The organism is Streptomyces sp. NPDC001843, from assembly GCF_042891955.1.
Taxonomy (GTDB): domain Bacteria; phylum Actinomycetota; class Actinomycetes; order Streptomycetales; family Streptomycetaceae; genus Streptomyces.
The window spans coordinates 167,539-628,911 of sequence record NZ_JBIATQ010000002.1 but is presented as its reverse complement, the minus strand read 5'-3'; the positions used below and the strand labels follow the sequence as shown (position 1 = coordinate 628,911).

The window sequence follows — 461,373 nt, the reverse complement described above, 5'->3', positions numbered from 1 at the left end:
CATGGCGCGAACCCGAGTCGGCCGAGCATCAGGACGGCCATCAGCGGCTGGGCGGCCATCACCAGGGCGTTGAACAAAGCGGTGTTGAAGAAGAGAGGACGCAGCGTGGCGTCGGCGAGGATGTACCGCCAGCCTGCGAGCAGGTCCCCGGCCCGCAGGCGCGGGGTGTCGCGGTGCTCGGGCCGCGGCTCGTGCCCGCCCGTCGCGCGGATGCCGAGAGCCGAGAGCAGATAGCTGACCGCGTCGGCCACCACTGTCGCCACCGGGCCGAGGAGCCCGATCGCCACGCCGCCGAGCGGCGGTCCGACGATCGTGGTGATCCAGGTCGTGGACTCGAACCGGGCATTGGCGACGAGCAGGTCCTCGGCGGGCAGCAGTGTCTTCAGGTACGCGCCGGAGGCGGCACGGAAGGTGATGTCGGCCGCGGCGACGACGACCGAGACCAGCAGGAGCTGCAGGAAGGTGAGCACGCCGAGCGCGAACGCGGTGGGGATCGTCAGCAGCGCCGCGAAGCGCACCAGGTCCGTCGCGATCAGTACGGGCCGCTTGCGGCGGAACTCCACCCATGGGCCGAGCGGCACCGCCACGGCCGCGCCCACCGCGGTCCCCACGGCGGAGAGCGCGGCGACCTCGGCCGGTCCGGCGTGCAGCACCCGGACGGCGATCAGCGGGAAGGCGCCGAAGGCGAGCCACGTACCGAGCGCGCTGGTCCCGTACGCTGCCCAGAGCCACCCGAACGGCCGCCCCAGCCGATGCCCGCTCCTCATGCCCGACGCCCCCGCCTCTCGTCCCTCGCCGCACAACCGATGCGCGATCCGAGCCAATCAAAGCGAGCCCACTGCCGGGGTATCAAACAACCACAGGGCCGCCAGCCACAACCAGCGGTTGTGACCATAGGCTGTGGACATGGACCTCGACGCCGTCCGGACCTTCGTCGCCGCCGCCGACGCGGGGCAGTTCCAGGAGGCCGCCGCCGAACTGGCGGTCACCCAGCAGGCCGTTTCCAAGCGCATCGCCGCGCTGGAGCGCAACCTCGGTGTGCGGTTGTTCGTCCGCACCGCGCGCGGTGCCGAACTCACTATCGACGGGCAGGCGTTCCTGCCCCACGCGCGCGAGTTGCTGCGCGTCGCCGAGCGCGCGGTCGCCTCCGTGCACACCGGCCGCCGTCCGCTGCGCGTCGACATCATCGCCTCGCGCGGCGCGGCGTCGGGCCTGATGCGCGGCTTCCACCGCGCACACCCCGAGGTCGACCTCGACGTGGTGATGCTCTTCGACATCGAGACGGCCGTCGCCGCCGTCCGGTCGGGGGAGATCGACGCCTCCTTCCGCGCCGTCGCCGCGCCCGGACGGCCCCTCCCCGAGGACATCTCCTCCGTCCGCGTGCTCGACGAGCCGCTCCAGCTCCTCACCGGCCCCGCCCACGCGCTGGCGGGCGCCCGGTCCGTGCCTCTCGCTCAGCTCGTCGGTCACCGGATCTGGATGCCGGGCATCGTCCCCGGTACCGAGTGGGCCGCCTACTACGACGACCTCGTCGCCGAGTTCGGCCTCACCATCGAGGCGACCGGCCCCAACTTCGGCTCCGACGCGCTCCTCGACACGGTCGCCGACACCCCGGCCCTGGCCACCTTCATGGGCGAACACACCCGGCTCGTCTGGCCCGCCGACCACGGCCTGCGCCGTATCCCGGTGACCGACCCGACGCCCGTCTACCCGCACTCGCTCCTCTGGCACCGCGACAACCCTCACCCGGCGCTGGCCACCCTCCGCGCCCACCTCGCCGCCGCAGCGGCCGGCCACGACGCCGTCGGCACCTGGGCACCGGGCTGGGTGATTCCGCGCTGAACGCTGCCGCGTCTTCGATCATCGCGGACAGCTTGGAGTAACCGTTCAGTACTGACGAGCGCCCGGCCCGCGGCCACTGTGAGTGCGGGATCGTCCGGAGTTGCCGGGCGGCCGGATCCGGTTCGTGGTCGAGGGGGGCGGGGGTGTGGTCACTCGGCCTATGGCCGCGTAACGTCTGGGCCGCTGGGCTGACTCCATGGTGTCCACGCCGATCGCGGGAGCAGCCATGAGTTCGATCGCCATCGCCGACTACGCACTGATATCGGACCGCCATTCCGCCGCACTGATCAGCCGTGACGGATCGGTCGACTGGTTGTGTTTTCCTCGCTTCGACAGCGCCTCGGTGTTCGCACGGCTGCTGGACGAGGAAGCAGGCCACTGGTCGATCCGTCCCTCCGTCCCCTACGAGGTCTCGCGCCGCTACCTGGAGCGGACGATGGTGCTGGAGACGACTTTCCGGACCGCCTCGGGGACGGTCGTGCTGACCGACGCCCTGCTGACGGGGCCCGACAACCGTGGTCATCGGCTCGGGGCCCAAGTGCCCCGGCTGCTGGTGCGTCGGCTCTACGGCGCTGAGGGGGAGGTACCGGTGGAGACGGACTACCGTCCTCGTCCGGAATACGGACTGATCGCTCCGATACTGTCCCCGACACAGGGCGGAGTGACCTCCCGGGGAGGCGCGGAGTGGCTGGTGCTGACCACGCCGACGGCCATGAGCTTCACGGACGCCTGCGCCCACGCCGCGTTCACCGTCCGCGCCGGCGAGTCGTCGTACTTCGGGATGCACCGGTCCACGCTGGAGGAGACCCCGGCGCACGTGTGGCCCCAGGAGGAGCTGGCGGTCCGGCTGGATTCGACGATCGCCGCGTGGCGGTCCTGGTCCGACCTGCATCAGGCGTACGACGGGCCCTGGCGCGAGTTGGTGCACCACAGCGGCCGGGTGCTGCAGGCACTGTCCTTCCAGCCCAGCGGCGCCATCGTCGCTGCCGCCACCACCTCGTTGCCCGAGGGGGTGGGCGGCGAGCGGAACTGGGACTACCGCTACACCTGGGTACGCGACGCGAGCCTGACCATGGAAGCCCTGTGGGTCGCCGCCTGCCCCGACGAGGCGCACGACTTCTTCGCCTTCCTCGCGACCGCCGCGCCGTCACTGAGCCAGGACAGGTCCCTGCAGATCATGTTCGGAGTGGGTGGCGAGCACGACCTGTCCGAGCGCACCCTGCCGCATCTGAGAGGCTGGCGGGACAGCCGCCCGGTCCGGGTCGGCAACGGCGCCTGGAGCCAGCAGCAGATCGACGTCTACGGCGAACTGCTGGACGCCGCCCACCGGCTGGCGGACCAGTTGGAGCGGATCGACGACGACACCCGGCGCTTCCTCATCGCCTGCGCCGACACGGCTGCCGAACGCTGGATGGAGAAGGACCAGGGCATCTGGGAGGTGCGGGGCGAACCCCGCCACTTCCTGTACTCGAAGGTGATGTGCTGGACCGCACTCGATCGTGCCCTTGGGCTTGCGGATCGTCTCGCCGCGCCGCGGGAGAAGGTCTTGGCCTGGCGGCGGACCCGCGAGAAGATCCGCGACACCGTACTGGACGAGGGCTGGAGCGACGAAGCGGGCGCGTTCACGCAGTACTTCGGCTCCACGTCTCTCGACGCCTCGAACCTGATGATGCCGATCGTCGGTTTCCTCCCGTCGGACGATCCCCGGGTGCTCGCCACCATCGACGCCATCGCGGAGAAACTGACCGACGACGCGGGCCTGGTCTACCGGTACCGCACCGAGGGTGGTGTCGACGGGCTCGCCGGTGAGGAGGGCACCTTCCTGCTGTGCACCTTCTGGCTGGCCCAGGCCATGGCCCTGGCCGGGCAGGCGGATCGGGCGAGCGGTGTCTTCGAGCGAGCGGCCGCCTACATCAACGACGTCGGTCTGCTCGCCGAGGAGGTCGACCCGGTCACCGGTGAGCTCCTGGGCAACTTCCCCCAGGCGTTCAGCCACATCGGCCTGGTCAACGCCGCCTGGGCGATCAGCCAGGCACGCCAACCCCTGGCGGCATGAGAAGGTCGCGCCGCGGGGGCCCGATCGTGGATCAGGCGCCCCTGGCGAGGTGGTCCGCCCCGTCACCCGTCACGTCCCCCCGCCACCGCGGAGCGGACGTAGTCCTCGACAGCGGCACGCATCCGCGCCCGCGCACGGTGCAGCAGAACCCGCTGGTTGGCGGCGGAGATGTCCAGCGCCGAACACGTCTCGCCCGCCGAGCAGCCGTGCACGTCCCGTAGCTCGATCACCTTCCGCTGTCTGCGCGGCAGGCCCGCCAGCGCACCGCCCATCCGGTGGCGCAGTTCGGCGGACAACACCTCGTCCTCGGGAGTGAGGGGCCACCGCTCGGGGAAGACCCGCCAAGGTCCGGACCGCCCGTGGGGCGAGGCCCTTGGACCGGCCTCGTATTCGTCGAGCAGAGTCGCCGGTACCGCTCTGCGCTCCCGGAGGGCGCAGGACCTCGCCTTGTTCACCAGGATGCCGAGCACCCACGTACGCAGCGTGGAGCGCTCCCTGAACCCGTCCAGCCCGACGAGTACGGCCAGCCATGTGTCCTGTACGACGTCCTCCGCCGACTGCGTAGTCCGCACGTACACACGGGCCAGCCTCAGCATCCCCGGTGACCATGAAGTGATGATCGATACGAAGGCGATCTCGTCGCCTTCCCGGAGTCTGCGGAGGGCCGGCGCATCGGCCCGGTCGGCAACCACGACAGCTCGCCTCCCGCTGATGGAGTCGTTCCGCTGGCCCACATCGACACTTCGACGCTAGACCTGTCGGTCCCGACTGTCATACGGGCACACGAGGACGCCGTGCGCTCGGCGCCGACATCGCCGATCACCGATGGTCACGACGTCGTGCCACGAAGACGAACTCCTTTCCCGGTCGGTCAGGCGCATCGCGAATGCTCTCCACCTCGTAGCCGTGCGTGACCAAGTCCCGCTCGACCTCTTCCCGCTCCCGGAAACGCAGCGTCGAATCCGACGTCAGCACCTGTCCGTCCGCGCCGAACACGAAGGTCCAGCGGAAGGTCACCAGGGGCAGGCTCCTCCGGACCAGCCGGACCCAGCTCTCGACGGAGCCGACGCCCGGGACCTCCGTCACTCGGTGGGAGATCTCGGGTGTCCACTCTTCCCAGGCCCGTCGGGCCGGATCCCGGGTCACGAAGACGAGATGTCCACCGGGCCGCAGTGCCTCGTAGGCTCCCCGCAGCGTCTTCTGCCACGTCAGAGGATCAGCGATGGCCTGGGCGACATTCGCTGTCATCGTCGCGAGGTCGACCCGCAGCGGCGGTAGGTCCGCGGTGTCACCGCGGATCCAACGCACTCGCTCGCTGCCTGGTTTGGCCCTTGCGACGTCGATGGACGCCGGGGCGGGATCGACCCCTACGGCATCGATCCCGCGGTCGGCCAGGAGAAGTGCGAACACCCCTGTGCCGCAGCCGATGTCCAGCACTTGGCGCGCCCCGAACTCCTCCGCCATCCGAAGGTAGGCATCGAGATCGCTGCGGTCAGGGTCGAGCGGATCGTAGATCGCGGCGAGCCGGGAGTGCCCGAAGCATTCGTCAGCCATGCCGGAGAACGTACGAGGGGCCGGCCCCTGGTGGCTACTCGGTTTCGCCGGCGGCAGCGGCCTCCTTGCCGTGCGCCTCAGCCGGCCCGCGCCGGAGTGACTCCGGCCTCCTCCTTGTTCCGGGCCCGTCGCAGCAGCACCACGAGGGCCGTGCACTGCACAGCCATGGCGAGCGCCAGCGCCAGGCAGACGCCGGGCAGGCCCAGCCCGGACAGGGCGTGTGCCAGGGGTAGTTGGACGACTGCGCCGAGCAGGGTGATCCGGAACAGGGCGGCCGCTCCCCCGCTGCCCTCGAAGACGCCGCCGAGCGCGATGAAGCAGGCCATCAGCAACAGGTAGGGGCCGATGCAGCGCAGGAACAGCACGCCCTGGTGGGCGACGTGCGGTCCGGCGCCGAAGGCGGCCATGATCCATGGAGCGGTGGCGGCGAACAGGGCTGTGGCCGCGACTCCCAGCGTCACGGATACCCGTACCACCTGCCGGCCGATGTCCCGCCGCGCGTCATCACCGGCGCCGAGGGTGTACGCGGTGTGGATCGCGGCGGCCTGCCGCACCGCGTAGAAAGCCATGGTGGCGACGTACATCACCTTGTAGGCGATGGCGTAGGCGGCCACCGCCGTCACTCCGAGCCGGGCGACGATCGCCACCAGCACCAGCGCCCCACCCTGCCGCACGGTGAAGTCGGCGGACATGGGCAGCCCGGTGGTCAGGGTGCGGTGCAGGGCGGCCGGCAGCGGGCCTGCGGGGAGGGTCCGGGCGGCCGTCCGCAGCAGCGCGTTGCGGTGCAGGGTTCGCAGGCCCACCGCGAGAGCCGCGCAGCGGCACAGCACGGTGGAGGCGGCGGCACCCCGCACGCCGTGGAGGTGGATGAGGACGGGGTCACACACCAGGATCAGCCCGTTGGCCAGCAGCGCGAGTCGCAGGGGGGTGCGAGTGTCGCCGGCGCCCTTGAGGATGCCGTCGACGAGCTGCTGGGCGAAGAAGACGGCCGTACCGGGCAGGGAGATCGCGAAGTAGGCGATGGCCAGCCGCAGGGGCGCCGGGTCGGCGCTGCCGAGGACCAGCCGGGCCAGGGGACCACACAAGAGGATGCCGCCCACCGCGACGACCGGAGCGAACAGCCCGCACAGAGCCCAGCCACCGTGTACGGCGGCCCGTACGGCGGCCGGGTCGCGGGCGCCCCGGGCGTGCGCCACCAGCACGGTCGTACCGGAGGCGAAGACCAGGGCGACACCGAGCAGCACGTTCTCGGTGTTGGTGGCGACGGCCACCGCTGCGACGGCGGCTCCGCCGAGCCGGGAGACCCAAACGGTGTTGACGATCCCGGAGGCGACCGAGGCGAGGAGCGACAGGTAGACGGGGTGGGCGAGCGATATGAGCTGTCTGCGGTGCGGGTTCAAGCTCGGCCTCCTTGCCAAAGGGTGCCTCTAATCGAGGTAGCTCGAAAAGAGGTAGCATGGGTTCGGGTCGTCCGCAAGGAGGAGAGCGGGTGCTGGAGTTGTCGATCCTCGGCTTCCTCGCCGAGGCACCGCTGCACAAATACGAACTGAAGGAGCGCATCACAGCGCTGAGTGGACATGTCCGCCCTGTCAGCGACGGCGCGCTCTACCCGGCCATCAACCGGCTTTTGGCGGCCGGGTTGCTCGACGAGCACATTGAGGAGGGCGCGAGCGCCGCCCCACGCCGGGTACTGTCCCTGACCGGCAAGGGCCGCGCGGAGCTGCTGGCACGGCTGCGCACACCCAAGGCTGCCGAGATCACCGACCATGTCCGCTTCAACACGGTGCTGGCGTTCCTGCGGCACCTGGACGACCCCTTCGAGCAGGCCGCCGTACTGCGCCGCCGACTGGACTTCCTTCAGACCCCGTCGAGCTTCTTCCACCGGGCGGGCCGGCCGGTGCGTGCGGAGGAGGCCGGGGACCTGTTCCGGGAAGGCATGCTGCGCGTCGCCCGGGCCGCCGGGACGGCAGAGCGGGAGTGGCTGCGCGAGGCCATCGACACGCTCAGCCGAACCGCGCCCTGACATACGCCGCCGGCGCGCGGACCATCAGGCGGCCCTGATTCGTGCCGCCGTCGGTGCGTCGGACGCAAGCTCGGTGAACCGCCTGGCAGCGATGTCCTCACGGGTGCCGACGGCCGGATCCGGCGATGCCGTCGTCGGGTGCGTCCGGCAGGGCGATGCGGGCGGTGATGCGTTTGCCCACCGATTCCCGCACCACGTCGAAAACCTGGGTGACGGCCATCACGATCTCCAGGCCGTGCTGCCCCACCCGACCAGGGTCCGCCGCCCGCGCCACGGGCAGTGCCGGATCGCCGTCCCACACCGTCACCTCGACCAGGTCCCCGACGACAGCCAGCTCCATCAGCACCGGGCCCGGTGCGTACTTGCGGGCGTTGGTGACCAGCTCGCTCACCACCAGCCGGGTCAGATCCGTGGCACGGGCCGACACCGGCAGCCCGTGCTCCGCCTGCACCCGGGCCAGGAACTGGGCCGCCACCTCACGCGCCTCGGCGATGCAGCTGCCGTCGCCCTGCAGAGCTACCGCGGTCCGGACCGGCTCAGCCTCCGGCGTGGCGCGTCCTCACCCACAGGCACTGATTCCACAAAGGCCGCCCTCACCCTTCGCCCCCGGCAGCTACCCGCCGGCTCGTACCCCACACCTGCCCGGCCCGCCCGACCCGCCCCGCACAGACCCTCAGACCCCGTAGTATGCGGGTCAGCCTGCCGGGAGAACCGGTCCGTAAATATCTCCGACAGTGCCGAGGGGAAGCGTGGCGGACTCCGACAAAGCGTATGAGCCCTACCGTCTGTCGGTCGTGTCCACCATCACCGACGGCATTCGCGTGCTGACCGTGGCCGGCGAGATCGACCACGACACCGCCCAGCCTCTGCGCCAGGCCCTGGACCTCTCAAGCCTGGGTTCCCCGCCGCGTGTGGTGATCGACATGCGGCAGGTCACCTTCATGGACTCCGCCGGCATCAACCTGCTCGTCACCGCCCGCCGGGCCATGACCGGGCAGCACGGCTGGCTGCGCCTGGCAGGCGCACCCGAATCCGTCATGCGCACCCTGCGCATCGTGGAACTCGACACGATCATCGACTGCCACCCCACCCTCCGCGACGCACTACAGCCGTGACCGCCCCGCCAGGTCATGGAGCGGGGCGGTCACGGAGCGCCGGGAAGCCGCAGCCCGGTCAGCCTGCGTGCAGGGGGAGGCCGATCGCCGTGCCGTCGGAACCCGTGGCCAGCAGGTCGTAGGTTTCGGTCAGGTGCAGCAGACGTGCCGGCTGGTGCTGGAGGCCGGTGACGAGGAGCCGGCCCCCCTCGGCAAGGAGGCGTCGGCGCAGCTGCAGCAGCAGGTTCAGGCCGCTGGAGTCCATGAAAGGCACTCCGGAGACGTCCACCTGCAACGTCCTCCCGCCGAGCGGGGTCGCGAGAGTGGCCCGTACGAGTTCGGGACAGGAGCCGAGATCTATCTCCCCGGCTACGGTGATCACGGTGCGGTCGGCGTACTGCTGGGTGAGCACGGTGAAGTCGGTCATGGTTCGCCCCTCGATTCCGGGGTCGAGCCCATAACGCCCCGTGGCCTGAGGCATCAAGCGCGCGGCGAGGGCCACGCATGGTCGAGCAAGCCACCCGTACCGCGTCCCGGTCACAGAAGTGACCTCAGGGGCGGCGCGGGGCCTCTCACCAAACCAGGCTGGTCAGCCCTCAGCGTCCCACAGGACAGCCGGTTTGCACCAACACTGGATCGTGCTCCTGCGGCCGGGGCGCCCCGAGCGGCCTGCACGTGGTTGTCACCGGCCGGTGAGCGTGTCAGGCGACGGGCGGAGGCGGCTCACCGCCGTCGCGGAGAGTGAAGATCTGGTCGAGACCGACCATGGCGAGGACGCGCAGGAGCGTGGGAGGAACAGCGGTCAGCACGATGTCGCCATCGGCGGCCTGCGCGTGCTGGCGTGCTGCGAGCAGGGCGGTGATGCCGGTCGAGTCGCAGAACTGCAGGCCGGACAGATCCAGGGTCAGGACCTGGCTGGGCCCCAGGGCCAGGGACTCGACCTGACGCCGTAGCGCGGCGGCCTGCTCGTAGTCGAGTTCGCCGGCCACCCGCAGGACGGGGCCGTCGGCGGCGTCGTGGTGGGTGATGTGCAGCGGGGTCATCGTGGGTGATTCGTTGCCGGGCGGTTGTCGGACTGGGGTGCGGGGACGCCGAGGGCGAGCAGCGCGGTGTCGTCGTTGAGTCCGTCGCCGAAGCCTTCCAGCAGTTCGGTCAGTGCGGTGATCACCGCTTGGGGGGCGGCGGGCGCCTGGGCGGCGGCGAAGGCGAGAAGAGCCTCTTCTCCGTAAAGGCTGTCCCGGGTCGGGCCGGTGCGGGCTTCGGTGAGGCCGTCGCTGTAGAGCAGCAGGGTGTCGCCGGGGGCCAGGGTGGTTGTGGCCGTGGCGAACGGGGCCTTGGGCAGGGCGCCGACGAGCAGGCCCCCTGGGGTGGGCAGGAAATGGGCCTGGCCGTCGGCCCGGAGGACGAGCGCCGGGGGGTGGCCGCCGGAGCCGAGGCGGACCGTCATGCCGCCGTCCGTGCCGGGGTCGAGGATGCCGAAGATGCAGGTGCAGTAACGCGGGTTGCCACCGGCCGTGTACCGCTCGTGCAGGACGGCGTTCAGCGTGGTCAGCGCGACGTCGGGCTCGGGGTCGTGGTGGGCGGCGGCACGCAGGGTGTAGCGGGTCAGGGAGGTCAGGGCGGCGGCCTGGGGGCCCTTGCCGCACACATCGCCGAGGAAGAAGGCCCAGCGGCCACCGTTGATGGGGAACAGGTCGTAGAAGTCGCCGCCGAGTTGGTCGGGAGAGGCCGTGTGGTAGTAGACGGCCGTTTCCAGCCCGGGCAGCGTCGGCAGGGTGTCGGGCAGAAGGGACTTCTGCAGTACGGCGAGCGCGTCGGCCAGTCGTTCCCGGTCGGCCTCGGCCTGCCGACGGGCCTGCTCCGCCTCCGCGCGTGCCCGTTCGGCCTCGGCGCGGGCCCGTTCGGCGTCCTGACGGCGGCGCAGCAGCTCCTCCTCGTACGCGCGCCGGTCGGCGGCGTCGAAGACGGTGGTGCGGATGAGCAGGGGGTCGCCTTCGCTGCCGTGCTTGACCACGGAGGAGACCAGCACCGGCAGTCGGCCGCCCTGGGCCTTCTTCATCTCCAGGGCGATGCCGCGGAGTTCGCCCTGCATACGCAGCAGTGGCGCGAAGTGCGTCTCGTGGTACAGCTTTCCGCCGACGGTCAGCAGATCAACGAAGCGCTTGCGCCCCACCACGGCCGAGCGTTCCAGGCCCAGCCAGTTCAACAGCGTGGTGTTGATCTTGGCGATGGTGCCGTCCATGAGTGTGGACAGGTAGCCACAGGGCGCCGACTCGTACAGTTCTTCGACACTGTCCTCCAAAAGAGTGGCGAACGCCGCGTCCATGGCGTCGTCGTCGCCTGTCTCGGACGGCTCGGGCACGCCGTCCGTGCGACACATCACGACCGGCTCTGCAGGAAGTCCAAGATCGCCTCGGCGGTGGCTTCTGGAGCGCTCAACTGGGGGCAGTGCCCAGTGGCGGCGAGGGTGACCAGGCGGGAGGAGGGGATCGCGGCGTGCACGTAGGCGCCGACCTCACGCGGCGCGATGGCGTCCTGAGAGCACTCCAGTACCAGGGTCGGCACGCTCACGCCCTTCAGATCGTTCCGGCTGTCGGACAGGAAGGTGGTGCGGGCGAAGACGCGGGCGATGTCGGGGTCGGTGGCGCAGAAGCTGTTGGTCAGCTCCTGCCCCAGCTCCGGCCGTTCCGGGTTGCCCATGATCACCGGTGCCATCGCGGAGGACCAGCCGAGGTAGTTCGACTCCAGGGAGGCCAGCAGCTCGTCGATGTCCTCCGCGGTGAAGCCGCCGCGGTAGCCGTCGTCGTCCATGTAGCACGGCGAGGGGGCCACCATCACCAGGGACCCGATCCGCTCCGGCGCGGCCTGCGCGGCCAGCACCCCGATCATGGCGCTGACCGAGTGCCCCACGAACACCACCCGCTCGAGGTCCAGCGCCGCACAGACCTCGGTCACGTCCTGGGCATAGCCGTCGAGCGAGGAGTACCGCTCCTGACTCCAGGCCGAGAGGTCGGACCCGCCGGAGCCGACGTAGTCGAACAGCACCACCCGGTACCGCTCGGCCAGCGTCGGCACGATCAGGCGCCACATGTTCTGATCACACCCGAACCCGTGCGCCAGAACCAACACAGGCGCGTCGGCGGGACCGGTGACCGTCACATTGTTCCTCCGGCGAACATCCATGCGGGACATCCTCTCACCTGCCCCGAGGAGCTCGAGAGGGTGGTCAGTCGACGGCCGGGGCGGCGGCGTACTCCTCGTCGGTGACGGGGGTCAGCCAGTGCACGACGTCGTGGTCGGCGTCGCTCTCGTTGATGGCCAGGTGAACCATGAGCCGGTTCGGTGCGGCGCCGTGCCAGTGCTCCTCGTCGGCCTCGAACAGGACGCGGTCACCTGGACGGATGACCTCGACCGGTCCGCCCCGACGCTGGCACAGGCCGATCCCCTCGGTGACGAAGACGGTCTGGCTCAGCGGGTGGCGGTGCCAGTGGGTGCGCGCGCCGGGCATGAAGTGCACCAGGTTGGCGGTGACTCGGGACGGCTCGGGCGCGGCCGCGACGGCGTCGATGTAGACGTCGCCGGTGAACCAGTCGGCAGGGCCCTTGACGGTGTCGATCGAGCTCCGGGTGATCTGCAAGGTCGTTCGCTCCTCTGTGGTCAGGGCTTCAGGAGTGCCTTGATGGCGCGGCGCTCGTCCATCGCCTTGTAGCCCTCGGCGACCTGCTCCAGGGGCAGGGTGAGGTCGAAGACCTTGCCGGGGTCGATGCGACCGGTCAGGACGCGGTCGATCAGGTCGGGCAGGTAGCGGCGCACGGGAGCGGGGCCGCCGCGCAGGCCGACGTGGGAGAAGAACAGCTCCTGGCCGTCGACCTGCACCTCGTGGGGGACGCCGACGAAGCCGACGCTGCCGCCCGGCCGCGCCGCGTGCAGGGCCTGCTGCATGGCCTGGGCGGTACCGACGCATTCCAGCACCGCGTCCGCACCGATCCCGTCGGTGAGGTCCTTGATCCGCGCGACGCCCTCCTCGCCACGTTCGGTGACGATGTGGGTGGCACCGAACTCCTGGGCGAGCTTCTGCCGGCTCTCGTGGCGGCTCATGACGATGATCCGCTCCGCGCCCATCTCCTTCGCCGCGATCACCGCGCACAGCCCGACCGCTCCGTCGCCGACCACGACGGCGGTGGAACCGGGCTTGACCTCGGCGGCATCGGCGGCCCACCAGCCGGTGCCCATCACGTCGGAGACGGCCAGCAGGCCGGGCCAGAACTCCTCGCCCGGCACCTCGTCGGTGGCGACCAGCGTGCCCTGGGCGTTGGGTATGCGGACGTACTCGGCCTGGCAGGTGCTCATGAACTCGCGGTCGAGGCAGTTGGACTGGAAGCCGCCCAGGCAGTTGGCGCAGGTGTTGTCCGAGGTGGCGAACGAGCCGACGACGAACTGACCGGGCTTGACCGCGGTGACCTCGGCTCCGACCTCCTCCACGAAGCCGACGTACTCGTGCCCCATCGGGTGAGCCTCGTCGGTCGAGTCCAGGCCACGCCAGGGCCACAGGTCGGAGCCGCACACACAGGTGACTGCCGTGCGAATGATCGCATCGGTCGGCCTGAGGATCCTCGGGTCGTCGAGAGTCTCGAAACGCACATCGCCGGGGGCGTGGATCACTGCTCCGCGCATGAGGGAAGTCCTTACGTGCTGGGGGCGGGCCGCTCGTGCCCGTGTGCGATTGCATGCCGGGCGTGCAAGGGCGACGCCGCTGTCCTTGCCTCCCGGGCGGGCACGGCCGGCGTGTGGCGACCTCGCGCCGCGGCCGGAAAGTGCCACTCCTCTTCAGGTAACCGGATTTCCGCCCGGGCAACGAGTTACCGGTGAAAGGTGTACTGCCAGTACATCCCTCCCGCGGCGAACAGGCCGTACGGTCGGGGTGTGGACAACCGTGACGAGGTCCGCGAGTTCCTCACCTCGCGGCGGGCGAAGATCACTCCGGAGCGGGCCGGGCTGCCCGCCGGTTCCCGGCGCCGCGTGCCCGGGCTGCGCAGGAGCGAGGTCGCCGCCTTGGCCGACATGAGCGTCGAGTACTACGCGAAGCTGGAGCGGGGCAATCTCGCCGGCGTCTCCCCGTCCGTCCTCGAAGCCGTCGCCCGTGCCCTGCAGCTGGACGATGCCGAACGTGCCCATCTGCTTCATCTGGCCCAGGCCGCCAACGGATCCGATGTCCTCACCCGCCCCCGGCGCCGTACCACCCGGCAGTGGACACCGCATCGCAGTCTGCAGTGGACCCTTGACGCGATCACCGCAGGGCCCGCCTTCGTCCGCAACGGGCGGCTGGACCTGCTCGCCGCCAACCAGCTCGCCCGCGCCTTCTACGCCGACGTCTACGCCGGCCCCCACAACCACGCGAATCTCGCCCGTTTCAACTTCCTCGACCCCGTCTCCCGCCGGTTCTACCCCGACTGGGAGCTCTTCGCCGACATGGCGGTGGCCATCCTGCGCACCGAGGCCGGCCGCAACCCCCACGACAAGGACCTGCACGACCTCGTCGGCGAACTGTCCACCCGGAGCGAGGAGTTCCGCACCCGCTGGGGTGCCCACAACGTCCGCCACCACGGAACCGGCGTCAAGCGGTTCCGCCACCCGGCCGTCGGCGACCTCACCCTCGCCTTCGAGGGCCTGGGGATGGCCGCCGAACCCGGTCTCACCCTGACCGTGTACACCGCCGAACCCGGTTCGCCCTCCGAAGAGGGACTCCGCCTGCTGGCCTCCTGGGCGGCCACCGAAGAGGCCGGTACGCCGACGCGGCATTCCACCGGCTGAAGGACTTCAGGAGACGACATGCCAGGAGCAGTCAGGTGCCCTGCTGGGGGCGGCCCGTCGGGGACGCCGTCTTGAGCCGGATCCTGGTGACCGGTTCCGCCGACGGTCTCGGACGTGCCGCGGCGGAGTCACTGCTGTCCGCGGGACACGAGGTCGTGGTGCACGCCCGGAACCAGCAGCGCGCCGCGGGCCTCGACCCGCTCGTCGACCGCGGAGCGGACATCGTCGTGGGCGACCTGGCTCAGCGTGACGCCGTACGACGCCTAGCCGCCGAGCTGAGTGACGCGGGGCCGCTCGACGCGGTCGTCCACAACGCCGGCGTGTGGAGCGGGCCTGCGGTGATGCCGGTCAACGTCATCGCGCCGTACCTGCTCACAGCACTGCTGAGGGGGCCGCGCCGGCTGGTGTACCTGAGCAGCAGTTCGCACTTCGGCGGGCGTCCCTCGCTCGACGGGGTCGACTGGCGGGGCCGGAGCGCGGGGTCGTACTCCGACAGCAAGCTGTTCGTGACGACGCTCGCGGCCGCGGTGGCGCGGCTGCGTCCCGGGGTGCTGAGCAACGCGGTGGATCCGGGCTGGGTGCCGACCAGGATGGGCGGCCCCGACGCACCGGACGATCTCGAGCTTGGCCATGAGACCCAGGAGTGGCTGGCCACCGGCCACGACCGTCAGGCCCTGACGACCGGCGGGTACTGGTACCACCGCCGGCTGCTGCAGCCGCACCGTGCCGTCCACGACGAGGCGTTCCAGGACCGCCTTCTGCGGGCGCTGGCCGAGGAGATGGGGGCCGCGCTCGACTGATCACGGGTGGGCGGGCAGTGCATCAGTCCGGCGTCGGCCACCGGCGAGCGGTGATTCCGGTGAGGATGAGGTCGATGCCGGCGACGAACTCCACTCGGTCGTCGTGCTCGCGCAGTTGGGCGGCGACGTTCCGGGTGAACGGGTAACTGTCGGGGTCGAGCTCCGCCCATGCGGTCGCCACGGCGTCGAGGAACTCGGCCCGGTCGGTGCCCGGCTGGTACGCGCGGGCGTTGGCGGCGTTCTGGCCCGCCACGCCGAGGATGTAGTTCATCAGCGCGGACGCCGCGGTGAACTGGGCGGACGGGGGCACCTGGAGCGCCTGTACCTGGCGTCCGATGTGTTCGAAGACCCGCAGGATCGGCGACTGCGACGGTGAGGCGGCGAGCTGCGTGCCGATCCATGGGTGGGCGTCGATCGCGTCGAACAAGCCGAGCGCGAGTACGCGGATCGCTTCCTGCGGCGTCGTGTCGGTGTGGTCGGCGACGACGGCGCTGACGACAGCCTCGGTGGCGGCGGCGAGGAGTTCGGTCTTGCCCGTGACATGCCAGTAGATCGCCCCTGGACCGGTCGCGAGGCGCTCGGCCAGGGCGCGGAACGTGAGACCGGCCTCCCCCACCGTGTCCAGAAGGTCGACGGCGGCGCTGACGATGCGCTCGCGGGAGAGCGGTTCCTGTCGTCGTTCCGGACGACGTGTCCTGGATGCCATGCCGCCATCCTAGCCGCCCTGGAACGCCGTTCCAGCTTGACAAGATGTGGAACGCCGTTCCAGTCTGGCTCTCTGGAACGGCGTTCCAGTCAGTTCGCCGGGTGTCGGCCCGGCGGCCCGCGATCAGGAAGGAAGCACCATGACCACTCCGGTCACGATGATCGGCGCGGGCCTCGGAGGGCTGACCCTCGCCCGCGTCCTCCACGTCCACGGCATCTCGGCGACGATCTACGAGGCGGAGACGTCGCCGACGGCTCGCGCCCAGGGCGGCCTGCTCGACATCCACGACTACAACGGGCAGCTCGCACTCAAGGCGGCCGGACTGTTCGAGGAGTTCCTCGGCCTCGTTCACAAGGGCGCCGAGGCCTCACGGGTACTCGACAAGGACGGAAGGGTCCTGCTGGACGAGCCCGACGACGGCACCGGCGGGCGTCCGGAGGTGCTGCGCGGGGCCCTCAGGCAGCTCCTGCTCGACTCGCTGCCCGCCGACACGGTCCAGTGGGGGCGCAAGGTCACCGCGGTCAGGTCCCTCGGGGGCGGTCGGCACGAGGTGACGTTCGCGGGCGGGGCGACCGTGACGGCCGGCCTGCTGGTCGGCGCGGACGGAGCATGGTCGCGGATCCGTCCGCTGCTGTCGGACGCCAGGCCCGAGTATGCCGGCGCGTCCATGATCGAGACCTATCTTTTCGACGGCGACACCCGCCACCCGGCCAGCGCCCGGACCGTCGGCGACGGCGCGCTCTTCGCACTCGCCCCCGGCAAGGGGATCTCCGCCCACCGCGAGCCCGGCGGCGTCCTGCACAGTTACGTGACGCTCGACAAGCCGAAGGAGTGGCTGGACGCCATCGACTTCACCGACGCCGACGCCGCCAGGGCCCGCGTCGCCGCGGAGTTCCACGACTGGGCCCCGGAACTGACCGCCCTCATCACGGACGGGGAGACCGCCCCGGTCCCGCGCGCCGTCCACACCCTGCCGGTGGGACACCGCTGGGACCGCGTGCCCGGCGTGACGCTGCTCGGCGACGCCGCCCACCTGATGCCCCCGGCCGGCGAGGGGGCCAATCTCGCCATGTACGACGGCGCCGAACTCGGCAACGCCCTCGCCGCGCACCCGGACGACACCGAGGCCGCACTCGCGCAGTACGAGGAAGCTCTTTTCCCGCGCAGTGCCGCGGCCGCCGCCGAGGCCACCCACATCCACAAGCTGTGCCTCGACGGCAACGCCCCGCACAGCCTCGTCGACTTCTTCACAGGTCACGGGCAGGCCGGGTGAGCCACACGGGCCGCTCAGCGGCGACTCAGCCTTCCGCGGCCGTACGCCCGTCCTGATCGGTGGTGCCGGGGGCGAGCAGCACGCAGCATTCCCCGGGCTCGGGAGCCAGGACGGCCTCGACTCCCTTGACCTGGAGGCCGTCGAGGTAGCCGCAGAGGAAGGCCCGGTTCATGCCGCACACCAGGTCGGGGGCCTTCGCCGCCAGCGGGTGGAACGGGCAGTTGCGCAGCCGGAGCCGGGTGGGGGCCTCCCGGACGGGCTCGTAGCCGTACTGGTCCAGAAGCCGCTCGCAGGCGGTCAGCCCGCGCTCGGGCCCCAGGCGGCCGGGGCGGATCTCCTGCCGGGCCGCCTCACCCATCCGCCGACCGCGCTGTTCGGCGGTCCGCACCGCTGCCTGCGCGGCGTTCTCGTCGGCTCCCTCGGTCAGGACGGCGTCCAGAAGAAGGTCTGCCAGCAGTTCGTGGCGCCGGTCGGGGATGCTCACGGTGATCTGGGCGTCGGTGGGTTCGTAAACCTTCGGCTGCCTGCCCACCTTGCGGATGCCGCCCGGCGTTCCGTAGCGGGCACGCAGCAGGCCGGCGTCGACGAGTTTCTCGAGGTGGAAGGCGGCGAGTTTGCGGGATATGCCGACGCTGGCGGCGGCCTCGTCGCGGGTGACGGCACGCCGGGCACGCCGGATGAAGAGGAACATGCGCCGCCGCGATTCCTCGCTCAGCGCGCTGACGGAGTCGATGGCGGTGCTGGCCGCGTCGGCATGCGGGGTCGGGTCGGAAGCCACCAGAACACAGTAACTCCCACCTGCGTGGGCACAAGCGTTCCAGCGGACGCGCTGCCCAGGCCGTCTTGACGTCGCACCCGAATAAGACCAAGCTTTGTTGGTGAAACAAGCGGGAGGTTGCGATGGCCAATGAGTCACGACTGCAGGCGAAGCGCCCGGTCAGCGCCTCGCTCGCCGGCCCCTACGGGCACCCGTTCCACCCGATCCTCGTGACCGTGCCGATCGGCGCCTGGGTGACCAGCCTGGTGTTCGACATCGCTTCCCATGTCGTGCACCGTCCGGGATTCCTGACCCAGAGCTCGGAGTGGTTGATCGCGGTAGGCGTGATCGGAGCCCTGCTGGCGGCCACGGTCGGGTTCCTCGACCTGTTCGCGATTCCCAGCGGCACACTGGCCTTCCGCACCGCTCTGGTGCACATGACGCTGAACCTGTTGGTGACCGCCGCCTACGCGGTCAACTTCCTGTGGCGCTACAGCAACTACACCGCCGGCGGGAGCGTCGGCCTCGGCCGGCTCGTCCTGTCCGCGGTCAGTGTGGCGGCCCTGGGCGTCTCCGGATTTCTCGGTGGCAAGCTCGCCTACCGCTACGGGGTACGGGTCGCCGACGAGAGCACCCAGGCCGAGGGCTACACGGCCGGCCGCAGCGAGCGGGACGCCCGCCCGGCCGTGTGACCCGTACCGGGCACCCTCCACGGCGGCCGGTGCCGTCCGGCTGCCTTCGACACCTTCGCACTCGGGAGTTCCGCATGGACATCGCCGCACTGATCGCCTGGGTGGTCACCGCCCTCGGCGGCTTCTACATGCTCGGTACCTGGATCCAACGCGGTGGAATCCGGCAGCAGCAGTCCGGTACCAGTCGCCTGCCGGCACCGGTTGTCTTCGGGCACTTCGCACTGGCCGCGATCGGGCTGGTGGTGTGGATCATCTATGTCGTGGCCGACGTGAGCGCACTGGCCTGGACCGCGTTCGGTCTGCTGCTGCCCGTCGCCCTGCTGGGATTCGTGATGCTGGCCCGCTGGATTCCGGTCCACCGCGGCCACGCCACCACCGGGACGGCACCTGCCGCCCCGACGACCGGGGGGACCGAAGGGGCCGTCCCCGCCGAGCGGCACTTCCCGGTGCCGGTGGTGGCGGCACACGGCCTGTTCGCCGTGGTCACCCTCGTCCTGGTGCTGCTCACCGCCCTGGGGATCGGTGGCAGCTGACATGATCGAGCGCCCGGACCGCACCATCGCCCGAACAGACGTCGCCGGCCAGGCGACGGCGCCCGCGCGGCCCGCCCTGCGGGTGGTCCACGAGCCCGGCGGTATCGACCTGGCCGCCGCGGAAGCGGCGGCCGGCCAGTTCCTCACCGCACTCGGCATCCCCACCTCCTCCGAGAGCCTGCGCGGGACACCGGGACGGATGGCGCGCGCGTACGCCGAGCTGTTCAGCCCGCGTGCCTTCGACCTCACCACCTTTCCCAACGACGAGGGGTACGACGAACTCGTCCTGGCCCGCCGGATACCGGTGCGAAGCGTCTGTGAGCACCATCTGCTGCCGTTCGTCGGCACCGCCCATGTCGGCTACCTGCCCGGGGCACGCATCCTGGGCCTGTCCAAGCTGGCCCGTGTGGTCCAACATTTCGCGTGCCGCCCTCAGGTCCAGGAACGTCTGACGAAGCAGGTCGCCGACTGGCTGCAGACCCACCTGGAACCCAAGGGCGTCGGTGTGGTGATCGAGGCGGAGCACTCCTGCATGACGCTGCGCGGGGTCCAGGCCACAGGTTCCAGCACCATGACCTCCACGCTGCTGGGCCTGCTGCGTTCCGACGCCCGCTCCCGCAGCGAATTCCTCGCCCTGACCGGCGTGACCTCCTGACCATGGCCACGCCGCGCACGGCCCGGCGTGGTGGCAGTTGCCCAGCGGCTATGCAACATCACGTTCCGGTGCCGACGACGCCCGTCGCCGCAACCGGTGAAACCGGCCGGACGTTTCCCGTACGTGGATGACGAACCGAGCACCACCTGCACCGTCCGCCTCCTGGGCGCCTACTGGCTGGACTCCCCCGACGGATACCGCCCGAGGCCCTGCTGCTGCTTCTCCCCACCACCGGGGCGGCGTGTCCGCGGGGCGCGCCTCGCCCGGACCGCCCTCACGGTGGCCGCCTACGCCCTCATCCTCACCGCACTCGCCCTCACCGCCACCGGCTGAGCACCCGGAGTCTCCAGCAACACCCGTAGCGGCCGGGTTACTTGATGGTCCGGGTGTCGCCGATAGGCCAGTCCTGGCGGGGTATCCGGGAAGCGACAGCGGTATGCCGGAACTCGCAGGAGGTACGTGCCGTGCACGCCTTAAGGCGCTGGTTCGATCGCAGTCTCACCGCCCACGCGGTCCTGGCCTTCCTTATGGTGCTGGGTATCACCGCGCTGATCCGCCTGGACGAGGATCCGGTGTCGTGGGTGCTGCACAGTGTGCTCTACACCGCCATCGCCGTCTCGTTCACGGCCGTGCAGCGCCGAAGGATCAGCCGCGCAGTCGGCACCGACCCGCGAGGAGTCGCCGAGCTCAACCGTAGGATCCGGCGCCGTGAGGTGCCGAGCGATCCCAAGGAGCAGGCGGCCATGCGCCGACTGGTCGCCGAGCAGCTGGGGCGGATGGAGCGTGGCGGCCGGTGGCTGCCGTACTGGCTGGGCTCCATGGGCCTGGTCGCGGCCGGCATGCTCGCTCTGGGGGTGGTCTCCGGCTCATTGACCTTTCCGCTGGTCTTCACGTTCTGTGTGGTCGGGCTCTGCTGCTGGGTCCTGTGGATGCGTCCCCGGTCCATGGAGCGCTGCCGCTTCATGCGCTCGGCTCTGCAGGGCCAGAGCGAGCGGGTGTAGAAGACGGCGGCACCGCCGGCAGCGGCGCTTCCGGTGACCGAATTCCTCTCATCCGCCGGTAGTACGGCCGATCCTTCGTGTGCATGATGCCCCTCGGCGCGGCCCCGGCGAAGATCACTCTGCAGATCTTCCCGCTCCCGTACGCAGAGAGGTTGTGCAGACAACCATGCCCTCAGCACGTCGGCCCCAAGGACGCCAGGCCCCGGCGAGGCGGGCATGGACCGTCGCCCTGGCCTGTGCCGCCGCCCTTGTCGTTCCTTCGGCTGCCCTGCTCCCCCAGGCGCAGGCAGCGACCCGCTCCACCGTCACCCCGGCCGCTTCGCACCGGCCGGCCCCGGACCGGACACGCCTGACCGACGCACTGAACGCCATCCACACCGCGGGCATGTACGGCGCCTACGCGGCCGTGCGGGACGGAGGCAGCCTGTGGCGCGGTGCCGCAGGTGTCGCCGACCGGGACACCGGCCGTCGCGTGACCCCGGACATGGAGCAGCGGATCGGCAGCATCTCCAAATCGATGACCGCTGTCGCCCTGCTCCAGCAGGTCGCCGCGGGACGCCTCGAGCTGGACGCACCCCTGTCCCGATACCTTCCCGGCCTGGTCCCCGGACCGCGCGGCGACCGGATCACCGTGCGCATGGTGCTCAACCACACCAGTGGTATCGGGGATTACGTCCTCTACGCCTTCCCCTCCTTGCAGACGCTGTCCACGAGCAGCCTCGACGAGAACCGCTTCAGGCACTTCACCCCCGAGCAACTCGTCCGGATGGGAGTTCAGGCACCCCCGACCGGTTCGCCCGGTGAGAAATGGTCGTACTCTAACACGAACTACATCATCGCGGGTCTGCTGCTCGGCAAACTCACCGGTGAGGATCCCGAGCGGTACATCACGCGCCACGTCATCCGCCGGGCCGGACTGCGGCACACATACTTCCCCACCGGCCCGCACATCACCGGTCCGCACCCCAAGCTGTACGAGTCCTTCTACGGACTGATCGACCCACCGCGCGACTACAGCGTCTACGACATGTCCTGGGCGGGAACCGCCGGCGCGGTCGTCTCCACCATGGCGGATCTCGACCGCTTCTACCGGGAGCTGTTCACGGGCCGGCTGATCCCCGCCGCCCAGCTCGCCCAAATGGAGAAGACGGTGCCGATGACCGACGCCGAGGGCAAGGTGGTGGGCCACTACGGCCTCGCTCTCATACGGTTCGACTGGGGTTGCGGTACGTTCTGGGGCCATGACGGGGCCGTGTTCGGAGCCGAGACATGGGCGATCTCGAGTCCGGACGGCCGACGGCAGATGGCCCTCGCCTACAACCTGTCGAAGTACGACAAGCTCGGACCGGACGGCAAGGTGCCCGCGGGCCCCATCGACGACGCCATCAACGCGTTCATAGGCGCATCGCTGTGCAGTCCGGCCACCGGTTCTCCGGCTCTTCGATCGGCCGGCGTGGACCACGCCCTGCCGCATACCTTCGAACAGGGGGTCCTGTCGGGCGCCGGGCGCTGACGCAGGCGGGACGCAGAGGAAGGGAGAAAGGGGTCACTGGCCCGCCTGAAATGGCCGACGGCCCTGCCGGACGCACCTTCATGACCGGCCGGGCCGCTCCGGCTCACCGCCGCAGGCATCGAATCACTGACCGCGCACGGCCCACCTTCTGGTGACCGCTGCCGTCAACAGCTCCGCGTCGTAGTAACCACCGACAGAGAGCTGAGCCGCGTTGGCGCGTGCGGCCAACATGGCCTTGGTGATGCGCATGGTGGTGGGGTCACGGCGGACGAGCGGTTTGACCAGCCGTGCGACGGCGTCCTCCAGATCGTCAAGGGGCACGACCTCGTGCAGGATGGACAGCCGTTCCGCCCTCATCGCGTCGAACTCTTCTGCCGTCAGCAGCAGACGGCGCACCCAGGCCTGTCCGACCTCTGCGGGAAGGCGGTCCAAAACTCCACCCCAGGCCGGCGGGACCCCGAGCCCGACCTCCGGCATGCGGAAGCGACAGTTTTCCGCCCCCACACGCAGATCGCAGAAGACCGCGAGACCCAGGCCTGCCCCGATGACATCGCCGTGCAACTGTGCGACGGTCACCACCCCCAACCTCGAGAGGGCCTCACACACGCGTTGAGCCTTGGTGGCGAGTGCGCGGAGCGCGGTCCCCGAGAGATCCTCGGCGAGCAGTTCGGGGAACTCGGAGCGATCTCCTCCCCGACAGAAGTGATCTCCTGCGCCGGACAGCACCATCACGCGAATCGTCCGGTCGTCCTCGAGCGCCGTCAGCACCCCAAGAAGGTCGGTGAGGACCTCTCCGGATATCGCGTTCCCGGCCTCCGGCCGGTTCAGCTCCACTCGGAGGAGTTTCCCTTCGTCGGTTACGCGAAGACTCTTGTACTCGTTCCACATGGCGATTCCGTTACCGTTCCTGATGTCCGTCGGTAGGTCAGGCGAGGGCCAGTTGCAGTGACGTCAGGCGCCGAAAGGCCACCCGCGCCGCCCACTGCGGGGGAGCACTGAGGCGAAAGCGGTCGGGGCGCCTGAGCAGTGAGGTGAGCAGCACCTCGGCTTCGAGGCGGGCCAGAGCGCTGCCGAGGCAGTAGTGGATGCCCGTGCCGAAGCTCAGATGACGGTGCTCCTGGGCCCTGGCCCGTCGGCGCACGTCGAAGACCTGGGGATCGGCGTACCGGGCCGGATCGTGGTGCGCGGCACCGACCATGAGCATCAGCATCCCGCCCGCTGGTACCGGCATCCCACCGACTTCCGTGTCCTCGGACGCGACGCGGCTGATCATGTGAATCGGTGCGTCGTAGCGCAGTGTCTCTTCGATCGCGTCCGGTATCAATTCAGGATTCCCGCGCAACAATTCCATTTGCTGCGGATGCTCGAGGAGGAGGCGGACCGCACCGGACAAGACGTAGGAGGTGGTCTCCAGCGCAGCGAGAATCATGAAGATCGCCAGCGACAGGACAGCTTCGTCAGCGACGCTTCGGGTGGGTTCGAGCCTGTCCCAGGTTTTGAGCCAGGATGAGACCGGATCATCGCCAGGAGCATTGCGACGCTCTTCGATCAGATCCGTGAAGTAATGGCGCAGTCGCCTCGTCGCGGTGTTGGAGAGAGCCAGCTGAGTCGGTGTCGGAAAGAGCTCCTGTGTGTGCGCTTGGTCGTGGGTGAGGGAACGCAGGAGCCCGTAATCGGCTGAGGGAATTCCCATCCATTCACCTATGGTGATGACGGGCAGTTCTTCACTGACAAGATCGACGAAATCGGCTGGGTCGTGACGCAGTCGATCGGTGAACCGATCGAGCAATCGCTCCACCGTAGTCTCTATCGACGGACGCAGCGCAACCAGTGAGTCCTGGTGGAATACATTGCCCAGCGATCTCCGTCTGCGCGTGTGGTCGGGAGGATTGAGCATAGGCAGCGAATCACTCATCTGCAACGACGCGGGAGAACTCCACCGAGCCGCATCGGCTTGACCGGTACGCCAACCGCGGTCCGGGACCTTCCAGAACTTGTCCCGCAACACCTGGTGACACAGGTGGTAGGAAGTGACCAGGTATCCGCCCCACGGCACTGGAATCACTTCCCCCATGCTCATGAGCCGCTCGTAAGTGGGCAACGGATCAGCTTGGCCCTTGCCTGTACGTAACCGAGCGAAGAGCGAGACCACCTCCCTCCGATCGACGGCCGCAGTTGCCACGGTGGACACCAAGGCGACTCCCTCTCGCAATAGCACACATTATCGGCCAGTCGTACATACCCTCGCATTCGAACGGCCATGCCGAGACGAAAGCCCGACGCCTGTTAGGCCGATCACGCCTTCTGTCGGTTTACGACGCCCGACTTTTCGGTTTGAGGTGTTTTACACCCGCCGGTTTGCCGCGGAAGCATCTCCTCCGGTTGATTTCTCCCCGTCCACTCCCTATTCCTCTGAGTAGTTTGTAAGGAGACGTACAGGCAGTTCGCCCCGGGCTGGTGGCGTCTCAGCACTCCTGGGTGATAGATGCCTACGCACCCCGAGCGGCCGTCGAAGAGCGGCAGTGCGCGCGGCCCCGCACGCGGACCACAAGGGGTGACCGCGGCGGGGCCGGGTGCGGAGGTGATGCGGGACGGCCGGGTGACGTCATGGAAATCCGTCACCGGCGGCCTGGAATGGGCGACGCTCAGGTCAGGTGCGCTGCTTCACACGCGGAACAGATCCAGGAACTGCTTCCAGATCCCCTTCTTCGCCGGAGTCCGGTCAGTCGCGGCAGGTGCCTCGGATGCTCGGACGCTGTGGGGCGCAGGCTGCCGGGTGGCGGGCGGAAGTGCCGCCGCCATTCGGGTCGCCGGGGTCGGGCTGAACCGGACAGGCAGGTCGGCCAGGGCCCGGTGGAACGGTCCCGGGCGCCACTGCAGTTCGTGAACGGGCACGGCGAGGGAGACGTCGGGCAGCGCGTTGAGGAGCTGCTCGATGGCAGTGCTCGCGACGACCTGGGCCGCGCCCCTTGCCGGGCAGGCGTGCGGACCGGCCCCCCAGGAAAGGTGAGCTCCCCGGCTGTCTCCCTGGCCGGCCGTGGTGAGGGCGAGGTCGCGGTTGGCGCCGGCGAAGCTGATGACGACGGGGGTGTTCGCCTCGGCCACCACGCCTCCGAGGTCGACATCGCGCAACGGGTAGTGGGTCGCGTAGTTGGCGATCGGCGGGTCGTTGAGCAGCACGTGGTCGAGTGCCTCGTCGATCTGCATGCTGCGCCCGTCGCCGCCCTTTTCCGATAGGAGCCGGAGCAGCGCGTTGGCGATGAGGTTGCGTTCGGGTTCCACGCCTGCCCCCATCAGCATCGCCAACTGGTCCTTGAGTTCCTCGTCGTTGAGCCCGGCGGGATGCTGGATGAGCCACGAGGTCATGTCGTCCCCGGGCTCACGGCGCTTGAGACTGATCAGCTCCATCAGCGCTGCGGTGAGGTCCTCGTTGGCGCGCATGGCGTCCTTGCCGTCAAAGATGGCGGACAGCGCACTGGTGACGGTGTCACCGATGCCGGCCGGGCAGCCGAAGAGCTTGTTGAACAGCAGGAGCGGGAGCAGTTTCGCGTAGTCATGGATCAGGTCCGCGTGGCCCCGCTCACTGAACTTGTCGATGAGGTAGGCGGCGATCGGTTCGACGTCGCGGCGGATCCGCGTGACGTTGAGGCGGTCGAGGCTCTCGGTGACCGCCTTGCGCAGCCGCAGGTGTACGGCGCCGTCGGTGAACAGGCAGTTGGGCCGGTAGCCCATCATGGCCAGGACGGGGCTGTCGAGTGGGACGCGTCCTTCGTTGAGCGCGGCCCAGCGGCGTGCGTCGCGCGCGAAGAGAGAGGTGTTCTGCAGCACCCGCAGGGCCATCTCGTGCCCGACGATCAGCGTGGCGTCGACACCTGGAGCGAGTTCGACCGGACCGGCCGGGCCGTGCTCCCTGATCTGGTCGTAGACCTTCTGCGGGTCGGCGGCGAAGGTGCCGTCGTACATCGGGCATCTGGCTGGGTGGGAGGCGCCCGTGCTGTAAACGTCCATGTCAGAGTCCTTTGCAGGCCCGAACGGCTCGGTCCGGGCCGAAGATGACGGGTCAGGCTGCGCGGTCGAGCAGATGGCGGACCAGGGTGATCAGAGCCTGCGCGGAGGATTGCTGGTCGCGGGCGTCGCAGTGGATGACAGGTGTGTCGGGGAGCAGGTCGAGGGCCTCGCGGATCTCCTCGGCGTCGAAGCGCTTGCCCTGCTCGAAGGTGTTGACGGCGATCGCGTAGTCGAGGCCGTACTTCTCGATCAGGTCGATCACGGGGAACGACTCCTCCAGACGTGCGGGATCGACCAGGAGAAGGGTGCCGAGTGCCCCGCGGGCCATGTCCTCCCACAGCTGCACGAAGCGTTGCTGACCGGGTGTGCCGAACAGGTACAGCACCAGTTCGTTGCTCAGGGTCAGGCGGCCGAAGTCGAGGGCCACCGTGGTGGTCACCTTGTCCGGTGCCCCCTGCAGGTCGTCGACGTGCAGGGACGCCTTCGTCATCTTCTCCTCGGTGCGCAGTGGCGTGATCTCCGACAAGGACCCGATGAAAGTCGTCTTGCCCACGGCGAAATGCCCTACGACCAGGATCTTCGCAGCGGTACGCACTTCGTCCGAGACGTAGATGGAGCCGTTCGCCCTGGGCTCAGCCGATGTTGAGGTTTTCCAGTCCATGCAGGACCTCCAGGAGGATCGCTCTGTCGACGTGCTGGGCGCGAGCCGGTGCGGCCCGCTGCAGGAGATGGCCCTGTTCGAATAAATCGGTCAGCAGCAGGCGGGTCACACCGACCGGCAGCCCCAGGTGGCCGGCGACCTCGGCGACGGAGAGGTAACCGCCCGCGCACAGGTCCCAGATGGCCCGCACCTCGGGGCCGGCTCCCAGCGGCAGGCTTCGGCCGGGCGCCAGTTGGACCAGTGTGTGGAGCGCCAGCCGGTCCTCAGCGGGAAGACTGCGGCCGCCGGTGATGACATAGGAGCGGACGAAGTCGCTGGTGACCGGAGCGTCCTCGCCGGGCCTGGTCATGCGTCAGCACCGGAGTTGAGGCGGGGCGTGGCACTCAGCCCGCTCTTCATGGCGCTCGCGGTCTTCTGCATGCGCATCGACATCGCTTCCATGTCGACGTCCAGCGCTGCCGAGACGGCCAGGTAGGAGCCGCTGCCCCCGGCGATGAGGAAGATCCATCCACCGTCGAACTCGATCAGTGTCTGCTTCCAGACACCCTTGCCGGCGCCGACGAAAGGCGCGACGCTCCGGCACAGGGACTGGATGGAGCTCATGGCGGCGGCGTTCCGTTCGGCATCGTCACGCAGGATGTCCCTGGAGCGCTGCATCAGCAGTCCGTCGGCCGAGACCAGGATGGCGTGGCGGGCCCCGCGCACCTCGAGCACGTCATCCATCACCCACGACAGGTCGGGATTCACTGGTTTCCTTCCTCGATGTCCGATGCCCGCCCGAGCTGTGTTCCGCGTGCGAAAGCCCCGATGCGCGTCGCCGTTTCCTCGCTGTGCTCCACCGGATCGGGTGCCTGCCTGGTGGCCGGCTGCTCGGCCACGGCCCGGCGCCTGCGCCGGGGCAGACCGCCGGTCGTGCGCCCGACGACGAGCGACGGTCCCCGCATGGGGGCCGGTGCGGGAGTCACGGGTGCTTCGTCGAAGCTGTCGTGCGCGGCCGACTGAGGCTCCGGGGCATCTGCTGTCAGGAGGTTCTCGGGCACGCGCAGGACGGCCCGCACGCCGCCGTAGGGAGAGACCTTGTCGACCGAGACGAAGAACCCGTAGCGGGCGGCGAGCATGCCGCACACGGCGAAGCCGAACTTGGGCGGCTCGCCCAGGCTCGTGATGTCCACGGGTCCCTCTGCGGACAGCAGGGTCATGGCCCGCGCCTCGGTCTCGGGGTCCAGTCCCAGACCGGCGTCGTCCACGATCAGGCACACGCCCGTGGGAACGGACTGGATGTTGATCTCGACGGGGGTGCCCGGGGCGCTGTACTTGGTCGCGTTGTCCAGCAACTCGGCCAGCACCATGGCCACGGGCTCCACCGCTTTGCTGGTGATGGAGACGTTGGCCTGCGAGTGGACGGTGACGCGTCCGAAGTCACGGATGCGTCCCTGGGCGCTGCGGGCGACGTCGTACACGGTGGCGTTGTGCTCGCGCCGACCCAGCCAGCCGCCGCACAGAACCGAGATGCCCTTGGTCCGGCGGGCGAACTGGTTGCCCATGTGGTCGACCTTCATCAGGTCGGCGAGCACCTCGTTGTCGTCGCCGTACTTCTGCTGCAGGCCGTCGAGTGTGGCCAGCAGTTCCTCGGCGAGGGTGGAGAGCGTTCCCGCCGCCGACTTCACGGTGGCCTTGGTCGCCGACTCGGCGTCCCGTCGTACCTCCTCGAGCTCGTTCGCGTGCCGGGCGCTCTGACTGGCGTGAGCCGCCTGCATCTGACCGTTCTGAGCCTGCGCCAACGTGAGGTTGGACTGCAGACTGCTGTTGTGCGCACGGAGTTTGATGTTCGTTCTTCGCGCCCGCACCACTGCGAAGACTGCAGCGATGAGCACGACAAGCAAGATCCACAGGAGTGGATCGTCGATCAATGACGTCATGAGACTCTCTTCAAGTCGCCTCGCGTCGGGAGCCTGACCGTTGACGGGACCCCGGGGTGTCTCCGACCCCATGGGGTCGCGGACCGCCGGCGGACCAACAGTTACTCCTTCGCGATGGGGCCCTAGAGACTGTTCCGCGTACGCGTGTATGACGCGCCGTCAGCCCACTAAAAGTGGAATGATCGTATCAGCAGCCACACAGTCAACGGGCGTAGAGCAGAGGCTATTTGACGACCTTCACAAAGGTCTCTCACCCCGGCATGATCGACGACGTGCGCCGTTATGCGCGTGGCCGGTCGGCGGACACCAAGTCGGCCAGGTAGGCGCTCACGATGCGCTTGGCCTGAACCAGCAGACGCGGGTCGCCGTGCGGGTCGGTACGGAAGGCGAGCTGAAGAACGGCGTCGGCCGCGTGGACGCCCGCACGGGTGGCGACCGCCAGGTCCGGGGTGTCGGGCAGCGCCTCCTGGGCCAGCAGAACACGGTGGATCCCGTCGGCGACGACGTCGTTGTTGGCGTCGTCGGCGCGCAGCAGCTCGGGGGTGAGCCGGTGGCCGGCCACGGCCTGCGCCGGGCCGCTTGGACGGAGTGCGCCGAAATGGGTCCACACCTGCGTTCTGTCCAGCGCGTGGAACAGGTCTATGGGCAACGCGGCTTGCTCTCGCCCCTGCCTGTACGTTTGTCCCGTCGGATGGGAGTGGAATGCGACCCGGACAGTCTGAAGAGGAGACCGGCGCCGCGGAGCTTGCGGCACGGCTACGGCACGTCTACTGGATCGGCGGCGGGAGCGGTGCGGGCAAAACGACGATCGCCCGTCGGCTCGCCGACCGCCACGGGTGGCGACTCTACTCGACCGACGACGTGATGCAGGACCATGCCGGGCGGACCACGCCCGAGCAGGCGCCCTTCCTGCACAAGTTCATGGCCATGGACATGGACGAGCGATGGGTGAACCGGCCTGCGCACGTCATGCTGGAGACCTTCCACTGGTTTCGGGGCGAGGGCTTCGGCCTGATCATCGAGGACCTTCTTCGCCTGCCGCGGCAACCATGCGTCATCGTCGAGGGCTTCCGGCTGCTGCCACACCTCGTGGAGCCTCTGCTCGCTGCTCCTGAGCAGGCCGTCTGGCTCCTTCCCACACCTGACTTCCGCCAGACGGCCATCCGCAGTCGAAGCGTGCCCGGGGAAGGATTCGTGTGGAGGACCAGCGATCCGGCAAGGGCCGGCCGCAACATCGCCGAACGGGATCACATGTTCACAAGGCGCCTTCGCGAGGAAACCTCGCGTCTTCGACTGCACGCCGTACAGGTCGAGACCACGATGACGGAAGACGATCTCGCGGTGCAGGTGACCAGGGCCTTTCGACTCTGACGCCGGCAGGGGCTTCGTATCCGTCTCAGTGATGTCTCAGTGGTAGAGGACGACGAGAGAGGCGAGCAGAAGCGTGGCCGAAGCTGTGATCCCCGTGATCCGGTAACGACTCCAGGCGGTCAGCGCGAGGGAGCATGACCATGCTCCGCCTGCGAGGGTGACGGTCCACCAGTCGGCAGCCGCCTGCGCGGCGACGAGAGGGAACGGTGCCAGCAGGAGCGTCGGCGGGACGACTGCGAGCCGTGGCCTGATGTCCAGTCGCTTGTAGACGATGATCAGGACGATCAAGGCGGTCGCGAAGGTCAGGGGGATGGGTGCGAAGTGCCACCAGGCCCAGCAGCGGCCGCCCGTCTCGTCGCATGCCTGGTCCCTGTGACGCTTGGCCCAGGAGAAGAAGTACACGGCACCGCAGGCCAGAACCGCACCGGTGGCAGCCGCTGCGGACACTCGCGGTATGACGGGACGTGGCTCTGTGCGGGAGGTGTCCATGCGCACAGCCTTCCCTGATCGACGGCCGCGGGCCTGAGTACGCATACTCAAGCCCCCCCGCCGACCTCCGTCGCTCCGGGCGTCCTCCGAGACGGCGATGCGGTCATCCGCTTCTCGAACCAGTGGTGGGCGTACGGTTCGTCGTTGAAGGCGGGGACCTCCCGGAAGCCGAAGGAACGGTAGAGGCCGATCGCGGCGCCGAGCGCCTTGTTGGTGTCCAGGCGCAGCTTTTCGCAGCCGTGCTCGACGGCCCGCGCCTGGAGTTCGGTCAGGAACCGGCGGCCGAGGCCGAGTCCTCTGGCCCGGGGCGCGACCCACATGCGCTTGATCTCTGCCGGAGCCCCCGGCGGCAGCTTCAGCCCCCCACAGCCGACGGGTTCGCCGTGCAGTCGCGCGAGCAGGAACAGACCGTGCGGCGGCCGGAGTTCGCCCGCGTCGGGTAGCAGGCTGCGCGCCGGATCGAAGCCGGTGTCGAAGCGCTCCTGCAGCTCGGCGAAGTAGGAGAACAGGCAGCTCCGGGCGTCGGGGTGGTCGGGGTCGACGACCTCCAGAGTGACCGTCGCCGCGGTCAGCAAGCGGTCGACCTCGGCCATGGCCGAGACCAGTCGGGCGCGCTGTTCGCTGTTGAGCGGCCTGAGCAGTGAACCGGCCAGCTCGTCGCTGCGGCCGTCGAGCAGGGTACGCTCCGCTCGGCCTTCGGCGGTGAGCCGCACGGTACGCACCCGCTTGTCCTCGCGCCGAGGCTCGACCGTCACCAGGCCGCCCCTTTCCAGGGAGCGCAGCAGTCGACTGACGTACCCGGAATCGAGCCCGAGACGCTCACGCAGGCGCCGCACGTCCTGGCCCTGCTCGCCGATCTCCCAGAGCAGCCGGGCCTCGCCCACCGGACGGTCGCGGCCCAGGTAGTGGTCGTTGAGCACACCCACGCGTTCGGTGACGGTGCGGTTGAAGCGCCGCACCTGTTCGATCTGTCCAGCATCCATTCTCTGACTATAGTCAGAGAATGGGAGTCGGGTTCAACCCGGCTACTTGAGCCGCGGCTTACGACCCGCCGTCGAAGAAGCCGGACTTCAGATCCCCGATGATGGCGTCGAGTGGATGCCCACTGACGATGAACGGTCCGTTCCAGGGTGCGCTGAGCGCGAGGAGCAGGGCCAGGCTCAGCCCGACCACGCTCGCGATGCCCGCGATGAGCAGTGATGCCCGCAGGCTGCTGCGGAACACCAGCGCTCCGGCGTTGACGATCAGGGCCAGTCCGCTGACCACGAGCGTGACGATGTAGAGCAGCGGGACGTCGCGTGAGGCGGCCGCGATGCGGGCGCGACGGCTGCTGGTGACAGCGTCCAGGGAAGCCAGCAGCTCCGTACCGGTCGGACCGCCCAGCTCGGGCCGCGCCGCCTCATTGCGCACGCTCCGTTCCAGCCGCGCGATCGCGCTGCCGGTGGCAGGGTCGTCACCGGACGCCGCAGCCGCGCCCTTCCACTCCTTGGCACGCGCGGCCTGCAAGTAGTCCAGCAGTGCCGCATGAATCGGCTCCGCATTGACCCGCGGACTCGTCGCCGCCCACGCAAGGCGCGAGGAAGCGGCCGCCTCATCGCTCACCAACCCCTCCGCCGCGCGCAGATAGCCGGCCTCGCTGGCCAGGGTGAGCGCGGCGAAGATCGCGAATGCGGCGCCGAGTGTCGGCATCAAGGGCGTGACGATCTGCGGCACCCGGTCGTGTTCCCCGACCGGTACGAGCGCCCGGACTGCGATCCGCGCCAGAACCGCGACGAGCAGGGCGAGCGAGAGCCCGCCCACAACCAGCGCCACCGCCGGCAGCGACGTCAACCAGTTCACCAGATCACCCACAGCGCGTTGCCACGAGCACCACAAGGCGGCGGCACATCGGCCCCGCTACCTGGATGTCCTCGTCGATCCATTCCACGGAGCGCTCATGGTCCAGGTCGGGGACCGCTGAAGCGCGCGACGCCCGGAGCGGAGCCTCACTCGTTGCCCCGGACGAACGGGCGTCGTGCGGCCGGTTGGCCGAGGGGCTCCCTCGGTCCACCGGTCGAGCGGTGGCGTCCGAGCGCCCCGCTCAGCTGGGAAGGAGGGAGTCGTCCTGCGGGCGCGCGCCGGGCAGCCGGTGGCGCGCGGCGATAAGAGCGGCGTCGATGTCGCGGGTGCCCGTGGCCACACAGAGGCTGTACGCGATGTCGTCCATCCGCCGCCGTACCTCCGGGCTGCCCTCTTCGGCGTGCAGCATGCGCAGCACGTCGTACTGCTCGATCAGGTTCCGGAGGACGGCAGGGTGTGCCATGAGCATCAGGAGTCTTCCCCTTCTCCCGGGATCACGTGGGTTACGCCGACCCGTCTACCCGGGGTCCGGGCCGCCATACTCGTGCGTCGCGCGGCAGACGCGGAGCCAGCGCGAGCATGCCCGGGACCGTCAGAAGGGCAAGCGCGGCGATGACGTACCAGGGAGCCGCACTCGACACCTCGAACAAGGCGGAGAACAGCAGTGGGGCGACGACTGTCGCGATCGCGAAGGAGTACTGGAAGACGGCGATGTAACGCCCCCGTACGTCCGTCGGCGCGGCATCCGCGGACAGCGCGTTCGACACGGGGGAATGGACGAGCTGAGCCGCCGAGTAGCAGAGCACGGCCACGGTGAGGCAAGGGACCCACAGAGCCCTCGGCACCCAGAGCGGGCCCGCCGTCAGGCACGCCCACAAGGCCCACAGAACACCGGCCAGGCACAACGAGATGTGCCGTGGCAGCGGCCGGATCAGGCGGACTACCGAGGTCTGGAGCACGGCCTGGACGACCGTGTTCATCGCCAGCAGTGGACCGACCGCCCAGGTCATGGACGGGAGCCGGCGGTCGACGAACGGCGGGAGGGCGATGCTCAGCATGACGTTGCACAGTGCGAAGGCCGTGTTCAGCGCCACGAGCGCCAGGTAGGGGCGGTCGGCCCACAGCACCCGGTAACCGCGACTGCCCCGCTCCGTGCCCGTCTGCTCCTCGGGGCGTGGGCCGACGGGCAGAGCGGCGCTGCGCGGCACCGCCCGTCCGAGCAGCAGGGCGGCCGCTGCCAGCAGGCAGGCACAGGCACCGATCGCCCCCCGGTACACCAGGCCCGACTTCGCCGACATGGCCACGCCCGCGACGACGGCCCCGAGGCCGTAGCCCGCCGCGCGCAAAGAGCCGATGACGCCGAACCACCGCTCGCGGGAGCGGCCGCCCGGATCACGGTCGGACATGTTGCTGACGAGGGTGAAGGCGGAGGACCAGAAGGCCCGCTGCCCAAGTGATGTGACGGTCGCGGCCAGGAGTACCGCAGCGCCGTCACGGACCACCAGGTACCCCAGGAAGCCGACGGCCTGGAGCAGTTGCGCCACCAGTACGATCGGCTGGGGCCCGAGCCGGTCGACCAGGCTGCCGATCCACAGCGGCAGGGGCAGGGACAGCACTCCGGCCAGGGTCAGGAGCGTGCCCACCCGCACCAGCGACGCACCGGAGCTCGCCGACAGGTAGACCATGGACAACGGGATGAAGAGCCCGTTCACCACGGAGTCGACCATCAGCACCAGGAACACCGCGCGTCCGGCCGTGTTCCGTCGTGCTGCCGCCTGGCGTGTGCCCGGTAAACCGGCTCGCCTCGCCGGCCGCCGCGCTGTCCGCCTGCCGGGCCGAGCCAATACGCCCACCTTCCACCGGATTGACCGCTCGCTCAGCGGGTGTCCGTCTCACCACCGGTCACGGCGATGACTTCCCCGGTGATGTAACTCGAATCCGCGTCCGAGGCGAGGAAGACATAGGTCGGGGCGATCTCCTCCGGCTGTGCGGGGCGGCCGATGGGCGTCTCGCTGCCCACCTGTGCGAGGTCCTCGGGGGGCATGTGCGGGTCGGCCGCGTTGAGAGGCGTCCAGGTCGGGCCGGGGGCGACGATGTTGGCACGCACTCCCCGGCTCGCCAGGTGCGGGGCGATGGACTTGGTGAAGGTGATCAGAGCCGCCTTGGCAGCCGCGTAGTCGATCATGGTGGTGCTGCCCTTGAGCGCTTCCTCCGTCGCCGTGGCGATGATCGCGTCGCCCTCGCCGAGGTGCGGCAGCGCAGCCATGACCAGGTGGAAGTAGGCGTAGACGTTGGTCTTGAACGTCCGGTCCCAGTCCTCTGCCGTCAACTGCTCGAGCTGCAGCTTGCTGTTGAGATAGGCGGCGTTGCTGACCAGGATGTTCAGCCGGCCCAGCTCCTGCCGGGTCCGCTCCACGACGTCGCGGCAGAACTCCGCGTCGCGCAGGTCCCCTGGCAGCAACAGGCATGTGCGGCCCTGCTCCTCGACCAGCTTCCGGGTCTTCTCCGCGTCGGGTTGTTCGGAAGGCAGATGGACGATGGCCACGTCGGCGCCCTCACGCGCGTACAGCAGCGCCACGGCGCGGCCGATGCCGGAGTCCCCTCCGGTGATCAGAGCCGCCTTGCCCGTGAGCTTGCCCGCGGCCTTGTAGCGCTCGGCCCGGTAGCGGGGCCTGCTTTCCATGTCCGCTTCGAGTCCCGGCGGATCCTGCTTCTGCCGGGAGAAGTCCGGTCCGGGTTCAGAGGAGATCGGCGGGGACGAACCGTTCTCCTCGTCGGCCTGGTGGTGCATCGCGCCTCCTTGCGCGGAGTCTTCGGAAACGACCATGTCCGGCGCCGGGTGCCCGTGTCCAAGATCCGGAAACGAACCCGGTCGGCGGCACGGCATCCCGGGGGGCGCGGTGCGGGCCTCGCCGCTCCGGGGGAAATGGCTTTGCCGGGCTTCCCGGCTCTGCCCGACACTGAGGCATGCTCGGATTCGCCAGTACCGACAGCGAAGCCCTTGTATCCTGCTTGGGTGACCCGCAGCGCGCGGTCGCGGCCTACCACGCGCTGCTGCGGCGTGGTCAGGGCGCGACGGATGCCGTCCGCGCTGGCCTGCGGCATAGCGATCCGGCGGTCCGCGAGGGCTGCTGCCGCCTCCTCGACCACATGGTCGACACCGATTCCATGGACGAGCTCATCGCCATGGCCGACGACCCCGATGCCCGGGTCAGGATCTCCGCCTTCCACGCCCTGGCCTGCGACCGGTGCAAGGGAGACACCTGCGCACCCGGAGCGGACCGGGTCCTCGAACCCGCATTCCGGCATCTGGCCTCCGACCCCGATCCGCACGTCCGGGCCATGGCCGCCGAGCTCGTCGGCAAGTTCGCCCACACCGATGCTCGCGCCGTCACCGCCCTGAAGGCATCACACGCTCAGGACCCGAGCCCCGCCGTGCGGAAGAAGTCGGGCTGGTACACACCGGGCGGAGCCATCTACGAGCGCACGGCCCCACGCGGTCGCCCGTGACGGGAAGTGGCCGGCCGGGGCTCGGCGGTGCCCAGTCGGCGTGCCGCAGGATGGCGCGGGTGGTGAGGTGGGAGGGGCCCGGCCGCAGGGCCGTGTTGCGCAGGGCCACGGCCAGGGGGTGGGTCAGTTGCCGGCCCATCCGGCCGGCCTGGCGCGCGGCCCGGGCCACGGACTGGCTGCGCGGGCGGGGCTCGGCGTCGTAACGGACCAGTGCCTTTTCGACCGTGGATTCGACCGTGGGCTCTGTGGCGAGCGCTGCGGTCAGTGCGGCCGCGTCCTCCAGGGTCTGGCAGGCGCCCTGGCCGAGGTTCGGAGTCATGGCGTGGTGCCGGACGGCAGGCCCGCCGCCCACTTCGAGAGCGTCCATCACCCCGGACTGCGGGAGGTCCTCGTGCCGCGGGGAACGCGGGCCGGCAGGTCGCGTGCACGACTTCCTGGCCGCGCAAGGCCTCGTGGACGCCGACGCCCGTACCGGCACGCTGCTGACGTGCGTGGACGGACTGTTCTTCGATCGCCTGGTCGGCGGCGGAAGCGTGTCCAAGGGGACCCGCGGCGGCACTCCGATGACCTTGGCATCCCCTCCGGCTTTCGCCCCGGTCGTGGCCGGCGACGGCTACGCCTCCGGAGTCGGCTCGGGTCGCAGGTACCGGGCCCAGATGCGGGCCTTCCGGAACGGGCCGCCACCGCCGCTGTCGTACTGCGGCTCGTCGAAGCTGACCCAGTACGCCAGCTCACCGGCCCTCCCCTGCGGGCTGCTGACGGGCTCCGGCGCGCCCATGGCATCGATACCGCCCAGGGGCTCCGCCTGCCACGCCCCGTCCCACGCCGGGTCACGGAGCACCCGGACCCTGCTGCCCGGCGCCAACGCTCCTGCCGGCCACACGTCGTCCAGGGGGGCGACCGAGGAGGGCAGGAGCCGGGCTGGTCCGGATGGCGTCCACGAGCGCGGCCACGAGGTTCGCCCGCTCGGCCATGGTGTCGACCAGCACGAACTCGTGGTCGGCGTGGGCGCCGCCCCCGACTGCTCCGAGTCCGTCGAGCGTCGGCACCCCGAGCGCGGCCGTGAAGTTGCCGTCGCTGCCGCCGCCGACCGCGGTGCCCTCGATGCCGGGGAACAGCCGCTGGGCCAGCGCCATGAGCTCGGCCGAGGCCGACTCGGGCATCGGTGGCCGGCGGACGGACCCCTGGACGGAGATCAGGGCCCCGTCGAGCTGTGGCGTGAGGGAGGCGAAGGCGGATTCGACGCGCTCCTTCTCCTCGGCCGACTCGACCCGGACGTCGACGGACACGGTTGCCTGCGCGGGTACGACGTTGGCCTGGGTACCGGCGGAGGCGACGGCCGGGGTGACGGTCGTACCGATCTCGGGCCGGCCGAGCGCCGCGATGCCGAGCACCTGGTGCGCCGCCTCGATCAGTGCGTTCACCCCGGCCGCGGGCTCCAGACCCGCGTGTGCGGCCCGGCCGGTGATGGAGACCTCGAATGTGCCGCAGCCCTTGCGGCCGGTCTTCAGCCTCCCCCCGTCCGCCGCGCCCTCGAACACGAGTACGGCACCGCAGGCGAGGGCCCGTTCCTCGAGGAGGGCCCGGGAGTGCCCTGAGCCGACCTCCTCGTCGGCGGTCACCAGGATCTCCACGCCGGAGAGGTCGTCGAGCAGCGCCAGGCCGTGCACGGCCTGCACCAGCCCGCCCAGCATGTCGAAGACGCCGGGGCCGGTCACCCGGCCGTCCGCCACCGTGAACGGCCGGCGCTCGAGTGTGCCGAGCGGGAAGACCGTGTCGTGGTGGCCGAGGACGAGCACCTTGGGCTCACCTCCGCCCGACCAGTGCACATGCGGCCCTGCCTCGCTCTCGACGAGGGTGGCGCGCCCGCCGAGACGGTGCTCGATGACAGCGGCGACCGCGGCGGCGGACGCCCGCAACGCGTCGAGAACACCCGAGGGAGACTCGATCTCGACAAGGGTCCTCAGGTCCTCGAGCATCGCGTCGACACTCACGGAGGCGGTCTTCTGCATGGTCATGCCCGCAAGCTAGCCCATTGGGATGGGCCACCGGCGCCACCGGGTGAAAGGCCGGGCCGCGTGCCGCGCCGACCGCGGTCGCCCGGCCACGGCCGATAGTGTCGGCTCTCGTGTTGCTGAGCTACGCCTTCGTGAACTTGAAGCCCGGAGTGGGAAAGACCACCAGCGCGGTCTGGTTGGCTCATGCCCTTCACGAGACGGGCATCCCACCGCTGCTGGTGGACAGTGACCCCGCATCCTCCGCGCTGCGCTGGAGTGAACTGGCGGGCGGCTTTCCGTTTCCCGTGGTCGCCCTTCCCGTGGGTGACGTGCACCGACGGGTGAACGACTTCCTCGGCAACCGGCAGGCGGTGGTGTTCGACGCCCCGCAACTGGAGGACCACGCGCACATCGCCCGCAGCATCATGAGGTACGCGGGCGAGTGGATCGTGCCGGTGACTCCGGCCCCCATCGAACTGGATCGCATGGCGCCCATCGGCGGAGAGATGGGCGACATGCAGTCCCTGCGCGCCGAGCCGGCCCGAGCCGCCGTCCTGCTGAACCGCACGAACCGCCCGGACGCCACGCGCACCGGCCCCGATGCCGACGCCCGGGAAGCTCTCACCGAGCGCGGCTTCGACGTGCTGTCCACCCACATTCCGCGGCTCGACCTGTACGCCCAGTCGTTCGGCAGCCCGGTCGAGGTCAAGGGCTCGGCGTACATGGACCTCGCGGACGAGCTCATCAAGCGTCAGGACACCCCGTGAACCACCGCAAGAACACCTACCGGGCGGCGCTGCAGCGCGAGCCGCACGCCGCGGCGCCCCACCAGCCCAAGGTGACCCGGCTGCACACCCGATACGTCCGGGTGACCATCGAACTCGATCCCGTCCTGCAGAGCGACCTGACCCGCTGGATGCCCCTTCCGGTATCCGGACTCCTGCAGGCGGGTACCGCCGTACTGCGCCCCCTCACGACCGCCGTCAGCCGTCTAGTGTGACGGGCCGCTGTCCGGGGACGTCGCGCCTGGTGTGCGCGCGGTGCGGGCCACGGTGGATGGCCGTCCGCCTGGGGTGGTCGGTGTGGTGGGGAGAGGGATGCCGTACGCCTTCAGCCAGAAAGACGTCGTCGGCCGGCCGGATGCTCCAGCCGTCGTCGCGCCAGGTGAGGGAGACGATGTACAGGGGCGGTACCTCCGTCCTCCAGAAGGCGCGTGCCGGTGCGGACAGGGCGTGCACCAGCAGGGCTCGGACGACGGCCGGCTCGGCGACGGCCACGGCACTGCCCGTCTGGTGGGTCAGGCTGTTGAGCCAGTGCGCGGCCCGGTGGCACAGTTGACGTACGGATTCGCCGCCGTGAGGCGCGGCATCCGGGTCCGTGAGCCAGGCGCTGAGCCCGTGCGGGTCCGCGGCGGCGACGTCGGCCACCGTGCGACCACGCCAAGTCCCGTAGTCGATGTCACGCAGTGCCGGATCCACCGTGGTCCCGAGTCCGAGAGCCGACGCGGTCAGCGCGCAGCAGGGGGAGGGCGACCGCACGGCCGACGGGCGGGAAGGAGTCACCGCGCGGCCGGCGCCTGTCTCACGCAGGTCGTCGTCACGGGGAGCGCCGTGACCGAAGACCGCGTCCGCGGTCCCGTTCACGGTGTGCCCGCATACAAGTGTCAGGCGGATCGTCATGCGACTGCCCTCCTCTGGGGCCGGTGACGCCGGCGGGTGTGGCGCCGGGACATCGGTGCCGATCAGCCGTCCTGGTCACGTCCTGCCGGTAAGGGCGCGTGGTCTGCACCGACCGCGTGCTCCGCTGTGCTCCTGCCCACAAGGGTTCGCCGACGACGGGGCCGGCACCATCCCGCAGGGGGCCGGAAATGTTCCCGCCGGGTGGCGGGGCGACCCCCGCCACCTGGTCGGTCCCGGGATCGGGGACTGCGGGGTGTCTGCCGGCGTGGTACGAATCGGAGAGTGATCCGATGGTCAGTGGGGCACGCGTGATCCGGGTACTGGTGGTCGACGACGAGGCCCTGATCCGGACGGGCTTCCAGCGCATCCTCGACGCCGCGAACGACATCGAGGTCGCGGCCGCGGTTTCTGGTGGCGAGGCGGTCCGGACGGCGCAGGAGACGCTTCCCGACGTCGTGCTGCTGGACATCCGTATGCCGGACGTCGACGGACTCACCGTCCTGGCCGGTCTGCTCCGGTTGCCGCAGCCCCCCGTGGTGGCCATGCTCACCACGTTCGACATGGACGAGTACGTCGTCACGGCCCTGCGCTCGGGTGCGTCGGGCTTCCTGCTGAAGGACACGGATCCGGAGGAGCTGCCGTTTCTCGTGCGCGCCCTGGCCGACGGCGGCTCCGTTCTGTCGTCCAAGGTCACGCGGACGGTCGTGGACGGTTATCTGCAGGCCGGCTGCCAGGAGCGCGCCGCCCGCAGCCTGGACCGGCTGACCGACCGCGAGCGCGCCGTACTCGTCCTCATCGCCGAGGGACTGTCCAACGCCGACATCGCCGCCCGGATGCACCTGGGCACCGGCACGGTCAAGGACCACGTCAGCGCCGTCCTCGGCAAGCTGGAGGTGAGCAGCCGGGTGCAGGCCGCGCTGCTCGCCGAACGCGCCGGGCTTCTCAAGTGGCCCCGGGACCTGGAGCCGGGATGATGTCCCGCCGCCTCGCCGACATGCTGCGTGATGCCGCCCTGATCGGGGCAGCACTGGTCGACGTATGGGTCAACGTCGACACCGGCTCGCCGGTGCGCCTGGCCTTCGCCCTGCTCGGCGCCTGCGTACTCGCACTGCGCCGGCGCCTGCCGCTGCTCACCTTCGTGCTCACCCTGCCGGCCGTCCTGCTCTCGGACGCGATCTTCGCCGCTCTGGCCGCCCTGTACACGCTCGCCACCCTCACTCGGCGCCGGAGTCTGCTGGCGTGCTGTGCCATGGCGCTCACCCTCAGCGACATGACGTCCACCTCGCCCTCACTGCGCCTGGACCTCTGGAACGCCTCGGCTCTGATCACCCTGGGCTACACCGCGGCCACGGCCGCGGCCCCCGTCTTCCTCGGCCAGCTCGTCCAGGCCCGGCGCGACCTGTCGCTGCGGCTCGTCGAGATCTCCCGGGCGCGTGATCACGAGCGGCGGCTGACCGAGCAGGCCGTCCTGGCCAAGGAACGCGCACAGCTTGCGCGCGAGATGCACGACGTGGTCTCCCATCAGGTCAGCCTGATCGCGGTACGGGCCGGAGCGCTGCAGGTGGGCGCGCGGGACGCCGACACCAAGGAGGCCGCCGCCACCATCCGGCGACTGAGCGTGCAGACGCTGGACGAACTGCGGCACATGGTCAACGTCCTGCGTGACTCGCACGGCCGCCCCACGGACCTGACCCCGCAACCGTCACTGACCGACCTGCGGCGGCTGGTCGATGCCAGCGGGATCGACACCCGTCTGAAGGCGGATCTGCCCGACGGCCTCGCGCCGGCCCTGCAGCGCGCCGTCTACCGCACCGTCCAGGAGGCGCTGACCAACGTCCGCAAACACGCTCCCGGCGCCACCGCGACCGTGCAGGCCTGCTGCGAAGGCGACACCGTCCGCGTCACGGTCAGCAACACCCCGCCGGCCCGGCCCCCCTTCCCTCTGCCGAGTGCGCACTACGGCCTGGTCGGCCTGCGGCAGCGTGCCGCGCTGCTCGGTGGCACCGTGACCTCCGGTCCCACCGCCGACGGCGGCTACGAGCTCCGCCTGGAACTACCCACCGAACAGGCCCCGTGACACGGCGGCTCCCGGCTGGCCGCGGTCAGGTCACGGTGGGAAAATCGTCAACAGGTGCGGAAAATCTGGATTTCTCAATACTTCTCTGTACGTGCTCCGTATATAAGTCATGACGTCAGATTCGAAGCTCACGCCACGCGCGGCCCGCAGCGATACCAGCAACGGCCGGCCGGAAGGTGAACCCGCCATCGGGGAAGCACCGGCCGACGCGGGACCTGCGACTTCCCGACAGGTGCCGGTGCCGTGCGAAGGGAACGGCGCGCACCCACCGGAGCAGGCTCTCGCGGAAGTGATGGCCGACCTGCTGAGCGTCGAGCAGGTGCCGGTGGACAGTCACTTCTTCGACGACCTGGGGGCCGACTCCCTGGTGATGGCGCATTTCTGTGCCCGGCTGCGCAAGAGGACGGATCTGCCTTCGGTGTCGATGAAGGACATCTATCAGCACCCCACGATCAGAGGTCTGGCGGCAGCGGTCCCGGGCGCCACGACGACGCGGCCCGAGCAACGTCAGGCTCCGGCCCGGGGGTCCCGGGCCGCGGATCCCTCGCCCGGTGGCAAGGCGGGCATGGCGGGCATGGTGTCGTACGTCCTGTGTGGGTTCCTGCAGACCGTTGCCTTCCTCTGCTACACCTACGGGGTGGCGACGGCCATGGCTCTCGGGTACGAGTGGATCTCCGCCGGGTCGGGCGTGCTCGACGCCTATGTGCGATCGGTGCTGTTCGGCGGCCTCGCCTTCCTGGGGCTGTGTGCCCTTCCCATCGTCGTGAAGTGGACGTTCATCGGGCGGTGGAAAGCCGAGGAGATCCCGATATGGTCCCTGAGGTACGTGCGCTTCTGGATCGTCAGGACGCTGATCCGCTCGGACCCGCTGGTGCTGTTCGTCGGCTCACCGCTGTATGTGCTGTACCTCCGGGCGCTGGGCGCCGGCATCGGGCGGGGCACCGTGATCCTCTCCCGCAACGTACCTGTCTGCACGGACCTGCTCACCATCGGTGAGGGCACCGTCATCCGGAAGGACTCGTTCTTCTCCTGCTATCGCGCCGAGGCGGGTGTGATCCAGCCGGGCCCGGTCAGCATGGGGAAGTCCGTGCTCGTCAGCGAGGCCACCGTGATCGACATCCGGACGGTGCTCGGCGACGGGGCTCAGCTCGGGCACGCCTCCTCGTTGCACAGCGGGCAGTCGGTCCCCGACGGAGAGCACTGGCACGGGTCCCCGGCGGACCGGGCCGCGGTGGACTTCCAGGTCGTGGGTGAAATGCCGGGCGCCGCCCTGCGCCGGGCGGTGCACAGCGTCATGCAGGTGGTGGGTGCGCTGTTCGTTTACGTGCCGCTGGCGGTCGGGGGCACGGTCATGCTGTTGATCGGGGTTCCGCAGGCCAGGATGGTCATGGAGCCGGGTCCCGCGGTCCTGGCCAGCGGGACGTTCTACCGTGATGTCGCGGTGGCGGCCGCCGTGCTGGTCTTCGGCGGTGTGGCGCTCGGTCTGTTGCTCGTCACCGTTGTGCCCCGACTGGTCGGCAGTGCCCTCGTACCGGGCCGTGACTACCCCTTGTACGGGTGGCGCTACTCCGCACAGCGCGCCATCGCTCGGCTCACCAACAGGAGGCTGCTCACCCGTCTGTTCGGGGACAGCTCCTGCATCGTCCACTATCTGCGTGCCATCGGCTACCAGTTCTTCCACCTCGAGCAGACGGGGTCCAACTTCGGTACCGAGGTGAGGCACGAGTCCCCGTTCCTGAGCTCCGTGGGCAGCGGGACGATGGTCGCCGACGGGCTGTCGATCATGAACGCCGACTTCTCCAGCACCGCGTTCCGGGTGTCCCGGGCATCGATCGGCGCGCACAGCTTCCTGGGGAATCGGATCGCCTATCCGGCGCGGGCGCGCACGGGCGACAACTGCCTTCTGGGCACGAAGGTCATGGTCCCCGTCGACGGCGAGGTCCGGGAAGGCGTGGGGCTGCTGGGCTCACCCAGCTTCGAGATTCCGCGGACGGTTCTGCGCGACAGCCGATTCGACCGGTTCAGGAGCGGCGAGGAGCTTCGCCGCGGCCTCGCGGCGAAGAACAGGCACAACGCGGCCACCATGGCCTGGTACCTGCTGGCGCGCTGGGTCTACCTGCTGGGTGCCGGCCTGATCGTCGCGGGAGCGGCGGACATGTACGCCTCGCTCGGAGTGCCGGCCCTGGCGCTGGCGGACGTTCTCGTCCTCCCCTTCACCGCGGTCTATTTCGTGCTGGTCGAGCGTGTCGTCACCGCCGTGCGTCGTCCGGGTCCCTTGTACTGCTCGATCTACGATCCCCGGTTCTGGCAGCGTGAGCGTTACTGGAAGGTGCCCTCGGAGTCGTATCTGCGGATTTTCAATGGCACTCCGTTCAAGAGCCTGATCTGGCGGCTCCTGGGCGTCCGCATCGGGAGCAGGGTCTTCGACGACGGCTGCTACGTGACCGAGCGGACGATGGCGACGATCGGTGACGCCTGCACGCTGAACGCCGGGAGCGTCATCCAGTGCCACTCGCAGGAGGACGGCACTTTCAAGTCCGACGGCGCCACGATCGGCAGCGACTGCACCCTCGGCGTCGGCGCGTTCGTCCATTACGGCGTGACGGTGGGCGACGGCGCGGTGCTCGCCCCGGACTGCTTCCTCATGAAGGGCGAGGTGGTCCCCCAGCACTCGCAGTGGGGCGGGAATCCGGCACGGGAGCTGAGCCGGGTCCACGACGCGGGGAGGTGTGGTCGATGACCGTCGAAGCCGGCGGCCGTACCTGCCGGCCCGGAAGGCCCGACGACGCGGGCTTCTGGCGCGCTGTCCTCACCGGCGGCGGCGTCACCACGGTTCCACGCTGGTCCGTCGCGCCGGTGGCGGGTGGCGCGGAGCACGAGGAGGCGGTTCCCGAGGGCGTGATGACCGCCGTGCGCCGGCTGGCACATGACATGGCCGTGCCGGTCAGCTCGGTCCTGCTCGCGGCACACGCCAAAGTACTGGCCGTGCTGTCCGGCGAGCACGAGGTCACGACGGGCTACGTCGCCGAGCCGGGCGGCCGGCCGCTGCCGTGCAGGCTGACGACGGACGTCCCGTCGTGGCAGGCACTGGTCCGGGAAGCCCGGCGCGGCGAGGCGGATCTGCTGGCGCACCAGCGCTTTCCGGTCGTGGAACTCGAACGGGAGCTGGGCCTGCCCGGACCGCTGAGCGAGGCCTCCTTCGATCCGTTCCCCGCCGACGGGGCGTTCGATCTCCCGCCCGGCACGGTGTTGCGGGTCGGCATCGGCCGGTACGCCGGCGGGGCCGTCCTGCGGTTGCGATACCGCCGCGACGCGCTGGACGCCGCGTACGCCGCGCGGGTCGCGGGATACCACCTGGCGGCGCTGCGCTTGATGACCGCCGATCCGGGCGCCACGCACCAGGCGCGGAGCCTGCTGTCCGGCTCGGAGATCCGCTTCCAGCTCGACGCGCTCGCCGGTCCACGGCGAGAGCTGCCGCGTCGCTGCGTGCATGAACTGTTCGAGGAGCGCGTCCGGGACGACGGGAACGCCGTCGCCCTGGTGCACGGGGCACGGCAGTGGACGTACGCGGAACTGAACGAGCGTGCCGACAAGGTGGCACGGGCGCTGCTCCTGCGCGGGGTGGGGCGCGAAGACGTCGTCGCGGTGGTGACGGAGCGCGACCCGGACTGGGCGGCCGCCGTTCTGGGGGTCTTCAAGGCCGGGGGCGTCTACCTGCCCGTCGAGCCGCACTTCCCCGCCGATCGCATGGCGCGCATGCTCCTCCGTGCCGGATGCCGGCTCGTGCTGACCGAGCGGGGAAGCACCACCAACCTCGCCCAGGCCGTGGACATGCTGCCCGAGGTGCGGACCGTGCTGGTCGAGGTGGCTTACGAGGAGACGCGCGCAACCGGGGATGTAGACGTCGACGTGTCCTTGGACCAACTCGCCTACGTCTTCTTCACCTCCGGCTCCACCGGTGAACCCAAAGGCGCGATGTGCGAACACGCGGGGATGCTCAACCACATCCATGCCAAGATCGACGACTTGGGCATCGGCGAGGGGCATGTCGTCGCCCAGACGGCGCCGCAGTGCTTCGACATCTCCCTGTGGCAACTGCTCGCGGCCCTGGTGGTCGGGGGGCGGACCCTGCTGGTTCCCCAAGAGGTGATCTGGGACGTCCCGCGCTACCTCGACACCGTCGTGGACGGCCGGGTCAACGTCCTGCAGGCCGTACCCTCGTACCTCGACGCCGTGCTGTCGTTCCTGGAGCGGTGCCCACGCGGTTTGCCGGATCTGCGGTGCGTATCGGTCACGGGTGAGGCGTTGAAGAAGGAGCTCGTGGAGCGCTGGTTCGCCGCGCAGCCGGGAATCAGGCTCGTCAACGCCTACGGACTCACCGAAACCTCGGACGACACCAACCACGAGGTCATGGACCGGGTGCCCGACACCGAGCGGATCCCGCTGGGCCGTCCCGTCAACAATGTGCGGGTGCGCGTCGTCGACGAGAGCCTGTCGCTGGTACCGCTCGGAGCGCCAGGGGAGATCGTCTTCGGCGGAGTCTGTGTAGGCCGCGGCTATGTGAACGACCCGGAACGCACCCGTCGGTCGTTCCCGGCCGATCCGTACCGCACCGGCGAAAGGCTCTACCGCAGCGGCGACCACGGCCGCTGGCTGCCCGGGGGCAAGCTGGACTTCCTCGGCCGCCGGGACAGCCAGGTCAAGATCCGCGGCTTCCGTATCGAGATCGAGGACGTGGAGAACGCCCTGCTGAAGGTGCCCGGCGTCCATGCCGGCGCGGTGGCTGTCGCCCAGGACGTCGGGGGCCGGCGCCTGGTGGCCTTCTGCTGCGGTGAGCCGCCGCTCGCGGATGACGCCATGCGCGAGCAGTTGGGCAGGTGGCTGCCCGCCTACATGGTCCCTTCGGGGTTCCACTGGCGCAGTGACCTGCCGCTGACCGTGAACGGCAAGGTCGACCGCAAGGCCCTGGCCTCGCTCGCCACGGGACTCGACGGCACCGGGCCCCGCGACGGCGGCGACACCACCGGCTCGGAGTCCGGCGAGCCACCCCGCACACCGGCAGAGCGACGCCTGGCCGCCGCCTGGGCCTCTGTGCTCGGCATCCCGCAGCACCGGGTCGGCCGTCACGACCACTTCTTCGACAGCGGCGGAACCTCTCTCACCGCGGTGCGGCTCGCCATCCGGCTCGACCGCCTGCTGACCCTGAAAGACCTCACCCGGAACCCGGTCCTCGCCGACCTGGCCCGGCTGCTCGACGCGCGAGCGGCGTCGTCCCCAACCGTTGAACCATCAACGGAGGCAATGCGAGATGTCCTTCTCACCCACCACCCGACCCCTCGAACCGGACCTGCGGCTCGGCCGGGTACCGGTCCTGACGACCGGCCCGACTGACGATCCGTCCCGCTGGACGGGCGAACACCGGGACGAGCTGCGGCGCCTCGTCACCGAGCACGGCGCCGTGCTGGTCCGCGGACTAGGTCTGCGCGACCTGGCCCGGACGACCTGGGTCTTCGGACGACTGGCCTCCGGCCTGATGGACGAAAAAGAGGCATTCGCCGCACGGCAGTCCTTCGGCAACGGCGTGTACTCGTCGTCGAAGTGGCCGCCCACCCAGCAGATGTGCATGCACCACGAGCTGAGCTACGCCCTGCGGTTCCCGGGCATGATGGAGTTCGCCTGCCTGACTTCGCCGGCCGGCGGCGGCGCGACAGCCCTCGCGGACTCGCCGACCGTGCTCGACGCCCTGCCGGACGCACTGGTCGAGCGGTTCGAGCGGGAAGGATGGCTGCTCACCCGGAACTACAACGACGACATCGGCGCCTCGTGGACCGACGCGTTCGGCACCGAGGACCCTGCGGCCGTCGAGGACTACTGCCGCGCCGCCGCGATCGAGTTCGCCTGGCAGCCCGACGGCGGGCTGCGCACCAGGCAGCGCCGCAGCGCCGTGATCCATCACCCGCTCACGGGCCGGCGCTGCTGGTTCAACCAGATAGCGTTTCTCAGCGAGTGGACCCTGGACCCCGAGATACGCGAGTACCTGGTGGATGTCTACGGCGCCGACGGTCTGCCGTTCAACACCCGTTACGGCAACGGCGACGCGATCTCCGAGGAGACCGTCGATCTCATCAACCGGGTGTACCAGGCCAACACCGTACGTGAACCGTGGCAGGACGGCGACCTGCTGCTGGTCGACAACCTGCGTACCGCGCACAGCAGGGAAGCCTACGAAGGACGGCGCGATGTGCTTGTCGCCCTGGCCGACCCGGTGCGACTGGCCGACTGCTCGCCGACCGTGGAGGTGACCCCTTCATGACCACCGTCTACTCCCCCACCACCCGGTCCACACCGGCCGGGACGCTGCGGGTGCCGCCCTTCGCCGTCGTCTCCGGCGCTCAGGTGCAGAGTGTGCTGCAGGGCCGGGAACAGCGCATCGTGGAGCTGATCGAGGAAGCCTACCGGCTGCACGCAGAAGGGGACACGGTGAACCCACCTTCCTACTTCCTGCGTTTCGACGATCGTCCGACCTCCCGGATCATCGCGCTGCCGGCGTCGCTCGGTGGTGAGACACGGGTGGACGGCCTCAAGTGGATCTCCAGCTTCCCCCAGAACACCACGGCGGGCATCCCCCGGGCGTCGGCGGTTCTCATCCTCAACGACCATGACACCGGCTACCCGTTCGCGTGCATGGAGAGTTCGATCATCAGCGCCTCCCGAACGGCCGCGTCGGCGTCGCTGGCGGCCGGATGGCTCTGCCGGAACCGGCCGCGCCCGGTGAGCCTCGGCTTCGTCGGAACGGGCCTGATCGCCCGTTACGTCCACACGTTCCTGGCCGGCACGGGCTGGTCCTTCGACAACATCGGCGTGTACGACCTGTCCCACGACAACGCCACGGCTTTCCGCTGCTGTCTGGAGCAGTCCGGAGCCGCGGGACGCATCACCGTGCACGACAGCGTGGAACAGGTGGTCCGCCTGAGCGACCTGGTCGTCTTCGCCACGGTCGCCGCCCGTCCCCACGTCCACGACCCGGCATGGTTCGCGCACCGCCCTGTCGTTCTCCATGTGTCGCTGCGCGACCTGGCACCCGCGGTCCTGCTCGCGTCCGCCAACATCGTCGACGACGTCGAACACTGCCTGCGGGCCGACACGTCACCGCACCTCACCGAACGGCTCACCGGCAACCGCCGGTTCCTCGACGGCACACTGGCAGACGTCATGAGTGGGCGTGTCACACCCCCGGCGGACCGCCCCGTGGTCTTCTCCCCCTTCGGGCTCGGGGTCCTGGACCTGGCCCTGGGCAAGTACGTCTACGACCGGCTCGCCGGCTCCGGTGAACTGCACGTCGTCGACGACTTCTTCCATGAGCTGAACCGCTACGGATGAGCGTCAGGCGGCGCCATCGGGCACCGAGCCGCTCTCACCAACGGAGGCCATCGTGCCAGTCATATCCGAGCCCGCCGGCTTCAACGAGAACGATCTCTACGTCGACCTGCAGTCGATCTTCGGGCTCCCGTTGTTCCTGAAGTGCGAAGGCTTCAATTTCGCCGGCTCGATCAAGCTGAAACCGGCGACGGAGATGGTCGAGGCCGCGGAACGGGAGGGGATCATCACGCCCGACTCGATCCTGGTGGAGTCCTCGTCGGGCAACATGGGCGTGGCTCTGAGCGTGATCGCGGCAAGCAAGGGCTACCGGTTCCTGTGTGTGACCGACTCGCGCTGCAACCTGTCGACGCGGCTGTTGATGGAGGCGCTCGGCGCCCACGTCCACGTCGTCACCGAGCCCAGCCCCGAGAGCGGTTTTCTCGGTGCCCGTCTCGAGCACATCCGCAGGCTGTGCCTGAGGGACAAGCGGTACGTGTGGCTGAGCCAGTACACCAACGCGCACAACTGGAAGGCCCACTACCACCGGACAGCACCGGCCATCGCGCGATGGTTCCCTCACCTCGACGTGCTGTTCGTCGGTGCGGGTACCACCGGAACGCTCATGGGATGTGCCCGTTGGTTCCGGCGCTGGCACCGCCCCGTGCGGATCGTCGCGGTCGACACGGTCGGCTCCGTGACGTTCGGCGGAGCGCCGGGGCGCCGTATGCTCCCCGGTCTGGGCATGAGCATCCGACCACCCTTGCTGGACACCTCGTACGTGGACGAGGCGATACAGGTCGAGGAGGCCGACACCATCCGGGCCTGCCACCAACTGGCCAGCCACGGCTTCCTGTTCGGGGGCTCCACGGGCACTGTGGTCAGCGGGGCGATCGACTGGCTGTCCCGGTACGACGCCCGGCCGCCCACCGCGGTGGCCATCGCACCGGACCTCGGCGAGCGCTACCTCGACACCATCTACCAGGCCAACTGGATACACGCTCTCTACGGCGACGACATCCTGCCCGCCGATGCGCGGCCTCACGCCGGTCCCCGTCAAGTCCCGTCGGCACCCTCGGCACCGTCGATGCGGTCGCCCGGCACACCGTAGGGTGCGTTGTCCGACGGTCACTCGCCGGGGCGGCCAACACGGCGAAAACCGAGGCGAGTTGACGCGCATACGACAGTACAGTTGACCAAGTGATCACTCATCCCAAGATTCAGCTGACCATCGACTGCGCTGATCCCGAGCGACTCGCGGCCTTCTGGGCCGCCGCGCTGAGGTACCAAGTCGAGCCACCGCCTGCACCGTTCGCCACCTGGCGGGCGTACTGGCTGGACCAGGGGGTGTCGGAGGAGGAGCTGGGCTCGGGCGACTGCAGCGACTCCGTCGTCGATCCGAACGGCGTCGGCCCGCGGATCTGGTTCCAGCAGGTACCCGAGCCGAAGGCCGTCAAGAACCGGCTCCACCTGGATCTGGGCGTGGGCGGAGGGCGCGGTGTCCCGTTCGCCACTCGCAAGGAGCGAGTGCTTGCCGAGGTGGAGCGACTCGAGACCGCGGGCGCGTCCCAGTTGCGCGTTCAGGACTCTGAGGACTCGAATTCGTTCAGTGTTCTGATGCAGGACCCAGAGGGCAACGAGTTCTGCGTTCACTGATCAGGTTGGCCCCCGCGTGGCCCGCCGTCCCGGGACCGGCGGGCCGACGCCCGGAAGGCGCCGTCGCGAGGTACCCGGAATCTACGCTTCTGCAAACCAAAACGGAAGCCCAAATTCCTCTTGACCCTTCGACCTGCGCAGAAGCACCCTGAACCCCACGCGCCACAAGGGAGCACAGCATGGGTCGGGCAACCACGACACACCGCATCGTCGAGTACTGGACGGACAAGGGCACCCACGTGATCTTTCCCGTCGAACGGAACGAAGAAGTGGACCGCATGAGCGACGAGCAGCTGATCTCCAGATTCGGGGATCCCGAGGACGGGGTGGTCACGCGCGTCGTCCGGTGAATCACTCGAGGTCGCGCTGATACCAGGTGCCTTGCTTGCCGCCGAGGTCTGCCGGGCCGGCCGGACCCACCGGCTTGAACCCGGCCTTGGTCAGCACCCTCCGGGACGCGGCGTTCTCGAGTGCGGTGGCCGCACGCAGTGTACGCAGCCCGTGCAGCTCCGCCGCCATCCTGCACAGCTCCCGCACGGTCGCGGTCGCCACGCCGCGGCCGGTGACGTGCTGCGCGACCCGGTAGCCGAGGTGGGCGGTGCCGTCCTCGGGGTCGTACAGGTTGAACCGGCCCAGTACCGGGCCGTCATCGGCGACGAGCACGTAGAAGGCGCAGATACCCGCCTCCTGCTCGGCCAGCAAGGCGCTGAACCGGTCGGTGAACCGGTCGAAGTAGTCGTCGCCGCGGTCGGGGACCGAGGCAGCGAAGTAGGCGCGGTTCGCCAGCTCGAAGGCCAGCACCTCCGGGGCATGACCGGCATCGAGTCGCTTCAGCTCAGGCACCGCGCGACTGTACCCAGGCGGGGCCTCCGGGTCACCCGGGTTTTCCGCTGACCGACCGAGCCCGACAGGGCCCGGGTGCGGCTCGGTCGGTCTGCGGCGGGTAGGTTCCCGTAGGAGACGACGCAGCGCGAGCGATCGGGGGGCTCATGACGAACCAGCCGCCGTACGGCCACCACCAGCAGCCACAGGGTTTCGGCCCCCCGCCACCGCAGTATGCCCAGCCACCGATGCCGCCCCAAGCCGCCCCCTCGGGCCCGGAGTTCATGGCCGTCGACCGCCACAACTCGATCGTGGTCGACGTGGAGGGCGTGGCCTTCGAGGACCACGACGTCACCGCCGAGTTCCCCTGGCAGGAGATCCGCAGCGTCCACTACAGGGCGAGCCCCTCGGGCAAGGCCCTGATGATGGCCGTCGTCCACCTCGACGGCAGGGTCTACGAGTGCGTCGTGCAGGCGAAGCCGCGCGAACTGCTGGGGCAGTGGTTCGCGCAACTGGCGGCGGTGCTGGGGTACTACCGTCCGGCGGGGTACTGAGAGCGGCGTCGCGCAGGGCCGGGGCGCGAGTGGGTCACAACCCGCCGTCCCAGTTCACTGCCGTGACGGTGCCTGTTCGCCAGTCACGGCGTAGGATCGCGTACCCGACCGAGTCGTGGCGGCCTCCGGCTCCGGGCCATGCGTCGCGATAGTGGGCCTCCTTGGCAATTCGGTGAACAGGTACTGCGTGAGCCAGGCAACGGTGTGCGAGCCCACGCCTCGGCCTCGGTGACGCGATGCGATCCTGAGGTCGAACAACGGCGTGTCGTCACCCAGGTCCATCAGCCTGAGCAAGCCGGCGGCATCACCGTCGACGGTGATCCAGAAGGTGCGCGTCTCCTCACTCTCGAACACACCGTCCGACACCCACTCGCGGACCTTGTGCCCGTTGACGTGACTCGATGTGTGAAACGGCCATACGTCCCGCACCAGGAAGTGCTCCAGCGCGTCGATCTCAGAGGCGACGAACGATCGGTAACTGATCTCCACGACCGCACTCCAGGAGCAGGCGGCACAGCTCAGAAGTGAATAACCGAGCACTTCGCCCCCGCTCCGGACAGGGACCGCCTCCCGTGCTTCGTCACCCACCCGAATGGACCAACCACACAGCGTGAGCCCCTTGTCCCCGCGGGCCCGTCCCCCATTCGGAGTTGCGTCCGCTCGGAGGACATGAGTCGGTGGATGTCGTGTCCCACCGGATCCCACCATCAGGAGGAGACATGGGCACCGAGCAGAAGGGCCGTTCGGCCGAGAAACTGGGCGTCGTCTTCACGGTCCGTGTGACCGAGGGCGGCGAGCAGGGGTTCCTGGACATGTACGAGGAACTCCGGAAATCCGTCTCCAGCACCCCCGGCCACATCGTCGAGAGGCTGGGCGAACCCGTGGACGACTCTCGTCTGTGGGTGATCACCAGCGAGTGGAAGACGGCCGAGCACTTCTTCGCCTGGCAGCAGAGCGAGGAGCACCGCGCGCTGGTGGCTCCGCTGCGCCAGTGGGTCGACTCGACGCAGTCGCTGCGGTACCGGGTCGTCAAGGAGACTCGCGGGGTGTCGTCATGACCCGGGCAACGGACGGGCCCGTCGCCGTGCTCGGTCTCGGCACGATGGGCAGCGGTCTGGCCGCCCGACTCCTCGACCAGGGCATCGCGGTCCGGGTCTGGAACCGCACCGCGGAGCGGACCGAGCCGCTCGCCGAGGCGGGCGCCTTCGTGGCGGCCCACCCCGCCGACGCCGTCGCGGGGACGACCGCCGCCATCTGCGCCGTCGCCGACGGCGAAGCCCTGGGCGCGGTGCTGCGGGGGCCGGACGGCGTGCTCGCCGACGGCCCCTACCCCGGGGTCCTGATCTGCGCCAGCACCGTCGCCCCCGAAGAGGTCGTCCAAGTGGCCGGGGACTGCCCGTCGGTCCTGGACGTCGGCATGCTCGGCAACCGGGACCACGCCCGCGACGGCGAACTCCGGCTGTTCGTCGGAGGCGAGGAGCAGGCGTTCGACGCCGGCCGTGCGCTGCTGCGCATCCTCGGCAAGGAAGTGGTCCATCTGGGCGCACTCGGCTCCGGCATGCGGGTGAAACTGCTCCTCAACCTGCTGATGGGCATAGAGGTGCAGGCCCTGGCGGAGGCCAGTGAGCTGGCGGCCGCCTGCGGACTCGACCGCCAGCTGGTCCTGAAGACGATCGCGGGCAGCGGCTTCGCCTCGCCGGTCATGGCGTTCAAGTCGCGGCGCCTGGCCTCCGGCCGGTTCGACGAGCCGGACTTCCGGCTGCGCCTGATGGCCAAAGACCTCATGCTCGCTTCCAAGCAGGCAGCGGCGGTCGGCCTGCACCTGCCGCTGGCGACCGCGGCGGCGGAGACCCACGTCCGCGCCACCGAGCTGGGACTGGGCGACGAGGACTGTGCCGCGGTCACCCGCGCACTCACACCGAAACCGGGAAGCCACACGTGATCATCGACATCCACGGGCACCTGTCCCCACCCGAAGCGGCCGAACGCTTCCCCATGCCCCCGAGCCTGACCGACGTCGACGGCATGCTCGCCGCTCGCGCCGAGGCCGGAATCGACCTGACCATCATCGGCAGCCCCGTAGGGGCCGGCGCGATGGCGCGGGTCCCGGGCGTCGACAACTACGCGCAACCACGCGACCGGCTGCGCGGCTTCCACGCCTGGATGTCGGGCCTCATCGCCAGGTTCCCGGACCAGTTGCGCGGATACGTGTACGCCAACCCGTTCGGCGACGACGACCACCTCGAAGGGGTGCGCGAGACCTTGACGGACCCCGCTTTCGTCGGGTTGATCACCACGTCCAGCGTCCGTGGCGAACTGCTCGGCTCCCCACGCGCCGACTCGTTCTTCGCGCTGGCCGCGGAGGCGGGCGTGCCGGTCCTGGTGCACGCCCCCGCCGAACCGGCCGGCACGGAGCGGGTCGACGAGTTCGGCTTCGTGGAGCAGATCGGCCGGTTCGGCGACGTCACCATGGGCCTGGCCATGATCGCCTTCGCGGGATGGCTGGACAAGTACCCCGGTCTGCGGCTGATCGGTGCGACCGGCGGTGGCGCGATGGCGCTGCTGCCGGAGCGCCTGCAGACGGCGGCGCGTCCCCGGCACTGGGCCGGGGGCGCGCCGCCCGCCGGCCGGGACGGGGCGGCATCCGCCCCGCCCGCGGACATGGTGCCGGCGTCCGACCCGGCCGCGGCGCTCCGGCGCATGTACGTCGACACAAGCCCGTTCAGCGCAGCGCACCTGAGCCTCAACGCGGAGGTGCTGGGGCCCGAACGGATGCTGTTCGGCACCGACTCCCCGCCGATGGCGGCGCCGCTCGGGGAGTTCATCCGCATGATCGAGAAACTGCCGGTCGACAAGGCCGCCCAGCAGCTCGTCCTCGGCGGCAACGCCGAGGCCCTCTTCGACCTCAGGAGACGTCCGTGACCACCACGCACGAGGCCGTCACCGCGGCCGAGCGGTGCACCCCGGAGTTCCGGCGGGACCCGCACTCGGTCTACGCCCGGCTGCGGGAGGCGGCGCCGGTCTGCCCCATGCGACCACCGCACGGCAACGAGACGTACCTGATCACACGGTACGAGGACGCGCGGGCCGCCCTGTCGGACCCACGGCTGAGCAAGGACATGTACGGGGCCATGGACGCGTACCGGAAGATCTTCGGTGACTCGTCCGTCGCGCTCGACGACAACATGCTGAACTCCGACCCGCCCAAGCACACCCGGCTGCGGAGGCTGGTCAACTCGGCGTTCACCCCACGGCGCGTCCAGGCCCTGCGCCCGCGGATCGAGGAGATCGTCGAGAACCTGCTCGACGAGTGCCCGACCCGGGAGCCCTTCGACCTGCTGCCCGCGTTCGCGTTCCCGCTGCCGATCACCGTGATCTGCGATCTGCTCGGCGTGCCGCCCGAGGAGCGGTCGCTGCTGCAGCGGCTGTCCACCACGGTGGCGCAGACCGGTTTCGGTGCGGAGGCCAAGCGGGCTCAGCAGAAGGCGGAGGAGGACCTGCACGCGTACTTCTCGCAGCTCGTCGCGGCCAAGCGCGACCGTCCGGGCGACGACCTGCTGAGCGCGCTCACCGCGGTCCGGGACAACGACGGGGGGCTCACCGAGAACGAACTGGTCTCCACCGCGTTCCTGCTGATGTTCGCAGGGCACAAGACGACCGCGTACCTCATCGGCAACGCCGTCCATCACCTGCTGTCCCATCCGGCGCAACTGCGCGCCGTGCGGGAGGACCCGGAGCTGCTCCGTCCGGCGGTCGAGGAGCTCGTGCGCTACGACGGCTCCGTGGAGAGCGCGACGTTCCGCTACGCCACCGAGGACGTGGAGTACGGCGGGACGCGGATCCCGAAGGGTGCCCTGGTACAGATCGCGCTCAGCTCGGCCAACCGCGATCCGCGGAAGTTCGACGCGCCGGACCAGCTCGATGTGATGCGGCCCGACAACGCGCAGGACGCCCATCTGGGGTTCGGGCACGGCAGCCACTACTGTCTGGGGGCGCCGCTGGCCCGGCTGGAGACACAGCTGGCCCTCACCGGCCTGTTCGGCCGGTTCCCGAGGATGGCTCCGGCCGATCCCGCCGGTGAGCCGCGGTGGCTGGAGGTGCCCTTCCCGGCCTTCCGCGGCCTCGCGGAGTTGCCGGTCGTGCTCGACCCCGCCGGGTGACCGACGCGTCGCCGGAGCAGGCCCGGGCCACAGACCCGGGCCTGCTCTCATTCGTCGCTTCGGGGCTTGTCGCCCGGCAGTAGCGTCTGGCGTGCCCACAGGCTCAGCAGTACCGTCCCGCCCACCAGCAGCGGCACCGGGTCCCGGGACGTCGGGGCCAACGTGTATCCCAGCGCGGTGACCGTGCACACCACCAGGGGGATGAAAGCCGCGGCGCCCTCCATTCCCAGTCGCAAGGTCGGCCGGCCGGCCACCAGGACGCTCGCCCCGCCAGGTACCCACGGGCCGGCCGCGACCACCAGCAGTCCGGCGGCGACGCAGAAGTCGACCAGCCGGTCGGACATCGGAGCGGGGCCGTGCGGGCCGGCCGCCCACAGCCGCAGGGTGTCGCCGAGCAGGGTGAGCGAGAGCCCGACGCCCCCTATCCAGAGGGTGGCCCGCTGGTCACCCCGTACGAGACGGCGCAGGGCGAACAGAAAGCTCAGGAACACGACTTCCGCGCCCCACAGAACCCCCACCAATCCCGTCCCCACCCGCCAGCCGTCACCGGCCTTCCACAGCAGTACCCATCCCGTCATGAACACGGACCCGGCTGTGACGACCCCGTCGAAGAGACGCCGCAGAAGGACGTGCCGGCCCGCACCCGCATCGGCCGCGACGACCAGACCGGCCATCCCCAGCCCGATCGCCAGCGTCACTCCCATGACCACCATCGAACCGAGCGCGTCGCGTCCCCACACCCGAGGGTGAGCCGAGAGGACGTTGACCGCTCCCCGGTACACACCCCCGGATGCCGCGGAACCCGCCAGCAGCAGCAGGCGTCTGCGGACCAGTCCGCCCACGCCTCGCGCGCGGAGCATCAGGGAGACCGTCAGCACCCAGCAGGCGACGGACGGTCCGGAGGCCACCATCCGTGCCGCCGCGCTCCCGGTCGCCCACCGTCCACCGACGGTCAGCGCCGTTCCCATGAGACATGCCGCCCCGATCACTCCCCAGGCTTTCGCCGTGGTCCAACGGCAGCGGTCCGCGCGGACTGCGAGTTCGTCCGGCGACTTCCCCAATCCCAACATCCGGTGCGCCTTTCAACCGGCCCCCCGTCCGGATCTTCTCGCCAGACCGTAGAAGATCCGCCACCGGCGCCGAGCCAAAAGGCCCGCTGATTCACTCGTACTGCGTAAGGCCCGGTTCGGCCTCCCCCACCCGGTCGCTCGGGAGGCTCGATAATCGGGACGTGGCACCGCTGCCGGCCGTCTGCACCGGGTACTTCATGGTCATCCTGGACGTCACGATCATCAACGTGGCCGTGCCGGCGGTGGGCCGGGACCTGTCGGCCTCGCTGACCGGCATCCAGTGGATCACCGACGGGTACACCCTGGTCTTCGCCGGGTTCCTGATGACCGGGGGCGCGCTGGGCGACCGGCTGGGAAACCGGCGCGTCTTCTGTTCGGGCGTGGTCGTGTTCACGGTGTCCTCGGCGGCGTGCGCGTTCGCGCCGAGTGCACCTTTCCTCGTCGCGGCCCGGCTGGTGGAGGGGCTCGGCGCGGCACTGATCGTCCCCGGCTCCCTCGCCCTGCTCCAGGAGGCCTATCCGGTGCCGGCGGCACGCTCGCGGGCCTTCGGGCTGTGGGGGTCGATGGCGGGCATCGCGGCCTCCGCCGGACCGCTGCTGGGCGGGCTGCTGGTGTCCACGGTGGGCTGGCGGTGGGTCTTCCTCATCAATCTGCCCGTCGGTGTGGGGTGCCTCCTGCTGACCTCGCGGTACGTCGCACCGTCGCCGCGGCATGCCGATCGGGCCCTGGACCGGCCCGCGCAGTGCGCCGTGGTGGCGGCGGTGGCATCGCTGACCGCGGCGCTGAACGAGGCGGGACGGCGCGGCTGGTCCGACCCCGCCGTCCTCTCCGGGCTGGGCCTGACGGTGCTGGCCGTCGCGGCGTTCGTGGTGCGCGAGCGGCTCGCCCGGTTCCCCGCCCTTCCGCTGCGTCTGCTGCGTACACGCGCGATGGGCGGCGGGGCCCTCATCGGCCTGCTGTTCAACTTCGGTTTCTACGGCATGGTGTTCACCGCCAGCCTGTACTTCCAGCGCGGGCGGGGCTTCAGCGCCCTGAAGACCGGACTGGCGTTGTTCCCGGCGGTGGCGGTGACCATGTTCGCCTCTGTCCTGTCCGGCCGGCTGACCCGCCGCACCGGTGATCGTCCGCTGGTGATCTCGGGCATGCTGTTGGGCGCCGTCGGGCTGGCCGGCTGGGCCGCGGCGGGGTCCGATCCCGCCTACGCGCTGCTGGTGGCCCCGATGATGGCCACCGGCTTCGGTACGTCCTTCGCGCTCACCGGCTCGACGGCCACCGTGATGGGGGCCGCTCCCCCGGAGTACGCGGGAGCGGCCTCCGCACTGTTCAACACCACCCGCCAGATCGGCAGTGCCACCGGTGTGGCACTCGGGGGCAGCCTGCTGGCCGTGAGCACCGACTACGGGTCCGGACAGCGCACCAGCATGGCCATCGGGTCCCTCGCCTATCTGACCGCCGCGGCCCTGGCGTGGCTGTGCGTGCCGGCCAGGGCGGACGCGGGCGGTCGCTGACCCGGCGGGCCGCTCGGCCGACCGCCGGGACTCATGGTCAAGAGTTGTACATGAACGCTTGTGGGGTTCTGCGGGCCGGCGGATTATTGGCCGAATCCCGCCCGCGCACCAAGAGCACGCAGGAGTTTCCGGTGGCCGCTGGTCAAATAATCTCCGAGCCGGCCGACACGCCGGCAGCTGCCCAGGTGGAGCGGAAGAAGCTGCGCAAGCACTTCGGCCGCTTCGACATCCTCTTCTTCCTCCTCTGCACCATCGTCGGGGTGGACACCATCGGCACCGTCGCCTCGTCCGGGGCCGAGGCCTTCACCTGGCTCATCGTGCTGGCCGTCGTCTTCTTCGTGCCCTCCGCGTTGCTGACCGCCGAGCTCGGGGCCGCGTTCCCCGACGAGGGCGGTCCCTACATCTGGACCAGCCGGGCCTTCGGACGGCTCGCCGGTGCCGTCAACAACTTCCTGTACTGGATCACGAACCCGGTGTGGCTCGGCGGCACGCTGTCCGTTTCCGCCGTCACCGCCTTCACCGTTTTCTTCAACGACGGGAAGGACCTGAGCACTCCGGCCTTCTACGCCTTCACCCTGGTGTTCGTCTGGCTGGGCGTGCTCGCCGCGATCCTCTCCTTCGACGTCGGCAAGTGGATTCCCACCGTGGGCGCCTGGAGCCGCTTCGTCCTGCTCGGCCTGTTCACCGTGACCGTCGTGGTGTACGGCATCCAGCACGGCCTGCACGGCTTCGGGCCCGGCGACTTTTCCCCGACGTACGCGGGATTCGTCGGTCTGGTTCCCGTCCTGATGTTCAACTACGTCGGATTCGAGCTGCCGAACACCGCGGGCGACGAGATGACCGACGCCCAGCGGGACGTGCCCTTCGCCATCTTCCGCAGCGCCGGTCTCGCCGTCGCGCTGTACGCGCTGCCGATCCTCGGCATCCTGCTCGTCCTGCCGGTCAAGGCCATTTCCGGCCTGGGCGGATTCGTCGACGCGATCCGTCAGGTGTTCACCGTGTACGGCGGCCACGTCGCCGCCGACGGCACCGCCACGCTCAGCGGCGCGGGCAGCGTGCTCGGGGATGTCGCCGCGATCATGTTCATCCTCACGGTGCTGTCGTCCGGGGTCACTTGGGTCATGGGTTCCGACCGCGCCCTCGCCGTCTCCGGCTACGACGGGGCCGCGCCCCGCTTCCTCGGCGTCATCTCCAGCAGGTTCGGCACTCCGGTGCGGGTCAACATCCTCAGCGGGGTGGTCTCCACCATCGTCCTGGTCCTGGCCCACGAACTGACCGGCGGCAGCGCGGCCAAGCTCTTCGGGGCGGTCCTCGGCCTGGCCGTCTCCACCACCCTCGTCAGCTACCTGGGCATCTTCCCGGCGCTCGCGGTACTGCGCCGCAAGGCCCCGGACGTCTCCCGCCCCTACAAGGCGCCCTTCCCCCGCACCATCAGCGTGGTGCTCACCCTGTTGATCCTGTTCGCCAGTGTGCAGCTGGTCGCCCCCGGACTCGGTGACCACTGGTTCGGTTCCGACTACGCGCCGGACGGCTGGAGTTACGGCGAGCGCTGGAAGTACCTGCTGACGGAGGCCGTTCCGCTGGTGGGGTTCATGCTTCTCGGCGTGCTCTTCTGGGCGCTCGGCAAGCCGACCCGTACTTCGTCCGGCGTCAAGTCCCGGCCGGTTGGGCGCGGCGTGAGCGTGCGCGGATCGAATATGCCTTAATATCCAGAACGCCCGGACGGTGCCGCCGAACCGTGAACTGACAGGCGCCTGGCAACCAAGAATCGCGGCTCGCCGGGGCGGAACTTCTGAAGACCGGCCAGTTGTGTGTGGCCGTATCGAAATCGGGTGGTGCCGACTGCGCCACTGCTCAGTGGCGGTGGCAACCGCCCGTGGCGCTTCTGGTTGGAGCCGCTGTCCGGCGGCCTCGGTCGCCGGGCCTCTACCTTCAGGGAGGCCTCCATGTCGAAGTCTTCATCAGCTGCCTGCGTCGAGCCCGACGTCCCCGGCCCTCGGCGGCTGGGCGGGTCCGAGGCGGTGGTGATCGTGATCATCATCTGTCTGAGCTCCGTTCTGGCAACGGTCGCCGGGATGAGCGTTCCCGACGTGCTGCGGCTGCTGGCCGGAGCCGGCGGGGTCGCCGCCCTCGTGGTCGGCCTGGTCACCGGAGCACCGCTGCGGAGCGTGCGCCGGATGCTTGGTGTACTGCTCACTCCGCCTGTCTGAGGCGCTCGTTCGGGACGCGCAGGAGCGCGCCCCGGGCAGTCAGCGGCGGGCCGTGGCGCGCTTGGGCGGTGCTATGCGCACGCGCTTCTCCTCGGGGGCGTTCTCGATGTCGTCGAGTTGCGCGAGGATGGTGCTGCGCAGGTCGTCGTAGTCCTCGAAGCGGTAGTCGGTGAACAGCGTGTAGCCCGTCCACATCAGGTTGGCGCACACCCGCGCCGGGACCCGGCCGGTCCGGGCGCCCATACCGACCAGCGCCACCGATCCGATGCTGCCCGGCTCCGCCTCGTTCTGCCAGTGGATCGCCTGGAACGCGGCGGCGCAGGCCAGGGCCACGTTCACGGTCTCACTCACGTTCTGTGAGGACGTTTCCATCGTCGGCGTCGAGATCAGGAACCTGGGGTTCACCGCCCCGGACGGAACGCACACGGCGCTGCCCACCGGCAGGTTTCCCGCGAACCGGTCGCGGATCGCGCGCTGTACGCGCAGTTGGATGCCCGCTCCGAGGTACCGCTTGACGGCCGCGTCGACCCCGCCGTCCATCCGGCCCCGGGAGTTGGTCGGGCTGACCCACGCGTCGACGGTCTCGTCGAGTATCGAGCCCTTGCGGATCTCGATCCCGGGAGTGTCGGCGAACGCCGCCCGCCACGCCTCGACCACCTTCGTGTTGACGTCGGTCAACACCACCTTGAGCGGCGGCTGCACGCGGTTCACGGTCATCGTCCACACTCCCATCGGAAACGGTCCTTCCAGCGATCACGACGCTACAGGGCCCCACTGACAACGCAGTTGGGGAAGCTGCGTTGTCGTACCCCGCTGCTAGCCTCCCGGCCATGATCGACGACGACGCCCCCGCACAGCCCGACCCGAACGATCCGCTGGCCCTCGCCGAACTGTTCAAGGGCGGCGGTGAACCATGGCTTCCGCTGCTGAAGCCGGTCATCGAGGCCCAGCCGAACGCGGCCTCGTTCATCGGCCCGGGCCGCGGCCCGGACGTCGTTCCCGTCCGCGAACTGACCTTCCAGGCGCTCAAGCCCAATCCGCCGCACAAGTGGAAGGTCGTCGTCTTCGGCCAGAACCCCTACCCGCGGCCGGAGAGCGCCACCGGCATCGCCATGTTCGACAACACCTTCCACGACTGGAAGGACAGTCAGTTCGGCAGGGTGGTCAGCATCCGCTGCATCATCAAGGCGGCGGCGATGTGGAAGTACGGCATCCCCAGGAAAACGCCGATAGCCGACGTCCGCGCGTTGTTGAAGAAGCAGGACACCGTCCAGCCGCCGGAGTGGTTCCAGGCGATGCTGACGCAGGGCGTGCTGCTGCTGAACGCGGCTCTCACGGCCAGCAGTGACGGTCCGAGGGGAGCCGACCCGCACACCGCTTTCTGGCGTCCGGTCGCGGAGCGGATCGTCGAGGAGATCCTCAAGGCCAAGCAGGACGCCGACGACGAGGACCGTGGCGTCGTCTTCGCATGGTGGGGCGCTCACGCCCGCAGCCTGAAGAAGGTCGTCCTCCAGCTGCAGAAGAAGTACCCCGAGGTCGAGGTCAGGCACATCGACCACTGCAATCCCGCGGCGCAGGGCGACATCTTCTGCGACGGCGACCACTTCGCCATGGTGAACGACGCTTTGGCGTCGGTGGGCGCGGAGGCGGTGGACTGGCTGCCGAGCAGTGGGTGGGACAAGCGCGCGGCGGGGGCCGACGGGAGGGACGGCAGCGTCGCCGAACGCATGGGCGCGTTCATCACGTCCACCATGGAACTGCACCAGCTCTACCTGGAACGGCTTTCCAGCGTCAAGGACGAGGGACTTGTCCTCGATGCGATCACCGGCGTGTTCGACACTCCGCTCATGGACTTCCGCGACGCCGTCGGCCCCGTCGCCAAGCTGCTGTCCGGTCTCGACCGGCAGGTTCAGCGGTCTCACGAGTTCGGCAAGCGACGGGTGGACGAGGGTGCCGCGAGGCTGTCCGCGGACGCGGTCGCCGCGCTCTACCTCTACACCTGCGAATCCGCGTTCTACCGGGAGATCAACGCCGTCCTGCGCGACCCGGACCGGTCGAGGATCGTCCCGTACCTCCCGTATCTGCGGCTGCTGTTCTCCGCGGTGTCGGGGCTCGCGGTCCGTACGGAGCCGTTGTGGCGTGGAGTGCCGCTGGACCTGCGGGCGCAGTACCCGGTCGGGCGGACCGTGACCTGGTGGGGTGTGTCCTCGTGCACGTCCGAGCTCGGCGTGGCACGGGCGTTCCTCGGCGGTCGGGGCAAGCGGACGCTCTTCGAGGTGGAACCCGTACGGGCCGTCGGCATCCGCGAGTTCTCCGCGTTCACGGGCGAGGAGGAGTTCATTCTCCTGCCGGGCACACAGCTGAAGGTGACGGACGTGAAGGCCGAGCGCGGTGGCCTGTGCACGGTGAAACTGACCGAACTGACCGAGCAGAGCCTCGTGTCCTGACCGGCCGAGCCTCTGATACTCCTCAAGTCGCTTGGCAACCGCGGAACATGACGATCACGATGATCCGCATGACAGGAATCGTGGGACTGAACAAGGAACACAACTTCGTACTGCTCGTCCGGGACTCGGACGTGGTCGCGGCGGCCCTGCGCCAGGCGCTGGCCGAGGCCTCGCCGGAGGACCGCCCGGGCCTAAAGCGTGCCGCCGCACTCGTCGAGTCCACCGCCGCCGCCACCGAAGGCCGGCTGCGTGCCCGCTGGGTCCGCTCCCGGCTGGCCGCCGCCGGCTTCACGGGCGACATCGCCTCGGTCGCGGCGATCCGTGCGCTGCGCAAGGCGGAGCGCACGCTGAGCCTGCGTGCGGCGCTGCAGCTGCAGAAAGATGCGGTGGCCCATCCGGAGTGAAGCGCGCCGCCGTCAGCCCAGCAGGTGTCGTTCCATCCAGTCCGCGGCGGTCCGGCGGAACAGGCGGCGGTTGTCCGCCCGGCGGAAGTCGTGGCCCTCCTCGCGCAGCATCAGCAGTTCCGCGTCCAGTCCGTGTTCCCTGGCCGCCCGTACGAACTGCTCCGACTCCCCCGGTGGCACGTTGGTGTCGTGCTCGCCGTGCACGGCCAGGACCGGGACACGCAGGGCGTCGATGCGGCTCATCGGCGACAGGGCCCGCAGCAGGTCCCGATCGCGTTCCGGGTGCCCGTACTTGTGGGCGGCCGACTCGGCGATCCACGGTTCGGTGCCCGCGAAGAAGGTGTTCAGGTCGGACATCCCGCAGACCGCGACACCGGTGCGGAACAGCTCCGGATGCCACACCAGGGAGGCCATCACCAGGTAACCGCCGTACGAGCGGCCCATCACCGCGAGGCGCCGGGGATCGGCCAGGCCCTCCACGACCACGTGGGCCGCGCACGCGGCGACGTCCTCGATCGCGGCGAAGCGGCCTTCGCCCAGGTCGGCGTCGACGAAGGAGCGACCGTAGCCGGAGGAGCCGCGGATGTCGGGGGCGAAGACGTCCAGTCCCCGGCCGAGCAGCTCGTGGTACAGCGGGTCGAGGACCGGGCGCTCCTGTTCCTCCGGTCCGCCGTGCAGATGCAGCACGCAGGGCGCGGGCTCGCCCGGGTGCCTGCCCGGTGCCCTGTAGTACCAGCCACCGAGGGTGAGGCCGTCCCCGGCGACGGGGCGGACAGGGACCGGCCGAACGGGCGGGCGGGTGCCGGGGACCGCGTCCTCGTCGCGCGAGGACCAGGCGGTCCGCAGCGCGACTCCCTGGGGCAGCCACCACACGCCGGGACGCCGCCGGGATCCCGACAGTGCCACGACGGGGCCGTCGGGGTCGGCGGTGGGTGCCAGGCGGGTGACCACCTCGTGGGGCAGTGTCACGGCGCGGGACGGCCCGGCCGCCGGGGCCGGGGTCAGGGCCGTGACCTCTAGTTCGCTGACGCCGCGCACGTTCCAGGAGAGCAGGGCGCTGCGTCCGTCGCGGTCGAGGGCCAGCAGTTCCAGGTCACAGTCGTCGCGGGCGGCGGCCACGGTGTGCCCCAGCAGCTCTCCCCGCGCATCGAGCCGGAGGGCGAGCAGGGCGGCGTACTCACGGTCGGTGTCACTGCGCAGCCACACGGTGCGGCCGTCCGGGGCGAAGCCGCCGATCCAGGGGTCGCCGTCGGCGACCCGGACCGTGCAGGTGACCGCACGATCACGGGTGCGCACCACCAGCGCCTCCCGGCGGCCTCGCGGCCCCCTGCGCAGCAGGGCGAACCCGCCGTCCCGGCTCAGGTCGCACACACGCAGCGTGGGGGCTCCGCGTTCGCTCGCCAGCAGCGTCGGCGCGTTCCCGCCCTCGGGGTCGACCAGGTACGCCGCGAGCGTCCTCGGTTCCCGCAGCGCCGCCGTCGTGGTGAGCGGGGTTTCGCCCAGCAGGACCGCACGGCCGTCGCGGCCCCTCCGGTCGCCCGGGCGGGACTGTTCGGACGGCGCGGACGCCACGGGTTCGGTGACGGTCACCGCGAGGGCCGAGCCGTCGTGCCGCCAGCAGCCGAGGTACGCGGATGTGCCCGGTTCCCCGCCGGCGAGCAGTCGCCGCCCGGTGCCGTCGGGGCGTACGCACAGTACCCGGTCGAGCTCCCCGCCTCCTGGGGCGGTGGTGTAGGCGATCCAGCGGCCGTCCGGGGACCAGGACACCTCGATCACCGGGTCGAGGTCGGCGTCCAGCAGGTGCACCTCCCCGCCGTCGACGGGGCCCGTCCACAACTGCGGGACGCCGGTCCGGTCGCAGATGAAGGCGATGTACCGGCCGAGGGGGTCCACCGAGGGGTACCAGCAGCCGTGGGCCGTCAGGGGCTGCGGTACGTCGTGCGGTGCGGAGGCCTCCGAGAGGAGCACCGGCTCCGGCGCGGGGTGCACCGCCGTCGCCCGGGCGGCACCGCGCGGTTCCTGGCCCGGCCCCGCCCGGCCGGGCAGCGGCGCGGGGGCTTGCCCGTCCCCGGTCGTGTCCCCCGCCTCGAGGACCGTGGCGCCGGGCAGGGCCGCCGGACTGCTGTCGCCTGAGCCCGTCCCGGTCAGCGGATCCCGTGCGTCTGCAGCCATATCTCCAGCAGCGCTACCTGCCACAGTGTGTTCGCTCCTCGCCTGGTGCGATGCTCGTTGGGTGCCGCCAGCAGGTCGGCGACGTACTCCTGGCGGAAGACACCACGGGTTCTGGCCTCGGGTGCGGTGAGGGCGTCGCGGACCCGCTGCAGCACCGGGCCGGCCATGTGCTTGATCGCGGGGACCGGGAAGTAGCCCTTGGGCCGGTCGACGACCTCGCGCGGCAGGACCTTGCGCCCGGCGGCCTTCAGGACGCCCTTGCCGCCGTCCGCGAGCTTCAGCTCGGGCGGGCAGCAGGCGGCCAGCTCGACCAGTTCGTGGTCGAGGAACGGCACTCTCGCCTCCAGACCCCAGTCCATCGTCATGTTGTCGACCCGTTTGACGGGGTCGTCGACCATCATCACGTGGGTGTCCAGCCGCAGTTCGGCGTCCAGCGCCGTCTCGGCGCCCTCGGCCGCCATGTGCTCGCGTACGAACTCGGCGGAGGCGTCGTGGTCGCACAGGAGACCGGGCCGGAGGATGTGTGACAGGTCGGCGTGCGACCGGTCGAAGTAGGTGTCGATGTACGCCTCGGCGGCGCGCTGCCGCGGTACACGCGCCATGGCCGGGTACCAGTGGTAGCCCGCGAACACCTCGTCGGCACCCTGGCCGCTCTGAACGACCTTGACCTCCTTGGCGACCTGCTCGGACAGCAGGTGGAAGGCCACCGTGTCGTGGCTCATCATGGGCTCGCTCATGGCCGCCACCGCCTCGTCCAGGGCGCCGGAGACCCGGTCCGACGGGACCATGAGCTGGTGGTGCCGGGTGTCGAAGTGGCGTGCCACGAGGTCGGAGTAGTGGAACTCGTCCCCCTCCTCACCGCCCTCGGACTCGAACCCGACGCTGAAGGTCGCCAGGTCGTCCTGCCCCTCGTCGGCCAGCAGGGCAACGATGAGGCTGGAGTCCAGGCCGCCCGAGAGCAGCACGCCCACCGGCACGTCGGCGACCATCCGGCGGCGGACCGCGGTGCGCAGCGCGTCGAGCACCGCGTCCGTCCAGTCCTCGGCGCTCATCCGGGCGTGTTCGGGGCGACGGATGTACGCGGGCTGCCAGTAACGGTGGTCCCGGTGGGTGCCGTCCGCCTCGACGACCCGCACGGTGGCCGGCGGGAGCTTGCGCACCCCGCTCAGAACGGTGCGGGGTGCCGCCACGGTCGCGTGCCAGCTGAGGTATTGGTGCAGGGCGACCGGGTCGAGCGAGGTGTCGACGTCGCCACCGGCCAGGAGTGCGGGGAGCGAGGAGGCGAACCGGAGCCGGTCCCGGGTCGGAGCCAGGTAAAGGGGTTTGATGCCGAGCCGGTCGCGGGCCAGTACCGTCCGCCCGGTGTCCTGCTCGACGATCACGAACGCGAACATGCCGTAGAAACGCTCGACGCAGGCGGTTCCCCACTGCTGGTACGCCTTGAGCACCACCTCGGTGTCGGAGTCCGAGAAGAAGTGGTGACCGAGCGTGCGCAGTTCCTCGCGCAGCTCGCGGTAGTTGTAGACACAGCCGTTGAATACACCCGCGATCCTGGCCCGGGGGTCGGCCATGGGCTGGGCGCCGCTCTCGGACAGGTCGATGATCTTCAGTCGGCGGTGGCCGAGGGCCACCGGTCCCTGGGACCACAGTCCGCGGCCGTCGGGGCCGCGGGGCGCCAGCCGGTCGGTCATGCGTTCCACCGCCGCCATGTCCGGCCGTCGGCCCGAGAACCGGATCTCGCCGCTGAGCCCGCACATCAGGGGGCCTCCCTTCGCTGCCCCCCGGGCCGTCCTGGTCGCGCGACGCAGCTGCGGGGCCGGTGCGGGGGCCGGGGCGTGTCGGCCCCGGCGGGGCATGGATGGTGGGGGGCCGAGGGATGGTGTGTGCTGAGCATGGCGGTTCGATTCTCCTTGGTGACGGTCACGTCGAAAGGCGCCGAAGCGCGGGGCCGGTGGGGCGCGGACCCTGGGCGCGGCGGAGGCCTGCGCGTCGGACGATCAGGCGCTCACGCTCGGGGCCGGGGGCCCGCCGACGTACGGGTCCGTGCGGCCGGTGTTCCCGGCCGTGGTGGCGCACGGAGGGTGGATGACGGCACGCCGTGCCGCTTGTTCCCCGCGGGTCTCGGCCACCAGCAGGTCGATGGCGGCGAGGAGGTCGGCGCGCTGCGCGGCCTGCCGCAGCCGGTGGGCCGCGCTGCCACCGCGGAGTGCTTCGTCGAGCAGTCCCCGTACGGTGTCCCAGTCGCCGGACGCCTCCAGAGCCGGCCGCAGTCTGCCCAGCATGCCGCGCAGCACCACGGGGGCCGGTGCCGCGCACCGGGCCACCGGGTCGACCAGGTGCCCTTCCAGACCGGATCGTGCGGCACGCCAGGTGGCGGCCCGCAGCCAGTCGTGCCAGTCGTGGCGGCCGCCGTAGCCGGGGTGGTCCCGGCGCTCCAGGCTCTCGCACGCATCGCGCACCAGGGCGCGGAAGAGACCGGCGACCAGCACCACGGTCTCCACCCGCGGGCAGGCGTCGCAGATGCGCAGTTCAAGCGTCCGCTGGTGCGCCGAAGGCCGTATGTCGTGGTAGACCATGCCGGCGTCGCTGATGACTCCCGAGCGGATCAGCTCGGCGAGGGCCGCGTCGTACTCCGCGGCGTCCGTGTAGCAGCCGGCCGGTCCCGCGGTCGGCCAGCGCTGCCACAGCATGGTTCGCCAGCTGGCGTACCCGGTGTCCGCTCCCAGCCAGAACGGGGAGCTGGCCGAGAGGGCCAGCAGCGGCGGCAGCCATGGGGAGACCAGGCACATGGCGCGTACGGCGGTGTCCCGGTCGGGCACGTCGACATGGATCTGCGCACTGCAGATGAGCTGTTCGTCGGCGACCAGACGGTAGTCGTCGGCCATGCGCCGGTAGCGGGGATCGGCGGTGACGTCCAGGGAACGGACGTGGGCCAGCGGCACTGTCCCGGCGGCCACCACCGCCAGGCCGAGCGTGGTGGCCGCCGCGTCGAGCCGGCGCCGCGCCGCGGCCAGATCCTCGTACAGGCCGTCGAGTGTGCCGTGCACCTCGCTGTTGCTCTCCACGACGGTCTGCTTGAGCTCACTGGTGAAGCCGGGTCTGTCCATGCGGGCGAGCAGTTCGCCGGCCCGTGGGACGAGCTGCCCGCTCTCCACGTCCAGCACGTGGAACTCTTCTTCTGCCCCGATACGTGGTGTCACGGCTTCTCCCCTGTATGTGGTCATCGGCCTGGTCAGTGGCCGCCACCGGGTTGACCCGACGGCCGGTGTCCGCCGGTCGGCGTGGTCCGAGTGCCCCGGATCGGCCGTGGACAAGCCCGTTGATCGACACTATGTGCCGGGGTCCTCACAGATGAGCGCGCAGGGGCGGCTACGACGCGTCGCAGTCAGGGGGATGGTCGTCCGAGGCCGGCCGCGGTGGGCGGCCGAAATCGACCTGCACCTTTTCGAAGCCCTTGAACACCTCGGTGGCGGCGTAGGTCTGGTAGGCGCGGCGGTCGCCGGGGCTGAGCCGTACCCGGTCGGTGAAGGGGGTCAGCAGGCTGCGCGGCCACAGCCGCATGGCCCGTACCGCGCTCACCTCGGCTGTCAGCAGGAAGACGAGCGCTCCCAGGTAGAGCCAGGCGAGCAGGCCGAGGACGATGCCGAACATGCCGTAGGTGGCCGTGGCCCCGCGGAGGAGGTGGTTCACGTAGTAGGAGCCGCCCCATTGCAGCACCTGCCAGGCGCAGGCGCCCCCGAGCGCGGCGCCGTACACCTGGCGCAGTGGGAGTCGGCGGTGGGTCAGCACCTGGTGACTCACCAGGAGCAGGAACGCGTTCAGGGCGATCGCGGCGACGACCGCGGCGGCTCTGGCCCCCGTCGCCAGGCTGGTGCCGAAGACGGTCGCCGTCGACACCACGGTGGAGAGCAGAGTCGCCACGCACAGGCCCACCGCGAGTACGGTCAGGAACAGCAGCCCCTTCAGCCGGGAACGGAGGGGGTCCGACCGGGCGTGCCGGGGCACGGCCCATATCTTGTTGAGGGCGTGCTGCGCGGCCTGGGCCACTCCGAGGGTTCCGTAGAGGGTGCCCGCCACCCCCAGTCCCAGTGCCACGCCGCTGCCCTGCAGGGAGTGCACGCTCTGGCCGATCTGGTCGCCGATGACCGGGAACTCCCGGAGGGCGGAGTCGAGGAAGCGTTCCTGCATGGCCTGGCTGCCGCTGAGCAGAGCGCCGAGGACGGCGACGAGGATGAGCAGCAGCGGGAAGAGGGACACGAAGGCGTAGTAGGCGAGCAGGGCGGCGAGATAGGTCCCCTGGTCGTCGTAGAACTTGTAGACCACCGCAAGCGGAAGCCCCGCCCAGCGGTGGCACCGCTGGTACGCGTCGGCTCGTGCCAGGACTCCCATCTCGGTTCTTCTTCCGCCGACCGGTTCGGACCGGCCCGATGGACATCCGCACCAGAACCAGTACCCCGTCCTGGGCAGGAACCCACGGCCACGCTACGTGGCAATGGTGGCCAGTCCGGTGATGCCGATCAGGTAGACGACGATGGCGGTGATGCTGTCGACCCCCATGCGCGCGTACTGGCGGCGGGGGCGGAAGACGAGCCCCGTCATGTAGACGACGGTGAGGATGATGCCGAGGGCGGTGAGGTAGATGTCGGTGTCGTGCGCGGCCGGCAGGACCGGCTTGCCGGAGATGACGGCCGCGGGGAGGAACAGCACGGGCAGGAAGGCGTTGCCGCCGAAGATGTCGCTGACGGCGAGCTGGTAGTCACCGAGTTTGGTGGAGGTCAGGCCGGTGCTGATCTCGGGAAGAGAGGTCGCCGTGGCCAGGACGGTCGCGCCGAACAGGACGCCGCTGAGACCCTGCCGGCCGAAGAACTCCTCGCCGGTGCGTTCGATGACGACGCCCGCGACGAGTGTCGCCAGGGCGGCGACGGCGAAGACGAGCGCGGCACGCCGGGTGCCGACGCCCTGGTCGGTGGCGGCCTTCTCCTTCTTCCCGCGGGAATGTCCGCGCGGCTCGGGCTGGTTGTCCGGGGCGTCACCGCCCTCGCGCCAGGGCAGACCGCGGCCGGCCCGGTTGAGCAGCAGCAGTCCGATCAGCCACAGCACGGCGATCGCCAGGGATGCGGGGGCCACCCGGGCGGCGTGCAGATCCGGGGAGAGCTGGGTCCCCATGACCACCACGGCCAGGACGACCACCACGAGCGCGCCCTCCAGGACGAGTTGGAGGCTGGCCGCCAGACGGGTCAGCGGAGCCCGGGGCCGGACTCCGGCGGCGTCGAGAATGGCCAGGACGACGGTCTGGACGGCGATCCCGCCGAGGATGTTGCCGACGGCGACGTCGAGTTGGCCGGCCAGGGCGGCCGAGACCGTGATGGCGATCTCGGGCAGGTTGGTGGCGACCGCGAGGAGGACGAGCCCGCCCAGCGCGCTGCCCAGGTGGAGACGTTCGGCCAGCACGTCGGTGGTGTCGGACAACTTGATGCCTGCGTACCAGATGACGGCCGCACTGGCCACGAACAACAGCAGCAGCACCGGAGAGCTCAAAGATCCCATGGCGCGGCGAGTACCCGGTGGCGGCGTTGCATGGCATGCGCATCCCCCCTGGACGTCTCAGGGGTGACGCTCGGCCGGTCTCCCGGTCGGGCGTCACCCCTCGGCGAGGCGCGAGTCGGCTGTGCGACCCGGCTTACGACTACGCTCCGGATGCGGTGGCGGCGGGTTCGACCTCCTGGGTGCCCGTCGCGGTGGCACCGGCGAAGTCCGTGTCCCCGCCGTAGGTGGCGGTGATGGTGTACGGGCTGCCCGCCGCGTCCGTGTAGACGTGCGTGGCGGTGGCCACACCGCCCGCCACCGTCGCCGGAACCGTCCCCGACCCGTCACCGAAGTCGACGGTCACCGTCCCCGTCGGCGTCCCCGCACCCGGAGCGGTCGCGGACACCGTCGCCGTCACCGTCACCGAGTCGCCCTCCACCGACGGATCGGGAGAGGACGTCACCGTCGCCGTGGTCGTGGCCTGGCCCACCGTCTGCGTGTCCGTACCCGTGGCAACGGCGAAGTCCGTGTCCCCGCCGTAGGTCGCGGTGATCGTGTAGGGGCTGCCCGCCACGGCCGTGTAGGCGTGGGTGGCGGTGGCCACACCGCCCGCCACCGTCGCCGGAACCGTCCCCGACCCGTCACCGAAGTCGACGGTCACCGTCCCCGTCGGCGTCCCCGCACCCGGAGCGGTCGCGGACACCGTCGCGGACACCGTCACCGGCTCGCCCACCACCGACGGATCCGGCGAGGACGCCACCGTCGCCGTGGTCGTGGCCTGGCCCACCGTCTGCGTGTCCGTACCCGTGGCAACCGCGAAGTCCGTGTCCCCGCCGTAGGTCGCGGTGATGGTGTACGGGCTGCCCGCGGTGGCGGTGTACGTGTGCGTGACGGTGGCCACGCCGCCCACCAGGGTTCCCGTCGCGTCCGGTGACCCGTCACCGAAGTCGAAGGTCACCGTCCCCGTCGGCGTCCCCGCGCCCGGAGCGGTCGCGGACACGGTCGCCGTAACCGTCACCTGCTGGCCCACCACCGACGGATCCGGCGTGGAGGCCACCGCGGTGGTGGTGTCCGCCGCGTCGACCGTGTGGGGGTCGGTGTCCGAGGAGCCGGCGAAGCTGGTGTCTCCGCCGTAGACGGCCGTGATGGTGAACGGGCTGCCCGTCGTCGTGGTGTAGGTGTGGGTGGCCGTGGCCGTGCCGCCCACGACGACTCCCGGGACCGGCGCGCTGCCGTCGCCGAAGTCGAAGGTGACGGTCCCGGTCGGCGTCCCCGCGCCCGGAGCGGTCGCGGACACCGTCGCCGTGGCCGTCACCTGCTGGCCCACCACCGACGGGTCGGAGGAAGACGTCACCTGGGTCGTCGTGGCCGACTGGTTCACCGTGTGGGTGTCGGTGCCGACCGACGGGCCGAAGTTTCCGTTGCCGGTGTAGATGGCGGTGATGGTGTGTGCGCCGACCGTCAGGGCGGTGGTGGTGACGGTGGCGGTGCCGCCGGTGACGGGCGCGGTGAGGACCGGGCCGCCGCTGATGACGAAGAACACCGTCCCGCCGGGCGTACCGGCCGCGGGTGCGTTGGGCGTCACCGTGGCGGTGATCGTCACCTGCTGGCCGAAGACCGACGGGTCGGGGGTCGAGGTGACCGTGGTGGTCGTCTGGGCCGCGATCACGATCTGGGTGTCGGTACCCGTGGAGGCGCTGAAGTCGGCGTTCCCGCTGTAGGTGGCGGTGACCGTGTACGGGCTGCCCGCGGTGCCGGTGTAGGTGTGGGTGACCGTCGCCGTGCCGCCGACCAGCGTCACCGTGTCGGCCGGTGATCCGTCCCCGTAGGTGACGATCACGTTGCCGGTCGGTGTTCCGTTGCCGGGTGCCGTGGCGGCCACCGTCACGGTGATGTTGACCGGTTGGCCGACCACCGAGGGGTCGGGACTGGTGGCGACGGTGGTGGTGGTTCCCGTCGCTGCCACGGTCTGGGTGTCGGTGCCGGTCGAGGCGGTGAAGTCGCTGTCGCCGCTGTAGGTGGCGGTGACGGTGTACGGACTGCCGGACGTGGAGGTGTAGGTGTGGGTGGCGGTGGCCGTACCACCCGTGACCGCCGCGGTCTGGGTGGAGCTGCCGTCACCGAAGTCGAAGGTGACCGTGCCCGTCGGGGTCCCGGCTCCCGGAGCAGTCGGGGCGACCGTGGCGGTGAACGTCACCGGCTGCCCCACCACCGACGGATCCGGGCTCGACGTGACGGTGGTCGTGGTGCCGGCCGCGGTCACCGTCTGGGTGTCCGTGCCCGTCGAAGCGGCGAAGTCGCTGTTGCCGCTGTACGTCGCCGACACCGGGTACGGGCTGCCTGCGGTGCTGGTGTAGGCGTGGGTGGCCGTGGCCGTGCCGCCGACGACCGGAACCGTCACCGTCGGGCTGCCGTCACCGAAGTCGAAGGTGACCGTGCCCGTCGGGGACCCGGCTCCCGGAGCAGTCGGGGCGACCGTGGCGGTGAACGTCACGAGCCGGCCCACCACCGACGGATCCGGGCTCGACGTGACGGTGGTCGTGGTGCCGGCCGCGGTCACCGTCTGGGTGTCCGTGCCGGCGGCGGGCAGGAAGGAGGCGTCACCGCTGTAGACGGCGACGACGGTGTACGGGCCGGCCACTGTGGTGGTGTAGGCGTGGGTGGCCGTGGCGGTGCCGCCGGCGACCGGCACCGTCACCGGTGCGCTGCCGTCGCCGAAGTCGAAGGTGACGGTCCCCGTCGGGGTCCCGGCTCCCGGAGGGGTGGGGGCGACCGTGGCGGTGAACGTCACCGGCTGCCCCACCACCGACGGATCCGGGCTCGACGTGACGGTGACCTGCGTGCCGGCGACGGTGACCGTCTGGATGTCGGTGCCCGTCGAGGCGGCGAAGTCACTGTCCCCGCCGTAGGAGGCGGTGATCGTGTACGGGCTGCCTGATGTGGAGGCGTAGGTGTGCGTGACCGTCGCCGTGCCGCCCGTCAGGGTCACCGTCTGGGCCGGGCTGCCGTCGCCGAAGTCGATCGTGACGTTCCCCGTCGGCGTGCCGGTCGCCGGTCCGACCGGTGCCACGGTCGCGGTGATGGTCACCGGCTGGCCGGCCGTCGACGGGTCCGGCGCGGATGTGACCGTGGTGGTCGTGGCCGCGGGATTGACGGTCTGGGTGTCGGTGCCCGTGGAACCGGCGAAGTTGCCGCTCCCGGCGTAGGCGGCGGTGATGGTGAACGGACTGCCGGCCGTGGAGGTGTAGGTGTGGGTGACCGTCGCCGTGCCGCCCACGAGCGTGCCGCTCTGGGTCGGTGATCCGTCGCCGAAGTCGAAGGTGACCGTGCCCGTCGGTGTGCCCGCGCCGGGCGTCACGGGCGCCACCGTCGCGGTGATGGTCACCGGCTGCCCCACTGTGGACGGATCCGGTGCGGAGGTCACCGTCGTCGTGGTGGCCGCGGGGTTGACGGTCTGGGTGTCCGTGCCCGTGGACGGGGCGAAGTTCCCGCTGCCGCTGTAGGTGGCCGTCACCGTGAACGGGCTGCCCGCGGTGGTGGTGTAGGCGTGTGTGGTCGTGGCGGTGCCACCGACCAGCGGCACCGTCACCGGCGCCGAACCGTCCCCGAAGGTGAACGTGACCGTTCCCGTCGGCGTCCCCGCACCCGGGGCCGTCGGCGCCACCGTCGCGGTGAGGGTCACCGGCTGCCCGACCACCGAGGGATCCGGGCTGGAGGTCACCGTCGTGGTCGTCGCCGCCGGCAGTACGGTCTGGGTGTCGGTGCCGGTGGACGGGTTGAACCCGGCGCTCCCGCTGTAGGTGGCGGTGACCGGGTACGGGCTCCCTGCGGTGCTGGTGTAGATGTGGTTGGCCGTGGCCACACCTGCGACGAGGGGGACCGTCGCCGACGACGCGTCGCCGAAGGTGAAGGTGACCGTGCCCGTGGGTGTGCCCGTCCCCGGGGGCACCGGCGCCACGGTGGCCGTGAAGGTCACCTGCTGCCCCACCGCGGACGGGTCCGGCGAGGAGGTCACTGTCGTCGTGGTGGCCGCCTTGCCCTGCACCGTCTGCGTGTCCGTCCCGGACGACGGGAGGTAGTTGGCGTTCCCGCCGTAGAGCGCGGTGATCGTGTGGAAGCCGGGGCTCAGCGTGCTCGTGGTGACCGTCGCTGTTCCCCCCACCAGCGGCGCGGTCAGCGTCGGCCCTCCGCTGATGTAGAAGGTGACGGTCCCGGTCGGTGTGCCCGTGCCCGGCGCGACCGGCTGCACCGTCGCCGTGATCGTCACCGGCTGGCCGGAGGCCGACGGGTCCGGTGTGGACATCACCGTCGTCGTGGTGGCCGCCTGGATGACGGCCTGGATCGTGGAACCCGTCGAGGAGGTGAAGTTGGTGTCACCGTTGTAGGTGGCGGTGACCGTGTGGTTTCCGACGGTCAGGTTGGTGACCGTCGCCGTCGCGGTACCGCCCACGACGGGCGCCGTCACGGTCGGCCCGCCGCTGACGGCGAAGGTGACCGTCCCCGTCGGAGTCCCCGCGCCGAGCGGGATGACGGTCGCGGTCAGCGTCACCGGCTGACCGACGACCGATGGATCCGGCGATGTGCTGACCAAGGTTACGGTTGCAGGCATGAACGCGGCCCTCCGAAGAGATCGAGGCTGTCGGGGCCGTCTCTCGTCCTCTCACCGCCTGGGGCCGCTACCGACGGTGACGGATGCAGGGCACCACAGACCGCCGTCCCCCGACAGGGAGATGGGCGGCTCCGATCGGTCCCACCAGTACGCGCCCGGGTGGTCTCGGCGCGCCAGGACCATGACACCGAATCCCCCGAACTGCCGAGCGTGCGAGCCGCGCGGACCGCGTGGGGACGGCCTACGACACCGGCGCGCAACTACCGCCACGCGCCGGGTGGTTGCGCCGCGGTCCGCGCGCGGAAGGTGCGGTGGGCGGTCGGCCGCCGTACGCTCTTACGTTCACGGACGCCGATCCGGGTACCTGAGTGGTGCCCAAGGGACACTTGGGAACAGGGCCCGACGAGTACACCGGGAGGCGAAGGCCGTGATCGCCGTCAACCCGACGGACAGTGCGTCGCTGCTCGCTGCCTTCGGTGCGCTGGGTGTCCTGGTGGTGCTGTTCGCCGAGTCGGGCCTGCTGGTCGTCGGCTTCTTCCTGCCGGGCGACACGCTGCTCCTGCCAGCCGGGGTGCTGTGCGCTGCGAACGGTGACCAGTCGCCACGGCTGCAGCTGTGGCAGGTGCTGGCGTGCGCGGCCGTCGGCGCCGTGGCGGGCGGCCAGGTGGGCTATCTGCTCGGCCGGCACGGTGGGCGGCCTCTGCTGGCCCGTACCTCGAGGCGGCGGGTGAAGGAGGGGGCGGCACGGGCGGAGCGGCTCCTGGCCCGCTACGGATACGGCAAGGCGCTCGTGATCGGCCGCTTCGTCCCGATGGTGCGCACCGTGCTGCACCCGGCGGCGGGCGCGCTCGGTGTGCCCGCGCGGACGTTCACCCTCTGGCAGACCGTCGGCGGCCTGCTCTGGTCCCAGACCTTCGTACTGGCCGGATACCTCCTGGGTTCGTCGGTGTCGCACGTCGACGACTACCTGTTGCTGTTCGTCGCCGTGATCGCAGCCCTCTCGCTGCTGCCGCTGCTGGCGGAGGCCCGCCGGTCCCGGCGGGACCGCTCCCGTTCGACGGGGTGACCGGACGGTCGGTGCACATGCGGGTTCCGGGGTACTCCGTCGAAGAGGAACCAGCGCCGGGCGACGACGGGCCTGCTGCCGTCGGGTTAGGACAGTCGTGGCTGCCTTCGAGGACGCGGTCGATCTTCACTTCGTCGGCAATGCGACGGTCCTGCTGCGCTACGGCGAGCTGACCCTGCTGACCGACCCCAACTTCCTTCACCGCGGCGAGCGCGCACACCTGGGATACGGGCTGGTCAGTCGCCGGCTGACCGAGCCGGCTGTCGACGTGCGGGAGCTGCCCCGGATCGACGGCGTCGTCCTGTCGCACCTGCACGGTGACCACTGGGACCGCCGGGCCCGACGGCACCTGGACCGCTCGGTGCCGATCATCACGACTCCTCATGCCGCACGGCATCTGCGCACCTGGCAAGGGTTTCGCCGGGCAGGCGGGCTGCGCACCTGGGAGAGCTGCACCCTTCGGCAGGGCGGCTCACAGGTCCGCGTGACCTCCCTGCCCGGACGGCATGCCCTGCAGCCCGTGCTACGCCGCCTGCTTCCGCCCGTGATGGGCAGCATGCTGGAGTTCGGCCCCCTGGACGGGCCGGCCCGCCTGCGGTTGTACGTCTCCGGTGACACGCTCGTGTTTGACGGTCTGGAGGAGATCGGACGGCGTTTCCCGACCGCCGATCTGGCCGTGCTCCACCTCGGGGGCACCACACTTCCCGGTGGTTTCGTCGTCACCATGGACGGTGCGCAGGGAGCCGAACTCGCGCGGCGCCTCGACTACCGGCGCATCCTGCCCGTGCACTACGACGACTACGGCCGCTTCCGCTCCCCCCTCGGCGACTTCCTGGCAGAAGCACGGGAACTCGGGCTCGGCGAGCGGCTCGTACACTGCCCTCGGGGACAGCACACCCGGGTGCTGCGCGGTGAGCGACCCGCTGTGCGCTGAGGCCCGGACCGGGGGCCGCCGCGAGAGTGGCCGACGGGCACCCGGCTCCGCCTCAGAGGACCAGCCACAGGGTGGCCATCGCGGTGAAGCCGGCGCAGACAGCCAGCGTCAGGCCCACACAACGCCGTCGCAGCGTTCGATAGCGGTTCTCGTACTCGGCGCGCAGGGACAGGCAGCGGGCCGCGATGCGTTCAAGGTCCTTCCGAGCGCGTTGAAGGCTGTCGGCGACATAACGCTGCTCGATCTCCGCGCGTTGTGACGTCGTCAACCATTCCATGGGCCCGACGAACTCCTGCGCCCGCTGCTCCGCCTCCGCGATCCTGGCCTGCCACAGCAGGTATCCCTCCACCTCGTTGCCGAGGTCGCTGTCGGCTCCGAGCCTCGGCGGTTCGTTCACGTGCGCCCTCGGCCGGTCACTGCCGCACTCCGTGGGCCTCGGCCTCGGCCAGCGCGATGTCGGGGTGGTGCAGGTCGAACGCCGGGGACTCGCTGCGGATCCGCGGCAGGGTGAGGAAGTTGTGCCGCGGCGGCGGGCAGGACGTCGCCCACTCGAGCGAGCGGCCGTAGCCCCACGGGTCGTCCACGCCGACCCGTTCGCCGTACTTGGCCGTCTTCCACACGTTGTAGAGGAACGGCAGGATCGACAGGCCGAGGATGAACGAGCCGATCGTCGACACCGTGTTCAGCGCGGTGAAGCCGTCCGCGGCCAGGTAGTCCGCGTAACGGCGCGGCATGCCCTCCGCACCCAGCCAGTGCTGGACCAGGAACGTGGTGTGGAAGCCGACGAACAGCGTCCAGAAGGTGATCTTGCCGAGGCGCTCGTCCAGCATCTTGCCGGTGAACTTCGGCCACCAGAAGTGGAAGCCGGAGAACATCGCGAACACGACGGTGCCGAAGACGACGTAGTGGAAGTGCGCCACCACGAAGTACGAGTCCGAGACATGGAAGTCCAGCGGCGGCGAGGCCAGGATGATTCCGGTCAGCCCGCCGAAGAGAAACGTCACGAGAAAGCCGGCCGCCCAGAGCATCGGCGTCTCGAAGGACAGCGAGCCCTTCCACATGGTGCCGATCCAGTTGAAGAACTTCACACCGGTCGGGACCGCGATCAGGAAGGTCATGAAGGAGAAGAACGGCAGGAGAACGGCGCCGGTGACGAACATGTGGTGCGCCCACACCGTCGCGGACAGCCCGGCGATCGAGATCGTGGCGGCGACCAGGCCCGCGTAGCCGAAGATCGGCTTGCGGGAGAACACCGGGATGACCTCGGTGATGATGCCGAAGAACGGCAGCGCGATGATGTACACCTCGGGGTGGCCGAAGAACCAGAAGAGGTGTTGCCAGAGCAGGGGGCCGCCGTTCGCGGCGTCGTACACATGGGCGCCGAACTTGCGGTCGGCCTCCAGGGCGAACAGCGCGGCGGCCAGGACCGGGAAGGCCAGCAGGACCAGGACACCGGTCAGCAGCACGTTCCAGGTGAAGATCGGCATGCGGAACATGGTCATGCCCGGGGCACGCATGCAGATGATCGTGGTGATGAAGTTGACCGCGCCGAGGATGGTGCCGAATCCGGAGAAGGCCAGACCCATGATCCACATGTCGGCGCCGATGCCCGGAGTGCGGATGACGTCGGAGAGCGGGGTGTAGGCGAACCAACCGAAGTCGGCGGCACCTTGCGGGGTGAGGAAGCCACCGACGGCGATGAGGGAGCCGAACAGGTAGAACCAGTAGGCGAGCATGTTCAGCCGGGGGAAGGCCACGTCCGGAGCGCCGATCTGCAGCGGCATGATCCAGTTCGTGAAGCCGGCGAACAACGGCGTCGCGAACATCAGCAGCATGACCGTGCCGTGCATCGTGAACGCCTGGTTGTACTGCTCCTTCGAGATGATCTGCAGGCCCGGGCGCGCCAGTTCGGCGCGCATCACCAGTGCCATCACGCCGGCGATCAGGAAGAACCCGAACGACGTCGACAGGTACAGCGTGCCGATCGTCTTGTGGTCGGTGGTCGTCAGCCACTTGACCACGACGCTGCCGGGCCGCCTGCGCCTGACCGGCAACTCACTGTCATAGGTGGCGGTCGGGTCTTTTGCGTCGTCGAGAATGCTCACAGGTCTTCCGTCTCCCGATGCTCGCGGTTCGCCCACGGCGGTCACCGGTCATCCTGGCGGTACGGAGCCGCGGTTCACGCCCTGAGCGGTCGGGACTGGGCCGATCGCGTGACGGCGGCACACGACTGGAGTAACCGGATCCCCACGCCAAGATCTCCCCGGGGCGCACAACCCCGCAGACGTGCGCGCGGCCTGTGCTCCCTACGCGCCTACCCGATCAGGCTAATGAGGTCTTGCTGATGCGGCCAGTCGGGTGAGTTAGTGAAGGAGTCCTACCGGTGGGCTGCCCATCCTCTCCGGGAGAGCGGCTCCGTGGCGCGTACTTCCGCGCCTGGCAACGACACGGTGGGCTTTCCCGGGAGCATGCGGTCGCCGGCACAGCGTGCGGAGGTTCTCCGCAAGGCGAGGTGATTGTCATGCCGACCGCCCCCGATATCGATGCCCCCGGCGTGCGGCCCCTTGCCGCGCCGTCCGGTATTTCACCCGATCAGGGGCCCACCAGTGGTGGAACACGGGTGACCATCACCGGGACCCGTCTCAGTGGGGCCACGAACGTGAGATTCGGTTCCCGCAGCGCCCCGGTCTTCACCGTGGTGAACGACTCGACCATCATCGCGGTGAGCCCCGCGGGGAGCGGGGCGGTCCCCGTCACGGTCAGCACGGCGGGAGGCACCGCCGTGCTCGGGGAGTTCGTCTACGAGCCGCCGCCGGGCCTGCAGGCGGTGCGCCCCGGCGGCGGCCCGCTGTCGGGGGCCAACACGGTCGTTCTGAAGGGGGAGAACCTGCTCACGGCGAGCTCGGTGCGGTTCGGTGCCGGCGTCGCCGTCCCGACGGTGGTGTCCGATCAGCAGCTGAGCGTGGTCGTCCCGCCCGCGGCGGCTCCGGGGACCGTGCCGGTGACGGTGATCACCGCAGGCGGGGTGAGCAACCCGGTGCCGTACGTCTACAGCGCGCTGCCGACGATTTCCGGGATCTTCCCGGCCTCCGGAACCACGGCCGGTGGAAGCATGGTGGTGATCACCGGTTCCGGCCTGTCCCAGGTCACCGGTATCACCGTCGGCGGTGTCCCGGCCACGTCGTTCCGCGCCAACTCCGACACCCTGATCATCGCGGTGGTCCCGGCGGGGGTGCCGGGGCCGGCGGACGTCACCGTGACCACGCCGGGGGGCAGCACCACCGCGGTCGGGGCGTACGCCTACGACATCCCCACGACCACGACGGTGAGCGCCGCTGCGGATCCGTCGGTGACCGGTCAACAGGTGACGGTCACCGCCACGGTCGGGTGGGACACCGCGGAGGCCGGCAACCCGACGGGGACGGTGACGTTCGACTTCGGCGACGGAACCGCCCCCGTCTCCGCCCCGGTCAGCAACGGCACCGCCACCACCACCCACGCCTACACGGCCACGTCCGGCAGCCCCTACACGATCAAGGCCACGTACAACGGGGACACCTCGTTCCTCCCGTCCTCCGGGAGCACGACGCACACGGTTCACCGTGCCGTCACGGCTACCAGCCTGACCTCGACGCCGGATCCCTCGGCCGTCGGCCAGGAGGTCACCCTCATCGCCCGCGTCGTGGTCGCACTCCCCGGAGCCGGCAATCCCACCGGCACCGTCACCTTCACCTTCGGTGACGGAAGTCCCCCGGCCACCGCGCCCCTGGTCAACCACGTCGCCACCCTCACCCACACCTTCAACGACACGGCCGGCAGCCCGTACCGGCTCACCGCCACCTACGACGGCGACGGCGACTTCGCCCCCTCCACCTCCCCCGCGGACACCCAGACGGTCTCCGTCACCGCGGCACCGACGACGACCACCCTCACCTCCTCCCCCAACCCCTCGGTGACCGGACAGCGCGTCACCTTCACCGCCGCCGTCGCACCGGTACCACCTGCGACCGGCACTCCCACCGGTACCGTCACCTTCTCGTTCCGCGAGAACGACTCGACGACCGTCCCCCTCGGCCCCGACGGCACCGCGACCACCACCCGCGTCTACCCCACGACAACCGGCAGCCCCTACGCCCCCATCGCCGTCTACAACGGCGACTCCCACTTCAGCTCCTCCAGCGACGTCACCCTGCAGACGGTCGGACCCGCCGCGACGACCACAACCGTGCGCACCGGCACCAACCCCTCGGTCACCGGCCAACCCGTCACCGTCACCGCAGCCATCGCCCCGCTGCCTCCGGGAATTGGCACTCCCACCGGCACCGTCACCTTCGACTTCGGCGACGGCACTCCCACCGTCACCGCCCCCGTCACCGCGGGAACCGCCAGCACCAGCCACGCCTGGACCGCGACGACGGGCAGTCCCTACGCCATCACCGCCACGTACAACGGTGACGTCAACTTCGCCGCCTCCAGCGGAACCGCCGGCCAGACAGTCACCCGGGCCGCCACCACCATGAGCGTCAGCACCAGCCCCAATCCTTCGGTGGCCGGTCAGCCGATCACCGTTTCCGCCGCCGTCCTGCCCGTCACAGGACCTGACAGCCCCGTCGGCAACGTCACCTTCTCCTTCGGCGACGGCAGTCCCGAGGTCACGGTCCCCGTCATCGCCGGGGTGGCCACCACGGCCCACACCTATCGGAACACCTCCGGCAGCCCGTACACCATCACCGGCACTTACAGCGGGGACGCGAATTTCACCGGGTCCAGCGGCACCACCGGTCAGACCGTCGGCAGCAGCACCACCGTCACCACGGTCACCACCGCGCCGCGGCCTTCCACGGTCGGCCAGCCGGTGACCGTCACCGTCACCGTAGGAGCGCTTCCCCCGGGCTCGGGGGCGCCGTCCGGGACCGTGACCGTCGACTTCGGAGACGGCACCGCGCCGGCGGACGCTGCGTTGACCGGGGCGACGGCGGTACTCATCCACACCTATACCGGGACGACCGGCAGCCCGTACGTCATCACCGCGGCCTACGCCGGCGACAGCGACTTCGCCTCGTCCAGCGGCACCGGCACCCAGACGGTGAACAGAGCCTCCACCGCCGTGACGGTCGCCGGGGCGCCCGACCCGTCGCTGGTCGGCGCACCGGTGACCTTCACCGCGACCGTCGGGCCCACCGCGGGGACCGGCACCCCGTCGGGAAGCGTTCAGTTCGATTTCGGCGACGGCACACCGCCCGCCACGGTGGCTCTCGTCGGGGGCGTGGCCACGGCCCAGCACACCTACACCTCGGCCTCCGGCGGACCGTACACCGTCACCGCCTCGTACGCGGGCGACACGGACTTCACGGGGTCGAGCGGCAGCACCACGCAGACCGTCAACCCGGCGCTCACCACGACAGCGGTGAGCACCTCGCCGGACCCGTCGATGGCCGGCAGGCAGATGACCGCCACCGCGACCGTGGCCCCCGTCCCGCCCGGAGCGGGCAGCCCGACGGGGACGGTGACGTTCGACTTCGGCGACGGCACCTCCCCCGTCTCCGCCCCGGTCACCAACGGCACCGCCACCACCACCCACACCTACATGTCCACCTCCGGCAGCCCCTACGCCGTCATCGCCACCTATAACGGCGACGGCGACTTCACCGGCTCGAGCGGCAGCACGACCCAAACCGTCGACAAAGTGGGCTCCACCACGACGGTGAGCGCTGCACCGGACCCGTCGGTGACCGGTCAACAGGTGACGGTCACCGCGACCGTGGCGGCGAACGCCCAGCAAGCCGGCACCCCGACGGGGACGGTGACGTTCGACTTCGGCGACGGCACCTCCCCCGTCTCCGCCCCGGTGACCAACGGCACCGCCACCGCCACCCACCCCTACACCGACACGACCGGCAGTCCTTACGCCATCACCGCCACCTACAACGGGGACACGGTATTCCGCACTTCCTCGAGCAGCACGACGCACACGGTGCAACGGACCGCCACGGTCACGACCCTTACCTCGACGCCGGACCCCTCGCCGGTCGGCCAGCCGGTCACCCTCATCGCCCGCGTCGTGGTCGCTCCGCCGGGAACCGGCAACCCCTCCGGCACCGTCACGTTCACCTTCGGCGACGGGAGCCCCCCGGCCACCGCAACGCTGGTCAACCACGTCGCCACCGTCAATCACACCTACAACAACACGGCAGGCAGCCCTTACACCGTCACCGCCGGCTACAACGGCGACTCCCAGTACGCCCCTTCCAGTTCCCCGGCGGACACCCAGACGGTCTCGGTGAACGCGGCAGCGACCTCGACCAGACTCACCTCCTCCCCCAACCCCTCGGTCACCGGGCAGCGCGTCACCTTTACCGCCACCGTCACCCCGACTCCCCCGGCCACCGGCACCCCCACGGGCACCGTCACCTTCTCCTTCCGCGACAACGACGCGACAACCGTCGCCCTCAACCCCGACGGCACCGCCAGCACCACCCGTGTCTACCCGTCGACAACCGGCAGCCCATACGCCCCCCTGGCCATCTACAGCGGAGACTCCCACTTCAGTTCCTCCAGCGACGTCACGGTCCAGACCGTCAACCGCGCCGCCACCACCACGACCGTCACCACCAACGCCAGCCCCTCCGTCACCGGCCAGCCCGTCAGCATCACAGCCACCGTCACCCCCCTTCCGCCCGGTGCCGGCGCTCCCACCGGCACCGTGACGTTCACCTTCGGCGACGGCACTCCCTCCGTCACCGCCCCCGTCAGCGGCGGAACCGCAACCACCATCCACACCTGGACAGGGGTGGCAGGCAGCCCCTACACCGTCACGGCCACCTACAGCAGCGACGCCGACTTCGCCACCTCCAGCGGGTCCACCAGCCAGACGGTGAACCGAGCCGCCACGAGCACCACGGTCACCACCTCGCCGCGCCCGTCGGTGACCGGCCAGTCCGTGACCCTGACCGCGACCGTCACCACGAACCCGCCCGGCACGGGTACTCCGACCGGTACCGTCACCTTCGCCTTCGGTGACGGCAGCCAATCCGTGACCGTCCCCGTCAGTGCCGGAACCGCCACCACCACCCACACCTGGACCGCGGCGGCGGGCAGCCCCTACACCGTGACCGCCGCCTACAACGGCGACAGCGCCAGGAGCCCGTCGTCCGGGACCACCGCGCACACCGTGAGCCCGGCTGTCACCAGTACGTCGGTGGCCCTCTCCCCCAACCCCTCACGGACCGGCCAGACCGTGACCGCGACCGCGACGGTCGCCGCTGTCGCACCCGGAGCCGGGACGCCGTCGGGCACCGTCACCTTCACCTTCGGCGACGGCTCCAGCGTCACCTCGGCGGTGAGCGCGGGCACCGCCACCGCCACCCATGCCTACACCTCCCGGGCCGGCAGCCCGTTCACCGTGAAGGCGGCCTACAACGGGAGCGCCGACTTCTCCGCCTCGAGCGGGACGGCCACCCAGACAGTCAACCAGGCCGCGACGAGCACCGGCGTCACCGCCTCTCCCAATCCGGCGGTGACCGGGCAGCCGGTGACCTTCACCGCCACCGTCGCCGCCGTCTCCCCCGGTACCGGCAGCCCCACCGGTACGGTCACGTTCAGCTTCGGCGACGGTACCCCGGCGGTCACCGCACCCGTCGTCTCGGGCACCGCCACCACCACCCATGCCTACACCGGCACCACCGGCAGCCCCTTCACGGTCACCGCCGCCTACAACGGCGACACCGGTTACGCCCCGTCGAGCGCCGGCCGAACCGAGACCGTCAACGCGGCAACGACCACCACTTCGATCTCCGTCTCACCCAGCCCGGCCACCCACACCCAGCCCGTCACCGTCACCGTCACGGTGGCGCCCGTCTCCCCCGGGGCGGGCACGCCCACCGGAAGCGTCACCGTGGCGCTCAGCGGCGAGAAGACCCAGACCGTACCGCTGGTCTCCGGCACAGCGTCCGTCGGGTACCCGCGCCTGAACAAGGGAGTGCACACGGTCGACGTCAGCTACAGCGGCGACACCAACTACAAGGCCTCCGCGGCCAGTACCACCGAAACCGTCACCTGAAATGCGCTCGCGCCGGTCACCTCCTCGAAGAGACCCTGTGCGTCATGGAGTTCTTCTGTTATCACCGCGATCGGCCCGGCTCCTCCGCGTTGCGCGACGAGTTGCTGGAAGAGCACTGGTCCTACATGGACCGGTACGCGAAGGAGTTGATCGCCCGGGGGCCGACCCTCACCGACGACGGGGAAACAGCCACCGGCAGCGTGCACATCGTCGACCTGCCCGATCCCGCCGCCGCGCGCGCGTTCGCCTTCGACGAGCCGAACCACCAGGCCGGCGTCTACCGGGACGTGCTGCTGCGACGCTGGCGCAACGTGCTCGGGCGCACCATGTGGGACTTCCCCGGCGGTCGGACCGGCGGCAACCGGTACTTGGTGATCGGCCTCGGCGACGGCCAGGCCGCCGACCTCGCGGTGCCGGCCGGCCGGGACGAACTGATCGCCTACGGGCCTCTGCTGTCGGACGACGGCACCGCCTGGCTCGGCACGGCGGCACTGCTGCGGGCACCGGACCGGCAGACGGCTCGCGCCGTCCTGAACCCGGACCGGTACGCCGACATCGAGGTGCACAACTGGCAGTTCGGCGGGCGGTCATGAGCCGCGGACAGCGTGGAACCCGACTCCCGGTCAGTGCGGTGCGCGCAGCCCCGCGACGAGGAACCCGACCATACGACGAGCGTCGTAGCGGGGATCATGGTCGGCGCCGACGCAGAGGTTTCCGACGCCGCGCATGAGCGCGTACGCATCCACGTCGGAGCGGATCTCACCGGCGGCGGCCGCGGCGTCCAGCAACTGGGCGCACACGGGCACGAGGCGGTCGAGGAAGTAGGCGTGCAGCGCGTCGAAGCCGGCGTTGTCGGGCTGCAGCACGGCGGCGAGCCCGTGCTTGGTGACCAGGAAGTCGACGAAGAGGTCGATCCATCGTCCTAGTGCGGCGTGCGGGCTCGCGCTCGTCGCCAGCAGGGACGGCCCGGCCTCGGCGCAGGCCTCGACCTGATGCCGGTAGACGGCGATGATGAGGTCCGCGCGGGTCGGGAAGTGACGGTAGATCGTACCCATCCCGACACCGGCCTTGGCCGCGATGTCGCGCACCGGCGCCTCCACGCCCGACGTGACGAAGACCGCGGCGGCGGCGTCGAGCAGAGTCTCCTCGTTCCGCCGGGCGTCCGCCCGCTTGGTCCGGGCAGCGCGCCCGGCGCCCTCATGGCTGTCGTTCACCGCCACGCTCCTTCCTCGACCGAGGCCGCACCGCTCGGGACATTCTTCCACGACTTGCTAAGCGGAGCGCCGTTCCGTATCGTTCCGGAACGACGCTCCGCTTACCGAGGAAGGCTTTTCCATGAGCGAATCAGCCATCGCGAGCACAGCAGTTGCCGTTGAGACGCCCGTTCCCGTCGTCTCGGTGAAGCCGGTGGTGCTGCCGGCCCCGGACCGTGGCGAGGATCTGCGGGTGCGGGTGACAGCGCCCGCCACCGGGCGGGAGTTGCCCGTCATCCTCTTCTCGCACGGCTTCGGCTGGTCGATGGACGGTTACGACCCGCTTGTCGACTACTGGGCGGCACACGGCTTCGCGGTGATACAGCCCACCCACCTGGACTCGAGGACCCTGAGTCTTCCTCCGGAGGATCCCCGTACACCGCTGATCTGGCGTTCACGAGTCGAGGACCTGAAGCGGGTCCTCGACGGGCTCGATGCCGTCGAAGCCTCCGTTCCCGGCCTCAGCGGGCGCCTCGACCGAAACCGCATCGCCGCGGCCGGGCACTCCTGGGGCGGCCAGACGGTGAGCATGCTGCTGGGTGCGCGTGTCCTCGGTGCCGGCGGCGCGGCGGGAGAGGACATGTCCGACTCACGGATCAAAGCGGGTGTGCTGCTGTCCACGCCCGGCCGGGGCGGGGCCGATCTGACTCCGTTCGCGGCCGAGCACTTCCCCTTCATGAACCCGGACTTCGCGGGCATGGCCACGCCGACCCTGGTGGTCGCGGGGGACCACGACCAGTCCCATCTGTCCGTTCGGGGGCCGGACTGGTTCACCGACCCCTACTTCCTGAGCCCGGGCCCCAAGAGCCTGCTCACCCTGTTCGGGGCGGAACACTCGCTCGGCGGAATCCCCGGGTACACCGTCACGGAAACGACGGACGAGAATCCCGAACGGGTCGCCCTGATCCAGCGGCTCACCTCCGCTTACCTTCGCAGTGCGCTCCACCCCGAGGACCCCGGCTGGCCGGCGGCGCGCACGGCTCTGGCGCAGAGCACCGATCCGCTGGGGCGAGTCGCATCCAAGTGAGCATGCCGCGCGCACCCCGGCTCGGTTTTGGGATCATGCAAGCCTGACGCTCGCCGCGTTCCGCCGATTCCTCGAGGTTTTCCGGCTCGGGGAACTCGGCGGCGCCCGCGTCGATCGAGGGAAATTCGAAACCGATATTCAACCTCTTTCCGGCCATGCACCGGGCCATGTTGCCGCTTTTCCTGCGCAGGCAGGGACTCGAATCGACTGGCTTGCCTTTCTCCCGGCGGAGTCGTCCGCGTTGTGGCTCAGTCGAGCTTCCAGCAATCCCTCACAGGGGGCAGTCCGCTGGGCGCTTCCGAACTTCCTGTCACCGCTTCACACCATGCGCGAACTGCCGGGGGAAAAACTTCCCGATCCCGCCGCTCTCTGAATATGTCAGCGCGCCTCACCCGCGTGCGCGATCGTGTACAGGGACATGATCCGCATTCGGTGGGAAAGGCGCAGAACAGGACAGGAGTGGTCTTTGGCAGGGAGGACCGGGATGGATTGGCGTACGTTCGCGCAGCAGATGGCCTCGATGGCGCGGCTTCTGCTGGCAGAGGAGTCGGTCGGTGCCACGCTGGCGCGGATCACCTCCTCGGCCGTCGAGCTGGTCGAGGGCTGTGACGCGGCCGGAATCCTTCTCCTGCACGGCAGGCAAGTGGAGACGCTCGCCCCGACGGAGAAGCTGGTCATCGACAGCGACCAGCTCCAGGCGCGGCTCGGTGAGGGGCCTTGCTTCGATGCCGCCGCCACCTCGAAGGGGGAGCGGGTGTACCGCATCGCCGACCTCACCGATGTGGCACCGCGCTGGCCCGCTTACTCCGTGCAGGCCCGGGAGCTGGGAGTGGGCAGCATGATGGGCTTCCTGCTGTTCACCGAGGACGAGGACCTTGGCGCGCTCAACGTGTACTCCCGTAAGCCGGGGGCATTCACCGAGGCCAGTGAGACCGCGGGCTGGCTGCTGGCCTCCCATGCCTCGGTCGCCTTCTCCAGCGCCCGCACCCATGCGCAGATGGAGCGGGCCGTCGCCACCCGCCATGTCATCGGCGAGGCGATGGGCATCCTGATGGGCAGCCACCGCCTCACCGAGGACCAGGCGTTCGACGTGCTGCGCCGGTACTCGCAGGAGAACAACGTCAAACTCCGGGACGTCGCCCGGCGTGTCTGCGAGAAGGGTGCCCTTCAGTGATCCGGCCCGAGGAGCCGGGCCGGCTTCCCCCGGCGCCGGCCCGTCGGTGCGGACGGCGACGCGAGACGCCAGGGGGTGTCCGCAAAGTCCCGTCGTCCACCCGGAGGGCGGGCCCTGCGGCGTCCGGTTCACACCCCAAAGGGCCCGCCTGGTTGGCGTAGGCGCCACCGACGTTCCGGGCGCGCTCCGCACCGGGTCCGTTTGCCGACCGGAGCACCGGGCAACCGGGCAGCTGACGAACCGCTCGACAGAGGGAGCCCGTATGCCCTCGCGCCGCGACAAGCCGCACGGCCACGCCCTGCTGTCCGACGCCCTGCGCAACAAGGGAGTCGCCTTCACCCAGGCTGAACGGGAGGAGCACGGCCTGGTGGGGATGCTCCCGCCCGGGGAGCTCACGCTCGAGCAGCAGGCCCGCAAGGCCTGGGAGCAGCTGCGGTCCCAGCCCGGGGACCTGGCGCGCAACGTGTACCTGGAGCAGCTCCACGACCGCAACGAGGTGCTGTACTACCGGCTCCTCACCGACCATCTCACCGAGCTGTTGCCCATCGTGTACGACCCGACGGTGGGCGAGGCGATCAAGCACTACAGCCACGAGTTCCGCCGGCCCCGCGGCGTGTACCTGTCCGTGGACCGGCCTCAGGACGTACGGCCCGCGTTCGAAGCGCTGGGCCTCGGCCCCGACGACGTCGACCTGGTGGTGGCCACCGACGCCGGGCAGATCCTGGGGATCGGGGACTGGGGCGTCGGTGGTATGCAGATCTCCGTCGGCAAACTCGCGGTCTACACGGCCGCCGCAGGCATCCACCCGGGCCGGTCCGTCCCGGTCGTGCTCGACGTCGGCACCGACAACCAGACCCTCCTCAACGACCCGCTGTACATGGGCAACCGGCACAGCCGGGCGCGCGGCAAGGACTACGACGCGTTCGTCGCCGCGTACGTGGACACCGTACGGGAGCTGTTCCCGAACGCGCTGCTGCACTGGGAGGACTTCGGTCCCGGCAACGGACGGCGTCTGCTGGAGACCTACGGCGAGCAGGTCTGCACGTTCAACGACGACATGCAGGGCACCGGGGCCATCGCCCTGGCCTGTCTGCTGAACGCGGTGCGGGTCAGCGGCACGCCGATGCGCGAGCAGCGGGTGGTGGTGTTCGGCGCGGGCACCGCGGGGGTGGGCATCGCCGACCAGCTGCGGGACGCGATGGTCCGCGACGGGCTGGAGCGGGAGGAGGCCACGGCCCGCATCTGGTGCGTGGACAGGCAGGGTCTGCTCCTGCGTTCCACGGACGGACTGCGGGACTACCAGCGGTCGTACGCCCGCCCGGACGACGAATGGCCCGACCGGGACGGCGAGCCCGTGGAGTTGCGGGAGGTCGTGGACCGGGTGCGTCCGACGGTGCTGGTCGGGACCTCGACCGTGCGAGACGCGTTCACGGAGGACGTCGTGCGGTCCATGGCCGACCATGTGGAGCGGCCGGTGGTGCTGCCGCTGTCCAACCCGACCGAGAAGATGGAGGCACAGCCCGAGGACGTCCTGAGGTGGACCGGCGGCAAGGCCCTCGTCGCGGCCGGCGTCCCGCTGCCGCCGGTGGAGCTCGACGGAACCACGTACGTCATCGGCCAGGCCAACAACGCCCTGGTCTACCCGGGTCTCGGACTGGGCGCCACAGTGGCCCGGGCCTCCCGGGTCACCGACGGCATGCTGCAGGCGGCCGCCGAGGCGGTGGCGGAGCTGGCCGACCTCTCCGGGCCCGGCGCCCCGCTGCTGCCGCAGGTGGAGAACCTGCGCGCCTCGTCGGCGACGGTGGCGGCGGCGGTCGCCCGCCGGGCCGCCGAGGACGGGGTGGCCCGCGCCCGCCTCGACGACGTCATCCAGCAGGTGCAGGACGCCATGTGGGAGCCGGTGTACACGTGAGGGCGCCGGCGGCCGGCGCGGCCCGGCTCAGCTCGCCGTTCGGCGAATGCGGCCCTCGTACCTCTTCTCCAGCTCCAGGTTGCCCTCGAACCCGCCGGGCACGTTCGCCGACACGTACACCGGCGGGCGTTCCCCTGCGGCGAGGAGCAGCGAGGTCGCCTCGGCGACCGCCTGCTGGACCAGCATCACGCCGGTCAGGGTGGACAGGGCGCAGACGGCGCCGCCGTCGGGGAGGTGGAGGAGGGCGTCGCCGCGGGGGGCCGCGTTGTCGAGGACGACGTCGGCGAGGTCGGCGAGCTTCCTGCCGCTGGGGTGACCGGCGGGGACCGCGCGGGTGTGGGTCAAAGAGGTGATGGCCAGCACGCGGTGGCCGTGTTCCTTGGCGTGCAGGGCCATCTCGACGATCACGTTGTTGACGCCGGAGTTGGAGATCACCACGAACAGGTCCTGGGGCCGCGGGGCGGCCAGGTCGTAGATCCGGGCGGCCACCCCGGCCTCCCGCTCCAGCAGCGGGTCGTCGAGGGTGCTCGGCGCGGCACCTCCGTACAGGACGAGGTCGGCGATGCTCAGCCGGTTGGTGGGCACGAACCCGCCCGCGCGCCCCGCCAGTTCGAGGACGACGGCCTGCGAGTGACCGGTGCCGAAGGCCTGGACGACGCCGTCGGCACGCACACAGTCGGCGATGAGCCGGGCGGCTCGGGTCACATCGTCGCGGGCGGATTCGGTGATGCGCTGCAGGACGGCCAGACTCTCGGTTGCGAACCGCTGGGCGCTCACAGGATCGACGGACACTCGAGACTCCCCACTGATGGACACTGATGGATTGAACCACCCTGTATGCGACACTCGATGAATCAATAAATCACAGCCGGTCCTGGTATTCAATCCGTGTCGACAACGGTGGCTGATACCTTCTCCCCATGCCTCCGACGGATGTCACCGCACTGATCCGCACCGAACTCCCCCGCCTGGCCGGCTCGCTGCGGAAGGTCGGCGAGCTGATCCTGGAGGATCCGGCCGCCGTCACCCACTGCTCGGCCGCCGAACTGGGCCGGCGCACCGGTACCTCCCAGGCGACGGTGACCCGTTTCTGCCGCGCCATCGGCCTCGACTCCTACCAGCACCTGCTGATAGAGCTGGCCCAGGAGCGCGGCCGCGGCGAGGCCTCCGACTGGGGCAGCGCCGAGATCGGGCCCGACATCTCCCCCGACGACGGGCTGGAACGGGTCGTACAGGTCGTCGGCAGCGCGGATCTGCGCGCGGTCCAGCAGACCATCGACCGCGTCGACCTGGACGCGATCGAACGCGCCGCCCAGGCCACCGCCCGGGCCCGCCGCATCGATGTCTACGGCGTCGGCGGCAGCGGGGCCGTGGCCCAGGAGACCGAGACCCGCCTGTTCCGCATCGGTTGCGCGGTGCGCGGCTGGACCGAGGTGCACGGCGCCGTCACCTCGGCCGCCCTGCTCACCCCGGCCGACGTCGCCATCGGCATCTCCCACTCCGGGGCGACCCGCGAGACGCTCGAACCGTTCGAACTCGCCAAGGAGCGAGGCGCCAACACGGTCGCGATCACCGCCGACCCGCGCTCCCCGCTCGCCCGCGCCGCCGACGTACGGCTCGTCTCCTCGTCCTCGGAGACCAGTTTCCGCACCGGCAGCATCGGCGCCCGCCACTCGGTCCTGGTCCTCATCGACTGTCTCTACGTCCGGGTGGCCCAGCTCTCCTACCAGCGGGCGAGCGCCTCCCTGGCCCTGACGGACCACATCGCCGGACAGCACGCGGTCAAGTCACGCCGCGCACGGTGACCATGGCCGGGACTGCATGAATGAACCACCAAACTACAAACATAATGGTTGTTTGAACCATCTCCTCGGTGCCAGGATGGAGCTCCCCCTGAGCACGTAGGAGACCCATGCGTGTCACCTCTGTCGAGTCGACCGAGCTCTTCGTCGGTCCCGTCGAGCAGCCGCGCCAGGTGGTGGCCGTCGGGGTCGAGCACCAACCCGGCCGCACGGTGCGGATCACCGTCGAGGGCCCGGGTGTCCACGGCACCTGCGAGGCCGCCACGGGTGACGACGGAGCGCTGCGCGCCGAGACACCGGTCAGGTCCGACCTCCGCCCCGGCGACAGCACACGGGTGCGGGTCACGGCCGAGGACGCGGACGACCCGGCGGCTGGCGCGGCCGGGCGCACCGCGTCCTTCACCGCCGCCGAACCCGGCTGGACCATGTTCATGGTCAGCCACTTCCACTACGACCCCGTCTGGTGGAACACCCAGGCCGCCTACACCGAGACCTGGGACCGTGCCGACGACCCGGCCACCACGGGCCTGCCCGCCCGCACCTTCGACTCACGCGGCCAGTCCGGGATGAGCCTGGTGCGGGCCCACTGCGACCTGGCACGGCGCGACCCCGCGTACACCTTCGTCCTCGCGGAGGTCGACTACCTCAAGCCGTACTGGGACGCCTTCCCCGAGGAACGCGCCTTCCTGCGCCAGCTCGTCCGCACCGGCCGCGTCGAGATCATGGGCGGCACCTACAACGAGCCCAACACCAACCTCACCGGCGCCGAGGCGACCGTACGCAACGCCCTCTACGGCGACGGCTTCCAGCGCGGGATCATCGGCGCGTCCCCGCAGACCGCCTGGCAGCTGGACGCGTTCGGACACGACCCGCAGTTCCCCGGACTGATGGCGGACGCGGGAATCAGTTCCAGCTCGTGGGCGCGCGGCCCGTTCCACCAGTGGGGGCCCACGCTGTCGGTGTTCGGCGAGGAGCCGCGGGATCCGGGACGGATGCAGTTCCCGGCGGAGTTCAACTGGATCGCCCCCTCGGGGCGCGGGCTGCTGACGGCCTACATGGTCAACCACTACGGCGCGGGCTGGGCGATCGACAACGCGCCCACCCTGCCCGAGGCCGAGGCCGCCGCGTACAGGCTGTTCCAAGGGCTCAAGCAGGTCGCGCTCACCCGCAACGTGCTGCTTCCCGTCGGTGGTGACTACGCGCCGCCGTGCCGCTGGGTGATGGACATCCACCGCGACTGGAACGCCCGCTACGTCTGGCCCCGCTTCGTCAGCGGCATCCCGCGACACTTCTTCGCCGCCGTTCGGGCGCAACTTGAGGCGGAGGGCCGCAGGGCCTCTCCGCAGACCCGGGACATGAACCCCGTCTACACCGGCAAGGACGTCTCCTACATCGACACCAAGCAGGCCCAGCGGTGCGGCGAGACGCTGCTCGCCGACGCCGAGGCCTGGGCGACGCTGGCCTCGCTGGTCGCCGGGCACCCGTATCCGGACGCGGCCCTCGACAAGGCCTGGCGGCAACTCGTCTACGGCGCCCACCACGACGCCATCACCGGATCCGAGTCCGACCAGGTCTACATCGACCTGCTGACGGGCTGGCGCGAGCTGTACGACCTTGCCGAGGCGGTGCACGCCGACGCGACCCAGGCCCTGGCCGACCGGGTCGCCGGGGACGGCTCACCCGACCTCGTCGTCTTCAACTCCGCGACCTGGGAACGCCGGGACGTGCTCACGGTGGAGGACCCGGGTCTCGTCCCGCTGGACGACACCGGCGAGCCCCTGCCCGCCGTACGCGAGGACGGCCGGCTCCATGTCGTCGTACCGCAGGTGCCCGGCATGGGTTTCGAGGCCCTGCGGCTCGCCGAGGGCACCGTGACCGGCTGGGTGCCCGGCGAGGGCACCACGATCCGCAACGAGTTCTACGAGGTGACGGTCGACCCCGCGCGCGGCGGCGGCGTCAGCGGTCTGCGCGCCCTCGCCGAGGGCGGCCGCGAACTGCTGCGGGCCGGCGACATCGGCAACGAACTCGTCGTACAGGAGGAATATCCGCGGCACCCGCGTTTCGGCGAAGGGCCCTGGCATCTCACGCCGACCGGCATCACCGCGGCCCGCAGCCGCGATGTGACGGCCTCGGCGACCGTGGAGCACTCCCCCGCCGGTTCCCGCGTCACGGTCACCGCCGATCTCGAGGTCTTCCGCTACACCCAGCGGCTGACCCTGTGGAAGGGCGTCGACCGCCTGGACGTCGCCACGAGCATCGACGGCTACGACGGCGCCGACCGGCTGATCCGGGTGCGCTGGCCCTCGAACGTGCGGGGCGGGCTGCCCGTGCACGAGGTCGCGGACGCGGTGGTCGGGCGCGGGTTCGGTTTCGTGGAGGTGGACAGCGAGCGCTTCCCGTGGACCCTGGACAACCCGGCGAACACCTGGTTCGGGCTGGGGTCCACCGCACGGGTCGCGGTCCGGGACGGCGCCGGGGCGTTGCTCGGACACCGGTCGATCGGGGTCGCCGAGCTGGTCTTCCCCGGCTGGGACCAGGCCGGAGAACTCGGCGCCCCGCTCGCGGCCGCCCTCGTCCGCGCGGGCGTCACCGCGACCTCCACCGTCGCCGACGGCCCCCGTTACGGCGACCTCGAGGTCGACTCCAACCTTCCCGACATCCGCATCGCCATCGGCGGCCCGGACCGCAACACCGTGGTCCTCGAGGCGCTCGGCTGGGATCCGGCCGCCTCGCGCGAGCTGCGCCGGCAACTCGCCGAGGACGGGGTCGCGGCCGTGTGGGTCGCGCCCCGCGCCTCGCTGCGGGAGGAGTGGGTGCCCGGCGCCGACCTGCGCGACCTGGAGCGGCTGCCGCTGCTCGTGGTGGCCGGCGCCCGCCCCGAGGACGACGCCAAGGCGGTCGACGCGCTGATCGCCGACCTCGACGGCACGGCGACACTGCGGGCCACCGCCGCGGGTGGGGGCGAGGCGCTGCCACCGGGCGACGCCTGGGACGGGCGCGGCTTCGCGATCCTCAACCGGGGCACGCCCGGCTGCGTGGTCACCGCCTCCGGTGACCTCTACATGTCGCTGATGCGTTCCTGCACGGGCTGGCCGTCCGGCATCTGGGTTGATCCGCCGCGCCGCACCGCCCCCGACGGGTCCGCGTTCCAGCTCCAGCGCTGGTTCCACACCTTCGAGTACGCCGTCGTGGCCGGTGAGGGCGACTGGCGCGAGCAGCGGGTGCCGCGGGCGGGGCACGCCTTCAACCATCCGCTCACGGCACGGCTCAGACGGTCACCGGAGGGGACCGAACTGCCGCGCAGGGCGACCCTGCTGGGGCTGGAGCCGGCGGGCGAGGTGCTGCTCGACGCGCTGAAGCCGGCCGGCTCGCCGCTCGCCCGGGGCAGCGTGGCCACGGTGGATCCGGGGCGCGGGCTCGTCGTGCGGATGCACGAGGTGAACGGGCGACCGGTGCGGGCGCGGGTGCGTGGGCCGCGATCGTGGGCGCAGGGCGCCCGGGCGGACGTCCTGGAGGCGCCCGGGGAACCGCTCGCACCGGACGAACAGGGGGAGTTGAGGGTCGGCCTGACCGGGTTCGAGGTGGCCACGGTGCTCGCGACACCGGCCGTCGCCCCGGAGCGGTCCCGCGAGCCGGGCATCGCCGCCCACGAGCCCGCGCAGCCCGTCCCCACCCGCTACTGGCTCCACAACTGCGGCCCGGCACCCCGCGGCAACATGCCGGTCGCGGTGTACCTCGCACCGACCGCGCTCACCGCCTCCGGCCCCGTCACCGCCACCGTCCGGGTCGCCTCGGAGCTGACCGACGCGCCCGTGTCCGGCTCCGTGAGCCTGCAGGTGCCACCCGGCTGGTCCGCCGAGCCCGCCGAACTGCCGTACTCCCTGGGCCCCGGTGGCTTCACGCTCGCCGAGGTCACGGTGACCCCTCCGCCGGACGCCGTGGCCGGGCGGCACTGGCTCACCGCGCGGCTGTCGTACGGCGGGCAGAGCTTCGAGGACGTCGTCGCCCTCGACGTGCCGGGCGAGGTCCCGCGGGGCGGGCCGGACGGGCGTACGGGCCCGACTCTCCTGGCGCGGCTGGGCGTCGAGCGGATCGCGGTACGCCGGGGCGAGCGCGTCCGCGTCCCGGTGATCCTGCGGAACACCACCCGCGGGCCGGTTCACGGCACCCTGTGGGCGGTGTCCTCCTGGGGCACCTGGCCGGGGGTGGGTCCGGGCTGCCAGGGCTTCGCCGTGGCCGCCGGGGAGCGACTGGAGTGCGGGGTCGAGGTGGACGGGGCGGCGGTGCCGCCGGGGTCGTACTGGCTGATGGCGAAGGTCGCCTGGCACGGGTGCGTGGCCTACACGGCGACCGTGGTGCTGGAGGTGACGCCGTGAGCGGACCCGCACATCGGCCCGGGGAGCACGTCCGTCCGCCGGGAGGTGCCGCGGCGCTGGTGTGCGGCGAGACCGTCGGCGAGGACCGTGTGGACGCCCTGCTGGCGGCCGCACCGCCCCGTGACCGCGAGGGCCGGCCCGAGTCCCTTGCGCGGGCCGAGCGGCAGCGGCGCCGGTGGGCCACCCAGGTGGTGGTCGTGGACGAACTCGCCCGCCGCGCCTGCGCGGAGCGCGGGACGGCGCCGCCCCAGGAGGTGCCGCAGTCCCTGCTGCCGGCCGTAGCGGCGGGCGACGTCGCCGACCTCGGCAGCATCGTCGCCGTGGCGCTCGCCCGTTCCCCGGCCGCACGGGCCCTGCTCGCCTCGCTGGAGGGCGAACAGGAGGTACCCGAATGGGCGGTACGGGAGTACTACGGGAACAACCGGGACCGCTTCCTCACGAGCGACGCGCTGCGGCGCGGTGTCGAGCCCTTCGACGAAGCGACGCCGGAGGACTTCCTGCCGTACGAGCGCGTCCGCGAGGGCATCGTGCGCGAGCTGCGCCGGGCGGCGGGCCGACGGGCCTTCTTCGACTGGCTCGACCGGAGCCGCTCCGCGGTGGTGTACGCCGAGGGGTACGAACACCCCGGCGACCCGGCGCATCCGGACCACGAACACCGGCACTGAACCGCCCCCGCACGGGCGGGCAATGCGTTCCGGAACCCAAAAGCAACACGGCAACCCATTGACCTCCGATGAATTCTGGTCCACCTTTTCATCAATCAGCCTCCAAGTTGGTGATTTGAACCAGCCATCTCGCTCCGCCGCAGGAGGGCACCCATGCACGCAAGCAGACTTCCCGGATCCCTGGCATGTCTCGTGGTCCTGTCGATGACCGCCGCCGGCTGCGGCCTGTCCGGCGGCTCCGGAAGCGGGGACGCCACCGCCGGCGCCTGCAAGGTCGACAAGGCCAACGTCGGGTCCGGCAAGCTCTCCGGCGACGTCAAAGGCCAGATCACCTTCCAGACCACCAACCTGAAGAAAGACTTCGGCGGCTTCTTCAACGGGGTGATCAAGGCGTTCCAGGCGGCCCACCCCGGTACCTCGGTCAAGTGGATCGACGACCCCGGCGACAACACCTTCACCCAGCGCACGGTCGCCGACGCGCAGGCCTGTACGTTGCCGGACGTCATCAACCTCAACGCCCCGACCGCGACCGCCCTCACCAAGGCCGGCTACCTGCTCGACCTGAGCGTGAAGGACCCGGACGTCGCGAAGCCGTTCGTCCCGTCGTTCTGGAAGTCCGCCACCTTCAAGGACGCCTCCGGTGATTCGATCCACACCACGCTCCCCTGGTACACCGGCGGTGTCCTGCTGACGTACAACAAGGACCTGCTGAAGAAGGCCGGCATCGACCCGGCGAAGCCGCCGACGACGTTGTTCGGACTGTTCGCCGACTACGAGAAGATCGCCAAGGCGGGCAAGGGCAAGTTCTACGCGACGATGGCCAACCCGATCTGGCGCATCCCGGCCGACTTCGACCAGATGAACATCAAGGTCCTCTCGGCGGACGGCAAGTCGGCCGTGTTCGCCGACGATCCGCGCACCACCCAGTGGGTCGCCTGGATGGCGAAGCTGTACAAGGAAGGCGCGATGCCGAAGGACTCGCTGTCCTCCAGCAACGACCCGTCCACGCTGTACAGCCAGGGCAAGGTCGCCTACGGCTCGACGAACCCGAGCTTCGTGCGGTTCGTGAAGCAGAACAGCCCGTCGATCTATGCCAGGACGGGCGTCGGTCAGCAGCCCTACGACGCGCTCGGCCGCGCCTCCGCCGGCGCCCCGCAGTACATATCGGTCGCCGCGACCAGCAAGCACGCGCCGGTGGCGCTGGCGTTCGCCGAGTTCCTCACCAACGCCGAGAACCAGACGGCCTGGTGCAAGGACCCGAACGTGGTGATCTTCCCGACCACCTCGGCCTCGCTGGAAGACCCGTTCTTCCAGAACGTCAGCGGTGACGATCCCTTCTCGCAGGCCCGCAAGCTCGTCGCCGACCAGCTCAAGACGGCCGACACCAACCAGACCAACCTCTCCCCGGCCGTGCAGAACGCCATCGTGAGCCAGGTGCAGCTGGCCATGCAGGGCAAGAAGAGCCCGGAGCAGGCCGTGAAGGACGCCCAGGCGAAGGCCGACGAGCTGCTGAAGCAGGGCAGCTGACCGTGGCGACGCAGGCCGTGAAGCCGGCGTCCGTGCCCGGTGCGGAGTCCGCCTCCGTGCCGGGCACGGCCCCGTCCCGCCTCCGCCGGCTGGCCCGGGCCATCCGGCCCGGGCCCGCTCCGGGCGCCAACGGCGCGGCGCTGTACCGCCGCTGGTGGCTGCCCTGGCTGTGGACCGCCCCCGCGCTCGTCTGTGCGGCGGTCTTCGGCGTGTTCCCGTTCCTCAACACCGTCCTGCTGTCGTTCACCGACGCCAAGCCGCTCGGCGGCGCCGCGAGTTTCGTCGGGCTGTCCAACTACACCCGGATGCTGGACGACGGCGACTTCTGGCTGGCGACCCGCAACAGCCTGCTGTACGCGCTGATCGTGGTGCCGCTGATGGTGTTCCTGCCGCTGATGCTGGCCGTCCTGGTGGAGAAGAGGCTGCCCGGCATCGGGTTCTTCCGGTCGGCCTTCTACACGCCGGTGCTCGCTTCCAGCGTGGTCGTGGGGCTGAGCTGGCAGTGGCTGCTGGCCGACGACGGGCTGGTCAACACCTGGCTGCAGAAGGCCCATCTGATCAAGCAGGCCATCCCCTTCCTGTCCGACCCGTGGCTGATCCTGCTGTGCGCGATGGGCCTGACACTGTGGAAGGGGCTCGGCTGGTACATGGTCTTCTATCTGGCCGCCCTGGGGAACGTGCCCCAGGAACTGCACGAGGCGGCGGCCATGGACGGCGCCGGTGCGATCCGGCGCTTCTGGCACATCACCGTGCCGGGCGTGCGGCAGGCCATGATGCTGGTCGGCACGCTCACCGGCATCGGCTCGCTGCGGGTGTTCACCGAGATCTTCATGCTCGGCAGCTACACCGGCGGCCCGGGCGGCGCCGACCGCACCCTGCCCTTCTACATCCGCGACGTCGGCCTGGACCCGATGACCGGCAACGCCGGTTACGGGTCGGCGGTCAGTGTGGCCCTGTTCCTGCTGACGCTGGGGCTGACCCTGCTGGCGCAGCGCCTGACGAAGGAGGACGAGTCATGACGACCGTTGTCGAGAGGCGCCGGCGCCTGCTGCCCCGCTGGCGGGACTACGGCCGCCCCCGCGACCTCGTCGTCCGCTACCTGCTGCTGCTGTTCGTCCTCGCCATCACGGTCGGACCGCTGGTCTGGCAGTTCCTGGCGTCGCTGAAGAGCACCAGCGAGGACGTCTTCGGGGCGAACGCCTCACTGCTGCCCCACCATCCGACACTGCGGGCCTACCGGGCGATCTTCGAGCAGGTTCCGGTGGCCACGTACATCAGGAACAGCCTGATCGTGGTCGTCCTGTCGATCGCCAGCCAGCTGGTGTTCTCCGCCACCGCCGGCTACATGCTCTCCAAACCCGGCTGGAAGGGCCGCAGGGCGGTCTGGGTCCTGTTGGCCGCCTCCATGATGTTCCCCTTCGAGTCGATCATGGTGTCGCTGTTCCTGAGCATCCGCGACCTGGGGCTGGTCGACAGCGTGGTGGGCGTGTGGCTGCCCGGGTTCGTCGGTGCCATCAACGTGCTGCTGATGCGCGGTGCGTTCCTCGCGGTGCCGCGCGAGATCGAGGACTCGGCGATGCTCGACGGCGCGAGCGAGTGGCAGCGCTTCCGTCACCTGTACCTGCCGTCCGCGTGGGGCGCGATCATGGTGGTCGTCATCAACACCTTCATCAGCGCCTGGGACGACTTCCTCTGGCCGCTGATCGTGCTGCGCTCGGACAGCCACTTCACCCTGACGCTGGGACTCGCGCGTCTGCAGTCGTCGTCGTTCGGCTACGACCAGCGACTGGTGATGGCGGGTGCGGTGATCTCCGTCGTGCCGGTGCTGGTGCTGTTCGTCATCACACAGCGGTGGTTCTACAAGGGGGTGTCGGCGGGGGCCGTGAAGTTCTGAACGAGGTTCTGATCCACCACGACGGGTGTGGCGGTGAGCGCCTCCCGTGCCGAGCCCGCGATCCGGATCTCCAGCGTCCCGGGCAGCACCCGTGTCTCCAGGTCGGCGCCGACCTGGGCGAGTTGCTCGGCGCCGAGGCGGAAGACGAGCGTGCGGCACTCTCCCGGCGCAAGGTCGGCGCCCTGGAAGGCCCGCAGTTCCAGGGTGCGCGGCCACACGGGCGTCACCAGTCGGCGGATGTAGAGCTGGGCGACGGTACGGCCGCGCCGCTCCCCCGTGTTGGTGATGTCCGCCTCGACCGTGTGCCGCGTCAGGCGCGGCGGACCGTAGGCGAACGTCGTGTACGCCAGCCCGTGTCCGAAGGAGTAGAGCGGCCCGGCGCTCTCGTCGACGTAGCCGCCGTACTCGATGTCCTTGTGGTTGTAGTGGACGGGGAGTTGGGCGGCCGAGCGCGGGACGGAGACGGGTAGCCGGCCGACCGGATCGGCGAGACCGAACAGCACCTCGGCGATCGCGTCGCCACCCCAGGGACCCGGATACCAGGCGGTGAGCAGTGCCGCCGTGCGCTCCGCCGCCTCGGGGACGGCGTGCGGGCGGCCCTGCAGCAGGACGGCCACCGTGGGCGTGCCGGTCGCGGTGACGGCGTCGAGCAGGGCGTGCTGCGCCGCGCCGAGACGCAGTCCGGCGAGATCGGCGCCTTCGCCGCACGTCATCTCCGAGACGGCGCCGCGCGCGGCCCCGTTGGCGGCGAACTCGGTGCCGGGGGTGCGGGCACTGCTGCCGCCCAGCACCAGCACGGCCAGGTCGGAACCGGCGGCCGCGGCGACGGCCTCCGGGACACCGGAGAGGTCGCCGCCGGCGAGGGCGCAGCCCCGGGCGTGTCGGATGTCCGTGCCGGGCGGGGCCAGTCGGCGCAGGCCGTCCAGGACGCTGCTGCCCGTGCCGGGGCGTTGCGGGGCGGTGTAGTCGCCGAGTTGGTGGGCGGTGGTGGCGGCGTGCGGGCCGAGGACGGCGACGCGGGAGACGCTCCGCCCTATGGGCAGGGCTCGCCCGTCGTTGTGGAGGAGCGTGACGGCGGCGCGGGCGAGAGCGGTGCTGACCTCTCTCCCCCGTTCCGGCGGGATCGACCGCCGGGCGCTGTACGGTCGTTCGAACAGGCCCAGCCGGAACTTCAGGCGCAGGACACGCGCCACGGCGGCGTCGACGGCGGCCTCGGTGACCAGGCCCCGCTCGACCGCCTCCTGAAGATGCGTGAACCCCTCGTCCCACAGGCTGAGGTCGACTCCGGCGTCGAGCGCCATGGCGCCCGCGCGGACCTTGTCGCCGGTGACGCGGGCCAGCCGGTCCACGGCGAGGCCGTCCGCCATGACGAGGCCTTCGAAGCCCCAGCGGTTTCTGAGCAGTCCGGTGAGGAGGGCGCTGTTGCCGGCGCAGGGCAGTCCGTCGACCTCGTTGTACGCGGCCATGACGGCGGCGGCCCCGGCGCGGACGCCGGCGCGTGCGGCGGGGAGGTGGATCTCGTGCAGCTCGCGCGGGCCGAGCTCGGACTCGGCCGAGTTGCGTCCGCCGACGGTGGCGCCCTGGCCGGCGAAGTGCTTGAGAACGACGGGGGCCTTGTCGTCGGCGAAGCGGTCGCCGGGTGTGCCCTGCATGCCCCGGACGAGTGCCTCCGTCAGCCGGGCCGCCAGATGGGGGTCCTCGCCGAAGCACTCCTCGGTGCGGCCCCAGCGCGGGTCGCGGGCGATGTCCAGCGCGGAGACGAGAGCCAGGTGGCCGCCGCGGGCGCGTAGTTCGGCGGCGGCGTGGGCCGCGGCGCGCTCGTACAACTCCGGGTCCCAGGTGGCGCCGACGGCCAGGTTGACCGGGAGGACCGTGCCGTCGAGCGCCATGTGGCCGTGCGGGACCTCCTCGACGAACAGCGCGGGTATGCCGAGGCGGCTGCGCTCGAGGACGTGCCGCTGCACCATGTCGGCGAGGTCCGCGCCGTGCTCCGCCCCCGCGCCGCCGCTGTGGTCGACGCCGGACCAGGCGTCGGCGCGCAGCAGGCCGTAGAGGGCGCCGAGGCCGGCGAAGCGCTCGGTCTCGGCGTAGAGGGCGTCGGTGAGTTCGAAGTCGCCGCCGGGGGTTCGGCGATAGGCGTGCCAGCCGTACATCCGCTGGTTGAGCTGGCCGACCTTCTCGCACAGGGTCATGCGGGCGAGCAGGTCGCGGACGCGGGCGTCCTCGGGTGCCGCCGGGTCCCGGTACAGGGGGCGGCCGTCGTGGCCCGGGGAGCGGTCGCGGGTGTGGTGCTGGTCGGCGGCCGGCGCGGCCGTGTCTTCCGGGGTCGGCATACGGCCGGTCCTTCCGTGGCTCGTCAGATGCTCAGTCGTGCCAGCCCGACGGCGCCCCGCGCGCCGTCGGCCACCCAGTCGAGGCTCAGGCCGAGGAGGCGCAGGCGGGCGGTGAGGGGTGCGGTCAGCGGGCCGTCCGGGCCGAGCAGGCCGCCGGTGGCGACGATCCGTTCGCGCGGGCGGGGGGCGAGGGCCAGGAGGGTGGCGGCGAGATGGGCGGCGGCCTCTTCGAGAAGCTCCTCGGCGACCGCGTCCCCGTCCCGGGCGGCCTCGGTCACCAGCGGCGCGAACCGGGCGAGGTGAACGGGCGGCGGGGCCATGACCGCGGGGAGCAGGTGCCTGCGGTAGGCCTCGCGACCGGCGCGGCTCCACGCGCCCGCCCCGGGCCGCGGCAGCACGTCCCCCGGCAGCCCCAGCGCCCGTCCCACCGACGCGGCCAGCACCGTCTCGCCACCCCTGCCGTCCGCCATCCTCAGCGCCGCGCGCACCGCGGCCCGCCCGAGCCAGAACCCGCTGCCGTCGTCGCCGAGCAGCCAGCCGTCGCCGCCCGCGGTCGCGGTGCACAGGCGCCGCGAGATCCGGGCCGCGACCGCTCCGGTGCCGGCCACGAGCGCGAGGCCGTCGGCGGGACTGCCCGGCGCGGCGGCGAAGGCGGCCTCGATGTCGCTGTAGACCTCGACCGACGCGGCCGTGATGCCCAGGCGTTCCAGTGCCGTCGTGAGGGCGGACCGCGCTCTGAGGCGGCCCGGCTCGTCCGCGGCGCCCCGGGAGGCGCCCGCGAATCCGCCGGCCACGGCCACCACGCGGCCGCGCCGTGGTTCCGGGACGGCCCGGCCGACCGCCTCGGCGAGGTGTTCGGAGAGCTGGGGCACCGGCACGGTCAGGGCGTTGCCCGGTCCCGCGGTGCCCTCGCCGAGCGGACGGCCGTCGTCCGCGGCCGCGAGGACGGCGCGCGTGCGGGTGCCGCCGGCGTCGAGGCCGACCACGAGATCCTGGTTCAAATCACTATTCATTGGCGACCATGGTGGTTGATACATTCGCGACAGACAAGGCCCGGCAGGTGCCTCGTGCCCGCGCGTCGCCGCGCACGCCCCGAGGAGGACCCATCAGTACTCCCCCCGCACTCCCGCCGCTCCGGTTCGGTGTCAACTACACGCCGAGGCGCGGCTGGTTCCACTCCTGGTACGACTTCGACGCCGGGCACGCACGCGAGGACCTGGCGCAGATCGCCGGACTGGGCCTCGACCACGTCCGGGTGTTCCACCTCTGGCCGCTCCTGCAGCCCAACCGCACGCTCGTCCGCACGGCCGCCGTGGACCAGCTGGCCCACCTGGTCGATCTGGCGGCCGAGGCGGGGCTCGACGTCCTCGTGGACGGCGTGCAGGGCCATCTGTCGAGCTTCGACTTCTACCCGGAGTGGACCCGCGGCGGGCACCACCGCAACGTGTTCACCGACCCGGAGGCAATCGAGGCGCAGGCCGTGCTCCTGCGCACACTCGGCCGCGCCCTCGCCGGCCGCCCGAACCTCATCGGGCTGCAACTCGGCAACGAGCTCGACAACCTGGTCGAGGGCAACCCGGTCACCGCGGCCGAGGTCGACCACTACCTCGCCACGCTGCTGGCCGCCGCCGCGGAGGGGCTCGGCGCGGCCGGCGGTCTGGTCACGCACTCCGCGTACGACGCCGCCTGGTACGGCGACGACCACCCCTTCACACCCGAGGCCTGCGCGCGCAAGGGGGACCTGACCACCGTGCACCCCTGGGTGTTCTCGGCGAACTGCGCCCGGCGCTACGGACCCCGCTCCCCGCAGGTGCACCATCTCGCCGAGTACGGCACCGAGCTCGCGACCGCCTACGCCGAGGATCCCGCCCGCCCGGTCTGGGTCCAGGAGACCGGTGCGCCCGAACCGCACATCCCCGCGGCGGACGCCCCGGAGTTCGCGCGCGCGACACTGCTGAACGCGGCCGGCTGCACGAACCTCTGGGGCGTGACCTGGTGGTGCTCCCACGACGTGGACCGCGGCCTCGCCGACTACCCGGAGCTCGAGTACACCCTGGGCCTGTTCGACTCGGCGGGCCGCGCGAAGCCGATCGCCGGGGCGCTCGCCGACACCGTCGCCGCGCTGCGCTCCGGGCCGCGCCCCGCACCGCCCCGGGAGACCGCCCTGGTCCTCGACTGCACTCCGGGCACGCGCTCCGTCTCCGGACCGGGCGGCGCGTACTTCGAGGCGTGGATGCGGCTGCGCACCGAGGGGGCACGCCCGGCGGTGGTCCTGGCCGAGCGCGCGGGCGACGGGGAGTACCTCGCTGAGCGGGGCATCACGGAGCTCGTGAGACTGCCGTGACGGCCGCCCGGATCAGCCGGCGCCCGCCACGGCCTCGGCCAGCGCCCGCAGATTGACCCGGCCGCGACCGTACGAGCACACAGTCCCGTCGCCGGGCTCGGGCAACCCGGTCGACGCCCGCACGGTGTCGGGCCGCCCGGCCAGCAGCAGGTCTCGCAGCCGCGCCTGCCAGGGGTGCAGCCGGGCGTCGCACACCGCGACGACCAGCGGGCGCCCCTCGGCGAGGCGGAGCACCTCCTCGGCGAAGCCCTCCGGGTCGGCGGGCTCCCGGGTGAGCGCCGTGCCCGTGGCGGTCGGATCGACGGCCCGCAGCTCGGCCGGCAGGTCCTCCCCGCCCCAGTTGAGCGCGGGGTGCGGCGGCGGGAACAGGTCGACGACATGGGCGCCCCGCACCGGCCGCGGCAGCGCTTGTGCGCGTACGGCGCGGCGCGCGGCCTCGCGGCCCGCCCCGTCGTCCCAGTCGCGGACGGCGGCCGAAGGAGCCGCGTACCGCTCGGCGAGCCGGCGTACCCGCCCCGCGGCCTCCGTCACCCGCTGCCGCGCCGGCGGGCCGGTCCGGATCGCGTCGAGCACGGCGTCCCGGCAGGCGAGGGTGGTCTCCAGGTCGGGTACGGCGACGATGACCTGGTCCGCTCCGGCGGCGAGGGCGAGCCGGGCGCCGGCCGCCTCGCCGTAGCGCCCGGAGATCGCCTTCATCTCCAGGGCGTCGCTGACCAGGACGCCGTCGAACCCGAGCTCGTCGCGGAGCAGCCCCGTGAGAATGCGCGGGCTGAGGGTGGCGGGGTGGTCCGGGTCGAGTGCCGGGAAGACGACGTGGGCGCTCATCAGCATCGGCACGCCCGCGTCGACGGCGGCCCGGAAGGGCGCGAGGTCGAGTTCCTGCCGCGGCCGTGGGTCCACCGCCGTGTCGTGGTGGCTGTCGGTGCGGGTGCCGCCGTGGCCGGGGAAGTGCTTGGCGCAGGACGCGATGCCGCGCGCTTCGGTGGCCGTGATCCAGGCCCGCAGGTGCCGGGCGACCAGCTCGGGTTCGGGACCGAAGCTGCGGGTGCGCACGATCGGGTTGTCCGGCCGGCCTTGGACGTCGGCGACGGGGGCGTAGGAAACGCTGATGCCGAGACCGGCCAGGTGTCCGGCCAGGGCGTCGGCGCAGCGTCCGGTGAGTTCCGGGTCGTCGGCGACGCCGAGCGCCCAGTTCCCGGGCACGTCGGGGGCGCCGGCCCGCACCAGGTGGCCGATGCCGCCTCCCTCGTTGTCGATGGCCACCAGCAGATCGGGGCGCAGCGCGCGCAGCGTGTCGGTGAGCTCACGGACCTGGGCGGCGTCCCGTACGTTGCGCGTGAACAGGATGACGCCGCCCAGCCCGCGGTCGATCAGCCGCTTGAGGGTGTCGGGAACGGTTGTGGTGCCGTCGAATCCCGCGACAAGACAGCGGTGCGCCGCCTCGTCCGACTCGGCGGACAGGGGCTCGGAGTGGGTCACCCCTGAAATCCTGTGGCTCGTTCAGCCGAAAGTCAACAGATCGATGGATTGATGATTCATGCCGTGTGGTGGGCGGACCTCCCGATCAGCGCGGGCCCTTTCCGATGAGGGAGTGGAGGTCGATCACGTCGGCCATCGCCTGGAGACCGGCGTCGTCGAAGTGGAGGTGGTCACCGGAGTCGTAGGCGGGCAGGATCCGGTCCGGGGCGTCGGGGTCGCGGACGGTGGCGTCGAAGTCGGCCACCGCGTCGAAGATGCCGCCGTGCCGGACCAGGTCGTTGACGGACTGCCGTATGGCTTCGCGGGCCGCGGTCCAGCCGCCGTTGCCGCCGTACGGGGTGACCGTGCCGCCGACGACGCGGATGCCGCGGGCGTGGGCGCGGGCCACGATCTGCCGGTAGGCGGCCGCGAAGGCAGCGGGATCGGTCTGGTTGGGGTTGCCCTTGATGTCGTTGATGCCCTCCATGACGATCACGGCGCGTACGCCGCTGCGCGAGAGCACGTCGGCGTCCAGCCGGGACAGGGCGCTGGGTCCGGTGCCGTCCAGCAGCACCCGGTTGCCCGCGATTCCGGCGTTCAGTACGCCGAGGCGTTCGCGCGGCGGCAGTGCGCGCAGACGGGCGGCGAGCCGGTCGGGCCAGCGGTGGTTGGCGCTCGAGGTCGACCCGGAGCCGTCGGTGATCGAGTCGCCGAGCGCGACGACGCTGCCGACGGCCCGCGCGCCGAGCACGTCGACGCCGGTCAGGTAGTACCAGGAACTGGTGGTCGCGCTGTACGCGGTGCCGTCGTCGTCCGCCGTGTGGTCGCCGTCCGGGGCGAGGAACGACGTCTGCAGGGCGGAGCGGTGGTACGTCGCCGGGCCCGAGTCGTGGGGCGTGTACAGGCTGACCAGGAGGTTGGCGTCCGAGGGCACCCGCAGCGGGACAGGATCGCTCACCGCGTCCTCACCCGCCGGGACCTCGGCGGAGGCGGCGCCGCCGAAGGTGACCTGGCGTACCGTCCCGGCCACCGCGTCCGAACTCTTCGGGGCGCCGGCCTTCTGTACGGCGACCGTCACGGCGCCGAGTTCGAGCGGCGCCGCGCCGAGCCGGTTGGACACCCGGATCCGGGCCGCGCGGCCCCCGACGCTGGTGTGGACGACGTTGCGCACCGACTGGCCCGGGAGCTGGGTGGTGGTGGCGGACGCGGCGGCCTCCCAGGTGCCGGTCCAGCCTTGCCGGCCGGTTGCGTGGTGGTGGCCCGGCGTGGCCGCGCTCGCGGGCGGCGGCACGAGCGCCAGGGCGAGTGCGGCCGCGAGAGCCGTCAGTAAGTACGGGATGGCGCCTCTGCGCATGGGATGCCGTCCTTCCGGTCGGAGGTCACAAGGAGCCCGGGAGTGGGGGCGCGATCGCAGGCAACCCCAATACATCCGATGAGTCAAGGAGTTGTGTCGGAGTTGTCGATCTGAACACGGAGCTCAACCGCCCAACAATGCGGCAAAGCAGAGAGGTTGAGCTTATTGACAGGCACACGAAGGGTCCCTAGGTTCGCCGATACACCCGATGTATCGACGATCCGTCAGCTCTGGAGGACAACGATGACCTCGCAGCAGGAGAGCCGTTCACCGGTCCCCCGCAGAGCCGTGCTCGGCACCGCCCTCGGCGGAGCGGCGGCCGCGGCCCTGCCCGGAACGGCCCACGCCGAACAGCCCTCGGCGGTGGTGCGATCGGCCGGCGCAGGGGCCGGGCGTGCCTGGAAACTCCGCGACACGATGACCACAGACGGCGCCTGGGACCGGTTCCTGCGCGGACAGGACCTGCTGTGGACCCGGCTGCCCACCCTCTGGCACGAGGGCCCCTTCCTCGGCGACGGGCTGCTCGGCAGCATGGTCTACCAGGAACCGGGCGCCAACCAGATCCGCTTCACCGTCCAGCACGGCCGTGTCCAGGACCACCGGCCGGAGTTCGGCAGCGGCTGGGGCACATGCCGTCTGCCTGTCGGGCACCTCACGCTGGAACCGGCCGGCACCATCACCGCCGTCGACTGGCGTCTGAGCCTGTGGAACGCGGAGCTGACCGGCACCGTCACCACCACCGCGGGCACCCTCACCCTGTCCGCCCTCATCCATGACGAGGTCTTCGCCGCCCGTGTGAGGGCCGACGGCGGCGAACGGGTCACCTGGACGTTCCATCCGGAGGAGGCCGTCAGCCCCCGGCACATCAGCGAGGCCCCGCCCGCCGGCTACACCGCCAACCCACCCTGGACCACCCGGACCGCCGACGACGGCACCGAGCAGGTGCTCCAGTCCCTCACCGGCGGCGGCCAGACAGCCACCGCGTACCGACGCACCGGCCACGAGCTGCTGCTCGGCGTCGGACACAGCTCGCCCTCCGGCACCGCCGCCGAGGCCGACTCACTGCGCAACCTCCGGCGGGCCGCGTCGTACGGCGCTCTCAGGCGACGGCACACTCGCTGGTGGCACGAGTTCTACCGGAAGAGCTTCGTGTCGTTCCCCGACCAGCGGCTGCAGAGTTTCCACTGGATCCAGCTCTACAAGGTCGCCTCCGCGAGCCGCGCGGGCGGTCCCGTCATGGCCACCTCCGGACCATGGCTGGAGCCCACACCCTGGCCCGCGGTGTGGTGGAACCTCAACGTCCAGCTGGAGTACTGGCTCATCCACGGCTTCAACCACCCGGAGCTCGACTCGCTCGCCACCACCCTGCGGCAGAACCAGGAACAGCTCATCGCCAACGTGCCCGCCGCCTACCGCGCGGACAGCGCCGGCATCGGCCGCAGTTCCGACATGTTCACCGACCGTGGGGTGGGCAGGCCGGGCACCGGCGCCGAGACCGGCGACCTCACCTGGGCGCTGCACAACGTGTGGCTGTCCTACCGGCACTCCATGGACAAGTCCCTGCTGCGGGACACGATCTACCCGGTGCTGCGCCGGGCGATCAACTACTACCTCCACTTCCTCACCCCGGGCAGCGACGGCAGGCTGCACCTGCCGAGCACACTCTCGCCCGAATACCCCGTCGTGCCGCCGCAGGACACCAACTACGACCTGGCCCTGATCCGCTGGGGTTGCCGGACACTCCTGGAGTCCGCCGAACTGCTCGGCATCGACGACGAGTTGAGGCCGCGCTGGCAGGAGGTACTGGCCAGGCTCACACCGTATCCGGTCGACGACAACGGCTTCATGATCGGCGCGGACACCCCGTACGCGCAGTCCCACCGGCACTACTCGCACCTGCTGATGGTGTACCCGCTCCACCTGGTCAACTGGGACCAGCCCGAGAGCCGCGACCTGATCTCGAAGTCGGTGGCCCACTGGCATGCGCTGACCGGCGCCCACCGGGGCTACAGCTACACCGGCGCCGCCTCGATGTACGCGATGACAGGCGACGGCGACACCGCGCTCACCTATCTGCGGAAGTTCTTCGACCCGACCACCCGCTACCCCTGCCGCGCCAACACGCACTACACCGAGGCCGGTCCGGTCATCGAGACACCACTGTCCGCCTCGCAGTCCCTGCACGACATGTTCTGCCAGAGCTGGGGCGGTGTGATCCGCGTCTTCCCGGCCGTCCCGTCCGCCTGGGCGGACGTCACCCTGCACGACTTCCGCACGCAGGGCGCCTTCCTGGTCAGCGCCGTGCGCAAGGCGGGCAAGACCCGGTTCATCCGGATCAGAAGCCTGGCGGGCGAACCGCTGGCGCTCCGGCACGGCCTCGGCGGAACCCTCACCGTGCTGCTGGACGACGGAACCCCGGCCCGCACCCACGACCTCGGCGACGGCACCCTCGCCATCGACCTGCCCAAGGGCCGGGAGGTGCTCGTCCACTCGGGCGCCCGGCCCGACCTCGTCGTCGCACCAGTCTCCGTCAGCGAACCAGGACCGGCCTGGGGTCTGCCGTAACCCGCTCGAACAGGTGCGACCATGAAGACATGACGCAGGTGCCGATTATCGATCGAACGCTCTTGCACTCACCCGAAATCGACTCAACAGAGGGGCAGTAGTCCAAGACACCAGCTTCGTGGCACAAGTCGTGGGTACCATCCGGCACAACACAACACCTACAAGGAAGGTGAGCTGCCATGGATGGTGAGAGCGCCAGCACCCCGATCCGGAGCAGGTACGCACAACAGGTCTCCGCCGACCTGGAGAAGAACCGCGCGGCACAACAGGAACTCGACGAGCAGATCGCGGATCTCCAGCAGCGGCTGGAGCAGCTCCGGGCGGACGAGAAGTGGCTCAGCGGCATCCGGGAGTCCCTGCCCGCCACCGAGCAGCAGGACACCGCGTCCGACTCCGCCGCGGTGGAAGGATCAGCGGAGGAAGCAGCTGTCCCCCAACCGAGGAAGGAACAGCCCCAAAGCCCGGCTCCCGCACGGAAGAGGTCCGCCCAGCCACGCGGTAAGGGCGGTAAGAAGGCCGCTCCGGCAAAGCCTGTTGCCAAGGCTCCGGCCAAGGCGGCGGAGAAGAAGCCGGCCGCGAAGAAGACGGCCGCGAAGAAGACGGCCGCGAAGAAGACCGCTGCCGCCAAGACCGCCCCGAAGGCAGCCGGAGAGCCCGTTCTGGGCGATCTCCTCAAGGACATCCTGGACCGCCACGCCGGTCAGCCGCGCACGGCCGGTGAGGTCCGTGACGAGCTGGAGGAGCGGCACCCCGAGCGCGCCCGGGATGTCAACGTCGTGCGCAACACCCTCGAACGCCTTGTCGCCAAGAGCGTCATCGAGCGGGCACGGCAGAAGCGCACCGTGCTCTACACCAGCGCCGGGAACGCGGAATCGGCCGCCCAGGCACCGGCCGTCGAGGCGGACGAGGCCGGCGCCGACAAGGCCGCCGCATCGGCGTAGCGCACAGTCGGTCCCGCCGGGATGTGTGCGGTGTGAAGGGCGGTGCCCTCGCCGCACGCGCCCGGGCCCGGATCGGGACCCCGTCCGGTGGTCGGCAGCGGACACGGACCGCTGTCACCCACCACCGTCGAGGTCGGTGCACTGCCGCAGCACCCGCAGCTCGTCACCGGCGAACCGCATCTCGTACAGCTTGCCCCGCGCGTCGTCGAACGGACGGTGCACGATCATCATCAGCCGGCCGTCGAAGGTGTGGAACAGCATGCCGTGACCGCTGTCGTCCCGGAGCAGTGGCCGGCGCTGCCGCCATGGCCCGGTGAGCTCGCCCGACTCGGAGACGGCGTAGGTCTGCACATAGCCACCGCCGATGGTGCCGTCCTGGCCGGCGACGTTCTTCTCGTACGTCGACCACAGCAGGAGCAACGAGCCGTCAGGGGTCCGGTACAGCTGCGGGCCGTCGGTGACATAGGGCGGGAGCTGATGCGGTACACCGCCGGGGATCTGCTCGCCGAGCCAGAACGCGTCCGAGGCCTTGAAGAGGAAAACCGGTTCTCCGACGGCCCGAGACAGGTCCGGAGCCAGCCGGATCGCCTCCATGGTTCCGTCGACGGTCTGCAGCCATTCGTGCGCGTACACCATCCAGGGCTGCCCGGAGGGGTCGACGTAGAGCGTTCCGTCCAGGGTCATGAGGTGCTGGGGCGGGGTGGGGCGTGACGAATCGACGACGGTGAAGGGCCCCAGCAGCGAGTCGGACACGGCCGTGACTGTGCCGCGCATGTGGTTCGAGAGGCGGAACGGCGTGCCATAGTGGCCGGGTGGTGGTACCGGCAGCGGCCGGTCCTCGTTGTGCAGGGTGGTGAACAGGTAGTACCTGCCGTTCCATGCGTGCACTTCCGGTGCCCAGCCGCCGTCGCTGCCCCACAGCTCCTGCTGCTCGGCGGCCAGGAAGACCACGCGGGGGCGTGTCCAGTGGCGCAGGTCCTGGCTGCGGTAGACCATCGTGCCGATGCCGTCCACACCCGACACGGACGGGTCGTTGGACGTGTAGAGGTGATAGGTACCGGTCCGGTCGTCGGCGACGACGAAGGGGTCGTGCAGCGGCATGTCGGGAAGCCGCATCGGTTCGATCTCGGTTTCGGCCACGGTCGAGAGCATAGGCGGACGCGTTGCCGCTGACCGGTGGCAACGGCAACGGCAACGGCAACGACGTCGTACAGCTCCTGACGGTATGCCCGAGCTTCCGCGCCCGGGCGGAACCGCCTAGCCTCGGCGCGCCGACGGATCGTGGGCGGTGCCGTCCCGGTCCTCATCGGGCAGCCGCCCGGAACCGGTGGACGCGGCGGCTGTGCCGGGTGCCGCTTCCTCGGCCCGGTCGCCGTGTCCCGGCCACCAGGCGGCGTGGCCGATGAGTGCGGTGAGGCTCGGGGTGAAGAACATCGCCATGACGAACGCGGCGACCGCGATGCCGGAGGAGACGGCGAAACCCATCTCCGTGAGAAGCGAGTTGCCCGCCAGCATCATCGTGGCGAAGGTCGCCGCCAGGATGAAGCCCGCCGCGGCCACGGTCGGCCCGGCGTGCCGGAGCGCCATGCCGGCCGCCTCCCGCGGTTCACGGCCCTCACGGGCCTCCTCGCGGAGCCGGGCGATCATCAGGATGTTGTAGTCGGTGCCGATGGCGACCACGAACAAGTACATGATCACCGGGAGCATGAACATCAGACCCGAGTGACCCTGTCCTTCCTGGAAGATCCACACGGTGGCGCCGAGGGTGGCGCCGAACCCGAGGCCCACCGAGGCCATCAGGTACAAGGGGGCCACCACGCTGCGCAGCAGCAGACCCAGGATGACCATGATCAGGGCGGCGGCGACGGGGAAGACCGTCCGGTAGTCGTGGTTGACCGCTGCGTTGATGTCCTTGTAGATCGAGGACATGCCGCCGACGAGGGCCTCCGTGCCGTCAGGAGCGTCGGAGTGTGCGACGTCGCGCACCCTGCCCACCGCGTCGATGGCCTTGTCCGTCGACGCCTCGTACTTGAGGGTGACGGTGAAGTCCGCGGTGGTGCCGGCCTGGTTCACCTGGGTCATGCGGGCGCTCGCCACACCGTCCACCGCGCCGAGTTTGCTCGCGTACGCGTCGAAGGCGGACTTGTCCAGCGGCTTGCCGTCGGTGCTGGACAGGTAGACGTCGGTGGGCGCGGCGGCGCCCGCCGAGTACGCCTTCTGCATCTCGTCCTGGACGACCATGGACTCCTTGGTCTTGGGCATGGAGCCCGAGGCCAGATCGAAGGTCGCCTTGTAGCCGAACGTACCGAGGGACAGCACGACCAGGACGAGGCCGGAGACCACGGCGGTCAGCGCCGGGCGGCGCTGCACACCACGGCCGAGGGCGGCGAAACGGGCGCCTTCCGGCTCGCGTTGCCAGGACTTGGAGGGCCAGAACACCTTGGGCCCGATGAGCGAGACGACGGCCGGGATCAGCGTCAGGCCCGCGACCAGGGTGGCCGCGACCGCGATGGCGAGTGCCGGGCCCATCTGCTTGAGGAAGCCCAGCGTGGACAGCACCAGCGCGAGGAAGGCGATGATGACCGCTCCGGCGGCCGAGGCGATGGCCTCGCCGACCCGCCCCACCGCGTTGACCATGGCCTGCTTGTGGTCGTCGCCGGCACGCAGCCGTTCACGGTAACGGAACATCAGGAAGAGGAAGTAGTCCGTACCGACACCGAAGAGCACGACGATCAGGATCGACGAGATCGAACTGTTGGCCTGGAGGTCGAACAGCTTCGTGGCATATGCGATCAGCCCGTTGGCGATGGCGGACACCAGGCCGATCAGGACCAGCGGCAGCACGGCCAGGATCGGCGCCCGGAAGATGATCAGCAAGGTGACCAGGATGATCACGAAGGTGCCGATGCCGATCAGCGCCTGGCCGCGCTTGGACGAGTCCTGCTGGTCGAGGGCCTGCGCGGCGGAGCCGCCGAGTTTGACGTCCAGGTGCGTGCCCTTGGCCAGCTGCTTGACGTCGTCGCGCAACACCTTGGCGGCGTCGGCCTGTTTGGGCTGGCCGGCGTTCTTGCTGTCCATCTGGACCAGGGTCAGGGCGTACCTGCCGTCCTTGGACGGCTGGCCGGGGACGACCTTCTGCACCTGGTCGATGTGCTTCTTGCCCAGTTCGGAGGTGATCCGGGCGATGTCCTTCTTGTCGGCGGCGGTCAGTTCGCCGCCGTCGGTGCGGTGGTACAGCGCGATCGCGGACGGGGTGAAGGCGCTGGGGAACGCCTTCTCCTGTAACTGCGCCGCTTTGATCGACTCGTAACTCTTGGGCAGGAAACTGCTCTCGTCGCTGTTCGAGGGAAGGCTCGGCGCGGTCGCGACGATCGCCACCGCAGCGATCAGCCATGCCACGATCGTCCAGACGGGATGTCGGACGACTGCGTTCCCTATGCTTCGGAACATGCGGGGGGTCCTCCTGGGTAGGAAGATCACCGCAGCCCGGGGAGCGGACCCCGGCATCGGCGACCCCGACCGGCCCTCAACTCGTCGGGCCGGTCGAATGGTTGTCTTGAGACCCGATCGTACCGGCCGTCACGTGTACGCTGAACGCGATTTGATCTCGGCGGAGTTGGGGCTGATCTCGTGGAACTCTTCTTCACCGGGCAGGTGATCGAATGGCGTGGTCCGTCGCCGTACTACTTCGTCGCCGTGCCGGACGAGCAGTCCGCCGACATCCGCGAGGTGGCCGTGACGGCCACCTACGGCTGGGGCGTGATTCCCGTCGAGGCCCGGATCGGCGGGAGCGTCTTCACCACATCGCTCTTCCCCAGGGACGGCCGCTATCTGCTGCCGCTGAAAACGGCCGTCCGCAAACCGCAGAGCCTGTCGGCGGGCGACGAGGTGTCGGTGGAGATGACCATCCGCCTCTGACTTCACGGCACATCAGTGCACTTCAGTCCACTTCAGTGCACGGAGAAACCACCGTCGACGAAGACCGACTGGCCGGTGACGTAGGCGGAGGCTCGGCCGGCCAGGAACACCGCGGCGCCGGCGAAGTCCTCGGCAAGGCCGTTGCGTCCGACCAGGGTGCGTGCCGCCAGCGCCGTCACCCTCTCGGGGTCGGACGACAGGCGGGTGTTCAGCGGTGTCATGACGAACCCCGGCACGAGGGTGTTGCAGGTGACGCCGTACGGGGACCAGGCCTCGGCCTGGGAGCGGGCCAGCGACTCCAACGCGCCCTTGGAGACGCCGTAGGCGCCGCTTTGGACGAAGGCCCGGTGCGCCTGCTGGGAGGTGATGTGGATGATCCGCCCGAAGCCCCGTTCGGCCATGCCGGGCCCGAACCGCTGTCCCAGCAGGAAGGGCGCTTCCAGGTTCACCGCCATCGTGGTGTCCCACACCTCCTCCCCCAGCTCGCCCATCGGGGGCCGCAGATTGATTCCGGCGGAGTTGACGAGGATGTCCGGCTCGCCGAACGCCGCGGTGATCCCCTCGGCCGCCGCGCGCACGCCGTCGCGGGTGCTCAGATCGGCGCCGACCCAGGCAGCCCGGCAGCCGTCCGCCGCCAACTCATCGACGGTGGAGGCCAGTTCCGCCTCCTTTCGGGCTACGACCACCACGCTCGCCCCGGCGTGCGCGAGTGCTCCGGCGATGGCCCGGCCGATGCCGGAGCTGCCGCCGGTGACCGCGGCGACCAGCCCGTCGAGCGAGAACAGTTCGGAGAGGTAGGTCTGCGACGTCATTCACGCACCCTAGACGACGCGCCGCGACCACAGCATGCCGCGACCAGAGCGCTTGTCCTAGTCGGAGTTCTCCCAGACCAGCACACCGGGGCCATCGGGTGTCACCACAGGGACCCATGCCTCGTCGATCTCGGCCGACCGGGATTCGTCGAGGACCAGCCGGGCAGGGAACAGGTCATCGCGGTTGCGGGAGCCGTAGATGTCGAGGGCGACCGCGGTCCGCAGCCGGTCCAGCAGCCCCTGGGGCCAGTCCAGCCCTCTGGCCCCCTGGCCCTTCAGTTCCCCGACGAAGATCTCCCGCAGTTCCTCGTCCAGGTGCTGTCCGAACACGGGGATCAGGTAGCCCTCCTGTGCGTAGGCGACGCAGCCGACCCCGCCTCCCTGCACCTGGTAGACCACGCCGGTCTGCGCCGCCACGATCACGTACACCCAGCCCTGGTCCGAGCCCGTGCCGTCGGGATCGAGCAAGACGTATCGCCGGTCGTCGTCCGCGTCAGCCATGAACAGCAGGGTGGCACACGGTTCGGCGGGCTACGGCGTCCTGCGGCCGACGCCCGCGTACACCCAGTACTCGGACGGGTCGTCGGGGACGTGGTCCTCCGGTCCCGGGCGCCACAGGGGTACGTGGACCAGGCCCGGCTCCACGAGACGGAAGCCATCGAAGAAGCCGAGGATCTCGTCGCGGGACCGGGCCGTCACCGGAGAGCTGGCCCGCGAGCGGTACAGCTGCCCCACGGCCGCCGCCGTCCGCGGGCGGTCCTGGTTCGTGGCGTGGGTCATGGCCAGCCAGCCCTCACCGGGCAGTGCGTCGCGGAAGGCGGCCACGATGCCGGCCGGGTTCTCCTCGGGCGAGACGAAGTGCAGGATCGTGATCATCAGCACGGCCAAGGGCTGATCGAAGTCGATGAGCCCCCGCACCTGCGGAGCGGACAGTATGTCGGCAGGCCGGCGGATGTCGGCGTTGACGATGTCGGCGTCCGGGTTGTCGGCCAGCAGCGACGCGCTGTGCGCCACGGCCACGGGGTCGTTGTCGACGTAGACGACCCGGGCCCCGGGGCTGACCGCCTGCGCCACCTCGTGGACGTTGCCCTGGGTGGGTATGCCGGAGCCCAGGTCTATGAACTGGCGCACCCCGGCCTCGAGGAGGAAGCGGACGGCCCGGCCCAGGAAGGCGCGGTTGGCCCGCGCGAGCATCCGGACCTGGGGGTCGATGGCCGTGAACGCGGCAAGCGCCTCCCGGTCTATGGCGAAGTTGTGCTGCCCGCCCAGCATGGCGTCGTACATGCGGGCGACACTCGCCTTGTCCGGATCGATCCCCTCCGGGAGATCCTCAACAGTGGACACAGCAACTCCCCTGTCACTCGGCGATCTTGACTCACCATCATATAGTGGACCGACGGTGTGGCGAGGTGTCCGTCCTCTGCCACGCACGACGCGGCCCCATCCGGAAAGGCACGACCCTGCGGAACGAAGCGCGTGGACACCCCCACGAGATGCCCTCGGCCGTATCCACCGATGTGTCCCCCGCAGGGCCCTCCCCCCGGCGGTCCTTCTTCTCCTCGGCGGCCGAGGACATCGGCTCGGAGCTCGATCTGCGGCTGACCGGCGGTCATGTCGTCCAGGCGCTGACGCCGGGGTTCTGCGACGCGGCGTCGGTCTACCTGCTGGAGCGCTGGCTGCAGGGGGAGAACAGCTCGGTGTCCGCGGACCCGCCGCAGTTCGAGGCCCGCCGCCTCGCGATACGCGTGGGCTCGGACACCGCCGACGACTGGGAGCCGCTGCTGCCGCTCGGGGAAGTGATCGTCTTCCCGCGCGAGACCCCGTACGCGCGCGCTCTCGCCACCCGGCGCACCCAACTGCTCGACGCCGTCGACACGCACACCTCGGAGCGGCTCGGCTCGCTTAACGACGACGAGGGCCGTCTCGAGAACCTGCTGAACACGGTCTCCTTCCTGGTGGTTCCCCTGCATCTGGCGGACGTCGCCGTGGGATTCATCGCCTGCACGCGAGGGCCGGCGCGGGCTCCGTTCGCGGCCGGGGACGCCGTGGCCGTGGAGAGGCTGGCGGCGCGTGTCTGTGTGGCGCTGGACAACGCGCGCCGCTACGAGCGGGAGCGCCGCACGGCGCTGGCCATCCGCGGCAGCCTGCTGCCCGCCGCCGCACCCGAGTTCCCGGGCTGCCGGATCGCCCACGGTTATCTGCCGGCCGGAGACGGCGACATCATCGGCGGTGACTGGTTCGACGTCCTGCCCCGGCCCGGAGGGCGGATCAGCCTCGTCGTCGGGGACGCGATGGGCCACGGCCCGGAGGCGGCGGTCGCCATGATCCAGCTGCGCACCGCCGTCCGCGCCCTGGCGGGGCTCGACATGCCTCCGGTGGACCTCATGCGCCGGCTCGACGCGCTTGCCTGTGACACCCCGGGGGCGTCCTTCGCGACCTGTGTCTACGCCGAATGGGACGCGCGGCGGCGCCTGTGCACCCTGGTCGGCGCCGGGCACCCTCCCCCGCTGATCCGTGGCCCGGACGGGCGCTCCACCCCCGTCACGCTCACCAGTGCGGGCCTGCCCCTGGGACTCGGAGCGGGCACCTACGAGGCCACCGTGCTGCACGTGCCGGAGCCGGCGCTGCTCGTTCTCTACAGCGACGGCCTGGTCGAGTCCCGTCAGACGGACATCGACCAGGGAATCGCCCGGCTCGCGCTCGCCCTGGACTCGGCCACGACCACCACCACCCACAGCCAGGAGTCGCTGCACGCGCTGTGCCGGCGACTGCTGCACACCCCGAGCACCCCGGCCGGGAGGGACGACCGGACGCTGCTGCTCGCCGCGTTGCAGCCGGTTTCAGAACATCCGGCAAACCTGCACACCGCTCCCTGACCGGCCACAGGGCGCCTGAACAGCCCTCAAGAGCGCTTCGGCGGACGGCGGTTTTGCGCGGGAGTGTCCCATCCGGGGGCCGATGGCCGCGCTCGCTCATGCACCCCCGTCGCAGGCCGTGTGAAGGAGTCGGCGGGTACGGTCACCGCCTCCTCACTCCGGTGAAGGCGGAACTCGCCGTGTGCGCCGCTCGCGCCCCGTGCGACTCGCCGTCCCCTGGTGGGCGTGCTTTGATCCTTCGCGTGGCGCAGGTCACCGAAGCCGATCCCGTCACCGGGACCCGAGCGGTGGACCGAGCCGCGCAAGAAGCACCTATGCGAAGGGAACAGCACCTCATGAACCTCGCCCCCCGGGTGGAGACGGCCGTGATCTCCGACGCCGACCTGGACAACATCTCCGGTGGTAACTCGGCCGGCGGCTCCGGCGGTCTCCACGTCGAGACGCCCGTCGCCGACCTCTGCGCCGATGTCCTGGCTGTGGCCTCGCCCGAGGGTGTCGCTGCCGGCGGGTTCCTCAACGCCTCCGCCGGCTGACGGCGACGTCTCGCCTCCACGGGCCCCGGATCGTCCGATCCGGGGCCCGTCCGGTTCGGGCGGCGACGGCGGTCAGGTGAGGGGCAGGCCCCAGCGGGGCGCGTCCCCGTTCGGGCTCACGGGTGCGACGGTCAGGTCGGGCCGGTCGCCCTTCGCCGTGATCAGCGCCGACTCCCCCTTGCGCAGGACGATCCGCAGGGCGCCGTCGCCGGCGTCGGCGTGCCGCAGGGGACGGCCCCGCCCGTCCCGTACGTCGACCGGCCCCGCGATCCCGTGCCGTACGACGCAGGGCGCGCCCGCCTCGCTGACCAGCCGCACCCAGTGAGTGGTGCCGCCCCGGCGGACCGCGCTCAGCAGGAAGGCACCCTGGGTACGGAAGTGATGGACGGTCAGGTCGGCCCAGGCGGTGGGCAGCGCCGGGAAGACCCTGATGATCCCGCCCCAGGACTGGCAGATCATGTCGTGCAGGGACTGCGCCGCCGACAGCGGGGTCTCGATGACCGGACCGGACTCCTGGTACATGGTGTTCGGCCGGATGAAACGGGTCATCAGCTCACCGAGGTACTTCAGCGCGTCCTCACCCTTGCCCAGCAGCGCCGACATCGAGGCGGCGCCGGTGAAGGTGTAGCCCTGCAGGGCGCCCTCGAAACCCACCCAGTGCGCCAGGGATCTCTCGATCAGGGCGCGTTCGTCGGGGGTGCGGCCGGTCACCTCGTACAGCGGGTAGACCGCGAGCAGATGCGAGTAGTGACGGTGGGACTTCGCGAAGGGGATGTCCGCGCCGATCATGAAGCCGTTCCCGTCCGTCGGATAGGGCGCCCGTCTGGTCAGCACTTCACGCCAGCGGGGGGCCAGCGGGTCGTCGACGCCGAGGAGTTCGGCGGATTCGAGGAGCGTTCGGCAGCCCCAGGTCAGGAGCATGAGGTCGTAGTTGCAGTCGCGTGAGTCGCCGCCGTACTCCGGGGAGAAGGTGGCGGGCAGGTGCAGTCTGCCGTCCGGGCCGGGCTCGAGGAAGTGCAGGTAGTAGTTGATCGCCTTGCGCAGCAGGGGGAAGAGGACGTCCCGGAGGACCGACTCGTCCATGGTGTGCCGGTAGCTGAGCCAGACGTTGTGCAACGCCCAGGTGAGGTTGCCGACTTCGGGGGTCGGCGGGTCCTGGCCGGGGATGCCGACGCCGTAGCCCGTGAGCGTGCCGGCCGCGCCGTTGACCAGGTGGGGGTCGGTGGTGCGGGGGATGCCGAGCGAGTCGACGCGGTAGGGCTGCGCCACCTCCTTGGCGAGGTTGTCCCTGAACTCACCGAGCGCCCGGGTGATCGCGTCGAGTTCGAGGTGGTTGGAGCCGTGGACGAGCCAGTACTCCAGTTGGGCGTTGAGGTTCCACCAGGTGTTGGGCCACGGGGTGGGTTCCAGCCAGGGGCCGCTCGTCGCCATCACGGGGGCGTCGCGGCGGGCGGCGGAGGCGGCCTTGTAGAGCTGGATCCAGTAGAAGCGCTGGATCCGGGCGTCGGGCACGGACAGAAAGCTCTTGCGGTAGTAGGAGTGCCACCAGGCGCGGTGGCTCACCGCCAGCGCGGAGTAGGAGAGTTGGGCGGTGCTGCGGATCGTCTTCAGGGCCCGGCCCAGGGCCGTGGTGCGCGGGTAGGAGTGCGCGACGTGCACATACAGCGTCCGTGTCCGGCCGCTGCCGCGTTCCCGCCACGCGGTGACGTGCTGCCCGCCCGCCAGCAGCGGTTGCACGGCGGCGGTCACACCGTGGTGGTCGGCGACCTCGGCGGGCGGGTTGCCCTGGTAGCCGTCCGGCAGCGGCTTGAAGGCGGCGCGCGGGCTGATGGCGTCCGCGGGGTGGAACACCCACCGGAACCGGCGCTCGCCTTCACTGGGCGTGACCTCCACGGCGAGTACCGAGCGGTCGTTGTGCACCAGGGCGCGCAGGGTCAGAGTGCCCTTGTCGGTGGTGAGGGTGCCGGTCAGCTCGGCGTCGTGCAGCGCGAGCCGCCAGTCGAGGCCGGTGATCGTGCCCACCGGCTCCAGGGTGAAGTACCCGATCGGCAGCCGGGCCAGACCGAAGAGGGAGCCGAACTCCGGCCGGTGGTCCTGGACTTCGGAGTGCTGGATGTTGAAGCGTACAGCCTTCGACGCGGCGTTCGGCTCGGCGTAGATCCCCGATCCGAGGAAGCCGTTGCCGAGGAACGGGCCCTCGTACCAGGCGGCCGGCATCCGCTGCCAGACCAGATCGGCGTCGTCCAGGACAGTGCGCCAGGGGTCCGAGGGGTGCGCGGCAGGCTCGGCACGGTCGGCCGCCGCAGCCGGCGCGGGCAGCCTCGAAGCGAGCAGCGTACCGCCCAGGGCGGAACCGGTGGTGAGGACGGTACGTCTGGACGGGCTGGGCACGATGCCTCCCGGCGGCTCGGTGATTCATCGGAGCTATACCGTGTTGCAACGTAGAGACGCGACTGGTGCACGTCAACATGGCGAGATAGCTCGGACGTATGGGCGTGGCTCTTATTCCTCGAACCGGGTCGCCCCCGAAACAGCCACTGCCCTGCGCCGACGGTGCAACGACCCACCCGCCACACAGGAATCACAAAGTCCGATGAGGTGATTGACGCGAACATGGCCACCCCCTACTTTCTGATCGGTCCACCGAACTCCGTTCGGAATCTCGTCCATTGGAGCCCGCATGACTCCCCGCCCCCACCCCACCCGCCGACACGTCCTCGGCATGGCCGCCGCCGCTCCGCTGGCCGTGACCGGTGCACTGACCCTGGGCGCCGGCACCGCCCGCGCCGCCGACTCGGCGTACGTGATGTGCTACTTCACCGAGTCGACCTCGCTGGGTGAGGGCAGCGACTACGGCCTCCACCTGGCCGTCAGCACCGACTCGCTCAACTGGACACCGCTGAACCAGAACAACCCCGTGGTCACCCCGACCGAGGGCGCGCTCGGGCTGCGCGACCCGTTCATCCTGCGCAGGCAGGACGGCACCTTCGTCGTCCTGGCCACCGACCTCAAGGGCACCGACTGGAGCTACGTCAGCCAGTACATCCATGTCTGGTTCTCCACCGACCTGCGCACCTTCACCGGCTACCACCGGCTGAAGCTGCACGACATGAACACCCACTGCTGGGCACCCGAGGCGTTCTGGGACGCGGGCCGCGGTCAGTACGCGGTCATCTACTCGGCCGTCGACGACAGCGGTCACAACGTCATCATGGTCAACTACACCACCGACTTCGTCACGGCGTCGGCCCCGCGGGTCTTCTTCGATCCGGGCTACGACGTGATCGACGGCGACATGGCCGTGGGCGTGAACGGCGTCAACTATCTGTACTTCAAGAAGAACCAGACGCTCGTCGGCGCCCGGTCGACCTCGCTGAACCCGGGCAGCTTCACCGAGTTCACCACCGGTGTCGCTCATGGCGGCACCGAGGCTCCGACCCTGGTCAAGTCCCTGACGTCCAGCACCTGGTACCTGTGGGGCGACACCTACACGCCCAACGGCGTCTTCTACGCGTGGCAGACCGCGGACCTCGCCTCCGGCACCTGGACCGCCCTCGACCAGAAGACCTACACCCAGCCGCTCAACTCGAAGCACTGCGGCATCACCACCATCAGCGCGACGCAGTACGACAACCTGATCGCCAAGTGGGGCGCCCCGACCTGGAACAGGCTCAAGTCGTACAACTACCCGGCGCGTTACGTCCGCCACTCCGACTTCGTGGGCCGCGTCGACGAGTACCCCCTCGACCCGCCGACCGACTCCCAGTGGAAGCTCGTCCCCGGCCTGGCCGACAGCAACGGGGTCTCCTTCCAGTCGGTCAACTACCCGACCCGCTATCTGCGGCACTACGACTACCAGCTGCGACTCGACGTGAACGACGGCACGTCGACGTTCGCGGCGGACGCCACGTTCCACCGGACGGCGGGCCTGGCCGACGCGAGCTGGTCGTCCTTCCGCTCCTACAACAACCCGACCCGCTACATCCGCCACCACGACTACGTCCTGCGCATCGACCCGGTCGCGACGGCCACCGAGAAGCAGGACGCGACCTTCCGCGTCGGATACTGACCGGCATCCACGGGCTCGGGCAGGGGGCCGGGCGCCCAGGACAGGAACCCATGCGGCGGATACCGGCGAAAAGGAGTCGCGTGGTGGTGCTCCCCCCGCTCAAGGGGTAGGGATACCTGCCGGGCGGAGCGGGCCGCCCAGGCGGACCGGGACGCCCGGGGAGTACAGCACGCTGACCGGCGCCTCATGAGGTGTGGGCAGGCCCGCGGCCGCGAGCAGGTTCTCCTCGCAGGCGAGCAGCTCGGCGCGGTACAGGGGCCAGCGGGGGGGTGGTTGGGCAGATAGGACGCTCCGCCGAAGAACGAGTTGTGCATGCCCCACCGGGCGGTGAGGAAGTGCTCCAGCTCCGTGGGCCGCGCGATCCGTTCGCCCCTGCGCACGGTGACGCGGCTGTGAGCGCCGCGCGGGCCGGGCCACCGGCGGGAGCTCGTGTAGGTCACGGTGTCACCGGCGGTGCGGACCCTCATCCGGGACCAGAGATAAGGCAGCCGGAAGCCGATCCGCCCCATCACCACGGGGATCAGCCGTGAAGCGTCCATCGACCGGAAGACGACACCGCGCCGGCCGTGCGCGTCGACCGAGTACAGGCGCACATTGGTCTCCGGGAAGGAGCCGAGGTACGGCACGCCGGGCAAACCCAGCCATCCGACCCTGTGCATCCGGAAAGCGACGAGTCCCATGTACGTCACCCCGTCGCACACGTCGGGCACGGTTCCACCGGGCAGGAGCCCGTCCACGGCTTCCGGTGCGACGGCCCAGTGGACGAAGCACAGGTCGAGCCACTGCTGGGTGAGGAGCGGGGCTCGTACGACCGCTGGGGCGTCCGGAGTGATGGGGGTCGGCTGCTGCACGGTGCCAGGATGGCAGAGGCGTCGGCGGCGACGGCTACCCGTCGGAGCGGGTGGCGCCGAAGTAGGTCTCGTGGGACCAGATGTGGGTGCACGACGGGCACTGCAGATGGAGCAGGCTGCCGGTGTTCGACAGCAGGTAGCGCCAGTGCGCGGAACAGGTACGCCCCTGCTCGCACGCGGCGCACCCGTGCCAGTCGTCGCAGTTCGGGCAGTCCACCCAGGCCCGCCGCCCGATGTCGGCCTGCGGATCAAGTGGCAGCATGGCCGCCCCCTCGCGCCGGGAGCACGCCGGCCGACACCAGTTCGTCGTACAGGCGCTGCTGCTCCTCGCTCAGGCCGGAGTACAGCAGCTCGTACGCTTCCTCCTCACCGCGCAGCGCCGCCGCGGGATCCCAGTCGGTGCCGAGGGCGGACATGACATGGGTGCGCCGGAGCATCTCGTGCGCGCTCAGGTCGACGGCGAATTCGACCGGTGCGGGGGTACCGGGTCGGTCTACGGAGGACATGCGACCGAACGTAGGAAGCCTTCCCTGCTCCCGGCAAGAGCAGGTGGGGGAAGTCACAGGCGCCTCGCGTGGCACGAAAGCCTCCTGGGACACAAAGGAAACAAGGGGAATCCCGTATTACACGCCTTCTACCAGGCACTTCAGGAAAAAGACTCCTAGTCGTACGCAGGGACGAATAGCGTGCGAGGACCCGAGCCGCTCCCCCACCTGGAGTTCCGGATGCCCCACGCCGATGCCCATGCCCAGCCGCACCACGGCGACCTTCGGCGGCTGCGACGCAGGTATCGATTACAGCGCCGGGTGACCACCCTGCTGGCACTCGGTTATTTCACGGCCTTCCTGGTCCTGTCCGCCGGCTGCCCCGGCCTCATGGCCCGCCCGCTCCTCGGCGGACTGCCGGCCGGCCTCGTCCTGGCGCTCTCCCACGTCCCCGTCACCTGGCTCGCCGTGCTGCTGTACGAACGCACCGCGCGGCGCTACGTGGACCCCATGGCCTTCCGGGTCACCCGGCACGCCCCGTGGGCCGCCGGGGCCGGGCGGGAGCGGCTCCCGTGACCGGCTTCGGCAGGACCGCCGAGGCGTGGTCGCTGGTCGCCTTCTGCGCCGCCGTCACCGTGACACTGCTGCTGTGCGTGCTCACCGGCCCGGACCAGGACGACCTGGACGAGTTCTACACCGGTTACCGGTCGCTGTCCCCCTTGCGCAACGGGCTCGCGATCGCGGGCGACTACATCTCCGCGGCGACCGTGCTGACCATCGGCGGGGTCATCGCGCTGTGCGGCTACGACGGCGTCGTGCTCGCCGTCAGCACGCTGCTGTCGCTTCTGGTCCTGATGTTCCTGCTGGCCGAACCGCTGCGCAACACGGGCCGGTTCACCATGGGGGACGCGCTGGCCCGGCGCATGCCGGGACGGCCGGTACGGGTCGTCGCCTGTCTCGTCACCATCGCCTCACTGGTGCCGATGATGCTGGTACAGCTGGCCAGCACCGGACAGTTGCTGGCGTTCATCCTGGGTTTCTCCAGCACGCCCCTGAAGACCGGCTGCATCGTCGGAGCGGGTGCGTTGATGATCGTGTACGCGGCGATCGGCGGTATGCGGGGCACGGCGCTGCTGCACATCCTGAAGATGGTGGCGCTGCTGGGATCCGGTGTCGTCATCGCCGTACTCGTGCTGCGCACCTTCGACTTCAGACCCTCGTCCCTGTTCGGCGCGGCCGCCGAGCGGAGCGGGGCGGGCGGGGCCTTCCTGCGCAGCGGTCTGCAGTTCGCCGGTGGTCCGCACCCCCGGCTGGACATGGTGAGCACCCAGTTCGCCATCGTGCTGGGCGGCGCCTGCCTCCCCCATGTCACCATGCGCATGTACACCGCCGACAGCGCGCGCCAGGTACGGCGGTCGATGTCCTGGGCGGTGTCGTCCGTGGCCCTGTTCGTCCTCGTCATCACGGTGATCGGGGTGGGGGCGACCGCGTTGGTGGGCCGCGCCGGGATCGCGGCCCAGGACCCCAGGGGCAACACGGCCTACCTGCTGGCGTCGCGGGCGGTGTTCGGCGAGCACGTGTCCCGTCCGGAGACCCTGCTGTTCACCGCGGTCACCACCGCCATCTTCCTCACCCTGCTCGCCTCGGTCGCCAGCATGACGCTCTCCTGCGCCAACTCCCTGGCGCACGACGTCATCGCGTCCCGTCGCTCGGGCATGACCCCGGTCGCCGAGTCGACCGTCGCGCGGGTGTCGGCGGTCGCGGTCGGAGCTCCGGTGATCCTGCTCGCCGCACTCGTCCAGCACCGCAGCCTGCAACCGCTGGCGACCCTCTCGTTCTGCCTGGCGGCCTCCGCCATCGCACCGGCGCTGGTCTACAGCCTGTTCTGGCGCCGCTTCACCCGCACCGGCCTGCTGTGCACCCTGATCGGCGGCTCGACGGCGGTACTGGTCCTGATGCCGGGCACCAACCTGGTCTCCGGCTCCCCCACGGCGGCGTTCCCCGACGCCGACTTCAACTGGTTCCCGTTCACCACCACGGGCCTGGTGTCCATTCCGCTCGGTTTCGCGTTCGGCTGGCTCGGCACGATGCTGCCGGGGCGGCGCGCCCGGCAGGAGGCACGCGCCCGGTACGAGGCCGTCGAACCGCTGATCCTCGCCGGTCCGCGGCGCAGACTCCGGCAGTAGCGCCGAGCGGGCGCTTCGCCATGCCGCCCAGTGGAGCAATCCGCGGTGCGCCGGGACCCGGCACGGCAGGCTGGACCTCTTGTCGAGATCGTCCTGCCAGGAGTCCCTTGTGCGCAGGCCGCATGAGCCGAGCCGTCAGGCATGTCGTCCGCCCGCCGACCCGGGCGGGCGCGCACGCGGGAGCGCGGGGTGAGGCACGGTCGTGGCTCCCGCGCGGACCGCTTCGAGTCACCGGCGGGCAGCACGGCGCGGACCCGGCCGCCCGCTCCCCCGGCGTGGATGCGCTGGCTTCCGGTCCTGTACGTCGTCGCCGTTCTGCTGCTCGAACCGGTCACGCCCGTCGACTGGCCGGTGAGCTTCGTCCTCATCGCCCTGCCCCTGGTGACCGCCTTCGCCCACGGGCCCGTGGCCGTCGCCGGCACCACGGTGTTCGCCGTCCTCTTCGAAGCCGTACTGGCCGGCACCCCGTGCTGTGCGGGCCGCTCCGTCGGCTACCTGTGGGACCGCCACTACGTGGCCGCCTATGTGTGCACCGCCCTGGTGGGCAGCCTCGGCACCATCCTCGCCGTGCACCGCACCCGCCGGGAGCGCACGCTCGCCGACGTGCGCTTCGTGGCCGACATCGCCCAGCGCGTGCTGCTCAGGCCCGTTCCGCACCGGATCGGCGACCTGCTGCTGGACAGCCTCTACCTCTCCGCCACCGCGGAGGCGCGGATCGGCGGGGACCTCTACGAGGCCCTCCCCACCGCCCACGGCGTCCGGCTCCTCATCGGCGACGTCCGCGGCAAGGGTCTGCTCGCCGTCGAGACCGCGGCCGCCCTGCTGGGCGCCTTCCGCGAGGCGGCCCATGACGAACCCGACCTGCCCTCGCTGGCGGACCACGTGGAGACGAGCATGACCCGCAGGGCGGCACAGCTCGCCGGGAGCGAGAAGGACGAGCGGTTCGTCACCGCCGTCTTCGCCGAGATCCCCGCCGACGGCAACCAGGTCCGCGTCGTCAACTGCGGCCACCCGCCCCCACTGCTCATCCGCACCGGCGAGGTACGGGAACTGGACCGGGGACGGTCCGCTCCACCCCTGAACCTGGGCATGCTCGTCCCGGACCCGTACCAGGTCGACACCTACCCGTTCCGCCCCGGCGACCAGCTCCTGCTGTACACGGACGGCGTCACGGAGACCCGCGACCCGGCCGGCTCGTTCTACCCCCTGCTCGAGCGGCTCCACTCCTGGGGCCCGCTGCCACCCCGTGAACTCCTGCAGCGGCTCCACCACGACCTGCTCGTCCACAGCCAGGACCGCCTGCAGGACGACATCGCGGCACTCACCGCCCGACTGCTTCCCGACGAGCCGGCCGTGGCGCCCGCACAGCCCGCGCCTCCCGCCGGAGAGTTCTGCGGAGGCAACGGATAACGTGCTGTCATGCGCGTCGACCACTCCCCGGATTCCATGGACCCTGGTTCGTTCTACCGTCTGCTCACGGCGGTGGTCGTGCCCCGGCCGATCGCCTGGGTCTCGACCCTCACGGCGGACGGCCGGACGGCCAACCTGGCGCCCCACTCGTTCTTCACCGTCGCCTCCACCGATCCGCCGGTCGTCCAGTTCACCTCCGTCGGGCGCAAGGACTCGCTGCGCAACGTGGAGGCGACCGGTGAGTTCGTGGTCAACTTCGCTCCCGAGCCGCTCTTCGAGCAGATCAACGCCACCGCGACGGACTTTCCCGCCGACGAGGGCGAGTTCGACGCCGTGGGCATCGAGCAGGAGCCGTCGCTGCGGGTGAGGCCGCCCCGGGTGGCCGCGTCCCCGGTGGTGCTCGAGTGCACGCTGCACGCGACTCTCGGGCTGGGCAACTCGACGGTGGTGTTCGGCCGGGTCGTGCACGCCGCAGTGAGTGACACCGTACTGGTGGACGGCCGCCCGGACATCGAGCTGCTGCGCCCCCTGGCCCGGCTGGGCGGGAACGAGTGGGCCACGGTCGGGGAGATCCGCGAACTGGCGCGCATCCCCCACCGGGACTGGTCCCCCGACCGGATGCGGTCGTCACGCTGACTAGTCTTGGCCCGTGACCAGCTCCGATCAGGCAGGCAGCGCTCCCAGGCCGCAGTCGCTGATGCTCAGTTTCTTCGGCATCCACGTCCTCGGCCGGGACATCGCCCTGTCGTCAAGCAGCCTGATCGACGTCTTCGCGCAGGCCGGGATCACCGAGGAGGCCGTACGGTCCACGCTCACCCGGATGGTCAAACGCGGCCTGCTGGAGCGGCATCGGCGGGGCCGCAAGACGTACTTCGGTCTGACTCCACGAGCCGTCGGTGTGCTGCGGGAAGGGCACGACCGGATCTGGCGGACGGGGGCGGTCAACCGGACCTGGGACGGCACCTGGACCCTGGTGGGTTTCTCGCTGCCCGAGGCCTGGCGCAGTGAGCGGCACGATCTGCGCTCCCGGCTGGTGTGGAACGGGTTCGGCCCGCTGCAGAACGGTCTCTGGGTGGCGCCGGGAACGGTGGACGTGCCCGAGGTGGTGGCGGGCCTCGGCCTGGACCCCTATCTGCGGGTGTTCCGGGGGGCCGTGGCCGGGGCCCCGACCGAGGCACGGACCGTGCTTCTGACGGCGTTCGACGTCGAGGCCATCGCCAAGGGTTACGAGGAGTTCCTCACCCGGTGGGGCACGGACGCCGAGGTACCGGACGGCGCCGACGACACGGGCGCGCTCGTTCGGCAGTTGTTGCTGCACACGGACTGGCTGGAGCAGGTACGCCAGGACCCGCACCTGCCCGCCGAGCACCTGCCCGTGGACTGGCCGGCGGGACGAGCGGAGCACTTGTTCCGGACGCTGGCGCGACGTTACGAGGAACCGGCCCGGCGGCAGGCGGCCGGCACCCTGGACATGATCACCCCCGGCGCCACGCCGGAGTGAGCCGGACGGCACCCGGGCCCGCGGCCGAGTTCCGGCGCGGGTCCGCTTCGGCATGCCCGTGCACCGACCGCATCGACCGCATCGACCGCACATGACGATCGACATTGGGCATTCTATTGACCGTGGTCGAAAAACTGCCCTACATTCATCGCGTTCTCGGCCCAGCCATCCCCACAGCTCTCGCGCATGTCGCGCACACCCCGCATCTCCGCCGCTCAAAGGGGAGCCCACGTGTCCACTGAAACGCGCACCCAAGTCGACTCCGCCTCCGTCCGGCCGGCATCGGGTGGCCTGCCCATCGGCACCCTCGTGGCCGGCTGCTTCGCCGTCCTGCTCGCCCAGATCGCCCTCGCCATGCCGGCCACCCTCAACGGGCTCTTCCAGGAGGACCTGCACCCGGTCGGCTCCCAGCTCACCTGGATATCGGACGCGTTCCTGCTGCCCGTCACCGTCCTGGAGCTGACCTTCGGCGTCCTCGGCGACCTCTTCGGACGCAAGCACCTGCTGGTCGGAGGAGGAGCACTGCTGGTCGTCGGCGAGGCCCTGGCCGCGGCCAGCAACGGCATCCACATGCTCTGGGTGGGCCAGGCGATCGCCGGACTCGGCGCGGCCGCGCTGATCCCCACGTCGCTCGCGGTCATCGCGGCGGGCACCCACACCGCCCGTGACCGGGCCCGTACGATCGCGATCTGGGCCGCGTGCCTGTCCGGCGGCGGTATCGTCGCCCCCGTCCTGGGCGGAGTGACCGGGAACTACGGCTCCTGGCGCTGGGCCTTCATCGTGGTGGCCGGGCTCGCTGCCGTCAGCACCCTGCTCAGCCAGTTCCTCGCGGAGAACTCCAGCGCCCCGGAAGGCCGGTCCCTCGACCTCGCGGGACAGGTGACCATCGGTGTCGGCCTGTTCGCCCTGCTGTACGCGGTGATCCAGGGGCCGTCGGACGGCTGGACCGCGACCCCGGTGGTCATCGCGTATGCCGTCGCCGCCGTCTTCATCAGTTTGTTCATCGTGGCCGAGCTGCGCTCCGACGCGCCGCTGCTGCGCCTCGACCTGTTCACCAACCGTGCCTTCGCGGTGGCCTCGTTCGTGGCCGTGGTCGGCATGTTCAGCTACCTCGGCACCGCCTACGCGACCAGCATCAGGCTCGGCCCCATCCAGCACCAGAGCCCGCTGCGCGGCTCCTTCGCCTTCGTCCTCCTCAACGCCTGGACATTCGTGCTGCTGCCGGTGACCGCCCGGCTGCTGGAGCGGGTCAGCGCGCGCTGGGTACTCGGCTCCGGTCTCGCGCTGATGGCCGCCGGTGACTTCATCGCCGCCACGATGCCGGTCGACGACCGCGCCCTGACCTCACTCGTCCTCCCCCTCGGCCTGGTCGGCATCGGCTTCGCGCTCACCGTCTCCTCGATCACCGTGACCGCCGTCAACACGGTCCCCGTCCACTACGCCGGCATGGCCAGCGCCTCCACGAGCCTGCTGCGTGACTTCGGCTTCACGCTCGGCCCCGCCGTCATCGGGGCGATCGCCCTGAGCCGCGCGGCCGACGAGTTCCACCAGAAGCTGGCCGCCTCCGGCCTGAGCTCCCAGGTCAAGGCGGCCGCCGGCCAGGTCGCGGCCGAAGGCGGACCGCTCGCGGTCAACTCGGTTCCCCCGGCCTCCCCTCCCGGGGGCGCGTCCCCCATCGCCCTGGACGCCCTCGGCAACGGCTACGCGATCGGTTACGTGGTCTGCGGCATCGCCGCCCTGGCCTGCTGCCTTCTGTCCCTGATCGCCCTGCGGGGCAAGGGCGACGAACAGGCCGCGGCCGGCATCGCCGCTCAGGAGCGGCCCGCGGGGGTCTGAGGACGGCCGCGCCGGGGCGGCCGACGCGACCCGGCACCGGACATGACCGCGTTCCCAGGGCGAGCCCCTCCCGGGAACGCGGTCATGTGGTTCAGCGGCTCTTGCGAGCCACGCCGCCGTAGAAGCCGATCTCGCCGGACCGGGCCGGCGGCGGTGTGTCGGGGCGCCAGAACGGAACCTGGGCGAGACCGGGCTCGACCAGTTCGAACCCGTCGAAGAGGCGCTCGACCTCGGTGCGGGTCCGCAGGTTCAGGGTGGCGGTGGCGTTGCTGTAGACGGCCTGGGCTCCGCTGCGGTCGGCGAAGTCGCCCGTGGCGTGCGAGAGCACCAGGAAGCTGCCGGCCGGCAGTGCCTCGCGCAGGGTGGCGACGACCTGCTCCGGCTTCTCCTCGTCGGTGAGGAAGTGGAGGACGGCGACGAGGAGCAGGGCGACCGGCTCGTCGAAGTCGATGACCTGGCGGATGCCGGGATGGTCCACGATTCGCTGCGGGTCGCGCAGATCGGCGAGAACGACGCTGGTCGTGCCGGAGCGGCTGAGCAGCGCGTTGGCGTGCGCGCTCACGATCGGGTCGTTGTCCACGTACGCCACGCGTACGTCGGGGGCCACCTCCTGGGCTGTCTCGTGGACGTTCGGTGAGGTGGGCAGCCCGGTGCCGACGTCGAGGATCTGGCGCACGCCGCTGCCCACCACGTACCGGACGGCGCGGCGCAGGAAGGCGCGGTTGGCGCGCACGCCGCTGCGCGCCTCGGGGGCCGCGGCGGCGAGTTCGTCGCCCGCCCTGCGGTCCACCTCGTAGTTGTCCTTGCCGCCCAGCAGGTAGTCGTAGATCCGTGCGGGGTGCGGCCTGCTGGTGTCGATCTCGGCACTCAAGCCGTCCTGTGTCACACTGCGCTCCTCTCGGCGGACCCACCACGGTCCTGACCGCTGACGGGTCCTGGCAGTTTCCCACATCAACTTGTCTGCGGCCGTGGGCAGTTCGCGGTACGGTCGGTCGACGTGCAGCCGAAGGCGCCCGGAATTGTCCGTGGTTGGCAACAGGCGCATCCCTCGGTGCGTTTCCTCCGTCTGACGGGTGCACAGGAGAACGCGGATGGCGAGGACGGGTACGACATGGGACGGCGTGGCGCACGGGGATGGCACGGTCGGGTGTTCGCGGCGGCGGTCGGTGTGACGGCGCTGGCCGCCGCCACCTCCGCGTGGACCGCGCAGGCCGGGTCGGTCGGCGCGCGGGAGCCGCGGGCGGGCGTGTCGCATCACGGATCGACGCACGCTGAATCCCGGGGCAGCGTGGCGGCGCGGGTGTCCGTGGACATCGCCCATGCCTCGGACCGCGGCGCACACGGCGTGAACATCACCATCGACGACGGCCCGGACCCGACGTGGACTCCGCAGGTCCTGCGGGTTCTCGAAGACAACGGTGTGAAGGCCACGTTCTGCATGGTGGGCACACAGGCCCGGGCGCACCCCGATCTGGTCAGGGCGGTGGTTGCGGCCGGTCATCGGCTGTGCGACCACACGGTGTCCCACGACACCACCATGGACACCAAGTCCGAGGCCTACCAGTCGCAGGAGATCCTGGCTGCCGAACGCATGATCACCAAGGCCTCCGGTGGTGTCCGGCCGATGTACTACCGGGCCCCCGGCGGCGCTTTCACTCCCTACAGCCGCAACCTCGCCGCCTCGCACGGCATGCGGCCGCTGGGCTGGAACGTCGACTCCAAGGACTTCGAACGCCCCGGCACGGCCGCGATCGTCACCACCGTCGAGAACGAGATGTCCAACGGTCCGACGCTGCTGTTCCACGACGCGGGCGGCGACCGCTCCCAGACCGTCGCCGCGCTGCGCGAGATCCTGCCCTGGCTGATGCGGCAGGGCCATACCTTCGGCTTTCCCGTGCGCTGACCGGCTGACCGGCCGTCACACGACAGACCGTGGGCCCCGGACGTTTCCGGGGCCCACGGTCGGGACGCGCTGAAGCGCAGGGTCACCATCGGTACCAGCGGCCCTTGCGGCCGCCGGTGTCCGCGGTGCGGACGACGAAGCCGAGCAGCCAGACGACCAGCACGACCACTGCGATCCACCACAGTGCCTTCAGTGCGAAACCCGCACCGAAGAGGATCAGAGCCAGCAGCAGAACGAGAAGCAGGGGAACCATGTTTATCAACCTCCGCCGCTCCTGGTGCCCGGCAATTGGGTGAACACACAGTCGATTTACCGGGTTTCTTCACCGATTCCGCGGGCACCGGGTGGAGTTCCTTCACGGCGTGACGGAATACCCGTCTCGATCGGCAGGCATATCCGGCGTGCAGCCAGGAACCCGATCGGTCCCCGACAGTCGAAGGAGGAACACCATCGTGTCCCAGGTCGAAGAGTCCATCGAGGTCGACGTCCCGGTCCGCACCGCTTACAACCAGTGGACCCAGTTCGAGACCTTCCCCGAATTCATGGACGGTGTGGAGCGCATCGAGCAGCGCAGCGACACGCTGACCCACTGGGTCACCAAGGTCGGCGGTGTGCAGCGGGAGTTCGACGCGGAGATCACGGAGCAGATCCCCGACGAACGCGTCGCCTGGACCACCGTGAGCGGCGAGGCCAGGCAGGCCGGCGTGGTCACCTTCCACCGGCTGGGCGAGGACCGCACCAAGGTCATGCTGCAGATGGAGGTGGCCCCCGAGGGAGTGGCCGAGACCGTCGGTGACAAGCTCGGCTTCGTCAAGCGGCAGGTCACCGGCGATCTCAAGCGGTTCAAGGGGTTCATCGAAGAGCGCGGCGGCTTGGAGACCGGCGCGTGGCGCGGAGAGGTCTGACCCCGAGGGACCACCGGAGTCAGCCGAGTCCGAGGGTGCTCAGGGCCTGCTGAGCCATCCTCGACTCGCCGAGGGCGTTGGGGTGGACGGGGACGATGTTGGTGCCGAACAGGAGCGGTTCGATCCACCGGGTGCCGATGGGCTTGCAGGCGTCGTGGCCTTCGGACGCCCGGGAGAAGTCCACGAAGGTGGCGCCGCTCTCCTCGGCCGCTCGCTCGACGACGGCGTTGAGGTGCGCCTGGATTCCGCGCAGGTAGGGCACGTCGCCGGAGGCGACCGGCAGCTTGGCGTAGCACGACGGATCGGCGTCGGCGGGCACGATCCACGGGTAACCCAGTACCGCCACACGGGCGTTCGGCGCCTTCGCCCGGACGCTGCGCAGTGTGGTCCGCAGTGCGGGGTAGGTGTCCTTGTCGATCTGCTCGTCGAACGAGCTGCCGTGCTGGTCCTTGCAGGGGCTGCCCTGTCCGCCGCTGAGAACCCCCGCCGAACCGCAGGCGAGCACGGCGTTGATGAAGGTGCCGTTGTCGTTTCCGCCGATCGTCATTGTCACCAGGTCGGTGTCCGGTCCGACGGGGTCGAGCTGCGGCGGTACTCCGGGGTACTGGGCCCCGGTGAAGTCCTTGGTCTGCGCGGCGCCGCAGCTGACGTCCGTCAGGGCGGCGCCGGTCCGGGTGGCGATGACGTGCGGGTAGTTTGCCGTGGAGCGCAGGCACAGCAGGTTGGTGAGGTCCACCGGCAGGACGCCGGAGCCGGCGCTGTAGCTGTCGCCGAGGGCGGCGTACTGCAGGGGTGCGGCTGCGTGTGCGGCAGGGCCCGCGAGGCTGAGTGCGACGGCACCCACGGCCGCCATTGTCGCGGTCATGACATTACGGAGGGCATGCATCGACATGTGCTCTCTTCTCGGAAGCGGACGCGGCTGGTGCGGGCACGGCGGTGCCCGACGAGCGTGCTGGTGGCGAGAGTTCAGCGGTTCGAGCAGCGAAAGTGCCGACGGCCGCGCCGTGGGCACGGAGCGCGCACGCCGACGACCGCGGAGAACGGTGCGCGAGGTGAGCGCACGGTCCTACCGATTAGTAATGTGCGGCCGGTTGGACACCGCGTCAACGTTGCCGACGGCACTTCTTCGATCCCGCATGTGATGAGTGACGGGGCTACGCGCCCTTTCGCGGGGTAATCGAGGTTCACGGAAAGGCAAAGTCAACAGCACGAGAAGCAGTACGAGAAGGAGAAGTCATGCCGGGCGTGGTGGAGCGCATCAAGGAATTCGCCAGGAGCCCCCAGGGGCGGCGGACGGCCGAGCAGGTACGCCGTGCGGCGGCCGACCCCCGGCGACGGGCCCAGGCCCAGCGGCTGCTGGGCAAACTGCGGGGCCGTGGCTGACGCAGGCCACTGGAGGCGGAAGACGAACGGGCCGGTCTCCGGCGGGAGAACTCCCCCGGAGACCGGCCCTGCGCCTGGATGGAGAACCTACTGCGCGAGCAGCCCCTCGCGCAGTCGGGTCAACGTGCGGGAGAGCAGGCGGGAGACATGCATCTGGGAGCAGCCGAGGCGGGCGCCGATCTCGGCCTGGGTCAGCTCCTCGACGAAGCGCCAGTGCAGGATCTGCCGCTCGCGCTCGCTCAGTGCGGCGATGAGGGGAGCCAGCGAGTTGAAGTCCTCCACGAGCCCCAGCGTCGCGTCCTCCACGCCGATGAAGTCGGCCAGCACGCTCTCGCCGTCCTCGCTGCTGTTGATCGCAGCGTCCAGGGAGGAGGCGCTGTACCCGTTCGAGGCCAGCCGGGCCTCGATCACCTCGTCCTCCGTGAGGCTCATCAGCTCCGCCAGCTCCTTGGCGGTGGGCGTACGGCCCATGCGGCTGCGCAGTTCCTCGGTGGCGCGCGCCAGTTGGACGCGGGCCTCCTGCAGCCGCCGGGGCACGTGCACGGCCCAGGAGGTGTCGCGGAAGAACCGCTTGATCTCGCCGACGATGTAGGGCACGGCGAAGGAGGTGAACTCCACCTCGCGGGACAGCTTGAACCGGTCGATCGCCTTGATCAGTCCGATCATGCCGACCTGGACGATGTCCTCCATCTCCTCCGGGCCGCGGCTGCGGAACCGGCCGGCCGCGTAGCGGACCAGGGACATGTTCATCTCGATCAGCGTGTTGCGCGCGTGCTGGTACTCGGGCGTGCCCTCCTCGAGGACCGCCAGCCGGTCGAAGAAGAGTCGGGAGAGCTCACGGGCGTCCTTCGGCGCCACGGCCGACGGATCGGCGACCTCCGGCACCTCGACCACTGTCTGCCGACCGGTGTTCCTGACCGCCGCGGCCGTCATCATGCCCCTCCCCATGCCGAAGTGTCCGACGTCTGTTCGTACTGCCAATGAGCCGCGGCTACCCGGACCCGCACCGGATATGCCCCAGCATTTAGAGTCGCGCCATGTCCAAGACCGAGATCGACCTGGTGACCGCCGACTTCTTCGCCGCCTTCGACAACCGGGGCGGCCGGGCGGCCGACGTGGCCCGGATACGCCGGCTGATGCTGCCGACGGGCGTGATCGTCAAGACCGGCCCGGAATTCGCGGTGTACACCGTCGACGAGTTCATCGAGCCTCGTCGGCGCCTGCTGGCCGATGGCCGTCTGGTCGAGTTCCGCGAGTGGGAGACGTCCGAGGAGACGAGGATCGCGGGCGACGTCGCCTCGCGGTTCAGTACGTACCGCAAGTCCGGACGGCTGGCCGGTGCGGCGTTCGAGGGTGGGGGGACCAAGACCCTCCAGTTCGTCCGCACGTCGGTGGGCTGGCGGATCTCGGCGGTCGCCTGGTACGACCATCCGTGAGCCCTCGGGTCCGGTCCTCGGGTTTGACGTGGTCGATCGCGTCAACGTGGACAGTATGGGCCAGTCGACACGAGAGATCGAACGCAAGTACGCGGCACCGGCTGCGGACGACATGTCGTGGCTGTCCGCCCTGGCCGGTGTGAACAGCGCCGCGTCGCTGATCGACCGCGGGATCCAGGACCTGGACGCCGTCTACCACGACACCGCCGACCTGCGGCTTGCCCGCAGCTCGGCGACACTGCGGCACAGGACGGGCGGCACGGACGCCGGCTGGCATCTCAAACTGCCCCTGGCCGGCGACAGCCGCGAGGAGATCCACTGTCCGCCGGCCGACGAGCTGCCGGGGGAACTGCGCGAGCTGGTGCTGTCCCGTACGCGCGGGGCGCCGCTGCGGCCGGTGGTACGGATCCGCACCACCCGTTCCGTGCGCGAGCTCGCGGACGCCGAGGGCGGCGTGCTGGCCGAGATCTGCATGGACACCGTCCGTGCCGACTCCCTCCTCGAGGGAGGTGGGCACGCCGTGTGGACGGAGATGGAGGTGGAGCTCGCCGAGGGCGGCGACCCCGCGCTGCTGGACGACGTGGAGGAGGTGCTGCGCAAGAACGGCGTGGACCGTGCGTCCGTGCCGTCCAAGCTGGCCCGCGCACTGGCCGAGACGGCACCGGCCGGGTACGCCGATCCGGAGCCGCGCACTGAGGCCGTCCGCGGTTCGGTCGGCGAACACGTGTCCGCGTATCTGAGTGCGCAGGTCCGGGCGCTGGTGGAGCTCGACCCGGCGGTGCGTCGCGGCACGCCCGACTCGGTGCACCGGATGCGCGTCGCGTGCCGCCGGCTGCGCGGCGTCCTGCGCGTCCACCGCTCCGTTCTGGAGCGCGAGGCGGTCGACCCGCTCCGCGGAGAGCTGCGGTGGCTGGCCGGTGAGCTGGGTGCGGAGCGCGACCACGAGGTGCTGGCCGACCGCCTGGACACGGGCGTGCGGGAGCTGCCCGACGAGCTCGTGCTCGGCCCGGTGGCCGCGCGGCTGCGGGCCTGGGACGTGGCGGGAGGGGACACGGCCCGCCGCCGGACCCTCGACGCACTGGCCTCGGCACGTTACCTGGCGCTGCTGGACCGGCTCAGCGAGCTGAGCGACCGTCCACCACTGCGCGCCAAGGCCGCCCGCAAGCCGAAGAAGGAGATGGCCAAAGCGCTTCTGAAGGAGTTCGAGCGACTGCGGCAACGGATGGACCGCGCCCTGGCGCTCCCTGCGGGGCCGGACCGCGACGCCGCCGTGCACCAGGCCCGCAAGGCGGCGAAGCGGTTGCGTTACGCCGCCGAGACGGCCCGCCCCGCCCTCGGCAAACCGGCCCGGCGTCTCGGCAAGCGCGTCAAGGCCGTGCAGCAGGTGTGCGGAGATCACCACGACAGCGCCGTGGCCCGTGACGCGCTGCGCCGGCTGGCCGTCGCGGCACACGCGGCAGGCGAGCCCGGTTTCACCTGGGGACTGCTGCACGGTCAGGAGCGGGCCACAGCGCGTGCGCGGGAGCAGGAACTGCCGGAGATCTGGCGCCGGGCCTCGAAAGCGCGCCTGCGCAAGGCGCTGCGCTGACCGGCCCCGCCCCGGGAGCCGGGGCCACGGGGTGCCTGAGGCGACCCGGGCCTCGCAAACGCGCCCGCGCAAGGCACTGCGCCGGCCGAAGACGGCCCCCGGGGCCGGGGCCGCCGGTCCCGGCCCGGGTGCGCCCTCGAACGTGTTCCCGCCCCAGACGCAGCGGCCCCGAACGCGACCCGAAGCCCAGGTCACCGGCCCCGGACCGGACGCCGGCCCCGAGAGCGTCCCATGCACGGCAGAGCAGTGACCGGCCGCGAACCCTGAGGGCCGGAGCACCGATGCCGGAGCCGCAGTCGGCCCACGAACGCGTTCACGCCAAGCACCGGGCCGACCGGCTGTCACCCGGGCCTGGACCACCAACCCCGCACGAAGGCGAGCCTCGAACGCGTCCCGGGCAAGGCGGCACAGCAGTGGCCCGAGGCAATCGGGCGGCCGGGGTCACTGGTGTCTGGGGCGAGGGCGGGGAAGCTGTTCGCGTGCGTTGTGCCAGCGTGACCGGGTCTGCTCGACCACGTTGTCCCACTCCCGGCGGATCTCGTTCTGCGACGGTCTGAGACCCTGGCGGATGCGGACGAGCTCGTCTCGGACCTCGCGTCCCACCGCCGCCGACGCCACGATGACGAGCATGGCCCCGAAGAGCGCCGAGATCATGGCGAAGACGGCGCCGACGGTTCCGTACCGCGCGGCGTAGGTGTTGAAGAGGCGCGGCAGGTAGACCGAAGCCCCCAGCGAATACACGGCGATCAGCACCGCCGCGACGGCGGCGAAGGACAGCAGGGCCCTGCCGCCGATCCGCTTCGCCGAAAGGAGCCAGCCGCTCCAGACGAGGAAGCCGGCGGTCACCGGCACCTCGCACACCGAGGCCGCCAGGCCGAGCCGCCGGCCGGACAGGGCCGCGTAGATCCATCCGCTGACCGCCATGTAGCCGCTGACGGACAGGAGCCACCACAGGCCGTTCCGCGTGTTGCGCACACCGAGCGGAGTGAGTTCCCAGGCCTGCTCGAACAGCCGCTGTGCCGCGCGCGCGAAGCTGAGAGCGGAGATCACCAGGAACACGCCCCCGACGGCGCCGATGCTCTGCGACTCGCCCCCGGTGGGGGAGAACAGGTCCCGGACCGCTTCGGCGCCGTCACCGGTGAGGCCGTACCACGCGATGATCCCGTCCGCGATGTCGTGGCCCAGAGCGCCGCCGAAGACGGCGCCGACGAGGATCCCGAGCGGGATCAGGGCGGTCAGGGCGCTGGAGGCCAGGGCCATCGAACGATCGAACCCGACGATCCTCTGGAAGCGGTAGACCACGCGCAGAAGGAAGGCTGGGCGCAGCCAGAACGTCAGTGTTCTGATGAGGCGTTCGCGGTCGATCACGGCCGGTTCGCCCTCCGTCGGCACGCCGGGCCCCTGGTCACGGCCCGATGGTAACGGAAAGTCAGGAGGCCGTGCGGGACGACACGAGCGGCCTCGTACTCCACCAACCCCGACATCGGCAACCCGAACGGCTGGAGTGCGCCGCGGAACTTCCACTCCTCGATGCCGGACGTCATCAAGCAGCACATCGGCAACGACTACTGGGTCGACATGTGGGTGATCCGCGACAGCGCCAACTGCTTCCTGTTCTCCTCCGACGACAACGGGCGTCTCCACCGCTCGCGGACGACCGGCGGCCAGTTCCCGAACGGCTTCGGGAACACCGTCATCGCCGCCCAGGACGCCAGCGAGAACGCCCTGTTCGAGGCGAGCAACGTCTACAAGGTGCAGGGCGCCAACCAGTACCTGATGCTCATCGAGGCCATCGGCTCCGACGGACGGCGCCACTTCCGCTCCTGGACGTCCGGCAGCCTCGCCGGCTCGTGGACGCCGCTGGCCGCCACCAAGAGCAATCCGTTCGCCCGGGGGAGCAACGTGACCTCCTCCCCCCGGTGCCTGGACCAAGGACATCAGCCATGGCGAGATGATCCGCGCGGGCTATGATCAGACGCTGACGATCAACGCCTGCAGGCTGCAGTACCTGTACCAGGGCCTGAATCCGAACGCGAGCGGCGACTACAACAGCCTGCCGTGGCGGCTGGGCCTGCTCACCCAGACCAACTCCAGCTGCTGACACACCATGAGGGTTCCCGTGGGCCTCTACCCGGAGATCGAGCCGTACGACAGCGGCATGCTCGACGTCGGTGACGGCAACCGCGTCCACTGGGAGGTCTGCGGGAACCCGCACGGCAAGCCCGCGCTCATGCTGCACGGCGGCCCAGGCTCCGGGTGCGACGCGGGGTTCAGGCGGTACTGCGACCCGGCGGCCTACCGCATCGTGCTCCTCGACCAGCGCGGCTGCGGGCGGTCCACTCCCCATGCCGGCGCGTACGACACCGACATGAGCGTCAACACGACGGCTCATCTCCTCGTCGACCTGGAGCTGCTCCGCCGGCACCTGGGAATCGAGCGGTGGCTGGTGTGGGGCGTGTCATGGGGGTCCGTACTCGGGTTGCGGTACGCGCAGACGCATCCGTGGGCCGTGTCCGAACTGGTCCTCGCGGCGGTCGCCACCGGATCGAACGCCGAAGTCGCCCTGCTGACCCGCGGGCTCGGCCGGATCTTTCCCGAGGCCTTCGAGAGGTTCCTGGCCGAGTTGCCCGAGGGGGAACGCGACGGCAACCTCGCGGCCGCGTACAACCGGCTGATCGAGTCCCCCGACCCGGCGGTGCGGGCACGCGCGGCGCGGGCCTGGACGGACTGGGAGACGGCGACGATCCCGGCGCCGCCGCGCTCGGTGGCGCGCTTCGAGGACCCCGTGTTCCGCACGGGCTTCGCGCGGACCGTCACCCACTACTGGGGCAACGACCACTTCCTCGGCGCGGGCAACCACGAAGGGGTGGTCCTCAGGGACGCCCACCTCCTCGGGGGCGTCCCCGCCACCCTGGTCCAGGGCAGCCTCGACTTCGGCAACCTGCTCGGCACCGCGTGGCGCCTCCATCACGCCTGGCCCGGCAGCGAGTTGGTCGTGGTGGACGAGGTCGGGCACACGATGGGCGCACCAGGGGTGGTGGAAGCCCTGGTGGCGGCGACGGACCGGTACGCCCGCCGACGGCCGGCCCCCGGTCGGTAAGCCACACGCCGCCCCGGCCTCATGTTCATCATCTTGAACCCAAATCATGTGCACGTCTATTGACGCACGCATGACACCTCCATACGGTCTCCAGAAAGCGCTTTCTGCCCGGAGTGACGGGTCACTCGGCCGCAGACGCGTTCACGCACTCGAACAGACCCATGTTGCCGCACACAACCTGGAGACGAACGATGCACCTCAGACCAATGATGGCGTCCGTCGGCCTGCTGGCCGGCACACTCGCAGCGCTGTCCGGCACCACCGCGCAGGCCGCCTCCGCGCGTTACGAGGCCGAGAGCTCCCCGTCCGTCTGCACCGGCACCGTCGACTCCGACTGGGCCGGATACTCCGGCAGCGGATTCTGCAACGGAACCAACGCGGCCGGCGCCTATGCGCAGTTCACCGTGAACGCCGCCACCGCGGGCACGGCGACCCTGAACGTGCGCTTCGCCAACGGCGGCACCGCCGCGCGCCCGGCCGACCTCGTCGTCAACGGATCCACCGTGCGGAGCCCGTCCTTCGAGGCCACGGGTGCCTGGTCGACCTGGGCCACCAAGACACTGACCGTGTCACTGAAAGCGGGCAGCAACACCATCCGCCTGAACCCGACGGCCTCGGGCGGCCTGCCCAACATCGACTACCTCGACGTGGAGACGAGCGGCAGCACGACCCCGCCGACGAGCGGCGCGCTGTACGTGGCGCCGAACGGCACCGACGGCGCGGCCGGGACGCAGTCCGCGCCGACCACACTCACCTCGGCGATCAGCCGGGTCGCGCCCGGTGGGACGATCTACCTGCGCGGCGGCACGTACAACTACTCCTCGACGGTCACCGTCCCGGCCGGCACCGACGGCACCTCCGGCGCCCGCACCACCCTGTCCGCCTACCCTGGCGAGACCCCGGTACTGAACTTCTCGGCCCAGAGCGAGAGTCCTGCCAACCGCGGGCTCCAGCTGATGGCCTCGTACTGGCACGTCTACGGCATCACCGTCGAGCACGCCGGTGACAACGGGATATACGTCGGCGGCAGCGACAACGTCATCGAGCGCACGGTGACGGCGTACAACCGCGACACGGGACTGCAGCTCGGCCGGATCGCCTCCACCACTCCGAGCAGCCAGTGGCCGTCCCACAACCTGATCCTGAGCTCCGAGTCCCATGACAACGCCGACTCCGACGGCGAGGACGCCGACGGCTTCGCGGCCAAGCTCACCACCGGCACAGGGAACGTCTTCCGCTACGACGTCTCCCACAACAACATCGACGACGGCTGGGACCTCTACACCAAGAAGGACACGGGTGCGATCGGCCCGGTGACGATCGAGTACTCCCTCTCCTACAACAACGGCACCCTCTCCGACGGCACCGTGAACAAGAACGGCGACCGCAACGGATACAAGCTCGGCGGCGACGACATCGCGGTCGACCACGTCGTCCAGCACAGCATCGCCTACCACAACGGCCATCACGGGTTCACCTACAACAGCAACCCGGGGAGGATGAGCGTCTCGAACAACGTGGGCATCGACAACGCCCAGCGCAACTTCTCGTTCGACGCGGGCACTTCGGTGTTCCGGAACAACACCTCGTGCCGGTTCGGTGTCAGCGGGTCCAACGACAAGACAATCGGTGACGCCGACGGTTCGAACCAGTTCTGGACCGGCTCGAACGGGTCCCGGTGCTCCTCCTACAGCGGTTCCCTCGGCTGGTCCTTCGCCGCGGACGGCCACCTGGTGGTGACCTTCGGCGGTACTCCGGTCACACCGTAGCCCGCGGGCGGTCCGTCCGAGGGAACCGGGCGGGCCGCCCGGAAGAGATCCATGGCGTGGATGTCGTGCATCCACAGCCGGCGAGCCAGGCCAGATCCGTCGCACCCTGGTGGCCGGCGCCGAGCCCGGTGCCGGTCCGGGTCGCCCGGCGTCGGCCGCGGGACAGACCCTGAGGGACCCGTTGGTGCCGTCGGCTTGCCGCACGGCCCGCTGGTCCGGGGCGCCCGCTGGTGCGACGCTGGGTGGAGAGGTGTCCGAGGGGGAACAGCCGGGAGGGCCGATGGGACGCGACGTCCCGGCGCTGGTCTTCACCCGCGAGGACCGCCGCCGGTACCGGGCCAAGATGCAGGAGTGCCTCGACGCGTTCGCGCAGATGCTGCGCGAGTCACGGTTCGAGTCCGAGCGGCCCCAGGTGGGCCTGGAGATCGAGCTGAACCTGGTCGACGACCGGGCGGAACCGGCGATGCGTAACGTCGACGTGCTCGAGGCGATCGCGGATCCCGCCTGGGCCACGGAACTGGGCCGGTTCAATCTGGAGATCAACATCCCGCCCCGTCGGCTGACGGCGGGCGGACCCGACGCCTGGGAGTCCGAGATCCGCGCCGCGCTGAACCACGCGGAGCAACGCGCCCGGTCGGTCGGCACCCAGCTGATCATGATCGGCATTCTTCCCACCCTCAGGCACGAGGACATGGGCGAGGCCGCCCTGTCGGAGAACCCGCGTTACCGGCTGCTCAACGACCAGATCTTCGCGGCCCGGGGCGAGGACCTGCTCATCGAGGTGGACGGCGTCGACCGGCTGCGGACCTACGCGGACACGATCACCCCCGAGGCAGCCTGCACCAGCACCCAGTTCCACCTCCAGGTCTCCCCGGAGGAGTTCGCGGACTACTGGAACGCGGCCCAGGCCATCGCCGGCATCCAGGTGGCGCTCGCGGCCAACGCACCGTTCCTGTTCGGCAAGGAGCTGTGGCACGAGACCCGCATCCCGCTGTTCGAGCAGGCCACCGACACCCGTCCGCAGGAGATCAAGGTGCAGGGGGTACGGCCCCGGGTCTGGTTCGGCGAGCGGTGGATCAACAGCGTCTTCGACCTCTTCTAGGAGAACGTGCGGTACTTCCCGGCACTGCTGCCCCTGTGCGAGGAGGAGGACCCCGGCGAGACGCTGGACCGCGGCGACATCCCCGAACTGGCCGAGCTGACCCTGCACAACGGCACCATCTACCGCTGGAACCGCCCCGTCTACGCCGTCGCCCACGACAAGCCGCACCTGAGGGTGGAGAACCGTGTGCTGCCCGCCGGCCCGACCGTCGCCGACACCCTCGCCAACGGCGCCTTCTACTTCGGCCTCACCCGCGCGCTGGTGGAGGAGGAACGGCCGGTGTGGTCGCGGATGTCGTTCTCGGCCGCCGAGGACAACCTGCACGCGGCGGCGCGGCACGGCATCGAGGCCCGCCTGTACTGGCCCGGGATGGGCGAGGTGCCGGCGTCCGAACTCGTCCTGCGGCGTCTGCTGCCGCTGGCGCACCGGGGACTGATGCACTCCGGCATGGACGAGGCCTGGCGGGAGCCGCTGCTCGGGATCATCGAGCAGCGGTGTGTCACCGGCCGCAACGGGGCGGTCTGGCAGAAGGAGATGTTCCACCAGATCGACGCCGCCACCCACACCGGCCGCCACGAGGCCCTGCGGCGGATGACCCGGCAGTACATCGACTACATGCATCTCAACGCGCCTGCCCACACCTGGCCGGTCGACTGAACAGCGGCATGCCCGTGGTCCAAGCCCTTGTCGGAACGTGGTCGACATCGCCTGGGGGCCGCCCTGCCCGGACACCAGGCACGTGGTTTACGGCGGCTGCGACAACCTCGACGGGCGTGCCCGGCCCAGCCGATGCCGTGGCCGACTCGCGCGGCTCGACGCCGAGTTGTTGGTGATCGTCGAGCAGGACCTGTACTCGTGCGCACCCGAGGTGCGGCTGCCCATCCCGGTGCGCACCCGTGAGCACCTGGCTCGTTGCGGCCTGTCGGGTACCCGACGTCCGAACACCAACCAGTAGGAGGCCGCCTTGGACGTCAGGGACGACGCGACTCAGACCCCCGTTCCGCCCGCCACCCCAGCGGACACCCCGTCCGCGGCGGTCTCCCGGCGGCTGCGGATCATCACGATCATCGCCACCTTCGGCGGGCTGCTCTTCGGTTACGACACCGGCGTCATCAACGGCGCCCTGCCCTACATGACCGACGACCTGGGACTGACCCCGGTCACCGAGGGCATGGTCACCAGCTCCCTCCTGCTGGGCGCCGCACTCGGCGCGGTCGCCGGCGGCCGGCTCTCCGACGCCCGCGGCAGGCGCCGTACGATCCTCGCCCTGGCGGTGCTGTTCTTCATCGGCGCGCTGGGCTGCACCCTCGCTCCGACCACCGCGGTCATGGTCGTCGCACGCTTCGTGCTCGGCCTCGCCGTCGGCGGCGCTTCGGTCACGGTGCCGGTCTACCTCGCGGAGGTCTCCCCCGCCGAGCGGCGCGGCGCGCTGGTCACCCGCAACGAGCTGATGATCGTCAGCGGTCAGCTGCTGGCCTTCACCTCCAACGCGATCATCGCCCAGGTTGGCGGTGAGTCCGGTGGGGTGTGGCGCTGGATGCTGTTGATCGCCACCGTTCCGGCCCTGGTGCTGTGGTTCGGCATGCTGGTCATGCCGGAGAGCCCGCGGTGGCTGGCCTCCAGGACCCGCTTCGACGAAGCCCTGGAGGTGTTGCGGCAGGTGCGGTCCCAGACCCGTGCCGAGGCCGAACTCGCGGCGGTCTCCGCGCTCACCGTGGAGGGAGAGCGGGAGCGGCTCGGCGGCTGGCGGGACATGAGGTCCACCCCGTGGATCCGCAGGCTGATGTTCGTCGGCTTCGGCATCGCGATCGTGCAGCAGATCACCGGCGTCAACACGATCATGTACTACGGCACCCAGATCCTCACCGACGCCGGCTTCGCCGCCGACAGCGCGCTGACGGCGAACATCGCCAACGGCGTGATCTCGGTGCTGGCCACCTTCGCCGGCATCTGGCTGCTGAGCCGCGTCAACCGCCGCCCGATGCTGATGACCGGTCAGATCGGCACGACCGCCGCCCTGTTGTTCATCGGCGTCTTCTCCCTGGCCCTGCACTCGGGAGACGGCCGGGCGTACGCGGTGCTCGCCATGACCGTCACGTTCCTCGCGTTCCAGCAGGGCGCCATCTCGCCGGTGACCTGGCTGATGCTGTCGGAGATCTTCCCGATGCGGATGCGCGCGTTCGGGATGGGTGTCGCGGCCGTGGTGCTGTGGCTGACCAACTTCGTGATCGGGCTGGTCTTCCCGTCCCTGGTCTCCGGGATCGGGATCCCGGGCACGTTCTTCCTGTTCGTGGTCGCGGGGATCGTCTCCCTCATCTTCGTCAAGCTCTACGTCCCCGAGACCAAGGGCCGCACCCTCGAAACCCTCGAAGCCGAACTCCGGGCGCGCTTCTCCTGATTCCCTGGAGGGAACGACCATGACCGTACGTGTAGGGCGTCTTGGCGCCGGAATGATCGGCCATGACCACATCCGGCGCCTGACCGAGGTCGTCACCCGGGGCCGCCGTCACCGCCGTGACCGACATCGACCGGATCCGCGCCGTGGAGGTCGCCGCCCGTGCGGGTGCGGCGGCCGTGCCCACCGGCGCCGGCCATGGCCGCCCTGGACACCGGTCGTGACGGCGCGAACTGCGATGCGACGGCGTGGCAGCGTCCTGCGTCTTCGCCTGGGAGGAAACGGGCCCGCGAGTCCTCGGCGTTCATGCCGGACCGCATCCGCAAGGAACTCGTCGGCCGGCGCGAAGCCCCGCGGGCCCGCCTCCACCCCGGGCGGGTCCCGGCTCAGGGCAGCGGGGTGCCGCCGGTCGCGTTGAGGATCTCCGCGGTGATGTAGCTCGCCTGGGGGGAGGCGAGGTAGACGTACGCAGGAGCGAGCTCGGCCGGCTGTGCCGGGCGGCCCAGCGGGCTCTGCTTGCCGAACTCGGCCGTCTCGGGCATCGTCGCGGGGATCAGGGGGGTCCACACCGGGCCGGGGGCGACCGCGTTCACACGGATCCCGCGGTCCGCGAGTTGCTGGGCCAGCCCCTGGGTGAAGGTGGCGATCGCGCCCTTCGTGGTCGCGTAGTCCAGCAGGTGCGGGCTCGGCTTGTACGCCTGCACCGACGTGGTGTTGATGATGCTGCCGCCCTCCGGGATGTGCGGCAGGGCGAACTTCGTCAGCCAGAACATCCCGTAGAGGTTGGTCCGCAGGACACGGTCGAACTGCTCGGTGGAGATCGCCTCGATGCCGTCCGGCTGGGACATCTGGTAGGCGGCGTTGTTCACCAGGACGTCGATGCGTCCGAACTCGGCGACCGCCCGCTCGATGAGCGCGCGGCAGTTGCCCTCCTCGCGGATGTCGCAGGAGACGGCGACCGCCTTGCGCCCCGCGTCCTCCACCAGACGGGACGTCTCGCGGGCCTCGTCCTCCTCCTGCTCGAGGTAGGTGAACAGCACGTCGGCGCCCTCACGGGCGAAGGCGAGCGCCACGGCCCGTCCGATGCCGGAATCCCCGCCCGTGATGACGGTCTTCCGCCCCTCCAGACGGCCCGAGCCGCGGTACGACTCCTCACCGTGGTCCGGCGGCGGGTCCATCGGCCCGGTCCAGCCGGGGTGCGGCTGATCCTGGGAGGGGAAGTCGGGGCGAGGGTGCTGTGTGGTCGGATCCCGCTGGGCGTTGTGCTCATCCGTCACGGCGGCCTCCTGTCTCTCGGGCGGTCGGGACAGGCGACCGGGTTCCCGGATCGCGTCCGCCGAAAGCCCCGGGCAGGATTTCTCAGTGCTTCTTCCCCTGCTTGGCCATGCCCGGCTTCTTGGGCTTCTTCCGGTTGGGCGGCGGCTTGGACTTCCCGGACTCCTCTCGCGCGCCGACAATCGCCGTCGTGGCTTTCTCCGCTCCGCGGTCATGGCCCTCCTTCGTGGCGCCCGGGGCGTGGCCCTCCTTCGCGCCCAGGACCGTGGTGGCGGACGCGACCGGAGCGGTGCCGGGCGTTTCCGTCGGCGGCTGCCCGGCCGGGGTCCCCGGGGCCGGCGGTGTCGTCCGGTCTGCCGGCGCCGAGGGGGTGTGCGACGGCTCGCTGGCCGGAGCGGTCGGTGCGCGGCCGCCCGCGCCCGAGGCGCTGGCGCTCCCGGAGCCCGCCAGATCACCGATCGATCCCGTCAGGGTGACGCCGAGCAGCGCGGCCAGGGCGGCCCCGGCCGTCGCCAGGTGCCGTCCGCCGCGTCGCCGGGCGGCGGGTATCTGCCGCGGGGCCGCCATCGTCCCCGTCGGCTCGGGATCGGCGGCGAAGGCGGGGACACTCATGGCGTCCGCCCGGACACCGCGGTACGTCCTCGCCGGGAGGACGGCGCTGAGCCCGTCCCGCTCCGGCCGCAGGGCGGCCAGAGCTTCGGCGCACGCCTCGGCATCGGGGCGCTCGCTCTCGTCGAGAGCGGTCATGGCCTGCAGCAGAAGGGAGAGATCACGGTCGAGGCAGGCCGGCACGACCGGGGTGCGGTGCAGTCGGGCGATCGCCGCCTCCAGCGGGGCGCCGTCGTACTCCAGCCGTCCCTTGAGGCACTCCAGCAGGGTCAGGCCCAGGGCGTAGACATCCGCGGCGGGCCCCACCTCGCGGCCCATGACCTGCTCCGGAGCGAGATACGCCGCGGTACCGACCAGCGCTCCCGTGGCGGTGTGCGCGGTGGCGTCGATCAGCCGTGAGATGCCGAAGTCGGTCAGGTGCGGGATGCCCGCCTCGTCCATGAGGATGTTGGACGGTTTGACGTCGCGGTGCACCACCCCGGCGGCGTGCACGTGGGCGAGGGCTTCGGCCACGGCCGCACCGATGGCGCACACTTCGGCCCGGGGCAGCGCCCCCGAAACCGTGCGGGCGCGCAGCGTCGGCCCTTTGAGCAGCTGCATGACCAGGAAGGGGCGTCCCCTGTCCCGTCCGTAGTCGTGGACGGTGACGAGCCCCGGGTGCTGCAGACGGGCCAGCAGCAGGGCCTCGTCGGCGAAACGTTCCTCCGTCTGTGTGTCGCTGCCCGCTCGGAACACCTTCACCGCCACGGACCGCCTCAACTGGAGATCGAAGCCCTCGTGGACATCGGCGGCGCCGCCGCGGCCGAGCAGGGCGTCCAAGCGGTAACGACCGGCCAGCACCGCGTCCCGTAGGGGCGATTCGGGCCCCGCGGACCATCGGCGTACTGGCATGTGCTCTCCCCTGACGGACGGTTGCGTTCTCCGGCCGGTGAATCCGGACGGAGACGTCCGCGTTCCCGGGACGGGCGACGTTATCCCTGGCGGGCATCGCGCTGTCGCGGGCCGTCGAACCCACGTGAGACGACCTCGACGCGCCCGGTGGCGTGGTCGAGGCGCACGGTGTCCAGCCCCAGGGACTCAAGATGGGCGACGATTCGGCGTGCTCGCCGCCCTCGATGAGGAGAGCAGCCGCCCATCGGACCGCAGGCCATGGGCCCGAGTGGAGACGATCCGCGGTGAAGCCGACGACGCCGGGCGGCGAGATGCGGGCTGCGATCTCAGGCGTGTCGGGATGCAGATCCACGATGCCGAACCGGGCACCGCGGGTTGGCTGGCTGGTCGGGGTCGAGCGCGGTCTTCTGGCTGACCAGCAGATACGGGTCGGTCGAGGCCGGCCAGCGGCGGTGGCGGTAGGTCAGCCACTCGGCGGCCAAGCGGTGCGTGAACTGCTCAAGGTGGAGGGTGTGCGGCAGCAGGCCGCGTCGGGTCTCGACCGTGCCGCTGTCCCCACATCCGCTGTCCCACGGAGAAGCACAGGGCAGGCGTTCCTCGCGCGTTGCGTCGCGTCGGCCGAGCGGCTTGCCCTTACGGTGCTGCAGAGATGACCGGTAGTCAGAAACGGAGGGGAGGCGGGAGGCACCGTGGCCGATACGGGCGGGCGAACGGCCGGGCGGGGCGGGCGCCGGGCGGACCGTACGGTGCTGGGCAGCCGGCCGGCGCACTCGGTACGGATCCCGCCGCGCTCGCGCTCCGGGCAGGCGCTCCTCTCACCGGCCGAGCGGACGGTGCCGTCCCTGCGGGTCGCCGCGGCCTACGCCTGGCGGCTCATCGTCGTCGGCGTCGTCGTCTACGGTGTCTTCACCGTCCTCGGCCGCTTCCAGCTCATCGCCGTGTCCCTGTTCCTCGCGCTCGTGGTCACCTCGGTACTGCGGCCCCTCGCCGACCTGCTGAACCGGGTGCTCCCCCGGCCGCTGAGCGTCGTCGTCGCCCTCGTCGGCAGCCTGCTGCTGCTGTTCGCGCTGCTCGCTCTCGTCGGCAACGCGGTGGCGGGCGAGTCCACGAAACTGGCGGGTGAGTTCCGGGGCGGCGTGCACCGGATCGAGCTGTGGCTGCAGCGCCCGCCGTTCCGGATCAGTCCGGGCAAGCTGTCGGATCTGCAGGGCCAGGTGGTGGACTACATCAACGCGCACCGGTCGAGACTGCTCAGCAGCGCCGTCAGCGGGCTCGGCCGGGTGGTCGAGCTGGTCACCGGAGGGGTGCTCGCGCTCTTCTCCTCCCTCTTCTTCATCCACTCCGGCGAGAAACTGTGGGCCTGGGCCCGGGACCAGTTCCTGCCCAGTGGTGCCCGGCCACGGTGGGACCTGGCGGGACACGCGGCCTGGCGGACGTTCGCCGGATACACCCGCGGCATCATCATCGTGGCCTCCACCAACGCCGTGCTCGTCGGTGTCGTCCTGCTCGTCCTGCGGGTGCCTCTCGCGCTGCCGCTGACCCTGCTGGAGTTCTTCGCCACGTTCGTGCCGCTGGTGGGCTCACCGATCGCGCTGGGCGTGGCGACGGTGGTCGCCCTGGCCGGGCGCGGTCCGCTCACTGCCGCGGCCGTCCTGGTGCTCATCGTCGTCATCGGCCAGTTGGAGGGTCATGTACTGCATCCGCTGGTGCTGAGCTGGGCGGTCAGCCTGCACCCGCTCGTCGTCGCCGTGTCGGTCATCGCGGGCAGCATCGTCGCCGGTGTGATCGGCGCCGTCGTCGCCGTCCCGTTCGTCTCAGTCGTCTGGTCGGTGCTGCGCGCCCTGCGGACGGCTCCCCCGTGAGATCCGGTCCGGGGCCGGACTTTTCGGGCGGCCCACAAGGGGCACGCGTGCGGGGTACGCAGTCGAGCCGAGGAACGGTGCCGCCATGGCAGAGTACGAACGTTCACGCACGATGCCCGCACAGCCGGAGCAGGTCTTCGACCGGGCCGCCGACGTCGACCGGCTGGACGCCTGGCTGCCGGACGCCCTGCATGTACGGCCCGAGGATCCGCCCGCCGTCACCGTGCACGAGGACCGCTTGGACCAGGACACCTCGGCGCTGCTGCGCACGGAACGCGACCAGATGCGCATCGAGTGGGGCACCCGCGAGCAGGGCGGCTACGCCGGCTGGCTGCAGGTCGCCGGTATCGGCAGCGGAGCCAGTGAGGTCACCGTCCACCTGTCGTTCTTCGAGGACAGCCACGACCCGGGCGAGCAGGCGGCCCGCGACGCCCTCGACAACAGCCTGGAACGGCTGGAGCGGCAGCTGCGGGCCGGCTAACGGGTGCGGGCCACCAGGAGGGCGACGTCGTCGTGGTCGTCGGGGTGGCGCAGGCCGTACAGCAGCAGGTCGCAGGTCTCCTCCAGGGGCCGGTGCGGTTCGTCGAGGAAGCTGAGGAGCATGTTCAGGCGGTCGTCGATGGGGTGGTAGCGGGTTTCGACGAGACCGTCGGTGTAGAGGACCAGGAGGTCGCCGGGGTCCAGGTCCGTGGTCGTGGTCTCGAAGGAGATGCCGCCGACGCCGAGCGGGGCTCCGGCGGGCAGGTCGAGCAGGACGGCGGGTCGGCCGGGGCGGGCCAGCGCCGGGGGCATGTGTCCGGCGTTCGCGAGGCGGCACTGCCTCGTCCTGGGGTCGTACACGGCGTACAGGCAGGTGACGATGTAGTGCTCCAGATCGCAGGTGATCTTGTCCAGGTGCTGGAGCACCGCGTCGGGGGCCAGGTCCAGGTCGGCGTAGGCGCAGGTGGCCGTGCGCAGCCGTCCCATGGTGGCGGCCGCGTCGATGCCGTTGCCCATCACGTCGCCGACGACCAGCGCGGTCTTGTCGTCGGCCAGCGTGATCACGTCGTACCAGTCGCCGCCGACCTCGCTGGTGGCCTGGGCGGGCTGGTAGCGGGAGGCGAGTTCCAGTCCGGTGTGGTGCGGCGGGTGGTCGGGCAGCAGGCTGCGCTGCAGGGTGAGGGCGGTGTTGCGCACGCTCTGGAACCAGCGGGCGTTGTCGATGGCGACGGCGGCGCGGCTGGCGAGTTCGCCGGCCAGGACGACGTCGTCCTCGTCGAACGGGAGCGGGTTCCGGGTGCGTTTGAGGTCGAGGGCGCCGAGCACCTCGCCGTGGGCGACCAGGGGTACGGCGAGGTAGGAGTGGACGCCGGCGCGGGCCAGGAGCGTGGCGGCCTCGGCGTCGCGTGCGATACGCGGTAGATCCTTCTCTTCGACGTGCTTCACCATGACGGGCCGGCCGGTGTGGACGCACAGGGTGACCAGCCGGTCCCCGTCGTAGGCGGCCAGGTCGCCCGGAGGGTCCGCGGCGCGCAGCGCGACGGTGGGGTGGGACGCCCGGAGGGCGAGCGCACGGAAGAGTTCCGGGCCGCCGGTCGGTTTGCGGGTGCGGCGGCAGGCCAGGGCCTCGTCCAGGACGTCCACGGCGACCACGTCGGCGAGGCCGGGGATGGCTATGTCGGCCAGTTCGTGGGCGGTCTCCTCGACCTCCAGTGTGGTGCCGACGCGGGTCGACGCGTCGGCGATGAGTGCCAGACGGCGCCGGGCCCGGTCGGCCTCGGTGGCGGCGCGGTGCCGCTCGGTGACGTCGACGACGGAGGCGGCCGCGCCCAGGGTCCGTCCGCCGGGGTCCTCCAGACGGTAGAAGGACAGGGACCAGGCGTGGTCCTGGTCGGGGTCGGTCGGGGGGCGGCCCACGTGGTACTGGTCGAGCAGCGGGGTGCCGGTGGTGAGCACCTGGCGCAGCGCGGACTCGATCGTCCCCACGTCGGAGAAGGGCAGGGTCTCGCGCAGGCGACGGCCGATGTGGTCCTCGGCGGGTATGCCGTCGATGCGTTCCAGTGCGGGGTTGACCAGGAGGTAGCGCAGTTCGGGGTCCAGCAGGGCCAGGCCGATCGGGGACTGGCTGATCAGCCGGTCGCACAGTGCCAGGTCGGTCTCGACGCGCTGCAGCAGGGTGTGTTCGGCCGCGATGCCGAGGGCGAAGACGTCCCCCAGGTCGTTCAGCAGCCGCATGGTGCGGAACTCCATCAGGCGGCTGTCGCCGTCCTTGTGCCGGACGGGGAAGGCACCCGCCCAGCTGCGGCCGGTCTCCAGCACGTCCGCGAACAGGCTCAGTACGGACTTGAGGTGTTCGGGGCGGATCAGCAGCCGCGCGGCGTACTGCCCCAGCGCCTCGTCCGCGGTATAGCCGAACAGCTCTTCCGCCTGCGGGGTCCAGAACACGATGCGCCCGTCGGTGTCCAGGACCACCGCGGCGACACTCAGCATGTCCAGCAGCCCGGTGGGCCGGGTGGCCTCGGGCCCGGACGTGTCACGGCCGGACTGGGAGGACTGCGCTGTCATCCCGGTCCCTCCCTTCCGCGGAATCGGTCTCCGGCGGGGTCAGGCACCGTCGGGCAGTTGTTGCTCCGTCCAGATGGTCTTGCCGTGGGACGTGTGGCGGGTGCCCCAGCGCTGGGCGATCTGGGCGACGAGGAACAGGCCGCGCCCTCCCTCGTCGGTGATGCGGGCGCCGCGCAGGTGCGGGGAGGTGTGGCTGGCGTCCGAGACCTCGCAGATCAGGGCGCGTTCGTGGATGAGCCGGAGACTGATCGGCCCGTACGCGTGCTTGATGGCGTTGGTGACCAGTTCGCTGACGATCAGCTCCGTGGTGAACGCGACCTCGTCCAGACCCCACACGGCCAGCTGGCGGACGGCGTTGTTCCGGGCCACGTGCACCGCCGAGGGATCCGCCGGGACGTCCCAGGAGACGACGCGGTCGGGGCTGAGCGCGTGGGTGCGCGCGATGAGGAAGGCGACGTCGTCGCGTGGGCGTTCCGGCAGCAGGGTGCGGACCATGGTGTCGCACAGTTCCTCGAGCGGCCGGTCGGGGTGGGCCAGGGTGAAGCACAGGCGCTCCATGCCGACGTCGACGTCCCGGTCCGACGCCTCGATCAGCCCGTCGGTGTAGAGCGCGATGACGCTCCCCTCCTCCACCGCGATCTCGGCCGACTCGAACGGGAGGCCGCCGAGCCCGAGGGGCGGGCCGGCGGGGATGTCGGGGAACTCCACCGGCTCCCTGAGGTGGGCGATCGCCGGACTGGGGTGCCCGGCGCGAGCCACCACGATGGTGCGGGCGACCGGATCGTAGACCGCGTACACGCAGGTCGCCCCGATGACGAGCGGGCCCTGCGCGGCGGCCTCGGCCTCGTCGGACAGGCGGACGACCAGGTCGTCGACGTGGGTGAGCAGTTCGTCCGGGGGCAGGTCCAGATCGGCCAGGGTCTGGACGGCGGCGCGCAGCCGTCCCATGCTGGCCGCTGCGTGCAGTCCGTGACCGACCACGTCACCCACGACGAGGGCGACCCTGGCCCCGGAGAGCGGTATGACGTCGAACCAGTCGCCGCCCACGCCGGCCTCGGTGTCGGCGGGAAGGTACCGGTAGGCGACCTCGACGGCGTTGTGCCGGGGCAGATCGGGTGGCAGCAGGCTGGTCTGCAGGGTGAGCGCGGCCTGGTGCTGCCTGGCGAAGCGCCGCGCGTTGTCCACGCAGACGGCGGCCCGTGCCACCAGTTCCTCGACGAGGAGCAGATCGTCCTCGCCGAACGGCTCGGGGTGCTTCCAGCGCAGCACGGTCACCACGCCCATGGTGATGCCGCGGGCGCGCAGCGGGACGACCAGGTGTGTGTGCACGCCGAGCCGGATGAGTTTCGTCCAGCGCTGGGTGTCGTCGATGAGCCAGGGTGTCGTGGCGCTGACGAGCTCGCGGATGGGCTTGCCGGTGGCCAGGCAGCGTTCCTGCGGGGACCGGGCCGGATAGCGGGGGGCGGCGCCGACGTCCACGACCACTTCGGGGTGGTCCTCCTGGATCGACAGATGGGCGGCCCGGTGCAGCATCGCCTCGCCCGGCTGGCGTCCCCCGGGCGGGTCCGCCTCCGCTCGTACCTCGTCCAGGAGGTCGATCGCCACGAAGTCGGCGATCCGCGGCACCACGACCTCCGCCAGCTCCTGCACCGTACGGTCGAGGTCCAGGGTGGTCCCGATGTGTTCGCTGGCCTCGTTGAGCAGGGTGAGCCGGTCGCGTGCCGAGTCCTGGCCGGTGGCGTGGAGGGCGACGAGGCAGACGCCCAGCGTCTGCCCGGTGGTGTCCCGCACGGGGAAGAAGGAACGCAGCCTGAAGTCCCGCTCCCGGCTCCGGCGGGAGATGCCGTGGCGGGGCGGCACGTGGTCCAGGGTCACCTGGGGCTGTCCGGTGATGAGCGCGCGCCTGGCGTGACGGTTCACCACGGGCGTCGGTCCACCGGAGTCGGCCACGGTGCCGGGCGGCTCCTGCTCGGCCGGCCGGTCCTCGTCCATGTCGGCCAGCGCGCGGTTGGACCATTTCCAGCGCAGATCCGTGTCGAGTACGGCGATGCCCATGGGCGACCGCTGGAGCAGGCCTCGCGCGACCGCCTCGAAGAACTCGAACTCCATCCGTTCCCTGACGTCGCACGCGACGATCAGCCAGCCGTGGTGCCCGTCGGCGCCGAGGAGGGGGCATGTCCGGACCGAGAGGTCGACGGCGTGGCCGGCGCGGTGCCGGGCGGCGAGCACACCGGTCCAGCCGCGTTCCGTCCGGCGCAGGCCCGAGACCGCGGCGGAGAGGTCCCCGCCCGCGACGACGGACTCCGCGTGACGTCCGACCACGTCGCGGGCCCGGTAGCCGATCAGGCGCTCGGCTCCGGGGCTCCAGGAGACGATGAACCGTTCGGCATCGGTTATCACCACGGCCGCGGACTCGATGTCGAACGGATAGGCCGGATCTGCACTGCCGACAGCGCGGCTGACGCCCATATGCACGTCCCATCCAGGGCGGGTCCCCACGAGCCCATTGTCGCACCGAGGGTCGGGCCACGCCGCGCCGGTGCGCGCCGCGCCCGGTAGGGGCTCGGCCCGCGGCGAAGTGCCGCGGGCTTCGGCGATCCGGCTGCCGGACGTCACCGAAGCGGTCGTCACCGGGTCCGCTCCCGGCGCCTTGCGTCATCGCCGATGCTCGTCGCGGCGGATGATCGCCGGGAGTGCCGGACAGGACACCGGCCGGTGCCGCCCGGCCCGGGTGGCGCGGTCCATCGGCCCGACCTCGGCCCGAGAGACGCCCGGTGACTACATGTCGGGGCGGACGAGGGTGCCGGACCTGCCGTGGACGATCTCGTACGCCGCGTCCAGACAGCCGATCGCGGCCAGGCCGCCGGTGTGCTCCACGAAGCGGGCTGCCGCCTCCGTCTTGGGCCCCATCGAGCCCTCGGCGTAGCGCCCCTCGCGCAGCCCCGCGGGGGTCACGTCCAGTACGGGTCGCTGGTCCGGGGTGCCGTAGTGGGCGTAGACGTTGGGCACGTCGGTGAGGATGAGCAGGAAGTCGGCCTTCACGCCCTCGGCGAGCAGGGCCGCCGCGAGGTCCTTGTCGACGATCGCCTCGGTACCGTGCAGGAGGCCGCCCTCCTCGGTCACGGGGATGCCGCCGCCGCCCGAGCAGACGACGAGGGTGCCGGTCGCCAGCAGTTCCCGGATGCTCTCCGTCTCCAGGATGCGCTCCGGAGCGGGCGAGGGGACGAGACGGCGTCCGGTGCCCGGGTCCCCGGTGTCCTGCCGGCCGCGCCCGCGGGCGAGCGACTGTGCCGGCCTGCTGGGCCGGGGCCGGCCGACGGGCTTCGTGGGCCGGGCGAACGCCGGGTCGTCGGCGCGGACGAGGGTGTGGGTGACCAGTGCGGCGACCCGGCGGCCCGGCAGCGCGTCCCGCAGCGCGCGGGCCAGCAGGGAGCCGATCAGGCCCTGGGTCTGGGCACCGAGCAGGTCCAGCGGGTACGGGGCGCTCAGTGCGGGGTCGGCCGCGCTCTCCCCGGCGAGCAGACCGAGCTGCGGCCCGTTGCCGTGGGTGAGGACGAGGTCGTGGTCGTGGGCGAGCGGGGCGATCGCGGTGGCCACCCGGACCACGTTCGCCCGCTGGAGCTCCGCGTCGGGGCCTTCTCCCCGCCACAGCAGGGCGTTGCCGCCGAGGGCGATGACGATGCGCATGGGTGTCGGTCCTTCGGGTGCGGGACCCGCCGGGGTCGTCCGGGAGGCCGGGCGTCGGCGGGGCGGACGATCGGCTCAGGCGTGCGGTACGACGGCCACCGGGCAGCCGACGTGGTGGAGGACGGCATGGGCGACGGGACCGGTGTGGTGCCCGAGTCCGCCTCCGCCGGTGCGGCGGCCCACCACGACGAGCCCGGCACCCGTGGCGGCACGCACCAGTTCCGCGGCCGTCCGGCCCTCGACGACGGTCTCGGTCACGGGGACTTTCGGATACTTCTCGGCCCAGGGGCGCAGCGCCGCGACGACCGTGTGTTCCCGGTCGGCGAGCCGCTCGGGACCGGGGGCGGAAGGCGGGGCGCCCTCGGCGGGTTCCGCCTCGAAGACGTGGATCACGCGCAGCGCCGTGTCCCGGCGGTGGGCGGCGTCGAAGGCGAAGGCGATCAGGTCGTCGCAGGGCTGGGTGACGTCCAGCCCGAGGACGACGGCACGGTAGGGCGTCTCGGGGATCTCGTCCGGCGCCACACCGTCCACGGCGGGCAGATGCTCGTCGGCGGCGCTCCGCCCGGCGCGTACCAGCACCACGGGGCAGCCGGCGCCGCCCACCACGCGCTGGGACACCGAGCCGGTGACGAATCCCGCGGTGCTGCCCAGCCCCTGCGACCCGAGGACCAGCAGTTCGGCCTCCGCGCCCGCCGAGAGCAGCGCGGAGACCGCGGAGTCGCAGATCAGGCGGCCTGCGACGGTCAGCGTGGGGTGCGCGGCGCGGACACTGTCGACCGCCTCTCGCAGAAGGTGCTCGGCCCAGCCGTGCTCGGCGCTGCCGAGGGACACGTACGGCGCGGGACGCACATGCCGGTGCCAGGCGTGCACGAGGTTCAGCGCGGCGCCCCGGCGCAGCGCCTCATGGGCGGCCCAGTGCGCGGCCGCGAGGCCTTCGGGGGATCCGTCGACTCCCGCCGTGATGTTCCGGACCATGACGTGTCCCTCCCGTGCCCGGGCCGGTCAGCCCTCCTTACTCGAGCCTGCGCCTGGTGGACGCGTACGCCCAGGGGCCGACCGGCCCCCACGGCCGGAACGCCCGGTACCTGCCCGGCCCGCCCCGCGCAGCGCTTCCCGGCTGGCGCGGACCCGTGGGCGCGGGCAGCGTGGACGTACGGACAACGACTGCTGAGCGAGGTGGCCATGCAACCCCCTGAGCCGGTACCCCGGGTGGTAGTGGGCGTGGACGGTTCTCCGTCCTCGTACGCGGCGCTGCGCTGGGCGGCGCGGTACGCACATCTGGTCGGCGGGGCCGTGGAGGCGGTCCACGTCTGGGACACACCGTCGGACGTGGGCTGGAGCGGCCCTGCGATCGATCCCGACTTCGATCTGCAGCAGGCGCGGGAGCGGTTCGCGCAGGAGCTGCGCACCGTCTTCCCCGAGGAGCGCCCCGTCGATCTGGAGGAGTGCCTGGTGGAAGGCGATCCCTCGGAGGTGCTGATCCGGGCCTCACAGGGCGCGGAGGTCCTCGTCGTCGGCGGCCGTGGACGGGGCCGGTTCGCCCGGGCGATGCTGGGCTCGGTCAGCCAGCGCTGCGCCCAGCACGCGGCCTGCCCGGTCGTCGTGGTACGCCAAGGGCACGATCCCGCGCACTGATCCCATCCGTGCGGGCATGCACCGTCGTGGGCGCCGGGCCCGAAAGGGCAGGCTTTCGGGCCTCGGGGAGGGACCATCGGCACTGGTGCGCGAGGGACGGCCTGGTCGACAGTGGTCTTGGGAGCGGTGCCGATCCCCCGCGGTGCCGCTCCCTCCCGTGTACGTAGAGGCTCTCGTCACGAAGAAGCTCTTCTTGTACGAAGACGACGGAAAGGACCATCCGCTTCTCGCGGATCCGGATTGCGCGGTGCGCGGTGCGTGGCCGCTTCCCCGCGTCTGGTGGAGGTCCTTTCCGCCACCACCATGGAACCACCGCCCGGCCGTCGGCACGAGGGCCGAGCGGTCCTTCCGGGGGAGCCGCCCGGCCTCTTGCGAAGACGCCGGGCGCGTCGGTCGTGGGTCACCACACGTCGATGCGTCGGCCCGTGAGCGCGGTGATCTCGATGCGCACCCAGACGTCACGCTCCCCTCCGGCCCACGGCGTGGTGCAGGCGCGCTCGGCGAGACGGCGGACGGTCTCCGGGTCGGTCACCGCCTCGGCGGGTCCGCGTACCAGGACGCTCCAGCCCTGGCTCAGCGCGTCGTCGACGCGGTCGACCTCGAAGGCCACCTCGTGGCCGAAACCCCGGGTGGACACCGAACCGGGCTGGGTCCGGAAGACGATGGCGTCGTCGACGACGCTGTAGTTGACGGGTACGACGACAGGCGCCTCCTCGGTGGAGACCGCGAGCCTGCCCACGCCGTGCGTCGACAGCAGCCGGCGGCACTCCTGCTCACCCAGTTCGCTCAGACGTGGGGCGCGCGCGGCGTGCCCGATCCCGGGCGGCAGGTCGACGTGACCGCCACCGAGCTCCGTGAGACTGGTCCGCAGCGCCCCGGCCAGCCTGAGCAGGGTCCCCGAATCCGGTGCGGCGGTGCTGTGCTCCTCCAGATGCGTGAGGTAGCCGGGGGCCATGCCCGCCCGGAAGGCCACTTCCTCCCGGGTGAGACCCAGTTCCCTGCGCCGCCGCTCGATACGGCGTCCGAGGTCGCCCTGGGGAGGCCGGTCCGCCGCGGTCGACGTCGTCTCTTCCGACGCTGGTCGTTCCGCCATGACCACTCACTCCTCTCGTCCCGGAATGTTCGATGTGTTCACCGGGTCCGGTTCTTTTGGCCCCGGCTCGGGAAGGCCGGGTCACGACCGCTGCGACACGACCGCGACCGGGCACTGGGCGTGGTGCAGCAGCGTGTGCGCCACCCGGCCGAGCTGCAGTCCGAAGCGGCCCGGTCGGCAGCGGGCGCCGATGACGACCAGATCGGCGGCGGCCGAGCGGTCCACGAGCACCTTGCGGGCCGTTCCCTCCACCGTGGTGCGGCGCACGCGGAGGCCGGGACGGGCGGCCGCCGCGTCGTCGAGGAGCTTGTCCAGCAGGGCGGAGGCCCGCTGCTCGTGCTGGTGCGCGGGGGTCCCGGTCAGCAGGGGGTGGGCGGCGCCCTCGTGCGCGGGGCAGCGCCAGGCTCGTACGACGTCGAGTACGCATCCGCGTGCCTCGGCCTCCTGGAAGGCGAAGCGCACGGCCTCGCCCGCGGTGTCCGGGTCGCCGGCGCCGAGGAGCACCCGGTCATGCGTGCCGGCCAGCCCTGCCCGGTCCCCGCGGACGACGATCACCGGGCAGTGGGCGTGCGCGGCGACGCCCAGACCGGTCGAGCCGAGCAGCAGTCCCTTGATCTCACCCCGGCCACGTGCTCCCGTCACCACGGCGAAGGCGTACTGGCTCTCGTGCAGCAGGGCGTCCACCGCTTCCTCGGGGAGGATGTCCGTGGCGGCCTTCACGTCCGGGTTGCGCAGCCGGGCCCGCTCCGCCGCCGAGGCGACGACGTGCTCGGCCATCACCTGCTCGGAGGGGCGCTCGCGGCTGTCCGACGGCATCACCCCTTCGTAGCGCTCCCACAGGCAGGCGTGCACGAGGCGCAGCGGCAGGCCGTGGCGGGCGGCCTCGTCCACCGCCCAGTCGATCGCCGTCAGGCTGGACTCGGATCCGTCGACACCCACGACCAGAGGCAGTTCCGTCATCGGGGTCACCACCTTCCGCCGGGCCGCCGGGCAGGCAGCACGGGCTCCCAGTCCCACCGTCGCACGTGCCCGTGCCCGGTGGTGAGGGCCACTCGGCCCGGTTCGGATCCGCTCAGCCCACGAGCCGGGCGGGCCGGGCGGCGGCTTCGCCGGTGTGGGCCGATCGGCCCCCCGTGAGGACCGGGCGGCCCGTGGTGCCGGGCGCCGCTCTTACGGAGGCTGGAGTCGACAGCCCAGGACGCTCCGCCGTCCGGCGGCGATGGACGACGAAAGGAGCCGGAGCGATGACCTCCACCACCACCCTGGCCGCGGCCCTCCCGGCCGACCAGCGCGATCGGCTGATGCGCTTCGCCCGCGAGGTCTCCTTCCCCGTCGGCACCCGCCTGTTCGAGGAAGGCCGGCGCGCCGACCGGTTCTGGATCATCCGGACCGGGACGGCCGCCCTGGACCTGCGCGTACCCGGGCGCCGCGCCGCCGTCATCGAGTCCCTCGGCCACAACGAACTCGTCGGCTGGTCCTGGCACTTCCCGCCCTGCATCTGGCAGCTCGGCGCCGAGGCCACCAGCCCGGTACGTGCCTGGGAGTTCGACGCCGACGCCGTTCGGGCGGAGTGCGCGAGCGACCCCGAGTTCGGCCGTGCCATCGCCGTATGGGTCGGCCGCGTGGTCGCCCACCGTCTGCACGCCGCACGCATCCGGCTCCTCGACCTCTACGCCCCCTACGGCAGTGGCAGCCGGTCCTGACACCCGGGAGGAGACCATGCCCAGCAGCCCCTACACCGTCAGCGACGTGATGACCCACACCGTCGTGGCCGTGGGACGCGAGGCCCCGTTCAAGGACATCGTCCAGCTCATGGACGAGTGGAAGGTCAGCGCCCTGCCCGTGCTGGAGGGTGAGGGCCGCGTGGTCGGCGTCGTCTCCGAGGCCGACCTGCTGCCCAAGGAGGAGTTCCGCGACAGCGACCCGGACCGGTTCACCCAGCGGCAACGTCTCGACGACCTCGCGAAGGCCGGAGCGCTCAGCGCGGGCGAGCTGATGTCGGCCCCCGCCGTCACCGTGCACGCCGACGCACCGCTCGCCGAGGCCGCCCGCATCATGGCCCGGCGCAAGGTCAAACGGCTGCCCGTCATCAACGACCAGGGCCTGCTCGAAGGGGTCGTCAGCCGCGGCGACCTGCTGAAGGTGTTCCTGCGCGGTGAGGAGGAGATCGCCGACGAGGTGCGGCACGAGATCGTCGACCGCCTCTTCCCCACCTCCGTCGAACCGATCCTGGTGGGGGTCCACGACGGCGTCGTCACACTCACGGGCCGGATCCGGGACACCTCGCTGGTACCGGTGGCCGCCCGCATGGTCCGCGCCGTCGAGGGCGTGGTCGATGTCGAGTGCGACCTGACCGCCGGTTCGGTACGGAGCGATCCGCGCTGACCCCACCTGCGGCCTGGCGTCGCCCGGTCATGTCATCGGCCCGGCCTCGGGGCGGTCCCGGACTACCCGACTCCGGTCCCGGGCCCGAAGCGGTCCGGGCCCGGGCGGTCCGGGTCCTGGCCCGTCCGGTCCCACCGAGCCCGGGGCAGTCCGGACCGCCCGAGTCCGGGCCCGTCCGGGGCCGGGACAGCCCGCGGCCGGGACAGCCCGGGGCCTCCGAGTCCGGCTCTGTCCCGCACCTGGCCCGTCCGGGACCGGACCTCCCGTCCGTCACCACACCGCGTCCGGCCCACACCGGGCCGAGGGAAAGGGCCCGTCCGCCGGGACCGGCCGGAGGAGGCCCATGTCGTCCGGACCCGGAACGCCGCGCCGCACCTCATGGTGTGCGCCGCGGAGGCCGGGCCGCGGGTCCGAGGAGACAATGGGCCGCATGGCCGACAACAAGACGGCGGCGCTGCCGCGCAAGACGTACGAGAGTGAACTGCTGCGCCTGCAGACGGAGTTGGTCAAGCTCCAGGAGTGGGTGCGAGCGGCGGGCGCCCGGCTGGTGATCGTCTTCGAGGGACGGGACGCGGCCGGCAAGGGCGGCACGATCAAGCGGGTCACCGAGCACCTCAATCCCCGTGGGGCCCGCATCGCCGCGCTGCCGAAACCGACGGAGCGGGAGCGCACCCAGTGGTACTTCCAGCGGTACGTCGAACAACTGCCCGCCGCCGGGGAGATCGTGCTGTTCGACCGGTCCTGGTACAACCGGGCCGGTGTGGAGCACGTCATGGGGTTCTGCACCAAGGAGGAACACCAGTTGTTCCTGCGCCAGTGCCCGATCTTCGAGCGGATGCTGGTCGAGGACGGCATCCTGCTGCGCAAGTACTGGTTCTCGGTGAGCGACGCCGTGCAGCAGGAGCGCTTCCGGCGCCGGCTCGAGGACCCGCTGCGGCGCTGGAAGCTGTCGCCGATGGACCTGGAGTCGATCACTCACTGGGAGGCGTACTCGCGGGCCAAGGACGAGATGATGGTGCACACCGACATCGCCGAGGCCCCCTGGTACGTCGTCGAGAGCGACGACAAGCGACGGGCCAGACTGAACATGATCGCCCATCTGCTGGCGTCCGTCCCCTACCAGGAGGTGCCGCCGCCGGTGCTCGAGCTGCCCGACCGGCCGCGGTCCACCGGGTACCAGCGTCCGCCGCGCGATCTGCAGACCTACGTCCCCGATCACACGGCGAACCTCTGAGCCGGCTGTCGACGAAGGACGCGCGAGGTCAGTCGTGCGGGACGACCGCGACCGGCGCCGTGGCGTGGTGCAGGACGGCGTGGCTGACGGGGCCGAGGTGCGGGCCGAGTGGCGCACGGCGGGTGCGACGTCCCACGACGACGAGGGAGGCGTGGCGCGAGGCGTCGACCAGCCGTGCCGATGCGCTTCCCTCCGCGCTGACCTCCACGACCTCGACGGACGGGTACTTCTGCCGCCAGGGGCGCAGCGCGGCCGTCAACTGTGCGGAGAGCTCCTCCTGGAAGGCCGGGTCCACGGCCGGCCCGTAGGCGTAGTACGGCGGCATGGTCCAGGCGTGCACGGCCCGCAGTACGGTCCCGCGCCGGGCGGCCTCCTCGAAGGCGAAGGCGAGCACCGCGTCGTCCGGGCCGTGGATGTCCAGGCCGAGCACGACCGGCCGGTACCGGGTGGCGGTGGACGGAATTCCCACGGGGTCCGTCTCGTGCTCGTCGGCGGCCTGTTCCCCGGCCCGCACCAGGACCACGGGCCGCCCGGCACGTGCGACGACCGACTGGCCGACGGAGCCGACCAGGAATCCGCCGACGCCGCTCAGCCCGCGGGAGCCGAGGACCAGCAGCTCGGCGTCCTCGGCGGCCGCCACCAGCGTCTCGCCGGGTTCGCCGTCGCGCTGCTCGGTGACGATGTCCACACCGGGGTGGCGCAGCCGCAGGCCCTCGGCCGTGTCGCGCGCGATCCTGTCCCAGCCTTCGGCCGGGGGGACCACCGTCTCGTTTCGCTCCATCGGTACGGGCACGGGCTCCCCCACGTGCACCAGCCGCAGCGGCAGCCCGCACAGCCGCGCCTCGCGGGCCGCCCACTCGGCGGCGGTGCGGCTTTCCGGGGAGCCGTCGAGGCCCACGGTGACGGTGCGGGACATGGCGTCCACCTCCTGTTGCCGGTCCCTGTCGACCGGATCACCTCCAGCTTTCCGGCCGGGGCGGCCGGCGGGCAGGGTCCTGCGGGTCCCTGAGCGGGCCCGACCGGCCCTACACCGGCCACGGCACCGCCACGGCACCGCATCTGGCCGCATGTGGTCACCAGGGCACGCCACACGGTCGTGTTCACCCACGGTTCGAAGGCGTTCAGGCCACCGCCCGGCCATGACGCGACAAGCGGCGGCGGAGGCGGGCCGAATGCGCTGGGATGTGCGCAGTATCACGAGCGACCTGGCGGGTAGATATGAACGCTTTCGTGGACGGGCCGGCACGCTCGGCGGACCCCTCGGTCCTGGGCCGGTGCCGCTGCGGGGCCCCGCTTCCGCAGGGCGGCCCGTCGGCCGCCGAGGAACGGTTCCGCGGGTTGCTGGAGGCGGCGCCGGACGCCATGGTCATCGTCGACGACACCGGCATCATGAGGCTGGTCAACGCCCAGACCGAGGCCCTGTTCGGCTACCGGCGCGAGGAACTGCTCGGCCGGCCGGTGGAGTTGCTGGTGCCGCACCGTTTCCGGGCCCACCACACCCGCCATCGCGACGGATACGCGGCCAACCGGCAGGTCCGCCCCATGGGCGCCGGACTGGAACTGCACGGGTTGCGCAAGAACGGCACCGAGTTCCCCGTCGAGATCAGCCTCAGCCCGTTGGAGACCGCGGACGGGCTGCTGGTGTCGGCGGCCGTGCGCGACGTCAGCGACCGCAAGGCGGCCGAGGCCCGCATCAACGAACTCGCCGCGCTCGTGGAGTCGTCCCAGGACGCCATCCTCGCCAAGACCCTCGACGGGTTCATCACCTACTGGAACGCCGCGGCCGCGCGCCTGTACGGCTACACGGCCGAGGAGGCGATCGGCCGGCACGTCTCGCTGCTCGCCCCGGCGGAACTGCACGACGACATCTGCGCGCTGCTGCAGCGGCTGCGGCACGGGGAGAAGGTCGAGCACTTCGAGACCCTGCGGGTGACCAAGGGCGGGGCGCTGCTGGACGTCGACGTCACGCTGTGGCCGACCCGGGACACCCGCGGCAAGGTCGTCGGCGCCTGTGCGATCGTCCGCGACATCAGCGACCGCAAGCGCACCGAGGCCGAACTCACCGCCCTGCTGGAGCAGCAGCGGCACATCGCCCTCACCCTGCAGCGCAGCCTGATGGGGACGCCTCCCGCCCTGCCCGGCCTGGACACCGCCAGCCGCTACCGGCCCGCCACCCAGGGCGCCGGTGTCGGCGGGGACTGGTTCGACCTCATACCGCTGGGTGCCGGGCGGGTGGGTGTGCTCATCGGCGACGTGATGGGCCGCGGGCTGGAGGCGGCCGCCGTGATGGGGCAGCTGCGCTCGGCCGCGCACGCGCTCGCCAAGACCGGCATGCAGCCCCGGCAGCTCATGCAGGCCCTCGACACCGTCGTCACCGACCTTGACGTCCCCGACCAGCTGGTCACCTGCTGCTATCTGATCATCGCCCCGGACGCCGGCACCGTGACGGTCTGTTCCGCCGGGCATCTGCCGACCCTCGTCGTCGGCCCCTGGGACGGCGTCCGCGCGCTTCCCACACCGGTGAACGCCCCGCTCGGCGTCGGCGGCGTCCTCTACGAGCAGTCCTGCACGGACATGGCGCCCGGTGCCACCCTCGTGCTGTACACCGACGGGCTGATCGAGACGCCCGGCAGCGACATCGAGGCCCGGCTCGGCGAACTCACCACCGTCCTCGACACGTTCTTCCCGCAGGCCAAGGGGCTGGAGGCGGCCGCCGACCATGTGCTCGCCGAGCTGCTTCCCGACGCCGACGGTCACAACGACGACGTGACGCTCCTCCTGGCCCAGCTCCCGGCCGCACCGCTGGCCGCGGTCACCACCGAGCTGCCCGCGGCCCCGTCCTCCGTCCCGGACGGCCGTGCCTTCCTCCGCCGGACCCTGGCCTCCTGGGAGTGCGGCGCAGCGGCCGACGACGCCCTTCTGCTGCTGTCCGAGACCCTCACCAACGCGGTGCAGCACGCCGAGGGGCCCCTCGGGCTGCGCCTGTGCCGCACCGTCACCGACCTCACCGTGGAGGTCAGCGACCGCAGCCCGCACCTTCCCCAGCCCCGCCTCGCGGCCGAGGACGAGGAGTCCGGTCGCGGCCTGCTCCTGGTCCGCACCCTCGCCGAGAGCTGGGGGGTGCGGCCGACGGACGAGGGCAAGACGACCTGGTTCACGTTGAAGCTGTAGGTGCCGGGTGAGGCCCGGGTGCCGGGTGAGGCCAGGTGCCCGGTGCGGCCGGGTGCCGGGCCGATGCACACGGGCGGCGGAGCTGGACGCCGGGGGGCGCCCCTCACGCCTCCGAGGAAGCCGCCGCCTCCGTCAGGGGCGCGTGCCACACCAGCCTGGTCCCCCCGCCCTCGGGGCAAGCGAGCTCCATGTCCCCGCCCAGCTTCCGCGCCCGCTCCCGCATGTTGGCCAGGCCGCTGCGGCGGCCCTCCGGCGGGATGCCGACGCCGTTGTCGGTGACCGTGAGGCGGACTTCCTTCCCGTCGGTCCCCAGGGCCACCTCGGCACGGTTCGCGCGGGCGTGCCGGGCGATGTTGGTGAGGGACTCGGAGAGGACGGCCACGACGTGGTCGGCGGTCTCCTGCGGTACGTGGGTGTCGAGCAGGCCCTCCATCCGGACGCTGGGCGCGAAGCCCAGCACCTGCGCGGCTTCGCCCGCGATCCGCACCGCACGGGCGCGCAGCCCGAGGGCCTCGTCGTCGTCCCGGGTGCGCAGTCCGAAGATCGTCGACCTGATGATCTTGATCGTCTCGTCCAGGTCGTCCACCGCCCGCCGCACCCGCTCGGAAGCCTGGGCGTGCTGGATGAAACGTCCGGCGCTCTGCAGGGTCATGCCGGTGGCGAACAGCCGCTGGATGGCCAGGTCGTGGAGGTCCCGGGCGATCCGGTCCCGGTCCTCCAGCAGGGCGATCTGCTGGGCGTCCTGGCGGCGCTCCGCGAGTTCCATGGCGACGGCGGCCTGCCCCGCGAACACCTGCAGCGGCTCGGTCTGCTCGTCGGAGAACTCGTTCGCGCCCGTCTCCCGGGCCAGCAGGACCACGCCCCGGACCCGCTCGCCCGAGCCGATGGGCACCGCAACGGCCGGACCCAGACCGGCGAACCGCGGCGGCCCCGCCGAGATCCGGTCGTCATGGGCGACGTCCGCACTGATCACCGGCGCGCCCGCGGCGAAGGCCCGGCCGGTGAGCGTGCCCCGCACGGGCAGTACCAGGCCGCGATGCGCGTCCGCCTCGCGGCCGATGGCCAGTTCCACGGCGAGGGTGTCGGTGTCCTTCATGGGAATCGCGACGGCGGCCAGCGCGGCATCGGTGATCTCCCGCGCCCGCTCGGCGATCAGGCCCAGCACCTCGTGCTGCCCGGCGCCGGACATCAGGCTGCGGGTGATCTCGGCGTTGGCCTGCAGCCAGCGCTCACGCAGCCGGGACTCCTCGTACAGCCGGGCGTTGTCGATCGCCACACCGGCCGCCACGGCGAGCGTCGACAGCACCGACTCGTCGTCCTCGTCGAACTGCAGGCCACCGCGCTTCTCGGTCAGGTACAGATTGCCGAAGACCTGTTCGCGCACCCGGATAGGGACACCGAGGAAGGTGTTCATCGGCGGGTGATGCGGGGGGAAGCCGTAGGAGGAGGCGTGCTCGGAGAGCCTCGCCAGTCGCAGCGGCTCGGGATGGCGGATCAGCTCGCCGAGGATGCCGTGGCCCTCCGGGAAGGGACCGATGCGGGCGATCTCCTCCTCACCGACCCCGGCCGTGATGAACGCCGACAGTCTTCTGCCGTCCGGTCCGATCACGCCCAGCGCCGCGTACTCGGCGTCGACGAGGGCGGCCGCCGCCTCCACGATGCTGCGCAGCGCCTGCTCCAGGTCCAGCTCACGGCCTACCGAGAGGACCGCCTCCAGCAGGCTGTGCACCCGGTCCCGGGTACCGCGGGCCGCGTCCAGGCGGGCCTGCAACTCCTCCAGCAGTTCGTCCAGCCGCAGCTGGGGCAGCCGTACCCGGGCCTCGTGAGCTCCTTCGGCGCCTACCACCGCTGACCTCCCAGCCCTGCGTGATACCGACGCCCGCACCGCACCTCGGCCAAGGTAACGGCCCCGGCAGGAGGGACGATACGGGATCACGGGGCCCGGGGGCACCTCGGAGCGCCCCGCCCGGGACGTCGGTCGTCGTGGTGGCCGGCCGGGAATCCCGTCCGGGCGGAACGCGGCCGTTCGGGCGGTTGAGAGGGGCCGAACGGCCCTGTCCCCGCCGGGCGCGCGCACGGACGATGGGCTGGTGGAGCACGCACGGCTGACACAGAGTGGCCCCGATTTCTGGATGCCCGTCCGCGGGGGCTGCCCGGGCCTGGAGGGTGTCCGGGCGTGGAGGGTGTCCGGGCCGGCGGGAATCAGCGGCCTTCGGCGCGCAGCCGGTCCTGGGCCCGGGTGGCGATGACGGCGGCCTGGATGCGGCGCTCGACGCCGAGCTTGGCGAGCAGCCGGGAGATGTGGTTCTTGACCGTCTTCTCGGCAAGGTACAGCCGCTGGCCGATCTGGCGGTTGGTGAGCCCCTCCCCGATGAGGGCCAGGATCTCCCGCTCCCGCTCGGTCAGACCGGGCAGCGCGTCCGGCGTCTCCTCCTGCTGCGGGCCGCCCCGCAGCCTGGCCATGAGCTTGGTGGCGGCGCTCGGGTCCAGGAGCGACTGGCCACGGGCCACCGTGCGCACCGCCGAGACCAGGTCCGAGCCCTGAATCTGCTTCAGGACGTACCCCGAGGCGCCCGCCATGATCGAGTCGAGCAGTGCCTCCTCGTCGTCGAACGAGGTCAGCATCAGGCAGGCCAGCTCCGGCAGCCGCGAGCGCAGTTCCCGGCAGACGGTCACGCCGTCGCCGTCCGGCAGACGGACGTCCAGGACGGCCACGTCGGGACGCAGGGCGGGGACGCGTACCAGGGCCTGCTCGACGGTGGCGGCCTCCCCGACCACGGTGATGTCCGGTTCGTCGTTCAGCAGGTCGTGCACCCCGCGCCGGACCACCTCGTGATCGTCGAGGAGGAAGACCCGGATCGGGGTGTCGGGCCCGGCCTGCTCGCGCTCCGCCATCGGTCGCTCCTTGTGCTGTGTTCGGTTCCCACAGGGATACTTCCCCGTCGCAGAGACCGCTGGCCAGGGCCGGTCGGCCCTGTTTCGCCCGGCCGGCCCCGGGCCGTTCAGCCGTTCCACGTCCAGTCCGCCACCTCAGGCATGTCCATGCCGTGCTCACGGATCCAGACGTGGTGGCGCTGCCGGGCGTCCTCCATGCGCTGGCGCACGGCCGCCGCCCGCACCGCGAGGCCGGGGACGCGGTCGATGACGTCCATCACCAGGCGGTAGCGGTCCAGGTCGTTGCGGACCACCATGTCGAACGGTGTGGTCGTGGTGCCGATCTCCTTGTAGCCGCGCACATGCAGGTTGGGGTGGCCGCGACGCCGGTAGGCCAGGCGGTGGATCAGCCACGGGTAGCCGTGGTATGCGAAGATCACCGGCTTGTCAGGGGTGAACAGTCCGTCGTACTCGAAGTCGCTCATCCCGTGCGGGTGTTCCCCGCTCGGCAGCAGCCGGGCGATGTCGACGACGTTCACCACCCGTACGGCCAGCTCCGGCAGCTCCCGGCGCAGCAACTGGGCGGCGGCCAGCACCTCCTGGGTAGGGACGTCGCCCGCGCAGGCCAGCACCACGTCCGGGTCCCGGGAGCCCTCCTCGGTGCCGGCCCAGTCCCAGATGCCGGCGCCGCGCGCGCAGTGGACCCTGGCCTCCTCCATCGACAGCCAGTCGAAGCAGGGCTGCTTGCCCGCCACGACGACGTTGACGTAGTCACGGCTGCGCAGCACGTGGTCGGCCACCGACAGCAGGGTGTTGGCGTCCGGCGGCAGGTAGACCCGCACCGCCTCCGGGCTCTTGTTCAGGATGTGGTCGACGAAACCGGGGTCCTGGTGGGAGAAGCCGTTGTGGTCCTGGCGCCACACGTGCGAGGTGAGCAGGTAGTTGAGCGAGGCGATGGGGGCGCGCCAGGGCAGACGGCGGGTGGTGCGCAGCCACTTGACGTGCTGGTTGACCATGGAGTCGACGATGTGGACGAAGGCCTCGTAGCAGGAGAACAATCCGTGCCGGCCGGTGAGGAGGTAACCCTCCAGCCAGCCTTGGCAGGTGTGTTCGGAGAGGATCTCCATCACACGGCCGTGCGGGTCGAGATGTTCGTCCACCGGCAGCGTGCCGGCCTGCCAGGCCTTGCCGCTGGCCGCGTACACGGCCTGCAGGCGGTTGGAAGCGGTCTCGTCCGGGCCGACGAGGCGGAAGTCGCGCCGGTCGGCGGTGGCCGCCATGACGTCCTGGAGCATGTCGCCGAGGACACGGGTCGGTTCGTGCGTCGTCGCGCCGGGCTTGTCGACGGCGACGGCGTAACGCTCCAGTGGCGGCAGGGGCAGTCCGCGCAGCAGCAGTCCGCCGTTGGCGTGCGGGGTGGCGCCCAGCCGGCGGTGGCCCGACGGAACACAGGCGAGGACGCCGGGGCGCGGGGCGCCGTGTTCGTCGAACAGTTCCTCGGGGCGGTACGAGCGCAGCCACTGCTCCAGCTGCCGCAGGTGCTCGGGGTTGTCCCGTACGGCGGCCAGCGGCACCTGGTGGGAGCGCCAGGTGCCCTCGACGGGCAGGCCGTCGACCTCGGTCGGGCCGGTCCAGCCCTTCGGGGTGCGCAGCACGATCACCGGCCAGCGGGGCCGGTCCGTGGCGCCGTCCTCGCGGGCGGCGCGCTGAAGGGCGGCGATGCGGCCGACCGCGGTGTCCATGGCCTCGGCCATCGCGCGGTGGACGGCCGCCGGGTCGTCGCCGGTGACGTGGAGCGGGTCGTGGCCGTAGCCCTTCAGGAGGTCGTCGAGCTCGGACTCGGGCAGCCGGGACAGCACCGTCGGGTTGGCGATCTTGTAGCCGTTGAGGTGCAGGACCGGCAGCACGGCACCGTCGTGCACCGGGTCGAGGAACTTGTTGGAGTGCCAGGAGGCGGCCAGTGGCCCGGTCTCCGCCTCCCCGTCGCCGATCACGCAGGTGACCAGCAGATCCGGGTTGTCGAGGGCGGCGCCATAGGCGTGCGAGAGGGCGTAGCCGAGCTCGCCCCCTTCGTGGATCGAGCCCGGGGTCTCAGGGGCGACGTGGCTGGGCACCCCGCCGGGGAAGGAGAACTGCCTGAACAGCCGGGCCATGCCCGCCGCGTCCCGGGTGACGTCCGGGTAGGTCTCGGTGTACGACCCTTCCAGCCAGGAGTTGGCCAGGACGGCCGGGCCGCCGTGGCCGGGGCCCCAGATGCACAGGGCGTCCAGGTCGCGGGCCTTGATGACGCGGTTGAGGTGGGTGTGCACCAGGTTGAGGCCGGGTGAGGTGCCCCAGTGGCCGAGCAGGCGCGGCTTGACGTGCGCCGGGCGCAGCGGTTCGGTCAGCAGGGGGTTGGCCATGAGGTAGATCTGGCCCACGGTGAGGTAGTTCGCGGCGCGCCAGTGGGCGTCCAGGACGGCGAGCTCCTCGTCGGTGAGCCCGGCGGACGCCTGCTGCGTGTCGACGGACATCGGGGTTCCTTCCGGGTCGGACGGCGGTCGGGGCGTGGCATGTGCCGGTTCGCGCACAGTTCTCACCCTGCGGCGGGCCACCGGGTACCCGACAGGGCCGTTCGACCCCACCTGCCGGGCCGAGCCGTCCGTACGTGCCGGGTCTCAGGGCCCGAGGTCCACCCCGTACAGCGTCTGCCCGCCGACGAGCTCGCGCCCGGTGACCAGCTCCGGGTGGATGCGCAGGAACACCTCCCGCGGGGACGGCGCCCAGGAGCGCGGGCCGGTCCGGGTCAGGCGCCGCCGCTCCGCGGGGTCGGTGACGACGGTGGCCCGGCCGGTGACGACGACGCTCCATCCGGCGCGCCTGGCGGCGTCGACCTCGTCCGCCTCGAAGGCGACCACCGCGCCGTCGACCGCACGTACCAGCTCCGAGGCCTCCGAGGTGCACAGCAGCACCGCGCCGTCGGTGTCCAGGCGGAAGTTGACCGGAAGCACCGCGGGCAGGGCGCGCCGCGTGTGGACGACACGGCCCACCGGGACCTTCGTCAGCAGACGGAGGCACTCCTGCCGGTCGAGCTCACGAAAACCGTCATTGGGGTACATGGCCAGTCCGTCTTTCACCTGGTACGGCGGTGTCCTCCATCGTCGGCCGTGGGGTGAGCGCCGGGTGAGGGCCCTTCGGTCCCCGGCGCCTGGAGAGCGGCCCTCCTGCGTGGCCCACCACGAGTGGGGCCGGACGGCCCTGCGATGCCCTCTGGTCGGCCCAAGCCGGCCCGCGCCCGGACCTGGCACCGTGCTGCACAGGGGGGAAGCGGCCGAGAAGGAGGTGGAGCGCCATGACAGCACGGGCCGGGAGGACGACGAGGCCGTCGTGGCGGTGGCGCGGCAATCCGCTGCGCCGGCACGACGACGTGCTCGAGGCGTGGATCGTGCTGGCGGTCTGGCTGATCGTCGCGGTCGGCGGCGCGGCCGTGGGCGTGGTGACCGCCCGGGCCGCCGCCGACGGATTCGCCCGTGAGCGCGCCGAGCGCCGGCCGGTACGCGCCGTGCTGCTCGTGGACGTGCCGCAGACGGCCGGGGACCACGTGGTGACCGACGGTGACCGGGTGATGGCGAAGGTCCGGTGGACGGTCCCCGACGGCTCCTCCCGTAGTGGCCGTACCTGGGTGCGGCCCGGTCAGAGCGCCGGAGCACACCTCACGGTGTGGACGGACACACGGGGCCGGCCGGCCGTGCAGCCGCGCACCGGGACGCAGGCCGCGGTCGAGGCGGGCGTCTACGGCGGCGCGGCGGCCCTGGCCCTCGCGGGTGTCACCGTCGGCGCCGGGGCCGGGGCACGGTACTGGCTCGACCGACGGCGCATCGACGCCTGGGGCAGGGAGTGGGAGCTGGTCGGTCCCCGGTGGAGCCACCGGACCCGCTGACGTGAGCAGGACCGGATGCACGGACCGGAGTGCCGAAGCACGATGGAAGTGGGGGCCGGGGAGGTGCGGGCCCGCTCTTCACGCTGGAAGTGATTCCATGGCACAGCAGTCTGCGACCACAGGACGTACGACCTCCCAGGTCGGGTTCGCCGGCGTGCTCCTCGGCTTCGCCCCGTGGATCGTGTTCGGGGTGCTCGCCGGGCCCAGCACCTGGGAGTACGCGGCGCTGGCGGGTCTGATCGCCGCGCTCGTGCTGTCCGGTCAGGACCTCCGCCGGCGCCGGTACATGCTCCTCGACATGGCCGGCATCCTGTTCTTCGCGGTGATCAGCGTCCTGGCGCTGGTTCTGGGCCGGGACCAGTTGCTCTGGCTGGAGACGTACGCGCAGGTCATCTCGAGCGGAGTGCTGGCCTGCGTGGCCCTCGGCTCACTGTTGCGCGACCCGTTCACCGCGCAGTACGCCCGGCGGACGACACCGCCCGAAGTGTGGGACTCCCCTGTGTTCCTGCACATCAACAGGGTGCTGACGGCGGCTTGGGGGACGGTGTTCGCGCTGATCGCGGTACTGGGCTGGCTGGCGGTACGCACGCCCTCGGCGAGCGACTGGCTGAACTGGGTACTGCCCGTCGTACTGCTGGTGTGGGCCGTCGACTTCACCCGGCGCTACCCGGATTCCTACCTCGGACGGCAGTGACCGGGGCGGCGGTTCGGCCCTCAGTGGCCGGTCGTGCAGCGTCGTTCCTTCAGCGTGGCCTCGTAGAGGTGGTCCCTGCCGTCGGCCAGTTCCTGACGCGCCTCGGCCTCCAGCTCACCGAACGGCCGGTAGTAGGTGGCGTTGTACGCCTCGACGATCTGGAACGTCCAGTGCCCCGGGATGACGTTGCGGCCCAGGATCTCCCGCTGCACCCGGTCCGCCCAGGCGTCGTGGCCGGCCGCGCGCAGCAGTCGGACCGCGCGGTCCAGTTCGAAGTCGGCGCTGCCCGTGAGCTGGTGGAAGGAGTACAGGTGGCCGCGGGCGCGCTCGGTCGTCTCCAGGGCCTTCGACAGGGACCCCAGGGCCTCCACCGTCTGCTCGGACACGTGTGCGGGCCGCTGGTGGTCCCCGTCGGGACCGTGGTCGTGGACGGTCATGACCGGTCTCCTGGGATGTCAGTGAGTCAGTGGACGATGGTGAAGCTGCGCCACGGTCCCGTGGAACGGACCACCGCGTCCGACGTCTGCGTGGGCAGGTAGACGCTGTCTCCGCCCGATTGCTCCGTGCAGTCGGCCCTCTGGTAGAGGACGATGTCGTTCCCCGTGAAGTTGCGGACGTGGGTCACGCCCGCACGGAACCGATGACAGCCGTCGACCGGCGGATTCGAGATGGTCTCGACGGGCCTGATCCCGTTGCGCGCGTCGATCGTCCCGAGCGCCTGCTCGTCGCAGGCCGTCAGCGCCACGCCGAGCAGTGCGATGCCGGCGAGAGCGGCCAGCGAGCGTGGAGCGGGCATCTGGCCTCCTGTACCGGGGATGAGAGCCGGCTGGATCGTCATTCCCCCCGTCGGGCAGTGGTGGGTCCCTCTCCCTCCACTATCCGTCGCGGTCGGCGCACGCGCCCGGCGGTCAGGCCCATTGCGGGCATGCGGAGAAGCGCTGTGAACGACCACGGGCGATAGTGGCAGTGGGCCGCCGTGTGACGGCTCGGGAGGTTGGGATGGACCTGGTCCACATCCGCGTGGTCGTGCCGCCCGTGCTCACCAGGTCGGCCGTCGACCTACTGACCGGGGACGAGCAGGTCCTCAACCTCGTGATCGTGAGCTCGGCCCACGTCACGGGCAGCGACGCGATCGACTGCGACGTGCCGAGGGGCGCCGCGAACGGTCTGCTGGACGACCTGCGCGAACTGGGCGTCGACCGTACGGGGTCGATCGCCGTCGACGGCGTCGGCCTGATGTTCTCCCGGCGCGCGGAGCAGATCGAGGCCGGTCAGCCGCGCGCGCTCGCCCGCGTTCCGCTGTGGGCCACGGTCGAGGCCCGCATCCGTGCGGAGGGCACCTACGTGCCGTCCTTCTACCTGTTCCTGGTGATCGCCGGGCTCATCGGCGCCGTCGGCATCCTGACCAACTCGCAGATCCTCATCGTGGCGGCCATGGTGGTCGGCCCCGAGTACAGCGCGATCACCAGCATCGCGCTGGGGCTCGACCGGCACGACCGCCGTCCGGTCCGGGAGGGGACGCGCGCCCTCACGGCCGGTTTCCTGCTGGCCATCGGGGTCACGCTGGGTTTCGCCGCGCTGGCGCGGGGTGCCGGTCTGCAGTCCAAGGCCTTCGACCTGGGTCTGCGGCCCGTCTCCCACCTCATCGACACGCCGGACTTCTTCTCGGTCGTCGTCGCCTTCCTGGCCGGTGTGGTCGGGATCGTCTCGCTCACCGAGGGCCGCGGCAGCGCCCTGCTCGGTGTGTTCATCTCGGTGACCACGATTCCCGCCGCCTCGGACATCGCGGTCTCGCTCGCCTTCGCCGACTGGCGCCAGGCGCGGGGCTCGCTGCTCCAACTCCTGCTCAACGTGGCCGTGCTCGTGGTCGTCGGCCTGTTCACCCTGCGTCTGCAGCGACGTCTGTGGCGGCGCGCGACGCGCTTCTCCGCCTTACCCTGATCTGGGGGGTGCGTTCGGGTGAATCCCACTCCGGAAGGAGCGCCCCGATGGACGACTATCCACTGATCGAGAACCACGGCCTGCTGGGCGATCTGCAGACTGCGGCACTGGTGACCACGGACGGGATGGTCGACTGGTTCTGCTCCCCGCGGTTCGACTCGCCGAGTGTGTTCGGGGCGCTCCTCGACAAGGAGAAGGGCGGGCACTGCACGATCCGGCCGGCCCACACGACCCACGCGACCAAGCAGTTGTACCTTCCCGACACAGCGATCCTGGTGACCCGGTTCATGACCGAGGCGGGCGCCGGAGAGGTGATGGACTTCATGCCGGTGACCGGTACGACGGTCACGCGCCGCCATCGACTCGTCCGCCTGGTCCGCTGTGTGCGCGGCAGCATGACGTTCGATGTGGAGATCGCCCCGCGGTTCGACTACGGGCGCACCGCCCACCGCCTGCACATCACCGAGCACGGAGCGGTGTTCGCCGCGGACGACGGCACGAAGCTCACCGTCCACCCGATCCGGGAACCGGAGGACGATCGGCTGGCGGACGTTCTCACGGCCAGGGAGTCCGACCTGCACCTCTCACTCACGCTGGAGGCGGGCCAACAGCGCGGCATGGTTCTTGAGATGGGCGCCGAAGGGCCGCCCGCCGAGGTCCGCGAGGCCGAACACCGGCGGCTGTTCGACGAGACCGTCGCGTTCTGGCGCTCCTGGCTGAGCCAGTCCCGCTACACGGGACGCTGGCGGGAGACGGTGGAGCGTTCCGCGATCACGCTGAAACTCATGACCTTCGCGCCCAGCGGCGCCGTGGTGGCCGCACCCACGGCGGCCCTCCCCGAGCAACTGGGTGGCGAGCGCAACTGGGACTACCGCTTCACCTGGATCCGCGACGCCTCTTTCTCCGTGTACGCCCTGCTGGGACTGGGGTTCACCGAGGAGGCAAGGGCGTTCATCCTCTGGCTGAGCGACCGGGTCCAGGAGCGGGCCGGACGCGACGGGAACACGGGCCCGCTCAACATCATGTACAAGGTCGACGGCTCCTCCGATCTGGACGAGCAGATCCTCGACCACTGGGAGGGATATGCGCGTTCCGCGCCGGTGCGGATCGGCAACGGCGCGGCCACACAGCTCCAGTTGGACATCTACGGCGAGGCGATGGACAGCATCTACTTCGCGCAGCAGCACGGCTTCCACGTCGGGCACCGGGGATGGACCTCGCTGCTGACGGACCTGGACTGGCTGGCCGACCACTGGGACCAGGCGGAGGAGGGACTGTGGGAGACCCGCGGCGGGCGCCAGGACTTCACGTACGGCCGGGTGATGTCGTGGGTGGCGTTCGACCGCGCCGTGCGGCTCGCCGAGTCGAGCGGCTGGCCCTCCGCGGCCGCACGCTGGAAGAACGAGCGGGACGCCACCTACCAGCAGGTGATGGCCAAGGGGTGGAACGAGAAACGCGAGGCTTTCGTCCAGCACTACGGAAGTGAGGTACTGGACTCCTCGTTGTTGCGCATGGCGACGGTCGGATTCCTCACCCCCAGCGATCCGATGTGGGCGTCGACCCTCGACGCCATGGAGCAGGAACTGGTCAGCGACAGCCTGGTCTACCGCTACAACCCCGAGGCCTCGCCCGACGGCCTGCGTGGCTCGGAGGGAACCTTCTCGCTGTGCACGTTCATGTACGTCGACGCCCTGGCACGGGCGGGACGGACCGAGCAGGCGCGGCTGGTGTTCGAGAAGATGATGGGATACGCCAACCATCTGGGCCTGTACTCGGAGGAGATCGACCCGACGGGGCGTCAACTGGGGAACTTCCCGCAGGCCTTCACGCATCTCGCCCTCATCGACTCGGCCATCACTTTGAACGCCGCTCTCGACGGGCGGTAGCCGGCGTCGGTCAGCCGGCCGGATCCGGGCCCGCCGTCGGCGGCCCGAGGATTACGAGCGTGTCACCCTCCGCCGGTGTGGCCGCCAGGGAGTCGGTGACCGGTTCCAGCCGGCCGTCGGCCCGCACCAGGAACAGGAGGTCGTGCCCCGGCGGGCGGGGCACCGACGCGGGCAGTACCTGGAAGCGGGCGCCCCGCTCGTGGCGGGACACCAGGGTGTGCCGGACGAGCCCGGGGCCGAAGAGGGTGGCCCCGGCGGTGTAGGGGGCGACGACACCCTGGCTGTCGGGTGGCGGGCCGATGCGGTGGACCGGGCCGTCGATGCTGTCCTTCATCAGGGTCGTGGCGAGCGCGTTGAAATCGTCGTCGTCCGTGAACAGGAAGAGGGACGTGACTCCTTGCAACCGGGCCTGCGGATCGTCGGCGACGGCCATGAGCTCGCCGGCGGCGAGCTCGATCCCGGCATCCTCGATCCGGTCGCGCTCCCGCGCGGATCCCGCCCACATCAGCACGTCCACCCCGGCGGTGCGCAACGACAGGGCGAGGTCCACCACCCATGGTGCGCCGCCCACCAGGAGCGGGCGGGAGCGGACGGGCCGCGTGGCGCCGAGGCGGGCGGCGACCGGCTCCGCCGTCAGCCCGTAGATCACGACCGTTGCGACGATGACCAGGAACGTGATGGGAAGGATCTTGTCGGCACCGTGCAGTCCCGCGGCGGCGAGTGAGCCGGCGAAGGTGGTGGCGGTGGACGCCGCGACGATGCCGCGCGGGGCCATCCAGCCGGTGAAGGCGCGTTCGGCGGCGGGGAGGTCCGTCCCGAGGCCCGCCAGCAGCGCGGCCAGCGGCCGGGTCACAAGGACGAGCACGACGACGAGCAGCAGGGTCGGCAGGAGCACCGGGGTGACGGACTTCGGCGTCACCGTGGCCGAGATCGAGACGAAGAGCAGGCCGATGATCAGTTGGACCAGTGTCTCGGAGAACGTCCGTCGTGCGGGCATGTCGAAGCCGGGCAGGTTCGCGACGGTCAGCCCGGTGACGATCGCGGCGATGAGCCCGGTGTCGTCGTACGCCATGTCGCAGGCCGCCGCCACCACGACCACGATGGCCAGTTGGGCGAGCGTGCCGAGCGTCTCACCGAGACGGAGCCGGCGGAGCGTGAACCACAGCAGGGCGACGCCTGCCACGCCACCCAGGAGTCCGACGGCGAGGCCCGCGAAGAAGGCACCGAAGCGGAAATGACCGGTCTGGAGCCCGCCTGAGACGATGGAGTGGAAGACGACGGCGCCGAGGATGCCGCCGATGGGATCGACCAGCGACCCTTCCCACACCAGGACGCGCCGCACCCTGTCGGTCGGCCTCACGTGTTCGAGCAGGGGGCCGACGACGGTCGGCCCGGACACCACGAGGATCACGCCGATCATGCTGGCCGTAGCCGTCGGCACGCCGAACAGGGCCGGGCCGAGGAGCACGACGGTGCCCCAGGAGAGCGGCACCCCGAGCACGATCAGCCGCAGTACGACGGTGCGCGTGGCGCCCTTGAGACGGCGCAGGTCCAGGCCCAGTCCGGCGTCGTACAGGATCAGCGCGACCGACAGCGAGACCAGGGCGGAGAAGTCCGGCCCCACGAGCCGCTCCGGGTCGACGACATCGGTGAGGGCCCCGGCCGCGAATCCGACGGGCAGCAGCACGATCAGGGACGGGATCCGTAGCCGGCTCGCGAGGATCTGCGAACCGACGGCGAGGGCGACGGTCAGGCCGAGGCCCAGCAGGATCTCGTCCTCGGTCACCGTCAGCCCTCGTCGCCGGCGGCACCGGTTCGCAGGTCGGCGTCGGTGAGGCCCTCCAGCTCGCCGTGGGTGTCCAGCCAGTACAGCAGGACGACCGCGGGGACGACCAACACGACCGCGACGACGATGACGAGCCCCAGCCAGCGAAGTGTGGTGTGCGCGCCCGCTCCCTCGGCGACGGTCAGCGTGGTGGGGATCAGGTACGGGCGCTGGGCCATGCCCCAGGCGATGACGGCCGACGCGACCACCCCGACGGCGGCGACCCGTGACCATGCGCCGGACGAGCGGAGCAGGAGCCAGGCGGTGGTGAGCGTGGCCAGCGCCGACAGGACGACGAAGACGAGCCCCGCGCCGTGCGTGAGTCCACGCCACACATGTGGGGCGTCCCCGTGGGTGACCACCAGCGTGATCACCGCCAGGGCGGCGACCACGGCCAGCGCGCCCAGTGCCCGCCGCCGGAAGTAGGCGTCCAGGTCCGACGCGTCGAAACGCCGGGCATCCGCGGCCAGGAAGACGGCACCGAGCAGGGCCGTGGTCGCCACGGCGAGCAGACCGAACAGGACCGATGTGGGGTTGGCCCAGGCGTCCGCCGACGCCTGGGTGCTCGCCGTCACCCGGCCGGAGGCCACTCCCCCGGCCGCGGCGCCCAGGAAGAACGGCGTCAGGAGCGAGGAGACGGCGAACATGGCGCCGTACAGGCGCCGGCCGGCCAACCGCCGGGTGGGCTTGCGCAGGGCGAAGCCGGCGCCGCGCAGCACGATGCCGACGGCGGCCAGGGCCAGCGGCAGCCACATCGCGGTGAACACCCGCTGGAAGAGGACGGGGAACCCTGTCCACATGATGACCAGCACGAAGATCAGCCAGACGTTGTTGACCTCCCAGACCGGAGCCATGGCGTGGTCGATCAGCCATCGGGGGCGTTTGCCGCGTTCCGCGCCGCCCGCGGTCAGGTCCCAGAAGCCGGCTCCGTAGTCGGTGCCGCCGGCGCAGGCGTACGCGGCGACCGCGAGCAGCAGCACGGCGGCGATGACCCCGGTGATCACGGCCGGCTCCCGGTGGAGCGCGGCCCGTACGGGGTGTCCGTCTCCGGGGTCCGGCCGGGTGTCTCCCGGTCGTCTTTCCCGTCGGCGAGCCGCCAGCGGGCGCGCATTTTGAGCAGCACCAGCAGGAAGGACGCAAAGACGACGAAGTACACCACGACGACCAGGCCGAACATGGTCCACAGGGCGGCGGAACGCGTCGACGTGACCGCTTCGGCGACCCGCATGTTCTGGTAGACGATCCACGGCTGGCGGCCCACTTCGGTGGTGATCCAGCCGCATTCGACGGCGACGACGGAGGCGACGCCGGCCAGTGCGGCGCCCCGGTAGAACCACGGTGAGCGGGGCAGCCTGCGGCGGCGCAGCCAGACCAGGGCGTACCACAGGGCGAGCAGCACCAGCAGGGAGCCGATCCCGACCATGGTGTCGAAGGTCCAGTGGACGATGGTGGCCTGGGTGGGCGTCGGCCGGTCGCTCGCAGCGACGGTGGTCAGCCCGGTGACCTGGGTGTCCGGGCGGAAGCCGGCCAGGATGGAGTCGAGCTGCGGGATCTTGATGCCGCCGGAGACGGTCCCGTCCGGGTGCAGCCGGCCGTACAGGTACTCCGGAACATGGGTGTCGGTCTTCCAGACGATCTCCATGGCGGCGAACTTCACGGGCTGTTTGTGGAAGACCTGCCGGGCGATGGAGTCACCGAGCATGAACTGCACGGGGGTGCACACGGCGGCGAGCGTGAAGGGAATCGTGAAGCCCAGCCGGTGGTACCTGCCGCGGCGGCCGCGCAGCCACCCCACGGCGTAGACGCCGGCCGTGACGTAGCCGGCCGTTACGAACATCGCGAAGACGAAGTGCCAGTACTCCGGGCCGAACATTGGCGTGAAGATCGCCTTGCGGATGTTCACGTTCACGGGGTTGCCGGCGGAGTCGAGGGTGAAGCCCCGCGGGGTGTTCATCCAGGAGTTGGCGGCCAGGATCCCGAAGGCACCGAGCAGGGCGGCGAACGGCAGCGGCAGCCCGAGCAGGAAGTGGGTCCGGGAGGGGAGCCTGCGCCAGCCGTACAGGTAGATCGCGATGAGGACGGCCTCCAGGAAGAACGCCCAGGCCTCGACACCGAACCCGATGCCGAACACATCGCCCCACCTGCCCATCATGCCGGGCCACAGCAGCCCGAACTCGAAGGACAGCACGGTGCCGGTGACGACACCGATGGCGAACTGGACCGCCATGACCGCCGACCACCGCCGCGCCAGCAGCAGGGCGGTGGCATCGCCGCGGCGCAGACCGTAGCCGTGCACGATGAGTGTGATCAGCGGCAGCGCGACGCCCAACGGCACCAGGACGATGTGGGAGGCGAGCGTGAAGGCCATCATCGATCTGGCCGGGAGTGTTTGCGGCGGCACGTCCGCCAGCAACAGGGCCGTATGCATATGAGCCTCTCCGGGGCCGGCGCGGGTGCGGTGGATCAGCCGCCGGTGGCGAAGCCGGGGAAGAGGGTCATCCCGCCGTCCACGTAGAGGGTGGTGCCCACGACGTAGTCCATGAGGTCGGAGGCGAGGCCGACGGCCGCGTTGGCGATGTCGTCCGGGTCGCCGACGCGGTCGTAGGGGATCAGCCGCAGGAGGTCCTTCTGGGCCTCGGGTGTCTCCCAGGCGCTGCGGTTGATGGGTGTCTTGATGGCTCCGGGGGCGATCGCGTTGACACGGATCTTCTTCGGGGCGAGTTCCTGGGCGAGGGTCTCCATCATCATCTGTACGCCGCCCTTGGAAGCGGCGTAGTTGACGTGCCCCGTCCACGGGATGATCTGGTGCACCGAGCTCATGCAGATGATCTTCCCGGCGGCACGGGACACCTCGGGTACGACCCCGCGCCGCAGGAACTCCTTGGTCGCCTCACGGGCACAGAGGAACTGCCCGGTGAGGTTGACGTCCAGGACCTTCTGCCACTGGGCGAGGGTCATGTCGACGAACGAGGCGTCGCGCTGCATCCCGGCATTGGCGACCAGGATGTCGATCGTGCCGAACTCCTGGACCATCCGGTCGATCATGGCCACGACCTGGTCCTCCCGCGACACGTCCGCCTCGTAGGCAGCGGCCCGCACGCCGAAGGAGGTGATCTCGTCGACGACCTTCTCCGCTTCGTCGGCGCCGGCCACGTAGTTGACGACCACGTCGGCCCCGGCCCGGCCGAGGGCGATGGCCGTCGCCCTGCCGATTCCGGAGTTCGCTCCGGTGACCAGCGCCTTCTGGCCCCTGAGCAGGTGCGTGGGGATCACGCCCTGGGGTGCGCCCTCGGTGGTACTCACGATGACCTACTCCTGACGTCGCGTCGCCCGGGCCCCCGGGCCGTGGACCGGGGGTTCGAGTGCCACACCATCACCATGGCCGGGCGGGCGGCACCCCGGGAGGTACCGCGTTGCGCCGACCGGCTGAGGAGCTTCGCCCGGTCGGTCGCGCCGGTCGCCGACCGCGGTCAGCCCAGCCGTTCCAGGAGGTGGTCTCCCACGCGCAGGGCGTTCGCGATGGCCGTCAGGGACGGGTTGACCGCCCCGATGCTCGGGAAGAAGCTCGTGTCGACGACGTACAGGTTGTCCAGGTCGTGGGCCTTGCAGTTGACGTCCAGCGCGGAGGACGCCGGATCGGTGCCGAACCGGATCGTGCCCGCTTGGTGCGCGGTGGCACCGATCGGCATGCCCTTGTGCAGGTAGATGCTGTGCGACAGCAGGTGGTGCTCGTGCATCCCCAAGTGGCCGAGCATGTGCTGGAGTTTGTGCCGCAGGCGCCCCAGTCCCGCGATGTTGTTGTCCTCGTCGAGCGTCAGCCGGATGCGGCCGTCGCCTTCGAGGGTGACCCGGTTGTCCGGCTGCGGCAGATCCTCTCCGCACAGCCAGAAGTCGACGGCGTGGTGGGCGAGCACCTCGAAGGGCATGTCCGGTGTGACCGTGCCGGCCCAGCGCGGGGCCTCGCCGTGGATCTGCTCGGCGTCCGACTTGCCGAGCATCTGGATGCCTCCGAGGGGGTAGTCCCAGTCGTCGGCGCCCAGGTACCAGTCGTGCAGGGCGAGGGTCTTCTGGAACTGGGTGTCGTTGGGCTGCTTCGAAACGGCTATCAGAGCCAGGTTGTTGTGCCGCATGTAGTGCCGGCCGACCACGTCGGAGCTGTTCGCCAGCCCGTGGGGGTGCCGGTCGTTCGCCGAAGCGAGCAGCAGCACGGCGGAGTTGACCGCCCCGCAGGCCACCACCACGATGTCCGCGGTGAACCGGGCCTCCTCCTCACCCGGGAGCCGGGCGAGGACCGTGGTGACGCTGCGGCCTGCCGGGTCCGTCTCCAGCCGCGTCACATGGGCGCCGGTGACCATGTCGACGCCTCTGTGGCGCAGTGCCGGTTCGACGCAGACGACCTGGGCGTCGGACTTGGCGCGGACCAGACAGGGGAAGCCGTCGACCCGGTTGCAGCGGATGCAGGCGCTGGAGTGGGTGGCCTGCCCGCTCTCTTCCTGGGTGAGGTTGACCCCGATGGGCAGATGGAAGGGGTGCAGTCCCTGTTTCTCCAGGTCGTCGCTCAACTGCTGGATACGGGGCTCGTGTTCGACCGGCGGGTAGGCGTACTGGGCGCTGCACGGCCCCTCCCAGGGGTCCTCGCCGTGCCGGCCGTGCACCAGGTAGAGGTGTTCGGCCTCGGTGTAGTACGGCTCCATGTCCTCATAGCGGATCGGCCAGGCGGGAGAGACACCGTCGTGGTGGCGCAGTTCCCCGAAGTCCTCCGGGCGCAGCCGGAAAAGTGCCGCGCCGTAGAACTTCGTGTTGCCGCCGACGTAGTAGTTGACCTCGGGCGGGAACTCATTGCCGTGCTTGTCCAGCCAGAACTCCGGTGCGCGGTACTTGCCCTTGACGAACACGGCCGTCGAGTCCCAGTTGTCGCGTTCGCGCCGCAGGTAGTCGCCGCGTTCGAGGACGAGCACCCGTTTGCCCGAGGGGGCGAGCCGGTGGGCGAGCGTCCCGCCACCGGCGCCGGTGCCGATGATGATGATGTCGTAATGGGGGAAGTCGCGCATGCGACCACCGTCCTTGCCTCCGCGGCCTCGGCCGGGGCCGGGACCTGACACAGCTTTCTCCCCACTTCGAACGTATCCGTCCCCGGGCGATGCGGCACCCGGAGGAGTCGGCGTCCGGTTTCGTCACAGGACGGCGATCGGGTTCACGGGGCTGCCGGTGGCCGCCGGCAGCCGCAGCGGGGCGACGACGCACAGGAAGTGCCAGCGGCCCAGTTGTTCGCAGGCCGGCGCCAGTTGCTCGAGGTCCAGCCAGTCCATGAGGTGCATTCCCATGGCGTTCACGGCGAGTACGTGGACGGGGAACGGGACCTCGGCCACCGCGCTGGGGGCCGTGTCGCTGTTGCCGTCCGAACCGAGGACCGCCACCCGCCGCTGGGCCGGGAAGCGCATCGCCGTCGGGTGCAGGCCCGCCCGGGCCCGTGCCGAGTCCCAGGCGCCGTGGCTCTGCCGGCGACGGCGGTGCCCGACCCGTACGAACAGCAGGTCACCCGGGCCGACCGTGACGTCCTCAGCCGCCTCGGCCGCCATCAGGTCCTCGGCGGTGACCTGGTCGCCGGGTTCGAGCCATGGCACGCCCCGCAGACGCGGGATGTCCAGGAGGACCCCGCGGCCGACGATGCCGTCCTGGACCAGGTCCAGCGTGAGAGCGTGGGCGCCGTCCGGTGTCACGCTGCCCGCGGGGACACCGCCGTACAGTTCGCCGTCGAACATGACGTGGCACAGCGCGTCGAGGTGGCTGTCGGCGTCCGAGTGCACGTTCATGGCGAACCGGTCGCGAGCGAAGTGCAGCCCGGGGGCGTCGGCCTCGCCGGGCGCCGACGCGGTCATCCGGTGGGATGCGGGCTGCGGGTTGTCGGGCCCCGGCTCGGTCTCGATGGGTGCGGCCAACGAGAGGGAGCGTCCACGCCGGACCTCCGCGGCGGCGGCCACCACGCGTTCGGGGGTGAGGTGGCCCAGCGCCCCGCGCGGCTGGTCCGCGCCGGACCGTGCCTGCTCACGCAGCCGGCGGTACAGGGACCGGAAGTCCGCCTCGGACATGCGCTGCGACGTCGCGGGGCGCGGTTGCGAGCTCACGGCCGGTGTCCTTGCCCGATCAGCCGAGGACCCGGCGCTTCTGGGCCTCGAACTCCTCCTCGGTGAGCACTCCCTGGGCCTTCAGGTCGGCGAGCTGCTTGAGTTGGTCGATCTTGCCGGTCATGTCGTCGGTGCCCGACTGCGGTGCGGCGGGCGCAGGTGCGGCCTCTGGAGCGGGTGCGGCGGCCTGCCGCTCGTCCTGCTGGGCCCAGCGGCCCGCCTGCCGCCGCGAGACTCGGTTGGACACCGCGGTGGCCGTGCCCGAGATGACTGCGGTGCGGGCGACACCACGAAGCAGTCCTGGCATACTCACTCATCTCCCACGTCGCGTCAGGCGGCCACGGGCCCGCTCGGGGGCGTCGATTCGGTCGCGTCCAGCGACGCCAGCAGCGCCTGAACGGGGATGCGGCCGCTGGCCACCAGCTGGGCTCCGCCGCGCCTGAGCGCACGGGCCAGCGGAGCGGCCCACACGTTCTCGTACACGAGGATCGCGGCGGAGTTGCCGGGCTCCAGCGCGGCACCGGCTTCGTCCAGATCGCCCTGGTCCAGCAGCCCGGAGGAGGCCCCTTCGAACATCGTGAGATCGAGCTCGCCGCCGATGTCCTCCAGTCGCAGCGCGGTCACCGACCCGTCGGCGTCCTTGCGGACGAAGGCGAGGTCGATGATGCGGATGGTGCCGCGGTCGACCAGGTCGACGAGCAGGGGGAACCCCTCACCCGTCATGCGGTTGCCGGGAAACTCGACGATCAGATAGTCGACGGGCCCCATTTCCTCGAGGTCCTCGGTCATGGCCACTCCTCGGAGGCGGACGGTCCCTCCAGCCATTCCAGCACCCGCCCCAGGGGGCCGCACGTCCAGAGCCGGGGACGGGGGCGCCGACCGGCTTCCCCGTCCCCGGCGGACCGCTGCCTCCTGCCGCGGCTACTTCCTCCTGCGGCGCAGCAGCAGGCAGGCGACCAGCAGTCCCGCTCCGGCGGCGATCAGCACGGTGCGGTTGTCGCGCACCGGTTCCGGTGCCCTTTCCTGCCACATCCGGTCGGCCTGCTCGGCCCTGGCCCTGACCTGCCCGGCGGCCTGGGCGGTCTTGTCCTGCAGCACATGGGCGGCCTCGGCGGCCTTCGCCTTGGCCTGGCCGGTGAGCTCCGCGGCCGTCGCGGCCGTCTGTTCCTTCACGGCCGCCGCCTTCTGCCGGGCCTGGTCCTTGAGGTCCGCCTTCTCGGCCAGCGCCTCGACCGTGTCCCCCAGTTCGTGGCGGGTCTGCTCCACCTGGGCGCGCAGTTCCTCGGGTCCGGAGGCGGTGGGCTCGTCGTGGGGCGGCTGGGTCATCGCCTGGCACTCTCCTTGATCTCGGCCACATCGGCCTTCACGTTGTCGATGGTCTGCTCGGGTGCCGGCGGGGCGGCCCGGCCGACCTCCTTCTTCCCGGTCACGGCCAGCACCGCGGTGATCACGCCGAGGACGGCGGTGACGATCAGCGCGGCGGCCCACACCGGCAGCGGCACCGCCAGCGCGGCGATCGCCGTCACGACCAGAGCCTCAAGGGTCAGGAAGCCGGTCAGGCCGGCGCCGCCGAAGAGGCCCGAGCCCTTCCCGTAGCGCCTGCCCTTCTCCTTCATCTCCGCCTGAGCAAGTCGCATCTCGCCCCGCACCAGCTCCGTCAGCTGCTGCGAGGCCCGCTGGACCAGTTCGCTCACCGGCTCCGAGGAGGCAGTGCTCGGGCCTCGGCTGTCCGGGGTCATGACGGGTCACCTCCCTGCATCGGCTGCCACTCGCCGTGCCGGGTGCCCGGACGCGGGCATGCCATCCCACCTCACCTGTGGTGTCGGGCGGCGGCCGCGGTCTGAGAGCTCGTCATTTGCGGTAGCCGAGGATCGTCATCATGCCGGACTCGGAGTGGTACTGGTTGTGGCAGTGCAGCATCCACAGGCCCGGGTTGTCGGCATTGAAGTCGAGGACGAGTTTGCGGTGCGGCAGCACGATGGCGGTGTCCTTGCGGGCCCCGACCCCGTCGAGCCCCCTGACGGCGAACGTGTGGCCGTGCAGGTGCACGGGATGCCACATGTCGGTGGCGTTGACGACGGTCAGCCGGACCCGTTCACCCTGCCGGACCGGGTGGCGCTCCTCGACGGAGTACGGCCGGTGGTCGAACCCCCAGTTGAAGGCCCGCATGTTGCCGGTCAGCCTCAGGCGCATCTCACGGTCCGGATCACGGTGGCACAGCGCGACGGACTCGTCCGGCACGAGCCGTCTGGCCGGCACGACCTTCCCCTCGAGTTCCCGCGGATGCACGGTGGACCGGGGCAGGCCCCCGCCGCCGGTACGCAGCACCGCCAGCGCCCGGCCGTCCTTGCCCTCCGCCAGCGCGACCAGCGGGAACACGCCGTCCTGGACGGTGATCAGCACGTCGTAGCGCTCGGCCATCCCCAGCAGCAGCGCGTCCGTCCGCTTGTGCTCGACCGGGTAGCCGTCCGTGTGTGTCACCGTCATCTCGTGGTCGCCCAGCGCGACCCGGAAGGCCGTCTCGGCACTGGCGTTGATGATGCGCAGCCGGATACGGTCCCCCGGGCGGGCCCGGAAGACCGAAGGCTCGTGCGCGAGGCGCCCGTTGATCAGGTAAAGCGGGTAGTCGACGCTGCCGCCTTCGCTGTGGAGCATACGGCTGTGGGAGCCGTGGAGCAGACGGGAAGGGCTCTTGGACTTTTCGGGGTCCCAGGCACGCGCCTCGTCCCACGTGTCGTGGCCGGAACCGTCGTGCTCCCCGTCCTCCCCCATGTCCATGCCCATCGGAGCACGCTTGCCGTGGTGCAGCTCTGCGAGCACTCCGTCCGGGGTGGAGCCCTGCACGCCGTCCAGCCAGTCGTCCAGGACCACCACCCACTCCTTGTCGTACGACAGGGGCTCCCTGGGGTCCTCCACGATGAGCGGCGCGTACAGGCCGCGGTCGAGCTGCATCCCCGAGTGGGAGTGCAGCCAGTAGGTGCCCGGGTGGGTCACGGCGAAGCGGTAGTTGAAGTCCGCGCCTGGCTTGATGGAGTACTGGGTCAGGCCCGGCACTCCGTCCATGTCGTTGCGCATGCGCACGCCGTGCGAGTGCAGGGTGGTCGACTGGGGCAGGCGGTTGGCAAGGGTGAGATCGAGGATGTCTCCCGCGTGGATCCGCACCTCCCGGCCGGGCAGTCGGTCGCCGTACGCCCATGACCTCACCATCAACCCGCCCAGGTCGAGATACGTCTCGCCGGCGGTGAACCGGAACCTGCGCACCGGCCCCGACCCGCGTTCCCGTTCGGCCTCCAGGACCTCCGGGTCGGACGGGTTCACATACCCCTCGGGCCCTCTGGGGACGAAGACCTCTCCGTGGTGGCCGACCGTCCCGGTTCCGGGACGGGAACCCGGCGCCGGGTGGGGAGCCGGGCGGGCGTGGGGGCTGCCCGCCGGGTGGGAGCCGGACTCCGGGCGGGGTGCGGACCCGGAGCATGCGGTCAGGATCCCCGAGCCGGCGGCCACGATCGAGGCACCGAGCACTGTGCGCCGCGTGTGTGTCTGCATGACAGAATAAGACACGTTTTATGACCATATGTGTGAGAACTGGCGCGGCGCGTCTCATGAATCGCGGGCACCGACGACGGTGCGGCCGATAGTGCGGCTATGCGGATCACGATCGCCGGCACCTCCTTCACCAAGCGCCGGGTCCTCGTCCTGGCCGTCGCCGGCGCCGTCGGGACCGCCGGTGCCACCCTCCTCCTCGGCACCCTCGCGCACCGGGGCCACCACTCCCCCGCCCCCTCCGCCGCCACGTCCGGCCCGGCGCCGTCCCCCGGCGCCCCCGGCATCGGCGATCCGCTGCTCCCGCTCGCCGGCAACGGCGGCTACCAGGTGCGCCGCTACACCCTCGCCTTCGACTGGCGGTCTCCGCGGACGCCCTTCGACGCCGGCGCCACCATCAGCGCCACCGCCACGCAGGCCCTGTCCCGCTTCGACCTGGACTTCGCGGGCAACACGCTGCACAGGGTCACCGTCGACGGCCTGCCGGCGGCCGCGGTACGCGACGGCGACGAACTCGTCGTCACCCCCTCAAAGCCGATCCTCCGGGGCGCCGCCTTCACCGTGCGGGTCGCCTACACCGCCGACCCGACGCGGCAACGGCACCGCGGCGACGCGATCGCGGACTACGGCTGGGTGCCCACGCCCGACGGCACCGTGCTCTGTCCGCAGCCCGACGGCGCCAAGATGATCTTCCCGGCCGACGACCATCCGAGCCTGCGCGCGCCGGTCACCTTCCGCATCACCACCCCGCCGGGCATCAGCGCCGTCGCGGGCGGCAGGCTCGTCGAGCGCGTCCGGCGGCCCGACGGACGCACCCGGTGGACGTACGACTCCGAGCAGCCGGTCGCGGCCCAGCTCGTCCAGCTGGCGATCGGGAGGTTCACGGTCGTCGACGGCACCGGACCGCGCGGGCTGCCCCTGCGCGACGTGGTCCCGGACGGACTGGTCAGCGGCACCGCGGCGTACCGCTCGCTGGTCCCCGAGCACCTGGCCTGGCTGGAGCGGCGGCTGGGCCCGTACCCGTTCAGCCGCTACGGAGTGCTGGTCGGGGACACCGACCTGCCGGTGGCGCTGGAGACGCAGTCGCTGTCCGTGCTGCCGAGCGCGGATCTGCTGGGCGACCGGGTCCACGCCGAACGCAACCTCGTGCACGAGCTGACCCACCACTGGACCGGGGACAGCGTCGCCGTCCGGCGCTGGTCCGACCTGTGGCTGAGCGAGGGTCACGCCCAGTTCTACGAACGCCTGTACTCCGACACGCACGGCGGCGACAGCATGGAGGAGGCGATGCGGGCGGCGTACGAGCGGCACGACCAGTGGCGGCACGACGACGGGGCGCCCGCGGAACCCACCTGGCCGACCCTGTTCCGGCAGATCCGGTACGACGGCTCGGCGCTGGTGCTGTACGCGCTGCGGGAGGAGGTCGGCGAGGACACCTTCGACAGGATCGAGCGGTCCTGGGTCACGCGGTACCGGGGCCGGGCAGCGGGCACCGCGGACTTCGTCGCGCTGGCGTCCGAGGTCGCGGGCAGGGACCTGAGGCCGTTCCTGACGCCGTGGCTGTACGGGGAGCGCACCCCGCCGATGCCGGGGCATCCCGACTGGCAGGTGGACCCCGTCAGGACCTGAGCCGACACGCCCTCGTACTGCCGCCGACCGAGTGGCGTGCGCGGGGTGGCTGGTCCACGCGGTTGACGCTCGGCGCGACGTGGCGCCCGGGGCACGGAAACGTACGAGGGGTGGCGTGAAGGGCAACTCCTTTGTCCTGCTTGCGCTTGTCCTGCTGCGACGAGCCCGTTGGAGACATCTGCAATGAGAAGACGCGTTGCCCCCCGTGTCCTCATCGCCGTTCGCGAACACCGTCTGACGGCCTGCGTGGCGGCGTCGGCGGCGCTCCTGATCCCGGCGCTGGCCTTCCCACCGACCGACACCGAGGAGGCGGCCGACCAGCGGCTGCAGCACGACTTCACGTCCGCCGCGGACGAGTTCCACGTGCCACGGAGCGTCCTCATGGGCGTGTCCTACCTGCAGTCGCGCTGGGACTCCCATCCGGGCGTGCCCAGCGTCAGCGGCGGCTACGGGCCCATGCACCTGGTGGACGCCGACGCGGCCCGGGCTCCGGGACCACCCGCGAAGCCGCACGACGCCGGCACCACCCAGCCGGGCCGCGTCCAGCCGCCGGCCGAACTGCGCCGTGCCGCCGACCTGATCGGGGTCCCGGCCAAGCAGTTGCGGACGGACGTCACCGCCAACGTGCGCGGCGGAGCCGCACTCCTCGCGACCACCCAACGGCAGCTCGGCAAGCCGCTCAGCGACAACCCGGCGGACTGGTGGGAGGCGGTGGCGCACTTCGCGGGCACCAGCGACGCGGACTCGGCGGCGGCCTACGCCAACGACGTGTTCTCGGTGATCCACAAGGGCGCGCACCGCACCACCGACGTCGCGCAGAACGTCACACTGCCCGCCGACCCCAAGGTACGGCCCCACACGGCCCGCCCGGCCGGCACCCGGCCGAAGGAGGTCGAGTGCCCGCCGGAGCTGTCCTGCTCCTGGCTCAGCGCACCGTACGAGCAGATCGACGAGGACAACTACGGAAACCACGACCTGGCCGACCGGCCCTGGGACGAGAAGATCGAGTACATCGTCATCCACGACACCGAGGCGTCCCTGAAGTCGATGTTCCAGACCGTGCAGGATCCCACCGAGGCCTCGTGGCACTACTCGGTACGCTCCAGCGACGGCCATGTCACCCAGCACGTCAGGACCAAGGACACGGCCTGGCACTCCGGCAGCCAGTACGTGAACGCGCACTCGATCGGCGTCGAGCACGAGGGTTTCCTCACCCAGCCCGACGCCTGGTACACGGAACGGATGTACCGGTCCTCGGCGCGCCTGGTGCGCTACCTGGCGAAGAAGTACCACGTCCCGCTCGACCGCCAGCACATCTTCGGCCACGACAACGTGCCGTCCCCGACCGCTTCGAGCATCCCCGACATGCACGAGGACCCTGGCCCCTACTGGGACTGGCGGCACTACTTCGACCTCCTCGGCGCACCCCTGCGGGCCACCGCCGGGCCGGACAGCCCCATGGTGATGGTGCTCCCGGACTACGCCACCTACAAACCGCGGTACACGGGCTGCAAGGGTGACGGCCTGCCGTGCGCGCCGCACGGCTCGAGCGCCGTCCGTCTGCACACCGAGCCGCGCGAGGACGCCCCGCTGATCCAGGACCCCGGGCGCCGCCCGGACGGCGAGGACTCCACGGAGGACGTCAGCGACCTCGGGTCACGGGTCTCCACCGGCCAGACCTACGCGGTCGCCGGACGCAGCGGCGACTGGACGGCGATCTGGTACCTGGGCCGCAAGGCGTGGTTCAAGAACCCGAAGAAGCACCCGACCGCCGTCGGCGCGAGCGGCCGGATGGTGACCCCGAAGGAAGGCCTGAGCGAGATCCCGGTGTTCGGACGCGCCCTCCCGGAGGAGGACGCCTACCCGGACGGGTTCCCCGGGCAGACCGAGTCACCGCTTCCGTACAGCCTCCTCGCGGGCCAGCGGTACGTGACGCAGTCCCTGGTCAACGGCACCGACGTGGACAGGTCGTCCTTCGTCGAGACCCCCGGCCCGGTGGTGACCGGCCGGGAGCAGTACTACGAGATCCAGTTCGGGCACCGGCTCGCCTACGTCCGGGCGAGCGACGTGGACGTGGTCAGCGCGCCCGCGTCGGCGGCATCGCCGGGACACGCCGCGGGCGCCCCCCGGCGGTGACGGGGACCAGGCCTCAGGTGTCGCCGCACCCGCAGGAGGCGCTCAGCACACCCCGGGCCGCCGGGCTCGCGGGAATCCTCTTCGGCCTGCTGCTCGGAACCGCCATCGTCCTGGTGCGGCTCGCGGTGCCGGAGCATCCGGCGTCCGCCGGGGCCTGGCTGACCGATTCCTCGCGGCGCAGCGCCGTTCAGGCCGCGCTGGACCTGGTGCCGTTCGCGGGGATCTCCTTCCTGTGGTTCCTCGCCGCGGTGCGGGACCGGATGGGGGAACGCGAGGACAGGTTCTTCGCCACTGTTTTCATCGGCAGCGGGCTGGTGTTCGTGGCCGTCCTGCTGTGCGCTGCCGCGGCCGCCGGCGGGATGCTGGCCACGGCGGGCGGGGCGAACCAGCAACTGTGGGGCTTCGGCCACAGCTTCGCCTACACCCTGCTGACGGAGTACTCGATGCGCATGGCGGCGGTGTTCGCGTTCTGCACCTCCACCATCGCCCGGCGGCTGCGCGTGCTCCCCCGCTCCCTGGTGTGGTTCGGCTGGTTGGTCGGGCTGGCGCTGATCGGGGGCGCCGGGAACGTGTCCTGGCTGGAGCTGGCGTTCCCGGTGTGGGCCCTGGTCGTCGGCGGGTATGTGCTCGGCGCGGGTTCCGGGCGTACGGCGTCGGGCTGAGCGATCGCCGGCCTGTGTGGCTCACGGGCTCCCGGCCTGTCCGGAGGGCCCGTTCGGTGCCGAGAGCGAGCGTTCGATACGGGCGAGCTGTCTGCCGAGGCCCATGAGCCACATCTCCAGATCCACGACCGCGGGCAGGACCGGGCCGTGCCAGGGTGGCGGGCCGTGCGGTGCGCGGGCGGGAGCGGAGCTCCGGGCCCGGCCGAAGAGCGCGGCGATCCGGCCGGCGTCGGCCGCGAGTTCCGCCGCCGTCCCGCGGGTCCAGGCACTCGCCTCCCGGGGCACGTGGGCCGGTGTCGTCTCGAAGCGCGGCAGCCGCTGCGCTCCGAGCACGGCCGAGTACGCCACGACGAGCACCGCGTGCCAGTCGGCCCGGACGCCCTCCCGGTTCGCGGGCGGCTCGCTGCAGAACTGCGCGAAGGCGGTCTCCGCCAGGCGCAGGCGGTTCAGGGTCGGCAGCGTCTCGGGTGGGGCCGGGCGGCGGCCGGGGGCCGGCAGCAGCGCGTCGACCGTGCCGGGTATCAGCGCCCCGCACGAGCGGAGCAGGCTCGCCATGGTCCGGTGGACCTCCCGGCGTGCCCCCGCCGGCCAGGCCAGCAGTCCGCACAGCAGGCCGATGGCGCTGCCGGTGACGACATCGACGATGCGCGCTTCGGACAGCTGCCACGTGGTGGGGGCGATCTGCGCGAAGACGAGGGAGACGACCAGGGTGAACAGCCCCTGGGCGTAGGCGATCCCGAGCAGCGGTCCCAACGTGAAGGCGGTGAGCATGCCCGGCACGAGCAGGGCTGCGTAGACGTCCTGGTGCCCGCCGAGCGCGATGAGCAGCGCGCCTGCCACGACGGCTCCGGCCAGGGTTCCGGCCATGGCCTGGCGTACGGCCCGCCAGGTGGCTCCTGCCGTGGTGCGCCCCAGCGTGAGGACCGCGAGGAGGACCCAGAACCCATGAGTGAGGTCGAGGGTTCCCGCGACCAGACGGGCCACCGCGAGTCCGCAGGCGACCCGCACGGCGTTCTGGAACAGCACCGAGCGGGGCGTCAGGTTTCCGGCGATCCGGCGGGCCCAGAGCCGGGGTGCGGGCAGGCCGGCGTACCAGAAGAACTCGTGGGGCGGGGGCGCCGGCGTGCGACGCGACGGCCGGTGTCCGCCGGCGGCGACGCCCACGGCGACGACCGCGATCCACGTCGACTCGGCCAGTGCCAGCACGGCCGCCTGCCGGCGCTGACGCCCCGCTGCCGGGCCGTCGTCGCCGGGATCGGCGGCGCCCCGGACCCGCTGCGCCTGGAATCGCCGTATCGCCTCTTCCAGTGGCCGGGCCGCGGGCGGCTGCCCTCCGGCGCGCAGGGCCGTACCCGTGGCGGCGCACATCCGGGCGACCCGGTCGAGGAGGGCCGCCGATGCCCGGTCCGGTGCGGCAGGCGGCCCGGACCGGGCGGTCCAGGAGGCCAGTTGGTCCAGGATCCGGCGGGCCGCGGCACCGGCGTGCGACAGCGCCCGGTCCCGGCGGCCAGGGCCGGCGGGTCGTTCACCGGGTGCGACCCGCGAAGGCCGCAGTGCCTCACTCGCGTCGCGCAGGTGCGCGGCCGGGGTGTGCGCCGGGTCGGTCACCGCTGCGGCCGCCGTCTCCAGTGCGTCGGCGAGACGCTCGCGGTAGCTCTCGTCGGGCGGCCCGGGCAGGAGGCAGGCCTGGCACAGTGCGATCAGCACGACGCCCACGGCCAGTCCGGTCAGCCGGGCGCCCAGGGTCCCGGGGGCGTAGGGCGGGAAGCAGGCCAGGATGTAGAAGAGCTGCAGGGCGGGGGCGGCTCCCGCCGGGCGGGGGCCCGCCACGGCCGCGAAGCTCAGCAGGAAGCCGGTGACGAGCATGCCGGTCACCGCCGCCGCGGTACTCACGGCGAGTGCCGTGCCCAGGGCGGCCAGGAGCGCTCCGAGCGGCAGGGTCCCCAGCGCGACGAACGCCTGCGTCCGGCCGGTGCCGGGGATGGCGGACAGCAGGCCGAGCGCGATGGGTGCGAAGAGCGCGTAGAGGGCCGCGACGGGCTGCCCGAAGCCGTGGAGGAGCACGAGGAAGCCGGTGCTCGCCGCACAGGTGACCTGGACCGACCGCCGGACGATCGCCGGGCGGTCGGGCATGCGCCACAAGGTCCACCGGCCGCCGTTCAACGCCGCCGTCCGCCTCCCCCGGTGGCGATGCCGCCGACCGGCTCGGGCGCGGAGAACGCACCGGGATTCACCGGGAGGCGGGCCTGCCGGGCGGCGGCGACGGCACACCGCCGGCGGCCCGCGGTCGATCCGGGTATCCGCATGTTCCGTCCTTCCGCCACCTGCCCGCATCCACAGCACCGCGGCGCGGGACGGCATGCCATCCGGAGGCGGCCGAACGGGCCGGGCGTTCACTCCCGTGTCGACATCGTTGTCCGAAGGCGGCCCGGGCGCACGTCCGTACGCCCGGCGCTCGTCAGCGGTTCGGACCGGTGGTCCTCGCCAGGGACAGCGCGCGTCGCTGTCCCGCGGTCAGTCCGCCCCACACGCCCTCGTACTCCCCGTTGCGCAGGGCCCAGGCCCGGCATTCATGGAGTACCGGGCAGCGGCGGCATATGCTTCTGGCCTGTTCTATCTGGATCAGTGACGCGCCTCCCTCACTGACCGGAAAGAACAGCTCGGGGTCCTCGGAACGGCAGGCGGCCCACTTACGCCAATTCACGGTGCCTCCACCTGGGTGGAAGGTTGGACGGTTTACGGCAGAGGTGCGGCCTAAAATATTCCATTCTCAACCATTTATCCAGGCCTGTCACGATTCGTTCTCGAGGGCGCCCGGTTTACGCCGCCGGGAAGCGGTGAGACGGCTGGAATGCCGCGCCGCCCCACCACAGCCGTCACCCCGGCAGGACGTGTGACCACCTGCTCGCGATCCATACCCCCCCGGGCAGGTGACACGGTGAGCGACACCGCCCAGGCCTCGTCCGTCCAGGCCGACGGCCCCGTGCGCGAGGCAGGGCCCGCGCCGCAGACCGCGCCCGCGCGCGCACAGCAGCGCGACCCCTTCTTCGACAACGCCAAGTACCTGGCGATCGTGCTGGTGGCGATGGGACACGCCTGGGAGCCGCTGCGCTCCGACAGCCGTACGGTCACCGCGCTCTACACGGTCGTCTACGCGTTCCACATGCCGGCGTTCATCATCGTCTCCGGCTACTTCTCCCGCGGTTTCGACGCGAGTCCGGCGAAGATCAGGCGCCTCGTCACCGGGGTCGCGGTGCCCTACGTCGTCTTCGAGACGGCGTACACCTTCTTCACCCGGTGGAGCGACGGCGTCCCGGACCGGCCGATCAGCCTGCTCGACCCGCTCTACCTGACCTGGTTCCTGGCCGCGTTGTTCATCTGGCGGCTGACCACGCCCCTGTGGCAGCTGGTACGCCGTCCACTGCCGCTCGCCCTCGTCCTCGCCATGCTGGCGACCCTCTCGCCGTCCATCGGCAAGGATCTCGACCTGCAGCGGGCCCTGCAGTTCCTGCCCTATTTCGTGCTGGGTCTGAGCCTGCGGCCGGAGCACTTCCGGATGGTGCGCCGACGTGCGGTACGGGTCGCCTCGGTCGTGGTCTTCGCGGGCGCTTCGGCCGCGGCCTACTGGGCGGCCCCGCGGAACGACTACGTGTGGCTCTTCCACCGCGACAGCGCCGAGGAACTGGGTGCGCCCTCCTGGTACGGGCCCGTCATGACGCTGGCCGTCTTCGGTGTCTCGCTGGCCCTCGTGGCCTGCTTCCTCGCCTGGGTACCCGGCCGACGCACGTGGTTCACCACGCTGGGCGCCGGCACGCTCTACGGCTATCTGCTGCACGGCTTCGTCGTACAGGCCGCGAACCACTGGGACTGGTCAGGGCACGGCTGGGCCCGTCAGCCCCTCGGTGAGATCGCGGCCACCCTCGTCGCCGGCCTGGTGGTGACCGTGCTGTGCACGGCTCCGGTACGCCGGGTCCTCCGTTTCGCCGTGGAACCGAAGCTGGACCGGGCGTTCCGCCGGGATCCGGTCCGGGCGGACGGCGTCAAAGCCCACCGGGCGGGTACCTGCGGTGACACGAGCTCGGCAGAGAGGTACAGGCGTGAGCGAATCATCACTGAGGGCGGTGGGCTGGGCGCGCTCGCTGCCGCTCGACACCAGCGTGAAGACCGCGCGTGACTGGGCGCGCGACCACCTCCGTTCACTGGGCTGGATGGAGTCCGCGCCCGACACCGCGGACGCCGTCCTGCTGACCATCTCGGAACTGGTCACCAATGCCCATGTGCACGCGCACAGCCCCGCCCATCTCGTACTGACCTGGGACAGCCGGTGCCTGCACGTGACCGTCCACGACACCTCTTCGCATCTGCCCGCCCCGCGCCCGCCCGACGCCGAGCGCACGAGCGGGCGGGGCATGCTCCTGGTCGACGCACTGGCCGACACCTGGCAGGCCCGCCCCTGCCCCGACGGGAAGATCGTCCATGCCTGCTTCCGGCCGCACACCTCCGAGGGAGGGTAGGGCTCACCAGGTGTGGGCGACGTCCACCACCAGCCGGTCCGACAGCCTCTGCACCCGGAACGGCAGCCGGGCCCGCACTCCGAGTCCCACCTGGGTGACGCCTTCGAAGCTGGAGCCGAACTTGGTGTCACGGAAGGTGCGGTAGCCCGTCAGGTCGACACCGGGCAGCGCTTTGCCGGGGTGCCCGGGGTAGGTCGCCTGGCCGGTCTCCGGGTCGTACGCGGCGGCGCCGACGTGGATGTCGAGGATCGCCCCGCCGGAGACCGGTATCACCGTCCCGGACGGGTCCTGGCGGAAGGTGTCGACGTACTCGACGTGGTAGTTCAGCGGGTCGGTGCCCCCGCCGACGTCGAAGACCATGCGGTCGTAGCAGTCGTGCCGCCCGGTCCGGATGCCGGTCAGGGAGTGCGGCTTCGTGGCCTGGTCCGTCCCCTGCTTCGGCAGACTGCCCCACCCTGCCGGACACGCGGTCGCTCCCGATCCGGCGGCCGCGGCTGCGACGGCTGACGCCGCCGGAGCCGCCAGGCCCAAAGACCCCACTGCCACCAGCACGGCCGCCGCGGCAGCCGCCCGTCGCCCCTTGTGCATGATTTTCCCCCTTGCTGTGGCGCTTTCCGACGATGTCACCCCTATGACATCCGGCGCGCCCGATTGGTTGTACGGGCGACGGGGGCGTAAGTGCGTCATCGTCTCGGGCCGCGCACGGACCACCCGCTGCCGATGCCGGCCAGGTGCAGCGCCAGCAGGGTGAGGCCCAGCAGCATGACGTTGGTCGAGGTGAACGTGTCGTTGGTCGAGATGTCGGCCGCGTTGATCAGAAAGGAGATGAAGAACAGGACCGCCGAGATGATCGCCAGCATGGTGTGCCCTCCGCCGGGTCGAAGTCGGTGTGGAAGCCGGTCGCACAACGTGCGCCGCCTGGAGTCCGGTTGCCCCCAACTCCCCCGTGCACACGGGTCGTTCACTCTCAGGAGCGCCGCAGCCTCGAACGGCCCCCGGTCGTCACCCGGACAGGTGCCGCACCAGCTCCCGTGCGAAGGCCCGCGAGGCCGGTGCCGCCCAGCGTCGGCGGTGCCGGGCCAGCAGCACCGGGACATCGGCGAACCGGGGTCCGCTGACCCGCGCCAGCCGTCCCTGCCGGACCTGTTCGCCGACGGTCGTCAGCGGCAGCAGGGCGAGCCCCAACCCGGCGGCGACGCAGGAACGCGCCGCGTCCACACTGCCGAACCGGGTCAGCCGGGGGCCGGCGCCGGGCTCGGCGAGCAGCCTGCGCTCCAGCTCGTCGCTGTAGGAGCAGCCCTGTTCGAGCAGGAAGAAGCTCTCCGTCGCCAGGTCGGCCCAGGTCGCCGGCCGCGCACGCGTGGCGAGCGGATGGTGGGGGGCGCAGACCAGAGTGAGCGGCTCGTGCGCGACCGGCTCGGTCGTCACGTCGGGGAAGCCGGCTTCCCTCTCCAGCAGCAGCGCCAGGTCCAGGCGTCCCGACCTCAGTCCCTCGACGCACTCCGCGGTGCCCGCCGCGTACAGGCCGACGTCCACCTCGGGATGGGTGGTGCGCATGGCGGCCAGCACCCCCGGCAGCCTCGTGGAGCACAGTGACTCCGGGGTGCCCACGAGCACCCGCCCCCGTACGGCACCGGCGTCGGTGCAGCGGGCTCGCAGCCGTGCCACCGCGTCGAGGACCTCCTCGGCCTCCGCCAGCAGTTGCCGGCCGGACTCGGTGAGCGTGGCGCCGGTGGGCAGGCGGTCGAAGAGCCGCGTCCCCAGCTCCCGCTCGAGGCTGCGGACGTGGACGGTGACCGTGGACTGGGCGAGGTGCAACTCGGCGGCGGCGGCGGTGAAGCTGCCCGTCCGGGCGAGGGTGGTGAAGGTGTGCAGCAGTCTGGTGTCCACCGCGTCAGCCTATGCGAAAGGCCGATGGCATCGATCGGAAACCATCGTTGGACTCGATCGCTGGGCGATGACAACGTGGAGCCATGACCACCGACGCGACCGGGGCGAGCCCCGTGAACCAGTCCGAACCGCTGACCGAACCGCTGACCGAGCCGCTGCGCTACGCGGCCTTCACCGCCGATCCCGCGGGCGGCAACCCTGCCGGGGTGGTGCTCGACGCCTCGGGGCTGGACGATGCGGCCATGCTCGCGATCGCCGCCGACGTGGGCTACTCCGAGACGGCCTTCGTCACCGAACGCGACGAAGCGGCACGGCGGTTCAGGGTCCGCTACTTCAGCCCGCTCGCCGAGGTGGCCTTCTGCGGGCATGCGACCGTCGCTCTCGCCGTGGCGCTCGCCGGGCGGCTGGGCCCGGGCGACATCGTCCTCGACACCCTGGCGGGCGAGATCCCGGTGGCCACCGCCGTGGACGCCGACGGCACCGTACGGGCCACCCTCACCAGCGTTCCGACCCGCTCGCGCCCCGCCGCGGACGCCGAACTCGAGGCGGCGCTGGGCGCCCTGGGCTGGGGCACCGGCGATCTCGACCCGGCGCTGCCGCCGCACGTGGCGTTCGGCGGCAACGACCATCTGGTGCTCGCCGCCGCCTCCCGCGAGCGTCTGGCGGACCTGGACTACGACTTCGACGCGCTGGCCGACCTGATGCGCCGTCACGGCTGGACGACGGTGCACCTGGTGTGGCGCGAGTCGCCCGGGCGCTTCCACGCCAGGGATCCGTTCCCCGTCGGCGGGGTGGTGGAGGACCCGGCGACCGGAGCGGCCGCGGCGGCCTTCGGCGGGTATCTGCGAGCCCTGGGCCTGGTCCCCGGGCCGGCCACCCTCACCATCCGTCAGGGTGAGGACATGGGGCGCCCCAGCGACCTGCTGGTCGACGTGGATCCCCACGACGCCCGCGTCCGGGTCACCGGACAGGCCGTGCCGATGACTACTCGAAGCGGTCTCTGACGACCCGCGACGCCGCCTCGCTCTCGGCGGCGGCGGGCGACAGTTCGCTCAGGGTGTCGAGGTCGGTGTCCACCTGCAGCTCTGTCTCCCAGGCCGCGGCGAGCCTCTCCTGTTCCTCGCGCGGCCGCTGCCGGACCTGTTCCCGGCGGCGCGGGCTCAGGGCGGCCAGGAATCGCTCGACGGTTTCGATCGGCATCCTGTTCTCCTTCGCTGACGGAGGACCGCGGGCCCCGGTGACGGCTCTCATCCCGTGAGTCCGGCCCTGTCGCAGGCGGGACGCAACTGCGGGGTGCAGATCTGACGGACGGTGTACACCCCGCTCCTGACCAGCGTCCGGTCGATGTTGCCGACCGTCACGGCCCGCGGGGTGAGCAGGACGGACGGGATGCCCTTGGTGGTGGGACTGTCGACGGTCGTCGTGGCGACGTCGCGCGGCTCCCCGCCCCGCCCCAGGGCGACGGCCATGGCGGCGGCCGCGTCCGCTTCCGTCTTGAAGGGCTTGTACACCGTCATGTACTGCTCACCGCTGACGATGCGCCGCACGGCGTCGAGGTCGGCGTCCTGGCCGGTGACGGGAGGCAGGTCGCTGACCCCGGCGCTCTTGAGCGCGGAGATGGCGCCCGCGGCCACGGCGTCGTTGGCCGCCAGGACGCCGCCGATCCGGTCGGGCCCGAGGGCGGCGATGGCGGCGGCCATGTTGGCGTGGGCGTTGTCCGAAGTCCAGCCCGGAGTGTCGTACGACCTGCCGATCCTGACCTTGCCGGTGAGGACGGACAGCGCGCCGCTCCTGTACCACGCGGCATTCGGGCTGATCGGGTCGCCGTTCATCATCACGACGCTCCTCCGGTCCGCCCGGTCGCCCATGGCCTTGAGGAGCGCCTCGCCCTGGAGCCTGCCGACCTGCGCGCCGTCGAAACTGACGAAGCCCGAGATGGGGCCTTCGGCGAGCCGGTCGTAGGCGACGACGTGGACGCCCGCCTTGCGCGCGTTCTCGATGGAGGAGCGGACCGCCCTGGTGTCGGCGGCGTCGACGATCAGGACCTTGACTCCCTTGGTGATCATGGAGACCATCTGCTGGCTCTGCCGCGTCGCGTCGTTCTCGGCGTTGGCGTAGGCGACGGAGCAGTGCGGGCACAGTTCCTTCACCCGCTTCTCGACCAACGGCTTGTCGGAGTGCTCCCAGCGGGGCAGCGCCCGGCTCGGCAGCAGCAGGCCGACGGTGAACCGGTCGGTGCCCGCCTCCTCGTCCCCGCCGCAGGCGGCCAGGGGAATCGTCATGAGCCCGGCGACGAGCGCCGCGACGACCTGCCGGGTACGGATTCTCATGGCGGACCGCCCTCGTCCGTCGGGGACCCCGGGGCCGCGCCGGCCGGCTCGCACGGCACGACGATCTCGCTCCAGACCTGCTTGCCGCTGGCCACCGGCATCGAGCCGAAGGAGTCCGACATCGCCTCGACCAGCATCAGCCCCCGGCCGCCCGTGGACTCCCAGTCCACGATCACCGGTTTGGCGGGCGCACGCGGAGACGAGTCGCTGACGCAGACCCGCACCCGGTCCCCGCGGAGCATCAGGTCGACGTGGACCGGTCCCTGCGTGTGCACCAGGGCGTTGGTGACCAGTTCGGAGACGACCAGCAGCACCGCGTCGGCGATCTCTCCCACCTCCCACCGGCGCAGGGTGCGCGCGGTGAAGCGACGGGCGTGCATGACGGCGTCGGGCAGCCGCCACACCGCCCATCCGGCCCGTATCGGCCGGGTCTTCATCCCGTCGTAGCGCAGCAGCAGCAGCGCCACGTCGTCCTCGCGACGGCCCGCGTCACCCAGCAACTGGTCGGCGACCCGCCCCGGGTCCGACGGATCGGCCGCGGCGAGCGCGTCGCGGGTGCGGCGCATGCCCTCGTCCACGGGCAGGTCGGGGGCCTCGACCAGGCCGTCGGTGACCAGGGCCAGCATCGTGCCGGGGGCTAGTGCGACCGAGGTCATGGGGAACTCCGCGTCCGCGGAGATGCCGAGCGGCAGCGAGCCCTCGACCTCCACTTCCTCGGTGCTGCCGTCGGGGTGGCGGAGCAGCGGTGAGAGGTGCCCGGCCCGGACGAACAGGGTGTTGCCCTCCTCCATGTCCAGTTCGGCGTAGAGGCAGGTGGCGAAGAGGTCGGTCTCCATGCCGACGAGGAGCCGGTTGGCGTGCGAGACGACCACGTCGGGCGGATGGCCCTCGACCGCGTAGGCCCTGACCGCGGTACGCATCTGACCCATGATCGTCGCGGCCCCGGCGCTGTGTCCCTGCACGTCACCGATGACCAGCGCCACCCGGTCCTCGGAGAGGGCGATGACGTCGTACCAGTCGCCGCCCACCTGCAGCCCCCGCCGGGCCGGCAGATAGCGGGCGACGGCGATGCCCCCGGGCAGTTCGGGCAGGCGCCGGGGCAGCAGGCTGCGCTGCAGCATCGTCGCGAGCTCCTGCTCGGCGTCGTACGCGTGCGCGCGTTTGAGGGCCTGCCCGACCAGCGCGGCGGTGGCGGTCAGCAGGGAGCGTTCCTCGGGGACGAAGTCGTGCGGCTCGTCCCAGCCGATCAGGCAGACTCCGGCGATCCGGTCCTTGGCGGGCAGCGGCAGGACCACCAGCCCGCCGGGGCCGACTCCCTCGAGTCCGGGTTCCAGGGGTGTGCCGGAGGGCCACAGGTCCATCCGCCCGTCCCGCAGGGCCAGTTGCAGGGTGGGCAGGGCGCCGACGGGTGCGTCGGGCCACTCGGAACGCCATTCGGGGCGCCATGCCTGGGGCCAGGCCGCGGGCTGCGGCGGGTCGAGCACGGTGACCATGAGCCGGTCGTCCTGCAGTTCGGCGACCGCCACCCGGTCGGCGCCCAGCGGCTCGCGCAGCGCGGTGACGACCACCCTGCTGACCTCGGGGACCGTACCGGCGTCGTCGAGCGCCGCGGTCAGCCACTGGATCCGGGAGACGTCGTCGGCGCCACGGGGCAGGACCGAGGTGGCCGTGACCACACCCAGCACCTGCTCGGGCCGGCCGTCGGTGCTCGCCCCCATCCGGCAGCTCATGCTCAGCCAGCGCATCTCACCGGTGGGGCGGCGGACCCGGAACTCCAGCTCCCGCCGGCCGGGCGCCTGTGCGGACGGTTCCAGGACGGACATCAGGGCGTGCATGTCCTCCGGGAGGGCGTGCGCGAGCAGGGTGTCCACCTTGCCGTCGAAGCCTTCCGGCGAGATGCCGACCAGTTCGAGGAGGGTCTCGTCCGCCTCGATCAGTCCGGTGTCCGGTACGAGGACGAAGGAGCCGACGCGCAGCCTGCGCAGGGCGGGACCCAGCAGCGGCGACGGCGCGGCTTCCCCGGGCCCGGCCCGGAACAGGCCGGTGACGGCTTCGGCGTACCGTTCCAGAAAACGCTGCTGCTCGGGCTCGAACCCGGCCGCGTCGGCGCCGACGACGACCAGGCAGCCCAGCCGGCTGCCCTCCCGCACCAGGGGCAGCGCGCCGAGCGACGCCTCCGCCGGCGGTGCGGGACAGCCCTCGAAGAAGGAGCCGAGTGACGTGGGCGTCAGCCACACCGGGCGGCCGGTGTGGAAGGCACGCGCCGCCGGTGAGCCACCGGGCACGGCCAGCCGCTCCGGCAGCGTGTACTCGGGGCTGGCGCATCCGGCGGTCTCCAGCAGCCTGAGTTCCCGGCTCCCGGAGCCGGGGACGTAGACCCCGGCCAGCGCCGCTCCGGCGAACGTCAGGGCGCGCACGCTCGCGGCGGTCCCGTCCGCCGGATGCGGTGAGCCGATGCCGGCGGGTTCGGTCCCGGACGCCCACGGGTGCGAGACCGTGGCCCGCGCACTGCCGTCATGAGGCATGTCCGCAACCCACCTCCCGTGCAGGCCGGGGTGCCGGCGGGTCGGGATCCGGTCACCCCGTACCAGAATCGCATACATGAGCTAAACGGACAGATCGGATAATATGCCATGAATTCGCAGATGGCTGCGGCCGGTGACACACTGACGATGTGGTCGTCCTGCCCCACCCATGTGATCGCCTCGCCGGGGTGGACAACGCCGCCCCGCGACCGCCGGAGCCGCGGTTGCCCGTGAGGGCCCTTCTGTGGGCGGCGGCCAGGACGATGGCCGCGGCCTCGGTGGCCGTCGCTCTCGCCTCCTGCGGGACGGCGGGCTCGGGCGGCGGCGCCGACGGGGGCGGGCCACCGAGGATCGGGATCCTGCTGCCGGACGCCACCACGGCCCGCTGGGAGACCCAGGACAGGCCGCTGCTGGAGAAGAGGATCAAAGAACTGTGCGGCGACTGCACGGTCGAGCATGCCAACGCCAAGGGCGATGTCGCCCTGCAGCAGGAACAGATGGACTCGTTGATCACCAAGGGGGTCGATGCCATCGTGCTCGTGGCCGTGGACGCCAGATCGCTCGGCGCCAGTGTCAGCAAGGCACACAACGCCGACATCCCCGTCATCGCCTACGACCGCCTCGCCCAGGGACCGATCTCGGGATACGTCTCGTTCGACGGCAAGGAGATCGGCAGGCTCCAGGGCGGGGCCCTGCTGAAGGCCATGGGCGGGAAGGTGCCCGGCGGCAAGATCGTCATGATGAACGGCGATCCCAGCGATCCCAACGCCGTCTCGTTCAAGCAGGGCGCCCTGTCGGTGCTCAAGGGGAAGGTGAGGATCGCCAAGTCGTACGACACGCTGCAGTGGAAGGCGGACACCGCCAACACGAACATGTCCGGCGCCATCTCCGCGCTCGGCGTCGGCAACATCGACGGGGTCTACGCCGCCAACGACGGCCTCGCCGCCGGCAGCATCTCCGCGCTGAAGGCCAACAAGGTCGATCCACTGCCCCCGGTGACCGGGCAGGACGCCGAACTCGCGGCCGTGCGGCGCATCGTCGGCGGCGAGCAGTACGAGACGGTGTACAAGCCCTTCGGTCCCGAGGCCTCCGCCGGCGGCGCCATGGCCGTGGCCGCGGCCCGCGGTGACGATCTCCGCCGGGTCGCCACGGGCACGGTCCGCCCCCCGGGCGGGACGGCGGTCCCGGCCGTCATGCTGACCCCTGTCTCCGTGACCGTGGACGGCATCGAGCGCACTCTGGTCAAGGACGGTGTGTACACGGTCCGGCAGATCTGCACACCCCAGCTCGGGGCCGCCTGTCAGAAGGCCGGGCTGACCTGACGGGCCGGTTCCGGCCGGGCAGGGACCCGGGAAGGAGATGGTTTCCGTGCCGACTCCCCCGTTGCTCGCCCTGCACGGCGTGTGCAAGCGCTACGGCGTCGTCGAGGTCCTCAACGACATCGAACTGGAGATCCGCGCCGGTCAGGTCGTCGCACTGCTGGGCGACAACGGCGCCGGCAAGTCCACCCTGGTGAAAGTGATCTCCGGCGTCGCCCCCGCGGACCGGGGCGCCATCGAATGGGAGGGCCGGCCCGTCCAGATCAGGCGCCCGCACGACGCCCGTGACCTCGGCATCGCCACCGTCTACCAGGACCTCGCGCTGTGCGGGAACCTCGACGTCGTCGGCAATCTCTTCCTCGGCCGGGAACTGCGCAGGTTCGGATTCCTCGACGAGGTCGAGATGGAACGCCGCACCAGAGTGCTGCTGGAACGCCTGACCCGCCGCGTCCCCGACCTGCGCGGCCCCCTGGTCTCCCTGTCCAGCGGACAGCGCCAGACCGTCGCCATCGCCCGCTCACTCCTCGCCGACCCACGGGTCCTGCTGCTCGACGAGCCGACCGCCGCCCTGGGTTTCGAGCAGACCACCGAGGTCCTGGACCTGGTCGACCGGTTGCGCGACCGCGGCCTGGGAGTCCTGCTGATCAGCCACAACATGGGCGATGTGAAGGCGCTCGCGGATCGGGCCGCCGTACTGCGGCTCGGCCGCAACAACGGCTTCTTCGACGTGAACACCGCGTCTCAGGAACAGATCATCTCTTCCATCACGGGCGCCACCGAGAATGCGCCCCGCCGGATGGCGGGCCGGGAAGCGGGGTGGTGAGGGGGATGCACGACATGGCGCGCAACACGCGGGAACCGGCCGCGCCCACCGCCGGGCGCCGGGGGCCGCACAGCGGTCGTGCCGTCGCCCGCACGGTGCGGGGCTGGACCGCCGCCTTCCGCAACAAGCTGGACGCCGGTGAACTGGTCCGGCTCCCCGTCGTCCTGGTCCTGGCCACGGTCTGGATCATCTTCCAGAGCCTGAACGACAACTTCCTCTCCCCGCGGAACCTGTCCAATCTGAGCGTCGACATCGTGGGCACGGGCCTGATCGCGGTCGGCATCGTGTTCGTCCTGCTGCTCGGTGAGCTGGATCTGTCGGTCGGCTCCGTCAGCGGCCTCGCGGCGGCGGTCTTCGCCGTGCTGAACGTGAACATCGGCATGCCCGAATGGCTCGCCCTGGTCGTCGCGGTGCTCACGGGCACCGTGGCGGGAACCGTCCAGGGTTTCTCCTTCGCCAAGACGCGGGTGCCGGCCTTCGTCGTGACGCTCGCCGGGCTGCTCACCTGGAACGGCCTCATGCTCTCCATCCTGGGGACGAGCGGCACCGTCAACCTCGACGAGGACGGGCTGGTCGCCAGGCTGACCAGCTACTACTTCACCAACGACGCCGCCGCCTACGGACTGGCGGCGCTCGGTACGGGCACGGTCTTCCTCGCGTCCTACCTGGACAGGCGGCGCCGCCAGGCCGTCGGCATGCCGCACCGCTCGCTCAGGGCGATCGGGGCGCGTACGGCGGGGCTCGCCGTGATCACCTTCGCCGCCGCGTACGTGCTCAACAGGTTCCAGGGGCTGCCGCTCGCCCTGCTGGTCTTCATCGTGATGGTGGCCGGCCTCGACATCGTCCTCAGGCGCACGCACTACGGGCGGCAGGTCTACGCACTCGGCGGCAGCGTCGAGGCGGCCCGTCGCGCCAGCCTCAGCGTCACCCGGGTGCAGACCGCGGTGCTCGCGGTCTCGGGCACCATGGCCGCGGTCGGCGGGCTGTTCCTGGCCTCGCGCATCACCTCGGTGAGTCAGAACTCGGGCGGTGGCGTCCTGCTGCTCAACGCCGTCGCGGCGGCCGTCATCGGCGGCGCGAGCCTGTTCGGCGGCCGCGGTACCACCTGGTCCGCGGTGCTCGGCATGCTGGTCATCCAGTCGATCGCGTCGGGAATGGCGCTCACCGACACCCCCACCGCCATCCAACTGGTGATCACCGGCGGGGTCCTGTTCGCCGCGGTGGTCATCGACTCGCTGGCGAGACGCTCGCAGGAGGCGCACGGACGGGCCTGACCTCGCGGCCCGTCCGTCGCGCGCTTCGAAGTCCACGCGGTCGCCGTGTCAGAGCGGGTCGTCCGGCAGGGCGATGCGGGCGGTGATGCGCTTGCCGACCGGCTCCCGCTGCACCTCGAAGCCCTGGGCGACCGCCATGACGATCTCCAGCCCGTGCTGGCCGACCCGGCCCGGGTCGGCGGCCCGCGCCACCGGCAGCACCGGGTCGCTGTCCCACACCCGAACTTCCACCAGGTCCCCGGTGATGCGCAGTTCCATCAGCAGCGGGCCGGGAGCGTACTTGCGGGCGTTGGTGACCAGTTCGCTGACCACCAGCTGGGTCACGTCCACGGCACGGGTGGACACCGGCAGCCCGTACTCGGCCTGGACACGTGCGAGGAAACCCGCCGCACGATGACGCGCCTGAGCGATACAACTGCCGTCTTCCTCAAGGGCGATGATGTCCTCCAGGTCGGCGTCCGTCACGCCTTCACCGCCAGGGGCCGACTCCACTGGATCCATAGCTGTTCCCCCGTTCACGCGGCTGCTTGTACCCGGCGCACCCCTCGGTATGCCCGCGCGTCAAGCGGTGGAGCCGAACGGATGTGTGGCCGCGTGGCTTCGGGGCAGGCTACCGACGCACGTAATGGACCGAGAGACATCAGCGGGCGGGTTGGTGAGGAGACGTTGACAGGCATCCACGAAGCGGCACAGTCCGGCCGGCCGGCGATCGGCCACTCCACCGTGGACGGCATCCGCGTGGTCACCCTCAGCGGCGAGTTCGACCACACCGTCCGCGAGCACCTCGGCCAGGCCCTGCTGCCGCCCGGCGACGCCACGCGGCCGCGCACCGTCATCGACCTCAGCGGTGTGACCTTCATGGACTCCAGCGGTATCAACGCCCTGATCAGCGCTCACACCGCCGCCGAGGACGCCGACGGATGGCTGCGCCTGGCCGGACCGCGGGAACCCGTCGCACGCATCTTGCGCATGGTCGGCATCGACGCCCTGATCCCCTGCTACCCCGACGTGGGGCAGGCGCTGGAGAGCTGACTCGCCCCGTCCGTGATCGCATCGTTCCGCCCGCCGGTACTGTACCGACAGCACCGACCCGGGAAAGGACGACAGCATGATCATCTTCGGTACCAGGGGATACCTGTACCAGCTCGCGATACTGACGCTGGTGTGCGGCCGCTGCGGCAATCCGGCCGCGCACACCCTCCGTAAGCGCGTCACGAAGTTCACCCTGTTCTTCGTGCCGCTGTTCCCGATCTCGACGAGGTACAGCACCCAGTGCACCTTCTGCGGCGCGGAGCAGAAACTGACCAAGGAGCAGGCGGAGCAGCTGCAGGCCCAGGCCGCGGGCGGCTACACCGGTCAGCCGGGCGGGCAGCCGCAGCAGCAGCCGTACCAGTCCTGACAGGTCACCGGTCGTGCCCGGACCGGACGGACCGGATGCGGCGGCTCGCGTTGGTAGCGTCGGGGTGTGCCGTGCCGGCCGGCACGGCGTGCCGTTCCTTCGACCGAGGAAGACCCGATGTCCCCGACGATCCGCAGAGCCGTGATCCCCGCCGCCGGGCTCGGCTCCCGGCTGCTGCCCCTGACCAAGGCCACCCCGAAGGAGATGCTGCCGGTCGGCGACAAGCCGGTCGTCGAGCACACGGTGCGCGAACTCGTGGACTCCGGCATCACCGACATCACCATCGTCGTCTCGGGCGGCAAGTCCCTGATCCAGGACCACTTCCGGCCGAACCCGGAACTCGTCGCGCAACTGAGGGCCGCCGGCAAGACGGCCTACGCGGACGCCGTCGAGGAGGTCGCCGAGCTGGCTCACCGGGGCCACATCACCTACCTCGACCAGCACGGTCCGTACGGCAACGGCACCCCGGTGCTGAACGCCGCCCGCAACATCGGCGACGAACCCGTGCTGGTGCTCTGGCCGGACGACGTGTTCGTGGCCGAGGTGCCCCGCGCCCAGCAGTTGATCCGCGCCTACGAGCAGACCGGCTGCCCGGTGCTGGCCCTGATGCCGATGGACCCGGGTGAGTCCCAGCGGTACGGCGTACCCGTCGTGAAGGAGGATCTCGGCGGCGGCACGCTGCGCATCACGGGCCTGGTGGAGAAGCCGGAGCCCGCACAGGCGCCGTCCTCGTACGCGGCCATCGGGGGCTACGTCGTCACTCCCGGCATCATCGACGAGCTGCGTGAGCAGACGCGCCGCTGGTACGAGCACCAGAGCGGCGAGGTCTACCTGACCGACGCCATCAACGCCTACGCCGCCACCCGCGCGGTGTACGGCCAGGTGATCCAGGGCCGTTGGTACGACACCGGCAACCCGGCCGACTACCTCGTCGCCCAGATGGCCTTCGGCCTCGCCCACCCCGAGTACGGGCCCGTCCTGCGCGCTCTGGTCGGTGAACTCGAGGCCGGGTCGGGCACGGCGCCGGGGCCCTGACGCCGGCCCGTCACGTTTCCGCAGGCGGCGGGCGGGGACTCGCCGGCTGTGGTGGCGTACGGAGCGGAGCAGCGGATACGGGTGCCGGCGCTGCGGGCCGGGTGGCTGACGCAGACGTTCGTCCACTGGGCCTACCCGCCCGAGGCGGTCCAGGCCCTGCTGCCCGACGAGCTGGTGGTGGACGAGTACGAGGGCGCCGCCTGGGTCGGTCTCACACCGTTCGTCATGGCCGATGTGCGTCCGTCCGTCGTTCCCGCCGCGCTGCCCGGACTGCCCACCTTCGCGGAGACCAACCTGCGCACCTACGTCCGGCACCGGGGCGGGCGGGACGGGCTGTGGTTCCTGTCCCTCGAGGTGGCGTGCCCGCTGATGCTCGGGGCCCGTGCCATCGGTGCGCCGTACCACGCCGGCACACTCCGTGTCTCCCGGGACGCCGGCACCGTCGTCTACGAGGGCTCCCGGTGGGGCGGCGAGGCCTCCTACCGTCTGGTCGTCCGCCCCGGGGACCCGGTCAGGCCGACGGAGCGGGACGTGTGGCTGACCTCGCGCTGGCGGGCGTACACCCGTCGGCTCGGCCGCTTGTGGCAGACACCCGTGGAGCACGAGCCGTGGCCGATGGCCCGCGCCACCGTCGACGTGCTCGACGAGACGCTCACCGCGGCGGCGGGCCTTCCGGCGCCCAAGGGCCGTCCCGTCGTGCACTTCTCGGAGGGAGTCCGGCATGTTCGGCTCGGGGTGTCCCGGCCGTACGCCCCCTGACGGGGCGCGGCACGGACGGCGTCCCCTGCTCCGTTTCACCGGCTGGATCGCCGGTATGGGCACGTCCTCGGGGACGCGGATCGTACTGGGGCACTGGCAGCGGTCGCCGTTCGGGCCGTTCAGCGATGTGATGGTCGAGCGGGCCGACGGGGAACGGCTGCTGCTGGCTCCCACCCGCCGCACGGCCGACTTCGTCAGCGGCGTCTACGTCTTCGACACGGTGCGGGTCGTGCCGGTCGACGTGAGCGTGGCGGACGGCGTCTGGACGGTGACCGCCGGGCCGCTCCGGCTGCGTTTCACCCCGGGCCGACGAGGCCTTCTCGGGTACCTGCTGCGCGCCGTCCCGGGCGTGGTCGCCCGCCGGCCTGCGTGGAGCGCGCTCACGGACCGGCCGGCCCGGCTGCTGCTGCCCGGGGTGCGGACCCGGGGCAGCGCCGGCGGAGGCCACCGGGAGTGGTACGGGGCGCGGGACCTGCGGCCCGTCCGAGCGGTGTCCGCGGTCTTCGCGGGCCGGGACCTCGGCGCCGCGGCCCCGGTGGAACCGCCGGTGCGTTTCGGGTTCGGTTCCGTTCCCCGCGCCCCCTCCCTCACGCGGGTCGTCACGACGATCGCGCCGTCGGCCGGCGGAGCGCCCGCCGCGGGGTGACGCGCGCTCCGCCGGGCCGGGTCAGAACACGCCCTTGTACCCGCCCCAGCCGGTGGCGACCTTCGTGCGGCCGCCGAAGGAGCCCTTGCCGTCGCCGGCGTTGCGCCACAGGGTGCCGGCGGTGTCCCGGGAGACGAGGTCGGCCTTCGCGTCACCGGTGATGTCGCCGACACCGACGACGACGTCGTAGGACGAGCCCCAGTCGTCGAAGACCTTCACGCGGGACTTGAAGGTGCCCGATCCCGTGCCGTTGTAGCGCCACAGTTCGTTGGACTTGTCCTGGACCAGCAGATCGCCGTGGCCGTCGCCGCCCAGATCACCCGCGCCGACGATCTTCTTGTATCCGGACCAGTCGGCGTACAGCTTCACCCGGGACGACAGCTTCCCGGAGCTGGTCGCCTTGTACAGGTAGACCGTGTGCGTCGAGGAGTCGCGCGCGATCAGGTCCGCCCGCCCGTCCCCGGTGACGTCTCCGGGCGAGGTCAGCACGTCGTACTGGTTGAATCCCGTGCCCAGCGAGGTGTACGGGGTCGAGGTCGTCACGGCCTTGCCGCAACCGGGCCGGTACCCGCGCAGCGTGCCGCTGCTGAAGCGCACGAGCACGTCGTTGCAGCGGTCGCCGTTCAGGTCGCCTACGGGGACGGCCCTGACGGAGGTCGCCCATCCGGATCCGGAGACCTTGCCCGAGTAGGCGCCCGCGCCGTCACCCTTCTGGATGGTCAGGCTGCCGGAGGAGTCCAGGGTCAGCAGGTCGCCTATGCCGTCGGAGCCGGCGAGGTCACGCCGTACCGCCGCGGCTCCGGTCACCTTGACGGTGCCGGAGGTGGACAGCGTGGCGCGGCTGCCGTCGGCCGGGACGGCGGTGAGGGTCCAGGTGTAGGAGCCGTTCGGCACCAGCGTGCCGCCCGCCTGTGCTCTGCCGTCCCAGGAGACTCTCACGGCGCTGCGGGTCTCGCCGCCCTGCCAGGTACGCAGCACCGCGCCCGTGGTGGCGCTCTTGAGGGTGACCTGCCAGGAGGCCGCCGGCTTGGACAGCCACCACCGCCCCTCCCAGCGTGCCCCGCCACCGTTCGCGGCGAAGGAGGACGGGGTGGTGGAGTCGGGCACGGAGAGCCTGGACGGCAGGTCGATGCCGGTGTAGGCGCTGACGACGTGGACGGCACCGTCCACGCCCACGTAGGCGATCTTGTTGGAACGGCGGTCGATCGTCCAGGTGACGCCCCGGGTGTCGGCGGCCGTCGTGGGCGCGACGCCGGTGATATCCCACATGGGGTAGTTGACGTCGTTGATGACTTCCTGCAGCCGGATCGCCCCCTTGGCGGCGTCGTAGTAGCCGTAGAAGTTGTCGCCGAGGAGCACGTCGCCGACCGGGGCGGGGTAGGTCTGCCCGACGGCGACGGCGCTCCCCGCGCGCGTCAGCCGATGGTGCCGTGCAGGCACGATCCCCCCTGTGTTGAGTTGTTCCGACTCAGACCCATTTCTCGCACATGCGTTCGTGAGCATACAGCCGCCTCACCCGTCTCGCCGGGCTTCGGTGGACACCACCCAGACCGAAGTCCCAGCTCGCGGCGGGCGGGAAGGTGGCGGGACAATGGAGGCGCACGAGGAGGGAGACCCAGATGGCGCGTCCGGTCGGCATTGACCTCGGTACGACGAACTCGGTGGTCGCGGTCCTCGAGGGAGGCGAACCCACCGTCATCACCAACACGGAAGGCGCGCGGACCACCCCGTCGGTCGTGGCCTTCGCCAAGAACGGCGAGGTACTGGTCGGGGAGGTCGCCAAGCGGCAGGCCGTGACCAACGTGGAGCGCACCGCCCGTTCCGTGAAGCGGCACATGGGAGACCACGGCTGGCGGTTCCCGGAACACGGCGACGGCATCGACGGCAAGCGGTACACCGCGCAGGAGATCTCCGCGCGCGTGCTGCAGAAACTCAAGCGGGACGCGGAGGCCTATCTGGGCGAGGACGTCACCGACGCCGTGATCACCGTTCCGGCGTACTTCGACGACGCCCAGCGGCAGGCCACCAAGGAGGCCGGTGAGATCGCCGGGCTGAACGTCCTGAGGATCATCAACGAGCCGACCGCGGCGGCGCTGGCGTACGGGCTGGACAAGGAGAACGACCAGACCGTGCTCGTCTTCGACCTCGGCGGCGGCACCTTCGACGTCTCCCTCCTCGAGATGGGCGAGGGCGTCATCGAGGTGAAGGCCACCAACGGCGACACGCACCTGGGCGGTGACGACTGGGACCAGCGCATCGTCGATCACCTGGTCAAGCAGTTCAAGAACAACTACGGCGTGGACCTGAGCAAGGACAAGATGGCCGTGCAGCGCCTGCGGGAGGCCGCAGAGAAGGCCAAGATCGAGCTGTCCAGCTCCTCGGAGACCACCATCAACCTGCCGTACGTCACGGCCTCCGCCGAGGGCCCGCTGCATCTGGAGGAGAAACTCACCCGCGCCCAGTTCCAGCAGCTGACGAGTGAGCTGCTCGAACGGTGCAAGGGGCCGTTCCAGAACGCGATCAAGGACGCCGGCATCGAGGTGTCGGGAATCGACCACGTCGTCATGGTGGGCGGTTCGACGCGGATGCCCGCCGTGACGGAGCTGGTCAAGGAGCTGACCGGCAAGGACCCGCACAAGGGCGTCAACCCGGACGAGGTCGTGGCCGTGGGCGCGTCGCTGCAGGCCGGTGTGCTCAAGGGCGAGGTCAAGGACGTCCTGTTGCTGGACGTCACCCCGCTGTCCCTGGGCATAGAGACCAAGGGCGGCGTCATGACCAGGCTCATCGAGCGCAACACGACCATTCCGACCCGGCGTTCGGAGATCTTCACCACCGCCGAGGACAACCAGCCCTCGGTGACCGTGCAGGTCTACCAGGGCGAGCGGGAGATCGCCGCGTACAACAAGAAGCTCGGCATGTTCGAGCTCACCGGTCTGCCCCCGGCGCCGCGCGGCGTGCCGCAGATCGAGGTCGCCTTCGACATCGACGCGAACGGCATCATGCACGTCTCGGCGAAGGACCTCGGCACCGGCCGGGAACAGAAGATGACGGTCACCGGCGGCTCCGCCCTCCCCAGGGACGACATCGACCGCATGGTCCGCGAGGCCGAGCAGCACGCCGAGGAGGACCGCGGGCGGCGCGAGGCGGCCGAGACCCGCAACCAGGCGGAGCAGCTCGTCTACCAGACGGAGAAACTCCTCAGGGACAACCCCGACAAGGTTCCGGGCGACGTGCGCGGCGAGGTCGAGGGCGCCCTCGCCGACCTGAAGGAGAAGCTGAAGGGCGAGGACGCGCGTGCGATCCGGGAGTCCCTGGACCGCGCGGCACAGGCCGCGCAGAAGATCGGCACGGCTCTGTACGAGCAGTCGCGCGCCGAGCAGGCGGCATCCGGGTCTTCGGCGGCTTCCGGGGCTTCTGAGGGTTCCGGGGACTCGGGGGGTTCCGGGCCGGACGAAGAGGTGGTGGACGCCGAGATCGTCGACGACCAGGGCGAGAAGGACGACAGGGCAGGCTGAGATGACCCCGATCCGCCCGCGGAGCACGGCGGAGCTCGAGCGCCTGCTCCAGGAGCGCACCGCCGATCTGCAGCGGGTCAAGGCCGAGTACGACAACTACCGCAAGCGGGTGCGGCGAGACCGTCTGGCCGTGAGCCGGATCGCGGCGGCCAACGTGCTCACCGCTCTGCTGCCGGTGCTGGACGCCGTCGACCGCGCCCGTGCGTACGAGCCGGCGACGCCGGGGCTGCGGACGGTCGCCGACACGCTGGAGAGCCAGGCCGGCGCCTTGGGGCTGGTGGCGTTCGGGGAGGTGGGTGACGAGTTCGACCCGACCCGCCACGAGGCCCTCACCCACCATGTCCGGGAGGACGGCGACCGCCTGGTGTGCACGGCGATCCTCCGCCCCGGCTACCGCCTCGGCGACCAGCTGCTGCGCCCCGCCCACGTGGAGGTGACCGGCCCGCCACCCGCCACCGCCCGCATGATCGGCCCCGCCGTCCTGCCGTCCCGCGGTGACCTCACCGCGCGCCGTCCGCGCATCACGAGGGCGTGAGCGGGAGGTCGTCCGTGAAGGCGTTGACCGGCTGGGGGACGCGCCGGATGCCGTGCACGTCGAGGGCCGCGAGCGCCGCCCGGGGGTGCCAGGTGCCGGTGACGGCCACCCAGGTGTCGGCGGGCGGGGCGGGAGTCCCGTACATCCGTACCTTGACCGACTGCGAGTCGGCCGCGCAGCAGGTGAAGATGATGCGGGTCAGGTACCAGCCGCCGTCCTGCCCGGCGGGTGTGACGAAGCCGGTCATGCGGACGCTGCGGCCCCGCATGTCCTGCCGGCGGTCCTGCCGCACCCGGGCGGTGAAGTCCGTGAGGGTCATCGGCACGGGGGACGACGTGTCCGGCAGCGGGTCGAACCGCCTCCCCTGCTGCGGCGGCCGGTCGTTCGCCCGCGACGCCGTGTACGCGCCCAGGGCGGGAGGGGGGAAGAACAGGAGGCTCAGGGCGGGCAGGAACAGCAGCCAGGCGATCCGGGGAGCGGTGGAGTGGTCGTGGTCGTGGTCGTGCCCCTGGCCTCCGGCCTTCTCGCGGGCTGCCGCGGCCGCCAGGCCCAGCACCAGGAGCAGGACGCCCGACGCGATCAGCACAGGCCGCAGGCCCTCCTTGACGTAGCGCAGGCACAGGTCGGTGAAGAGGGCGGTGTGCAGCAGGCCGAGGCCGGTCAGGGCCAGCAGGAGTGCCTGGAGGACGCGCTTCACAGCAGCGCTCCCCCGATCAGGACGCTCGCCGCCACGGCCACCAGGGTCGTCGCCGTGCAGAAGCGCAGCGCGAAGGCCCGGCCGAAGGTGCCGGTCTGAAGGGCGATCAGTTTCAGGTCGACCATCGGGCCGACCACCAGGAAGGCGAGCCGGGCGACGGGCGAGAAGCCGGTGAGCGACGCCGCGACGAAGGCGTCGGCCTCCGAGCAGACGGCGAGCAGCACGGCGAGCAGGGTGAGGAACGGCACCGAGAGCCACGGCGAGCCGGTGAAGGCGTCGAGGACGGAGCGCGGCACCGCGACGTTGAACGTGGCCGCGGCCATGGCCCCGAGCACCAGATAGCCGCCCGCGTGCAGGAAGTCGTGCTGGAAGCCGAGGCGGAACTCCCGCCACCGGCTGTGACCGGGGTGGTGGCCGGTGTGCCGGACAGCGGGTCGCAGCCAGTCCTCCCGCCCCAGCCAGAGCCACAGCCAGCCCATCACGGCGGCGGTCGTCAGCGAGGCGAGCAGCCGGGCCAGGACCATGGCCGGGTTGCCGGGGAAGGCGACCGCGGTGGCCGTCAGCACGATCGGGTTGATCGCGGGCGCCGAGAGGAGGAAGGCGAAGGCGGCGGCCGGGGTGACGCCACGTCGGATCAGGCTGCCCGCGACCGGGACGGAGGCGCACTCGCAGCCCGGCAGGACGGCCCCGGCGACCGAGGCCACCGGGACGGCGAGCGCGGGGCGCCGGGGCAGCACCCTGGTGAACAGATCGGCCGGCACGAAGGCGTTGATGGCGCCGGACAGAGCCGTGCCCAGCAGGAGGAAGGGCAACGCCTGGACGGTGATGGCCAGGCAGACCGTGCGCCAGGCCGCCACGGCCGGGTGGTTCGCCCAGTGGGTGACCGTCAGCGCCAGGACCGAGCCGAGACCGACGGCGGTCACGAGGCCGACGGCGTACGGCCATGGTGCGATGGCACGGCGAGCGGCGGGGGTGGTGGGCGCGGACGGCAGCCCACTCCTCAGATCAACCAGTTCATCCGTTTCTGCCATTTTTACTCCGGATGTCGGATGTTCTGGTGAACATAAGCCCGCGTCACGGCCCGCGCCGACCGCACACGCCGCCGCTCACGAATGGCCGCACGAATACACTGAGCGCCGTGAGTGGGGAGCAGCCGTGAGTGGGGAGCAAGGGGGGCGGGCCGGCACAGGGACGCCGTTCGGCCGGTTGTTGCGGGAGCTTCGGCACAGCCGCCGTCTGACGATCGAGGAGCTGGCCGAGGCGTCGGGCATCTCCGGGCGGGCCATCGGGGACATGGAGCGGGGCCGGAGCCTGAGGCCGCACCCCGGCACCGTCACCGCGCTCGCTCAGGGACTACGGCTGGACGAGGCGGCCCGCGCCGAGCTGCTGAGCGCCGTCCGCGCCGCCCGTCCCGCCCCGTCGGCCGCCGCCACCGTCAAGGCGTCGCCGTACACGCTGCCGAGAGGTGTCCCGGACTTCGTCGGCAGGCACACGGAACTGTCCGTCCTGCGCGCCCTCGCGCAGCGGGCCGCCGGTGACGCCGATCCGGCGCCGCGGGGAGCGGACCCGGCGGCGATGCCGGTGGCGGTGGTGTTCGGCCCGCCGGGCAGCGGCAAGACCACGCTGGCGGTGCGGCTGGCCAAGGAGTCGGCGCCGTCCTTCCCGGACGGAACGTTCCTGCTGGACATGCGGGGCCTCGACGCCCAGCCGCTCCCGGCGGAACAGGCCGTGCTGCGTCTCCTGGGCGCATGGGGTGTGGGCGACGGCGAGCTGGCGCAGCTCGACGCCGAGGAGAGGCTGGCGCGTTACTACGCGATCAGCGCCGGCCTGCGCGCCGTACTCGTCCTGGACAACGCCGGCCACGAGGCTCAGATCAGGCCCCTGCTGCCGCGCGAGGGACGTCTGCTCGTCGTGGTGACCAGTCGCCGCACGCTCGCCGGCCTGGAGGGGGTGCAGCGCCTGGAGCTGGGGGCGCTGAGCCCCGAGGAGTCCGCCGCCCTGCTGCGTGCGGTCGTGGGTGCGGACCGTGTGGACGCCGAGCCGGCCGCCGCGCACTCCGTCACCGAGTTGTGCGGGCATCTCCCGCTGGCCCTGCGGGTCGCCGCCAACTGGGCGGCCACCCGCACCAACTGGAACCTGCGGCGGCTCGCCGACCGACTGGCCGACGAGGATCGCCGGCTGGACGCGCTCAGCGCCGGTGACCTGCGGGTCAACTCCGCGTTCGCACTCTCCTACTCCCGCCTCGCGCCCGGAGCCGCACGGATGTTCCGGCTGCTGTCGCTGGTGCCGGGAGGGGATTTCGGCATGCCGTCGGCGGCCGCGCTCGCGGCCGCGCCGCCGCCCGCCGCCGAGGACCTCCTGGAGGAACTGCTCGAGGCGGGGCTGCTGATGACCTCCCGCGGCGACCGCTACCGCTTCCACGATCTGCTGCGGCTGTACGCCGTGGCCCGCCACCGCGCCGAGGACGGCCCGGAGGAGGCCGCGGCGGCACGTTCCCGCCTGCGTTCCTGGCTGCTGGACACCGCCGTTCTGGCCGGCCGCTGGTACGAGCCCGGCTACGGCGCTCCACCGCCGGACCCCGGCCGCCTGGTCGCCCTCGACGACCGTGAAGCCGCGCTGCGCTGGATCAAGGCGGAGAGCGACAACTGGCTGGCGGCGTTCCGGGATGCCGCCGACGCGGGCGAGCACGCCAGGGTCACCGAGGTCGCCGAGGCCATGCACTGGCTGTCGGAGCACTGGGTGTCCTGGGACCAGTGGACGGAGATCTACAGACGCGCCGCCGAGGCCGGAGCGGCCCTGGGTGACGCGGCGCTGGAGGCCACCCACCGCAACTACCTCGCGTGGGCCTACTTCGCCCATGCCCGTCGGCATCCGGAAGCGGTCGCGGAGGCCACCCGCGCGCTCGGCCTCGCCAGGTCCTGCTCGAACGTCGGCCAGCAGGCGGAGGCGCACGCCTACCTCGCCTGGCTGCAGAACGCGGTCGGTGACCTGGCGTCCGCCGTCGACAACAATCACCGCGCCCGGGAACTGTTCGTCCGGGCCGACAACGTCAACGGGTACCTCCAGGCCTGCAATCTGAGCATCGCGCTGCTGCAGAAGACCGGGCGCGCGCAGGAGGCCATCGCCAAGTACCGGGAGGTCATGGACGCTCTGGCGGATCCCCGCAACCGCGACCGCGTTCCGCCCAACATACGGCACATCACCGAACTGATCGCCCGGTACCACGTGTCGGACGTCCACCTCGACCAAGAGCACTGGCGCGAGGTGGTCGAGGTGCTGCGTCCCGCCCGCGGGCAGCTCGACACCCTCGGCTATCACCAGCAGGCGGGCAGGGTCCACCTGCTCCTGGCCCGCGCGCTCGACCACCTCGGTGAAGGTGCCGAGGCCGCCGCCGAGTACCGCGCCGTGCTCACGATGGAGGACCGCGTTCCCGAAGCCCTGCTGGAGGAGGCCCGCGGGGGCCTCAAGAGCCTTGCCGAGGACCAGCCGTCTCAGCCGAGCGCCACTCCCGGGGGCTCATCCCGTACGCCGCGCGGAAGGCCCGGCTGAAATGGCTGGCGCTGACGAAACCCCAGCGCCGGGCGATGCCCGCCACCCCGATCTCGAGGGCCGTGGGTCTCAGCAGATCGCGGCGGCAGCGTTCCAGCCGCTGGGTCCGGATCCAGCCGGCCACCGTGGCCCCGTCCTGCTCGAACAACTTGTGCAGCAGGCGGACCGACATGAACTGCGCCGCGGCGATGGTTGCGGGTGACAGGTCGGGGTCGGCCAGATTGCGCATGATGTGGTCCTTCACCCGCACCAGTGCGGCCGCCGGGGATTCCGGCGCCGGGGAAGCGGCTCGGCCGCGGTGCTCGTCGACCAGCAGGGTCAGCAGGTCCAGCGCGGTGGCGGCGACACGGCGGCCGACGGCGTCGTCGAAGCCCGCCGCTTCACGCGCCATGGACATGAAATAGGACGACACCAGTGCGGCGGTTCCCGAGCCACCGCCGAAGGCGGTCGCCGTGAACTCGCGCAGGTCTGCGTCACGGACCGGGAGTTCCTGGCGGGGGAAGTGGAACGAGACGAAGGAGAACCCGCCCTCGAGTTTCTTCCGGAACGGGCGGGACGAATCGGAAAGGGAGAAGTCGCCCGGCTTCAGCAGGGATTCCCGGCCGTCCTGCTCCTTCGTCGCGGTGCCCCTCCGCTGGATGCTGAGGGTGAGGTATTCGCGGCCGTCCCGGGCGATGAGGCGTCTGCTCCGCGTCACCGCCTGCGGGCCCGCCTGCACATGCGCGATCCGCAGGGGGCCGACCCGCTCGGTGACGATCGTGCCGGGCGACGGCTCCTTCTCGAGGAGGGCGACGTCGAGCGGTATGAAGGTGCGGGACACGGCGTCGTGCCAGCACTCCTCCCGCTCGGAGGCGGCCAGCGGCGCCGTGGAGAGCGTCTTGGTCACGGGCTCATGTCATCAGCCGGGTGCCCGGCGGTCCAGGAAGAATCGGAGGAAGAATCGCAACTTCCGGGCGCCGGGCGGCTGTTAGGGCACCCCCGCTTCGAAGAGCAGGTACCCCGCGTACGAGCCCGAGGCCACCGCGGCGATGCCGAGCACCGCGCACAGCAGGCGCAGCCGCAGCCGGCGCAGTGCCGTCGCGAGCGGGAGGAACAGCGGGAAGGCGGGGAGCAGGTACCGGGAGACGTTGCCGAAGATCTGCTGGCTGCCCAGGACCAGGGCGAAGGTCAGGAGTGTGTAGACGGTCAGGACGGCCGGGGGGCGCAGATGGATGAGCAGGGGGATCAGGATCAGGCCCAGCAGGACGACGCCCACGCCGATGATGTCCGTGACGGGGAACGCGAAGAGGTAGTCGAAGTGGCCCACCGCGACGGAGGTGAAGACGTCCAGGGTCTGTGCCCCGTAGTCGAAGGTGTGGGCCCATGCTCCCTTCTGGAGCGCGAAGTAGCCGCCGTAGTCGCCCATCCGGTGGCCGACCCAGAGCAGGTACCAGGCGAGCCCGAGCGGGGAGATCAGCATCGCGGCCAGCGGGCGTACGACGCCGTCCTCCCGCCGCCGGAGGGAGAGCAGTACGGCCACGCCGAGGCCGGCGATGAGCGCGGCCGCCGTGGGGCGGTTGAGGCCGGCCAGGAAGGTGAGGATCCCGGCGGTGAGCCATCGGCGGGTCATGACGGCGTAGCAGGCCCAGACGGCGAGCGCCACGTACAGGGATTCGGAGTAGCCCGCCCACTCCAGGCCGGAGCCGGGCCACACGGCCCACAGCCCGGCCGCGGCCAGCCCGGCCCTCCTGCCCCGAAGCCGGGCGGCGACGGCGTAGACGCCGAGCGCGGCGACGAAGGAGGCGACGACCGAGACCAGCATGCCGGCGGCGTACAGACCGAGCCCCGTGCAGTCGGCGACCAGTCGCATCGCGGCGGGGTAGAGCGGGAAGAACGCCGCCGAGTTGCCCTGGAGGGTGAGCAGCCCGTGCGCTCCCTGGACCGGGACGAGGGCGGGGTGGTAGCCGTACGCTGCGATCTGCTGGTACCACCACCCGTCCCAGCTGGCCAGGACGTCCCAGGCGTGGGCGCCCCCGCCGAAGCGCGGGTCCTTCTGCCGGAAGTCGCCGGACGAGTCCAGCAGGTACATGAAGACCAGGAAGCCGATGAGCTTGAGTACGCCGTAGAAGGCGAGCACGGGACCGTAGTGCCGGATGGTACGGAGGACCGGCGAGCCACGGCCGTCTCCGGGCTCGGCGGCGCGGGCGGGGGGCTCGGGCGAGTCGGCCCCGGAGCCGGTCGCCGGCGTCATCGTGTGGTTCACGCGGTCCGGCCTCCCGCGCCGCGGCGGCGGGCGGGGAACACCCAGGCCCTGAAGAGCAGGAAACGCAGCAGTGTCGCCGCCAGGTTGGCGGTGACGAGCACCCCCACCTCCGTTCCGCGTTCGGCCCCGGGGGCCACTTGGTGCAGCGTGGCGAGCGCCCCGCTGGTGAGGGCGAGGCCGATCCCGAAGACCAGGAGCCCCTTGGCCTGGTGACGCATCGCGCCGCCTGGGCCGCGCAGCCCGAAGGTGAGCCGGCGGTTGGCGGCCGTGTTGGCGACCGCGCAGATCAGCAGTGCCAGCGCGTTGGCGGCCTGTGGACCCGTCGGCGGGCGCAACAGGGCGTACAGCATCACGTACGCGACGGTGCTCACGGTTCCCACCGCGGCGAAGCGCAGCAGCTGCCCGGCCAGGCCCGGGCCGCCCGGCGGGTCGTCGTCGGCGCTGCGGCGCAGCCCCGCCATCGGAAGCGTGCCGCGGGCGAGCGCCCGGCCGATCCTGAGGATGCCGCGCAGGTCGGCCAGCGCCGTGGACAGGATGTCGACCCGGCTGTCGGGGTCGTCGACCCAGTCGACCGGCACCTCGTGTATCCGCAGCCCGGCCCGCTCGGCGATCACCAGCAGCTCGGTGTCGAAGAACCATCCCGAGTCCTGCACCAGAGGCAGCAGCCGTTCGGCGACATCGCGCCGCACCGCCTTGAATCCGCACTGCGCGTCGGAGAACCCGACGGCGAGCGTGGAGCGCAACAGGGCGTTGTAGCAGCGGGAGACGACCTCTCGCCTGGCGCCGCGCACCACCCGGGAGCCGCGTGCCAGGCGCGTGCCGATGGCGATGTCGGAGTGTCCGGAGATCAGCGGGGCGACCAGGGGCAGCAGCGCCTTGAGGTCGGTCGACAGGTCCACGTCCAGGTACGCCAGCACCGGTGCCCGGGAGCTCGACCAAGCGGTGTGCAGCGCCCGGCCCCGGCCCTTCTCGGCCAGCCGCAGCCCCTGGACCTCGGGCAGCTCCGCGGCCAGCCGGGCCGCGATCCGCGGGGTCTCGTCGGTGCTGGCGTTGTCCGCGACGGTGATCCGGAACGGGTACGGGAAGGTCTCGCGCAGGTGCGCGTGCAGTCGCCGTACGCTCGGCTCCAGGTCCCGCTCCTCGTTGAACACGGGGACCACCACGTCGAGGACGGGTTCCCGCTGATGGGCCGGCAGCGGCGTGCGCAGCGGCAGTCGGTCCGGGGCGAGGGGTTCCGTCACGGCTATCGGGCCTGTGTTTGTCAAGACGTGTCCATGTTCGGGCCGGCCGCCGGGCACGCTGGGTGCCGCGGCGGTGCTGCGGTCGGGGTTACGGATGGGCGGTAGCGGAGCCTTGGGTCTCTCCTATCCGGAGTCCGCCGAAGCGGACGACCGGGCGGTCACCGGCGTGCCGGACGGTGCGGCCGGCGGGCTGGGCGTCCCCGAGTCGGACGGCGCGGGAGTGGTGGGCGGGGGCGGCGGCGCGGACGGCGTACCCGGCGTCGTGGTGGTGGTGGTGGGCGGCACCGTGGCGGGCCCGGAGTCGTCCGGCGCGGTCCCGGCCGGGGTCGCGGTGGCGGTCCCGGTCGGGGGTGGGGGTGGGGCGGTGGTCCCGCTCGGGGAGGGCTCCGACGTCGGTGACGGCGCCGGGCTCGGGGAGGCGGGGCTGACCGCGGGCCGTGGCAGGGGGGCCTGCGGCCTGTTCTCGACGCGATCGTGCGGCAGCAGAAAGAGGCCGACGCCGAGTCCGGCGACGGCCAGCACGCAGCCGAAGGCCCGCTGCGCCAGGCGGGCGCGGCGGCGGGCGCGGACCCCGGAGCGGAGCCGGACCCGGTGTTCGCCGTCGAAGGGAGTGTGTTCCTGGGCGTCGCGCATCATGCGCGCGAGCTCCCGCTCGAACTGATCCATGAACTCCCCTTCACCCCACCGGCTCGGTGACATCGGCCAGGATCCGGCGCAGCCGTGCCACGCCGCGCGACGCGTGGGAGCGGGCGGTGCCCACCGGGCACCCCAGCACCTGGGCGACCTGCTTCTCCGACAGGTCCTGGTAGTAGCGCAGCACCACCGCGGCCCGCTGCTTGGGCGGCAACTGCGCCAGCGCCGCCTCCAGTCGTGAGCGCTCCGCCACCGCGGCGGACACGTCGCCCGTCTCCGCCCGGTCCGGCAGCTGTTCGACCGGACGTTCCCCCCACCAGCGCCGCCGGGCCGAGCGGGCCGCCGCCCGCGCGAGGATCCTGCGTACGTACGCCTCCGGAGCCTCGTCCGCGATCCTGGGCCAGACGAACCAGAGCTTGACCAGCGCCTCCTGGAGCAGGTCCTCGGCCCGGTGGCGGTCTCCTCCCACGAGCAACCGCGCGAGGTGGAACAACGCCGACCAACGGGCCGCCACGAATCCGTCGAACCCATCGGCCCGACCCTGCTCCATCCGCACTTTCCCCCGCTTCGCTCGTCCCCCTGCATTTCAAGAAAGACGCTGGCCGCCGCTTCCCGATGCACCTCATGGCCGTGATCCGGGTCACACCGCGGTCGAGGGGCGGGCGGGTGCCGCCGCTTACCTGTCAGGTCATCGACCCCCGTCGTGTCCGCGTGCCACGATCACCGGCGTACGGAGCCCGGACCCAACGGAAGGACGCCATGCCCGCCTACGCCATCGCCCATCTCCGCGACGCCGTCCCGCACCCGGAGATCCCCGAGTACATCGAGCGCATCAGCGCGACCTTCGAGCCGTACGGCGGCCGCTTCCTCGTGCACGCCTCCCAGCACGAGGTGAAGGAGGGCAGCTGGCCCGGGTTCGTCGTGGTGATCGGCTTCCCCGGCATCGCCGAGGCCCGGGCCTGGTGGGACTCACCCGCCTACCAGGAGATCGCTCCGTTGCGCTCGCGGCACATCGAGGGCGACATCATCCTGGTCGAGGGCGTGCCCGAGGGCTACGACGCGGCCACGACCGCGAAAGCCATGCGGGAGGCCATGGAGACCGGTCAGGGGTGACGCGGGTTGCGGGGCCGCGGGCGTGCCCGGACGCTGGGACCGGACCCGGAGGGGGGTGAGGAGGCAGTGTGGCCCCACCACAGCACCCCGCGCACCACGGCGGTTCCGCGGTGTCGCGGCGCCGGTTCCTGTGCCTGTGCGCGGGCGCGGGCCTCGGCGTGGCGGCCTGCGACCACACGGGCACCGGCCACCCGGCCCGCGCCCGCGACGGTGGCCACCGGCCGGAAGCCGAGCGTGACGCCCCGGGATCACCCGACTGGCGTATCACTTCGCAGGGCCCGCCGGAGGCGATCACCGGCTACGCCGACCGGGTGAGCGTGACGCCCGGCGAGGAACTGGGGCTCTTCGTGTCGACGACGGCCGCCTCGTTCCGGGTGTCGGCGTTCCGGACGGGCTGGTACGACGGTGCCCTGGCCCGGCGGGTGTGGACCTCTCCCCGGGTGCCCGGCCGCGTTCAGCAGGCCCCGCGCCTCGAACCCGGGACCCGGACCGTCCGCGCGGGCTGGCGTCGCACCCTCACCCTGGACACCGCGGGCTGGCCGGAGGGCGCCTATCTGCTCCGGCTGGACGCGGACACCGGCCATCAGCGCTACGTGCCCCTGATCGTGCGCTCGGTCCGGGGAGCGGGACGCACGGTGCTGCTGCACGCCCCGGCCACCTGGCAGGCGTACAACCGGTGGGGCGGCGCAAGCCTCTACGCCGGTGCGTCGGGGGCGTACGCCACGCGGTCCCTCGCGGTGGGCTTCGACCGGCCCTACGACGCCGACGGCGCCGAGAAGTTCCGGGTGTACGAGTGGCCGGCGGTGGTGCTCGCGGAACGGCTGCGGATACCGCTCGCCTACAGCACCGGCGTGGACGTCCATGACGACCCGGCGGTGCTGGACGGCGCCGCCGCCGTCGTCTGCCTGGGGCACGACGAGTACTGGACGCCCGAGCAGCGCGCGCACGTCACACGGGCCCGTGACGCCGGTTCGAACATCGCGTTCCTCGGCGCGAACACCTGCTTCCGGCGGATCCGCCTGGAGCCGGGCCCGACCCCGGCAGGGCGCACCGTGGTGTGCTACAAGTCCGCCTACCGCGCGGACCCCTGCTACGCCTCCCGGCCGGACCTGGTGACCACCGACTTCCGCGCCGGGCCCGCACCGGACCCCGAATCGTCCCTGACCGGTGTGCTCTACGAGGGCTACCCGGTGGACGCCCCCCACGTCGTCCACTCGGCCGGCCACTGGCTGTACGAGGGCACCGGGGTACGCCCCGGCGACGCCTTCCCGCATCTGGTGGGCGTCGAGTACGACCGTGTCACGCCCTCCTCCCCCACCCCGCGCACGCTGGAGGTCACCGCCCACTCACCGCTGGTCTGCGCGGGCCGGCCCAGCCACAGCGACTCCGCGTACTACACCGTCCCCGGCGGCGCGGGCGTGTTCGCCTCCGGAACCATGCGCTGGGTGGAGGCCCTTGTGGCCGGCACCGGCGAACTGGGCCGCGACCACGGCATGGACGCCCGCACCCGGGCTTTTGTGACGCGTACCACAGAGAACCTGCTGCGCGCCTTCGCCGAGGGTCCGGCCGCCCGGCGCCGCCCGGCGCCGCACCCCAACGCACATGACCTGTATGCCACTTGACCGGCAGCCCGGTGAGTCCGGAGCATCCCGGAGGGGGCCGCGACGATCAAGGTCCACAAACTTGAATCGTTCGTCTTACTGTACAGCTCGTGTTTCACGGGATAGGTTGGCCGCCATGACCGCATCCCAGACTCCGACCCCTGCCGAGGAGCTGCGCGGTGTCGGCCTACGGGTAACGGCCGCCCGCGTCGCGCTGTTGGAGACCGTCCGGCACGGTGACCACCTCGGCGTCGAGGCGATCGCCTCCGGGGTCCGTGACCGCGTGGGGCACATTTCCCTTCAAGCCGTCTACGAGGCTCTCCACGCCCTCACCGCGGCAGGACTCATACGCCGTATCGAACCGGCGGGCAGCCCCGCCCGGTTCGAGGGACGCGTCGGGGACAACCACCACCACGTCGTATGCAGGTCGTGCGGCGCCGTCGCCGACGTCGACTGCGCCGTCGGCGACGCCCCCTGTCTGACCGCTTCCGACGACCACGGCTTCTCGATCGACGAGGCCGAGGTCACCTACTGGGGCCTGTGCCCCGCCTGTTCCACCGCCCGCAGTAGCTGAGCACCGTGATCCATCCAGTGAGCACCGCGATCCACCCAGTTCGGAAGGACTTCCATGACTGAGAACCACGACGCGATCGTCACCGACTCGAAGCCGGAGGAGACGAGCGGCGGCTGCCCGGTCGCGCACGGGCGCGCCCCGCACCCGACTCAGGGCGGCGGCAACCGTCAGTGGTGGCCGGAGCGGCTGAACCTGAAGATCCTCGCCAAGGACCCTGTCGTCGCTAATCCGCTCGGCGAGGAGTTCGACTACGCCGAGGCGTTCCAGGCCCTCGACCTGGCGGCCGTGAAACGGGACATCGCCGAGGTACTGACCACCTCGCAGGACTGGTGGCCCGCCGACTTCGGCAACTACGGCCCGCTGATGGTCCGTATGGCCTGGCACAGCGCCGGCACCTACCGCATCAGCGACGGCCGCGGCGGTGGCGGCCGCGGGCAGCAGCGCTTCGCGCCGCTGAACAGCTGGCCGGACAACGGCAACCTGGACAAGGCCCGCCGTCTGCTGTGGCCCGTCAAGAAGAAGTACGGCCAGTCCATCTCCTGGGCCGACCTCATGATCCTCACGGGCAACGTGGCCCTGGAGACGATGGGCTTCACGACCTTCGGCTTCGGCGGCGGCCGCGCCGACGTCTGGGAGGCCGACGAGGACGTGTACTGGGGTCCCGAGACCACCTGGCTCGACGACCAGCGCTACACCGGTGACCGTGAGCTGGAGAACCCGCTCGGCGCCGTCCAGATGGGCCTCATCTACGTCAACCCGGAGGGCCCCAACGGCAACCCGGACCCGCTGGCCGCGGCCCGCGACATCCGCGAGACGTTCCGCCGCATGGCGATGAACGACGAGGAGACCGTCGCCCTGATCGCCGGTGGTCACACCTTCGGCAAGACCCACGGCGCCGGGCCGGCCGACGCGGTCGGCGACGACCCCGAGGCCGCCTCCATGGAGGAGCAGGGCCTGGGCTGGAAGTCCACCTACGGCACCGGCAAGGGCGGCGACGCCATCACGTCCGGTCTCGAGGTGACCTGGACCACCAAGCCGACCCAGTGGAGCAACGACTTCTTCGACATCCTCTTCGGCTACGAGTGGGAGCTCACCCAGAGCCCCGCGGGTGCCAACCAGTGGGTGGCCAAGGACTCCGAGGAGATCATCCCGGACGCGCACGACTCCTCGAAGAAGCGTCGGCCCACGATGCTCACCACCGACCTCTCGCTGCGCTTCGACCCGATCTACGGTGAGATCTCGAAGCGCTTCCACGAGAACCCGGACCAGTTCGCGGACGCCTTCGCCCGTGCCTGGTACAAGCTGACCCACCGTGACCTGGGCCCGAAGTCCCTGTACCTCGGCCCGGAGGTCCCCGAGGAGACCCTGCTGTGGCAGGACCCGCTGCCTGAGGCCACGGGCGAGGTCATCGGTGCCGGTGACATCGCGGCCCTCAAGGCCAAGCTCCTCGAGTCGGGCCTGACGGTCTCGCAGCTCGTGTCCACCGCGTGGGCGTCGGCCTCGACGTTCCGCGGCAGCGACAAGCGCGGCGGTGCCAACGGCGCCCGCATCCGCCTGGAGCCGCAGCGCGGCTGGGAGGTCAACGACCCGGACGAGCTCGCCCAGGTCCTGCGCGTCCTCGAGGGCGTCCAGGCCGACTTCAACGCCGGTGCCGCCAAGAAGGTCTCCCTAGCCGACCTGATCGTCCTCGGTGGTGCCGCCGCGGTCGAGAAGGCCGCCAAGGACGCCGGCTTCGACGTGGAGGTCCCCTTCACGCCGGGCCGTGTGGACGCGACCGAGGAGCACACCGACGTGGAGTCCTTCGCCGCGCTGGAGCCGACCTCGGACGGCTTCCGCAACTACCTCGGCAAGGGCAACCGTCTGCCGGCCGAGTACCTGCTGCTCGACCGCGCCAACCTGCTCACCCTGAGCGCCCCCGAGCTGGCTGTTCTCGTCGGTGGCCTGCGCGTCCTCGGCGCCAACCAGGGCGGCTCGTCGCACGGCGTGTTCACCGACACTCCGGGCAGGCTGACCAACGACTTCTTCGTCAACCTGCTCGACATGGGCACGACGTGGAAGTCCACCTCGGAGGACCAGACCACCTTCGAGGGCCGCGACGCCTCGGGCCAGGTCAAGTGGACCGGCACCCGCGCCGACCTCGTCTTCGGCTCCAACTCCGAGCTGCGCGCGCTCGCGGAGGTCTACGCGAGCGACGACGCGAAGGAGAAGTTCGTGCGCGACTTCGTCGCGGCATGGACCAAGGTCATGAACCTCGACCGGTTCGACCTCGTCTGATCAGGGCGTAGTACCGCGAAAGGCGTCCAGGCCGGCCCGTCCGGCCTGGACGCCTTTCGCGCACGTACCCGCGCTACCGGACGAGATCGGCGAGCCTGGGCACCACGCGCGTCAGCCGGAGGACGCCCCACAGGATGAGCAGGGCACCGACCAGCTCGGGCAGCAGCCACCAGCCCGTGCGGATCTCCTCGTCGTACAGCGCCACCCCCAGGCAGAGGCTCACCGTCGCGTCGCCGATGGTCAGCGCGGGCTGCGAGGCGACCAGCGGACCGGCCTGCAGGGCGTTCTCCAGCAGCAGGACCGCGCCGATGCCGACGAGCGCGAACCCGTAGGTCTGCCAGGTGGTCAGAAAGGCGGGCAGCCCGTCGTCGGCGAGCCGGTCCGTGGCCGACTTCATCAGGGCGGCGGTCAGCGCGTTGCCGATCGCGGCGCCGGAGGCCAGTGCGGCCGCCCGGAGCAGGGCTGAGCGCGCCGGGAGGGCCAGGGCGACGGCCGCGGCCATCGCCCCCAGACACAGCGCGAGCACCGGTACCCACCGCTCCATGGCCGCCTGGTTCCGGGTGCCGGAGGGATCCGCCGAGAACAGCACCAGCGCCAGTCCGGCGACCACCGACCCGACCGCCCGCCAGCCGGTGCCGGGCAGCCGGCGGTGCAGCAGCGGGGCGGCGATCAGCAGGGCGAACGGCAGTTCCAGGATGAACAGTGGCTGGACCAGGGCCATCGGCCCGTTGATCAGGGCCACGGCCTGGAACAGCGCGGCGCCGGCGACGCCGGCGATGCCGATCGCCCAGGCGGGGCGGCGCACGAGGGAGAGCAGCAGCCGCAGGCCGCCGCCCCGGGACACCGTGGCGGCGGCCTTGCGCTGGAACGCGGTGCCCACGGCGTTGCTGGCGGCTCCCATGACGGCGAAGAGCACGGCGAGCACGATCACCTCTCCACCATGCCCCGCCCCAGGCGGTCCGGCCTTCTCAGCGCCGCGTGGCGTGCCGCCAGGGACGGACGAAGTCATGCAGGGCCTGCTGTGCGGCCGGGGCGATCACCGGATCGTCGGCCGGGGTGCCGGCGAGGTGGAGCAGATGGTCGAGGCCGGTGAGGACCCGCAGTCCCGGGCCGGTGGTGTGGGCGGCGGCGAGGGCCGACAGCAAAGACGGCGTCGTCCGGCAGGGCACATTGGCGTCCTCGGTGCCGCAGGTGACGAGCGTACGCGTGCCGTGCGCGATGCCTCGGGCGACGGACGGTGGGTGGAGGGCGTCGTCACTGCGGACGAAATCCGCGTTGACCGGCCCGAACAGGCCGTCGAGGAAGGAGGAGAGGGACGGCAGCAACCCCGAGGTGTCGATCCGGCGCCGGGCACGGAAGTCCGCGATGGCCCTTGCCACACCCCGGTTGTTCGACCGGGCCTGCGGTGCGGTGAGTTGCCCCGCGGCGACAGCCCGGTTCAATTGGGCCGCCAGTTGGAGGCGGATCAGGTCCAGCAGCCTCATGTCCTGCGGGGCGATGAGCGCGAGCCCGGCGGGCTTCGGCTCTGCGGCGTGGCCGACGAGCAGTGCCTGCAGGCCGCCCTCACTGTGCCCGACCACGAGCAGCGCGTGCGGGTCCGCTTCGGGCTGGGCCCGCAGGGTGTCGTACGCGGCCACGGCCTGTCGGGTGTAGGCGCCCATGTCAGGAGCGCTGTCGCGGCCGCCCAGTCCCGTCCGCCCGGTGCCGTATTTGTCGAACCTCAGGCTCATCACGCCGTCACCGCTGAGAACGCCGGCCATGAGGGCCAGGGTGTGGGGGGTGAAGCCGGGCGGCTCGTCGCCGTCGCGGTCGGTCGGGCCGCTGCCGGGAAGCAGCAGCGCCGCGGCGAGTCTGTGGTCCGCGCGGTGGGCGGGTATGTGCAGCGTGCCGTACGCGGTGGTGCCGTCGGCGGTGAAGTGAACCTCCCGGTCCACCGCGGGTACAAGGGTGACCCTGGGTGCCGCGGATGCCCGGGGGGTGCCTGACACCGGCCCGGCCGTGACGAGGACGACCGCCACCGCGACCGCGGCGATCACCTTGCGGCGCCAGGGGGTGGGTAAGCGCATGTGTTCTCCTGATGGACCGAAGTGGTGAGAGAGGCTGGGAGGTGGGGGTGGCTGGTCTGCCGGGTGAGGAGTGGACAGAGTGGACAGGCCCTGGCCGGACGAGCCAGCGCCCGTCGGCGGACGCGCTCAGTGGAGGAGGAGCGGCAGCAGCGCGGGGACCAGAGTGAGCCCGAGCAGCAGTGCGACACCTCGTGGGTTGCCGAGGTTGACGGTCCAGCCGATGCCGAACCGCTTGGGAACGAGCAACGCGGGATCGGCCCGGTTGACGTACACCGAGCCGAGCACACGCCAGTACTGGTCGTCGTCGCGCCGCACCATGCCGGTGTTCTCCTCCGCCACCGCGCCGTCCTGCTCGGGCAGCCGGCTGCCGCCCTGCCCGGTGCGGACGGCGATGCCGATCACCACGACGAGTCCGGCCAGGACGGGCAGCAGGACCAGGGCCGGGGACACCCGCTGGTCCGGGTGCCAGGTCCCCCAGGCTCCAGCGAGCAGCGAGAGGTCGGTGAACGCCGCCAGCAGCAGCAGGGAGATGGCGGTACGGACCGAGAAGCGGCGGTGTCTGCGGGCGGACTCCGCCGGCCGTGCCGGGTCGAGATCGGCACGCGCCCGGAAGGACAGCCAGGTCAGCGCCAGGAGCAGCACGGTGAGCGCGGCTTGGGCGAACACCGGGAAGAACGCGGTGCTGATCGACCTGGCGGCGAAGCGGTCAGCGCCGCCGGAGCCGGTGAAGTGCACAGGAACGCGGTCCGGCAGCGACGGGTAACGCAGCACGCCCAGCACCGCGGTACCGGTGCAGATGAGCAACGCGGGAACGGCCCACATCCAGGGAAAACGCTCCGGATCGCTGCGCAGGGCCGTGTCCGCCACCACGCCCTGCCGCAGCCCGCCGTACCAGTCCTCACGCCGCTTGACCGCCATGACCGCCACCCGGGCCCGGCTGTAGGCCGCCTGACAGGCGGCAATGGTCAGCAGCGGGATGGCTCCGGGTATGTCGAAGCGGAAGACGGAGCTCACCAGGACTCCGACTGCGATGAGCACCGAACCGGACACGGCGATCCGCCATCGGTACCGTCTCCGTTGCTCGACGATCTCCGGGGCGTCCGACCGTGCGTCAGGACTTCGTACCCCGAAGGGCAGGGTCGGACCGGTCAGCGACGGCAGCCACCACGCCAGTGCCGCGAGCACGGCAGGCATGAGCACGTTGACCGACACGTCCGCACTGTTCATGACGCTGAATCTCCTTGTCCTGTACCGGGGGTCGCGTGCCGTGAAGCGGATGCGGATGCTGTGAACGAGTCGAGGACGGAGCGGCAGCTGTCCAGTACCGCCGGGTCACCGGCCCCATGGACCACCGCTTCGGCCAGCAGGGTCCGTAGCCGGGTCTCCCACTCGGAGGTGAAGCCCGGTTCGGGCGGACCGCTGCGGGCGTCGCGCTGCACCAGGGCGCCGCTCTTGCGGTTGATCCGCAGCAGTCCTTCGCGTCGCAGCAGGTCGTACGCCTTGTTCACGGTGTGGAAGTTGATGCCCAGATCCACCGCGAGCTGCCGTGTGGAGGGCAGCGAGCTGCCCTCGGCGAGCTGCCCCGAGGCGATGGCCTCGACGATGCGGTCCCGGATCTGCTGGTAGATCGGCACCTCGCTGTCCATGTCGAGGCTGAGGATCACGTCCCGCTCCCTGTGTCATCTGTTATAGCGTTTATAGAACACAACGTCGTGCAAGGGCAACGGGGAGAGTGTCAAGAACGTGACAAGGTGAGCCCTGCATGCGCCCCCGGGCACCTGGGGAGAATGCGCGAGGACGGCGGCCGGACGGCCGGGGCGTCCTACTCCGCGGCCCACTGGGGCAGGAAGGCAGGTCGGCCCGGTGCTGTTGCGTCTGCCCAGGTCCGTGTCCGAAGCGCAGGAGTGCCTGGTCGAGGGAGCGGTGCCCGTCGGCGGCGCGACGCTCGTGTGGGCCACCTGGCTGCGGGACGGCTTCCCGGAGCAGGCCCTGTCACTGCATGACCTCCCGGAGGCCAACGTGGTCGGGCGCGAGGAGCTGGGCGCGGCCGTGGTCCTGCACCAGGTGGGTGACCCCGCGCCGGAGGTGCTGCGTCGCGCGGCCGCCTCGGTGGGGACGGGAGCCGTGCGCCGCGCGGCGACGGTCGGCGGCAATCTCGTCGGCAGCACGTTGCGCTGCCTGCTGCCTCCGGCACTGGTGCTGGACGCCAGGTGCACCGTGCTCGGACCGCACGGTCGCTACGAGACGGACCTCTCCGAGGTCCCGGCCAAACGTCCGCTGCTGCTGGGCCTGCGCTGGCGTGAACCGCTGGTCAGCGGATACCGCAAGCTGTCCGGCGACGCGGGCGGGGCGCCGCCCCTGGTGGTCGCCGCCGCCGTGCACGCCGAGGACGGCGGGCAGCACCGCCTCCGGGTCGCCGCTCGTGACGGCGACGAGGTGCTGAGCGGGGGCACCGAGTGCGTCGACGGCACCGAGGACGTCCTCGGCGAGCTGTGGCGCACGGACGTCGGAGCGCTTGGCGCCGCCGCCCGGGACGTCGTCCGCGAAGAGGTCACCGGTCTCCTGGCCCGCCTGGCCGGCCGCTGAGCGAGTTGACCCTCCCCTTACGTCAGGCTGCAGGCTGACACCCGACGAAAGGGGAGGTGCATGGGGTATTCCGTCGGCCAGGTCTCGTCCTTCGCCGGGGTGACCGTGCGTACGCTGCATCACTACGACAGGGCGGGGTTGCTGTCCCCCAGCGAGCGCAGCCACGCCGGCTACCGCCGCTACAGCGACGCGGACCTGGCCCGGCTTCGGCAGATCCTCTTCTACCGCGAACTGGGCTTCCCGCTCGACGAGATCGCCGCGATCCTCGAGGATCCGCAGACGAGCGCCCTGGAGCAGTTGCGGGCCCGGCAGCGGCGGCTGCGCGAGGAGATCGCCAGGCTGCAGCGGCTGGCCGAGGTGACGGAGCGAGCCATCGAGGTGCAGCAGACCGGCGTGGCGCTGACCCCGCAGGAACGCTCCGACGTCTTCGGTGAGATCACCTTCGACCTCAGCTACGCCACCGAGGCCCAGCTCAAGTGGCGGGAGTCGCGGACGCACCGGGAGGCGATGGCGCGGGCCGGCGCCCACAGCAAGGAGGACTGGCGACGGCTCATGGCCGAGGCCGGCGGCTGGCGTACGCGGTTGCTCGCCGCCTTCGACGACGGGGAGCCCGATGACGGGGAGCGGGCGATGGACCTCGCCGAGGAGCACCGCCTGCACCTGACGCGCTGGTTCACCCCGTGCCCGCCCGAGACGCACCGGCGCATCGCGGACGACTTCGTGGCCGACCCGCGTGCCTTCGCCCTCGTCGTACCGCCGTCCGAGCAGCGGCCCGGGCTCGCCGCCTATCTGCGCGCGGCGGTCCACGCCAACGCGTCCCGCCGCGAGCGGACCCGCGCTCACTGAGGAGCAGACAGTTGAGAATCCTGATCCCCACAGCCGGCTCGCGCGGTGATGTCGCGCCGTACACGGGCCTGGGCGCCGCACTGCGCCGTGCCGGACACGACGTGACCGTGGCCGCCTCGGACGCCTTCGCACCGCTGGTACGCGACGCCGGGCTCGACTCCCGGGCCCTGCCCGCCGACCCGCGTACCCGTGGGACGGTCACCAACGGTCGCGAACTGGTGCGCAGTGCGAGCGCGTTCGTCGCCGAACTGGGCCAGGGGTTCGCCGAAGCGGTGGCCGGGGGTACGGATCTGCTGCTGCTGTCGGCCACCACGGCTCCGCTCGGCTGGCACGTCACGGAGGCCACGGGCGTTCCGAGCCTTGGTGTCTACCTGCAGCCCACCGCACCGACCGGTGACTTCCCGCCCGTGGTCACCGGCTCCCGTTCGCTGGGCCGGACGGGCAACCGGCTGGCCGGGCGTTTCGCGCTCCGCATGGCCGACCGGATCTTCGAGCGGGCGGTCGTGGACCTGCGCCGCCGTCTGGAGCTGCCCCCGCTGTCCGCGGCCGCGATGCGCCGACGGCAGGAGCGGGCGGACTGGCCCGTTCTGCACGGCTTCAGCACGGTACTCGTGCCACGTCCCGCCGACTGGCGGGCCCGCCTGGAGGTCGTGGGCAACTGGTGGCCCCACCACGACACCGCCGGACGGCTGCCCGCCCGGCTGGAGGACTTCCTCCGGTCCGGGCCCCGGCCGGTGCTGATCGGGTTCGGGAGCATGGCGGCGGGAGAGGGTGAGCGGCTGAGCGAGATCTGTGTACGGGTCCTGCGGCGTGCCGGGCTGCGGGGCATCCTCCAGTCGGGCGGCGCCGGGCTCGCGGCCGACACGGACGATGTCCTGACCGTGGGGGAGGTGCCGCACGCCCTGCTCTTCCCGCGGGTGGCCGCGGTGGTCCACCACGCCGGGGCGGGAACCTCCGCGGCCGTGCTGCGGGCCGGGGTACCGGGCGTCGCGGTGCCGGTGACCGCGGACCAGCCGTTCTGGGCCGGCCGGCTCGCCGCGATCGGCGCCGCCCCCGGCCCCGTACCCTTCCGCTCCCTCACGGCCGAACGGCTCGCCGACGCGCTCGGCCGTGTCGTGGGACAGCGGGCCCATGCGGAGGCCGCCGCGGCGGCAGCGCGGCGCATGGCGGCCGAGGACGGTCCGGGCCGGGTCGTCGCGGCGGTCCAGCGGCTGGTACGTCCCGACGATGATCCGGCCGGGACGGGGTACCGGAAGCATTGATCACGCAGTCAACCGCCCTCGGAGAGCCTTGAGATGACCGACGACGCCTATCTGTTCCTGCTCGACGACGCGGCCGCGCCGCTCGGTGTCCCGCCGGCCGCCGTCGGTGAGCTCGCCTGCATGGAGACTCCCGCCGTGCGCGCGTGGCTCGACGCGCACGGAGTGACGGCGACGACCCCGAGGCTGCGGCTGGTGCCGCCCGAGGACACGGCGGCCGTTCCCGAGGATGCCGAGCGGCTGCCGGTCCCGCTCGGGGACGAGGAGTTGAGCCGGTTGCGGCAGCACAGCGCACCGGAGAGCATCGCCCGGGTCGAGCAGGAGCTCCTGGCCTACCGGGACTGCACCGACGGCCGGGACGCCCTGCTCGGGCGGGCCCTGGCGGCCGGTGTCCCGCTGAACCGCATCGTGGAGCTGACGGGCGAGGACCCCGCCGCCGTGGCAGCCGCCGGGAGATGAGAGCCGCCCTCGGCATCCCGCCCGGGGGTTTGTCCCGGCGGAGCGAGGGGACCCGCCTGCGGCAGGAGGTGGGTGTGGTGGGGCGAGTGCTCTGAGAGCGACGGCCGGCACCGCGAGAGGTGTTCCGGTACTGAGCGGGGCCGTGCGGGACACGGCCCCGCTCGTCGTACTCCGCCGCGGACCGGTCCGCGCCTGGTCACCCCGTACTGCCGCAGCACTCCGCGTTCGTGCCGTCCCGCCGCAGGGGCGGGCGGCCGTCCTGGGCGCGGCGCGCGTCGATCAGCACGGCCCGCAGCGCGCGGTCGATGTCCTGTGGCAGCCCGCCCTCGTGGGCCGACCGCAACACGTGCCGCGCGACCTCCCGCAGCTTGGTGTTGGTGTGCTGGGAGACGTTCCGCAGGACCTCCCAGCCCTGCTCGGGACCGAGGCGGCTCATGGCCACGACGACACCGATCGCCTGGTCGACGACCGCGTGCGAGACCACTGCCTGGCGGAGCTGCTCGACCTCCTCCCGGAGGGCGGCAACCTTCTCGGCCAGCTCGTCGTGCTGATCACTCATCTCCGGCCGTCTTCCTCCCCTCGGCGCAGGGCTGTTCCGTTTCCACCCTCGGTGCCGCCGGCCGTCCCCGCCATCCACGGAACGAAAGAGATCAGGGGTGCCAGGCCGGAGAACGAAACGATCCCCGTCACAGCAAGGAGGCGCAGTCGTCGTGCGGACGCTCACATTCGACAGTGAGGACCTGGAACGGACCGAGGAGTTCCTCAGCCGGGCCTACGCCAGGATGCGCATCGGCAGCAGCACCCCGGGCGCCGGCAGGGCACGGATCACCCGGAGCGCGGCGGACTCCCTCAGCATCGACGAGCTCGACCTGGACTTCGACATGAGCTACGCGGTGACACCGCTGGGCCGGATCTGCCTGTGCGTGGTCCACGAGGGCACGATCCAGGACCATGTGTACCAGGGTGTCGAGGACTCCTTCGGCCCCGGCGACGTGGTGTCCTTCGCCCCGCCGGACCTGTCCTACGCCGGGCGGATCTGTTCCGCCCGCTACAACATCACCATGCTGGATCCGGGGCTGCTCACCCAGGTCGCCGGGCCGGCGGAGGGACGCGGCTCGCAGCCGGTCGGCCTGACCGGGCACCGGCCGCACTCCGAAGCCGCGGCGCGGCGGCTGCGGAACACCATCGGCTACGTGCGCGATCACGTCCTGGCCGACTCCTCCCTCGCTACCCAGCCTCTCGTCGTCTCGACCGCCACCCAGCACCTGGCCGCGAGCGTTCTCGCCGCCTTTCCCAGCACCGCGCTCACCGAGCCGACCGGTGCGGACCGCAAGGACGCCGCCCACCCGGCGGTGCTGCGCCGCGCTCTGTCCCATATCGACGACCACGCAGACCAGCCCCTCACGGTCGCCGACATCGCGGCCGCGGCACATGTCACCGTGCGTGCGCTGCAGTACGCCTTCCGCCGCCATCTGGACACCACGCCCCTCGCGCACCTGCGCCGCGTACGCCTCTCCCACGCCCATGACGAGCTGGTGGCCGCCGACCCCCAGGGGGGCGCCACGGTCACGGAGATCGCGGCCCGCTGGGGTTTCTTCCATCCCGGCCGCTTCGCCGCGCTCCACCGTGACGTCTACGGCAGCTCACCACAGCAGACCCTGTTCGGTTGCTGACCGGTCGCCGTTCGGCGCCGCTGTTACATCTGTGCTGCGGGGGAACTCGGAAATCCTGCCCGACGACCACCACGCGCGAGCACCAGGGGGTGCCTCGAATGCGACCACTGACCAAAGGAATGCTGGCGGGGGCGGCAGGCACCGTCGCGCTGAACATGGTGTCCTACGGCGACATGCTGCTGCGCGGCCGGTCGTCGAGCGGAATGCCGGCCCAGGTCGCCGACCGCATCGCCGACCGCGTGGGGGTCGGTCTGGGGGACGGCGAGACCGGGGAGCACCGTGAGGAGGCCGCCGGTGCCCTCCTCGGCTACGCGACCGGGCTCGGCGTCGGGGCCGCCTACGGTCTGCTGCGACGTGGCGACGGATCGTTCCCGGCCGTGGCGGCCGGGCCGCTGCTCGGCGCCGCGGCCATGGCCGGCAGCGACGTTCCGGCCACGGCGCTCGGGGTGGCCCACCCCACCTCGTGGAGCCTCACGTCGTGGCTGTCCGACGTGGCGCCGCACCTCGCCTACGGTCTGACCACCGCCTGCGTGTACCGGGCGCTGCCCTGATCGAACCGCTTTCGACTTCGACATCCCCGCAAAGGACGGGAAACGGCGGCGAAACACCGTGACGGGACCCTTCCCTCGAACTGCTCCCCGCGGAAGAGGGAAGAACCGTGACGGACATCGTCGACGAAGAGACATCGGCCACGACAGGCGGACGGACCGGACGGATCTACAACGGCTGGACGCAGAACGACACTCTGGAGGACTACTCGCTGCGCTACGCGCCGAAGTCCTTCCGGCGATGGACCCCCTACGTGGTGGCCACCACGGCCCTGGGCGGCATCGCCTACCTCGCGGACTTCGCCATCGGCGGCTCCATCGCGATCTCGAACGGCTTCTCCAGCGCGATGGTGGCGATCCTCGCCGCGGCGGTCGTCATCTTCCTGACCGGCATACCGATCAGCTACTACTCGGCGAAGTACTCCATCGACATGGACCTGCTGACCCGGGGCGCGGGCTTCGGCTACCTGGGGTCCACGCTCACGTCTGTGATCTACGCGAGCTTCACCTTCATCTTCTTCGCCCTCGAGGGCTCGATCATGGCGCAGGCACTGGAGTTGGGCCTGCACATACCGATCGCCGTCGGGTACCTGCTGTGCTCGCTGATCATCCTGCCGCTGGTGATCTACGGCATGACCGCGCTGTCGAAGATGCAGGTGTGGACCCAGCCGGTCTGGCTGGTGCTGATGGTCGCGCCGTTCGTGTCCATCGCGATCCAGGAGCCGGGGAAGTTCTCGGAGTTCACGCACTTCGCCGGCGACTCCCCCACCGGGTCGAGCATCAGTGTGCTCGGCGTCGGCGCGGGCGCGGGTGTGGCGCTGTCGCTGATCGCGCAGATCGGTGAGCAGGTCGACTACCTGCGCTTCATGCCCGACAAGACGCCCGAGAACGCGCGTAGGTGGTGGGGCGCGGTGCTCTCCGCCGGTCCCGGGTGGGTGGTGCTCGGCGCGGCCAAGCAGATCGGCGGGGCGTTCCTGGCGTTCTACATCGCCGGCACCGTGGGCCTGGGCAAGGCCAACGAGCCCATCCAGCAGTACGTGCACGGGTTCAGGACCTTCGCGGCGCCCGTCGCCCTGGGGCTGGCGACGTTCTTCGTCATCCTGTCCCAAGTAAAGATCAACTCGACGAACGCGTACTCCGGTTCACTGTCCTGGTCCAACTTCTTCTCGCGGCTGACCCATCGCCACCCGGGGCGCGTGGTCTACATCTTCCTCAACGTGGGCATCGCCCTGGCCCTGATGGAGGGCGGAGTCTTCGGCTTCCTCAATACGGTGCTCGGCTTCTACTCCAACGTGGCCATCGCCTGGATCGGCGCGGTCGTCGCCGACCTGGTCGTCAACAAGCCGCTGAAGCTCAGCCCCTCGTACATCGAGTTCAAGCGGGCCCATCTGTACCACTTCAACCCGGTCGGTTTCGGCTCGATGCTGATCGCCTCGGCCGTCTCCATCGCCGCGTACTTCGAGGCGTTCGGTGACTACGGCAAGGCGTACTCCCCCTTCATCGCGCTGTTCCTGGCCATGGTGCTCTCGCCCCTCTTCGCGGTGCTCACCAAGGGCAGGTACTACATCGCCCGCGCCGACGACCTGGCCGAACCGCTGCTCGGCGCCGACGGTCTGCCCTCGGCGGCCACCCTGACCTGCTCGGTGTGCGCGACCGGCTTCGAACGTCCCGACATGGCGGGCTGCCCCTTCCACCAGGGCGCCGTCTGCTCGCTGTGCTGCAGCCTGGAGAAGGACTGCCACGACTCCTGCAAGAGCGGCGGCGGCAGGGGTCCGGTGGACCTGGCGCTGCCCGCCGTGCGCGCCGCGGACTGACCACCGCCGCACTCCGCGCCCCGGTCGCGGCCGGCCCGTGCCCGTCGGCGCGGGCCGGCCGGGTGCCGGAGGCGCCCGCCGCGATCTGGCATGCCCCGGTCAAATCTGTCACGCTTCGAGCGGTACACGCACCCCACGGCCGACCCGGCGCACCCCAGCCGACCGGACGGCCGCCGAGCAGGCCGTCGATCCCGGCCGCGCAAAGGAGTCACGCGTGAGACAGACCCCCCACAGACCCACCGCATACAAGACCCTCGCGGCGGGCGTGTTCGCCGTCGCCGCGCTGGCCGCGGTCTCGCTGTCCGGCACCCCGGCGGTAGCCGCGCCGCCCGCCGCCGAGCGGGACGCCGCCGCCTGCAGCCCGGCGCAGGTGGTCGCCAACGGCGGCTTCGAGGGCGGCACTTCGCCGTGGAGCCAGTCGTCGACGAGCGTCATCACCAGCCGCACCGACCAGTCGGCCCACGGTGGAACATCCTTCGCCTGGCTGGACGGTGTCGGCAGCACCCACACCGACACGCTCACGCAGAGCGTCACGATCCCGAGCGGGTGCGCCGGCGCCACCCTCACCTTCTGGCTGCACGTCGACACCGCCGAGACCACCTCGTCCACCGCGTACGACAAGATGACGGCGAAGATCGGCGGCACCACGCTGGCGACCTACTCCAACCTCGACAAGAACACCGGCTACGTCCGGAAGTCCTTCGACGTGTCGGCGTTCGCGGGTCAGACCGTGAGCCTCGCCTTCAGCGGCACCGAGGACTCCAGTCTGCAGACCAGCTTCGTCGTGGACGACGTCGCCCTCGACACCTCCGGCGACACGGCCCCGCCCGCGGACTCCGCCCGGACCCCGGCCGCGCCCTCGTACACCGTCAGCCTGAGCAGCGACGCCGCCGGCACCGTCTGGACCGGTCACGAGAGCGCGACGTTCACCAACGCCTCCGCCACCGCGCTCAGCGAGGTGTACCTGCGGCTGTGGGACAACTACCACGGCACCTGCTCGGCGATGCCGATCACGGTCAGCAACGTCACCGGCGGCACCGCCGGCTCCCTGTCCGTCGGCTGCACCGCCCTGCGGATCGCCCTTCCGGCGCCTCTCGCCCAGGGCCAGTCGGCCACCATCGGCTTCGACCTGGGCATCACCGTACCCAGCGGCGCCGACCGCTTCGGGCACGACGGTTCCTTCAGCTTCATCGGCAACGCCCTGCCCGTTCTCGCGGTCAAGGACGGCGCGGGCTGGCACCTGGACCCGTACACGAACAACGGCGAGTCGTTCTACTCGCTGGCCGCCGACTTCCGTGTGACCCTCGACCACCCGAGCACCCTGCTGGTCCCGGCCACCGGCACCTCCGTCGACACGCCCGGCACCGGCGGACGCACCGTCACCACCGCCACGGCCGCCAAGGTCCGTGACTTCGCCTGGGCCGCGGGCCCCTTCACGAAGATCTCCGGCACCTCCGCCGCCGGTACGGCGGTGAACGTCTACTCCGTTTCAGGCATCAGCTCCTCCTCCGCGCAGTCGATGCTCAGCACCGCCAAGTCGGCGGTGGACGCCCACGCCGCGCGGTTCGGCGCCTACCCGTACGGCGAGTTGGACGCGGTCATCGACAACAACTACTGGTTCGGCGGCATGGAGTACCCGGGCTTCGTCCTCGACCTCGTCAGCACGACCGCGCTCACCCATGAGATCGGTCACCAGTGGTTCTACGGCATCGTCGGCGACGACGAGTACAACAGCCCATGGCTGGACGAGGCGTTCACCGACTACGCCACCGACCTCGCGCAGGGCAAGACCGGCAGCAACTGCTGGAGCAGCGTCTCCTGGGCCTCGTCGGCCGAGAAGATCACCAACTCGATGGCCTACTGGGACGCCCACTCCTCCCGGTACTCCACGGTCGTCTACGGCTACGGCAAGTGCGCCCTGCACGATCTGCGGCGCGTCCTGGGCGACAGCGCCATGGCGAAACTGCTGAAGGACTACGCCACTTCGCACTGGTACGGGGTCTCGACCACCGCCGAGTTCAAGGCCGCGGCCCAGGCGGCCACGACCACGGACCTCACCTCGTTCTGGACCACGCACCGCATCGACGGCTGACCAGGGCACAGGCCGCCTCGGGTGGCGCCCGCCGGCGCCACCCGAGGTGCGAGGGATCGGTTACGACCATATTGTGGTGCTTGGAGCGCTTCCAGGGTGTACCTCTCCCCAGGAGCCGTCATGGCCAAGAATTCCGCCTCCCCTCGCTCTGCCCAGATCTACGCCCTCGCCGGAATCCGGCTGTTCAACGGGTTCACCGGACTGCTGGCGCCCGACCTGCTGATCCGGCGTCTCGATCCGGATCACGAGCCGCCCAGTCCGGCGGCCGTCTACGCGTTCCGGCTCTTCGGGATCCGTACGGTCCTGCTCGGTCTCGACCTGCTGACCAGCCATGGCGACCGGCTGCGGCAGGACCTGCGCGAGGGCGTCCTGATCCACGGCAGTGACACCGCGACGGCGGCCTCGCTGGGCCTCGGTGGCCGGCTTCCGCCGCGTACCGCGGTGCTGACCACGCTCATCTCGGCCGTCAACACGGCCCTGGCCGCCACCGCGGCCGACTCGCTCGCGGGTCCGAAGGGCAACCGGAAGTGACCACGGAGCCCCCTGCCTCCGGCCCGGCCGAGACGGGCTTCGACTACGTCGTCGTCGGTGCCGGCGCGGGCGGCGGCCCCCTCGCGGCCAACCTCGCCGCCGCGGGATTCCGCACCCTGCTGCTCGACGCGGGCGGCGCCGAGGACGACGACAACTACCTGGTCCCCGCTTTCCACGCGGACGCCTCCGAGGACCCGGTCCAGTGCTGGAACTACTTCGTACGGCACTACGCCGACGAGCAGCAGCAGCGGCGCGACAGCAAGTTCGTCGCGGACCGCGGCATCCTCTACCCGCGGGCCGCGGCGCTCGGCGGCTGCACCGCGCATCACGCGCTGATCACCGTCTACCCGTACAACGGCGACTGGGACGCCATCGCCGAGGAGACCGGCGACCCCACGTGGCACAGCACGGCCATGCGGCGGTACTTCGAGCGGCTGGAACGGTGCACGTACCGGCCCCGGCCCAAGGAGCCGCCGCGCAACCCGCTGCTGGCGGCGCTGCTCGGATCCCTGCCCTTCACATCCGCCCGGTACCGCAACGACGCCCGGCACGGCTTCGACGGCTGGCTGCCGACCGCGCTCGCCGACCCCCGACTGGCGGTCAACGACGAGCAGTTGCTGAAGGTGATCCTCTCCGCAGCCGAGGACACGCTCGCCGACTCCCTCCACCGTCCGCTGTCCCCGCTGGAGGGGTTCGGTTCGCTCGTCGACCCCAACGACTGGCGGGTGCAGACGCACGCCCTGCAGGGTCTGTGGCAGATCCCGCTCTCCACGGCGGACGGCCGGCGCAGCGCCGTACGGGAGCGTGTCCGGGCCGTGCGGCGCGACCACCCCGGCCATCTGGTGGTCCGTACGCACGCCCTCGCCGCCAGGGTCGTACTGGACGCGGACCGAGCGGCCAGGGGTGTCGACTATCTGCCCGAGGCGCACGCCTTCCGGGCCGACCCCGGCAGACCGGAGGCCACCGGACCACCGGTCCTGCACCGGGTCCTCGCCTCCCGCGAGGTGGTCCTGGCCGCCGGAGCCTTCAACACCCCGCAGCTGCTGATGCTTTCGGGCATCGGACCGCGTGAGGAACTGGGGCGGCACGACATCCCCGTACGGGTCGACCTGCAGGGCGTCGGCGCCCATCTGCAGGACCGGTACGAGGTCGGCGTGGTCAGCCGGACGGACCGGCCGTTCCGGCTGACCGAGGACTGCGGCTTCCACGCGCCGGCGCCCGGCGCCGAACCGGACCGCTGCTACCGGGACTGGCAGCGCGGCGAGGGCCTGTACACGACCAACGGCGCCGTCGTCGGCATCACCCGCAAGTCCCGCCCGGAACTGGACGCCCCCGACCTGTTCGTCTTCGGCGGCCCCTTCGACTTCCGCGGTTACCGCCCCGGGTACTCCCTCGACCTGACCCGCCACCGGGACCGTTTCACCTGGGCCATCCTCAAGAGCCGTACCCACAACACCGGGGGACGGGTACGGCTGCGCTCCGCCGACCCCCGTGACACCCCTCTGGTGAACTTCCACTACTTCAGCGAGGGCACCGACAAGGACGGCCTGGACCTGGAGGCGATGGCGGGCGCCGTGGAGTTCGTGCGCGGGATGAACCGCAGGGCCTCGTCCGTGATCCGCGAGGAGCTGTGGCCCGGCGAGGAGGTCGACGGCCGCGACGCGATCCGCCGTTTCGTCCAGGACGAGGCCTGGGGCCATCACGCGTCCTGCACCTGCCGGATGGGGCGGGCGGACGACCCGTCGGCCGTCGTCGACAGCTGTTTCCGGGTGCGCGGCGTGGACCGCCTCCGGATCGTCGACGCCTCGGTCTTCCCCCGTATCCCCGGCTTCTTCGTCGCCGCGCCCATCTACATGATCAGTGAGAAGGCGAGCGACGTGATCCTCGAATCCGCACAAGGAGTACCACGATGAGCACGCAACGAGCCGGTTACCGTACCTCACTGCCCTGGCGGATCCTCACCACCGTCGCCGAGAAGGTCGACCGGCGCGTCGGCTGGGACCGGCTGCCCGTCGTCGCGGGCCTGCTCACCATCGTCGGCCTGCGCGTCGGACTCCGGCAGAAGAACCTCCACGACACCGGCCGGCTGCCGTCGGTGAACCTGCCCGAACCCGCACCCCCGTCCGCGAACCACAAGGTCAACCGCACCGCCGACGGCAGCCACAACGACCTCGGCGAACCACGGACGGGCATGGCCGGCACCCGCTTCGGCCGGAACATCCCGCTCGACAAGATCGCCCCGGCGACGCCCGTGGACGTACTGTCCAGGCCGAACCCGCGCGAGGTCAGCCGGGCCGTGCTCACCCGCCGCGAGCTGGTCCCGGCCGAGTCGGTCAACTCGCTGGTGTCCGCCTGGCTGCAGTTCATGATCCGGGACTGGTTCAGCCATGGGACCAGCCCCACCGACCGCCCCTGGGAAGTCCCCCTCATGGACGACGACCCGTGGCCGGAACGCCCCATGCGGATCATGCGGACCCCGGACGACCCGACCCGCGACCCCCAGGCGCCGCCCGGCACGCCCGACACCCGCGTCAACGCCTCCTCCCACTGGTGGGACGCCTCCCAGATCTACGGGTCGAACGAGACGGAACAGCGGCTGATGCGCACCGGGAACCTCGGCAGGCTGCACCTGTGGGACGACGAGCAGTCCCCCATCCCCTCGGATCCCTCGCGCGACCCCTCGCAGGTTCCCGGCTTCTGGCTGGGCCTGGCGATGATGCACGACCTGTTCACCCGGGAGCACAACGCGATCTGCGACCACCTGCACGCCGCGTACCCGTCCTGGGGTGACGAGGAGCTGTTCCAGCGGGCCCGGCTCGTCAACGCCGCCCTGCTCGCCAAGATCCACACGGTGGAGTGGACCCCGGCCGTGATCAGCCACCCCACCACCGTCAAGGCGCTGCACGCCAACTGGTGGGGCGTCGCGGGCGAGCGCGTCCACGACCTGTTCGGCCGGATCAGCGGCAGCGAGGTCGTCAGCGGCATACCGGGCGCCCGTACGGACCACTACGGCGTCCCGTACTCCCTGACCGAGGAGTTCGTCGCCGTCTACCGCATGCACCCGCTCATCCGTGACGAGTGGCACCTGCGCTCCGCCGCGGACGACTCGACCCTGCGCCACTGCACGCTGCGCGACATCTCGGGCCCCGGGGCGCTGAAGTTCCTGGAGACCACGGAGATGAATGATCTGCTCTACAGCTTCGGCACCCTCCACCCCGGGCTGGTCACCCTGCACAACTTCCCCAGGTTCCTGCAGGAGTTCGAGCGCCCGGACGGACATCTGCAGGACCTCGCCGCCACCGACATCCTGCGCTCCAGGGAGTTGGGCGTGCCCCGCTACAACGAGTTCCGGCGGCTGCTGCGGCTCAAGCCCGCGGGGAGCTTCACCGAGCTGACGGACAACCCGGTCTGGGCCGAGGAGATCGAGCGGCTCTACGACGGCGACATCGAGAAGGTGGACCTGACGGTCGGGCTGTACGCGGAGAAGCTGCCGCGCGGATTCGCGTTCAGCGACACGGCGTTCCGCATCTTCATCCTCATGGCCTCGCGCCGGCTGAACAGCGACCGCTTCTTCACCGAGTACTACACCCCCGAGGTCTACTCCAAGGCCGGCATGGCGTGGATCGACGACAACACCATGGTGACCGTGCTGCTGCGCCACCACCCCGAACTGCGCACGGCCCTCGCCGGACTGGACAACGCCTTCGTGCCGTGGCACACCACCGGAAGGACGGCGAGCTGAATTGGGTACGGCGGACAGGTCCCGTGAGGAGTTGCGGCGGCACATCGCGGCGGCCGCCGGCCGGTACCGGGAGACCAGCGACGAACGGCAGGCGGTGGAACGGCAGCAGGACGCCGGAGTGCCCTTCCCGGACTCCGAGGAGCACCTCGCCGCGCGCGCCGCACGTCTGCTCGACCGGCAGGCGGTGCCCGCCGCCCTGGTGGTCGAGGCCGTACGCGCCGAGCCGCTGGCCCCACCCGCCGCGTACGAACGCATCCTCGGCGTGTCCAAGGAGCTGCAGGCGTGGAGCTTCCTGCCGCGCGGTGCGCGGGCCGCACGTACCGTCGCCCGGATCTCGGTGCGGGACGGCGGCCGTGAACTCCCGCTGGGCACCGGGTTCCTGGTGTCTCCGAGCCTGCTGATGACCAACCATCACGTGCTCACCGACGCCGACGCGGCCCGGCAGTGCTTCGTGGAGTTCGACGCCCAGGTGACCGTCGACAACGCACCGCAGGCACCGACGCGGCTGGAACTCGACCCCGACGGGTTCTTCCTGGCGGACCAGCGCCTCGACTTCGCCCTGGTCCTGCTCGCGCCGGGCCCGGACGGGCGGCCGCCGGGTGAGACGTTCGGCTGGAACCGGCTCAGCGCCCAGCCGGGAAAGCTGGTCATCGGCGAGCCGGTCAACGTCGTCGGGCACCCGATGGGCCGGCTGAAGGAGATCGCCGTCCGCGACAACATGCTGCAGGTGCGGCTCGACGACTTCCTGCACTACAAGACGGACACCGAGCCCGGAAACTCCGGTTCCCCGGTCTACAACGACCAGTGGGAGGTCGTCGCGCTCCACCACAGCGGCGTGCCCAGGACCGACGACCAGGGGCGGACCCTGCGCGCCGACGGGCAGCTCTGGGAGCCCGGTGACGGCGACGACGCCATCGACTGGGTGTCCAACGAGGGCGTACGCGTCAGTTCGATCCTCAGCCATCTCGCCGCCCTGCCCCTCACCGACCGGCAGCGGGAACTGCTGGCCGGGATGGGCCCGGAGTCCGGCCTGCTGCCCGAGGCCCTGGCCGCTCCCACGGTGCCCCCCGCCGCCGTCACCGTGCCGGCCGTCACCCCCGCCCCCGCCCCCGAGGGGGCCGTCACCCGGGCGGCCGGCCTGCGCGCGCGGGACGGCGCGTTCGGCGGCGACCGGCACCTGGTCTTCCTGCACGGCCGCTCCCAGGAGGGCAAGGATCCCGAGAAGCTGCGCCGTGAATGGACGGCCGGGCTGAACCAGGGACTCGTCCGTGCCGGGCTGCCCCCGGTCGATCCGGCCGACGTCTGGTTCCCCTTCTACGGCGACCGGCTGGCGCAGGCGCTCGCCCCGCAGGAGGCCGTCCCCCGCCTCGCGGAGTCCACGGTCCTCGCGGCGGCGGAGGCGGTCGCACCGGCCGCTCCCGGCGCGCACGCGGTGTACGGGGACATCGTCGGCGAGGCCGCCGCAAAGTGGGACATCCCGCGGGAGGGACTGCCGGTCGCCGAACGGATCGGCCTGCCCGACGTGGTCGGGGCCCTGCAGCGGCAGCTGAGCTGGCTGGCCGCCAGGAGCGACCTCGACGCGCTGACTATCAGTCTGGTCTTCCGTGACGTGGCCGCCTACCTGGAGGACCGGCGCATCCGGGACGACGTCCTGGACTGCGTGCTCCAGACGATGCCGGACGCCGGAGAGGTGGTGCTCGTCAGCCACAGCCTCGGCACGGTCGTCGGCATGGACCTCACCACCCGCCTGTCCCCGGGCGTACGGGCGCTCCACCTCACCACGGCGGGAAGCCCGCTGGGCCTGGACAGCGTGTACAGCAGGCTGCTCATCGGTGGGGCGAAACGGCCGGACAAGGTGGTGGACTGGCTCAACGCCTGGTGCCCGACCGACGCGGTGGCCATCGGCTGCCCGCTGGCCGACGACTGGGCGGACGGCCTCGTGGACATCGCCGTGCTCAACGCCCGCGACCGGGCCCACAGCATCGTGGAGTACCTGTCGCACGCCGAGGTCGCCTCCGGGATCGGCAAGCACCTGCTCGGCTGAGCCCGCTCACCAGGGGCCGCCCCACCGGGGGGCGGTCCCTTGTCACGCCGGCACGAACCCCGTCGGCGCAGGACTCACATCACGCACACAGAAAGGCGATCCACTCGGCCCGCCCCTCGGTCGCTGCCATATTCGAAAGCCACTTCGGAGGTGGCTGTGACGACAGAGGCGACGACGTCCGAGGCGCGGGAGACGGGGGCCCACGGGTCCGACCGCACCGCCGACCGCATCACCGAGCTGGAACACCGCCGGGCGCGCGCGGTGGCGGCCGAGGGGCCGCGAAGACGGGGTGAGTTCACCGCACGGGAGCGGATCGGGCTGCTGCTGGACGCCGGTTCCTTCGCCGAGACCGGCCTGTTCGTGCGGGCCCGCCCCGCCGGGGACGATGCCCGCCGCCCGTACGGCGACGGGGTCGTCACCGGACATGGCACGGTGGACGGGCGCCCGGTCTGCGTCTTCGCCCAGGACTCCGCGGTCTTCGGGGGCAGCATGGGCGAGGCCTTCGGGGAGAAGACCGTCGCGCTGATGGAACTCGCGCTGAAGACCGGCTGCCCGGTCATCGGGCTCAACGACGGAGGCGGCGCCCGCATCCAGGAGGGCGTCGCCTCCCTCGCCCTCTACGCCGAGCTGGTGCGCCGCAACGTCAAGGCGTCCGGTGTGATCCCGCAGATATCGGTGGTCCTGGGGCCGTGCGCGGGCGGGGCGGCGTACTCGCCGGCCATCACCGACTTCACCGTGATGGTGGACGGCGCCTCGCACATGTTCGTCACGGGACCCGACGTCATCGAGGCGGTCACCGGCGAGCGGACCACCGCCGAGGACCTGGGCGGCGCCCGCACCAGCAACACCGTCAACGGCAACGCCCACTTCCTCGCCGCCGACGAGCGGGACGCCATCGACACCGTGCGCGACCTGCTGTCGTACCTGCCCGCCAACAACCTGCAGGAGCCGCCCCGTCACGCCCCGGGTGCGGCACCCGACGGCCGGCGGCTCGACCGGGTGGTCCCGGACCGGCTCGAGCAGGCCTACGACATGCGCGACCTCCTGCGCGAGGTCGTCGACGACGGTGAACTGCTGGAGGTGCAGGAGCTGTTCGCGCCGAACATCATCTGCGCCCTGGCCCGCGTCGAGGGCTGTTCGGTGGGCGTCGTCGCCAACCAGCCGCTACACGCCGCCGGAGTCCTCGACATCGACGCCTCGGAGAAGGCGGCGCGCTTCGTGCGGTTCTGCGACGCGTTCGGCGTCCCGCTGCTGACCTTCGCCGACGTTCCCGGCTATCTGTCCGGTGTGCGCCAGGAGCAGGGCGGGATCATCCGGCGCGGCGCCAAGCTGCTGTACGCGTACGCCGAGGCCACCGTGCCGAAGGTCACCGTGGTGGTGCGCAAGGCGTACGGCGGCGGGTACGCGGTGATGGGCTCCAAGCACCTGGGCGCCGACATCAACCTCGCCTGGCCCACCGCCCGGATCGCCGTCATGGGCGCCGAGGGCGCGGTCGGTCTGCTGCACCGGCGCGAACTCGCCGCCGCCGACGACCCCGAGGCGCTGCGCGCCCGCCTCGTCGCCGCCTACCGGAGCACGCACGGGACGCCCTACCCGGCCGCGGAGCGCGGTTACGTCGACGCCGTCATCGCGCCGCGCGAGACCCGGGCCCACGTCTGCCGTGCCCTGCGCGCGCTGCGCGGCAAGCGTGCCCCGATGCCGGAGCGCAGGCACGGCAACATCCCGCTCTGACCGCCCTGCCCGCTCTGACCGCCGTGACCGCGCCGCCGCGCCGACCCTGAAGCCCGTTTCCGTGACGTGAGGAGCCACGCCCGATGGACAGCCGCCGCCCCCCGCTCGCGCCCGCGTACCGGACCCTGCCCGAGTACGTGCGGCACTGGGCCGGGACCACCCCCGACCGCCGGGCGTTCACCTTCGTCGACCATCCCACCCCGAACTCGCGCGGCGTCCACCGCACCCTCACCTGGCGGCGCCTGGACCTGCGGGTGCGGGCGCTGGCGGCCCGGTTGACGATGGAGGCCGAGCCGGGGGCGCGGGTCGCGCTGCTGTGCCCGCAGGGAACGGAGTACGTCACCGCCTTCCTCTCGGTACTCACCGCCGGTCTGGTCGCCGTACCGCTGTATCCGCCCGGTCTGCCCGGACACGGCGACCGGCTCTCGGCGGTCCTCGGGGACGCGTGTCCGGCGGTCGTGGTGACGACGAGCGGTGCGGCGGGCGAGGTACGGGAGTTCTGCGCGGGCACACCGGTGCGGATAGTCGTCGCGGACGAGGTGCCCGACGCCGCCGCCGGGGACTGGCGGCCGGGCACGCCCGACGCGGCGGGGCTCGCTTATCTGCAGTACACCTCCGGTTCGACCCGCACCCCGGCGGGCGTGGAGATCACCCACGGCAACGTCGTCGCCAACGCCCGGCAGGCGCTGACCGCCTACGGTGCCGACGAGCATCCGCTGACCTGCGTCGGCTGGCTGCCGCTCTACCACGACATGGGGCTCGTGCTGAGTGTCGCGGCGCCGGTCGAACGGGGTCTGCTGTCGGTGCTGATGGATCCGGTCTCCTTCCTGCACGAGCCGGCGCGCTGGCTGCGGCTCCTCGGTGCCCATCCGCGCGCGGTGAGCGCCGCGCCGAACTTCGCCTACGACTACTGCGCCTCGGCCGTCACCGACGCGCAGAAGGCGGGCCTACGGCTGGGCGGTGTCTTCGCGCTGATCAACGGCAGCGAGCCGGTCCGCCCGGCCACCGCCGACCGGTTCAACGCCGCCTTCGCCGCGCAGGGTCTCGCGCCGGGCACGCACTGCCCGTCGTACGGACTCGCCGAGGGAACCGTCTTCGTCAGCGCCGCCAGGCCCGGGGAGCCGCTGCGCCGGTTCACGCTCGACCGCGACGCCCTCGCCGCCGGGAAGGCCCTGCCCGCGCCGGCCGACGACGCCACGGCCGTGCGGCTGGCCGGCTGCGGTGTCCCGGCGGGCCAGCGGGTCCGCATCGCCGATCCCGTCTCCCGTACCGCCCTGCCCGAGGGAGAGGTCGGGGAGATCTGGGTGCAGGGGCCGAACGTCGGACGCGGCTACTGGAACCAGGAGGAGCAGACGCGGCGGGTGTTCGGTGCCGTCCTCGCCGGTGACCCGGCCGCCGAGGGCGGCTGGCTGCGCACGGGGGACCTGGGCACGGTCCTCGACGGGCAGTTGATCGTCACCGGCCGGCTGAAGGACCTCATCGTCGTCGACGGCCGCAACCACTACCCGCAGGACGTCGAGGCCACGGCCCAGGAAGCGCACCCGGTGGTGCGGCGCGACCGGCTCGCCGCCTTCGGCGTGCCGGGACCGGACGGGGAGCGGGTGGTCGTGGTGGCCGAGCACGTGCGGACCACCAGCCTCGCGGGGATCGACGTACCGGACCTGGTGCGGGCCGTGCGCGCGGCCGTCTCCGCCCGGCACGGCCTGCGGCTCGCCGACGTGGTCCTCGTCCCGCCGGGCGCGGTACCCCGTACGTCCAGCGGCAAGGTGTCGCGGGCGCTGACCCGGGCCCGCTACCTGGAAGGCGTCTACACGGCGGGGAGCACCCGGTGAACGCCTTGGACGAGGGCGCGCTGCGCCGCCTGATCGCCGAGCGGGTGGCCGCCTGGAGCGGCACCCCAGCCGCGGCCGTCCCGATGGACCGGCCACTGGCGGACCTCGGCATGGCCTCGCGCGACGCGGTCGTCCTCGCCGGGGAGCTGTCCCGTCTGACGGGCCGTGAGCTGCCGTCGACCCTGTTGTGGGAGGCGCCCACCGGTGACGCCCTGGTGGCGCGGCTGTGCGGAACGGTGGTGGAGGCCACGCCGGACACGAGGGCCCCGGTGGCTCCGGTGGTCCCGACGGCTCCCGCCGAACCCGTGGCGGTCATCGGGGTCGGCTGCCGGCTGCCCGGGGGTGTGCACGGCCCAGGGGACTACTGGCGGCTGCTGAGCGAGGGCGTCGACGCGATCCGGCGGGTGCCGGAGGACCGCTGGCGGGACTTCACCGCCTTCCCGCCCGCAGAGGCGCCCCGCCACGGCGGCTATCTGGACGACATCGCCGGGTTCGACGCGGACTTCTTCCGCATCACCCCGCGCGAGGCCGCCGTCATGGACCCGCAGCAGCGGATCCTCCTGGAGGTCGTCCACGAGGCGCTCGACCACGCCGCCGTCCCGGCCGTCTCCCTGGCCGGCACGGCCACCGGTGTCTTCGTCGGCGTGTCCGCCCCGGAGTACGGGCAGTTGACCGGCGCCGACGCCGCCGGGGTGGATCCGTGGGCGCCGTCGGGCGCGGCGCTCGGTGTCACCGCGGGCCGTCTGGCGTACGTCCTGGACACCCGCGGGCCGAGCATGGCCGTCGACACCGCCTGTTCCTCGTCGCTGGTCGCCCTGCACCACGCGTGCGTGAGCCTGCGCACCGGCGAGAGCGACACGGCGATCGCCGCGGGGGTCAACGTGCTGCTCTCCCCCACCGTTACCGTCGCGTTCCGGCGGGCGGGGGCCCTCGCCCCGGACGGCCGGTGCAAGCCGTTCTCCCCGGCGGCCGACGGCATCGGGCGCGCGGAGGGGTGCGCGGCGGTGCTCCTGAAGCGGCTGGCGGACGCCGAGCGGGACGGCGACCGGGTGCTGGCCGTCATCCGGGCCACCGCCGTCAACTCCGACGGCCGTTCGGGCGGGCTCCTGGCCCCCAACCCGGCGGCCCAGCAGGCCCTGCTGAGGAGCGCCTACGCCCGGGCCGGACTGGCCCCGGAGCAGGTCGACCACGTCGAGGCGCACGGTACCGGCACCCCGCTCGGCGACCCGATCGAGGCGGGCGCGCTGGCTGCCGTGCTCGGCGCGGGCCGCGACCCGGACCAGCCGCTGCTGCTCGGCTCGGTGAAGGGCAACCTCGGTCACCTGGAGTCGGCGGCGGGCATCGCGGGGCTGGTGAAGACGGTGCTCGCGCTGCACCACGACCTCGTTCCCCCGTCCCTGCACTGCGCCGACGGCAGCGCCCTCGGTGACCCACGGCTGCGGGTGGTGACCGAGCCCGAGCCGTGGCCCCGCTACAGCGGAACCGCCACCGCGGGGGTCTCCGGGTTCGGCTTCGGCGGCACCAACGCCCATGCGGTACTGGAGGAATGGCGGCCCGGCGCCCTGGTGCCACCTGCGGCCGACGGGCCGGCCGCCCGGCTGCACCTGCTCGGCGACGTCGACTCGGAACGGGTCCGGGACACCGCGGCCCGGCTCACCGACTGGCTGCTCACCCCCGAGGGAGGCGCCGCGCACCCCGCCGACGTGGCACGCACGCTCGCCGGGCGTACCGGCCGCGGACCGGTGCGGGCCGCCGTGGTCGCCCGTGACCGGGAGGAACTGGCGGAGGGCCTCGTCGCGTTGGCGGGCGGCCGCCCTCACGCCCGGGTGGTCACCGACGACCGCGACCTCGTCGGGCGCGGGCCGGTGTGGGTGTTCTCCGGGTACGGCAGCCAGTGGGCCGGCATGGGGCGCCGGCTGCTGGCGGAGGAGCCCGCCTTCGCCGCGGCCGTGGAGAAGCTCGACGCGCAGCTCGCGGCGGAGTGCGGGCTGTCCCTGTACGACCACCTGGCCTCGGGAGGCGACCTGGACCGGCTGGAGGTGGCCCAGCCCGTCCTGTTCGGTGTGCAGGTGGCCCTCGCCGAGCTGTGGCGGGCGTACGGTGTCGAGCCCGCCGCGGTCATCGGTCACTCCATGGGCGAGGTGGCCGCCGCGGTGTGCGCGGGCGCCCTGGACGTGTCGGACGCGGCCCGGGTCGTCGCCGTACGGGCCCGGCTGCTCAGTGGGCTGCGGGGCGGCGCGATGGCGGTCGTCGACCTCGACGACGGCGAACTGGACGCCCTGGAGCGGGACTTCCCGGGCGTGCACGTGGCCGTCCACTCCTCGCCCGGCCAGAAGGTCGTCACCGGGGAGGAGTCCGCGGTGACCCGGCTCGTACGGCGGCTGGAGCGGGAGGGCCGGGCCGCCCGGGCCATGCGGGTCGTCGGCGCCGGTCACTCCCCCCAGGTCGACGTGCTGCTGCCCGAGCTGACCGAGGCGCTGGCCGACGTCCGGGGCAGAGCGCCCCGTGTCCCCGTCTACTCCACCGTCCTCGACGACCCGCGCGGCGCCTCCTCGTTCGACGCCGCCCACTGGGCCGCGAACCTGAGGCGGCCCGTGCGCCTGGACCGGGCCGTCGCGGCGGCCGCGGCCGACGGGCGCACCGCCTTCGTGGAGGTCTCCCCGCACCCGGTGCTGACCCGGGCCGTCACCGACACCGTGCCCGGCGCGCTCGCCGTCGGCACACTGCGCCGCGACGCGGACGGCAGCGAGGGTTTCCTCACCCAAGTGGGCGCCCTCTACGCGGCGGGGGGACGCCTGCCGCTGCCTTCCGGCCGGGTCATCGACCTTCCCGCGCCACGCTGGCGGCACATCCGGCACTGGTGGACGGACGGTCGTCCGGCCGCCGCGGCCACGCCCGCATCGCCCGCCGCCCCCACGGTTCCCGTCGGGGAAGACGCCGCCTCGCCGGACGACGCCTCGGTCCCGGCCCGACTGTGCCACCACATCGCCGCCGTCACCGGCCATCCGCGGGCCCGTGTCACCCCCGCAACCGCGCTGGTCGACCTGGGGCTGGACTCGCTGATGGCGGTCCGCGTCCGCACCGCGATAGAACGCGAGTTCCGCGTCCAGCTCCCCCTGCGCGACCTGTTCGGCGCCGCGACCGTGGCGGAAGCCGCCGACCGCATCCAGCAGGCCCTTTCCGCGGGCCCGCTCCGCCCCCTGCGCGTCACCGGATCCCGGCCCCCGCTCTTCCTCGTCCACGCGGCAGGCGGCACCCCGGACGTCTACCGCACGCTCGCCGACCGGCTCGGGGACGACCGGCCGGTGTACGGGCTGGACCGGCTCGAAGAGGCCCGGACGGTGCCGGAGAAGGCCGGCCGCTACGCCGAGGCCATCACCGCCGCCCATCCGGACGGGCCCTGCCTGCTGGGCGGCTGGTCCTTCGGCGGTTTCGTCGCGCAGGAGACCGCACGGCAGCTCACCGCCGCCGGGCGCAGCGTCGAACTGGTGGTGCTCATCGACTCCGTGCGGCCCCTCCCCCAGCCCCACCTCTCCCCGGCCGACCGGATCCGCGCCCACTTCACGGGTTTCGCCCGGCACGTCGCCGACACCTACGGGGTGCGGCTCCGGCTGCCGTACGACGAGCTCGTCTCGATGGACGACGACGGCGAGCGCATCGACACCGTGCTGCGGGCCCTCGGGGAGGCCGCCGACGTGCCGGCCGCCGCGCTGGAGCACCAGCGTGCCTCCTATCTGGACCTGAGGATCGGCGAGGCCCACCAGCCGGGCCGCCACGAGGGGCGGGTGGTGCTGTACCGGGCCACGGAGCCCGCCCCGCACACCGTGCGCGATACGGCGTACGAGCGGGACGACCAGGCGCTGGGCTGGGACGAGGTGTGCCCGCGCCTCACCGTCGTGCCGGTCGCGGGCCACCATCTGTCGCTGCTCGACCCCCCGCACGTCGACGAGATCGCCGCCCATCTGCGGCGCGAGCTCGCCGCACAGAGCCGCTGAACCGGAACCACGAGGAGCCGCCATGCCCCACCCCACCACCGGAGTGTCCCGACGCGCCGTCACCAGAGCCGCGGCGGCCACCTCGCTGGCCGTCCTGTTCGGCGCCGCCACCGGCACCACGCGCGCCCGGGCCGCGACCCGGCTGGGACCGCGCACCGTGGACGTGTCCGTGTCCTCCGCCGCACTGGGCCGCAGCGCGCCGGTACGCCTGATCCTGCCGACGGACTTCGCCACGCAGACCGGCCGGACCTACCCCGTGCTGTACCTGCTGCACGGCGCCCACGACGATTACACCTCCTGGACGCGGGAGACGGACGTCGAGGCCTTCACCGAGGGCCGGAACCTGATCGTGGCCATGCCGGACGGAGGGCCCACCGGCATTCCGACCGACTGGCTCAGCGGCCCCGACTACGAGACCTTCCAGCTCAAGGAGGTGCCGGCACTGCTCGCCCGGAACTACCGGGCCTCGGGCGTACGGGCGGTCGCCGGTGTCTCCACCGGTGGCTACGGTGCCATGGCCCATGCGGCCCGGCACCCGGGCGTGTTCGCCGCGGCGGCCTCCTACAGCGGCATTCTGGACACCACCGCGCCGGGCGTCCCCCCGATCGTCGACGCGATCGTGGCCCGCGAGAACCTGCTGCCCCTGGATCTCTGGGGCAACTCGATCCTGAACCTGCTCACCTGGCAGGACTTCAACCCGCGCGCCCGCGCCTCCGGGCTGCGCGGCACCCCCCTGTACGTCTCCAGCGGCAGCGGGCTGGTCGGCGGCACCGACGAGCTGTGGCCCGAGGCGCTGGAGAGCGCCCTGTGGCTGTCCGCCCACGGCTTCACCGACACGCTCCGCCTGCTCGGCATCCCGGTCACCACCCACTTCTACACCGGCGGCGCACACAGCTGGACATACTGGAAAAGGGAGTTCACCGCCTCGTGGCCGATGCTCGCCCGTGCCCTGGGGGTACCGGAGTGATGTCGGTGCCGTCGGGGCACGGAACGGAGCGCAGGGGACGTCCGTCAGACACGGGACGTCCCCCTCACCCCACGGGCAGCGGCCCCAGGGTGAGCCGGTTCCGGGTGAAAGGAGTGTCCGCGATGGCCGTCCCCACTCCTCGCGGCGTACCGGACGGACCGGCGGCCCCGCCGCTGCCGTCCGGCCTGGCCGAACTGCTGCGCGCCCAGCTCGAAGCGGTGGCCGACCAGGTGGAGGAGGAGGTCCGCGGCCAGGTTCCCGAGTACGCGCGGCCTGCCGACGGGACGTACCGCCGCAATCTCCGGGCCGGGGTGGTGCAGGCGCTGTCCCTGTTCGTCGACCACATCGCCGACCCGCGCGGCCAGGGCGACGCTATCGCGGCCACGTACTACGAACTCGGACGCGGTGAGGCGCTGGAGGGCCGCAGCCTGGACGCGCTGCAGTCCGCGCTGCGCATCGGAGGGCTGCACGCCTGGCGGCTGATGGGCCGCACGGCGGAGGAACTGGAGCTGGACTCCGCCGTCGTGGCGGCGCTGGGCGAACTCGCGTTCCGGACCGTGCACGAGGTGGCGGAGGCGGCGGCGGCCGGGTACGCCGAGGCCCAGCTGCGCAGCACGGACGAGCTGGAGCGGCGCCGCAGACGGCTGCTCGATCTACTGCTGGGCGACGGTCCGGTGTCGCCGGAGGCCGTGCACGACCTGGCGCACGGGGCACGCTGGCCGGTGCCCAGGCACGTCGCGGTCGTCGCGCTCGCGGCCACCCCCGAGCAGCGCGAGGAGGACCGGCCCCTGGCCACGGCCGGGGCGCTGGTGGACATGGAGTCCCGGCCGCCGCGGATGCTGGTGCCGGATCCCGACGGCGCCGGCCGGTTCGGCGGGCGGGCGTTCGCCCTCGCGCTGCGCGGCCGTCCGGCCGCGATCGGCCCGACGGTCCCGCTCGCCGCGGCCGCGCAGTCGCTGCACTGGGCCACCCGGGCGCTGGGACTGATGGGGCGCGGGATCCTGCCCCGGCAGGGCGTGGTGCGCTGCGCCGACCACCTCTCGACGCTGCTGCTGCACAGCGACGAGCCGCTGCTGGCCCGGTTGGAGGCGCGTGTCCTCGCCCCGCTCGACGGGGTGTCCGACGGCCAGCGTGCCCGGCTCGCCGAGACGCTGCTGGCCTGGCTGCTCAGTGGCAGCAACGTGCCGGACGTCGCCGCGCGGCTGCACGTCCACCCGCAGACGGTCCGCTACCGTCTGCGCCAGCTGGAGAAGTTGTTCGGTGACGCCCTGCACGACCCCGGCACCCGTCTGGACCTCATCCTGGCCCTGCGCGCCGGGGAATTGCGGGAGCCCTCCGTGCTCACACCGGCAACAAAAAACATGGAATCTCTGAATTCCCGTCCATAACAGTCGGCCGGTCCACGCGAATACCTTCGGGGCATCCTTTTCCGCAGGCGCGTCAACGCGCCCCACCCCGCAAAGGATCCCCATGCGTATCCGCTTGTGCCTCGCCGCGCTCTCGCTGCTCGGCGGGGCCGGACTGACCGCGCTCTCGTCTCCCGCGGCCTCGGCCGCGACCTGCTCGGACATCGACGTCGTCGCCGCCCGCGGCACCTTCGAGCCGGGCACGCTCGGCGCGATCGTCGGCGACCCGGTGTATTCCGCACTGCAGAAGAGACTGACGGGCAGGAAACTCTCCAGCTACAAGGTAAATTACCCGGCGGATCTCTCCCTCACCTCGGCCGCGCAAGGAAACGCGGACCTGGTGAACCACGTCCGGAGCCAGGCGGCGGCCTGTCCGAACCAGCGTTTCGTTCTCGTCGGTTATTCGCAGGGTGCGAATGTCGTCGACAACTCCATCGGCATCAGCAGTGCCGGTGCGGTGGTCGGCAGCCCCATCGTGGCCACGATCCCGGCCGAGCTGGAGCCGAAGGTCGCCGCGGTGCTGCTGTTCGGCAACCCGATCCGTGCCCTCGGCAAGAGCGTCACCGGCACCTACCAGAGCCGCACCATCGACTTCTGCGCCAAGGGCGACCCGATCTGCGAGAACGGCGGCGGTGACGTCCTCGCGCACCTCGGGTACACCGCCGACGCCGACGCGGCGGCCGCCTTCGCCGCCGGCAAGGTCTGACCCGCGCTCTCCCGCGGTCACACCGGGGGCCCGGGAGGAGATCCTCCCGGGCCCTTCGGCTGTGGATCGCCGCTACTTCGGGGTGCGGGCGAAGCTCGCCAGGTTGGTGGAGACCGGCTCGGGCCGCCCGTTGTTCTGCACCGGCGCCGCGGTCAGCACGTCGAGGTGCTGGTAGCCGTCGGCGACCACGGGGTGCAGATCGGCTGGGATCCGGCCGGCCAGCAGTCCGTCGCCCGCGAGCACCGTGAGCGTCGGGTTGGCGGTGAGCCCGTCCGGGTGCGCGACGAGCCGCTTCACCTGCGGGGAGGTGGCCAGTTCGATGTCGGTGACCAGTTTGGTCGGGAAGTACTGCTCGGTGAAGTCCAGCGGCTGCAGGGCCAGGCTGCGGGCGAGCTCCCGGATGTCGGTGACCTCCTTGCCGGCGTTCGTGAACGGCGTGCCGTCGGCCGACTTGTACCCAGGGTCGTCTGGGTCGCCGACACGGTCGTAATTCCGCCATGTGTACAGCGGCCCGTGCGGCTGCTCCGGGATCGCCTTGTACTCGGTGCCGAACAGCGCGGGCGCCCCCGAACCGCCGTTGGCGACGGGGAAGTTCTTGTCGGCGATCGGCCCACCGTCGAAGAAGCCGACGCTGCTCTGCAGGAACGCCAGCGGTACGGAGTCGTCGTCCATCAGCGCGCCCAGCACCGCGTCGTTGCTGAGCCGGAAGTCCTTCACCGCGGGTGAGCCGGTGAGGAAGGCGGCGGCGTCCTTGGAGAACAGGAAGCGGTTGGTGGCCTCGATGTTGGTGTTCGCGGGCAGGTAGGAGGGCAGGTCGGCCTCGGCGTCCGGCGCCTGGAGAGCACCCACGCCGGCGATGGCCAGCAGGGTCATGGTCTCCGGGTTGAGCAGGACCGGCGCGGACAGCGAGCGGGGCAGCACCCCGCTGTCGAGGCCGGCCTGCACGACGCCGTAACCGAGGCCGATGTCGGGGAGGTTGGTGTCGTCCGGGATGCTGCCGCTGAGGTCCCCGAGATCGGTGGAGACGGTGGTGTCGAGGGCGAAGTAGCCGGCGCACTGGTTGTATCCGGCGTCCGCCGTGGTGGAGTTGTCGCCGTCGAAGTCGGCGGCCGCGAAGTACCCGGTGATCACACCGCCGAGGGAGTGCCCGCCGCACAGTACCTTCCGCTTGCGCAGCTGCTGGTCGGGCAACTCGGCGGTGAGCAGGTCGTACTGGTCGCGAACCGTCTGCTCGATGCCGAGTTTCGCCATCCAGCCCAGCCGGTCGTTGCCGGTGAACCCGGCGAAGGTACGGCCGTTCACCTGCTTGCCGCGGTAGTAGTAGTCGACGGCCGTGTGCTCGTCTCCGGAATCGATGCCGGTGTGGTCCTCGAGGCAGTTGGAGCGGCGGTCCAGGGCCCAGAACTCGATGTGCCGGCCCTGTTCGGCGGCGCGCGCCACGGTGTTGCGGGCGACGCTGTCGAACGCCCCGGCTCCCTCCAGGATGCCCGGCTGGGCGACCAGGATCCGGTCGGCGTCGGCGGACGCGGCCGGCCCGCCGGAAGAGCGGTAGCGCAGGTACGACAGCCAGTCGCACGCCACCGGACGGTTCCCGAACGACGCCGGCAGCGGCACCTTCACCCGCACCACCGACTCGGTCACACCGGCCACCGGACTCGTCGACGCGACCGGCGTCTCGGTCCGCGCGGCCGCCGCCGCCCGGGCGCCCGGGGCCACCGCGGTGAGCGTGCCGGTGGTCAGCAGCACCGCCAGCGCGGCACTGCGCAGGGTTTTCGCGGTTCTTCTTCTGCTGCGACTCGTGTTCATAGCCGGACGGTAGGACCACGCGGGGCGCCCGATCGGCCGATGCTCACGGATACGCAGCAGCCGGGAGCGCCGTTGTCACGGCGGGCGCGATCGGGCGGGCTTCAGCACACGTTCCGGTAGGGCAGTTCGGGGAGGTAGGTGTGCCACTGGTCGCGAGTCAGGCCTCCGCCGGCCCGTCGGCATACGGTGGCGGCGATGCGGTCGGGGTCGACGGCGTATGTCCGCAGGGGGACGTGTTCGCCCGCGACCTGGAGGGTGCGGCCGTCGGAGGTGAAGGACAGATCCAGGACTCGATCCCCGGATGTCGGCAGGGCAGAGCCCAGTGGCTGCGCGGAGTCGACGTCCCACAGAGTGATGGTCCCTGCGCTCCCTCCTACGGCGAGGATGTGCTCGTCCGGGGAAAAGGCCAACGCGGTGACGCTTTCCGGGTGGTCAGCCAAGGTTCCGGCGGATGTCCCGGCAAGCTCCGCTGTGCGCCGTCGGCCGTCCTTGTCCCAGACGGACACCCAGCCCATGTCGTCACCGACTGCCAGCCTGCCACCCGACGGACTGAATTCCGGGATGGTGGAGGGGCCACTCCCGCTCAGGTAACGAGGGATGGAACGGCCGGACGGCAACGCGACGAGTGCCGCATGACTCGCGACCAGAAGCCGACCGTCGGGTCGCAGCGCCATGGAATGTGCGCCGGTCTCCCAGACGGACGGTCGCCGACCCGGCCGCCGAATCGTGTGGTGAGCGATCCGACGACCCGTGTGCACGTCCCACTGCTCCCACTCGTCCGCAGAGGACCGGTAGACCCACAGGGAGTGCCCGCCCGGGCCGAGTACGGCGTCGTCGCCGAGTGGTGCATCCCTGTCCGCCGCCGTGATGTCCAGGGAGGAGGTCTCGCGCCTCCGCCTGACGTCCCAGACCCTGATCCACTCCGGCCGTCCTCGGAGGGAAGGTCCGTCTGCCGTTGTGGTTCCGTAGGCGAACACCCGACCGTCCGGGCTGAAGGTCAAGTGGATCTCGCATTCGTCCCCGTCGTCCTGCGACTCGCAGTGTGCGGATGGCAGGCTGCTCATCCGGGCTCCGGCCGTGCTCCGCAACTCGAACTCGGCCGTGTCACCGGCGACCCGCGCGGTCGCGATGAGTCGCCCATCTGGACTGAACCGTGCCTGATAGCTGGCAGCGCGCTGCTGCCAGTGGGCGTGGACCGCGGCGTCGAAAGCGATCGTCTTCACCTCGAAGGGCTGGCTTCCGGCCCACACCAGATAGCGGATGACCCCCGTTTCCGGATCGATCCGTGTGCCACGGACCTGCTCGTTGTGCAGCGTGTACCGCAGGACGAGTCGGGGGGTGCCATCGACCTGCCACAGGGCGATGGTCCGGTGACCGGTCGCAGCCAGGTACCTGCCGTCCGCGCTGAACGTCAACTCGAACGGGTGATCCTGGGAGAACTCCTGCAGGTCGTACCTGCGTCCCGAGGCTGTGTCCCAGACGCGTACACCGTTGTGGGCAATGGCCGCCAAGAGTCCGCCGGCTCCGAAGGCCGGGGGATCATCGCATGCGCCTCGTTCTGCGGCGCGTGCCCATGGTGCCAGCACCCGCCGTCGGCCGCTGATGTCCCACACCTTCAATGAACCGGCCGTGCCCGTGCACAGGAGGAGCAGTCGGCCATCGGAACTGACGAACGCCGGCTGTACCTCGGGCGACTCGACTTTTATCAGCAGCCGGTGACTCCGGACGTCCCATACGCGCACGGACTTGTCGTCCGTAGCGATCAGTGTTCTGCCGCCGGGCCCCAGCTTCACGTCGGATACATCGGTTCCCAGCCGGAACTGCGTTCCGACCGCTGAACCGGAGTCGGCATCGCGCACTTGGAAGTCTCCGTCTGCCAAGTACAAAAGGAGCCGGCGACCGTCCGGAGACACGTCCGCCAGGCTGTCGTCGGCCGACTTCCGTACCTCGTCGGCAAATCGCCGCGTGACGGTGTTCCAGCGCCCCACCCGCCTGCTCTCTTCCAAGACCAGAGTCCGGCCGTCGACGCTGAGGAATGGAGTGCCCCGGCCCAGGGTCGCTGGCAGCGCGAAGAGCGCCCGCTCCGGCTGAGTGTCCGCCGCGAACAACGCCCCCTTCGTCTCCGACGTCCCGCTCGTCCGCCACGCCGCCACGCTGAGCCGCATCGCCAGCACCGGATCGGTGCCGCGCATCGAGTCCGCCAGGAAGGCCACGCGCCGCGCCGTCGCCTCCGCCCGGCGCCGGTTGCCCTCGAGGTTCTGCTGCCAGGCCACGACCCCGGCGACCAGGGCGAGCGCCAACAGCAGCGCCACGGAAGCGGTGAAGCTGCGCAGCCGTCGGCGCTCACGGCCCCGGGTCGCGCGGGCGGCGGACAGGAAGGCCCGCTCCAGGGAGTTAAGTTCGTCGGCTACGCCACCGGCGCCGAAGGTCTCCTCCACTGCGGCCAGCCGGGTCCCCCGGTACAGGGCGCCGGGATCCCGCCCGAGGCCTTCCCAGGCGCGCGCGTCCTCGGTCAGCCGGCGATGCAGCAGCAACCGTTGCCGGTCCTCCTCGATCCAGCCGCGCAGGCGGGGCCAGGCCGTGAGGAGTGCCTCGTGGGCCAGGTCGACGGTGTCGCCGTCGAGGGTGATCAACCGGGCCTCGGCCAGGCGTTCCAGGACCTCCTCCCGGTCCCCGGCCGCGGTCTGGGCCAACTCGGCCCGGTCCGCGGGACGGCGGGTGTCGGGGGTGCCCTCGCCCGGTGTGACGAGCCGCAGCAACAGTCCCCGCGCCAGGCGCGCCTGCTCGGGAGAGAGCCGGGCGTAGAGGTGCTCCGCCGTGCGGGCGATCGCGCCGTGCAGGCCTCCGGCGGCCTGGTAGCCCTCCAGCGTGAGGGCGCGTCCGCGGCGGCGGCGCCAGGTCTCGAGGAGCGCGTGCGACATCAGCGGCAGACCGCCGGGCTCACCCTGTACCTCGGCGACGAGCCGGGCGGTCAGGGCCCGTTCCACGATCAGGCCGTCGGACGCGGCGGGTTTGACGATGGTTTCCCGTAATTCGTCGCCGCTCATGGGGCCCACGGGCACGGCGGCCGTGCGCAGCACCTCGACCAGTCCGTGGTGGCGCAGGCAGCGGCCGTAGAAGTCCGCCCGCAGTCCCAGGACCACGCGCAGCCGGCTGTCTGGATCCGCGGCGGACAGTAGCCGATCGATGAACTCCTGCCGCTCGGCCGGATCACGGCAGAGGGTGAAGACCTCCTCGAACTGGTCCACGACCAGCCAGGTGTCACCGAGGGCCTCGGCGGGCCGGAACAGCGCGCCATGCGTGGCCACCGGCCGGTCACCCGGTGTCAGGATGCGCAGGGCGGCGGGCCGTTCGGCGTCCCGGGCGCGTTGGAGGCGTGGGATGAGGCCGGCGCGCAGCAGTGAGGACTTGCCGCTGCCGGAGGGGCCGACGACCGCCGAGCGCCGGGAGGCGAGAGCCACGCGGGCGATTTCGTCGACGAGTCGCTCCCGGCCGAAGAACCGGTCGTGGTCGGCCGGTTCGAAGCGCGCCAGCCCCCGGTAGGGCGGTTCGGCGTCCGGATCGTCGGCGAGTGACAGAGCGGACGCTTCCCGTTCCTCCGCCGCGGCCTGCTGCCAGCGCCGCTCCCACTCCTCCGGGTCGCCGTCGCACGCCCGTACGTAGGCCAGGGCCACGGGCAGTGTCGGAAGGCGCGCGCCCGCCGCGGCCTGCGACAAGGTGCTCGCCCCGTGCCCGGTGCGCCGCGCCATGACGCGGTAGGTCGGACTGCCCGCCTCCGTGCGCAGTTCGCGCAATGCGGCGGCGAACCGCTGCACCGGGCCCGCGCCGGGATCGATCGGGCTCTCCGGACGCCCCGCCATCGGCACCTCCCCCTCTGCCCGCCTCCCCCGTGGACGCGGCGCGAGGCCCGCAACGTACGCACGCCTGCGACAGGAGGGCAAGCCGGGGGCGTCGTCTTCGGTCAGTGACTCGGTGGCGGGACCGTGACCTGCGGGGTCGGCATTGTTCAGAGTGGCGCGGACGGCTGCCCATTCAATTCCCGGGCCGCTGAACTCGGTGGTGCAAGGCGGTCGCACAGCCCCCGGCGCCGGTCTTCCGGACGTCCGGCGCCCGGGTGGCGCACGGGGGCGGTGCGGCCGGCATCCATCCACCACCAAGCGATTCAGGAGAAGCGCTCATGAGCGAGAGCGAGCAGATCCCGCCGTACCCGGAGGGTGGCGCCGGGGTGTTCGACGTCGACCCGGACCAGGGCGGCGTCAGCCAGGACCCCGACCACGAAGTGACCTCCGACATCGACGCCCTCCCCGACGACATGGAGCTCTGACACCTGCCATGGGAACCGCAAAGGGAATGATCGCCGCCGCACGCAAACTGCTGGGCACCACCGAGCACCCGCCCGGCTCCAACCACAACCTCGTCACCACCTGGTACGGCTTCTCCGGGCCCTGGTGCGACATGTCCATCAGCTACGAGGCCGCCCACTCCGACAACCTCAAGGCGGTCATGGGCAAGTTCGCCCTCACCACCGCCCACGCCCGTGCCTTCCAGGCCCACGGCCGCTGGCACTACGGCCTGGGCGGCATCCGCCCCGGGGACGTCGTCTTCTTCGACTTCTCCGGCGGCCGCTCCATCAGCGGCATCGATCACGTCGGCCTGGTGGAGGCGGTCCACTCCAACGGCACCATCACCACCCTGGAGGGCAACACCTCCGACGCCTTCCGGCGCCGGGTCCGCGGCCGGTCCTGCGTGGTCGGTTACGGACGCCCCGCCTACGACGGCGCCGCCCCCATGCCCTCCCACGACGGCATCCTGCGCAAGGGTTCCAGCGGCAACGCGGTCAAGACCCTGCAGAAGAACCTCAACACCGTGCAGCACGCCGGGCTGACCGTGGACGGGCAGTTCGGGGCCGCCACCGACAAGGCCGTGCGCGCCTTCCAGTCCGCGCACAAGCTGACCGTCGACGGCGAGTACGGGCCGCACACCGCCGCGGTGATGAAGGCCGCACTGGCCGGGAAGCCGGGTGTCATCAAGCCCAAGGCACTGGTCGCCGCGGCCGCGCCGCTCGACGTGGACGGCCAGTTCGGACCGGCCACCTGCGCGGCGCTGCAGCGCGCACTGAACGGCAGGACCGGCGCGGGACTCGACGTCGACGGGGCGTTCGGCCCGCTGACGATCAAGGCCCTGCAGGCCTACGTCGGGGTCACCGCCGACGGGATCACCGGACCCGACACCGTGGCCGCCCTCAACAAGCACCTGGGGCTGCCGCCGCACGACAGCTGGGACGACGCCACCACGACCCAGCTCCAGAAGGCCCTCAACGCCGGCGCCTTCTGACCGTCGGCCGACCGGCCGGGTGCCCCCGTACGGGGGGCGGGGGCACCCATGGTTGAGGCTCAGCCGAGACCTTCGCCCAGCCTCGCCACGACGCCGGGACCGTAACCGGCCGAGAGCAGGGGATCCCGGATGTCGGTGTCCAGGTCGGGCACGTAGCCGGCGAGGACGTCGGCGGGGCCGTGGAGCCGTACGGCGCCGAGCGCGGCGGGCAGCAGTGCCGTCTCGGCGCGGGGCAGCGTCTGTGTCGTTCCCCCGCTGGAGAAGGTCACGGGTGCGCCGGCGTTGCTCAGTACGAGCGCGGTGGTGACGGGGCGGTCCAGCCGGGCGCCGGCCGCGACCTGCCACCGCTCCAGCGCGAAGTAAGGACCGGCGCAGAGGATCACCCGCTGGCCGCCGTCGCCGGTGGGCAGCCCGAGGCCCGGTGCGAACTCCGGCCGGTGGTCGGGGTGCCACTGCTCCAGCAGCGCCTCCACGTTGGCGCGCCACTCGTCGTCGTCGAGCGGCGCGCCGTCCTCCATGCGGTGGCGCATGGCGTGCTCCTGCAGGTCCGAGGTCTGCTCGATCTCGTAGACGAGTGTGCCCGGGCCGAAGCTGTGCACGGTGCCCGCCGGGACGTACAGGGTCTGTCCGGCCCGGACGGGCAGCCGGCGCAGCACGGTGTCGAAGTCCTGGTCGAGGAGGGCCTGGCGGAGTCGCTGCCGTCCCACCCCGGGTTTCACGCCCGCGAGTGCGGTCGCGCCGGGCTCCGCCTCGAGGATGTGCCAGGCCTCGGTCTTGCCGTTGGGTTCGCCCTGCGCGTGTGCGGCCCCGTCGTCCGGATGCAGGTGCACCGGCAGTGGGGCGGCGGCGTCGATGAACTTGGTCAGCAACGGGAAACGCGGCCCGCGCGGACCGCGTCCCAGCATGTCCTGCGGGTGCTCGCGGACGAGGTCGCGCAGCCGCGCCCCGGCCAGGGGGCCTTCCCGCACGTGTGCTTCGTCGCCGTCTACGTCACTGACCTCCCAGGTCTCGGCGATCCGCCCCGGGGGCAGGCCCCCGCGGCCGAGGCGGTCGGGAATGGACCGGCCGCCGAAGACGTGCTGCTTGACCGGTGTGGTCAGCCGCAGTGGGTACCAGTCCACGTTCCGTCCTCGCTCGTCCTGCCGTCGCGTACGCGTCCGCCGCGCCGGGTAGCCCGTCAGGGGGGTGCCCACACGTGCGCCGGCCGATGCGAGCAGTTCGGACAGGATCGGCGTCCTGGGGTTCAGTACAGCATGTTCAGGGCCCCGGGCAGCACCCTCACCGTGACCGGCAGGACCGCCTCGACCTCCCCGTCGGCGCCGTAGGGCACCTCGCGGTCCGCTTCGATCCGGATCTCGCGGCCGCGCAGGATGTCGACCTCGGGCCGCCCGACGTGGGCGCCGGAGCCGAGTTCGTTCATCAGGGTGAAGAACAGCCGGCGCGGTGCGTGACGGATCATCACCACTTCCAGCAGGCCGTCGTCCACGCGGGCGGCGGGGGCGATCATGCGACCGGAGCCGTAGTAGGGGGAGTTGGCGGCGACGACGGTGTAGCCGCGGTGCGCGTGGGCGCGGCCGTCGACGGTGACGCGGTAGTTCACCGGGCGCCAGGTGGCCACGGCGCGCAGGCCGCCCGCGTAGTAGGAGGCTGCGCCGCGCAGCAGACGGGCGTGGTTGGCGTGGCGGTTGGCCAGGGCGTCGACGCCCGCGTACACGCTGCCGAGGACGACGGTCCCGCGGTGGACGGCCGAGCGCACCTCGATGGTGTCCACCGGGCGCGGGTCCGCGTCGAGCAGGGTCCGGGCAAGAGCGTCAGGGTCGACGGGCAGGCCGAGGGCCCTGGCGAGGTCGTTGCCCCGCCCGGCCGGGACGAGGCCGAGCACCGCGTCGGTGCCGCTCAGCCCGCCGCCGATACCGCCGGCGATGCCGTCGCCGCCGACCGCCAGCACCACCCGCCCCCGCTGCGCCGCGCGGCGCGCGATGCCCTGGGCGTGCCCCAGGCTACGGCTGTACTCCGTCTCCAGTCCGGCCCCGGCCTCCCGCAGCGCGCGGGCCACCCGGAGCAGGGCGGCCGCCGCGCCCGCTGAGCCCGCGGTGGGGTTGACGACGGCGGTGAACTGTCGCATGGGCGCGCCTTTCGAGGCGGTGGTACGGGCGGGGTGTGCCGGGTCGGGAGGAGGGGGGTGGTTCGTCAGTCCGTGGGCAACAGGACGCCGGGATTGAGCAGCCGGCCGGGATCCAGACGCTGTTTGACGGCCTGCAGGGCCGCGATCCCGAGAGGGCCGGCTTCGCGGACGTACCAGTCGCGGTGGTCGGTGCCCACGCCGTGGTGGTGGCTGATGGTGCCGCCCGCGGCGAGGATCGCCTCACCCGCCGCCCGCTTGGCCGGGGCCCAGTGGGCCACCGGGTCGTCACCCTGGGCGGAGACGACGGTGAAGTACAGCGAGGCACCGTTCTCGTAGACGTGCGAGATGTGGCACATGACCAGGGGCGGGGTGCCGGCCTCCGTGAGGGAGGCGGTCAGGGCGGTGCGGACCGAGGCGTACAGCGCGGGGATCCGTGACCAGAAGGCGGCGGTCTCCAGTGTCTCAGCGAACGCCCCCGCGTCGAGCAGGGAGTCCCGCAGGTAGGGCGCCGAGTAGCGGCCGTGCGCCCAGCGCTCGCCCGGCTCCGTACCGGCGTATGTGCCGCCCGCTTCGCGCAGCACGGCGGCGGCCCGTTCGCGACGGTGGGCGGTGTCCTCCTCGGTGCCCTCGTACCCGGCGATCGCCAGGCATCCGGTGCTCCCCGGCGCGCCCTCGGCGCCGATCGCGTCGGGCTGGGCGAGACCGACCAGCGTCTCGGTCTCGTCGGACAGGCGCAGCACCGTGGGCCGCGGGCCGTCCTGGGCGAGCCGTCGCAGTGCGGCGGTGCCCTCCTCGAAGGAGGGGAAGTGCCAGCCCTCGTACCGGCGGACCTCCGGGAGGGGGCGCACCCGGACGGTGACGGAGGTGATGACGCCGAACGCGCCCTCGGAACCAAGGATCAGCTGGCGCAGGTCCGGTCCGGCGGCGGAGCGCGGGGCCCGGCCGGTCTCGAGGGTGCCCTCGGGGGTGGCGACGGTGAGGCCGAGCACCATGTCGTCGAAGCGCCCGTATCCGGCGGAGGCCTGTCCGCTGGACCGGGCGGCGGCGAATCCGCCGATGGTGGCCCACTCGTAGGACTGCGGGAAGTGCCCGAGCGTGAAGCCGTGTTCGGCGAGGAGGGCTTCGGCCCGGGGTGCGCGCAGCCCGGGTTGCAGGGTGGCCGTGCGGGAGACGGGGTCGACGTCGAGCAGCCGGTTCATGCGGCGCAGGTCCAGGGCGACGAAGGGCCCGCGGGACGCGGGGGCGAGCCCGCCGACGACGGAGGTCCCGCCGCCGAACGGGACTGCGGCGAGGCCGTGTTCGGCGCAGACACGGAGTACGGCGAGTACGGCGTCGTGAGCCGCCGGGAGAACGACGGCGGCGGGCACGTCGCTCAGGTCGCCGGCGCGGATCCGCAGCAGGTCCGGGGTGGACTTGCCGCGGGTGTGCCGGACGCGGGTCTCCGCGTCCCGTCGCACGTGCTCGTCACCGCCCACGGCTTCGGACAGCGCCCGCAGGGCGGCGGGGTCGAGTGGTGCGGCGGGGACGGCGATGTCGTCCAGCCGAAGCGGTGCGGCCGGGCGCGGCTTCACGCCCAGTAGGTCGCGCAGCAGCCCGGTCACCGTCTCGGGCAGCGGCGCCGCCTCGGCCGGGTCGCCCCAGCCACTCCACAGCATGTCCATCGCGGTCGTCCTCGTCGCTCGCTTCAGGGGGCGTTACACTGTGACACATGACGCCTATTCGTCACAACGAGCGGGACAGTGATCCGGTGCTCGACGCGGTGCGCGACTGCGTGCTGGCCGTCGGCGTCCGTCGTACGACCCTGACCGACGTGGCCCGCCGGGCAGGTGTCTCGCGGATGACGCTCTACCGGCGCTGGCCCGACGTCCGTTCCCTCGTCGGGGACCTGATGACGCGCGAGTGGGTCGGCGTGGCCACACGCGCCATGCCGGATCCCCGCCCGGACCGCTCCGCGCGCGCCCTGGTCGTCGACGGGCTGGTGGACGGGGTGGAGGCCTTCCGCGCCCACCCGCTCTTCCGGAAGATCGTCGACGTCGATCCGGAACTTCTCCTCCCGTACGTCCTCGACCGCCGCGGCGCCAGCCAGGACGCCCTGCTGGAACTGCTGGCCGGTGCCCTGCGGGACGGCCACGCCGACGGGTCGGTACGGGTGTGCCACCCGGGGCGTCAGGCACGGTCCGTGCTGCTGATCGTGCAGTCCTTCACCCTGTCGCTGCGGACCATGACCGAGGAGGACGACCCGGAGCTGACCCCCGCCGCCTTCCTCGAGGAGCTGCGGACCATCCTGGAGAGGACCCTCGCCGCATGAGCCCCACCGGCAGCTCGTCCCTGTCCGCCGCGCGCCGCTCCCGGGAACTGGCCGGCACCGTCGGCGGGCCGGTGGTGGACGTCCTGGTCGTCGGTCTCGGTGCCACCGGCGCCGGAGCCGCCCTGGACGCCGCGGCCCGTGGGCTGACGGTCGTCGCCGTCGACGCCCACGACCTGGCCTTCGGCACCTCGCGCTGGAGTTCCAAGCTCATCCACGGCGGTCTGCGCTATCTGGCCTCCGGCCAGCTGGACGTGGCCCACGAGAGCGCCGTGGAGCGGGGCGTGCTGATGCAGCGCACCGCGCCGCACCTGGTACGCGCCCAGCCGTTCGTGCTGCCGCTCACCCCGCTGGTCCCGCGCACCGGGGCCGCCCTCGCGCGGGCCGGGTTCCGGGCCGGCGACGCCCTACGGCTGGCGGCGCGCACATCCCGCGCCACCCTGCCCTCACCCCGTCGGCTGTCCGCCGAGGAGACCCTGCACCTGGCCCCGGCCCTGCGCACCGACGGGCTGCGCGGCGGCCTGCTGTCCTGGGACGGCCGGCTGACCGACGACGCCCGGCTGGTGACCGCGCTCGCCCGCACCGCCGCCGCCCGCGGCGCGCGTGTCCTGACCCGGGTCAAAGCACTGCGGCTGTCCGCCTCGGGCGCTCTCGTGCGCGACGAACTCACCGGTGAGCGGGGCGAGATCAGGGCCCGTGCGGTGATCAACGCCGCCGGAGTGTGGGCGGACGGCCTGGTCGACGGCATCCGGATCCGGCCGTCCCGGGGCACCCACCTCGTGCTCCGTGCCGAGCGGCTCGGCCCCCTGCCGGCCGGACTGCACATACCGGTCCCGGGCGAGACCAACCGCTTCGTGCTCGTCCTGCCGCAGGGGGACGGCCGGGTGTACGTCGGCCTCACCGACGAACCCGTGGAGGGTCCCGTCCCCGATGTCCCCGAGGTGCCGGAGACGGACATCGGCTTTCTGCTCGACGTGCTCGGCTCCGTCCTGGACGCCCCCGTCCACCGCGACGACGTCGTGGGTGCGTTCGCGGGACTGCGCCCCCTGCTGAACACCGCGCCGCAGCGGTCGGCAGGGGCGGTCAGGACGGCCGACATCTCCCGGCGGCACGCGGTGCTGACGTCCGCCGAGGGAGTCGTCACGGTGGTCGGAGGCAAGCTGACCACCTATCGGCGCATGGCCGAGGACGCCGTCGACGCCGCCGTCGCGGCCCGGCGTCTGCCGGCCGGCCCCTCCCCCACCGCCGCGCTCCCCCTGGTCGGTGCCGCCGCGCCGCCCCGGCTCGCCGCCCTGCCCGCGCCCCGGCGCCTGATCCGGCGCTACGGCACCGAGGCCACGGCGGTGCACGCCCTGGGCGAGAGGGACCGCCGGCTGCGTGAACCCGTCGTACCCGGCCATCCGGTCACCGGCGCCGAACTGCTGTGGGCCGTAGGGCACGAGGGCGCGCTCGACACCTCGGACCTCCTCGACCGGCGCACACGCATCGGCCTGGTCCCCGAGGACCGTGCGGCGGCGCTGCGGACCGCCCGGGAGATTCTGGACGGCGCCGGTGGGCTCCTGCGTGACGCGGCCGATCGCGGGTAACCCGCGATGTCATGAGCGCGTTGAGGAAACGTCAGTGCCTTTCCGTTCCCGTGGGCGAGGGGAGGTAGTCGTGCTGTTCCTGGTTGCCGCCCTGCTCCTGCTGGGCATCGTCGTGGGGAGCGCGGCGTACCTCCCCTGGCCCGTCACGGTCGTCCTGGGCACGGTGATCGCCGTCTGGCTGCTGGTCTTCGCGGCGCGGGAGCGTCGCCGCCGAGGGACGAGGAGGGCGTAGACGATGCGACTGATCGCACCTCCCTCCCAGCGCACGGGGCGGCGGGACACCGAGGGCATGGCCGTGGCCTCCTTCGTCCTGGGGCTCGTCGGCCTGCTCGTGCTCAACCTCGTCCTCGGCCCGATCGCCATCGTCCTGGCCGTGGTCGCACTGCGCCGCGACACCCCGCGCCGGTTCCGGGCACTGCTCGGTCTCGGCCTGGGCATCGCGGACATCGTCGTCCTCGCCGTGCTGACGGCCGTGCACGGTACGGCGTCATGGTCCTTCTGGGGTGGATGAGAACGAGCACCCCCGGCGCGACAGGTACCGGATGCGGCCCTGTCGCGCCCGAGGGCAGCACATGCGCCCTGAGTACGTCGCGGACGGCCTCAGTCGAGCAACGCGATACGCGCGGTGACGCGTTTGCCCACCGGCTCCCGCTGCGCCTCGAAGCCCTGGCAGACGGCCATCACGATCTCCAGGCCGTGCTGGCCGACCCGCCCGGGGTCGGCCGCCCGTGCGACCGGCAGTGCCGGCTCACTGTCCCATACGACGACCTCCACCAGGTCTCCCGCGATCCGCAGGTCCAGCAGCACCGGACCGGGGGCGTACTTGCGGGCGTTGGTGACCAGTTCGCTGGCCACCAGCCGGGTGAGCTCCATGGCGCGCTGCGAGACCGGCAGCCCGTGCTCGGCCTGCACCCGCTCCAGGAACCCGGCCGCCAGACGACGGGCCTGGGCGATGCAGCCGTCGTCGCCGTCCAGGGCCGCCGTGGTCCGTATCGGTTCGGCGTCCCGCACGCTGTCTTCGCCCTGGGTGGCCGGTTCCACCCCGCCTTCCTCCACCGCACTTCTCACGCCCGGCGCATACCCCGGTATCCGTCGCGCACGCCCCCTCGTTCGATGTCGGTTGCGTCACACCCGTGGCCACCGTGGGGACGGGTTTCGGTCCGGACAACGGCGGCTTGCCCCGCGGCTTGTCGGGTACAGCGAGGGAATGAGGTAACCCGTACGGCGCGGAGCTGATGGAAAGTGATGTGTTCGTGACCCGTCTCGGCCGGTCCGGTGAGGAGCGAGCGGAGGGAGCGGGCGATGGCCCGGAGGCCGTCGCCCTGGAGATCGCCGACGCCGTGGAGAACCTGACGACACTGTGGTCACTGGCCGCGCAGGAGGCGGTGCTGCGCCTGTCCCTGCACCAGTTGCGGGCGCTACGGGCCCTGGAGGCGGCGCCGGGTGTGAATCTGACCGCTCTGGCCCAGCAACTGGACATAGGGCTGCCGACCGCCAGCCGGCTGTGCGACCGGCTGGAGGCGGCAGGGCTGCTGGAGCGCGCCCTGCATCCGCGCAAACGACGCGAGGTGCAGTTGTGGCTGACCGCGCACGGACGGCGCGTACTGGGCGATGTCGCGGCACGCCGCAACCAGGCCCTGACGACGGCCCTGGCGGCCATGCGCCCCGCGGAGCGCTCGGCACTGAGCCGTGGCCTGCGGGCCTTCCTCGCAACCCGGGACGACGGGCCTCCCGGTCAGGACGAGCCCGAGCCTTGAACGGTGCCGCCTGGGCCCCTTGCGGTACTCAGACGTGCCGCATCCAGGTATTGGGCTCCACATACGTTCCCTGATCAGCGATCGTGCCGGTCATGGTCTGCGACTCGGGAGCCGCCGCGAGGACAGTGGCCTGTGCTCCGGGGAGCCCTCGCTGAAGAGCTCCCACATCTGCTCAAGGGGCCACGTCCGGGCGTCTGTTCGCTCTACCGTGAATGTCACCGCCCCGTTTATGGCGCACGCCCCGTCATCGGCAGGACTGGGCCGTCTCCGGCCCGGTGCGGCACAGCAGGAGGCAGATGTCGTCGTCGCGTTCGGAGTCGTGCAGCATGGGCTTGAGCAGCGAGTCGGCACTGGCGTCGAGGTCCTCGAGTTCCGCCGGGCTCAGTGCGGCCAGGGCATGGGCGAGACGGTCGATGCCTGGATCGATGCCGTGCGCTCGGCGCTCCACCAGTCCGTCGGTGTAGAGGGCGACGGTGGAACCGGGCTGGATCCGGACGACGTGGTCCTCGTACTCGTAGGCGAGGGGCACCCCCAGCATGATGCCCGGCTTGGTGTCCAGTATCCGCACCTCGCCCTCGGGCGAGCGCACCACGGCGGGCGGGTGCCCGGCGGCCGCCCAGACGACCTCCGTCTCGCCGGGCCGGAAGCGGGCGATGACGGCGGTGGCGTAGAGCTCGGGCTGCTGGTGGCGGAGCATGTGGTGCAGCCGGGTCAGGATCCGGGCCGGGCTGTCGCCCTCGACCGCGTAGGCGCGCAGCGCGGTGCGCAGTTGCCCCATGATCACGGCGGCGCGCAGTCCGTGCCCGGTGACGTCCCCTATGACCGCGAGCACGCTGCCGTCGGGCTGTGGGAAGGCGTCGTACCAGTCGCCGCCGATGTTCAGGCCGTGGGTGGCGGGCAGGTAGCGTGCGGCCAGGGACATCCCCTGGCAGGCGGGGAGTTCGGTGAGCTGGGCGCGCTGCAGGGCCTCGGCGGTGTCCCGGTGCTGTTCGTAGCGGCGGGCGTTGTCCAGGGCGATGGCCAGGCGCCGGGCCAGTTCCAGGAGCATGACACCGGTGTCCGGGTCGAAGCGCGGGCCGGGCGCGGTCAGTGTCAGCACGCCGAGGACACCGCGTGCCGTGAGCGGGACGCACAGCAGCGGCCGGGTCGGGGACAGCACGGACGGCGGATGGTCCTCGACGCCGGGGAGGCCGCCCGGGTGATCGGCGGCATGCTGGGGCCGGCCGGTGCGGGCGGCGGTGACGGCGGCGGCCGGCCGCTCGCCGTGGTGCGGCACCTCCTCCTCGTCGAAGAGCCAGATGTCGACGTGGTCGGCGTAGTCGGGGACGAGGAGCCGGGGCAGCCGGCGCAGGATGTCCTCGTGGTCGAGCGAGGTGGTCACGACGGCGCTGGCGGTGGTCAGGAAGGTGAGCAGGCGCCGCGCGTTCTCCGCCTCGGTCCGCGCCACCCGTTCGGCGTCCAGGAGTTCGCGCTGGGCACGGGAGGCGGCGTCGAGTTCGGCGTGGAGGGCCAGGACGCCCTGGTTCGTCTGGTGGAGTTCCTCACGGTGGAAGCGGACCAGTTCCTCCAGTTCGTCGAGCCGGTCGAGAGCGGCCGCGGTTTCCTCGTCCGCGGCCAGGAGGCCTTCGGCGAGCTCCGTACCGTCGACGTCGGCCAGGTGACCGGTCCCGGTCTGCTCCACGGGACGGGGGCAGGTCAGCGTGAACTGCCAGGGCGGGCCCGCGTCCGCGAGCGGGCCGGCCGGCCGCACGTCGACCCGTACCCGCCGGTCCGTGTCCGGGGTGGGCTGCTCGGTGGTGACGACGACGTCCGCGCCACCGAACGGCTGCGCCAGGCACTGCCGCAGCCGTTCGGTGAGGGCCGTCAGGAAGCGTGCGCGTTCCAGGACGGGCGCGCCGGCGGCCGCCGCGAGACGTGCGGCGGCGGTGCGGGCACGGGCCGCGTCGGACACGGAGGTGATGTGCCAGACATCAGATGCTGTGGTCATGGGTGCCGGTCCGGCGGTCGGGGGCGAGTACGGCCACGCTGGTGTCGTCGCGTACGGGTCGGGCGGGGCTGCTGGCGTCCCGCAGGACGACCGCGGCGACCACCGCCGGATCGTGGCGAAGCAGCCGGGTGTCGTCGGGTGGTGACCAGCGACTCGGCAGTCCGTCGCTGTGCAGGACGAGCAGACTGTCCCCGGTCCACGGCACCCGCCGCAGCGGAACACCCGCCGGGAAGTGGGCGCCGACGATGCCGGGATGGGAGACGAGCGCCTGCCAGGTGCCGGCGTGGTGCAGCCGGGCACCGATGTTGCCGACGCCGGCGAAGCTGAGTTCCCCGGTGTCCTCGTCCAGTTGGGCCACCGCGACGGCCGCTCCCCGCGTGGGCCGCAGCGCCGTGTGCAGGTGCCGCAGGAGCTCCACGGGGGCCAGGTGCCCCCTGCGGCGCAGTTCGCCGACCGCCGCGCCCGACGCCGCGGCGGCCTTGGTGCCGTGGCCGAGGCCGTCGGCCAGCATCAGGGTCGTACGGGATCCCGAGCGCGCCCAGCTCCAGGCGTCCCCGGAGTGCTCGGCACGGGCGAGGGACATGTTGACGCCTCCGGCGCGGACCCGGGGTGCGGTTTCCGTCCGGCGCTCCGCGGACCGCTGGTCGATGCGGGCCGCCACCACCGTCCCCCGGCCGCGTGCGCTGAACAGGCCGAAGTCGCTGGACATGCGCAGGCAGGTGCCGAGGCCCGCGCCGAGGGAGGTGTTGACGGTGGTGTAGCCGTCACGCAGGGCGGCCCCGACGTCTGCGATACCGGGGCCGTGGTCGAGGGCGAAGAGCTGCACCGACGGCCCGCGGGCGGCCTCGTCGGCGGGCGGCGGCTCGACGATGTTGATCAGTATCCGGCCGCCGCCCGCGTGTTTGAGCAGATTGGTGGCCAGCTCCGTGGCGGCAAGGGCCGCGACCGCCGTACGGTGCGCGTCCAGGCCGGCGTACGCGCCGGCCTCCTCGGCCGCCACCCGGACGTCGCGGACCCGGGTGGAGTCCTGCACCGGGATGTCCCAGACCCGGCTCATGCCGGCTCCGAACGGGAGGCCGGTACGCCGGCGACCCAGGCGACGACGGTGACGGTGGTACCCCGGCCGGGCTCGGTGTCGACGGCGAACTCGTGCACCAGCCGCTTGGCCCCGCTCAGGCCGAGGCCCAGGCCGCCGCCGGAGGTGTAGCCGTCCGTCATCGCCTGTTCGAGGTCCCGGATGCCGGGGCCGTCGTCGGTGAAGGACAGCTTGAGACCCCGTGTGCGTCCGTTGTCCAGGGGCGTGATCTCCGCGTGTCCCCCGCCGCCGTGCACGAGGGTGTTGCGCGCCAGTTCGCTGGCGGCGGTGACCAGTTTCGTCTGCTGCACCAGCCCGAAACCGAGGTCGGCCGCCGTCTGGCGCACCTGCTGCCGCACCCAGGCCAGATCCGCGTCCGACCGGATGGGCAGTGTCGTCGCCGCAGCGGGGCGGGAGGCCGGCGTCACGTGCCTCCCTTCCTTCCGCCGGCGGAAGCCGTCGGTACGGGCTGCCCGAGCAGCTCCATCGCGCGTTCGACATCGAGGGTGGTGGTCAGTCCGGGCAGGGTGAGCCCCAGTTCGACCAGCGTGATCGCCACGGCGGGCCGCATCCCGGCCAGCACCGTGCGGGCGGCCAGCAGCCGGGTGCTGGCCGCGATCTCGGCGAAGATCCGGCCGAGGAAGGAGTCGACCATGTCCACACCGGAGACGTCGATCACCACACCGGTCACCCTGCTGTGGGCGATGCGCTGGGTGATGTCCTGCTGGAGCTGCTCGGCCATCCCGTCGTGCAGCTCGCCCTGGACGGTGACCAGCAGGACGTCTCCCAGTGTCAGCACCGGGACCGCGGGACCGAGGTAGCCACCGCTCACCGCGGGCTCACTCCGGCGCCCGCGCTCGGGGACACCTGGATGCCCTGCTGGCTCAGCGCGTACGCCAGGGCGTCGGCCAGTGAAGCCCGGGTGAGCACCGAACCCAGGTCGATGCCGAGGTGCACGATGGTCTGCGCGATCGCGGGGCGGATGCCGGAGACGATGCACTCGGCGCCCATCAGCCGGGCCGCGGCCACCGTCTTCATCAGGTGCTGGGCGACGAGCGAGTCGACGGTGGAGACACCGGTGATGTCGAGGATGGCGTACCGGGCGCGCTGGTCGACGATCGCCTCCAGCAGGCTCTCCATGACCACCTGGCTGCGGGCGCTGTCCAAGGTGCCTATCAGCGGGACGGCGACGACGCCCTCCCACAGGTTGATCACCGGGGTGGCCACCTCGAGCAGCTGCTGCCGCTGGCGCGAGATCACTTCCTCGCCCTCGGTGAGGGCGGTCTCCATCACGACCAGGCGCAGGGTGTCCAGGAGCACGGTCAGCGCCAGCACGCTCTCGGTGCTCTCCGGGCCGGGCGGGTCGGGGAACTCACCGCGCAGCAGCTCGACGGCCGGCGGGCGCAGTCCGGCGACCTCGCCGGCGATCTGGGCCGGGCTGTATCCCGTGCGGGTCAAGGACGCGGACATACGGCCGAGCTGGTCGCGCACGACCTCGAAGCCGGAGGCCTCGATGTCCTCCAGCCTTCCCGAGTACGCCACCTGGGTCAGGGCTTCCACCACGACCCTGCACGCCTCCACCGCCTCGTCCCGGGACACGGTGAAGACCGCCCGGAACAGGGTGGCGTCCGCCCAGCGCTGAGCGATCTGCTCACGGCGCCGCTCCAGGAAGTCGCCCACCTGGCGGGCCGCCGGCTCGTCCGCCGCATGCTGGTCCGACACTTACATCGTCTCCCTACTGCACAGGCCCGGTGCCTGCCGGTCGTCGTCGGCCGATCCGGCCGATCATTGCCGTATGACAAACATTAGCGCTGCCCGTACGGCGCGAACAACACGTGCTCGCCTCCGCTGGGCAGCACTCTCTTCTTGCTCTGCCCCTCAGCGCCCCCGCCAGTCCAGACAGACCACCAAAGCGTCATCGCGTGGCAGCGTACGACCGCGGTGACCCGACAGTTCCCGCAGGAGGGCGCGCGGCACCTCGGCGGCGGGCAGCAGCCGGGTCGAGGTGATCGCCCGCGCCAGGGCGGCGTCCCCATAGGTCTCTCCACCCGGGGACGCGACCTCGTGGACGCCGTCGCTGACGAACACGAGCCGGTCGCCGGGCTCGACCCGGAACTCCTGTGCGACGTAGTCGGTCTCCTCGAACATACCCAGCGGCAGCTGCGCCTCGAGCGGGATCCTCTCCACAGTGCCATCCCTCAGGCGCAGCATCTGCGGGGACCCCGCGTCGACCACCCGGGCGCGTCCCGTGGCGAGTTCGAAGTCGAGCATGAGCACGGACAGGTAGCAGCGGCCACGGTAATGGGCGTAGACGGCCTGGTCGGCGAGGGCCGCCTGGTCGGCGATCGGGATGCCGGCGCGCCGTGCGTTGCGCAGGGCGTTGATGGCCAGGCTCGTCAGCAGGGAGGCCTCTATGCCCTCCCCCATGCCGTTCGTGACATACAGCATGAGGTGGTCCGCCGAGGCCGACCAGTCGAAGTTGTCGCCGAAGATGGCGTAGGCGGGTTCCAGTTGGGCGCCGAGTTCGTACTCGGGGCGTGCGCAGGAGCGGCCCGGCAGCAGGTGCCACTGCATCTCGGCGGCCAGGGTGAGCCGGTCCTTGCGCCGTGCCTGCATGTAGAGGTCGGTGTCCCGTTCGGCCACGACCAGCTCGTGGCCGAGCACCTCCGCGACGTCCGTCAGCTCGCCCAGGCAGTCGCGTGCCCGCTCCTCGTCCGGCAGGGTCACCGAAAGCACACCCAGCCGGTCGCCGCGCACGGTGACCGGCAGGTGTACGCGTACCCGGCCGTCCTGGACGGCTTCCACGTACGGCTCCTGGGCGCCGAAGGCGCGGCCGGCCGGGCTGTTGTGCACCGAGACCGGCTCGAGGGTGTACGGCAGCTCGGAGACCGGCTGCAGTACGGACAGGCCGTAGTCGGCCATGAACAGTTCGACGGACTCCGCCGCGTACTGGTCCGCCAGTACGCGGCGGGCGGCGTCCGGCAGGGCGTGGGGCGCCGCTCTGCGCAGAGCGCGCTCGGCGGCCACAAATCTGTTCACGATGGTAAACGCACCAATCCTTCACTGAACGACTACAGGTCTCGTTCCCCGTAGAAGGCCGTTCAGTTCCACCAGATGGCGGCTCGGGCCTCTCCCGGCCGGGCGGGCCCTAGTACGCTGGCGGCCGTCCCAGTGTCTGCGAGAGTGTGACAGTGACTACCTTCCGCCCCCGCCCGGAGCCCGCCGAGGTCGCACGAGTGACCGCGACGGCCGCGGAACTGCTGGAAGTGCTGTGGGGCCGGGCGTCGACCGCTCCCGCGTCGGCCTCGCAACTGCGGGTCCTGCTCATCCTGGAGCACCATGAGGGCATCAACCTGCGCTCGCTCGCGGACTCCCTGGCCTCCACACCGCCCTCGACCAGCCGGCTGTGCGACCGGCTGCAGGCCGCCGGCTTCGTCCGGCGTGCGGTGAGCCCGGTCGACCGGCGCGAGGTGCGCCTGTATCTCAGCAGCCGGGGCCGCGCCTTCCTGACCGATCTGCGGACACGGCGGGAGATCACACTCGAGGCCGTGCTGGATCTCATGCCCGCCGCCAAACGCACCGCGCTCCTGGAAGGGCTGGAGGCGTTCTGCGACGCGGCCGCCGCGCAGATACACGACGCCGCGCAGGACCCTGACAGCCGGACCGCCTGAGCCGCGGGCCGCGGCACCGGACACGGAGCCGGCGTGAGCCGACCGGAACATTCCAGATCCTTCCCCGTGCACGTCCGACACGGTTACTTTGTTGCCTCCCGAGCATAGTTGTCAAATGGCAACTTTCCGCGGGATACCTGTCCACGACTCAGGTACCCCGGCTGACGGCCGCCTGCCGCGAGTGTGGCCAACGTCTCGGGCGTCATCGGTCGCCGAAGGCCCCGCCGTGCGTGAGGACCAGCTCGGCGAAGCGTTCGCCGATGCGGCGGTGGGTGGCGGCGTCCGGGTGGATGTCGTCGGGCAGCGGCAGCTCGGCGGAGTCGGCCTCGCCGTAGAGCCGGCGGCCGTCGAGGTGATGCAGGTTCGGATCGTCGGCCGCCCGCTGCGAGACGATCCGGGCGAGCTCGTCCCGGACGACGCGCAGGGTCAGTTTTCCGGCGGCCCGTTCCGCCGGGTCACCCGCGGCCCGGAACCGCAGCTGTCCGGTGCCGAGGGAGCCGGGGTCGGGCAGGCTGGGGCCGGGGGTGTCCTCGTGGATGGGGCACAGCAAGGGCGACACCACCAGGAGCGGTGTGTCCGGATGGCCTTCGCGGATGGTGTCCAGGAAGCCGTGGACGGCGGGGCCGAAGGCGCGCAGCCGCATCAGGTCGGTGTTGACCAGATTGATGCCGATCTTGACGCTGATCAGGTCGGCGGGGGTGTCGCGCAGGGCGCGGGCGGTGAACGGGTCGAGCAGGGCACTGCCGCCGAGGCCCAGGTTGATCAGCTCGACTCCGCCCAGGGAAGCGGCCAGCGCGGGCCAGGTGGTGGTGGGGCTCTCGGCGTCGGAGCCGTGGCTGATCGAGCTGCCGTGGTGCAGCCACACCCTGCGGTCCGGGTCGGGCGCGGGCTCGACGGGCGCGTCGGTGCGCAGGGCGACGAGTTCGGTGGTCTCGTTGTGCGGGAGCCAGATCTCGATGTCCTTCACCCCGTCGGGCAGGTCGGTGAAGCGGAGGGTGCCGACGGGGCCGGGCCGCCGCTCGGTGGTCCAGGTGGCCATGTCGATGGTGACGGTGTTGCCGCCCGGTACGCTGCCCCGGCCGGCCGGTCGGCCGTTCACGAGGAGGTCGTACACGCCGTCCGGACGGGGTGGGGCGCCGGTGTAGACCCGTTTGGTCGGCAGCGTGTCCAGTTCCACGACGGTGGCCCGGGTGCGGAAGACCACGCGCACCCCGGAGGGCTGGGCCTCGGCCATGACCAGCTGCGGGTCGGCGCACTGGGCGCGCGCCCGGGCGGGCAGCCGGTGGGGCAGCACGCCGTGCTCGGTGCGCTCCACGTCGAGGGCGCCGCGCAGGAGGCCGGCGGTGACGGGTGTGGTGATCCAGTGGTCCTGGGTGGGCATCGCGTCAGCCTGTTCCGGTCGGGAGGTCCCTGGTCGGGGATCTGGTCGGGGGATCTGGCCAGTGGGCCGGTCAGTGGATCTGATTCGGGGTCTGGTCCGGGGTCTGGTTCGCGGGCCAGTTCCGCAGCAGGGCGTCGAGGGCGTCCAGGATCCGGGTCCAGCTCTCCTGTGAGTCGGGGGCGCTGTGACTGAACCCGCCGCCCAGCTCCAGGCTGACGTAGCCGTGGAAGACGCTGCCCAGCAGCCGGACCGCGTGCGTCTGGTCGGGTTCCGTCAGGTCGTAGCCCCGCAGGATCGCCCGCGTCATCCCGGCATGCCGGGCGCCCGCACTGGCGGCCGCTGTCGCCGGGTCGAGCCTCAGCCGGGCCGCGGCGTACCGGCCCGGGTGCTCCCGGGCGTAGTCGCGGTACACGTTCGCCAGAGCGGCCAGGGCATCCTTGCCGGCCCGGCCGGCCAGCGCGGTGGCGCCCCGGTCGGCGAGCTCTTCCAGGGCGAGCAGGGCGATCCGGGTCTTGAGGTCCTGGGAGTTCTTCACGTGCGAGTACAGGCTCGCCACCTTGACGTCGAACCGCCGGGCGAGCGCGGAGACGGTCACCTGGTCGAAGCCGACCTCGTCGGCGAGTTCCGCGCCCGCTCGGGCGAGACGGTCCGGGGTCAGTCCTGCACGCGCCACGTCCGGCGTCCTCTCGCTCGACTGAGCCGATTGTGCAGTTGCCTAAACCCTTTAGGCAAATCCCCTATGGGATTAGCCGCATCTGACCGCCGTGAGCACCCCGTCCCCCACCTCGTGCAGTTGGACGGCGAAGGCCCCGTCCCGCCGTACCAGCTCGTCGAACGCGGTGAGCTGCTCGCGGTGGCTCACCGCGTTGTCGACCGCCACGAGCCCGTACGGCGTCAGCACCCGCCGCAGTTGCGGCCAGTACTCCACGTAGGCGGGTCGTTCGGCGTCGAGGACGACGACGTCGAACGACGCGTCCGGGGCCGCGGCCAGGACCTCGCCGCCGTCCCCGTGCACGACGTCCGCGCGGTCCGCGAGTCCGGCGCGTACGAGGTTGCGCCGCGCCGTCGCCGCCCGCTCCCCGTCGATCTCGACCGTGGTCAGCCTCCCGCCGGTGTCACGCAGCGCGTCGGCGAACCAGATCGCGGAGTACCCGTTGGACGTGCCGATCTCCAGCACGCGTCCGCTGCGCTGCACACGGATCAGCAGGGCGACCAGCCGGGCCGCCTCGGGGGTCATGTTGCGCAGCCGCAGCAGCCGGTCGGCCAGCGGTTCGTCGTGCGCACGGCCCTGCGCGTGCAGGTCGCCCAGGAGTCGGGTCAGGTCATGGTCCACGAGGGCTCCTCCACGAGAGATCGGCTGCGAAGAGTGGTCACCGGACCTCGCCGGGATCCGGCCAGGCGCCACGCCGGACGAGGCCGAGGACCAGGGCCGCGATGTTCCAGGCGTCGTCCTCGCCCCGGTGGTGGCGGCCTTCCAGCGGCAGTCCCGCCACCCGCAGGGCCTCGGCCATGCCGGGGCGCCTCGGCAGTCCGTGCGCGGCGGTGAAGACCTCCTTGGCGTTGACGTGCCGCCGTCCGAAGGGGTACGTCACTCCGGTCGCCCGGCACTGCCGCTCGAACTGGCGGCGGTCGTACTCGCCCCAGCTCGTCCAGGGGCGCGATCCGGAGCGGTGTGCGGTGGCCAGCAGCCGGCACGCCTCGGCGAAGGACAGTCCCTGCTCCACCTCGGCCTGCGTCAGCCCGGTCAGCTCGGTGCAGAAGGCGCTGACGGTGGAGCGTGCGGGCCGTACCAGGACGCGGTGCCGTCCGGTGCGCTCACCGGTCGCCGGATCGACGACGGTCAGCCCGATCTCGATGATCTCGCTGACCGCCCCGGCCGGCGGCCGGCCCGCCCAGCAGGTCGCCTCCACGTCGACGACGTTCCACAGCGTCTCCCCCTGATCCATGCCGCCGAGCCTAGGCGGGCGACGCCACACCCATCACCGCACTTTCGAAGGGAGTTGCTGAGGCAGCACACCTCGCCGCACCACCGGTGCGTGGGCCGCTGCCGACATCAGCTGAAGCTGCGGCGGTAGGCGTGCGGGCTGACGCCGGTGGTGCGTTTGAAACGGTCGCGGAAGGCGGTGGGCGAGCCGAACCCGACCTGCCCGGCGATGCGTTCGACCGGGTGCTGCGTGGTCTCCAGGAGGTGCTGGGCCTGGCGGATCCGGGCGCGGTGCAGCCACTGCAGCGGGGTGGTGCCCGTCTGCTCGCGGAAGCGGCGGATGAGGGTCCGGGTGCTGGTTCCGGCGTGGGCGGCGATGTCGGCGAGGGAGAGTTCGCGTCCGAGGTTGTCCCGCAACCAGGTGAGCACGGGTTCCAGTGCGGAGCCCTGAGGGGCCGGCGTGTGGTCATGGACGATGAACTGCGCCTGGCCGCCCTCGCGTTCGAGGGGCATCACGGACAGCCGGGCCGCGTCGGCGGCGACGGCCGAGCCGTGGTCGCGGCGGATCATGTGCAGGCACAGGTCCAGTCCCGCGGCGGCGCCGGCCGAGGTGAGGATCTGACCGTTGTCGACGTACAGGACGCCCGGGTCGACCTCGATCTCCGGGTGGAGGGCGGCCAGCAGATCGGCCGCGGCCCAGTGGGTGGTGGCCCGCAGGCCGTCGAGGAGGCCGGTGGCCGCCAGCGGGAAGGTTCCCGAGCAGATGGAGGCGATGCGCGTGCCGTCCCCGGCCGCCGTCCGCAGGGCGTCACGGACTGCGGACGGCAGCGGGGCCTCGGGGGCGGCGGTTCCGGGCACGATGATCGTGTCCGCTCCAATCAGCCCGTCCAGGCCCCAGGGTGCGCGCAGCACGAAGGACCCGGTGTCGATCTCCGGTCGTTCGGCGCACACCCGGACCCGGTAGGCGGGGCGCCCGCCCGGGAGCCGGGTGCGGGTGAAGACCTCGATCGGGGTGGAGAGGTCGAACGGGATCACCTGGTCCAGTGCGAGAACGGCGACGGTGTGCATAGCCAGAACCTACCTGTCACTATCCCGTTGGAAGGTGTCGTCAATGCCACTGGGGCGACGGGCCGGCGGCTGGTTGGCTTCAGGGCGTCCCGCGGCCCGGACACGACCCGACGGCACCCTGAGAAAGCGAAGCAGTCATGAGCTACGTCTCCCCGATCCTGATCGGCATCGTCTACGTCCTGTTGATGTCACTGGTCCGCGACGACGACCGGCGACGCCGCCTCAACGCGCTCATGGTGGGGGGCGCCTCGGCCGCCTACCTCAGCGGTGGCGGCCTCGGGGCCTGGGAGTTCGCCTTCACCGCCGTGGCCACCTACGTCGCCTACCGGGGGCTCGAGTCCTGGACGTTCATCGGAATCGCCTGGCTCCTGCACACCGCGTGGGACCTGGTCCACCACCTCAAGGGCAACCCGATCGTGCCCTTCGAGCACGGCTCCTCCATGGGCTGCGCCATCTGCGACCCCGTCATCGCGCTGTGGTGCCTGCGGGGCGGTCCCCGTGTCACGCTGCCCTGGCGGACGGCGCGGACGCGGGAACCGGTCGCTCCTCGGTAGCCGCCCCTCAGTAGCCGCTCCCCAAGGTCTGTGTCGTGTAGGCGCATTCGGTGTAGATGTAGCCGGAGCGGAGCTTGGCGGTGTCCGAACCGGGCGTCGCGGTGCTGTCGCCGTGCGGCTTGTGCACGAAGTACGTGGTGCCGACCGGGAGACTGATGGTGCGCTGCGGATAGTTCTTGCCGCCGTGGCAGGGCTTGAAGCCGACCAGGAGCGTGTCGGCGAGGGTGTACGTCCTGCAGCTGCCGCAGCCCTTGAGGGTGAAGCTGCCGGTGACCGGCCCGGTGTAGAGGACGGTGACGTCGTCCGGGCTGTCGTTCTTCACCGTGACGGAGATGCTGCCGCCGGAGGCGGTGGTGGGCAGCTTCTTCCCGGCGGCCGGGAGCGTCTGGGCGACCTCCGCGGCGATGGACGTCTTCTTCGCGCGGTCACGGTTGCCGCTGTGCTTGTTGTCGGCGAGGAACTGGTCCATGGTCTTCTGCGCCGCTGCGAAGTCGCCGTCCTTGTACTGGTCGACGCCGCAGGCGTACTCCCCCGCGTCGCCGCTCCTGTCGGCCCGGCCGGCGGCCTTCCCGAGGTCGCCGGCCGCGTCGGGGGCCGCCCCCGACAGCTCCGTGATACGGGTGTTGAGACTGCGCAACTGCTCGACGGCCGCGCAGGGTTCGCCACCGCCGACCGCCTTCTCCGCTTTCTTCACCGCGGAGTCGACGGCGGGTACGACCTCCCCGGCCGGCGCGGACTGCGGGAACGTGTCCAGCAGGTCGCCGAACTTCGTGACCCAGTCCGCCTCGCCGTTCGCCAGACTGCTCGCACCGCACTCGTACAGCGAGGTGGCCAGCCGGTCGTCGGGCCACCGCGTGAGCGAGCCGAGCTGCTTCCTCGGCATGGTGCGGGGCACCGTACGCAGGTACTTCAACGGATCGATCGCGGCGCAGTAGTCCTTGTGACCGTAGGCCGCGCCGACCGTCTCGTAGTACGTCCTCATCCGGTCGGGCACCTGCTCGGCCGCGCGGGAGCCGGAGTGCTCGACCGCGAGGTCCCGGTAGACGTCCAGGGCGGTCCCGTAGTCGGACCTGGCCTCGGCGAACGTGTGCCGGCTGCCCGCCGTCACCAGGTGGTCGGCCCGCTCGAGGCGGTCGAGGAGCGACCGCTCCACGGCTTCGTCGTGCGCGTTGCCGTACCCGAGAGCGGCACCGGCCGGTACGGCGAGGAGCAGCACGCCCAGCAGCAGCGCGAGGGGGGCCCGGCCCGGCCACGACAGCCGGGTGCGCAGCCCGGCGATCGCACCGTGCACGGCCGCCAGCAGCAGGAACACGGCGTAACCGGCGAGCGCCGCCCCCGGGACGCCGTCGGCGTCCGCCGGCAGTGCCACGAGCAGCAGCACGACGGTCGCCACCCAGCACGCGGCCATCAGGACCCATCTTCGGACAAGCGCGTAACCGAGGCCGAGGCCGCTGAGGTTGAGAAGGGCGACCGCGGCAGCCCGCAGGCCGTCCGGCGGTGCCGGCGGTGGGCTCGACGGCATGGGCGGCACGTTGAACTGCTGGTACGGACCGTACGGATTCCCGGACATGGTGGCTCCCCCCGATGAACTGTGCCCGCAGACGCGCGGGTTGGCAGTGTACGGCCCGGGACGCGAACCCGACAGAGGGGTCCATAACGACGGCCCGGCAGACCGTGCGGCGACGCCATCAGGCCAAGATCGCGCGGACCACGGCCTTCGACGACGCCATGACGTCGGCGACGAACCGCAGCCGCCCGACGTCCAGTCGGCGCAGGGCCGCACCGTGGTCGGCGGCCACCACCAGGCAGACCGCGCACAGCAGGAGCTGCCACCCGGCCGCCACCGGACGGCGCAGCGGGCGGGGCAGTTCACGGAAGGAGGCGTGCAGCCGCTCGCAGTGGAAGGGCACGTGGCGCTGTTCGTCGGCCAGAACGCGGGCCGCCACGTCGGAGGCGAGCGGGTCGTCGGCGCCGTCGCGCAGGGCCCGGTAGTAGCGCAGCGCCACCACTTCGGCGATCATCAGCACCAGCAGTTCCGTACGCAGCCCCATCAGGTGCCTCAGCCGTACGAAGACCGCGTCGCTCCAGTGGCCGGCCAGCGTCGGCATGCCACCGGCGGCCAGCAGACGCGCCAGCAGCCGGGCGTGGTTCTGTTCCTCGGCGACGAACAGCTTCACGGCGTGCGCGTAGTGGGGGTCACCGGCCTCTTCCGCCTTGGCGATGAGGCCCGCGCCGTCGCCGTCCTCACCGACCTGGAAACGCTGGATGCTCGCCCACACCGCGTGGTGCAGGGTCGCTCCCCGTTCCCAGTCCGGGTCGCGCGCCGCCCGTCTGCGCTCGTCCTCCTCCTCGAAGCTGCGTGTCCAGTCGGCGAATCCGCTCGTCGGCACCCGGTCTCCCCTTCGTCCCCGCGGCACGGCTGCCGTGCCCTGGTCGTGAAGGACGCGGACGGTGGCCGGATCGTTCCGGCGGGGCGGCGGTGCTCTGCCGCCCCGCCGGCTCCGGAGCGACGGAGGCCGAGAGGGAGGGGTCAGCCGACGTCGGAATCGATGCCGGTGATCACCGCGGGCCCCAGGGGAGCGCTGTCCGGGTCGAGACCCGCGTGGCGCAGCGCGGAGTCAGCGAGACCGCGGGCGTCCTCCTCGGCGTGGGCGCCGCTGTCCGCCTCCACGGACAGGCGGATGGTGAAGGTGTTGTCGTCGTTGACGGTGAGGGCGTCCAGATCCTCCGTACTGCCCGTCCGAGTGGTGTGGGGATCGGCCGGCCGCAGTGCCCGGCTCAGCCGCGCTCGCTCGTCCTCCTCGATCCCGGTGGTGAAGGTGCCGGGAACGGTGATCAGGTACGTGGTCATGACGATCCTTTCCTCGGATGTCACACCGCCTACCCCTGAGAGCCGGGTGCCATCACGGCCGGACGGAGTACGTCCTCGCACCACTGGCCGAATCCCGTGGGCGCCGTGTCCGGGGTACTCGGCTGGTCGGCGCCGTAGAAGCCCTGTTCGCTCAGCGCGTCCGCCATGTCGGCCAGCCCCTGCGCCCAGGCCGCGCTCACCCCGCGGCTCAGCAGCGTCTCCTTGAACTGCGCACTGCTGACGGCCTGGAAGCGCACCTCGCGGTCCAGCACCTCGGAGACGACCCGTGCCATGCCTTCGGGAGTCAGGTCGTCGGGCCCGGCCAGCTGGACGTCGTCCTGGCCGGTCCAGGAGTCGTCCAGCAGCAGCCGGGCCGCCGTGGCGGCGATGTCGCGGGTGGCGCAGGTGCGCAGCACCCGGTCCGGCGCCGCCGCCAGGAAGAACACGCCCCCGGTGCGGATCGACTCGGCCTGGCCCAGCAGGTTCTCCATCAGGAACGGCGGGCACAGCGCCCGGTAGTGCACGCCCATGGCCGCGATTCTCTCGTCCATGGCGAGCGACGCCGAGATCTGCCCGGCGTTCTTCGCCACCGAGCGGCCCAGTGTGGAGACGCCGACGACCCGTTCGACGCCCTGGCGTGAGGTCACCTCGCGCAGCGACTCGGTGAACGCGTGGAAGTGCCCCTCGACGCTGTCGGCCGAGGGCGTCGGCGGCACCAGCCAGAACAGGCGGTCGGCGCCCGTGCACGCCTTCCCCAGGACGCCGGGGTCGGCGTGCGACCCCTGCACCACCTCGACCTGTTCTCGCACTCGCGTGGGGAGGCGGGCGGGTTCGCGGGCGATCACCCGGATCCCCGCCGCGGCGTCCGGGACGTCGAGGAGGCGGTCGAGGACCTGCCGACCGATCTGGCCGGTCGGGGTGGTGACGACAATCATGAACGACTCCCTGCAGTGATGGTCCGCCGGATGTTCCGGATGCCGTCGAGCCTGCTGCGCGGGGCGCGGGAACTGAAGGATCGGTTCACTCCCGCTTGTTACCCTCCGGGTAACACCGAACGGAGGGGACGTATGGACTCCCGCCTGCTGCGCTACTTCGTCGCCGTCGCCGAGGAGCTGAACTTCGCCCGCGCCGCCGAGCGGCTGGGCATGTCCCCGCCTCCCCTGTCCCGAGCGATCCGCCAGTTGGAGACGGAGCTGGGCGTCACCCTCCTGGAGCGGACCACCCACAGGGTGACACTGACCGCGGCGGGAACGGTGCTTCTCCCTCAGGCGCGGTTCGCCCTGGACGCCCTGGAGGCGGCGGGGCGGCGGGCCCGGCGCACCGCCGCCGAACCCGGACTGGTGCTGGCCGTCAAGGCGGACGGCGACGGGGGGCTGCTGGAGCCGGTGCTGGCGCGTTACGCGGCCGAGCCCGGAGCCGTGCCCGTCGCCGTCCGGCTGTGCGACTGGCAGGAGCAGCCGCGGCTGTTGCGGCGGGGAGAGGCCGACGCGGCCCTGGTTCACGAGCCCTTCGACCGCACGGGGCTGGACACCGAGACGCTGGCCGCCGAACCGCGTGTGGTGGCCCTGGCCGCGACTCATCCCCTCGCCGCCCGCGACAGCCTGGCCCTGGCCGACCTCGGGCTGCGCCCCGGCGAGCTGCACCGGTACATCGACGAGATCCGCGGTCAGGGCCGTGATCTGGCCCAACTGCTCACCCTGGCGGGGCTCGGCAGCGTGGCCCCCGTGCTGCCCGCTTCGGTCGCCGCCCGCTATCCACGCCCCGGGGTCGTGTACCGGGCGCTCGTGGACGCACCGCCCTGCGTACTCGCCATCGCCTGGCCGCAGCAGTCCCGTTCGGCGGCCACGGCCGCGCTGGTACGCGCCGCGGTGGCCGTCACGGAGACCGGCGCCGAAGCCGTACGGGAGCGGGGTCACTCCCCCGCGCACCTCGGGTAGAACGAACTCAGGCCGTCGGTCGGCATGTTGTCGGGTGTGTCGTCGTCCGTCTGTTCCGCGTCGACGGCGTACTTGCCGGTGTAGCTCCCGATACCCGCGGCCTTCTCGCCGAGCAGGCCGTGGGTCGCGTACACACCGTCACCGTTGTAGATGAACGCGGCGAGGTCGGGGTACCGGTCGTGGTTGTAGTCACCGACGGCCAGACCGCGGGTTTCACCGAGGCCGACGTGCCGGGGGGCGTGGCCGCGGCCGGTTCTGGAGAACGGGCCGCGCCTGAGTTCGGACAGGCGCGGTTCGATCGGATCGTCGCCCCGCCACGGCCCCGTGGCCGTGACGAGGAGATCGGCCCATCCGTCGCGGTCGAAGTCGGCCACGACGGCGAGTCTGTCCTCCTTTCCGTGCCCGGTCCCGCCGACCAGTTCGCGGACCCCGACCCGCCTGCCGTCGCCGGAAGGGGTCCCGAAGGTGATGGTGAGCCGGGCGCCGGTTCCGGAAGGGTCGAAGGCGCGGTCGCGGTGGCCGTCGGCGTCCAGGTCCGCCAGGAGGACGCCCGTCCCGGTCACACACGGCTCGATGGCGGACGGCTGCGCCGGACGCGGAGGCGCCGTCCCCTGGAAGGTGTCGAACGAGCCGGCGAAGACCGCCAGGGCCGCCGCCACGACGGCGACGATCCGGCGCGGCCGGATGGTGTGCGCGGTCAGGGGCATCCGCGCATGATGCCATGTCAGTTCCTGGCGAAGCTCTTCAGTTGGTCGACGGAGCCGTTGAACCGGTCGTGATCGCCCACTGTCGGCCCGGTCGAGGTGTACTGCCACATGGTGTACGACGACCAGCCGGCCGGCAGGTCGCCCACCGCCGACGCGTACCGGGCGACCCACAGGGGGTTGGTCTTCCCGAAGCCGGTGTGGCTGCCTGTGCAGGTGTTCCACCAGGAGGTGGCGGTGTAGACCACGGCGTCGCGGCCGGTGCGGGACCTGTACCGGTCGAGGAAGTCGCGGATCCAGGTCACCATCGCGCTGGGTGTCTTGCCGTAGCAGTCGTCGCCGTACGGGTTCCACTCGATGTCGAGCACTCCGGGCAGGGTGACGCCGTCGCCGCTCCAGCCGCCGCCGTGGTCGACGAAGTAGTCGGCCTGGGTGGCTCCGCCACTGGTGTCGGGGGTCGCGAAGTGGTATGCGCCGCGGATCATGCCGACGCCGAGCGAACCGCCGTACTGCGCGGAGAAGTAGGGGTTGGTGTAGTAGGTCCCCTCCGTGGCCTTGGTGTACGCCCATCTGACGCCGCCGTCCCACAGGGTCGGCCAGGCGACGTCGCCCTGGTAGCTGGCGACGTCGACACCCTCGGTCTGGCCGGCGCGCGGGCCGGCCGAGGCGGGGCTCGAGCCGTCGTGGGCCGCCACGCCCATGCCCATGCGGGCGGAGCCGCGGACCGGGGTGTCGTCGGCGGAGGCGGGGACGGTGAACGGGGAGAGGAGCAGCGCCAGCAGGGCGGCCGGGACACCGGCGGCGAACAGGCGGGCACGCTGGGGGTGAAGGGCTATGAGTGGTCGCACAGACATCATCTGATCGGCAGTCGACCTTCGTCGCACGCCGGGACCCGCCGCATGACGGCCCATCGGGGACAGAAGGCTCCGTACGAGTGAGGTCAGCCCTGACCTGCGTGGGTGTGGCTGTGCGACACCTCGGGCGCGCGGTGCCGCGACATCGCCCTGCGGTCGCGCAACCAGTCGTGGACCGCCAGGCCCAGTGCGCACAGCACGGGCAGGACGCCGGAGCCGACGGCCAGGGCGACGGCGGTGCGGTAGTCGTGGGGGTGGGCGCCGAGTGCCACGTAGAAGAGTCCGGGCAGTGCCGCCGTGCCGACGGCCCCGCCCAACCGCTGCCCCGTCTGCAGGGCCCCGCCCGCCGCTCCCGCCATCCGGACCGGTACGTCCCGCAGGGTCATGGTCACGTTGGGGGAGATAACGCACCCGCTGCCCACACCGCCTACGAAGAGGGCGGGAAGGGCGAACCAGACCGCGCTGTCACCGGGTGCGAGGCGCAGGATCAGCGCCGTGGCGCCCAGGCCCAAGGCGACGGCGGCCAACCCGCACACGGTCAGCAGCCGGCCGAAGCGCTCCACCAGGCGGCCGGCGATCGCCGCGGCCGCGGCGGAGCCGATGGCGAACGGTGTCACCGCGAGCCCGGACTGCAGCGGGCTGTAGCCCTGGCCGTTCTGGAAGAAGAGGGCGAACACCAGCCACACTCCGCTGACGCCGACGAAGTACAGCGCGGCGATGGCGGCGCCGACGGCGTACCCGCGGGTCTCGGTCACCAGCCGTGGGTCGAGCAGCGGCCGGCCGTCACGTGCCGCGGCCCGCCGCTCCCACCGGGCGAACGCGGCCAGGAGGACCACCCCGGCCAGGAAGAGCCACCACAGCCGCTTCACCCCGCCCGATTCCGCCAGCACCAGGGGGAACATCAGCGTCAGGACCCCGCAGCCGAGGAGCAGCACACCGACCAGGTCGAGCCGTTCCCGCCGGCCCGGCGCCAGCTTGGGCAGCAGCCGGAGACCGAGGAGGAGTGCCAGGGCACCGACCGGTACGTTCACGTAGAAGATCCACCGCCATCCCTGGGGGCCGTCGGCGAGCTTGAGGATCAGCCCTCCCACGACCGGCCCCACGGCGCTGGAGATGCCGACGGTGGCGCCGAAGAGCCCGAAGGCCTTCCCGCGGTCGGCTCCGCGGAACATCTGCTGGATGAGGGCGGAGTTCTGCGGGGCGAGGCAGCCCGCGGCGACTCCCTGCGCCAGCCGGGCCGCGATGAGCAGACCGATCGTGGGGGCCGCGCCGGCCGCGGCGCTGCACAGCACGAACCCGCCGAGGGCCAGCAGGAAGACACGCCGTCGGCCGATCATGTCCCCGATGCGCCCTGCGGTCACCAGCACCAGGGCGAAGGCCAGGGCGTAGCCGGAGACCACCCACTGGATGGCGGGTGCCGAGGCGTGCAGGGCCCGTTGCATGGAGGGCAGCGCGACCGCGACGATCGTCACGTCGAGCAGGCTCATGAATCCGGCCACCAGTGTGACCGCCAGGGCCTTCCAGCGCCTGGGGTCGCTCCCGTCACCCCCGTGTGTGCCCAATTCCACCGGTTCGCTCCTGTTCCCTGCGGTCACGTCATTCGGGCGAGTACCCGTTTGATTCATGCAATGAGTCCGGAACCTTTCCGATCCGATCAAGAACTCTCGTATAGTGACCGCCAGTTGAGCACCAAGCGTCACCACTCACTCACATCTGCCGGTGCCCCTGTCCGGCAGCTGCCCTAGGACCCACTGATGACCGCGCCCACACCTGACGGCGAACGCCCCACCCTCCGCACGATCGCCCCCGCCCTGGCGCTGACCGGCCTCCTTTCCGCGCTCGTCGTCGTCACAGCGGTCGACCTGGCGCCGTCGTCGGTACGCACTCCGCTCGCCCTGGGGGCGAGTGCCGCGGCACTGGTGCTGTGCGCGGCGGTGGCCTCCGCGGTGCACGCCGTGCAGGGCGAGCGCGGCGCCCGGCGCAGGCTGGAGACCGTGACGCAGGACCTCGGCCGGCTCCTGCAGCAGCAGGCCCGGGCGACCGAGGAGTCCCGGCAGGAGCAGCAGCGCCTGATCGACGAGCTGGCCGAGCAGCGGGCCGAACTGACGGAGTCCTTCCACCGGGAACTGGGCCGGATCGAGGCGGAGGCCGCACAGGAGCTGGACCGCCTCGACCAGGAGAACGCCGACCTCGCCGCGCGGCTCGAGCGCGCCACCCGGGAGCGGGCGGCGGCGATCGCCGCGACGTCCAGCGCGGCCGGCCGTATGCAGGCCCTGGCCACCGCCACCCTCGCCGACCTGCGCGCGATGGAGGACCGCCACACCGACGAGGACGTCCTCGCCGACCTCCTCCACCTCGACCACCGCACCGCGCAGGCGGGCCGGCTCGCGGACTCCATCGCCGTCCTGACCGGAGCGCGCACCGGCCGCCGCTGGGCGCGGCCCATCGCGATGGAGTCGATCCTGCGCGGCGCCATGGGACGGATCAGCGGCTACCGGCGGGTGCGCGTCCACTCGGTCAGCGACACGGCCGTCGCCGGTCACGCGGCCGAGGGCGTGATGCACGCACTGGCCGAGCTGCTCGACAACGCCGCCAACTTCTCGCCCCCGACGGCCGAGGTCCACGTGTACGTCGAGGAGGTGCCGGCCGGCGCCATCGTGTCCGTGGAGGACAGCGGACTGGTGATGGGCGACGTCCAGCTGCGCCGCGCCGAACGGGCGGTCGCGGGCGACAGCTCCGAGCTGGGCGGTCTGACCGGCACCCGGCTGGGGCTCGCCGTGGTCGGCCGACTGGCCCGCAAGCACGGTCTGCGTGTGTCCTTCCGGCCGTCCGCGCGCGGCGGCACCGGGGTGTTGGTGCTCATCCCGCAGGAGATCCTCACCGGCCCGCACCCCGCCGAACCGGTGGCGGCCGTCGCGCCGCCCGCCGCCGAGGGGCCGCGTCCCACGGAACCGGACGCCCCGGCCCCGGTCGCCGAAGCGCCGCGGACGGACCCGGTCCCGCTGCACGAGGCTGCGGACGACGACGCGGACGACGCCGACGACGAGCCGACGTCGCTTCCCAAGCGCCGCAGGGGCCGTACCCTCGCCGCCGCCGAGCGGGCGAGGCCCGCGCCCCGGTCCGCCGAGCCGGGCGGCACTCCCCCGGCCGCCGGGCCGGGCCGTACGCCCGCCGCCGACGACGCCAGGGTCCGCGCCGCCCGTTTCAGCAGCTTCCGCCGGGCCGTGCGCACACCTGCCGCGGACCACACCGCGCCGGACCACGCGACGCCGGACCGCACGCCGTACGACGACACCGCGCCGCCGAACACGAACCCCTCCCACCCACAGGCCCACCCGGAAGGCGACACCACCTCATGACCGGCACGACCACCGCCGACGAGAAGCTCACCTGGCTCATCGAGGGTCTTCTGGAGCGCACCCCGGGCGCGCGGCACGCACTCGTGCTCTCCCGCGACGGGCTGAAACTGTGCCGTACGCCCGAGCTGAGCGTCGACCAGGCCGACCAGCTCGCGGCCATCGCGGCCGGCATCCAGTCGCTGTCGCACGGGGCGTCCGTGGAGTTCGGCGACGGCAGCGGAGGCGTGCGGTCGGCGATGACCGAGTTCTACGGGGGCGTGCTGTTCATCGTGGAGGCCGGTAACGGCGCCCACCTCGCCGTCGTGACCACCGAGGACGCGGACCCCGGGATGGTGGGGCACAACATGAGCGAACTGGTGGAGCAGCTCGGCGAGCACCTGAGCGCTCCGCCGCGTACCTCATGAGCCGCCCCGGCCGGGACGACGCTCCCGACCGCCTCTACACCATCACCGGTGGACGCAGCCGGTCCGGCCCCGACAACCCCTTCGACCTGGTAACGCTCGTCGTCGCCGAGTCCGCGCCGGTCACCGGGATGCAGTCGGAGCTCGCGGCGATCCTGCGCCTGGCCGAGTCCCCCACCTCCGTGGTGGAGATCGCCGCGGAGCTGCGGCTGCCCGTGAGTATCACCAAGGTCCTGTTGTGCGACCTGCTCGCGGCGGGCCGGGTCAGCGCCCGCCACCCCCGCAGACCGGCCGTTCACGACCCCGACATCCTGGAACAGGTGCTCGTTGGACTCCGTAACCTCTGACGCGCGCACCCCGCTGGGTGCCTCCGCCGACAACGGTCTGAAGATCGTGGTCGTGGGCGGTTTCGGCGTCGGCAAGACCACGCTGGTCCGCTCGGTCAGCGAGATCCGTCCCCTGAACACCGAGGAGACGATGACCCGGGCGGGCGAGACGGTCGACGACATCCGGCAGGTGCGCGGCAAGAACGCCACCACCGTCGCCTTCGACTTCGGCCGGATCACGCTGGACGCGCGCAACGTGCTGTACCTGTTCGGCGCGCCGGGCCAGGAGCGGTTCTGGTTCCTGTGGGACCGGCTGTTCTCCGGCACCCTCGGCGCGGTCGTCCTCCTCGACACCCGCCGGATCGACGAGTCCTGGTACGCCATCGACCGGCTAGAGCACCACGGCACGCCGTTCATCGTGGCCTGCAACGATTTCGGCGGCCCCGCGCACCCGCCGGGCGCGGTCCGCGAGGCCCTCGACCTGGACCCGCACGTGCCCCTGGTCGACTGCGACGCCCGCTCGCGCGAGTCGAGCAAGCAGGTGCTCATCACCTTGGTCCAGCACATCCAGCAGCACTACGCCGGCCGGTCCGCCCCGGCGGCCCAGCCCCGACAGGAGTTCGTGTGACCCCCGACGCCGTTCCCCTCGGCGGACCCCTGTTCCAGACCGAGCCCGCACGCCTGTACCGGGAGATGCGGCGCGAGCACGGCGCCGTCGCCCCGGTACTGCTCGACGGTGACGTACCCGCCTGGCTGGTGCTCGGCTACCGCGAACTGCACCAGGTCACCGGCGACCCGGTGCTGTTCAGCCGCGACTCCGACCTGTGGAACCAGTGGGACACGATTCCCCCGGACTGGCCGCTGCTGCCGATGATCGGCCGCAAGCAGCCGTCGATCCTGTACACCGTCGGCGAACGCCACCGGCAGCGTGCCGCGATGATCAGCGACGCCCTGGAGGCGGTGGACCCGTCCGCGCTGCGCGGTCACGCCGAGCGGTTCGCCGACGAGCTCGTCGACGCCGTGTGCACCGTGGGCGAGGCCGACCTGGTCGCCCAGTACGCGATGCTGCTGCCCGTGCGTGTCCTGGCCCGGCTCTACGGCTTCTCCGACGAGGAGGGACCGGGCCTGGTCACCGCCCTCAACGACATGATCGACGGCCGGGAGCGGGCCATCGCGGGCCAGACCCACCTGGGGGCCTCGATGGCACAGCTGCTCGCCGACCGCAGGGCGCGGCCCGCGAACGACGTCGTCTCCCGGATGCTCGCCGACGACAGCGGGTTCAGCGACGAGGAGATCGCCCAGGACCTGATGGTGATGATGGCGGCCGGGCACCAGCCGACCGCCGACTGGATCGGCAACTCCCTCAGGCTGATGCTCACCGACGACCGCTTCGCCGCCTCCCTCTTCGGCGGCCGCAACAGCGTCGCCGAGGCCATGAACGAGGTGCTGTGGGAGGACGCGCCCACCCAGAACGTGGCCGGCCGCTGGGCCTCACGCGACACCCATCTCGGCGGGCGCCGCATCCGGGCCGGTGACCTGCTGCTGCTCGGCCTGCAGGGCGCCAACTCCGACCCTCAGGTCCGCACCGACGGCTCGGCCCTGACCGGCGGCAACAACGCGCACTTCTCCTTCGGCCACGGCGAGCACCGCTGCCCGTTCCCCGCGCAGGAGGTGGCCGAGGTGATCGCGCGGACCGGCATCGAGGTCGTCCTCGACCGGCTGCCGGACATCGACCTGGCGGTGCCCGCCGGGTCCCTCACCCGCCGGCCCTCGCCCTGGCTGCGGGGCCTGACCGAACTGCCCGTGCGGTTCACGCCCGTACCCGCCCTCTGAACCCGTCCGCCCTGGAGGCATGTCACGATGACGACCGGTACCGAAGCAACCCGGATCGCCCTCGACCCCTTCGTCACCGACCTGGACGGCGAGAGCGCGGCACTGCGCGCGGCCGGTCCGCTCGCCGCCGTCGAACTGCCGGGCGGCGTCCCCGTCTGGGCCGTCACCCACCACGCCGAGGCCAAGGCGCTGCTCACCGATCCGCGTCTGGTCAAGGACATCAACGTGTGGGGCGCCTGGCAGCGCGGGGAGATCCCCGCGGACTGGCCACTGATCGGGCTGGCGAACCCGGGCCGCTCCATGCTGACCGTGGACGGGGCGGACCACCGCCGGATGCGCACCCTGGTCGCCCAGGCGCTCACCCCGCGCCGGGTGGAGCGGATGCGGGAGCGGATCACCAAGCTCACCGAGGAGCTGCTCGACCGGCTGCCCACCGGCCGGGACGTCGTCGACCTCAAGGCGGAGTTCGCCTACCCGCTGCCCATGTACGTCGTCGCCGACCTCATGGGGCTCGACGAGGCCCGGCTGCCCCGGCTGAAGGTGCTGTTCGAGAAGTTCTTCTCCACCCAGACCCCGCCCGAGGAGGTCATCGCGACCCTGACGGAGCTGGCGCAGATCATGGCCGAGACGGTGGCCGCCAAACGGGCGGCGCCGGGCGACGACCTGACCAGCGCCCTGATCCTCGCCCCCGAGGACGGCGACCGGCTCACCGACGAGGAGATCGTCTCCACCCTGCAGCTGATGGTCGCCGCGGGCCACGAGACGACCATCTCCCTGATCGTCAACGCCGTCGTCAACCTCTCCACCCATCCCGACCAGCGCGCGCTCGCGCTGTCCGGGGAGGCGGACTGGTCGGCGGTGGTCGAGGAGACGCTGCGCTGGTCGACGCCGACCTCGCACGTCCTGATCCGCTTCGCGACCGAGGACGTGCCGGTCGGCGACCGGGTGATCCCGGCCGGCGACGCCCTGATCGTGTCGTACGGCGCGATAGGCCGGGACGAGAAGGCGCACGGGCCGACCGCGGGTGACTTCGACATCACCCGCGAGTCGAAGAACCGTCACATCGCCTTCGGCCACGGCCCGCACGTCTGCCCGGGCGCGGCCCTGTCCCGGCTGGAGGCGGGGGTGGCACTGCCCGCGCTGTACGCCCGTTTCCCCGGGCTGGACCTGGCGGTGCCCGCCTCCGAGCTGCGCAACAAGCCGGTGGTGACGCAGAACGACCTGTTCGAGCTTCCCGTGCGGCTGAACGCCTAGGGCAGGTCGCCCGGGCCGATGAGGTCGGCGCGTGCCAGGACGGTGCCCAGGACCTCGCGCAGGGTCAGCGCGGGCTCCTCGACCGGGCCCGGCGACCGCCATGCCACGAACCCGTCCGGGCGGACGAGCACGGCGCCCCCGGGTGTCGTGCCGTGCCGCTCGGCCCAGTTCACGTCGCCCTCGGGCGTCAGGTCGGTGTCGGGTCCGGTGCCCACGCGGTACGAGGTCAGCGGGATCGGCATCTGTTCGGCGAGGCGGGTGGCGGCCTCGTGCCAGCCGCCCGTCCCGCCCTTCTCCTCCGCGTCGCTGAGCAGGACCATGTCGCGTTCGTAGAGGTCGAGGGTGGAGACACGCTCTCCGTCACGCCGCAGCCACATGTGCGGGGCCCGGCTGCCCGGTTCACCGGTCAGGTGCAGTGCCTCGGGGACGACCGGGGTCGCCGGGTCGGCGTCCACCACCGCGCCCTGCGGGTAGCGGTAGCCCAGGGCGACGTTGAGGATGCCGCGCTGCGGTCCGCCACTGCCCATGCCGGGGGCCGGGGCGAAACCCGGGTGGCTGTGCTCCACCGAACGGCCTGCGGCCCGGGCGCTGGTCGCCTCCGCGACCGGGCGACGCTCGGTGTCGTAGGTGTCCAGCAGCTCCTCCCCCGCCCAGCCGCCGAGCACCGCGGCCAGCTTCCAGGCGAGGTTGTGGGCGTCCTGGATGCCGGTGTTGGAGCCGAAGGCCCCCGTGGGGGACATCTCGTGCGCCGAGTCCCCGGCCAGGAAGACCCGGTCGGACCGGTAGCTGCGGGCGACGCGCTGGGCGGCGTGCCAGGGCGCCCGGCCGGTGATCTCCACGTCGAGGTCCAGGTCACCGACCGCGCGGCGGATGTGGTCGACGCACCGCTCGTCGGTGAACTCCTCCAGGGTCTCGCCGTGTTCGGGGTGCCAGGGGGCGTGGAAGACCCAGTTCTCCTTGTTGTCGACCGGAAGCAGCGCCCCGTCGGCGTCCGGGCTGGTCAGGTAGCAGACGATGAAGCGGCGCTCGCCCACCACGTCGGCGAGGCGGCGGGAGCGGAAGGTCATGCTGATGTTGTGGAACAGGTCGCCGGGGCCGCTCTGCCCGATGCCGAGCTGTTCGCGGACGGGGCTGCGGGGGCCGTCGGCGGCGACCAGGTAGTCCGCGCGGATGGTGGTGTGCTCTCCGGTGTCACGGCTCTTGACCACCGCGGTGACCCCGGTGGGGTCGGCGTCGAACGACATCAGCTCGGTGTGGTACCGCAGGTCGCCGCCCTGGCCGACGGCGTGGTCGAGGAGGACGGGTTCCAGGTCGTTCTGGCTGCACAGACACCATGTGCTGGGGCTGAACCGGGCCAGTCCGCCGCCCGGGTCGATCTCTTTGAACAGCCATTCACCCGCGTCGCCGACCAGGGTGGGGGTCTGCAGGATGCCGTGGTTGCCGGCCAGCGTGGCCGCGGCCTGCCGGATCCCGGGCTCGACCCCGGCCACCCGGAAAAGCTCCATGGTCCGTACGTTGTTGCCGCGACCACGGGGGTGGATGGACGTACCGGCGTGGCGCTCCACCAGCGTGTGCGGAACTCCCAGCCGGCCCAGGAACACCGAGGTGGACAGGCCGACCAGGGAACCGCCGACGATGAGGACCGGTACCCGGTGGGTGCCGCGGTCGGCGGAATCGGCTCTTTCCTTCATCACTCGCCTCCAGCGCGTCGTCTCCCCCGACTCGGCCGGAAACGGCCGGGACTGTCATGCATGCCCCGCGGGACGGAGACGGGCTCGGGCCGGTTCACCCGGCCGGAGGCGTCCGATCCGGCTAGTTGCTGGTTTGGAACGCGGCGAACGGTTCCCGGACAGGGCCCGGGGGCGGGCACGGCCGCCCCCGGGTGTCAGATACGGCCACCGGTGAGTCGGGTGAGGGGACCCTGCGCGGGGCGTCCCGCGCGGCGGCCCACCGCGTACGAGGCGGCGCTCACCGCGGTCAGGCCGGCTCCCGCCGCCACGGCGACGAGCTTGCGCTGGCTGATGACCGTCCAGGCCGTCCTGGCGGTCGACGCCACCTGGCCGGAGGCCGCGACGACCGCACGGCGGCCCGCCTCCAGCTTCTCGGCCCCGGCCTGCACGGCCCCGGTCGTCGCCTCGGCCGCAGCCCCGGTCGCCTTGTCGGCGCCCTCCTTGGCCGCTGACGTCGCGTCATCCGCCTTCGAGGCGGCCTTCTTCGCGCCCCGGGACGCCGGAGCCGTCGCGTCGGCCGCGGCGCTCCGGGCCTTTGCAGCCGTCCCCTGCTGGGAGTCGGACGTTCGCTTCGTGTCGTTGTTCGATTCACTCATGGACATCACCTTGCCGGTCAGTTGCCGGGCAAACAGGCCCGTCCGAAGTCGTCGAGTAGTCCTCAGCCGCCGAGTGCCGCCAGCACCACGGACTTCGCCTCCTCCTGTACCTGGGCGAGATGGCCGGCCCCGAGGAACGACTCGGCGTACACCTTGTAGACGTCCTCCGTGCCGGAGGGCCGCGCCGCGAACCAGGCGTGCTCGGTGGTCACCTTGATGCCCCCGATGGCGGCGCCGTTGCCGGGGGCCTCGGTGAGCACGGCGGTGACCGGTTCCCCGGCCAGGGACTCGGCGGTGACCTGGGCCGGCGAGAGCTTGGCCAGCAGCGCCTTCTCCTCGCGGGACGCCGGGGCGTCGATGCGGGCGTAGGCGGGTTCGCCGAAGCGGGCGGTCAGTCCGGCGTAGTGCTCGGACGGCGTCCTGCCGGTCACGGCGGTGATCTCGGAGGCCAGCAGGGCCAGGATGATGCCGTCCTTGTCCGTCGTCCACACCGAACCGTCCCGGCGCAGGAACGACGCGCCGGCCGACTCCTCGCCGCCGAAGCCGAGCGTGCCGCCGATCAGCCCGTCCACGAACCACTTGAACCCGACCGGCACCTCGACCAGTTCCCGCCCGAGGTCGGCCGCGACCCGGTCGATCATCCCGGAGGACACCAGGGTCTTGCCGATGCCGGTGCCGGCCGGCCACTGCTCGCGGTGGCTGTAGAGATAGGAGATGGCGACCGCGAGATAGTGGTTGGGGTTCATCAGGCCCGCGTCCGGGGTGACGATGCCGTGCCGGTCGGCGTCGGCGTCGTTGCCGGTGGAGATGGCGAACCGGTCCCGCTGCTCGATGAGGGAGGCCATCGCGTACGGCGACGAGCAGTCCATGCGGATCTGGCCGTCCCAGTCAAGGGTCATGAACCGCCAGGTGGGGTCGGTGTGCGGATTGACCACGGTCAGGTCGAGCCCGTGCTGTTCGGCGATCCGGCCCCAGTAGGCGACGGACGCCCCGCCCAGCGGGTCGGCTCCGATGCGCACGCCGGCCGACCGGATCGCGTCGAGGTCAAGGACGCTCGGCAGGTCGGTGACGTAGGTGCCCAGGAAGTCGTACCGGCCGGTCGTGTCGGCGGCGAGCGCCTTGGCGTAGGAGACCCGCCGTACGTCCTTCAGGCCGCCCGCGATGATCTGGTTGGCCCGGTCCTGGATCCAGGAGGTCGCGTCCGAGGCCGCCGGGCCGCCGTTCGGCGGGTTGTACTTGAATCCGCCGTCGGCGGGCGGGTTGTGCGAAGGGGTGACGACGACTCCGTCCGCGAGTCCGGTGGTGCGGCCCCGGTTGTGGGTGAGGATGGCGTGGGAGACCGCCGGGGTCGGTGTGTACCCGTCCGCGCTGTCGATCAGCACCGTCACGCCGTTGGCGGCGAACACCTCCAGCGCGGTCACCTTCGCCGGCTCTGACAGCGCGTGGGTGTCGGCCCCGAGGAAGAGCGGGCCGTCGGTGCCCTGGCTCTCCCGGTACTCGCAGATGGCCTGGCTGGTGGCGGCGATGTGGTCCTCGTTGAACGCGCTCGCCGATGACGATCCGCGGTGTCCGGAGGTGCCGAACGCGACCCGCTGCCCGGGCTCGGCCGGATCCGGGTGCAGCGCGTAGTACGCGGTGACCAGCCGGGCCACGTCGACCAGATCCTCGGGACCGGCCGGCGTGCCCGCTCGCTCGTGCGGCATGGGTGCGTTCCTCCGCTTCGGTTGATGTCTCGCTCGGCGTCTCATCTTTCCCCTTCGGGACACCTGTACGCGAGTGCGCCACCATCACGCTCGCCCAGGGCCGCGGCCGGACCACTCGGCCACGGACTTGAATCTCCCCCGGGGGGAGACGGAAAGGTGAGGTCATGGACGGCGATTCCCTGTACTCGATCGGTGAACTGGCGCGGCGCACCGGACTGACGGTCAAGACCGTCCGGCGCTACTCGGACCACGGCATCGTGGCGCCGGTTCGGCGTACCGCCGCCGGCCACCGCCGGTACGGCCCCGACGCCGTGGCGCGGCTGGCCCTGGTGCGCACGCTGCGCGAACTGGGGCTGGGAGTCGAGGCGATCCGCGGGGTCGTGCACCGGGAGCTGGCTCTCGGCGATCTCGCCGCGCGGCACGCCGCGGCCCTGGAGGCACAGATCGGGGTCTTGCGTCTGCGCCGCGCACTGCTGACGGCCGTCGCAAGGCGCCGGCCCACCTGTGAGGAGTTCGAGGAGATGGAGCACATGCACCGACTGGCCCGGCTCGCCCCGGCCGAACGCCGTCGCCTGGTCGACGACTTCCTCGAAGCCGTCTTCGACGGTCTCGGAGACGACGCGGGCTACGCCGCGGCCCGGTGTTCCATGACGCCCGAGCTCCCTGACGACCCCACGGACGAACAGGTCGAGGCTTGGGTGGAACTCGCGGAACTTTCCCTGGACCCGGGCTTCCGTTCCGGTCTGCGGCGCGGCGTGGCGGACCATGCGGCCGTCCGTCACGCGGGCGGCACCGTCCTGCCGCGCCCCGACGCGGTGGCGGTCGTCCGCGATCACGCGACGGCCGCCGTGCGGTCGGGCATCGCGCCGGACTCGCCCGAGGCGGGTCCCGTGGTCGCGGCGCTCACCGGGCACTGTGCCCGGGCCTTCGGCCGCCCCGACGACGCCGAGCTGCGGCGATGGCTGGTGCGGCGTCTGTCGGCCGCGCACGAGCCGCGCCGTGACCGGTACTTCGCACTGCTCGCCCTGGTCAACGGCTGGCCGACCCCGGAGCCGCTGGCACCGGCGGTCGAGTGGTCCGTCACGGCGCTGCGCGCACGGGCGGGCGACGACTCGCCGAGGAGGGCATGATCGTCGGCCGGTGGCGAGCCGCCTCGCCGGTCAGTAGTGGTGTCCGCAACCCACCGGGCCGACGCCTCTCAGAGCACAGGTCTCGTCCGCCGCGACCCGGATCCTCACCGCCTCCGCCTGTCGACCCGCGGCCTCCAGGGACCGTGCGAGGTTGTACTGCGTCTGCACCGTGGCGTACCAGTTGTCGTACTCCTCACGGATACGCAGTGACCCTTCCAGTGCGGTCACGGCCTCCTCGACCCGGCCCGCCGCGTGCAGGGCACAGCCGAGGCTGTTGAGCGAGTCGCCGTGGAAGATGCGGTCGTGCGCCTGGTGGAGCTCGCAGGCCTGCCGGAGGGCGGTGGCGGCCTCGGCGTGGCGGCCCATGTGGTCCAGGGCCAGGCCCAGGTTGTGCTGGGCCCGGCCCTCGTTCCACTCGTCCCGGAGGGCCCGGAAGCGGTCCCTGGCGCGCAGATGGGTGGCCAGGGCGACATCGTGGTGCCCGGTCCTGCGGTGGGCGAGGCCGAGGTTGTTCCAGGCCATGCCCTCACAGGTGGGATCCGCGATGCGCCGGAAGAGGTGGGCCGCGTGGGTGAGTGGTTCGAGGGCCGCTGCGGGGTGTCCGCCGCGCGAGAGCGCGTTGCCCAGGTGATTGCAGGCGGTGGCTTCGGCGTGGTCGTCCCCCAGCCGCTGGGCGACGGCACGTGCGATGCGGCTGACGGCGGCCCAGTCGTCGTAGAAGCGGCGCCAGCGCAGGTAGCCGGCCAGGTGCAGCGCCAGGCCGACACGGGCCTGGGGGTCGCCCTCGTCCGGCCACTGCACCGCGGCCAAGAGATTGGTCCGCTCGCTGTCGAACCAGGCCAGGGCGGTGTCCCGGCGCGCTGCGGCGGCGGGAGACGGGTCGTGGACCGGCACCGGCATATGGCGGTCGCAGTGCGCGGCCCGCCGGTGGTAGTGCGCTCTCGCCCGCGCCCGTGCGGTCCGCGCCTCCTCGGCCAGCCGGGGACCGGACGCGGCGGGGGCCGCCGCGTAGCTGCGCACGAGATCGTGGATGCCCCAGCGTACGGCCGTCCCGTCACCGTGCCGCTCCCAGGTCACCAGGTGGGCCCGGGCCAGGTCGTCGAGCACGTCCAGTGCCACGTGCTCCCTCAGGCCCATGATCTCCGCGGCGGTGTCGGTGCCGTAGTCGGCGCACGGAACCTGGGCCAGGAGGTACAGAGCCCGGGCCCGGTCCTCGGGCAGGCGACGCACACAGGCCTCGAAGACGGGGGCCAGCGACAGCGGCCTGCCGTACTGGTCCACGCCCTGGCTGCGGAGTGTGTCGGTGAGATCGGTCCGGGAGTGGAGTTCGTCGACCAGGGACGCCACATCCCGGCGTGAGGGGCGGTCGCTCAGGAGTGCGGCCGCGATCTGGAGGGCCAGGGGCAGGTGGCCGCACAGCCTGGTCAGCTCGCGCACGGCCTCGGCCTCCCGCTCCGGCCGTTCGTCGTCCGCCTGGCGCAGGCGCAGCGCCCTGGCGATCAGCTCGGCGGAGTCCTGCGGACACAGCGGGCCCAGGGACAACTCGCGGGCGGCCAGTGAGGGATGCGACTCGCGGGAGGTGAACAGGACGCGGTGCGCCGCGCCGCCGGGCAGCAGCGGCGGAAGCTGGCTCGGCTCGCACACGTTGTCGAGGAGCAGCAGCACCCGCTTGCCGAGGTCGGCGAGCCGGGCCAGCTTGCCGCGGTACACCCCGTAGGGGTCAACCTCCTCGGACGGCAGGTGGGCGCCGCCCATGTCGAGGGCGTACAGAAGGGACATGACGGCCTGCGCGGGCGTCACCGGGGTGTCCTCGTAGCCCGCGAGGTCGAGGAAGAGGGTGCCCCCGGTGAACCAGCCCTTGTCCTTGGCGATCTGCGCGGCCTGCAGGGCGAGTGTCGTCTTGCCGATGCCGCCCAGCCCGGTCACCGCCCACATCACGGGTGAGTCGGCGCAGGGGGTGTCGCCGGACGGCCGTAACCCCTCCAGGAGGAGGCCGAGTTCGCGTTCGCGGCCGGTGAAGCCGTGCTGGACCGTCGGCAGGGTGGAGACGGCGGTCGGCTCATGGGGCGCGTGCTCGCAGCCGGGGCCGAACGACACCGGCCCATGGAACTGACCGTTCCGGAAGTCGACGTGGTCGTGGTACCGGTCAGGGCCCGTGGGCCGATCGTCCCCTGTCTGCACCCGGTCCTCCCCCAGCGACGGTGCGGGCCCGGCATGGACCGCTTCGCGGCGCTACACGGTAGGGCATCCGGCGTCGCCGCGGTACGGGATCGGCCGATTCGCCCACTGTTGGTCCCGTCGTGGTACACGAGCCTCCCGAGGGCGGGTGCCATCGGCCGGGCAGCCCCGCCTCGCGCGCCCCGGGAGCAGGCCCAACCCCCGTCGAAAGGGTCGCGATCACCACGCGCGCGGTGAGGGTTCCGGCGACGGGGGCGGGCTGCCATCCGTCAGGTCCTGGGTGCCGATGACCGAGAGCAGCTCCAACTGGGCGGCGCCCTCCGTACCCGGCGGTGCGGTGAACCACAGCAGGCGCTGGCGGCCGTCCTCACTGAACAGGTTGTGGCAGTCCAGCTCGATCACGCCCAGGGCGGGATGGACGATGCGCTTGTGGTCGCTGCGGCGCAGGGCGACGTCGCGGGTCTCCCACAGGGCCGCGAACTCCTCGCTGTGCCGGCGCAGCGCGGCGACCATCCGGACCACCGCCGAGTCCTTGCCGCGCCGGGCGGCGACCGCCTGCAGGTCGGCGACGAACACCCGGGAGTGGTGAGGGTGGTCCTCGGCCGGGTAGACCGCGCGGGCTCCGGGGTCGGTGAACCAGCGGTACACGAAGCTCGCGGCGGGTCCGGTCGTCGCCGGGGGCGGGCCGAGGAGCGCCCTGGCCAGGGGATTCTGTACGAGTGTCTCGTGCAGGTCCGTGATCACCTGCGCGGGCGTGGTGGTGAGCCGGTCCAGCAGACCGAGCAGGGCGGGCTGGACGTGCGCGGCCGGGCCGTGCGCCGCCGGGGGCAGCGGGCGGTCGGCGAGGTGGAACAGGTGGTCGCGTTCGTCGCCGTTCAGCCGGAGCGCGCGGGCGAGCGCGGCCAGGACCTGGGCGGAGGGCTGGGCGCCGCGGCCGCGTTCCAGCTCGGTGTAGTAGTCCGCGGACAGCCCGGCCAGCTGGGCGACCTCCTCGCGCCGCAGTCCGGGCACCCTGCGCCGGGGGCCGGCGGGCAGGCCGACGTCGGCCGGGCGGACCCGGTCGCGCCGGGACTTCAGGAAGGCGGCGAGCTCGGACTGGTTCACCCGGCCATGATCCCGCGTATCGGCCGGCCGAGCCAGGGGTTGCCGACCCCCGGGTGGAGACAGCCATGGCTCCCACCGGGGCGCCGGACCACGCTGGAGGCGCAAGCACGGCACCACGCACTGTCGGAGGAGTAACCATGTCCACCCAGGAAGCGACGAGGGTCGCCGTCGTCACCGGCGGCTCACGCGGCATCGGCCGTGAGACGGTGAGCCGGCTGGCCGCCGACGGTCACGCCGTGGTGGTCGGTCACGCGGGCAACCGCGAACTGGCCGAGGCCGCTGTCAAGGAGGTAGCGGCCGCCGGCGGCCGGGCGGTCGCCGTCCGGGCCGACGTCGCCGACGAGGAGGACGTGGCCGCGCTCTTCGCCACCGCCGAGTCGCGGTTCGGCGGGGTCGACGTGGTCGTCCACGCGGCCGGACGCATGTATCTGTCGCCGGTCGCCGAACTGGACCTGGCGGAGCTGGACGCGATGCACCGCACCAACATCCGCGGTTCCTTCGTGGTCGCCCGGGAGGCCGCCCGGACCCTGCGCCCCGGCGGCGCGCTGATCACGTTCTCCACCTCGGTGGTGGGTCTGGCCTTCCCCGGGTACGGCGCGTACAGCGCCAGCAAGGGCGCGGTCGAGGCACTCACGATGGTGCTCGCGCGGGAGCTGCGCGGGCGGGACGTCACCGTGAACACCGTCGCCCCGGGGCCCACCGCCACCGATCTGTTCCTCGAGGGCAAGGACGAGGAGACGGTCGCCCGGCTGGCCGCCCAGCCCTCGCTGGAGCGCCTCGGTACCCCGGCCGACATCGCCGCCGTGGTGTCCTTCCTGGCCTCGCCGGCCGGTCACTGGGTCAACGGCCAGGTGGTCCGCGCCAACGGCGGCATCGTCTGACGGTCACCCACTCACCTCGAAGCCCCTTTCCGTCCCACCCCTTTCACACCCCAAGGAGAAGCACCATGCCGTTCGCCAACTTCAAGGTGCCCGCCGGAAGCCTCGACGACAAGCAGAAGGAGGAGATCGTCACCCGCGTCACCGAGCTGTACGTCGACCTCTACGGAGAGCGCGCCCGCGCCAACACCCTCGTCCTGGTCGAGGAGGTCACCGACGGCGGCTGGGGCATCGGCGGCAACGTCCTGACTCTCGCCATGCTCCAGCAGTCGTCCGAGGACTGACGCCCCGGCCCGCTGCGGGTGCGTGGTGGGCCGGTCCGGCGGAGTCTGGAAGACATGCCCCACGACGCGGTGGAGTCGGTGCTCGACGAGCTGTACACCACCCCGCCGGGCCGGTTCGTCGCCCGCCGGGAGGAACTGGCGGCCGCGGCCAGGACGGAGGGTCGTACCGATGACGCCCGCCGGATCCACGCCGCCCGCCGCCCCACCCTGGCCGCCTGGGCCGCGAACCTGCTGCTGCGCTCCCGTCCCGAGGAGAGCAGGCAGTTCCTGGAGCTGGGCCGGGCGCTGCGCGAGGCGTACCGCACGCTGGACGCCGCCGGCCTCAAAGAGCTGTCCGGAGAGCGCCGGCGGATCGTCTCCGTCCTGTCCCGGCAGGCGGCCCAGCTCGCCCGGGAGGCCGGGCACGGGCTGTCGGACGCGGCGCGGCAGGAGGTCGAGTCCACCCTGCGCGCGGTGCTGGCCGACCCGGACGCGGCCGACCGGTGGGCGTCCGGCCGCCTGGGTGGTGCGCTGACCCCGCCAGCGGACTTCGAGGCCGCCCGGCTGCCCGGCGTATCGCGGAAGCCGGCCCGGCGGACGGCCGCACCGCCGTCGGCGTCGGCCCGGGCGGACGAGCTCGCCGAGCGGCGCAGACAGCGCAGGCAGCAGCAGCTCGACCGCGCCCGCGAGGCGGCCGAGCGGGCCGCTCAGCGGCTGCGTGAGAAGCGCGCGGAACAGTCGGTGGCCGAGGCGCGACTGACCGATGCCGAGCGGCAGTTGGACCGGTCCCGCGAGATGCTGCGGCGGGCGGAACGCGAGCGGCAGCGGGCGGCTGAACAGCATGCGGCCGCCGGCGAGGCGCTGGCGCGGGCCGAACGGGAAGCACGCGAGGCGGCCGAGCGGGCCGACCGGCTCGCCGCCGACTCCTGACGCGCCGGGACATCCCCGAGCGGCCCCGCGTTCCGCGGTACTTCGGCCACGCAGGGGCGCTTGAGGGAACCGGACCCGCACGCCGGGCACCGGCCGACCGGGTGAGCCCGTACGGACGACCCTTCACCCACTTACCCCGCTGCGCTCGTGGTGTGGGACGGCACGGCGCAGGATCGTGCCCATGCGACCGGCGCGTTTACTTGCGCGGCGCGCCGGTCGCTGTCCGTTCCGCCCACCGGCCGCCCCTGACACCAGGCACAGGGGCCCGCGAAGGAGATGCGCACAGGATGACCACGATGTCTGAACGGGTTTCAGAACTGTCGGTGCGACAGGCGTCCCACCATGTCTCCCAGTCCGTGTTCGACGGCTCCAGGCTCCGGGTCGTCCTGCTGGTGGACGTCTACGACGGAGCCCAGCAGCAGTTCCTGGAAGCCTACGAGCAGCTGTGCAACCAGGTCGCCTCCGTTCCCGGGCACGTCAGTGACCAGCTGTGCCAGTCGATCGAGAACCCCTCCCAGTGGCTCATCACCAGCGAGTGGGAGAGCGCCCCACCGTTCCTGTCCTGGGTGAACAGCGAGGAGCACGTGCGGATGGTGGAGCCACTGCACTCCTGCGTCCGGGACACCCGGTCGCTGCGCTTCCACATCGTCCGCGAGACGGACACGGACACCACGGCCGGCAAGCGCCGACTGCAGGCGGCCCCCCGGATCGGTGACGGCGTGGTCCGCCACGCCCTCACCTTCACGGTCAAGCCGGGCAGCGAGGAGAAGGTCGCCGAGATCCTGGCGGACTACGCCTCGCCCGAGCCGCAGGTCGACGACACCACCCGGCTGTGCCGCACCTCCCTGTACATGCACGGCAACCGGGTGGTCCGCGCCATCGAGGTACGGGGCGACCTGCTCACGGCGCTGCGCCACGTCGCCCGCCAGCCCGAGGTGCGGGCCGTCGAGGAGGCCATCAACCCCTATCTGGAGCAGGACCGCGACCTGGACGACCAGGAGTCCGCCCGGGTCTTCTTCACCCGTGCGGCCCTGCCCGCCGTGCATCACGTGACGCAGGCCCAGGACGTCACCGAGGCGCAGCGGCACGCCTTGTACTACCCGGCCCGGGAGGGTCTCGGCATGCGACTGGCCGAGGTCCTCGCCGAGCAGGACGCGGTGGCGGCGAAGGACCCGCGCAGCCCGATCCTGCGCAGCACGATCTTCCAGCGTGACGATGTCGTCGTACGGCTGATCGACATGCGGGGCGCCCTGGAGGCGGCCGATCCCGTCGTCGCGCTCGGCCTGCCCGACCCCTCGCAGGCGGCCGAGCTGACCACGCTCCTCGACGCCGGCGCCAGGAGCGGTGACCCCGCGCGCCTGCTGGAGTCCGCCCGCATGGCCCTCATCACCGACCGCCGGTCGCCCGAGGTCTGACCGGCAGCACCCGGCCCGCGACGGCCGCACCCCCCACGTCGACGCAGCACAGCATCGGAGGAACGTCGTGACCAGACCCCGTCCCAAGATCGTGGATGTCAGCGAGATCGAGCCCAACACCAGGCGCGGTGGCGACCTGCGCGCTCTGCTCACCCCCACCACGGTCGGCTCGACCAGCGGTTTCATGGGCGTCGCCATGGTGCAGCCCGGCGACCGCATCGCAGAGCACTACCACCCGTACTCCGAGGAGTTCGTCTACGTCGTCTGCGGGCAGCTGGAGGTGGACCTGGACGGCGAGCCGCACCCGCTGCGGCCGGAGCAGGGGCTGATGATCCCCGCCCACATGCGCCACCGGTTCCGCAACGTCGGTGACGTCGAGGCCCGGATCGTCTTCCACCTCGGCCCGCTGGCCCCGAGTCCGCCGCTCGGCCACGTCGACACGGAGGAGACCGAGCCCGTCGCGGTCGCCGCCGAGGGCGGGGGCCGGTCATGACCAGGCGGGTGGCGGTCACCGGCATAGGCATCGTGGCACCCGGCGGCATCGGCGTTCCGGCCTTCTGGGACCTGCTCGCCAGTGGCCGTACCGCGACCCGGGGCATCACGTTCTTCGACCCGGCCGGACTGCGCTCACAGATCGCCGCCGAGTGCGACTTCGACCCGGCGGCGCACGGACTGGACGCGGAGCAGACCGCGCGGGCGGACCGGTACATCCAGTTCGCCCTGGTCGCGGGCGACGAAGCGGTGCGTGACTCCGGTCTCGACCTCGCCAGGGAGAACCCCTGGCGGGTCGGGGTGTCCCTGGGGACCGCGGTCGGCGGCACCACCCGGCTGGAGCACGACTACGTCCTGGTCAGCCACCGCGGGCAGCGCTGGGACGTGGACCACCGGGAGGCGGAGCCGCATCTGCACCGCGCGTTCTCGCCGAGCACACTCGCCTCGGCGGTCGCGGAACGGTTCGGGGCGTGCGGTCCGGTGCAGACGGTCTCGACCGGCTGCACGTCGGGGCTGGACGCGGTCGGGTACGCCTTCCACACCGTCGAGGAGGGCCGGGCCGATATCTGTATAGCCGGTGCCTCGGACTCGCCGATCTCGCCGATCACCATGGCGTGCTTCGACGCGATCAAGGCGACGTCCCCGAACAACGACGATCCCGCCCACGCCTCCCGTCCCTTCGACAACGACCGTGACGGGTTCGTCATGGGCGAGGGCGGGGCGGTGCTCGTCCTGGAGGAGCTGGAGCACGCCCGGGCCCGCGGCGCGCACGTGTACTGCGAGCTCGGCGGCTATGCCACCTTCGGCAACGCCTACCACATGACCGGTCTGACCAGCGAGGGCCTGGAGATGGCCCGGGCGATCGAGGTCGCCCTGGACCACGCCCGGCTCGACGGCACCGCGATCGACTACGTCAACGCGCACGGCTCGGGCACCCGGCAGAACGACCGCCACGAGACGGCCGCGGTGAAGCGGGCGCTGGGGCTGCACGCCTACGACACGCCCATGAGCTCCATCAAGTCCATGGTGGGGCACTCCCTGGGAGCGATCGGGGCGATCGAGGTCGTGGCCTGTGTGCTGGCCCTGGCCCACCAGGTCGTACCGCCCACCGCGAACTACGAGACCCCCGACCCCGAGTGCGACCTGGACTACGTCCCGCGCGTCGCCCGCGAACGGAAGCTGACCAGCGTCCTGTCCGTGGGCAGTGGGTTCGGCGGTTTCCAGTCCGCGGTGATCCTGACCCGGCCGAGGGAGAGGACACCATGAGCGAACCGTATCCGCGGCGCGCGGCCGTCACCGGGATCGGTGTGGTCGCGCCGAACGGAACCACCGTGGAGGCCTTCTGGAAGTCCACCGAGGAAGGCATGAGCGTCCTGGACCGCGTCACCCGCGAGGGCTGCGAGCACCTTCCGCTGCGGGTGGCCGGTGAGGTCCGTGGCTTTGAACCGTCGGCGGCGGTCGAGGAGCGGTTCCTCGTCCAGACCGACCGGTTCACGCACTTCGCGATGGCCGCGGCCGACCTGGCGCTGGAGGACGCCCGCCTCGGCCAGGCCGACACCGACGAGGCGCCTTTCTCGGTGGGCGTGGTCACCGCGGCCGGTTCCGGCGGCGGTGAGTTCGGCCAGCGGGAGCTGCAGCGGCTGTGGGGAAAGGGCAGCCGGTTCGTCGGCCCGTACCAGTCCATCGCCTGGTTCTACGCCGCCAGCACCGGCCAGGTCTCCATCCGCCGCGGTTTCAAGGGGCCCTGCTCGGTGGTCGCCGCCGACGAGGCTGGTGGTCTGGACGCCCTCGCGCACGCGGCGCGGGCCGTGCGGCGCGGCACCGACGTGATCGTGGCCGGGTCGACCGAGGCGCCGCTGGCGCCGTACTCGATGGTGTGCCAGCTCGGTTACGAGGAGCTGAGCACCGTCGACGATCCGGCGCGGGCCTACCGCCCGTTCACGGACGGCGCCTGCGGTTTCGTCCCCGCCGAGGGCGGCGCGATGCTCGTCGTGGAGGAGGTCGCCTCGGCCTGGGAACGGGGGCTGCCCGTGCGGGCCGTCCTCGCCGGGCACGCGGCGACCTTCACCGGTGCCTCGCGCTGGGAGGCGTCCCGGGAGGGACTCGCCGAGGCTATCCGCGGTGCCCTGGAGGAGGCCGGCTGCGCGCCCGAGGATGTCGACGTCGTCTTCGCCGACGCCCTCGGGGTGCCCGAGGCGGACCGGGCGGAGGCGCTGGCGATCGCCGACGCCCTGGGCGGCCGCGGCCGGCGGGTGCCGGTGACGGCGCCGAAGACGGGCACCGGACGGGGCTACTGCGCGGCTCCCGTGCTCGACACGGCGGCCGCGGTGCTCGCGATGGAGCACGGTCTGATCCCGCCGACCCCGAACGTGGTCGACGTCTGCCACGACCTCGACCTCGTGACCGGCCGGGCCCGCGCCGCCGAGCTGCGTACGGCGCTGGTCCTCAGCCGGGGCCTCATGGGGTCGAACTCGGCGCTCGTGCTCCGGCACGGCGCCGCCGACGCCTCGTAGCGAGGTCGCCGGAGCGGAACCCAAGCAAGGAGAGAGAGGAACGACATGAGTGCCCAAATCACCGTCGAAGAACTGGCCGAACTCATGAAGAAGGCGGCCGGGATCACCGTCAGCCCCCAGGAGCTGTCGGACCGCCCCGACACCGCCTTCGGCGAGCTCGGCATCGACTCGCTCGGCCTGCTCGGCATCGTCGGCGAACTGGAGAACAGGCACGGCACGCCGATGCCTCCCGACGCGGAGCGCTGCAAGACGCCCCGGGAGTTCCTCGACCTCGTCAACAGCGCCCTTCTGGCAGGAGCCTGACATGGCTGGACACACGCAGAACGAGATCACCATCGCCGCACCGGTGGACCTGGTGTGGGACATCACCAACGACGTGGCGAACTGGCCGCAGCTGTTCAGCGAGTACGCCTCCGCCGAGATCCTGTCCCAGGAGGGGGACAAGACCACCTTCCGGCTGACCATGCACCCCGACGAGAACGGCACCGTGTGGAGCTGGGTCTCGGAACGGGAGACCGACCGCCCCTCGCTCACCGTCAAGGCCCGCCGGGTGGAGACCGGCCCGTTCGCCCACATGAACATCCGGTGGCGTTACGAGGAGGTCCCCGGCGGCACCCGGATGATCTGGACCCAGGACTTCGCGATGAAGCCCGAGGCCCCGGTCGACGACGACTGGATGACCGACAACATCAACAAGAACTCCAAGATCCAGATGGCCCTGATCCGCGACCGGATCGAGAAGGCCGCCGCCGAGCAGGGGGCCCAGCCGGGCCTGACCGACTGAGCCGGACGGAGAGACACCGTGCACCAAGCCCTGATCGTGGCCCGGATGGCCCCCGGATCGGCCCCGGACATCGCGAAGATCTTCGAGGACTCCGACCGGGGAGAGCTGCCGCACCTCGTCGGTGTCACCCGGCGCAGCCTCTTCCAGTTCGGTGACGTGTACCTGCACCTCATCGAGTCGGAGAAGGAGCCCGGCCCGGCCATCGCCAAGGTGACCGGTCATCCGGAGTTCCGGGACGTCAGCGAGCGGCTGTCGGCGTACGTCAGCGCGTACGACCCCGAGACCTGGCGCTCGCCGAAGGACGCGATGGCCCGGCGCTTCTACCTCTGGGAGCGCGACCGAGCCGTCTGAACCCGCCGTCCGCCCCCGCGGACGGCCACCGGTCGCCGGGCCCGCAGCGTCGCGGGCCCGGCGACCGGTGTTCTGCGCGGCTTCCCACGGATCACCCGGGGACCGTGCAGTCGAACGCGTGCAGATAGGGGTTGACCGGGCCGATCTCGTCGATGACCAGGCCCGCGGCGGTCAGCCGGCCAACCATGCTGTCGGTGGTGTGTTTGGCCCCGCCGACGTTGAGCAGCAGCAACAGATCCATGGCGGTGCTGAACCGCATCGACGGGGTGTCGTCGACGAGGTTCTCGATGACCACGACCCGGGCCTTGGGCCCGCCCGCCTCGATCACGTTGCGCAGGCAGCGGGCGGTCGATTCGTCGTCCCACTCCAGGATGTTCTTGATGATGTACACATCGGCCTGGACCGGGATGGCCTCGCGGCAGTCGCCGGGCACGATGCGGACCCGGTCGGCGAGCGAACCGCCCGGGCGCAGCCGGGGGTCGGCGTTCTCCACGACGCGGGGCAGGTCGAGCAGGGTGCCCCGCATCGACGGGTACTTCTCCAGCAGGCTGGCCACCACGTGGCCCTGGCCGCCGCCGATGTCGGCGACCGACTTGGCCCCGGACAGGTCCAGCAGTTCCGCGACCTCCCGGGCGGACTGCTTGCTGGAGGTCGTCATGGCCCGGTTGAAGACGTCGGCGGACTCGGGTGCGTCCTCGTTGAGGTAGTCGAAGAACTCCTTGCCGTACAGGTCCTCCACGACGTTGCGGCCGGTGCGCACGGCCTCGTCGAGGCGCGGCCAGGCGTCCCAGGTCCACGGCTCGGTGCACCACAGCGTGATGTAGCGCAGGCTGTGCGGGTCGTCCTCGCGCAGCAGCCGGGACATGTCGGTGTGCGCGAACGTCCCGTCCTCCCGCTCGGCGAACACGCCGTAGCAGGACAGCGCCCGCAGCAGCCTTCTCAGCGGCCCCGGTTCGCTCTTCACCGCGGCCGCGAGGTCCGCCACGGCCATGGGGCCGTCCCCCAGCGCGTCGGCGACGCCCAGCCGGGCGGCCGCGCGGAGGGCGGCGGCACACGCCGCCCCGAAGACGAGTTCCCTCAGCCGCATGGACGGCGGTGGGGCAGTGGGTGCGGTCGTCATGTGCCGCCTCTCCTCCTTGGGTTACGGACGGGTTCGGCCGGTCAGCACAGTCCCGCGGGCTTGGACTTCCCGCAGTTGTTGCGGGCGAAGGTGTTGTTGCGCTTCGCGGCTTCCTGGTTGACGAGGTCCGCCGGCGCGTTGTTCTTCACCCGGTTGTCGTGGATCCGGTTCCGCTCGCTTGTGGTGCCCACGAAGCTCTTGTAGAGGACGACGCCACCGGAGAGCGGGGACCTGCCGGCGTTGCCGGTGATCACGTTGCCGGTCACCAGGGAGTCCTCGGCGCCGGTCAGCACGATGCCGGAGCCCTGCAGGAAGGGCAGCCGGGCGGTCTTCGGGCAGTACTTGTTGTTCTTGACGATGCTGTTGTAGGCCACGGTCGCCTTGCCGGCCTTGGGCTTGTTCTCGTCGCCGACGACGAACACCCCGGCGCAGTTGCCGGTCACCTCGTTGTGCGCGACGGTGATGTTGCGCAGGCGGCGGACGGTGACGCCGATGCGGTTGCCCTTCAGCACGTTGCCGTCGACGATCGTGCCCTTGGTGTCCTTGGCGCCCGCCTCGGTGAGCATCGTGTTGGCGAGGAAGACACCGGCGTCGCCGTTGTCGCGGACGGTGTTACCCCGCACCAGGCTGCGCACCGACCGCTCCTCGGCGATGCCCCACAGCTTGTTCTTCTCGGCGGTCACCTGGCGCACGGTCAGGTGGTCGGTGCCGACGGCGAACACCCCGGCCCGGGCGAAGCCGGTCACGGCCAGGTCGGCGACGGTGACGCCGTCGACGCGCCAGCTCTTGGTCCCGGCGACGCAGATGCCGTTGCCGTACCCGGCGCAGCTGGTGTCGGACTTCTTCTTGCCCGGCCTGATGACCGTCTTCCGGCCGTCGCCACGCAGGGTCACCCACGGTGTGGTGATCTTCACGCTCTCGCGGTAGGTACCGGCGGTGACCAGCACGGTGTCTCCGGGCTTGGCCGCGTCCACCGCTTTCTGGATCGATTGCCCCGGGCGCACGACGTGCAGCGTGGGGCAGTTGCCGACGGGCGCGGCCGCGCCGACTCCGGCCACGAGGAGCGCTGCGGCGCAGGCGCCGTAGACGGTATGACATTTCTTCATATTCCGCACGTTACTTCGCAAATGCCGCCGGACGGCCCGGATGAGCCGTCCGGCGGCGTGTCACGGCGTGTCAGAGCGACATGTATAGGCGGGTGCCGCCGGGCCGGTAGCCGACGCGTTCGTACACCCGGCGGGACCCCTCACCCGAGTACTCCAGCCAGACCGATCGCGCTCCCCGGGTGAACATCGTCTCGGTGAGCGCCACGGTCACCGAGGCGGCGATGCCCCGGCCGCGGTGGGCCGGGCGGGTGCCCACGCCCGCCAGTTCCGCGGTCCCCGCGGCGGGCGCGGAGCAGGTCGCCGCGCCCGCGCAGCCGCCGTCGAGGGCCCGGACGAAGCGGACGGCTCCGCCGCTGTCGGCTGTGCGGCGCAGCCGGGCGGCGCCTTCCGGGGAGGGCGGGAACTCACCGGCGAACGCCTCGGACAGGGCGGCGTCGATCGACGCGTAGTCCTCGTCCGTGGCGGGGACTTCGGCCACCGGACCACCGGCGAACGACGGCACCGCCAGTGTGTGCGGTGTGCAGACGAGGTAGGTGTGGCGGGCCTCGACGGTGAAGCCCGCCCGGACGAGCGCCGGTTCCACGGCGGGTGCGCCGTCGGGGGCGAACTCAAGTCGGGGCCTGAGACCACGCTCGCGGAACGCCCGGACCAGTGCCGCGACGTCCCGGTCGTCCGGTCGGGCACCGGTCAGGGGCGTCGCGTAGTTGACGTACGGGCTGGTGGTGGCGGGGTCGAAGCCCGCGACGAAGCCGCCGGTTTCGGTGACCTCGGGACGGCGCCGGAGGTTGCGGACGGCGAAGCTCTGGACGTCGGTGTCCATGGTGATGGTGACCTCACGTGAGTGGCAGGGAGTGGGCACGCTGCTGTCGCCCGGCCGTGGCCGGGCGTCGTGGGGCCGCCGTGCGGAGAAGGGCGAACGGCACCTTCAGTGCCGACGGCGGCCGCTGGGGGACGCCGCGGTCAATGGCTTCAGTCCTTCGGGGAATCGGGGCGGTTCATGGCACAAGGTCCGGTGCACGCTCGCACATCGGCGAGGGGAAGGGCAATCGGTTATCGCCTCGGTGCCGGACCCGTGCTGCGGCGGACGACGAGTTCGACGGGGACGACCGGGTCGACGGGGGCGGAGCCCCGCGCGTCGGCGCCTTCGAGACGGTCCAGCAGGAGACGCAGGGAACGGGTGCCGATCTCGGCGAAGTCGGTGCGCACGGTGGTCAGCGGGGGCAACAGGTGTGCGGCCTCGGGGATGTCGTCGTAGCCGACGACGCTGACCTCGTCGGGGACGGGGCGCCCGGCCTCGTGGAAGGCGCGCAGCACGCCCAGGGCCATCTGGTCGTTGGCGGCGAACACGGCAGTGACCTCGGGGCGTTGGGCCAGTCGGCGGCCGAGGTCGTACCCGGAGTCGGCGCTCCAGTCACCGAAGATGGGTTCGGTGGCGGGCGCCCCGGCCGCCCGCAGGGTCGCACGCCAGCCGGCCACCCGCACGTCGGCGGACGTCCAGCCCGCCGGGCCCGCGATGTGCTGGACGGTTCCGTGGCCGAGGCGCAGCAGGTGCTCGGTGGCCAGCCGGGCCCCGTTCATGGAGTCCGCGGCGATCAGCGACGTGCTGTCGCCGAGGTCGTTCTCCAGCACCACCACAGGGGTGGGCAGTTGCGCCTGAGCGAGTGCGCGGCCCACCCGGCGCTGGGGGGCGATGGCGATCACCCCGTCCGCGCCCTCGGCGGAGAGCCGATCCGCGGCCCGCACCACCGTGTCCCGGTCCGCGGTGTCGAGGGCGATGGAGCTCACGAGGTAACCGGCCTCCTGGGCCGCGGAGTTGATCGCGGTCAGGATGGAGGCGGGCCCGAACCGCGCCGCGTCGAAGGAGATCACGCCGAGCATCCGGGTCCTGCCGCTGGCCAGCGAGCGGGCGCTGCGGCTGGGGCGGTAGCCGAGCGAGCGCATGGCGGCCAGCACGGTCTCGCGGGTCTCGGGGCGGACGGCCGGGTTGTCGTTGATCACCCGGGACACGGTCTGTTTGGACACACCCGCCAGCCGCGCCACGTCGTCCATCACGGGCCGGGCGCCCGCGAAGCCCCGCCGGCTGCGCCGCGGGGGGACCGAGCTGTCGGCAGTGCTGCGGGGCATCGTGGGGTGCTTCCTCCGGCTGGTCGCGGCGGCCCTTCCGGCCCGGCGGATCCACAGGATAGGCACGTGGCGTCCACCGCGCGTCGACCCGGTGAAGATTTCGGCCGCACGGGCCCGGCCGGGCGCCGTGGGCCGACCGGAGCATGACGGCCCCGCACAGACCGCGCACAGCGGCAGCGGCACCGCGCGGGCCCGCGGACCACTCGACGGTCTGGCCCAGCGGCGCGCCCGCCCGGCCGGGCCCGTGGCGCCGCCCGATGCGGCCACGGCAGGCCGACGCGGGCCGCCCCGCGGCCTGCGCGCCGCACGGTTCGGGCCGGTCAGTTCGGTGAGGGGATACGGGTGGCGATCTCGCGGGCCATGCGGCGGGCCTCGGGGGACACGGGCTGGCCGTCCTGTGCGCTGCCCGCCTGCAGCAGGTCCAGCAGGTCCTGCGACTCCTCCTGGTACAGCTCCGCCAGCCGCTCGGCGGTGCCGTATCCGGGCAGGAAGTCGATCTCGTCCAGGTCTGGGGGGTCGTAGCCGTCCATGATGGGGCAACGTACCCGGTCTGGTCCGGGTCACGCAGCCCGGACGAGTCGGACGTCCTCCACACCCAGCAGTCCGAGGAGCGGTACCCGTCCGGTGCGCTGGTCCGGGTCGACCGTCAGGCCGGAGCCGCGGACCAGGTCCAGCAGCAGTTCGGCGAGCGGCATGACCATGTGCCGTCCCCAGCAGCGTTCGGAGGAATGGCCGAAGGGCAGGTAGCCGGGTGCGGTCTCGGGGTCCAGTTCGCCCCAGCGTTCGGGGCGGAACGCCGCCGGGTCCGGCCAGAGGGCCGGGTCGCGGTGGGAGAGCAACGGCAGCAGCAGGACGTCGTCGCCGTCGCCGATCCGGTCGTCGACGGCGGGGTACTCCGGTGAGGCGTTGCGCAGGATGTTCCAGGAGGGCGGGAGCAGGCGCAGCGACTCGAGGATGATGTTGCGGTTCGGGGTGTCGTCGTCGAAGGGCGCGCCGAGCCAGAGCGCGTTGGCCACCAGGGTGGAGACCGTGAAGCACACCGGTGCGGCGGCCCTGCGGTACATGCCCATGGCGTACCGGCGCTCCTGGTAGCCGACGGCGCGGGCGGCCCGCTGCGCGAGGCCGGTCAGGTGGCCGCCGGGGCGGGGCCAGCCGGGGAGTGCCGCGCCGACCGCGATCACCGACCAGGTGAGCTTGGGCGTGAGTTCGAGGTTGCGGCTCATCAGCATCCGCAGTCTGCGCGGGTCCTGGCCGAGGACGAGGTCCCTGAGGAAGAGATGTCCGGTCAGCGGCCAGGAGCCCGAGAGGTCCACGTCCTTCGGCCGGGGCCCGGCCAGGGCCGCTCGCACGTCATTGCCGATGGTGCGGGTCACCGAAGACGCCTCGGAGCGCGAGATCGAGCGGCCGTGCAGCGGTTTGAAGGTGGGCCGCTCGGTCTCGGTGGCGCGGCGTGCGGCGAGGATGCGGTCGGCGACCGCGGCCCCGGCGACACCGATGGTGTCGGGCTCGAGCCGGAAGACGTCCTGGCCCAGGTGGTCGCGCAGCAGCGCGGCCAGGCGCGGGGCGAACACGGTGGCGCGCACGGCGGGCGGGGATGAGAGGGCCACGGGCTCTCCGGTTCTCCGGGACGGGCGGTCGGGGGTGTTGCCCGGCCCGCCCAGGGGCCGGACAACGATGTCAGCGTGCTCAGTACCAGAAGTACCAGGCGTTGGCCTTCAGGCTCTTGCGGGCCGCGACCTTGTTGCGAACGGCGAAGAGAATCCTCATCACTTGCACCCCCTCTCGGGACGGACGCTGATGGCTCCGGGATCCTTCCCTGGTCTGATCGACGGATACTCGGTGTGCAGGTCATGAACCTTCCGGAGCACCGCTTTCGGACGTTCCGCGGGTGCTGGTTTTCCCTGGGCCTTCGGTGTCCGCCCAGGCCGCGCGCCGGCTCGTACGCATCCCACCGGGTACGAACTTCCCCGCGGCACTTACAGATTGGCCGGAATCCCCGGCGTGCGTCGGCCCCAGGGCGACCAGCACCGCCAGCAGGGCGCCCGCGACGAGGGCGGGGGCCGGGGACCAGGCGGCCGGCACCAGGGCGGCCGCGGTGACGGGGTACGGGAGCCACTCGGCCGCCCTGGTCTGGTGGGGGCGCAGGTGCACGGCCCAGACCGTGACCAGGAACACGGCCGCCGGAACGGTCACCGCCGCTCCGGCGGCCGGTGCCGAGGCGCCGGTGTGCCGCGTGACATGGTCGGCGTACGCGGCCAGCCCGGCCCCCTCGGCGGTCGCCGCGGCGAAGACGAGGTAGTGGCCGTAGGCCCAGGGGAACCTCCTGCGGTGGGCCTGGTGCGTCGTGGCGAGCAGGGTGTGCGCGGGCCGGGCGAAGTACAGCCACCACATGGCGTAGGCCGTTAGCAGGCCGCCGGCCGCCACCGCGGCGAGCGCCCCGGTGCCCTGGTGCCGGTCGAAGGCGCTCCGTACGGCGACGGTGGCGGCGGCGACGGACTCGCCGAGCACGATGAGGGTGAAGAGTTCGTACCGTTCGGCGATGTGGTGCGGATGCCAGGGTGTCATCCCGGCGGACTGCGCCCACACGGGCACGGAGAGTTCGGCGGCGATCAGGACGGCGATGCCGGGCAGCCGCAGCGCGGGCGGCACACCGAGCAGAGCGACCCAGCCCAGCTGGCAGGCCGTCACTCCCCCGGCGAAGCGCAGTGCCGTCCTGCGCCGGGCGGGGTCGGACAGCGCGGCCCGGAGCCAGAGGGACGCCAGAGTGGTGCGCAGGACGACGTATCCGAGCGTGACGATCCTGAGGTCGCCCGCCTCGAACGCCCGGCGCACGCCGGCCGCGAGCACGAGCGAGCCGGTGATCTGGGCGAGCACCGTCAGCCGGTAGGGCACGTCGTCGGGATCGTAGGCGGAGGCGAACCAGGTGAAGTTCATCCACGCCCACCAGATGGTGAAGAAGACCAGCGCGAAGCGCAGGGCACCGGACGCGTACTCCCCGTGCGTCAGGGCCGAGTGCAGGCTCGCGGACGCCTGTGCCACCGCGATGACGAAGCACAGGTCGAAGAAGAGTTCCAGTGGGGTGGCGGACCGGTGCGGTTCGCCGGGGTCGCGGCCCCGCATGGTGCTCATTCCGCTCCTCGCTGTGCCGGCTCCCGGGCGTCGGCCGTCCCGCCGAGGCTAGGGCGGCCCGGTGCCGGTGCCGTGTCCGCCGGTGCACGGGCTCGTGTCCGAGAGCGCACGGCCGGCGCGGGTGCGCGCGATGGTGTGCACCGGCGGGCAGCACCGCGTGCACTGCCGGACAACCCGCCGCCTTCGCGAGCGCCTAGCGTCCCCCGGGTACGCACAGCTCAGCACCACAGGAGGCGGAACATGACCACCAGCTCCCGGCCCGGCACCGGCAGCCAGCCCTGGCTGCACCAGAGGGGCGAGGTGATCCAGGAGTTCGGGACCGTCAAGCAGTTCCCGGTCGGCCTGTCCTACGAGGCACGCATGTACTCCTGTCAGCGCCTGAACAAGGTGCTGGCGGACACGCAGATCCTCTACGGCCTCTACAAGAAGCACCATTGGCTGATGCGCGGCGCGACCTTCTACCAACTGCACCTGGTGCTGGACAAGCACGCGGGGGAACAGCTGGAGATCGTCGACACCGTCGCCGAACGCGTCCAGTCGCTGGGCGGGGTCGCGGTGGGCGACCCGCGGCACGTCGCCGAGATCACCTCGATCCCCCGCCCCCCGGACGGGGTGGAGGAGGTTCCGGCGATGCTGTCACGGCTGCTGGAGGCCCACGAGAGCATCCTCGTCGACGCCCACGACGCCGCGGCCCGGGCCGCCGAACTGGGGGACGACGGCACCAACGACCTGCTGGTGTCTCAGGTGATCAGGACCGGCGAACTGCAGGCGTGGTTCCTGGCCGAGCACCTGGTCGACACGCCGCTGGTCCGGGCCTGACCGAGCAGGCGGGCACGCGGCCGGGGAATGCCCGCCGCCCCGGCGCGGTGGCCGGACTTCCGGACCGTCCGCCCGTCCGGGGCAGGCGGGCTGCTGGTGGCGGTCCGGACCGCCGCGGCTCAGCCGGCCTGGCCGGCCACCGCCCGCAACGGACACCCGGTGCCGACGCGGTGCTCCAACTCGGTTCGTAGAGCGGCGAGTTCGGCCATGCGGACATCGATGAGCCGGATCTTGTCCGCCAGCAGCTCGGAGAGGGCCGCCGCCGAGTCCGGGGCGTCGAGCAGTTCCTCTCCATGACGTGCGATCTCCGCGAGGGAGAAGCCGAGGGCCTGTGCGGTGCGGACGTAGGCGAGCCAGGGCACCGTATCGGGCGGGAAGTCGCGATAGCCGTTCGCCAACCGCCGGCTCCTGACCAGGCCGACCTTCTCGTAGAAGCGGATGCCGTCCTTGGTCATGCCGGTCCGCGCGGCCAGCTCTCCGATCAGCATGACTCCCCGTCAGTTCATCTGTCAGCGCTTGACCTTGGACCCTACTCCACTGTTTAGCGTGACGCGCGTCGCTGTCACGCAACCAGCAGGAGCCCTGCCATGATCTTCCTTGCCGCCCCGCCCCACCCCGTCTATCCACGAGTGGTGCGCGCCAGCGCCTGGTACGACCTGGTCGTCACCGCCGGGTTCGCGACGCCCTGGTCGTACGCCCTGGTGAACCGCGCACTGTCGGCACTGGGCGATGCGCTGGGGCTGGGTGCGCTGCCCGCGGTCGATCCGGTGCAGACCATGTACGCCAACCTGATGGGTTCGGTGGTGATCGTCTGGGCTCTGCTGCGCATCCTCCGGCCACTGCCGGCGCACGGGCTCTACGACGGCGCCGCCCGCGTGCTGTTCTCGGCGTGGATGTCGTACGCGGTCAGCCAGGGGGTCACGCGGTTGCTGTTGCTCTTCCTCGTCGTCGAGGTGTCGTTCGGCGTCGCCCAGCTCGTGCCGTGGTGGCGGAGCCGGGGGACCCGTCGGATCGCCTGCGATTAGTTCGCCGTCGATCCGATCGAGGGGAGCAGGCGCCGTGGCCGGCGGCGTGACCCTCTCCTGACGTGTGATCCGTCCCGTCCGCGGGTACTCGCCCGCGCACGGCAGGGAGGTCACGGCATGGACGGGCGAGCGCGGCGCGGGCGGATGGGTGCCCCGTGACGGCTGCGGACAGGACCCTGCTCACCGGATGGTTCAGCTTCCGGGACGGCGAGGCGACCGCCGGGGACGTCCTCGCCCTGAACCGCGTGCAGAGCGTCCTGGACCGCGCGGGGCACGCCTACGACACGGTCTGGAGCCCCGCGTTCCGGCCGGACGCGCTGCACCTCGACGACGTGCGCCCCGAGGCGTACGGCAGCCTGGTGTTCGTGTGCGGGCCGCTGCACGGTCCGCAAGTGGCCGATCTGCACCGGCGGTTCCCGCACTGTCTGCGGATCGCCGTCGGAACCTCGGTGATCCGGCCCGGCAGTCCGGCCGTCACAGGGTTCCACCGGGTACTGGCCCGCGACGGTCCGGCGCTCGAGCCGGTGCGGGACCTGTCGGCACGTGCCCCGGCCGCCCCCGCCCTTCCCGTGGTGGGGGTGATCCTCACCCGGGGGCAGCGCGAGTACGGGGACCGGCGGCGCCACGAGGAGACCGCCGACCGGATCACCCGCTGGCTGCTGGCCAAGGACTGCGCACGCGTGGAGCTGGAGACCAGGCTCGACACGAAGGACTGGCGGCTGTGCGCGACACCCGGGCAACTGGACTCCGTGCTGGAACGGCTGGACCTGGTGGTCACCGACCGGCTGCACGGACTGGTGCTGTCCCTGCGGGCAGGCGTACCGGCCCTGGCGGTCGACCCGGTCGAGTCGGGCGCCAAGGTCACGGCGCAGGCCCGGTCCTGCGGCTGGCCCGCCCTGGTGGCCGCGGAGGACCTCGGCGACGAACGACTGGAACGCTGGTGGGACTGGTGCCTCACCGAGGGAACGGACACCGCATGCCGGATCCGAGCCGACTTCCGTTCCGGGCGGACACCGGACAACGCCGACGGCCTCCTGCGGGCGCTGACCCGCCGGCCGCCCGGGGACGGACGGCCGGCGCCCGGAGGGCATTGGATGCCGCACCCGGGGAACACGGTGAGCCATGAACGACCGGAGTCACCCGGATGACGTAGAACTCACCGCTCACGAACGGCTGGCCCTGCTCCGCATCGAGGCGGAGCTGCGCCGTGACCGTCGTCTCACCCGCCGGATGAGCGCCTCGCCCCCTCGGGTGTGGCTGCCGCTGACGGTCGCCGTCCTGATGTGCGCGTCGATCGTCCTCGGCGTCCTGGGCATCCGAACCTCGAACCCGGCGCTGATCTGGGGGTTCGCGGTCATATGGCCGGCCACCCTGCTGGGGGCCTTCCGGCTGCTGTGCCGGATGACCGGGAGCGGCGACCGCGCCACACCCTGGATGTGACACCGCCCACCTCGGTCGGGGGCCGTAGGACCATCGCCCGAGGCAGCGCGGCCCCATGACGGGTACCGTCACCCGGTGTGAAGATCACCGAGAAGCCGCGGGACTCCGCGCGGCGCCGGCACGACGTGCTCGCGAAGCTGCGCACCGGGACGGACGTCTGGGTCGCCACGTCCGGCGCGGACGGTCTGCCGTGCCTGGTCCCGCTGTGGTTCCTGTGGGACGGAGCGGCCTTGTGGCTGTCGACCAGGATCACCAGCCCGACGGGACGCGACCTGCGCGACACCGGCCGGGCCCGTCTCGCGCTCGGCGACACCCAGGACGTCGTCCTCGTCGACGCCGTGGTGAGGACCTTCACCGCCCAGGAGGTGCCGGCCGCCGCCGCGGACGCCTTCGCGCAGCGTTGGGGCTGGGACCCGCGTGAGGACCACCCCGCCTACAGGTACTTCCAGGCGCTGCCGCGGGCGATCCAGGCCTGGAACGGGGTGCACGAGCTCAAAGGGCGGCATGTGATGCGCGACGGGGAGTGGGCCGACCCGGCACCGTGACGTCAAGAGCGGCGGGCGCGCACCCGCCCCGCCAGGTCGGCCGCGGCCTGAGGCCAGTGCGGGCGCGCGAAGGTGAAGCCCGCGTCCCGCAGGCGGCCCGGGACGACGCGCCGGCTCTTGAGCAGCAGTTCGGTGTCCGAACGCAAGCCGAAGGCGCCGATCTCCGCCATCCACGCGGTGGCGGGCAGACCGATGGGCATGCCCCACGCCTCGCGCAGGGAGCAGGCGGCCGGGTACCGGCCAATCGGCGCGGAGGTCCGGTTGAGCACGCCGTAGTCACCGGCCCGGTCCCGGGCCGGGGCAGGTGGCCCCGGCCCGGTCCGGTCACGGCTTGCGGGCGACCGCCCCGTACATCGCGATGTCCTCGTCGAGTATGTCCTTCTCCCCCGTGCCGTCCGGGTGCCACTTGTGCACCTGGACGATGCCCGGCTCGACCAGTTCCAGGCCCTCGAAGAACTCGTGGGCCTCGTCGAGGGTGCGCAGCCGCATCGGCATGTTGCGGGCGGCGTACTCACGCGCGACGCGGCCCACCTCCTCGGGCGCGAACTCTGCGGTGCCGATGGACATCGCCAGATAGCTCCCCGAGGGCAGCGGCTCCAGCAGTCGGCGCACGACGCCGACCGCGTCGTCCGCGTCGAGCATGAAGTGCACGATGGCGATCACGGTGAGCGCGACCGGCTTGCCGAGGTCGAGGGTCTCACGCAGCTCGGGGGCGTCCAGGATGGCCGCCGGGTCGCGGAAGTCGGCCTCGATGTAGGACGTCTTCCCCTCCGGCGCGCTGGAGAGCAGGCCCTGGGAGAGGGTGAGGACGATGGGGTCGTTGTCGACGTAGACCACCCGTGACTCGGGAGCCACCGACTGGGCTATCTCGTGCAGGTTCGGGGAGGTGGGGATCCCGGTGCCGATGTCCAGGAACTGGCGCATGCCCGCCTCCTCGGCGAGCCAGCGCACCGCGCGGTTCATCCAGTCGCGGTTGGCGCGCATGTGGACGGGGAGGGCGGGCCACTCCCGGGACATGGCGTCGCCGGCCTCCTTGTCGGCTGGGTAGTAGTCCTTGCCGCCCAGGATGTAGTCGTAGATCCGGGCGGAGTGGGCGTTCTCGGTGTCGATGCGGTCGGCCGGCCATCCGTTGTCGGGCAACGCCGTGTCTCCCATTCGAGTCGGGGCGGTCACAGGGATCCGAAGCGGATCCATGATCCACCGGAACCGGGGCAACGCTCAGCAGAACAAGGCAAGTTCACAGGAGAAAGTCGGCGTCACCCGCCTTGACGCCCGTCAGGAAGTCCGTCATCTCACGCGGGGTGAAGACGAGCGCCGGCCCGTCCGGGTCGGTGGACTGGCGGACGGCCACGCGTCCGTCGGCGAGCTTCTTCACTTCCACACAGGCGCCCCCGGCGTCGTCGCTCCACGGCTTGGTCCAGCCGCGCGCGCCCAGCTCCCGGGACGGCATGCCGTTGTGTACGTGGTGGTGCACTCAGAGCTCCTTGCGAATCGAACCGAGGAACGCCTCGGTCTTCCTGGCGGGCGCCGCCTGGGCGCCCAGCCGGTCCAGGGCCTCGCGGTACACCACGACGTCGTCCGCCTTGTCGAGGTAGACGGCGCCGACCAGGCCGTTGAGGTAGACGATGTCGGGCAGTTCGCGGGCCCGGAACCGGAAGAGGTGGTACGCGCCCGCCCGCATCGCCGGATGCGGTCCGTTGGCGAAGGGCATGATCTGCAGGGTCACATGGGGCAGCCGGTTCAGTTCGATCAGGTGGTCGATCTGCGCGCGCATCACGCCGGCACCGCCGACCGGCCAGCGCAGCACCGTCTCGTCCATCACCACCCACAGCCGCGGCGGCGCGTCCCGCGACAGCAGCTCCTGGCGGCGCATGCGCAGCGCGACCCGGCGCTCCGTGGCCTGCCCGGAGGCGTGCGGATTGCCCGCGCCCAGCAGGGCGGTGGCGTACTCCTTGGTCTGCAGCAGCCCGTGGACGAACTGGTTCTCGTAGGCGCGGATCTGCAACGCGGCCTGCTCCAGGCTGAGATAGGCGGCGAACCAGTCCGGCATCACATCACGGTAGGTGTGCCACCAGCCGCGCTTGTTGGCCTCGCGTACCGACTGCAGGAAGGTGTCGATCTCCTGCTGGTCCCGCACGCCGTAGGTGTTCAGCAACTTCTCGGCGTCCGCCAGTCTGAGCCGGGCCACCTTGGCGGCCTCCATCCGGCGGATCGTGGAGTGGCTGACCCCGATCGCCGCGCCCGCCTGCTCGTACGTCAGGCCGGCCCGGGTCCGCAGTTCCTCCAACTGCCTGCCGAGGATCATACGCAGGACGGAGGGCGCGCCACCCCAGTCGGTCTCCGCGGTCACGCCTTACCCCCTCACACCGTCGGTTGCAGGGTCACCGTCTCACGCGATCGCTACACAGGCTCATTCGATCACTTATTGCCGAAAGCAGCATGCACGCGGCTTCTTGCAAATTTCAACTTGCTGGTTGCGGGGTGTTGTTGGCAGGTGTCACAGTGGACTCACTGCTCCGGCCCAGGAAGGAGCAGGCGATGCAGCCCAGTTGGGGGAGATTGGGCTGCGATCGGGCGCCGCCGTGCCCGGGTCGCCGTCCGTCCCCAGCGGTCCGGCGGCCACGACACCAGCACACCCCCCACGATGCGAGCCGGACGAAAGGCGACGGCGATGCCCCCGCCCTCCCTCCCCCAGCCCCTGCACCGACTCCCCGGCGCCGAGCACCTCGACAACCAGTCCGCAGACGGGCGTCCCCACCGACCGTCGGCGGCGGCACCACCCCTGAGACCACCCGGAGGCGAGCACACCGGTCGACTCCCCGGGCCCGAGGGCCCCGACCGGCTCGCCTCCGGGGCCGAACCGCCCCAGCGGACGCACGCGTTCGCGCTGCCCTCGACCCCGGCATCGGTCGCCCGGGCCCGTGCGAGTGTGCACGAGGCACTCGCCTCCTGGGGCATCGACGGGGACGCGGCCGACAGCGCCGTCCTCATCACCTCCGAGCTCGTCACCAACGCGCTCACGCACTCCGCGGGCGAGCGAATCGTGTGCCGGCTGCGCCTCACCCCCGAGCGGCTGCGCATCGAGGTCGAGGACGACAACCGCGGTCCCTCGCGTCCGGCGCCCCGGCAGCCGGGCCCCGAAGACCAGAGCGGCCGCGGGCTGCTGCTGGTCGAGGCACTGAGCACCGACTGGGGCGTGACGGGCGCCCTCCACCTCTACGGGCGCGTCGTCTGGGCCGAGCTCACGACCACCGTGCACGGCGCCGGACCCGCCACGCCGCCTCTCGCTCCCTGACCCCCCGGCCGCGAAGCCTCCCCCACGCACTCCGCGGCCGCCCCGGCCCATCCCCCACCAGGCCGAAGGACTACCCGCCTGATGATCCACCCCCACTCCACCTGGCGACACGGCTCACATTCCCCCCACCCCCCCCACACCCCCCACACCCCCCTCACCCCACTCGGCCCTCTCGCCCCGGCGCACCCCCGGGTGCGTATGGCTGATCCCTCCTGGACCCGTACCCGCCCCAAGCCGGGCCCGGACCACCCCCAGCGGCGCTCGGGGCACGCCGTGCACTGACGGCACGTCAGCGCCGCTGACGTACGGTGGAGGTATGGCCCCTTCCCTTCCGGGCCCGCTGGCCCACCTGGCACCGCTGCTCGGTCACTACGGTTACTGGGCCGTCGGCGCTGTGGTCTTCGTGGAGGACTTCGGCATCCCCGCTCCCGGCGAGACGATCCTGATCGCCGCGGGCGTGTACGCGGGGGCGGGGCAGCTGAACATCGTGGCCGTGGCGGCCATCGCGTTCGTCGCGGCCGTGCTCGGCGACAACGTGGGCTATCTGATCGGCCGGTCCGGCGGCCGTGCCGCCGTGCACCGGTGGGGCCGGTACGTCCTGCTCACACCGAAGCGCTTCGAGGCGGCCGAGGAGTTCTTCACCCGGCGCGGCGGCGAGATCGTCACCGTGGCGCGGTTCGTCGAGGGACTGCGGCAGGCCAACGGCATCGTCGCGGGCACCACCGGCATGCCCTGGCGGCGGTTCCTGGCGTTCAACGCGCTCGGCGCGGCGCTGTGGGTCGGCCTGTGGACGACCCTGGCCTATCTGGCGGGCAGCCACATCGACAAGGTCTACGAGCAGATCACCCGCTACCAGCGCTACGTCCTCCTCGCCCTCGGCCTGCTGGCCGCCGCCCTGCTCGCCCGCCACCTACTGCGCCGTCGGCGTCAGACCTGACCCGGCGCTCGCCCGGGCCGAGGCCGCCTGACGCGCGGGCGGCCGGGAAGCCGTCCGAGCGGGTCGCGGGGCACGTGGCCGATCCCCCCGGGCGGCGCCGCCCTGCCGCCACACCGGCCCCTGCACGCATCGCGGAGCCCTGCGGCATCGGATGCGCTCAGGGGCTGTTCACGACGCGTCCATCAGGCCCGCGGCGATCGTCGCGCCCAGTTCCCAGCAGGCCTCGGTGTCGGTCCTGCCGGGCTCGCCGGTCACGACGACCGGGTCGGCCGCCCGCCGCCAGCCCAGGCCGGTGGTGATCGTCTCGATGGCGCGCAGCGCCCCGGTGACGTCGCTGCCGCCGTGCACGTACGAGCCGAAGGGGCGGCCGCGCGTCTCGTCCAGGCAGGGATAGTAGATCTGGTCGAAGAAGTGCTTGAGCGCGCCGGAGACGTACCCGAGGTTGGCGGGCGTACCGAGCAGGTATCCGTCGGCGGCGAGCACATCGGACGTCGTCGCGCTCAGGGCCGCACGACGGACCACCCGAACCCCTTCGATCTCCGGGGCCGTGGCCCCGGAGACGACGGCTTCGAACAGGGCCTGGCAGTTGGGCGAGGGCGTGTGGTGGACGATCAGCAGGGTGCGCACATCCGCACCATGCCGTGCCCGCCCTCCGGTCGCAAGGCCGCCGGGGCCCGGCGGTGGCCGGCCGTAAAGGCGTACGGCCCTGTCGGTGCCCTCGGTTAGAGTGACCGACCTGGACAGAGGGGGGTTACAGCGTTGCGTGTCGTGATGGGGTCCGTGCGGGGCAGAGTGGCTCAGGTCGCCCTGCTGGCGGTGGTGTTGGGGGGTTGCGCGGGCTCGCCGGAGGGCGGGGACGTGAAGTCGTCGCCGAGCGCGTCGACGGCGGGCCGGGGCCCCGGGACGGCGACGGGCGAGGTCGCCGAGAGCGCCGGGAGGACAGGAGCCGCCGGTTCGGCCTGCGAGCTGCCCGTGACGTTCGACATCGCCAAGGGCTGGAAGGCGAAGGCGGTCGAGGCCGAGGCGCACGCCGACGGGGTGGCCGGCGACCTCGCCGACGCGCTGCTCCACCAGGGCCCGGTCACCGCCGTGTGCGAGATCGACGCCAAGCCCGCCGGGCACATCGGCTTCCTGCGAGTCTGGAAGGGGAAGCCGGGCGACGCCGACGCGCGTGCCGTCCTGCGGGCCTTCGTGGCGGCGGAGGACAACACGAGCAAGGAGAAGTACCGCGCCTTCCGGACGGGCGGCGTCTCCGGCGTCGAGGTCGAGTACGTCTACACGAGCAAGCTCCTCGACGAGTCGAAGAAGGAGACCGCCCTGGCCGTCACCACACCGCACGGCCCGGTCGTGCTGCACCTCGGCGGGCTCGACACGGAGGAGCACGAGAAGATGCGTCCGGCGTACGAGCTGGCGAAGCGGACCCTGCGCGCCTCGTGAGTGTGCCGCCCGGCCGTCACCGCGGCCGGGTGGAGCGGCCCGGACAGGTGAGGGGGCCGGGTTCCCGCACCGGGATCTCCTGGAAGCCGAGACGGTCGTAGAACGCGCGGGCCGCGGTTTCGGCGGTCACCATTCCCAGGCGGACGGCGGGGACCTCGCGTTCGTTCAGGGCGTTCAGCAGGGTGTCCATCAACCGGCGCCCAGCCGCGCCGCTGCCATGCCGGCAGCAGGTCGATGTGCAGATGTGCGGGGTGGCCGGCCAGTTCCGGCCGGATCATCCGTTCGGGTCGGTGCAGCAGCGCCACCATCTCCTCGCTCGGCGTGCGCGGCGGCGCCGAGGGCTTCGGGTAGCGGTCGGCCACCCGGGGGATCCATGCCTCCCGGAAGTTCTCGACGAACCGCTGCGTGTCCGCCGTCCCGACGACGTATCCCACCGGTCGTCCGTGCCCGGCGTCCAGGACGAAGGCGAGGCCGGCTCCAGTGTGCGGTACGGCTCGGCGAACAGGGTCGGCATCAGGCGGTGGTCCGGACCGAGGGCACGTGAGTCACCGCCGTTGTGGGCCGTGCGGACACCTACCTCGGCGACGCCCGCTCGATCTGACGGACGGTAGGGCGAGGGTGGGGCATGGAGTCCATGAGCGCCATCCTGAAGCCCATGGAAGCGGTCCCATGACGTCCGGGAAACAGGCCGGCTTGGGTCCGCAGGCGGTTCAACGCCGCGACTTCGAAGACGGTTTGAGCGATCTTCACCAAATGATCACCAGCAGCAAGACGAATATCACAATTACGTATCGGACATTCCGCGCTTCAACCTTCACACCAGCCACACAAGTTGGCTAGGTTGGCGACCAGACCGCACGGCTCCCCCCGGCGAACCCCGTCGGGCCGCGCGGCCTCCGCCGAGTCCGGTGTGCCTGCGGGGCAGCCGGAGCCGGGGACCCAACCGACTTGGGGTGAATCGGCCCGACCGCCCGACGGGGCAGGGGCCGTAGGGCATGCCTTCCACCATCGACCGCCCGAACCCGCCAGCTAACCCGGTAGGCGGAGCACGGAAGGAGTACGTCCCCCATGGCGCGCGAAAGCCGCGACGAGGTTCGGCAGCGAATCGACAGCCTTTACGACCAGACCGAGAACGCCACGGGGAACTTCAACGCGACCCGCGCGACATCAGGGGGAACGCGCGGTCGGGGTGTACGCCTGCGCAGGCCGGACAGGGGTGCCGATCCCGGTCTGGACAACATCGCCCGGCAGTGGATGACGGGGGCCCGCTCCAAGCTGGGCCCCACCGTTCCCGCCGCGGTGCCCTCGGACCGGACGCCGTCGCGCGCGTCCAACGCCGCGCTGGACAATGTCGCCCGGGAGTGGATGACGGGGGCGCGTTCCAAGCTGGGCCCCACCGTTCCAGCGGTACTGCCCAAGGACCGCATGCCCAAGCGTTCGCCGCAGGGGCGCCCTGGCGCCGATGTCCCGATCCCGCCAGAGCTGCTGGAAGCGGCCGAGCGCTCCCTGCCGGAGCTGACCGCCGGGCCCTCCGGGAAGACGGGCGGCCGTGCCGTGCCAGAACTGACAGCGCGTCCCAGAGCGGAACTGACCGCCGGGCCCGTCGCCGCGCTGCCGGCCGTGCCGGAGCCGCGGCGGGAGACCCCCATGGCGCTGCCCGCTGCCGAGCCGCGGCGGTCCTCGCCGCTGGCCTCGAAGGGGAAGAACCAGCAGAAGCTCGCCGCGGCCCGCGACCTCCTCGCCCGCCGGATCGCACAGCCTGACTCGTCCGCGCCCCGCCCCACGGCCGAGCCCGCGCGTCCCGCCACGGAGGCTTGGCGCGGCGACCCGGAGCAGACCCTTCAGCCCGAGGAGCAGGAGTGGCTGCGCCAGCAGTGGTCCGGGCTCAGTGGGGGCCTGTCCGCCGTGGGTGGTGCCACCGCCCGCAGAGGTGCGACGGCCGGGACGGGCGCGATGGCCGGTGCCGACGTGGCCACGCCCGCGGGTCCGACCCCCGGCGCGCCCATGGGCGTTGCCGCCCAGGGCGCCACCCCCATGACCGGCACCGGCACCGGCACCTTCAGCGTCCCCAACCCTCTGACGGACAGCGGCGCCTTCGCCGTCCCCAACCCGGTCGCGAACACCGGCGCCTTCGCCGTCCCCAACCCCGTCGCGAACACCGGCACCTTCGCCGTCCCCAACCCCGTCGCGAACACCGGCACCTTCGCCGTCCCCAACCCCGTCGCGAACACCGGCACCTTCAGCGTCCCCAACCCCCTGACCGACAGCGGCGCCTTCGCCGTCCCCAACCCCGTCGCGAACACCGGCACCTTCGCCGTCCCCAACCCGGTCGCGAACACCGGCACCTTCGCCGTCCCCAACCCCCTGACCGACAGCGGCGCCTTCGCCGTCCCCAACCCCGTCGCGGGTACAGGGACCTTCAGCGTCCCCAACCCGGTGGCGAACACCGGCACGGTCACCGCCGCCGCTCCCCTCACCAACACGGCGACCGTCACCGCCCCCACCCCCGCTCCCAGCACGGGTGCCTTCAGCGTCCCCAACCCCCTCCTGAGCGCTGGAACGGTCACCGCCGCTCCCCTCGTGACCGACTCCGGCGCCTTCGCCACCGTCAACCCTCTCGTGGCGCCCACCCCCGCCCCTGCCCCCGCACCCGCCCCGGCCCCGTTCGAAAGCAGGGCCGCGAAGGCGCTGGCCTTCGCCCGGGCGCAGATCGGGCGGCCCTGCGTGTGGGGTGCGACCGGACCGGGCTCCTACGACTGCTCGAGTCTGACCCAGGCGGCCTGGCGATCCGCGGGCGTGACGCTGCCGCGTGCCGCGCGGGAGCAGGCGGACGCCGGCACCCCGGTGCCCCTGAGTGACGCGCAGCCCGGGGACCTCGTGTTCTTCTTCGACGACGCGAGCCACGTCGGCCTGTACGTCGGCAACGGCATGATGATCCACGCGCCGGGTCAGGGCGCGTACATCCGCGAGGAGTCGGTCTACGGCGCCGGGGAGGCGGCGATTCAGCGGGTGATGCGGCCCGCGTGAGACCGGCCGCGCCAGCTCTCGTAGTGGTCGAGCAGGGTCTCCTGGACCGGTCGGTAGGTGAGACCCAGCTCGCGCACGCTCCGGCTGTTGTCGACGCGGAAGCGGATGCCGAGGTGCCCCCGGATGTAGTCCTGGGTGAGGCCGAAGGCCGGGCCCAGGACGCGCACCGGCCAGTGCGGCAGCGCGGTGCGGGGCAGACGGAGGTCGTGGGGGTGGCGGGCGCGGATGACGCGGGACATCTCGCGGAAGGACGTCATGGTCTCGGCCGCGACGATGTAGCGGCCCTTCGCCGCCGGGTTCTCCGCGGCGAGGATGTGCGCGTCGGCGACGTCCCGCACGTCCGCCGTCGTGAAGCTGAAGTCCGGGGCGCCGTAGCAGAAGTAGCCCTTGAACAGCTCGTCGAGCAGGAAGAGGCTGCCCGATGCGGACGCGGGAGTGAGTGAGGGGCCGAGGATCAGGCCGGGGTTGACGGACACCATCCGCCAGCGGTCCTGGGCCCGTTCGGCCTCCCACGCGGTGCGCTCCGCGACGGTCTTCGCGTAGTGGTACGGGTTGTTCTCCACCGTGCTCGTGGTGTTGAAGTACTTCTCCGACAGCACCTGGCCGTCCATGGCGAGGACGTCCGCGTAGTCGCCGAACACGGCGCCGACCGTGGAGGTGAACACCAGCGTCCGCACCGACGGGGTGCGCTCCACCGACGCGAGCACGTTGCGGGTGCCCCGCACGGCCGGGTCGACGACGTCCCGGCGGCCGTCCTTGATCTTCTCCGGCATGAGGAACGGCGACGCCACGTGGAAGACGACCGCACAACCGCGCATCGCCTCGTCGAAGGAGTCATCCTCGAGCAGGTCGGCCTCGAACAGCGCCAGTTGCCCGGGGAAGGCCTCCTGCAGTTCCCACAGGGGCCGCACCTTCGCCGGGTGGGCGATCCTGCGCACGGTCGCGTGCACCTGGTAGCCGCGTTCCAGCAGCCGCCGCACCAGATGGCTGCCGACGAACCCGCTGCCGCCGGTCACCAGGACGGTCGTCGAACCGGGATCCATCGTCACACCCACCATCCCACCCACCCCATAAGATCGGTTTATGAGCTCATAGAACGGACCCGCGTACTGAGTTAGGCGTACCTTAGTTTAGGCTTCCCGATCGAGTCGCCTGTTCATCGCTCGAAGGGAAGCTGATCATGCCGCGCCCGCTGCGGGTAGCCATAGTCGGAGCCGGCCCGGCCGGGATCTACGCCGCCGACGCCCTGCTCAAGTCCGAGGTGGCGGCCGACCCCGGCGTGTCCATCGACCTCTTCGAGCGGATGCCCGCCCCGTTCGGCCTGATCCGCTACGGCGTCGCGCCCGACCACCCGCGTATCAAGGGCATCATCACGGCCCTGCACCAGGTGCTCGACAAGCCGCAGATCAGGCTGTTCGGCAACGTCGACTACCCGACCGACATCAACCTCGACGACCTGCGCGCCTTCTACGACGCGGTGATCTTCTCCACCGGCGCGACGGCCGACCGCGAGCTGCCGATCCCCGGTATCGGACTCGACGGCTCCTACGGCGCCGCGGACTTCGTGTCCTGGTACGACGGCCACCCGGACGTGCCGCGCACCTGGCCGCTCGAGGCCGAGAAGGTCGCCGTGCTCGGCGTCGGCAACGTCGCCCTCGACGTGGCCCGCGTCCTGGCCAAGACCGCCGACGAACTGCTGCCGACCGAGATCCCGCCGAACGTGTACGAGGGCCTGAAGGCCAACAAGGCCCTGGAGATCCACGTCTTCGGCCGCCGCGGCCCGGCCCAGGCGAAGTTCAGCCCGATGGAGCTGCGCGAACTGGACCACTCCCCGAACATCGAGGTCATCGTCGACCCCGAGGACATCGACTACGACGAGGGCTCGATCGAGACCCGGCGCGGGAACAAGCAGGCCGACATGGTCGCCAAGACGCTGGAGAACTGGGCGATCCGCGACGTGGGCGACCGGCCGCACAAGCTGTTCCTGCACTTCTTCGAGTCGCCGTCCGAGATCCTCGGCGAGGACGGCAAGGTCGTCGGCCTGCGCACCGAGCGCACCGAGCTGGACGGCACCGGCAACGTCAAGGGCACCGGCCAGTTCAAGGACTGGGACGTCAGCGCGGTCTACCGTGCGGTCGGTTACCTCTCCGACAAGCTCCCCAAGTTGCCCTGGGACATCGACTCGGGCACGGTCCCGGACGAGGGCGGCCGGGTCATCGAGGAGAGCGGCGCGCACCTGCAGTCCACGTACGTCACCGGCTGGATCCGGCGCGGCCCGGTGGGCCTGATCGGTCACACCAAGGGCGATGCGAACGAGACGGTGGCCAACCTCCTGGACGACTTCGCGAACGCCCGGCTGCACACGCCCTCTTCGCCCGCCCCCGAGGCCGTGGACGCCTTCCTCGCCGAGCGGAACGTCCGCTACACCACCTGGGAGGGCTGGTACCGCCTGGACGCCGCCGAGAAGGCGCTGGGGGAGCCGCAGGGCCGGGAGCGCGTGAAGATCGTCGAGCGCGAGGACATGCTGCGGGAGAGCGGGGCGTAAGCCCCCGTCAGGTCGCCGCGGTCCTGCAAGGGGATCGCCGGCCTCCGGGCCCCGCACGGCTGGTCCCCCCTGTCGAACCGATGACCGGGGGGTGTCGCCGGGTCCGAGAGGCGCCGTCGGAGATGCTGATGAGAGGTCCGACTCCCGCCCGGCAAGGCGCGCCGTCCGGCCGAACACGGACGACACGTCTGTATGACGTGGTCGTCCGACAAGGCCCGCCCGGTCCCCACTCCCGTTCTGATCCAGACGTCTGACCCGCCACACGGATGGAACCGCCACCGGGCTTCAGGCATGACATCCACCTTGCCGTCGCCGACGAGAACGGCCGCCTCGTCGTCGATGAAGCGGATCGGGAAGTCCGCCCGCGCGGCTATGCAAGCTCAGGAACCCGCATTGAAGCACTCCCGGCCGGGTCGGTCAGCCGAAGGGTAGTAACAGCACCGCAGTCCTGTGGCGTGCGCAGCGGCGATCATGGTGGTGGTGACCATCTCTCCAGCCGTCGGCAGGGAAGTTGGAGCGGTGACGGCCTGACCGTGCCCGTCAGGACTCGTGATCTCGATGCGGAAACCACCATGTGTGGGCCGGCTGCGTATCCATCCGGACCGGCAGCTGGGACTGAGGCGGATTTCCAGCCGGGTGCCATCGGCCGCCGTGCGCGAACCCACTGTTACGGGATCTTCGCACGCCGTTGTCAGCGGATCACGGCCCTCGCAGGAGCGCAGTCGGCAAATGGGCGGGCGCACGGCGGCCGTCGAACCGGTTCCATAGGAGGCGTGGATGACAGCGGCTGGTGCGAGCATCACCGTACACAGGACGAGAACCCCCGCCGTGGTGGCCCGAGGCCGTGTGGCGATCAGGGCGGAAGCAGCGACCAGGGCTCGATGCACGAAACCGCCGGTGGCCTCGGGCTCCCTGCCGTCGGCGCCACCAGCAAGGTGCTCTGTGGCCTGATCCGGCCGGAATGCGGTCGATGTCGCGGTGTGCCCCCGCCGGCTCCAGGCCGCATCCGCGCGTTCCCACCGGAGCAGCACGGCTTCCTCGCTCACCCGCGCTGCCCGGCACAGCGCCTGCACGGCATGCTGGGGAGGGAACTGCTTGGCGTTGAGATAGCGTTCCCAGGACGACTTGCTGATGGCGGTCGTTCGTCCCAGCTCCGTCAGACTCAGACGGCTGCGGTCCTTGAGTCGCCGCAGCTCCCTGACCAGATCCCGGTACTCGGCGGGCAAGGTCTGCGGCAGCGTCCGCCAGTGGGACCTCCCCGGTAAGTGTCTCATCGTTTGGGCTTCCCCTTCTGGTTCGCGGTAGATGGTCACTCCACGTGACGCAGCAAGGACCACGTCTGCTCACCGACGATTCCGTCCGGGGAGACGTGGTCCTGCTGCTGCAGTGTCTTCACCTGCGCTTCCGTCCGCTTGCCGAAGTACCCGTCCACGTCGCCCGGCGAGAGGTGATGGCGGCGCAGCAGGCATTGGACTTCCGCCACGTCGGGACCCGTGCTGTTCAATGCGACGAGGTGGGAGCTGGTGGTGCTGTTGCCGGCGAGCATCAGATCCCCGTGTCTCACGTAGACACAGCTGTACCTGCCCACTTCGGTGGCCGTGCCCGCCGGATGGCCAGCAGCGTTCGGGCGGTCGACGATCAGCCACCCGGACACGACGGCGGAGAGCAACAGGGCGCCTCCCACGACGGACAAGGCCACCCCGTGCACTCTCTCCTGCTTCTGATCGTGCTCTCGGTCCTCGCCCAGGTCGTGCTCTCGGTCCTCGCCCAGGCCCACGGACGAAGAGGGAGGACCGGAGGGGGCGAGAGCCCGTTGGGGGGCCGTCTCCGCGTCAGGACCAGGATGGCGGCGTTCCCTCGTTGTACCGGATTCCTGTGCTGCGTGTCGCAGGGCCAGCAGTGGTGAGGCGTCGGCATCGGTCAGACCGGCGAGGGCTTCGACCGCCGCGGCGGGCGGCAGTACCTTGCCGTTGAGGTACCGCTCCCACGACGAGCCGCTGAAAGGCGTCTTGGCCTGGAGCATCTGCAGCGTGAGGCCGCTGTGGTCCTTCAACCGCCGCAGTTCTTGAACAAGTTGCCGGCCGTTCGGGTCCAAGGTCTCGGGTAGCTCTCTCCACCTCATGGCATCCCCCTGAGTACGAGTCTCCTGGAAGCCGAGCCTTCTCTGCGACCCCACCTGCCCCGAACCTGCGCCGCGTCGGAGGAATCCGGCAATTGGCGTCACGCCCCCACGACGCCATGAGATTTCCCGAGAAACCGTCTCCATACACACATCGCCGCAGGTCAGGGTCTGGGAATGTCCCGGGACATCGCGAGACGCCCGATACGTATGGCGGCCGGCGCAGCTTCTTCGGAAAGCTCGCTCGGGCCACACCACTTCGAGGACCTCGGTTCCAGGCGCTCCGCGTCCAGCCGGGCCGACTCGACCCATTCGCCACCCACATGGGGGATCACATGCAGATGGTCGGCAAGTCGAAAATGGCCAAGCTACTGTCCGTGGCGGCTGCAGCGGTGAGTATCGCAGTGCAGACTGCGGGGCCCGCCGCCGCAGCCGACGACGGGCATCTCATCAAGACGGACCCCAGCCCGTGCGGCGGACAGGAGTTCGTCGACTACGGTCCCGGCGCTGCCGGAGGGGGGGACAACGACGACTACTTCCTCATCCACGACTACTGCAGCGATGGCCATGGCGTGAAAGCATGGGCCTGGCAGAACGGAACGTATCTGGGCGGAAAGTACAACGGCAACGGCTTGAACGGCGCTGCCGTCGTCTGGGACCCCTTCATCAACGGCAACGTCGCACCGGGCGACGCTGTCGGCATGAAGGTGTGCCTCGTCGACGGCGACAGCGACCCGACGCCCTTCGACTGCAAGTCCTACACCTTCACCAGCCAGGACGGCTGACTCGACTCCGCTGCCGGCAGCCCCCCTGGCGGTCCCCGCGGTCCTCCCGGCCGGCGAGCTATCTCGACCGTCTTGAGGGCACGGCGCTGATGCGGCAGATCAGCTCGGTCATCGAGCGGTTCCGGGACGAACTGCCGAACCAGCGTCCGCCCCGCGCGTTCCCGCACCGAACCCGGGCCGGGTCAGCCGGTCGTGGCGGTGACGTCGCCGTTGACGGTGGTGAGGGACATACGGTGGCCGCCGGCCGCGGACGCGGTGGGAACCGTCACCGACGGGCGGCCGTTCGCCGCCCGGGCCGTGATCCGGTAGGCGGGGGCGCCGTGCGACACGCCCACACGGACCGACCCGTTGGTGGTGGCCGCCGTGACCGTGGCCGGCGCGGTCGCGCAGTCGAGGTCCACGTCCCCGTTGACCGTCCCGGCCCGCAACCGCCCCGCGTCGAGGGCGGTCGCGCGCACCGACCCGTTGCGGGTGGCGAGCCGTACGGTGGCCCCGTCGCGTCCGGAACGGGTCACCGTGACATCCCCGTTGACGGTCGTCAGGTCCAGTGCGCCGGACACCCCCGCCGCGTCGATGCCGGCGTCGCGCGCCGAGACGGTGACGGCCGTGCCCGCCGGGACGTCCACTTCGGGCAGGCGGGGGCAGCGGTCCGCCCGATCGCCGTGCGCCGGGCAGGACAGGTCCAGGACCCAGGTGTCACCTTGGTGGGTCCAGTGCCGGTCGACCCGCCGGTCCACGTCGGCCGCGGGACCGTCGGCCGGGCGCAGCCGCAGCCCGTTGTCGGTGGTGATCACCAGGCGGGCGGCCCCGGATCCGCCCGGCAGGGCCGCGAGCGGACGGCCGCCCACACGATGGTCCCCGTGCCCCCCGCCCGAGCAGGCCGCGGCGGCGAGGACGACCGCGAGGAGGGCGGCCGCACGCCGTAAGGGCGTGCTTCTCGTCATATCCATGCGGGGCGGGTTCCCCCGCCTACGGGAGTCCATCGTCACGCCGCGGGCCGCACACGGGCATGGCGGGCGGACGGGGTCCGCCCCTAAGCGGATGGTGGGCAGGCCCCGTCCGCGCCCCATTGTCGTGCCCGGGGACATTCCAGCGGTATGTGTGAAGCAGCACCCCCGGGAGTGCGCCGCGCACACCCCGTGCGTGCGACACGATCCCCGGTGAAACGCGGCCCCCGCCTGAGGCGCCGCGATCAACGGCCGCAATACTGGAGGGCACCCGCCGTCCCCCTCCGCAGATTGGCTCATGTCGAACTCCGCCACCGACCGCGCCACCACCCCCCGCACCGTATGGCTGGCCCGCGGCCGCCACACCGGTTCCATCGCCGAGGACGTCCTCCGCCGTACCCTGCGCCGGCTGAAGGTGGACGAGGTGCTCGACGACTTCTCCGAACCACCGGACCCGGAGGACACACCCGGACGGGTCTTCGAAGCCCGCTGGCGGGCCCCGGGCGGGGTGACCGTACGAGCCCGCCTGACCCTGCTGCCCCCGCAGATCCGGGAGGACGGCAGGGAGTGGACCCTCGTCGCGGAGGCGGAGCGGCCCTGGGACGACGCGTGGCCGTCGCCCGCCACGATGTTCTGGCCGGACGACTCCGACGGTACGGACACCGCCTGGGACCATCACCACTCCGTGCCGGAGCTGCGCCTCAGGCGCGTCAACCCGCTCCCCGCCGACGACAAGGACATGCGGCGCGTCCTGCGGAGCGCGGCGCGCGAGTCCTGGTGCGTCAACGTCGTGGTGCACGAGGCGATGACCCCGGACGAACGCGGCAAGCTGCCGCTGGCCCGTCTGCTGCCACCGGGGCTGCGGCACCGGGTCGTGGAACACCGGGCCGCCCCGCAGCAGCTGCGCGCCGTCAACTACGCCCTGAAGGACCTCGGCGTCGAGGTGCCGCGCGGCGGTGCGGTGGTCCTGCCTCCGCAGCCGGCCCCGCCCGGGTACGACGGCAAGGACTTCTCGGTGCGCAGCGTCTTCCTGGACGGCTCGGAACCGGCCGAACTCATCGGCGTACTGCGCCGCTTCACCACTCTTCCCCGGCCGCTCCCCGAGGGCGCGGAAGAGGCGCTGGCCGGTCTGCGGGAGAAGTGGACGCTGCTGACCGTCGAGGAGGACCTCGCCCGCCACAGGGAGCTCGTCGCCAGGTACGCCGAGGCGCTCGAGGCCATGACGAAGTCCCGCGACCTCTACCGGGAGGCCGCAGAGCGCGCGAGCGAGGCACTCGCCGCCTACCGGGACGCGCCCGCCCCGCCCGCCGAGCAGCCCGCCGAGCCACCGGCGTCCCCGCTGCAGCAGCTGACCCGGACCTTCGAACGCCTCAAGATCACCGCCATGGGGCTGCGGCCGTCGCCCGCTCCGGCCGCCACGTACCCGGCCGACGACACCGACGAGGGCGAGGCGGAGGGCACGGACCGGACTTCGTGACCCGTCCGAGAAGGCGATAGGGCGGGCGGTACGGGGAAAGCGAGAGGGAACCGAGCCGCCCGAGGTCCGAGAGGGCCGGGAGGAGACCTCATGGACGGGACCACAACCTGGTTCGTGGTCGCCGCGGTCGTCGCCGCGGCCCTGCTGGTGGCGGCTCTCGCCGTCCTCGTACGGCTGGTGCGCACCCGGCGGACCCTGCGCCGGGCCGGTCTGCCCACCGGATCGCGCTGGGTGTTCTGGGGCGCCGTCCTCTATCTGGTCCTTCCCACCGACCTGCTGCCCGACCCCGTGTACCTGGACGACATCGGCGTCCTGCTCCTCGCCCTGCGCAGCATGCGGGCCGCCCGGCCGCTGCCGCCGGACGAGGCCGAATCCTGACGCCCCTCGGACCTGCCCGGCCCACCATGGTGCGATGCAACCCACGTTCACCGGGGTCCCCGGGCTGTCCGCGACACCCGACGTCGCCGTCGTCATCGATGTGATGCGCGCGTTCACCGTGGCCGCCGGGGCCTTCCGGCAAGGGGCCGAGCGAATAGTCTTCGCCGAGACCGCCGAGGATGCGCTGGAACTGAAGGCCCGCCACCCCGGCTGGCTGGCCTTCCAGGACGGCGAGCCGAAGCCCGGCTTCGACCTGGCCAACTCCCCCGCCCACCTGCGCTCGCTCGACCTGGCGGGCCGCACCGTGGTGCAGAAGACCACCGCCGGCACCGTCGGCGCGCTGGCCGTCGCCGACGCCCGGCTCCTGCTGTGCGCCAGTTTCGCCGTGGCCGGTGCGACGGCGAGGCTCCTGCGCCGCGAACGGCCCGCGGCGGTCACCTTCGTCGTCACCGGCGACGGCGGCGAGGCCGAGGAGGACCTGGCCTGCGCCCAGTACATCGCGGCCCGCGCCACCTCCGACACGGCCGACCCGGCCCCCTACGTCACCCGCGCCCGGAACTCCGGCGGCGCCGCCCGTCTCGCGGACGGGGTCCGGCGCGGCTGGGCGGGCGTCCACCCCGAGGACGTGGGGCTGTGTCTCGAGGTGGACACCTGCGGGTTCGCCATGGTGGCCCGGCAGGAGGAGGGGCGGCTGGTGCTCCGGGCGGTGTGAGCGACGCCGCCCTGGAACACAGCTCTTACCGTCCGCCCAGGTGCGGTTCTCGGCCGTCGTGACGCATTCTTGCTGTGTCACCCACCCGGCGGAGCACGGACGAGGCAGGGGCGATGACTGGGAGCGGGGAGCGCGCAGGCCGGGCCCGCGGACGGCTGGCCCGGCTGCTCGTCGACGCCTCGAACCGGGCGCTCGCAACCGCCGACGGACGCGTGAGCGGTGTGTACCTGCCCTCCGCCACACCGGGACTGCTCCGGCTCGCGGTGCTGGTGGGGCTGCCCGGGCCGCTGTTCAAGCCGTGGTGGCAGCTGCATGTGAAACAGCCTTTTCCGGTCGCCGACGCCTACCGGCTCGGCGTCCAGGTGGCGCTGGCGAACGCCACGGAGACGGTACGCCGCTACCCTCAGCTGGCGGCCGGTCTGCCGTTCCAGTTCGGATCGCTCTACGTGCCCGTGCCGGGTGCGAGGTCGGCCATGGGGGTGCTGACCGTGCTGCGGCCGGCGGCCGTCGACGCGGCCGACGAACTGCCCGACCCCGACGCCCTGGTCCCGCTCGCCGAGGACCTGGGCGCCGAGCTGCGGCTCCTCGGAGACGGCGACGAGGGCGCGGTCGTCTGGGACGGGGAGCCGCTGTGCGCACGCCCGTCCTCGGCGTCCCCCGTGCCCTGGCCGGTCGGCCGGTTCACCTGGGACCCGGCGACGTCCGCGGTGACCGCGGACGGCGGGCTGCACGACCTGCTGGGCGTGCGACCCGGGGATCTCATCGGCACCGGGGAGGCCCTCGCACAGACCCTGGCCGCGTCCGACGCCGACCGGATCACGGCGGCGCTCGCCGAGACGGCCGCCGGGAGACCTCCCCCGCTGCCGCTGCACGTCCGGACCGACGACGGCACCCCGAGGCTGGTGGAACTGTGGGCGCCGGAGCACTCCTCCGGTACGTCCCCGGTGCGGGGCCTGGTGCTCGAACCCGGCCCCGCCATGTCCGGTGACGCGGCGGCCGACCAGCTGCCGCAGGGCGTGTTCCGCCTCGACCGGCTCGGCGTCGTCAGCTACGCCAATCCGGCCGCGGCCCGTCTGCTGGGCCAGGAGCGCGCGCGGCTGCTCGGGCGTCCCTTCGGGGACGTCCTGCCGTGGCTCAGCAGGCCGCCGTACGAGGACCACCTCCGCGGTGCCCTGCTCTCCCCGGAGCCGGTGCACTTCCACGTCCGGCGGCCGGGAGACGGTGACAGCGACTGGCTCGCGCTGTCCCTGCATCCCGGCCCGGACGGGCTGACCTGCGCCGTCGTCCCGGCGAACCGGATGGACCCGGCGGCGGACACCCATGTCGACCTGCCACCGGCCGAGCCCGTACCGGGTGACGCGGTCGATCCCGCCATCGCCCCGCTGTACCGGCCCATCGCCCTCGCCATCGCGCTGACCGACGCCGTCACCGCCCGTCAGGTGTCCGAGGTCGTCATGCGGGAGCTGCTGCCCGCCTTCGGCGGCCGGCGTCTGGCGATCTACCTGCTGCAGGAGCGACATCTGTACCTGGCCTGGGAGACCGGCTTCCCGCAGGGCTTCCTCGCGCCCTTCGACGGGGTCGGCCTCGACGCGCACCTGCCCGGCGTGGAGACGCTCACCACGGGCCGGCCGATCTTCTTCGAGTCCATGCAGCAGCTCAACGCCTGCTACCCGGGCATCCCGCTGGACGCCACGGAGGGCGCCCGTGCCTTCCTGCCGCTGATCGCCTCGGGACGCCCGGTCGGCTCCTGCATTCTGGGCTTCGAGCGCCCGCGCCGGTTCAGCACCGAGGAACGCACCGTCCTCACCGCGCTCGCCGGACTGATCGCACACGCTATGGAGAAGGCGCAGCGCTACGACTCCGAGGCGGCGCTCGCCCGGGGACTGCAGCAGGCGCTGCTGCCCCGGCGGCTGTCGGCGCATCCGCGGGTGGAGACCGCCGGACGGTATCTGCCCGGCACCCAGGGCATGGACGTCGGCGGTGACTGGTACGACGTCGTGGAGGCCGGGGACGGTCTGGCGCTCGTCATCGGGGACGTCCAGGGGCACGGGGTGCAGGCGGCGGCGACCATGGGGCAGCTGCGCAGCGCGGTTCGGGCCTTCGCACTCGGCGACCGGCCGCCCGACGAGGTGATGAGCGGCACGAACCGCCTGCTCATCGACCTCGACCCCGGACAGTTCGCCAGCTGCTGCTACCTGCGCCTCGACCCCGCCACCGGGGCGGCCCGGGTGGCCCGCGCCGGGCATCCGCCGCCGCTGCTGCGCTCCCCCGACGGGCGCACCCGCGTCCTCGACCTCCCCGGCGGTGTCGTCCTGGGCGTCGACCCGCGCGCCCAGTATCCGGTGACGGAGCTGACGCTGGAGCCCGACGCGATCCTCGCCCTGTACACGGACGGGCTCGTCGAGCGGCCCGGTGCGGACATCGACGCCGGGATCGGCGCGCTGCGGGCAGCCCTCGCCCGGGCGGGTGCCGCCGCCGGGCGCCGCGGTGGCCGCTCCCTGTCCGGTGTGGCGGACCGCCTCACCTCGACGGCCCGGCACGCCACCGACCGCCCCGACGACGTCGCCCTGCTGCTGGCGACCCGGCGGACGGCAGCGGTGCGCCCGCGGTGACCGCGGGCGCACCCATGCCCCCGGCACGTGCCCCACGACGGCGGCCCTCCCGTCCCCCCCAGCCCCTCGCCTACGGAAGCCGGGCAGTGTAGACATGGGGCATGGTCCGACTGTTGGGCCGGACCGCGCTCCGGCCGGTTCGTCGGTCCGGAGATCCGCAGGCACCGCTCCCACCGCGGCAGGACGGCACCGGACCGCCCCGAAAACGGGCCGGCGGCCTGCGGTCGGCGCTGAGCGGACGCAGTGTCGCCGGTCAGGTCTTCGTGTTCCAAGTGGTGATCGTGCTGCTGCTGGTGGTCTCCGCGGTGGTGGCGCAGGTCCTGCAGGTCCGGCACGACAGCGACATCGAGGCCGAGAACCGTTCCCTGGCCGTCGCCGAGACGTTCGCCAACGCACCGGGCACGGCGGCGGCCCTGCGCGGCAAGGACCCGACGGCTGTGCTCCAGCCGAGGGCGGAGGCCGCCCGCAAGGCCGGCCGGGTGGACTTCATCGTCGTGATGAACAGGGACGGGATCCGTTACACCCATCCCAAGCGGGACCGCATCGGCAAGAAGTTCGTCGGGACGATCGCGCCCGCGGTGGCCGGGCACACGGTGGTCGAGCACGTCAACGGCACCATCGGGCCGCTGGTGCAGGTCGTGGTCCCGGTCCGGGCTTCCGACGGCACCGTGGTCGGTCTGGTGTCCTCCGGCATCACCACAGCGCACGTCGGCGGTGCCGCGGACCAGCAACTGCCGCTGCTGCTGGCCGCCGCCGCGGCGGCGCTGGCGCTGGCGACCGCGGGGACGGCCCTGGTGAGCCGACGGCTGCTGCGGCAGACGCACGGCCTCGGCCCGTACGAGATGACCCGGATGTACGAGCACCACGACGCGGTGCTGCACGCCGTCCGGGAGGGCGTCCTCATCGTCAGCGGCGAAGGCCGGCTGCTGCTCGCCAACGACGAGGCGCACCGCCTCCTCGACCTGCCCGGGGACGCCGAACGCCGGCATGTCCTGGAGCTCGGCCTCGACGCGGCCACCGCCGGGCTGCTGGCCTCGGGCCGGGTCGCCACCGACGAGGTGCACCTGGTCAAGGACCGGCTGCTGGCGATCAACCAGCGGCCCACCGACCTCAGGGGCGGCCCGCCCGGCAGCGTGACCACGCTGCGCGACTCCACGGAGCTGCGCGCCCTGTCGGGCCGGGCGGAGGTGGCCCGCGAACGCCTCGACATGCTGTACGACGCCGGAGTCGGCATCGGCACCAGCCTTGACGTGACCCGCACCGCCGAGGAACTGGCGGAGCTGGCCGTGCCCCGGTTCGCGGACTTCGCCACCGTCGACCTGTTCGACGCCGTGATCGAGGGTGCGGACCCGCAGCCGGGCACCGCCCTGCGCCGCACCGCGTGCAGCGGCGTCCGCGAGGACGCCCCGCTGTATCCGGTGGGCCGACGCATCCGGTTCGTGGCTACCTCGCCGCAGGCCCGCAGCCTGGCCACCGGCCAGTCGGTCGTGGAGCCCCGACTGAAGGAGGCCCCGGGCTGGCTGGCGCAGGATCTGGAACGCACCGAGCAGGTCGTGGAGTACGGCATCCACTCGCTGGTCACCGTGCCGCTGCGGGCAGGCAGCCTGGTGCTGGGCGTGGTGAACTTCTGGCGCTCCCAGAGGCCCGAGCCGTTCGACGTCGAGGAGGTGGCGCTGGCCGAGGAACTGGTGGCCCGTGCCGCGGTGTCCATCGACAACGCCCGCCGCTACACCCGCGAGCACAGCATGGCGGTCGCCCTCCAGCGCAGCCTGCTGCCCCGCTCCCTGCCCGCCCAGAGCGCCCTGGAGATCGCCTACCGCTATCTGCCCGCGCAGGCGGGGGTGGGCGGCGACTGGTTCGACGTACTGCCGCTGTCCGGGGCCCGGGTGGCGATGGTGGTGGGGGACGTGGTGGGGCACGGGCTGCACGCGGCGGCCACCATGGGGCGGCTGCGCACGGCCGTGCACAACTTCTCCGCGCTGGACCTGCCGCCCGACGAGCTGCTGGCCCTGCTGGACGAGCTGGTCGCCCGTATCGACCAGGACGAGACGCCGGCGGACGGCGCCGCGGTGGTCACCGGGGCGACCTGTCTGTACGCGGTGTACGACCCGGTCTCCCGCCGCTGCACCGTCGCCCGGGCCGGTCATCCCCCGCCCGCGCTGGTCCGGCCCGACGGGAGTGTCGACTTCCCCGAAGTGCCCGCCGGGCCGCCGCTGGGCCTGGGCGGACTGCCCTTCGAAGCGGCCGAGCTGGAACTGCCGGAGGGCAGTCGGCTGGTGCTGTACACGGACGGCCTGGTTGAAGACCGGGAACGGGACATCGACGAGGGCCTGGAACTGCTGCGGGACGCCCTGAAGCGTGCCGGGGACTCCCCCGAGGACACCTGCCGGGCGGTACTGGACCGGCTGCCCGCCCGGCCGAGCGACGACGTCGCCCTGATCGTCGCCCGCACCCGCACCCTGGACGCCGACCGGGTCGCCGAGTGGGAGGTGCCGTCCGAACCGGCGGCCGTCTCCGAGGTAAGGGCCGCGGTGACCCGGCAGTTGGCCGAGTGGGAACTGGAAGACCTGGCGTTCACCACGGAGTTGATCCTGAGCGAGCTGGTCACCAATGCCATTCGGTACGGCCGCGGGCCCATCGGCGTACGGCTGCTGCGTGACCGGGCGCTGATCTGCGAGGTGTCCGACGGCAGCACCACCTCACCGCATCTGCGGTACGCGGCGACCACCGACGAGGGCGGTCGTGGCCTGTTCCTCGTCGCGCAGCTGGCCGAGCGCTGGGGCACCCGCTACACCCCCACCGGCAAGATCATCTGGGCGGAGCAGGCGGTGCCGTGAGAGCGGTCTCGGCGAAATGCGTTTGAAAACCTGCAAGTTGACGGGTGACGATCTCCTCCATGTTCTCGCGCAGGAATCGCCGTTCGAAGTCCCCGGAACTCAGCAAGGCCTGGGAGTGCCTGGAGTCCGGAGACATACCCGCTGCCATACGGTTGCTCCGGACCGCCGCGGAGGAGCTGCCGCCCGGTGAGGTGGCCCCGGTGGTCGGACGGGCGGCGAAGGCCGTCGGCTTCGACGACCTGGAGCAGGCGGCCGTCGCGCTGGCGGCCCGCCCCGACCACGCGCAGGCGCTCTTCGACTTCGGGTACGCCTGCGTGGAACGAGGCCTGTCCTTCCTGGCGATCCCGGCCCTGCGCGAGGTGCTGCGCACCAACCCGGGTCGGCTGACGGTCGTACGGGAGCTGGTGTCGGCCTATGAGCGGGAGGGCCGGCATCGCGAGGCGGCCGGGGAACTGGCCCGGCACGAGGCGGAGTTCACCGACTGGCCCGACCGTTACCTGCTGGTCTTCAACGCCGTCATGTCGGGCGATCTGGCCCTGGCCCGGCGGCAGCACGCCCTGCTGCCGGATCCGGAGGACGCCATGTGGCAGCCGGCCCGGGACCGGCAGAACCGCATGCTGGAGCGGGCCGTGGCGGCGCAGCGGTGCGGCCCGCTGGACCTGTCGGATCTGCGCGGTTGGCAGTACGTCATCGGTGGCACCGTGCTCGGCACGCTCTCCCCGTTCGGCTTCGACGCGGGGATGGCGGGCCGGTACGCCTTTCTCCAGGACACCCCGGGGCAGTGCCTGCGGGGTCTGCAACGGCTGCGGACGCTGCTGACGGCCGCCGGGGTGCGGCCGCGGTCGGTGTCGCTGCTGCCCGACCGGGGTTCCCGGATCCTGGGTCTGGCCGCCGCCGAGGTGCTGGATCTTCCGGCGGAGCCCTTCGTCGCCGGGCGCGAGGACACCGTCGTCGTGGCGTACGACCTGAACGAGCTCGCCCGCGAGGACGACGGGCCCGAGGTGATCGGGCAGCTCTTCGAGCGCGCCGACGGGCAGGTTCTCCACGAGCACGCGAGCTGCTGGACCGACGCCCCCGCCGTCACGGCGGACAGCGTCACCCTGCTGCACCAGTCCGTGCTGGCACCGTGGGGTGAACAGATGCGTCTGGGAGCCGACGGGGACGTCGAGCGGGGCCCGGCCGACGACCGGCCGGAGGCGGAGATCGCCGACGAGATCACACGAGCGGACCCGGCCGCCGACGAAAGCGACGGCTCGGGTCCGGCTGACCATGACGAGGCGTTCGCCGCCTTCGCCACGGCTGTGCGCGGCACCTGGCTGCGCGGGGACCGGGCCCGCCTTCCCTCTGCCGGACCGGTGGCCAGTTCCCGCTTCGCCTGAGCCGCGGAGCGTGCGTCAGCTTCCGTTCAGCCGCGAGCGCAAGAGCTGCTTGCCCAGCTCGGCTCCCTTGCGGCTGTCCGCCTGCGCCTTGCGGAACAGGTCGACGACCTCCTGGTCCTTGTCGCGTTCCGCGTCCTGGATGTACTGCTCAAGGCGGAGAGCGTTGCTCAGACACGCCTCGACGTACCAGACCAGGTTGTAGTCCTTGTCCCGGGTACCGGTGACGTCGCCGGTCTCGGTGCTGCTGGTCATAGGATTTGCCTCCATCTCCTGACCCAGCTCGCTGTGCTTTCCGACAGGCCACCGAGTACCCATGCCGTCTGCGGACACACCGCCCCATCTGGGACTATTCGTCGATCACCGCACCGAAGCGGGCGCCGTACCCGTTCCCGCCGAGGGCGGAGGCGCCGTACACCCACGATCCGTCAGCGAGCAGGCCGCGACCGCTGGCGGGCAGCAGCCACACCGCGCCGTCCCCGGCGTTCTCAGCGGGCGCCGAAGCGAGCAGTTCGGCGCGGCCGTCGCCGTCGGTGTCCACGAGCCGCACCTGGGCACCCCAGCCGTCGTCCGCCTCGGCCGCGCCGGGGATCCCGCGGGTGTTCTGGTCGAAGGACTGGGCGCCGGTCCCGGTCAGGCCCTTCGCGGTGCCGCGCAACAGCCACACCGCTCCCGCGTCGGCGACGGTGCCCACGTCCTCGCCGGGCGCGCCGACGGCCACGTCCGCATAGCCGTCGCCGTTCACGTCGGCCACGGACAGGTCGGCGCCCCAGGCGTCGCCCTGCTCGGCCGTGCCGGGCACGCCCGGGGAGTTCTGCGACCACCACTGCGCGGGTGTTCCGGGGTCCTGGGTGCCGGCCGGCCCGTCCTCGCCGCCGTAGTAGACGCCGACCAGGCCGCCCGGCGCGTCCGCGACGTCGGAGGCGCTGGGCTGGCCGACGACGAGGTCGTCGTAGCCGTCGCGGTTGATGTCCCCGGAGGCCGCGCCCAGGCCGCCCTGTAGGTCCCGCCGGTAGCCCAGGCCCTCGGCGCCGCCCGCGTAGTACGCGGACCAGCCCTGGCTCGAGTCACCGGGAGCGAAGCCGGAGACGACGAGGTCTGCGTAGCCGTCGCGGTCGTAGTCGCCGGTGGTCACAGAGGCGGGCTGCAGCTTGCGGCCGGTGGAGTGCGGGGCGCCGACGCGCCGCAGCACGCCCGCGTGGTACGTGAAGGCGGTCAGGCCCACCTTCTCGTCGACGGCGACGAGTTGGTCCGCGTCGGTGTCCCCGGTGAACCGGGCGGCGGCGACCGCGAGCCCGAACCGGGCCAGGCGGGCGGGCTTCGCGGCGGTGACGGTGGCGGTGCGCTCGGCGCCCAGGCCGGCCTTGGAGCCGTACAGGACGGTCACCCGGCCGGCGTCGGCGACGCTGCCGACGTCCTCGCCGGGCGCGCCGATGACCGCGTCGTCGTAGCCGTCGCCGTCCAGGTCGCCGGTGGCGACCGCCTGACCGAAGTCGTCCCAGGCCTCCGAGGTGCCGGGCACGCCCTTGGTGGACTGGCTGATGACCGCGGTGCGGCCCTTGGGCACCGTCCTGTTGGTGCCGATGCCGTTCGGGGCGCCGTACTGGACGGTGACGTATCCGGCGCCCTTCTTGCCGTCGACGGTGCCCTCGGGAACGCCGGTGAGGACGTCTGTGTAGCCGTCGCCGTTGAAGTCGCTGTTCCGGTCGGCGGCGCTGGTGCCGCCGGGAACGCCCGCGAACGCGGACGGCGCGGCCAGGATGCCGGCGCCTGCGAGCAGCAGGAAGGAGGCGGCCGTGGCGGCGGCGGAGGCGGTGGTGCGGCGGGTCGTGCGTGCGATGCGGGTCATGTCCCGTTCCCCCATGGTCGGTTGACGTCCCGTCGGATCCTGTTTGATGGCCGACGCCCTGTTCGACACGGGACGCCCAGGGGGAGTTGTGGTGCCGCGCTCGACTGTTACGCTCCGGTGACAGACATTGCCGGAGCGTGACGCTCCGCGGTTCAGCCGAGGGCGCGGTCCAGGTTGAAGGCAGCGCTGATCAACGACAGGTGGGTGAACGCCTGCGGGAAGTTGCCCTGTTGCTCGCCGGTACGGCCGATCTCCTCGGCGTACAGGCCGAGATGGTTGGCGTAGGTGAGCATCTTCTCGAACGCCAGGCGCGCCTCCTCCAGCCGGCCGGCGCGCACCAGGGCCTCGACGTACCAGAAGGAGCAGATCGAGAAGGTGCCCTCGTCGCCGCGCACTCCGTCGGGGCTGGCCTGCGGGTCGTAGCGGTACACGAGGGAGTCGGAGACCAGTTCCTCGGTCAGGGCGTCCAGGGTGGACAGCCACTTGGGGTCGGTGGGGGCGATGAACTTGGCCAGCGGCATCATCAGCACGGAGGCGTCCAGGACGTCGTCCCCCTCGTGCTGGACGAAGGCGCGACGCCGCGGCGACCAGCCGCGGTCCATGATCCGCCGGTAGATGGTGTCCCGGCTCTGCCGCCAGCGGCGGTGGTCTGCGGGCAGGCCGCGCCGGGTGGCCAGGCGGATGGCCCGCTCGATGGCCACCCAGCACATCAGACGGGAGTAGAGGAAGTTCTGGCGTCCGCCGCGGGTCTCCCAGACTCCTTCGTCGGGCTGGTCCCAGTGGTCGCAGACCCAGTCGACGAGCTGGCAGACGTCGTCCCACTGGTCGCTGGAGATGGGCTGGGCCCACTTGTCGTAGAGGTAGATGGAGTCGATGAGGGCGCCGTAGATGTCGAGCTGGAGTTGGTCGGCGGCGGCGTTGCCGACCCGGACCGGGGCGGAGCCCTGGTGGCCGGAAAGGTGGCGGAGTTCGCGTTCGGGCAGGTCGGTGCGGCCGTCGATGCCGTACATGATCTGCAGCGGGCCGGACGCGCGGCCGTCGCCGGGGCTGATGTGGGTGGTCAGGAACCGCATGAACGCGGCGGCCTCGCCGGAGAAGCCGAGCCGCAGCAGTGCGTACACGCAGAAGGCGGCGTCCCGGACCCACACGTAGCGGTAGTCCCAGTTGCGCTCGCCGCCGATCCGCTCGGGGAGGCTGGTGGTGGGCGCGGCCACGATCGCGCCGGTCGGCGCGTAGGTGAGCAGCTTCAGGGTGAGCGCGGAGCGGTGGACCATCTCGCGCCAGCGGCCGCGGTAGCGGGACTGGGACAGCCAGCGCCGCCAGTAGGCGACGGTAGCGGCGAACTGGCGTTCGGCCTCGGCGCGGGCGCAGCCGCGCGGTGCCACCTGGTCGCCGACCTGGTCCAGGGCGAAGACCGCGGTCTCCCCCTCCGCGAGCTTGAAATCGGCGCACGCGTCCACGCCGTCGCTCTCCAGGGGCACGGTCGCGGTCAGCGCCAGGGACATGTCCGGGGACTCGAAGAGGGCGGTGTCGCCCAGCATGCTCAGGGTGTGCGGGGCGGCGCCGTAGTCGAAGCGGGGGGCGACACGGGCCCGGAAGGGTACGGTGCCGCGGACGCACAGGACACGTCGGATCAGCCGGTGCCGGCCGGCCTCGGAGGGCTCCGTGGACTCTGCGCTGACGGGCATGAAGTCCTGCACCTCGCCGACCCCGTCCTCGGTGAAGAACCGGGTGATCAGCACGTTGGTGTCCGGGAAGTAGAACTGCTTGGTCCGGGCCGACACGGTCGCCGCCAGCTCGAAGGCCCCGCCCCGCTCGCTGTCGAGGATCGCCGCGAAGACGCTGGGGGCGTCGAAGGCCGGGCAGCAGTACCAGTCGATCGTGCCGTCGCTGCCGACCAGTGCCACGCTGCGCAGATCGCCGATCAACCCGTGCTCGGCGATCGGCAGGGGGCGCGTGCGCCAGGGTGCGTCCTGCGAAAGCTGCGTCTCGGCCATGTGCGGCCTCCCGGCTACGGGCGAACGGGCTGGTTCCAGCTTAGGACCCCGGGGTTTCCTTCCGCCGGGTCAAGGTACCTCGTCAGCGCAGTCACCGGGCCCCGTCCCTCTTCCGGATGCAGGGCGCGGCCAAGCGGTGAATCGTGAGAGTGGGCCCCGGTACCGCGGCAGGGGCCGTACGGGCCCGACGAGGAGGCATCATGTCGACGTCAGAACCCGAAACGTCCCGGTCGTCCGACGACCTGCGCACCCCGGACTCACTGCTCCACACCGGCTCCGGCGGCCAGGTCACGCCGGAGGACCTGGTGCTGGCGACGGGCCGGGACGTCACCCCGGCGAACCTCGAGTGGGCCCAGCGCAAGCTGGCGGCCGAGGGCCCGGCCGCCATGGAGAAGCTCCTGCCTTAGAGGGCGCCTTGTGGATCATGCCGGGGTCGCGGGGCCTGGCACGCGCTCCCCCACGCTCGACCGGTCTCGAGCGGGGGCACCCCCATCACCCCCGCTCGAGTCAGCCGGAAGGCGCCGTGACTCACGGACGGCCTGATCCACAGGAAACCCCCTGGGTTCTGCGCGCGGCGGGGGCGGTGGTGCTCCCGCGCGGGCGAAGTCCCAGTGCCCGCCGGGCAGGTCGGCAGTCGCGCCGGGCGGTGGTCCGCCGTTCGTACTTCCGCTGCGAGCCCGCGGGCTGTCAGACTCCGGGGGTGCCCGACTTCGACTTCGACATGCTTGTCATCGGATCCGGACCCGGCGGCCAGAAGGCCGCCATCGCGGCGGCCAAGCTGGGCCGCCGCGTGGCGGTCGTCGACCGCCCCGACATGGTCGGCGGGGTCTCCCTCCACACCGGAACCATTCCCTCCAAGACGCTGCGCGAAGCGGTGCTGTACCTCACCGGCCTCACCCAGCGTGATCTGTACGGGCAGAGCTATCGCCTGAAGGAGGACATCACCGTCGCGGACCTGATCGCGCGCACCCAGCACGTGGTCGGCCGGGAGATCGACGTCATCCGCAGCCAGCTCTCCCGCAACCATGTCGCCCTGCACGCCGGCACCGCCCGTTTCGTCGACCCGCACACCGTCGCCCTGCGCGAGGTGACCGGCCAGGAGCGGCTGCTGAGCGCGGAGCACATCGTGATCGCCACCGGGACCCGGCCCGCCCGCCCGGACAGCGTCGAGTTCGACGGGCGGACGATCCTGGACTCGGACAACGTGCTCACGCTGGAGCGGGTGCCGCGCTCCATGGTCATCGTGGGCGCCGGGGTGATCGGGATGGAGTACGCCTCCATGTTCGCCGCTCTGGGCAGCCGGGTGACGGTGGTCGAGAGACGCCCGGGCATGCTGGACCTGTGCGACGTGGAGGTCGTCGAGTCGCTCAGGTACCACCTGCGGGACCTGGCCGTCACCTTCCGGTTCGGGGAGACCGTCGCCGCCGTGGAACGTCATCCGCGCGGCGCGCTGACCGTCCTGGAGAGCGGCAAGAAGATCCCCGCGGACGTGGTGATGTACTCCGCGGGCCGCCAGGGCGTCACCGACGGTCTCGACCTGGACAAGGCCGGGCTGTCGGCGGACGCGCGTGGCAGGATCACGGTGGACGAGCGCTACCGCACCGGGGTGCCGCACATCTACGCCGTCGGTGATGTGATCGGCTTCCCCGCGCTGGCCGCGACCTCGATGGAGCAGGGCCGGGCGGCCGCCCACCACGCCTTCGGCGAGCCGGTGGGCCGTATGCACGACCTGCAGCCCATCGGCATCTACACCATCCCCGAGATCAGCTTCGTCGGCCGGACGGAGAACCAACTCACCGCCGACAGCGTGCCGTTCGAGGTGGGCATCGCCCGCTACCGGGAACTGGCCCGCGGTCAGATCATCGGCGACTCCCACGGCATGCTCAAACTGCTGGTCTCCCCCGAGGACCGCACACTGCTCGGTGTGCACTGCTTCGGCTCGGGGGCCACCGAACTGATCCACATCGGCCAGTCCGTGATGGGCTGCGGGGGCACTGTGGACTACCTCGTCGACGCGGTGTTCAACTACCCGACGCTCGCGGAGTCGTACAAGGTGGCCGCCCTGGACGCCACGAACAAGCTGCGGCAGATAGACCACCTGGGAGACTGACCCGGCCCGGCCCTGAGAGCGGCGCCAGCTACTCGGGCAGCGCCGTCTCGTCCTCGACGACGTGCACCGCCGCCTCCTCCGCACCGGCCGCTCCCCCGTCGATGCCCACGTCGTCCGCGACGGACTCCTTCGTGGTGTCGGGGTGGGCACCCTCGTCGGGGGCCACGAGCCGGCCGGCGCGATCGGTGCCCGCCTCGGGGTCGACGGGCTCACCCTCACCGCCCGGCAGGTCTCCCACGGCATCCCCCGGGGGCGGTGACACGTCGGGCCGCTCCTGGGCCAGCCGCTGGTCGAGACTCTCGCCGTCGTGCTGCTCGGCCGCGGTCGTGCCGTAGCGGGTGGCGCCCAGCGGCTTCTCCGGGGGCGAATAGCCCTCGTCGAGGGTGTCGTCGTAGGTCCGCTCGTCCAGTGCGTCCTGCAGGTCCAGGGGTGCGGCGTCCTCCTGGTCCTCGTTGCTCCCGGTCGGCTGGTACGCGTCGTCCGCCATCGGGGTCTGTTCCGGCTGCCGCTCGCTCATCGCCGTCTCCCTTTCGTCGCTCGACGCCTGTGCTGGCACGGTCCCGGTTCGCGTTTCCCGCAGCCCAGCCTCTAATCCCCCGCGCTTCGGACGCCACCACCTGCGGGGAGGCCGCCGCCGGGCGACCGCCATGGAGGGTTTACCGGACGCTCACCTTGAAACGTAAACAAATCCCGATATCATCGCTGCCACCCACGCCATGTGACCGAGTGTCCCCGCAAGGCTGCTCGTCGTCACATCCCCTCTCTCCTCCTGACCGGCCCTGACCCGAGGCCACCCCTCTCCGGGTCCGGCCGCGGGGCCGGAGCGAGTCCGCACCCCCCTCCCCACCCCGTACGCCGCCGGGCCGGGCCGCCCCGCGCGCGTGCACGAACGAAAGCAGCACGACGATGAGCAACCAGAGGGGCAGAGGGCTGCAGGCCAATGCCCTCGGCACGGTCGACACCGTGGTCATGGCGGTGGCGGGCAGCGCCCCCGCCTATTCGCTGGCGGCGACCACCGCGGTCCTGGTAGGAGCGGTGGGCCTCGCCAGTCCGGCGGCACTGCTGTACTGCGCGATACCCATGCTGGGCATCGCGCTGGCGTTCAGCTACCTCGGCCGCATCGACGTCAACGCGGGGGCCAGCTACTCCTGGGTGGGACGCACGCTGCACCCCTTCCTCGGCTTCCTCAGCGGCTGGGCACTGGTGGTGTCGGCGACCATCTTCATGGTGGCCGGTTCGCTGCCCGCCGGGTCGATGACACTGGCCCTGTTCGACGGCAAGCTCGCCGACGACACGATGCTGTCGACGGTGGTCGGCACCGTGTGGTTCCTGGTCATGCTGGGCGTGGTGCTGGGCGGCGCCCGGCTCACCGCGCGAGCACAGCTGCTGATGTCGGGCGTCGAGCTGGCGATCCTGCTGCTGTTCGCGGTGCTGGCGCTCTTCCACACCGGCAACGCGAGCGCCTTCGACTGGTCCTGGCTGGGTTTCGGCCACTTCGACGGAGTGTCCGGCTTCGCCTCGGGCGCGCTCATCGCCGCGTTCTACTACTGGGGCTGGGACGTCACCAGCAACCTCAGCGAGGAGACCCGCAACAGCCGCCGCACGACGGGGCTCGCGGGGCTGATCGGCGTGGGCATCGTCTTCCTGCTGTTCGAGGTGTTCACCATCGCCGTGAACGTCATCCTGTCCTCGAAGCAGATCGAGGCGAACGACGCCAACGTGCTGGCGGTGCTCGGCGACGAGGTGTGGCCCGGCTGGGGCGGCAAGCTGCTGATCGTCGCCGTCATGCTGTCCACCATCGCGACCCTGGAGACGACGCTCATCCAGGTCACGCGTTCGCTGTTCGCGATGGGGCGCGACCGCACGATGCCGTCCGCGCTGGGGCGGGTGCACCGCACCTGGAACACGCCGTGGGTCGCCATCACGGTGGTCGGCGGGGTGGCGCTGGTGATGTTCATCGCCTCCAACGCCCTCGGCTCGGTGGGTGAGATCCTCGCCGACGCCATCTCGGCGATCGGTCTTCAGATCGCCGTGTACTACGGTCTCGCGGGGCTCGCGGTCGTGGTGGCCTACCGCAAGATGCTGCTGAGGTCGGCGGCCGACTTCCTGTTCGGCGGGCTGTGGCCGCTGTTCGGCGCCCTGTTCATGTTCTGGATCCTCATCGAGTCGCTGGGCGAGCTGAGCGGTGCGGCCGTCGCGATCGGCATCGGCGGGCTGGCCGTCGGCCTGGTGCCGATGCTGTGGTACTGGAGGCGGGGCAGCGACTACTACCGGCCCGCCAAGCTGGACGCCACCCGCACCGTCGAGGCGGACTACGTCACCGACGACCGCGCCGCCTGGAACTCCGTGGTCCACGAGGGTCTCCCCACCGACTTCTGAGCGGGAGCAACCCGATGGCGCGAGACCGCTTCGCCTCCAAGTTCACCCTCGACTTCGACCCCGACTGCGGGGACCACGCCCTCACCTCGGCCCGGCAGGACATCGTGATCGGCCGCTGGCAGGGGCTGCGTGAGCTGTTGCGGTCCTCCGGGGTCGACTGGTCCTCCAGGGGCCACCGGGTCCGGCTGCTCGCGCAGCGTTGCGCGAGCAGCACGACGGTGGAGTCCTGGCTGGCCGCCGAGCCCCACGCCGCCGACGCGCTGGTGCTGCGCGCGGCGACCGAGACCGCCCGTGCCTTCGGTGTGGCCATCGCGGCGGGCCGGGGGGCGACGATCGACCGGGACCGGATCGACGCCGCCGTACTGGCCTGTCTGCGGGCCACCGAGGCGTACCCGGAGGACCCCACGCCGTGGGTCTCCCTGATCTCGGTGGCACGGCTGTACCCGACCGGGGTTCGGCGGCAGGAACTCGCCCGCTGGTGGGACGAGTTGTACCAACGGGACCCCTACAACCTGGAGGGGCACCTGCAGGTGCTGCACTACTACTCCGCCCGCTGGCACGGCAGTCACGGCCTGATGTACGACTTCGCACGCGACGCGGCCCAAGTGGCCCCGCCCGGCAGCGCCCTGCCCGTGCTCGTGCAGTACGCCCGGGTCGAGGAGTTCCGGCACGCCGTCGACGGCGCGCCGGGAGGGCACGGCACGGTGGGCCTCAGCCAGCACTGGGACCACGACGGCGCGGTCAGCGACGTGCGCCGCACCTGGCAGCGCTGGATGGCCGGCCGGGGCGAGACCGCGGTGGCGCCGGCCGAGCTCCGCGACCTCAACCACCTCGCCCACGCGGCCTGTCTCGCCGGCACGACGGACATCGCCGTGCCCGTGCTGCGACTGCTCGACGGCCGGGCGACACGGACGCCGTGGTCGTACACCGGGGATCCGGACAAGCAGATCGTTAAGTGGCGGAAGGCGTTGCGGGTGCGGGATTAGCGGGGCGGGGCGCGGGGAGCCCGCCCCGCTACTCCCCTGCCTGCTCGGCCGGCCGGGCCGGCCCCGCCTGCCACTTCTCCTCGATCCGGCCGAGCCTCCACACCAGCAGGGCGGCGGCCCAGGCGGCGAGGAACAGGGCGGCGACCACGAAACCGAGTACGTTCAGGTCCAGGCCGCCGATCCAGTCCCAGAACGGGCCACGCAGTGCGAACCGGTCGGCGATCAGGCCGAGGAGTTCGGCCGTGCCGATGAGCAGGGCGACGGCGACGGACAGGCCGGTGACGGTCAGGTTGTAGTAGACCTTGCGGACGGGCTGGGAGAACGCCCAGCCGTAGGCGAAGTTCATGAACGAGCCGTCGACGGTGTCCAGCAGCGACATGCCGGCGGCGAACAGCACGGGCAGGCACAGGATCGCGTACCAGGGCAGACCGGAGGCGGCACCGGATCCGGCCAGCACGAGCAGTGCGATCTCCGTCGCGGTGTCGAAGCCGAGGCCGAAGAGCAGGCCCAGCGGGTACATGTGCCAGGGCTTGCCCACCGACTTGGTGACGCGGCCGAGGAGCCGGTTCATGAAGCCCCGGTTGTTCAGGTGCTCCTCCAGGGCGGCTTCGTCGAAGTGACCGGAGCGCATCCGCCGGAACACCTTCCAGATGCCGGCCAGGGCGGCGAGGTTGATCGCGGCGATGAGGTAGAGGAACGTCCCCGAGACCGTCGTACCGATCAGCCCGGTGATGTCGTGCAGCCGCGAGTCGTCGTCCTCGACCGGACCCGCCAGGGTGCGTACGCCCATGGAGAGCAGCAGGGCCAGGGCGAAGACGACGCTGGAGTGGCCGAGGGAGAACCAGAAGCCGACCGACAGCGGCCGCTGCCCGTCGCCCATCAGCTTGCGCGTGGTGTTGTCGATCGCCGCGATGTGGTCGGCGTCGAAGGCGTGCCGCATGCCCAGTGTGTACGCGGTCACTCCGATGCCGATGCCGAAGGACCTGGTGCCGACGGTGTAGTGCTCCGGCGCCACGACCGCCACCAGCGTGAACCAACCGACGAGGTGCAGCGCCAGCACCACGGCGGCCATGCCACCGACCCTGATCCACTCCTGCCGCGTCATGGAGCCGCGGACGCGGTGCCAGGCCGAGTGCTTCGTCCCGGACTGTGCGGGGAGGGTTGGAGCGGAATCAGGGGCGGCCGTCATCGGGGTGCTTGTTTCCTTCGGTCGGGCGCGAGCGGCTGCCATCCACAGCCTTGTGCCATCTTCCGGTACCTGCAAGTCATGTGCAGTAAAACCGGAGGCAGGCCTTGGCCATGGGCAGGGAAAGTCAGGCCGCCAGCAGCCCCCGGCCCAGCCAGTCCTTCGAGTCCCTGACGCCCGGCAGCGCGAAGAAGTAGCCGCCGCCCGTCGGGGAGATGTAGTCGACGAGGGGTTCGTCGATCAGCCGGGTCTGGGTGGCCTCGAACTGTCGCCTGACGTCCTGCTGGTAGCAGCAGAAGACCAGACCCATGTCCAGGTTGCCGACGTTGTCCACGCCCCGGTCGTAGTTGTAGCCGCGCCTGAGGATCCGGGAGTCGTCGCTGGCGGCGGTGCGCGGGTTGGCGAGCCGGATGTGCGCGTCGAGCGGGATGACCGCGCCGTGCGGGTCCTTGGCGTACTGGGGGATGTCGGTCTCCCTGGCGCCGTCCAGCGGGGCTCCGGTGTCCTTGCGGCGGCCGAACATCTTCTCCTGCTCGGTGAGCGACACCCGGTCCCAGAACTCCACCAGCATCCGGATGATCCGGATCACCTGGTAGCTGCCGCCCTTCGTCCAGGACGGCTCGCCCTGCCCGTCGCCCACCCAGATCAGCCGGTTGGTCTCCCGGGCCGAGGTGACGTCCGGGTTGGCGATGCCGTCCTTGAAGCCGAGGAGGTTGCGCTGGGCGCCGGTGGGGCGCGGGGTGTTCTGGAAGCCGTCGACACGCCACTTGATCTGCATGGCGCCACGGGTGTGCCGGGCGATGTCGCGCAGAGCGTGCAGCACCGCGTCCTGGCGGTCGGCGCAGATCTGCAGCGACAGGTCGCCGTGGCACTCGGCGGGGTCCAGGTTGTCGTTCGGGAAGGTCCGCATCGGCGTCAGCCGGGCCGGCCTGGCCTTGGTGAGGCCGTAGCGGTCGTCGAAGAGGGAGGCGCCCACGCCGACGGTGACGGTGAGCGCGTCGGCGGGCACCTCGGGGCCGAGGATGCCGTTGTCCGACGGCGGGGCGCCGACGCCCAGGTCGGTGGGTGTGCCGCCGGCGGTCAGGAAGCGGGCCCGTGCGGTGATGGTGCGCAGCAGGTCGGCGAGTTCGGCGCGGGTGTCGGCGATGACGTCGAGGGAGACGAAGGTGGCGGCGGCCGGGGCCGGGGTGATGATCCCAGCCTGGTGGGTGCCGTGGAAGGGGACCGTCTTCGCGCCGGTCGCCTCGGCGGCCTGTGCCTGGGCCGAGCCACCGGTCCGGCCGAGCGCGAATCCTCCGCCGGCCAGGGCCGCGCCCGCGGCCGACGCGCCCAGCGCGCCGCGCACGAAGGAGCGGCGGCCGGCACCGACCGGGCAGGCCGGGGGTTCGGCGGAGGACGCAGAGGACATGGAGGGGTTCCCTTCTTCGTGCGTGTGCGTGTTCGTGTGCGCGTGCCTGGACGGGTCCATCAGGCGGACTTCCGGATCTCGAGTAGGTCCGGGACCGGGGCGAGGTCCTCCAGCAGTTGTCCGGTGGCTCCGTTCAGCGTCTGCCGGGTCGTCGTCGGGAGCCGGTCGACGGGGGTCCACCGGTCGCCGTGGTGGGCCGCGTCCAGCAGCTTCTGGAGGCGGGCGATGTCCGCGTCGACCGTGGGCAGCAACTTCGGCGCACGGCTGGTGAGCAGCGGCTGGAGTACGGTGAGCAGCTCGCGGGTGCCCGCCAGGTTGGCCTCGGCGGTGGCCAGTTCGGTGCCGCTGCCCTGGTCGGCGTCGCCGGTCAGCTCGAACTGGAGGGTGTTCTCCAGGATCTCGTGGGCGCGCAGCGGCAGGTCGCCCGGGTCGAACTTCTGCCGCGGGAAGGCCGCCCGCAGCCCGGCGACGGCCTCGGCGAGCTGCCGGGCCGGGGCCTTGAGCTCCCCCGCGGACTGACCGTGCCACAGGCCGTACTCGATCCGGTGGAAACCGGTGAAGTCCTTGTCGCGCACGCCGTCCGGGAGACCGTCGGGCAGGCCGTTGATCGTCTTGTCGTAGTCCTCGAAGGTGCCGTAGGCGGCGCCGAGGGAGGCGTAGGTGCCGTGGGCGGTCAGCCAGTCGGTGCGGGCCCGGCCCAGGTGGCCGCCCGCTATGTCGTCGTCGAGCTTCCGGGTCTGGGCGACGAGGGTGGCGAGGCGCTGGTTCACGTACGCCTTGTACGCGCCAAGGGGGCCGGCGAGGTCGTTCTCCGAGACCGGCGCGACCGCCCTGGCCGCTCCCCCGCCGGTGACCGTGACGGCCTTGGAGGTGACGGCCGCCGCGCCGGTCGGTACGCAGCGCCAGGCGTAGCTGCCTCCGGCGACGGTGGCGACCAGGTCGCGGGTGGTGCCGGGGGCCAGGCCCTCGATCTCGCCGTAGACCGCGCCGGAAGCCGGGTTGATCAGGTAGACCTCGGACGTCTTGTCGCCCGTGTTGTGCATCTGGAAGGTCTGCCGGCCCGGCCTGGGCGCGGTGAACCCCTTGCCGCAGTCGGTCTCGGAGACGGCCACGGTCTGGTCCCCGGCCGGCTTGGGCCGGGACAGGGCGACGACCAGTCCCGCCAGGACCGCGGGGACGGCGACGACGGCGACGGGCACCACCCAGCCGGGACGGCGACGGACCGCGGAGACCGGCCCGCCGGGGGCGGGGCCGGCCGCGGGGACCGGCTCCGAAGGCGCGGCGGGCGTCGGTGTGCTCGCCCGTACGCCCCGTACGAACAGGGTCATCACCACCGCGAGGTAGAGGACGTACCCGGTCACCTGGAGCCAGGTCATGGTCGGCGTCAGGTTGAACACGCCCTGGACGAGCGTGCTGTACCAGGAGCCGGCGTCGACGCTGCCGCCGAGGTCCACGGCGTACGCGGTCCCGCCGGGCAGGACACCGCCCTCCTGCAGATCGCGCAGACCGTAGCCGAGGACACCGGCCGCGATCACGATGAGGACGACGCCGGTGGCGGTGAAGAACCTGGTCAGGTTGATCTTGAGGACCCGGCGGTACAGGCCCCAGCATAGGCCGGCCGCCATCACGAGCCCGATGCCCGCCCCGGTCATCGGGCCGGCGGACTCACCGGCCGCGCGGGCGGTGGTCCACAGGAACAGGGCGGTCTCCAGGCCCTCACGGCCCACCGCGAGGAACGAGGTCAGGATCAGCACGCCGGCGCCCGTGCCGAGTGCGCCGGTGACCTTCTCCTTGATCTCACCGGAGAGGCTGCGGGCGGAGCGCCGCATCCAGAACACCATGGCGGTGACGAACGCGACGGCGATGACGCTGAGCGTGCCGCCGAACGCCTCCTGGGCGGTGGCGGACAGGGACGCGGCGGTGAAGGTGAGCACCGCGCCGAAGCTCATCGCCACGGCGATCGCGGCCAGTACGCCCGTCCACACCTGCGGCAGCCGGGACCGGGCACCGGCCCGCACCAGGGTGGCGACCAGGATGGAGACGATGAGCCCGGCCTCGAGCCCTTCCCTCAGCCCGATCAGGAAACTCGGAAACGCGTCGTCCCACATGTGTTGCGACCCCACTTAGCGAAGGCATGCCTTACTTCGGTGACCATCATGACTACAGGCATGTAGTCGGCTGGTCATGAAGCGGCAATGGCGGAGCAAAAGCCGGGTCTACACGTTTGTAGTCGTGACAGGCACGGCAAGACGCACGGGAAGACACAGGGAAAGGGCGCACCGCGATGACCAGGACGGTATGGGCGGGCACCCTCGCCGTGTGGACGGCGTTCGGCGTGCTCACCGCGGTCGTCGCGGGTCACGGCGTCCCCCTGCCACCGGACCGGGGCCTGCTGTCCTGGTCCCTGGCACACCGTCCGCCGGTGGCGGTCGCCGTGGCCCGCGGGCTCACCGACACCGGGACCGGCGTCGTCCCGTACGCGCTGGCGGTGCTCGCCGGGCTGCTGGCGGCACGGACCCCGCGGCAACGGCCGGCCGCCGCGGTGCTGGCCGTCGCCTGTCTCGGCGCGGGGCAGATGCTGCGGTACCAGGTGATGGAGCTGGTCGCCAGGGCCCGCCCGCCGCAGTACGACTGGGAGGCGCACGCCTCGGGATGGTCCTACCCTTCCGGCCACACCACCACGGCGGCGCTCGCGGCCGGGCTGCTCGTCCTGGCGGTGCGGATACGCGTCCCGCTCGGCCGGACGCCGCTCTGCGTCGCCATCGGCTGCTGGGGCGCGTCGGTCGGGCTGACTCGGGTCTTCCTGGGGGTGCACTGGTTCACCGACGTGGTCGGCGGCTGGCTCTTCGCCGTGGGTTGGCTGGGGGTCTGCGTGTGCGTGGGCTCGCGGTGGCTCGCGCCGGGCGTGGCCCGGCGCGAGGTGCTCACACCTTGAAGAGGACGGCTTCGATCAGCTTCGCCGTCGTGTCGGCCAGGCCGCAGAAGAGGTAGTCGGGCTTGCCTCCGCTGCTGCCGCACTGGGTGACCTGCCAGCCGACGCCCGAGGAGACGTAGGTGTTGGCACAGACGGTGCCCGATTTCACCTTAGTGATGAACGCTTTCATCCCCGCCCCCGAGCCGGGGGTTCCGATGACGAGGTTCTTGCCGTTCACCGCGCCCTTCCAGGGACCACCGCCCTGCCAACCGCCGCTCGACATGTACGCGTTGGCTTCGCTGCCCGCGGTGCCCGAGGTGGACAGCTCGACGGCTTCGAGGGGGCGGTTCTTCCCGGCCGCACCGGCCACCCCGCCGTCGCACACCGGTGCCGTCCAGCCGGCGTCGGCGACATAGGCCCGGTAGCAGATGTGCCGTCCCGGGTGGGCGGCGGCCAGATGCGCGACGGCGGACGCGGCGGTCGCCGGCGGTGACGTCTTCTTCCCGGACGAGGCCGGGGTTCCGCCATGACCGGCGGCCTTGGGCGTCGTCTTCGCCGTCGTCCCCGTCGTCGCCTTCGGCTCGCTGTGGTGCTTGACCTTCGCGCTCGCCTTGGCGGTGGTGTGGGCGGTGTGGCTGGGCGAGGCCGACGGTGAGCTGGGGGTGTAGCCGCCGGGCTGGGCGCTGCCCTGTGTGGCCAGGACGGTGTCGCCCTGGGGCGCCGCCGAGCCGCTGCTGTGCCGGTCGCTGTGGTGGGTGCGTCCCACCAGTGCGATCGGTATCGCGATCAGCAGCGCTCCGGCGATGGACGCGGCGGCCAGTACCGTCTTCCGTGGCCCGCCCGGGCCCTGCGCTTCCTCCTCACCGTCGGGGTCGTCCGGAGCCGACGGATCCTGCCCCGCGCGCCCGGCACCGGCTGCCGTCCCGACTTCCACGGCGGATTCATCGGGGTTCACCGCCCCTTCCTCGTCCACCGCGGACTTCCGCTGTTCCGTGCTGCGTGAGCCCCGTCCCGTGACCGTCTCCTCCTGGGTGGCGGACGCCGTGAGGGAGGCTTCGGAGGCGGTCGCCGGGCTCGCCGGAGCAGCCGCCCCCGCGGAGCGGGGGGCGGCCTCGGTGCGTGGCGCCAGCATGTCGCCGGGGTCCCCGGCGGCGAAGGTCATGTTCACGGCCCGGCGGACCGACACGGCGGCGCCGTCGGTCACGGGTGACTGTTCCTGCTGAGGTGGCATCCTCGGTTGTCTCCTGGTCGTTGTGGATGCGGGTGAGGCTTTCGTCAGTTCCGGCCGAGCGGTGGGACGGTTCGTGGAGATCGGCGGCGGCCGACAGGTCGGCCCACCCCCGCGCCCACCACCGCGCGGGCCGCCGTGTCACGCGCCGAGAGCCGCCGGCAGGTCCTCGGGCAACAGGGTCTGCAGCTCCGCCATCCCCGGGGCCTCCATCGCCGCCAGTCGCCTGGCCTGGCGCGTGGCCATCTGCTCCACCGTCTGACGGGCCAGACGGGCGTTGCCGAACGAACGGCCCCTGGGCAGTGACTCGAAGAACTCCAGCAGCGCGTCCGGCACCCGAGGGGCGCATTCGAAGCCGGAGGCCGCCGCCTGCCGGTGCACGATGGTGACCAGTTCCTCCGACGTGTAGTCCGGGAACTCGATCCGCCGGGAGAAGCGTGAGGCCAGGCCCGGGTTGGAGGCCAGGAAGCGGTGCATCTCGTCGGTGTAGCCGGCGACGATCACGACGACCTCGTCCCGGTGGTCCTCCATCAGCTTCAGCAGCGTGTCCACCGCCTCCCTGCCGAAGTCCGAAGGCGAGCCCTCCGGCGTCAGGGTGTAGGCCTCGTCGATGAACAGCACACCGCCGAGCGCCTTCTCGAACACCTCCTGGGTGAGCTGCGCGGTGTGCCCGACGTACCGCCCGACCAGGTCGGCGCGGGAGACCTCGACCAGCTGGCCGCGCGGCAGTGCGTCCAGGGAGCGCAGCAGCTTCCCGTACAGCCGGGCGACCGTCGTCTTGCCGGTGCCGGGCGGACCGGCGAAGACCAGGTGGCGGTTGATGCGCGAGGCGGGCAGACCGGCCGCCTGCCGGCGCTGGGACGCCGAGAGCAGGTTGATCAGGTCGGTCACCTCGTGTTTGACGCTCTGCAGGCCGACCATCGCGTTCAGTTCGTCGAGCGGTGAGGCCGAGGCGGCTCCTTCGGAGGTCGCCTTGACCGCGGCGGCGGCCGCCTCGCCGACGTCCTGCGGCAGCAGCAGGGTGAGGTCGTGCTCGCCGGCTTCGGGCAGGGTGGCCAGGCGGAGCGCCTGCCGGTCCACCATCTCCTCGAAGATCTGCCTGGCGACGCGGCCGTTGCCGAAGCTGGAACCCCGGTGCATCTCCCGGAAGTGCACCTCGAGCGCCTGCCTGGTCTCGGGCACGAGTTCGTAGCGGTGCCGCGCGCACTGGGACTCCACGATGGTCACCAGCTCGTCCACCGTGTAGTTGACGAACTCGATGGTCCGGGCGAAGCGGGAGGCCAGACCGGGGTTGACCGCGAGGAAGGACTCCATCTCCTTGGAGTATCCGGCAGCGATCACCACCACGTCGTCCCGGTGGTCCTCCATCAGCTTGACCAGGGTGTCGATGGCTTCCCGGCCGAAGTCGGCCCCGGAGCCCTTGCTGTCCGAGGCCAGCGTGTAGGCCTCGTCGATGAACAGCACACCGCCGAGCGCCTTCTCGAACACCTCCGTGGTCTTGATGGCCGTGCCGCCGACGATCTGGGCGACCAGATCGGCCCGGGACACCTCGACCAGGTGTCCGGAGCGGAGCGCGCCGAGCTCGGTCAGGACGGACCCGTAGAGCCGGGCGACCGTCGTCTTGCCGGTTCCGGGGGCGCCAGCGAAGATCAGGTGGCGGCTCATCGGCGGGGCGGGCATGCCCAGGCTGGCCCGGCGCTGCGCCAGCCGCGCCAGGTTGACGAGTCCCTTGACCTGCCGTTTGACCCCCTCGAGGCCGACCAGTGCCTCCAGCTCCGCGAGGGGTCCGTCCGGTTCTTCCGCGGCCTCGGCACCGGCCCCCGGGCCCACGGGGTCCGGTTGCGGTGCGCCGTCCCAGGCGTCCCGGGAACCGTTGCCCACGCTCGTCAGGTTGTCCACGAGCAGCCGTGCGCCGTCCTTCGCGGTGTGCCGCAGTCCGGCGCCCCGGTTGTCGCTGACGGTGCAGCCGGCCACGGAGACCTGGTGGGTGGTCTCGACGCGTATGCCGTCCGCTCTTCCGCCGACCACCTCGCATCCGTTGAGCGCCGCCCGTGCCCCGGCGGCCAGCAGCACGCCGTGCGACCCGGAGGCGGTGATCCGGTTGCGCAACGCGGACACCTCGCCGCCCTCCTCGACCCTGATGCCCTCCGCGGCGCCCGCGTCGACGACGGTGTCGCGGATGTCGGCGAGACCGCCCGCACCGACCAGTACACCGGGCCCGGTGGCACCGGTCAGCGTGCTGTTGCCGATGTATGGGCGGCCGTCGGTGTCGACCCGCAGGGCGGCGCCGCCCGCCTTCTCGACCTCGCAGTACTCCAGCCGGCCCCGGCCGCCCTGGACGACCTCCACACCGTGGCCGCCGGACGACATCACCCTCGCCCTGCGCAGCAGCGGATTGGCCCCGGAGCGCACGGAGATGCCCACTCCGGGGGCCGACTGCACCTCGAGTCCGTCGAACTCCGCCGCGGACTCACCGGTCAGCAGCACGGCGGCGCTTCCCGAGCAGTCCCGCACGACGGTCCGCAGCAGCATGGGCGCCGCGCTGTCGGTGGCCAGGACACCCGATCCGGCGCAGTCCGCGAAGTCGCAGTCCTCGTACGTCCCGCGGGCCCGCCCGGTGACACCCAGGCCGCTGCCCCCGGCCCGCCGGACCCGGCAGCGGCGCAGCACCGGTTCGGCGCCCGCGGAGACGAGGATCCCGTGCTCGGCGGTGGCGAGGACGTCCAGCTCCGTCAGCTCCGGGCGGGCGTCGCTGGTCACCAGCACACCCGTGACGAGGTCGTGCAGGGCGGTGCGCAGCACCCGGGTGGCACTGTGCTGCTCCAGCGCGATCCCGGGCTTGTCCGTGCGGGAGATGTCGCAGTCCTCGACGGTGCCCCGGGTCTGCCCGTTGGCCAGCACGCCGTTGCCCCGGGCGTCCCGCATCGTGCACCCGCGTACGGTGGTACGGGCCCGCTCGCTGAGGACCACCGCCGAACTGCCGAGGTGCTCCAGGACGCAGTCCGCGACGACGCTCTCCTCCGCGGAGGTGTCGACGATCCCGGCCCCCGCCGGGTTGCTGATCCGGCAGTGCCGCATCGCGAGTGAACCGGTGTTCCGGCTCAGCACCGCCGTCCACCCGTTGCCGACGATCTCGCAGCCGTCGAACGCGGCCTGGCCGTGGAAGGCGTCGACCACCGGCGCGTCGTCGTCCTCGGGGCCGCGCAGCAGCAGATCGGTGAGCATGACCGCGTCCGTCAGCAGCGTCACGGCGGAACCCGTGCGGGGGGCGATCTCGGCGCTGCCGCGGGCACCTGAGGCGACGACGGTCACGCGTGTGGAGAGGGTGAGGTTCTCCTCGTACCGTCCGGGCGCGACACTGATCACCGCTCCCGTGCGTGCGGCGGCCACGGCCTCGCCGATCGTCCGGAAGGCGTCCGGCCCGTCGGGACCGACCGTGAGCATCTGGCGTGCCACGCTCGAATCTCCTCCTAGCGTAGGGCAGTTGGGGGCTTCGGCGTGGTTCTATCATGCGCCACATGCGACGCGCTCCGTCACCGGCCACCCTGTTCACCGTCCCGTTGACCTCTGTCTTCCCTGCCGTCTTCCTCGCCGCTTTCCTGACCGTTTTCCTGCTCGGAATCCCGCCCGCCGCCGCCTCCGTGCCCCTGCCGACCATGCCCGTCCGGCTCGGCACCAAGGAGTCGTGTACGGCGGCGTCCACCCGGACCGCCACCGCCGCCTCCTGGGCGCAGCAGAGCCTGGGGCTGCCGCGCGCCTGGCAGTTGACGCAGGGGGCCGGTGTCACGGTCGGCGTGGTCGACACCGGAGTCACGCCGGGTGCGGCGGCCTTGTCCGGGCGCGTCACGGCAGTGGGTGCGGCGGGCGACGACTGTGTCGGTCACGGCAGTTTCGTGGCCGGTCTCGTCGCGGCCGGGCCGACCGGCTCGACCGCCTTCGAGGGCGTCGCGCCACGGGCCCGGGTGCTGGCGGTGCGCGGGACGGACACCAGGGGCACGGCCACGGCCGGCCTGGTGGCGGACGGCATCCGCACGGCCGTCGACCACGGGGCCCAAGTGGTCCTGGTGTCGGCGGCGTTGAGCGACGGCGAGGACGAACTGACGGCGGCCGTCGGGTACGCCACCCGGCACGACACTCTCGTCGTGGCCCCGGCCGCGCCCGACGTCACCTCCTGGAGCGAGTCGGCGGCGCCGACCCGCTACTGGCCCGCGGCGGCGCCGGGAGCCCTGTCCGTGGTGGGCGTAACCGCGAACGGTACGCCGTTGCAGAGCGCCAAGGGTGTGACGGGGGCCGCGCTGACCGCGCCCGGCGGCGGAATCGTCAGCATCGGCGCCCGTGGCACCGGCCACTACCTCAGCGCCGGTTCCTCACTCGCCGCCGCGCTCACCGCGGGGACGGCCGCGCTGGTCAGGTCCTACCACCCCGATCTGAAAGCCGCTCAGGTCGCCGAGCGCCTCACCGTGTCCGCCGCGCCGGCCGCCCTCGCGCCACGGCTGGACCCGTACTCCGCGGTCTCCATGGTCCCCGGCTCCGGCCCGGCAGCGCGGGCCGCGGCGCCCGGCGCGGTCCGTATCGCCCTGCCGTCCGACCGGCCGCGGCAGCGGGCGGCGTGGGCGGCGGCCGGGGCGCTGCTCCTGGTGCTGGTCGTGGCGGCCGCGCTGGTGGTGACCCCCAGGGGCCGGGCACGCGGCTGGCGGCCTTAGGGGTCCTTTCACCATGCCCGTCCGGGTCGCGCGGCCTGGCACCGCACCGCCGACCACCGTTGCCGACGGCCCCCGGAGCGCGCCCGGCGGAAGCGCAGGAGGCCTCCGGGGCGGCTCCGGCAGGCGGGGACGTGCCGGACGCGGTCCCGTGTCTCAGCCCTCGGGGACCTGCGCCGTCTGCACCATCGTGACCTTCCGGCGGGCCACCCGCATGGCCCGGCCCGGCGGGAGGACGCGTGGCTTGACGTTGCCGAAGAAGTACCCCTCGGCGGGTGGGCAGGACAACATCAGGCCGGGCGAGTTGACCTCCGTCATCCGCCGCAGCAGCGCCTCGTTCAGGCCCCGGCCCGCACCCGAGGCGGAGCGGGCGACGACCATGTGCAGTCCGACCTCGTAACCGAGGGGAAGGTGGTCGAGGAGGGGCAGGAAGGGGTTGTTGCCCGGTCCGGCGCCGACCATGTCGTAGTCGTCGACCAGGACGAACAGCCGCGGTCCCTGCCACCAGTCGCACTGCCGCATCCGGGACGGGGCGACGTCCGGCCCCGGGAGACGCAGGTTGATGGCCCGGGCGGTCCCGGAGACGAGGTCCCTGAGCGCGTCGACGGAGACGGCGTGGCCCAGCCGGTACTCGGCGGGAACCTCGTCCACCAGGTCGCGCCGGTAGTCGACCAGCAGGATCCGGGCCTCCTCGGGGGTGTACCGCTGGATGATCGCCCGCGCCAGCAGCCGCAGCAGGTTGGTCTTGCCGCTCTCGGTGTCGCCGACGACGATCAGATGGGGGGTCTCCGCGAAGTCGTGCCAGGCGGGCGCGAGTTTGTCCTCCTCGACGCCGAGGGCGACGCGCAGGCCGGCCGGCGCGGCGGCGGAGACCTCGGGGGCGGGCAGTTCGGCGGTGGATATCCGTCCGGGCAGCAGTCGCACCTCCGGTGCGGGCAGGCCCGTCCAGTGTTCGCCGATCTCGGTGACGAGGCTCGTGATGCCGTCGGTGAGGTCGGCGGCGTCGCCGACGCCGTCGATGCGCGGCAGGGCCGCGATCCAGTGCAGCTTGGCGTCCGTTGTCAGGCCACGGCCGGGGATCCGGGGCACGGTGGCCGCCTTGCGGATGTCCACCATGGACTCCATGGCGTCGCCCATCCGCAGCTCCAGGCGCGTGCCCGACTGGTCGCGGATGGCTGCGGCGAGTTCCACCCAGCGGGCGGTGGTGACGACGAGGTGGATGCCGAAGTTCAGCCCGCGGGTGGCGATCCTGGTGAAGACGGGGATGAGGTCCTGGTGGTCCTGGCGTACCGTGGCCCAGCCATCGACCACGACGAAGACGTCGCCGAGCGGCTCGTCCGGGAATTCACCGGCGGCCCGGCGGCGCCGGTACTCGGGCATCGAGTCGATGCCACGAGTCAGGAAGAACCGCTCCCGTTCGTCCAGCATGGCGCTGACCTCGGCGACCGTACGGCCGATGCGTTCGGTGTCGACCCGGGCCGCGACGGAGCCCACGTGCGGCAGCGCGGCGAGCGGGACGAGGGAGCCGCCGCCGAAGTCCAGGCAGTAGAACTGCACCTCGCGCGGGGTGTGGGTGAGGGCGAGCACGCAGATCAGGGCACGGACCACGGTGCTCTTGCCGCTCTGCGGGCCGCCGGCCACGGCCAGGTGGCCGCCGGCGCCGGACAGGTCGACCGTCAGCAGGTCGCGGACCTGGTCGAAGGGCCGGTCCACGATGCCGAGCGGCACCGAGAGCCGGCCGCGCCCGGGCCAGTCGGCCGTGGTGAGGCCGTACTCGCCGTGCGGGGCCAGCGGCGGCAGGATCTGGTCGAGGGTGGGCGGGACGTCCAGGGGCGGCAGCCACACCTGGTGGGCGGGCGGACCGGAGTCCCGCAGCCGCTCCAGGGCGACGGACAGCAGGGTCGGGCCGCCGGGCGCGTCGGGGTCGGTCTGGACGACGCCGGCCTCGGGCTCCTCGGGTTCGTCGGGCAGCGTGCGGGGCGCCACCCACTCCGTCGTCCACGGCACGATCTCCCGGGCCGCCCGCGAGCGCGCGACGGTGCCGCTCCGCTCGGTGTACGGCCCGGACACGTAGGCCGCCCGGAAGCGGGTCAGTTCCCCGACGCCGTCCTTGAGGTAGCCGCTGCCGGGCTGGGGCGGCAGCGAGTAGGCGTCCGGCACGCCGAGCACGCCGCGGCTCTCCATGGCGGAGAAGGTCCGCAGACCGATCCGGTACGACAGATGGCTCTCCAGCTGGTGCATACGGCCCTCGTCGAGGCGTTGCGAGGCCAGCAACAGATGCACGCCGAGGGATCGTCCCAGACGGCCGATCATGACGAAGAGCTCCATGAACTCCCGGTGCGCGGCGAGCAGTTCGCTGAACTCGTCGACCACCACGAACAGGCTCGGCAGCGGTTGCAGCGGGGCCCCGCCGGCGCGTGCCCGCTCGTACTCCAGCGCCGAGGTGTAGTTGCCGGCCGCCCGCAGCAGCTCCTGGCGTCGTATCAGCTCGCCGTGCAGGGCGTCCTGCATCCGGCCGACCAGGGCGACCTCGTCGGCGAGGTTGGTGATGACGGCGGACGTGTGCGGCAGGCTGTCCAGGCCGAGGAAGGTGGCGCCGCCCTTGAAGTCCACCAGCACGAAGTTGAGGGTCTCCGAGGAGTGGGCGAGGGCCAGCGCGAGGACCAGGGTGCGCAGGGTCTCGCTCTTGCCTGAGCCGGTGGCGCCGATCAGCATGCCGTGCGGTCCCATGCCGCCCTGCGCGGACTCCTTGATGTCCAGTACGACGGGCTGCCCGTCCGCGCCCACCGCGATCGGCACCCGGAGCCGGTCGGCGGGGCCGCGCCGGTCCCAGAGCTCCTTCGGCTCGAAGCGGCGCAGGTCCCTGATGCCCAGCAGGGTGGTCAGTTCGATGTCCGTGGACAGCGGCTCCGCGGCGTCACCGCCGAAGCCCATGCGGTACGGGGCCAGCAGTTGTGCCAGCGTGGCCGCCGACGTCCGCCCGAGCCGGTCGGGGCGGCCCAGCAGCGCGGACTGCTCCTGGCGGTTGCGGTCGGTGCGCACGAGGCTCACCTGCCCGGTGTCCCCCGCGAAGTCCAGGCGCAGCGTGGTGCGTCCGGGCCGCCAGGTCAGCTCGCCGGAGAGGTCGAGGACGGTGACGTTGCGGAACCCGGTTCCGTCGAAGCGGTGCCCGGACGGCACCTGGCCGCCGTCCAGCACGATCACGGCGAACGGCTCCTCCCGGCCCGGGCCGGCGTCCGGGTCGAACGGCGGCCGCTCCGCGAACTCGGCGCCCAGCAGGTCCTCCAGGGCGCCCGCCGAGTGCACCACCATCCGGGCCGGGCCCGCCCCGTCGTGTTCGTCGGGATGCAGGGCGTGCGGCAGCCACTTGGCCCACTCCCAGGCCGGCCGGCGGTCGTCGGCCACGCAGAACGCGATCCACAGGTCCTCGGGCGAATGGAAGACGGCGAGCTGGGCCACCATGGCCCGCACCGCCGCCCTGATCCGCTCCTCGTCGCCCCGGAACAGCACCCGCGACCAGGCCCGCAGCGACAGTGCGATCGGCTGGTCGGGGACGGTGGTGTAGGCCCGGATGAAGCTGCGCAGCGCGTGCGCGGACAGCGGCTCCAGGTCCTCCACCGGCTTGGTGGACAGTGGCGCGAGCCGCAGACCGAGCCGCTGCCCGCCCACCGCGACGCGCACCTCCGCGAAGTCGTCGTGCGCCGGCCGGCGCTCCCACAGCCGGGTCGAGCGCACCATCGACGACAGGGCGCCCGGCTCGGGATGCCGCCAGCCGAGCGCGACCTGCTGCTGCACGAAGGCGCCCCGCACCTGCTGCCGGGTCTGCCGCAGATAGCGCAGGTAGTCGCGCCGCTCACCCTTGAGCCGGCGCTTGCGCTCGCTGGACTTGCGCATGACCTGACCGAGCATCATCATGCCGGACGCCGCGAGCATCATGGCGAGCGCGGTGTAGGCCAGCGTCGAGTTGCCGCCTCCCATCCGCAGGAACATCAGCATCATGGACGCCGACATCATGCCCATGGGCAGGTAGTTCCAGATGGCCGAGTTGTCCGGGACGACCTCCGGGAGGGTCGGGGGCTCCTGGAGACTCAGCTCCCCCTCGGGCATGTCCGGCGCCCGGCGCCGGGCCGGACGGCGGAAGATGACCACGCTCAACGAACGGCCTCCTTCGAGGCGGAATACGGGGAAAACGGGCCCCGGCACCGGACGGTGTCGGGGCCGTCGTACGGCCTTGTAGATTACGGCCGTTCAACTTCCCGTTCACAAACGGGAGTTACGCTCCCGCTTCCAATGACGGAACACGCGGTGAAGTGCCCTGCCCGGCCCCTGGACCGGGGCGGCGCAGGCACGCACCGCACACCGCTGTGAAGGACGAGCCACCAGTGACCGACAGCGCGACGGCGGGGCTGTGCCGTATCACGGTACGTGCCCCTTCGAAGTCCATGGACCTCGCGGTCCCCGGCGACATCCCGGTCGCCGAACTCCTGCCGGCCCTCGTCGAGTACGGCGGCGCGGACCTCGCCGAATCGGGTCTCGAACACGGCGGCTGGATCCTGCAGCGCCTCGCCGGCCGGCCACTCGACGAGGAGGCGACCCTCGACGCAGCCGGACTGCGTGACGGCGAGGTCCTCTACCTTCGCCCACGCGCCGACGCCCTGCCCGAACCGCACTTCGACGACCTGGTGGACGGCATCGCCACCACCATGAGCCGTCGGCCCCACGCCTGGACCCCGGAACTGAGCCGCACGGTACTGATCGGCTGCGCGGTCGCGGCGCTCGGCGCCGGCCTGGCCGTACTGGGGCTGCCCGGCCAGGAGCCGTGGACCCAGGCCGCGGTGGCGCTCGGCGCCGGGCTGCTGCTGCTCGCGGGGGCCGCCTCGGCGAGCCGCGCGGTCGGCGACGCCGGGACCGGTGCGGCGCTCGGCGTGGTGGCCGCCGGGTACTGGTCGTACGCCGGCTGGCTGCTGCCCGGAGGGTCACTGCACGGCACCGGCGGCGCCGAGGTGCTCGGGTCCCGGCTGCTCGCCGCCTCGGCCGCCGGAGCCGGCGCCGCGGTGCTGGCGCTCGCCGCGGTGGCCGCGCTCACCCCGCTGTTCCTGTCCATGGCGACGGTCGCGGCGGCGGGTGCCCTGCTGGGCGCCCTCATGATCGGCTTCGATCTGTCCGCGCGGGACGCGACGAGCGTCGTCGTCCTGGTCACCGTCGTGTTCGGCGCGCTCGTGCCGGCCATGTCGTTCCGGCTGTCCGGTCTGCGCACCCCGCCGCTGCCGACCAACGCGGCGCAGCTTCAGCAGGGCATCGACCCGCACCCCAGCGCGGACGTCGCCGCCCGCACGCAGGTCGCCGACGGCTGGATGACCGCCCTGCTCACCGCCGCCGGACTGATCTGCCTGGGCTGCCTGGCCGCCCTCGTCGTCCCGTTCGACGCGCCCGGCGGCGCCATGGCCGGAGCCCTGGCGCTGCTGCTGGTCCTGCACGGCCGCGGCATGGGCAGCCTCTGGCAGCGGCTCGCCCTGATCGTGCCCGGCGCCCTGGGAGCGGTCGGCCTGGCCGTCACGCTCGCCCGGACACTCGCCCCCGGGTCCCGGCTGCTGCTGGTGGCCGGGCTGGCCGCGGTCGCCGCCGCCCTCGCCATCGCCTCCTGGACGGTGCCGGGCCGGCGCCTCGTGCCGTACTGGGGCCGCGCCGCCGAACTGCTGCACTCCGCCGCCGCGGTCAGTCTGCTGCCGCTCGCCCTGTGGGTGCTCGGCGTGTACGGCTCGCTGCGGTCGCTGAGCCTCTGAGACGGGAGCGGACGTCATGCAGAACCGCCGCGACCAGGTCCAGGCACACATGTTCACCATGGGACGGCTCACCTCGGGCCTGCTGCGCACCGACCTCGACGCACCGGAGAGCCCCGTCGGCCGCACCAACCGGGGCCTGGCCATGGGGATCGTCGTCGCCCTCCTGATGTGCGCCGGAGCTTTCGTCTTCGGCCTGATCTCCCCCGGCGGCAGCGGCACCTGGCAGGTGCCGGGCAAACTGATCGTCGACGGGCGTACCGGCGCCCGCTACCTGTACGCGGACGGCCGGCTGCGCCCCGTACGGAACTACGCCTCCGCGCTGCTGCTGGTCGGTTCCCAGAAACTGGGCACCACCACGGTCGGCCATGAGACGCTGCGGCGCGCACCGCGAGGCCCGGCGGCCGGGCTGGAGGGGGCGCCGGACACCCTTCCCGACGGTGGCGACCTGACGGCCCGCCGGCCCTGGCTGGTCTGCTCCACGGACGCCTCGTCGGCGAGGACGACGCTGGCGGTCGCCTCCTCGGCCGCCGACTCGGGCGGCCGGCTCCCGGCGCACCGCGCGGTACTGGTGGCGGGACCGGACGGCACCCGGTATCTGGTGTGGCAGGGCAGCAGGCTGCGGATCGACAGCCGCAGCGGCGCGCTGGAGAGTCTCGGCTACGGGACGACGGCCGCACGGCCGGTCTCGGCGGCCTTCCTCAACGCCCTCCCCGCCGGACCGGACCTGGCCCCCGCGGCCGTTCCCGGGATCGGCGACGCCGGTCCGTCCCTGGGCGGCACGAGCACCAGGATCGGGCAGGTCTTCCAGACCCGTGTGCCCGGTTCGGGCACCCAGTACTACCTGGTGCGCCAGGAGGGCCTGGTCCCCCTCACGGCCACTGGGGCGGCCCTGCAACTCGGCGCCCCGGACACGGTCAAGAAGGCGTACGGGGGCGGCGCCGCCACAGCCCGGCAGGTGCAGGCCGGGACGCTGGGCGGCCACCTCGCGGGCGTGTCGGACGCCGGCGGGAGCGCTCTGCCGGCGTCTCCGCCCGATGTCACCGGGGTGCCGGACGGGTCCGCTGTCTGCGCGAGCGTCCGGCCCGGTGCGGCCACCGGCTCCGTGGTGCACGTCGACGTCCGCATGGTGCCCGTCTCCGGTCTCGCCTCCGCCGCCGAGCGTACCGACACGTCCTCGGACACCGTCCCGGCCTGCCTGCCCGTGGACGCCGTCGCCGTGGCCCCGGGCGGCGGCGCCCTGGTCCAGGCGCTCAGCGCGGGCGGGGGTGACGTCGGCGGCAGCACCTACCTGGTCGGTGACACCGGCGCGAAGTACCGGGTGCCGACGGACAAGGACCTCGGCGCGCTCGGCTACTCCGCCGGCGAGATCGCCCGGGTCCCGGCGTTGCTGCTCGCGATGCTGCCGTCCGGCCCCGACCTGGACGCGGACGCCGCCGCGCGGGGGCGTGTTGCCGGCCATGGGGGCGGCGGGTGCAGCGGGACGAGCGGCTGAGGGGACGGCTCGGCCGCGCCCCACCCGTACGGGCTTCCGCGGTTATCGGGAAATGAATTCTCAACTGCGCACCCTGTGAGGGGAGTTGAGAAATGGTATAGGTGTTCATGATCCGACTGCCCGTGCGAGACAGGCGAGTTGGAAGCCTGTCCCGATGGGGCCGGCTGTCGTCCAGAGCGAGAAAGAGGAGGCGCCATGTCCGAGATGACCAGTGGCCAGCAGTCGTCGGAGTCATCGACCCAACGCGGCATCAATGCGCTGGAGCAGGCGCACAGCGCCATCTCCCGTTCGAAGCAGGACGTCGATGACACCAAGCACAGCCTGTCGTCCACGTACACGGGCGGAGACGGCCACGGTTACCAGGACCTGCTCACCGCCTGGGACGAGCAGTGCCAGATCATCCTGAACAACCTGCAGGACATGATCGACAAACTGCAGCGGAGCGGCACGCAGCACAGGCAGACACAGAGCGCTGCCACGGACGCCATCCATCACGCCCGGAGCGCCGGCCAGGCCGCGTTCGACGCCCTCGCCGGATGAACTGACCGCCGCCGACGGTCCGGGCCCCGCCGCCGGGCCTCCCGGCACCCCCACTTCTCCCGCACCCCCGAAAGGAACGAGGACAGACCATGGACCCCCTGAACCCGAACCTGGAAGACGGTCTCATCCATGTCGAGTACCGTTACGCCGACAACGCCGCCGACGACATGGTGAACCAGACCCGGGCGATCGAGGGCACGCTGAGCAGCCTGGAGGAGGAGCTTAACGAGCTGAAGAAGACCTGGCAAGGTGACGACGCCGAGATCTACAAGCAGAAGCAGGCCGCCTGGGACGCGGCGATGGTCGCCATGGAGAACCTGCTCGACTCGAACGCCGCCCTGCTCAACGACGTCGTCGGCCAGTACAAGTACACCGAGCAGAGCCTCACCAACCTCTGGTCCGAGGTCACCATCGGTCGCTGACCCATGCCCGGCCGGGATACCGCACCCCAGCGCGGCCCGGTCGCCGGCCCCGCGTACGGCGGCCCCGTCCGGGCCGTACGCCGACCCCTTGAGAGGAAGAACCCGTGAACGCGAACCTCACCCACCTCGATTCTGCTGCCCTCACCGCGTTCGCGGACCACGACGTCGCCACGTTCCACGACGATCTCAAGAAGCTCGACGCCGACTCCGATGCTCCCTCGATGAAGGGACTCAGAGACGGCACCACGACCGCGGCGACCGAGGGACTGGTCAAACCGCTCGCGATCGGTCTGATGGCCAAGGACGAGGGCGGTCACATCGACGGCGTCGACTTCACCAAGGCCGTCGGCGGCGGTATCGACGCGCTGGTCACCATCCTCGACCAGCAGAAGAAGCTCTTCACCGACATCGAGGCCAACCTCCGCACCACCGTCAGCGAACTGCTGAAGACGCAGGGTTCGAACCTGGCCGAGATCAAGGCCGAGGACTTCATGAAGGGCTTCTCCGACGTCGACGGCGACTTCGACAAGTCCTCCGGCTCAGGCGGTGGCGGCAAGCAGCAGTAACCGCGCTCCGGCCCGCGCCTCCAGATCCCCCACCGTCCTCCCACCCCGGAGCGTCCCTTGGCCCCCGACTACGGCAATGACTACTGGGCGATAGCCGTCAACCTCCTGACCGGCTATCCGATGCCGTCCCGTGACAACGTCTTCAGCGACGTGACCGGTGACGCCAAGGTCCCCATGCTCAACGTCACGATCGAGGACCGGACCTGGTCGGGGACGGTCCCCGACGCCGGGACGGGCGGCGAGGACGTGGACGGACACGACTTCGTCATCCCGTTCTTCATCGCCGGCTCGGACGGGGCCAGCGAGAAGAAGCCGATCCTGCGCCGCGCGGTGTTCGACTTCGTCACCGCCGGACCGAAGATGGCGTACGGGGACGCCTACTGGAGCGACGAGACCAAGCATGCCCTGGACGGCAAGGCGCTCGGGCAGTACATAGGCGGTTCGCTGGACGCGCTGCAGGCCATCGCATTCGCCCCGTACTCCTCCGTGGGGCTCAAGCTGAGCGGCGCTGCCGTCGTGGACGCGGCGGCTGTCGACATGAACACGTTCTACCGGGCCGCCGGGGCGTTCGACCGGGTCGGCCAGTTCTTCGTCAACCACGCCGCGACGGTCAAGCAGTGGCAGGACTCGCTGGGCAAGGAGGACGCCGCCTGGAAGGGCAAGGCAGCCGGCGTCTTCAAGGAGCTGATCGACACGCTCCAGAAGAACTACCAGAGCTACGCCGACCAGATGCACCCGAGTGACTTCAAGGGAGCGAACACCTGGCAGCCGCACTTCTACACCTCGATCACCAAGCAGGGCGACGCGCTGATCGGGGCCGGAAACGCCGTCCTCGACGAGGCCCGGCACCTGCTCAGCACGGGTAAGAAGTGGGCCAGCGGGGCGAACGGCACCTACGCCGGCATGTCGGAGGAGGGGTCGGAGTCCCACCAGGTCGGCATCGGGAATACCGACGGCACCGTGTCGCAGGGCGCGGCGCTCTCCCACCTCGTCGGCATCGGGAATCCCTACGGGATCGTCCAGTCGCTTCTTCGCGAGGTCCTGTTGTGGGTGATGAAGCACAACTGGCCCGAAGTGCAGGTGACGACGAAGACCAGCTACGTCGGTGGCAACCAAGGAACGGGCGTGCTGGTCAAGGACACGGAGTACGGGACGACCGCCAACTTCAAGGAGAACTTTCCCGGCTTCGGCAACCTGAACGCCATGTCCACCTGGCAGGCGCTGGGCAAGGACGCGGTGAAAGCCTGGAACGACGCCGTCGACAGCCAGCTCGTGCCGGCCGCCAAGCAGTCGCTGTCGAACATCAACAACGCCTGGATCTCGGCCCAGCACGTCCTGGAGAACGTGGTGGAGACCAAGTCCACCAGCTCGCTGAGCAGTTCCTCCGACCCCTACGGCGACGGCAACGACGGCCAGGACACCGACAGCTATATCAAGCAGCTCCAGGACCAGGCCCAGAAGGCGATCGACGACGCCAACAAGGCGGCCCAGGACGCCATCGACAAGGCCAACGCGGCGGCCCAGGCGGCGCAGGACAAGGCCGAGAAGCAGGCCCAGGACGAGATCGACAAGATGCAGGCCGAGATGGAGAAACAGCAGGAGGAGGATCAGAACCCGCTCAAGCAGGTCCAGGACGAGGCGAACAAGCAGATCGACGACGCCAACAAGCAGGCGCAGGCGCAGGCCAACCAGTACCAGCAGCAGCTGACCGAGAGCCAGCAGGGCACCGGGAACATCAGCACCACCGGCTCGGACGGCCTCGGCGCCAACGGCGGCACCTCCCTCACCGGCGACGGCACTACGAGCCTGTCGACGACCAGCACAGGCAGCGGAGACCTCAGCACCACCGGATCGGACGGCCTCGGCGCCAACGGCGGCACCTCCCTCACCGGCGACGGCGGTACCAGCCTGTCGACGACCAGCACAGGCAGCGGAGACCTCAGCACCACCGGCGGCGACCCGCTCACCGGCGACGGCGGCGTGGCCGGCTCGCCGCTCGGCACCATCTCCTCGTCCGTGACGAACACGGGCGGCGGCAGCATCTCCGCGGGCGGCGGTCTCGGCGGCGGTCTCGGTGGCGGCCAGACCGGGACCGGGACGCTCGCCAACCCCGACGGCAGCATCACCCAGACCAACCCCGACGGCACCAAGGTCACCACCGCGCCCGACGGCACCGTCACCCGTGTCGACCCCGACGGCACCACCACGGTCACCCTCCCGGACGGGACCGTGCAGACCCAGAACCCCGACGGTACGGTCACCACGCACACCGGCGAGGGCACGGTCACCACCAACAACCCGAGTTCCGCGGGCGGCGGCGTCAGCACGAAGTACCCGGACGGGACGAGCACGACCGCGAACCCGGACGGCTCGACCACGGTCACCGAGTCCGACGGCACGACCACGACGACCGACCCGGGCACCGGCCAGGTCAGCACCCACTATGCCGACGGCACGTCCTCCGTGACCGCGCCCGACGGCACGATCACCACGACCCACCCGGACGGTTCCACCTCGGTCTCCCATCCGGACGGCAACACCTCCGTGACCGGCCCCGACGGGACGGTGACCACCTCCGACGGCCACGGCACGACGACGGTGCGCTATCCCGACGGCACGTCCCTGACGTCGCTTCCGGACGGCAGCACCAAGATCACGGGCCCCGACGGCACCGTGACTACGTCCGACGGCGCGGGCACGATCACCACGGCGAACCCGGACGGCTCGACGACGGTGACCCACCCGGACGGGACGATCTCGACCACGGGGCCCACGGGGTCGACCGTGACCGACACGGGTTCCGGAACCACGACGGACACGGGCCTCGGCTCCGGTTCCGGACTCGGCTCGGGCCTCGGCGCGACCGATGGCGGATCAGGCCTCGGTTCCGGCCTCGGCACGGGATCCGATCTGGGTTCCGGTGTGGCCACGGACACCGGAACCGGTCATGTCTCAACCGGACTCGGTGGCGCTTTCGGCCCCTCCGACTCCGCGAGCGTGCCGAGCGCCGCCGATCTGTCGGGCGGCGCCTCCGGCGTCGGCCACTCGGGCGACGGATACGCCTACGACGAGATGTCCGCGGGCGGCGGCGACCTCACCGGAAGCAACCCGTTCACCGCGTCGGAGGCTTCGCAGCAGTCCGCCGGCTCCGGGATGCCCATAGGTGGCATGGGCGGCATGGGCGGGATGGGCGGCAGTCAGGCCGGCAACGAGGCGCGCGACGAGCGGGTCCGCAACAGCGGAGCCCGCGGAAGCATCGGCACGCCCGGCCGGGGCAACAGGTCCCGCCGCCGCGCCGCGGAGGAGGAACTGTACGAGGAGGAAGAGGCCGCGTTCACCCCGGGCATGCCGTACGGCACCGCACCCGGCGCAGGCACTCGCCCGGAGCGTACGGCGACGGAGAGCGGTGACCGTGAGCGGTCGGCCTGGGTGCAGGAGGACGAGGACGTCTGGGGCACCGAGGAGGGCACGACGCCGGCGGTGATCGGGCGATGAGAGGAGCACGGCGGATGACGGCGGCGACCACAGGGGTGGGGCGGCGATGACCCGGCAGCAGCGTGGTGCGGCAGATCCCGTGGGCCCCGGCGATCCGCTGGAGCAGCGTCTCGGGCGGGCCATGGAGGAGCTCGAGCAGTTGCAGGGCGCCGTCGCACGGGCCGAGAAGCGGATGAACGACTTCTCGGCGGTGGTGGTCTCCCGGGACGGCTCGGTCGAGGTCAGTGTCGGCCCGCGCGGGGAGCTGACGGACCTGAAGTTCCTGGACGGCAAGTACCGCGAGATGTCGGCGCCGCAGCTGGCGGCCGCGGTCCTGGACGCCGTCGAGGAGGGCCGTCACCAGGCGACCCGTGAGGTCATGCGGCTGTTCAAGCCACTGACCGAGGCGAGCTCAACCATCGTGGGCCTGCCCGGAACGGAATTCGACTGGGACCGACTGCTGGGCCGTCAGGACTCCTCCCCGGCCGGGCGCGAGAGCACCTGGCAGGCGGCGAACGCCCGGCTGCGGGACGAGATCAGCGAAGACGACGAGTGACCACCATGAGTGACCACCAGCGGGGAGGCATACGGTGACCGGTCCGGCCTTCACCACCGATCCCGGCAACATCACGGCCGGCAGCAAGGCCATCAAGGAACTGGGCGAGGCGGCCAAGCACCTCGCCGACGCCTTCAGGGCCGCCATGGCCGACACCAGCTGGACCGGCGACGACAGTTTCGGCCGGGACCTGCGGCCGAAGTTCGTGAAGAACCGGGACTCCATCCAGGCCACGATCGACGCCATCTCCGACGGCATCTCGTCCATCGGCGACGGCACCATGGCGAACCTCGGCACGATGCAGAGCACCCAGAGTTCCGTCATCCAGAGCATCGAACAGCAGAGCGCGGCCACCGGGGGCCACCCGTAACGTGGCCATCACCGTCAAGGGCTTTTTGGCCGTTCTCATCTTCGCGCTGACCGGGGAGCACTTCCTCGAGGCCAACGAGGACGTGGCATACGACAAGAGCCTGCGTATCGACGAACTGAAGACCGGCGTCAGCACCCTCAAGGGGCTGGCGAAGAACTCGATCGAGACGATCGGCGCGGGATTCCCGCCGGGCGTCGCCGAACAGTTCATCAAGGCGATCAACGAAGTACTGCCCTACCTCGACGAGTTCGAGGCGGACCTGGAGAAGTCACGGCAGGGTCAGCTCCAGATCTCCATGCAGATCAGGGAGGCGAAGTGGAACATCATCGCCGAACTGATCCGGCTCGCCGCGGAACTGGCCATACTCAGCGCACTGTCCTTCTTCACCGGCGGCCTCAGCGCGACCCACGCGGCCGTCGCCAAGATGATCTCCAGGATCCGCATCCTGACGATCATGCTCGAACTGCTCAACCGCACCAAGCTCATCCCAAGTCTGACGGAGGCCGCGGAAGAGGCGTTCATGACGCTGGCGGTGCGGCTGGCGATGATGACCGTCGCCCCGCAGGGGCAGCGCCCCAAGAACATCGACTGGAAAGAAATCGGGATCAGCGCTCTGTTCGGCGCGGGCGTCGGACTCTTCCAGCCGATCCTGTCGAAGGCCTTCAACAATGTCGCGAACAACATCGTCAAGAACCGGAAAGACCCGTTTACTCAACTGGGCAACAAGTTCAACACGAAGATCGACCCGCCGAAGAAGAAGAACGGGGGTGGCGGTGTCACCAACCACTACAACGACGCCCCTGAGCCCCACACCACGCCGAACACGAACAAGCAGACGCACCATCAGAACACCGGGCAGAAAATCGCCCACCAGGTAGCGGAGTTCAACGCCGACGGTCTGTCCGAGTTCCTCGTGGAACCGTTCATCAACGGAATCTTCTACGGCAACTGGACCCCCAACTGGCAGACGTATCTCGGATCCGGACTGAGTGAGCGCGTCGAGGCAGGCCTGCACCACCTCACCACCGGTGGCGCCGAAGCGCTCCGCGACAAACTGAACCTGACTTCACAGAACCTGACCGCTACCCCCAACAGCGTCAATGCCCTCGCCCCACAGGGCGGCGGCACGAACACGGCGGGCGAAGACGGTCAGCGGTCCGATGGCGGCCGGGAGACCGGCCAGGACGGCACGTCCTCCCGCGAAACGGAGACCCAGGACACCACCAGATCCAGCCCGGTCACGTCCGGTCCTCTCACCTCGAGCCCTCTCACCTCAAGCCGCCTCACCTCGAGCACCCTCACGCCGTCGGCGACCACTCCTGAACCGACGCGGCAGGCCCCACCCGCGCCGCCCCCGCCACCGGCCGGTACGGAGTCCGACACGCCCTCACGGACCACCGGGACGGACCAGGCCACGACGCCGCATGCCACGGGCCCGGACCCGGACCCGGCCCGTACGACTCCCCCGCCGGACACCCCGGAGACATCGGGCCGGCCGGCGAACACCTCCAACGCCCCGGCCCCGGTGTCGACGCCGGACACCGGGCGGGCCACGCCGGGTCCCACGGGTCCAAAACCCCCCGGCTCCACGCCCACACCCACGCCGACGCCGACGCCCACGCAGACCCAGACTCAAGCGCCCTCACAGACGCCGGACGACCTGAGGACGGACGGCCCGAAGGCGCCGGCTCCCGTGCCGACCGGCTCGGCGGAGGCAGTAGGAGGCCCCGCGCCAACCACCGTGCCACCGGCCGCCGTTCCCACGCACACCCCAGACACCCCCCCGCCCCCCGGAACCGTCAACGGCAGCCACGACGCGCCCGACTCGAACGGGCAGGGCGCGCCGGATCCGGCGCCCCACCCTCGTACGACGGAGAGCGGCCCCGACCGGCCGGTCACGGCCCCTCCAGCCCTTCGGCGTACGGACACCGGGACCACGGACGACTCCGCCATCGACCTCGACACCCACTCCCACTCCGCGCCGCAGCCCGGGTCCCACGAAGTCAGGCTCGACGACCAGGACAGCAGCTACGACAGCGACACCAGTTACGACAGCGAGGGCAGTCACGACAGCGAGAGCAGTCACGACAGCGGTTACGACAGCGATCCGTCGGAACCCACCAGGAACCCGCACGACGACACCACGCCCGTCGTGCACGACGTCCCCCAGCGGCAGTGGATCGCACGCCATGTCACCCCCGATGACCTTCCCGACCTGTCCGGACTCCGCCTCGACGGCAGCGTGGACACGGCCGGCCTGGCCGCCGCCGGCATCGCGCTCAGCCCCGAGCAGCAGGCCCAGGCACTGCTGGGCGGCGGCCGACTGCCTCTGAGCGGCAGCGGCTTGACCCCGGCCGACCAGGTGAAGGCGCTGATGCTGCGCCCCGGACCGTGGCCGCAGGCACTCGACGTCACCGCCGCCAACGCGACCCGGCGGATCTGGCAGGAGGCGTACACCGACTTCGCGCAGTCCGTGCCCGACAGCGCCAAGGACGCCGCCCCCCGCGCCTGGGACTCCGCCACCGCCCTGGTCCTGCCGTCGAGCCCCGACCACACACCTGGGGACCCGAAACACACCCAGGATGCCTACCGGGACGCCGTACGCCAGGTCGCCGACCTCCTGGTGACCGGTGACAGCCAGGCGCAGGCCGCCGCACTGGCGGACCGCCTCCGCCAGGACCTCGGCCTGCCACCCCGCCCCCAGAGCGAAGGTGCCGGGACCACGACCGCGCCGCGCCCCCTCCGCACCACCTCACTGGCACCCTTCACCACGTCGGCGACGCCCCCCACGCCCTTTCCGACCTCGTCCGAGTCCGCGTCCGGGACGGATCCCACGTCCTCCTCCCCGCCCTCGGGCCCGGCCGGGTCTCCCGGCCCGGCGTCCCCCCGCCGCGCCGTCTACTCCGCACCGTCCGGTGACGAGCCGAAGCCCGATGGCGTCGTCGAAGACCCGGACGAAGTGATGGCTGACGCGAGCGAGGACTCCGAGCCGGTCAGACAACCGGTACGTCTCCCGACTCCCGTCACGGTGCCGCCGGGCAGGCCCCGTCGCGGCTCCCGGCGCGGCCCCCGGCGGGACCCCAACGAGATCGACGACGAACAGCGGCGGCAGATCGCCGAGTTGGCGGACCAGATCGTCGCGGCGGGCCTGCGGGATCTGCGGGCGGGACTGAGAATCCCGCAGATGACGATCACCGCGTACGGCACCGGGCGGCGGGCCGCGGCCGCTCGAGCCCAGACGATCGGCCTGCGGCGGGCGCGCCTCGTAACGGGCCTGCTCCGCGCCGAGATCCAGCGCCGACTGGACCTCGCCCCCGAAGCCGTACACATGGTCCAGAACGTACGCGGCCACAGCATCACCGCCGAGGACTTCCCGATCACCGTACGCGGCGAGACGCGTGACGTCTCCGCCGCCGCGGCCGCGCGGCCGGGCGACTTCTTCCTCTCATGGTCGGCACGACAGCAGATGACGATCACGGTCGACCGCTCACCCCACTCGGCGGCCGTCGAACGACTCGCACAGCTCTTCCCGGAGGAGTTCGGTACCGACCCGCGGAACTTCGATCCGGACTGGGTCGCCCTGACGTTGCGCCCCGGGCCGGACCAACCCCCGGCCTCGCCCACCGACTCCGTGTCCAGCACGGACAGCCGCCCTGACACATCCGACGACGCGGACTCCACGGCAGCCGCATCGTCCTTCACGGTCGATGATCCGCAGGGCGACCTCCGAGAGTTGTACGAACTGATGACCGAGGCCATGGCTGCCGGCCGGGCGACCAGCGTCCCGGCGCTGACCGCCCATCACCTCGGCAGACAGGGCCTGCTGTCCGACGCCACCCGTGTCACCGCCCCCGACGGAGCACCCCTGGGCCGCAACTGGACGGGCCGACCGGTCCACGACATCGACACCTCCGCCCACTACACAGTCGACGGCATCCGGGAAACGCGTGACGTACCGCAGTGGGCCAAGGGGCCCACGCCGACCCGACCGTACGTCGTCGGAACCGCCGGCGGTGACCACTCCCAGGTGGAACTGAGCCTGTCCGACGGCCGGACATGGACGGTGTCCGAGGACGTCTTCGCCGAACTACTGGCGGCGGACCCCGACCTCGCGGCCGCCGCTCCCGACGTCCCGGTGGTGCTGGCATCGCCGAAGGCGGGCGACATGGGACTGGACCTGCCCCGCAAGGCCGCCTTCCGGTCAGGAAGGACGGTGTGGTCACACACCGGCACCGCGAGACTGGCGTTCCACCCCGGCACCGGCCGGGACCGCGTCGAGGTGTTCGACGAACGGGGCCACACGTCGAAGAAGGTGGGAACCTGGGTCGACAGCCGACCGGACGATCTGGGAGTCGGCCCGGACACGGACACGGCGCCCAACGGCTACGGCCGGATCCGGACGATCGGTGGGGAGGAGATCCCCGACCGCCTCATCAAGACCGTCACCCTGACCAACGCCGGGCGGCCCACCGGCCGCGCGTTCCTCTCGGATCCCGACCAGAAGGAGTTGGAGCACGTCCACGATGCGCTGGACCGGTTGACGCACTGGTACAGCGTCGACCCGGTGACCGTGCAACTGGAGGGCACCTCCATATCCGTGCCGTGGAAGGGCCGGAAGGTCTACTACGTCTATGTGCACGGGCTTCCTGGCCGCTCGGAGATGGTGACGCACCCGGATCAGCGCAAGGTGATGGTGAAGGGCCTTGAGACAGGCCGTCTGCTGACCCGGCGTCGGAGTCTGCGGGGGCTCGACAAGGACGTGCCCATCGTGCTCATCTCGTGCTGGGGGGACGCGGAGGCCGACCCGTCCTTCCACGGCGGCCCGGCGAGCCCCTCCCCGTTCGTACCCGATCCGCTGGCGGTCCTGTACGCGTCCGTGGCCGAGGACATCGCCACCTTGACGGGCCGCGATGTCTACGCCCCCAACCGGATGCACGCCACCTGGGACGCTGACACACAGGGCATCGTAGGCACCCCCGACGGCAGCGCCCGGGTCACCTGGGACAAGGTGAAGCCCCGCCCCACGGAGGAGCAACTCGACGACCTGGCGGAGGCGGCGGGTCTGCGGACCGGGCGCGACCTCGCCCCGGAGGCGGTCCGGCCGACAGCGATGCGGCTGGTACGCGCTCTGCGCAAGACGTTCGGCCCGGACGTCGAGGACGACAAGGACGACCCGACCGGCACCTACCGGACACTGCTTCGGGACATCGTCGCACTGGAGAAACTGCGGCGCGCGGACCCGAACCTGCAGGGCACCGGCGAGTTCACCCTGGACCTCCTCCACCGGGCCACCCGCGCCCACCTGGGGCAGTCACACACCCCCGGGACCCGACCGCCGCGGCTGCTGCAGTCGGACGTCCGCACGTTCCTGGCAGCCGCCTACTCCAGGCTGGACTCCGACCCCGGGGCCGTCCTGTCGGACCTCGTGTCCCTGCCGACCCTGGACCGCGCCCGGCACCTGCTCGCCCAGCACAGCGATCCCGACGCCCTGACCCGTGACGTGATGGGCCTCGACCCGTCGGACCCCATCACCCCGGCCGACCGCCAGAACCTGCTGTGGACGACCGTCAAGGCCGTCGAAGCCGTGGACAACCACCCCGACGCCGACACGCTGACGACCAAGGTGCTGCACCTGCGCGACGGCGAGAACCCGCGGGATCCGGACCGCCAGGCCGACCTGCTGTGGACGGTGGCAGCCGCGGCGGCCGTCGGTCGTGACACCTACGACCCCACCGCCCTCGCCGCCCACCACCTCCAACGCAACGGAGCACTGGACCGCGCCACCGAACTCCTCGCCACCGACGGCAGGCCGGTCGGACGCAACTGGACAGGAAAACCCGTCCCCGGCGGCGTGGAACCGCGCCGGTACTGGGTCGGCCACCAGGGTGGTACCAGCTACACCCCGTACCCCGGGCACTGGGTCAGGAAAGACGCCAAACATCACGGGGGTTACTTCCTCGCCATGAACCCGGCCGCCGTCCCGGACCGGATGGACATGCCCTGGCCGGACGGCAGCACCCGCCAGGTGCCCTATGACGAGATCGGCCAACTGCTCGTCCACGACCGGCATCTGTCGGTGAAGATGCCCAACCAGGTCGACCTGGTGCCCGTGGGACTCGAGCCCCGCGCGCTGGGGCCCGCCAGGGCACTCGGCGAGAGAATCGCCACCGGCAGGACCGTGCACGTGTCCGAGTACCCCCTGGCCCTCGGCCACCACGCGTGGACGAACACGGCCCGTCTGGCGATGGTCACTCCGCCGAACGTCGACGGGCCCAGCTGGATACCCGTCGTTCCCCCTCCGTCGACGACACCGACTCTCGTGCCCCCCGGCGGCGCTCCCATGGTCACGACCTCCGCCGAAAGCGCCGAGGCGCCCACCACAGCCTCCGGCACGCCATCCCTCCACCCCACGCGGACCTCTGGGGGCTTGCCGCCGCGCCGTACCCTCGCGCCCCCGCCGGCAACCCCCCGCGTCATGCACTCCTCCGCGCCCGAGGACGAGCGGGAGCCCGATGACGTCGTCGAGGATCAGGATGCCGCGATCGATGACGCGGGTGACCTGGCCGACGATTCGGACGAGGTGATGGCTGACGCGGGCGCGGAGTCTCCGCCGGTACGGCAACCGGTGCGCCCGCCGACTTCCGCGACGGCCCCGCCGGGCAGGTCCCGTCGCGCCCCCCGGCGCGGGCCCCGGCACGTCCCCCAGGAGATCGACGACGAACAGCGGCGGCAGATCGCCGAGTCGGCGGAGCAGATCGTGGCGGCGGGCCTGCGGGATCTCCGGGCGGGACTGAGAATCCCCCACGTGACGATCACCGCGTACGGCACCGGGCGGCTGGCCGCGGCCGAGCGTGCCCAGACGATCGGCCTGCGGCGGGCGCGCCACGTGGAGGGCCTGCTCCGCGCCGGGATCCAGCGCCGGCTGGACCTCGCCCCCGAAGCCGTACACCTGGCTCTGAACGTACGCGGCCGTGACATCAGCGCCGCGGACTTCCCGATCGCCGTCCTCAGCGAGACCCGTGACGCCTCTGCCGCCGGGACCGGGCGGCGGGGCACCTTCTTCTTCCCATGGTCGGCACGACAGCAGTTGACGATCACGGTCGCGCGCTCACCCCTTTCGGCGGCCGTCGACCGGCTCGAACAACTCTTTCCGTCCGAGTTCGGTACCGACCCGAGCACCTTCGACCCGGACCGGATCGCCTCGCAGTTCGGCCTCGGACCCGACCAGGACCCGGTCTCACCCACCGACTCCCTGTCCAGCCAGGGCAGTTACCCGGATGAATCCGACGACGAGGACACCGCGGCAACCTCGTCGCCCTTCGCGGTCGATGATCCGCCGAGCGGCCGACGGGAACTGTACGAACTGGTGGCCGATGCCATGGCTGCCGGGCGGGCGGCCAGCTTCCCGGCGCTGGTCGCCCACTACCTGGTCAGGCAGGGCCTGCTGTCCGACGCCACCCGCGTCACCGCCCCCGACGGAACGTCCGTGGCCCGCAACTGGACGGGCCGGTCGGTCGGCGACATCGACACCTCCGGCCACTACGAGACCAAGGGCGACCAGGCAAAGCACGAAACACCGCAGTGGGCCCAGGGGCCCGCGCCGACCCGCCCGTACGTCGTCGGAACCGCCGGCGGTGACCACACCCGGATTGTGCTGGGCCTGCCCACTGGCAGGACATGGACGGTGTCCGAGGACGTCCTCGCCCACCTGCTGGCCGCGGACCCCGACCTCGCGGCCGTCGCTCCCGACGTGCCGGTGGTGCTGGCATCGCCGAAGGCCGGCGACATGGGACTGGACCTGCCCCGCAAGGCCGCCTTCCGGACAGGGAGGACGGTGTGGGCACACACCGGCAGTGCGAAGCTGACGTTCCACCCCGACACCGGCCGGGACCGCATCCAGGTGCCCGACGAGCGGGACTCCAAGTCGATCCCCGTGGGGACCTGGATCGACAGCAGACCGCACGATCTCGGAGCCGACCCGGACCCGGATCTGGCATCCGACGACTCGGGCCGGGTCCGGACCGTCGACGGGAAGTACCTTCGCGACCGCGACATCAAGACCGTCACCCTCACCATCGGCGGGCGGCCCACCGGCCGCGCGATCTTCACGGACGCCTACGAGATGGACGCCGAGGCCACTCACCGGGCGATGGAGCGGCTCACGCACTGGCACGTCGTCGACCCCGTCACCAACGAGATAGGCCCCCCCATACCCGTGCCGTGGAAGGACCGCGAGGTCTACTTCCTCGACTTGCACGGGGCACCGGGCCACTTGGAGTTCGTGGAGCACCCGAGTCAGGAGACGGTGACGGTCGACGGCGTTCAGACCGCCGGCTACCTCACCCGGCGTCGGAGCGTGGAGCGGCTCGACAAGGACGTGCCCATCGTCCTCTTCTCGTGCTGGGGGGACGTGCAACCCGGAGGGTCCGGGGCGGACTTCGATGCCCATTGGGCGGCCCCCGCCCCGTTCGTGCCCGACCCGCTGGCTGACGTGTCGACGTCGCAGGGCATCTCCACCCGTACACGGCGCGACGTCTACGCCCCCACCCGGGTGCTGACCGTCTGGGACGACTACACCATCGGTCTCGAGGACACCCCCGACGGCACCCTGGTCGCCTGGACCAAGTCGACGCCCGAACCCACGGACGAGGAGCTGGACGACCTGGCGGAGGCGGCGGGTCTGCGGGCCGGGCCCCACCTCGCGCCGGAAGCGGTCCGGCCCACGACGCTGCGGCTGGTACGCGCACTGCGCAGGACGTTCGGCCCGGACATCGAGGCCGACAAGCACGACCCGACCGGAACCTACCAAGGACTGCTGCGGGACATCGTCGCCCTGGAGAAACTGCGCCGCGCGGACCCGAACCTGCACGGCACCGGCGCATTCACCCTGGACCTGCTCCACCGGGCCACCCGCGCCCATCTGGGCCAGCTCCACACCCCCGGAACCCGGCCCCCGCGGCTGCTCCCGTCCGACGTCCGCACCTTCCTCAACGCCGCCTCCACCAGACTGGACTCCGAGCCCGGAGCCGTCCTGTCGGATCTCGTGTCCCTGCCGACCGTCGACCGCGCCCGGCACCTGCTCGCCCAGCACGCCGATCCCGACGCCCTCGCCCGTGATGTCCTGGGCCTGGACCCGTCGGACCTCATCACCCCGGCCGACCGCCAGAACCTGCTGTGGGCCACCGTCAAGGCCGTCGAGGGCGTCGAGAACCACCCCGACAGCGACACGCTGACGACCAAGGTGCTGCACCTGCGCGACGGCGAGAACCCGCAGGACGCGGACCGCCAGGCCGACCTGCTCTGGACGGCGGCAGCCGCGGCGGCCGTCGGCCGTGACACCCACGACCCCACCGCCCTCGCCGCCCACCACCTCGAGCGCAACGGAGCACTGGGCCCTGCCTCCATGCTCCGCGCCACGGACGGCACCCCGGTCGGACGCAACTGGACGCGACAGCCCGTCCCAGGACCGGTGGTGGCGGACAGGTACCGGGTCACCACCCCGGACGGCGCCAACTCCCCGTCGTTCCGGGCGCCTTGGCACCAGCGTGACGCCAAGCCGGACGACCACCCGGGGAGCTACTTCCTCGTCATGGACCCGGCCTCCGCCCAGGGCATGATCGACATGCCCTGGGCGGACGGCGGCACCCGCCAGGTGCCGTATGACGAGATCGGCCAACTGCTCAGACACGACCCGGAACTGGCGCCCTTCGGACTTCTCGACGTCGGTTTCGTGCCCGTGGGGCTCGCCGCGGGCGACCTGCCGCTCGCTCAGGCAATCTCCGCGAGGACCGCCACCGGCAGGGCCGTGCACATGCCTGAGTATCCCCTCAGGTTCGTCCACGATCCATCGAAGCGCTGCGCCCGCCTGGAGGTGACCTGCCCGCAGCCCGCCGGAGCGACGTACTGGACACAGGTCAGCCCTCCTGCACGGCCGCGACCTGGCTCCACGCCGGCCCAGCGGCCCAGCGACGTCAGGGTGGTCACGTCCTCCGCCGAGCCCGCCAAGGCGCGCACCACACCCACCGACGCGCCGCCCCTCCGCCCCGTGAGGTCCCTCGAGGACAGGCCGCGGCACCGCAACTCGCCCACACTCCTGACGGCGAGACCTCACATCCTGTACTCCTCCCCGTCGGATGACGAGCGGGAGCCCGAGACCGTCGGCGAGGGCACATCAGGTCGCGACAGCGGCTCTGCCGCCGGGGAGGGCCCTCGCACGGCGTTCCAGAACGCGATGACGGAGGAGACCTCCGCACCCGCCGTGCGCTCCGGGCCGGACGCGCATCCCCTCTCTCCGCCGCACACCGGCGTGGGCGTCGTCGGGGGTCAGGATGTCGTGACCGATGATCCGGGCGACCTGGCCGACGCGCGGGACGACGATCCGGGGAGCGAGGCGAGCGGGGAGCGTGCACCGGACGGTGAACCGGTACCCGTCCGGACCGCCGTGGCGCTGCCGCCGGCCAGCTTCCCCGTGCGCTTCGGGCACCGCGCCCGCGAGGTCGACGACGGCGAGCGGCGGCGGATCGCCGAGTTGGCGGAGCAGATCGTGCAGGCGGGCCTGCGGGATCTGCGGGCGGGGCTGAGGATCCCGCGGGTGACGGTCACCGGATACGGCAACGGACCGCGCTTCGCGATCGGCGACGGCGCGGTCGAGCACGCCCGGGAGACCGGAATGCGGCGGGCAAAGCACGTGGCCGACCTGCTCCGTGCCGAGATCCAGCGCCGACTGGACCTGGACGAGGAGGCCGTGCGACTCGTACAGAGCGTACGCGACCGTGGCGTCAAGGCCGAGGACTTCCCGATCACGGTGCTCAGCGGCGGTCGTGACCTCCCGGCCGCCGGGGCCGGTTGGTGGCAGACCATGTTCGCCCGCCCGACAAGGCGGCAGGCCGTGCTCACGGTCGACCGCTCACCCCTGTCGACGGCCGTCGACCGGCTCGCACAGCTGCTTCCGTCCGAGTTCGGTACCGATCCGAGGTACTTCAACCCGGACTGGGTCGCCCGGAGGCTGCGGCCCCGGCCCGACCGGGACCCGGCCCCGGCCTCGCCCACCCGCGGCCCGTCCGCACCGCAAAGCGACCGGATGGCCCCCGGCGGCGCGGGCGTGCCCTCCTTGGTGGTCGATGATCTGCCGGCCTCCTTGCGTGAGTCGTACGAGACAGTGGCCGAGGCGATCGCTGCCGGGCGGGCGGCCAGCGTCCCGGCCCTGGTCGCCCACTACCTGGCGGGGCAGGGCCTGCTGTCCGACGCGACCCGCGTCACCGCCCCCGACGGAACGTCCGTGGGCCGCAACTGGACGGGCCGGCCGGTCCAGGACATCGACACTTCCTCGCACTACGTGGTCAAGGGCAGTCAGGTAACCCTTCGCACGCCGCAGTGGGCACAGAGGTCCGCGTCACCCCGCCCGTACGTCGTCGGGACCGCGGGCGGTGACCACTCCCAGGCCGACCTGGCCCTGCCCGACGGCCGGATGTGGACGGTGTCCGAGGACGTCTTCGCCGAACTGCTGGCACTCGACTCCGACCTGGCGGCCGTGGACCCCGATGTTCGGGTGGTGCTGGCCTGGCCCAAGGCCGGCGACATGGGCCTTGACCTGCCCCGCAAGGCTGCAAACCGGGCAGGCAGGACGGTATGGGCACACACCGGCGGCGCGCAGCTGAAGTTCCACTCCGGCACCGGCCAGGACCGCATCGTGGTGCCCGACGAGCGGGACTCCAGGTCGATCCCACTGGGAACCTGGGTCGAGAGCCCGCCAGACGCTCTCGGAACCGGCCCGCACACCAACGCGGTCCCCGACTCCGGCCGCGTCCGGACGACCGACGGGGAGGAGATCCCCGACCGGAACGTAAAAAGCGTCACCCTCACCAACGACGGGCGGCCCACGGGCCGCGCGATCTTCACGGACCGCGACCAGATGTGGCGCGAGGCCACCTTCCGATCGATGGAACGGTTGACGCAGTGGTACAAAGGCGACCCCGTGACCGGCCGGCCGGAAGGCCCCCCCATACCTGTGGGGTGGAAAGGCCGGAAGGTCTACGTCCTCTTCCTGCACGGGTCGCCGGGAAGCTCCCGCATGGTGGAGTACCCGAGTGGGCGCAAGGTAGGGACCAAGGGCACTGAGACCGGCCGCTACCTCACCCGGCGTCCGAGCGTGGAACAGCTCGACGAGGACGTGCCCATCGTGCTCATCTCGTGCTGGGGGGACGCGGAGGGCAAACTGTCCTTCCACGGCGGCACAAGGAGCCCCGACCCGTTCGTCCTCGATCCGCTGGCGACCGCGTCCGTGTCCGAGGACATCGCCACCGAGACACGCCGCATCGTCTGGGCCCCCAGCCGGGTGGCCACCGTCTGGGACGACTACACACACGGCGTGTACGGGACACCCGACGGCACTGGCCGGGTCGCCTGGGACAAGACGAAGCCCCGGCCCACCGAGGAGGAACTCGACGCCCTGGCGGAGGCGGCAGGTCTGCGGGCCGGGCCCGATCTCGCCCCGGAGGAGATCCGCCCGACGACGCTGCGGCTGGTACGTGCGCTGCGCATGACGTTCGGCGCGGATGTCGAGGACGACAAGGACGACCCGGCCGGCACCTACCAAGGGCTGCTGCGGGGCATCGTCGCGCTGGAGAAACTGCGGCGCGCGGACCAGAACCTGCACGGCACGGGCGAGTTCACCCTGGACCTGCTGCACCGGGCCACCCGCGCCCACCTGGGCCAGTCCCACACCCCGGGGACCCGGCCGCCGCAGTTGCTCCGCTCCGATGTCCGCGCCTTGCTGAACGCCGTCTCGGCAAAGCTGGACTCCGACCCCCGGGCCGTCCTGTCGGACCTCGTCGCTCTGCCGACTGTGGACCGGGCCCGGGAACTGATCGCCCAGCACGCCGATCCGGACGCCCTGGCCCGTGACGTCCTGGGCATCGACCTGTCGGACCCCATCACCCCGGCCGTCCGCCAGAACCTGCTGTGGGCGACCGTCAGGGCCATCGAGAGCATCGAGAACCACCCGGACGCCGACGTACTGACGACCAAGGTGCTGCACCTGCGCGACGGCGAGGACCCGCGGGACGCGCACCGCCAGGCCGAACTGCTGTGGACGGCGGCAGCCGCAGCGGCCGCCGGCCGCGACACCTACAACCCCACCGCCCTCGCCGCCCACCACCTCGAGCGCAACGGAGCACTGGACCCCGCCACCGGACTCCTCGCCACCGACGGCTTCCCGGTCGGACGCAACTGGTCGGGACAACCCGTCCAGGGCGGGGTGATACCCAACAAGTACTGGGTCGTCGACGGCGGTACCGTTTCCCCGCCCTACCGTGCGCGTTGGTACCAGCGCGACGCCGAGCCCGACGACCACCCGGGGGGCTACTTCCTGGTCATGAACCCGTCCTCCGCCCCGGGCAGCATGGACATGCCCTGGCCGGACGGCGGCACCCGCCAGGTGCCCTACGAGGAGATCGGCCAACTGCTGATCCACGACCCGAAGCTGGCGCCGTACGACTACGTCGACCTGGTGCCCGTGGGCCTCGGGACCGGCGCGCTGACGCCCGCTCAGGCACTCGCCGACAGGACCGCCACCGGCAGGTACGTGCACGTGGCTGAGTACCCCCTCCGCCTCGTCCACGATCCGTCGACGAACGAGTCCCGCCTGGAGATGAACCGTCCGCAGTCCGCCGGGACACCCAGTTGGACACGGATCAAGCCTCCTGCGCCCACGCCGGCAGGCACCGCCGAGGCGGGCACCGCGCCCACCGGCGCACCGCCCCTCCGCCACATGCGGGCGCCCGCGAGCAGGCCGCCGCGCCGCACGGGCCGTACGTCCCGGCCGGCAAGATTTCCGTTCCGTCCCGACGCGCTGCCGCCGATCCCCGAGGACACCGCGCTCCTCGTCCCACCCGACTGGACTCCGGCCTCGGGTTCCGCCGGGACCTGGTCCAACTCTGCTCTCACCGCGTCCGCCTCCGCTCCGGCCGTGTCCAACTGGGGCCTGACCTCATCCGGCTCCGCTCCGGCCACGTCCAGCACGGCCGCCACCTCCGGCACAGCCCCCACCACGTCCGGCACGGCCGCCACCTCCGGCACAGCCCCCACCCCGCCCACCACCCCCCGCCCCGTGTGGATCGGCCAGGACCTCGACGAACGGCGCCCGCCCCGGCTCGACAGCGACCTGCCTCCCCCGCAGGAGCCCGGCGGAGAGGTGCCGTTCTCCGACGGGACGCGGCTGCCGGTGTACATGGGCCGGATCGGTTCCGTGCTGCGGAAACTGTCCCACGGGGTGGTGCAGCGTTCCTTCACGTTCGGGCAGAGCGACCGGGCCCTGCGGGACGTCGACCAGGTGGTGGCCGAGCTCGACGCCCGCCTCGGGACGTCCGGCAACAGGCCGAAGCGCGGCCGTGCGCAGGAGCCCGAACTGCTCTCGGAGGTACGGCGCAGGCTCATGCGGAAGCCGCAGGGCTTCTTCGGGGACGGGCAGCGCTTCCCCTACACCACGGCTGACGGAAAGCACCGGGTGCTGCACGTCACCACCCGGCCCTACGGGCACTGGGAGCGGTTCGCGTTCGGGTACGCGAACCCGGTCAAGATCGACGCGATGCAGCGGTTCACCACCACCAACGGACGGACCGGCGTGCACAGCACCTCCGGCGCGCTCGTGACGTCGGTGCCGCTCGGCCCGGCCAAGGGCCCGGTGAAGCCCTTCGGCCGGTTCTGGCTCCGCTACGCGCGGCGCAAGCGCCTCGATTACCCGATGCAGAACCAGACGATGAGCCAGATCGAGACCCGCACCACGGACGGCTCGCACGCGCACCTGGACGACGTCCGGTACGACTTCAGGGTCACCGACGCAAAGGGCCGCCCGGTCGACCGGACCGGCAAGACCATTCCACCGTGGGCCACCTCCCGCGATCCGTTCTCCTTCGGTTTCGCCATGCGCCACGGTCTGTACGTACGGCTGCCCGACAGCCTCACCCAGCCGCAGCCGGCGACTGCCCGCCAGGACTTCCCGGACACCTTCGCCTTCGGCCCGCAGTCCGGCTACCGGGCGGTCAGCACCGAGGGGTACGGTCCCGTGGCGCACATCCGGGACTGGGCCGTCAAGCAGGCGGGCGTCGCCCCGGACGGCATCGCCGGCACCCAGCTGGGCGACTTCTTCTCCACCGAGGGCTTCCACCGGATGAGCCGGGTGCTGAACGCCGGGCAGGTCACCACACCGCCCCTGTTCCGCGACAGTTCGGCCCGGCACCCGATCGGCGTGTTCTCGGTTCGGGTGCGGTCCGTGGAAGCGCACCTCATCGACGCGACAAAGGCGGCGGAACTGCGCGACATCACGCAGTCCACCGTCCGCAACGAGCGGATCCTGGGGAAGGGGCGGAGCACCGATGTCGGTGGCATGATAGGCCCCTCGTTCCAGTGGGCGGGGCTGAGCGCGGGCAAGCTGGACGTGCGGTTCCTGGCCGGACTGCTCAACGTGCGCTACGGCTCCTCGCGGAGCCGTTCCGTCGCCACCGGCGGGTCGGGCGGCATCAAGTCGGCCGCCCAGGCCAAGGGCGACCCCACCGGCCTGTACCTGGTCCACAAGACCGTCACGGTCACCGCACCGCCGGGCGGGAAGCCGCCACTGCCGGACCGGCGGCAAGCGGGCCCGGACGGGAAGCCGGGACCGGCCAAGGTGCGCAAGAATCCACCGAAGGAATGGGGTTCGCGGCCACGGACGCGCATGTTCGAGACCTGGAGCGTCGAGCGGCTGACCCGCACCGAGGCCCGGCGGCTCGCCGGCCTCGAGCAGCCCCCTCGTCAGGCCCAGGAGCCGGTGCCACCCCCGTACCTGACGCAGGACGACCCGGCCACCCTCGGCATGAGCCGCGTCGAGGAGTTCACCTTCGACGACGGCAACCACACAAGAACCATCGACGGCCGGGAACGCACCTTCCTGGAACACTTCGCCGACCAGGTGCTCAAGGCCACCGCCAAGGCCTATCCGGGCCTGGTCGCCCCCCTCGACCAGCTCGATCCCGACGACCCGCGCTGGCGCAACGCCGACCACTTCCAGACGGTGCTGAACAACACCCTGGAGGTGCTGGGCGCCCTCTCGCACCACAGTCAGGCCGGGACCCTGGAAACGATGGTGAAAACCGGGCTGCCCATCACGCTGGTCGACTCCGGCCGCTTCGGACGCGCCATCCGCTACGTGCGGATCAGGGCCGCGCTGACCGGGCGGCGGTACGAGGGCACGCAGCAGGACGAGCGGTTGCGCTTCAGCGCGCCCGGCACCGAGAGCCTAGGCGCCGCCCAGGGCGGAGGTCGCAGCACCGACATCGGCGCCGAGTTCCAGCTCTCCCTGCGGTCCAGCGCGACGAACGACGTCGGCGGCCCCATGAAGGCGGGCACGGGCTCGGTGGGCGCCCGGTACGGTCGGCGCACGGACACCGAGAGCGGCCACGGCGCCGCGGCGACGCACGAGGCGATGTCGATCGGCACGAAGGGCTCCCACCTCTACAGCTACGACATCACGCTGACGGCGGAACGCGGCGGCTACTGGCGGCTGCGCGGGCTGCTGCGCGGCATCCTCACTCTCAACCTGCTCAGTCTCCAGCCGTTCGTGTTCTCCGAGCCGGAGACGACCCTGATCGGCACGGACCCGTCCGGCCGCCCGGCGCCCGGCGGCGACGCCCTGACGGGCCGGGTGCTGCTGAGCATCCCGGTCGAACACGCGCCCACGACCGTCCCGCATGGTCCCCCCCACCCCCGGCACGGCGCCGTGCTGCGCGCCACCGCACGGAACGCCCGGGATCTGGCGCTGCGCACCCGTGCCCTGTTCCGCCAGGCGGCGGACCACCGGCCGACGGAACTCGAACGGCACCCCCACCTCACCCTCACGGTCGTCTCCCACCCGGGGATCACGCAGGCCGCGGAGGAGGCGCTGGACGAGGCGTCCGGAGGGTCCTGGCACGTCACTCAGCAGGGCGCGCCGGCGCACGACTCCGCCCTGCGGGCCTTCCAGAGCCAGTATCTGACCGCCAACTTCGACCAGACGTCGGCGCCCATGGGCTGGCGGGCGTCCGGCCTGTGGGCCAAGGGCCCCTACACCAACCGCACCACGACGCTGGCCCACCGCACCCGGATCCCTCCGGAGACGCTTGTCGCGCTGACCGGTGCGGTGCCGGTGGACACCGAGACCACGGTCGGCGGCGCCGGCCAGGCGGTCGGGCGCACCACCCGGACGAGCACGGTGTTCGTGGGCGGCCAGGCGGTCTACCTGCACTCGCACGAGACCCGGCCGGGTGTCACCGGCAACTACGGTGTGGTGGCGAGTCCGTACCGGCTCGACCGTTCGCGTGTCCGCACCGTCATCAGGGCCGCGGTCGCGGAGATCAACCGCAAGGACATGGGCCGGCAGGTCCAGGTGCGCGGTGACGTGAACCACGAGATCGCCGCGGCGTCCAGCTCGGTCGGCCGCCGGGCGACCGGACGGCGGTGGATCCCCGGGTGGCTGGCGGGCGCGGCGGGGCGACGAGTGCTGGTCGAAGGCGGCTGGGTCGGGCACGTCCCGGAGAAGGACGCCCACCGACTGGGCCTGTTGAACGACGGTCATGGTGATGTACCCATGTACACCGGCCGGTCGTGGTCGCCCCAGCCCTGGCTGCTGGACAACCCGTTCGGCAGCTTTCCGGTCAACTCGCTCAACACCGCGGGAGTACTGGCCGACTTCGACCGGAAGCTGCGGTCCGTGGGCCTGTCCTCCGCCGACCGGGACACCGTGCACCGGCTGGTGACCGGCCGGGTCGCGCGGGCCCTGGGCAAGGAGATGGTGGGTGCCGGTGCCTCGACGGCGGGAAGGATGGGCCGCTGGGGATCGCAGACCGTCGGGGTGTGGGTCGGCGACCGGCTGGTGCGCACGCGGGCCGAGCTGATCCCCGTGAAGGTGCCGCGCACCGGCGGTGCGCCCGCGGACACCGGCTTCACCGGCCTCGGGCACAGTGTCGAACTGGAGGAGCACCGGCAGGGCTCCGAGACGGTACTGGACGGCCGCAGCCGGGCCTCGGGTGCCACGGTGGGTCTCAGCGTCACCGAGGGCGTGCACACCACCGACCGGACCGCCGACCTCGTACGGATGGCCGGGCCCACGTTCTCACAGGTCGGGTCGACCCAGCAGACCACGGGACAGAACACCGTCGACGGCGGTGTGCGGATCGCCACCGCCACCACCACCCAGGCGCACGGCGAGTACGTGACGCGTTATCGCCTCCGACTGACCGCGGAGATCGTCGGCGGACCCGAGCGGAGGACCGACCACCCCACGTCCGGGGCCGGCGAGCACTCCGGCGACCCGTCCGCGCGGCTGAAGCGGTGGGCGGGCAGGCAGTGGAAGCGGCTGATCGGGCACCCCGTGAGGCGGATCACCGTCGAGGGCGACGTCGGCGAGCAGGTCGAGCACTTCCCGCTCAGCCTCATGCGCCCCGACCCGCCGGCCGGCGTGGACGAGTCGAACGACCCGCTGGCCCCGCCGCGGCTGGACGACCCCGGTGAGCCCCACCGGGTCCCGGTGCCCGCCTCCCTGGGGGCCGGGGGCTGGCATGACGTGCGCCATCCGCGCGACGGCTCCGTCAAGCCGTTCGCCCTGCCCGAGGACGGCTTCAAGGTCCGCCGGATCACGGGTCTGAGCAACCTCCACGCGGCCAACGCCCTCGCGCTCGGCTCCGCGTACGACGCCTCCGTCTCCGTTCCGGAGACCGGCACCCTCGACGAGGACGTGCTGGCGCGTGCCATGGACACCCCGCTGACACGCCCCGGCACGGGTCCCGCGCAGAACCTGGAGGACGGCACGACCAACGGCGCGCTCACCGCCTTCTACGGCGACACCCTCACAGCGGGCGGCTATCCGGTGCCCGGTCTGGACGACACCGGCTTCTTCGGCGGCGCCCAGGGCGAGCTCAGCCTGTACTCCCGGCCCGACCTCGGCGCCGCCCGGCTGCTGGCGGTCACCGACGGGATGAAGCACGAGGCCCCCAAGCGGGACCTCCAGGGCGGCGGCATGTCCACGTCCCGGGTCGCCGCGACCGAGATGTCCCTGGGCGGCGGCCCCGTCGTGTCCGCGCAGCAGACCGGCACCAACCAGATCGCCGGCGCCCCCGGCGACTCGACCACCGATTCCGAGGCCCTGGCGGCCTCGGGGGACCGGCTGACGTCCGTCAACGTCAAACCGAACACGACCCGGTCGTTCCTGTTCGCCATCCCCACCACCTGGCTGAGCATCGCGGGCGTGCACCACCATGTGAAGGACAGCCGGGTCGGCCAGGCGGTGCGCGGTACGTTCGGCCACGCCGGCCGGGGCCCGCAGGCCATGGAAACGCAGACCACGGTCCTGGCCTGGGTCCGCGAGGACGTGGCCCGCGACCTGGGACTGATCGAGGACACCGGCTTCCCGCCGAAGGTCGCCAAGGCGTGGGACGCGGTCACCAAGGCGGACAAGGAGTGGACGGCGGCCGACAAGGAGTACTGGAACCTGCGCCGCGACGGCAGGGCCAGGCGCCAGGCCGACCTCGACGAGGCGGAGCGCGCTCTGGCGCAGCTCACCGCGCGCGACCCGGACACCGTGCCCGGGGTGGCCGCCGCACGCGCCGCCCTCGACCGTCTCGACCAGGACGAACCGGCCCACGACGGCTGGGCGGACGTCCAGGACGGTCAGCGGCAGGCGGCCGAGGACCGGCTCGCGAGGGAACTGAGCGCCGCGGCCGACGAGGTGGCCGCCGCCCGGACCGCCCGGGACGCCGCCCAGGCCAAACTGGACGGCCTGGCGCGGGATGTGGCGGACCTGCGGACCAGGGCGGAGGCCCTCGCCGAGGAGTACGCCCGGGTGCGTACGGCAGCCGACCGGCTCACCCGCTGGCACCAGCTCAACGCGTCCCGTGAGGGCCGCACACAGCTCGCCGGTACCCCGGAACCGGACGAGGTCGTCTTCACCCCGCCGCCCGCCCCGCCGAAGAACGCGCCGGACGGGAAGAAAGGCGACGGGAAGAAGGCGGACGACGGCAAGAAGACCGGCAGTTCGGCGACGGCGGCCGGCAGCGGCACGCCGGGCACCGAACCCCGTCCGGCGTACGGCAACCCGCCGTGGGTGCCCGGCGCCGCCCCGGACCCCGCCCTGCGCCGCTTCGACACCGCCGCTGACCACCGCACCCTCACCGCCACGGACCCCGACGGGCAGAGCTACGTCTATGACCTGCACCCCGCCCCCGGCGAACGCGGCGGCAACGGCTTCTACGCCGCCGTCCAGCTGGCGAGGGGCCGCCGCCACGACCAGGACGGCGTCGACCAGGTGGCCGGCCTGGTCGCCCAGAGCTCCCGACTGCCCGCCGATGCGGCGCTCGACCCCCAGGCGGTGTTCCACACCTGGGAACTGGACAGCAGGCTCGGGGACGACTTCCGTAAGGACGGCGGGCTGCACAGCGACATCACGGCAGCCGGCGGCCTGCTGCCCGACTCCGTCCGGGCCGGGCTCACCCCCGCACAGCGCGAGAGCCTGGTAAGGCTGAACCTGCGCAAGGGCCGTCGCTGGGACGCGGCGACGGGCGACCTGGCCGCCTCCCTCACCGCCCGGGCCCTCGACGTCGACATCACCGTCGTCGCCGAGGACGGCTCCTACGGGTACTTCCCTGGTGCCGGCCCGGGCACCACGGGCCCGCTGCCGCAGGTGACCCTCTACCGGCGCGGCGGCGACTACTTCGCCGCCCTTCCCCGCACGGGCGCCCCGGCGCCCGCGCCACCGGTACCGCCCTCCGCCTCCGGGACCGCCCCAGGCGGTTCGCAGGCCCAGGCCGCCACTGCTTCCGGCACCGGAACGCCCGTACCGCCCAACACGACGAACACCGCAACCCCGCCGCCGAAACGGGCGTCCGTCCCGCCGCCGAAGAACCAGGCGCCCCCGCTTCCGCCGAGCACCGGGCGCGAGGTCACCGCCGACGGCCGGCGTTTCGCAGTGCACCCGGTAAGGCCCGACGGGAACTGCCTGCCCAACGCGTTGCTGACCAGCATCAGAGCCCAGTATCGCGGCTCGCGCGTGCCAGCCATGGACGTGCGGCAGCTGCGTGATCACGCCGCGGACTGGTACATGAACTCCGCGGACGCCGCCGCCGCCCGCACCGTGCACTCCACACAGAATCCCCTGGAAGAGCTCGTTCGTACCGAGTTCCGGGACCTCGACAGCCTGCTGCGGTTGCTGGGCCGCAATACGCCTCCGGAGCTCAACGCCCGCCAGCAGGCAGAGATCACCGAACAACTGGAGGATGCCAGCCGCCGCGCCGAACTGCGGGCCCTGGCCACGGGCAGGGACCGCGGACTGCTGGCCGACCTCCCGCGCAGCGCCGTACGAGCGCTCGTGCCCACTCCGCGGCACGTCGACCCGACACTCGACCCGACGAAGGACTCGCCGGAGAAGCGACGCCTCGAGGCACAGGCTCAGGCCGCTGCCCTGCGCGACGAGGTGGTGCGGCTGCTGGACGCGCCGGAGAACGATGCGCAGGCGGACGAACTGTGGCAGCGGATCCTCGCGAGCCTGCCGTTCCGGGTCCGTCCTGACGGCATGGCGCAGGACCGCACGCAGTTCCGGGCCGCGGGATACCAGGGGGTGGTCGTCGACTCGCTCCGCTCGGCGTCGATGTGGCAAACGCCGTTCTACGACGATGTGCCCCTGGTCCTCGCCGGCGCGCTCAACATCGACCTGGTGCTCGTCCAACCGGACGGTGAGGGCGGCTCCACCACCCAGCACCTGAATCCGGGCGCGAGCGGCCCCACCGTGTACGTCTACTACAACGGCCACAACCACTACGACACGCTGTCCCCGCTCGGCCCGGCCACCCCGGCCGCCACCGGCGATCCGACGGCGCAACCGGGACGGTCGTCCAGGAAAACGAAGAAGACACCGAAAGCCCGTCAGCCGGAGCAACAGACGCGGGCCCGGCTCGCGGACTTCGCCCGACACCACGGGACGAGCGACGCCTACGCCCAGCGGCTGGCCGCCGAACTGTCGGAGGCAGCCTTGGCCCGGCTGCGGGCCCTGGGCAGCGAGCGGACCGCAGCGGGGCCTTCCACGGCTTCCTTTTGGACGCTGGCCGGCGGGAGCCACAGTGGCAACCCTGCGCCGTTGACCGACCCCACGCCGTTGACCGACCCCACGCCGTTGACCGACCCCACGCCGTTGACCGACCCCACGCCGTTGGCCGACCCCGCGCCGGCGGCCCCCACGTCGAGCGCCCTCGCTCCCTCCCCCGCCTCCGTGCCCGGCAGCGGGGCCGGCGGTGTCCGGGCGGTGCGGCCGCCCTCCCGGTCCGGGGCGGGCCGGCACACGTCGCGTTCCCGGGTCGGCTTCGATCGGCGTGTCCAGGACATCGGTCCGGCCCAGCTCCGTGAGATCGAGAAACTGGCCGAGGAGACGGTCACCGCGGGCCTGCGCGACATGGCGGCCGGTCTGCCTGCCTCCCGGATCACGGTCACCGGCTACGGCAACGGCTCCCGACTCCGGTTCTGGGACCGTCACACCGCCGGTTGGCGGCGCGCCGAAGCCGTGGCAGCCACGCTGCGTGAGGAGATCGCAGTCCAACTCCAGGTCCACCATCGTCTCGTGCAGGCCGTCGCGGCCTCGCGGGGGTGGGACGAGGTCACGTCCGGCGCCTTCAAGGTCGACACGGTGGACGGGGGCCGCGTACTCGGCGCCGACGCGCGGTTCGACGGGGTGAGCGGACGGGAAGCACGCCAGCAGGCCGTCGTCCGAGTCGAACGGTCGGACCTGGCACCGGTCGTCGACCGGCTCAACGAGCTGGACCCGCGGCATTTCGGCCCCCAGATGAGCATCCTGGAGACCGCCGCAGCCGTCCTCCACACCGACGACCTCGGCAACGCTGACGGCGCCGACTCCGGTTCGCAAAGCCAGCCCCCGCCTCGCTACGACGTCGAGGAGGTACCGGACTGGCTGCGGCAGCTGTTCAACCTGACGGCCGAGGCGATGGCGGCCGGACGGGCGACGAGTGTGGCGGCGCTGGGCGCCTTCCACCTGCGCAAGCAGGGCCTGCTGTCGGACGCCACCCGTCTCACCGCCCCGGACGGCACCGCGCAGGGCCGCAACTGGACGGGCGAACCGGTCCAGGACCTGGACCCCTCGACGTACGACGAGGCGGACGAACTGGGAAACACCAATTCCGTCCCGTCGCGGTGGGCCGATTCCCCGGGGGCGCCTCGTCCGTACGTCGTCGCTCCACAGAACGGCGACCACGAGACAGTCGTGCTGTCCCTCCCTGCCGACACGAGGCGGTGGCGGGTCCCGACCGACCAACTCGCCGAACTGCTGGCGATGGACGAGGATCTGACGGCCCACGACGAGGACGTCCCGGTGGTGCTCGCGTCACCGAATGCCGGTGACGCGGGGCTGAACCTGCCACGCAAGGTCGCGGCCCGCGTCGGCCACGCTGTGTGGGCGCACTCCGGCAACGCCCGTGTGACGACGAACCTGGACACCGGCCGGTACCGCATCACAGCGGAGCGCCCGGTGCTGCTCCCCAAGGCGCCGGGAGAATGGATCATCAGCGAACCCGGCGATCTGGGGCCTGATCCGGAGGAGCCGGCCGACGACATCATGCTGGTGGCGATCGACGGCTCGCGCTTCTCCAGCAGCCAGGTCAGGACCGTCACCCTGACCGACGAGGGAAGGCCCATCGGCCGTGGGACGTTCGGCGATGCGGATCTGCTCAAAAGGTGGCCGTACTTCCGTTCCTTGGGCAGCATCACGGAGTTCGTCCTGTTCGATCCGGTCCGAAATGAGTTCCATGGGACAGCCAAGCCGGTGCCGTGGAAGGGCGTGAAGTGGAAGGGCAAGAGACCCTACTTCGGCCAATGGCACGGGCAGCCCGGCACATCAGCGGTGGTGCCGACCGAGGGGGAAACCCGTGAAATCGACGCTCCGCAGACCGGTCGCCTGCTGGGAAGCCGCCCGAGCGTACGGCGACTGGACCGGGACCAGCCGATCGTCCTCATCGCCTGCTGGCTGGGAGCGGCGCGCGGCCGCAAGGGCCGTACCCGCCCGAACCCGGCACTGCCGCCGTTCGTCGCCGATCCCCTTTCCACGTCGGCGATGCCAGTGGGCCAGGGGATCGCCAACGAAACTCGCCGTACCGTCTTCGCCGCCGATGCTCCCGTGGCCAACCGCATCCTCTCAGCCAGCCAGAAACTGGAACTCTCCCTCTTCACTCCCCCTACGGGGGATGAGATCGGCTTCAAGAAGTACACGCCCGAGCCGGCCGGCGAGGAACTCGGCACCGTGATCGACCAGGCCGGTCTGGACGATGTCCCCCTCGGCCAGGTAGAGAGGCGGGAGACAGCTCTGCGGCTGGTACGGGCGCTCCGTCAGACCTTCGGTCCGGACATCGAGGACGACAAGGACGACCCGGCCGGTACCTACCGGCGGCTGCTGCGTGGTATCGGGGCACTGGAAGGCATGCGTCGGCGGGACCGAAACCTGCGGCACACCGGAGAGTTCACGCTCGACCTGCTGGACCGGGTGACACGCGCCCGGATGACGGGGCAGCCCGCTCCAGGAGTTCGGCCCGGACCGCTCGACCCCGACGGTGTGCGCTCCGCTCTGGAGGCGGCGTCGGCGCACGTGGCCGCGGACCCGGACGCCGTACTGTCCGACTTCGTGTCCCTGCCGTCGGTGACCCGGGCCCGCGAACTGCTGACGGCGAACGGAGGCACGGACGCGCGGGTCCGCCGCGTGCTGCAACTGCCCCCCAACACCCGGGTGAAGGCGGAACACCGTCAGGATGCCCTGTGGGCCACGGTCAAAGCCGTCGAGAGCGTGGAGAACGCCCCTGACGCCGATGCCCTGGCGACCAAAGCGCTGCACCTCCAGGACGGCGACGATCCCCGCGACGAGGTGCACCGCAGGGGACTGCTGTGGCTGGCGGCCCAGACGGCCGCAGTCGGCCGTGACCCGTACAACCCCGCCGCACTCGCCGCCGCCGACCTCAAACAACGCGGAGTACTCGGCCCGGAGACCAGGATCATTCAGAACGGAAAGGTGATCGGCCGCAACTTCACAGGGCGGCGGCTGGGCTATCTCATCACGGACTCGTACGTGGCATCCGCGGACGGCAGCGACCAGGGCGAGGAGAGGGCGCCGGCCTGGTCCAAGTCCCACAACTACTTCCTGCTTCCCCCCCTGGCATGCCCGCCGACGAGCTCGCCGAACTCCTGACGCACGACCCGCACCTCGACAGGTTGGACCCCGATGCCCAGGTCGTTCTGCTCGGCGGGGAGGGGTCCACGACGGCGCAGGCCCTCGCCGACCGGAGGGCGACCGCGAGAAACGTGCTGCTGGCCAATTCCGACGTCAACCTGGTGCATGATCCGACCCTGAACGCCGAGACGATCGTCGTGACGGTACCGCCGGAGCGCCCGAACGGGCCCGGAGAGGACTGGTCGCTGGTCAGGCCCGCACCCCTGGGCACCGGAGCAGCCGATACCTCCGGCGACGGAGCGCCCGTCATCACCTCCGGTGCCGGCACGGACACCATCGACGCTCCCTCGGCCCTCGAACCGGGCACGCACGCTCCCGCCGCGGGTCCGGAGCCGCATTCAGCCGACGGCTCGTCCGGCGCTCCCCCCGCTGCGGTCCCGGACACGCCCGGGAACCGAGCGGACGCGCCGGACCCGGCAGACGGTACCGGACCGGCGGACACCGGTTCCACGACGCCGGACGGAACGGCACCGCCATCGGCGGCCACCGCTCGGACCGCCCGCGAAACCGGCCGGCCGAGTCCGGGCCCCGGCGCGGACGCGGCGGCCGCTCCGCCGGACGCGGCCGCGGCTCCGGTGCCCGCGCCCGCGGGCTCTTCGCGCCCTGAGGGCGGCACGGACGACGGCGAGTTCGACCGCCGAGTGCTCGCGGTGAGCGCGGACCGTTTCCTCGGGGCGGTGGCGGCCGTGCTGGAACAAGACGCTCCCGAACTGTCGCCGGGGACCGCCGCGTTGGATGTCTCCGGGCCGGTCACGGCCGACGGACTGCGCGACTGGCTCGACCGGCGACTGTCCGCCGCCTCTGACCCCGCCGGCCCCGACGCCTCGGTCAACGGATTCGAACAGGTTGGGATAACATCCCTGCTCGACCGGGACTACATGGTCACGATCGAAGAACTCACCCGGCTGGGTGCGGACTTGACGGCCTCTCAGCAGGCGCACGCCGTTCTGCAGGGCGGTCGGCTCCAGGTGCGGGAGGCCGGACTGACGCATCCGCAGCAACTCCGTCTGCTGCTGTCGCGGTCCGGTGACGGCGGGAGCGTTCCGTTCATCGAGGCACTGGCCGAGGCGCTGGCGTCCGGGCTGGGGGTGCGGCTGCGGTTGGCCGACTCCTCCGGCAACCGGCTCACGTTCGGTACGGAGCCCAACCCGGTCGTGTCACTTGACGTTCACCGTCTGGAAGTCCTCTCTCAACCGGAAACGGCCCAGAGTTGAAGAGTGTGTGATGTTCCTACCCGCCGCACGGTGCCGCGGGTAGGACGGACAAGGGCCGGCGATGACGGAAAGGCGCGTGTGGATGAGCAGCGAGGCGAGTGAGCAGGGCGGCGGGACGATGCCCGTCCCGCCCCAGGACATCGTCGAGGCCGCCCGGCTCGCTCCCGACCACTGGATCAGCATGGTCGATCCGGGCTGGCAGGGCGAAGGGGTGCCGCCCTCGTGGGCGGTGGTCGGCCGGTGGCGGTCCGGGCTCGACGGGACGATCGTGGAGTGGGAGGACAACGAGGAGCACCGGCCCTCTCCCGAGTCGCTCGACTGGCCCGAGCCCACCGACGACGTGGACGCCGCCCTCCAGCTCGCCGTCACGGGATACGGACCGGCCGACGCCGTGGCCGATGCGCTCGCCGACGCCGAGGTCGCGGTGCTGATCCAGCAGGAGGGCACACCGGTGACCGCCGTCGCGGCCGACCGTACCCCGGTGATGCCCGTCTTCACCTCCGTTGACCACCTGGAGGACGCCGGCGGCTTCGCCTTCGAACTCCTGGGAGGGAAGGAGCTGTTGGACCGGCTTCCGAAGGATCACGCCCTGTACCTCAACCCGCCCAGTCCGGCCGGGGCCGTCGTGGACGCCGGGTTCCTGGCCGAGGCGGTCACGCGCCGGGCCACCGAGGCCTCGGAGAACCTTGCCGACGCCGACGGCACGGAGGGCGGACCGCTCGCGGCAGAAGCGGCAGAAGAAGAGGGAACCGGTACCGACGTCGGCGCGGAGCCGGCCCGCGCCGCCGCGCCGGAGCCGTACGTTCCCGAACCGCTCCGCGTCACGACGGTCGGCGGTGCCGTGCCGTCCGACGTGGCCACGGAGCGACTGGACGCGCCGCGGGAGGAGACGGACCACGGGGTCACGAGAGGGGAAGCCGGGTGAGCCGCTGGACCGGCCGTCTCAGCCGGCGCCCTGCCAGGACGGTGCGCTCCGCCGAGGAGCCGCACACGTCCACCGGCTCCGCACCCCGGGTGCTCCTCGAGGACCACGACGGCCTGCTCCTGCTCCGCCCGCCCACGGACGACCCCCTGAGCCCGGCCGACATCCGTGATCTGGCGCGCACGCTCGCCCCGCAGGAGGGCACGGCCACGGTCATGGCCTTCGCCGAGGGCGAGGCGTCGGGGTCGCTGTGGTCGCGCCTGAGCGAGGTGCTCGACTCCTTGCGGGAGACGGACACCAGGACGGTGCGGCTGGTGATGTCCGGGGCCGGGTACGACCGTCCGGACCGGCCCGCCGTGGCCCGTCGGATCGCCGAGGCGTGGGACCTGACCGTCGAGGCCCCGGACGGGCCGGTGCTGGTGGTGCCGGGCGGCTCGGTGTTCGTGCCGCCGGGGGACGGCGGCTGGTGGCGGTTCACCCCAGGGCTGCCGCCGGTGCCCCTCGGACCCCGTCTTCCGGTCCCGCGCTGGCAGGCGGACCTGCGGGAGGTGTCGGCGACGGCGGTGGACGGGTGCACGGTCGACCAGATCCCGGCCGGGCTGCTGATCCGTCCCGTCGAGGCCACGGAGCCCCGCCCCGGCGACCTCTTCCACGCCATCCCGGCCGACCCGAGGCGGCCGGCGGTGATCGTCGGTGTGCCGTGGGGCGAGGACGTCTCCGCGTCGGACGTGGCCCAGCTCCTCACCGCCCTGCCGGCCGAGACCCGTACCGGGGTCCGGCTGGCGCCGGGCGGACGGCGGGATCTGCTGCCGCTCGGCCGGTCGGTCGCCGGGATGCTCGGCACCGAGGTCGAGGTGACGACCGGGTTACCCCTGTTCGCCGCCGGTCCCATGAGCCCGTACGGCGTCCGTTCGGTGCTGGTCGGCCCGGACGGGACGCCACGCTGGCTGCCTTTCGTGGACGCCGTCCTGTGCTTGCCCGGCAAGGATGCGGAGAGTCCCGTCCCGCCCCGGCCGCTGCGCTGCTTCTCCCCGATGCCAGGACCCCGCGGATCCGACGCGAGGGTGATCGACCTCTCGGACGACTGGCGGGCCACCCTCACCAGGGCGGGGCTGTGGGTCGGTCCCAGGGACGGTGCCCCGGCGCCGCACAGCGAGCGCCCGGTCGCCTTCGACGGTCCCGTCATCGACATCGGCCGGGCGGGTGAGCGCCTCGCGCCCTCGCTCTGGCCGACGCTGTCCCGGCTGCTCGCGGCCCTGGCCCCCGACCTGCGGGCCCGGACCACCCTCCACGTGCATGCCCACGTGCCCGACGGTGGCCGCGCGCTACGCGCGCTGGCCGCCGAGCACGGGTTGCGCGTCGTCCGCTTCACCCTGCCCAAGGCGCTGCGCGCGCCGGCACCCGTAGGCGCGGCGGCACCGGCAGGCGCAACGCCGCTCGCGCGCCCCGCGACGACCGCGTCGCATCCGGTGCCGCCACCATTGCCGACGGCACCGGATCCGACGTCCCGCCGCGCCGCGGCCCCGGAGCGGGCGGCAAAGGCCTCGGCAGAGGGCGTGCTGTCCGGCCCGGCCGCCCCGGCCCTCACCGCGCCGGGCGCAGCCGAACCGCACCGGGCGTCACCGGCGGCGTCCTCCGTGGCGGCCGGGGCTGTGCAGACCGGCACCGGCACGGGACCGGCCCCGGCCGAACCGGGACCGGCGGAGCGTGACCCCGCGGAGACCGGCACGGGGCGGCCGCGTCCCGCACCCCAGACAGCCCAGACAGCCCAGACAGCCCAGACAGCCCAGCGAGCGTCGGCCATCGGCTCGACGACCGAAAGCCCCCGCCCCGCGGCGGAACCGGCACCGCCGTCGGAGTCAGCATCGGAACCGACAGCCGTCTCGGCGCCTGAACCGGCGAGAACGTCCGCTCAGGACCCGACGCCGAGTCCGGCGCCGACGTCGGCTCCGCCGGTCACGCCGGCGCCGGCCGCGTCAGTGACACCGTCGGAACCGAAGGTCCCCGCACCGCGGCCGGTGGCGGGGCTGATGTCCGGTTCCGCGGCCGGCACCACGCTCGGCTCCCACGGCGAGGAGCCTCGTGTGGCGGACGCCGAGTCGGTCCGGCAGCCGAGGGCCGCTGTCACGCGACCGCTGCCCGTCGTACTGGTGTCGCCGGAGCATCGCAGCACCGTGCTGGAGCGGAACGCCTTCCGGCCGCTGGCCGAGGCGGTGTGGGAGCGGCACGGTGCGGCGGTGAGCAGGGTACTGGCGGGTATCCCCGCGCTGCGCGGAGAGGCCCAGGAGGCGGCCCGCGCCGACCTCATCGCCGTCCGGATGTACTTGCAAGGGGAGAAGGAAGGGCCGCTGAGCCACACCGAGCTGGTCCGGACGCTCCGGGCCGGCGAGCACCGGCTGGTGCCGTACGCCGCCTGCCTGGCCTCCGGGCTCGGGCGGCTCCCCTCGTACCGGGGCGTGGTCCTGCGCGGACCGGGCGATGTCGCCGGTCACGGGGTCGGTGTGCGGCCCGGACAGCTGCTGCGTGATCCGGCACCGGTGAGCGGCGTCCCCCTCGACCCGGCCGGCAAGACGGGTGTCGCGGGAATCGGATACGCGATCCTGTCGATCACCGGCCGACGGACGCGCCAGTTGCTGGACGAGGGTGACGAGATCGTCTTTCCGCCGGGCACGGCCTTCAGGGTGCTGGACGTGCGCACCGACGGCGCCGTCCCGCTGGTGCTGCTGCGGCAGCTGCCGGCCGGGGACAGGGCGGCGAGCGTCCTGGAGGACGCGGACGACACCGCGCTCACCCGGCTGGACCAGGCCCTGGCGGGCCGTACGACACCCGGCGAGGGCAGCTGGCCGGACCGGTGCGCGGGACCCGTCGGCGGCCACTGACCTCCTGCCGGACGCTCCGGAACCGCCGCCCCGCTCACAGCGCCTTGCGCCGGACCAGCACGGCGAGCACCAGCAGTCCCGGCATCAGCGGCAGCCACACGGTCAGCAGCCGGTAGCCGAGTACGGCGGAGGCGGCAAGGGCCGCCGGGGCCCCGGACGCGGTCAGGGCGAGACCGAGGGCCGCGTCGAGGGAGCCGAGGCCGCCCGGGGTGGGCAGCAGGGCGGCGGCGCTGCTGGCGGCCAGGTACAGCAGGGTCACCCGGGCCGGGGCCAAGGGCAGTCCGACGGCCCGGGTCACGGCGATCAGCACCAGGGAGTGCAGCGCGGCGAAGCCCACCGAGCCGCCCCACAGGGCCGCCGCGCGGGCCGGGTGGGCGTGCACGGCCCGGATGTCGGCGAGAACGGTTGCCAGGGCGGCGCGGCAGCGGGACCAGAGCGGGCTGGCGAGCAGACCGGCCACCAGCAGGGCGACCGCGAGGACGACGGGCAGGGCGGCCGGGGGGAGGCGCGGGATCCGCAGCAGGCCCGGGCACGCCGGGGCGAGCGCCGCGATGAGCGCACCGCGGACCAGCACGCTGGCGGTGGCCTTGACCGCGAGCGCACTCGCCGAGCGGCCCGCCGGGAGTCCGCAGCGGATCAGGAACCGCAGGTTCACGGCGCCGGCGCCGAGTCCGGCGGGCAGGACGTGGTTGGCGGCGCAGGCGGCGAACTGCGCCGCCAGCAGGCGCCTGCCGGGCAGCCGCCGGGCTACGGCCCCCTGCTGGGCGAACGCGGAGGCGGCCCAGGTGCCGGCCGCCGCCGTCGCGCCCACCAGCAGCCAGCCCTGGTCGGCGACGGCCAACCGAAGGGCGCCGGTCTCCAGGAGCGTCCAGTTGCGGCGGGCCAGGTAGGTGGCGCAGGTCAGGACGGCGAGGCCGACGGCGGTCTGCCCGTACACCCGCCGACGGCCGGTACCGGCGACGAGGTCCGGCGCGGACGTCATCGGCGGGCCACGGGTACGGCGTAGTGGATGCGCAGCCCGCCGAATGCCACGGAGGCCCAGTGCCGGGCGTAGGAGGGTGGCCGGGATCCGGCCGGGACGAGGGTGGCGACCGGGGTGTGGCGTGCCGTGCGGGCGATGATCTCCTCCGTGCTGTTGGCGTTGTGCCCGGCGGTCGCGGCGGAGGAGCAGCCGGCGTAGTAGGCGATCGGGATGGCCTCGTGCCCGGTGATCAGGCAGGACGGACGGACACCGAGCCGGTGCAGTTCGGCGGCGGTACGGGACCAGCCGCGGTGGGAGGCGGTGGTGCGGTCGACGGTGTGCTCCAGGACGACGAACTGGAGGGCGAGGTGCGCGGCCAGGCCCAGCGCCACCAGCGCCACGGCCACCGGTCGCCAGGCACGGGAGGGGGCGGTGACCAGATGGGTCAGCGCACCGGCCACCGGGAGCGCCAGCAGGGCGTAGGCGGGCAGCAGGAACCGGGGCGCCGCGTAGCCGATCATGAACAGGTACGGGAAAGCGGCCGTCGCCCCGCAGACCAGCGGCACCAGGGTGGCGGTGCGGCGGCCGGCCCGGACGGCGACGACGAGGCCGGTCACCGCGAGCAGCGGCAGGACGAACCACCAGACGGTGAGCAGCGGGTTGGGCAGCGCACCCGTGCACGGCCGGCACAGAGCCCGTCCGCCCAGGCTGCGCACCTGGTCGATGATCGCGAGGTGCCAGCCCAGGCCGCCCTGGATCGCGGAACCGTCGGCCAGCCGCCGGGCGAGGCCGCCGTAGCTGACGTACGCCTCGATCACCCACTCCACCGCTCCCGCCACGAGCCCGGCGAGGAGCATGCCGCCCGGGCGCCAGGGGCGGCCGAGCAGGGCGAGGACCAGCAGGGGCAGGGTCACCCAGACCGCGTCGGTGGGCCGCATCAGGGCCATCAGCGCCGCGCTCGCGGCCAGTCCCCACAGGGCGGCCCGGTCCGATCGGTCGGCGCGGGCGCGCAGGAAACAGGCGACCGCGGCCAGCGCGCCGACGGCCACCCAGTAGTTGGGCATGGCCTGCGGGCCGTAGAAGAGCGTCACCCACAAGGAGGCGAACAGAGCTCCCGCCAGGGCGAGTACCCGGGGCGGGAAGAGGCCGCGCCAGGTGCGCAGCGCGAGGAACAGGGCCAGGCCGGACAGGACGGCCAGGTAGATCCGCAGCAGGGGGGTGGAGGAGGACCAGGCCGCCACGGGGGCGACGAGCAGTGAGACGCCGCGGGCCCGGGGCGCGCTGAAGAAGGCCGCCGGGGCGTGGGCGCCGACCTGGCTGACGTACACGGTCTCGTCCCAGCCGAGGCCCATGCCGGGCCGGACCAGCAGGAGCTGGGCCAGGGTGAAGGCGATCGCGACGGCCGCGAGCAGGCCCTCGGGGCGGGTGTGCCGGGCGCCCCGCGGCACGATCCGCGGACCGCGGCGCCGGGTCCCGGTGAGTGTGGTGTGCGCGCTGCCGGACATCATCCCCCTTCGCCCCTACAATTTGTAGGGTTTCCGCCACCCTACAGCTTGTAGTGCCACAGGGGGACTCGAGAAGACGTACCTGTGAATTCACGAAAAACACGGTCACGCTAACCCGCGCCGAGCCCGTGTGCACGACGGATACGGCCATCCGGCTCGCGGCCCTACGCGCTGTAAGGTTGGGGCATGGCTGGCACAGGGTCCCGGGGCAGGATGGAGCGGCGCAGCGCCGGGGAGCTGGAAAGCGAGGTGCTGGCCGCGCTGTGGGCCACCGAGCGACCGCTGACGCCCGCCGAGGTCCAGGCCGAGATCGGCGGCGGCCTGGCGTACAACACCGTGCACACCATCCTCAAACGGCTGTACGACAAGGGGCTGGTGCTGCGGGACGCGGACGGGCGGCGCGGCGCCTACCGGCCCGCGAAGAACGCGGCCGAGCTGACCGCCGAGGCGATGCACGAGGCCCTCGACCGGGGTCCGGACCCGATCGCCGCGCTGCAGCAGTTCGTGTCCGGTCTGAGCCCGGAGGAGGAGCGGGCCCTGCGGGACCTGCTCGCCGGAGGCGGCGCATGAGGATCGACGTCTACACCCCGCTACTGCTGTCACTCCTGCTGCCGCTGGTCGGTCCGGTGATCGGCCGGCGGGTGGCCCCGGCGCTCGCCGCCCGGGCACTGACCTTCGCCGCCGTGCTGACCGCGGCGGCCACCACCTGGTCCCTGGTGCTGCTGGCGACCGCGCTGCTGGGTGACGCGCCCCCGGTGGTCGCGGAGGCCCGGGAGGACGGGCACCGGCTGGCCGATCCGGTACCGGGGGTCATCGGGATCGCCGCGGCGCTCACCCTCGCCGTCGTCGCCCGGCGTGTGCTCCGGGCGGTGCGGGCCGAGCGCGGCACCCGGCGGTCGCTGCGGCGGCTGTGCGCCGGGCATCCCCCGGACACCGAACTGATCGTCGCCGACTCCGCGCTGCCGCAGGCGTTCGCCATTCCCGGGCGGCCTGGCCGGATCCTCGTCACCTCCGCCATGCTGGGCGCCCTGCGCCCCCCGGAGCGCCGGGTGCTGCTCGCCCATGAGCGGGCCCATCTGGACCATCGGCACGGGTTCCTGGTGACCGCGGCCTCGCTCGCCGCCGCGGCCAATCCGCTGCTGCGTCCGGTCCGTTCGACCGTGATGTTCCTGGTGGAGCGCTGGGCGGACGAGCAGGCGGCGGCCGCCGTCGGAGACCGGGACACCACGGCGCGTGCGCTGGCCCGTGCCGCGCTCACGGCGGGCGGCGCCCGTGCCGGGTGCGCGCTCAGCTTCACGGACCACGCCGTCACCCGCCGGATAGCGGCCCTGCAGACGGCTCCTCCCCCGCGGCTGTGGACCGCCGCCGCGGCCGTCCTCGCTCTCGGCGCCCTGCCGGCGCTGGGCGCCGCCGACGCCACCGGCGACCTGATCGGCCTGCTGGCGGGCGCGCTGAGCTGAGACGCCGGCGAACCGCCCGGCTGTGGACGGCGGTTGGCCGCGCGGGTAGGTTCACCGGTCATGCGTCAATACGGACCGGACGTCCTCGACGTCGCCGACCCGCTGACCCGCGCGTACGTCGCGGTGTGCACCGCCCCGCCCTGGCAGCACCGGAATCCCGCCGGCACGGGCGCGGCCTTCCGCGAGCGGCTCACCGCGGACGCCCGCCGCCCGGGATTCCGCGCGGTGCTGTCCTTCGGGACCGACGCGGAGGTGGACGGCTTCGTCACCGGCTGGATCACCGAGGCCCCGTTCCGCACGGAGCGCGCCTGCGGCAGCGTGACCGAGCGGCTCGGCGCGGACCGCGTGGACGAGCTGCTCGTCGGTGCCCTCGAGATCGACGAACTGGGGGTGCGCCCCGGGCTCGCGGCACCGGGCTGGGCCGCCGGCTGCTGTCCGCGCCGGCCGGCCGGGCGCCCGGCGGCCGGGCCTGGCTCCTGACCTGGAGCCAGGCACACGACACACTGGCGTTCTACCGCCGCCTCGGCTGGCGGGAACCCGCCGCGCTGCCGGGCCGGGAGATGGACGTCGTGGTGTTCCTGGCGCCCGCCTGACCCCGGTCAGCGGCGGCTGGGCGCCCGGTGCGGTGGTTGTTCCGGGGCCGGGCGCGGCTTCGCCGGCGGTACGGCGCGGACGGCCGGTTCGTCGGTGCTCACGGTGAGCGGCTCGCCGTGGTGACGGATCGTCAGCGGCGCTCCGTCGAGGAGTGCGTACGTGGCCTTGTCGGCGTGCACCTCCACCCGCAGCCGGCGGTCGAGGAACCGTACGGTGAAGGCCAGGCGGCGGATCTTCTCCGGCAGGCGCGGCGCGAACGACAGCCCGTCGTCGTGCCGGCGCATTCCGCCGAAGCCCGCCACGAGCGCCATCCAGGTTCCGGCGAGGGACGCGATGTGCAGCCCGTCGCGGGTGTTGTGCTCCAGGTCCGCCAGGTCCATCAGGGCGGCCTCGGCCGCGTAGTCGTAGGCCAGCCGCAGATGGCCGGCCTGGGCGGCGATGACGGCCTGGCAACACGCCGACAGGGAGGAGTCCCGTACGGTCAGCGGCTCGTAGTAGGCGAAGTTGCGGGCGGTCTGCTCGTCGTCGAAGTACCCGTCGCAGGTGTACATCGCCAGCACCAGGTCGGCCTGCTTGACGACCTGTTTGCGGTAGAGGTCGAAGTAGGGGAAGTTCAGCAGCAGCGGGTACTGGTCGGGCCGGGTGTTCGCGAAGTCCCAGCGCTGGTAGCGGGTGAAGCCCGCGTGCTGCTCGTGCACACCGAGTTCGCGGTTGTAGGGGATGTGCATGGCCTCGGCGGCGTCCCGCCAGGCGGCGCTCTCCTCGTCGTCGACGCCGAGGCGCTCCGCCTGCCGGGGGTGGCGCTCTACGACGTCGGCGGCGGCCAGCAGGTTCTCCCTGGCCATCAGGTTGGTGTACGTGTTGTCGTCCGCGACCGCGCTGTACTCGTCGGGACCGGTGACGCCGTCGATGTGGAAGGTGCCGTGGTGGTCGTGGTGGCCGAGGGAGCGCCACAGGCGGGCGGTCTCCACCAGCAGCTCCACGCCGGTGTCCCGTTCGAAGTCGGTGTCCCCGGTGGCGGCGACGTAGCGTACGACGGCGTTCGCTATGTCGGCGTTCACATGGAAGGCGGCGGTGCCGGCGGGCCAGTACGCGGACCCTTCCGAGCCGGCGATGGTACGCCAGGGGAACGCGGCGCCCTCCAGGCCCAGCTGGGCCGCGCGTTCCCGGGCGGAGTCCAGGGTGTTGTACCGCCAGCGCAGCGCCTCCGCGACGGACCCGGGCGCGGTGTAGGTCAGGACGGGCAGCACGAACATCTCGGTGTCCCAGAAGGCGTGCCCGTCGTAACCGGAGCCGGTCAGGCCCTTCGCCGGGATCGCCCGCTGCTCGGCGCGGGCGCCGGCCTGCAGGACGTGGAAGAGGGCGAAGCGGACGGCCTGCTGAATCTCCTCGTCGCCGTCCACCTCGACGTCCGCGCGGGACCAGAAGTCGTCCAGGTAGGCCTGCTGTTCGTCGACGAGGCCCTGCCAGCCGTCGTGCGCGGCGGCGGCGAGGGCCGCGTCGACCTGGTCGCTCATCGCGGGCAGCGACCGGGCGCCGGACCAACCGTGGGCGACCAGCTTCTCCACCCGCAGCCGCTGGCCCGGTTCCAGTACGGAGGTGACCGTGAGCCGGGCCACGTCCGGGTTGCTCTCGCTGGTCGTGGTGGTCCGCTCGGGGCCGGTGACGACGTGGTCGGCGGCCACGGCGACGCGCAGGCCGCTGCGGCGGGTGCGGTGCACCAGACGCAGCCGCCGGTCCGAGGCGAAGTCCTCCTCCGGCTCCAGCGGTGACTGCAGGGCCATCGCCGCGCGCGGGTCGCCGTTGGACCCGGGCAGCTGCTCGTTGGCGACCAGCTCGGACTGGATCACCACACGGGCCCGGTTGCCGACGGGCTCCACCTCGTACGCGACGGCGGCCACCGCGCGCTGGGTGAGCGAGACCAGCCGGGTCGAGCGCACCCGCACCGTCGACCCCGTGGGGGACGTCCACTCGCAGGTCCGCTCCAGTACACCGCGCCGGAGGTCCAGGGTGCGTTCGTGGCCGACGAGTTTGCCGTAGCGCAGGTCGAACGGCTCGTCGTCGACCAGCAGCCGGAGGACCTTGCCGTTGGTGACGTTGATGACCGTCTGGCCCGACTCCGGATAGCCGTAGCCCGCCTCGGCGTACGGCAGCGGGTGCACCTCGTGCACGCCGTTGAGGTAACTGCCGGGCAGACCGTGCGGTTCACCCTCGTCGAGGTTGCCGCGCCAGCCGACGTGGCCGTTGGACAGCGCGAACACGGACTCGCTCTGGGCCAGCACGTCGAGGTTCAGCTCGGTCTCGCGCACGGTCCAGGGTTCGACGGCGTACGACCGCTGGGTGATCACTCCTTGCCCCCCAGTTCGGCGAGGTCCTTCACGACGATGTCGGCGCCGTGCTTGTACAGGGCATCGCTCTGGCCGACCCGGTCGACGCCGACGACGAAGCCGAATCCGCCGGAGCGGCCGGCGTCCATGCCGGCCAGCGCGTCCTCGAAGACGGCGGCCCGCCGGTACTCGACGCCGAGGTCGCGGGCGGCGGCCTGGAAGGTGTCCGGGTTGGGCTTGCCGGGCAGCTTGCGCTCGGCGGCGACCACCCCGTCGATCCGGACGTCGAAGAGGTGCTCGGCTCCGATGGAGCGCAGCACGTCCCGGGTGTTGGCGCTGGAGGAGACGATCGCCGTCTTCAGCCCCTTGCCCCGCACGGCGTCGATGTAGCGCAGCGTGCCCTCGTAGGCCTCCACGCCTTCGGTGCGGATCTTTTCTAGGACCAGTTCGTTCTTGCGGTTGCCGAGACCGTGGACGGTTTGGGCATCGGGTGGGTCGCCGGGATCGCCTTCGGGCAGGTCAATGCCCCGGGAGGCGAGGAAGGTGCGCACTCCGTCGGCGCGTGGGCGTCCGTCCACGTACTCGTCGTAGTCGGCCACCGCGTCGAAGGGGCGGGCGCGCTCGCCCTCGTATCCGCGCAGGAAGTCGTCGAACGTCTCCTTCCAGGCGGCCGCGTGCACGACGGCCGTCTTGGTGACGACCCCGTCGAGGTCGAAGAGACAGGCCTGGATGGTGTCGGGCAGACCGAGCTCAGTCATACTCAGCACACTTCCCCGCAGCACCGGTTCCACCCGGTGGCGCACGCCACATGATTCATCGGCCGCCGACGGGTGACAGACTCTCCGGCGTGCCCCTGACTTTCGACGACCTCCTCAGCCGCGCCCGTTCCCTCGCCGAACGCGGCCCGCGTGCCCTCCTCGGCATCGCGGGCAGCCCCGGCGCGGGCAAGTCGACGCTCGCCGAGCACCTGGTGCGCGCACTGAACGGGACCGGGGAACCCTGGGTGGCGCACGTCCCGATGGACGGCTTCCATCTGGCCGACGCCGAACTGGACCGTCTGGGCCGCCGGGACCGCAAGGGCGCGCCCGACACCTTCGACGCCGCCGGGTACGCGGCGCTCCTCGGGCGGCTGCGCGAGGAGCGGGACGAGGTGGTGTATGCCCCGGGCTTCGAGCGGGTGCTGGAGCAGCCGCTCGCGGGCGCGATCCCGGTTCCGCCGTCGGCCCGGCTGGTGGTCACGGAGGGCAACTACCTGCTGCTCGGCACCGGCCCCTGGGCCCGGGTACGGCGCCGGCTGGACGAGGTGTGGTTCTGCGAACTCGACGAGCCGGAACGCGTCCGCCGGCTCGTCGCCCGCCACGAGGAGTTCGGCAAGGACCACGAGGCGGCGGTGGCATGGGTGCTGGGCAGCGACCAGCGCAACGCGGACCTGGTGGCGGCGACCCGGGACCGGGCGGACCTGATCGTGCCGGTGGCCGCGCTGCCGCCGGGCGCCTCCTCGGCGTGAGTCACGCGTGCGGGTCACCGCCCCGGCGGGCACGCAGAGTGAGACTCAGCGTGTGCGGGCCGAACCCGCCGAGGCTGACCCGTGGCCCTGTCGTCGCGTCGGTCCCCCGCAGCAACGTGTAGTCCTGACCCGGGTCGTACCGCAGCAGGTCGCCCTGGTCCGGCCCGGCCAGCGGTTCGCCGGAGTGGACGCCGGCCTCGACGCGGATCTCGTCCTCGCCCACCCGGTAGGTCATCGCGCCGTCGCCGAGACACCAGCGCCCTTCGCCCAGCGGTTCGGCGCCGTGCACGACGCCTCCGGGCCGGAAGGTCAGTTCGAGTGCCCACGGCACCCGCGGGCCGGCCATGTCGAACCGGATGTCGGCACCGTCGTCGCGGAGTTCCACGTCGACGCGGGTGGCCAGCTCGACCTCGTCCCGCGGCCGCCGCCCGAACGACATCGCGGCCGAGAAGCGTCCCTCGTCCGCCATCTCGTAAGCGCCGTCGGTCCGGCGCTCGGCCGGCGGGAGCGGCTGGTAGTAGGCGGCCGTGAGGGTTTCGGCGAGCCGGTACCGGCCGTCCCCTAGACCCGTCATGTCCGTGGCGCGGAAGGGACCGAGGTCGAAGAAGCCCCGTGACAGCCGCACGGCGTCGAGGACCGCGTCGCCGGCGAAGAGCCGCAGGAAGGTCGGATTGCAGGCGAGACCCGAGCGGATGCGCCGGTGCCCGGGCACGTCCGACCCCCCGTACAGGACGGTGTGCGCGGTGGCGGAGGCGTGTGAGGCGAGACGCGCCGTGGTGAAGTACCGGTCGCGGGGAAGCGTCTGCGGCGTCGGTGCCGGCAGCTCGTGGCACAGGTCGGGGGTGAGGAGGGTCTCGGCGAGCAGATCGGGGTCGTCGATGCCGTCGGCTGCCGCCAGCCGCGCCGCGCGGCTGAAGTCGCCCCGGCCGGTACGGATCGCGAGGAGCCGATAGTGCGGCAGGTAGGGCGCCAGGGGGAACACATGGGTCTGGTCCTGCCGCCGGGAGTGGACGGTTTCCACCGTGCCGTCCGGGCAGATGAGGTCCAGGGTCGCGGTGAGGTTGCGTTCGACGGCGTCCCGCAGGTCGGGGCGGTCGAGGACGTCGGCCAGCAGCAGCAGCGACGGGTTGGACACGTGGGCCGCGTAGTTGGCGCTGCGCTCCGAGTACAGGCCCTCCGCGTCGATGTCGACGCCCTCGGCGAGCCACGCGTCGATGCGGTCGAGCAGCCGGCCGTCCGGGAACGACCGGTGCAGCCGGGCCAGCGCCGCGCACAGTTCCCACCGGTGGTTCGGCGTGTGCACCCCGCCGGCCCGGAGGCTCTCGGCGGCCGCGCCGGCGATCTCGGCGAGGGCGGCGGCGGCCTCGTGCAGTTCCGGCCCCGCCCCCGTGGCGAGGACGTGCGCGTCGCACACGTCGTTGATGGTGAAGGCGGAATCCGGAGGTGACTGCACGTTGTCCCCGCCGGCGAAGAGGCCGGAGGGGGTCTGCAGGGCCATGAGAGCGGCGAGGTGGGTCGTCGTGGCGGCGACGGCCCGCTCGCTGCCGTGCAGCGCCGAGTCGGGTGAACGGTATGCCGCGAGCAGTGTCTTCACCCGGCGCGCCAGACCGCGATGGGCCACGCCGGCTGGTTCTTCGTCCGGGCGGGCCGTCAACGGGACGGCATGCCGGTCGGCGGCGCGGGCCGTCTGGCGGACGAACTCGCGGTCTAGCGTGATCTGCACGGTCAGTCCTTCAGTCCTTCAGTCCGGCGTTGATGTCGGCGCTCATGACGTAGCGCTGGAAGACCAGGAAGATGGCGATCAGCGGGATCATGGAGATGACCGACGCGCCGAGCAGGACCGACCAGTTGATGTTCTGGGCGCCGACGATGCTCTGGATGCCGATCTGCACGGTGAACTTGTTGGGGTCGTTCAGCATCAGCAGCGGCCAGATGTAGTCGTTCCACCGCCACTGGAAGGACAGGATGGCGAGGGTCAGCATGATGGGCCGGGAGAGCGGCACCATGATCCGCACGAAGATCGACAGTTCTCGGGCGCCGTCGATGCGTGCGGCTTCCACGAGTTCGTCGGGAACCGTCAGGAAGAACTGGCGGAACATGAAGCATCCGGTCGCGGTGAGCACGGCCGGGAGGATGATGCCGGCGAAAGAGTTGTAGAGGTTGAGGTTGCGGACCACCAGGAACTCCGGGGCGAGCATGACCTCGCCCGGCAGCATCGTGGTGGCCAGGATGCACAGGAAGAAGGCCTTGAGCCATATGTTGTCGTACTTGGCCAGCGCGTAGCCGGTGCAGCAGCTGACACCCACCGTGAGGATCGTCGTGATCACGCACACGATGGCCGTGTTGATGAAGTACTGGGAGAAGTTGGCGCTGTCCCACGCTGCCCTGAACCCCGACAGGGTGGGGTTGTGCGGGACCAGCGTCAGCGGATAGGAGAACAGGTCGCTGGACGGCTTGAAGGCGCTGAGGATGAACCACAGCACCGGTAGCCCGTACAGGCACGCCAGGATCCACAGCAGTGTCGTCGCGGGCACCGCTCGCCGGAGCCCACCGCCGACCGTGTCGCGGGGCCGCTTCTTGGACACGGGCTGTTGGGCATCGGCGTCGAGCGGGCGGGGCATGTCTGTGGTTGTCATCGGTTCTCCACCCGCCGGTTGACGATCAGCTGGATGATCGCGACGGCCATCAGGATGAGCATGAGCACGAACGACGCGGCGCTCGCGTAGCCGATCTGGCCGCGTTTGAAGCCGGTCTCATAGATGTACTGGACGAGCAGGTTGTTCGACGATCCGGGCCCGCCGTTGTTGAGGGCGACGAACACCGGGTATTCCTTCATCGCGTTGATCGTGTTGAGCAGGATGACGATGAACGAGGTGGGCGCGATGCTCGGCAGCGTGATGCTGATGAACTGGCGCCACGGGCCGGCGCCGTCGAGCGAGGCCGCCTCGTAGTACGACACCGGAACGTTCTTGATCGCGGCGATGAACAGCAGCATCGTGAACCCCGTCCACATCCAGGATGCCGCCATCACCACCACCAGCAGCGACAGGTCCGCGTTCGACTGCCACGGAACTGCGGACCCGCCGAGCTTCTCGATGACGTAGTTGACCAGTCCGAAGTTCTCACCGAACATCCACCGCCACAGGACGCCCACGACGATGGGCGACAGCAGCCACGGGATGAAGAAGATGACGCGGGCGACCGATGATCCCTTGGCGTGCTTGTTGACCACCAGGTTGGCGGCGAGCAGCGAGAGCGCGAAGTTCAGCGGGACGAAGAGGACGGTGTAGAGCAGAGTCCTCGTCAGCGCGTCGTAGAACGTGGAGTCGCCGAACAGATTGTGGTAATTGTCCAGTCCGACCCACTGGAACACCCCCACGCCCGTGTAGTTCGTGAAGGAGTAGACGAGCCCGATCACCGCAGGCCAGACGAAGAACAGCGCGAAGAGCACGACATTGGCCGCGATGAGGACGAGCGGCGCAAGGGTGTACTTGCCGCGTCTCCTGGGCGGGCTCGCGGACACGTCCGAGGCGCTAATTGTCATCTTCCTGACTCCGTGCTGGTGGAAGGGATTGCAGTGGGCTCGCGCATGAGCCCTCATCACGGGGCGCGTCCAGGGCCGGGCGGCGGTGTCTCGCCCCGCCGCCCGGCCCGGCGGCCTACGAGACGCCGCCGACCTGCTGGTTGTAGCCGGCCACGATGTTCTCCAGGGCCTTGTCGGGCGACTGCTGGCCGTTGATCGCCTTGCCGAGTTCCGTCTTGGTCGGGTCCTCGGTGATGCTCTTGCCCTTCAGCACCCACTGCGTCTGGGCACCGTTGAAGTAGCCGGAGATCGGGGCGTAGAGCGGGATCTCCTCGTTGTACAGCTTGAACGCCGCCTGGGCCGCCTCGGAGTTGAACGGGTACTTCGGGTTCAGGCCGTTCTCGACGGGCAGGAATCCGGAGGCCTCGCACAGCTCGCGGTAGTGGTCCGGCTCGTAGACCCAGGACAGGAACTTCTTCGCGGCGGTGGCCGCGTCGCCGTTGTTGTTGAAGCCGACCATCATGCCGCCGGCGTTGACGTCGCTGGCCTGCACCGGCTGGGCGGGAGTCGGGACGCTCGCCCAGTCGAACTTCTTGATGCTGTCCGCAAAGGCGGCGACCTGCCACACGCCGGACCAGTAGGCGACCACGTCACCGCTCTGGAACATGGCGGACGGGTCGGCGCCGCTGGTCCACACCGACTTCGGCATGGTCTTGTTGTCGTTCCAGCCGACGAAGGTGTTCACGGCCTTCTTGGTCGCCGCGTCCACGGAGAACTTGCCGGAGGAGTCCGCGTGGACGTACTTCCCGCCCATCTCGTACACCATGGCGCGGAGCCGGGACGGTGACTGGTCGAAGGTCAGGGAGTACTTGACGCCGGTCTTCTCGCGGACCTTGTTCGCCGCCTTGATGAAGTCGGTCCAGGTCCAGGTCTTCTTCGGCGAGGTCGGGAAGGAGACGCCGGCCTTCTTGAACAGCGACTTGTTGATGAACAGACCGGACGCGGTGACGTCCGAGGGGATCGACAGCACCTTCCCGGACGAGTCCTTGGCGAGGAAGTTGGCGTTGATGTTGTAGCTCTTCTTGCCGGCTATGGAGCTGAGGTCGATCAGCTTGCTGGACCAGATCGGGTCCAGCGCCGGCACGGCCGCCACGTCGGGCAGGGAGTTCGCCTGCGCGGCGTTGTGCAGCTTCGTCGTGTAGCCGTCGTAGGGGATGTTGACGAGCTTGACGGAGACGCCGTTCTCCTTCTTGTACTGCGCCACCAGCTTCTTCCAGCCCGCGTCCTGCCCCGGAACCGTGGAGATCCAGAACGTCAGCGACTTCGCGTTGCCGCCCGAGCTGGATCCCGACCCGCAGGCGGAGAGCAGAAGGGCACCTGCCGTGGCCACGGCAGCGAGGGGAACCACACGGCGTATGCCGCCGCCGAGTCGGCGGGAGCGCCGCACACCCACACTGGTCATTTTCGATCCCTTTTCGTCGTACTGGACGGAGCACGGCGCCAGCCGAGGCGGCACGGGTGCATTTTGCAGGAAATTTCGCTTTCCGGGGGCACGGCCTCGCCCGGCCGCATCGCCTTGACGGGTGGGGTCCCCGGCCATGACCGGCCGTCGTCGCACGAGCACGCCCTCGTGCGGCTGCCGTACTTCGCGTACGGGCGGGAGGCTACCCTGAGTCGGCGTCCCGGCCGACTTAGAAAGCGCTTGTCCGGACATTGGCAGATCGAGTGGAAGCCGTCAATCCTTCGTCCCCGCGGCCTCGGTCACGTTTTGGACTCCTCGGGAGACCGCGAGCCGGGCGGCACCCACGACGGTGCCGAGATCGCCGACCGTGCTGCTGACGACTTCGGTGGGCCAGCTCAGCCGGGCGAGCTCGGCCCGGACCCCGTGCAGGAGCTGCGGGAACGCGCCGGTGCTGCCCCCCAGTACGACCAGCCCGGGGTCCAGTACGGCGGTCACGGCGGCGGCCAGTCGGCCCACGTCCACGGCATGACGGTCGACGACGGCGCGGGCGACGGCCCGGCCCTCTTCGGCCAGGGCGAAGAGCTGCTCGGCGGTGCTGGGGCACGGCCCGTCGGTGGCCGGCCAGGCCTCCGCGGCCCGCCGCAGCAGGGAGCGCGCGCCGATGTACTCCTCCAGGGCCTCGTGGCGGGGTTCGCGGCCGTCGTCCCACGGGTAGGGCAGCCGGGCCAGCTCGCCGGCGGCGCCGTTCGCTCCGCGCAGCACCTGGCCGCCGACGACGATGCCGAGGCCGATACCGACGCCGATGCGCAGGTAGCCGAAGGTGTTCCGGCCCTGGGCGGCGCCCTCGTGCAGCTCGGCGAGGGCGGCACAGTTGACGTTGTTCTCGAGGTGGACGGGGACACCCGGTGGCAGCGCGACGGCCACGGCGTCGAAGACGGGACCGGCCTTGGCGGTCGCCGGGCGCATCCCGGTGCCCTCCTTCGCCCTCGCGGTGACGTCACCGACGGCGACGACGATGGTCCGCAGCGGGGCGCCGGCGGGCAGGGCGTCGAGCGCCTCGTGCACGACGTCGGCGGCGCCCGCCCGGGAGCCGGTTGCCTCAGCGAGCAGCGTGCCGTCCAGGGCGCAGGCGCGTACCCGGGTGAGAGCGGGGCCGAGGTCGATGGCGAGTACGGCCCCGGCTGCCGGTCCGAGCCGGTACACGGCGGCGGAGCGGCCCGTGCCGCTGGAGGCGGTGCCGGAGTGGGCGGCGAGCCGGAAGCTCTCCAGCTCCGCGACGGCGGAGGACACCGTCGGCTTGGACAGGCCCGCCATGCTCGCGAGCTGCGGCCGGGTCGCGCTGCCCGCCGCGGCCAGCACGGCGAAGACCGCACCCGCGCTCTCGGTCAGACGCGGGGTTCTTGCCAGGTCGTGTTCCAACAGATACCCCACACAGGTCACGGGCCGCTGTCCCCCGGGCGGTCGGCTTCCCGAACGGCTCCCTGGGATGCGGCGATGGGATTCCTCTTGACGCACTCTACTTCGTTAGTAAACTTCCTAACGAACCTCACGGTACTCGCCTGCCGTGCTCCGTCAGAAGCCCGTCCCGGGGCTTCCCGAGTTCAGTAACTGCCCCTCCTTCAGGCACGGTTCGCCCGCCGTCGCAGCACTGCGCACCGACGAAAGAGGATCCGTGCAGGACTCCCCCTCCGCCAGCCCGCTCGTGCTCGGCATCGACGTGGGTGGAACCAAAACGCACCTCCGCGCTCTCGCGGGGGACCACCGGGTCGTCGACCACGTCCGCACGAGCAGCGGCTGGCGACCGCACGACACCGCGGCCGCCGCCGACTGGCTCGTCGGCCTGGTTCGAGAGACCCTGCCGGCCGACGCGCGTCCCGCCGCCCTGGCCGTGGGCGCGCACGCCTGTGAGACCCCACCCCAGTGCGCGCGGATCCGCGCCGCGCTGGAGAACGCCCTCGACGTGCCCGCGCTGGTCGTGGGTGACGCCGAGCTCCTCGTTCCCGCCTCCGGACTGGACAAGGGCGTCGGCCTGGTCGCCGGCACCGGCTCCGTCGCCGTGGGGCGGCTGCCCGACGGCACCCCCGTTCAGGTGGGCGGCTGGGGTGCCGTACTCGGTGACGAGGGCGGCGCCGCAGGACTCGTCCGGGAGGCGGCCCGTGCCGCCTGGGCGGCGCACGACCGGGGCGAGGAACCCGACGAGTTGGCCCTCGGTCTCGTGGCCTCGCTCGGTGTGCCGGAGGTACCGGCGCTCGGCGCGGCCCTGGAGAGCGCCACCGACGTCTCCGCCGAGTGGGGTCGGCACGCTCCCGTCGTCTTCACGGCCGCCGAGGCGGGCTCGACGCTCGCCCGCGGCGTGATCGCCGAGGCGGGCCGCTCCCTCGCCGCGCTCGTCGCCCGCCTCGCCGCGCGCGGGGCCGTCATCGACGACGTGGTGGTCGCGGGCGGCACCGTGCTGTCCCAGCCCGCGCTGTACGACGCCTTCACCGCCTCCCTCGTCGAAGCCGTGCCGGCGGCTCGCGCCAGGCCGCTGCGGGAGCCTCCGGTCGAGGGCGCGGTGGCACTGGCAAGGTCGCTGCTGTGAGCGGCGAGCAGGAACGAGCCTCCCGAGCGCCATGACCCGCGTTCACCCGCGGGCCACCTCCCGGCCGCCGAACCCTCGCCGATGGGACACGACCCGCCCGTAGATCTTCGCTCGTAGGCACCACTTGACGCACGGGTCACTCAAGTCCCCGTCGAGTCAGGCACGACCTCCCCCGGCCACACCGCCGAAGAACTGAAGAGAGGCACACCCATGCCGTCATCCGCAGGGCACCACTCCCCCACCCTGAACCGGAGGGGTTTTCTCAGAACCTCCCTGGGCGGCTCGGCCGCGCTGCTCGCCGCGCCCACCTTCGTCGGCTGGCTGGCCGCCGCGGACGCCAAGGCCGCCATCGCGCCGGCCGCGTTCGTCGACGACTACAGGACCAACGTCCCGGCGAACCTCACCGCCGAGACCAACGCGGTGGTCCGGATCCTCGGCGGGTTCGCCCAGGTGTGGAAGACCGGCGGCGCCTGGAACACCGGCACCCCGCTGATGCCCGAGGTGCTGCGCGCCAACATGCGCTACTGCGCCAGGATCACGGCCACACGCACGGACGCCGAGGCGAAGAAGGCGTTCCTCTACGACCGGCAGCACCAGAGCTACGCGATGATCGCGGGCCTGGGTCCGCTCGCCGACCTGTACAAGGCGGGTGCCAAGGCGGTCACCTCGATCACCACCGCCCCCGACGGCACACCGCCGACCAAGGTCGACGACGCCGTGCCCGCCGACGCCCCGGCCGGCTCGGCGCTCGGCGCGGGCTCGCACGACTCCGCGCTGGGCAAGGTGGCGGAGCTGGTCGACACCGTGCGCGGCCCCTACGCCTCCGGCAACCCCGCCAAGTACGCCTTCCAGTACCCGCGCCCCTGGCGCATGAACGAGGACAGCGAGGTCGTCGACACCGGGAAGACCGACGCGTTCGGCTACCCGGTGTACGACTCGAAGGTGGTCGTCGCCCCGCAGCTGCTGCGCCAGCGCAGCACCTCCCCCACCGACGACGGCGGCTTCCCCAGCGGCCACACCAACGCCTTCCACCTGGCGGGCCTCGCGCTGGCGTACGCGGTCCCGGAGCGTTTCCAGGAGCTGGTGACCCGCGCCTTCGAGCTCAGCCACACCCGGATCATGGCGGGCATGCACTCCACGGTGGACGTCATCGGCGGCCGGATCATGGCCACCGCGCTGGCCGCCGCAACCCTCGCGGACCCGGCCAACGCCGCCCTCAAGCAGGCCGCCCGGGCCCAGGCGCTGGCGTACTTCGAGCAGCGGACCGGGACGGACGCCGACACCCTGTACGCCTACGCACACGCGGCCGGCCCCGACACCGACCCCTACGCCGACCGGGCCGCCAACGCCCGCGCGGTCACGCCACGGCTGACGTACGTCCTGAACCGCCGGGGCCACAGCGCGCCGCTGATCGTGCCCAAGGGCGCGGAGGTGCTGCTGGAGACGCGGCTGCCGTATCTCGACGCGGCGCAGCGGCGCGAGGTGCTGCGGACCACCGGGCTGCCCGCCGGGTACGTCCTGCTCGACGGCTTCGAGCAGTGGGGCCGGCTGAACCTGTTCGCGGCGGCGGACGGCTACGGCGCCTTCGACTCCGACGTCACCGTCACCCTCGACGCGGCCGCCGGGGGCTTCTCGGCCGCCGACAGCTGGCGCAACCACATCGACGGACGCGGCGGCCTGACCAAGCGGGGCACCGGCACGCTCACCCTCACCGGCCGCAACCGGTACAGCGGCGGGACCGTACTGGCGGGGGGCACGCTGGTCGCGGGCTCGGAGGACGCCCTCGGCCACGGTGACGTGCGGGTCACCGACGGCACGCTGCGGGTGGACGAGCGGGTACGGGTGCGCGGGATGTACGGCCAGGACTCCGGCACCCTCGAGGTCACCCTGGGCGCCGGCCGCAAGGCGCCGCTGGTGGTGCGGCGGCGCGCGGTGCTCGGCCGGGGCAGCGTGCTGTCGCTGCGGCTGGACGCCGAGCGGCCGCCCGCCGCGGGCAGCACGGTGCCGGTGATCGACGCACCCCGGCTGAGCGGACAGTTCGACCGCGTCGAGGTGAACTCCGACCGGCTGCGCGCCGTACCGGTCTGTACGGCAGACGGTCTGTCGGTACGACTCGTGAGGCGGTGACGCGCCCGGTGGCGGGGGCGATGCGAGAGTAGGGCCATGAGCGGCCCTCCGATCGCCGCCGCCACCGACCGGCGCGGGGCACCGCAGGGCGGACGATGACGCGCGAACAGCACTCGGTCCTCGCACCCGAGGTCCCCGAGGCACTTCAGGCTCCTGGCTCCGGCGGCCCGGCACCGCGGGCGGCACTGTCCGCCCAGGCACGCCTGTACGCCGGGCTGCGCCGCCGCCGGCGGTGGCTGGTGCCGCTGCTGGTGGCACTGCTGCTGGCGCAGATGGCCGTGGCGATGGTGACGACGGCCGTGCGGCAGACGCCCACGATCGACGAGCCGGTGTACGTGGCCACGGCCACCGACTACCTGCGCGAGCACCGCGTCCGCTACAACGCCGAGCACCCGCCGCTCGGCAAACTGGTCATCATGGCGGGGGTCGCGTTCGCCGACCCGCGCTACGACGCCTCGTTCCACGGGGACCAGGGCGAGGTGGGCCGCCATCTGCTCTACGAGTCCGGCAACGACCCGTGGCGGCTGATGCTGTGGGCACGGCTGCCGGTGATCGCGCTGACGCTGCTGTTCGGGCTGGTCGTCTTTGCCTTCGCACGGGAGGTCGCCGGTCGGGCGGCCGGCCTGGCGGCGCTGGCGCTGTACGCCTTCTGCCCCGATGTGATCGCGCACGGTTCGCTGGCCACCCTCGACGTACCGGCCGCCGGGTTCGTCCTGACGTCGGCCTGGCTGGTGTGGCGGGCCCGCGGCCGGCCCCGGCTGTACCTGCCGCTCGCGGGGGCGGCGCTCGGAGCGGCTCTGGCGACCAAGATGAGTGCCCTGCCCGCGCTGCCGGTGCTGATGTTGCTGGCCGCCGTTTCGGTGTACCCGCGGGAGTGGGCCGGGCGCCGCACGGTCGTGGCGCGGGCGCTGGTCGCGGCGGCCGTCGTGGCGCTGGCGGCGCTCGCCGTCGTCTGGGCGGCCTACCTGGCCGTCGACCCCCGGCTGCGCTTCGCGCCCGCCGACCCCGTACCGGTCGTCCACGGGCTGCGCGGGCGCCTCACGGCCCTGCTGCCGTTCCCGCACGCGTACCGGGCCGGGATGCTCATGCAGTTCTCCATGGAGGACTACCCGTGGCAGGGCTACCTGTTCGGACGGCTCTACACCGGCTCGCTCTGGTACTACCTCCCGGCCGCCCTGCTGGTGAAGACCCCGCTCGGCATGCTGTCGCTGTGGGCGGCCGGGGCGGTGGCCGTCGTACGGATACGGAGGCCGCGGCCGGCCGCGCCGTACATCCTGCTGCCGCCCGCCGTCCTGCTCGCCGCGGCGATGACCGGCTCGCGGGACTTCGGCACCCGGTACGCCGTGTTCGTGCCGATGTTCCTGGCGGTCGGCGCGGGTTCCCTGCTCCTCGTGCGCCGCCGGTGGGCGGGCGTGGCGGCGGGGGCGCTGGTGCTGTTCGTCGCGGTCAGTTCCGTGCGGGCCTTCCCCTACTACCTGCCGTACTCCAACGAGGCGTTCGGCGGGCCGGCGAAGACACATCTGCGACTGCACGACTCCAACGTGGACTGGGGGCAGGACCTCGGCCGGCTCGCCGACCGGCTGCGGGAGCGGTACCGGGGGGAGCGGGTCTGGCTCGTCTACAAGGGGGCGGCTCCGCCCGCGTACTACGGCATCCACGCGGCCGATCCCCGCCGGGCGCCGCTGGACGAGGTGCACGGGGTGCTCGTGGTGTCCGACTCCTCCGTGGCCAAGGCGCGCGGGAAGCTGGCCGCACTGATCCACAGCAGCCGTGCGATCGACGACGTGGGGCATTCGATCACCATCTACCGCCGGTGAGCCCGGCGGGTTTCCCGCCGGTGCCACAACCCCTGGTCATCACGGCCCGTCGGCTATGTTGAGACATCGTGGGAGACAAAGGAGGCGCACCGGTGCCATCGCCCCAGCAGGCACGCGCGCAGGCATCCGCGATCACCTCGGGCAAGGCCGTACCGGAGGCCGAGGCGTCACCGACCTCCCGGCTCCGTGAGCTCTTCGACGGGCCCCGGCTGTCGCCCGGGCAGCGCCGGATCGCCCAGTACCTGATCGAGAACATCACCGAGGCCGCGTTCCTGTCGATCACCGACCTCGCCGACCGGGTCGGCGTGAGCCAGCCGTCCGTGACGAGGTTCGCCGCCGCGGTCGGCTTCAGCGGTTACCCGGCGCTGCGGGAGAGGCTCCAGTCGATCGCGCTCGGCACGCTCGCCGGCGGCCCCGCGGCGGCCGAGGAGAACCGCAGCAACGAGCTCCAGGCGGCCGTCGACGCCGAGATCCAGAATTTGGAGAACCTCCGGCGGGACCTGGCCGACCCCGCCCGGGTGATCCGGATCGGCCGCGAGCTGTCCCGGTCCGCCCCGCTGACCGTGCTGGGCCTGCGCATCTCCGTCTCCCTGGCCGAGTACTTCGCCTACGCCGCCCGCCGTATCCACCCCGACGTACGGCTGGTGACCCGGGGCGGCAGCGTGGCCTACGACGCGTTGCTGCAGTCCCGCGAGGCGGGCGGTACCTGGGTGCTGGCCTTCGGCATGCCCCGGCACGCGCAGGAGACGCTCAACGCGGTCCGGGTCGCTCGAGGCGCGGGCCTGAGGGTCGCCCTGGTCACCGATCTGGCGCTGGGCCCGCTGGCGGACGAGGCCGACGTCACCTTCACCACCGGCACCGGCTCCCGGCTGGTGTTCGACTCCTACGCCGCTCCCGGCCTGATGGCCGCCGCGCTGCTGCAGGCGATGACCGACGCCGACCCTGAACGCACCCAGGCGCGGCTGGAGGAGTACGAGCAGATCGCCGAGCAGCATCACTTCTTCCTCAAGGACTGAGAAAGGCCCCCATCCGGGGTCGTGGCGGGATCATTCACCCATATCGCGCATGAATGTTTTCATACGTCTTGCAAAGCCGACGGCATATATAAATACTGCTCACGGACCGCTCCCGGCCAACTCCGGGTACGGACCGTCCCCAAGGACTCACCCCTGGCAAGCGCCCGAGAAAGCCGACGGACCGCCCATGCGCACGCAAGCACGCACCCCGCGCCGGCGACCGCCTTCCCCGGGCCCCTGCACGGACACCCCCAGCCGCCGTCCCCTACCCGCGTCGGCGCCGGGCGTGTTCGATCGGGCGTCGCCTGCGCGCGCGCCCCTGGCGGCCCCGGTCATCCCCTAGACCGGGGCCGCCACATCCCGTCGGACCACCCCGCACGACGCCGCACACCCGGAAGCGATGACCATGCCCCTCACCACCACGCGCACCCGCCCCGACTGGCCCTGTCAGGTCAAGACGCCCGGCTCCTACGACTGGGAGCGCTCGGCGGCCAGATGGCTGCGCGAGCTGATCCCGGCCCGCTACGCCAGCTATCCGGCGCTGATCCGCCACCCGGTGCTGCTCGCCCGGCACGCCCAGATACAGGTGCAGCAGGAGATCCGGGTGGCCCGCACCGCGCTGCAGACCGCGCGCGCCGAACTGCCCGTACTCGGCCTGCCCGAGTCGGTCATCGAGCACACGATCAAGATGTACGCGGCCGAGGTGCTTCAGCTCCAGCACATCGCCCGCAGCGTCCGGGCGGTCACCGAGGCGCTGGTCGGGCACAGCACGGGCCGCTGAGCCGGCCCGGGGCCCACCGCCGGGGCCCGCGTGCGCCGCAGGGAGTGATCGGAGCGGCCCGGATGTGCCATGCTCGTTCGCGTGACGAGCGAGCCCGCGCCCACCCCGCAGACCGGCGGCGTTCCCGACCTGGCGGCGCTGGCCAAGGTGGTGGCGAGACAGCGCGCAGAGATGGACCGGCTCCAGGAGCTGGCGGCGACGTCGGCCGTCGTGGAGCGGGCCAAGGGTGCCCTGATGGCACTCACCGGATGCTCACCGGACAGCGCCCACGAGGAGCTCCTCCACCGTGCCAAGGCGGGGGGCCGCACGCTCATCGAGGAGTGCTGGCTGACCCTGGGCGCCCTGATGCCCACGCTGCAGGACCTCGACCCGGCGGAGACGGCGGCCCCGGCCGCCGGGGACGGCGACGCCGATGCCGGTGACGGCGCGGGCCCGGTGTTCCACGCGGTCGCCGAGTCCCCCATCCGGACCGGCGCCGCTCTGCAGGCCGCCGGGCCCGACGACCACTCCGAGGTGCTGGCGCGGATCGGCCGTACCCTGGTGCGGGTCGGCTCACCGCAGGAGCTCGCCATATGCCTGCTGGAACGCCTCAGGCCGGAGGTGGGGGCCGATGCCGTCCTGCTCTTCAGGCGCCTGCCCGAGGGCGGGCTCGAACTCATCGGGCACGCCGGTGTGGGCCCCACGCTGGCCGCGCAGTGGCACCGGGTCCCACCGCTCGCCGGAGTCGCCCCGTTGGACGTCCTGCGCGACCACGAACCGTGCTGGCTGGAGGATCTGCCCTCGGACCGGTTGCGGTACCTGCTGATAGGGGATCCGCCCGAGCGGTGGCGGTCGCGCGCCTGGCTGCCGGTGACGACCGGGGAGACCGCCGACGTGGCGCTCGGCGTGCTGTGCGGGAGCGGCGAACCGTTCGCGCCCCGTACCCGGGAGTTCCTGCTGGCCGTCGCCCGGCTCTGCGCCGGCCGGCTGCGCGCCTTCGAGACACCGCAGGAGAGCCCCACCGCGAGCGCCGCCGAGGCCGTGCAGACCGTGTTCGACGTGCTGCCGGGCACGGCCGTCCTGCTCACCCCGCTGCGCTCCGCGTCGGGCGAGGTCGAGGACTACCGCATCGACGCCGCGACCCCGGACTCGATCGACGTCCTGGGCCGCACCGGGCGCGAGCTGATCGGTCTGCGCATCCTGGAGTGCTATCCGTCCGTGGCGGGCGAGCCCCTGTGGCACGGGTACCTGACCGCGCTCACGACCGGGGAACCGTACGAGGGCGAGCCGTTCGCGTACCACGAGGTGGTGGCCGGACAGCCGCGGATCGCCACCTACTCGGTGCGGGCGGCGCGGCTGGGTGACGGGCTGATCGTCAGCTGGATCCGGCACGACCCCGCCGAGCGGCAGGAACAACGGCTGGCGGACGTTCAGCGGCTCGGCAACCTCGGCTGGGCCAACTGGAACCTGGTCACGTACGAGGCCTCGTGGTCGGTCCAGGCGTACGCCATCCTCGGCCGGGACCCCGTGCGTGGTCCCGTCCCCCTGGAACGTCTGCCCGACCTCGTCCTGCCCGAGGACGCTCCGCTCCTCTCCCGCGCCGTCACCGAACTCGTCCGCGCCGGGCGGCCGTTCGACGTGCCGTTCCGGATCCCGACCGGGAACGGGGTCCGGCACCTGCGGGCGGTCGCGGAGGCGGTGGCGGACCAGGACGGCACGCCCGTCGAGGTGCACGGCTTCGTCCAGGACCTCACCGCGCAGCGCAGCGCCGAACTGGCGCTGGTGGAGAGCGAGCGGGCGGTGCTGATGCAGCGCGGCATCCTGCAGGCGGAGCGGGCGATGGCCGCCCGGCTGCAGCACGCGCTGCTCCCGCTGCCGAGCAAGCCGGTCGAGCTGGCCGGGCTGCGGGTCGACGTGGCCTATGTGCCCGCCCAGTCGGAGATCCATGTCAGCGGCGACTGGTTCAGCGCCGTGGAACTGCCCGACGGAAACGCGCTGTTCGTGGTCGGGGACGTGGCGGGGCACGGCATCGGCGCCGTCGCCACCATGGCCCAGCTCCGCTTCACCGCGAAGGGCATGGTCAGCACGGGTTCCTCGCTGACCGGCGCGCTGGCCCGGCTGAACACGCTGCTGCTGCACTCCCGGGACAGCCACGGCACCGCGACCATGGTCCTCGCCCGCTACGAGCGCGAGGGGCGCCGGCTGTCCTGGGCCCAGGCGGGACATCCACCGCCGCTGCTGCTGCGCGCGGGCGAGGCCCGCTTCCTCGACCGGCCCGCCGGCATGCTGCTCGGAGCGACCGCGTCGCCCGTGTACCAGGCCGCCGAATGCCGTCTGGAGCCCGGGGACCGGCTGCTGCTCTACACCGACGGCCTGGTCGAACGGCCCGGCGAGAGCCTTGACGCGGGCCTCACCCGCCTGGCCGCGGCCGTCCTCGCCCGCCCCACCGACGAGCCGGGCGCCCTGGAGGCCCTGCTCGCCGCGATGCTTCAGGGCGAGCGACGCGACGACGTGTGCGTCCTGGACATACGGGTGCCGCCCGAGGCGGAGTGAGACGGACCCGGCCGGGTCAGTCCGCCGGATGGCCGGGGTCGATGGCGAGGGCGTCGCCCAGCCGCAGCAGCGGCCCCGCGCGCCGCTCTCCCCACTCCACGGGATCGAGGAGGAAGCCCACGTGGTCGCCGCCGTCCACGCGTTCCAGCACGGCGCCGACGAACCAGGCCGCCGCTTCCTCGAGGACGACGGCCCCGCCGTGGCCCCGGGTCCACGGCACACCGGCGAACTTGTCGACCCGGTCGCCGGTCTCCCCGCCGAAGAGCGCCGCGGTCTCGTACTGCTCCCGGGTCAGCAGATGGACGGCGAGGCAGTCGGCGTGCCGGGCCACCCGGTAGGTGTGGTTGACCTTGGACAGCCACACCATGAAGCGCACGGGCTTGAGAGAGCACTGTGAGGCGAACCCGACCAGGCAGCCCGAGCGTTCGTCGCCCACCGCGGCCGTGACCACGCACATGTCGGGGTTCAGCCGGTGCATGAACACGTCCGGGTCGGCCATGCCGGCCCCACCTCCTTGGACTCGACCGCCGTCGGCGACGGCTCACCCCTCGGGTGCCCCGGGGCGCCGCCGTCTCACCCGGTGGTGAGGCTGGTACGGGACTCCAGGGAGCGGCGTGTGTCGTCGCCGTAGACGCCCCTCTCGTCGCCGCTGATGCCGTACCAGACCTGGAAGCGGGCGACCGCCGCGGTGAGCGTGGCGTCGTAGTGGCCGCTGGTGGGGCCGTCGCGGTAGACGTCGGGGATGCGCAGCAGACGCTGCTGCAGTTCGGTGACCTCGGGGCCGCTGTCCCCCTGGCGCAGGGTTCCCGCGCCGTCCGGGTCGGTGGCTGCGGTGGGGCCGGTGGAGGCCGGCGTGGTGGGAGCGGCGGGTGTGGCGGGGGCGGTGGTGGCCGGTCGTCGGGGCTGCGCGGCCGAGGCGGTCTCCTGGCGGCCGGGCAGCAGCAGGGCGCAGCCGAAGCCGACCAGCGAGGCCGCGGTGACGGCGACCGCGACGGCGGCGCGGCGCAGCCCGGGGCCGAAGCCGAACCGGCCGGTGCCGGGCGCGGCGGGCGCAGCGCCGGAAGGGAAGGCGGAGACGGGCGGCAGTTCCTCGGTGTCGTCCTCGGCGGGCGGTCCCGCGGGGGCGTGTGCGGCCGAGGGGCCGCTCCGGGCGCCCGGCGCGGTCCGGTCCGCGGGCGGCTGCGGTCGGGCGGCGTCCTGCTCCATCTCCCGCATCAGCTCGGCGAGCGTGTCGAGGCGGCGTGGACGCAGCACGCGGATGGGTTCGAGGACCGGACCGCGGTGCGGTCGGTCCTGCTCAGGCGGTGTCGACACGGGTGCTCTCCTTCCGTCCCCGACCAGAGATACGCAGGCGCGCGCTCCGGAGTTCAGAGAGCACTCGGTTCCCCATGAGCCGCACTGAGTGCCACGGCATCCGGACGGGTGCTACGTTCACGTCCATGAGCTCGAGCAGCGCGGCGCCCGCCGCGAAGCCGCCCATGCGGGACGCCCTGGTCGCGGCGGCCTTCCGGCTGTTCCTGGACCGCGGCTACGAACAGACCACCGTGGACGACATCGTGGCGCTCGCCGGGGTCGGCCGGCGCTCGTTCTTCCGTTACTTCCCGTCCAAGGAGGACGTGGTCTTCCCCGACCACGAGCGCTGCCTGGCCGACATGACCGCCTTCCTGGCCGCGAGCGACGAAGAGCACGAGCCGGTCGGGCGGGTCTGTGACGCGGCCCGGCTGGTGCTGCGGATGTACGCGGAGAACCCCACCTTCTCGGTGCAGCGTTACCGCCTCACCAAGAAGGTGCCGGGGCTGCGTGCGTACGAACTGTCGGTGGTGTGGCGTTACGAGCGGGCCCTCGCCGACTACCTGCGCGGCCGTTTCGCCGGCCGGCCCGACGGGACGCTGCGGGCCGATGTGATCGCCGCCGCCGTGGTCGCGGCGCACAACAACGCGCTGCGCTCCTGGCTGCGTTCGGGCGGAGAGGGGGACGCGAGCGTGACGGTGGACCGTGCGCTGGGGTACGTGCAGTCCGCGTTCGGCCGGCCCTCAGTGGTGGCGCCCGAGGGGCAGCGGCCCGAGGACGTGGTCGTACTGGTGTCCCGGCGCGGGGCGCCGCTGTGGCGCGTGGTGCAGGAGCTGGAGTCCGCGCTCGGCCGGGGCTGATCCGTCGGCTCGCGCGGACGACCGACCGAAGTTCAGGGTACCGAGTGCCTTTACGAGTGGCACTGAGTGCCATACTCTGTCGCCGTGCACGGTGGCACGGTGAGCCGCGCACCCGTGTGCGCGGCTGTGCCGGGCAGACGGTTTCCGGCCGAGCGCAGGGAGTTAGCAGCGTGTACCACCAGTCAGCAAGCGCCGTCGCTCCGGCGGCCGGCTCCGCGACGGGCATCCTCGACACCCGGACCGCGGACCCCAAGGACGCCCTCGTCTTCCAGCGTTGCAACTGGTGCGGCACCGCCACGTACCACCGGCTGCTGTGTCCGGTGTGCCAGGGCAGCGACCTGCGCACCGAGCGCAGCGAGGGCGTGGGCACGGTGCGCCACTCGACCGTGGTGCACCGCAACACACCCGCCGCGCGCAACGTGTCGCTCGTCGAGATGGCGGAGGGCTTCGTCGTCCGCGGCCGGGTGATGGGGCATCCCGTCGGTATCCACAGCGGTGACCGGGTGCGGCTGTCCACGGCGAAGGACCCGGTGCGGGGCGAGCCGGTCTTCCAGCTGCTCGACGAGCCCTACCGGGCCTGGAGCTGACGCCCCGCCATTCTCCCCCGCCGCACAGGCAACCCACAGCCCTCTCCTCCCGTCCTCCGGGACACGGGGCCCCGGGACGTCCGGATGGCCCCGACCGGACGTTCAAGGAGGGGAACAGTGGTCCGTGCCCGGCGAATATGGGTCACCGCCGCCGTGTTACTCGCGGTGGCGGGAGGATCTCCAGGGCTGGCGCAGGCGGAGCAGCGGGCAAACGGGGGGCTGGCCGCCGCCCAGGCGGGCGAGGGTCTGCCCCCGGGCTGGCACATCGACGGTGCGCGCTCGGCGCCGCAGTTGGTGTGGCGGTCGGCCTCGCGGGTGCCCATGGGCGATGCGCGGGTGGAGTTCCGTGCGGCGGGACGGTCCCTGGGGGTTCCGGCGCCGGGGAAGGACGGGCGCAGCTTCCGGCTCGGCCTCGACGGTGTGCGGGCGGACGAGCTGAAGCGCCTCGAAGTGTGGGCGGGCGGGCGCCGGCTGGACGCCGGGGCGACCGCCGTCCCGCAGGACCGCTCCGCTGCCGCCCGGCCTCCGGCCCCGCTTCCGGCGGGCCGCGTGGACCCGGGCAGACCGGGCTCGTACCGGACGACGACCGGTGAGTACACACTCAAGTCGGTGCGGCTGCCCGGGTTTTCGCAGCCGGTCGAGATGAAGGGCGTGGTGGTGGCGCCGACCGGGGTGGCCGGGCGCAGGCCGCTGGCGCTCTTCCTGCACGGACGTCACTACACCTGCTACACCGCGCACGGCGAGATCACCGGCGACTGGCCCTGCAAGGCGGGCAGCAAGCCGGTGCCGAGCCATCGCGGTTATCTGCGCGACCAGAAACTGCTGGCCTCGCAGGGCTATGTGACGGTGTCGATCTCCGCGAACGGCATCAACGCCCAGGACGATGCCGCCGAGGACGGCGGGGCGCAGGCCCGCTCGTCGCTGGTGCGGCTGCACCTGGCGCGGTGGGCCGACTGGGCCGAACACCCGGGAACCGCGCCGGCGGTGGTCCGCAGCGCGCCTCGCGCCGACCTGTCCCGGGTCCTGCTGGTCGGGCACTCCCGGGGCGGCGAGGGCGTGAACCGGGCGGCGCTGGACAGTCTCTACCCGCCGCCGGCCGCGCAGGACGGCTACCACGGCCCGGTGCGCTGGCACATCAGCGGCACCGTCCTGATCGGCCCCACCGTCTTCGGCCAGAACCCGGTGGCCGACGTGCCGTCGGTGTCGATCCTGCCGGGCTGCGACGGTGACGTCTCCGACCTCCAGGGCGAGGTGTACGTCGACGGCACGCGGGGCGTCAGCCGGGGCAGCGCCCTGCACAGTGCCGTCTACGTGATCGGTGCCAACCACAACTTCTTCAACACCGAGTGGACGCCGGGACAGGCACAGGCGCCGGCCGAGGACGACTTCTGGGACGACTCGGACCACCCGGACCCGGTCTGCAAGAAGGGGTCGGCCACCCGGCTGACCGCGAACCAGCAGCACAAGGCGGGCTCCACCTACATCGCGGCCGCGGCGCGGCTGTTCGTCGCCGGGGACGACCGGGTGCGTGAGTTGCTCGACGGCTCGGGCCTGCGGGCCCCGTCGGCGGACCCGGCGCGGGTGCTCACCCACGCGGTCGGCGCGAACCGCGGGGGACGGTTCCTGCCGGACGACCCGGCCGGCGAGGTGTCCGTGTCCGGCGCCCGGCTGTGCTCCGCGGTCGATCCCGACCCGGCCGTAGCCTGCCTGGGCCGGAACACGAAGGGCAGCTCCCCGCACTTCGTCACCTGGGGGCCGGACAAGGAGGCCGGCCGGCACGCGGTCGCGCTGCGCTGGACGTCGCCCGGGTCCGCGGCACGGATCGGCGCGGCCCGGCCCGTCGCCCTCGGCGGCGCCAAGGCGCTGGCACTGCGCGTGGTCGTCCCGCCGAACACCACCGGGACGCAGCTGGACGTGGCCCTCACCGACGCCTCCGGCCGCACGGCGACCCTCGGCCGGCTGCGGGTGGACGGGCTGCCGGGCAGTGACCGGACCGCGTCCTACTGGGCGCGTGAGCTGCGCGTACCGCTGACCGCGGCCGGCCGGGCCGGGCTCGATCTGCGCCACGTCACGTCGCTCCGGCTGACGCCGCGTTCACGTTCGGGGCAGGCCTGGCTGATGGACGCATGGGGCTGGCGGCCCGGCACACCGGCGGTGCGTGCGGCGAAGCTGCCGCGGGTCGACATCGGCCGGACGACGGTTGCCGAGGGCGACTCGGGTGTGCGGACCTACCGGGTGCCGGTGCAGGTGTCCGGGCAGGGCAGCGGCCAGGTGCGCGTGTACGTCGTCGACCCGGTGAGCGGGCATGCGAAGGACCGGCTGGTGACGGTCCGGCCCGGCGGTCACGACATCGACGTACAGGTCAAGGTCCAGGGGAACACCCGGTACGGCGACGACGTGCCGCACGACATCGCCGTCAAGGCTGTGAAGGGCGCGGTCGTCGGCTCCTACGCGGGTGGGGTCACCGTCCGCAACGACGATCCCGCGCCGAAGATCACCGTGACCCCGGTGGCCGGCCGGGTGACCGAGGGACAGGCCCTGAAGTGGCGGGTCTCCCTGTCGGAGGCAGCTGACGCGGACCTGGGGGCGGCGTTCGCCGCGGTCCCCGTCACCGGCGCGGAGCTGTCCAGCAAGGATGTCGCCCCGGACTGGCTGCGGGAGATCGCCGACGCGTCGCCCGACCCGGAGCGGCCGCTGTCGAAGGTGGACGGCCTGCTCCTGTGGGTGGACATCCCGGCGGGCCGGCTGACCACCGACGTGACCCTGCCCACGGTCACGGACCGGGTCGCCGAACCCGAGGAATCCGTGCGCCTGCAGCAGATCGAGGGCGGGCCTGAGGCGGACGGGCTGGTCCTGGACGGCACCGTGCTGGACGCGTCGTAACGGCGCACCGCACACCGGCGGGGCCGCGGCGTACCGGCCGCGGCCCCGCCGGCCTGTCGGGCCCCGGTGTTCAGTCCGTGAAGGTCAACGTGATCCCCACGGTGCCCGCCGCCCCTCGGCGCAGACGGCTGCCCAGCAGTGTCAGACGGCCGACGATGCCGTACTTGCGGGCGATGAGGCTCCGGTAGCGCTCGGCCGTGGCCGCGTCACCGATCCGGGCGGTGGCGGGGATCTGGCCGCCGGTGGGTCGGCCGCGCACGTCGCACGGGCCGACGAGGACGTCGGGGCGGCGGCGGATGCGCTTGACCTTCCACGAGTCGGCGGTCGTCCAGACACCGAGGGCGTCCCCGTCCCGTACCACCCAGACCGGAGTGGCGACCGGGGTGCCGTTTTTGCGGTAGCTGGTGACGAGCAGGTATTTCCCCGCGGCGAGCCGCTCCGCCGGCGAATCGTCCATGCCGCCAGTCTAGGCGGGCGCAGGAGGGGTTCAGCGGACGGGCCGGCGCCCTCACAGGGCCGCCGCCATCCGCCGTACCCCCTCCGTGATGACCTCGGGCGATGTCCCCAGGTTCAGCCGTACGTGACCGGCTCCGCCCGTGCCGAAGGGGATGCCGGAGCTGAGGGCGACCCGGCCGCGCTCCAGGAAGACCTCCGCCGGGTCGGCGCCGAGGCCGAGCCCGCGGCAGTCCAGCCAGGCCAGAAAGGTGGCCTCGCCCGGGCGGTACCGGACGGCGGGCAGATGCTCGGCGAGCAGCCGGGTGAGCAGACGCCGGTTGTCGTCGAGGCCGGCCAGCAGGGCGTCCAGCCACGCGGTGCCCTCCCGCAGGGCGGCCGTGTGCGCGATGGCGCCGACGTGGCTGGGTCCGTGCCCCACCTCCTCGGGCAGCCGGGCGAGGTCGGTGGCGGCCCCGGGCCCGGCGAGGGCCAGCGCGGCCTTGAGGCCCGCCAGGTTCCAGCCCTTGGACGCCGACATCAGCGACAGGGCGCGCTCCCCGCCCGGCACGCCCAGGTACGGCACGAAGGCGGTCCCCGGGGCGACCAGCGGTGCGTGGATCTCGTCGGCCACGACCCGTACGCCGTACCGCTCGGCGAGCGCGGCGACGGCGGCCAGTTCGCGGGCCGTGTGCACGGTGCCGGTCGGGTTGTGCGGGCTGCACAGCAGGTACGCGGCCCGCCCGCCGCCGGCGACCGCACTTCGGAAGGCCTCCTCGAGGACGTCGAGGTCGATCCGCAGGTCCGCCCCGAGCGGCGCCTCGACCACGCGTCGGTCCATGTGGGTGACGAACTGGAAGAACGGCGGGTACACCGGCGGGTTGACGACCACCGGATCCCCCGGGCCGGTGACCAGCTTGAGCATCTCGACGACGCCGAGCATCACGTCGGGCACGATCGCCGCGCGTTCCACGGCGAAGCCGTGCCGGCCCCACCGCTCGGCGGCGAACGCGACCAGTGCCTTGGCGTAGTCGCTGCCCGCCGGATAGCCGGTGTCCCCCAGCTCCAGCGCCCGGGTGACCGCGCCGATCACGGCCGGGGCGAGCGGCACGTCCATCTCCGCCACCCACATCGGCAGCACGTCCGCCGGATAGGTGCGCCACTTCATGCTGGTGCGGCGTCGGAGGCGGTCGAGGGTGAGTACGCGCAGCGGATTCGGTTCACCTGGTGTGTCGTGCGGGATGCTGCTCATGAGCCCAAGATAGGGCGCCGGAGTGTGACCGGGTACGGGGCGCGGCCGGGGACGACCGGTGGAGATCGGCTGGAGTCGAGAAGATCACCGGAGCGGTGAACGCCCGCGCCTCGGGCCGCGTATGAAGGACAGGGCGCTCAACGACCGGAGGGCCCCGCGGTGTTGTAGGGGCATCGCGCGTTCGGGGTTCGGGAGCCATGCGATGAGGCACGCACGACGACGGGTCGTCCGGCGGGTGACACAGCTGGCGGCGGTCGGCGGACTCCTGTTGGGAGGCGCGATGGTCACCCAGGCCATGGCGAGCGAGAGTCCCGGCACGTCCGCCGCGCCCTTCAGTACGGCGAGCGGGGCCGGGAAGACCGGCACCGCCCTGGTGGCGAAGCTCGGCACCACGCGTACGGCGGGCAGTTGGATCGGCGACGACGGGCGCCCGGTCGTCGCGGTCACCGACGACAAGGCGGCGGCCGTGGTGAAGGAGGCGGGGGCCAGGCCCAAGGTCGTGCCGCACAGCATGAAGGAGCTGAAGTCGGCCACCGCCACGCTGCGTTCGGCGCCCCGGGTGGCGGGCACGGCCTGGTCCGTGGACTACAAGACCAACCAGGTGGTGGTGCAGGCCGACAAGACCGTGTCGGCCGCCGACTGGAAGCGGCTGTCGAAGGTGGCGAAGAGCATCGGCGGCTTCGTGCGCATGGAGCGCACCCAGACCACCTTCACCACCCGCCTCAACGGGGCACAGCCCATCCTGTCCACGACCGGCCGCTGCTCGGCGGGCTTCAACGTCACCAACGGCAAGAGCGACTTCATCCTGACGGCCGGTCACTGCGGTCCCTCCGGTTCCACCTGGTTCGCCGACAACCAGGGCAACCAGCAACTGGGTACGACGCTGCAGAGCAACTTCCCCGGCAACGACTTCTCGCTCATCCAGTACGCCTCCGGGAAGGCCGGGGACGGGGCGGACGTGGTGGCCATCGGCAACGGCAACGGTGTCCGCATCACCGGTGCGGCCGATCCCACGGTCGGGCAGAAGGTGTTCCGCAGCGGCAGCACCAGCGGGCTGCACGACGGGACGGTGACCGGGCTGAACGCGACCGTGAACTACCCCGAGGGCACCGTCACCGGGCTGATCCAGACCAACGTGTGCGCCGAACCGGGCGACAGCGGCGGCCCGCTGTTCTCGGACGGCGTCGCGCTGGGAGTGACCTCGGGCGGGAGCGGCGACTGCACCGCGGGCGGTACGACCTTCTTCCAGCCGATCACCAAGGCGATGTCGGCGCTGGGCGTCCAGCTGATCGTGTCGACGCAGAGCGCCGCCGGGAACCAGGGCGCCTCCCCCGCTCCGTCCGGGGCGGCCACCCAGAGCGCTGTCGCGCCCAACGCGGCCACCCCCGGTTCGTCGGCGCCGGTCACCGGTACCGTGGAGGGCACGACCTTCCTGTCCCGGCTCACCGACACCAGGAACGTCGGCCCCGGACTGCTGGTGATCGCGGGCAGCCTGATCGCCCTGGTCGCGACGCGGTACTTCCGATCGGAACAGGACCGCAGGGCGTACCAGAGGTACTACGGGGCCACGTGGGGCTGACCCGGCCGGAGACGAAGAACGAGAAGGGCACCCGTGCGCTCACGGGTGCCCTGGACGGTACTGGTACTGCGGGGTCGGCGGATCAGGCCGCGGGGTCCGGCTGAGGGGTGGCGGCGGCCCATTCCAGGACGAGCCGCTGGTACTCCTCGCGCTGCTCGGTGGTCAGTGTCCCGCCCGACCGGAGCCACAGGGCCCGGATCTCCTCGTTGACCTCCGCGGCCGATCGCTCGGAGACGGCTTCAACAGTGGTGGACATGATGTGAAGCATATGCCGATCCGCGTGAAGGTGCCGTGAGTAAGTACCTTGAATTCGGGCATTACGGACCGTGTTGCTCGTCACGTCAAGAGAGCGGCAAGCTACGGCGAGTTCACCTTGCGGCGCCGCCGAGGAGTTCACCCTTCCGCGCCGCCGAGGACCAGCACCTGGATCGCCAGCACGGCCGCACCGCGGGCCCAGTCGTGGAAGTCGGAGACCTTCGTCTCCAGGCCGACCGGCACGGCCAGCGGGTGACGGCCCGCCCGGATGCCCTCCTCGACCGTCGCACCGGCCACATCCATCAGCCCGACACCCTCCCCGGCCAGCAGGATCTTCTGCGGCATCGCGAAGTTGGCGATCTGCGCGATCAGCGCGCCCAGCGCACGCGCCGCCTCGTCGATCACCCGCGCGGCCATCGGCTCCCCCTCGGCAGCGCCGGCGAGGATCTCCTCGTACGTCGCGTCGCGGCCGGTGGCGGCCCGGATCTGGTAGCGGATGCTGGGGATCGTGAGCAGGGACACGGCGCTGCCGCGTGCGCCGTCCGGGGTCAGCGGACCGTGCGGCTGGATGATCCAGTGGTGCCCGAAGCCGCGGTCCTCCCCGGCGTGCGGCACCCGCTTGCCGCCGAGCACGAGTCCGTAGCCGATACCGGCCCCGATCGTCAGCACGACGAAGCGCTCGAGGCCGCGTCCGGCGCCGAACCAGGTCTCCGCCTCGACCAGGGCGGCGACGTCGTTCTCGACGACCACGGGCAGCCCGGTGCGCTCCCCCACCAGCTCGGCCAGCGGTACGTCACGCCAGCCCAGGTACGGGGAGTCGCCGATCACGGCCCGTTCCCGGACCAGGCCGCCCACGCCGATGCCTATTCCCGCGAGCGGGGCACCGGCGGCGGCGCCGAGCTCGGCCGTCATGGCGGCCAGTGTGCCGGCCACTTCCTCGGGTCCGTGGCCGGTGAGCCGGCGGTCCAGCCGGGCGGTGACCTCACTGCGGAGCGTGGTGCGCACGCCGTAGACCGTGTCGCCGGTGACCTTGAACCCCAGGAAGGCGCGGGATCCGGCGACGACATCGAGGGGTTGTGACGGACGGCCCTGCCGCGCCGCGGCCGTGGGGCCGGCGTCGGGCACCTCGACCAGCAGTCCGGACCCGATGAGCGGCTTGGTCAGCCGGGTCAGACTGCCTGCCGACAGATTCAGCCGCCGGGCGAGTTCGGTGCGCGAGAGGGGGCCGTGGAGGAGCACCTCGATCGCCACGGAGCGCTCCGCGGGGCTCAGAGGGGGCCACCCGAGTCCTGGATTCTTCTGCATCAGAAGTAATCATGCCATCAAGGCGCTGGTTCGGTACGGGATCGATGGCCGGATGCCGGGCCTTGACACCGTGATTCTTTCGAGCCAAAAGTAATCCCATGACTTTCTCCCTCGGCATCGTCGGAGCCGGACAGTTCTCCGGTCAGTTCGCCACGCTCTTCCAGGCCCACCCGGGGGTCGGCGACGTCTACGTCACCGACCTGCTGCCCGAGCGGGCCGAGCGACTCGCCGCCGCGCAGGGACTCGCGGGGACCTTCCCGTCGTACGAGGCCATGCTGGAGTCGAAGGCCGTGGACGCGGTCGCGATCTTCACCCAGCGCTGGACCCACGGCCCGCTGGTCCTGCGGGCGCTGGGAGCCGGAAAGCACGTGTACAGCGCGGTGCCCATGGCGATCACCACGGAGGAGATCGCGGCGATCGTGGAGGCGGTCCGGGCGACCGGTCTGACCTACATGATGGGCGAGACCAGCCAGTACAACCCGGCGACCGTGCACGCCCGCGACAGAATCGCCGAGGGTGCCTTCGGGAGGCTGTTCTACGCCGAGGGCGACTACGTCCACGACATGGACCTCGGGTTCTACGAGGCGTACCAGTACAGCGGCGGCGAGAACTGGAAGTCGACCGCCAGTTATCCGCCGCTGCTGTACCCGACGCACTCGGTGGGCGGCGTGCTCGGCGCCTGGGGGACGCACGCGGTGAGCGTGTCGGCGATCGGCGTGGTCGACGAGCGCGGGGACGGCGTGTTCGACAAGGAGGTCAGCCGGTTCGACAACGACTTCTCCAACGCGACCGCGCTGTTCGAGGTGGCGGGCGGCGGTTCGTTCCGCACGAACGAGTTCCGGCGGGTCGGCTACCCCTCCCACATACGGGAGTCGCGGTTCCGGTTCTTCGGCACGGACGCGAGCATGGAACAGCTCGCCACGGTCGCGCTGTGGCAGGACAAGAAGGGCGTGAAGGACATCACGGAGCTGCTGGAGCCGAAGCCCACGATGTCCCCGGACGACCCCTCGCTCCAGCACATCGCACCGGAGCTGCGGGCGGCGTTCACCTCCGGGTCGGCGCCGGTGCACGACCGGTCGCGGCTGCCCAGGGAGTTCGACCACCTGCACAACGGTCACGAGGGCAGCCACCACTTCCTGGTGGACGACTTCGTGACCGCCGTGGCCACCCGCACCCTGCCGTCGGTGAACGCGTGGGTCGCGGCCCGCTACACCCTGCCGGGCATCGTCGCCCACGAGTCCGCACGGCAGGGCGGGGTACGTCTGGAGATCCCCGACTTCGGGGACGCGCCCGAGGCGTGAGACTCAGGTGCCCGGCTTGCGGCCGTAGACGAAGACGTCGTCACCGGTCTTCAGCAGCGACCAGTACTTCTTGGCGTCCTTCGTCGTCATGTTGACGCAGCCGTGCGAGCCCGGCGGGTTCCACATGCTGAGGTTCACCGAGTGGAAGGCCTGGCCGCCGTCGAAGAACTGGCTGTAGGGCATCGGCACGTTGTAGACGCTCGAGACGTGGTCGATGTCCCGCCAGTAGATCTTCTTCAGGCCGGTGCGGGTCTCGAACTTGTCCCGCCCGGTACGCACCGGAACCGGGCCGTAGACCAGTTTGTCGCCGTCCTGGATCCAGCTCAGCTGAAGGCTGAGGTTCACACAGGCGATGCGGCCCTTGTTCACCGGGCACTTGCCGTCCTTGTTGGGGTTGTTCCCGACGGCCTTCTGCTTGTTCATCAGGTCCATCACGCCCCAGGTGACGGGACCCGCGTACCCGACGGCGGGTGTGATCCCGTGCTTGTTCTGGAACGCCTGGATGGCCTTGCAGTCGGCGGAGGACTGCTTTCCGTCGACCGGGCGGCCGAGGAACTTCTCCACCTGCTTCTGGTACGGCCCCGCCTGTGTCGTACAACTCGCCGCCTGCGCCGGGGCGGTGCCCAGCGCGAGGGTGAGCGGCGCCACAAGTCCCGTTATCCCGAGCGCCACCGCGCCCCGTCTGCGTATGTCCCCCATGCCAACCCTCTGCCCTTCAGTCGCGGTCACCATGCCCACGGTGCCGGAAAAGTAGACTCGCGGGAGGAGACGGCGGTTGTAGGAACCATCACGTTGTGACCGAACAGGGAACTTCGTTACCGACGGACCCCGGATCAGCGGTAGCCCGTGGTGTCGGCCGGCCCGCCCCTGTCCTGTACCTCCACCAGATAGCGCCAGGCGTCCGGGCGGCTGCCGTCGAGGTCCGTGAAGCCGTACACCCGGGCGAGCCCTCCGCTGGAGAGGGAGGTGCCGTTGAAGCGGGCCACGTCCGGGTCGGCGGCGAGGGCGGCGACAGCTCGGCCGATGTAGCGCGGGGTTTCGGAGATGGCGAAGTGGGGCTCGCGTTGCAGGGCGTCGCGCCAGTTGTCCTCCCTTACCCCGAAGCCGTCCAGCATCATCTCCGAGCGCAGCCAGCCCGGGGTCAGGGCCACGGCGGTGGCGCCGCGCGGGCCGAGTTCATGGCCGAGGGCGAAGGCCATGCGCAGCACGGAGGCCTTGGCCAGGTCGTAGAAGAAGTTCACCCGGTAGGTGTCGCGGTTGTACTCGGCGGTGCCGTCGGTGACCTCGACGACCAGGCCGCCGGGGTGCCGCAGCAGCAGCGGCAGCGCGTGGTGGCTGGTGATCGCGTGGGTCTCGACGGCGAGGCGGAGCAGGCGCAGTCCCTTGTCGAGGTCGTGTTCCCACAGCGGGGTGTCCCAGGCGAAGAGGTGCTCCGCGCCCCAGACGTCGTTCACCAGGACGTCGAGGCGCCCGCAATCACCGGCGATGCGGTCGACGAGGGCCCGGACCCGCTCCGGGTCCAGGTGGTCGGCGGGTACCGGGACGCCCCGGCCACCGGCCTCGGTGACCAGGTCGGCGGTGTCCTCGATGGTCTCGGGGCGGTCGTACTCCGAGCGCCGCGCGCGGGTGCTGCGTCCGGTGACGTACACCGTGGCGCCGGCCGCGCCGAGCTCCACCGCGATCCCGCGTCCCGCACCGCGCGTCGCCCCCGCGACCAGTGCGACCTTGCCTTCCAGCGGACCCGGCATGTCCGGCCTCCCTTACCTGTACGACTGCTGTCGCGGTCCAGAGTGACGGGGAAGCCGGACACCTTCTGTCGCCTTTTTCAGCGGCGCAGTCTGTCTTCCAGGGCGTCGTGTCCGGGGACGAACCAGAGGTGGCCGCCCTGGTTCGCCTCGTACACGAAGTCCCGCAGGGCCGTGCTCGCCTCGACGCGCGAGGAGATGTCCCCGAGGACGGCGAGCAGCAGCCGGTAGTTCACGAACTTCTGCACGACGGCCCCCGCGACGCCGGACCGCAGCCGGAAGAACTCGTCCGCGACCCGCTCGACCGGCACCGCGACGAGTTCCGCGTCGTGCCCGAAGGCGTCGCCGATGAGCTCGAGGGCCGCGGCCTCGCCGTCGAGGGACGGGCCGTCGGCGGCGCAGCGCAGGACACGGACGTCGTGGAGCGTTTCGAGCGTGTTGGTGGTCATGTCCCTGATCGTACGGTCAAGTTGGGGATCAGTGCCCGCGCTTCGTCCACTCCTCCAGGTGAGGTGCCTCGGCTCCGATGCTGGTCGGATCGCCGTGTCCGGTGAGGACCTTGGTCTCCGGGGGCAGGGTGAGGAGGCGGTCGCGGATGGAGTCGATGATGGTCGGGAAGTGCGAGTAGGAGCGGCCGGTGGCCCCGGGGCCGCCCTGGAAGAGGGTGTCACCGGTGAAGACGGTGCCCAGTCCGGGGTCGTACAGACACACCGCGCCGGGCGCGTGGCCGGGTGTGTGCAGCACGGTGAGGTCGGCGCCGGCCGCCTCGATGACCTGACCGTCGGCGAGGTGGGCGTCGGGGTCGCGGTCGGGGTGGGTGAGCTTCCATAGGGGCAGGTCGTCCGGGTGCAGCCAGATCGTGGCGCCGGTGCGGTCGGCGAGGGCCGGCGCGGCGTCGATGTGGTCGTTGTGGGCGTGGGTGCACACGATCGCGGTCAGCCGGCGGTTTCCCACCGCCTCGGCGATGGCGTCGGCGTCGTGCGCGGCGTCGATGACGATCACCTCGTGGTCGTCGCCGACGATCCACACGTTGTTGTCGACGTCCCAGGTGCCGCCGTCGAGGGTGAACTGCCCGGACGTGACGAGGCGTTCGATGCGCGCGGCCATCACAGCACCACCACCGAGCGCAGCACGTCGCCGTGGTGCATCCGCTCGAACGCCGTCTCCACCTCGTCGAGTTGGATGGTCTCGGTGACGAACTTCTCCAGCGGCAGCCGCCCCTGCAGGTGCAGGGCGATCAGCAGGGGGAAGTCGCGGCTGGGCAGGCAGTCGCCGTACCAGGAGGACTTCAGCGCCCCGCCGCGGCCGAAGACGTCCAGCAGGGGCAGTTCGAGCTTCATCTGAGGGGTGGGCACGCCGACGAGCACGACCGTGCCGGCCAGGTCACGGGCGTAAAAGGCCTGCTTGTAGGTCTCCGGGCGGCCGACCGCCTCGATGACGACGTCCGCGCCGAAGCCGCCGGTCAGCTCGCGGATCGCCTCGACGGGGTCGCTCTCCTTGGAGTTGACCGTGTGGGTGGCGCCCAGCGAGCGGGCCGTGGCCAGCTTGCGTTCGTCGATGTCCACCGCGACGATCTTCGCCGCGCCGGCCAGGTACGATCCGGCGATCGCCGCGCCCCCGACCCCGCCGCACCCGATCACGGCGACGGTGTCGCCCCGGCCGACGTTGCCGGTGTTGATCGCGGCGCCGATACCGGCCATCACACCGCAGCCCAGCAGCCCTGCCACCTGTGGGGAGACCGACGGGTCGACCTTGGTGCACTGCCCGGCCGCGACCAGCGTCTTCTCCGCGAAGGCACCGATCCCGAGGGCCGGGGAGAGCTCGGTGCCGTCGGTGAGGGTCATCTTCTGCCCCGCGTTGTGGGTGTCGAAGCAGTACCAGGGCCTCCCCCGCAGACACGCCCGGCAATGCCCGCACACCGCCCGCCAGTTGAGGACGACGAAGTCGCCCGGCGCGACATCGGTGACGCCCTCGCCCACCGACTCCACCACGCCCGCCGCCTCATGCCCCAGCAGGAAGGGGAAGTCGTCACTGATGCCGCCCTGTTTGTAGTGCAGGTCGGTATGGCAGACGCCGCAGGCCTGGACCCGCACCACGGCTTCGCCCGGCCCGGGGTCCGGTACGACGATCGTCTCGATCCGCACGGGCTGGTCCTTGCCGGGTGCGATCACGCCGCGTACTTCCTGCGCCATGGTCAGGCTCCTTCCGTCGAAGCTCCTGCTTCGGTGATGCTCCTGCACTGGTGACCCTACGTGCGACCGATCGGTAACCGCAGCGCGCACGGCGCAGGTCGCCGATCTTTCTCCGAGGCACCCCCCGCGGCGGCCGGACTGCGCTTGCCGAGGCCGTCGCGGCGGAGGAGTCTCGGAAGGAGGGGCCCGCGCGGCCCGCTGCTTTCTCGCGTCGCGGGCCCTGGAAGGAGATCACCATGGGCACCGCGTCAGGATCCGCCTTCAGCACCGAGACACTGCGTCGAGGGATAGAGGGCGGCAAGAACACCCTGCTGTCGCTCTACTCGGACGACGCGGAGATCCGCATCGTCGACCGCAACTCCCAGCCCAGTCACCCGAAGGTGCTGCACGGTCGCGGCGAGATCGCCGAGATGCTCGACGACGTCTACAGCCGCGACATGACGCACAGGCTGGACGGCTGCGTCGTGCAGGGCGACCGTGCCGCCTTCACCGAGTCCTGCGAGTACGCGGACGGCGTCCGGGTCCTCGCCGAGTCGATGATCACGCTGCGCGACGGCAGGATCACCGAGCAGATCATGATCCAGGCATGGGACGAATAGGGAGGAGGACCGCGAGGGTCCAGGTCAGCTCCCGTCTGACCTGGACCTTCTCGGCGCGGGCTGCGCTGGGGCGAGCGCACCGCGCTCGGCCTCGGCGGCCAGGACCAGTTTCCGCAGCAGGTCGGACAGTGTCCGCCGCTCCGCTTCGGTCAGTGCTGCGAGCAGCGCGCTCTCGCCCGCGTCCTCGGACCCGGCCTGCGCTTCGAAGGCGGCGTGCCCTGCCGCGGTGAGCCGCACCCGCACCCGCCGCCGGTCGCCCTTCTCGTGGGTACGGGTGATCAGCCCGGCGCCCTCGATCGGTCCGAGCCGCGCCGACAGCGCCCCGCGGGTCAGCCCCAGCAGATCGGCCAGCCGGGACGGGCTGCACTCGTACGGCGGCCCCGATCTGCGCAGCATGAGCAGCACCTTGTACTGGCCGTGCCCGAGCCCGCCGGAGTCCAGCGCGTCCCGCCGGACCTGCGCTGTGTGCCGCGCCAGGATCGTCAGCCGGGCGACGATCGCCTCCTTCACCGGGTCCACCCGGTGCATCTCCCGAGCCCAGACCGCGACGAGCCGGTCGACCGAGTCCTCCATCGTCTGCCTCCCGCAGTGGTTTTCTTGTGGATGATTTTCGCCCTAACTACCGTGCGACGCATGACACTTGAGTCGAACAACGGCACGACACCTGTGAGCTCTGACGAATTCTTCGCCGCTGTGCGGGAGTTGCGGCTGGCAGGCCGCTGGGAGCGGGCCCTGCGACTGCTGGAGGCGGCCGTTCCCGACGGGCCTGCGGCCCATGCGCGCATCGCTCGGGCGGCGGCGGAAGTCGCCCTGGAGCAAGACTGGTTCGCGGGTACGGACACCGCCGCCGAGCGGATCACCGACGCGGAGAAGGCGTTCCCCGACGGCGACTGGGACGTGGCCTTCCTGCGACTGCGGCACACCTACGGCCGGCTTCTCCTCGTCGACGGTTCACTGCTCCGCGGGCCGGACGGCAAGGACCCGGAGTCGCTCGACGCGCTGCTGCGGCGGGCGCGGGAGCTCCACGACGACGCCCCGGACGAGGTGCGCCGCGGCTGGGCGGCGCACTACCTCGGCCTGATCACGGACAACCACTTCGCCGACGCCGCGTCCGCCACCGCCCACTACGCGGCCGCCCTGCGCGCCGGCGAGTCGGGCCCCGACGACCTGCTGGCCCGCGAGGCGCTACGGCATCTC

Annotated in this window: 387 protein-coding genes, 6 pseudogenes and 1 riboswitch (2 of these 394 cut by a window edge); of the genes and pseudogenes, 202 read left to right on the top strand and 191 right to left on the bottom strand. The window is 71.7% G+C overall.

Annotation, left to right across the window (positions count from 1 at the left end; all coding sequences use genetic code 11):
* A protein-coding gene (locus ACFYZQ_RS08205) for an MFS transporter (protein WP_389143058.1) crosses the window boundary here: on the bottom strand, positions 1-767 show its 5' portion. 502 nt of this gene lie to the left of the window's left edge; 767 of the gene's 1,269 nt are visible here — the first part of the coding sequence; the start codon lies at positions 765-767; its stop codon lies beyond the left edge, outside the window.
* A 139-nt stretch (positions 768-906) separates the two neighbouring features.
* Between ACFYZQ_RS08205 and ACFYZQ_RS08200 the strand changes: the two genes are divergently transcribed.
* Both ACFYZQ_RS08200 and ACFYZQ_RS08195 read left to right on the top strand, forming a co-directional pair.
* Complete coding sequence (locus tag ACFYZQ_RS08200) at positions 907-1,842, top strand: LysR family transcriptional regulator (RefSeq protein ID WP_389143056.1); 936 nt, start codon at positions 907-909, stop codon at positions 1,840-1,842.
* 226 nt (positions 1,843-2,068) lie between these two features.
* Positions 2,069-3,898 (top strand): glycoside hydrolase family 15 protein, encoded by a 1,830-nt coding sequence (locus ACFYZQ_RS08195; protein ID WP_389143053.1) that lies wholly within the window; start codon positions 2,069-2,071, stop codon positions 3,896-3,898.
* Between the two features lie 62 nt (positions 3,899-3,960).
* Here ACFYZQ_RS08195 and ACFYZQ_RS08190 read toward each other — a convergent pair whose 3' ends face one another.
* From ACFYZQ_RS08190 to ACFYZQ_RS08180, 3 genes are all read right to left on the bottom strand, one after another.
* Positions 3,961-4,590: an RNA polymerase sigma factor gene (locus ACFYZQ_RS08190; protein WP_389143050.1), complete on the bottom strand. Its 630-nt coding sequence runs from the start codon at positions 4,588-4,590 to the stop codon at positions 3,961-3,963.
* A gap of 127 nt (positions 4,591-4,717) precedes the next feature.
* Positions 4,718-5,452, bottom strand: coding sequence for a class I SAM-dependent methyltransferase (locus ACFYZQ_RS08185; RefSeq protein WP_389143048.1), 735 nt, complete (start codon positions 5,450-5,452; stop codon positions 4,718-4,720).
* A 77-nt stretch (positions 5,453-5,529) separates the two neighbouring features.
* Positions 5,530-6,852 carry an MATE family efflux transporter gene (locus ACFYZQ_RS08180; protein WP_389143046.1) on the bottom strand — a complete coding sequence of 441 codons (1,323 nt, stop codon included), beginning with the start codon at positions 6,850-6,852 and terminating at the stop codon, positions 5,530-5,532.
* Positions 6,853-6,941: 89 nt separating this feature from the next.
* Between ACFYZQ_RS08180 and ACFYZQ_RS08175 the strand changes: the two genes are divergently transcribed.
* Complete coding sequence (locus tag ACFYZQ_RS08175) at positions 6,942-7,475, top strand: PadR family transcriptional regulator (RefSeq protein ID WP_389143043.1); 534 nt, start codon at positions 6,942-6,944, stop codon at positions 7,473-7,475.
* 97 nt (positions 7,476-7,572) lie between these two features.
* Here the strand turns inward: ACFYZQ_RS08175 and ACFYZQ_RS08170 are convergent, their stop codons facing one another.
* The gene (locus ACFYZQ_RS08170; protein ID WP_389143255.1) at positions 7,573-7,989 is read right to left on the bottom strand and encodes an ATP-binding protein; all 417 of its coding nucleotides are present in this window, start codon (positions 7,987-7,989) and stop codon (positions 7,573-7,575) included.
* Positions 7,990-8,269: 280 nt separating this feature from the next.
* On the opposite strand from ACFYZQ_RS08170, the gene ACFYZQ_RS08165 reads away from it, so the two are divergent.
* Positions 8,270-8,590 carry an STAS domain-containing protein gene (locus ACFYZQ_RS08165; protein ID WP_389143041.1) on the top strand — a complete coding sequence of 107 codons (321 nt, stop codon included), beginning with the start codon at positions 8,270-8,272 and terminating at the stop codon, positions 8,588-8,590.
* Positions 8,591-8,648: 58 nt separating this feature from the next.
* Here ACFYZQ_RS08165 and ACFYZQ_RS08160 read toward each other — a convergent pair whose 3' ends face one another.
* The 6 genes from ACFYZQ_RS08160 to ACFYZQ_RS08135 form a co-directional block, all read right to left on the bottom strand.
* Complete coding sequence (locus ACFYZQ_RS08160; protein ID WP_389143039.1) at positions 8,649-8,996, bottom strand: STAS domain-containing protein; 348 nt, start codon at positions 8,994-8,996, stop codon at positions 8,649-8,651.
* A gap of 274 nt (positions 8,997-9,270) precedes the next feature.
* Positions 9,271-9,612: an STAS domain-containing protein gene (locus ACFYZQ_RS08155; protein ID WP_389143037.1), complete on the bottom strand. Its 342-nt coding sequence runs from the start codon at positions 9,610-9,612 to the stop codon at positions 9,271-9,273.
* Positions 9,609-10,949: a PP2C family protein-serine/threonine phosphatase gene (locus ACFYZQ_RS08150; RefSeq protein ID WP_389143253.1), complete on the bottom strand. Its 1,341-nt coding sequence runs from the start codon at positions 10,947-10,949 to the stop codon at positions 9,609-9,611. Before ACFYZQ_RS08150 ends, ACFYZQ_RS08155 begins: the two co-directional genes overlap by 4 nt.
* Positions 10,949-11,752: an alpha/beta fold hydrolase gene (locus ACFYZQ_RS08145; protein ID WP_389143034.1), complete on the bottom strand. Its 804-nt coding sequence runs from the start codon at positions 11,750-11,752 to the stop codon at positions 10,949-10,951. The genes ACFYZQ_RS08150 and ACFYZQ_RS08145 overlap by 1 nt, the downstream gene beginning before the upstream one ends.
* Before the next feature lie 43 nt (positions 11,753-11,795).
* Positions 11,796-12,206, bottom strand: a complete 411-nt coding sequence (locus tag ACFYZQ_RS08140; protein ID WP_389143032.1) for a cupin domain-containing protein — start codon at positions 12,204-12,206, stop codon at positions 11,796-11,798.
* A 20-nt stretch (positions 12,207-12,226) separates the two neighbouring features.
* Positions 12,227-13,243 carry a zinc-dependent alcohol dehydrogenase family protein gene (locus ACFYZQ_RS08135; RefSeq protein WP_389143030.1) on the bottom strand — a complete coding sequence of 339 codons (1,017 nt, stop codon included), beginning with the start codon at positions 13,241-13,243 and terminating at the stop codon, positions 12,227-12,229.
* A 249-nt stretch (positions 13,244-13,492) separates the two neighbouring features.
* Here ACFYZQ_RS08135 and ACFYZQ_RS08130 point away from each other — a divergent pair, with 249 nt between their 5' ends.
* Positions 13,493-14,380: a helix-turn-helix transcriptional regulator gene (locus ACFYZQ_RS08130; RefSeq protein ID WP_389143027.1), complete on the top strand. Its 888-nt coding sequence runs from the start codon at positions 13,493-13,495 to the stop codon at positions 14,378-14,380.
* Positions 14,381-14,451: 71 nt separating this feature from the next.
* Complete coding sequence (locus ACFYZQ_RS08125) at positions 14,452-15,180, top strand: SDR family NAD(P)-dependent oxidoreductase (protein ID WP_389143024.1); 729 nt, start codon at positions 14,452-14,454, stop codon at positions 15,178-15,180.
* 22 nt (positions 15,181-15,202) lie between these two features.
* Here ACFYZQ_RS08125 and ACFYZQ_RS08120 read toward each other — a convergent pair whose 3' ends face one another.
* A complete protein-coding gene (locus tag ACFYZQ_RS08120) occupies positions 15,203-15,886 on the bottom strand; it encodes a TetR/AcrR family transcriptional regulator (RefSeq protein ID WP_389143021.1) in 684 nt (227 codons plus the stop codon).
* Between the two features lie 139 nt (positions 15,887-16,025).
* On the opposite strand from ACFYZQ_RS08120, the gene ACFYZQ_RS08115 reads away from it, so the two are divergent.
* Positions 16,026-17,159 carry an FAD-dependent oxidoreductase gene (locus ACFYZQ_RS08115; RefSeq protein WP_389143019.1) on the top strand — a complete coding sequence of 378 codons (1,134 nt, stop codon included), beginning with the start codon at positions 16,026-16,028 and terminating at the stop codon, positions 17,157-17,159.
* Positions 17,160-17,184: 25 nt separating this feature from the next.
* On the opposite strand, the gene ACFYZQ_RS08110 is transcribed toward ACFYZQ_RS08115, so the two are convergent.
* The gene (locus tag ACFYZQ_RS08110; protein ID WP_389143016.1) at positions 17,185-17,937 is read right to left on the bottom strand and encodes a helix-turn-helix transcriptional regulator; all 753 of its coding nucleotides are present in this window, start codon (positions 17,935-17,937) and stop codon (positions 17,185-17,187) included.
* A 122-nt stretch (positions 17,938-18,059) separates the two neighbouring features.
* Between ACFYZQ_RS08110 and ACFYZQ_RS08105 the strand changes: the two genes are divergently transcribed.
* The 6 genes from ACFYZQ_RS08105 (at position 18,060) to ACFYZQ_RS08080 (ending at position 22,310) form a co-directional block, all read left to right on the top strand.
* A complete protein-coding gene (locus ACFYZQ_RS08105; RefSeq protein WP_389143014.1) occupies positions 18,060-18,608 on the top strand; it encodes a DUF2231 domain-containing protein in 549 nt (182 codons plus the stop codon).
* Between the two features lie 74 nt (positions 18,609-18,682).
* Positions 18,683-19,141, top strand: coding sequence for a hypothetical protein (locus tag ACFYZQ_RS08100; RefSeq protein WP_389143011.1), 459 nt, complete (start codon positions 18,683-18,685; stop codon positions 19,139-19,141).
* Positions 19,131-19,796 carry a GTP cyclohydrolase I FolE gene (folE, locus tag ACFYZQ_RS08095; RefSeq protein WP_389143008.1) on the top strand — a complete coding sequence of 222 codons (666 nt, stop codon included), beginning with the start codon at positions 19,131-19,133 and terminating at the stop codon, positions 19,794-19,796. The genes ACFYZQ_RS08100 and folE overlap by 11 nt, the downstream gene beginning before the upstream one ends.
* Positions 19,797-19,919: 123 nt before the next feature.
* A complete protein-coding gene (locus ACFYZQ_RS08090; protein WP_389143005.1) occupies positions 19,920-20,129 on the top strand; it encodes a hypothetical protein in 210 nt (69 codons plus the stop codon).
* A gap of 131 nt (positions 20,130-20,260) precedes the next feature.
* Positions 20,261-20,797 carry a hypothetical protein gene (locus ACFYZQ_RS08085; protein WP_389143002.1) on the top strand — a complete coding sequence of 179 codons (537 nt, stop codon included), beginning with the start codon at positions 20,261-20,263 and terminating at the stop codon, positions 20,795-20,797.
* Between the two features lie 166 nt (positions 20,798-20,963).
* Positions 20,964-22,310: a serine hydrolase domain-containing protein gene (locus ACFYZQ_RS08080; protein ID WP_389142999.1), complete on the top strand. Its 1,347-nt coding sequence runs from the start codon at positions 20,964-20,966 to the stop codon at positions 22,308-22,310.
* A 123-nt stretch (positions 22,311-22,433) separates the two neighbouring features.
* On the opposite strand, the gene ACFYZQ_RS08075 is transcribed toward ACFYZQ_RS08080, so the two are convergent.
* The 8 genes from ACFYZQ_RS08075 to ACFYZQ_RS08040 all read right to left on the bottom strand — a co-directional run bounded on the left by ACFYZQ_RS08075 (position 22,434) and on the right by ACFYZQ_RS08040 (position 29,547).
* Entirely contained in the window at positions 22,434-23,198 is a 765-nt protein-coding gene (locus tag ACFYZQ_RS08075) for an enoyl-CoA hydratase/isomerase family protein (protein ID WP_389142996.1), read from the bottom strand.
* Positions 23,199-23,235: 37 nt separating this feature from the next.
* On the bottom strand, positions 23,236-24,501 hold the full coding sequence (locus ACFYZQ_RS08070) for a cytochrome P450 (RefSeq protein ID WP_389142993.1): 1,266 nt from the start codon (positions 24,499-24,501) through the stop codon (positions 23,236-23,238).
* Positions 24,502-24,974: 473 nt separating this feature from the next.
* Positions 24,975-26,318 carry a cytochrome P450 gene (locus tag ACFYZQ_RS08065; protein WP_389142990.1) on the bottom strand — a complete coding sequence of 448 codons (1,344 nt, stop codon included), beginning with the start codon at positions 26,316-26,318 and terminating at the stop codon, positions 24,975-24,977.
* 52 nt (positions 26,319-26,370) lie between these two features.
* The gene (locus tag ACFYZQ_RS08060; RefSeq protein WP_389142988.1) at positions 26,371-26,979 is read right to left on the bottom strand and encodes an ATP/GTP-binding protein; all 609 of its coding nucleotides are present in this window, start codon (positions 26,977-26,979) and stop codon (positions 26,371-26,373) included.
* Positions 26,951-27,328, bottom strand: coding sequence for a DUF742 domain-containing protein (locus tag ACFYZQ_RS08055; protein ID WP_389142985.1), 378 nt, complete (start codon positions 27,326-27,328; stop codon positions 26,951-26,953). The genes ACFYZQ_RS08060 and ACFYZQ_RS08055 overlap by 29 nt, the downstream gene beginning before the upstream one ends.
* On the bottom strand, positions 27,325-27,726 hold the full coding sequence (locus ACFYZQ_RS08050; RefSeq protein ID WP_389142982.1) for a roadblock/LC7 domain-containing protein: 402 nt from the start codon (positions 27,724-27,726) through the stop codon (positions 27,325-27,327). The genes ACFYZQ_RS08055 and ACFYZQ_RS08050 overlap by 4 nt, the downstream gene beginning before the upstream one ends.
* Positions 27,723-28,898, bottom strand: a complete 1,176-nt coding sequence (locus ACFYZQ_RS08045) for an ATP-binding protein (RefSeq protein WP_389142979.1) — start codon at positions 28,896-28,898, stop codon at positions 27,723-27,725. The genes ACFYZQ_RS08050 and ACFYZQ_RS08045 overlap by 4 nt, the downstream gene beginning before the upstream one ends.
* 280 nt (positions 28,899-29,178) lie before the next feature.
* Positions 29,179-29,547 carry a hypothetical protein gene (locus ACFYZQ_RS08040; protein ID WP_389142976.1) on the bottom strand — a complete coding sequence of 123 codons (369 nt, stop codon included), beginning with the start codon at positions 29,545-29,547 and terminating at the stop codon, positions 29,179-29,181.
* 53 nt (positions 29,548-29,600) lie between these two features.
* Here ACFYZQ_RS08040 and ACFYZQ_RS08035 point away from each other — a divergent pair, with 53 nt between their 5' ends.
* On the top strand, positions 29,601-30,269 hold the full coding sequence (locus ACFYZQ_RS08035; RefSeq protein ID WP_389142973.1) for a shikimate kinase: 669 nt from the start codon (positions 29,601-29,603) through the stop codon (positions 30,267-30,269).
* 36 nt (positions 30,270-30,305) lie between these two features.
* Here ACFYZQ_RS08035 and ACFYZQ_RS08030 read toward each other — a convergent pair whose 3' ends face one another.
* The 6 genes from ACFYZQ_RS08030 to ACFYZQ_RS08005 all read right to left on the bottom strand — a co-directional run bounded on the left by ACFYZQ_RS08030 (position 30,306) and on the right by ACFYZQ_RS08005 (position 35,388).
* Entirely contained in the window at positions 30,306-30,716 is a 411-nt protein-coding gene (locus ACFYZQ_RS08030) for a hypothetical protein (protein WP_389142970.1), read from the bottom strand.
* Positions 30,717-30,805: 89 nt separating this feature from the next.
* Positions 30,806-31,741 (bottom strand): GNAT family N-acetyltransferase, encoded by a 936-nt coding sequence (locus tag ACFYZQ_RS08025; RefSeq protein WP_389142968.1) that lies wholly within the window; start codon positions 31,739-31,741, stop codon positions 30,806-30,808.
* A gap of 58 nt (positions 31,742-31,799) precedes the next feature.
* Positions 31,800-32,597 (bottom strand): hypothetical protein, encoded by a 798-nt coding sequence (locus tag ACFYZQ_RS08020; protein WP_389142966.1) that lies wholly within the window; start codon positions 32,595-32,597, stop codon positions 31,800-31,802.
* A gap of 241 nt (positions 32,598-32,838) precedes the next feature.
* Positions 32,839-33,066: a DUF5133 domain-containing protein gene (locus ACFYZQ_RS08015; RefSeq protein ID WP_389142963.1), complete on the bottom strand. Its 228-nt coding sequence runs from the start codon at positions 33,064-33,066 to the stop codon at positions 32,839-32,841.
* Between the two features lie 34 nt (positions 33,067-33,100).
* Positions 33,101-34,339, bottom strand: a complete 1,239-nt coding sequence (locus ACFYZQ_RS08010; RefSeq protein ID WP_389142960.1) for an MFS transporter — start codon at positions 34,337-34,339, stop codon at positions 33,101-33,103.
* A gap of 134 nt (positions 34,340-34,473) precedes the next feature.
* Positions 34,474-35,388, bottom strand: coding sequence for an SDR family oxidoreductase (locus ACFYZQ_RS08005; RefSeq protein ID WP_389142957.1), 915 nt, complete (start codon positions 35,386-35,388; stop codon positions 34,474-34,476).
* 221 nt (positions 35,389-35,609) lie between these two features.
* On the opposite strand from ACFYZQ_RS08005, the gene ACFYZQ_RS08000 reads away from it, so the two are divergent.
* Positions 35,610-36,107, top strand: coding sequence for a HEAT repeat domain-containing protein (locus ACFYZQ_RS08000; RefSeq protein ID WP_389142955.1), 498 nt, complete (start codon positions 35,610-35,612; stop codon positions 36,105-36,107).
* A gap of 19 nt (positions 36,108-36,126) precedes the next feature.
* Here ACFYZQ_RS08000 and ACFYZQ_RS07995 read toward each other — a convergent pair.
* The 3 genes and pseudogenes from ACFYZQ_RS07995 to ACFYZQ_RS07985 form a co-directional block, all read right to left on the bottom strand.
* Positions 36,127-36,432 (bottom strand): annotated as a pseudogene (locus tag ACFYZQ_RS07995) (FAD-dependent oxidoreductase); the annotation flags it as partial.
* A gap of 288 nt (positions 36,433-36,720) precedes the next feature.
* On the bottom strand, positions 36,721-36,948 hold the full coding sequence (locus tag ACFYZQ_RS07990; RefSeq protein ID WP_389142952.1) for a ferrous iron transport protein A: 228 nt from the start codon (positions 36,946-36,948) through the stop codon (positions 36,721-36,723).
* The gene (locus ACFYZQ_RS07985; RefSeq protein WP_389142949.1) at positions 36,938-38,125 is read right to left on the bottom strand and encodes a M20 family metallopeptidase; all 1,188 of its coding nucleotides are present in this window, start codon (positions 38,123-38,125) and stop codon (positions 36,938-36,940) included. The genes ACFYZQ_RS07990 and ACFYZQ_RS07985 overlap by 11 nt, the downstream gene beginning before the upstream one ends.
* A 131-nt stretch (positions 38,126-38,256) precedes the next feature.
* On the opposite strand from ACFYZQ_RS07985, the gene ACFYZQ_RS07980 reads away from it, so the two are divergent.
* Together ACFYZQ_RS07980 and ACFYZQ_RS07975 are read left to right on the top strand one after the other, a co-directional pair.
* A complete protein-coding gene (locus tag ACFYZQ_RS07980; RefSeq protein WP_388805035.1) occupies positions 38,257-38,871 on the top strand; it encodes a hypothetical protein in 615 nt (204 codons plus the stop codon).
* Positions 38,868-39,104 (top strand): hypothetical protein, encoded by a 237-nt coding sequence (locus ACFYZQ_RS07975; protein WP_389142947.1) that lies wholly within the window; start codon positions 38,868-38,870, stop codon positions 39,102-39,104. The genes ACFYZQ_RS07980 and ACFYZQ_RS07975 overlap by 4 nt, the downstream gene beginning before the upstream one ends.
* Here the strand turns inward: ACFYZQ_RS07975 and ACFYZQ_RS07970 are convergent.
* Complete coding sequence (locus tag ACFYZQ_RS07970; RefSeq protein ID WP_389142944.1) at positions 39,088-39,783, bottom strand: histidine phosphatase family protein; 696 nt, start codon at positions 39,781-39,783, stop codon at positions 39,088-39,090. The two genes, ACFYZQ_RS07975 and ACFYZQ_RS07970, sit on opposite strands and share 17 nt — an antisense overlap.
* A gap of 308 nt (positions 39,784-40,091) precedes the next feature.
* Between ACFYZQ_RS07970 and ACFYZQ_RS07965 the strand changes: the two genes are divergently transcribed.
* The 9 genes from ACFYZQ_RS07965 (at position 40,092) to ACFYZQ_RS07925 (ending at position 51,222) form a co-directional block, all read left to right on the top strand.
* A complete protein-coding gene (locus tag ACFYZQ_RS07965; protein ID WP_389143250.1) occupies positions 40,092-40,757 on the top strand; it encodes a response regulator in 666 nt (221 codons plus the stop codon).
* The gene (locus ACFYZQ_RS07960; RefSeq protein ID WP_389142942.1) at positions 40,754-41,860 is read left to right on the top strand and encodes a sensor histidine kinase; all 1,107 of its coding nucleotides are present in this window, start codon (positions 40,754-40,756) and stop codon (positions 41,858-41,860) included. Before ACFYZQ_RS07965 ends, ACFYZQ_RS07960 begins: the two co-directional genes overlap by 4 nt.
* Before the next feature lie 292 nt (positions 41,861-42,152).
* Complete coding sequence (locus ACFYZQ_RS07955) at positions 42,153-44,600, top strand: Pls/PosA family non-ribosomal peptide synthetase (RefSeq protein ID WP_389142939.1); 2,448 nt, start codon at positions 42,153-42,155, stop codon at positions 44,598-44,600.
* The gene (locus ACFYZQ_RS07950) at positions 44,597-47,251 is read left to right on the top strand and encodes an amino acid adenylation domain-containing protein (RefSeq protein ID WP_389142937.1); all 2,655 of its coding nucleotides are present in this window, start codon (positions 44,597-44,599) and stop codon (positions 47,249-47,251) included. Before ACFYZQ_RS07955 ends, ACFYZQ_RS07950 begins: the two co-directional genes overlap by 4 nt.
* Positions 47,169-48,173, top strand: a complete 1,005-nt coding sequence (locus ACFYZQ_RS07945) for a TauD/TfdA family dioxygenase (protein ID WP_389142934.1) — start codon at positions 47,169-47,171, stop codon at positions 48,171-48,173. Before ACFYZQ_RS07950 ends, ACFYZQ_RS07945 begins: the two co-directional genes overlap by 83 nt.
* Positions 48,170-49,240, top strand: a complete 1,071-nt coding sequence (gene sbnB, locus ACFYZQ_RS07940) for a 2,3-diaminopropionate biosynthesis protein SbnB (RefSeq protein WP_389142931.1) — start codon at positions 48,170-48,172, stop codon at positions 49,238-49,240. The genes ACFYZQ_RS07945 and sbnB overlap by 4 nt, the downstream gene beginning before the upstream one ends.
* A 52-nt stretch (positions 49,241-49,292) precedes the next feature.
* Positions 49,293-50,327 carry a 2,3-diaminopropionate biosynthesis protein SbnA gene (gene sbnA, locus ACFYZQ_RS07935; RefSeq protein WP_389142929.1) on the top strand — a complete coding sequence of 345 codons (1,035 nt, stop codon included), beginning with the start codon at positions 49,293-49,295 and terminating at the stop codon, positions 50,325-50,327.
* Between the two features lie 92 nt (positions 50,328-50,419).
* The gene (locus ACFYZQ_RS07930; RefSeq protein ID WP_389143247.1) at positions 50,420-50,872 is read left to right on the top strand and encodes a VOC family protein; all 453 of its coding nucleotides are present in this window, start codon (positions 50,420-50,422) and stop codon (positions 50,870-50,872) included.
* A gap of 179 nt (positions 50,873-51,051) precedes the next feature.
* Positions 51,052-51,222: a hypothetical protein gene (locus ACFYZQ_RS07925; protein ID WP_389142926.1), complete on the top strand. Its 171-nt coding sequence runs from the start codon at positions 51,052-51,054 to the stop codon at positions 51,220-51,222.
* A gap of 1 nt (position 51,223) precedes the next feature.
* On the opposite strand, the gene ACFYZQ_RS07920 is transcribed toward ACFYZQ_RS07925, so the two are convergent.
* A complete protein-coding gene (locus ACFYZQ_RS07920; RefSeq protein ID WP_389142924.1) occupies positions 51,224-51,715 on the bottom strand; it encodes a GNAT family N-acetyltransferase in 492 nt (163 codons plus the stop codon).
* A gap of 146 nt (positions 51,716-51,861) precedes the next feature.
* Here ACFYZQ_RS07920 and ACFYZQ_RS07915 point away from each other — a divergent pair, with 146 nt between their 5' ends.
* Entirely contained in the window at positions 51,862-52,248 is a 387-nt protein-coding gene (locus tag ACFYZQ_RS07915; protein WP_389142921.1) for a hypothetical protein, read from the top strand.
* A gap of 54 nt (positions 52,249-52,302) precedes the next feature.
* Here the strand turns inward: ACFYZQ_RS07915 and ACFYZQ_RS07910 are convergent, their stop codons facing one another.
* On the bottom strand, positions 52,303-52,737 hold the full coding sequence (locus ACFYZQ_RS07910; protein WP_389142918.1) for a GNAT family N-acetyltransferase: 435 nt from the start codon (positions 52,735-52,737) through the stop codon (positions 52,303-52,305).
* Between the two features lie 230 nt (positions 52,738-52,967).
* Between ACFYZQ_RS07910 and ACFYZQ_RS07905 the strand changes: the two genes are divergently transcribed.
* The 4 genes from ACFYZQ_RS07905 to ACFYZQ_RS07890 are packed head-to-tail and all read left to right on the top strand — an operon-like array spanning position 52,968 to position 56,408.
* Positions 52,968-53,306 (top strand): antibiotic biosynthesis monooxygenase family protein, encoded by a 339-nt coding sequence (locus tag ACFYZQ_RS07905; protein WP_389142915.1) that lies wholly within the window; start codon positions 52,968-52,970, stop codon positions 53,304-53,306.
* Positions 53,303-54,190: an NAD(P)-dependent oxidoreductase gene (locus ACFYZQ_RS07900; RefSeq protein WP_389142912.1), complete on the top strand. Its 888-nt coding sequence runs from the start codon at positions 53,303-53,305 to the stop codon at positions 54,188-54,190. The genes ACFYZQ_RS07905 and ACFYZQ_RS07900 overlap by 4 nt, the downstream gene beginning before the upstream one ends.
* Complete coding sequence (locus tag ACFYZQ_RS07895; protein WP_389142910.1) at positions 54,187-55,170, top strand: amidohydrolase family protein; 984 nt, start codon at positions 54,187-54,189, stop codon at positions 55,168-55,170. Before ACFYZQ_RS07900 ends, ACFYZQ_RS07895 begins: the two co-directional genes overlap by 4 nt.
* Complete coding sequence (locus ACFYZQ_RS07890; RefSeq protein ID WP_389142907.1) at positions 55,167-56,408, top strand: cytochrome P450; 1,242 nt, start codon at positions 55,167-55,169, stop codon at positions 56,406-56,408. Before ACFYZQ_RS07895 ends, ACFYZQ_RS07890 begins: the two co-directional genes overlap by 4 nt.
* A 47-nt stretch (positions 56,409-56,455) precedes the next feature.
* Here the strand turns inward: ACFYZQ_RS07890 and ACFYZQ_RS07885 are convergent, their stop codons facing one another.
* Positions 56,456-57,376 (bottom strand): hypothetical protein, encoded by a 921-nt coding sequence (locus ACFYZQ_RS07885; RefSeq protein ID WP_389142904.1) that lies wholly within the window; start codon positions 57,374-57,376, stop codon positions 56,456-56,458.
* A 263-nt stretch (positions 57,377-57,639) separates the two neighbouring features.
* Between ACFYZQ_RS07885 and ACFYZQ_RS07880 the strand changes: the two genes are divergently transcribed.
* The 3 genes from ACFYZQ_RS07880 to ACFYZQ_RS07870 all read left to right on the top strand — a co-directional run bounded on the left by ACFYZQ_RS07880 (position 57,640) and on the right by ACFYZQ_RS07870 (position 61,196).
* Entirely contained in the window at positions 57,640-58,986 is a 1,347-nt protein-coding gene (locus ACFYZQ_RS07880) for an MFS transporter (protein WP_389142901.1), read from the top strand.
* Positions 58,987-59,117: 131 nt separating this feature from the next.
* Positions 59,118-60,692: an APC family permease gene (locus ACFYZQ_RS07875; RefSeq protein WP_389142898.1), complete on the top strand. Its 1,575-nt coding sequence runs from the start codon at positions 59,118-59,120 to the stop codon at positions 60,690-60,692.
* A 240-nt stretch (positions 60,693-60,932) separates the two neighbouring features.
* Positions 60,933-61,196 carry a hypothetical protein gene (locus ACFYZQ_RS07870; RefSeq protein WP_389142895.1) on the top strand — a complete coding sequence of 88 codons (264 nt, stop codon included), beginning with the start codon at positions 60,933-60,935 and terminating at the stop codon, positions 61,194-61,196.
* A gap of 39 nt (positions 61,197-61,235) precedes the next feature.
* On the opposite strand, the gene ACFYZQ_RS07865 is transcribed toward ACFYZQ_RS07870, so the two are convergent.
* Positions 61,236-61,913: a macro domain-containing protein gene (locus ACFYZQ_RS07865; protein ID WP_389142892.1), complete on the bottom strand. Its 678-nt coding sequence runs from the start codon at positions 61,911-61,913 to the stop codon at positions 61,236-61,238.
* A gap of 113 nt (positions 61,914-62,026) precedes the next feature.
* Between ACFYZQ_RS07865 and ACFYZQ_RS07860 the strand changes: the two genes are divergently transcribed.
* Together ACFYZQ_RS07860 and ACFYZQ_RS07855 are read left to right on the top strand one after the other, a co-directional pair.
* On the top strand, positions 62,027-63,643 hold the full coding sequence (locus ACFYZQ_RS07860; protein ID WP_389142890.1) for an ADP-ribosyltransferase domain-containing protein: 1,617 nt from the start codon (positions 62,027-62,029) through the stop codon (positions 63,641-63,643).
* A 68-nt stretch (positions 63,644-63,711) separates the two neighbouring features.
* Positions 63,712-64,047, top strand: a complete 336-nt coding sequence (locus ACFYZQ_RS07855; RefSeq protein WP_389142887.1) for a hypothetical protein — start codon at positions 63,712-63,714, stop codon at positions 64,045-64,047.
* A 12-nt stretch (positions 64,048-64,059) separates the two neighbouring features.
* Here ACFYZQ_RS07855 and ACFYZQ_RS07850 read toward each other — a convergent pair whose 3' ends face one another.
* The 6 genes from ACFYZQ_RS07850 to ACFYZQ_RS07825 form a co-directional block, all read right to left on the bottom strand.
* On the bottom strand, positions 64,060-66,219 hold the full coding sequence (locus ACFYZQ_RS07850) for a S9 family peptidase (protein ID WP_389142884.1): 2,160 nt from the start codon (positions 66,217-66,219) through the stop codon (positions 64,060-64,062).
* Positions 66,192-67,976: an N-acetylglutaminylglutamine amidotransferase gene (locus ACFYZQ_RS07845; RefSeq protein ID WP_389142881.1), complete on the bottom strand. Its 1,785-nt coding sequence runs from the start codon at positions 67,974-67,976 to the stop codon at positions 66,192-66,194. Before ACFYZQ_RS07845 ends, ACFYZQ_RS07850 begins: the two co-directional genes overlap by 28 nt.
* Before the next feature lie 240 nt (positions 67,977-68,216).
* A complete protein-coding gene (locus ACFYZQ_RS07840; protein ID WP_389142878.1) occupies positions 68,217-69,419 on the bottom strand; it encodes a YbdK family carboxylate-amine ligase in 1,203 nt (400 codons plus the stop codon).
* Between the two features lie 169 nt (positions 69,420-69,588).
* Positions 69,589-70,608: a YihY/virulence factor BrkB family protein gene (locus tag ACFYZQ_RS07835; RefSeq protein ID WP_389142875.1), complete on the bottom strand. Its 1,020-nt coding sequence runs from the start codon at positions 70,606-70,608 to the stop codon at positions 69,589-69,591.
* Between the two features lie 93 nt (positions 70,609-70,701).
* On the bottom strand, positions 70,702-71,766 hold the full coding sequence (locus ACFYZQ_RS07830) for a sodium:calcium antiporter (protein ID WP_389142872.1): 1,065 nt from the start codon (positions 71,764-71,766) through the stop codon (positions 70,702-70,704).
* A 139-nt stretch (positions 71,767-71,905) separates the two neighbouring features.
* Positions 71,906-76,354: a beta strand repeat-containing protein gene (locus tag ACFYZQ_RS07825; RefSeq protein ID WP_389142869.1), complete on the bottom strand. Its 4,449-nt coding sequence runs from the start codon at positions 76,352-76,354 to the stop codon at positions 71,906-71,908.
* 427 nt (positions 76,355-76,781) lie between these two features.
* Between ACFYZQ_RS07825 and ACFYZQ_RS07820 the strand changes: the two genes are divergently transcribed.
* Both ACFYZQ_RS07820 and ACFYZQ_RS07815 read left to right on the top strand, forming a co-directional pair.
* Positions 76,782-77,420: a DedA family protein gene (locus ACFYZQ_RS07820; protein WP_389142866.1), complete on the top strand. Its 639-nt coding sequence runs from the start codon at positions 76,782-76,784 to the stop codon at positions 77,418-77,420.
* Positions 77,421-77,517: 97 nt separating this feature from the next.
* Positions 77,518-78,354 (top strand): MBL fold metallo-hydrolase, encoded by an 837-nt coding sequence (locus ACFYZQ_RS07815; RefSeq protein WP_389142864.1) that lies wholly within the window; start codon positions 77,518-77,520, stop codon positions 78,352-78,354.
* A 52-nt stretch (positions 78,355-78,406) separates the two neighbouring features.
* Here the strand turns inward: ACFYZQ_RS07815 and ACFYZQ_RS07810 are convergent, their stop codons facing one another.
* Both ACFYZQ_RS07810 and ctaD read right to left on the bottom strand, forming a co-directional pair.
* Positions 78,407-78,751: a cytochrome C oxidase subunit I gene (locus ACFYZQ_RS07810; protein WP_389142862.1), complete on the bottom strand. Its 345-nt coding sequence runs from the start codon at positions 78,749-78,751 to the stop codon at positions 78,407-78,409.
* A gap of 16 nt (positions 78,752-78,767) precedes the next feature.
* Positions 78,768-80,459 (bottom strand): cytochrome c oxidase subunit I, encoded by a 1,692-nt coding sequence (gene ctaD, locus ACFYZQ_RS07805; RefSeq protein WP_389142860.1) that lies wholly within the window; start codon positions 80,457-80,459, stop codon positions 78,768-78,770.
* A gap of 416 nt (positions 80,460-80,875) precedes the next feature.
* Between ctaD and ACFYZQ_RS07800 the strand changes: the two genes are divergently transcribed.
* Positions 80,876-86,413: an Ig-like domain repeat protein gene (locus ACFYZQ_RS07800; RefSeq protein WP_389142857.1), complete on the top strand. Its 5,538-nt coding sequence runs from the start codon at positions 80,876-80,878 to the stop codon at positions 86,411-86,413.
* A 44-nt stretch (positions 86,414-86,457) separates the two neighbouring features.
* Complete coding sequence (locus tag ACFYZQ_RS07795; protein WP_389142854.1) at positions 86,458-87,006, top strand: YciI family protein; 549 nt, start codon at positions 86,458-86,460, stop codon at positions 87,004-87,006.
* Positions 87,007-87,036: 30 nt separating this feature from the next.
* Here the strand turns inward: ACFYZQ_RS07795 and ACFYZQ_RS07790 are convergent, their stop codons facing one another.
* A complete protein-coding gene (locus tag ACFYZQ_RS07790; RefSeq protein ID WP_389142851.1) occupies positions 87,037-87,627 on the bottom strand; it encodes a TetR/AcrR family transcriptional regulator in 591 nt (196 codons plus the stop codon).
* A gap of 121 nt (positions 87,628-87,748) precedes the next feature.
* Here ACFYZQ_RS07790 and ACFYZQ_RS07785 point away from each other — a divergent pair, with 121 nt between their 5' ends.
* From ACFYZQ_RS07785 to ACFYZQ_RS07775, 3 genes are all read left to right on the top strand, one after another.
* A complete protein-coding gene (locus ACFYZQ_RS07785) occupies positions 87,749-88,693 on the top strand; it encodes an alpha/beta hydrolase family protein (RefSeq protein WP_389142848.1) in 945 nt (314 codons plus the stop codon).
* Positions 88,694-89,177: 484 nt separating this feature from the next.
* Complete coding sequence (locus ACFYZQ_RS07780) at positions 89,178-89,867, top strand: GAF and ANTAR domain-containing protein (protein ID WP_389142845.1); 690 nt, start codon at positions 89,178-89,180, stop codon at positions 89,865-89,867.
* Between the two features lie 262 nt (positions 89,868-90,129).
* Complete coding sequence (locus tag ACFYZQ_RS07775) at positions 90,130-91,779, top strand: NAD-dependent malic enzyme (RefSeq protein WP_389142842.1); 1,650 nt, start codon at positions 90,130-90,132, stop codon at positions 91,777-91,779.
* Between the two features lie 27 nt (positions 91,780-91,806).
* Here the strand turns inward: ACFYZQ_RS07775 and ACFYZQ_RS07770 are convergent, their stop codons facing one another.
* On the bottom strand, positions 91,807-92,571 hold the full coding sequence (locus tag ACFYZQ_RS07770) for a sugar isomerase domain-containing protein (protein ID WP_389142839.1): 765 nt from the start codon (positions 92,569-92,571) through the stop codon (positions 91,807-91,809).
* A gap of 128 nt (positions 92,572-92,699) precedes the next feature.
* Here ACFYZQ_RS07770 and ACFYZQ_RS07765 point away from each other — a divergent pair, with 128 nt between their 5' ends.
* The 6 genes from ACFYZQ_RS07765 to ACFYZQ_RS07740 all read left to right on the top strand — a co-directional run bounded on the left by ACFYZQ_RS07765 (position 92,700) and on the right by ACFYZQ_RS07740 (position 102,043).
* On the top strand, positions 92,700-93,584 hold the full coding sequence (locus ACFYZQ_RS07765) for a MurR/RpiR family transcriptional regulator (RefSeq protein WP_389142836.1): 885 nt from the start codon (positions 92,700-92,702) through the stop codon (positions 93,582-93,584).
* A gap of 107 nt (positions 93,585-93,691) precedes the next feature.
* On the top strand, positions 93,692-97,957 hold the full coding sequence (locus ACFYZQ_RS07760) for an NEW3 domain-containing protein (RefSeq protein ID WP_389142833.1): 4,266 nt from the start codon (positions 93,692-93,694) through the stop codon (positions 97,955-97,957).
* Entirely contained in the window at positions 97,954-98,622 is a 669-nt protein-coding gene (locus ACFYZQ_RS07755) for a peptidyl-prolyl cis-trans isomerase (protein ID WP_389142831.1), read from the top strand. The genes ACFYZQ_RS07760 and ACFYZQ_RS07755 overlap by 4 nt, the downstream gene beginning before the upstream one ends.
* A 153-nt stretch (positions 98,623-98,775) precedes the next feature.
* Entirely contained in the window at positions 98,776-100,149 is a 1,374-nt protein-coding gene (locus ACFYZQ_RS07750; protein WP_389142828.1) for an extracellular solute-binding protein, read from the top strand.
* 2 nt (positions 100,150-100,151) lie between these two features.
* Positions 100,152-101,168, top strand: coding sequence for a carbohydrate ABC transporter permease (locus ACFYZQ_RS07745; RefSeq protein WP_389142826.1), 1,017 nt, complete (start codon positions 100,152-100,154; stop codon positions 101,166-101,168).
* Positions 101,165-102,043, top strand: a complete 879-nt coding sequence (locus tag ACFYZQ_RS07740) for a carbohydrate ABC transporter permease (RefSeq protein ID WP_389142823.1) — start codon at positions 101,165-101,167, stop codon at positions 102,041-102,043. The genes ACFYZQ_RS07745 and ACFYZQ_RS07740 overlap by 4 nt, the downstream gene beginning before the upstream one ends.
* On the opposite strand, the gene ACFYZQ_RS07735 is transcribed toward ACFYZQ_RS07740, so the two are convergent.
* Together ACFYZQ_RS07735 and ACFYZQ_RS07730 are read right to left on the bottom strand one after the other, a co-directional pair.
* Positions 102,007-104,235 carry a glycoside hydrolase family 3 N-terminal domain-containing protein gene (locus ACFYZQ_RS07735; RefSeq protein ID WP_389143244.1) on the bottom strand — a complete coding sequence of 743 codons (2,229 nt, stop codon included), beginning with the start codon at positions 104,233-104,235 and terminating at the stop codon, positions 102,007-102,009. The two genes, ACFYZQ_RS07740 and ACFYZQ_RS07735, sit on opposite strands and share 37 nt — an antisense overlap.
* A 164-nt stretch (positions 104,236-104,399) precedes the next feature.
* A complete protein-coding gene (locus ACFYZQ_RS07730) occupies positions 104,400-105,389 on the bottom strand; it encodes an N-acetylglucosamine kinase (RefSeq protein ID WP_389142820.1) in 990 nt (329 codons plus the stop codon).
* An 8-nt stretch (positions 105,390-105,397) separates the two neighbouring features.
* Between ACFYZQ_RS07730 and ACFYZQ_RS07725 the strand changes: the two genes are divergently transcribed.
* Positions 105,398-106,720 (top strand): glycosyl hydrolase, encoded by a 1,323-nt coding sequence (locus tag ACFYZQ_RS07725; RefSeq protein ID WP_389142817.1) that lies wholly within the window; start codon positions 105,398-105,400, stop codon positions 106,718-106,720.
* Between the two features lie 12 nt (positions 106,721-106,732).
* On the opposite strand, the gene ACFYZQ_RS07720 is transcribed toward ACFYZQ_RS07725, so the two are convergent.
* Both ACFYZQ_RS07720 and ACFYZQ_RS07715 read right to left on the bottom strand, forming a co-directional pair.
* A complete protein-coding gene (locus tag ACFYZQ_RS07720; protein WP_389142814.1) occupies positions 106,733-108,199 on the bottom strand; it encodes a glycoside hydrolase family 3 N-terminal domain-containing protein in 1,467 nt (488 codons plus the stop codon).
* Between the two features lie 85 nt (positions 108,200-108,284).
* On the bottom strand, positions 108,285-109,532 hold the full coding sequence (locus tag ACFYZQ_RS07715) for an SGNH/GDSL hydrolase family protein (protein WP_389142811.1): 1,248 nt from the start codon (positions 109,530-109,532) through the stop codon (positions 108,285-108,287).
* Between the two features lie 243 nt (positions 109,533-109,775).
* On the opposite strand from ACFYZQ_RS07715, the gene ACFYZQ_RS07710 reads away from it, so the two are divergent.
* On the top strand, positions 109,776-112,097 hold the full coding sequence (locus tag ACFYZQ_RS07710; protein ID WP_389142809.1) for a Tat pathway signal sequence domain protein: 2,322 nt from the start codon (positions 109,776-109,778) through the stop codon (positions 112,095-112,097).
* Between the two features lie 179 nt (positions 112,098-112,276).
* Positions 112,277-113,038, top strand: a complete 762-nt coding sequence (locus tag ACFYZQ_RS07705; protein ID WP_389142806.1) for a hypothetical protein — start codon at positions 112,277-112,279, stop codon at positions 113,036-113,038.
* A gap of 114 nt (positions 113,039-113,152) precedes the next feature.
* On the opposite strand, the gene ACFYZQ_RS07700 is transcribed toward ACFYZQ_RS07705, so the two are convergent.
* Together ACFYZQ_RS07700 and ACFYZQ_RS07695 are read right to left on the bottom strand one after the other, a co-directional pair.
* A complete protein-coding gene (locus ACFYZQ_RS07700; RefSeq protein ID WP_389142803.1) occupies positions 113,153-114,190 on the bottom strand; it encodes a glycoside hydrolase family 43 protein in 1,038 nt (345 codons plus the stop codon).
* Positions 114,191-114,295: 105 nt separating this feature from the next.
* Entirely contained in the window at positions 114,296-116,488 is a 2,193-nt protein-coding gene (locus ACFYZQ_RS07695; RefSeq protein ID WP_389142800.1) for an MMPL family transporter, read from the bottom strand.
* A gap of 180 nt (positions 116,489-116,668) precedes the next feature.
* Between ACFYZQ_RS07695 and ACFYZQ_RS07690 the strand changes: the two genes are divergently transcribed.
* Entirely contained in the window at positions 116,669-116,956 is a 288-nt protein-coding gene (locus ACFYZQ_RS07690) for a DUF1905 domain-containing protein (protein WP_389142797.1), read from the top strand.
* A gap of 32 nt (positions 116,957-116,988) precedes the next feature.
* Here the strand turns inward: ACFYZQ_RS07690 and ACFYZQ_RS07685 are convergent, their stop codons facing one another.
* The 3 genes from ACFYZQ_RS07685 to ACFYZQ_RS07675 are packed head-to-tail and all read right to left on the bottom strand — an operon-like array spanning position 116,989 to position 119,052.
* Positions 116,989-117,768 (bottom strand): SDR family NAD(P)-dependent oxidoreductase, encoded by a 780-nt coding sequence (locus ACFYZQ_RS07685; RefSeq protein ID WP_389142795.1) that lies wholly within the window; start codon positions 117,766-117,768, stop codon positions 116,989-116,991.
* Between the two features lie 57 nt (positions 117,769-117,825).
* Positions 117,826-118,269 (bottom strand): DUF6210 family protein, encoded by a 444-nt coding sequence (locus tag ACFYZQ_RS07680; protein WP_389142792.1) that lies wholly within the window; start codon positions 118,267-118,269, stop codon positions 117,826-117,828.
* A gap of 30 nt (positions 118,270-118,299) precedes the next feature.
* Entirely contained in the window at positions 118,300-119,052 is a 753-nt protein-coding gene (locus ACFYZQ_RS07675; protein WP_389143241.1) for an SAM-dependent methyltransferase, read from the bottom strand.
* A gap of 209 nt (positions 119,053-119,261) precedes the next feature.
* On the opposite strand from ACFYZQ_RS07675, the gene ACFYZQ_RS07670 reads away from it, so the two are divergent.
* Positions 119,262-120,644, top strand: a complete 1,383-nt coding sequence (locus ACFYZQ_RS07670) for a PP2C family protein-serine/threonine phosphatase (RefSeq protein ID WP_389142790.1) — start codon at positions 119,262-119,264, stop codon at positions 120,642-120,644.
* A gap of 335 nt (positions 120,645-120,979) precedes the next feature.
* Positions 120,980-121,177: a hypothetical protein gene (locus tag ACFYZQ_RS07665; RefSeq protein WP_389142787.1), complete on the top strand. Its 198-nt coding sequence runs from the start codon at positions 120,980-120,982 to the stop codon at positions 121,175-121,177.
* 72 nt (positions 121,178-121,249) lie between these two features.
* Here the strand turns inward: ACFYZQ_RS07665 and ACFYZQ_RS07660 are convergent, their stop codons facing one another.
* Complete coding sequence (locus ACFYZQ_RS07660) at positions 121,250-123,568, bottom strand: Tat pathway signal sequence domain protein (protein ID WP_389142784.1); 2,319 nt, start codon at positions 123,566-123,568, stop codon at positions 121,250-121,252.
* Between the two features lie 289 nt (positions 123,569-123,857).
* Here ACFYZQ_RS07660 and ACFYZQ_RS07655 point away from each other — a divergent pair, with 289 nt between their 5' ends.
* Complete coding sequence (locus tag ACFYZQ_RS07655; protein WP_389142782.1) at positions 123,858-125,246, top strand: glycoside hydrolase family 43 protein; 1,389 nt, start codon at positions 123,858-123,860, stop codon at positions 125,244-125,246.
* Between the two features lie 99 nt (positions 125,247-125,345).
* Here the strand turns inward: ACFYZQ_RS07655 and ACFYZQ_RS07650 are convergent.
* The 3 genes and pseudogenes from ACFYZQ_RS07650 to ACFYZQ_RS07640 all read right to left on the bottom strand — a co-directional run bounded on the left by ACFYZQ_RS07650 (position 125,346) and on the right by ACFYZQ_RS07640 (position 126,603).
* Positions 125,346-126,097, bottom strand: a pseudogene (locus ACFYZQ_RS07650) (YqjF family protein).
* Positions 126,098-126,131: 34 nt separating this feature from the next.
* Positions 126,132-126,359 (bottom strand): hypothetical protein, encoded by a 228-nt coding sequence (locus ACFYZQ_RS07645; protein ID WP_389142779.1) that lies wholly within the window; start codon positions 126,357-126,359, stop codon positions 126,132-126,134.
* Positions 126,346-126,603, bottom strand: a complete 258-nt coding sequence (locus ACFYZQ_RS07640) for a DUF6400 family protein (RefSeq protein ID WP_389142776.1) — start codon at positions 126,601-126,603, stop codon at positions 126,346-126,348. Before ACFYZQ_RS07640 ends, ACFYZQ_RS07645 begins: the two co-directional genes overlap by 14 nt.
* A 180-nt stretch (positions 126,604-126,783) precedes the next feature.
* Between ACFYZQ_RS07640 and ACFYZQ_RS07635 the strand changes: the two genes are divergently transcribed.
* The 6 genes from ACFYZQ_RS07635 (at position 126,784) to ACFYZQ_RS07610 (ending at position 133,515) form a co-directional block, all read left to right on the top strand.
* On the top strand, positions 126,784-127,158 hold the full coding sequence (locus ACFYZQ_RS07635) for a DUF485 domain-containing protein (RefSeq protein ID WP_389142773.1): 375 nt from the start codon (positions 126,784-126,786) through the stop codon (positions 127,156-127,158).
* On the top strand, positions 127,155-128,768 hold the full coding sequence (locus ACFYZQ_RS07630) for a cation acetate symporter (protein WP_389142770.1): 1,614 nt from the start codon (positions 127,155-127,157) through the stop codon (positions 128,766-128,768). The genes ACFYZQ_RS07635 and ACFYZQ_RS07630 overlap by 4 nt, the downstream gene beginning before the upstream one ends.
* 189 nt (positions 128,769-128,957) lie before the next feature.
* Complete coding sequence (locus tag ACFYZQ_RS07625) at positions 128,958-130,178, top strand: PP2C family protein-serine/threonine phosphatase (RefSeq protein ID WP_389142768.1); 1,221 nt, start codon at positions 128,958-128,960, stop codon at positions 130,176-130,178.
* A 9-nt stretch (positions 130,179-130,187) separates the two neighbouring features.
* Positions 130,188-130,814: a flavin reductase family protein gene (locus tag ACFYZQ_RS07620; RefSeq protein ID WP_389142765.1), complete on the top strand. Its 627-nt coding sequence runs from the start codon at positions 130,188-130,190 to the stop codon at positions 130,812-130,814.
* A gap of 13 nt (positions 130,815-130,827) precedes the next feature.
* A complete protein-coding gene (locus tag ACFYZQ_RS07615; RefSeq protein ID WP_389142762.1) occupies positions 130,828-131,679 on the top strand; it encodes a PaaX family transcriptional regulator C-terminal domain-containing protein in 852 nt (283 codons plus the stop codon).
* A 231-nt stretch (positions 131,680-131,910) separates the two neighbouring features.
* Positions 131,911-133,515, top strand: a complete 1,605-nt coding sequence (locus ACFYZQ_RS07610; RefSeq protein WP_389142760.1) for an MFS transporter — start codon at positions 131,911-131,913, stop codon at positions 133,513-133,515.
* A gap of 91 nt (positions 133,516-133,606) precedes the next feature.
* Here ACFYZQ_RS07610 and ACFYZQ_RS07605 read toward each other — a convergent pair whose 3' ends face one another.
* Positions 133,607-134,401, bottom strand: coding sequence for an SAM-dependent methyltransferase (locus ACFYZQ_RS07605; protein WP_389142758.1), 795 nt, complete (start codon positions 134,399-134,401; stop codon positions 133,607-133,609).
* A 225-nt stretch (positions 134,402-134,626) separates the two neighbouring features.
* Between ACFYZQ_RS07605 and ACFYZQ_RS07600 the strand changes: the two genes are divergently transcribed.
* Positions 134,627-135,418, top strand: a complete 792-nt coding sequence (locus ACFYZQ_RS07600) for a polysaccharide deacetylase family protein (protein WP_389142755.1) — start codon at positions 134,627-134,629, stop codon at positions 135,416-135,418.
* Between the two features lie 82 nt (positions 135,419-135,500).
* Here the strand turns inward: ACFYZQ_RS07600 and ACFYZQ_RS07595 are convergent, their stop codons facing one another.
* Positions 135,501-135,671: a hydrophobic protein gene (locus tag ACFYZQ_RS07595; RefSeq protein WP_388793265.1), complete on the bottom strand. Its 171-nt coding sequence runs from the start codon at positions 135,669-135,671 to the stop codon at positions 135,501-135,503.
* Between the two features lie 199 nt (positions 135,672-135,870).
* Here ACFYZQ_RS07595 and ACFYZQ_RS07590 point away from each other — a divergent pair, with 199 nt between their 5' ends.
* Positions 135,871-136,323 (top strand): SRPBCC family protein, encoded by a 453-nt coding sequence (locus tag ACFYZQ_RS07590; RefSeq protein ID WP_389142753.1) that lies wholly within the window; start codon positions 135,871-135,873, stop codon positions 136,321-136,323.
* Between the two features lie 19 nt (positions 136,324-136,342).
* On the opposite strand, the gene ACFYZQ_RS07585 is transcribed toward ACFYZQ_RS07590, so the two are convergent.
* Positions 136,343-137,215 (bottom strand): SGNH/GDSL hydrolase family protein, encoded by an 873-nt coding sequence (locus tag ACFYZQ_RS07585; RefSeq protein WP_389142750.1) that lies wholly within the window; start codon positions 137,213-137,215, stop codon positions 136,343-136,345.
* A gap of 344 nt (positions 137,216-137,559) precedes the next feature.
* On the opposite strand from ACFYZQ_RS07585, the gene ACFYZQ_RS07580 reads away from it, so the two are divergent.
* A complete protein-coding gene (locus ACFYZQ_RS07580; RefSeq protein ID WP_389142747.1) occupies positions 137,560-137,706 on the top strand; it encodes a hypothetical protein in 147 nt (48 codons plus the stop codon).
* 87 nt (positions 137,707-137,793) lie between these two features.
* Here the strand turns inward: ACFYZQ_RS07580 and ACFYZQ_RS07575 are convergent, their stop codons facing one another.
* Complete coding sequence (locus ACFYZQ_RS07575; protein WP_389142745.1) at positions 137,794-138,642, bottom strand: RNA polymerase sigma factor SigF; 849 nt, start codon at positions 138,640-138,642, stop codon at positions 137,794-137,796.
* A gap of 101 nt (positions 138,643-138,743) precedes the next feature.
* Between ACFYZQ_RS07575 and ACFYZQ_RS07570 the strand changes: the two genes are divergently transcribed.
* Positions 138,744-139,142 carry a DUF4440 domain-containing protein gene (locus ACFYZQ_RS07570; RefSeq protein ID WP_389142742.1) on the top strand — a complete coding sequence of 133 codons (399 nt, stop codon included), beginning with the start codon at positions 138,744-138,746 and terminating at the stop codon, positions 139,140-139,142.
* A gap of 55 nt (positions 139,143-139,197) precedes the next feature.
* Positions 139,198-140,730 (top strand): CHAD domain-containing protein, encoded by a 1,533-nt coding sequence (locus tag ACFYZQ_RS07565; protein ID WP_389142739.1) that lies wholly within the window; start codon positions 139,198-139,200, stop codon positions 140,728-140,730.
* 441 nt (positions 140,731-141,171) lie between these two features.
* Here the strand turns inward: ACFYZQ_RS07565 and ACFYZQ_RS07560 are convergent, their stop codons facing one another.
* Positions 141,172-142,122: a hypothetical protein gene (locus ACFYZQ_RS07560; protein ID WP_389142737.1), complete on the bottom strand. Its 951-nt coding sequence runs from the start codon at positions 142,120-142,122 to the stop codon at positions 141,172-141,174.
* A gap of 57 nt (positions 142,123-142,179) precedes the next feature.
* On the opposite strand from ACFYZQ_RS07560, the pseudogene ACFYZQ_RS07555 reads away from it, so the two are divergent.
* The 6 genes and pseudogenes from ACFYZQ_RS07555 to ACFYZQ_RS07530 all read left to right on the top strand — a co-directional run.
* Positions 142,180-142,831 (top strand): annotated as a pseudogene (locus tag ACFYZQ_RS07555) (non-reducing end alpha-L-arabinofuranosidase family hydrolase); the annotation flags it as partial.
* Between the two features lie 18 nt (positions 142,832-142,849).
* Entirely contained in the window at positions 142,850-143,830 is a 981-nt protein-coding gene (gene pip, locus ACFYZQ_RS07550) for a prolyl aminopeptidase (RefSeq protein ID WP_389143238.1), read from the top strand.
* Positions 143,831-144,021: 191 nt separating this feature from the next.
* Positions 144,022-145,599, top strand: a complete 1,578-nt coding sequence (locus ACFYZQ_RS07545) for a CBM35 domain-containing protein (RefSeq protein ID WP_389142734.1) — start codon at positions 144,022-144,024, stop codon at positions 145,597-145,599.
* A gap of 280 nt (positions 145,600-145,879) precedes the next feature.
* A pseudogene (locus ACFYZQ_RS07540) lies at positions 145,880-147,358 on the top strand (glutamate--cysteine ligase).
* Positions 147,359-147,395: 37 nt separating this feature from the next.
* A complete protein-coding gene (locus tag ACFYZQ_RS07535) occupies positions 147,396-147,656 on the top strand; it encodes a hypothetical protein (RefSeq protein ID WP_389142731.1) in 261 nt (86 codons plus the stop codon).
* Positions 147,657-147,665: 9 nt separating this feature from the next.
* Entirely contained in the window at positions 147,666-149,099 is a 1,434-nt protein-coding gene (locus ACFYZQ_RS07530) for a sugar porter family MFS transporter (RefSeq protein ID WP_389142728.1), read from the top strand.
* A gap of 383 nt (positions 149,100-149,482) precedes the next feature.
* On the opposite strand, the gene ACFYZQ_RS07525 is transcribed toward ACFYZQ_RS07530, so the two are convergent.
* A complete protein-coding gene (locus ACFYZQ_RS07525; protein WP_389142725.1) occupies positions 149,483-150,373 on the bottom strand; it encodes an SDR family oxidoreductase in 891 nt (296 codons plus the stop codon).
* Between the two features lie 82 nt (positions 150,374-150,455).
* Entirely contained in the window at positions 150,456-151,871 is a 1,416-nt protein-coding gene (locus ACFYZQ_RS07520) for a protein kinase (RefSeq protein ID WP_389142722.1), read from the bottom strand.
* A 689-nt stretch (positions 151,872-152,560) separates the two neighbouring features.
* Here ACFYZQ_RS07520 and ACFYZQ_RS07515 point away from each other — a divergent pair.
* Positions 152,561-153,733, top strand: a complete 1,173-nt coding sequence (locus tag ACFYZQ_RS07515) for an AI-2E family transporter (protein ID WP_389142719.1) — start codon at positions 152,561-152,563, stop codon at positions 153,731-153,733.
* Positions 153,734-153,818: 85 nt separating this feature from the next.
* Positions 153,819-154,214 (top strand): SRPBCC family protein, encoded by a 396-nt coding sequence (locus ACFYZQ_RS07510; protein ID WP_389142716.1) that lies wholly within the window; start codon positions 153,819-153,821, stop codon positions 154,212-154,214.
* Here the strand turns inward: ACFYZQ_RS07510 and ACFYZQ_RS07505 are convergent.
* The 4 genes from ACFYZQ_RS07505 to ACFYZQ_RS07490 form a co-directional block, all read right to left on the bottom strand.
* On the bottom strand, positions 154,211-156,277 hold the full coding sequence (locus ACFYZQ_RS07505) for a SpoIIE family protein phosphatase (protein ID WP_389142713.1): 2,067 nt from the start codon (positions 156,275-156,277) through the stop codon (positions 154,211-154,213). The genes ACFYZQ_RS07510 and ACFYZQ_RS07505 overlap by 4 nt on opposite strands.
* A gap of 39 nt (positions 156,278-156,316) precedes the next feature.
* Positions 156,317-158,746, bottom strand: a complete 2,430-nt coding sequence (locus tag ACFYZQ_RS07500) for a SpoIIE family protein phosphatase (RefSeq protein ID WP_389142710.1) — start codon at positions 158,744-158,746, stop codon at positions 156,317-156,319.
* A 309-nt stretch (positions 158,747-159,055) separates the two neighbouring features.
* Positions 159,056-159,964 carry a carbamate kinase gene (locus ACFYZQ_RS07495; RefSeq protein WP_389142707.1) on the bottom strand — a complete coding sequence of 303 codons (909 nt, stop codon included), beginning with the start codon at positions 159,962-159,964 and terminating at the stop codon, positions 159,056-159,058.
* A 75-nt stretch (positions 159,965-160,039) separates the two neighbouring features.
* Positions 160,040-160,939, bottom strand: coding sequence for a universal stress protein (locus tag ACFYZQ_RS07490; protein WP_389142704.1), 900 nt, complete (start codon positions 160,937-160,939; stop codon positions 160,040-160,042).
* Positions 160,940-161,146: 207 nt separating this feature from the next.
* Here ACFYZQ_RS07490 and ACFYZQ_RS07485 point away from each other — a divergent pair, with 207 nt between their 5' ends.
* Entirely contained in the window at positions 161,147-161,599 is a 453-nt protein-coding gene (locus ACFYZQ_RS07485; protein ID WP_389142701.1) for a universal stress protein, read from the top strand.
* Between the two features lie 400 nt (positions 161,600-161,999).
* Here ACFYZQ_RS07485 and ACFYZQ_RS07480 read toward each other — a convergent pair whose 3' ends face one another.
* Together ACFYZQ_RS07480 and ACFYZQ_RS07475 are read right to left on the bottom strand one after the other, a co-directional pair.
* On the bottom strand, positions 162,000-162,692 hold the full coding sequence (locus ACFYZQ_RS07480; RefSeq protein WP_389142698.1) for a helix-turn-helix domain-containing protein: 693 nt from the start codon (positions 162,690-162,692) through the stop codon (positions 162,000-162,002).
* Positions 162,693-162,773: 81 nt separating this feature from the next.
* Positions 162,774-163,652, bottom strand: a complete 879-nt coding sequence (locus tag ACFYZQ_RS07475; RefSeq protein WP_389142695.1) for a universal stress protein — start codon at positions 163,650-163,652, stop codon at positions 162,774-162,776.
* 284 nt (positions 163,653-163,936) lie between these two features.
* On the opposite strand from ACFYZQ_RS07475, the gene ACFYZQ_RS07470 reads away from it, so the two are divergent.
* The 3 genes from ACFYZQ_RS07470 to ppk2 all read left to right on the top strand — a co-directional run bounded on the left by ACFYZQ_RS07470 (position 163,937) and on the right by ppk2 (position 166,311).
* Positions 163,937-164,395 carry a Crp/Fnr family transcriptional regulator gene (locus tag ACFYZQ_RS07470; RefSeq protein ID WP_389142693.1) on the top strand — a complete coding sequence of 153 codons (459 nt, stop codon included), beginning with the start codon at positions 163,937-163,939 and terminating at the stop codon, positions 164,393-164,395.
* 16 nt (positions 164,396-164,411) lie between these two features.
* Positions 164,412-165,077, top strand: coding sequence for a CBS domain-containing protein (locus tag ACFYZQ_RS07465; RefSeq protein ID WP_389142690.1), 666 nt, complete (start codon positions 164,412-164,414; stop codon positions 165,075-165,077).
* A 430-nt stretch (positions 165,078-165,507) separates the two neighbouring features.
* Complete coding sequence (ppk2, locus tag ACFYZQ_RS07460; protein WP_389142687.1) at positions 165,508-166,311, top strand: polyphosphate kinase 2; 804 nt, start codon at positions 165,508-165,510, stop codon at positions 166,309-166,311.
* A gap of 28 nt (positions 166,312-166,339) precedes the next feature.
* On the opposite strand, the gene ACFYZQ_RS07455 is transcribed toward ppk2, so the two are convergent.
* Complete coding sequence (locus ACFYZQ_RS07455) at positions 166,340-167,227, bottom strand: universal stress protein (protein WP_389142684.1); 888 nt, start codon at positions 167,225-167,227, stop codon at positions 166,340-166,342.
* 302 nt (positions 167,228-167,529) lie between these two features.
* Here ACFYZQ_RS07455 and ACFYZQ_RS07450 point away from each other — a divergent pair, with 302 nt between their 5' ends.
* Positions 167,530-169,482: a PAS domain S-box protein gene (locus ACFYZQ_RS07450; protein ID WP_389142682.1), complete on the top strand. Its 1,953-nt coding sequence runs from the start codon at positions 167,530-167,532 to the stop codon at positions 169,480-169,482.
* Positions 169,483-169,585: 103 nt separating this feature from the next.
* On the opposite strand, the gene ACFYZQ_RS07445 is transcribed toward ACFYZQ_RS07450, so the two are convergent.
* The 4 genes from ACFYZQ_RS07445 to ACFYZQ_RS07430 all read right to left on the bottom strand — a co-directional run bounded on the left by ACFYZQ_RS07445 (position 169,586) and on the right by ACFYZQ_RS07430 (position 175,454).
* Positions 169,586-171,328, bottom strand: a complete 1,743-nt coding sequence (locus ACFYZQ_RS07445) for a GAF domain-containing protein (RefSeq protein ID WP_389142679.1) — start codon at positions 171,326-171,328, stop codon at positions 169,586-169,588.
* 356 nt (positions 171,329-171,684) lie between these two features.
* A complete protein-coding gene (locus tag ACFYZQ_RS07440; protein WP_389142676.1) occupies positions 171,685-172,377 on the bottom strand; it encodes a response regulator in 693 nt (230 codons plus the stop codon).
* A gap of 107 nt (positions 172,378-172,484) precedes the next feature.
* Positions 172,485-174,869, bottom strand: coding sequence for a phosphoketolase (locus ACFYZQ_RS07435; RefSeq protein WP_389142673.1), 2,385 nt, complete (start codon positions 174,867-174,869; stop codon positions 172,485-172,487).
* Positions 174,870-175,013: 144 nt separating this feature from the next.
* A complete protein-coding gene (locus ACFYZQ_RS07430; protein WP_389142670.1) occupies positions 175,014-175,454 on the bottom strand; it encodes a pyridoxamine 5'-phosphate oxidase family protein in 441 nt (146 codons plus the stop codon).
* 233 nt (positions 175,455-175,687) lie between these two features.
* Here ACFYZQ_RS07430 and ACFYZQ_RS07425 point away from each other — a divergent pair, with 233 nt between their 5' ends.
* Together ACFYZQ_RS07425 and ACFYZQ_RS07420 are read left to right on the top strand one after the other, a co-directional pair.
* Entirely contained in the window at positions 175,688-176,275 is a 588-nt protein-coding gene (locus ACFYZQ_RS07425; protein ID WP_389142667.1) for a hypothetical protein, read from the top strand.
* Positions 176,276-176,372: 97 nt separating this feature from the next.
* On the top strand, positions 176,373-176,969 hold the full coding sequence (locus ACFYZQ_RS07420) for a hypothetical protein (protein ID WP_389142664.1): 597 nt from the start codon (positions 176,373-176,375) through the stop codon (positions 176,967-176,969).
* 20 nt (positions 176,970-176,989) lie between these two features.
* Here ACFYZQ_RS07420 and ACFYZQ_RS07415 read toward each other — a convergent pair whose 3' ends face one another.
* Both ACFYZQ_RS07415 and ACFYZQ_RS07410 read right to left on the bottom strand, forming a co-directional pair.
* Positions 176,990-177,406, bottom strand: coding sequence for a hypothetical protein (locus ACFYZQ_RS07415; RefSeq protein WP_389142661.1), 417 nt, complete (start codon positions 177,404-177,406; stop codon positions 176,990-176,992).
* Positions 177,407-177,432: 26 nt separating this feature from the next.
* Entirely contained in the window at positions 177,433-177,765 is a 333-nt protein-coding gene (locus ACFYZQ_RS07410; RefSeq protein ID WP_389142658.1) for a hypothetical protein, read from the bottom strand.
* Between the two features lie 203 nt (positions 177,766-177,968).
* Between ACFYZQ_RS07410 and ACFYZQ_RS07405 the strand changes: the two genes are divergently transcribed.
* Both ACFYZQ_RS07405 and ACFYZQ_RS07400 read left to right on the top strand, forming a co-directional pair.
* Complete coding sequence (locus tag ACFYZQ_RS07405) at positions 177,969-178,910, top strand: DUF389 domain-containing protein (RefSeq protein ID WP_389142655.1); 942 nt, start codon at positions 177,969-177,971, stop codon at positions 178,908-178,910.
* A gap of 47 nt (positions 178,911-178,957) precedes the next feature.
* Positions 178,958-180,796, top strand: a complete 1,839-nt coding sequence (locus ACFYZQ_RS07400; protein ID WP_389142652.1) for a glycoside hydrolase family 15 protein — start codon at positions 178,958-178,960, stop codon at positions 180,794-180,796.
* Positions 180,797-180,806: 10 nt separating this feature from the next.
* Here the strand turns inward: ACFYZQ_RS07400 and ACFYZQ_RS07395 are convergent, their stop codons facing one another.
* The 11 genes from ACFYZQ_RS07395 to ACFYZQ_RS07345 all read right to left on the bottom strand — a co-directional run bounded on the left by ACFYZQ_RS07395 (position 180,807) and on the right by ACFYZQ_RS07345 (position 192,292).
* Positions 180,807-182,582, bottom strand: coding sequence for a cation:proton antiporter (locus ACFYZQ_RS07395; RefSeq protein ID WP_389142649.1), 1,776 nt, complete (start codon positions 182,580-182,582; stop codon positions 180,807-180,809).
* A 2-nt stretch (positions 182,583-182,584) separates the two neighbouring features.
* Complete coding sequence (locus ACFYZQ_RS07390) at positions 182,585-183,625, bottom strand: cytochrome d ubiquinol oxidase subunit II (protein ID WP_389142646.1); 1,041 nt, start codon at positions 183,623-183,625, stop codon at positions 182,585-182,587.
* Positions 183,622-185,049 carry a cytochrome ubiquinol oxidase subunit I gene (locus ACFYZQ_RS07385; RefSeq protein ID WP_389142643.1) on the bottom strand — a complete coding sequence of 476 codons (1,428 nt, stop codon included), beginning with the start codon at positions 185,047-185,049 and terminating at the stop codon, positions 183,622-183,624. The genes ACFYZQ_RS07390 and ACFYZQ_RS07385 overlap by 4 nt, the downstream gene beginning before the upstream one ends.
* A 35-nt stretch (positions 185,050-185,084) precedes the next feature.
* Entirely contained in the window at positions 185,085-185,924 is an 840-nt protein-coding gene (locus ACFYZQ_RS07380; protein WP_389142640.1) for an SDR family oxidoreductase, read from the bottom strand.
* A gap of 167 nt (positions 185,925-186,091) precedes the next feature.
* The gene (locus tag ACFYZQ_RS07375) at positions 186,092-187,672 is read right to left on the bottom strand and encodes a GMC oxidoreductase (RefSeq protein ID WP_389142638.1); all 1,581 of its coding nucleotides are present in this window, start codon (positions 187,670-187,672) and stop codon (positions 186,092-186,094) included.
* Positions 187,673-187,795: 123 nt separating this feature from the next.
* Complete coding sequence (locus ACFYZQ_RS07370; RefSeq protein WP_389143235.1) at positions 187,796-188,710, bottom strand: cyclase family protein; 915 nt, start codon at positions 188,708-188,710, stop codon at positions 187,796-187,798.
* Positions 188,711-188,765: 55 nt separating this feature from the next.
* Positions 188,766-189,053 (bottom strand): SHOCT domain-containing protein, encoded by a 288-nt coding sequence (locus ACFYZQ_RS07365; RefSeq protein WP_389142635.1) that lies wholly within the window; start codon positions 189,051-189,053, stop codon positions 188,766-188,768.
* A gap of 23 nt (positions 189,054-189,076) precedes the next feature.
* Positions 189,077-189,535 carry a DUF6325 family protein gene (locus ACFYZQ_RS07360; RefSeq protein WP_389142633.1) on the bottom strand — a complete coding sequence of 153 codons (459 nt, stop codon included), beginning with the start codon at positions 189,533-189,535 and terminating at the stop codon, positions 189,077-189,079.
* A gap of 132 nt (positions 189,536-189,667) precedes the next feature.
* Positions 189,668-190,072, bottom strand: a complete 405-nt coding sequence (locus ACFYZQ_RS07355) for a DUF3618 domain-containing protein (RefSeq protein WP_389142630.1) — start codon at positions 190,070-190,072, stop codon at positions 189,668-189,670.
* The gene (locus ACFYZQ_RS07350) at positions 190,069-190,485 is read right to left on the bottom strand and encodes a phage holin family protein (protein WP_389142627.1); all 417 of its coding nucleotides are present in this window, start codon (positions 190,483-190,485) and stop codon (positions 190,069-190,071) included. Before ACFYZQ_RS07350 ends, ACFYZQ_RS07355 begins: the two co-directional genes overlap by 4 nt.
* 112 nt (positions 190,486-190,597) lie before the next feature.
* A complete protein-coding gene (locus ACFYZQ_RS07345) occupies positions 190,598-192,292 on the bottom strand; it encodes a multicopper oxidase family protein (protein WP_389142625.1) in 1,695 nt (564 codons plus the stop codon).
* Positions 192,293-192,391: 99 nt separating this feature from the next.
* Here ACFYZQ_RS07345 and ACFYZQ_RS07340 point away from each other — a divergent pair, with 99 nt between their 5' ends.
* The 3 genes from ACFYZQ_RS07340 to ACFYZQ_RS07330 all read left to right on the top strand — a co-directional run bounded on the left by ACFYZQ_RS07340 (position 192,392) and on the right by ACFYZQ_RS07330 (position 196,716).
* Positions 192,392-193,918: a M1 family metallopeptidase gene (locus ACFYZQ_RS07340; protein ID WP_389142623.1), complete on the top strand. Its 1,527-nt coding sequence runs from the start codon at positions 192,392-192,394 to the stop codon at positions 193,916-193,918.
* Positions 193,919-194,101: 183 nt separating this feature from the next.
* The gene (locus tag ACFYZQ_RS07335) at positions 194,102-196,054 is read left to right on the top strand and encodes an N-acetylmuramoyl-L-alanine amidase (protein WP_389142620.1); all 1,953 of its coding nucleotides are present in this window, start codon (positions 194,102-194,104) and stop codon (positions 196,052-196,054) included.
* Positions 196,055-196,071: 17 nt separating this feature from the next.
* On the top strand, positions 196,072-196,716 hold the full coding sequence (locus ACFYZQ_RS07330) for a hypothetical protein (protein WP_389142617.1): 645 nt from the start codon (positions 196,072-196,074) through the stop codon (positions 196,714-196,716).
* A gap of 21 nt (positions 196,717-196,737) precedes the next feature.
* Here ACFYZQ_RS07330 and ACFYZQ_RS07325 read toward each other — a convergent pair whose 3' ends face one another.
* From ACFYZQ_RS07325 to ACFYZQ_RS07315, 3 genes are all read right to left on the bottom strand, one after another.
* On the bottom strand, positions 196,738-198,849 hold the full coding sequence (locus tag ACFYZQ_RS07325; protein WP_389142614.1) for an FUSC family protein: 2,112 nt from the start codon (positions 198,847-198,849) through the stop codon (positions 196,738-196,740).
* 26 nt (positions 198,850-198,875) lie between these two features.
* Positions 198,876-199,022 (bottom strand): hypothetical protein, encoded by a 147-nt coding sequence (locus tag ACFYZQ_RS07320; protein WP_389142611.1) that lies wholly within the window; start codon positions 199,020-199,022, stop codon positions 198,876-198,878.
* A 152-nt stretch (positions 199,023-199,174) separates the two neighbouring features.
* Entirely contained in the window at positions 199,175-199,420 is a 246-nt protein-coding gene (locus tag ACFYZQ_RS07315; protein WP_389142608.1) for a WhiB family transcriptional regulator, read from the bottom strand.
* 234 nt (positions 199,421-199,654) lie between these two features.
* Here ACFYZQ_RS07315 and ACFYZQ_RS07310 point away from each other — a divergent pair, with 234 nt between their 5' ends.
* Both ACFYZQ_RS07310 and ACFYZQ_RS07305 read left to right on the top strand, forming a co-directional pair.
* On the top strand, positions 199,655-200,890 hold the full coding sequence (locus ACFYZQ_RS07310) for an acyltransferase family protein (RefSeq protein WP_389142605.1): 1,236 nt from the start codon (positions 199,655-199,657) through the stop codon (positions 200,888-200,890).
* Complete coding sequence (locus ACFYZQ_RS07305; protein WP_389142602.1) at positions 200,814-201,230, top strand: ATP-binding protein; 417 nt, start codon at positions 200,814-200,816, stop codon at positions 201,228-201,230. The genes ACFYZQ_RS07310 and ACFYZQ_RS07305 overlap by 77 nt, the downstream gene beginning before the upstream one ends.
* A 3-nt stretch (positions 201,231-201,233) precedes the next feature.
* Here ACFYZQ_RS07305 and ACFYZQ_RS07300 read toward each other — a convergent pair whose 3' ends face one another.
* The 3 genes from ACFYZQ_RS07300 to ACFYZQ_RS07290 form a co-directional block, all read right to left on the bottom strand.
* Positions 201,234-201,818: a hypothetical protein gene (locus ACFYZQ_RS07300; RefSeq protein WP_389142599.1), complete on the bottom strand. Its 585-nt coding sequence runs from the start codon at positions 201,816-201,818 to the stop codon at positions 201,234-201,236.
* A gap of 95 nt (positions 201,819-201,913) precedes the next feature.
* The gene (locus ACFYZQ_RS07295; protein WP_388793363.1) at positions 201,914-202,090 is read right to left on the bottom strand and encodes a hypothetical protein; all 177 of its coding nucleotides are present in this window, start codon (positions 202,088-202,090) and stop codon (positions 201,914-201,916) included.
* A gap of 142 nt (positions 202,091-202,232) precedes the next feature.
* Positions 202,233-203,120 (bottom strand): LysR family transcriptional regulator, encoded by an 888-nt coding sequence (locus ACFYZQ_RS07290; protein ID WP_389142597.1) that lies wholly within the window; start codon positions 203,118-203,120, stop codon positions 202,233-202,235.
* 83 nt (positions 203,121-203,203) lie between these two features.
* On the opposite strand from ACFYZQ_RS07290, the gene ACFYZQ_RS07285 reads away from it, so the two are divergent.
* Positions 203,204-204,124: a PhzF family phenazine biosynthesis isomerase gene (locus ACFYZQ_RS07285; protein WP_389142594.1), complete on the top strand. Its 921-nt coding sequence runs from the start codon at positions 203,204-203,206 to the stop codon at positions 204,122-204,124.
* Here the strand turns inward: ACFYZQ_RS07285 and ACFYZQ_RS07280 are convergent.
* The 3 genes from ACFYZQ_RS07280 to ACFYZQ_RS07270 are packed head-to-tail and all read right to left on the bottom strand — an operon-like array spanning position 204,105 to position 207,975.
* Complete coding sequence (locus ACFYZQ_RS07280; RefSeq protein WP_389142591.1) at positions 204,105-204,320, bottom strand: hypothetical protein; 216 nt, start codon at positions 204,318-204,320, stop codon at positions 204,105-204,107. The genes ACFYZQ_RS07285 and ACFYZQ_RS07280 overlap by 20 nt on opposite strands.
* A gap of 47 nt (positions 204,321-204,367) precedes the next feature.
* The gene (locus tag ACFYZQ_RS07275; RefSeq protein WP_389142588.1) at positions 204,368-205,450 is read right to left on the bottom strand and encodes a substrate-binding domain-containing protein; all 1,083 of its coding nucleotides are present in this window, start codon (positions 205,448-205,450) and stop codon (positions 204,368-204,370) included.
* Positions 205,447-207,975: a SpoIIE family protein phosphatase gene (locus ACFYZQ_RS07270; protein ID WP_389142585.1), complete on the bottom strand. Its 2,529-nt coding sequence runs from the start codon at positions 207,973-207,975 to the stop codon at positions 205,447-205,449. The genes ACFYZQ_RS07275 and ACFYZQ_RS07270 overlap by 4 nt, the downstream gene beginning before the upstream one ends.
* Before the next feature lie 263 nt (positions 207,976-208,238).
* On the opposite strand from ACFYZQ_RS07270, the gene ACFYZQ_RS07265 reads away from it, so the two are divergent.
* The 3 genes from ACFYZQ_RS07265 to ACFYZQ_RS07255 are packed head-to-tail and all read left to right on the top strand — an operon-like array spanning position 208,239 to position 211,391.
* Positions 208,239-209,297, top strand: a complete 1,059-nt coding sequence (locus tag ACFYZQ_RS07265; RefSeq protein ID WP_389143232.1) for a substrate-binding domain-containing protein — start codon at positions 208,239-208,241, stop codon at positions 209,295-209,297.
* Positions 209,298-209,334: 37 nt separating this feature from the next.
* Positions 209,335-210,117: an ATP-binding cassette domain-containing protein gene (locus tag ACFYZQ_RS07260; RefSeq protein ID WP_389142583.1), complete on the top strand. Its 783-nt coding sequence runs from the start codon at positions 209,335-209,337 to the stop codon at positions 210,115-210,117.
* A gap of 5 nt (positions 210,118-210,122) precedes the next feature.
* Positions 210,123-211,391, top strand: coding sequence for a sugar ABC transporter permease (locus ACFYZQ_RS07255; protein WP_389142580.1), 1,269 nt, complete (start codon positions 210,123-210,125; stop codon positions 211,389-211,391).
* 48 nt (positions 211,392-211,439) lie between these two features.
* Here ACFYZQ_RS07255 and ACFYZQ_RS07250 read toward each other — a convergent pair whose 3' ends face one another.
* Entirely contained in the window at positions 211,440-211,892 is a 453-nt protein-coding gene (locus tag ACFYZQ_RS07250; RefSeq protein ID WP_389142577.1) for an ATP-binding protein, read from the bottom strand.
* 165 nt (positions 211,893-212,057) lie between these two features.
* Here ACFYZQ_RS07250 and ACFYZQ_RS07245 point away from each other — a divergent pair, with 165 nt between their 5' ends.
* The 5 genes from ACFYZQ_RS07245 to ACFYZQ_RS07225 all read left to right on the top strand — a co-directional run bounded on the left by ACFYZQ_RS07245 (position 212,058) and on the right by ACFYZQ_RS07225 (position 215,230).
* Positions 212,058-212,423 carry an STAS domain-containing protein gene (locus ACFYZQ_RS07245; protein WP_389142575.1) on the top strand — a complete coding sequence of 122 codons (366 nt, stop codon included), beginning with the start codon at positions 212,058-212,060 and terminating at the stop codon, positions 212,421-212,423.
* 76 nt (positions 212,424-212,499) lie between these two features.
* A complete protein-coding gene (locus ACFYZQ_RS07240) occupies positions 212,500-212,790 on the top strand; it encodes a zinc-ribbon domain-containing protein (RefSeq protein ID WP_389142572.1) in 291 nt (96 codons plus the stop codon).
* 117 nt (positions 212,791-212,907) lie between these two features.
* The gene (locus tag ACFYZQ_RS07235; protein WP_389142569.1) at positions 212,908-213,825 is read left to right on the top strand and encodes a UTP--glucose-1-phosphate uridylyltransferase; all 918 of its coding nucleotides are present in this window, start codon (positions 212,908-212,910) and stop codon (positions 213,823-213,825) included.
* A 48-nt stretch (positions 213,826-213,873) separates the two neighbouring features.
* On the top strand, positions 213,874-214,584 hold the full coding sequence (locus tag ACFYZQ_RS07230; protein WP_389142566.1) for a YqjF family protein: 711 nt from the start codon (positions 213,874-213,876) through the stop codon (positions 214,582-214,584).
* Positions 214,547-215,230, top strand: a complete 684-nt coding sequence (locus ACFYZQ_RS07225; protein WP_389142564.1) for a hypothetical protein — start codon at positions 214,547-214,549, stop codon at positions 215,228-215,230. Before ACFYZQ_RS07230 ends, ACFYZQ_RS07225 begins: the two co-directional genes overlap by 38 nt.
* A 21-nt stretch (positions 215,231-215,251) precedes the next feature.
* Here ACFYZQ_RS07225 and ACFYZQ_RS07220 read toward each other — a convergent pair whose 3' ends face one another.
* The gene (locus ACFYZQ_RS07220; RefSeq protein ID WP_389142561.1) at positions 215,252-216,670 is read right to left on the bottom strand and encodes an FG-GAP-like repeat-containing protein; all 1,419 of its coding nucleotides are present in this window, start codon (positions 216,668-216,670) and stop codon (positions 215,252-215,254) included.
* A gap of 179 nt (positions 216,671-216,849) precedes the next feature.
* On the opposite strand from ACFYZQ_RS07220, the gene dnaK reads away from it, so the two are divergent.
* Positions 216,850-218,745, top strand: a complete 1,896-nt coding sequence (gene dnaK / locus ACFYZQ_RS07215; protein ID WP_389142558.1) for a molecular chaperone DnaK — start codon at positions 216,850-216,852, stop codon at positions 218,743-218,745.
* Position 218,746: 1 nt separating this feature from the next.
* A complete protein-coding gene (gene grpE / locus ACFYZQ_RS07210) occupies positions 218,747-219,280 on the top strand; it encodes a nucleotide exchange factor GrpE (protein ID WP_389142555.1) in 534 nt (177 codons plus the stop codon).
* On the opposite strand, the gene ACFYZQ_RS07205 is transcribed toward grpE, so the two are convergent.
* The gene (locus ACFYZQ_RS07205) at positions 219,267-219,977 is read right to left on the bottom strand and encodes a TIGR03943 family putative permease subunit (protein ID WP_389142553.1); all 711 of its coding nucleotides are present in this window, start codon (positions 219,975-219,977) and stop codon (positions 219,267-219,269) included. The genes grpE and ACFYZQ_RS07205 overlap by 14 nt on opposite strands.
* Complete coding sequence (locus tag ACFYZQ_RS07200; RefSeq protein WP_389142551.1) at positions 219,974-221,008, bottom strand: permease; 1,035 nt, start codon at positions 221,006-221,008, stop codon at positions 219,974-219,976. The genes ACFYZQ_RS07205 and ACFYZQ_RS07200 overlap by 4 nt, the downstream gene beginning before the upstream one ends.
* 124 nt (positions 221,009-221,132) lie before the next feature.
* Between ACFYZQ_RS07200 and ACFYZQ_RS07195 the strand changes: the two genes are divergently transcribed.
* A complete protein-coding gene (locus tag ACFYZQ_RS07195) occupies positions 221,133-223,526 on the top strand; it encodes a helix-turn-helix domain-containing protein (protein WP_389142549.1) in 2,394 nt (797 codons plus the stop codon).
* On the opposite strand, the gene ACFYZQ_RS07190 is transcribed toward ACFYZQ_RS07195, so the two are convergent.
* The 5 genes from ACFYZQ_RS07190 to ACFYZQ_RS07170 all read right to left on the bottom strand — a co-directional run bounded on the left by ACFYZQ_RS07190 (position 223,441) and on the right by ACFYZQ_RS07170 (position 228,192).
* Complete coding sequence (locus ACFYZQ_RS07190) at positions 223,441-224,412, bottom strand: helix-turn-helix domain-containing protein (RefSeq protein ID WP_389142547.1); 972 nt, start codon at positions 224,410-224,412, stop codon at positions 223,441-223,443. The genes ACFYZQ_RS07195 and ACFYZQ_RS07190 overlap by 86 nt on opposite strands.
* 81 nt (positions 224,413-224,493) lie before the next feature.
* Positions 224,494-225,768 (bottom strand): hypothetical protein, encoded by a 1,275-nt coding sequence (locus ACFYZQ_RS07185; RefSeq protein WP_389142545.1) that lies wholly within the window; start codon positions 225,766-225,768, stop codon positions 224,494-224,496.
* Positions 225,765-227,033, bottom strand: coding sequence for a glycosyltransferase (locus ACFYZQ_RS07180; RefSeq protein ID WP_389142543.1), 1,269 nt, complete (start codon positions 227,031-227,033; stop codon positions 225,765-225,767). Before ACFYZQ_RS07180 ends, ACFYZQ_RS07185 begins: the two co-directional genes overlap by 4 nt.
* Positions 227,034-227,132: 99 nt before the next feature.
* Positions 227,133-227,675 (bottom strand): hypothetical protein, encoded by a 543-nt coding sequence (locus ACFYZQ_RS07175; RefSeq protein ID WP_389142541.1) that lies wholly within the window; start codon positions 227,673-227,675, stop codon positions 227,133-227,135.
* 10 nt (positions 227,676-227,685) lie between these two features.
* Positions 227,686-228,192 (bottom strand): SigE family RNA polymerase sigma factor, encoded by a 507-nt coding sequence (locus ACFYZQ_RS07170; RefSeq protein ID WP_389142539.1) that lies wholly within the window; start codon positions 228,190-228,192, stop codon positions 227,686-227,688.
* 209 nt (positions 228,193-228,401) lie between these two features.
* On the opposite strand from ACFYZQ_RS07170, the gene ACFYZQ_RS07165 reads away from it, so the two are divergent.
* The 4 genes from ACFYZQ_RS07165 to katG all read left to right on the top strand — a co-directional run bounded on the left by ACFYZQ_RS07165 (position 228,402) and on the right by katG (position 233,204).
* The gene (locus tag ACFYZQ_RS07165) at positions 228,402-228,755 is read left to right on the top strand and encodes a DUF1330 domain-containing protein (protein ID WP_389142537.1); all 354 of its coding nucleotides are present in this window, start codon (positions 228,402-228,404) and stop codon (positions 228,753-228,755) included.
* Between the two features lie 68 nt (positions 228,756-228,823).
* Positions 228,824-230,377 (top strand): N,N-dimethylformamidase beta subunit family domain-containing protein, encoded by a 1,554-nt coding sequence (locus ACFYZQ_RS07160; protein WP_389142535.1) that lies wholly within the window; start codon positions 228,824-228,826, stop codon positions 230,375-230,377.
* 115 nt (positions 230,378-230,492) lie between these two features.
* Positions 230,493-230,930, top strand: coding sequence for a Fur family transcriptional regulator (locus ACFYZQ_RS07155; protein ID WP_389142533.1), 438 nt, complete (start codon positions 230,493-230,495; stop codon positions 230,928-230,930).
* Positions 230,931-230,984: 54 nt separating this feature from the next.
* Complete coding sequence (gene katG, locus ACFYZQ_RS07150) at positions 230,985-233,204, top strand: catalase/peroxidase HPI (protein WP_389142531.1); 2,220 nt, start codon at positions 230,985-230,987, stop codon at positions 233,202-233,204.
* Between the two features lie 73 nt (positions 233,205-233,277).
* Here the strand turns inward: katG and ACFYZQ_RS07145 are convergent, their stop codons facing one another.
* The 4 genes from ACFYZQ_RS07145 to ACFYZQ_RS07130 form a co-directional block, all read right to left on the bottom strand.
* Positions 233,278-234,135 (bottom strand): DMT family transporter, encoded by an 858-nt coding sequence (locus ACFYZQ_RS07145; protein ID WP_389142529.1) that lies wholly within the window; start codon positions 234,133-234,135, stop codon positions 233,278-233,280.
* 37 nt (positions 234,136-234,172) lie between these two features.
* Positions 234,173-235,270 (bottom strand): serine aminopeptidase domain-containing protein, encoded by a 1,098-nt coding sequence (locus ACFYZQ_RS07140; protein ID WP_389142527.1) that lies wholly within the window; start codon positions 235,268-235,270, stop codon positions 234,173-234,175.
* A 126-nt stretch (positions 235,271-235,396) separates the two neighbouring features.
* On the bottom strand, positions 235,397-236,497 hold the full coding sequence (locus ACFYZQ_RS07135) for a DUF1648 domain-containing protein (protein WP_389142525.1): 1,101 nt from the start codon (positions 236,495-236,497) through the stop codon (positions 235,397-235,399).
* Positions 236,494-236,934, bottom strand: coding sequence for a GntR family transcriptional regulator (locus ACFYZQ_RS07130; RefSeq protein WP_389142523.1), 441 nt, complete (start codon positions 236,932-236,934; stop codon positions 236,494-236,496). The genes ACFYZQ_RS07135 and ACFYZQ_RS07130 overlap by 4 nt, the downstream gene beginning before the upstream one ends.
* Before the next feature lie 199 nt (positions 236,935-237,133).
* Here ACFYZQ_RS07130 and ACFYZQ_RS07125 point away from each other — a divergent pair, with 199 nt between their 5' ends.
* The 4 genes from ACFYZQ_RS07125 to ACFYZQ_RS07110 are packed head-to-tail and all read left to right on the top strand — an operon-like array spanning position 237,134 to position 240,420.
* Positions 237,134-237,856 carry an FAD binding domain-containing protein gene (locus ACFYZQ_RS07125; RefSeq protein ID WP_389142521.1) on the top strand — a complete coding sequence of 241 codons (723 nt, stop codon included), beginning with the start codon at positions 237,134-237,136 and terminating at the stop codon, positions 237,854-237,856.
* Positions 237,857-237,916: 60 nt separating this feature from the next.
* Positions 237,917-238,702 carry a MerR family transcriptional regulator gene (locus tag ACFYZQ_RS07120; RefSeq protein WP_389142519.1) on the top strand — a complete coding sequence of 262 codons (786 nt, stop codon included), beginning with the start codon at positions 237,917-237,919 and terminating at the stop codon, positions 238,700-238,702.
* Positions 238,703-238,713: 11 nt separating this feature from the next.
* The gene (locus ACFYZQ_RS07115; RefSeq protein WP_389142517.1) at positions 238,714-239,964 is read left to right on the top strand and encodes a glycosyltransferase; all 1,251 of its coding nucleotides are present in this window, start codon (positions 238,714-238,716) and stop codon (positions 239,962-239,964) included.
* Between the two features lie 33 nt (positions 239,965-239,997).
* Complete coding sequence (locus tag ACFYZQ_RS07110) at positions 239,998-240,420, top strand: DUF6003 family protein (RefSeq protein ID WP_389142515.1); 423 nt, start codon at positions 239,998-240,000, stop codon at positions 240,418-240,420.
* A 196-nt stretch (positions 240,421-240,616) separates the two neighbouring features.
* Here ACFYZQ_RS07110 and ACFYZQ_RS07105 read toward each other — a convergent pair whose 3' ends face one another.
* Complete coding sequence (locus ACFYZQ_RS07105; protein ID WP_389142513.1) at positions 240,617-240,979, bottom strand: ANTAR domain-containing protein; 363 nt, start codon at positions 240,977-240,979, stop codon at positions 240,617-240,619.
* 151 nt (positions 240,980-241,130) lie between these two features.
* On the opposite strand from ACFYZQ_RS07105, the gene ACFYZQ_RS07100 reads away from it, so the two are divergent.
* From ACFYZQ_RS07100 to ACFYZQ_RS07035, 14 genes are all read left to right on the top strand, one after another.
* A complete protein-coding gene (locus tag ACFYZQ_RS07100) occupies positions 241,131-242,093 on the top strand; it encodes a helix-turn-helix transcriptional regulator (RefSeq protein WP_389142511.1) in 963 nt (320 codons plus the stop codon).
* A 98-nt stretch (positions 242,094-242,191) separates the two neighbouring features.
* Positions 242,192-242,644, top strand: a complete 453-nt coding sequence (locus ACFYZQ_RS07095; RefSeq protein ID WP_389142509.1) for a hypothetical protein — start codon at positions 242,192-242,194, stop codon at positions 242,642-242,644.
* Positions 242,645-242,751: 107 nt separating this feature from the next.
* Positions 242,752-244,455, top strand: a complete 1,704-nt coding sequence (locus ACFYZQ_RS07090; protein ID WP_389142507.1) for a purine-cytosine permease family protein — start codon at positions 242,752-242,754, stop codon at positions 244,453-244,455.
* Positions 244,456-244,669: 214 nt separating this feature from the next.
* Positions 244,670-246,547 (top strand): M1 family aminopeptidase, encoded by a 1,878-nt coding sequence (locus tag ACFYZQ_RS07085; RefSeq protein WP_389142505.1) that lies wholly within the window; start codon positions 244,670-244,672, stop codon positions 246,545-246,547.
* Between the two features lie 120 nt (positions 246,548-246,667).
* Positions 246,668-247,078, top strand: coding sequence for a hypothetical protein (locus ACFYZQ_RS07080; RefSeq protein ID WP_389142503.1), 411 nt, complete (start codon positions 246,668-246,670; stop codon positions 247,076-247,078).
* Positions 247,075-248,991 (top strand): GMC family oxidoreductase, encoded by a 1,917-nt coding sequence (locus tag ACFYZQ_RS07075; RefSeq protein WP_389142501.1) that lies wholly within the window; start codon positions 247,075-247,077, stop codon positions 248,989-248,991. Before ACFYZQ_RS07080 ends, ACFYZQ_RS07075 begins: the two co-directional genes overlap by 4 nt.
* Positions 248,988-250,820 (top strand): peroxidase family protein, encoded by a 1,833-nt coding sequence (locus ACFYZQ_RS07070; protein ID WP_389142499.1) that lies wholly within the window; start codon positions 248,988-248,990, stop codon positions 250,818-250,820. Before ACFYZQ_RS07075 ends, ACFYZQ_RS07070 begins: the two co-directional genes overlap by 4 nt.
* A 1-nt stretch (position 250,821) precedes the next feature.
* Complete coding sequence (locus ACFYZQ_RS07065; protein ID WP_389142497.1) at positions 250,822-252,864, top strand: trypsin-like peptidase domain-containing protein; 2,043 nt, start codon at positions 250,822-250,824, stop codon at positions 252,862-252,864.
* 156 nt (positions 252,865-253,020) lie between these two features.
* Positions 253,021-254,595: an acyl-CoA carboxylase subunit beta gene (locus ACFYZQ_RS07060; RefSeq protein ID WP_389143230.1), complete on the top strand. Its 1,575-nt coding sequence runs from the start codon at positions 253,021-253,023 to the stop codon at positions 254,593-254,595.
* Between the two features lie 83 nt (positions 254,596-254,678).
* Positions 254,679-256,427: a fatty acyl-AMP ligase gene (locus ACFYZQ_RS07055; RefSeq protein WP_389142495.1), complete on the top strand. Its 1,749-nt coding sequence runs from the start codon at positions 254,679-254,681 to the stop codon at positions 256,425-256,427.
* Complete coding sequence (locus ACFYZQ_RS07050; RefSeq protein WP_389142493.1) at positions 256,424-260,422, top strand: acyltransferase domain-containing protein; 3,999 nt, start codon at positions 256,424-256,426, stop codon at positions 260,420-260,422. Before ACFYZQ_RS07055 ends, ACFYZQ_RS07050 begins: the two co-directional genes overlap by 4 nt.
* 22 nt (positions 260,423-260,444) lie before the next feature.
* Complete coding sequence (locus ACFYZQ_RS07045; RefSeq protein WP_389142491.1) at positions 260,445-261,389, top strand: alpha/beta hydrolase; 945 nt, start codon at positions 260,445-260,447, stop codon at positions 261,387-261,389.
* A 122-nt stretch (positions 261,390-261,511) separates the two neighbouring features.
* The gene (locus ACFYZQ_RS07040; RefSeq protein ID WP_389142489.1) at positions 261,512-262,777 is read left to right on the top strand and encodes a helix-turn-helix domain-containing protein; all 1,266 of its coding nucleotides are present in this window, start codon (positions 261,512-261,514) and stop codon (positions 262,775-262,777) included.
* An 82-nt stretch (positions 262,778-262,859) separates the two neighbouring features.
* Positions 262,860-263,501, top strand: coding sequence for a cutinase family protein (locus tag ACFYZQ_RS07035; protein ID WP_389142487.1), 642 nt, complete (start codon positions 262,860-262,862; stop codon positions 263,499-263,501).
* A gap of 72 nt (positions 263,502-263,573) precedes the next feature.
* Here ACFYZQ_RS07035 and ACFYZQ_RS07030 read toward each other — a convergent pair whose 3' ends face one another.
* Both ACFYZQ_RS07030 and ACFYZQ_RS07025 read right to left on the bottom strand, forming a co-directional pair.
* Entirely contained in the window at positions 263,574-265,307 is a 1,734-nt protein-coding gene (locus ACFYZQ_RS07030) for a hypothetical protein (protein WP_389142485.1), read from the bottom strand.
* Positions 265,308-265,408: 101 nt separating this feature from the next.
* Positions 265,409-269,167 carry a hypothetical protein gene (locus ACFYZQ_RS07025; RefSeq protein WP_389142483.1) on the bottom strand — a complete coding sequence of 1,253 codons (3,759 nt, stop codon included), beginning with the start codon at positions 269,165-269,167 and terminating at the stop codon, positions 265,409-265,411.
* A gap of 317 nt (positions 269,168-269,484) precedes the next feature.
* Between ACFYZQ_RS07025 and ACFYZQ_RS07020 the strand changes: the two genes are divergently transcribed.
* Together ACFYZQ_RS07020 and ACFYZQ_RS07015 are read left to right on the top strand one after the other, a co-directional pair.
* Complete coding sequence (locus tag ACFYZQ_RS07020; RefSeq protein WP_389142481.1) at positions 269,485-269,631, top strand: hypothetical protein; 147 nt, start codon at positions 269,485-269,487, stop codon at positions 269,629-269,631.
* Positions 269,632-269,639: 8 nt separating this feature from the next.
* On the top strand, positions 269,640-270,641 hold the full coding sequence (locus ACFYZQ_RS07015; protein ID WP_389142479.1) for a peptidoglycan-binding protein: 1,002 nt from the start codon (positions 269,640-269,642) through the stop codon (positions 270,639-270,641).
* A 59-nt stretch (positions 270,642-270,700) separates the two neighbouring features.
* Here the strand turns inward: ACFYZQ_RS07015 and ACFYZQ_RS07010 are convergent, their stop codons facing one another.
* The 3 genes from ACFYZQ_RS07010 to ACFYZQ_RS07000 all read right to left on the bottom strand — a co-directional run bounded on the left by ACFYZQ_RS07010 (position 270,701) and on the right by ACFYZQ_RS07000 (position 274,427).
* Positions 270,701-271,762: a class I mannose-6-phosphate isomerase gene (locus ACFYZQ_RS07010; RefSeq protein ID WP_389142477.1), complete on the bottom strand. Its 1,062-nt coding sequence runs from the start codon at positions 271,760-271,762 to the stop codon at positions 270,701-270,703.
* 122 nt (positions 271,763-271,884) lie between these two features.
* Positions 271,885-272,766, bottom strand: coding sequence for a YegS/Rv2252/BmrU family lipid kinase (locus ACFYZQ_RS07005; RefSeq protein ID WP_389142475.1), 882 nt, complete (start codon positions 272,764-272,766; stop codon positions 271,885-271,887).
* A 65-nt stretch (positions 272,767-272,831) separates the two neighbouring features.
* Entirely contained in the window at positions 272,832-274,427 is a 1,596-nt protein-coding gene (locus ACFYZQ_RS07000) for an FAD-binding oxidoreductase (protein ID WP_389142473.1), read from the bottom strand.
* Between the two features lie 47 nt (positions 274,428-274,474).
* On the opposite strand from ACFYZQ_RS07000, the gene ACFYZQ_RS06995 reads away from it, so the two are divergent.
* The 4 genes from ACFYZQ_RS06995 to ACFYZQ_RS06980 all read left to right on the top strand — a co-directional run bounded on the left by ACFYZQ_RS06995 (position 274,475) and on the right by ACFYZQ_RS06980 (position 277,168).
* A complete protein-coding gene (locus tag ACFYZQ_RS06995) occupies positions 274,475-275,074 on the top strand; it encodes a TetR/AcrR family transcriptional regulator (protein WP_389142471.1) in 600 nt (199 codons plus the stop codon).
* On the top strand, positions 275,071-276,657 hold the full coding sequence (locus ACFYZQ_RS06990) for a glycerol-3-phosphate dehydrogenase/oxidase (protein ID WP_389142469.1): 1,587 nt from the start codon (positions 275,071-275,073) through the stop codon (positions 276,655-276,657). The genes ACFYZQ_RS06995 and ACFYZQ_RS06990 overlap by 4 nt, the downstream gene beginning before the upstream one ends.
* A gap of 70 nt (positions 276,658-276,727) precedes the next feature.
* On the top strand, positions 276,728-276,889 hold the full coding sequence (locus ACFYZQ_RS06985; protein ID WP_389142467.1) for a hypothetical protein: 162 nt from the start codon (positions 276,728-276,730) through the stop codon (positions 276,887-276,889).
* Positions 276,890-276,892: 3 nt separating this feature from the next.
* Complete coding sequence (locus ACFYZQ_RS06980) at positions 276,893-277,168, top strand: DUF4190 domain-containing protein (protein ID WP_389142465.1); 276 nt, start codon at positions 276,893-276,895, stop codon at positions 277,166-277,168.
* 89 nt (positions 277,169-277,257) lie between these two features.
* Here the strand turns inward: ACFYZQ_RS06980 and ACFYZQ_RS06975 are convergent, their stop codons facing one another.
* Positions 277,258-277,698, bottom strand: coding sequence for an ATP-binding protein (locus ACFYZQ_RS06975; RefSeq protein ID WP_389143227.1), 441 nt, complete (start codon positions 277,696-277,698; stop codon positions 277,258-277,260).
* A 212-nt stretch (positions 277,699-277,910) separates the two neighbouring features.
* On the opposite strand from ACFYZQ_RS06975, the gene ACFYZQ_RS06970 reads away from it, so the two are divergent.
* The gene (locus tag ACFYZQ_RS06970; protein WP_389143224.1) at positions 277,911-278,414 is read left to right on the top strand and encodes a MarR family winged helix-turn-helix transcriptional regulator; all 504 of its coding nucleotides are present in this window, start codon (positions 277,911-277,913) and stop codon (positions 278,412-278,414) included.
* Positions 278,415-278,658: 244 nt separating this feature from the next.
* Here the strand turns inward: ACFYZQ_RS06970 and ACFYZQ_RS06965 are convergent, their stop codons facing one another.
* The 6 genes from ACFYZQ_RS06965 to ACFYZQ_RS06940 form a co-directional block, all read right to left on the bottom strand.
* The gene (locus tag ACFYZQ_RS06965) at positions 278,659-280,401 is read right to left on the bottom strand and encodes a SpoIIE family protein phosphatase (protein ID WP_389142463.1); all 1,743 of its coding nucleotides are present in this window, start codon (positions 280,399-280,401) and stop codon (positions 278,659-278,661) included.
* Positions 280,385-281,458 carry a SpoIIE family protein phosphatase gene (locus ACFYZQ_RS06960; RefSeq protein WP_389142461.1) on the bottom strand — a complete coding sequence of 358 codons (1,074 nt, stop codon included), beginning with the start codon at positions 281,456-281,458 and terminating at the stop codon, positions 280,385-280,387. The genes ACFYZQ_RS06965 and ACFYZQ_RS06960 overlap by 17 nt, the downstream gene beginning before the upstream one ends.
* Positions 281,455-281,904 (bottom strand): anti-sigma regulatory factor, encoded by a 450-nt coding sequence (locus ACFYZQ_RS06955; protein ID WP_389142459.1) that lies wholly within the window; start codon positions 281,902-281,904, stop codon positions 281,455-281,457. Before ACFYZQ_RS06955 ends, ACFYZQ_RS06960 begins: the two co-directional genes overlap by 4 nt.
* Positions 281,901-282,308, bottom strand: a complete 408-nt coding sequence (locus ACFYZQ_RS06950; RefSeq protein WP_389142457.1) for an STAS domain-containing protein — start codon at positions 282,306-282,308, stop codon at positions 281,901-281,903. Before ACFYZQ_RS06950 ends, ACFYZQ_RS06955 begins: the two co-directional genes overlap by 4 nt.
* Entirely contained in the window at positions 282,305-283,198 is an 894-nt protein-coding gene (locus ACFYZQ_RS06945; protein ID WP_389142455.1) for an STAS domain-containing protein, read from the bottom strand. The genes ACFYZQ_RS06950 and ACFYZQ_RS06945 overlap by 4 nt, the downstream gene beginning before the upstream one ends.
* 156 nt (positions 283,199-283,354) lie before the next feature.
* On the bottom strand, positions 283,355-284,515 hold the full coding sequence (locus tag ACFYZQ_RS06940) for a PP2C family protein-serine/threonine phosphatase (RefSeq protein WP_389142453.1): 1,161 nt from the start codon (positions 284,513-284,515) through the stop codon (positions 283,355-283,357).
* A gap of 146 nt (positions 284,516-284,661) precedes the next feature.
* On the opposite strand from ACFYZQ_RS06940, the gene ACFYZQ_RS06935 reads away from it, so the two are divergent.
* Positions 284,662-285,147 carry a MarR family transcriptional regulator gene (locus ACFYZQ_RS06935; protein WP_389142451.1) on the top strand — a complete coding sequence of 162 codons (486 nt, stop codon included), beginning with the start codon at positions 284,662-284,664 and terminating at the stop codon, positions 285,145-285,147.
* A 202-nt stretch (positions 285,148-285,349) separates the two neighbouring features.
* Here the strand turns inward: ACFYZQ_RS06935 and ACFYZQ_RS06930 are convergent, their stop codons facing one another.
* The 5 genes from ACFYZQ_RS06930 to ACFYZQ_RS06910 form a co-directional block, all read right to left on the bottom strand.
* Positions 285,350-286,528, bottom strand: a complete 1,179-nt coding sequence (locus tag ACFYZQ_RS06930; RefSeq protein ID WP_389142449.1) for a GDSL-type esterase/lipase family protein — start codon at positions 286,526-286,528, stop codon at positions 285,350-285,352.
* Positions 286,529-286,598: 70 nt separating this feature from the next.
* Positions 286,599-287,201, bottom strand: coding sequence for a TetR/AcrR family transcriptional regulator (locus tag ACFYZQ_RS06925; RefSeq protein WP_389142447.1), 603 nt, complete (start codon positions 287,199-287,201; stop codon positions 286,599-286,601).
* A gap of 72 nt (positions 287,202-287,273) precedes the next feature.
* Positions 287,274-287,861 (bottom strand): O-methyltransferase, encoded by a 588-nt coding sequence (locus tag ACFYZQ_RS06920; RefSeq protein WP_389142445.1) that lies wholly within the window; start codon positions 287,859-287,861, stop codon positions 287,274-287,276.
* Between the two features lie 37 nt (positions 287,862-287,898).
* On the bottom strand, positions 287,899-288,474 hold the full coding sequence (locus ACFYZQ_RS06915; protein WP_389142443.1) for an exonuclease domain-containing protein: 576 nt from the start codon (positions 288,472-288,474) through the stop codon (positions 287,899-287,901).
* Between the two features lie 107 nt (positions 288,475-288,581).
* On the bottom strand, positions 288,582-289,520 hold the full coding sequence (locus ACFYZQ_RS06910) for a GlxA family transcriptional regulator (RefSeq protein WP_389142441.1): 939 nt from the start codon (positions 289,518-289,520) through the stop codon (positions 288,582-288,584).
* A 137-nt stretch (positions 289,521-289,657) separates the two neighbouring features.
* Here ACFYZQ_RS06910 and ACFYZQ_RS06905 point away from each other — a divergent pair, with 137 nt between their 5' ends.
* On the top strand, positions 289,658-290,074 hold the full coding sequence (locus ACFYZQ_RS06905) for a DUF6010 family protein (protein ID WP_389142439.1): 417 nt from the start codon (positions 289,658-289,660) through the stop codon (positions 290,072-290,074).
* A 7-nt stretch (positions 290,075-290,081) separates the two neighbouring features.
* Here the strand turns inward: ACFYZQ_RS06905 and ACFYZQ_RS06900 are convergent, their stop codons facing one another.
* From ACFYZQ_RS06900 to ACFYZQ_RS06885, 4 genes are all read right to left on the bottom strand, one after another.
* Positions 290,082-291,644, bottom strand: coding sequence for a hypothetical protein (locus tag ACFYZQ_RS06900; protein ID WP_389142437.1), 1,563 nt, complete (start codon positions 291,642-291,644; stop codon positions 290,082-290,084).
* 118 nt (positions 291,645-291,762) lie between these two features.
* Complete coding sequence (locus ACFYZQ_RS06895) at positions 291,763-292,464, bottom strand: ferritin-like domain-containing protein (protein ID WP_389142435.1); 702 nt, start codon at positions 292,462-292,464, stop codon at positions 291,763-291,765.
* 140 nt (positions 292,465-292,604) lie between these two features.
* Complete coding sequence (locus ACFYZQ_RS06890; protein ID WP_389142433.1) at positions 292,605-292,925, bottom strand: hypothetical protein; 321 nt, start codon at positions 292,923-292,925, stop codon at positions 292,605-292,607.
* Between the two features lie 29 nt (positions 292,926-292,954).
* Positions 292,955-293,860: an NAD(P)H-binding protein gene (locus tag ACFYZQ_RS06885; protein WP_389142431.1), complete on the bottom strand. Its 906-nt coding sequence runs from the start codon at positions 293,858-293,860 to the stop codon at positions 292,955-292,957.
* Between the two features lie 132 nt (positions 293,861-293,992).
* On the opposite strand from ACFYZQ_RS06885, the gene ACFYZQ_RS06880 reads away from it, so the two are divergent.
* Entirely contained in the window at positions 293,993-294,862 is an 870-nt protein-coding gene (locus ACFYZQ_RS06880; protein ID WP_389142429.1) for a LysR family transcriptional regulator, read from the top strand.
* On the opposite strand, the gene ACFYZQ_RS06875 is transcribed toward ACFYZQ_RS06880, so the two are convergent.
* The 3 genes from ACFYZQ_RS06875 to ACFYZQ_RS06865 all read right to left on the bottom strand — a co-directional run bounded on the left by ACFYZQ_RS06875 (position 294,838) and on the right by ACFYZQ_RS06865 (position 298,045).
* On the bottom strand, positions 294,838-295,569 hold the full coding sequence (locus ACFYZQ_RS06875; protein ID WP_389142427.1) for an FG-GAP repeat domain-containing protein: 732 nt from the start codon (positions 295,567-295,569) through the stop codon (positions 294,838-294,840). The two genes, ACFYZQ_RS06880 and ACFYZQ_RS06875, sit on opposite strands and share 25 nt — an antisense overlap.
* Positions 295,570-295,586: 17 nt before the next feature.
* The gene (locus ACFYZQ_RS06870; protein WP_389143221.1) at positions 295,587-296,420 is read right to left on the bottom strand and encodes a lysozyme; all 834 of its coding nucleotides are present in this window, start codon (positions 296,418-296,420) and stop codon (positions 295,587-295,589) included.
* A gap of 86 nt (positions 296,421-296,506) precedes the next feature.
* On the bottom strand, positions 296,507-298,045 hold the full coding sequence (locus ACFYZQ_RS06865) for an MFS transporter (protein WP_389142425.1): 1,539 nt from the start codon (positions 298,043-298,045) through the stop codon (positions 296,507-296,509).
* 129 nt (positions 298,046-298,174) lie between these two features.
* Here ACFYZQ_RS06865 and ACFYZQ_RS06860 point away from each other — a divergent pair, with 129 nt between their 5' ends.
* From ACFYZQ_RS06860 to ACFYZQ_RS06835, 6 genes are read left to right on the top strand one after another with little or no spacing between them, the layout of a single operon-like run.
* A complete protein-coding gene (locus ACFYZQ_RS06860) occupies positions 298,175-299,779 on the top strand; it encodes an ATP-binding protein (protein ID WP_389142423.1) in 1,605 nt (534 codons plus the stop codon).
* Positions 299,776-300,183, top strand: a complete 408-nt coding sequence (locus ACFYZQ_RS06855; RefSeq protein WP_388793491.1) for a roadblock/LC7 domain-containing protein — start codon at positions 299,776-299,778, stop codon at positions 300,181-300,183. The genes ACFYZQ_RS06860 and ACFYZQ_RS06855 overlap by 4 nt, the downstream gene beginning before the upstream one ends.
* Positions 300,180-300,527, top strand: coding sequence for a DUF742 domain-containing protein (locus ACFYZQ_RS06850; protein WP_389142421.1), 348 nt, complete (start codon positions 300,180-300,182; stop codon positions 300,525-300,527). The genes ACFYZQ_RS06855 and ACFYZQ_RS06850 overlap by 4 nt, the downstream gene beginning before the upstream one ends.
* The gene (locus tag ACFYZQ_RS06845) at positions 300,508-301,134 is read left to right on the top strand and encodes an ATP/GTP-binding protein (RefSeq protein WP_389142419.1); all 627 of its coding nucleotides are present in this window, start codon (positions 300,508-300,510) and stop codon (positions 301,132-301,134) included. The genes ACFYZQ_RS06850 and ACFYZQ_RS06845 overlap by 20 nt, the downstream gene beginning before the upstream one ends.
* Complete coding sequence (locus ACFYZQ_RS06840; protein WP_389142417.1) at positions 301,131-302,339, top strand: cytochrome P450; 1,209 nt, start codon at positions 301,131-301,133, stop codon at positions 302,337-302,339. Before ACFYZQ_RS06845 ends, ACFYZQ_RS06840 begins: the two co-directional genes overlap by 4 nt.
* A 27-nt stretch (positions 302,340-302,366) precedes the next feature.
* Entirely contained in the window at positions 302,367-303,593 is a 1,227-nt protein-coding gene (locus ACFYZQ_RS06835; RefSeq protein ID WP_389142415.1) for a cytochrome P450, read from the top strand.
* Here the strand turns inward: ACFYZQ_RS06835 and ACFYZQ_RS06830 are convergent.
* From ACFYZQ_RS06830 to pgm, 3 genes are all read right to left on the bottom strand, one after another.
* Positions 303,590-305,284, bottom strand: coding sequence for an FAD-dependent oxidoreductase (locus ACFYZQ_RS06830; RefSeq protein WP_389142413.1), 1,695 nt, complete (start codon positions 305,282-305,284; stop codon positions 303,590-303,592). The two genes, ACFYZQ_RS06835 and ACFYZQ_RS06830, sit on opposite strands and share 4 nt — an antisense overlap.
* 194 nt (positions 305,285-305,478) lie before the next feature.
* Positions 305,479-305,925, bottom strand: a complete 447-nt coding sequence (locus ACFYZQ_RS06825) for a hypothetical protein (RefSeq protein WP_389142411.1) — start codon at positions 305,923-305,925, stop codon at positions 305,479-305,481.
* A gap of 56 nt (positions 305,926-305,981) precedes the next feature.
* Positions 305,982-307,622: a phosphoglucomutase (alpha-D-glucose-1,6-bisphosphate-dependent) gene (gene pgm / locus ACFYZQ_RS06820; protein ID WP_389142409.1), complete on the bottom strand. Its 1,641-nt coding sequence runs from the start codon at positions 307,620-307,622 to the stop codon at positions 305,982-305,984.
* A 164-nt stretch (positions 307,623-307,786) separates the two neighbouring features.
* Between pgm and ACFYZQ_RS06815 the strand changes: the two genes are divergently transcribed.
* Positions 307,787-308,752 (top strand): MerR family transcriptional regulator, encoded by a 966-nt coding sequence (locus ACFYZQ_RS06815; protein WP_389142407.1) that lies wholly within the window; start codon positions 307,787-307,789, stop codon positions 308,750-308,752.
* A gap of 30 nt (positions 308,753-308,782) precedes the next feature.
* Here ACFYZQ_RS06815 and ACFYZQ_RS06810 read toward each other — a convergent pair whose 3' ends face one another.
* Both ACFYZQ_RS06810 and ACFYZQ_RS06805 read right to left on the bottom strand, forming a co-directional pair.
* Complete coding sequence (locus ACFYZQ_RS06810; protein WP_389142405.1) at positions 308,783-310,933, bottom strand: tetratricopeptide repeat protein; 2,151 nt, start codon at positions 310,931-310,933, stop codon at positions 308,783-308,785.
* Between the two features lie 216 nt (positions 310,934-311,149).
* On the bottom strand, positions 311,150-312,034 hold the full coding sequence (locus ACFYZQ_RS06805; RefSeq protein ID WP_389142403.1) for a helix-turn-helix domain-containing protein: 885 nt from the start codon (positions 312,032-312,034) through the stop codon (positions 311,150-311,152).
* Between the two features lie 137 nt (positions 312,035-312,171).
* Between ACFYZQ_RS06805 and ACFYZQ_RS06800 the strand changes: the two genes are divergently transcribed.
* From ACFYZQ_RS06800 to ACFYZQ_RS06755, 10 genes are all read left to right on the top strand, one after another.
* Entirely contained in the window at positions 312,172-312,915 is a 744-nt protein-coding gene (locus tag ACFYZQ_RS06800) for an SDR family oxidoreductase (protein WP_389142401.1), read from the top strand.
* Positions 312,916-312,980: 65 nt separating this feature from the next.
* On the top strand, positions 312,981-313,196 hold the full coding sequence (locus ACFYZQ_RS06795) for a tautomerase family protein (RefSeq protein ID WP_389142399.1): 216 nt from the start codon (positions 312,981-312,983) through the stop codon (positions 313,194-313,196).
* Positions 313,197-313,250: 54 nt separating this feature from the next.
* On the top strand, positions 313,251-314,105 hold the full coding sequence (locus tag ACFYZQ_RS06790) for a hypothetical protein (protein ID WP_389142397.1): 855 nt from the start codon (positions 313,251-313,253) through the stop codon (positions 314,103-314,105).
* A gap of 287 nt (positions 314,106-314,392) precedes the next feature.
* Positions 314,393-315,520 carry a SchA/CurD-like domain-containing protein gene (locus ACFYZQ_RS06785; protein ID WP_389142395.1) on the top strand — a complete coding sequence of 376 codons (1,128 nt, stop codon included), beginning with the start codon at positions 314,393-314,395 and terminating at the stop codon, positions 315,518-315,520.
* Positions 315,521-315,587: 67 nt separating this feature from the next.
* Entirely contained in the window at positions 315,588-316,013 is a 426-nt protein-coding gene (locus tag ACFYZQ_RS06780; protein WP_389142393.1) for a cupin domain-containing protein, read from the top strand.
* A complete protein-coding gene (locus tag ACFYZQ_RS06775) occupies positions 316,010-317,278 on the top strand; it encodes a beta-ketoacyl-[acyl-carrier-protein] synthase family protein (protein WP_389142391.1) in 1,269 nt (422 codons plus the stop codon). The genes ACFYZQ_RS06780 and ACFYZQ_RS06775 overlap by 4 nt, the downstream gene beginning before the upstream one ends.
* Entirely contained in the window at positions 317,275-318,525 is a 1,251-nt protein-coding gene (locus ACFYZQ_RS06770; protein ID WP_389142389.1) for a ketosynthase chain-length factor, read from the top strand. Before ACFYZQ_RS06775 ends, ACFYZQ_RS06770 begins: the two co-directional genes overlap by 4 nt.
* Before the next feature lie 45 nt (positions 318,526-318,570).
* Complete coding sequence (locus tag ACFYZQ_RS06765) at positions 318,571-318,828, top strand: acyl carrier protein (protein WP_388793522.1); 258 nt, start codon at positions 318,571-318,573, stop codon at positions 318,826-318,828.
* Between the two features lies 1 nt (position 318,829).
* The gene (locus ACFYZQ_RS06760) at positions 318,830-319,309 is read left to right on the top strand and encodes an SRPBCC family protein (protein WP_389142387.1); all 480 of its coding nucleotides are present in this window, start codon (positions 318,830-318,832) and stop codon (positions 319,307-319,309) included.
* An 18-nt stretch (positions 319,310-319,327) separates the two neighbouring features.
* Positions 319,328-319,660: a TcmI family type II polyketide cyclase gene (locus tag ACFYZQ_RS06755; RefSeq protein ID WP_388793526.1), complete on the top strand. Its 333-nt coding sequence runs from the start codon at positions 319,328-319,330 to the stop codon at positions 319,658-319,660.
* 91 nt (positions 319,661-319,751) lie between these two features.
* Here ACFYZQ_RS06755 and ACFYZQ_RS06750 read toward each other — a convergent pair whose 3' ends face one another.
* The 8 genes from ACFYZQ_RS06750 to ACFYZQ_RS06715 all read right to left on the bottom strand — a co-directional run bounded on the left by ACFYZQ_RS06750 (position 319,752) and on the right by ACFYZQ_RS06715 (position 327,139).
* Complete coding sequence (locus tag ACFYZQ_RS06750) at positions 319,752-320,780, bottom strand: methyltransferase (protein WP_389142385.1); 1,029 nt, start codon at positions 320,778-320,780, stop codon at positions 319,752-319,754.
* 41 nt (positions 320,781-320,821) lie between these two features.
* Positions 320,822-321,886, bottom strand: coding sequence for a nitrous oxide reductase family maturation protein NosD (locus ACFYZQ_RS06745; protein WP_389142383.1), 1,065 nt, complete (start codon positions 321,884-321,886; stop codon positions 320,822-320,824).
* 70 nt (positions 321,887-321,956) lie between these two features.
* Positions 321,957-322,706, bottom strand: coding sequence for a GNAT family N-acetyltransferase (locus tag ACFYZQ_RS06740; protein ID WP_389142381.1), 750 nt, complete (start codon positions 322,704-322,706; stop codon positions 321,957-321,959).
* 230 nt (positions 322,707-322,936) lie between these two features.
* Positions 322,937-324,010 (bottom strand): LacI family DNA-binding transcriptional regulator, encoded by a 1,074-nt coding sequence (locus tag ACFYZQ_RS06735; protein ID WP_389142379.1) that lies wholly within the window; start codon positions 324,008-324,010, stop codon positions 322,937-322,939.
* A gap of 320 nt (positions 324,011-324,330) precedes the next feature.
* Positions 324,331-324,540: a DUF6417 family protein gene (locus tag ACFYZQ_RS06730; protein WP_389142377.1), complete on the bottom strand. Its 210-nt coding sequence runs from the start codon at positions 324,538-324,540 to the stop codon at positions 324,331-324,333.
* Between the two features lie 30 nt (positions 324,541-324,570).
* Positions 324,571-325,617: a cytochrome P450 gene (locus ACFYZQ_RS06725; protein ID WP_389142375.1), complete on the bottom strand. Its 1,047-nt coding sequence runs from the start codon at positions 325,615-325,617 to the stop codon at positions 324,571-324,573.
* 79 nt (positions 325,618-325,696) lie between these two features.
* Positions 325,697-325,777, bottom strand: coding sequence for a tryptorubin family RiPP precursor (locus ACFYZQ_RS06720; RefSeq protein WP_389143218.1), 81 nt, complete (start codon positions 325,775-325,777; stop codon positions 325,697-325,699).
* Positions 325,778-325,858: 81 nt separating this feature from the next.
* Entirely contained in the window at positions 325,859-327,139 is a 1,281-nt protein-coding gene (locus tag ACFYZQ_RS06715) for a low temperature requirement protein A (RefSeq protein WP_389142373.1), read from the bottom strand.
* Between the two features lie 240 nt (positions 327,140-327,379).
* Here ACFYZQ_RS06715 and ACFYZQ_RS06710 point away from each other — a divergent pair, with 240 nt between their 5' ends.
* Positions 327,380-327,958 (top strand): Dps family protein, encoded by a 579-nt coding sequence (locus ACFYZQ_RS06710; protein WP_389142371.1) that lies wholly within the window; start codon positions 327,380-327,382, stop codon positions 327,956-327,958.
* A gap of 119 nt (positions 327,959-328,077) precedes the next feature.
* Here ACFYZQ_RS06710 and ACFYZQ_RS06705 read toward each other — a convergent pair whose 3' ends face one another.
* Positions 328,078-328,446 (bottom strand): MerR family transcriptional regulator, encoded by a 369-nt coding sequence (locus ACFYZQ_RS06705; protein WP_389142369.1) that lies wholly within the window; start codon positions 328,444-328,446, stop codon positions 328,078-328,080.
* Positions 328,447-328,545: 99 nt separating this feature from the next.
* Between ACFYZQ_RS06705 and ACFYZQ_RS06700 the strand changes: the two genes are divergently transcribed.
* The 4 genes from ACFYZQ_RS06700 (at position 328,546) to ACFYZQ_RS06685 (ending at position 330,968) form a co-directional block, all read left to right on the top strand.
* A complete protein-coding gene (locus ACFYZQ_RS06700; RefSeq protein ID WP_389142367.1) occupies positions 328,546-328,983 on the top strand; it encodes a hypothetical protein in 438 nt (145 codons plus the stop codon).
* Between the two features lie 155 nt (positions 328,984-329,138).
* Complete coding sequence (locus tag ACFYZQ_RS06695) at positions 329,139-330,131, top strand: polysaccharide pyruvyl transferase family protein (RefSeq protein WP_389142365.1); 993 nt, start codon at positions 329,139-329,141, stop codon at positions 330,129-330,131.
* Entirely contained in the window at positions 330,106-330,423 is a 318-nt protein-coding gene (locus ACFYZQ_RS06690; protein ID WP_389142363.1) for a DUF3040 domain-containing protein, read from the top strand. The genes ACFYZQ_RS06695 and ACFYZQ_RS06690 overlap by 26 nt, the downstream gene beginning before the upstream one ends.
* Positions 330,424-330,500: 77 nt before the next feature.
* A complete protein-coding gene (locus tag ACFYZQ_RS06685) occupies positions 330,501-330,968 on the top strand; it encodes a pyridoxamine 5'-phosphate oxidase family protein (RefSeq protein WP_389142361.1) in 468 nt (155 codons plus the stop codon).
* A gap of 2 nt (positions 330,969-330,970) precedes the next feature.
* On the opposite strand, the pseudogene ACFYZQ_RS06680 reads toward ACFYZQ_RS06685, so the two are convergent.
* The 4 genes and pseudogenes from ACFYZQ_RS06680 to ACFYZQ_RS06665 form a co-directional block, all read right to left on the bottom strand.
* Positions 330,971-331,186 (bottom strand): annotated as a pseudogene (locus ACFYZQ_RS06680) (DUF1731 domain-containing protein); the annotation flags it as partial.
* 106 nt (positions 331,187-331,292) lie between these two features.
* Positions 331,293-332,108, bottom strand: coding sequence for an SAM-dependent methyltransferase (locus ACFYZQ_RS06675; protein ID WP_389142359.1), 816 nt, complete (start codon positions 332,106-332,108; stop codon positions 331,293-331,295).
* 97 nt (positions 332,109-332,205) lie between these two features.
* Positions 332,206-332,418 carry a DUF397 domain-containing protein gene (locus tag ACFYZQ_RS06670; RefSeq protein ID WP_389143216.1) on the bottom strand — a complete coding sequence of 71 codons (213 nt, stop codon included), beginning with the start codon at positions 332,416-332,418 and terminating at the stop codon, positions 332,206-332,208.
* Between the two features lie 24 nt (positions 332,419-332,442).
* Entirely contained in the window at positions 332,443-333,318 is an 876-nt protein-coding gene (locus tag ACFYZQ_RS06665; RefSeq protein ID WP_389142357.1) for a helix-turn-helix domain-containing protein, read from the bottom strand.
* Between the two features lie 294 nt (positions 333,319-333,612).
* On the opposite strand from ACFYZQ_RS06665, the gene ACFYZQ_RS06660 reads away from it, so the two are divergent.
* Both ACFYZQ_RS06660 and ACFYZQ_RS06655 read left to right on the top strand, forming a co-directional pair.
* Entirely contained in the window at positions 333,613-334,263 is a 651-nt protein-coding gene (locus tag ACFYZQ_RS06660) for an ATP-binding protein (protein ID WP_389142355.1), read from the top strand.
* A gap of 316 nt (positions 334,264-334,579) precedes the next feature.
* The gene (locus ACFYZQ_RS06655) at positions 334,580-335,200 is read left to right on the top strand and encodes a DedA family protein (RefSeq protein WP_389142353.1); all 621 of its coding nucleotides are present in this window, start codon (positions 334,580-334,582) and stop codon (positions 335,198-335,200) included.
* A gap of 168 nt (positions 335,201-335,368) precedes the next feature.
* On the opposite strand, the gene ACFYZQ_RS06650 is transcribed toward ACFYZQ_RS06655, so the two are convergent.
* On the bottom strand, positions 335,369-335,827 hold the full coding sequence (locus ACFYZQ_RS06650; RefSeq protein ID WP_389142351.1) for a flavodoxin family protein: 459 nt from the start codon (positions 335,825-335,827) through the stop codon (positions 335,369-335,371).
* Between the two features lie 144 nt (positions 335,828-335,971).
* Between ACFYZQ_RS06650 and ACFYZQ_RS06645 the strand changes: the two genes are divergently transcribed.
* Positions 335,972-336,637 carry a lipoprotein gene (locus ACFYZQ_RS06645; RefSeq protein WP_389142349.1) on the top strand — a complete coding sequence of 222 codons (666 nt, stop codon included), beginning with the start codon at positions 335,972-335,974 and terminating at the stop codon, positions 336,635-336,637.
* A 16-nt stretch (positions 336,638-336,653) separates the two neighbouring features.
* On the opposite strand, the pseudogene ACFYZQ_RS06640 reads toward ACFYZQ_RS06645, so the two are convergent.
* Positions 336,654-337,250, bottom strand: a pseudogene (locus tag ACFYZQ_RS06640) (GNAT family N-acetyltransferase); the annotation flags it as partial.
* A gap of 274 nt (positions 337,251-337,524) precedes the next feature.
* A riboswitch (cyclic di-AMP (ydaO/yuaA leader) is annotated at positions 337,525-337,697 on the top strand.
* Between the two features lie 1,016 nt (positions 337,698-338,713).
* On the opposite strand from ACFYZQ_RS06640, the gene ACFYZQ_RS06635 reads away from it, so the two are divergent.
* Positions 338,714-339,664, top strand: a complete 951-nt coding sequence (locus ACFYZQ_RS06635; RefSeq protein WP_389143213.1) for an NlpC/P60 family protein — start codon at positions 338,714-338,716, stop codon at positions 339,662-339,664.
* On the opposite strand, the gene ACFYZQ_RS06630 is transcribed toward ACFYZQ_RS06635, so the two are convergent.
* Positions 339,640-340,707, bottom strand: coding sequence for an NAD-dependent epimerase/dehydratase family protein (locus tag ACFYZQ_RS06630; RefSeq protein WP_389142347.1), 1,068 nt, complete (start codon positions 340,705-340,707; stop codon positions 339,640-339,642). The genes ACFYZQ_RS06635 and ACFYZQ_RS06630 overlap by 25 nt on opposite strands.
* A 137-nt stretch (positions 340,708-340,844) precedes the next feature.
* Between ACFYZQ_RS06630 and ACFYZQ_RS06625 the strand changes: the two genes are divergently transcribed.
* Positions 340,845-342,209 (top strand): FAD-dependent oxidoreductase, encoded by a 1,365-nt coding sequence (locus tag ACFYZQ_RS06625; protein ID WP_389142345.1) that lies wholly within the window; start codon positions 340,845-340,847, stop codon positions 342,207-342,209.
* Positions 342,210-342,589: 380 nt separating this feature from the next.
* On the opposite strand, the gene ACFYZQ_RS06620 is transcribed toward ACFYZQ_RS06625, so the two are convergent.
* Positions 342,590-343,435, bottom strand: a complete 846-nt coding sequence (locus ACFYZQ_RS06620) for a helix-turn-helix domain-containing protein (protein WP_389142343.1) — start codon at positions 343,433-343,435, stop codon at positions 342,590-342,592.
* An 83-nt stretch (positions 343,436-343,518) separates the two neighbouring features.
* Positions 343,519-344,331 carry a peptidoglycan-binding protein gene (locus tag ACFYZQ_RS06615; protein ID WP_389142341.1) on the bottom strand — a complete coding sequence of 271 codons (813 nt, stop codon included), beginning with the start codon at positions 344,329-344,331 and terminating at the stop codon, positions 343,519-343,521.
* Positions 344,332-344,663: 332 nt separating this feature from the next.
* Here ACFYZQ_RS06615 and ACFYZQ_RS06610 point away from each other — a divergent pair, with 332 nt between their 5' ends.
* Positions 344,664-345,113, top strand: coding sequence for a hypothetical protein (locus tag ACFYZQ_RS06610; protein ID WP_389142339.1), 450 nt, complete (start codon positions 344,664-344,666; stop codon positions 345,111-345,113).
* 182 nt (positions 345,114-345,295) lie between these two features.
* Here ACFYZQ_RS06610 and ACFYZQ_RS06605 read toward each other — a convergent pair whose 3' ends face one another.
* Positions 345,296-346,063, bottom strand: coding sequence for a DUF4097 family beta strand repeat-containing protein (locus ACFYZQ_RS06605; RefSeq protein ID WP_389142337.1), 768 nt, complete (start codon positions 346,061-346,063; stop codon positions 345,296-345,298).
* Positions 346,064-346,358: 295 nt separating this feature from the next.
* Between ACFYZQ_RS06605 and ACFYZQ_RS06600 the strand changes: the two genes are divergently transcribed.
* From ACFYZQ_RS06600 to ACFYZQ_RS06575, 6 genes are all read left to right on the top strand, one after another.
* Complete coding sequence (locus tag ACFYZQ_RS06600; RefSeq protein ID WP_389142335.1) at positions 346,359-347,537, top strand: hypothetical protein; 1,179 nt, start codon at positions 346,359-346,361, stop codon at positions 347,535-347,537.
* Positions 347,538-347,627: 90 nt separating this feature from the next.
* A complete protein-coding gene (locus ACFYZQ_RS06595; RefSeq protein ID WP_389142333.1) occupies positions 347,628-347,915 on the top strand; it encodes a DUF1232 domain-containing protein in 288 nt (95 codons plus the stop codon).
* A gap of 34 nt (positions 347,916-347,949) precedes the next feature.
* A complete protein-coding gene (locus ACFYZQ_RS06590) occupies positions 347,950-348,627 on the top strand; it encodes a 2-phosphosulfolactate phosphatase (protein ID WP_389142331.1) in 678 nt (225 codons plus the stop codon).
* Between the two features lie 113 nt (positions 348,628-348,740).
* Complete coding sequence (locus ACFYZQ_RS06585; protein ID WP_389142329.1) at positions 348,741-351,239, top strand: SpoIIE family protein phosphatase; 2,499 nt, start codon at positions 348,741-348,743, stop codon at positions 351,237-351,239.
* 101 nt (positions 351,240-351,340) lie between these two features.
* Complete coding sequence (locus ACFYZQ_RS06580; protein ID WP_389142327.1) at positions 351,341-354,076, top strand: SpoIIE family protein phosphatase; 2,736 nt, start codon at positions 351,341-351,343, stop codon at positions 354,074-354,076.
* Between the two features lie 59 nt (positions 354,077-354,135).
* Positions 354,136-355,455: a tetratricopeptide repeat protein gene (locus ACFYZQ_RS06575; protein ID WP_389142325.1), complete on the top strand. Its 1,320-nt coding sequence runs from the start codon at positions 354,136-354,138 to the stop codon at positions 355,453-355,455.
* A gap of 15 nt (positions 355,456-355,470) precedes the next feature.
* Here ACFYZQ_RS06575 and ACFYZQ_RS06570 read toward each other — a convergent pair whose 3' ends face one another.
* The 3 genes from ACFYZQ_RS06570 to ACFYZQ_RS06560 all read right to left on the bottom strand — a co-directional run bounded on the left by ACFYZQ_RS06570 (position 355,471) and on the right by ACFYZQ_RS06560 (position 359,298).
* Positions 355,471-355,707, bottom strand: a complete 237-nt coding sequence (locus ACFYZQ_RS06570; protein ID WP_388793579.1) for a hypothetical protein — start codon at positions 355,705-355,707, stop codon at positions 355,471-355,473.
* 94 nt (positions 355,708-355,801) lie between these two features.
* Positions 355,802-357,301, bottom strand: a complete 1,500-nt coding sequence (locus ACFYZQ_RS06565) for an FG-GAP repeat protein (protein WP_389142323.1) — start codon at positions 357,299-357,301, stop codon at positions 355,802-355,804.
* A 152-nt stretch (positions 357,302-357,453) separates the two neighbouring features.
* Positions 357,454-359,298 (bottom strand): glycoside hydrolase family 15 protein, encoded by a 1,845-nt coding sequence (locus ACFYZQ_RS06560; protein WP_389142321.1) that lies wholly within the window; start codon positions 359,296-359,298, stop codon positions 357,454-357,456.
* 200 nt (positions 359,299-359,498) lie between these two features.
* On the opposite strand from ACFYZQ_RS06560, the gene ACFYZQ_RS06555 reads away from it, so the two are divergent.
* Positions 359,499-359,705 carry a hypothetical protein gene (locus ACFYZQ_RS06555; protein WP_388793585.1) on the top strand — a complete coding sequence of 69 codons (207 nt, stop codon included), beginning with the start codon at positions 359,499-359,501 and terminating at the stop codon, positions 359,703-359,705.
* 314 nt (positions 359,706-360,019) lie between these two features.
* Positions 360,020-361,408 (top strand): Si-specific NAD(P)(+) transhydrogenase, encoded by a 1,389-nt coding sequence (gene sthA, locus ACFYZQ_RS06550; RefSeq protein ID WP_389143211.1) that lies wholly within the window; start codon positions 360,020-360,022, stop codon positions 361,406-361,408.
* Positions 361,409-361,436: 28 nt separating this feature from the next.
* Here the strand turns inward: sthA and ACFYZQ_RS06545 are convergent, their stop codons facing one another.
* Entirely contained in the window at positions 361,437-361,925 is a 489-nt protein-coding gene (locus tag ACFYZQ_RS06545; protein ID WP_389142319.1) for a DUF5709 domain-containing protein, read from the bottom strand.
* Positions 361,926-362,314: 389 nt separating this feature from the next.
* Here ACFYZQ_RS06545 and ACFYZQ_RS06540 point away from each other — a divergent pair, with 389 nt between their 5' ends.
* On the top strand, positions 362,315-363,787 hold the full coding sequence (locus tag ACFYZQ_RS06540) for an APC family permease (RefSeq protein WP_389142317.1): 1,473 nt from the start codon (positions 362,315-362,317) through the stop codon (positions 363,785-363,787).
* Between the two features lie 14 nt (positions 363,788-363,801).
* Positions 363,802-364,773 carry a hypothetical protein gene (locus ACFYZQ_RS06535; RefSeq protein ID WP_389142315.1) on the top strand — a complete coding sequence of 324 codons (972 nt, stop codon included), beginning with the start codon at positions 363,802-363,804 and terminating at the stop codon, positions 364,771-364,773.
* A 28-nt stretch (positions 364,774-364,801) separates the two neighbouring features.
* Here the strand turns inward: ACFYZQ_RS06535 and ACFYZQ_RS06530 are convergent, their stop codons facing one another.
* The 3 genes from ACFYZQ_RS06530 to efeU form a co-directional block, all read right to left on the bottom strand.
* Entirely contained in the window at positions 364,802-365,962 is a 1,161-nt protein-coding gene (locus ACFYZQ_RS06530) for a HoxN/HupN/NixA family nickel/cobalt transporter (protein ID WP_389142313.1), read from the bottom strand.
* A gap of 124 nt (positions 365,963-366,086) precedes the next feature.
* Positions 366,087-367,367 carry an iron uptake transporter deferrochelatase/peroxidase subunit gene (efeB, locus tag ACFYZQ_RS06525; protein WP_389142311.1) on the bottom strand — a complete coding sequence of 427 codons (1,281 nt, stop codon included), beginning with the start codon at positions 367,365-367,367 and terminating at the stop codon, positions 366,087-366,089.
* 59 nt (positions 367,368-367,426) lie between these two features.
* Positions 367,427-369,475: an iron uptake transporter permease EfeU gene (gene efeU, locus ACFYZQ_RS06520; protein WP_389143208.1), complete on the bottom strand. Its 2,049-nt coding sequence runs from the start codon at positions 369,473-369,475 to the stop codon at positions 367,427-367,429.
* Positions 369,476-369,651: 176 nt separating this feature from the next.
* On the opposite strand from efeU, the gene ACFYZQ_RS06515 reads away from it, so the two are divergent.
* On the top strand, positions 369,652-370,302 hold the full coding sequence (locus ACFYZQ_RS06515; RefSeq protein WP_389142309.1) for a phosphatase PAP2 family protein: 651 nt from the start codon (positions 369,652-369,654) through the stop codon (positions 370,300-370,302).
* Here ACFYZQ_RS06515 and ACFYZQ_RS06510 read toward each other — a convergent pair.
* Together ACFYZQ_RS06510 and ACFYZQ_RS06505 are read right to left on the bottom strand one after the other, a co-directional pair.
* Positions 370,292-371,485 carry a hypothetical protein gene (locus ACFYZQ_RS06510; protein ID WP_389142307.1) on the bottom strand — a complete coding sequence of 398 codons (1,194 nt, stop codon included), beginning with the start codon at positions 371,483-371,485 and terminating at the stop codon, positions 370,292-370,294. The two genes, ACFYZQ_RS06515 and ACFYZQ_RS06510, sit on opposite strands and share 11 nt — an antisense overlap.
* A gap of 165 nt (positions 371,486-371,650) precedes the next feature.
* Positions 371,651-374,965 carry a right-handed parallel beta-helix repeat-containing protein gene (locus ACFYZQ_RS06505; RefSeq protein WP_389142305.1) on the bottom strand — a complete coding sequence of 1,105 codons (3,315 nt, stop codon included), beginning with the start codon at positions 374,963-374,965 and terminating at the stop codon, positions 371,651-371,653.
* A 62-nt stretch (positions 374,966-375,027) separates the two neighbouring features.
* Here ACFYZQ_RS06505 and ACFYZQ_RS06500 point away from each other — a divergent pair, with 62 nt between their 5' ends.
* Positions 375,028-376,212, top strand: coding sequence for a S8 family serine peptidase (locus ACFYZQ_RS06500; RefSeq protein WP_389142303.1), 1,185 nt, complete (start codon positions 375,028-375,030; stop codon positions 376,210-376,212).
* A gap of 153 nt (positions 376,213-376,365) precedes the next feature.
* Here ACFYZQ_RS06500 and eccCa read toward each other — a convergent pair whose 3' ends face one another.
* Positions 376,366-380,358, bottom strand: coding sequence for a type VII secretion protein EccCa (gene eccCa, locus ACFYZQ_RS06495; RefSeq protein WP_389143206.1), 3,993 nt, complete (start codon positions 380,356-380,358; stop codon positions 376,366-376,368).
* 233 nt (positions 380,359-380,591) lie between these two features.
* On the opposite strand from eccCa, the gene eccD reads away from it, so the two are divergent.
* The 12 genes from eccD (at position 380,592) to ACFYZQ_RS06435 (ending at position 419,703) form a co-directional block, all read left to right on the top strand.
* The gene (gene eccD / locus ACFYZQ_RS06490; protein WP_389142301.1) at positions 380,592-381,992 is read left to right on the top strand and encodes a type VII secretion integral membrane protein EccD; all 1,401 of its coding nucleotides are present in this window, start codon (positions 380,592-380,594) and stop codon (positions 381,990-381,992) included.
* Positions 381,993-382,008: 16 nt separating this feature from the next.
* Entirely contained in the window at positions 382,009-383,484 is a 1,476-nt protein-coding gene (gene eccB / locus ACFYZQ_RS06485) for a type VII secretion protein EccB (RefSeq protein WP_389142299.1), read from the top strand.
* 195 nt (positions 383,485-383,679) lie between these two features.
* Entirely contained in the window at positions 383,680-384,024 is a 345-nt protein-coding gene (locus tag ACFYZQ_RS06480; protein WP_389142297.1) for a hypothetical protein, read from the top strand.
* 98 nt (positions 384,025-384,122) lie between these two features.
* The gene (locus ACFYZQ_RS06475) at positions 384,123-384,446 is read left to right on the top strand and encodes a WXG100 family type VII secretion target (protein WP_389143203.1); all 324 of its coding nucleotides are present in this window, start codon (positions 384,123-384,125) and stop codon (positions 384,444-384,446) included.
* A 104-nt stretch (positions 384,447-384,550) separates the two neighbouring features.
* The gene (locus tag ACFYZQ_RS06470) at positions 384,551-385,012 is read left to right on the top strand and encodes a type VII secretion system-associated protein (RefSeq protein WP_389142295.1); all 462 of its coding nucleotides are present in this window, start codon (positions 384,551-384,553) and stop codon (positions 385,010-385,012) included.
* Between the two features lie 57 nt (positions 385,013-385,069).
* Complete coding sequence (locus ACFYZQ_RS06465) at positions 385,070-388,507, top strand: AAWKG family protein (protein WP_389142293.1); 3,438 nt, start codon at positions 385,070-385,072, stop codon at positions 388,505-388,507.
* A gap of 46 nt (positions 388,508-388,553) precedes the next feature.
* Positions 388,554-389,042, top strand: coding sequence for a YbaB/EbfC family nucleoid-associated protein (locus ACFYZQ_RS06460; protein ID WP_389142291.1), 489 nt, complete (start codon positions 388,554-388,556; stop codon positions 389,040-389,042).
* Between the two features lie 34 nt (positions 389,043-389,076).
* The gene (locus tag ACFYZQ_RS06455) at positions 389,077-389,412 is read left to right on the top strand and encodes a hypothetical protein (RefSeq protein WP_389142289.1); all 336 of its coding nucleotides are present in this window, start codon (positions 389,077-389,079) and stop codon (positions 389,410-389,412) included.
* 1 nt (position 389,413) lies between these two features.
* Positions 389,414-414,646, top strand: a complete 25,233-nt coding sequence (locus ACFYZQ_RS06450) for a lonely Cys domain-containing protein (RefSeq protein ID WP_389142287.1) — start codon at positions 389,414-389,416, stop codon at positions 414,644-414,646.
* A complete protein-coding gene (locus ACFYZQ_RS06445) occupies positions 414,616-415,902 on the top strand; it encodes a hypothetical protein (protein ID WP_389142285.1) in 1,287 nt (428 codons plus the stop codon). The genes ACFYZQ_RS06450 and ACFYZQ_RS06445 overlap by 31 nt, the downstream gene beginning before the upstream one ends.
* A gap of 61 nt (positions 415,903-415,963) precedes the next feature.
* Entirely contained in the window at positions 415,964-416,827 is an 864-nt protein-coding gene (locus ACFYZQ_RS06440; protein ID WP_389142283.1) for a type VII secretion system-associated protein, read from the top strand.
* The gene (locus ACFYZQ_RS06435) at positions 416,824-419,703 is read left to right on the top strand and encodes a hypothetical protein (protein ID WP_389142281.1); all 2,880 of its coding nucleotides are present in this window, start codon (positions 416,824-416,826) and stop codon (positions 419,701-419,703) included. The genes ACFYZQ_RS06440 and ACFYZQ_RS06435 overlap by 4 nt, the downstream gene beginning before the upstream one ends.
* A 34-nt stretch (positions 419,704-419,737) precedes the next feature.
* Here the strand turns inward: ACFYZQ_RS06435 and ACFYZQ_RS06430 are convergent, their stop codons facing one another.
* Both ACFYZQ_RS06430 and ACFYZQ_RS06425 read right to left on the bottom strand, forming a co-directional pair.
* Positions 419,738-420,685 (bottom strand): lysylphosphatidylglycerol synthase domain-containing protein, encoded by a 948-nt coding sequence (locus ACFYZQ_RS06430; RefSeq protein ID WP_389142279.1) that lies wholly within the window; start codon positions 420,683-420,685, stop codon positions 419,738-419,740.
* Positions 420,682-422,169, bottom strand: a complete 1,488-nt coding sequence (locus ACFYZQ_RS06425) for a hypothetical protein (protein WP_389143201.1) — start codon at positions 422,167-422,169, stop codon at positions 420,682-420,684. Before ACFYZQ_RS06425 ends, ACFYZQ_RS06430 begins: the two co-directional genes overlap by 4 nt.
* A gap of 186 nt (positions 422,170-422,355) precedes the next feature.
* On the opposite strand from ACFYZQ_RS06425, the gene ACFYZQ_RS06420 reads away from it, so the two are divergent.
* From ACFYZQ_RS06420 to ACFYZQ_RS06410, 3 genes are read left to right on the top strand one after another with little or no spacing between them, the layout of a single operon-like run.
* Complete coding sequence (locus ACFYZQ_RS06420) at positions 422,356-422,739, top strand: BlaI/MecI/CopY family transcriptional regulator (RefSeq protein WP_389142277.1); 384 nt, start codon at positions 422,356-422,358, stop codon at positions 422,737-422,739.
* Complete coding sequence (locus ACFYZQ_RS06415; protein WP_389142275.1) at positions 422,736-423,629, top strand: M56 family metallopeptidase; 894 nt, start codon at positions 422,736-422,738, stop codon at positions 423,627-423,629. Before ACFYZQ_RS06420 ends, ACFYZQ_RS06415 begins: the two co-directional genes overlap by 4 nt.
* A gap of 60 nt (positions 423,630-423,689) precedes the next feature.
* Positions 423,690-424,109 (top strand): hypothetical protein, encoded by a 420-nt coding sequence (locus ACFYZQ_RS06410; protein ID WP_389142273.1) that lies wholly within the window; start codon positions 423,690-423,692, stop codon positions 424,107-424,109.
* 119 nt (positions 424,110-424,228) lie between these two features.
* Here ACFYZQ_RS06410 and ACFYZQ_RS06405 read toward each other — a convergent pair whose 3' ends face one another.
* Positions 424,229-426,571 carry a glycoside hydrolase family 65 protein gene (locus ACFYZQ_RS06405; protein WP_389142271.1) on the bottom strand — a complete coding sequence of 781 codons (2,343 nt, stop codon included), beginning with the start codon at positions 426,569-426,571 and terminating at the stop codon, positions 424,229-424,231.
* A complete protein-coding gene (locus ACFYZQ_RS06400) occupies positions 426,568-427,308 on the bottom strand; it encodes an HAD family hydrolase (RefSeq protein WP_389142269.1) in 741 nt (246 codons plus the stop codon). The genes ACFYZQ_RS06405 and ACFYZQ_RS06400 overlap by 4 nt, the downstream gene beginning before the upstream one ends.
* 89 nt (positions 427,309-427,397) lie before the next feature.
* On the opposite strand from ACFYZQ_RS06400, the gene ACFYZQ_RS06395 reads away from it, so the two are divergent.
* The gene (locus ACFYZQ_RS06395) at positions 427,398-428,057 is read left to right on the top strand and encodes a nucleoside/nucleotide kinase family protein (RefSeq protein WP_389142267.1); all 660 of its coding nucleotides are present in this window, start codon (positions 427,398-427,400) and stop codon (positions 428,055-428,057) included.
* A gap of 1 nt (position 428,058) precedes the next feature.
* On the opposite strand, the gene ACFYZQ_RS06390 is transcribed toward ACFYZQ_RS06395, so the two are convergent.
* From ACFYZQ_RS06390 to ACFYZQ_RS06370, 5 genes are all read right to left on the bottom strand, one after another.
* Positions 428,059-429,780 carry a hypothetical protein gene (locus ACFYZQ_RS06390; protein ID WP_389142265.1) on the bottom strand — a complete coding sequence of 574 codons (1,722 nt, stop codon included), beginning with the start codon at positions 429,778-429,780 and terminating at the stop codon, positions 428,059-428,061.
* A gap of 10 nt (positions 429,781-429,790) precedes the next feature.
* Positions 429,791-430,693 (bottom strand): carbohydrate ABC transporter permease, encoded by a 903-nt coding sequence (locus ACFYZQ_RS06385; RefSeq protein WP_389142263.1) that lies wholly within the window; start codon positions 430,691-430,693, stop codon positions 429,791-429,793.
* Positions 430,690-431,601, bottom strand: a complete 912-nt coding sequence (locus ACFYZQ_RS06380; RefSeq protein WP_389142261.1) for a carbohydrate ABC transporter permease — start codon at positions 431,599-431,601, stop codon at positions 430,690-430,692. The genes ACFYZQ_RS06385 and ACFYZQ_RS06380 overlap by 4 nt, the downstream gene beginning before the upstream one ends.
* 115 nt (positions 431,602-431,716) lie before the next feature.
* Positions 431,717-433,042, bottom strand: a complete 1,326-nt coding sequence (locus tag ACFYZQ_RS06375) for an ABC transporter substrate-binding protein (RefSeq protein ID WP_389142259.1) — start codon at positions 433,040-433,042, stop codon at positions 431,717-431,719.
* A 273-nt stretch (positions 433,043-433,315) separates the two neighbouring features.
* Entirely contained in the window at positions 433,316-434,461 is a 1,146-nt protein-coding gene (locus ACFYZQ_RS06370; protein WP_389142257.1) for an ROK family protein, read from the bottom strand.
* Between the two features lie 253 nt (positions 434,462-434,714).
* Here ACFYZQ_RS06370 and ACFYZQ_RS06365 point away from each other — a divergent pair, with 253 nt between their 5' ends.
* The 6 genes from ACFYZQ_RS06365 to ACFYZQ_RS06340 all read left to right on the top strand — a co-directional run bounded on the left by ACFYZQ_RS06365 (position 434,715) and on the right by ACFYZQ_RS06340 (position 443,896).
* Positions 434,715-435,623: an N-acetylglucosamine kinase gene (locus ACFYZQ_RS06365; RefSeq protein WP_389142255.1), complete on the top strand. Its 909-nt coding sequence runs from the start codon at positions 434,715-434,717 to the stop codon at positions 435,621-435,623.
* A 210-nt stretch (positions 435,624-435,833) separates the two neighbouring features.
* Complete coding sequence (locus ACFYZQ_RS06360) at positions 435,834-437,750, top strand: phosphatase PAP2 family protein (RefSeq protein ID WP_389142253.1); 1,917 nt, start codon at positions 435,834-435,836, stop codon at positions 437,748-437,750.
* A gap of 95 nt (positions 437,751-437,845) precedes the next feature.
* The gene (locus ACFYZQ_RS06355) at positions 437,846-439,567 is read left to right on the top strand and encodes a phospholipid carrier-dependent glycosyltransferase (protein WP_389142251.1); all 1,722 of its coding nucleotides are present in this window, start codon (positions 437,846-437,848) and stop codon (positions 439,565-439,567) included.
* 92 nt (positions 439,568-439,659) lie between these two features.
* Complete coding sequence (locus ACFYZQ_RS06350) at positions 439,660-440,583, top strand: MurR/RpiR family transcriptional regulator (RefSeq protein ID WP_389142249.1); 924 nt, start codon at positions 439,660-439,662, stop codon at positions 440,581-440,583.
* A 400-nt stretch (positions 440,584-440,983) separates the two neighbouring features.
* Positions 440,984-441,364 carry a hypothetical protein gene (locus tag ACFYZQ_RS06345; protein ID WP_389142247.1) on the top strand — a complete coding sequence of 127 codons (381 nt, stop codon included), beginning with the start codon at positions 440,984-440,986 and terminating at the stop codon, positions 441,362-441,364.
* Between the two features lie 69 nt (positions 441,365-441,433).
* A complete protein-coding gene (locus ACFYZQ_RS06340) occupies positions 441,434-443,896 on the top strand; it encodes a SpoIIE family protein phosphatase (protein ID WP_389142245.1) in 2,463 nt (820 codons plus the stop codon).
* A gap of 16 nt (positions 443,897-443,912) precedes the next feature.
* Here ACFYZQ_RS06340 and ACFYZQ_RS06335 read toward each other — a convergent pair whose 3' ends face one another.
* Positions 443,913-444,395 (bottom strand): flavin reductase family protein, encoded by a 483-nt coding sequence (locus ACFYZQ_RS06335; protein WP_389142243.1) that lies wholly within the window; start codon positions 444,393-444,395, stop codon positions 443,913-443,915.
* A gap of 74 nt (positions 444,396-444,469) precedes the next feature.
* Positions 444,470-445,210 (bottom strand): peptidoglycan-binding protein, encoded by a 741-nt coding sequence (locus ACFYZQ_RS06330; RefSeq protein ID WP_389142241.1) that lies wholly within the window; start codon positions 445,208-445,210, stop codon positions 444,470-444,472.
* A gap of 125 nt (positions 445,211-445,335) precedes the next feature.
* On the opposite strand from ACFYZQ_RS06330, the gene ACFYZQ_RS06325 reads away from it, so the two are divergent.
* The 3 genes from ACFYZQ_RS06325 (at position 445,336) to ACFYZQ_RS06315 (ending at position 449,516) form a co-directional block, all read left to right on the top strand.
* Positions 445,336-446,046 (top strand): TetR family transcriptional regulator, encoded by a 711-nt coding sequence (locus ACFYZQ_RS06325; RefSeq protein ID WP_389142239.1) that lies wholly within the window; start codon positions 445,336-445,338, stop codon positions 446,044-446,046.
* Between the two features lie 170 nt (positions 446,047-446,216).
* A complete protein-coding gene (locus ACFYZQ_RS06320; protein WP_389142237.1) occupies positions 446,217-446,633 on the top strand; it encodes a Zn-ribbon domain-containing OB-fold protein in 417 nt (138 codons plus the stop codon).
* Between the two features lie 84 nt (positions 446,634-446,717).
* The gene (locus ACFYZQ_RS06315) at positions 446,718-449,516 is read left to right on the top strand and encodes an alpha/beta hydrolase family protein (protein ID WP_389142235.1); all 2,799 of its coding nucleotides are present in this window, start codon (positions 446,718-446,720) and stop codon (positions 449,514-449,516) included.
* A gap of 70 nt (positions 449,517-449,586) precedes the next feature.
* Here the strand turns inward: ACFYZQ_RS06315 and ACFYZQ_RS06310 are convergent, their stop codons facing one another.
* Both ACFYZQ_RS06310 and ACFYZQ_RS06305 read right to left on the bottom strand, forming a co-directional pair.
* Positions 449,587-449,973 carry a PPOX class F420-dependent oxidoreductase gene (locus tag ACFYZQ_RS06310; protein WP_389142233.1) on the bottom strand — a complete coding sequence of 129 codons (387 nt, stop codon included), beginning with the start codon at positions 449,971-449,973 and terminating at the stop codon, positions 449,587-449,589.
* A 51-nt stretch (positions 449,974-450,024) separates the two neighbouring features.
* Entirely contained in the window at positions 450,025-451,200 is a 1,176-nt protein-coding gene (locus ACFYZQ_RS06305; protein ID WP_389142231.1) for a MalY/PatB family protein, read from the bottom strand.
* A gap of 202 nt (positions 451,201-451,402) precedes the next feature.
* Here ACFYZQ_RS06305 and ACFYZQ_RS06300 point away from each other — a divergent pair, with 202 nt between their 5' ends.
* Entirely contained in the window at positions 451,403-452,779 is a 1,377-nt protein-coding gene (locus ACFYZQ_RS06300; RefSeq protein WP_389142229.1) for a S1 family peptidase, read from the top strand.
* A gap of 82 nt (positions 452,780-452,861) precedes the next feature.
* On the opposite strand, the gene ACFYZQ_RS06295 is transcribed toward ACFYZQ_RS06300, so the two are convergent.
* Entirely contained in the window at positions 452,862-453,047 is a 186-nt protein-coding gene (locus ACFYZQ_RS06295) for a hypothetical protein (RefSeq protein ID WP_388793640.1), read from the bottom strand.
* Positions 453,048-453,172: 125 nt separating this feature from the next.
* Positions 453,173-454,339, bottom strand: a complete 1,167-nt coding sequence (locus tag ACFYZQ_RS06290; RefSeq protein WP_389142227.1) for an ROK family protein — start codon at positions 454,337-454,339, stop codon at positions 453,173-453,175.
* A gap of 98 nt (positions 454,340-454,437) precedes the next feature.
* On the opposite strand from ACFYZQ_RS06290, the gene ACFYZQ_RS06285 reads away from it, so the two are divergent.
* Positions 454,438-455,640 (top strand): Gfo/Idh/MocA family protein, encoded by a 1,203-nt coding sequence (locus tag ACFYZQ_RS06285; protein ID WP_389142225.1) that lies wholly within the window; start codon positions 454,438-454,440, stop codon positions 455,638-455,640.
* A 3-nt stretch (positions 455,641-455,643) separates the two neighbouring features.
* Here ACFYZQ_RS06285 and ACFYZQ_RS06280 read toward each other — a convergent pair whose 3' ends face one another.
* The 5 genes from ACFYZQ_RS06280 to ACFYZQ_RS06260 all read right to left on the bottom strand — a co-directional run bounded on the left by ACFYZQ_RS06280 (position 455,644) and on the right by ACFYZQ_RS06260 (position 459,577).
* A complete protein-coding gene (locus ACFYZQ_RS06280; protein WP_389142223.1) occupies positions 455,644-456,339 on the bottom strand; it encodes a L,D-transpeptidase family protein in 696 nt (231 codons plus the stop codon).
* A 134-nt stretch (positions 456,340-456,473) separates the two neighbouring features.
* Positions 456,474-457,388, bottom strand: coding sequence for an SDR family oxidoreductase (locus tag ACFYZQ_RS06275; RefSeq protein ID WP_389142221.1), 915 nt, complete (start codon positions 457,386-457,388; stop codon positions 456,474-456,476).
* Between the two features lie 77 nt (positions 457,389-457,465).
* Positions 457,466-457,834 carry a DUF4180 domain-containing protein gene (locus ACFYZQ_RS06270; protein WP_389142219.1) on the bottom strand — a complete coding sequence of 123 codons (369 nt, stop codon included), beginning with the start codon at positions 457,832-457,834 and terminating at the stop codon, positions 457,466-457,468.
* Positions 457,835-457,862: 28 nt separating this feature from the next.
* Positions 457,863-458,492: an MBL fold metallo-hydrolase gene (locus ACFYZQ_RS06265; RefSeq protein ID WP_389142217.1), complete on the bottom strand. Its 630-nt coding sequence runs from the start codon at positions 458,490-458,492 to the stop codon at positions 457,863-457,865.
* Positions 458,492-459,577 carry an S-(hydroxymethyl)mycothiol dehydrogenase gene (locus ACFYZQ_RS06260; protein WP_389142215.1) on the bottom strand — a complete coding sequence of 362 codons (1,086 nt, stop codon included), beginning with the start codon at positions 459,575-459,577 and terminating at the stop codon, positions 458,492-458,494. Before ACFYZQ_RS06260 ends, ACFYZQ_RS06265 begins: the two co-directional genes overlap by 1 nt.
* A gap of 236 nt (positions 459,578-459,813) precedes the next feature.
* Between ACFYZQ_RS06260 and ACFYZQ_RS06255 the strand changes: the two genes are divergently transcribed.
* Positions 459,814-460,176, top strand: coding sequence for a nuclear transport factor 2 family protein (locus tag ACFYZQ_RS06255; protein ID WP_389142213.1), 363 nt, complete (start codon positions 459,814-459,816; stop codon positions 460,174-460,176).
* A 24-nt stretch (positions 460,177-460,200) separates the two neighbouring features.
* On the opposite strand, the gene ACFYZQ_RS06250 is transcribed toward ACFYZQ_RS06255, so the two are convergent.
* Complete coding sequence (locus tag ACFYZQ_RS06250; protein ID WP_389142211.1) at positions 460,201-460,749, bottom strand: MarR family winged helix-turn-helix transcriptional regulator; 549 nt, start codon at positions 460,747-460,749, stop codon at positions 460,201-460,203.
* A gap of 60 nt (positions 460,750-460,809) precedes the next feature.
* On the opposite strand from ACFYZQ_RS06250, the gene ACFYZQ_RS06245 reads away from it, so the two are divergent.
* On the top strand, positions 460,810-461,373 hold the 5' portion of the coding sequence (locus ACFYZQ_RS06245; RefSeq protein WP_389142209.1) for a hypothetical protein. Its footprint extends 285 nt past the window's final position; 564 of the gene's 849 nt are visible here — the first part of the coding sequence; the start codon lies at positions 460,810-460,812; the stop codon falls past the right edge of the window.

Bases quoted from the DNA above. Each gene is read 5' to 3' on its own strand.
- ACFYZQ_RS07580 (WP_389142747.1), top strand. From the start codon at position 137,560: ATGCCGGGCGTGGTGGAGCGCATCAAGGAATTCGCCAGGAGCCCCCAG.
- ACFYZQ_RS07170 (WP_389142539.1), bottom strand. From the start codon at position 228,192: ATGGAGCAGGGTCGGGCCGATGGGTTCGACGGATTCGTGGCGGCCCGT.
- ACFYZQ_RS07620 (WP_389142765.1), top strand. From the start codon at position 130,188: ATGCGCGTCGACCACTCCCCGGATTCCATGGACCCTGGTTCGTTCTAC.
- ACFYZQ_RS06300 (WP_389142229.1), top strand. From the start codon at position 451,403: ATGAGGCACGCACGACGACGGGTCGTCCGGCGGGTGACACAGCTGGCG.
- ACFYZQ_RS06595 (WP_389142333.1), top strand. From the start codon at position 347,628: ATGGACGGGACCACAACCTGGTTCGTGGTCGCCGCGGTCGTCGCCGCG.
- ACFYZQ_RS07700 (WP_389142803.1), bottom strand. From the start codon at position 114,190: ATGCTCTCGACCGTGGCCGAAACCGAGATCGAACCGATGCGGCTTCCC.
- ACFYZQ_RS07850 (WP_389142884.1), bottom strand. From the start codon at position 66,219: ATGGCTGCAGACGCACGGGATCCGCTGACCGGGACGGGCTCAGGCGAC.
- ACFYZQ_RS07200 (WP_389142551.1), bottom strand. From the start codon at position 221,008: ATGGCAGAAACGGATGAACTGGTTGATCTGAGGAGTGGGCTGCCGTCC.
- ACFYZQ_RS06610 (WP_389142339.1), top strand. From the start codon at position 344,664: ATGCAGATGGTCGGCAAGTCGAAAATGGCCAAGCTACTGTCCGTGGCG.
- ACFYZQ_RS06315 (WP_389142235.1), top strand. From the start codon at position 446,718: ATGGCCCCGACCGGACGTTCAAGGAGGGGAACAGTGGTCCGTGCCCGG.
- ACFYZQ_RS07015 (WP_389142479.1), top strand. From the start codon at position 269,640: ATGGGAACCGCAAAGGGAATGATCGCCGCCGCACGCAAACTGCTGGGC.
- ACFYZQ_RS06580 (WP_389142327.1), top strand. From the start codon at position 351,341: ATGGTCCGACTGTTGGGCCGGACCGCGCTCCGGCCGGTTCGTCGGTCC.
- ACFYZQ_RS07510 (WP_389142716.1), top strand. From the start codon at position 153,819: ATGGCAGAGTACGAACGTTCACGCACGATGCCCGCACAGCCGGAGCAG.
- ACFYZQ_RS06870 (WP_389143221.1), bottom strand. From the start codon at position 296,420: ATGTCTGTGCGACCACTCATAGCCCTTCACCCCCAGCGTGCCCGCCTG.
- ppk2 (WP_389142687.1), top strand. From the start codon at position 165,508: ATGGCCGACAACAAGACGGCGGCGCTGCCGCGCAAGACGTACGAGAGT.
- ACFYZQ_RS07695 (WP_389142800.1), bottom strand. From the start codon at position 116,488: ATGTTCCGAAGCATAGGGAACGCAGTCGTCCGACATCCCGTCTGGACG.
- ACFYZQ_RS06865 (WP_389142425.1), bottom strand. From the start codon at position 298,045: ATGAATCAAACGGGTACTCGCCCGAATGACGTGACCGCAGGGAACAGG.
- ACFYZQ_RS06915 (WP_389142443.1), bottom strand. From the start codon at position 288,474: ATGGATCAGGGGGAGACGCTGTGGAACGTCGTCGACGTGGAGGCGACC.
- ACFYZQ_RS07950 (WP_389142937.1), top strand. From the start codon at position 44,597: ATGACCGTCGAAGCCGGCGGCCGTACCTGCCGGCCCGGAAGGCCCGAC.
- ACFYZQ_RS07735 (WP_389143244.1), bottom strand. From the start codon at position 104,235: ATGACCCTGTGCGAGAAGGTCGGCCAGCTCAACCAGCGGATGTACGGC.
- ACFYZQ_RS06745 (WP_389142383.1), bottom strand. From the start codon at position 321,886: ATGAAGAAATGTCATACCGTCTACGGCGCCTGCGCCGCAGCGCTCCTC.
- ACFYZQ_RS06800 (WP_389142401.1), top strand. From the start codon at position 312,172: ATGTCCACCCAGGAAGCGACGAGGGTCGCCGTCGTCACCGGCGGCTCA.
- ACFYZQ_RS06690 (WP_389142363.1), top strand. From the start codon at position 330,106: ATGAACGACCGGAGTCACCCGGATGACGTAGAACTCACCGCTCACGAA.
- ACFYZQ_RS07250 (WP_389142577.1), bottom strand. From the start codon at position 211,892: ATGGATCCAGTGGAGTCGGCCCCTGGCGGTGAAGGCGTGACGGACGCC.
- ACFYZQ_RS07645 (WP_389142779.1), bottom strand. From the start codon at position 126,359: ATGCTGCCACTTGATCCGCAGGCCGACATCGGGCGGCGGGCCTGGGTG.
- ACFYZQ_RS06590 (WP_389142331.1), top strand. From the start codon at position 347,950: ATGCAACCCACGTTCACCGGGGTCCCCGGGCTGTCCGCGACACCCGAC.
- ACFYZQ_RS06735 (WP_389142379.1), bottom strand. From the start codon at position 324,010: ATGCCCCGCAGCACTGCCGACAGCTCGGTCCCCCCGCGGCGCAGCCGG.
- ACFYZQ_RS07725 (WP_389142817.1), top strand. From the start codon at position 105,398: ATGGTGGTTGATACATTCGCGACAGACAAGGCCCGGCAGGTGCCTCGT.
- ACFYZQ_RS07750 (WP_389142828.1), top strand. From the start codon at position 98,776: ATGCACGCAAGCAGACTTCCCGGATCCCTGGCATGTCTCGTGGTCCTG.
- ACFYZQ_RS08080 (WP_389142999.1), top strand. From the start codon at position 20,964: ATGCCCTCAGCACGTCGGCCCCAAGGACGCCAGGCCCCGGCGAGGCGG.
- ACFYZQ_RS07430 (WP_389142670.1), bottom strand. From the start codon at position 175,454: ATGTACCCCAATGACGGTTTTCGTGAGCTCGACCGGCAGGAGTGCCTC.
- ACFYZQ_RS06400 (WP_389142269.1), bottom strand. From the start codon at position 427,308: ATGACTGAGCTCGGTCTGCCCGACACCATCCAGGCCTGTCTCTTCGAC.
- ACFYZQ_RS08045 (WP_389142979.1), bottom strand. From the start codon at position 28,898: ATGACGTCATTGATCGACGATCCACTCCTGTGGATCTTGCTTGTCGTG.
- ACFYZQ_RS08005 (WP_389142957.1), bottom strand. From the start codon at position 35,388: ATGCACCACCAGGCCGACGAGGAGAACGGTTCGTCCCCGCCGATCTCC.
- ACFYZQ_RS07020 (WP_389142481.1), top strand. From the start codon at position 269,485: ATGAGCGAGAGCGAGCAGATCCCGCCGTACCCGGAGGGTGGCGCCGGG.
- ACFYZQ_RS06255 (WP_389142213.1), top strand. From the start codon at position 459,814: ATGGGCACCGCGTCAGGATCCGCCTTCAGCACCGAGACACTGCGTCGA.
- ACFYZQ_RS06295 (WP_388793640.1), bottom strand. From the start codon at position 453,047: ATGCTTCACATCATGTCCACCACTGTTGAAGCCGTCTCCGAGCGATCG.
- ACFYZQ_RS06770 (WP_389142389.1), top strand. From the start codon at position 317,275: ATGAGCGAACCGTATCCGCGGCGCGCGGCCGTCACCGGGATCGGTGTG.
- ACFYZQ_RS08115 (WP_389143019.1), top strand. From the start codon at position 16,026: ATGACCACTCCGGTCACGATGATCGGCGCGGGCCTCGGAGGGCTGACC.
- ACFYZQ_RS06835 (WP_389142415.1), top strand. From the start codon at position 302,367: ATGACGACCGGTACCGAAGCAACCCGGATCGCCCTCGACCCCTTCGTC.
- ACFYZQ_RS06380 (WP_389142261.1), bottom strand. From the start codon at position 431,601: ATGACAATTAGCGCCTCGGACGTGTCCGCGAGCCCGCCCAGGAGACGC.
- ACFYZQ_RS07335 (WP_389142620.1), top strand. From the start codon at position 194,102: ATGAGAAGACGCGTTGCCCCCCGTGTCCTCATCGCCGTTCGCGAACAC.
- ACFYZQ_RS06715 (WP_389142373.1), bottom strand. From the start codon at position 327,139: ATGAGCACCATGCGGGGCCGCGACCCCGGCGAACCGCACCGGTCCGCC.
- ACFYZQ_RS06670 (WP_389143216.1), bottom strand. From the start codon at position 332,418: ATGCCGTCCCGGGAGCTGGGCGCGCGCGGCTGGACCAAGCCGTGGAGC.
- ACFYZQ_RS06420 (WP_389142277.1), top strand. From the start codon at position 422,356: ATGGCTGGCACAGGGTCCCGGGGCAGGATGGAGCGGCGCAGCGCCGGG.
- ACFYZQ_RS07375 (WP_389142638.1), bottom strand. From the start codon at position 187,672: ATGCGCGACTTCCCCCATTACGACATCATCATCATCGGCACCGGCGCC.
- ACFYZQ_RS06830 (WP_389142413.1), bottom strand. From the start codon at position 305,284: ATGAAGGAAAGAGCCGATTCCGCCGACCGCGGCACCCACCGGGTACCG.
- ACFYZQ_RS07475 (WP_389142695.1), bottom strand. From the start codon at position 163,652: ATGACGGAACTGCCTCTGGTCGTGGGTGTCGACGGATCCGAGTCCAGC.
- ACFYZQ_RS07295 (WP_388793363.1), bottom strand. From the start codon at position 202,090: ATGCTGGCGATCATCTCGGCGGTCCTGTTCTTCATCTCCTTTCTGATC.
- katG (WP_389142531.1), top strand. From the start codon at position 230,985: ATGACTGAGAACCACGACGCGATCGTCACCGACTCGAAGCCGGAGGAG.
- ACFYZQ_RS07025 (WP_389142483.1), bottom strand. From the start codon at position 269,167: ATGGCGGGGCGTCCGGAGAGCCCGATCGATCCCGGCGCGGGCCCGGTG.
- ACFYZQ_RS07860 (WP_389142890.1), top strand. From the start codon at position 62,027: ATGATCGACGACGACGCCCCCGCACAGCCCGACCCGAACGATCCGCTG.
- ACFYZQ_RS08060 (WP_389142988.1), bottom strand. From the start codon at position 26,979: ATGGACTGGAAAACCTCAACATCGGCTGAGCCCAGGGCGAACGGCTCC.
- ACFYZQ_RS07490 (WP_389142704.1), bottom strand. From the start codon at position 160,939: ATGGTCCGGAACATCACGGCGGGAGTCGACGGATCCCCCGAAGGCCTC.
- ACFYZQ_RS07885 (WP_389142904.1), bottom strand. From the start codon at position 57,376: ATGGGAACGGCGCTGACCGTCGGTGGACGGTGGGCGACCGGGAGCGCG.
- ACFYZQ_RS07640 (WP_389142776.1), bottom strand. From the start codon at position 126,603: ATGTCCTCCGTAGACCGACCCGGTACCCCCGCACCGGTCGAATTCGCC.
- ACFYZQ_RS07255 (WP_389142580.1), top strand. From the start codon at position 210,123: ATGCACGACATGGCGCGCAACACGCGGGAACCGGCCGCGCCCACCGCC.
- ACFYZQ_RS06965 (WP_389142463.1), bottom strand. From the start codon at position 280,401: ATGACCACAGCATCTGATGTCTGGCACATCACCTCCGTGTCCGACGCG.
- ACFYZQ_RS07655 (WP_389142782.1), top strand. From the start codon at position 123,858: ATGACTCCCCGCCCCCACCCCACCCGCCGACACGTCCTCGGCATGGCC.
- ACFYZQ_RS07945 (WP_389142934.1), top strand. From the start codon at position 47,169: ATGTCCTTCTCACCCACCACCCGACCCCTCGAACCGGACCTGCGGCTC.
- ACFYZQ_RS06980 (WP_389142465.1), top strand. From the start codon at position 276,893: ATGCGACTGATCGCACCTCCCTCCCAGCGCACGGGGCGGCGGGACACC.
- ACFYZQ_RS07775 (WP_389142842.1), top strand. From the start codon at position 90,130: ATGCCCTCGCGCCGCGACAAGCCGCACGGCCACGCCCTGCTGTCCGAC.
- ACFYZQ_RS07345 (WP_389142625.1), bottom strand. From the start codon at position 192,292: ATGCAGACACACACGCGGCGCACAGTGCTCGGTGCCTCGATCGTGGCC.
- efeU (WP_389143208.1), bottom strand. From the start codon at position 369,475: ATGTGGGACGACGCGTTTCCGAGTTTCCTGATCGGGCTGAGGGAAGGG.
- ACFYZQ_RS06335 (WP_389142243.1), bottom strand. From the start codon at position 444,395: ATGGCCGACCCGGACGTGTTCATGCACCGGCTGAACCCCGACATGTGC.
- ACFYZQ_RS07235 (WP_389142569.1), top strand. From the start codon at position 212,908: ATGTCCCCGACGATCCGCAGAGCCGTGATCCCCGCCGCCGGGCTCGGC.
- ACFYZQ_RS06325 (WP_389142239.1), top strand. From the start codon at position 445,336: ATGAGCTCGAGCAGCGCGGCGCCCGCCGCGAAGCCGCCCATGCGGGAC.
- ACFYZQ_RS07320 (WP_389142611.1), bottom strand. From the start codon at position 199,022: ATGCGGATACCCGGATCGACCGCGGGCCGCCGGCGGTGTGCCGTCGCC.
- ACFYZQ_RS06645 (WP_389142349.1), top strand. From the start codon at position 335,972: ATGGGGTCCGTGCGGGGCAGAGTGGCTCAGGTCGCCCTGCTGGCGGTG.
- ACFYZQ_RS07140 (WP_389142527.1), bottom strand. From the start codon at position 235,270: ATGCGCTTACCCACCCCCTGGCGCCGCAAGGTGATCGCCGCGGTCGCG.
- ACFYZQ_RS06705 (WP_389142369.1), bottom strand. From the start codon at position 328,446: ATGCTGATCGGAGAGCTGGCCGCGCGGACCGGCATGACCAAGGACGGC.
- ACFYZQ_RS07340 (WP_389142623.1), top strand. From the start codon at position 192,392: ATGCGGATCACGATCGCCGGCACCTCCTTCACCAAGCGCCGGGTCCTC.
- ACFYZQ_RS07260 (WP_389142583.1), top strand. From the start codon at position 209,335: ATGGTTTCCGTGCCGACTCCCCCGTTGCTCGCCCTGCACGGCGTGTGC.
- ACFYZQ_RS07765 (WP_389142836.1), top strand. From the start codon at position 92,700: ATGCCTCCGACGGATGTCACCGCACTGATCCGCACCGAACTCCCCCGC.
- ACFYZQ_RS07120 (WP_389142519.1), top strand. From the start codon at position 237,917: ATGGGGTATTCCGTCGGCCAGGTCTCGTCCTTCGCCGGGGTGACCGTG.
- ACFYZQ_RS07045 (WP_389142491.1), top strand. From the start codon at position 260,445: ATGCCCCACCCCACCACCGGAGTGTCCCGACGCGCCGTCACCAGAGCC.
- ACFYZQ_RS07410 (WP_389142658.1), bottom strand. From the start codon at position 177,765: ATGCCCGCTCCACGCTCGCTGGCCGCTCTCGCCGGCATCGCACTGCTC.
- ACFYZQ_RS06555 (WP_388793585.1), top strand. From the start codon at position 359,499: ATGTCGACGTCAGAACCCGAAACGTCCCGGTCGTCCGACGACCTGCGC.
- ACFYZQ_RS06345 (WP_389142247.1), top strand. From the start codon at position 440,984: ATGACCATGCCCCTCACCACCACGCGCACCCGCCCCGACTGGCCCTGT.
- ACFYZQ_RS06270 (WP_389142219.1), bottom strand. From the start codon at position 457,834: ATGACCACCAACACGCTCGAAACGCTCCACGACGTCCGTGTCCTGCGC.
- ACFYZQ_RS06385 (WP_389142263.1), bottom strand. From the start codon at position 430,693: ATGACAACCACAGACATGCCCCGCCCGCTCGACGCCGATGCCCAACAG.
- ACFYZQ_RS06565 (WP_389142323.1), bottom strand. From the start codon at position 357,301: ATGACCCGCATCGCACGCACGACCCGCCGCACCACCGCCTCCGCCGCC.
- ACFYZQ_RS06730 (WP_389142377.1), bottom strand. From the start codon at position 324,540: ATGGACGGCTACGACCCCCCAGACCTGGACGAGATCGACTTCCTGCCC.
- ACFYZQ_RS08155 (WP_389143037.1), bottom strand. From the start codon at position 9,612: ATGACCCCGCTGCACATCACCCACCACGACGCCGCCGACGGCCCCGTC.
- ACFYZQ_RS08100 (WP_389143011.1), top strand. From the start codon at position 18,683: ATGGACATCGCCGCACTGATCGCCTGGGTGGTCACCGCCCTCGGCGGC.
- ACFYZQ_RS06790 (WP_389142397.1), top strand. From the start codon at position 313,251: ATGCCCCACGACGCGGTGGAGTCGGTGCTCGACGAGCTGTACACCACC.
- ACFYZQ_RS07905 (WP_389142915.1), top strand. From the start codon at position 52,968: ATGGGCACCGAGCAGAAGGGCCGTTCGGCCGAGAAACTGGGCGTCGTC.
- ACFYZQ_RS06960 (WP_389142461.1), bottom strand. From the start codon at position 281,458: ATGAGCCGGGTCTGGGACATCCCGGTGCAGGACTCCACCCGGGTCCGC.
- ACFYZQ_RS07300 (WP_389142599.1), bottom strand. From the start codon at position 201,818: ATGCACAAGGGGCGACGGGCGGCTGCCGCGGCGGCCGTGCTGGTGGCA.
- ACFYZQ_RS07155 (WP_389142533.1), top strand. From the start codon at position 230,493: ATGACCGCATCCCAGACTCCGACCCCTGCCGAGGAGCTGCGCGGTGTC.
- ACFYZQ_RS07900 (WP_389142912.1), top strand. From the start codon at position 53,303: ATGACCCGGGCAACGGACGGGCCCGTCGCCGTGCTCGGTCTCGGCACG.
- ACFYZQ_RS06850 (WP_389142421.1), top strand. From the start codon at position 300,180: ATGAGCCGCCCCGGCCGGGACGACGCTCCCGACCGCCTCTACACCATC.
- ACFYZQ_RS07415 (WP_389142661.1), bottom strand. From the start codon at position 177,406: ATGACCGTCCACGACCACGGTCCCGACGGGGACCACCAGCGGCCCGCA.
- ACFYZQ_RS08145 (WP_389143034.1), bottom strand. From the start codon at position 11,752: ATGGATGTTCGCCGGAGGAACAATGTGACGGTCACCGGTCCCGCCGAC.
- ACFYZQ_RS07845 (WP_389142881.1), bottom strand. From the start codon at position 67,976: ATGTGCGGGCTCAGCGGCGAGATCCGGTTCTCGGGCCGACGGCCGGAC.
- ACFYZQ_RS06765 (WP_388793522.1), top strand. From the start codon at position 318,571: ATGAGTGCCCAAATCACCGTCGAAGAACTGGCCGAACTCATGAAGAAG.
- ACFYZQ_RS08185 (WP_389143048.1), bottom strand. From the start codon at position 5,452: ATGGCTGACGAATGCTTCGGGCACTCCCGGCTCGCCGCGATCTACGAT.
- ACFYZQ_RS06720 (WP_389143218.1), bottom strand. From the start codon at position 325,777: ATGAGGATTCTCTTCGCCGTTCGCAACAAGGTCGCGGCCCGCAAGAGC.
- ACFYZQ_RS07505 (WP_389142713.1), bottom strand. From the start codon at position 156,277: ATGACAGCGCAGTCCTCCCAGTCCGGCCGTGACACGTCCGGGCCCGAG.
- ACFYZQ_RS08025 (WP_389142968.1), bottom strand. From the start codon at position 31,741: ATGGATGCTGGACAGATCGAACAGGTGCGGCGCTTCAACCGCACCGTC.
- ACFYZQ_RS07865 (WP_389142892.1), bottom strand. From the start codon at position 61,913: ATGACCGTGAACCGCGTGCAGCCGCCGCTCAAGGTGGTGTTGACCGAC.
- ACFYZQ_RS07035 (WP_389142487.1), top strand. From the start codon at position 262,860: ATGCGTATCCGCTTGTGCCTCGCCGCGCTCTCGCTGCTCGGCGGGGCC.
- ACFYZQ_RS07675 (WP_389143241.1), bottom strand. From the start codon at position 119,052: ATGTACGACGCCATGCTGGGCGGGCAGCACAACTTCGCCATAGACCGG.
- ACFYZQ_RS07760 (WP_389142833.1), top strand. From the start codon at position 93,692: ATGCGTGTCACCTCTGTCGAGTCGACCGAGCTCTTCGTCGGTCCCGTC.
- ACFYZQ_RS06930 (WP_389142449.1), bottom strand. From the start codon at position 286,528: ATGCCCACCCAGGACCACTGGATCACCACACCCGTCACCGCCGGCCTC.
- ACFYZQ_RS06760 (WP_389142387.1), top strand. From the start codon at position 318,830: ATGGCTGGACACACGCAGAACGAGATCACCATCGCCGCACCGGTGGAC.
- ACFYZQ_RS06900 (WP_389142437.1), bottom strand. From the start codon at position 291,644: ATGTCCGGGAATCCGTACGGTCCGTACCAGCAGTTCAACGTGCCGCCC.
- grpE (WP_389142555.1), top strand. From the start codon at position 218,747: ATGACCCCGATCCGCCCGCGGAGCACGGCGGAGCTCGAGCGCCTGCTC.
- ACFYZQ_RS07600 (WP_389142755.1), top strand. From the start codon at position 134,627: ATGGGACGGCGTGGCGCACGGGGATGGCACGGTCGGGTGTTCGCGGCG.
- ACFYZQ_RS06545 (WP_389142319.1), bottom strand. From the start codon at position 361,925: ATGAGCGAGCGGCAGCCGGAACAGACCCCGATGGCGGACGACGCGTAC.
- ACFYZQ_RS07080 (WP_389142503.1), top strand. From the start codon at position 246,668: ATGGCCAAGAATTCCGCCTCCCCTCGCTCTGCCCAGATCTACGCCCTC.
- ACFYZQ_RS06615 (WP_389142341.1), bottom strand. From the start codon at position 344,331: ATGAGGTGGAGAGAGCTACCCGAGACCTTGGACCCGAACGGCCGGCAA.
- ACFYZQ_RS07715 (WP_389142811.1), bottom strand. From the start codon at position 109,532: ATGCGCAGAGGCGCCATCCCGTACTTACTGACGGCTCTCGCGGCCGCA.
- ACFYZQ_RS06855 (WP_388793491.1), top strand. From the start codon at position 299,776: ATGACCGGCACGACCACCGCCGACGAGAAGCTCACCTGGCTCATCGAG.
- ACFYZQ_RS06795 (WP_389142399.1), top strand. From the start codon at position 312,981: ATGCCGTTCGCCAACTTCAAGGTGCCCGCCGGAAGCCTCGACGACAAG.
- ACFYZQ_RS07270 (WP_389142585.1), bottom strand. From the start codon at position 207,975: ATGCCTCATGACGGCAGTGCGCGGGCCACGGTCTCGCACCCGTGGGCG.
- ACFYZQ_RS06290 (WP_389142227.1), bottom strand. From the start codon at position 454,339: ATGCAGAAGAATCCAGGACTCGGGTGGCCCCCTCTGAGCCCCGCGGAG.
- ACFYZQ_RS07870 (WP_389142895.1), top strand. From the start codon at position 60,933: ATGTCGAAGTCTTCATCAGCTGCCTGCGTCGAGCCCGACGTCCCCGGC.
- ACFYZQ_RS06560 (WP_389142321.1), bottom strand. From the start codon at position 359,298: ATGGCCGAGACGCAGCTTTCGCAGGACGCACCCTGGCGCACGCGCCCC.
- ACFYZQ_RS08120 (WP_389143021.1), bottom strand. From the start codon at position 15,886: ATGGCATCCAGGACACGTCGTCCGGAACGACGACAGGAACCGCTCTCC.
- ACFYZQ_RS06825 (WP_389142411.1), bottom strand. From the start codon at position 305,925: ATGTCCATGAGTGAATCGAACAACGACACGAAGCGAACGTCCGACTCC.
- ACFYZQ_RS06990 (WP_389142469.1), top strand. From the start codon at position 275,071: ATGAGCCCCACCGGCAGCTCGTCCCTGTCCGCCGCGCGCCGCTCCCGG.
- ACFYZQ_RS06995 (WP_389142471.1), top strand. From the start codon at position 274,475: ATGACGCCTATTCGTCACAACGAGCGGGACAGTGATCCGGTGCTCGAC.
- ACFYZQ_RS06285 (WP_389142225.1), top strand. From the start codon at position 454,438: ATGACTTTCTCCCTCGGCATCGTCGGAGCCGGACAGTTCTCCGGTCAG.
- ACFYZQ_RS07960 (WP_389142942.1), top strand. From the start codon at position 40,754: ATGATGTCCCGCCGCCTCGCCGACATGCTGCGTGATGCCGCCCTGATC.
- ACFYZQ_RS07800 (WP_389142857.1), top strand. From the start codon at position 80,876: ATGCCGACCGCCCCCGATATCGATGCCCCCGGCGTGCGGCCCCTTGCC.
- ACFYZQ_RS06740 (WP_389142381.1), bottom strand. From the start codon at position 322,706: ATGGACACCGACGTCCAGAGCTTCGCCGTCCGCAACCTCCGGCGCCGT.
- ACFYZQ_RS06910 (WP_389142441.1), bottom strand. From the start codon at position 289,520: ATGCACACCGTCGCCGTTCTCGCACTGGACCAGGTGATCCCGTTCGAC.
- ACFYZQ_RS06890 (WP_389142433.1), bottom strand. From the start codon at position 292,925: ATGACCACGTACCTGATCACCGTTCCCGGCACCTTCACCACCGGGATC.
- ACFYZQ_RS07835 (WP_389142875.1), bottom strand. From the start codon at position 70,608: ATGGGAGTCCTGGCACGAGCCGACGCGTACCAGCGGTGCCACCGCTGG.
- ACFYZQ_RS07095 (WP_389142509.1), top strand. From the start codon at position 242,192: ATGCGACCACTGACCAAAGGAATGCTGGCGGGGGCGGCAGGCACCGTC.
- ACFYZQ_RS06260 (WP_389142215.1), bottom strand. From the start codon at position 459,577: ATGGCGCAGGAAGTACGCGGCGTGATCGCACCCGGCAAGGACCAGCCC.
- ACFYZQ_RS06250 (WP_389142211.1), bottom strand. From the start codon at position 460,749: ATGGAGGACTCGGTCGACCGGCTCGTCGCGGTCTGGGCTCGGGAGATG.
- dnaK (WP_389142558.1), top strand. From the start codon at position 216,850: ATGGCGCGTCCGGTCGGCATTGACCTCGGTACGACGAACTCGGTGGTC.
- ACFYZQ_RS07405 (WP_389142655.1), top strand. From the start codon at position 177,969: ATGGACCTGGTCCACATCCGCGTGGTCGTGCCGCCCGTGCTCACCAGG.
- sthA (WP_389143211.1), top strand. From the start codon at position 360,020: ATGCTTGTCATCGGATCCGGACCCGGCGGCCAGAAGGCCGCCATCGCG.
- ACFYZQ_RS07275 (WP_389142588.1), bottom strand. From the start codon at position 205,450: ATGAGAATCCGTACCCGGCAGGTCGTCGCGGCGCTCGTCGCCGGGCTC.
- ACFYZQ_RS07740 (WP_389142823.1), top strand. From the start codon at position 101,165: ATGACGACCGTTGTCGAGAGGCGCCGGCGCCTGCTGCCCCGCTGGCGG.
- ACFYZQ_RS07000 (WP_389142473.1), bottom strand. From the start codon at position 274,427: ATGGACATGCTGTGGAGTGGCTGGGGCGACCCGGCCGAGGCGGCGCCG.
- ACFYZQ_RS06905 (WP_389142439.1), top strand. From the start codon at position 289,658: ATGAGCTACGTCTCCCCGATCCTGATCGGCATCGTCTACGTCCTGTTG.
- ACFYZQ_RS07435 (WP_389142673.1), bottom strand. From the start codon at position 174,869: ATGTCCGTCGACACGCAGCAGGCGTCCGCCGGGCTCACCGACGAGGAG.
- ACFYZQ_RS06585 (WP_389142329.1), top strand. From the start codon at position 348,741: ATGACTGGGAGCGGGGAGCGCGCAGGCCGGGCCCGCGGACGGCTGGCC.
- ACFYZQ_RS08075 (WP_389142996.1), bottom strand. From the start codon at position 23,198: ATGTGGAACGAGTACAAGAGTCTTCGCGTAACCGACGAAGGGAAACTC.
- ACFYZQ_RS06785 (WP_389142395.1), top strand. From the start codon at position 314,393: ATGACCACGATGTCTGAACGGGTTTCAGAACTGTCGGTGCGACAGGCG.
- ACFYZQ_RS07985 (WP_389142949.1), bottom strand. From the start codon at position 38,125: ATGACCATGCAGAAGACCGCCTCCGTGAGTGTCGACGCGATGCTCGAG.
- ACFYZQ_RS06860 (WP_389142423.1), top strand. From the start codon at position 298,175: ATGACCGCGCCCACACCTGACGGCGAACGCCCCACCCTCCGCACGATC.
- ACFYZQ_RS07825 (WP_389142869.1), bottom strand. From the start codon at position 76,354: ATGCCTGCAACCGTAACCTTGGTCAGCACATCGCCGGATCCATCGGTC.
- ACFYZQ_RS07225 (WP_389142564.1), top strand. From the start codon at position 214,547: ATGTTCGGCTCGGGGTGTCCCGGCCGTACGCCCCCTGACGGGGCGCGG.
- ACFYZQ_RS07055 (WP_389142495.1), top strand. From the start codon at position 254,679: ATGGACAGCCGCCGCCCCCCGCTCGCGCCCGCGTACCGGACCCTGCCC.
- ACFYZQ_RS07830 (WP_389142872.1), bottom strand. From the start codon at position 71,766: ATGGGATCTTTGAGCTCTCCGGTGCTGCTGCTGTTGTTCGTGGCCAGT.
- ACFYZQ_RS07030 (WP_389142485.1), bottom strand. From the start codon at position 265,307: ATGAACACGAGTCGCAGCAGAAGAAGAACCGCGAAAACCCTGCGCAGT.
- ACFYZQ_RS07355 (WP_389142630.1), bottom strand. From the start codon at position 190,072: ATGACCCAGCCGCCCCACGACGAGCCCACCGCCTCCGGACCCGAGGAA.
- ACFYZQ_RS07420 (WP_389142664.1), top strand. From the start codon at position 176,373: ATGGCACAGCAGTCTGCGACCACAGGACGTACGACCTCCCAGGTCGGG.
- ACFYZQ_RS07970 (WP_389142944.1), bottom strand. From the start codon at position 39,783: ATGACGATCCGCCTGACACTTGTATGCGGGCACACCGTGAACGGGACC.
- ACFYZQ_RS07500 (WP_389142710.1), bottom strand. From the start codon at position 158,746: ATGGGCGTCAGCCGCGCTGTCGGCAGTGCAGATCCGGCCTATCCGTTC.
- ACFYZQ_RS07285 (WP_389142594.1), top strand. From the start codon at position 203,204: ATGACCACCGACGCGACCGGGGCGAGCCCCGTGAACCAGTCCGAACCG.
- ACFYZQ_RS06460 (WP_389142291.1), top strand. From the start codon at position 388,554: ATGACCCGGCAGCAGCGTGGTGCGGCAGATCCCGTGGGCCCCGGCGAT.
- ACFYZQ_RS06515 (WP_389142309.1), top strand. From the start codon at position 369,652: ATGACCAGGACGGTATGGGCGGGCACCCTCGCCGTGTGGACGGCGTTC.
- ACFYZQ_RS06540 (WP_389142317.1), top strand. From the start codon at position 362,315: ATGAGCAACCAGAGGGGCAGAGGGCTGCAGGCCAATGCCCTCGGCACG.
- ACFYZQ_RS07495 (WP_389142707.1), bottom strand. From the start codon at position 159,964: ATGCGCATCGTCATCGCCCTCGGCGGCAACGCCCTGCTGTGGCGGGGA.
- ACFYZQ_RS07545 (WP_389142734.1), top strand. From the start codon at position 144,022: ATGCACCTCAGACCAATGATGGCGTCCGTCGGCCTGCTGGCCGGCACA.
- ACFYZQ_RS06415 (WP_389142275.1), top strand. From the start codon at position 422,736: ATGAGGATCGACGTCTACACCCCGCTACTGCTGTCACTCCTGCTGCCG.
- ACFYZQ_RS06775 (WP_389142391.1), top strand. From the start codon at position 316,010: ATGACCAGGCGGGTGGCGGTCACCGGCATAGGCATCGTGGCACCCGGC.
- ACFYZQ_RS06425 (WP_389143201.1), bottom strand. From the start codon at position 422,169: ATGTCCGGCAGCGCGCACACCACACTCACCGGGACCCGGCGCCGCGGT.
- ACFYZQ_RS07175 (WP_389142541.1), bottom strand. From the start codon at position 227,675: ATGGATCAGTTCGAGCGGGAGCTCGCGCGCATGATGCGCGACGCCCAG.
- ACFYZQ_RS07325 (WP_389142614.1), bottom strand. From the start codon at position 198,849: ATGCCCGACCGCCCGGCGATCGTCCGGCGGTCGGTCCAGGTCACCTGT.
- ACFYZQ_RS07670 (WP_389142790.1), top strand. From the start codon at position 119,262: ATGCCCTCGGCCGTATCCACCGATGTGTCCCCCGCAGGGCCCTCCCCC.
- ACFYZQ_RS07135 (WP_389142525.1), bottom strand. From the start codon at position 236,497: ATGAACAGTGCGGACGTGTCGGTCAACGTGCTCATGCCTGCCGTGCTC.
- ACFYZQ_RS06340 (WP_389142245.1), top strand. From the start codon at position 441,434: ATGCTCGTTCGCGTGACGAGCGAGCCCGCGCCCACCCCGCAGACCGGC.
- ACFYZQ_RS07110 (WP_389142515.1), top strand. From the start codon at position 239,998: ATGACCGACGACGCCTATCTGTTCCTGCTCGACGACGCGGCCGCGCCG.
- sbnB (WP_389142931.1), top strand. From the start codon at position 48,170: ATGACCACCGTCTACTCCCCCACCACCCGGTCCACACCGGCCGGGACG.
- ACFYZQ_RS07165 (WP_389142537.1), top strand. From the start codon at position 228,402: ATGCCCGCCTACGCCATCGCCCATCTCCGCGACGCCGTCCCGCACCCG.
- ACFYZQ_RS06625 (WP_389142345.1), top strand. From the start codon at position 340,845: ATGCCGCGCCCGCTGCGGGTAGCCATAGTCGGAGCCGGCCCGGCCGGG.
- ACFYZQ_RS07040 (WP_389142489.1), top strand. From the start codon at position 261,512: ATGGCCGTCCCCACTCCTCGCGGCGTACCGGACGGACCGGCGGCCCCG.
- ACFYZQ_RS06750 (WP_389142385.1), bottom strand. From the start codon at position 320,780: ATGACGACCGCACCCACTGCCCCACCGCCGTCCATGCGGCTGAGGGAA.
- ACFYZQ_RS07925 (WP_389142926.1), top strand. From the start codon at position 51,052: ATGGGTCGGGCAACCACGACACACCGCATCGTCGAGTACTGGACGGAC.
- ACFYZQ_RS06280 (WP_389142223.1), bottom strand. From the start codon at position 456,339: ATGGGGGACATACGCAGACGGGGCGCGGTGGCGCTCGGGATAACGGGA.
- efeB (WP_389142311.1), bottom strand. From the start codon at position 367,367: ATGTCCTCTGCGTCCTCCGCCGAACCCCCGGCCTGCCCGGTCGGTGCC.
- ACFYZQ_RS07265 (WP_389143232.1), top strand. From the start codon at position 208,239: ATGGCCGCGGCCTCGGTGGCCGTCGCTCTCGCCTCCTGCGGGACGGCG.
- ACFYZQ_RS07240 (WP_389142572.1), top strand. From the start codon at position 212,500: ATGATCATCTTCGGTACCAGGGGATACCTGTACCAGCTCGCGATACTG.
- ACFYZQ_RS06375 (WP_389142259.1), bottom strand. From the start codon at position 433,042: ATGACCAGTGTGGGTGTGCGGCGCTCCCGCCGACTCGGCGGCGGCATA.
- ACFYZQ_RS08065 (WP_389142990.1), bottom strand. From the start codon at position 26,318: ATGGACGTTTACAGCACGGGCGCCTCCCACCCAGCCAGATGCCCGATG.
- ACFYZQ_RS07470 (WP_389142693.1), top strand. From the start codon at position 163,937: ATGACCTCCACCACCACCCTGGCCGCGGCCCTCCCGGCCGACCAGCGC.
- ACFYZQ_RS07440 (WP_389142676.1), bottom strand. From the start codon at position 172,377: ATGGCGGAGCGCGAGCAGGCCGGGCCCGACACCCCGATCCGGGTCTTC.
- ACFYZQ_RS07685 (WP_389142795.1), bottom strand. From the start codon at position 117,768: ATGACGTCGCAGACCTACCTCTCCGAACTGTTCTCGCTCGACGGGCTG.
- ACFYZQ_RS08195 (WP_389143053.1), top strand. From the start codon at position 2,069: ATGAGTTCGATCGCCATCGCCGACTACGCACTGATATCGGACCGCCAT.
- ACFYZQ_RS08150 (WP_389143253.1), bottom strand. From the start codon at position 10,949: ATGTGTCGCACGGACGGCGTGCCCGAGCCGTCCGAGACAGGCGACGAC.
- ACFYZQ_RS07570 (WP_389142742.1), top strand. From the start codon at position 138,744: ATGTCCAAGACCGAGATCGACCTGGTGACCGCCGACTTCTTCGCCGCC.
- ACFYZQ_RS07520 (WP_389142722.1), bottom strand. From the start codon at position 151,871: ATGCCAGTACGCCGATGGTCCGCGGGGCCCGAATCGCCCCTACGGGAC.
- ACFYZQ_RS06430 (WP_389142279.1), bottom strand. From the start codon at position 420,685: ATGACGTCCGCGCCGGACCTCGTCGCCGGTACCGGCCGTCGGCGGGTG.
- ACFYZQ_RS06355 (WP_389142251.1), top strand. From the start codon at position 437,846: ATGACGCGCGAACAGCACTCGGTCCTCGCACCCGAGGTCCCCGAGGCA.
- ACFYZQ_RS06310 (WP_389142233.1), bottom strand. From the start codon at position 449,973: ATGGACGATTCGCCGGCGGAGCGGCTCGCCGCGGGGAAATACCTGCTC.
- ACFYZQ_RS06570 (WP_388793579.1), bottom strand. From the start codon at position 355,707: ATGACCAGCAGCACCGAGACCGGCGACGTCACCGGTACCCGGGACAAG.
- ACFYZQ_RS06710 (WP_389142371.1), top strand. From the start codon at position 327,380: ATGACCACCAGCTCCCGGCCCGGCACCGGCAGCCAGCCCTGGCTGCAC.
- ACFYZQ_RS06875 (WP_389142427.1), bottom strand. From the start codon at position 295,569: ATGCCCCTGACCGCGCACACCATCCGGCCGCGCCGGATCGTCGCCGTC.
- ACFYZQ_RS07955 (WP_389142939.1), top strand. From the start codon at position 42,153: ATGGCCGACCTGCTGAGCGTCGAGCAGGTGCCGGTGGACAGTCACTTC.
- ACFYZQ_RS07595 (WP_388793265.1), bottom strand. From the start codon at position 135,671: ATGGTTCCCCTGCTTCTCGTTCTGCTGCTGGCTCTGATCCTCTTCGGT.
- ACFYZQ_RS06660 (WP_389142355.1), top strand. From the start codon at position 333,613: ATGCGAGCCGGACGAAAGGCGACGGCGATGCCCCCGCCCTCCCTCCCC.
- ACFYZQ_RS07350 (WP_389142627.1), bottom strand. From the start codon at position 190,485: ATGACCCCGGACAGCCGAGGCCCGAGCACTGCCTCCTCGGAGCCGGTG.
- ACFYZQ_RS07070 (WP_389142499.1), top strand. From the start codon at position 248,988: ATGAGCACGCAACGAGCCGGTTACCGTACCTCACTGCCCTGGCGGATC.
- ACFYZQ_RS07455 (WP_389142684.1), bottom strand. From the start codon at position 167,227: ATGTCCCGCACCGTCACCGTGGGCCTCGACGGCTCCCCGGAAAGCCGC.
- ACFYZQ_RS08160 (WP_389143039.1), bottom strand. From the start codon at position 8,996: ATGACCGACTTCACCGTGCTCACCCAGCAGTACGCCGACCGCACCGTG.
- ACFYZQ_RS06885 (WP_389142431.1), bottom strand. From the start codon at position 293,860: ATGATTGTCGTCACCACCCCGACCGGCCAGATCGGTCGGCAGGTCCTC.
- ACFYZQ_RS07105 (WP_389142513.1), bottom strand. From the start codon at position 240,979: ATGAGTGATCAGCACGACGAGCTGGCCGAGAAGGTTGCCGCCCTCCGG.
- ACFYZQ_RS07780 (WP_389142845.1), top strand. From the start codon at position 89,178: ATGGATTGGCGTACGTTCGCGCAGCAGATGGCCTCGATGGCGCGGCTT.
- ACFYZQ_RS08015 (WP_389142963.1), bottom strand. From the start codon at position 33,066: ATGCTCATGGCACACCCTGCCGTCCTCCGGAACCTGATCGAGCAGTAC.
- ACFYZQ_RS07710 (WP_389142809.1), top strand. From the start codon at position 109,776: ATGACCTCGCAGCAGGAGAGCCGTTCACCGGTCCCCCGCAGAGCCGTG.
- ACFYZQ_RS07465 (WP_389142690.1), top strand. From the start codon at position 164,412: ATGCCCAGCAGCCCCTACACCGTCAGCGACGTGATGACCCACACCGTC.
- ACFYZQ_RS06530 (WP_389142313.1), bottom strand. From the start codon at position 365,962: ATGACGGCCGCCCCTGATTCCGCTCCAACCCTCCCCGCACAGTCCGGG.
- ACFYZQ_RS06480 (WP_389142297.1), top strand. From the start codon at position 383,680: ATGTCCGAGATGACCAGTGGCCAGCAGTCGTCGGAGTCATCGACCCAA.
- ACFYZQ_RS07365 (WP_389142635.1), bottom strand. From the start codon at position 189,053: ATGCCAGGACTGCTTCGTGGTGTCGCCCGCACCGCAGTCATCTCGGGC.
- ACFYZQ_RS07705 (WP_389142806.1), top strand. From the start codon at position 112,277: ATGGATGGTGAGAGCGCCAGCACCCCGATCCGGAGCAGGTACGCACAA.
- ACFYZQ_RS07360 (WP_389142633.1), bottom strand. From the start codon at position 189,535: ATGACCGAGGACCTCGAGGAAATGGGGCCCGTCGACTATCTGATCGTC.
- ACFYZQ_RS07450 (WP_389142682.1), top strand. From the start codon at position 167,530: ATGAACGCTTTCGTGGACGGGCCGGCACGCTCGGCGGACCCCTCGGTC.
- pgm (WP_389142409.1), bottom strand. From the start codon at position 307,622: ATGCCGCACGAGCGAGCGGGCACGCCGGCCGGTCCCGAGGATCTGGTC.
- ACFYZQ_RS06575 (WP_389142325.1), top strand. From the start codon at position 354,136: ATGTTCTCGCGCAGGAATCGCCGTTCGAAGTCCCCGGAACTCAGCAAG.
- ACFYZQ_RS06815 (WP_389142407.1), top strand. From the start codon at position 307,787: ATGGACGGCGATTCCCTGTACTCGATCGGTGAACTGGCGCGGCGCACC.
- ACFYZQ_RS07575 (WP_389142745.1), bottom strand. From the start codon at position 138,642: ATGATGACGGCCGCGGCGGTCAGGAACACCGGTCGGCAGACAGTGGTC.
- ACFYZQ_RS07855 (WP_389142887.1), top strand. From the start codon at position 63,712: ATGACAGGAATCGTGGGACTGAACAAGGAACACAACTTCGTACTGCTC.
- ACFYZQ_RS06410 (WP_389142273.1), top strand. From the start codon at position 423,690: ATGCGTCAATACGGACCGGACGTCCTCGACGTCGCCGACCCGCTGACC.
- ACFYZQ_RS08035 (WP_389142973.1), top strand. From the start codon at position 29,601: ATGCGACCCGGACAGTCTGAAGAGGAGACCGGCGCCGCGGAGCTTGCG.
- ACFYZQ_RS06440 (WP_389142283.1), top strand. From the start codon at position 415,964: ATGACGGAAAGGCGCGTGTGGATGAGCAGCGAGGCGAGTGAGCAGGGC.
- ACFYZQ_RS07795 (WP_389142854.1), top strand. From the start codon at position 86,458: ATGGAGTTCTTCTGTTATCACCGCGATCGGCCCGGCTCCTCCGCGTTG.
- ACFYZQ_RS06605 (WP_389142337.1), bottom strand. From the start codon at position 346,063: ATGGATATGACGAGAAGCACGCCCTTACGGCGTGCGGCCGCCCTCCTC.
- ACFYZQ_RS08105 (WP_389143014.1), top strand. From the start codon at position 18,060: ATGGCCAATGAGTCACGACTGCAGGCGAAGCGCCCGGTCAGCGCCTCG.
- ACFYZQ_RS07785 (WP_389142848.1), top strand. From the start codon at position 87,749: ATGAGCGAATCAGCCATCGCGAGCACAGCAGTTGCCGTTGAGACGCCC.
- ACFYZQ_RS06275 (WP_389142221.1), bottom strand. From the start codon at position 457,388: ATGCCGGGTCCGCTGGAAGGCAAGGTCGCACTGGTCGCGGGGGCGACG.
- ACFYZQ_RS07370 (WP_389143235.1), bottom strand. From the start codon at position 188,710: ATGTCCGAGGCGGACTTCCGGTCCCTGTACCGCCGGCTGCGTGAGCAG.
- ACFYZQ_RS06535 (WP_389142315.1), top strand. From the start codon at position 363,802: ATGGCGCGAGACCGCTTCGCCTCCAAGTTCACCCTCGACTTCGACCCC.
- ACFYZQ_RS06600 (WP_389142335.1), top strand. From the start codon at position 346,359: ATGTCGAACTCCGCCACCGACCGCGCCACCACCCCCCGCACCGTATGG.
- ACFYZQ_RS08200 (WP_389143056.1), top strand. From the start codon at position 907: ATGGACCTCGACGCCGTCCGGACCTTCGTCGCCGCCGCCGACGCGGGG.
- ACFYZQ_RS06500 (WP_389142303.1), top strand. From the start codon at position 375,028: ATGCGACGCGCTCCGTCACCGGCCACCCTGTTCACCGTCCCGTTGACC.
- ACFYZQ_RS07400 (WP_389142652.1), top strand. From the start codon at position 178,958: ATGGACGACTATCCACTGATCGAGAACCACGGCCTGCTGGGCGATCTG.
- ACFYZQ_RS07425 (WP_389142667.1), top strand. From the start codon at position 175,688: ATGACAGCACGGGCCGGGAGGACGACGAGGCCGTCGTGGCGGTGGCGC.
- ACFYZQ_RS07280 (WP_389142591.1), bottom strand. From the start codon at position 204,320: ATGCCGATCGAAACCGTCGAGCGATTCCTGGCCGCCCTGAGCCCGCGC.
- eccB (WP_389142299.1), top strand. From the start codon at position 382,009: ATGCAGAACCGCCGCGACCAGGTCCAGGCACACATGTTCACCATGGGA.
- ACFYZQ_RS06305 (WP_389142231.1), bottom strand. From the start codon at position 451,200: ATGAGCAGCATCCCGCACGACACACCAGGTGAACCGAATCCGCTGCGC.
- ACFYZQ_RS07585 (WP_389142750.1), bottom strand. From the start codon at position 137,215: ATGTCGATGCATGCCCTCCGTAATGTCATGACCGCGACAATGGCGGCC.
- ACFYZQ_RS07915 (WP_389142921.1), top strand. From the start codon at position 51,862: ATGACGAACCAGCCGCCGTACGGCCACCACCAGCAGCCACAGGGTTTC.
- ACFYZQ_RS06265 (WP_389142217.1), bottom strand. From the start codon at position 458,492: ATGGCCGCGCGCATCGAACGCCTCGTCACGTCCGGGCAGTTCACCCTC.
- ACFYZQ_RS07385 (WP_389142643.1), bottom strand. From the start codon at position 185,049: ATGCATACGGCCCTGTTGCTGGCGGACGTGCCGCCGCAAACACTCCCG.
- ACFYZQ_RS07005 (WP_389142475.1), bottom strand. From the start codon at position 272,766: ATGCGACAGTTCACCGCCGTCGTCAACCCCACCGCGGGCTCAGCGGGC.
- ACFYZQ_RS06445 (WP_389142285.1), top strand. From the start codon at position 414,616: ATGCCCGCCGACGAGCTCGCCGAACTCCTGACGCACGACCCGCACCTC.
- ACFYZQ_RS07665 (WP_389142787.1), top strand. From the start codon at position 120,980: ATGAACCTCGCCCCCCGGGTGGAGACGGCCGTGATCTCCGACGCCGAC.
- ACFYZQ_RS07730 (WP_389142820.1), bottom strand. From the start codon at position 105,389: ATGAATAGTGATTTGAACCAGGATCTCGTGGTCGGCCTCGACGCCGGC.
- ACFYZQ_RS07480 (WP_389142698.1), bottom strand. From the start codon at position 162,692: ATGGCGGAACGACCAGCGTCGGAAGAGACGACGTCGACCGCGGCGGAC.
- ACFYZQ_RS06655 (WP_389142353.1), top strand. From the start codon at position 334,580: ATGGCCCCTTCCCTTCCGGGCCCGCTGGCCCACCTGGCACCGCTGCTC.
- ACFYZQ_RS06880 (WP_389142429.1), top strand. From the start codon at position 293,993: ATGGACTCCCGCCTGCTGCGCTACTTCGTCGCCGTCGCCGAGGAGCTG.
- ACFYZQ_RS06700 (WP_389142367.1), top strand. From the start codon at position 328,546: ATGATCTTCCTTGCCGCCCCGCCCCACCCCGTCTATCCACGAGTGGTG.
- ACFYZQ_RS07565 (WP_389142739.1), top strand. From the start codon at position 139,198: ATGGGCCAGTCGACACGAGAGATCGAACGCAAGTACGCGGCACCGGCT.
- ACFYZQ_RS06630 (WP_389142347.1), bottom strand. From the start codon at position 340,707: ATGGATCCCGGTTCGACGACCGTCCTGGTGACCGGCGGCAGCGGGTTC.
- ACFYZQ_RS06360 (WP_389142253.1), top strand. From the start codon at position 435,834: ATGCCGTCATCCGCAGGGCACCACTCCCCCACCCTGAACCGGAGGGGT.
- ACFYZQ_RS08135 (WP_389143030.1), bottom strand. From the start codon at position 13,243: ATGCGCGGAGCAGTGATCCACGCCCCCGGCGATGTGCGTTTCGAGACT.
- ACFYZQ_RS07680 (WP_389142792.1), bottom strand. From the start codon at position 118,269: ATGGCTGACGCGGACGACGACCGGCGATACGTCTTGCTCGATCCCGAC.
- ACFYZQ_RS08055 (WP_389142985.1), bottom strand. From the start codon at position 27,328: ATGACCAGGCCCGGCGAGGACGCTCCGGTCACCAGCGACTTCGTCCGC.
- ACFYZQ_RS07485 (WP_389142701.1), top strand. From the start codon at position 161,147: ATGCAACCCCCTGAGCCGGTACCCCGGGTGGTAGTGGGCGTGGACGGT.